Source organism: Promicromonospora vindobonensis (assembly GCF_042685865.1).
Classification (GTDB): domain Bacteria; phylum Actinomycetota; class Actinomycetes; order Actinomycetales; family Cellulomonadaceae; genus Promicromonospora; species Promicromonospora vindobonensis.
The window spans coordinates 2,215,118-2,676,490 of sequence record NZ_JBHUOG010000001.1 but is presented as its reverse complement, the minus strand read 5'-3'; the positions used below and the strand labels follow the sequence as shown (position 1 = coordinate 2,676,490).

Annotated in this window: 394 protein-coding genes, 3 tRNA genes and 3 riboswitches (2 of these 400 only partly in view); of the genes, 188 read left to right on the top strand and 209 right to left on the bottom strand. The window is 70.7% G+C overall.

Annotated elements, in window-relative coordinates; genetic code table 11:
• A protein-coding gene (locus ACFS27_RS12030; protein ID WP_377183210.1) for an ABC transporter permease crosses the window boundary here: on the bottom strand, positions 1 to 846 show its 5' portion. The gene continues 102 nt to the left of window position 1, outside the view; only the first 846 of its 948 coding nucleotides appear in the window; the start codon lies at positions 844 to 846; its stop codon lies off the left edge, out of view.
• 26 nt (positions 847 to 872) lie between these two features.
• Positions 873 to 2,393, bottom strand: a complete 1,521-nt coding sequence (locus ACFS27_RS12025) for an ABC transporter substrate-binding protein (RefSeq protein WP_377183208.1) — start codon at positions 2,391 to 2,393, stop codon at positions 873 to 875.
• Between the two features lie 144 nt (positions 2,394 to 2,537).
• Between ACFS27_RS12025 and ACFS27_RS12020 the strand changes: the two genes are divergently transcribed.
• Together ACFS27_RS12020 and ACFS27_RS12015 are read left to right on the top strand one after the other, a co-directional pair.
• Positions 2,538 to 3,362 carry an exodeoxyribonuclease III gene (locus ACFS27_RS12020; RefSeq protein WP_377183206.1) on the top strand — a complete coding sequence of 275 codons (825 nt, stop codon included), beginning with the start codon at positions 2,538 to 2,540 and terminating at the stop codon, positions 3,360 to 3,362.
• Positions 3,363 to 3,508: 146 nt separating this feature from the next.
• Positions 3,509 to 5,524 carry a septum formation family protein gene (locus ACFS27_RS12015; protein WP_377183204.1) on the top strand — a complete coding sequence of 672 codons (2,016 nt, stop codon included), beginning with the start codon at positions 3,509 to 3,511 and terminating at the stop codon, positions 5,522 to 5,524.
• On the opposite strand, the gene ACFS27_RS12010 is transcribed toward ACFS27_RS12015, so the two are convergent.
• Positions 5,502 to 6,524: an ArsR/SmtB family transcription factor gene (locus ACFS27_RS12010; RefSeq protein WP_377183202.1), complete on the bottom strand. Its 1,023-nt coding sequence runs from the start codon at positions 6,522 to 6,524 to the stop codon at positions 5,502 to 5,504. The two genes, ACFS27_RS12015 and ACFS27_RS12010, sit on opposite strands and share 23 nt — an antisense overlap.
• A gap of 320 nt (positions 6,525 to 6,844) precedes the next feature.
• On the bottom strand, positions 6,845 to 9,472 hold the full coding sequence (clpB, locus tag ACFS27_RS12005; RefSeq protein WP_377183200.1) for an ATP-dependent chaperone ClpB: 2,628 nt from the start codon (positions 9,470 to 9,472) through the stop codon (positions 6,845 to 6,847).
• A gap of 118 nt (positions 9,473 to 9,590) precedes the next feature.
• Here clpB and cpt point away from each other — a divergent pair, with 118 nt between their 5' ends.
• Both cpt and ACFS27_RS11995 read left to right on the top strand, forming a co-directional pair.
• Positions 9,591 to 10,148, top strand: a complete 558-nt coding sequence (gene cpt, locus ACFS27_RS12000; protein ID WP_377183198.1) for a chloramphenicol phosphotransferase CPT — start codon at positions 9,591 to 9,593, stop codon at positions 10,146 to 10,148.
• Positions 10,132 to 10,932, top strand: a complete 801-nt coding sequence (locus tag ACFS27_RS11995) for a sulfite exporter TauE/SafE family protein (protein ID WP_377183196.1) — start codon at positions 10,132 to 10,134, stop codon at positions 10,930 to 10,932. Before cpt ends, ACFS27_RS11995 begins: the two co-directional genes overlap by 17 nt.
• Before the next feature lie 532 nt (positions 10,933 to 11,464).
• Here ACFS27_RS11995 and ACFS27_RS11990 read toward each other — a convergent pair.
• From ACFS27_RS11990 to ACFS27_RS11980, 3 genes are read right to left on the bottom strand one after another with little or no spacing between them, the layout of a single operon-like run.
• Positions 11,465 to 12,883 carry a carboxyl transferase domain-containing protein gene (locus tag ACFS27_RS11990; RefSeq protein ID WP_377183194.1) on the bottom strand — a complete coding sequence of 473 codons (1,419 nt, stop codon included), beginning with the start codon at positions 12,881 to 12,883 and terminating at the stop codon, positions 11,465 to 11,467.
• Positions 12,880 to 14,076: a CaiB/BaiF CoA transferase family protein gene (locus tag ACFS27_RS11985; RefSeq protein WP_377183192.1), complete on the bottom strand. Its 1,197-nt coding sequence runs from the start codon at positions 14,074 to 14,076 to the stop codon at positions 12,880 to 12,882. The genes ACFS27_RS11990 and ACFS27_RS11985 overlap by 4 nt, the downstream gene beginning before the upstream one ends.
• Positions 14,077 to 14,081: 5 nt before the next feature.
• The gene (locus ACFS27_RS11980; RefSeq protein WP_377183190.1) at positions 14,082 to 15,413 is read right to left on the bottom strand and encodes an SLC13 family permease; all 1,332 of its coding nucleotides are present in this window, start codon (positions 15,411 to 15,413) and stop codon (positions 14,082 to 14,084) included.
• A gap of 106 nt (positions 15,414 to 15,519) precedes the next feature.
• Here ACFS27_RS11980 and ACFS27_RS11975 point away from each other — a divergent pair, with 106 nt between their 5' ends.
• From ACFS27_RS11975 to ACFS27_RS11945, 7 genes are all read left to right on the top strand, one after another.
• Positions 15,520 to 16,233 carry a FadR/GntR family transcriptional regulator gene (locus tag ACFS27_RS11975; RefSeq protein ID WP_377183188.1) on the top strand — a complete coding sequence of 238 codons (714 nt, stop codon included), beginning with the start codon at positions 15,520 to 15,522 and terminating at the stop codon, positions 16,231 to 16,233.
• Positions 16,230 to 16,991 (top strand): sulfite exporter TauE/SafE family protein, encoded by a 762-nt coding sequence (locus ACFS27_RS11970; RefSeq protein WP_377183186.1) that lies wholly within the window; start codon positions 16,230 to 16,232, stop codon positions 16,989 to 16,991. Before ACFS27_RS11975 ends, ACFS27_RS11970 begins: the two co-directional genes overlap by 4 nt.
• Positions 16,992 to 17,559: 568 nt before the next feature.
• Positions 17,560 to 18,204 carry a winged helix-turn-helix domain-containing protein gene (locus tag ACFS27_RS11965; protein ID WP_377183184.1) on the top strand — a complete coding sequence of 215 codons (645 nt, stop codon included), beginning with the start codon at positions 17,560 to 17,562 and terminating at the stop codon, positions 18,202 to 18,204.
• The gene (locus ACFS27_RS11960) at positions 18,201 to 19,559 is read left to right on the top strand and encodes an MFS transporter (protein WP_377183182.1); all 1,359 of its coding nucleotides are present in this window, start codon (positions 18,201 to 18,203) and stop codon (positions 19,557 to 19,559) included. The genes ACFS27_RS11965 and ACFS27_RS11960 overlap by 4 nt, the downstream gene beginning before the upstream one ends.
• A 105-nt stretch (positions 19,560 to 19,664) precedes the next feature.
• Positions 19,665 to 20,570 (top strand): LppM family (lipo)protein, encoded by a 906-nt coding sequence (locus tag ACFS27_RS11955; RefSeq protein WP_377183180.1) that lies wholly within the window; start codon positions 19,665 to 19,667, stop codon positions 20,568 to 20,570.
• A gap of 29 nt (positions 20,571 to 20,599) precedes the next feature.
• Positions 20,600 to 21,388 (top strand): LppM family (lipo)protein, encoded by a 789-nt coding sequence (locus tag ACFS27_RS11950; RefSeq protein ID WP_377183178.1) that lies wholly within the window; start codon positions 20,600 to 20,602, stop codon positions 21,386 to 21,388.
• Positions 21,385 to 22,419 carry an alpha/beta hydrolase gene (locus tag ACFS27_RS11945; protein WP_377183176.1) on the top strand — a complete coding sequence of 345 codons (1,035 nt, stop codon included), beginning with the start codon at positions 21,385 to 21,387 and terminating at the stop codon, positions 22,417 to 22,419. The genes ACFS27_RS11950 and ACFS27_RS11945 overlap by 4 nt, the downstream gene beginning before the upstream one ends.
• An 83-nt stretch (positions 22,420 to 22,502) precedes the next feature.
• On the opposite strand, the gene ACFS27_RS11940 is transcribed toward ACFS27_RS11945, so the two are convergent.
• Positions 22,503 to 28,208, bottom strand: coding sequence for an SCO7613 C-terminal domain-containing membrane protein (locus ACFS27_RS11940; protein ID WP_377183174.1), 5,706 nt, complete (start codon positions 28,206 to 28,208; stop codon positions 22,503 to 22,505).
• Positions 28,209 to 28,356: 148 nt separating this feature from the next.
• Here ACFS27_RS11940 and ACFS27_RS11935 point away from each other — a divergent pair, with 148 nt between their 5' ends.
• The gene (locus ACFS27_RS11935) at positions 28,357 to 29,931 is read left to right on the top strand and encodes an AlkA N-terminal domain-containing protein (protein ID WP_377183172.1); all 1,575 of its coding nucleotides are present in this window, start codon (positions 28,357 to 28,359) and stop codon (positions 29,929 to 29,931) included.
• A gap of 68 nt (positions 29,932 to 29,999) precedes the next feature.
• Positions 30,000 to 30,545: a methylated-DNA--[protein]-cysteine S-methyltransferase gene (locus ACFS27_RS11930; protein WP_377183170.1), complete on the top strand. Its 546-nt coding sequence runs from the start codon at positions 30,000 to 30,002 to the stop codon at positions 30,543 to 30,545.
• A gap of 99 nt (positions 30,546 to 30,644) precedes the next feature.
• Here ACFS27_RS11930 and ACFS27_RS11925 read toward each other — a convergent pair whose 3' ends face one another.
• From ACFS27_RS11925 to ACFS27_RS11915, 3 genes are all read right to left on the bottom strand, one after another.
• The gene (locus ACFS27_RS11925) at positions 30,645 to 31,571 is read right to left on the bottom strand and encodes a carbohydrate ABC transporter permease (protein WP_377183168.1); all 927 of its coding nucleotides are present in this window, start codon (positions 31,569 to 31,571) and stop codon (positions 30,645 to 30,647) included.
• Positions 31,568 to 32,560: a carbohydrate ABC transporter permease gene (locus ACFS27_RS11920; protein WP_377183166.1), complete on the bottom strand. Its 993-nt coding sequence runs from the start codon at positions 32,558 to 32,560 to the stop codon at positions 31,568 to 31,570. The genes ACFS27_RS11925 and ACFS27_RS11920 overlap by 4 nt, the downstream gene beginning before the upstream one ends.
• Before the next feature lie 129 nt (positions 32,561 to 32,689).
• On the bottom strand, positions 32,690 to 34,084 hold the full coding sequence (locus ACFS27_RS11915; RefSeq protein ID WP_377183164.1) for an ABC transporter substrate-binding protein: 1,395 nt from the start codon (positions 34,082 to 34,084) through the stop codon (positions 32,690 to 32,692).
• A 289-nt stretch (positions 34,085 to 34,373) separates the two neighbouring features.
• On the opposite strand from ACFS27_RS11915, the gene map reads away from it, so the two are divergent.
• On the top strand, positions 34,374 to 35,150 hold the full coding sequence (gene map / locus ACFS27_RS11910) for a type I methionyl aminopeptidase (RefSeq protein WP_377183162.1): 777 nt from the start codon (positions 34,374 to 34,376) through the stop codon (positions 35,148 to 35,150).
• A gap of 135 nt (positions 35,151 to 35,285) precedes the next feature.
• Here the strand turns inward: map and ACFS27_RS11905 are convergent, their stop codons facing one another.
• The 7 genes from ACFS27_RS11905 to ACFS27_RS11875 form a co-directional block, all read right to left on the bottom strand.
• Positions 35,286 to 36,137, bottom strand: coding sequence for an HAD family hydrolase (locus ACFS27_RS11905; RefSeq protein WP_377183160.1), 852 nt, complete (start codon positions 36,135 to 36,137; stop codon positions 35,286 to 35,288).
• A gap of 103 nt (positions 36,138 to 36,240) precedes the next feature.
• Positions 36,241 to 37,044 (bottom strand): HAD family hydrolase, encoded by an 804-nt coding sequence (locus tag ACFS27_RS11900; RefSeq protein ID WP_377183158.1) that lies wholly within the window; start codon positions 37,042 to 37,044, stop codon positions 36,241 to 36,243.
• 127 nt (positions 37,045 to 37,171) lie between these two features.
• The gene (gene serS, locus ACFS27_RS11895; protein ID WP_377183156.1) at positions 37,172 to 38,443 is read right to left on the bottom strand and encodes a serine--tRNA ligase; all 1,272 of its coding nucleotides are present in this window, start codon (positions 38,441 to 38,443) and stop codon (positions 37,172 to 37,174) included.
• Positions 38,444 to 38,453: 10 nt separating this feature from the next.
• A complete protein-coding gene (locus ACFS27_RS11890; protein WP_377183154.1) occupies positions 38,454 to 42,761 on the bottom strand; it encodes a hypothetical protein in 4,308 nt (1,435 codons plus the stop codon).
• Positions 42,762 to 42,811: 50 nt separating this feature from the next.
• Complete coding sequence (locus tag ACFS27_RS11885; protein ID WP_377183152.1) at positions 42,812 to 43,930, bottom strand: diacylglycerol/lipid kinase family protein; 1,119 nt, start codon at positions 43,928 to 43,930, stop codon at positions 42,812 to 42,814.
• 39 nt (positions 43,931 to 43,969) lie between these two features.
• Complete coding sequence (locus ACFS27_RS11880; RefSeq protein WP_377183150.1) at positions 43,970 to 44,767, bottom strand: glycosyltransferase family 2 protein; 798 nt, start codon at positions 44,765 to 44,767, stop codon at positions 43,970 to 43,972.
• Positions 44,768 to 44,962: 195 nt separating this feature from the next.
• Complete coding sequence (locus ACFS27_RS11875; RefSeq protein ID WP_377183148.1) at positions 44,963 to 45,787, bottom strand: DUF5926 family protein; 825 nt, start codon at positions 45,785 to 45,787, stop codon at positions 44,963 to 44,965.
• Between the two features lie 125 nt (positions 45,788 to 45,912).
• Between ACFS27_RS11875 and ACFS27_RS11870 the strand changes: the two genes are divergently transcribed.
• Positions 45,913 to 47,295, top strand: a complete 1,383-nt coding sequence (locus ACFS27_RS11870) for a CoA transferase (RefSeq protein ID WP_377183146.1) — start codon at positions 45,913 to 45,915, stop codon at positions 47,293 to 47,295.
• Between the two features lie 6 nt (positions 47,296 to 47,301).
• Here the strand turns inward: ACFS27_RS11870 and ACFS27_RS11865 are convergent, their stop codons facing one another.
• The 3 genes from ACFS27_RS11865 to ACFS27_RS11855 all read right to left on the bottom strand — a co-directional run bounded on the left by ACFS27_RS11865 (position 47,302) and on the right by ACFS27_RS11855 (position 51,451).
• Complete coding sequence (locus ACFS27_RS11865; protein WP_377183144.1) at positions 47,302 to 48,138, bottom strand: hypothetical protein; 837 nt, start codon at positions 48,136 to 48,138, stop codon at positions 47,302 to 47,304.
• Positions 48,139 to 48,387: 249 nt separating this feature from the next.
• A complete protein-coding gene (locus tag ACFS27_RS11860) occupies positions 48,388 to 49,824 on the bottom strand; it encodes a hypothetical protein (RefSeq protein WP_377183142.1) in 1,437 nt (478 codons plus the stop codon).
• A gap of 145 nt (positions 49,825 to 49,969) precedes the next feature.
• A complete protein-coding gene (locus tag ACFS27_RS11855; RefSeq protein WP_377183140.1) occupies positions 49,970 to 51,451 on the bottom strand; it encodes a glutamyl-tRNA reductase in 1,482 nt (493 codons plus the stop codon).
• Between the two features lie 49 nt (positions 51,452 to 51,500).
• Here ACFS27_RS11855 and hemE point away from each other — a divergent pair, with 49 nt between their 5' ends.
• From hemE to hemL, 6 genes are all read left to right on the top strand, one after another.
• Entirely contained in the window at positions 51,501 to 52,586 is a 1,086-nt protein-coding gene (hemE, locus tag ACFS27_RS11850; protein WP_377183138.1) for a uroporphyrinogen decarboxylase, read from the top strand.
• Positions 52,583 to 53,998, top strand: coding sequence for a protoporphyrinogen/coproporphyrinogen oxidase (locus tag ACFS27_RS11845; RefSeq protein ID WP_377183136.1), 1,416 nt, complete (start codon positions 52,583 to 52,585; stop codon positions 53,996 to 53,998). Before hemE ends, ACFS27_RS11845 begins: the two co-directional genes overlap by 4 nt.
• A 291-nt stretch (positions 53,999 to 54,289) precedes the next feature.
• Complete coding sequence (gene hemC / locus ACFS27_RS11840) at positions 54,290 to 55,336, top strand: hydroxymethylbilane synthase (protein WP_377183134.1); 1,047 nt, start codon at positions 54,290 to 54,292, stop codon at positions 55,334 to 55,336.
• Positions 55,333 to 56,196, top strand: a complete 864-nt coding sequence (locus ACFS27_RS11835; protein ID WP_377183132.1) for a uroporphyrinogen-III synthase — start codon at positions 55,333 to 55,335, stop codon at positions 56,194 to 56,196. Before hemC ends, ACFS27_RS11835 begins: the two co-directional genes overlap by 4 nt.
• A 97-nt stretch (positions 56,197 to 56,293) precedes the next feature.
• A complete protein-coding gene (hemB, locus tag ACFS27_RS11830; protein WP_377183700.1) occupies positions 56,294 to 57,256 on the top strand; it encodes a porphobilinogen synthase in 963 nt (320 codons plus the stop codon).
• Between the two features lie 35 nt (positions 57,257 to 57,291).
• Positions 57,292 to 58,635: a glutamate-1-semialdehyde 2,1-aminomutase gene (hemL, locus tag ACFS27_RS11825; RefSeq protein ID WP_377183698.1), complete on the top strand. Its 1,344-nt coding sequence runs from the start codon at positions 57,292 to 57,294 to the stop codon at positions 58,633 to 58,635.
• A gap of 115 nt (positions 58,636 to 58,750) precedes the next feature.
• Here hemL and fdhA read toward each other — a convergent pair whose 3' ends face one another.
• Positions 58,751 to 59,968, bottom strand: a complete 1,218-nt coding sequence (gene fdhA, locus ACFS27_RS11820) for a formaldehyde dehydrogenase, glutathione-independent (protein WP_377183130.1) — start codon at positions 59,966 to 59,968, stop codon at positions 58,751 to 58,753.
• A 205-nt stretch (positions 59,969 to 60,173) separates the two neighbouring features.
• On the opposite strand from fdhA, the gene ACFS27_RS11815 reads away from it, so the two are divergent.
• The 4 genes from ACFS27_RS11815 (at position 60,174) to ACFS27_RS11800 (ending at position 63,842) form a co-directional block, all read left to right on the top strand.
• Positions 60,174 to 60,473 (top strand): hypothetical protein, encoded by a 300-nt coding sequence (locus ACFS27_RS11815; protein ID WP_377183128.1) that lies wholly within the window; start codon positions 60,174 to 60,176, stop codon positions 60,471 to 60,473.
• Between the two features lie 123 nt (positions 60,474 to 60,596).
• On the top strand, positions 60,597 to 60,968 hold the full coding sequence (locus ACFS27_RS11810) for a metal-sensitive transcriptional regulator (RefSeq protein WP_377183126.1): 372 nt from the start codon (positions 60,597 to 60,599) through the stop codon (positions 60,966 to 60,968).
• Positions 60,969 to 61,000: 32 nt separating this feature from the next.
• Positions 61,001 to 61,309, top strand: a complete 309-nt coding sequence (locus tag ACFS27_RS11805) for a heavy-metal-associated domain-containing protein (RefSeq protein ID WP_377183124.1) — start codon at positions 61,001 to 61,003, stop codon at positions 61,307 to 61,309.
• 88 nt (positions 61,310 to 61,397) lie between these two features.
• On the top strand, positions 61,398 to 63,842 hold the full coding sequence (locus tag ACFS27_RS11800; protein ID WP_377183122.1) for a heavy metal translocating P-type ATPase: 2,445 nt from the start codon (positions 61,398 to 61,400) through the stop codon (positions 63,840 to 63,842).
• A gap of 76 nt (positions 63,843 to 63,918) precedes the next feature.
• Here the strand turns inward: ACFS27_RS11800 and ACFS27_RS11795 are convergent, their stop codons facing one another.
• From ACFS27_RS11795 to ACFS27_RS11780, 4 genes are read right to left on the bottom strand one after another with little or no spacing between them, the layout of a single operon-like run.
• Positions 63,919 to 64,749: an ABC transporter permease gene (locus ACFS27_RS11795; RefSeq protein WP_377183120.1), complete on the bottom strand. Its 831-nt coding sequence runs from the start codon at positions 64,747 to 64,749 to the stop codon at positions 63,919 to 63,921.
• Positions 64,746 to 65,669: an ABC transporter ATP-binding protein gene (locus tag ACFS27_RS11790; RefSeq protein WP_377183118.1), complete on the bottom strand. Its 924-nt coding sequence runs from the start codon at positions 65,667 to 65,669 to the stop codon at positions 64,746 to 64,748. Before ACFS27_RS11790 ends, ACFS27_RS11795 begins: the two co-directional genes overlap by 4 nt.
• The gene (locus ACFS27_RS11785) at positions 65,666 to 65,968 is read right to left on the bottom strand and encodes a transcriptional regulator (protein ID WP_377183116.1); all 303 of its coding nucleotides are present in this window, start codon (positions 65,966 to 65,968) and stop codon (positions 65,666 to 65,668) included. The genes ACFS27_RS11790 and ACFS27_RS11785 overlap by 4 nt, the downstream gene beginning before the upstream one ends.
• Entirely contained in the window at positions 65,961 to 66,677 is a 717-nt protein-coding gene (locus ACFS27_RS11780) for a hypothetical protein (protein WP_377183114.1), read from the bottom strand. The genes ACFS27_RS11785 and ACFS27_RS11780 overlap by 8 nt, the downstream gene beginning before the upstream one ends.
• 189 nt (positions 66,678 to 66,866) lie before the next feature.
• Between ACFS27_RS11780 and ACFS27_RS11775 the strand changes: the two genes are divergently transcribed.
• The 3 genes from ACFS27_RS11775 (at position 66,867) to ACFS27_RS11765 (ending at position 71,897) form a co-directional block, all read left to right on the top strand.
• The gene (locus tag ACFS27_RS11775) at positions 66,867 to 68,387 is read left to right on the top strand and encodes a S10 family peptidase (RefSeq protein ID WP_377183112.1); all 1,521 of its coding nucleotides are present in this window, start codon (positions 66,867 to 66,869) and stop codon (positions 68,385 to 68,387) included.
• A gap of 121 nt (positions 68,388 to 68,508) precedes the next feature.
• A complete protein-coding gene (locus tag ACFS27_RS11770) occupies positions 68,509 to 69,288 on the top strand; it encodes a CPBP family intramembrane glutamic endopeptidase (protein ID WP_377183110.1) in 780 nt (259 codons plus the stop codon).
• Positions 69,289 to 69,395: 107 nt separating this feature from the next.
• Complete coding sequence (locus ACFS27_RS11765) at positions 69,396 to 71,897, top strand: flippase-like domain-containing protein (protein ID WP_377183108.1); 2,502 nt, start codon at positions 69,396 to 69,398, stop codon at positions 71,895 to 71,897.
• A gap of 68 nt (positions 71,898 to 71,965) precedes the next feature.
• On the opposite strand, the gene ACFS27_RS11760 is transcribed toward ACFS27_RS11765, so the two are convergent.
• Complete coding sequence (locus ACFS27_RS11760) at positions 71,966 to 72,247, bottom strand: HU family DNA-binding protein (protein ID WP_253872310.1); 282 nt, start codon at positions 72,245 to 72,247, stop codon at positions 71,966 to 71,968.
• A gap of 275 nt (positions 72,248 to 72,522) precedes the next feature.
• On the opposite strand from ACFS27_RS11760, the gene ACFS27_RS11755 reads away from it, so the two are divergent.
• On the top strand, positions 72,523 to 73,929 hold the full coding sequence (locus tag ACFS27_RS11755; RefSeq protein ID WP_377183106.1) for an MFS transporter: 1,407 nt from the start codon (positions 72,523 to 72,525) through the stop codon (positions 73,927 to 73,929).
• A gap of 3 nt (positions 73,930 to 73,932) precedes the next feature.
• Here ACFS27_RS11755 and ACFS27_RS11750 read toward each other — a convergent pair whose 3' ends face one another.
• Positions 73,933 to 74,682 carry a copper resistance CopC family protein gene (locus ACFS27_RS11750; protein WP_377183104.1) on the bottom strand — a complete coding sequence of 250 codons (750 nt, stop codon included), beginning with the start codon at positions 74,680 to 74,682 and terminating at the stop codon, positions 73,933 to 73,935.
• Between the two features lie 34 nt (positions 74,683 to 74,716).
• Positions 74,717 to 76,801, bottom strand: coding sequence for an NAD(+) synthase (locus ACFS27_RS11745; RefSeq protein ID WP_377183102.1), 2,085 nt, complete (start codon positions 76,799 to 76,801; stop codon positions 74,717 to 74,719).
• A gap of 108 nt (positions 76,802 to 76,909) precedes the next feature.
• Between ACFS27_RS11745 and ACFS27_RS11740 the strand changes: the two genes are divergently transcribed.
• The 7 genes from ACFS27_RS11740 (at position 76,910) to ACFS27_RS11710 (ending at position 82,353) form a co-directional block, all read left to right on the top strand.
• Entirely contained in the window at positions 76,910 to 77,077 is a 168-nt protein-coding gene (locus tag ACFS27_RS11740) for an HIT family protein (protein WP_377183100.1), read from the top strand.
• 110 nt (positions 77,078 to 77,187) lie between these two features.
• Positions 77,188 to 77,484 carry a DUF4287 domain-containing protein gene (locus ACFS27_RS11735; RefSeq protein ID WP_377183099.1) on the top strand — a complete coding sequence of 99 codons (297 nt, stop codon included), beginning with the start codon at positions 77,188 to 77,190 and terminating at the stop codon, positions 77,482 to 77,484.
• A 59-nt stretch (positions 77,485 to 77,543) separates the two neighbouring features.
• On the top strand, positions 77,544 to 78,779 hold the full coding sequence (locus ACFS27_RS11730) for an amidohydrolase (protein WP_377183098.1): 1,236 nt from the start codon (positions 77,544 to 77,546) through the stop codon (positions 78,777 to 78,779).
• A 175-nt stretch (positions 78,780 to 78,954) separates the two neighbouring features.
• A complete protein-coding gene (locus tag ACFS27_RS11725; protein WP_377183096.1) occupies positions 78,955 to 80,358 on the top strand; it encodes a sensor histidine kinase in 1,404 nt (467 codons plus the stop codon).
• Positions 80,355 to 81,041 carry a response regulator gene (locus ACFS27_RS11720; RefSeq protein WP_377183095.1) on the top strand — a complete coding sequence of 229 codons (687 nt, stop codon included), beginning with the start codon at positions 80,355 to 80,357 and terminating at the stop codon, positions 81,039 to 81,041. The genes ACFS27_RS11725 and ACFS27_RS11720 overlap by 4 nt, the downstream gene beginning before the upstream one ends.
• Before the next feature lie 219 nt (positions 81,042 to 81,260).
• Entirely contained in the window at positions 81,261 to 81,665 is a 405-nt protein-coding gene (locus ACFS27_RS11715) for an SHOCT domain-containing protein (RefSeq protein WP_377183094.1), read from the top strand.
• Between the two features lie 220 nt (positions 81,666 to 81,885).
• The gene (locus ACFS27_RS11710) at positions 81,886 to 82,353 is read left to right on the top strand and encodes a hypothetical protein (RefSeq protein WP_377183092.1); all 468 of its coding nucleotides are present in this window, start codon (positions 81,886 to 81,888) and stop codon (positions 82,351 to 82,353) included.
• A gap of 24 nt (positions 82,354 to 82,377) precedes the next feature.
• Here the strand turns inward: ACFS27_RS11710 and ACFS27_RS11705 are convergent, their stop codons facing one another.
• The 5 genes from ACFS27_RS11705 to ACFS27_RS11685 all read right to left on the bottom strand — a co-directional run bounded on the left by ACFS27_RS11705 (position 82,378) and on the right by ACFS27_RS11685 (position 87,261).
• On the bottom strand, positions 82,378 to 84,444 hold the full coding sequence (locus ACFS27_RS11705; protein WP_377183090.1) for a penicillin-binding transpeptidase domain-containing protein: 2,067 nt from the start codon (positions 84,442 to 84,444) through the stop codon (positions 82,378 to 82,380).
• A 124-nt stretch (positions 84,445 to 84,568) separates the two neighbouring features.
• Positions 84,569 to 84,754: a hypothetical protein gene (locus ACFS27_RS11700; RefSeq protein ID WP_377183088.1), complete on the bottom strand. Its 186-nt coding sequence runs from the start codon at positions 84,752 to 84,754 to the stop codon at positions 84,569 to 84,571.
• A 118-nt stretch (positions 84,755 to 84,872) separates the two neighbouring features.
• Complete coding sequence (locus tag ACFS27_RS11695) at positions 84,873 to 86,135, bottom strand: RNA polymerase sigma factor (protein WP_377183086.1); 1,263 nt, start codon at positions 86,133 to 86,135, stop codon at positions 84,873 to 84,875.
• Complete coding sequence (locus ACFS27_RS11690; RefSeq protein WP_377183084.1) at positions 86,123 to 86,491, bottom strand: YciI family protein; 369 nt, start codon at positions 86,489 to 86,491, stop codon at positions 86,123 to 86,125. Before ACFS27_RS11690 ends, ACFS27_RS11695 begins: the two co-directional genes overlap by 13 nt.
• Before the next feature lie 152 nt (positions 86,492 to 86,643).
• A complete protein-coding gene (locus tag ACFS27_RS11685) occupies positions 86,644 to 87,261 on the bottom strand; it encodes a hypothetical protein (RefSeq protein ID WP_377183082.1) in 618 nt (205 codons plus the stop codon).
• Between the two features lie 383 nt (positions 87,262 to 87,644).
• Between ACFS27_RS11685 and ACFS27_RS11680 the strand changes: the two genes are divergently transcribed.
• The 7 genes from ACFS27_RS11680 (at position 87,645) to ACFS27_RS11650 (ending at position 95,855) form a co-directional block, all read left to right on the top strand.
• Positions 87,645 to 87,890, top strand: a complete 246-nt coding sequence (locus ACFS27_RS11680) for a hypothetical protein (RefSeq protein WP_377183080.1) — start codon at positions 87,645 to 87,647, stop codon at positions 87,888 to 87,890.
• A gap of 65 nt (positions 87,891 to 87,955) precedes the next feature.
• The gene (locus ACFS27_RS11675; RefSeq protein ID WP_377183078.1) at positions 87,956 to 90,985 is read left to right on the top strand and encodes a helix-turn-helix transcriptional regulator; all 3,030 of its coding nucleotides are present in this window, start codon (positions 87,956 to 87,958) and stop codon (positions 90,983 to 90,985) included.
• Positions 90,986 to 91,080: 95 nt separating this feature from the next.
• Positions 91,081 to 93,276 (top strand): SpoIIE family protein phosphatase, encoded by a 2,196-nt coding sequence (locus ACFS27_RS11670; protein ID WP_377183076.1) that lies wholly within the window; start codon positions 91,081 to 91,083, stop codon positions 93,274 to 93,276.
• 149 nt (positions 93,277 to 93,425) lie between these two features.
• Positions 93,426 to 94,451, top strand: coding sequence for a sigma-70 family RNA polymerase sigma factor (locus ACFS27_RS11665; protein ID WP_377183074.1), 1,026 nt, complete (start codon positions 93,426 to 93,428; stop codon positions 94,449 to 94,451).
• A gap of 24 nt (positions 94,452 to 94,475) precedes the next feature.
• Complete coding sequence (locus ACFS27_RS11660) at positions 94,476 to 94,937, top strand: universal stress protein (RefSeq protein ID WP_377183072.1); 462 nt, start codon at positions 94,476 to 94,478, stop codon at positions 94,935 to 94,937.
• Positions 94,934 to 95,455, top strand: a complete 522-nt coding sequence (locus ACFS27_RS11655; RefSeq protein WP_377183070.1) for a fluoride efflux transporter FluC — start codon at positions 94,934 to 94,936, stop codon at positions 95,453 to 95,455. Before ACFS27_RS11660 ends, ACFS27_RS11655 begins: the two co-directional genes overlap by 4 nt.
• A gap of 4 nt (positions 95,456 to 95,459) precedes the next feature.
• On the top strand, positions 95,460 to 95,855 hold the full coding sequence (locus tag ACFS27_RS11650; RefSeq protein ID WP_377183068.1) for a fluoride efflux transporter FluC: 396 nt from the start codon (positions 95,460 to 95,462) through the stop codon (positions 95,853 to 95,855).
• 51 nt (positions 95,856 to 95,906) lie between these two features.
• Here the strand turns inward: ACFS27_RS11650 and ACFS27_RS11645 are convergent, their stop codons facing one another.
• Positions 95,907 to 96,305 (bottom strand): hypothetical protein, encoded by a 399-nt coding sequence (locus ACFS27_RS11645; RefSeq protein ID WP_377183066.1) that lies wholly within the window; start codon positions 96,303 to 96,305, stop codon positions 95,907 to 95,909.
• Positions 96,306 to 96,444: 139 nt separating this feature from the next.
• Between ACFS27_RS11645 and ACFS27_RS11640 the strand changes: the two genes are divergently transcribed.
• On the top strand, positions 96,445 to 97,377 hold the full coding sequence (locus ACFS27_RS11640) for a 5'-3' exonuclease (protein WP_377183064.1): 933 nt from the start codon (positions 96,445 to 96,447) through the stop codon (positions 97,375 to 97,377).
• Positions 97,378 to 97,383: 6 nt separating this feature from the next.
• On the opposite strand, the gene ACFS27_RS11635 is transcribed toward ACFS27_RS11640, so the two are convergent.
• Both ACFS27_RS11635 and ACFS27_RS11630 read right to left on the bottom strand, forming a co-directional pair.
• Entirely contained in the window at positions 97,384 to 98,148 is a 765-nt protein-coding gene (locus ACFS27_RS11635; protein ID WP_377183062.1) for a sirohydrochlorin chelatase, read from the bottom strand.
• 40 nt (positions 98,149 to 98,188) lie between these two features.
• Positions 98,189 to 100,876, bottom strand: a complete 2,688-nt coding sequence (locus tag ACFS27_RS11630) for a phosphoenolpyruvate carboxylase (protein ID WP_377183060.1) — start codon at positions 100,874 to 100,876, stop codon at positions 98,189 to 98,191.
• Positions 100,877 to 100,971: 95 nt separating this feature from the next.
• On the opposite strand from ACFS27_RS11630, the gene ACFS27_RS11625 reads away from it, so the two are divergent.
• Positions 100,972 to 101,880: a DNA/RNA non-specific endonuclease gene (locus tag ACFS27_RS11625; RefSeq protein WP_377183058.1), complete on the top strand. Its 909-nt coding sequence runs from the start codon at positions 100,972 to 100,974 to the stop codon at positions 101,878 to 101,880.
• Between the two features lie 60 nt (positions 101,881 to 101,940).
• Here the strand turns inward: ACFS27_RS11625 and ACFS27_RS11620 are convergent, their stop codons facing one another.
• Positions 101,941 to 103,401: a dihydrolipoyl dehydrogenase family protein gene (locus ACFS27_RS11620; protein WP_377183056.1), complete on the bottom strand. Its 1,461-nt coding sequence runs from the start codon at positions 103,399 to 103,401 to the stop codon at positions 101,941 to 101,943.
• 2 nt (positions 103,402 to 103,403) lie between these two features.
• A complete protein-coding gene (locus ACFS27_RS11615; protein ID WP_377183054.1) occupies positions 103,404 to 103,964 on the bottom strand; it encodes a hypothetical protein in 561 nt (186 codons plus the stop codon).
• 148 nt (positions 103,965 to 104,112) lie between these two features.
• On the opposite strand from ACFS27_RS11615, the gene ACFS27_RS11610 reads away from it, so the two are divergent.
• Positions 104,113 to 104,703, top strand: coding sequence for a TetR/AcrR family transcriptional regulator (locus ACFS27_RS11610; RefSeq protein WP_377183052.1), 591 nt, complete (start codon positions 104,113 to 104,115; stop codon positions 104,701 to 104,703).
• A gap of 125 nt (positions 104,704 to 104,828) precedes the next feature.
• On the opposite strand, the gene ACFS27_RS11605 is transcribed toward ACFS27_RS11610, so the two are convergent.
• The 10 genes from ACFS27_RS11605 to ACFS27_RS11560 form a co-directional block, all read right to left on the bottom strand.
• Positions 104,829 to 105,140: a hypothetical protein gene (locus ACFS27_RS11605; RefSeq protein ID WP_377183050.1), complete on the bottom strand. Its 312-nt coding sequence runs from the start codon at positions 105,138 to 105,140 to the stop codon at positions 104,829 to 104,831.
• A gap of 285 nt (positions 105,141 to 105,425) precedes the next feature.
• On the bottom strand, positions 105,426 to 106,289 hold the full coding sequence (locus tag ACFS27_RS11600; RefSeq protein WP_377183048.1) for an NAD-dependent epimerase/dehydratase family protein: 864 nt from the start codon (positions 106,287 to 106,289) through the stop codon (positions 105,426 to 105,428).
• Positions 106,290 to 106,387: 98 nt separating this feature from the next.
• The gene (locus ACFS27_RS11595) at positions 106,388 to 107,173 is read right to left on the bottom strand and encodes a deoxyribonuclease IV (protein ID WP_377183046.1); all 786 of its coding nucleotides are present in this window, start codon (positions 107,171 to 107,173) and stop codon (positions 106,388 to 106,390) included.
• A 78-nt stretch (positions 107,174 to 107,251) separates the two neighbouring features.
• Positions 107,252 to 108,934 carry an outer membrane protein assembly factor BamB family protein gene (locus tag ACFS27_RS11590; protein WP_377183044.1) on the bottom strand — a complete coding sequence of 561 codons (1,683 nt, stop codon included), beginning with the start codon at positions 108,932 to 108,934 and terminating at the stop codon, positions 107,252 to 107,254.
• A 97-nt stretch (positions 108,935 to 109,031) separates the two neighbouring features.
• Positions 109,032 to 110,711, bottom strand: coding sequence for an outer membrane protein assembly factor BamB family protein (locus ACFS27_RS11585; RefSeq protein ID WP_377183042.1), 1,680 nt, complete (start codon positions 110,709 to 110,711; stop codon positions 109,032 to 109,034).
• Positions 110,712 to 110,743: 32 nt separating this feature from the next.
• Positions 110,744 to 112,459 carry an outer membrane protein assembly factor BamB family protein gene (locus tag ACFS27_RS11580; protein ID WP_377183040.1) on the bottom strand — a complete coding sequence of 572 codons (1,716 nt, stop codon included), beginning with the start codon at positions 112,457 to 112,459 and terminating at the stop codon, positions 110,744 to 110,746.
• Between the two features lie 51 nt (positions 112,460 to 112,510).
• The gene (locus ACFS27_RS11575) at positions 112,511 to 114,115 is read right to left on the bottom strand and encodes an outer membrane protein assembly factor BamB family protein (RefSeq protein ID WP_377183038.1); all 1,605 of its coding nucleotides are present in this window, start codon (positions 114,113 to 114,115) and stop codon (positions 112,511 to 112,513) included.
• A gap of 63 nt (positions 114,116 to 114,178) precedes the next feature.
• Positions 114,179 to 115,987 (bottom strand): outer membrane protein assembly factor BamB family protein, encoded by a 1,809-nt coding sequence (locus tag ACFS27_RS11570; RefSeq protein ID WP_377183036.1) that lies wholly within the window; start codon positions 115,985 to 115,987, stop codon positions 114,179 to 114,181.
• The gene (locus tag ACFS27_RS11565; RefSeq protein ID WP_377183034.1) at positions 115,984 to 117,186 is read right to left on the bottom strand and encodes an ABC transporter permease; all 1,203 of its coding nucleotides are present in this window, start codon (positions 117,184 to 117,186) and stop codon (positions 115,984 to 115,986) included. Before ACFS27_RS11565 ends, ACFS27_RS11570 begins: the two co-directional genes overlap by 4 nt.
• A gap of 176 nt (positions 117,187 to 117,362) precedes the next feature.
• A complete protein-coding gene (locus tag ACFS27_RS11560; protein WP_377183032.1) occupies positions 117,363 to 118,262 on the bottom strand; it encodes an ABC transporter ATP-binding protein in 900 nt (299 codons plus the stop codon).
• A 412-nt stretch (positions 118,263 to 118,674) separates the two neighbouring features.
• On the opposite strand from ACFS27_RS11560, the gene ACFS27_RS11555 reads away from it, so the two are divergent.
• A complete protein-coding gene (locus ACFS27_RS11555; RefSeq protein WP_377183030.1) occupies positions 118,675 to 119,427 on the top strand; it encodes a hypothetical protein in 753 nt (250 codons plus the stop codon).
• Between the two features lie 117 nt (positions 119,428 to 119,544).
• On the opposite strand, the gene ACFS27_RS11550 is transcribed toward ACFS27_RS11555, so the two are convergent.
• A complete protein-coding gene (locus ACFS27_RS11550) occupies positions 119,545 to 120,783 on the bottom strand; it encodes an FAD-dependent oxidoreductase (protein ID WP_377183028.1) in 1,239 nt (412 codons plus the stop codon).
• Positions 120,784 to 120,875: 92 nt separating this feature from the next.
• Between ACFS27_RS11550 and ACFS27_RS11545 the strand changes: the two genes are divergently transcribed.
• On the top strand, positions 120,876 to 121,871 hold the full coding sequence (locus ACFS27_RS11545) for a helix-turn-helix transcriptional regulator (protein WP_377183026.1): 996 nt from the start codon (positions 120,876 to 120,878) through the stop codon (positions 121,869 to 121,871).
• A gap of 5 nt (positions 121,872 to 121,876) precedes the next feature.
• On the opposite strand, the gene ACFS27_RS11540 is transcribed toward ACFS27_RS11545, so the two are convergent.
• The 8 genes from ACFS27_RS11540 to ACFS27_RS11505 all read right to left on the bottom strand — a co-directional run bounded on the left by ACFS27_RS11540 (position 121,877) and on the right by ACFS27_RS11505 (position 129,152).
• The gene (locus ACFS27_RS11540) at positions 121,877 to 122,878 is read right to left on the bottom strand and encodes an ArsA family ATPase (RefSeq protein ID WP_377183696.1); all 1,002 of its coding nucleotides are present in this window, start codon (positions 122,876 to 122,878) and stop codon (positions 121,877 to 121,879) included.
• Positions 122,872 to 123,153: a cory-CC-star protein gene (locus ACFS27_RS11535; protein ID WP_377183024.1), complete on the bottom strand. Its 282-nt coding sequence runs from the start codon at positions 123,151 to 123,153 to the stop codon at positions 122,872 to 122,874. The genes ACFS27_RS11540 and ACFS27_RS11535 overlap by 7 nt, the downstream gene beginning before the upstream one ends.
• A 3-nt stretch (positions 123,154 to 123,156) precedes the next feature.
• The gene (locus tag ACFS27_RS11530; protein ID WP_377183022.1) at positions 123,157 to 124,857 is read right to left on the bottom strand and encodes a carbon starvation CstA family protein; all 1,701 of its coding nucleotides are present in this window, start codon (positions 124,855 to 124,857) and stop codon (positions 123,157 to 123,159) included.
• Positions 124,858 to 124,963: 106 nt separating this feature from the next.
• Positions 124,964 to 125,668 (bottom strand): response regulator, encoded by a 705-nt coding sequence (locus ACFS27_RS11525; protein ID WP_377183020.1) that lies wholly within the window; start codon positions 125,666 to 125,668, stop codon positions 124,964 to 124,966.
• Entirely contained in the window at positions 125,665 to 125,856 is a 192-nt protein-coding gene (locus ACFS27_RS11520; RefSeq protein WP_377183018.1) for a hypothetical protein, read from the bottom strand. Before ACFS27_RS11520 ends, ACFS27_RS11525 begins: the two co-directional genes overlap by 4 nt.
• The gene (locus ACFS27_RS11515) at positions 125,853 to 127,406 is read right to left on the bottom strand and encodes a sensor histidine kinase (protein ID WP_377183016.1); all 1,554 of its coding nucleotides are present in this window, start codon (positions 127,404 to 127,406) and stop codon (positions 125,853 to 125,855) included. The genes ACFS27_RS11520 and ACFS27_RS11515 overlap by 4 nt, the downstream gene beginning before the upstream one ends.
• 69 nt (positions 127,407 to 127,475) lie before the next feature.
• Positions 127,476 to 127,766: a CPBP family intramembrane glutamic endopeptidase gene (locus tag ACFS27_RS11510; protein ID WP_377183014.1), complete on the bottom strand. Its 291-nt coding sequence runs from the start codon at positions 127,764 to 127,766 to the stop codon at positions 127,476 to 127,478.
• A gap of 228 nt (positions 127,767 to 127,994) precedes the next feature.
• A complete protein-coding gene (locus tag ACFS27_RS11505; protein WP_377183012.1) occupies positions 127,995 to 129,152 on the bottom strand; it encodes a hypothetical protein in 1,158 nt (385 codons plus the stop codon).
• A 241-nt stretch (positions 129,153 to 129,393) separates the two neighbouring features.
• Between ACFS27_RS11505 and ACFS27_RS11500 the strand changes: the two genes are divergently transcribed.
• A complete protein-coding gene (locus tag ACFS27_RS11500; RefSeq protein WP_377183010.1) occupies positions 129,394 to 130,209 on the top strand; it encodes a hydrolase in 816 nt (271 codons plus the stop codon).
• A gap of 80 nt (positions 130,210 to 130,289) precedes the next feature.
• Positions 130,290 to 131,108: a CPBP family glutamic-type intramembrane protease gene (locus ACFS27_RS11495; protein WP_377183008.1), complete on the top strand. Its 819-nt coding sequence runs from the start codon at positions 130,290 to 130,292 to the stop codon at positions 131,106 to 131,108.
• 14 nt (positions 131,109 to 131,122) lie between these two features.
• Here ACFS27_RS11495 and ACFS27_RS11490 read toward each other — a convergent pair whose 3' ends face one another.
• From ACFS27_RS11490 to ACFS27_RS11480, 3 genes are all read right to left on the bottom strand, one after another.
• Positions 131,123 to 131,896, bottom strand: a complete 774-nt coding sequence (locus ACFS27_RS11490; RefSeq protein WP_377183006.1) for a DUF305 domain-containing protein — start codon at positions 131,894 to 131,896, stop codon at positions 131,123 to 131,125.
• Between the two features lie 166 nt (positions 131,897 to 132,062).
• On the bottom strand, positions 132,063 to 133,316 hold the full coding sequence (locus tag ACFS27_RS11485; RefSeq protein ID WP_377183004.1) for an LVIVD repeat-containing protein: 1,254 nt from the start codon (positions 133,314 to 133,316) through the stop codon (positions 132,063 to 132,065).
• A 339-nt stretch (positions 133,317 to 133,655) separates the two neighbouring features.
• Positions 133,656 to 135,086 (bottom strand): LVIVD repeat-containing protein, encoded by a 1,431-nt coding sequence (locus tag ACFS27_RS11480; protein WP_377183002.1) that lies wholly within the window; start codon positions 135,084 to 135,086, stop codon positions 133,656 to 133,658.
• A 147-nt stretch (positions 135,087 to 135,233) separates the two neighbouring features.
• Between ACFS27_RS11480 and ACFS27_RS11475 the strand changes: the two genes are divergently transcribed.
• Positions 135,234 to 136,010, top strand: a complete 777-nt coding sequence (locus ACFS27_RS11475) for a DUF305 domain-containing protein (RefSeq protein WP_377183000.1) — start codon at positions 135,234 to 135,236, stop codon at positions 136,008 to 136,010.
• Positions 136,011 to 136,062: 52 nt separating this feature from the next.
• Here the strand turns inward: ACFS27_RS11475 and ACFS27_RS11470 are convergent, their stop codons facing one another.
• The 5 genes from ACFS27_RS11470 to ACFS27_RS11450 form a co-directional block, all read right to left on the bottom strand.
• Entirely contained in the window at positions 136,063 to 138,099 is a 2,037-nt protein-coding gene (locus tag ACFS27_RS11470; RefSeq protein ID WP_377182998.1) for a hypothetical protein, read from the bottom strand.
• 276 nt (positions 138,100 to 138,375) lie between these two features.
• The gene (locus tag ACFS27_RS11465; protein ID WP_377182996.1) at positions 138,376 to 139,581 is read right to left on the bottom strand and encodes an ROK family protein; all 1,206 of its coding nucleotides are present in this window, start codon (positions 139,579 to 139,581) and stop codon (positions 138,376 to 138,378) included.
• 41 nt (positions 139,582 to 139,622) lie between these two features.
• On the bottom strand, positions 139,623 to 140,489 hold the full coding sequence (locus tag ACFS27_RS11460; RefSeq protein ID WP_377182994.1) for a carbohydrate ABC transporter permease: 867 nt from the start codon (positions 140,487 to 140,489) through the stop codon (positions 139,623 to 139,625).
• Positions 140,486 to 141,382: a carbohydrate ABC transporter permease gene (locus tag ACFS27_RS11455; protein ID WP_377182992.1), complete on the bottom strand. Its 897-nt coding sequence runs from the start codon at positions 141,380 to 141,382 to the stop codon at positions 140,486 to 140,488. Before ACFS27_RS11455 ends, ACFS27_RS11460 begins: the two co-directional genes overlap by 4 nt.
• Before the next feature lie 28 nt (positions 141,383 to 141,410).
• Entirely contained in the window at positions 141,411 to 142,814 is a 1,404-nt protein-coding gene (locus ACFS27_RS11450; RefSeq protein WP_377182990.1) for an ABC transporter substrate-binding protein, read from the bottom strand.
• A gap of 60 nt (positions 142,815 to 142,874) precedes the next feature.
• On the opposite strand from ACFS27_RS11450, the gene ACFS27_RS11445 reads away from it, so the two are divergent.
• Positions 142,875 to 144,224, top strand: a complete 1,350-nt coding sequence (locus tag ACFS27_RS11445) for an MGH1-like glycoside hydrolase domain-containing protein (protein ID WP_377182988.1) — start codon at positions 142,875 to 142,877, stop codon at positions 144,222 to 144,224.
• Positions 144,225 to 144,331: 107 nt separating this feature from the next.
• On the opposite strand, the gene rplI is transcribed toward ACFS27_RS11445, so the two are convergent.
• The 6 genes from rplI to ACFS27_RS11415 all read right to left on the bottom strand — a co-directional run bounded on the left by rplI (position 144,332) and on the right by ACFS27_RS11415 (position 151,351).
• Positions 144,332 to 144,781 (bottom strand): 50S ribosomal protein L9, encoded by a 450-nt coding sequence (rplI, locus tag ACFS27_RS11440; protein ID WP_377182986.1) that lies wholly within the window; start codon positions 144,779 to 144,781, stop codon positions 144,332 to 144,334.
• 17 nt (positions 144,782 to 144,798) lie between these two features.
• Positions 144,799 to 145,035, bottom strand: coding sequence for a 30S ribosomal protein S18 (gene rpsR / locus ACFS27_RS11435; protein ID WP_116673133.1), 237 nt, complete (start codon positions 145,033 to 145,035; stop codon positions 144,799 to 144,801).
• A 79-nt stretch (positions 145,036 to 145,114) separates the two neighbouring features.
• On the bottom strand, positions 145,115 to 145,669 hold the full coding sequence (locus ACFS27_RS11430) for a single-stranded DNA-binding protein (RefSeq protein ID WP_253876727.1): 555 nt from the start codon (positions 145,667 to 145,669) through the stop codon (positions 145,115 to 145,117).
• A gap of 110 nt (positions 145,670 to 145,779) precedes the next feature.
• The gene (rpsF, locus tag ACFS27_RS11425) at positions 145,780 to 146,070 is read right to left on the bottom strand and encodes a 30S ribosomal protein S6 (protein WP_377182983.1); all 291 of its coding nucleotides are present in this window, start codon (positions 146,068 to 146,070) and stop codon (positions 145,780 to 145,782) included.
• A 212-nt stretch (positions 146,071 to 146,282) separates the two neighbouring features.
• Entirely contained in the window at positions 146,283 to 148,706 is a 2,424-nt protein-coding gene (locus ACFS27_RS11420) for a transglycosylase domain-containing protein (protein WP_377182981.1), read from the bottom strand.
• A gap of 290 nt (positions 148,707 to 148,996) precedes the next feature.
• Positions 148,997 to 151,351 (bottom strand): transglycosylase domain-containing protein, encoded by a 2,355-nt coding sequence (locus ACFS27_RS11415; RefSeq protein ID WP_377182979.1) that lies wholly within the window; start codon positions 151,349 to 151,351, stop codon positions 148,997 to 148,999.
• A 498-nt stretch (positions 151,352 to 151,849) separates the two neighbouring features.
• On the opposite strand from ACFS27_RS11415, the gene ACFS27_RS11410 reads away from it, so the two are divergent.
• Positions 151,850 to 152,497 carry a PadR family transcriptional regulator gene (locus ACFS27_RS11410; RefSeq protein ID WP_377182977.1) on the top strand — a complete coding sequence of 216 codons (648 nt, stop codon included), beginning with the start codon at positions 151,850 to 151,852 and terminating at the stop codon, positions 152,495 to 152,497.
• Positions 152,494 to 153,585, top strand: a complete 1,092-nt coding sequence (locus ACFS27_RS11405) for an inositol-3-phosphate synthase (RefSeq protein WP_377182975.1) — start codon at positions 152,494 to 152,496, stop codon at positions 153,583 to 153,585. Before ACFS27_RS11410 ends, ACFS27_RS11405 begins: the two co-directional genes overlap by 4 nt.
• Positions 153,586 to 153,687: 102 nt before the next feature.
• Here ACFS27_RS11405 and ACFS27_RS11400 read toward each other — a convergent pair whose 3' ends face one another.
• Positions 153,688 to 157,797 (bottom strand): S8 family serine peptidase, encoded by a 4,110-nt coding sequence (locus ACFS27_RS11400; protein ID WP_377182973.1) that lies wholly within the window; start codon positions 157,795 to 157,797, stop codon positions 153,688 to 153,690.
• Positions 157,798 to 158,196: 399 nt separating this feature from the next.
• Between ACFS27_RS11400 and ACFS27_RS11395 the strand changes: the two genes are divergently transcribed.
• The gene (locus ACFS27_RS11395; RefSeq protein ID WP_377182971.1) at positions 158,197 to 159,153 is read left to right on the top strand and encodes a winged helix-turn-helix domain-containing protein; all 957 of its coding nucleotides are present in this window, start codon (positions 158,197 to 158,199) and stop codon (positions 159,151 to 159,153) included.
• A 34-nt stretch (positions 159,154 to 159,187) separates the two neighbouring features.
• On the opposite strand, the gene ACFS27_RS11390 is transcribed toward ACFS27_RS11395, so the two are convergent.
• Positions 159,188 to 160,531, bottom strand: coding sequence for an MATE family efflux transporter (locus ACFS27_RS11390; RefSeq protein ID WP_377182969.1), 1,344 nt, complete (start codon positions 160,529 to 160,531; stop codon positions 159,188 to 159,190).
• A gap of 371 nt (positions 160,532 to 160,902) precedes the next feature.
• On the opposite strand from ACFS27_RS11390, the gene dnaB reads away from it, so the two are divergent.
• The 3 genes from dnaB to ACFS27_RS11375 all read left to right on the top strand — a co-directional run bounded on the left by dnaB (position 160,903) and on the right by ACFS27_RS11375 (position 164,232).
• Positions 160,903 to 162,267, top strand: a complete 1,365-nt coding sequence (dnaB, locus tag ACFS27_RS11385) for a replicative DNA helicase (protein WP_377182967.1) — start codon at positions 160,903 to 160,905, stop codon at positions 162,265 to 162,267.
• A 99-nt stretch (positions 162,268 to 162,366) separates the two neighbouring features.
• Positions 162,367 to 163,551 (top strand): AI-2E family transporter, encoded by a 1,185-nt coding sequence (locus tag ACFS27_RS11380; RefSeq protein ID WP_377182965.1) that lies wholly within the window; start codon positions 162,367 to 162,369, stop codon positions 163,549 to 163,551.
• A gap of 120 nt (positions 163,552 to 163,671) precedes the next feature.
• Positions 163,672 to 164,232, top strand: coding sequence for a hypothetical protein (locus tag ACFS27_RS11375; RefSeq protein WP_377182963.1), 561 nt, complete (start codon positions 163,672 to 163,674; stop codon positions 164,230 to 164,232).
• A gap of 108 nt (positions 164,233 to 164,340) precedes the next feature.
• Here the strand turns inward: ACFS27_RS11375 and ACFS27_RS11370 are convergent, their stop codons facing one another.
• The 3 genes from ACFS27_RS11370 to ACFS27_RS11360 form a co-directional block, all read right to left on the bottom strand.
• On the bottom strand, positions 164,341 to 165,156 hold the full coding sequence (locus tag ACFS27_RS11370; RefSeq protein WP_377182961.1) for a DUF1206 domain-containing protein: 816 nt from the start codon (positions 165,154 to 165,156) through the stop codon (positions 164,341 to 164,343).
• Positions 165,157 to 165,250: 94 nt separating this feature from the next.
• Positions 165,251 to 166,327, bottom strand: a complete 1,077-nt coding sequence (locus ACFS27_RS11365; protein ID WP_377182959.1) for an RDD family protein — start codon at positions 166,325 to 166,327, stop codon at positions 165,251 to 165,253.
• Positions 166,297 to 167,055 (bottom strand): IclR family transcriptional regulator, encoded by a 759-nt coding sequence (locus ACFS27_RS11360; RefSeq protein ID WP_377182957.1) that lies wholly within the window; start codon positions 167,053 to 167,055, stop codon positions 166,297 to 166,299. The genes ACFS27_RS11365 and ACFS27_RS11360 overlap by 31 nt, the downstream gene beginning before the upstream one ends.
• Positions 167,056 to 167,314: 259 nt before the next feature.
• Here ACFS27_RS11360 and dhaL (ACFS27_RS11355) point away from each other — a divergent pair, with 259 nt between their 5' ends.
• The 3 genes from dhaL (ACFS27_RS11355) to dhaL (ACFS27_RS11345) all read left to right on the top strand — a co-directional run bounded on the left by dhaL (ACFS27_RS11355) (position 167,315) and on the right by dhaL (ACFS27_RS11345) (position 169,827).
• Entirely contained in the window at positions 167,315 to 167,965 is a 651-nt protein-coding gene (dhaL, locus tag ACFS27_RS11355) for a dihydroxyacetone kinase subunit DhaL (protein WP_377182955.1), read from the top strand.
• A gap of 156 nt (positions 167,966 to 168,121) precedes the next feature.
• Entirely contained in the window at positions 168,122 to 169,132 is a 1,011-nt protein-coding gene (locus ACFS27_RS11350) for a dihydroxyacetone kinase subunit DhaK (RefSeq protein WP_377182953.1), read from the top strand.
• A gap of 62 nt (positions 169,133 to 169,194) precedes the next feature.
• Complete coding sequence (gene dhaL, locus ACFS27_RS11345) at positions 169,195 to 169,827, top strand: dihydroxyacetone kinase subunit DhaL (protein ID WP_377182951.1); 633 nt, start codon at positions 169,195 to 169,197, stop codon at positions 169,825 to 169,827.
• On the opposite strand, the gene ACFS27_RS11340 is transcribed toward dhaL (ACFS27_RS11345), so the two are convergent.
• The 4 genes from ACFS27_RS11340 to ACFS27_RS11325 form a co-directional block, all read right to left on the bottom strand.
• Positions 169,817 to 170,671, bottom strand: coding sequence for an alpha/beta fold hydrolase (locus ACFS27_RS11340; RefSeq protein WP_377182949.1), 855 nt, complete (start codon positions 170,669 to 170,671; stop codon positions 169,817 to 169,819). The two genes, dhaL (ACFS27_RS11345) and ACFS27_RS11340, sit on opposite strands and share 11 nt — an antisense overlap.
• Positions 170,672 to 170,680: 9 nt before the next feature.
• The gene (locus ACFS27_RS11335; protein ID WP_377182947.1) at positions 170,681 to 171,289 is read right to left on the bottom strand and encodes a DinB family protein; all 609 of its coding nucleotides are present in this window, start codon (positions 171,287 to 171,289) and stop codon (positions 170,681 to 170,683) included.
• Between the two features lie 61 nt (positions 171,290 to 171,350).
• Positions 171,351 to 172,562: a mannonate dehydratase gene (locus ACFS27_RS11330; RefSeq protein WP_377182945.1), complete on the bottom strand. Its 1,212-nt coding sequence runs from the start codon at positions 172,560 to 172,562 to the stop codon at positions 171,351 to 171,353.
• Between the two features lie 4 nt (positions 172,563 to 172,566).
• The gene (locus ACFS27_RS11325; RefSeq protein ID WP_377182943.1) at positions 172,567 to 175,548 is read right to left on the bottom strand and encodes a glycoside hydrolase family 2 TIM barrel-domain containing protein; all 2,982 of its coding nucleotides are present in this window, start codon (positions 175,546 to 175,548) and stop codon (positions 172,567 to 172,569) included.
• Between the two features lie 318 nt (positions 175,549 to 175,866).
• Here ACFS27_RS11325 and ACFS27_RS11320 point away from each other — a divergent pair, with 318 nt between their 5' ends.
• Genes ACFS27_RS11320 through ACFS27_RS11310 form a run of 3 tightly spaced genes read left to right on the top strand, consistent with a single transcriptional unit; the run spans position 175,867 to position 179,773 of the window.
• Positions 175,867 to 177,123 carry an aspartate aminotransferase family protein gene (locus ACFS27_RS11320; RefSeq protein WP_377182941.1) on the top strand — a complete coding sequence of 419 codons (1,257 nt, stop codon included), beginning with the start codon at positions 175,867 to 175,869 and terminating at the stop codon, positions 177,121 to 177,123.
• Entirely contained in the window at positions 177,123 to 178,400 is a 1,278-nt protein-coding gene (gene doeA, locus ACFS27_RS11315; RefSeq protein ID WP_377182939.1) for an ectoine hydrolase, read from the top strand. Before ACFS27_RS11320 ends, doeA begins: the two co-directional genes overlap by 1 nt.
• The gene (locus ACFS27_RS11310; RefSeq protein WP_377182937.1) at positions 178,397 to 179,773 is read left to right on the top strand and encodes an NAD-dependent succinate-semialdehyde dehydrogenase; all 1,377 of its coding nucleotides are present in this window, start codon (positions 178,397 to 178,399) and stop codon (positions 179,771 to 179,773) included. Before doeA ends, ACFS27_RS11310 begins: the two co-directional genes overlap by 4 nt.
• A 67-nt stretch (positions 179,774 to 179,840) precedes the next feature.
• Here the strand turns inward: ACFS27_RS11310 and ACFS27_RS11305 are convergent, their stop codons facing one another.
• On the bottom strand, positions 179,841 to 181,253 hold the full coding sequence (locus tag ACFS27_RS11305) for an aminotransferase-like domain-containing protein (protein ID WP_377182935.1): 1,413 nt from the start codon (positions 181,251 to 181,253) through the stop codon (positions 179,841 to 179,843).
• Here ACFS27_RS11305 and ACFS27_RS11300 point away from each other — a divergent pair.
• The 5 genes from ACFS27_RS11300 to ACFS27_RS11280 all read left to right on the top strand — a co-directional run bounded on the left by ACFS27_RS11300 (position 181,252) and on the right by ACFS27_RS11280 (position 184,979).
• Positions 181,252 to 182,172 (top strand): DMT family transporter, encoded by a 921-nt coding sequence (locus ACFS27_RS11300; RefSeq protein ID WP_377182933.1) that lies wholly within the window; start codon positions 181,252 to 181,254, stop codon positions 182,170 to 182,172. The genes ACFS27_RS11305 and ACFS27_RS11300 overlap by 2 nt on opposite strands.
• A gap of 72 nt (positions 182,173 to 182,244) precedes the next feature.
• Positions 182,245 to 182,610, top strand: a complete 366-nt coding sequence (locus ACFS27_RS11295; protein ID WP_377182931.1) for a DUF3817 domain-containing protein — start codon at positions 182,245 to 182,247, stop codon at positions 182,608 to 182,610.
• A gap of 45 nt (positions 182,611 to 182,655) precedes the next feature.
• Positions 182,656 to 183,162, top strand: a complete 507-nt coding sequence (locus ACFS27_RS11290; RefSeq protein ID WP_377182929.1) for a VOC family protein — start codon at positions 182,656 to 182,658, stop codon at positions 183,160 to 183,162.
• Between the two features lie 40 nt (positions 183,163 to 183,202).
• Positions 183,203 to 184,042 carry a MerR family transcriptional regulator gene (locus ACFS27_RS11285; RefSeq protein ID WP_377182927.1) on the top strand — a complete coding sequence of 280 codons (840 nt, stop codon included), beginning with the start codon at positions 183,203 to 183,205 and terminating at the stop codon, positions 184,040 to 184,042.
• A gap of 430 nt (positions 184,043 to 184,472) precedes the next feature.
• Positions 184,473 to 184,979, top strand: coding sequence for an FBP domain-containing protein (locus ACFS27_RS11280; RefSeq protein ID WP_377182925.1), 507 nt, complete (start codon positions 184,473 to 184,475; stop codon positions 184,977 to 184,979).
• 93 nt (positions 184,980 to 185,072) lie between these two features.
• Here the strand turns inward: ACFS27_RS11280 and ACFS27_RS11275 are convergent, their stop codons facing one another.
• Positions 185,073 to 185,330: a hypothetical protein gene (locus ACFS27_RS11275; RefSeq protein ID WP_377182923.1), complete on the bottom strand. Its 258-nt coding sequence runs from the start codon at positions 185,328 to 185,330 to the stop codon at positions 185,073 to 185,075.
• 81 nt (positions 185,331 to 185,411) lie between these two features.
• Between ACFS27_RS11275 and ACFS27_RS11270 the strand changes: the two genes are divergently transcribed.
• Entirely contained in the window at positions 185,412 to 185,930 is a 519-nt protein-coding gene (locus ACFS27_RS11270) for a DinB family protein (protein WP_377182921.1), read from the top strand.
• Positions 185,927 to 186,679 carry a GH25 family lysozyme gene (locus tag ACFS27_RS11265; RefSeq protein ID WP_377182919.1) on the top strand — a complete coding sequence of 251 codons (753 nt, stop codon included), beginning with the start codon at positions 185,927 to 185,929 and terminating at the stop codon, positions 186,677 to 186,679. The genes ACFS27_RS11270 and ACFS27_RS11265 overlap by 4 nt, the downstream gene beginning before the upstream one ends.
• Positions 186,680 to 186,705: 26 nt before the next feature.
• Here the strand turns inward: ACFS27_RS11265 and ACFS27_RS11260 are convergent, their stop codons facing one another.
• Together ACFS27_RS11260 and ACFS27_RS11255 are read right to left on the bottom strand one after the other, a co-directional pair.
• Positions 186,706 to 187,224: a GNAT family N-acetyltransferase gene (locus tag ACFS27_RS11260; protein ID WP_377182917.1), complete on the bottom strand. Its 519-nt coding sequence runs from the start codon at positions 187,222 to 187,224 to the stop codon at positions 186,706 to 186,708.
• 78 nt (positions 187,225 to 187,302) lie between these two features.
• On the bottom strand, positions 187,303 to 188,412 hold the full coding sequence (locus tag ACFS27_RS11255; protein WP_377182915.1) for a DNA glycosylase AlkZ-like family protein: 1,110 nt from the start codon (positions 188,410 to 188,412) through the stop codon (positions 187,303 to 187,305).
• Between the two features lie 95 nt (positions 188,413 to 188,507).
• On the opposite strand from ACFS27_RS11255, the gene ACFS27_RS11250 reads away from it, so the two are divergent.
• The 4 genes from ACFS27_RS11250 (at position 188,508) to ACFS27_RS11235 (ending at position 191,804) form a co-directional block, all read left to right on the top strand.
• Positions 188,508 to 189,071 (top strand): SigE family RNA polymerase sigma factor, encoded by a 564-nt coding sequence (locus ACFS27_RS11250; RefSeq protein ID WP_377183694.1) that lies wholly within the window; start codon positions 188,508 to 188,510, stop codon positions 189,069 to 189,071.
• A gap of 35 nt (positions 189,072 to 189,106) precedes the next feature.
• The gene (locus tag ACFS27_RS11245; RefSeq protein WP_377182913.1) at positions 189,107 to 190,246 is read left to right on the top strand and encodes a PASTA domain-containing protein; all 1,140 of its coding nucleotides are present in this window, start codon (positions 189,107 to 189,109) and stop codon (positions 190,244 to 190,246) included.
• Positions 190,247 to 190,311: 65 nt separating this feature from the next.
• A complete protein-coding gene (locus ACFS27_RS11240) occupies positions 190,312 to 190,755 on the top strand; it encodes an SRPBCC family protein (protein ID WP_377182911.1) in 444 nt (147 codons plus the stop codon).
• Between the two features lie 347 nt (positions 190,756 to 191,102).
• Positions 191,103 to 191,804: a C40 family peptidase gene (locus ACFS27_RS11235; protein WP_377182909.1), complete on the top strand. Its 702-nt coding sequence runs from the start codon at positions 191,103 to 191,105 to the stop codon at positions 191,802 to 191,804.
• A 79-nt stretch (positions 191,805 to 191,883) separates the two neighbouring features.
• Here ACFS27_RS11235 and ACFS27_RS11230 read toward each other — a convergent pair whose 3' ends face one another.
• Together ACFS27_RS11230 and ACFS27_RS11225 are read right to left on the bottom strand one after the other, a co-directional pair.
• Positions 191,884 to 192,945 carry a S8 family serine peptidase gene (locus ACFS27_RS11230; RefSeq protein ID WP_377182907.1) on the bottom strand — a complete coding sequence of 354 codons (1,062 nt, stop codon included), beginning with the start codon at positions 192,943 to 192,945 and terminating at the stop codon, positions 191,884 to 191,886.
• A gap of 144 nt (positions 192,946 to 193,089) precedes the next feature.
• Positions 193,090 to 193,782: a hypothetical protein gene (locus ACFS27_RS11225; protein ID WP_377182905.1), complete on the bottom strand. Its 693-nt coding sequence runs from the start codon at positions 193,780 to 193,782 to the stop codon at positions 193,090 to 193,092.
• A 367-nt stretch (positions 193,783 to 194,149) separates the two neighbouring features.
• Positions 194,150 to 194,347, top strand: a riboswitch (cyclic di-AMP (ydaO/yuaA leader).
• A 47-nt stretch (positions 194,348 to 194,394) separates the two neighbouring features.
• Here ACFS27_RS11225 and ACFS27_RS11220 point away from each other — a divergent pair.
• Together ACFS27_RS11220 and ACFS27_RS11215 are read left to right on the top strand one after the other, a co-directional pair.
• The gene (locus ACFS27_RS11220; protein WP_377182903.1) at positions 194,395 to 195,096 is read left to right on the top strand and encodes a C40 family peptidase; all 702 of its coding nucleotides are present in this window, start codon (positions 194,395 to 194,397) and stop codon (positions 195,094 to 195,096) included.
• Between the two features lie 217 nt (positions 195,097 to 195,313).
• Positions 195,314 to 196,681 (top strand): TrkH family potassium uptake protein, encoded by a 1,368-nt coding sequence (locus tag ACFS27_RS11215; protein ID WP_377182901.1) that lies wholly within the window; start codon positions 195,314 to 195,316, stop codon positions 196,679 to 196,681.
• A gap of 3 nt (positions 196,682 to 196,684) precedes the next feature.
• Here the strand turns inward: ACFS27_RS11215 and ACFS27_RS11210 are convergent, their stop codons facing one another.
• Positions 196,685 to 197,515 carry a hypothetical protein gene (locus ACFS27_RS11210; protein ID WP_377182899.1) on the bottom strand — a complete coding sequence of 277 codons (831 nt, stop codon included), beginning with the start codon at positions 197,513 to 197,515 and terminating at the stop codon, positions 196,685 to 196,687.
• A gap of 116 nt (positions 197,516 to 197,631) precedes the next feature.
• A complete protein-coding gene (locus ACFS27_RS11205) occupies positions 197,632 to 197,895 on the bottom strand; it encodes a GlsB/YeaQ/YmgE family stress response membrane protein (RefSeq protein ID WP_377182897.1) in 264 nt (87 codons plus the stop codon).
• A 209-nt stretch (positions 197,896 to 198,104) separates the two neighbouring features.
• On the opposite strand from ACFS27_RS11205, the gene ACFS27_RS11200 reads away from it, so the two are divergent.
• A complete protein-coding gene (locus tag ACFS27_RS11200) occupies positions 198,105 to 198,956 on the top strand; it encodes an ion transporter (protein ID WP_377182895.1) in 852 nt (283 codons plus the stop codon).
• On the opposite strand, the gene ACFS27_RS11195 is transcribed toward ACFS27_RS11200, so the two are convergent.
• On the bottom strand, positions 198,953 to 200,842 hold the full coding sequence (locus ACFS27_RS11195; RefSeq protein WP_377182893.1) for a class I tRNA ligase family protein: 1,890 nt from the start codon (positions 200,840 to 200,842) through the stop codon (positions 198,953 to 198,955). The two genes, ACFS27_RS11200 and ACFS27_RS11195, sit on opposite strands and share 4 nt — an antisense overlap.
• 499 nt (positions 200,843 to 201,341) lie before the next feature.
• Between ACFS27_RS11195 and ACFS27_RS11190 the strand changes: the two genes are divergently transcribed.
• From ACFS27_RS11190 to ACFS27_RS11180, 3 genes are all read left to right on the top strand, one after another.
• Entirely contained in the window at positions 201,342 to 201,563 is a 222-nt protein-coding gene (locus ACFS27_RS11190) for a hypothetical protein (RefSeq protein WP_377182891.1), read from the top strand.
• A 141-nt stretch (positions 201,564 to 201,704) separates the two neighbouring features.
• Positions 201,705 to 203,285 (top strand): RNA polymerase sigma factor, encoded by a 1,581-nt coding sequence (locus ACFS27_RS11185; RefSeq protein ID WP_377182889.1) that lies wholly within the window; start codon positions 201,705 to 201,707, stop codon positions 203,283 to 203,285.
• Between the two features lie 199 nt (positions 203,286 to 203,484).
• The gene (locus ACFS27_RS11180; RefSeq protein WP_377182887.1) at positions 203,485 to 205,089 is read left to right on the top strand and encodes a hypothetical protein; all 1,605 of its coding nucleotides are present in this window, start codon (positions 203,485 to 203,487) and stop codon (positions 205,087 to 205,089) included.
• On the opposite strand, the gene rlmC is transcribed toward ACFS27_RS11180, so the two are convergent.
• The 6 genes from rlmC to ACFS27_RS11150 all read right to left on the bottom strand — a co-directional run bounded on the left by rlmC (position 205,056) and on the right by ACFS27_RS11150 (position 210,907).
• Positions 205,056 to 206,267 (bottom strand): 23S rRNA (uracil(747)-C(5))-methyltransferase RlmC, encoded by a 1,212-nt coding sequence (rlmC, locus tag ACFS27_RS11175; protein ID WP_377182885.1) that lies wholly within the window; start codon positions 206,265 to 206,267, stop codon positions 205,056 to 205,058. The genes ACFS27_RS11180 and rlmC overlap by 34 nt on opposite strands.
• 56 nt (positions 206,268 to 206,323) lie before the next feature.
• Positions 206,324 to 207,688 carry a M15 family metallopeptidase gene (locus ACFS27_RS11170; protein WP_377182883.1) on the bottom strand — a complete coding sequence of 455 codons (1,365 nt, stop codon included), beginning with the start codon at positions 207,686 to 207,688 and terminating at the stop codon, positions 206,324 to 206,326.
• Between the two features lie 33 nt (positions 207,689 to 207,721).
• On the bottom strand, positions 207,722 to 208,345 hold the full coding sequence (locus ACFS27_RS11165; RefSeq protein ID WP_377182881.1) for a DinB family protein: 624 nt from the start codon (positions 208,343 to 208,345) through the stop codon (positions 207,722 to 207,724).
• Between the two features lie 29 nt (positions 208,346 to 208,374).
• A complete protein-coding gene (locus tag ACFS27_RS11160; RefSeq protein WP_377182879.1) occupies positions 208,375 to 209,100 on the bottom strand; it encodes a DUF2306 domain-containing protein in 726 nt (241 codons plus the stop codon).
• Positions 209,101 to 209,177: 77 nt separating this feature from the next.
• The gene (locus tag ACFS27_RS11155; protein ID WP_377182877.1) at positions 209,178 to 209,945 is read right to left on the bottom strand and encodes an ABC transporter permease; all 768 of its coding nucleotides are present in this window, start codon (positions 209,943 to 209,945) and stop codon (positions 209,178 to 209,180) included.
• Entirely contained in the window at positions 209,942 to 210,907 is a 966-nt protein-coding gene (locus ACFS27_RS11150) for an ATP-binding cassette domain-containing protein (protein ID WP_377182875.1), read from the bottom strand. Before ACFS27_RS11150 ends, ACFS27_RS11155 begins: the two co-directional genes overlap by 4 nt.
• Positions 210,908 to 211,036: 129 nt before the next feature.
• On the opposite strand from ACFS27_RS11150, the gene ACFS27_RS11145 reads away from it, so the two are divergent.
• Positions 211,037 to 211,927, top strand: a complete 891-nt coding sequence (locus ACFS27_RS11145) for a TetR/AcrR family transcriptional regulator (protein WP_377182873.1) — start codon at positions 211,037 to 211,039, stop codon at positions 211,925 to 211,927.
• A 135-nt stretch (positions 211,928 to 212,062) separates the two neighbouring features.
• Positions 212,063 to 212,692, top strand: a complete 630-nt coding sequence (locus ACFS27_RS11140) for a DNA-3-methyladenine glycosylase I (protein WP_377183692.1) — start codon at positions 212,063 to 212,065, stop codon at positions 212,690 to 212,692.
• A gap of 6 nt (positions 212,693 to 212,698) precedes the next feature.
• Here the strand turns inward: ACFS27_RS11140 and ACFS27_RS11135 are convergent, their stop codons facing one another.
• Both ACFS27_RS11135 and ACFS27_RS11130 read right to left on the bottom strand, forming a co-directional pair.
• The gene (locus ACFS27_RS11135) at positions 212,699 to 213,571 is read right to left on the bottom strand and encodes an LLM class F420-dependent oxidoreductase (protein ID WP_377182871.1); all 873 of its coding nucleotides are present in this window, start codon (positions 213,569 to 213,571) and stop codon (positions 212,699 to 212,701) included.
• A 54-nt stretch (positions 213,572 to 213,625) separates the two neighbouring features.
• Positions 213,626 to 214,243 carry a TetR family transcriptional regulator gene (locus tag ACFS27_RS11130; protein WP_377182869.1) on the bottom strand — a complete coding sequence of 206 codons (618 nt, stop codon included), beginning with the start codon at positions 214,241 to 214,243 and terminating at the stop codon, positions 213,626 to 213,628.
• A 191-nt stretch (positions 214,244 to 214,434) separates the two neighbouring features.
• Here ACFS27_RS11130 and ACFS27_RS11125 point away from each other — a divergent pair, with 191 nt between their 5' ends.
• The gene (locus ACFS27_RS11125; protein WP_377182867.1) at positions 214,435 to 215,688 is read left to right on the top strand and encodes an NYN domain-containing protein; all 1,254 of its coding nucleotides are present in this window, start codon (positions 214,435 to 214,437) and stop codon (positions 215,686 to 215,688) included.
• 206 nt (positions 215,689 to 215,894) lie between these two features.
• Here the strand turns inward: ACFS27_RS11125 and ACFS27_RS11120 are convergent, their stop codons facing one another.
• The 4 genes from ACFS27_RS11120 to ACFS27_RS11105 are packed head-to-tail and all read right to left on the bottom strand — an operon-like array spanning position 215,895 to position 220,236.
• Positions 215,895 to 216,965 carry an App1 family protein gene (locus tag ACFS27_RS11120; protein WP_377182865.1) on the bottom strand — a complete coding sequence of 357 codons (1,071 nt, stop codon included), beginning with the start codon at positions 216,963 to 216,965 and terminating at the stop codon, positions 215,895 to 215,897.
• Positions 216,966 to 216,981: 16 nt separating this feature from the next.
• Entirely contained in the window at positions 216,982 to 217,893 is a 912-nt protein-coding gene (locus tag ACFS27_RS11115; protein WP_377182863.1) for a carbohydrate ABC transporter permease, read from the bottom strand.
• A gap of 1 nt (position 217,894) precedes the next feature.
• Positions 217,895 to 218,863: a carbohydrate ABC transporter permease gene (locus ACFS27_RS11110; protein ID WP_377182861.1), complete on the bottom strand. Its 969-nt coding sequence runs from the start codon at positions 218,861 to 218,863 to the stop codon at positions 217,895 to 217,897.
• Between the two features lie 14 nt (positions 218,864 to 218,877).
• A complete protein-coding gene (locus ACFS27_RS11105) occupies positions 218,878 to 220,236 on the bottom strand; it encodes an extracellular solute-binding protein (protein ID WP_377182859.1) in 1,359 nt (452 codons plus the stop codon).
• Between the two features lie 146 nt (positions 220,237 to 220,382).
• Between ACFS27_RS11105 and ACFS27_RS11100 the strand changes: the two genes are divergently transcribed.
• The 3 genes from ACFS27_RS11100 (at position 220,383) to ACFS27_RS11090 (ending at position 224,177) form a co-directional block, all read left to right on the top strand.
• Positions 220,383 to 221,420, top strand: coding sequence for a LacI family DNA-binding transcriptional regulator (locus tag ACFS27_RS11100; protein WP_377182857.1), 1,038 nt, complete (start codon positions 220,383 to 220,385; stop codon positions 221,418 to 221,420).
• A 129-nt stretch (positions 221,421 to 221,549) separates the two neighbouring features.
• Positions 221,550 to 223,442: a glycoside hydrolase family 2 protein gene (locus ACFS27_RS11095; RefSeq protein WP_377182855.1), complete on the top strand. Its 1,893-nt coding sequence runs from the start codon at positions 221,550 to 221,552 to the stop codon at positions 223,440 to 223,442.
• A gap of 90 nt (positions 223,443 to 223,532) precedes the next feature.
• Positions 223,533 to 224,177: a lysophospholipid acyltransferase family protein gene (locus ACFS27_RS11090; RefSeq protein ID WP_253873994.1), complete on the top strand. Its 645-nt coding sequence runs from the start codon at positions 223,533 to 223,535 to the stop codon at positions 224,175 to 224,177.
• Positions 224,178 to 224,235: 58 nt separating this feature from the next.
• Here ACFS27_RS11090 and ACFS27_RS11085 read toward each other — a convergent pair whose 3' ends face one another.
• From ACFS27_RS11085 to ACFS27_RS11045, 9 genes are all read right to left on the bottom strand, one after another.
• The gene (locus tag ACFS27_RS11085; RefSeq protein WP_377182853.1) at positions 224,236 to 225,498 is read right to left on the bottom strand and encodes a golvesin C-terminal-like domain-containing protein; all 1,263 of its coding nucleotides are present in this window, start codon (positions 225,496 to 225,498) and stop codon (positions 224,236 to 224,238) included.
• Between the two features lie 186 nt (positions 225,499 to 225,684).
• Positions 225,685 to 226,137, bottom strand: coding sequence for an Hsp20/alpha crystallin family protein (locus ACFS27_RS11080; RefSeq protein ID WP_377182851.1), 453 nt, complete (start codon positions 226,135 to 226,137; stop codon positions 225,685 to 225,687).
• Positions 226,138 to 226,294: 157 nt separating this feature from the next.
• Positions 226,295 to 227,239, bottom strand: a complete 945-nt coding sequence (locus ACFS27_RS11075) for a methylenetetrahydrofolate reductase (protein ID WP_377182849.1) — start codon at positions 227,237 to 227,239, stop codon at positions 226,295 to 226,297.
• Between the two features lie 4 nt (positions 227,240 to 227,243).
• A riboswitch (SAM riboswitch) is annotated at positions 227,244 to 227,359 on the bottom strand.
• Positions 227,360 to 227,453: 94 nt separating this feature from the next.
• Positions 227,454 to 228,377, bottom strand: a complete 924-nt coding sequence (locus ACFS27_RS11070; RefSeq protein WP_377182847.1) for a carbohydrate ABC transporter permease — start codon at positions 228,375 to 228,377, stop codon at positions 227,454 to 227,456.
• Entirely contained in the window at positions 228,377 to 229,252 is an 876-nt protein-coding gene (locus ACFS27_RS11065) for a carbohydrate ABC transporter permease (RefSeq protein WP_377182845.1), read from the bottom strand. The genes ACFS27_RS11070 and ACFS27_RS11065 overlap by 1 nt, the downstream gene beginning before the upstream one ends.
• Positions 229,253 to 229,297: 45 nt before the next feature.
• Positions 229,298 to 230,542, bottom strand: a complete 1,245-nt coding sequence (locus tag ACFS27_RS11060; protein WP_377182843.1) for an extracellular solute-binding protein — start codon at positions 230,540 to 230,542, stop codon at positions 229,298 to 229,300.
• A gap of 220 nt (positions 230,543 to 230,762) precedes the next feature.
• Positions 230,763 to 231,614, bottom strand: coding sequence for a hypothetical protein (locus tag ACFS27_RS11055; protein WP_377182841.1), 852 nt, complete (start codon positions 231,612 to 231,614; stop codon positions 230,763 to 230,765).
• Positions 231,615 to 231,750: 136 nt separating this feature from the next.
• Positions 231,751 to 231,969, bottom strand: a complete 219-nt coding sequence (locus tag ACFS27_RS11050; protein WP_377182839.1) for a hypothetical protein — start codon at positions 231,967 to 231,969, stop codon at positions 231,751 to 231,753.
• A 17-nt stretch (positions 231,970 to 231,986) separates the two neighbouring features.
• The gene (locus tag ACFS27_RS11045) at positions 231,987 to 235,646 is read right to left on the bottom strand and encodes a phosphodiester glycosidase family protein (RefSeq protein ID WP_377182837.1); all 3,660 of its coding nucleotides are present in this window, start codon (positions 235,644 to 235,646) and stop codon (positions 231,987 to 231,989) included.
• 155 nt (positions 235,647 to 235,801) lie between these two features.
• Between ACFS27_RS11045 and ACFS27_RS11040 the strand changes: the two genes are divergently transcribed.
• A complete protein-coding gene (locus ACFS27_RS11040; protein WP_377182835.1) occupies positions 235,802 to 236,623 on the top strand; it encodes a 2-phosphosulfolactate phosphatase in 822 nt (273 codons plus the stop codon).
• Between the two features lie 24 nt (positions 236,624 to 236,647).
• Here the strand turns inward: ACFS27_RS11040 and ACFS27_RS11035 are convergent, their stop codons facing one another.
• The 6 genes from ACFS27_RS11035 to ACFS27_RS11010 form a co-directional block, all read right to left on the bottom strand.
• Complete coding sequence (locus tag ACFS27_RS11035; protein ID WP_377182833.1) at positions 236,648 to 237,073, bottom strand: (deoxy)nucleoside triphosphate pyrophosphohydrolase; 426 nt, start codon at positions 237,071 to 237,073, stop codon at positions 236,648 to 236,650.
• 123 nt (positions 237,074 to 237,196) lie between these two features.
• Positions 237,197 to 237,421, bottom strand: a complete 225-nt coding sequence (locus tag ACFS27_RS11030) for a helix-turn-helix domain-containing protein (protein ID WP_129789475.1) — start codon at positions 237,419 to 237,421, stop codon at positions 237,197 to 237,199.
• A 204-nt stretch (positions 237,422 to 237,625) separates the two neighbouring features.
• Entirely contained in the window at positions 237,626 to 237,997 is a 372-nt protein-coding gene (gene gcvH, locus ACFS27_RS11025) for a glycine cleavage system protein GcvH (protein WP_377182830.1), read from the bottom strand.
• A 28-nt stretch (positions 237,998 to 238,025) separates the two neighbouring features.
• Positions 238,026 to 239,192: a glycine cleavage system aminomethyltransferase GcvT gene (gcvT, locus tag ACFS27_RS11020; RefSeq protein WP_377182828.1), complete on the bottom strand. Its 1,167-nt coding sequence runs from the start codon at positions 239,190 to 239,192 to the stop codon at positions 238,026 to 238,028.
• An 82-nt stretch (positions 239,193 to 239,274) separates the two neighbouring features.
• On the bottom strand, positions 239,275 to 242,229 hold the full coding sequence (gcvP, locus tag ACFS27_RS11015) for an aminomethyl-transferring glycine dehydrogenase (protein WP_377182826.1): 2,955 nt from the start codon (positions 242,227 to 242,229) through the stop codon (positions 239,275 to 239,277).
• Positions 242,230 to 242,418: 189 nt separating this feature from the next.
• Positions 242,419 to 242,546: riboswitch (glycine riboswitch) on the bottom strand.
• Positions 242,547 to 242,662: 116 nt separating this feature from the next.
• Entirely contained in the window at positions 242,663 to 243,568 is a 906-nt protein-coding gene (locus ACFS27_RS11010; protein ID WP_377182824.1) for a LysR family transcriptional regulator, read from the bottom strand.
• A gap of 187 nt (positions 243,569 to 243,755) precedes the next feature.
• On the opposite strand from ACFS27_RS11010, the gene ACFS27_RS11005 reads away from it, so the two are divergent.
• The gene (locus ACFS27_RS11005; RefSeq protein ID WP_377182822.1) at positions 243,756 to 244,145 is read left to right on the top strand and encodes a hypothetical protein; all 390 of its coding nucleotides are present in this window, start codon (positions 243,756 to 243,758) and stop codon (positions 244,143 to 244,145) included.
• Between the two features lie 84 nt (positions 244,146 to 244,229).
• Here ACFS27_RS11005 and ACFS27_RS11000 read toward each other — a convergent pair whose 3' ends face one another.
• Positions 244,230 to 245,075, bottom strand: a complete 846-nt coding sequence (locus tag ACFS27_RS11000; protein ID WP_377182820.1) for an endonuclease/exonuclease/phosphatase family protein — start codon at positions 245,073 to 245,075, stop codon at positions 244,230 to 244,232.
• A 125-nt stretch (positions 245,076 to 245,200) separates the two neighbouring features.
• Between ACFS27_RS11000 and ACFS27_RS10995 the strand changes: the two genes are divergently transcribed.
• Positions 245,201 to 247,255, top strand: a complete 2,055-nt coding sequence (locus ACFS27_RS10995; protein ID WP_377182818.1) for a SigE family RNA polymerase sigma factor — start codon at positions 245,201 to 245,203, stop codon at positions 247,253 to 247,255.
• 48 nt (positions 247,256 to 247,303) lie between these two features.
• Here ACFS27_RS10995 and ACFS27_RS10990 read toward each other — a convergent pair whose 3' ends face one another.
• A complete protein-coding gene (locus ACFS27_RS10990) occupies positions 247,304 to 247,990 on the bottom strand; it encodes a PAS and ANTAR domain-containing protein (RefSeq protein WP_377182816.1) in 687 nt (228 codons plus the stop codon).
• A 146-nt stretch (positions 247,991 to 248,136) separates the two neighbouring features.
• On the opposite strand from ACFS27_RS10990, the gene ACFS27_RS10985 reads away from it, so the two are divergent.
• The gene (locus tag ACFS27_RS10985; protein WP_377182814.1) at positions 248,137 to 248,997 is read left to right on the top strand and encodes an SDR family oxidoreductase; all 861 of its coding nucleotides are present in this window, start codon (positions 248,137 to 248,139) and stop codon (positions 248,995 to 248,997) included.
• A gap of 20 nt (positions 248,998 to 249,017) precedes the next feature.
• On the opposite strand, the gene ACFS27_RS10980 is transcribed toward ACFS27_RS10985, so the two are convergent.
• A complete protein-coding gene (locus ACFS27_RS10980; RefSeq protein ID WP_377182812.1) occupies positions 249,018 to 251,612 on the bottom strand; it encodes a PEP/pyruvate-binding domain-containing protein in 2,595 nt (864 codons plus the stop codon).
• Positions 251,602 to 252,369, bottom strand: coding sequence for a TetR/AcrR family transcriptional regulator (locus ACFS27_RS10975; protein WP_377182810.1), 768 nt, complete (start codon positions 252,367 to 252,369; stop codon positions 251,602 to 251,604). Before ACFS27_RS10975 ends, ACFS27_RS10980 begins: the two co-directional genes overlap by 11 nt.
• 201 nt (positions 252,370 to 252,570) lie before the next feature.
• Here ACFS27_RS10975 and ACFS27_RS10970 point away from each other — a divergent pair, with 201 nt between their 5' ends.
• Both ACFS27_RS10970 and ACFS27_RS10965 read left to right on the top strand, forming a co-directional pair.
• Positions 252,571 to 253,101 carry a SigE family RNA polymerase sigma factor gene (locus ACFS27_RS10970; RefSeq protein WP_377182808.1) on the top strand — a complete coding sequence of 177 codons (531 nt, stop codon included), beginning with the start codon at positions 252,571 to 252,573 and terminating at the stop codon, positions 253,099 to 253,101.
• Entirely contained in the window at positions 253,098 to 254,564 is a 1,467-nt protein-coding gene (locus ACFS27_RS10965; RefSeq protein ID WP_377182806.1) for a hypothetical protein, read from the top strand. Before ACFS27_RS10970 ends, ACFS27_RS10965 begins: the two co-directional genes overlap by 4 nt.
• Positions 254,565 to 254,671: 107 nt before the next feature.
• Here ACFS27_RS10965 and ACFS27_RS10960 read toward each other — a convergent pair whose 3' ends face one another.
• Entirely contained in the window at positions 254,672 to 256,228 is a 1,557-nt protein-coding gene (locus ACFS27_RS10960; RefSeq protein WP_377182804.1) for a hypothetical protein, read from the bottom strand.
• A 158-nt stretch (positions 256,229 to 256,386) separates the two neighbouring features.
• Between ACFS27_RS10960 and ACFS27_RS10955 the strand changes: the two genes are divergently transcribed.
• The gene (locus tag ACFS27_RS10955) at positions 256,387 to 256,860 is read left to right on the top strand and encodes a DUF6328 family protein (protein WP_377182802.1); all 474 of its coding nucleotides are present in this window, start codon (positions 256,387 to 256,389) and stop codon (positions 256,858 to 256,860) included.
• A gap of 27 nt (positions 256,861 to 256,887) precedes the next feature.
• On the opposite strand, the gene ACFS27_RS10950 is transcribed toward ACFS27_RS10955, so the two are convergent.
• A complete protein-coding gene (locus ACFS27_RS10950) occupies positions 256,888 to 258,057 on the bottom strand; it encodes a pyridoxal phosphate-dependent aminotransferase (protein ID WP_377182800.1) in 1,170 nt (389 codons plus the stop codon).
• 79 nt (positions 258,058 to 258,136) lie between these two features.
• Here ACFS27_RS10950 and ACFS27_RS10945 point away from each other — a divergent pair, with 79 nt between their 5' ends.
• Positions 258,137 to 258,766: a DnaJ family domain-containing protein gene (locus tag ACFS27_RS10945; RefSeq protein ID WP_377182798.1), complete on the top strand. Its 630-nt coding sequence runs from the start codon at positions 258,137 to 258,139 to the stop codon at positions 258,764 to 258,766.
• Between the two features lie 15 nt (positions 258,767 to 258,781).
• On the opposite strand, the gene ACFS27_RS10940 is transcribed toward ACFS27_RS10945, so the two are convergent.
• From ACFS27_RS10940 to ACFS27_RS10925, 4 genes are all read right to left on the bottom strand, one after another.
• Entirely contained in the window at positions 258,782 to 259,075 is a 294-nt protein-coding gene (locus tag ACFS27_RS10940) for a hypothetical protein (protein WP_377182796.1), read from the bottom strand.
• A 114-nt stretch (positions 259,076 to 259,189) separates the two neighbouring features.
• A complete protein-coding gene (locus ACFS27_RS10935; protein ID WP_377182794.1) occupies positions 259,190 to 260,404 on the bottom strand; it encodes an alpha/beta hydrolase in 1,215 nt (404 codons plus the stop codon).
• Entirely contained in the window at positions 260,401 to 261,336 is a 936-nt protein-coding gene (locus ACFS27_RS10930) for an NAD(P)H-binding protein (RefSeq protein WP_377182792.1), read from the bottom strand. The genes ACFS27_RS10935 and ACFS27_RS10930 overlap by 4 nt, the downstream gene beginning before the upstream one ends.
• 60 nt (positions 261,337 to 261,396) lie before the next feature.
• Positions 261,397 to 261,894, bottom strand: coding sequence for a low molecular weight protein-tyrosine-phosphatase (locus ACFS27_RS10925; RefSeq protein WP_377183689.1), 498 nt, complete (start codon positions 261,892 to 261,894; stop codon positions 261,397 to 261,399).
• A gap of 403 nt (positions 261,895 to 262,297) precedes the next feature.
• Between ACFS27_RS10925 and ACFS27_RS10920 the strand changes: the two genes are divergently transcribed.
• A complete protein-coding gene (locus ACFS27_RS10920; protein WP_377182790.1) occupies positions 262,298 to 263,131 on the top strand; it encodes an alpha/beta fold hydrolase in 834 nt (277 codons plus the stop codon).
• Here the strand turns inward: ACFS27_RS10920 and ACFS27_RS10915 are convergent.
• Complete coding sequence (locus tag ACFS27_RS10915; RefSeq protein ID WP_377182788.1) at positions 263,109 to 263,957, bottom strand: class I SAM-dependent methyltransferase; 849 nt, start codon at positions 263,955 to 263,957, stop codon at positions 263,109 to 263,111. The two genes, ACFS27_RS10920 and ACFS27_RS10915, sit on opposite strands and share 23 nt — an antisense overlap.
• Before the next feature lie 72 nt (positions 263,958 to 264,029).
• On the opposite strand from ACFS27_RS10915, the gene ACFS27_RS10910 reads away from it, so the two are divergent.
• Together ACFS27_RS10910 and ACFS27_RS10905 are read left to right on the top strand one after the other, a co-directional pair.
• A complete protein-coding gene (locus tag ACFS27_RS10910) occupies positions 264,030 to 265,292 on the top strand; it encodes an anhydro-N-acetylmuramic acid kinase (protein WP_377182786.1) in 1,263 nt (420 codons plus the stop codon).
• Positions 265,293 to 265,342: 50 nt separating this feature from the next.
• A complete protein-coding gene (locus ACFS27_RS10905; protein ID WP_377182784.1) occupies positions 265,343 to 265,888 on the top strand; it encodes a GNAT family N-acetyltransferase in 546 nt (181 codons plus the stop codon).
• 326 nt (positions 265,889 to 266,214) lie between these two features.
• On the opposite strand, the gene ACFS27_RS10900 is transcribed toward ACFS27_RS10905, so the two are convergent.
• A tRNA-Leu gene (locus tag ACFS27_RS10900) sits at positions 266,215 to 266,298 on the bottom strand.
• Positions 266,299 to 266,536: 238 nt separating this feature from the next.
• On the opposite strand from ACFS27_RS10900, the gene ACFS27_RS10895 reads away from it, so the two are divergent.
• From ACFS27_RS10895 to pknB, 7 genes are read left to right on the top strand one after another with little or no spacing between them, the layout of a single operon-like run.
• Positions 266,537 to 267,253, top strand: a complete 717-nt coding sequence (locus ACFS27_RS10895) for an FhaA domain-containing protein (protein ID WP_020017306.1) — start codon at positions 266,537 to 266,539, stop codon at positions 267,251 to 267,253.
• Between the two features lie 10 nt (positions 267,254 to 267,263).
• A complete protein-coding gene (locus ACFS27_RS10890; protein WP_377182782.1) occupies positions 267,264 to 267,755 on the top strand; it encodes an FHA domain-containing protein FhaB/FipA in 492 nt (163 codons plus the stop codon).
• A gap of 7 nt (positions 267,756 to 267,762) precedes the next feature.
• Entirely contained in the window at positions 267,763 to 269,292 is a 1,530-nt protein-coding gene (locus ACFS27_RS10885; RefSeq protein WP_377182780.1) for a PP2C family protein-serine/threonine phosphatase, read from the top strand.
• Positions 269,289 to 270,776, top strand: coding sequence for an FtsW/RodA/SpoVE family cell cycle protein (locus ACFS27_RS10880; protein WP_377182778.1), 1,488 nt, complete (start codon positions 269,289 to 269,291; stop codon positions 270,774 to 270,776). The genes ACFS27_RS10885 and ACFS27_RS10880 overlap by 4 nt, the downstream gene beginning before the upstream one ends.
• On the top strand, positions 270,773 to 272,308 hold the full coding sequence (locus ACFS27_RS10875) for a peptidoglycan D,D-transpeptidase FtsI family protein (RefSeq protein WP_377182776.1): 1,536 nt from the start codon (positions 270,773 to 270,775) through the stop codon (positions 272,306 to 272,308). The genes ACFS27_RS10880 and ACFS27_RS10875 overlap by 4 nt, the downstream gene beginning before the upstream one ends.
• Positions 272,305 to 274,125 (top strand): protein kinase domain-containing protein, encoded by a 1,821-nt coding sequence (locus ACFS27_RS10870; protein WP_377182774.1) that lies wholly within the window; start codon positions 272,305 to 272,307, stop codon positions 274,123 to 274,125. The genes ACFS27_RS10875 and ACFS27_RS10870 overlap by 4 nt, the downstream gene beginning before the upstream one ends.
• Positions 274,126 to 276,174, top strand: coding sequence for a Stk1 family PASTA domain-containing Ser/Thr kinase (gene pknB / locus ACFS27_RS10865; RefSeq protein WP_377182772.1), 2,049 nt, complete (start codon positions 274,126 to 274,128; stop codon positions 276,172 to 276,174). It abuts the gene before it with no gap.
• A gap of 67 nt (positions 276,175 to 276,241) precedes the next feature.
• Here pknB and ACFS27_RS10860 read toward each other — a convergent pair whose 3' ends face one another.
• The 4 genes from ACFS27_RS10860 to ACFS27_RS10845 are packed head-to-tail and all read right to left on the bottom strand — an operon-like array spanning position 276,242 to position 278,735.
• Positions 276,242 to 276,919: an anthranilate synthase component II gene (locus tag ACFS27_RS10860; protein ID WP_377182770.1), complete on the bottom strand. Its 678-nt coding sequence runs from the start codon at positions 276,917 to 276,919 to the stop codon at positions 276,242 to 276,244.
• 9 nt (positions 276,920 to 276,928) lie between these two features.
• Entirely contained in the window at positions 276,929 to 277,087 is a 159-nt protein-coding gene (locus tag ACFS27_RS10855; RefSeq protein ID WP_377182768.1) for a hypothetical protein, read from the bottom strand.
• Positions 277,087 to 277,923 (bottom strand): class E sortase, encoded by an 837-nt coding sequence (locus ACFS27_RS10850; protein WP_377182766.1) that lies wholly within the window; start codon positions 277,921 to 277,923, stop codon positions 277,087 to 277,089. Before ACFS27_RS10850 ends, ACFS27_RS10855 begins: the two co-directional genes overlap by 1 nt.
• On the bottom strand, positions 277,920 to 278,735 hold the full coding sequence (locus ACFS27_RS10845; RefSeq protein ID WP_377182764.1) for a DUF881 domain-containing protein: 816 nt from the start codon (positions 278,733 to 278,735) through the stop codon (positions 277,920 to 277,922). Before ACFS27_RS10845 ends, ACFS27_RS10850 begins: the two co-directional genes overlap by 4 nt.
• Positions 278,736 to 278,880: 145 nt before the next feature.
• Here ACFS27_RS10845 and ACFS27_RS10840 point away from each other — a divergent pair, with 145 nt between their 5' ends.
• Positions 278,881 to 279,153 carry a cell division protein CrgA gene (locus tag ACFS27_RS10840; RefSeq protein WP_377182762.1) on the top strand — a complete coding sequence of 91 codons (273 nt, stop codon included), beginning with the start codon at positions 278,881 to 278,883 and terminating at the stop codon, positions 279,151 to 279,153.
• Positions 279,154 to 279,310: 157 nt separating this feature from the next.
• Here ACFS27_RS10840 and ACFS27_RS10835 read toward each other — a convergent pair whose 3' ends face one another.
• Together ACFS27_RS10835 and ACFS27_RS10830 are read right to left on the bottom strand one after the other, a co-directional pair.
• Positions 279,311 to 280,192 carry a rhomboid family intramembrane serine protease gene (locus ACFS27_RS10835; protein WP_377182760.1) on the bottom strand — a complete coding sequence of 294 codons (882 nt, stop codon included), beginning with the start codon at positions 280,190 to 280,192 and terminating at the stop codon, positions 279,311 to 279,313.
• 80 nt (positions 280,193 to 280,272) lie between these two features.
• Positions 280,273 to 280,812, bottom strand: coding sequence for a peptidylprolyl isomerase (locus ACFS27_RS10830; protein WP_357465327.1), 540 nt, complete (start codon positions 280,810 to 280,812; stop codon positions 280,273 to 280,275).
• Positions 280,813 to 280,935: 123 nt separating this feature from the next.
• On the opposite strand from ACFS27_RS10830, the gene ACFS27_RS10825 reads away from it, so the two are divergent.
• Entirely contained in the window at positions 280,936 to 281,955 is a 1,020-nt protein-coding gene (locus tag ACFS27_RS10825; protein ID WP_377182758.1) for a hypothetical protein, read from the top strand.
• 86 nt (positions 281,956 to 282,041) lie between these two features.
• Here ACFS27_RS10825 and ACFS27_RS10820 read toward each other — a convergent pair whose 3' ends face one another.
• The 8 genes from ACFS27_RS10820 to gyrB form a co-directional block, all read right to left on the bottom strand.
• The gene (locus ACFS27_RS10820) at positions 282,042 to 283,244 is read right to left on the bottom strand and encodes a beta-1,3-glucanase family protein (protein WP_377182755.1); all 1,203 of its coding nucleotides are present in this window, start codon (positions 283,242 to 283,244) and stop codon (positions 282,042 to 282,044) included.
• Between the two features lie 333 nt (positions 283,245 to 283,577).
• On the bottom strand, positions 283,578 to 283,982 hold the full coding sequence (locus ACFS27_RS10815) for a hypothetical protein (protein WP_377182753.1): 405 nt from the start codon (positions 283,980 to 283,982) through the stop codon (positions 283,578 to 283,580).
• A gap of 201 nt (positions 283,983 to 284,183) precedes the next feature.
• A tRNA-Ala gene (locus ACFS27_RS10810) sits at positions 284,184 to 284,256 on the bottom strand.
• 83 nt (positions 284,257 to 284,339) lie between these two features.
• Positions 284,340 to 284,459 carry a DLW-39 family protein gene (locus ACFS27_RS10805; RefSeq protein WP_253874143.1) on the bottom strand — a complete coding sequence of 40 codons (120 nt, stop codon included), beginning with the start codon at positions 284,457 to 284,459 and terminating at the stop codon, positions 284,340 to 284,342.
• A 35-nt stretch (positions 284,460 to 284,494) separates the two neighbouring features.
• A tRNA-Ile gene (locus ACFS27_RS10800) sits at positions 284,495 to 284,568 on the bottom strand.
• A gap of 148 nt (positions 284,569 to 284,716) precedes the next feature.
• Positions 284,717 to 286,009 (bottom strand): DUF3566 domain-containing protein, encoded by a 1,293-nt coding sequence (locus tag ACFS27_RS10795; RefSeq protein ID WP_377182751.1) that lies wholly within the window; start codon positions 286,007 to 286,009, stop codon positions 284,717 to 284,719.
• A complete protein-coding gene (gyrA, locus tag ACFS27_RS10790) occupies positions 286,009 to 288,669 on the bottom strand; it encodes a DNA gyrase subunit A (RefSeq protein ID WP_377182749.1) in 2,661 nt (886 codons plus the stop codon). The genes ACFS27_RS10795 and gyrA overlap by 1 nt, the downstream gene beginning before the upstream one ends.
• Positions 288,670 to 288,905: 236 nt before the next feature.
• On the bottom strand, positions 288,906 to 290,987 hold the full coding sequence (gene gyrB, locus ACFS27_RS10785) for a DNA topoisomerase (ATP-hydrolyzing) subunit B (protein WP_377182747.1): 2,082 nt from the start codon (positions 290,985 to 290,987) through the stop codon (positions 288,906 to 288,908).
• A 567-nt stretch (positions 290,988 to 291,554) separates the two neighbouring features.
• On the opposite strand from gyrB, the gene ACFS27_RS10780 reads away from it, so the two are divergent.
• Positions 291,555 to 292,232, top strand: coding sequence for a hypothetical protein (locus tag ACFS27_RS10780; RefSeq protein WP_377182745.1), 678 nt, complete (start codon positions 291,555 to 291,557; stop codon positions 292,230 to 292,232).
• 146 nt (positions 292,233 to 292,378) lie between these two features.
• Here ACFS27_RS10780 and ACFS27_RS10775 read toward each other — a convergent pair whose 3' ends face one another.
• The 5 genes from ACFS27_RS10775 to dnaA form a co-directional block, all read right to left on the bottom strand.
• Positions 292,379 to 292,873 carry a DUF721 domain-containing protein gene (locus tag ACFS27_RS10775; RefSeq protein WP_377182743.1) on the bottom strand — a complete coding sequence of 165 codons (495 nt, stop codon included), beginning with the start codon at positions 292,871 to 292,873 and terminating at the stop codon, positions 292,379 to 292,381.
• Between the two features lie 40 nt (positions 292,874 to 292,913).
• On the bottom strand, positions 292,914 to 294,152 hold the full coding sequence (gene recF, locus ACFS27_RS10770) for a DNA replication/repair protein RecF (RefSeq protein ID WP_377182741.1): 1,239 nt from the start codon (positions 294,150 to 294,152) through the stop codon (positions 292,914 to 292,916).
• Between the two features lie 26 nt (positions 294,153 to 294,178).
• Positions 294,179 to 295,075, bottom strand: coding sequence for a phosphogluconate dehydrogenase (NAD(+)-dependent, decarboxylating) (gene gnd, locus ACFS27_RS10765; protein WP_377182739.1), 897 nt, complete (start codon positions 295,073 to 295,075; stop codon positions 294,179 to 294,181).
• A 131-nt stretch (positions 295,076 to 295,206) separates the two neighbouring features.
• Positions 295,207 to 296,337: a DNA polymerase III subunit beta gene (gene dnaN / locus ACFS27_RS10760; RefSeq protein WP_357465315.1), complete on the bottom strand. Its 1,131-nt coding sequence runs from the start codon at positions 296,335 to 296,337 to the stop codon at positions 295,207 to 295,209.
• 638 nt (positions 296,338 to 296,975) lie between these two features.
• Positions 296,976 to 298,412, bottom strand: coding sequence for a chromosomal replication initiator protein DnaA (gene dnaA / locus ACFS27_RS10755; protein WP_377182736.1), 1,437 nt, complete (start codon positions 298,410 to 298,412; stop codon positions 296,976 to 296,978).
• A 431-nt stretch (positions 298,413 to 298,843) separates the two neighbouring features.
• Between dnaA and rpmH the strand changes: the two genes are divergently transcribed.
• From rpmH to ACFS27_RS10715, 8 genes are all read left to right on the top strand, one after another.
• Positions 298,844 to 298,981, top strand: a complete 138-nt coding sequence (rpmH, locus tag ACFS27_RS10750) for a 50S ribosomal protein L34 (protein WP_108493057.1) — start codon at positions 298,844 to 298,846, stop codon at positions 298,979 to 298,981.
• A 3-nt stretch (positions 298,982 to 298,984) separates the two neighbouring features.
• Positions 298,985 to 299,362, top strand: coding sequence for a ribonuclease P protein component (gene rnpA / locus ACFS27_RS10745; RefSeq protein WP_377182734.1), 378 nt, complete (start codon positions 298,985 to 298,987; stop codon positions 299,360 to 299,362).
• On the top strand, positions 299,359 to 299,667 hold the full coding sequence (gene yidD / locus ACFS27_RS10740; protein ID WP_377182732.1) for a membrane protein insertion efficiency factor YidD: 309 nt from the start codon (positions 299,359 to 299,361) through the stop codon (positions 299,665 to 299,667). The genes rnpA and yidD overlap by 4 nt, the downstream gene beginning before the upstream one ends.
• Positions 299,668 to 299,750: 83 nt before the next feature.
• Positions 299,751 to 300,905, top strand: coding sequence for a membrane protein insertase YidC (gene yidC / locus ACFS27_RS10735; protein WP_377182730.1), 1,155 nt, complete (start codon positions 299,751 to 299,753; stop codon positions 300,903 to 300,905).
• 12 nt (positions 300,906 to 300,917) lie between these two features.
• Positions 300,918 to 301,472, top strand: a complete 555-nt coding sequence (locus tag ACFS27_RS10730; protein ID WP_377182728.1) for a Jag family protein — start codon at positions 300,918 to 300,920, stop codon at positions 301,470 to 301,472.
• 97 nt (positions 301,473 to 301,569) lie between these two features.
• Positions 301,570 to 302,259 (top strand): 16S rRNA (guanine(527)-N(7))-methyltransferase RsmG, encoded by a 690-nt coding sequence (gene rsmG, locus ACFS27_RS10725; RefSeq protein ID WP_377182726.1) that lies wholly within the window; start codon positions 301,570 to 301,572, stop codon positions 302,257 to 302,259.
• A gap of 1,234 nt (positions 302,260 to 303,493) precedes the next feature.
• On the top strand, positions 303,494 to 305,269 hold the full coding sequence (locus tag ACFS27_RS10720) for a ParA family protein (protein WP_377182724.1): 1,776 nt from the start codon (positions 303,494 to 303,496) through the stop codon (positions 305,267 to 305,269).
• Positions 305,270 to 305,366: 97 nt separating this feature from the next.
• Positions 305,367 to 306,641 (top strand): ParB/RepB/Spo0J family partition protein, encoded by a 1,275-nt coding sequence (locus tag ACFS27_RS10715; protein WP_377182722.1) that lies wholly within the window; start codon positions 305,367 to 305,369, stop codon positions 306,639 to 306,641.
• 84 nt (positions 306,642 to 306,725) lie between these two features.
• Here ACFS27_RS10715 and ACFS27_RS10710 read toward each other — a convergent pair whose 3' ends face one another.
• From ACFS27_RS10710 to ACFS27_RS10675, 8 genes are all read right to left on the bottom strand, one after another.
• A complete protein-coding gene (locus ACFS27_RS10710) occupies positions 306,726 to 307,763 on the bottom strand; it encodes a D-alanine--D-alanine ligase family protein (RefSeq protein ID WP_377182720.1) in 1,038 nt (345 codons plus the stop codon).
• 108 nt (positions 307,764 to 307,871) lie between these two features.
• Entirely contained in the window at positions 307,872 to 309,182 is a 1,311-nt protein-coding gene (locus ACFS27_RS10705; RefSeq protein WP_449301525.1) for an aminotransferase-like domain-containing protein, read from the bottom strand.
• A gap of 174 nt (positions 309,183 to 309,356) precedes the next feature.
• Positions 309,357 to 309,683, bottom strand: coding sequence for a thioredoxin (trxA, locus tag ACFS27_RS10700; protein ID WP_377182718.1), 327 nt, complete (start codon positions 309,681 to 309,683; stop codon positions 309,357 to 309,359).
• A gap of 70 nt (positions 309,684 to 309,753) precedes the next feature.
• The gene (gene trxB / locus ACFS27_RS10695; RefSeq protein ID WP_377182716.1) at positions 309,754 to 310,728 is read right to left on the bottom strand and encodes a thioredoxin-disulfide reductase; all 975 of its coding nucleotides are present in this window, start codon (positions 310,726 to 310,728) and stop codon (positions 309,754 to 309,756) included.
• Between the two features lie 272 nt (positions 310,729 to 311,000).
• Positions 311,001 to 312,860: a protein kinase family protein gene (locus ACFS27_RS10690; RefSeq protein ID WP_377182714.1), complete on the bottom strand. Its 1,860-nt coding sequence runs from the start codon at positions 312,858 to 312,860 to the stop codon at positions 311,001 to 311,003.
• Positions 312,861 to 313,025: 165 nt separating this feature from the next.
• Positions 313,026 to 314,753 (bottom strand): murein biosynthesis integral membrane protein MurJ, encoded by a 1,728-nt coding sequence (murJ, locus tag ACFS27_RS10685; protein WP_377182712.1) that lies wholly within the window; start codon positions 314,751 to 314,753, stop codon positions 313,026 to 313,028.
• 84 nt (positions 314,754 to 314,837) lie between these two features.
• Positions 314,838 to 317,030: a DUF6049 family protein gene (locus ACFS27_RS10680; RefSeq protein WP_377182710.1), complete on the bottom strand. Its 2,193-nt coding sequence runs from the start codon at positions 317,028 to 317,030 to the stop codon at positions 314,838 to 314,840.
• 62 nt (positions 317,031 to 317,092) lie between these two features.
• Positions 317,093 to 317,728, bottom strand: a complete 636-nt coding sequence (locus ACFS27_RS10675; protein WP_377182708.1) for an NUDIX hydrolase — start codon at positions 317,726 to 317,728, stop codon at positions 317,093 to 317,095.
• Positions 317,729 to 317,932: 204 nt separating this feature from the next.
• Here ACFS27_RS10675 and ACFS27_RS10670 point away from each other — a divergent pair, with 204 nt between their 5' ends.
• On the top strand, positions 317,933 to 319,315 hold the full coding sequence (locus tag ACFS27_RS10670) for a CCA tRNA nucleotidyltransferase (protein WP_377183685.1): 1,383 nt from the start codon (positions 317,933 to 317,935) through the stop codon (positions 319,313 to 319,315).
• A 27-nt stretch (positions 319,316 to 319,342) separates the two neighbouring features.
• Here the strand turns inward: ACFS27_RS10670 and ACFS27_RS10665 are convergent, their stop codons facing one another.
• The gene (locus ACFS27_RS10665; RefSeq protein WP_377182706.1) at positions 319,343 to 320,293 is read right to left on the bottom strand and encodes a ribose-phosphate diphosphokinase; all 951 of its coding nucleotides are present in this window, start codon (positions 320,291 to 320,293) and stop codon (positions 319,343 to 319,345) included.
• 62 nt (positions 320,294 to 320,355) lie between these two features.
• Here ACFS27_RS10665 and ACFS27_RS10660 point away from each other — a divergent pair, with 62 nt between their 5' ends.
• A complete protein-coding gene (locus tag ACFS27_RS10660; protein ID WP_377182704.1) occupies positions 320,356 to 321,654 on the top strand; it encodes an SMI1/KNR4 family protein in 1,299 nt (432 codons plus the stop codon).
• A gap of 86 nt (positions 321,655 to 321,740) precedes the next feature.
• On the opposite strand, the gene ACFS27_RS10655 is transcribed toward ACFS27_RS10660, so the two are convergent.
• The 9 genes from ACFS27_RS10655 to ACFS27_RS10615 form a co-directional block, all read right to left on the bottom strand.
• The gene (locus ACFS27_RS10655; RefSeq protein ID WP_377182702.1) at positions 321,741 to 323,261 is read right to left on the bottom strand and encodes an MDR family MFS transporter; all 1,521 of its coding nucleotides are present in this window, start codon (positions 323,259 to 323,261) and stop codon (positions 321,741 to 321,743) included.
• 144 nt (positions 323,262 to 323,405) lie between these two features.
• On the bottom strand, positions 323,406 to 324,704 hold the full coding sequence (locus ACFS27_RS10650; RefSeq protein WP_377182700.1) for a M23 family metallopeptidase: 1,299 nt from the start codon (positions 324,702 to 324,704) through the stop codon (positions 323,406 to 323,408).
• Positions 324,701 to 325,327 carry a hypothetical protein gene (locus ACFS27_RS10645; protein ID WP_377182698.1) on the bottom strand — a complete coding sequence of 209 codons (627 nt, stop codon included), beginning with the start codon at positions 325,325 to 325,327 and terminating at the stop codon, positions 324,701 to 324,703. Before ACFS27_RS10645 ends, ACFS27_RS10650 begins: the two co-directional genes overlap by 4 nt.
• Positions 325,327 to 327,315, bottom strand: coding sequence for a hypothetical protein (locus ACFS27_RS10640; RefSeq protein ID WP_377182696.1), 1,989 nt, complete (start codon positions 327,313 to 327,315; stop codon positions 325,327 to 325,329). The genes ACFS27_RS10645 and ACFS27_RS10640 overlap by 1 nt, the downstream gene beginning before the upstream one ends.
• A complete protein-coding gene (locus ACFS27_RS10635; RefSeq protein ID WP_377182694.1) occupies positions 327,312 to 329,843 on the bottom strand; it encodes an ATP-binding protein in 2,532 nt (843 codons plus the stop codon). The genes ACFS27_RS10640 and ACFS27_RS10635 overlap by 4 nt, the downstream gene beginning before the upstream one ends.
• A gap of 6 nt (positions 329,844 to 329,849) precedes the next feature.
• Complete coding sequence (locus tag ACFS27_RS10630) at positions 329,850 to 330,587, bottom strand: hypothetical protein (protein WP_377182692.1); 738 nt, start codon at positions 330,585 to 330,587, stop codon at positions 329,850 to 329,852.
• A gap of 111 nt (positions 330,588 to 330,698) precedes the next feature.
• Positions 330,699 to 330,986 (bottom strand): hypothetical protein, encoded by a 288-nt coding sequence (locus ACFS27_RS10625; RefSeq protein ID WP_275005013.1) that lies wholly within the window; start codon positions 330,984 to 330,986, stop codon positions 330,699 to 330,701.
• Positions 330,987 to 331,000: 14 nt separating this feature from the next.
• Entirely contained in the window at positions 331,001 to 332,152 is a 1,152-nt protein-coding gene (locus ACFS27_RS10620; protein WP_377182690.1) for a hypothetical protein, read from the bottom strand.
• Positions 332,149 to 332,478, bottom strand: a complete 330-nt coding sequence (locus ACFS27_RS10615) for a hypothetical protein (protein ID WP_377182688.1) — start codon at positions 332,476 to 332,478, stop codon at positions 332,149 to 332,151. Before ACFS27_RS10615 ends, ACFS27_RS10620 begins: the two co-directional genes overlap by 4 nt.
• A gap of 228 nt (positions 332,479 to 332,706) precedes the next feature.
• Between ACFS27_RS10615 and ACFS27_RS10610 the strand changes: the two genes are divergently transcribed.
• From ACFS27_RS10610 to ACFS27_RS10550, 13 genes are all read left to right on the top strand, one after another.
• The gene (locus tag ACFS27_RS10610) at positions 332,707 to 333,564 is read left to right on the top strand and encodes a hypothetical protein (protein ID WP_377182686.1); all 858 of its coding nucleotides are present in this window, start codon (positions 332,707 to 332,709) and stop codon (positions 333,562 to 333,564) included.
• 508 nt (positions 333,565 to 334,072) lie between these two features.
• Positions 334,073 to 334,774: an SAF domain-containing protein gene (locus tag ACFS27_RS10605; RefSeq protein ID WP_377182684.1), complete on the top strand. Its 702-nt coding sequence runs from the start codon at positions 334,073 to 334,075 to the stop codon at positions 334,772 to 334,774.
• Positions 334,775 to 334,779: 5 nt separating this feature from the next.
• A complete protein-coding gene (locus ACFS27_RS10600) occupies positions 334,780 to 335,679 on the top strand; it encodes a hypothetical protein (RefSeq protein WP_377182682.1) in 900 nt (299 codons plus the stop codon).
• Positions 335,676 to 337,319: a CpaF family protein gene (locus ACFS27_RS10595; protein ID WP_377182680.1), complete on the top strand. Its 1,644-nt coding sequence runs from the start codon at positions 335,676 to 335,678 to the stop codon at positions 337,317 to 337,319. The genes ACFS27_RS10600 and ACFS27_RS10595 overlap by 4 nt, the downstream gene beginning before the upstream one ends.
• Entirely contained in the window at positions 337,316 to 338,194 is an 879-nt protein-coding gene (locus tag ACFS27_RS10590; RefSeq protein WP_377182678.1) for a type II secretion system F family protein, read from the top strand. The genes ACFS27_RS10595 and ACFS27_RS10590 overlap by 4 nt, the downstream gene beginning before the upstream one ends.
• A gap of 1 nt (position 338,195) precedes the next feature.
• Positions 338,196 to 339,116 (top strand): hypothetical protein, encoded by a 921-nt coding sequence (locus ACFS27_RS10585; RefSeq protein ID WP_377182676.1) that lies wholly within the window; start codon positions 338,196 to 338,198, stop codon positions 339,114 to 339,116.
• A gap of 85 nt (positions 339,117 to 339,201) precedes the next feature.
• On the top strand, positions 339,202 to 339,501 hold the full coding sequence (locus tag ACFS27_RS10580) for a hypothetical protein (protein WP_377182674.1): 300 nt from the start codon (positions 339,202 to 339,204) through the stop codon (positions 339,499 to 339,501).
• A gap of 3 nt (positions 339,502 to 339,504) precedes the next feature.
• Positions 339,505 to 339,882 (top strand): TadE/TadG family type IV pilus assembly protein, encoded by a 378-nt coding sequence (locus tag ACFS27_RS10575; RefSeq protein ID WP_377182672.1) that lies wholly within the window; start codon positions 339,505 to 339,507, stop codon positions 339,880 to 339,882.
• Positions 339,879 to 340,364 carry a TadE/TadG family type IV pilus assembly protein gene (locus tag ACFS27_RS10570; protein ID WP_377182670.1) on the top strand — a complete coding sequence of 162 codons (486 nt, stop codon included), beginning with the start codon at positions 339,879 to 339,881 and terminating at the stop codon, positions 340,362 to 340,364. Before ACFS27_RS10575 ends, ACFS27_RS10570 begins: the two co-directional genes overlap by 4 nt.
• On the top strand, positions 340,361 to 340,843 hold the full coding sequence (locus ACFS27_RS10565) for a pilus assembly protein TadG-related protein (RefSeq protein ID WP_377182668.1): 483 nt from the start codon (positions 340,361 to 340,363) through the stop codon (positions 340,841 to 340,843). The genes ACFS27_RS10570 and ACFS27_RS10565 overlap by 4 nt, the downstream gene beginning before the upstream one ends.
• Positions 340,843 to 345,543 carry a LysM peptidoglycan-binding domain-containing protein gene (locus tag ACFS27_RS10560; protein ID WP_377182666.1) on the top strand — a complete coding sequence of 1,567 codons (4,701 nt, stop codon included), beginning with the start codon at positions 340,843 to 340,845 and terminating at the stop codon, positions 345,541 to 345,543. Before ACFS27_RS10565 ends, ACFS27_RS10560 begins: the two co-directional genes overlap by 1 nt.
• Before the next feature lie 111 nt (positions 345,544 to 345,654).
• Complete coding sequence (locus tag ACFS27_RS10555) at positions 345,655 to 346,251, top strand: DUF6318 family protein (RefSeq protein ID WP_377183683.1); 597 nt, start codon at positions 345,655 to 345,657, stop codon at positions 346,249 to 346,251.
• A gap of 263 nt (positions 346,252 to 346,514) precedes the next feature.
• Complete coding sequence (locus ACFS27_RS10550; RefSeq protein ID WP_377182664.1) at positions 346,515 to 347,177, top strand: hypothetical protein; 663 nt, start codon at positions 346,515 to 346,517, stop codon at positions 347,175 to 347,177.
• Positions 347,178 to 347,179: 2 nt separating this feature from the next.
• On the opposite strand, the gene ACFS27_RS10545 is transcribed toward ACFS27_RS10550, so the two are convergent.
• Both ACFS27_RS10545 and ACFS27_RS10540 read right to left on the bottom strand, forming a co-directional pair.
• Positions 347,180 to 347,710 (bottom strand): PDDEXK nuclease domain-containing protein, encoded by a 531-nt coding sequence (locus tag ACFS27_RS10545; protein WP_377182662.1) that lies wholly within the window; start codon positions 347,708 to 347,710, stop codon positions 347,180 to 347,182.
• A complete protein-coding gene (locus tag ACFS27_RS10540; RefSeq protein ID WP_377182660.1) occupies positions 347,707 to 347,892 on the bottom strand; it encodes a hypothetical protein in 186 nt (61 codons plus the stop codon). Before ACFS27_RS10540 ends, ACFS27_RS10545 begins: the two co-directional genes overlap by 4 nt.
• A 239-nt stretch (positions 347,893 to 348,131) precedes the next feature.
• On the opposite strand from ACFS27_RS10540, the gene ACFS27_RS10535 reads away from it, so the two are divergent.
• Positions 348,132 to 348,809: a hypothetical protein gene (locus ACFS27_RS10535; protein WP_377182658.1), complete on the top strand. Its 678-nt coding sequence runs from the start codon at positions 348,132 to 348,134 to the stop codon at positions 348,807 to 348,809.
• Between the two features lie 1,113 nt (positions 348,810 to 349,922).
• Positions 349,923 to 352,265: a hypothetical protein gene (locus ACFS27_RS10530; protein WP_377182656.1), complete on the top strand. Its 2,343-nt coding sequence runs from the start codon at positions 349,923 to 349,925 to the stop codon at positions 352,263 to 352,265.
• An 8-nt stretch (positions 352,266 to 352,273) separates the two neighbouring features.
• On the opposite strand, the gene ACFS27_RS10525 is transcribed toward ACFS27_RS10530, so the two are convergent.
• Positions 352,274 to 353,164, bottom strand: a complete 891-nt coding sequence (locus ACFS27_RS10525; protein ID WP_377182654.1) for an HNH endonuclease — start codon at positions 353,162 to 353,164, stop codon at positions 352,274 to 352,276.
• A 113-nt stretch (positions 353,165 to 353,277) separates the two neighbouring features.
• On the opposite strand from ACFS27_RS10525, the gene ACFS27_RS10520 reads away from it, so the two are divergent.
• Together ACFS27_RS10520 and ACFS27_RS10515 are read left to right on the top strand one after the other, a co-directional pair.
• Complete coding sequence (locus ACFS27_RS10520) at positions 353,278 to 353,673, top strand: DoxX family protein (RefSeq protein WP_377182652.1); 396 nt, start codon at positions 353,278 to 353,280, stop codon at positions 353,671 to 353,673.
• 105 nt (positions 353,674 to 353,778) lie between these two features.
• Entirely contained in the window at positions 353,779 to 354,114 is a 336-nt protein-coding gene (locus ACFS27_RS10515) for a hypothetical protein (RefSeq protein ID WP_377182650.1), read from the top strand.
• A gap of 32 nt (positions 354,115 to 354,146) precedes the next feature.
• Here ACFS27_RS10515 and ACFS27_RS10510 read toward each other — a convergent pair whose 3' ends face one another.
• A complete protein-coding gene (locus ACFS27_RS10510; RefSeq protein ID WP_377182648.1) occupies positions 354,147 to 354,965 on the bottom strand; it encodes a hypothetical protein in 819 nt (272 codons plus the stop codon).
• 76 nt (positions 354,966 to 355,041) lie between these two features.
• Here ACFS27_RS10510 and ACFS27_RS10505 point away from each other — a divergent pair, with 76 nt between their 5' ends.
• Positions 355,042 to 355,410, top strand: a complete 369-nt coding sequence (locus tag ACFS27_RS10505) for an MmcQ/YjbR family DNA-binding protein (protein ID WP_377182646.1) — start codon at positions 355,042 to 355,044, stop codon at positions 355,408 to 355,410.
• On the opposite strand, the gene ACFS27_RS10500 is transcribed toward ACFS27_RS10505, so the two are convergent.
• Positions 355,407 to 358,694, bottom strand: coding sequence for a DEAD/DEAH box helicase (locus tag ACFS27_RS10500; RefSeq protein ID WP_377182644.1), 3,288 nt, complete (start codon positions 358,692 to 358,694; stop codon positions 355,407 to 355,409). The two genes, ACFS27_RS10505 and ACFS27_RS10500, sit on opposite strands and share 4 nt — an antisense overlap.
• Before the next feature lie 96 nt (positions 358,695 to 358,790).
• Between ACFS27_RS10500 and ACFS27_RS10495 the strand changes: the two genes are divergently transcribed.
• Positions 358,791 to 359,612 carry a hypothetical protein gene (locus ACFS27_RS10495; RefSeq protein ID WP_377182642.1) on the top strand — a complete coding sequence of 274 codons (822 nt, stop codon included), beginning with the start codon at positions 358,791 to 358,793 and terminating at the stop codon, positions 359,610 to 359,612.
• Here the strand turns inward: ACFS27_RS10495 and ACFS27_RS10490 are convergent.
• Positions 359,596 to 360,000, bottom strand: coding sequence for a hypothetical protein (locus ACFS27_RS10490; protein WP_377182641.1), 405 nt, complete (start codon positions 359,998 to 360,000; stop codon positions 359,596 to 359,598). The two genes, ACFS27_RS10495 and ACFS27_RS10490, sit on opposite strands and share 17 nt — an antisense overlap.
• A 105-nt stretch (positions 360,001 to 360,105) precedes the next feature.
• Positions 360,106 to 361,407: an MFS transporter gene (locus ACFS27_RS10485; RefSeq protein ID WP_377182639.1), complete on the bottom strand. Its 1,302-nt coding sequence runs from the start codon at positions 361,405 to 361,407 to the stop codon at positions 360,106 to 360,108.
• Positions 361,408 to 361,618: 211 nt separating this feature from the next.
• Here ACFS27_RS10485 and ACFS27_RS10480 point away from each other — a divergent pair, with 211 nt between their 5' ends.
• The 3 genes from ACFS27_RS10480 (at position 361,619) to ACFS27_RS10470 (ending at position 366,521) form a co-directional block, all read left to right on the top strand.
• Complete coding sequence (locus tag ACFS27_RS10480) at positions 361,619 to 363,358, top strand: polymorphic toxin-type HINT domain-containing protein (RefSeq protein WP_377182638.1); 1,740 nt, start codon at positions 361,619 to 361,621, stop codon at positions 363,356 to 363,358.
• 17 nt (positions 363,359 to 363,375) lie between these two features.
• The gene (locus tag ACFS27_RS10475) at positions 363,376 to 363,759 is read left to right on the top strand and encodes a hypothetical protein (protein WP_377182636.1); all 384 of its coding nucleotides are present in this window, start codon (positions 363,376 to 363,378) and stop codon (positions 363,757 to 363,759) included.
• A gap of 332 nt (positions 363,760 to 364,091) precedes the next feature.
• Positions 364,092 to 366,521, top strand: coding sequence for an esterase-like activity of phytase family protein (locus ACFS27_RS10470; protein ID WP_377182634.1), 2,430 nt, complete (start codon positions 364,092 to 364,094; stop codon positions 366,519 to 366,521).
• A gap of 124 nt (positions 366,522 to 366,645) precedes the next feature.
• On the opposite strand, the gene ACFS27_RS10465 is transcribed toward ACFS27_RS10470, so the two are convergent.
• The 3 genes from ACFS27_RS10465 to ACFS27_RS10455 form a co-directional block, all read right to left on the bottom strand.
• A complete protein-coding gene (locus tag ACFS27_RS10465; protein WP_377182632.1) occupies positions 366,646 to 368,085 on the bottom strand; it encodes an alpha-amylase in 1,440 nt (479 codons plus the stop codon).
• Between the two features lie 153 nt (positions 368,086 to 368,238).
• A complete protein-coding gene (locus ACFS27_RS10460; RefSeq protein WP_377182630.1) occupies positions 368,239 to 368,430 on the bottom strand; it encodes a PspC domain-containing protein in 192 nt (63 codons plus the stop codon).
• A 140-nt stretch (positions 368,431 to 368,570) separates the two neighbouring features.
• Entirely contained in the window at positions 368,571 to 368,768 is a 198-nt protein-coding gene (locus tag ACFS27_RS10455; protein ID WP_377182628.1) for a PspC domain-containing protein, read from the bottom strand.
• Between the two features lie 134 nt (positions 368,769 to 368,902).
• Here ACFS27_RS10455 and ACFS27_RS10450 point away from each other — a divergent pair, with 134 nt between their 5' ends.
• Entirely contained in the window at positions 368,903 to 369,262 is a 360-nt protein-coding gene (locus ACFS27_RS10450; protein ID WP_377182626.1) for a hypothetical protein, read from the top strand.
• 31 nt (positions 369,263 to 369,293) lie between these two features.
• On the opposite strand, the gene ACFS27_RS10445 is transcribed toward ACFS27_RS10450, so the two are convergent.
• Complete coding sequence (locus ACFS27_RS10445) at positions 369,294 to 374,039, bottom strand: DUF3418 domain-containing protein (protein WP_377182624.1); 4,746 nt, start codon at positions 374,037 to 374,039, stop codon at positions 369,294 to 369,296.
• Between the two features lie 155 nt (positions 374,040 to 374,194).
• Here ACFS27_RS10445 and ACFS27_RS10440 point away from each other — a divergent pair, with 155 nt between their 5' ends.
• Complete coding sequence (locus ACFS27_RS10440; RefSeq protein ID WP_377182622.1) at positions 374,195 to 374,785, top strand: hypothetical protein; 591 nt, start codon at positions 374,195 to 374,197, stop codon at positions 374,783 to 374,785.
• Between the two features lie 36 nt (positions 374,786 to 374,821).
• Here the strand turns inward: ACFS27_RS10440 and ACFS27_RS10435 are convergent, their stop codons facing one another.
• The 3 genes from ACFS27_RS10435 to ACFS27_RS10425 all read right to left on the bottom strand — a co-directional run bounded on the left by ACFS27_RS10435 (position 374,822) and on the right by ACFS27_RS10425 (position 376,688).
• Positions 374,822 to 375,523: an HNH endonuclease family protein gene (locus tag ACFS27_RS10435; RefSeq protein ID WP_377182620.1), complete on the bottom strand. Its 702-nt coding sequence runs from the start codon at positions 375,521 to 375,523 to the stop codon at positions 374,822 to 374,824.
• 207 nt (positions 375,524 to 375,730) lie between these two features.
• Entirely contained in the window at positions 375,731 to 376,234 is a 504-nt protein-coding gene (locus ACFS27_RS10430) for a hypothetical protein (protein WP_377182618.1), read from the bottom strand.
• Between the two features lie 184 nt (positions 376,235 to 376,418).
• Positions 376,419 to 376,688: a hypothetical protein gene (locus tag ACFS27_RS10425; RefSeq protein WP_377182616.1), complete on the bottom strand. Its 270-nt coding sequence runs from the start codon at positions 376,686 to 376,688 to the stop codon at positions 376,419 to 376,421.
• A 317-nt stretch (positions 376,689 to 377,005) separates the two neighbouring features.
• Between ACFS27_RS10425 and ACFS27_RS10420 the strand changes: the two genes are divergently transcribed.
• From ACFS27_RS10420 to ACFS27_RS10375, 10 genes are all read left to right on the top strand, one after another.
• A complete protein-coding gene (locus ACFS27_RS10420; RefSeq protein WP_377182614.1) occupies positions 377,006 to 378,922 on the top strand; it encodes a M15 family metallopeptidase in 1,917 nt (638 codons plus the stop codon).
• Between the two features lie 10 nt (positions 378,923 to 378,932).
• On the top strand, positions 378,933 to 379,277 hold the full coding sequence (locus tag ACFS27_RS10415) for a DUF2087 domain-containing protein (protein ID WP_377182612.1): 345 nt from the start codon (positions 378,933 to 378,935) through the stop codon (positions 379,275 to 379,277).
• Between the two features lie 71 nt (positions 379,278 to 379,348).
• A complete protein-coding gene (locus ACFS27_RS10410; protein WP_377182610.1) occupies positions 379,349 to 379,816 on the top strand; it encodes an aminoacyl-tRNA deacylase in 468 nt (155 codons plus the stop codon).
• 265 nt (positions 379,817 to 380,081) lie between these two features.
• A complete protein-coding gene (locus ACFS27_RS10405) occupies positions 380,082 to 380,462 on the top strand; it encodes an STAS domain-containing protein (protein WP_253878273.1) in 381 nt (126 codons plus the stop codon).
• Positions 380,463 to 380,497: 35 nt separating this feature from the next.
• Positions 380,498 to 381,781 (top strand): FAD-binding protein, encoded by a 1,284-nt coding sequence (locus ACFS27_RS10400; RefSeq protein WP_377182608.1) that lies wholly within the window; start codon positions 380,498 to 380,500, stop codon positions 381,779 to 381,781.
• An 88-nt stretch (positions 381,782 to 381,869) separates the two neighbouring features.
• Positions 381,870 to 383,432: a sodium-dependent transporter gene (locus ACFS27_RS10395; RefSeq protein ID WP_377182606.1), complete on the top strand. Its 1,563-nt coding sequence runs from the start codon at positions 381,870 to 381,872 to the stop codon at positions 383,430 to 383,432.
• The gene (locus ACFS27_RS10390; protein WP_377182604.1) at positions 383,429 to 383,605 is read left to right on the top strand and encodes a methionine/alanine import family NSS transporter small subunit; all 177 of its coding nucleotides are present in this window, start codon (positions 383,429 to 383,431) and stop codon (positions 383,603 to 383,605) included. The genes ACFS27_RS10395 and ACFS27_RS10390 overlap by 4 nt, the downstream gene beginning before the upstream one ends.
• 279 nt (positions 383,606 to 383,884) lie before the next feature.
• On the top strand, positions 383,885 to 384,811 hold the full coding sequence (locus ACFS27_RS10385) for an ABC transporter substrate-binding protein (protein ID WP_377182602.1): 927 nt from the start codon (positions 383,885 to 383,887) through the stop codon (positions 384,809 to 384,811).
• 31 nt (positions 384,812 to 384,842) lie between these two features.
• Positions 384,843 to 385,817: an amino acid ABC transporter permease gene (locus ACFS27_RS10380; protein WP_377182600.1), complete on the top strand. Its 975-nt coding sequence runs from the start codon at positions 384,843 to 384,845 to the stop codon at positions 385,815 to 385,817.
• Positions 385,814 to 386,629, top strand: coding sequence for an amino acid ABC transporter ATP-binding protein (locus tag ACFS27_RS10375; protein WP_377182598.1), 816 nt, complete (start codon positions 385,814 to 385,816; stop codon positions 386,627 to 386,629). The genes ACFS27_RS10380 and ACFS27_RS10375 overlap by 4 nt, the downstream gene beginning before the upstream one ends.
• A gap of 59 nt (positions 386,630 to 386,688) precedes the next feature.
• Here ACFS27_RS10375 and ACFS27_RS10370 read toward each other — a convergent pair whose 3' ends face one another.
• Both ACFS27_RS10370 and ACFS27_RS10365 read right to left on the bottom strand, forming a co-directional pair.
• Positions 386,689 to 387,717, bottom strand: coding sequence for a sensor histidine kinase (locus ACFS27_RS10370; RefSeq protein WP_377182596.1), 1,029 nt, complete (start codon positions 387,715 to 387,717; stop codon positions 386,689 to 386,691).
• Entirely contained in the window at positions 387,714 to 388,496 is a 783-nt protein-coding gene (locus ACFS27_RS10365) for a response regulator transcription factor (protein ID WP_377182594.1), read from the bottom strand. The genes ACFS27_RS10370 and ACFS27_RS10365 overlap by 4 nt, the downstream gene beginning before the upstream one ends.
• A 202-nt stretch (positions 388,497 to 388,698) precedes the next feature.
• Between ACFS27_RS10365 and ACFS27_RS10360 the strand changes: the two genes are divergently transcribed.
• The 4 genes from ACFS27_RS10360 (at position 388,699) to ACFS27_RS10345 (ending at position 393,045) form a co-directional block, all read left to right on the top strand.
• Positions 388,699 to 389,274 (top strand): SigE family RNA polymerase sigma factor, encoded by a 576-nt coding sequence (locus ACFS27_RS10360; RefSeq protein WP_377182592.1) that lies wholly within the window; start codon positions 388,699 to 388,701, stop codon positions 389,272 to 389,274.
• Positions 389,271 to 390,692 (top strand): hypothetical protein, encoded by a 1,422-nt coding sequence (locus tag ACFS27_RS10355; protein ID WP_377182590.1) that lies wholly within the window; start codon positions 389,271 to 389,273, stop codon positions 390,690 to 390,692. The genes ACFS27_RS10360 and ACFS27_RS10355 overlap by 4 nt, the downstream gene beginning before the upstream one ends.
• A gap of 428 nt (positions 390,693 to 391,120) precedes the next feature.
• Positions 391,121 to 391,690 carry a SigE family RNA polymerase sigma factor gene (locus ACFS27_RS10350; protein WP_377183681.1) on the top strand — a complete coding sequence of 190 codons (570 nt, stop codon included), beginning with the start codon at positions 391,121 to 391,123 and terminating at the stop codon, positions 391,688 to 391,690.
• A 2-nt stretch (positions 391,691 to 391,692) separates the two neighbouring features.
• The gene (locus ACFS27_RS10345; RefSeq protein ID WP_377182588.1) at positions 391,693 to 393,045 is read left to right on the top strand and encodes a hypothetical protein; all 1,353 of its coding nucleotides are present in this window, start codon (positions 391,693 to 391,695) and stop codon (positions 393,043 to 393,045) included.
• Positions 393,046 to 393,221: 176 nt separating this feature from the next.
• Here the strand turns inward: ACFS27_RS10345 and ACFS27_RS10340 are convergent, their stop codons facing one another.
• Positions 393,222 to 394,058 (bottom strand): excalibur calcium-binding domain-containing protein, encoded by an 837-nt coding sequence (locus tag ACFS27_RS10340; RefSeq protein ID WP_377182586.1) that lies wholly within the window; start codon positions 394,056 to 394,058, stop codon positions 393,222 to 393,224.
• A gap of 10 nt (positions 394,059 to 394,068) precedes the next feature.
• On the opposite strand from ACFS27_RS10340, the gene ACFS27_RS10335 reads away from it, so the two are divergent.
• Positions 394,069 to 394,329 carry a hypothetical protein gene (locus ACFS27_RS10335; RefSeq protein WP_377182584.1) on the top strand — a complete coding sequence of 87 codons (261 nt, stop codon included), beginning with the start codon at positions 394,069 to 394,071 and terminating at the stop codon, positions 394,327 to 394,329.
• Between the two features lie 254 nt (positions 394,330 to 394,583).
• Positions 394,584 to 398,522, top strand: a complete 3,939-nt coding sequence (locus tag ACFS27_RS10330) for a TM0106 family RecB-like putative nuclease (RefSeq protein WP_377182582.1) — start codon at positions 394,584 to 394,586, stop codon at positions 398,520 to 398,522.
• A gap of 73 nt (positions 398,523 to 398,595) precedes the next feature.
• Here the strand turns inward: ACFS27_RS10330 and ACFS27_RS10325 are convergent, their stop codons facing one another.
• Together ACFS27_RS10325 and ACFS27_RS10320 are read right to left on the bottom strand one after the other, a co-directional pair.
• Entirely contained in the window at positions 398,596 to 399,357 is a 762-nt protein-coding gene (locus ACFS27_RS10325; RefSeq protein WP_377182580.1) for a hypothetical protein, read from the bottom strand.
• A gap of 194 nt (positions 399,358 to 399,551) precedes the next feature.
• Positions 399,552 to 399,755 (bottom strand): cold-shock protein, encoded by a 204-nt coding sequence (locus ACFS27_RS10320; RefSeq protein WP_036971009.1) that lies wholly within the window; start codon positions 399,753 to 399,755, stop codon positions 399,552 to 399,554.
• Positions 399,756 to 399,981: 226 nt separating this feature from the next.
• Between ACFS27_RS10320 and ACFS27_RS10315 the strand changes: the two genes are divergently transcribed.
• From ACFS27_RS10315 to ACFS27_RS10280, 8 genes are all read left to right on the top strand, one after another.
• Entirely contained in the window at positions 399,982 to 400,836 is an 855-nt protein-coding gene (locus tag ACFS27_RS10315) for an aldo/keto reductase (protein ID WP_377182578.1), read from the top strand.
• Between the two features lie 257 nt (positions 400,837 to 401,093).
• On the top strand, positions 401,094 to 402,377 hold the full coding sequence (locus ACFS27_RS10310; RefSeq protein ID WP_377182576.1) for an ABC transporter substrate-binding protein: 1,284 nt from the start codon (positions 401,094 to 401,096) through the stop codon (positions 402,375 to 402,377).
• A gap of 319 nt (positions 402,378 to 402,696) precedes the next feature.
• The gene (locus tag ACFS27_RS10305; protein ID WP_377182574.1) at positions 402,697 to 404,139 is read left to right on the top strand and encodes a branched-chain amino acid ABC transporter permease; all 1,443 of its coding nucleotides are present in this window, start codon (positions 402,697 to 402,699) and stop codon (positions 404,137 to 404,139) included.
• A gap of 13 nt (positions 404,140 to 404,152) precedes the next feature.
• Positions 404,153 to 405,139, top strand: a complete 987-nt coding sequence (locus ACFS27_RS10300) for a branched-chain amino acid ABC transporter permease (RefSeq protein WP_377182572.1) — start codon at positions 404,153 to 404,155, stop codon at positions 405,137 to 405,139.
• Between the two features lie 232 nt (positions 405,140 to 405,371).
• A complete protein-coding gene (locus ACFS27_RS10295) occupies positions 405,372 to 406,262 on the top strand; it encodes an ABC transporter ATP-binding protein (RefSeq protein ID WP_377183679.1) in 891 nt (296 codons plus the stop codon).
• The gene (locus tag ACFS27_RS10290) at positions 406,259 to 407,047 is read left to right on the top strand and encodes an ABC transporter ATP-binding protein (RefSeq protein WP_377182570.1); all 789 of its coding nucleotides are present in this window, start codon (positions 406,259 to 406,261) and stop codon (positions 407,045 to 407,047) included. Before ACFS27_RS10295 ends, ACFS27_RS10290 begins: the two co-directional genes overlap by 4 nt.
• Before the next feature lie 111 nt (positions 407,048 to 407,158).
• Positions 407,159 to 408,271 carry a threonine aldolase family protein gene (locus ACFS27_RS10285; protein ID WP_377182568.1) on the top strand — a complete coding sequence of 371 codons (1,113 nt, stop codon included), beginning with the start codon at positions 407,159 to 407,161 and terminating at the stop codon, positions 408,269 to 408,271.
• Positions 408,272 to 408,341: 70 nt separating this feature from the next.
• The gene (locus tag ACFS27_RS10280; RefSeq protein ID WP_377182566.1) at positions 408,342 to 409,628 is read left to right on the top strand and encodes a glycoside hydrolase family 3 N-terminal domain-containing protein; all 1,287 of its coding nucleotides are present in this window, start codon (positions 408,342 to 408,344) and stop codon (positions 409,626 to 409,628) included.
• Between the two features lie 7 nt (positions 409,629 to 409,635).
• On the opposite strand, the gene ACFS27_RS10275 is transcribed toward ACFS27_RS10280, so the two are convergent.
• Both ACFS27_RS10275 and ACFS27_RS10270 read right to left on the bottom strand, forming a co-directional pair.
• Positions 409,636 to 411,945, bottom strand: coding sequence for a S9 family peptidase (locus ACFS27_RS10275; protein WP_377182564.1), 2,310 nt, complete (start codon positions 411,943 to 411,945; stop codon positions 409,636 to 409,638).
• A 92-nt stretch (positions 411,946 to 412,037) separates the two neighbouring features.
• On the bottom strand, positions 412,038 to 413,348 hold the full coding sequence (locus ACFS27_RS10270) for an endonuclease/exonuclease/phosphatase family protein (protein WP_377182562.1): 1,311 nt from the start codon (positions 413,346 to 413,348) through the stop codon (positions 412,038 to 412,040).
• Between the two features lie 285 nt (positions 413,349 to 413,633).
• Here ACFS27_RS10270 and ACFS27_RS10265 point away from each other — a divergent pair, with 285 nt between their 5' ends.
• The gene (locus ACFS27_RS10265; protein WP_377182560.1) at positions 413,634 to 414,242 is read left to right on the top strand and encodes a septum formation family protein; all 609 of its coding nucleotides are present in this window, start codon (positions 413,634 to 413,636) and stop codon (positions 414,240 to 414,242) included.
• Here ACFS27_RS10265 and ACFS27_RS10260 read toward each other — a convergent pair.
• The gene (locus ACFS27_RS10260) at positions 414,223 to 415,458 is read right to left on the bottom strand and encodes an MFS transporter (RefSeq protein ID WP_377182558.1); all 1,236 of its coding nucleotides are present in this window, start codon (positions 415,456 to 415,458) and stop codon (positions 414,223 to 414,225) included. The two genes, ACFS27_RS10265 and ACFS27_RS10260, sit on opposite strands and share 20 nt — an antisense overlap.
• 257 nt (positions 415,459 to 415,715) lie before the next feature.
• Here ACFS27_RS10260 and ACFS27_RS10255 point away from each other — a divergent pair, with 257 nt between their 5' ends.
• Entirely contained in the window at positions 415,716 to 418,022 is a 2,307-nt protein-coding gene (locus ACFS27_RS10255) for an immune inhibitor A domain-containing protein (protein ID WP_377182556.1), read from the top strand.
• Between the two features lie 86 nt (positions 418,023 to 418,108).
• Positions 418,109 to 419,089: a Gfo/Idh/MocA family protein gene (locus ACFS27_RS10250; protein ID WP_377182554.1), complete on the top strand. Its 981-nt coding sequence runs from the start codon at positions 418,109 to 418,111 to the stop codon at positions 419,087 to 419,089.
• Positions 419,090 to 419,171: 82 nt separating this feature from the next.
• On the opposite strand, the gene ACFS27_RS10245 is transcribed toward ACFS27_RS10250, so the two are convergent.
• The 5 genes from ACFS27_RS10245 to ACFS27_RS10225 form a co-directional block, all read right to left on the bottom strand.
• On the bottom strand, positions 419,172 to 420,011 hold the full coding sequence (locus ACFS27_RS10245; protein ID WP_377182552.1) for an amino acid ABC transporter ATP-binding protein: 840 nt from the start codon (positions 420,009 to 420,011) through the stop codon (positions 419,172 to 419,174).
• Positions 419,998 to 420,657, bottom strand: coding sequence for an amino acid ABC transporter permease (locus ACFS27_RS10240; RefSeq protein ID WP_377182550.1), 660 nt, complete (start codon positions 420,655 to 420,657; stop codon positions 419,998 to 420,000). Before ACFS27_RS10240 ends, ACFS27_RS10245 begins: the two co-directional genes overlap by 14 nt.
• Positions 420,658 to 420,701: 44 nt before the next feature.
• Positions 420,702 to 421,499, bottom strand: a complete 798-nt coding sequence (locus tag ACFS27_RS10235) for an amino acid ABC transporter substrate-binding protein (protein ID WP_377182548.1) — start codon at positions 421,497 to 421,499, stop codon at positions 420,702 to 420,704.
• 77 nt (positions 421,500 to 421,576) lie between these two features.
• A complete protein-coding gene (locus ACFS27_RS10230) occupies positions 421,577 to 422,530 on the bottom strand; it encodes an AraC family transcriptional regulator (RefSeq protein WP_377182546.1) in 954 nt (317 codons plus the stop codon).
• A 13-nt stretch (positions 422,531 to 422,543) separates the two neighbouring features.
• Entirely contained in the window at positions 422,544 to 423,467 is a 924-nt protein-coding gene (locus ACFS27_RS10225) for a cation diffusion facilitator family transporter (protein ID WP_377182544.1), read from the bottom strand.
• A gap of 337 nt (positions 423,468 to 423,804) precedes the next feature.
• Between ACFS27_RS10225 and ACFS27_RS10220 the strand changes: the two genes are divergently transcribed.
• Positions 423,805 to 424,431 carry a class I SAM-dependent methyltransferase gene (locus ACFS27_RS10220; RefSeq protein WP_377182542.1) on the top strand — a complete coding sequence of 209 codons (627 nt, stop codon included), beginning with the start codon at positions 423,805 to 423,807 and terminating at the stop codon, positions 424,429 to 424,431.
• Positions 424,432 to 424,455: 24 nt separating this feature from the next.
• Here the strand turns inward: ACFS27_RS10220 and ACFS27_RS10215 are convergent, their stop codons facing one another.
• Positions 424,456 to 427,968 carry a S41 family peptidase gene (locus ACFS27_RS10215; RefSeq protein ID WP_377182540.1) on the bottom strand — a complete coding sequence of 1,171 codons (3,513 nt, stop codon included), beginning with the start codon at positions 427,966 to 427,968 and terminating at the stop codon, positions 424,456 to 424,458.
• 86 nt (positions 427,969 to 428,054) lie between these two features.
• On the bottom strand, positions 428,055 to 428,699 hold the full coding sequence (locus ACFS27_RS10210) for a hypothetical protein (protein WP_377182538.1): 645 nt from the start codon (positions 428,697 to 428,699) through the stop codon (positions 428,055 to 428,057).
• A 188-nt stretch (positions 428,700 to 428,887) separates the two neighbouring features.
• Between ACFS27_RS10210 and ACFS27_RS10205 the strand changes: the two genes are divergently transcribed.
• Positions 428,888 to 429,544, top strand: a complete 657-nt coding sequence (locus ACFS27_RS10205; protein WP_377182536.1) for a uridine kinase — start codon at positions 428,888 to 428,890, stop codon at positions 429,542 to 429,544.
• An 8-nt stretch (positions 429,545 to 429,552) separates the two neighbouring features.
• Here the strand turns inward: ACFS27_RS10205 and ACFS27_RS10200 are convergent, their stop codons facing one another.
• From ACFS27_RS10200 to ACFS27_RS10190, 3 genes are all read right to left on the bottom strand, one after another.
• On the bottom strand, positions 429,553 to 430,305 hold the full coding sequence (locus ACFS27_RS10200; RefSeq protein WP_377182534.1) for a VOC family protein: 753 nt from the start codon (positions 430,303 to 430,305) through the stop codon (positions 429,553 to 429,555).
• A 107-nt stretch (positions 430,306 to 430,412) separates the two neighbouring features.
• On the bottom strand, positions 430,413 to 431,471 hold the full coding sequence (locus ACFS27_RS10195; RefSeq protein WP_377182532.1) for an arsenate-mycothiol transferase ArsC: 1,059 nt from the start codon (positions 431,469 to 431,471) through the stop codon (positions 430,413 to 430,415).
• 48 nt (positions 431,472 to 431,519) lie between these two features.
• Positions 431,520 to 431,885: an ArsR/SmtB family transcription factor gene (locus ACFS27_RS10190; protein WP_377182530.1), complete on the bottom strand. Its 366-nt coding sequence runs from the start codon at positions 431,883 to 431,885 to the stop codon at positions 431,520 to 431,522.
• Positions 431,886 to 432,027: 142 nt separating this feature from the next.
• Between ACFS27_RS10190 and ACFS27_RS10185 the strand changes: the two genes are divergently transcribed.
• The gene (locus ACFS27_RS10185; protein WP_377182528.1) at positions 432,028 to 433,596 is read left to right on the top strand and encodes an FAD-dependent oxidoreductase; all 1,569 of its coding nucleotides are present in this window, start codon (positions 432,028 to 432,030) and stop codon (positions 433,594 to 433,596) included.
• A gap of 372 nt (positions 433,597 to 433,968) precedes the next feature.
• Here ACFS27_RS10185 and ACFS27_RS10180 read toward each other — a convergent pair whose 3' ends face one another.
• The 6 genes from ACFS27_RS10180 to ACFS27_RS10155 form a co-directional block, all read right to left on the bottom strand.
• Positions 433,969 to 434,754: an aquaporin gene (locus ACFS27_RS10180; protein WP_377182526.1), complete on the bottom strand. Its 786-nt coding sequence runs from the start codon at positions 434,752 to 434,754 to the stop codon at positions 433,969 to 433,971.
• Positions 434,751 to 435,179 carry an arsenate reductase ArsC gene (locus ACFS27_RS10175; RefSeq protein WP_377182524.1) on the bottom strand — a complete coding sequence of 143 codons (429 nt, stop codon included), beginning with the start codon at positions 435,177 to 435,179 and terminating at the stop codon, positions 434,751 to 434,753. Before ACFS27_RS10175 ends, ACFS27_RS10180 begins: the two co-directional genes overlap by 4 nt.
• Positions 435,180 to 435,228: 49 nt before the next feature.
• Positions 435,229 to 436,947 (bottom strand): FAD-dependent oxidoreductase, encoded by a 1,719-nt coding sequence (locus tag ACFS27_RS10170; RefSeq protein ID WP_449301524.1) that lies wholly within the window; start codon positions 436,945 to 436,947, stop codon positions 435,229 to 435,231.
• On the bottom strand, positions 436,944 to 438,014 hold the full coding sequence (locus ACFS27_RS10165) for a metalloregulator ArsR/SmtB family transcription factor (RefSeq protein WP_377182522.1): 1,071 nt from the start codon (positions 438,012 to 438,014) through the stop codon (positions 436,944 to 436,946). Before ACFS27_RS10165 ends, ACFS27_RS10170 begins: the two co-directional genes overlap by 4 nt.
• A 41-nt stretch (positions 438,015 to 438,055) precedes the next feature.
• On the bottom strand, positions 438,056 to 439,111 hold the full coding sequence (locus ACFS27_RS10160; protein ID WP_377182520.1) for a glycoside hydrolase family 5 protein: 1,056 nt from the start codon (positions 439,109 to 439,111) through the stop codon (positions 438,056 to 438,058).
• Positions 439,112 to 439,289: 178 nt separating this feature from the next.
• Positions 439,290 to 440,660: an NAD(P)/FAD-dependent oxidoreductase gene (locus ACFS27_RS10155; RefSeq protein ID WP_377182518.1), complete on the bottom strand. Its 1,371-nt coding sequence runs from the start codon at positions 440,658 to 440,660 to the stop codon at positions 439,290 to 439,292.
• Between the two features lie 82 nt (positions 440,661 to 440,742).
• On the opposite strand from ACFS27_RS10155, the gene ACFS27_RS10150 reads away from it, so the two are divergent.
• The 3 genes from ACFS27_RS10150 (at position 440,743) to ACFS27_RS10140 (ending at position 444,209) form a co-directional block, all read left to right on the top strand.
• Positions 440,743 to 442,146: an amino acid permease gene (locus ACFS27_RS10150; RefSeq protein ID WP_377182516.1), complete on the top strand. Its 1,404-nt coding sequence runs from the start codon at positions 440,743 to 440,745 to the stop codon at positions 442,144 to 442,146.
• Positions 442,147 to 442,221: 75 nt separating this feature from the next.
• On the top strand, positions 442,222 to 443,439 hold the full coding sequence (locus tag ACFS27_RS10145) for a metallophosphoesterase family protein (protein ID WP_377182514.1): 1,218 nt from the start codon (positions 442,222 to 442,224) through the stop codon (positions 443,437 to 443,439).
• Positions 443,440 to 443,537: 98 nt separating this feature from the next.
• A complete protein-coding gene (locus tag ACFS27_RS10140) occupies positions 443,538 to 444,209 on the top strand; it encodes an MOSC domain-containing protein (RefSeq protein WP_377182512.1) in 672 nt (223 codons plus the stop codon).
• A 78-nt stretch (positions 444,210 to 444,287) separates the two neighbouring features.
• On the opposite strand, the gene ACFS27_RS10135 is transcribed toward ACFS27_RS10140, so the two are convergent.
• On the bottom strand, positions 444,288 to 444,755 hold the full coding sequence (locus ACFS27_RS10135) for a DUF6194 family protein (RefSeq protein WP_377182510.1): 468 nt from the start codon (positions 444,753 to 444,755) through the stop codon (positions 444,288 to 444,290).
• A gap of 42 nt (positions 444,756 to 444,797) precedes the next feature.
• Here ACFS27_RS10135 and ACFS27_RS10130 point away from each other — a divergent pair, with 42 nt between their 5' ends.
• Complete coding sequence (locus ACFS27_RS10130) at positions 444,798 to 445,595, top strand: MerR family transcriptional regulator (RefSeq protein ID WP_377182508.1); 798 nt, start codon at positions 444,798 to 444,800, stop codon at positions 445,593 to 445,595.
• A gap of 27 nt (positions 445,596 to 445,622) precedes the next feature.
• Here the strand turns inward: ACFS27_RS10130 and ACFS27_RS10125 are convergent, their stop codons facing one another.
• The 3 genes from ACFS27_RS10125 to ACFS27_RS10115 all read right to left on the bottom strand — a co-directional run bounded on the left by ACFS27_RS10125 (position 445,623) and on the right by ACFS27_RS10115 (position 447,599).
• Positions 445,623 to 446,114 (bottom strand): PH domain-containing protein, encoded by a 492-nt coding sequence (locus ACFS27_RS10125; RefSeq protein ID WP_377182506.1) that lies wholly within the window; start codon positions 446,112 to 446,114, stop codon positions 445,623 to 445,625.
• A gap of 33 nt (positions 446,115 to 446,147) precedes the next feature.
• Complete coding sequence (locus ACFS27_RS10120) at positions 446,148 to 446,882, bottom strand: histidine phosphatase family protein (protein WP_377182504.1); 735 nt, start codon at positions 446,880 to 446,882, stop codon at positions 446,148 to 446,150.
• 108 nt (positions 446,883 to 446,990) lie between these two features.
• On the bottom strand, positions 446,991 to 447,599 hold the full coding sequence (locus tag ACFS27_RS10115) for a GrpB family protein (protein ID WP_377182502.1): 609 nt from the start codon (positions 447,597 to 447,599) through the stop codon (positions 446,991 to 446,993).
• Between the two features lie 381 nt (positions 447,600 to 447,980).
• Here ACFS27_RS10115 and ACFS27_RS10110 point away from each other — a divergent pair, with 381 nt between their 5' ends.
• The 10 genes from ACFS27_RS10110 to ACFS27_RS10065 all read left to right on the top strand — a co-directional run bounded on the left by ACFS27_RS10110 (position 447,981) and on the right by ACFS27_RS10065 (position 459,024).
• Positions 447,981 to 448,988, top strand: a complete 1,008-nt coding sequence (locus ACFS27_RS10110; protein WP_377182500.1) for an AraC family transcriptional regulator — start codon at positions 447,981 to 447,983, stop codon at positions 448,986 to 448,988.
• 64 nt (positions 448,989 to 449,052) lie between these two features.
• Positions 449,053 to 450,900 carry an FAD-dependent oxidoreductase gene (locus tag ACFS27_RS10105; RefSeq protein WP_377182498.1) on the top strand — a complete coding sequence of 616 codons (1,848 nt, stop codon included), beginning with the start codon at positions 449,053 to 449,055 and terminating at the stop codon, positions 450,898 to 450,900.
• Positions 450,893 to 451,783, top strand: coding sequence for an intradiol ring-cleavage dioxygenase (locus ACFS27_RS10100; protein ID WP_377182496.1), 891 nt, complete (start codon positions 450,893 to 450,895; stop codon positions 451,781 to 451,783). The genes ACFS27_RS10105 and ACFS27_RS10100 overlap by 8 nt, the downstream gene beginning before the upstream one ends.
• Positions 451,784 to 451,845: 62 nt before the next feature.
• Positions 451,846 to 453,153: an ABC transporter substrate-binding protein gene (locus ACFS27_RS10095; RefSeq protein ID WP_377182494.1), complete on the top strand. Its 1,308-nt coding sequence runs from the start codon at positions 451,846 to 451,848 to the stop codon at positions 453,151 to 453,153.
• On the top strand, positions 453,150 to 453,971 hold the full coding sequence (locus ACFS27_RS10090) for an ABC transporter ATP-binding protein (protein WP_377182492.1): 822 nt from the start codon (positions 453,150 to 453,152) through the stop codon (positions 453,969 to 453,971). Before ACFS27_RS10095 ends, ACFS27_RS10090 begins: the two co-directional genes overlap by 4 nt.
• Positions 453,968 to 454,681 (top strand): ABC transporter ATP-binding protein, encoded by a 714-nt coding sequence (locus ACFS27_RS10085; RefSeq protein ID WP_377182490.1) that lies wholly within the window; start codon positions 453,968 to 453,970, stop codon positions 454,679 to 454,681. Before ACFS27_RS10090 ends, ACFS27_RS10085 begins: the two co-directional genes overlap by 4 nt.
• A 28-nt stretch (positions 454,682 to 454,709) precedes the next feature.
• Positions 454,710 to 455,609, top strand: coding sequence for a branched-chain amino acid ABC transporter permease (locus ACFS27_RS10080; protein WP_377182488.1), 900 nt, complete (start codon positions 454,710 to 454,712; stop codon positions 455,607 to 455,609).
• Positions 455,606 to 456,676, top strand: a complete 1,071-nt coding sequence (locus ACFS27_RS10075; RefSeq protein ID WP_377182486.1) for a branched-chain amino acid ABC transporter permease — start codon at positions 455,606 to 455,608, stop codon at positions 456,674 to 456,676. Before ACFS27_RS10080 ends, ACFS27_RS10075 begins: the two co-directional genes overlap by 4 nt.
• A gap of 163 nt (positions 456,677 to 456,839) precedes the next feature.
• A complete protein-coding gene (locus ACFS27_RS10070; RefSeq protein ID WP_377182484.1) occupies positions 456,840 to 456,980 on the top strand; it encodes a hypothetical protein in 141 nt (46 codons plus the stop codon).
• A 571-nt stretch (positions 456,981 to 457,551) separates the two neighbouring features.
• Positions 457,552 to 459,024 (top strand): class-II fumarase/aspartase family protein, encoded by a 1,473-nt coding sequence (locus ACFS27_RS10065; RefSeq protein WP_377182482.1) that lies wholly within the window; start codon positions 457,552 to 457,554, stop codon positions 459,022 to 459,024.
• Between the two features lie 97 nt (positions 459,025 to 459,121).
• On the opposite strand, the gene ACFS27_RS10060 is transcribed toward ACFS27_RS10065, so the two are convergent.
• Complete coding sequence (locus ACFS27_RS10060) at positions 459,122 to 459,724, bottom strand: ribonuclease H family protein (protein WP_377182480.1); 603 nt, start codon at positions 459,722 to 459,724, stop codon at positions 459,122 to 459,124.
• A 231-nt stretch (positions 459,725 to 459,955) separates the two neighbouring features.
• Here ACFS27_RS10060 and ACFS27_RS10055 point away from each other — a divergent pair, with 231 nt between their 5' ends.
• Positions 459,956 to 461,086 (top strand): VIT1/CCC1 transporter family protein, encoded by a 1,131-nt coding sequence (locus tag ACFS27_RS10055; RefSeq protein WP_377183675.1) that lies wholly within the window; start codon positions 459,956 to 459,958, stop codon positions 461,084 to 461,086.
• A gap of 242 nt (positions 461,087 to 461,328) precedes the next feature.
• A protein-coding gene (locus ACFS27_RS10050) for a hypothetical protein (RefSeq protein WP_377182478.1) crosses the window boundary here: on the top strand, positions 461,329 to 461,373 show its beginning. The gene runs 1,548 nt beyond the window's last position; the window shows 45 of its 1,593 coding nt (coding positions 1–45); the start codon lies at positions 461,329 to 461,331; its stop codon lies beyond the right edge, outside the window.

Here is a 461,373-nt window from a genome sequence, read left to right as displayed (position 1 = left end):
CACGGCGAGCAGGTCGCGGTTGCCCACCGAGTCCAGCAGCAGGCTGCCGAGGCCGGGTACCGCGAACACCCGCTCGATCACGACGGCGCCGATCAGCATCGACGCGATCTGCACGCCCACGACGGTCACGATCGGCACTCCGGCGTTCCGCAGCCCGTGTCGTACGAGCGCGCCGGTGAACGTGAGCCCCTTGGCGCGGGCGGTGCGGAGAAAGTCCTCCCGCATGATCTCCAGCACGGCGCTGCGCACGTACCGGGTGATGATCGCGGCCTGCACCGACCCCAGCGCGACCGCCGGCAGCAGGACGTGCCGCCAGAACTCCCCGAGACCGTCGGCGGGCGCCGTCCAGCCTCCTGAGGGCAGCCAGCCCAGCCGCACCGCGAACAGCGCCACGAGGAGCACCCCCACCAGGAAGTTCGGCACGGCAACGCCCACCTGGCTCACCGCGGAGAGCGTCACGCCACCGGCGTTCCGGTGCCAGACGGCGGCGAGCGTACCCACCGGCACCGCCACCACCAGGGCGATCAGCATGCCGAGCAGCACGAGGATGCCCGTCACCTGGACCCGGTCCGCGACCAGCGGCGTCAGGTCCTGTGCCGTCACGTAGCTGGTGCCGAGGTCCCCGGTGAGCAGGCCACCGACCCACTCCAGGTACTGGCTGAGCACCGGCCCGTCCGTGCCGTGCTCGGCGCGCCAGGCGGCGAGCGCCTCGGGGGACGCCTCGATCCCGAGCGCGACGACCGCCGGGTCACCGGGCAGCACCCGTAGCAGCACGAAGATCGCCGCCGTCGCCACGAGGAGCGTGGCGACGAGCTGGGCGAGGTGCGAGGCGAGGTGTCTGGCCACGGGTGGTGTCCGGCGCGTCGGCCGCGTCAGCCGTCGGACCAGCGCAGGCCGGTCAGGTCCATCGACTCCGTGGTCGCGTTCGCTGCGATGCCCGTCAGACGGGCGTCCGCCACCACCGTGTTGGGGAAGAGGAACAGCGGGTTGCTCGCCGCGTCGTCGACGATCATCCGGGCGACCTGCTGCATGCCTGCGACGTACTCGTCCGGGCTGCCCCGGTCGGCCTCCTGGGCGACCTCGGCGAGCTGCGGGTTGTCGTAGCCGATGTAGTAGTCGGGGTCACCGAAGATCGTCAGCAGGTCCCGGGCCTCGGTGTGGAGGATCACCGACATCTGGTAGTCGTGCTTGGTGAAGACCTTGTCCAGCCAGACGGCGGGAAACTCGGCCGGCACGATCGTCGCGTCGATACCGACGTCCTGGAGCTGTGACACGACCACCTGGGCGACTGCCTCGGCGTAGGGACGGGTCGGGACGTCGAACGTGATGCTCAGGTCCTCGGCGCCGGCTTCCTCCAGCAGCTCCCTGGCCTGGTCCGGGTCGTACGGGTAGGCGCCGGTCAGGTCCTGGTGGTACGGGTCGGTCGGCGGCACCATCGAGCCGATGAGCTCTCCGTGCCCGGCCCACGCCGTATCGAGGACCGCCTGCCGGTCGATCGCGTACATGACGGCGCGGCGCACCCTGAGGTCGTCGAAGGGCGGCTCGGTGTTGTTCAGCGCGAGCAGCACCTCGCCCGTCGACGTGCCGTCGATGACCTGCAGCTCCTCGTTCTGCTCGAGGCCGGCCAGCAGGTCGGGGGTCTGCAGATTGTACGCCATGTCGATGTCTCCGGCGCGGACCGCGTTCGCCTGGGCGTTGGCGTCCGCGAAGTAGCGCACGGTGATGTCCTCGATCGCGGACGTCTCACCCCAGTAGTCGTCACGGGCCGCGAGGGTGATGTGCTCGCCGGTCGCGACCTCCTCGATCGTGTAGGGGCCGGTGCCGACGGCCTCGGTCGCCAGGTCGGCGGACAGGTCGTCCGGGAACATGGCCCCGACGGACGTGCCCATGTCGAACAGCCACGCGTTGCTCGGGCGCTTCAGCGTGACCGCGACCTCGGTGTCGCTCGTCGCCTCGGCCTTCGCCACCACGTCCATCTTGGACTTCAGGCTCAGCGTCCAGTCCTCCTTGACGCGGTCGATGGAGGCGACGACGTCGTCAGCGGTGAACCGCGAACCGTCGGAGAACGTCACGCCGTCGTGCAGCGTGAACGTGTAGACGGTGCGGTCCCCGTTGACCTCCCACGACTCGGCGAGCTGCGGCTGGACCGCCCCTTCCTGGTCGATCGTCACCAGGCCCTCGTACACGTTGTTCATCAGCAGCTGCGGGATGGCCGACCCCGACGTGGTCGTGAAGTCGAGGTTGGTCGGCTCCCCGGTCAGGCCGACGACGACGTCGGTGCGTGCCTCGCCCTCGCCTGCGCCGGTCGAGCTCCCGGCGGAGCACCCAGCCAGTGCCACGGAGGTGAGGACGGCGACGGTGCCGACGGCACGGCGCCCGGTGAGGATCTGCACGAAGCCAGCGTAGTCGGGGTGAACCTCTCGCTGGTCAGGGCCCGAGAAGTGCGGCGGGGATCACAGCGACGCCGGCCTGCCGACGGTAGGCGGCGCGGTCCGCCGGCTTGCCCGCCGTCCGAGGACCGCACGTACGCTGTCCGGGTGCGCCTCGTCACCTGGAACGTCAACTCGATCCGCTCGCGTGTCGACCGCGTGCTGGCCTTTCTCGACCGGTCGGAGACCGACGTCCTGGCGATCCAGGAGACCAAGTGCCGGGACGACCAGTTCCCCACGGCGGCGTTCGAGGCTGCCGGGTACCAGGTGGCCCATTTCGGGCTGTCGCAGTGGAACGGTGTCGCGATCGCGTCGCGCGTAGGCCTCCATGACGTCGCCACCCACTTCCCGGAGCAGCCGGGATTCGCGAAGACGATCATCGAGGACGGCCCGGACCTGCTGCTCGACGTCGTCCCGCCGGTCGAGGCCCGTGCGATCGGCGCCACCTGCGGCGGGGTCCGCGTGTGGAGCCTGTACGTGCCGCACGGCCGCGCGCTGGGTGACCCGCACTACACCTACAAGCTGGCCTGGCTGGAGGCCCTGCGCACCGCGGCGCAGAGCTGGGCGGACGCCGGTGACGCCGTCGCGCTCATGGGGGACTGGAACGTGATCCCGCTCGACACCGACGTGTACGACGCCACGGCGTTCGAGGGCAAGACCCACGTCTCCCTACCGGAACGCGCCGCCTTCGATGCGTTCGGTGAAGCCGGGTACACGGAGCTGACGCGGAAGTTTCTCCCGGAGGAACACACCTACACCTACTGGGACTATCAACAGCTCGCCTTCCCCCGGAACAAGGGCCTGCGCATCGACTTCTGCTGGGCGTCGCCTGCGCTCGCCGGGCGCGCGTCGGCCGCCGTGATCGACCGGGACGAGCGCAAGGGCAAGGGCGCGTCCGACCACGTCCCCGTGATCGTCGACCTGACCGACTGACATGTCACCTGTACGGGGCAGGGCGCTCCGAGGTTCCACCAGCGATGGGGAAATCAGCGGGTGAAATTGTCCATAAATGGAGTGCACCCGGAGCGTGTGCCCTCCTCGTGCCAAGGTCGTTGCCGAATGTCGGTAAGTTAACCTGCATGACGTCGACGCCCGACCAGTCCCCGGCCGCCACTGAAGTCGCCAAGATCCCTGCCACGGATCCTGTCGAGACGGCGTCCGCGGTCGAGGCGGAGCAGGATCCCGCGCCAGACACCGTCGACGGTGCCACGAACGACGGCGTGGACGACGCGGCGCCAGAGGATGCCGACGCGCCAGAGGTCGACGAAGCGTCGACCTACGGCGAGGCCCCGAGCGCGGCTGCCGACGTTGCTGAGGCGGCGACGGCCGAGGCAGAGACGGCTGAGGCCGGGGCGGCGGAGACGGCCGAGGTGGAGACCGCCGAGACAGCTGGGGCGGAGACAGCTGAGGCGGCGGAAGCCGGGGGCGCTGGAGCTGCCGAGGGCGGCGCCGACGAGCCGTCGACGGACGCCGCGCCAGCCGCGAAGACCTCGCCTGAGGCCGCCTCCGACGCGGACGCCGTCGAGCCTACGGCGCCGGCCGCGCCCGCCGGATCGGCTCCGGCGATCGCGCGGTCGGAGCCCGCCGAGGCTGCCGCCGAGGTGCCCACAGCAGCGTCCGAGGCGCAGGACGCGGAGGCCCCCGAGGCAGCGGTGCCCGCTGCGGAGGCGCCTGCCGCACCCGCATCGGTGCAGAACGGACCTGCCGGGCCGGACGCCGACGCGAAGCCCGCTGAGGCGGCTGAGGCCGCTGAGGCGGCTGAGGCTGCTGAGGCCGCTGAAGCCTCTGGGCGCACGGTCAGCCCTGAACCTCCGAACCGCCCGAAGCGCACAGAGGCACCCACGGAGGAGATCAGCATCGTGCCGGTCGCCGCGCGGCCACAGCCCGCGGCACCCGCACCCACGCCGACGCCCGCAGCCACGTCCGCCGCCCCGCCCGCCGAGCCGGCCGCGCCGGCCGAGAGCGCGACGGCCCCGGCCGCACCGTCGGCCGACACCGACACCGACACCGACACCGACACCGACACCGACACCGACCAGGCTGGTACGACGAGCTCCGCCGGGGCGGGCGAGCCCAGCTCCCGGACGTCGTCGGACAGTGCGACTGCCCCGGTCCTCGACGAGCCGTTCGACTTCAAGGCGCTCTCCTTCGCCGCGATCACCGCGGCGCACAAGAAGGAGATCGGGCCGCGCACCGTCGCCGGCGAGACGGCGCCGGCCGACGACCAGGAAGCCCAGGACCAGGCCGCTGTCGAGGGCGCGCCGGCCGCCGGCCCGACGGGCGAGCCCGGCGAGCAGCAAGCGCCCGCCGAGGCCGACCCGACGCCCGCGGGCGAGGCGCACGCCGATCCGGCGGAGCTCTTCGCGCCGCCCGCCGGGCACGGCCCGCCGCCCGCTGCGCCGCCGAGCCCGTTCCCGACGCCCGCCGCACCGCCGCAGTACCAGCCCGACGCGCCGGGGCATGCACCAGCCGGGTCGCCGCAGCCGCCGTCGCCGTTCCCTGCCGCGCGCAACGGTTCTGCGCACTCGTTCCCGGCGGTGCACGGCTACGCGCCTGAGGCCTCCTACGCGGGCTGGCAGCCGCCGACGGAGGCCGACGCGACCGCCAAGCGTCGCCGGTTCACCATGATCGGCGGCGCCGTCGCGGCGGTGGTCGCCGTGGTGGTCGCCATCGCCATCGTCGTGAACGTGGTGAACGAGCAGCAGTGGGAGCCGATCGAAGCGATGATCGCCGAGCCCCAGGAGGTGCACCCGCTGCAGCTGGTCCTCGGGTCGTGCCTGGAGTCGACCCCCGAGGACGGGGAGGTCTCCCAGGTCCTCGCCGTGCCCTGCGACACCGAGCACACCGCCCAGGTGGTCGGCCGCACCGATTTTGCCGACGCCGCCGTCTGGCCGGGACGCGACGAGATCGACAAGCGCGTGGCCCTGGTGTGCGGCACCAAGCAGCTGGGCCCCGTCGCGCGCACGAGCGCACTCGCCGGGTCCGTGAGCTATGTGGTGTGGGGACCCAGCGCGGAGTCGTGGGACGACGGGGATCGTGTCGGCCTGTGCCTCGCGACCACCGCCGAGCCGATCACGCGGGATCTCCTGCAGTGACCGACAGCATCGTCGGTGCCTGACCGCCGCAGCCGTCCAGCAGGGTCTGGCCCAGCGGGGTCAGTGCGTGGATCACCGTGTTGCGCTCGCGTCCGCTGGTGATGAGGCCGGCGTTGCGCAAGACCGTGGCGTGCTCCGACGCCGACGCGGGGGAGATCGCCAGCCGGTGTGCGATCTCGCTGGTCGTGGCCCCGGTGCCCAGCACACGCAGTACTGCTGCCCGGGTGCGGCCGAGGAGGGCGGTGAGCTGACGTCCGCCGTCGGTCCGGGTGTCGAAGCTCAGGTCCGCCCCGGTGGACTCGCGCACGATCGGATAGACCAGCACGGGTGGCAGCTCGGAATCGGCCAGCGTGATCGGCGCCCGCACGCAGAAGTACGACGGGATGATCAGCAGGCCGCGCCCGGCCAGGTGCACGTCTCGTTCGGCAGTGGTCGCCACCGACAGGACCGGGTGCTGCCACCGGACCGAGGGGTGCAGGGTCCGCAGCGCATGCTCGGTGCCGCCCGCCACCCAGGCCCGGGTGCGCGCTGCGCGGTCGATGTCGACGGCTGCGCGGATCCCGCTCCAGTACGGGGCCACCGCCTGCTCGTAGTAGGAACGCATCGCGACGCCGAGCCCACGCACCGCCGGGGCGGAACCGGCGGAGAGGTCGCGCATCCAGGCATGCGACCTGTGTCCGCGCGCCAGCATCGAGAGGTCGTTGCCCAGCTGCGCCCGTGGGGTGGACAGCACCGCGTCGAGCCCGGACTCGAATTCGTCGGTACCGGTCACCGGCGTGAGGAAGTCCGGCGAGTACCCGCGCGGAGGTGTCAGGCGCAACAGCATCCGGGCAGCGGGCCCCAGGCCGGACAGCACTCGCTGCCGCCAGGGCCCGAACTGCACGCTGCCCGAACGCTGGTTCACCACGTGGGCGCTGAGCAGCACCTCCCACATGGGGTCCGGCCCCGGAGCTATCCGGACCCGGGCAAGATCATCCGGAGTGAAGTGGAACCGCAGCATCAGGCCCTCCCTGACCGTCTGCCTCTCCCGTGGCCCCCGTCGGCTCGCCCCCCGCGCGCCCTGACTGTTCGGGACCGTGCGCGGCATGCCGCGCACGGTTTCGCCCCGCACACACAGAGGGACGTGCGGGATTTCCGGTTCTGGGCGATCGAGCGGCCACCTTCACAACACCATCACACGGCGGCGTCCAGCGGCCGATCGCCCGAACCGATCACGCGGTCGTTCCCTCGTCACTCAAGGATCGCAGGCTTGCTCACCCTTCACATCGACCGATCTGCGTAACCCCGTGTACGCCGAACGACGTACACGGGACCGTTCGATCACGCGGTCAAGACCTTGCGGTCGAGGGTCAGGCCCTCGCCGTCCGCGCGGTCCACGACCACCGTGTCTCCGTCGGACACCTCGCCGGCGAGCAGCAGCCGCGCCAGGCGATCACCGATCTCCCGCTGCACCAGACGACGCAGCGGACGGGCGCCGTACGCCGGGTCGAAGCCCTCGAGCGCGAGCCACTCCCGCGCCGCCTCCGTGACGTCGAGCGTGATGCGACGGTCCTCCAACCGCTTCGCGAAGGCCCCGACCTGCAGCTCCACGATGCTGCCGAGCTCGTCCAGCGTCAGCGCGTCGAAGACCACCACGTCGTCGAGCCGGTTGAGGAACTCGGGCTTGAACGAGGCGCGCACGGCCGTCATCACGGACTCGCGCCGCTCCTCGTCCGACAGCATCGGTTCGACGAGGAACTGAGAGCCGAGGTTCGAGGTCAGGACCAGGATCGTGTTGCGGAAGTCGACGGTGCGGCCCTGGCCGTCGGTGAGCCGACCGTCATCGAGCACCTGGAGCAGGACGTCGAAGACCTCGGGGTGTGCCTTCTCCACCTCGTCCAGCAGCACCACCGAGTAGGGCCGACGCCGCACGGCCTCCGTGAGCTGGCCGCCCTCCTCGTACCCGACGTAACCGGGAGGTGCACCGACGAGCCGGCTGACCGAATGCTTCTCGCCGTACTCGGACATGTCGATGCGCACCATGGCGCGCTCGTCGTCGAACAGGAAGTCCGCCAGTGCCTTGGCGAGCTCGGTCTTGCCGACGCCGGTGGGGCCGAGGAACAGGAACGAGCCGGTGGGCCGGTCGGGGTCCGAGACGCCTGCCCTCGAACGGCGTACGGCGTCGGACACAGCGGCGACAGCGGTCCGCTGCCCGATGAGGCGTTCCCCGAGGACCTCCTCCATGTGCAGGAGCTTCTCGGACTCGCCCTGCAGCAGCCGGCCGGCCGGGATGCCGGTCCACGCGGCCACCACCTCGGCGATCTCGTCCGCGCCCACCTTGTCGGCGATCATCGGCGGCTCGGCGTGCTCAGGGCCGGTCCCCTGCAGATCGTCCTCCGAGCCGGCCTCCGCCTCCTCCGCGGCCACGAGCTCCTTCTCGACCACCGGGATGTCGCCGTACTGGATGCGCGCGGCGCCCTCGAGGTCCCCCTCGCGCAGCTTGCGCTCCGCGTCGGTGCGGAGCCCGTCGAGGCGTGCGCGCAGGTCACCGACGCGATTGTGCCCGGCCTTCTCGGACTCCCAGCGTGCGGTGAGCGCGGCCAGCGCCTCGCGCCGGTCCGCGAGGTCGGCCCGCAGCCGCTGCAGACGCTCCGCGGAGGCGGCATCCTCCGACTCGGACAGCACCACCTCTTCCATCTCCAGCCGCGTGACCGCGCGCTGGAGCTCGTCGATCTCCACCGGGGAGGAGTCGAGCTCCATACGCAGGCGCGACGCGGCCTCGTCGACCAGGTCGATCGCCTTGTCGGGGAGCTGCCGCCCGGAGATGTACCGGTCGGAGAGCGAGGCGGCGGCGACGAGCGCCGAGTCGGCGATGGTCACCTTGTGGTGCGCCTCGTAGCGCTCCTTGAGCCCGCGCAGGATCGCCACCGTGTCCTCGACCGACGGCTCGCCCACGAAGACCTGCTGGAACCGGCGCTCCAGAGCGGGGTCCTTCTCGATGTGCTCGCGGTACTCGTCGAGCGTGGTGGCGCCCACCATGCGCAGCTCACCACGCGCGAGCATGGGCTTGAGCATGTTGCCTGCGTCCATGGCACCCTCGCCGCCCGCTCCCGCGCCGACCACCGTGTGCAGCTCGTCGATGAAGGTGACCACCTCGCCGTCCGACGCGGTGATCTCCTCGAGGACCGCCTTGAGACGTTCCTCGAACTCACCGCGGTACTTCGCGCCCGCCACCATCGAGGCCAGGTCCAGCGCGACCAGGCGCTTGCCCTTGAGGGACTCGGGGACGTCGCCGGCGACGACCCGCTGGGCGAGCCCCTCGACGACGGCGGTCTTGCCGACCCCCGGCTCCCCGATGAGCACGGGATTGTTCTTGGTGCGGCGGCTCAGCACCTGGATCACGCGCCGGATCTCGGAGTCGCGGCCGATCACCGGATCCAGCTTGCCGTCCCTGGCCCGCTGCGTCAGGTCCGTGCCGTACTGCTCGAGCGCCTTGTACGTGCCCTCCGGGTTGGGGCTCGTGACCCGGCCGGATCCCCGGACGGCAGGCAGCGCCGCGCGCAGGGCGTCGGCGGTGGCCCCTGCGTCGGACAGGGTCTGCGCGGCGGACGACCGGCCGGCCGCGATGGCGATGAGCAGGTGCTCCGTGGAGACGTACTCGTCGCCGAGCCCCTGCGCCTCCTTCGACGCCAGGTCCAGGACCGTCGCCATGGCACGGCTCGCGCTCGGCTGGGCGGTGCTCGCCCCGCTGGCCTGGGGCAGCGCGACCAGGGCCGCGCGCACCTGCTGGCCGATGGCCTGCGCGTTCGCCCCGACCGCGTCGAGCAGCCCGGTCGCGACACCGCGCTCCTGCTGGAGCAGTGACGCGAGCAGGTGGACCGGCTCGAGCTGCGGGTTGCCGGCTGCCGACGCCGACTGGATCGCGTCGCCGATCGCCTGCTGCGACATGGTCGTGAACTTGGTGTCCATGAGGCCTCCCAGGGATGCTGAAGTGTGTACCAGATAAAACGGGGTCAAAGTTGAGTCTATTCCACTCAACCTTGAATCCACTGTAGCGCGCACCACCCACACTCGTACCGTTGGCCGCATGAACACCCAGGTCATCGTTCTCAACGGCGGTTCGAGCTCCGGCAAGTCCGCGATCGCACGAGGCCTCCAGGCCGTCCTCCCCGACGCCTGGCTCTCGCTCAGCATCGACACCCTCGTCGACGCGATGCCGGCCCGCCTGACGGCCGGCGGCGACGGCATCGGGTTCGCGGACGACGGCGGGGTCGCCGTCGGCCAGGAGTTCATGGCGGTGCAGGACGCCTGGATCACCGGGCTGGTCGCGATGGCCCGCGCGGGCGCGCACCTCGTGGTCGACGACGTGTTTCTCGGGGGTGCCGCCTCGCAGCGGCGCTGGCTGGACGCCCTTGGCGACGTGCCGACGCTCTGGGTCGGCGTGCGCTGCGACGCAGCGGTCGCCGGGGAACGCGAGGCGGTGCGGGGCGACCGCGTCGCGGGCATGGCCGCGCAGCAGGCCGACGTCGTCCACCAGGGCGTCGCCTACGACCTCGAGGTCGACACCACCCGCACCGACTCGATGAGCTGTGCACGGGCCGTCGCCGCGCACCTGAGATCATCGCGGGGTGACCGAGCAGACTGACGCCTCCCTGACACCCTCGCGCGCCGTCCTCGTCGGCATCGTCGGCGGGGCGTTCTCCGGTCTGTTCGGCCTCGGCGGCGGCATCGTGATGGTGCCGCTCCTGACCTCGCTCGGCGGCCTCACTCAGCGCCGGGCCAGCGCCTACTCGCTCGCGGCGATCCTGCCGGCGGCGATCGTTGGTTCCATCCCGTACCTGACGCACGATGCCGTCGACCTGGTCGCTGCCGGGCTGCTCGTGGTCGGCGCCGTGGTGGGTGCGGTGGTCGGCGCGCGGCTGCTCGCCCGCGTTCCCGAGACCCTGCTGCGCTGGCTGTTCGTCGGGGTGCTCGTCGCGGGGATCGTGCGTTCGCTGCTCGACGCCTTCGGGGAGCCGCCGTCGGTCGACACCGCCCAGGGCATCCCCAGCCTGCTGGACGGCGCGGGCATGATCGGGCTGGGTCTCGTCATGGGGGTCGCGTCCGGCCTGCTCGGCATCGGGGGCGGCCAGCTCGCCGTCCCGGGTCTGTCCGCCCTGTTCGACTTCGCACCCGCGCTGGCCAAGGGCACGTCCCTGGTCGCGATGATCCCCACCGCCGTCTCGGGCACGTGGGTCAATGCCCGCAACCGCCTGGTCCACCTGAAGACGGCGGCGATCATCGGCCTGGTGGCCTCAGGCTTCTCGTTCGGCGGCGCGAGCCTGTCGGTCGTCATGCCGCCGAGGATCGCGTCGATCGCCTTCGCCGCGCTGCTCGTGTTCGCGCTGGCGCAGCAGGTCCGCAAGGCCATCGAGAAGCAGCGGCACTGAGCAGCGAGGTCGGCAGTTCGCTGAGGCCCGTTCCCGAGGTCGGCACTTGGCATCGAGATCGGTCCAGCGCTGGACCGATCTCGATGCCAAGTGCCGACTGCAGCAACGAGACTCAAGCAAGTTGCCGACCTCGGCACAACAGACCAGCAAAGTGCCGAACGGCCGGTCGGTCCGCCGTTGGCGGCGTCCCTTGGCGGTGGACCCGGACGAGGAGCACCAGGCTGATCACGAGGGCGACCTGACGGCCGCTCCGTCAACGAGTGCCGACTGCAGACTTTGCCCGCGCTCAGCCGACGACTGCAGACTTGGTTGCGGTTGGCAAGCCTCTAACAGCAACCAGGTCTGCAGTCGGTATCCGGGTCCGCGTCCAGGTCTGCAGTCGGCGGCGCGGCCACCCGGGAGCTGCGCTGATCAACTGCGGCTGCTCAGCGCTGCTCGCCGCCGCTCGGCACCACTCGCCGCTACTCGGCACCACTCGCCACTGCTCGCCGCTGCTCGCCGCTGGCCGCTACTCGGCACCGCTCGGCACCGCTCACAGATCCCGCAGCACCGCCGCGCACTCCGCAGCGACCGCCACCGCGACGTCCCGCGCCGTGTCGTCGTCGTGCTCGGGGACCACCCGCTGCACCGCGCCCTCGGCGAGCAGGTCGACGGCGCGGACATGCTGCGCCTCCGCCATCTGTGCGGCGTGCGTGGTGTCGCCGTGCACGATGACGCTCGCACCCTCCGGCGGCAGCGGCGACAGCCATGCGTGCTCAGCCGCGATCACCACCTGCGCGGGGAGCAGGGCGAGCGCTCCGCCGCCGCAGCCCTGGCCGAGGATGACCGACAGGGTCGGCACCGTCAGCCGGGTCAGTGCCGCCATGCAGCGCGCGATCTCGCCGGCGAGCGCGCCCTCCTCGGCGTCCTGCGACAGCTCGGCACCCGGGGTGTCGATCACGGCGACCAGGGGCAGCCGCAGCTCCTCGGCGAGCCCCATCGCGCGTCGCGCCACGCGCAGCGCGGCTGGTCCCATCGGGGTGCTCTCGGTCTGCCGGGTCCGGTCCTGGCCGACGACGAGGCACGGCACGCCGTCCAGCCGCGTGAGCGCCACCAGCATCGACTCGTCGCGCTCGCCCTCGTCCGTGCCGGACAGCCGCACGGTCCCCGAGGCGCCGTAGCGCAGCAGGTCACGCACCCCTACCCGGTCGGCGGCCCTCGTCCGGAGCACGGAGCCCCACGCCGACGTCGTCCCGGAGGGCTCTCCGCCCCGGCGGGGCAGGGCCGGCGGCGACGGCGGGTCGACGAGCACCGCGAGCGCCCGCTCGACCAGTGCGGGCAGGTTCTCGGGGGCGACGACGCCGTCGAGCACGCCCTTGGCGGCGAGGTTCTCGGCCGACTGCACGCCGGCCGGCAGCGCCTCGCCGGTCAGCGCCTCGACCACGCGCGGGCCGAGGAACCCGATCAGGGCCCCCGGCTCGGCGACGGTGAGGTGTGCGAGCGAGCCCCAGGACGCGTACACGCCCCCGGTCGTGGGGTGCCGCAGGTAGACGAGGTAGGGCAGGCCGGCGGAGCGGTGGTCCATGACGGCGCGGGAGATCTCGACCATCCGGAGGAACGCGGGTGTGCCCTCCTGCATCCGGGTGCCGCCGGACGCGGTCGTCGCGAGAAGAGGCAGCCGCTCAGCCGTCGCACGCCGGACGGCGGCGGTGATGCGCTGGGCCGCCGCGCGCCCGATGGAGCCGCCGAGGAACCTGAACTCGTTGACGACGACCACGACGGGGCGCCCGCGGACGCGGCCGCGTCCGGTGAGCACCGACTCGTCGGTGCCTGCCTTCTCGGCGGCCGCTGCCAGCACCGCGCGGTACTCGGCCGGGTGCCCGGAGACGTCGACCGGCTCGTCCCAGGACTCGAAGCTGTCCGCGTCGAGGACGAGGTCGAGCAGCTCCCGCGCCGACCACCGGTGGGTCATGCGCCCGCCTCCGGCTCCTGCGCCACCGGCTCGTCGAGCCAGGCCCGGATCCGGGCGGCGTGCTCGTCGAGGACAGGAGGCGCCTGGTGGTCCCGCCGGGTGACCTCGTCGCCGGACGGGTCGAAGAACCGCAGCGGCGGTCCCGGCAGCGTCACCGTGCCGAGGCTGGTGTGCTGCACGTCCACGAGCAGGCCTTGGCTCGCCGTCTGCTCCCATGCGTACACCTCGTCGAGCGTACGCACCCGGCCGGCGGGTATGCCTGCGTCGGCGAGCTGCATCAGCAACGGGCCCGCATCCAGGTCGGTGAAGGCCGCCTCGACCGCCGCGATGAGCTGGTCGCGGTGGGCCACCCGCTCGGCGTTGCTCCGCATGCCCTCTGCGTCGGCGTCGAGCCCGAAGGCCCGGCAGAACCGCTGCCACAGCACCTCGGACCCGACGGCGATCTGGACGGCGCCGTCACGGCAGCGGAACAGGCCGTACGGCGCTATGGAAGGGTGGTGGTTACCCTGCGCGTGCCCCACCTCCCCCGCGACGGTCCACCGCGTGCCCTGGAACGCGTGCACGCCGGTGACGGCGGCAAGGAGCGACGTCCGGACGACCTGGCCGACGCCGGTGGTGTGCCGCTCGTGCAGCGCCGCGAGCACGCCGTACGCGCCGTAGATCCCCGCGAGCAGGTCCCCGATCGGCACGCCGACGCGCTGCGGGTCGTCCGGGCCGGACCCGGTCAGGGACATCAGGCCGGCCTCGCCCTGGGCGATCTGGTCGTACCCGGCGCGGCCGCCCTCGGGGCCGTCGTGCCCGAACCCCGTGATCGAGAGCACGATCAGGCGGGGGTTGCGCTCGAGCAGCGTGTCGACGCCGAGACCGAGCCGCTCCAGGACGCCGGTCCGGAAGTTCTCCACGAGCACGTCGGCGCGGTCGACGAGCTCCAGGAGGGTGGCCCGGTCGGCGTCGGCCTTGAGGTCGAGCGCTATCGACTCCTTGTTCCGGTTCGCGGACAGGAAGTACGTCGACTCGCGCGCGCCCTCCTCCCCGACGAACGGCGGGCCCCAGCCCCGGGTGTCGTCGCCCCGGTCGGGCACCTCCACCTTGACGACGCGCGCGCCCAGGTCGCCCAGCATCATCGTGGCGTGCGGTCCGGCGAGGGCACGGGAGAGGTCGACGACGACGACGTCGGCCAGCGGTCCGGTCATGGCACTCACCAGCCCGGCAGGACGAGGACGGCCCACACGAGCAGCGGTCCCACGAGGGTGACGATGCCTGCGTAGCCGAGGATCTGCTTGTAGTACGCCTGCTCCGAGATCGTGTCGGGCCGGTTGGCGAGCATCAGGGCTCCGTTCGTCGAGAAAGGGCTGACGTCGACGATCGTCGACGAGACGGCGAGGGCCGCTGCCATGGACCAGGCGCTGACGCCGCCGGTGGCGATCAGCGGCACCGCAATCGGGATGATCACGGGCAGCAGTGCCGTGGAGGACGCGAACGCCGAGACGACGCCGCCGACGTAGCAGAGCACGAGCGCGCCGACGGTGACGATGCCGAGGCCCGCCGCCCAGAGGCCGATGTACTCGGGCGAACCCGCCTCCGTGAAGACCGTCGCGTAGGTGCTCACACCGGCCACCAGCAGCACGGTGGGCCACGCGATCTGCTTGACGGCGTCCTTGTTCTGCCGCGGGGACAGCATGGCCAGGACGACGGCTGCCGTGATCGAGACGAAGCCGATGTCCATGTCGAACGCAAGGGCCGTCACGGCGACCGCTGCGAACGCGACGAGCGTCAGCACGTGGTCGCGCCGCACTCCGGTGCTCTGCGTGACCGTCGCGACGGCGACCTGCCCACCGGCGGGCGCCGGCTGCCCGCCGGTGGGCAGGTTGTCGACGACGCGGTCGGCGGCGTGGTCCGCGGCGTCGGCGGGGTCGACCCGCTCGTTCATCAGGCGGCGGCCGCCGAGCGCGAAGAACAGGATGATGGCCATCGCCAGGTTGAACCCGAGCGACGCGATGAACACGGCCATCTCGGTGCCCTCGTAGCCGACGTCGGCCATGACGGAGTTTGTGATGGTGCCGTAGATGCTGATCGGGGAGAACCCGCCGCCCTGGGCGCCGTGCACCACGAACATGCCCATCATGAGCGGGTTGATCTTGTAGCGGCGGGCGAATCCCAGCGCGACCGGGCCGATGATGGCGCACGCGGCGGGGCTGGCTGCGCCGATGGCGGTCAGCACCGCGGTGACAGCGAACATGACCCACGGGATCAGCGCCACCCTGCCGCCGACCATCTTGATCGATTGCGCGACGATGAGGTCGACCGTGCCGTTGTTCTTGGCTATGGAGAACAGGTAGGTGACGCCGATCAGCGTCAGCACGAGGCTGGCGCTGATCCCGCCGAGCACCTCGCTGTCGTCCATGCCCAGCGCGAACACGCCGACGACCCATGCGGCGACATAGGCGAGCGCGCCCATGTTGATCGGTAGGACTGTCCCGACGACGAACAACGCGACGAGCGCGATGATCGCGATCCACTCAGGACCCATGAGAACTCCTCTTCCCATCGTGGCGGACACCTTTGACCGACGAGGCACGATGGATCAGTGGCCTAGCCAATAGTCCACTGCTCCATCTGTCAAGTATTCTCAGCAGGTGACCCCCAAGGCTTCCGCCGAACTGCCGACACCATTGGCCCGCACGCGCCTCTACGAGCAGGTGGCGGAGCAGATCACCACCTGGATCCAGCAGAACGGGCTCAAGGCCGGTGACCGGCTGCCACCCGAACGCGAGCTCGCCGCACGGCTCGGCGTCAGCCGCGCGACCCTCAGCCAGGCCCTCGTCGCGCTCGAGGTGGTCGGCGTCGTCGTGGTACGGCACGGTGACGGCACCGTGCTTACCGGCAAGCTGAGCGAGAGCCGCATCGTCGAGGCGATCCGCGCGCACGCCGACCGGATGCCCGAGATCATCGACATCCGAGATGCGCTCGAGACCAAGATCGCCGCCCTGGCCGCACAGCGCCGCACCGAGGACGACCTCCGGGCGATCGAGGCGGCCCTCGACACCATGGAGGCGGCCATCACGCACGGGGACCGGGGTGTGGAGGCGGACGAACAGTTCCACGCGGCGGTCACCGCAGCCGCGCACTCCGACCTCCTGGCCCGGACGATGCGGGAGATCGCGAGCCTGATCCGGGAGAGCCGGATCGAGTCGCTCTCGCAGCCGGGACGCCCCCGCAACTCCCTCAACGGGCACCGCGCCATCGCGGACGCCATCCGGGCCCGTGACCCCGAGGGCGCCGCAGCCGCCATGCACGCCCACGTCGAGATGGTGAGCGACGTGGCACTCCTGCGGGACCAGGAACCGTGACCGGCTGGGAACAGCTCGCTGTCCTCGGTGCAGGGCTCGGGGCCGGGATCCTCACCTCTACGGTCGGCGTCGCGTCGCTCCTGAGCTTCCCCGTGCTGCTCGCCGTCGGCCTGCCGCCCGTCGTCGCCAACGCGTCGAACACGGTCGGCCTGGTGCCCGGAGCGCTGAGCGGCGCGATCGGGTACCGCCAGGAGCTGCGCGAACACCCACGCACGGTCCTGGTCGTGCTCGCGGCCTGCGGTGTCGGTTCCGTCGGCGGAGCGATCCTGCTACTCGCCCTCCCGCCCGGCGTGTTCGAGGCAGTGGTGCCGTGGCTGATCCTGCTCTCCTGCCTGCTCGTCGGCGCGCAGCCGTGGATCAGCCGATGGCTGCGCCGCACCCGCAACGAGCCGACCCGCCTGCGCCACGAGATGTCGCCGGCGACCGTGGTGTTCGCCGTTCTCACGGGTACCTACGGCGGCTACTTCGGGGCCGGTTCGGGCGTCATGATGGCCGCGGTGCTCGGGCTCGGCACCGACTTTCCGGTGCGGATCGTCAACGCGCTGAAGACGTTGGCGGTCCTGGCCGCGAACGTCGTGGCCACCATCATCTTCGTGGTGGTCGCCGACCTGGACTGGCTGGCGATCGGCCTGCTGGCCGCCGGGTCCGTGGTGGGCGGATACGTCGGAGCACGGCTGGGGCGCAAGATGTCGCCCGTCGTGTTCCGGGTTCTCGTGGTGATCGCGGGCGTCGGGACGGCGCTGTTCATGCTGCTCTGACGGGGCGCACGTGGGGGCGGCTGTCGGCGTGGCGGCGTGTCGGCGTGTCGAACCGCGGGGGGGTGCGGGTCCGCCGGGTCGCACGGTCGGCGTCGAACCGCAGGTTAAGAGTCTGTCGGTTGCACGGTCGGCGTCGAACCGCAAGATAAGAGTCCGTCAGCCTGCCGGTAGGCGTCCAACCGCAAGTTGAACGCGGTCGGGCGGGCTGAACTGCAGCGAACACGTCTACAAGCTCCCTCATCGACTCGAAGGTTGCGGCTCGACGCCTACCGCAACGAGCATCTTGCGGTTCGGCGCCGGCGAGCCGGCTGGCTGACCCTCTACGTGCGGTTCGACACCGACAGACCAGTCCGAGGACTCACAGGTTGCGGTTCGACCCGGCAGGCCCGGCGCCGGGCTGGCAAGTTGCGGTTCGGCGCCGGCGAGCCGGCCGGCCGACCCTCAACTTGCGGTTCGACACCGGACCGAGCGCCCCGGACCGAGCACCCCGAACAGATCCGCACGGTCGGTGCACAATATTCGTGCACAACTGTTGTGCATAGAGACTGTGCACGGTTATTGTGCACGCATGCCCGCTCCCCAGGACAACTTCCGTCTCACTCCCGAGGCCGTCAAGGTCCTCGCTCACCCGCTGCGCTCGCGCCTGCTCGGCACCCTGCGGCGCGGCGGCCCGGCGACGGCGACCACGCTCGCGACGGCCCTGAGCACCAACTCCGGCGCCACCAGCTATCACCTGCGCAAGCTCGAGTCCGTCGGGCTGGTCGCGGACACCGGCGAGGGCGCGGGCAAGCAGCGGCTGTGGAGGGCCGCCACAAGCTCCCACAGCTGGGCACCCTCTGAGCTGTCCGACGACGAGGACGCCGCCACCGCGCTCGCCTGGCTGCAGCGCGACTACCTACGCCTGTTCGGCACCGACTTCGGGCACTGGCTCGACGTCGCCGAGGCATGGCCCAGCGAGTGGCAGGACGCTGCCGGTCTTGGCGACACCCGCCTCGCCCTGAACGCCGAGCAGCTCGTGGCGCTCAAGGCGGACCTGGAGCAGGTGTTCGACCGCTACGAGAAAGCCGGCGGTGGCCCGGGCTCCCGCCGCGTGTCCATCTGGCAGGCCGCCTACCCGATGGACATGGACGAGGTCCCGGGCACGGACGACGTCAAGGGCGACGCCGACGCCAGGACCGACACGGACACCGACCCTGGGACGGACCGATCATGACCCCCTTGACGCCGGCCCGGGCCCGGAAGGTCTTCCTGCTGCTGACCGCCACCAGGTGGTTCCCGGTGGGGCTGGTCGTCACGGTCACCACACTGCTCCCGCTCGAACGCGGGCTCTCGGTCACCGAGGCGCTGACGGCGCTGTCCATCACGGGACTCACCGTGTTCTTCCTGGAGCTGCCCACCAGCGGCCTCGCCGACACCCTGGGCCGTCGCCCTCTGCTCGTCGTGGCCGCCGTGCTGCAGGTGGCGGCAGCCGTCCTGTTCCTCACCGCGCAGACCTTCTGGGCGTTCGCCCTGGCCGCAGCCGTCACGGGTGCCTTCAGGGCGCTCGACTCCGGACCGCTGGAGGCCTGGTTCGTCGACACCGTGCACGCGACCGAGCCCGGCGCCGACGTCGACCGGCCGCTGGCGGCGCACAGCACGGTGCTGGGCGTGTCGATCGCCGCCGGTGCGCTCGTCTCGGGCGGGCTCGTCTGGTGGCACCCGCTCGATGCCTGGTCCGCACTGGCGCTGCCCTACGCGGTGTACGCCACCCTCGCCCTGGCCCATTTGGTCGCCGTGACGGTCCTGGTCCGGGAGGTGCCCAGGATCTCGGCCCCCGCGGCCGACGACCCCGGTACCGGCGGCCCCGGCACGGCGCCGACCCTGCCGCCGTCGGGCAGCGGGAGAACACGGGTGGCGGACCGGGTGCTCCGGTCCGCGCGACAGGCTCCCGGCGTCATCCGCGACGGGCTGCGCCTCGCACGCGACAACCGGGTCCTGCGCTGGCTGCTCCTCGTCGAGGTGTTCTGGAGCGTCGGCATGGTGGTCTTCGAGACGTTCCAGCCGATCCGGCTCTCCGAGATGCTGGGCGGCACCGCGGCCGGTGCAGCGGTCGCCGGGCCCGCCGCGGCTGCCGGCTGGGCGGTGTTCGCGGGCGGGGCCGCGCTGACCGGCCTTGCCACGCCGCGGCTCGGGGTCGCCCGGACGGCGATCCTTGCCCGCCTGCTCAACGGGCTCGGGGCCGTCTGGATGGGTCTGGCCATCGGCCCGGTCGGCCTGGTCGCCGCCTACCTCGTGACGTACGGGCTGCACGGCGCCTGCGGGCCCGCATACCAGGCGCTCCTGCACCGCGAAGCCGAGTCACGGAACCGCTCGACGGTCCTGTCGATGGCCTCGATGCTCTCGTTCGCGTCGTTCTCCTTGGCCGGCCCCGTCCTTGGCTGGACGGCGGACGCGCTCTCCACCTCGGCGGCGATGGTGCTGGCCGGCGCGTTCAGCACCCTGGGCGCCGCCTGCTTCCTGCCCGCGCTGCGCCGGGAACGGATGCTGGCCGCGAGCGCCAAGGCGGCCGTTCCTGCTCCCGCCGGCTGACGGCGGCCGACCGCGCCCATACCCCGCACCTGGCGTCCCGCCTATGGGGACAACTCCCCTCAATCAGGCTTTTCGATTCCGGGGGGCGACCGGCATGCTGTCTGAGTGATCCGCTCCCGCCTCGTGGCAGTCGCCACCCTCGCCGTACTGACCCTGACTCTGTCCGGGTGCGTGCGGATGGGTGTCGAGGTGGAGCTGAAGCCGAACGACATGGCGGTGTCGAGCGTGGTGCTCGCCGTCGAGGACAAGTACCTCGACCAGACCGGCCAGTCGCCCGACGCCGTCATCGACACGCTCACCGAGGGCCAGGGGGACCCGGCCGAGGACGCGGTCCGCACCGAGGACTTCGAGCAGGACGGCTACACCGGCACGCGGTACGTCTACCCGAAGGCGAAGCTCGGCGGCGTCGGCGCCCGGGTGGGCTGGCCGATCGAGGTCGTCCGCACGGGTGGCGACTACGTGGTGTCCGGCACGCTCGACCTCACCGAGGAGAGCCTCGGGAGCCGTGGCGGCTCCTCCGTCGACAACCTGAGCGTGACCGTCGACATCACGTTCCCCGGCAAGGTGAAGGACTCGAACGGGACCATCGACGGCAACTCCGTGCGCTGGGAGCCGACGGTGGGCGAGGCCGTCGAGATCAGCGCGCGGGGCTCCGCCGTGGCCCCGCCGGAGCAGGGCGCCGAGGAGGCGGCCGGCGCCTCCGAGGTGGTGACGCTGCCCGTCGTCCCGGAGTGGATGGTTCTGGTGCTGGGTCTGAGCGGGCTGATCATCCTGCTGCTCATCGGGGTCATCGTGTGGCAGGCCATGCTGCGTGTGCGAGACCGACGGCCGGAGGTGGCTGGGGACGCGCCGGTCCCGCCGCAGCAGGCGCCACATCCGGCCCTGGCGCAGCCCGCGCCGCAGCAGTACGGCGGCGTCCCGTCCCCGTACGGCGCCGCACCACCGCACCCGCAGGAGCAGCCCACCCCTGGGGACCCGAGCCGGCCGCCCAGCTTTCCTCCCGGGTACTGACCCGGATCGACATCGGGCAGACTGGGCGGGTGAGAGCAGAGGTGGCGCGAGGTGACTCCGCCGTCACGAACGTCATGGGCCGGGCTCTCGTCGGCGCGGTGCTCGTCGCCCTGACGCTGACGGGGTGCGTGCGCCTCGACCTGCGGACCACGCTCACCGACCACGACACCGCTGACGGCACGCTGGTCATCGCAGTGGCCGACGACGCAGCCGGCATGTTCGGCGGTGACCCCGCCGACGTCTGGGCTCAGTACAAGGACGCGGTGGTGGGCGATGTCCCGGACGCCGTGACCGAAGAGCCGTACGCGGAGGACGGCTACACCGGTTCCCGCTACGTGTTCGACGACGAGCCCGTGGCGACGCTCGCCACGATCAGCGACGGCGACCTCCGGGTCACCCGTGAGGGCGACGAGTACGTCGTCTCCGGCGTGCTGGACCTGTCGAAGCGCGTGGAGGGCATCGAGGAGGTGCCAGAGGGCGCGCTCGGTTCCGTCGATGCCACCATCGAGCTCACCTTCCCTGGCCCGGTGACGGAGACCAACGGCGAGGTCGACGGAAGCACCGTCACCTGGCACCCGGACGCCGAGCAGGCCACGCGGCTGTCGGCGCGCGGGCTGGTGCCCGTACAGGGCACCAGCGCGATGCCGACGGCCGTGGGGACGCCCACCTCGCAGGCACACCCCGCCGAGGGCATCATCTCGGACTGGGGCGCGCCGGTCAGCCTCGCCACGTTCCTGGTACTCGTCCTCGGAGGGCTCGTTACCTATATCGTCAGCCGACGGCAGCGCAGCCGGCAGGCCGCGCAGAAGCAGGCGTGACGCACAGGAGCGACATGGACGACAGCGGGAACGACTGGACCGAGGACGTGCTGGGTGCCGGCTTCGAGGCGCGCACGCTGCGGCTGCCGGGGCGTTCGGGGGCGCTGCGGGTGCCCGCGGCGCACCGACGTCGTCCGGCGGTGGACGGCGGCTCCGAGGCGACCTTGGTCCGCTACACGCCGGAGGACCGTCCCGACGTGGGGCGCCCGCCCGTGCTGTACGTGCACGGGTACACGGACTACTTCTTCCAGCGGCACGTCGCCGAGGCGATCGCCGGACGGGGCTACCCGTTCTACGCGATCGACCTGCGGGGCTACGGGCGCTCCATGGAGGCGTGGATGGCGACAGGCGCCGACGCCAACATGGTCAACAGCCTGCGGCTCTACCAGCAGGACCTGGACGCGGCCGCCGAGGCGATCGCCGCGGACGGCCACAGCGGGCTGGTGCTCATGGGGCACTCGATGGGCGGGCTGATCACCTCGATGTACGCGCACGCGCGCCCGGAGCAGGTGACGGCCCTGGTGCTGAACAGCCCCTGGTTCGACCTGAGGGGCAGCTGGTCGGACCGGACGCTGGTCACCCAGCTGGTGTACCTGCTCGGGCGGATAGCGCCGCGCACGGTCCTTGCCCATCTCGACGAGGACTACGGCCGTGCCCTGCACCGCGCCACGGGCGGCGAGTGGGACTACGACCTGCGGTGGAAGCCGTACGCGGGCTTTCCCGTCCGGGCCGGGTGGCTGGCCTCGATCCGGCGCGGCCACCGCAGGCTGGCCCGTGGGCTCACCGTGCGCTGCCCCACCCTCCTGTGCACCAGCGATGCGACGGGGCCCGACGGCGGGGCCGCCGCGGTCATGCTCAGCACCGACGCGATCCTCGATGTCGCGCACATGCATGCTCGTGCGCCGCAGGTGGGAGCCGCGGTCGACGTAGCGGTCATCGAGGGCGGCGCCCACGACCTGGCGCTGTCCCCCAAGCAGGCGCGGGAGAAGTACCTGACCACGGTGCTGGACTGGCTGGACGCGAAGGCGTGACCGGACCGGACCGGGGCCGGACCAGGCGGGTGCCGGGCCGACGACCCGGCCGGTCGGACTGCCGACCGGCCGGGCAGCGATTGTCAGCGCAGGTCGCGTAGATAGGCTGCCGTGCCGCCGGAGGCGGCCGTCCTCCGTTCGTCGAGCGTCGCGATGATGAGCAGGACGACCGCGGCGGGGACGAGCGTGAGGATCCACGGCAGCGGCGAGACGCCGACGCCCAGCTTGGCGAACACGACGACGACCTCGACGGCCAGGGTCCACACGCCGATCCAGAACGGCGCCGACAGCCGCAGACGTGATCCGACGAGGACCGCGGCCAGCGCGGCAAGCACCACGAAGGACGCGCGGACCGTCAGCGGGTCGGTGACGGTGGACAGCACCGAGGGTCCGACCAGTGCGGCGATACCCCAGCCGATGGTGCGCCAGGAGCCGTGATAGCCGACCGGCCAGGTCATGAGGGTGCCGGTGGCGCCATCGGGTTCGCCCGCCGCCACCCAGCGGCGCAGGGCGGCAGCTCCCGACCAGATCAGCCCGGCGCCCAGCATCACCGAGAACGCCTCGACCCGCAGCTCGCGTGGCGACCAGGCGGCGATCGCGACGGCCGTCGCGCACAGCCAGACCAGCCACGGTGGTGCGCCGAGGCTTGCCCGTCCCGCGCGCCGCGTGACCAGGACCAGCACCGCGAGCAGCACGAGCTCCAGCACGAGGAGCGACACGATCGATCCCCACACCGGCCGGGTGTTCGCCACCGCTCCGATCGTGCCGAGCACCAGGCCCGGCGCCATGCCCCAGCGGTCGAGCCACGGCGAGGGGCGCCCGTCCGCGGCGTGCCGCGCCACCGCGGCCGCTGCGATCAGCAGTGCTCCCGCGAGGAGCGCCCACCCGAGACCGACCGCGAACACCCAACCGGCCTCCACCAACGTCCCGAGCGGGGCGCCGTCGTACCACGTGAGGCGGGGCAGAGCGGGCGACGTACCCCGGTCGAACCCGAACCAGGACACCGGCTCGCGCGCGACGTGCACCGACTCGACCACTCCGGCGAGCGCGGCCAGCGCCCCGACGGCGGTGAGCCCACGTCGCGCCGGGTGCGTCCACGGCTCGCGCAGGACGGCGAACCGCTCGCGCACGGGCCTCAGCCCGAGCGCGTAGGCCGCCCCTAGAGCGATCACAGCGCCACCCACCAGGGCGAACGCCCGCCAGTCGGCCGGCTCGGCACGGGTCAGGTGGACCAGGAGGCTCGGCACCACGGCGAGCCCCGCGCCGGCCGCGGCAAGACGCCAGGCATGTGTCAGTGCCGTGGGCGGCGTGCGCCCGCCCGTGGTCGGTCCGGCCTCGCTCTCCGTGCCTGCACCGGTGTGCCCGAGGCGCCAGGCCAGGAGCACCCCCACGGTGATCGCACCCAGGGCAGGCGGAAGCGTGTAGGCCTCGATCAGCATCACGTCGCCGCCGGCCAGCGCCGTCCACAGCGCGGCGAGACCCAGCGCGACGACGAGCAGCCAGACGCGCCGGCGTCCGGGTTCGCGGGCGACGAGCGCGGTGCCGGCCATGAGGAGCAGCAGCACGGCTACCGCGACGTCCGGCCCTGCCGCGGGTCGGGCGTAGGCGAGGAAGATCGTGATGGCACCCGTGAGCAGTGCGGACCGCTCCAGGCTTCGGTGCACACCCGCCGCGAGCCCCGGCCCGCCGTCGGGCACCCGTGCGGCGATCCGTTCTGCCACGCGAGCCGCGCCGCCCGCGACTGCCGAGACGACCAGGGCGGTGGCCGGCAGGACGTACGGCGATCCAGAGACCTCCAGGATCATGGCGCCCGCACTGGTGACCATGACGGACGCCGTCGGCAGCAGGAGGAACGCCGCTCCCGACCGGATCAGGCCCGACAGGCCCGGACGGGCGGTGAGCAGCAGGACCAGCTCGAGAGCCAGCATGGCCGCAGCCGCGCCCGCCGACCACCAGGTGCGTTCGAACACCACGGTGAGCACACCGGCTGCGAACGGCCCTGCGGTCACGCCGAGCACCACGTACCACTCGGCTCGCGAGGTGCGTGCCCCGAGCGTGACCGCGATCGTCACCAGCGAGGCGACCGCCGAGACCGTGCAGATCGCCGCGACGGCGGACAGGTCGAGCCACGCGAGCACGACGCCCAGCACGGCCAGCGGGTAGACGTACCCGGCGCCCACCAGCCAGGGGTGGGTCACCGGCCGCAGCACGCCACGCAGCGACAGCAGCAGGGCACAGACGACGAGGGCGCCGAAGGCGGCCGTGGGGCGCGAGGCCCAGGAGAGGACGAGAAGCATCCCGGTCACCACGAACGCGCCGGTGAGCGCGGTCGCGCGAGCGAGACGCAGGTCGGCACCGGTGACCCTGGTTCCACCGATCACGCGCAGGCGGCCCGACGCGCGCACCAGCGCCCTGGTCACCCCCTGCACGATGGCGACAGCGGGGCGCAGCCGCGGCCAGACGGCCACCCGGTCCGCTGTCGCAGCGACGAGCACGAGCGCGAGCAGGGCGAGGGCGGCCAGCGAGACGGTGGTCAGGAGTCGAGGATCGAGCGCGATACCGATCACGGCGAGCAGCACGACCACCGGGGCCACGCCGGCCTCGACCCGCCGTCCGCCCCGGGCGAGCCTGGCCGCCAGCAGCGTGACGACCGCCAGTGCCACGGTCCCCAGGTGTGCCCAGGGGAGGTTCAGGCTCACCAGAGCCTCGGCCTGCCCGATCCTCGGGCCGACCGGCGCAGGGCTGACCAGCGCCCCGGCGGGCAGCGCCCACCCGGTGCCCGACGCCGACCAGGCGGCGACCCACGCGTCGGCCGCGCGCCCCGGGACCAGCATCAAGGCTGGTACCGCTGCGGCAGCGACGACGATCCAGCCGCTGAGCAACAGGTCGTCCCTGGTGGCCGGGTGCAGCGCCCCACGGACAGAACCGAGGCGGGTCGCCGCCAGCAGGCGGGGAGCGGTCAGCAGCGCGAGCGCCGCCCACACGCACGCCGCGCCGAACGGGACCCATCCCGTTCCTGACCATTCCGCGACCCCGCCCAGCAGGCCGCCGGCCGCAACGGCGAGCACACCGCCGAAGACGGTCCAGTGCCTGTGGTGGGTGGCCCGCCGCAGAACCGCCACGGTGATCGCCGCCAGAGCCACGAGCACCGCGGTGCCGCCGAGGCCGGGCAGCACGTCCGGCTGCCGAACCCCGAACGACAGGAGCACGGCGATCGGCATCGCGACGATCGCCAGGACGTCGAGCACCGTGGTCTCCGGCCGCAGCCAGGACCCGATGCGCGGCCCGGAGACCCTGCCGACAGCGCGCGCGAGGAGCGTGGTGAGGACTGCGGCGAGGACCGCCACCGTGGGCAGCCACGATCCTTCGGACACCTCCGCCGTACCGAGCAGCAGCAGCGGGATCGCCGGGGCCGCCAGCACTCCGGCGGACGACCAGGACCGGACCCGCAGCAGATGGCCGAGCACCACGCCGGTGACCACGACGGCCGACCACAGGAGGGCGGTCGTCGCCGGCCGGGTGAACGGAGCGGCCGGCGCGGCAAAGAACGCCAGGGCCGACGCCGCGAGCGCGGCCGGCAGCCCGGCCGCACGCACCACCTGCAGGATCCGCGCCTCGACGATGAACAGCGGTTCGCCGCGGGGATCGAGGCGCCGGTCGAACGTCGGGAACAGGCGCATCGCCGTCCACGCCACGAGCGCGACCAGCACCGGCGCGAGAACCCACCACCATGCCGACCACACCGACTCGGGCAGGCTCAGCACCACCAGCACCGGCACCACCGCTGCGGCGAGGACCGCGGCCGACAACCAGGAACGCACCCTGAGCACGTGCCCGAGCACTGCCGAGAAGACCACCACTGCCGACCACAGCACCGTCGTCGCGCCGAGGCTCGTGAGCGGCGGCACCGGGCCAACGACGCAGGACGCCACGAGCGCGAGCGGGAACCCGGCCGCTCGGACCACTCGCAGCGTCCTCGCCTCGATGGCGAACGACGTGCCGAACCGCTCCGCGAGCATGGGCACCGATCGTCCGGCCGCCCAGCCGGTCAGGGCGACCAGCACGAGCGCCAGCACCCACCACCACCCGGACCACACCGATGCGGGCAGGCCCAGCACCACCAGCACCGGCACCACCGGTGCGGCGAGCAGTGCGGTCGTCAGCCAGGGGCGCACCCGGAGGCGGTAGCCCAGCAGCGCAGAGAACAGGACCACCCCGGACCACAGCACCGTCGTCGCACCAAGGCTCGTCAGCGGCGGTACCGCCTCGGCGCGGAGCGAGACGAGCAGGGCGAGGGGCGGTCCAGCGGCGCGCAGCACCCCCAGCACCCCTGTCTCGAGCTCGAACGTCGCGGTATCGCCGAGGCGACGAGCGAACGCCGGGAGCAGCCGCATCGCCGCCCACGCCACGCCGCCGACCAGCACCAGCGCGAGCACCCACCACCACACGGACTCGACAGCCACTGGGTGGCCGAACACGATCAGCAGCGGTACGACCGGAGCCGACACCAGGCCCGTCGACGTCCAGGACCGCACCCGCAGCCAGGACCCGAGCGCCAGCGAGCACCCCGCCACAGCGGACCACAGGATCGCCGTCGCGCCCACCGTCGCCAACGGCACGGTCTGGGCCCCCAACGCGGTGAGCAGGGCGAGCGGCGGACCAGCAGCGCGCACCGTCCGCAACACCGCCGTCTCGGTGACGAGCCGCGTGCCTGACCGCTTCTCGACAAGGGGCACCGTCCGCATGGCCGCCCACGCCACCGCGCCGGCCAGCATCAGGGCGAGCACCCACCACCACATCGACCACGCCGACCAGGGCAGGCCTGCCGCCACCAGCACAGGCACCAGGGGAGCCGACAGCAGTCCCGCCGACACCCACGACCGCACCCGCAGCCAGGTGCCGATGGCGACGAACCCGGGGGCCAGCACCGCGAGCACCGCGGCCCGCGCCATCGCCGGGTCGAGCTGCCCGAGCAGGCCCGCCTGCAGACCGAGCTCGACGTCCACCCACGCGAGGACGACCGCGAGAGCGGCCACGGCCTCGCTCGTCGTCCGCAGCCCGGCCCGTCGCAGCATGGCTCCGACCGTCACCGCCGCTGCGGTGACGATCCCGGTGACGACGGCACGCAGCAGCAGGTTGTCACCGAACGTGAAGAACACGAACACCACGGCCGACACCGCCAGCAGCGTGGCACCGGCGCCGGCGAGGATCGGCTGCAGGGAGACACCCGGACCGGACGGGCGGCTCTGCGGCGCCTTCTCCTGGCGGACGGCGACGGGCTGCTCGGCGGGCCCTTCGGCCTGCCGGACGGGCGGTCGCACCGCTTCCGTTCGGTCGACCGGCGGCGCGAAGGCAGGAGAGTTCGACGGCTGCGGCGTCGGGGTCGGGGTCGGCAGTGTCAGCGTCGGCGGAGCCGGAGCAGGATCCGGAGCCGGAACCGGGGCCGGCGGTGTCGCCGCTCGCTGCGCAGGTGCCCGCGGGGCGGGTACGGGCAAGCCCCCGTCCGCACGGACCGGACGTGGCTGACCACCCGCGGCCGGCGTGCCCGCACCGGCCTTGCCGGCGGCCACCACCGCCTGGGTCCGTCGCATCGCGTCGAGGACCTGCTCCCGCTCCCGGAGAGCCTCCGCCGCGGTCAGCGAGAAGCGCCACACCTCCTGCGCACGCCGCCCCGAGACGTCGAGTCCGCAGGCAGCACAGACGGTGGCTGCGAGGTGTTCCCCGCAGGCGGGACACCTCGTGGTGTCGGTAAGGCGGGCGACGACGTCGCCGGCCCAGGTCGCTGGCATGCCCGCCATCCTGGCGGAGTCTGCGTCGTGGGCGCTATGTATCCACAGGGTGAGGACGCGGGGATCCTGTGCGCATCACCGACGCCTCCCACCGCCGTGTCCGAATCCCGCTAGCCGACGTGTCCGGACGGGGCGCAGGATGGTGGCTATGACCGACGTAGAGCTGCGCGATCCCGCGTTCACCGAGCGTTACCGCGCCATCGCCGCGCGCGACTCCCGCTTCGACGGGCAGTTCTACACGGCGGTCCGCACCACCGGCATCTACTGCCGGCCGTCCTGCCCTGCCCGCACGCCGAAGGCAGAGAACGTCTCGTTCTATCTGACGTCGGCCGCCGCGCACGAGGCAGGGTTCCGCGCGTGCAAGCGCTGCCTGCCCGAGGCCGCCCCCGGTACGCCCGCCTGGGACCTGCGCCGCGACCTCACCGGCCGGGCGATGCGCCTCGTCGCGGACGGCGTGGTGGACCGCGAGGGCGTGACCGGTCTGGCGACCCGGCTGGGCTACTCCGAGCGGCAGCTGCACCGCCTGCTGGTCGGCGAGCTGGGCGCAGGGCCGCTGGCGCTGGCCCGGGCGCAGCGAGCCCAGACGGCACGCGCGCTCCTGGTCGGTACCACCCTGCGGCTGGCCGACGTCGCCTTCGCCGCGGGATTCGGCTCGATCCGGCAGTTCAACGACACCGTGGCCGAGGTCTTCGGCGCCACACCGACGGAGCTGCGCGCACGTGCCCGGCGCCGACCTGGTCGCACCGACCTCGCCGGGCCTCCTCAGGAGAGTGCCGGCGTCGACCAGCCGGTGCGGATCTCGCTCAGCCTGCCGGTTCGTGAGCCCTTCGACGCGCGTGGCGTGCTCGAGTTCCTGGCGGTCCGTGCGGTCGAGGGCGTCGAGTCGGCGGACCTGGGCACCGGCTCCCCCACCGGCTCGGCGCCCCTCCGGTACGCCCGGACCGTCGCCCTGCCGCACGGCCCCGGTGCGTTCGAGGTGCGCGTACCCAGGCCGGGCAGCGGCAGGGTCGACCTGGACCTCGAGCTCGCCGACCTGGCGGATGCCCCGGTCGCCGTCGCCCGGGTGCGGAGGCTGCTGGACCTCGACGCCGACCCCGTGGCCGTCGACTCCGCGCTCGCCGCCGACCCGGTGCTCGCGCCGTCGGTCGCCGCGGTCCCAGGCATTCGAGTGCCTGGCACGCTCGACCCTGCAGAGCTGCTGTTCCGCGCGATCGTGGGCCAGCAGATCAGCGTCGCCGCTGCGCGTACGCACCTGTCCCGCCTCGCGAAGGGTGTCGGTACGTCGTACGTCTCCGCCTTCGACGGGCTCACCCGCCTCTTCCCGACGCCAGCCCAGGTGGCGGGTGCTCAGGGCGAACCGGGCGCCGAGGCCCACCTCCGCCTGCCCGCCCGGACCCTGGCGACCGTGCTCGGCGCAGGCCGCGACCTCGCGGACGGCACCCTCGCCCTCAGCGTCGGTGACGATCCCGACGACCTCCGCCGACGCCTCGTGTCGCGGCCGGGCATCGGACCCTGGACCGCCGGTTACGTCGCGCTGCGGGTGCTCGGTGACCCGGACGTCCTCATGGACGGGGACGTCGCCCTGCTCGCCGGCGCACGCAACCTCGGCCTGGTCTCCGCCGAGGAGCCCCGGCCCCACCAGTTCAAGGAGCTCGCCCGGCGCGGCGCGGTGTGGGCACCCTGGCGCTCGTACGCCGCCATGCACCTCTGGCGCTCCGCCTGACGTATCAGCGACGTGGGTCACCGTGCGTGGCCCGTGCGGCTGACAGCCCATCTCACGGAAGGAACACCATGCACGCCACGACCCTCACCACCCCGGACGGCGCCTTCAGCATCCTCGTCGGAGCGGGGCCGGGACCCGCCGACGGCGGCGGCGCCCCGGCCCACGAGGCGGTGCTGGCCGCCGGCTGGACCGCCGACCTCGACGCGCTGCTCGGTCTCGTCCATCCGACCCTCCGGCCGGTCGCCGGTCCGGGACAGCTCGCCCAGCCGTCGTCGGACGGCGTGCTCGCCGAGGCCGCTGACGCCGTCCGCGCCTACTACGACGGCGACCACGGGGCGCCCGGCCGGGTGCCCGTCCGGCAGGCGAGCGGCCCGTTCCGGACGCACGCGTGGGACGTGCTGCGCGAGGTGAAGGCCGGCGAGCGCCTGACGTACACCGAGTACGCGGCGCGGGCGGGCCGGCCGGCTGCGGTCCGCGCCGCCGCCGGGGCGTGCGCGATGAACGCGGCAGCGCTCTTCGTGCCGTGCCACCGCATCCTGCGCACCGACGGCACGCTGGGTGGGTTCCGCTACGGACTGCCGATCAAGGAGAGCCTGCTGGCCCGGGAGCAGTGACTCCGAGAAACAGCTGATCCGGTGGCCGAGCTTGTCGAGTCCCTCGTGGGTCTCCACCTGCTCGACCACCGGATCAGTTCGGCCACCGAACCAGGCGGGTCAGCCCTTGACCGAGCCCGCCAGCATCCCGCGCACGAAGTAGCGCTGCAACGCGAGGAACACGATCAGTGGCACCAGGATCGAGATGAACGCTCCGGCCGACAGCACGTGCCAGTCACCACCACGCGAACCCGCCATCTCGGCGACGCGGACCGTGAGCGGTGACGTGCTCGTGGAACCCATGACCAGACCGACCAGCAGGTCGTTCCACACCCAGAGGAACTGGAAGATGGCGAACGCCGCGATGGCCGGTGTGAGCAGGGGGAGCATCACCGAGAAGAAGATCTTCACGTGCCCCGCGCCGTCCACACGAGCCGCCTCGACCAGCGAGGACGGGATGTCCCGCATGAAGTTGTGCAGCAGGAAGATCGCCAGTGGCAGCGCGAACATCGAGTGCGACAGCCAGATCGGCCAGAACGTGCCGTTGATGCCGGTGTCGACATAGGCGGACAGCAGCGGGATGAGCGTGATCTGGATGGGCACGATCTGCAGCGCGAACACGGCGACGAACAGGATGTTGCGCCCCTTGAAGTCGATCCACGCGAACGCATAGGCAGCGAGGAGCGCGACGGTGATGGGGATGAACACCGCGGGCAGCGTGATCACGAGCGAGTTGACGAAGTAGTCGATCAGGTTGGTCGAGCTGTCGAACAGCGCCGACTCGTAGTTGCGCAGCGAGAACACGCCCTCGCCCGCCAGTGCGTCGCCGAAGACCGTCCACCAGCCGCTGCGCCGGATGTCGAGCTCTGGCCGGAACGAGGTGACCAGCAGCCCGAAGGTCGGCACGGTCCAGAGGATCGCGATGAGGATGGCGATCCCGCTCGCCCAGGGTGAGGTGAGCGCCTTCTTCGCCTTGCGGGCCCGCTCGTCGATGCCCGTCGGCGGACGGACGGTCTTGGGCGCCACGGCCGGCTGTGTGGTACTCATCGGACCTCCTCGGCCAGGCGCATCTGGCGCACGTTGTAGATGATCACCGGGATGACGATGACGAACAGCAGCACTGCGAGCGCGGCGCCGAGGCCCGCGTTGTTCTGCCGGAAGCTCTGCTCGTAGAACTCGTTCGCCACGACCGAGGTGCCGTACCGGCCGGCGGTCATGGTGCGGACGATGTCGAAGACCTTCAGGGTCGTCATCGCGATGGTGGTCAGCACGACCACGAGCGCCGGGCGGATGCTCGGGATCGTGATGCGCCAGAACATGCCGAGGCCGGACAGGCCGTCCAGGCGCGCCGCCTCGACGATGTCGACGGGGATGGCCCGGATCGACGCCGAGAGCAGCGTCATCGCGAAGCCCGTCTGGATCCAGATGAGCACGACCATGAGCAGGAACGTGTTGGCCGGCCGGGACAGCAGGAACTGCACCGGTTCACCGCCGAACCAGACGATCACCTGGTTGAGCAGACCGGTCTGCTGGATGCCGGGCTGATCGGGCTTGAACTCGTAGACGAACCGCCAGATGATGCCCGCGCCGACCATCGAGATGGCCATCGGCAGGAACACGAGCGCCTTGGCGAACTTCTCGAACCGGCTGTGGTCCACCACCACCGCGTAGACGAGGCCGATGAACGTCGCCAGGAGCGGGGCCACCAGCACCCACAGTGCCGTGTTGCCGAGCACCAGCAAGAAGGCGGGCTCGCTGAACGCCCTGGCGTAGTTGTCGAACCCGATGAACTCCGAACCGTTGCGGTTCTGGAACGAGTTCACGATCGTCCCGCCGGCGGGCAGGAGCAGACCCGCCGTGAGCAGGATCAACGCGGGCCCCACGAATCCACCTGCGACGAACCACTTCGACGGATTCCGGCGCCGGTCCACGACAAAGAGGATCAGCGCCATTACCAAGATGAAGAACGCGATCGCGATCAGCATCAGCAAGAACTTGTGTACCGGGTCGTCCCCTGCACTCAGAAGCCAGTCCATGGATCCTCCAGATCCTGGTCGTCGGTCCGGTTGTCGTCGCCCGGGCCGAATTCCCGGCCCCAGGGCCCACGGAGGCGCGGGACACGAGGTCCCGCGCCTCCGCGCGTCACTCAGGCCGCGAGCTGTGGGTCACTCCTTGGGCCAGGACTCCTCGATCGTGTCCGTGACCTCCTGGCTGCTGGCATCCGATGCGAACCAGTCGGTGATGCCGGCCCAGAAGCTGCCTGCCCCGACCTCCGACGGCATCAGGTCTGACGCGTCGAAGCGGGCGACCGTCGCCTCGTCGGCAAGGATCTCGGCGGACAGCTTGTCGAAGTCCGTGGCCAGCAGCTCCATGTCGAGCCCGTTGTTCGCGCTCACCCAGCCACCGGCAGGCGTTGCCGCCGCCTTGGCGTTGGCCCAGTCCGCGCTCGACAGGTACGTCTGGAAGGCCTGCACCTCGGGGCGGTCGTTGAACGCACCGATGAACTCGCCGGCCACCAGCGTCGGTCGCTCGTCAGCATTCATCGACGGCAGGTAGAACGCGTAGACGTCGCCGTCCGGCGCCACCTCGGTGCCCTCCGGCCACTGCGTCTGGTAGAAGTTCGCAGCGCGGTGCATCCAGCAGGAGCCGTCCAGGATCGGGAATCCGGCGTCCGTCCATGGCGCCGTCGCGATGGAGTCGACCCCGCCCAGGCCACCGTTCACGTAGTCCGGGTTCTTGAGGATCTCGCCGGCGGCGTCGAAGGCCTCGACGATCTGCGGGTCGTTGAACGGGATCTCGTGGGTGTACCACTGGTCGTAGACCTCGGGCCCGGCCGAGCGCAGCACCGTGTCCTCGATCCAGTCGGTACCCGGCCAGCCGGTGGCGTCACCGGACTCGACACCTGCGCACCACGGGATGGCGTCGGTCGCCGCGATCTCCTCGGTGAGCGCCATCATGTCGTCCCAGGTCTCGGGGACCTCGTAGCCGGCCTCCTCGAACATCGAGGGCGAGTACCAGACGTACGACTTCACGTTCGAGCCCAGCGGTGCGGCGTAGAACGTGCCGTCGACGGTGCCGTACTCCTTCCAGTCCTCCGACCAGAACTCGTCGACGTTGGCCTCTACCTGCTCCGGGGCGGGAAGCACTGCCTCGTACTGCGTCACCAGGGTGTTCAGCAGGCCGGGCTGCGGCAGGATCGCGATGTCCGGCGGGTTGCCCGCCTGGACCCGCACGGGGAGCTGAGCCTCCATCTCGCGCGAGGCCTCGTAGTCGATGGTGACGCCCGTGCACTCCTCGAACGGCTCGTAGGACGCCTGCTGCGTCTCCGCCTCCGGCTCGACGATGGTGGTGTAGACGGAGACCGTCTTGCCCTCGAGGTCGCCGAACTCTTCATAATCGCTGCACTCGAGCGCAGGGGCGGCCGTGGCGTCGCCACCGCCACCACCGCCGTCGCCTCCGCCGTCATCGGTGTCGGCACAGGCCGACAGGATCAGGGCCAGGGTCGCGCCGGCCGCCGCTACGGCGACCGTGCGGCGCCTGGAAGCCATCCGAATAGTCATCTCGTGCTCCTCCACTGCTTCGTGGGCTCAGAACCCTCTGACGTGCGGGTACGGCCCGGCAGACTGCCAGGTTGCCCTTCCTCAACGCAACCGTGGTTCACCGTCCAATGCAAGCCCATACAGCATCGCCTTGCATTACGAAACCGTTGCAATCACCCGTGCGGCCCAAGCCGGGTGAAACCCAGGGTCGCCTTCACGCAACGCCGTGGTTCACGTGCAGGATCGCCCGTGGGTGGCGGGACGTAGGCTTATGCCGCCAGATCCCTGGTGCCCCTACGGAAGGACGGACATGATCGAGCTGAGGACGCCGCGCGAGATCGAGGAGATGCGCCCGGCGGGACGCTTCGTCGCGGACGTGCTGCTCGCCGTCCGCGCCGCCGCCGGGGTGGGGGTGAATTTGCTCGAGCTCGACGAGGTCGCGCACAAGATGATCCGCGACCGCGGCGCGGAGTCGTGCTACATCGACTACCACCCGTCGTTCGGCGCCATGCCCTTCGGCAAGACCATCTGCACCTCGGTGAACGACGGCGTGCTGCACGGCCTGCCGTTCGACTACCAGCTCAAGGACGGCGACCTGCTGTCGATCGACTTCGCCGCGTCCGTGAACGGCTGGGTCTCCGACTCCGCACTGTCGTTCGTGGTGGGTACGCCCGCGCCCGGCCGCGCCGAGGCGGACGCGAAGCTGATCCGCACCACGGAGGTCGCCCTCGACGCCGGCATCGCCGCGGCGCAGCCTGGCAAGAAGATCGGCGACATCTCCGCAGCGATCGCCGAGGTCGCGCACGCCGCCGGGTACTCGATCAACACCGACTTCGGCGGGCACGGCGTGGGTCGCACCATGCACGGCGACCCGCACGTGCCGAACAACGGACGCGCCGGCCGGGGTTTCCCGCTCAAGCCCGGCCTCGTCATCGCCGTCGAGCCGTGGTTCCTCGAGACCACCGACGAGATCTACACCGACGCCGACGGCTGGACGCTGCGCTCAGCGGACGGATCACGCGGAGCCCACTCGGAGCACACGATCGCGATCACGGAGGACGGCCCGCTGATCCTCACCGCCCGCTGACCTCGCACGAGTACAGCCGCGCCACGGGGCAGCCAGGTCACCAGGCGGTCGGGTCACGGCAGCCGGACAGCGAGGTGGCCCCTCGAGCATGCCGGGTGCCCACCTCGCAGTCGGACCACCCCGGCGAGAGCCGCCTCAGATGAGGGTCTTGAGCGCCTGGATCACGCCGTGCTGGGTGATGTCGCCGACCGTCTCGTTGGCGATCGCCTTCACCTCGTCGGGGGCGTGCCCCATCGCGACGGCGCGTGCGGCCCAGCTCAGCATCTCGATGTCGTTCAGACCGTCGCCGACGGCGAGCGTGTTGTGCTGCGGGACGCCGAGCGCGGCGCGGATGTTCTCCAGCGACGTCGCCTTGCTCAGGTGTCGCGGTGTCACGTCGATCCAGTCCGCCGCGGCCTGCGTGGCGGTGACGCCGTGCCGGCGGAGCGGCTCCAGCAGGTCCAGCACGCCCGGGCCGCGCAGGATCGCACGCGACGCCGGCAGCGTGCCCAGGCCGTCGACCGCGACGACCCGCTGCGCTCCGTTGACCTCGTGGTGCGCGAACATCCGGTTCACGCGGTAGCCGACGCCGATCTCCTCGACGCCGATCTGCACGTCCGGGAAGCGGCTCAGCGCCATCTGCGCCACCGGGCCGACGTCGAACGTCAGGACGTCCTCGAGCATGTAGCCGTTGGGGCAGGTATCGCACAGCCGCGCCGTCACCGCGCCGTTGGAGGCGACGACCCAGCCGTCGGTGATGCCCAGCTCCCTGGCTACCGGCAGGATGCCCGTCAACGACCGGCCCGACGCCAGGACCACGTGATGTTTCCGGCCACGCACGAGACGCACGGCCAGAACCGTCGGTTCGGGCACTCGCTGCCCGGTGACCAACAGGGTCCCGTCGATGTCGAGGGCGACCAGATGAGGCGCATCGTTGCGCACTCGCATGGACACCGGCTGGTCGTCCAGGATCATCACGTACCCCCATGGCACCGTGAGCGCCGTCACCCGTCGACGGATCGGGCCCAAATGTACAGGCATTGGCCGGGTGTTCCATACCTTTGCACGGATATCTTTCACCCGTGGCTTCAGCCCTTGGTCATTTTTACCCTCAGATCAGGGATCTGAGCACTTCCACAACACCATCATCGTCGATCGAGCCGGTAACTTCGTCCGCAGCTGACCGCACCGTGTCCGACGCATGGCCCATGGCCACGCCCCGGCCGGCCCAGCGCAGCATGTCGATGTCGTTGCTCCCGTCGCCGACGGCGACGGTGTCCTCGGGCGCTATGCCGAGCTCCTTGCGCACCTCTTCCAGCGCGGATGCCTTGGTCACGCCCTGCGGCGCGATATCCATCCAGGCGGACCAGCCGACGGCGTAGGTGACGTCGTCGAAGCCGAGGCGCGCCGCGATCTCGTGGAACTCCGCACTGGTCTCACCAGGGCTGCGCACCACCACGCGGGTGACGTGCCCTGCCCAGAGCTCCTCGAAGTCGACCACGCGGTGCTCCCCGTTCAGCTCCCCGTCGGGGAAGAGCTCGGTCATCCGGAACCCCACGCCGACGTCCTCGACCGCGTAGCGCGCGTGCGGAAGCTCCTCCTTGAGCATGCGGAGCACCGGCTGCGGGTCGAACATCTCGACCCGTTCAAGGGTGTAGCCCATGTCGGCCGTCGGATCGAGCCGCGCGGTGACCGCGCCGTTCGACGCGACGATCCAGGACTCCTCGATCTTCAGCTCCGCCGCGATGGGCGTCATCGCGATGAGCGACCTGCCCGAGGCGAGCACGACGTGGTGCCCCGCCGCCCGGACGGCGGCTACAGCGTCTCGGGCGGCATCGGAGAGCACTTCGTCGTAGGTGACGAGCGTGCCGTCGATGTCCAGGGCTACGAGCTTTCGATGGCTGTTGCTGGGCACACTGGCAGCCTACCGACAGGAACATGAACGCCAGCCGTCCACCCGTGATCGAAACCTGGTTGTGGGCGTGACCGTTGCGCCTACGTGTCCGTCACAGGCGCAACGGTCACGCTCACAGCCAAGGGGGCTACTTGGTGGGTTCCAGGAGCTCCAGGCCGCCCAGGTAGGGGCGCAGCGCTTCCGGCACGTACACAGAGCCGTCGGCCTGCTGGTGGTTCTCGAGCAGGGCGACGATCCAGCGCGTGGTGCCGAGCGTGCCGTTCAGGGTCGAGACGTTCCGGGTGGAGCCGTCCTCGGTCCGCTCACGAATGCCGAGGCGGCGGGCCTGGAACGTGGTGCAGTTCGACGTCGACGTGAGCTCCAGCCAGCGCTCCTGCGTGGGCAGCCACGCTTCGCAGTCGAACTTCCGGGCCGCCGACGAACCGAGGTCGCCCGCCGCCGTGTCGATGACGCGGTAGGGCAGCTCGACCTTGGCCATCATGGCCTCTTCCCAGCCCAGCAGCCGCTGGTGCTCGGCCTCCGCGTCCTCCGGGGCGCAGTAGCTGAACATCTCGACCTTGTGGAACTGGTGCACCCGGATGATCCCGCGCGTGTCGCGGCCCGCCGAGCCGGCCTCACGGCGGTAGCAGGCGCTCCAGCCGGCGTAGCGCATCGGCCCGTCGGACAGGTCGATGATCTCGTCGCTGTGGTAGCCGGCGAGGGCCACCTCAGAGGTGCCGACCAGGTACAGGTCGTCCTTCTCCAGGCGGTAGATCTCGTCGGCGTGGGCCCCGAGGAAGCCCGTGCCCTGCATGGTCTCCGGCTTGACGAGGGTCGGCGTGATCATGGGCGTGAAGCCCTCCTGCACCGCCTGGTCCATCGCCATGTTCAGGAGTGCCAGCTCCAGGCGCGCGCCGATCCCGGTGAGGAAGTAGAACCGCGCCCCGGACACCTTGGCCCCACGCTTGGTGTCGATCGCGCGCAGACCCTCGCCCAGCTCCAGGTGGTCCTTCGGCTCGAAGCCCTCGGCCGCGAAGTCGCGGCGCTGGCCCACCTGCTTGAGCTCGATGAAGTCTTCCTCGCCGCCGGCCGGCGCGCCCTCGATCACGTTGGAGATCGAGTACAGGACCCGGTCGAGGTCCTGCTCGGCCTCCGTCGAGGCGGCCTGGTGGCTCTTGACGTCCTGGGCGAGCTGCTTGGTGTGCGCCAGCAGGGCCTGCTTCTCGTCGCCCTGCGCCTGCGCCACCTTCTTGCCCAGGGCCTTCTGCTCGGCCCGCAGACTCTCGAACTCCGCCAGGGAGGAGCGGCGGCGCGCGTCGGCGTCGAGGGCCGCGTCCACCAGGTCGGGGTCGTCGCCGCGGGCCACCTGGCTCGCGCGGACGACGTCGGGGTTGTCGCGCAGAAGTCGGAGATCGATCACGGGAGTGAGCCTATCGGCGCTGCCCTGTCGGCGTGGCCCGCAGCGCGACCATCGTGAGGAGCGGCACGGCCGGGATGAGCGCGATCATCGCGATCCGGAGGCCGAAGTCGTTGACCAGGGAACCGAGGACGGCCATCGCCCACATCGCGACGAGGGCCGGACGCAGGAACTGCCAGCGCTCCTGCGCGCGCAGGAACCAGCCGGGGGTCAGCCGCTCCCGCCACGCCGCAGGGCCGTACAGGGCGAGCCCGACCAGCACGAGCACGAGCACCGTGGTCCAGACCGCCGGCCCGCCGGTGATCGAGTTCAGCGCGTACAGGGCCTTGCGGAGCACCGTCGACACGGCCTCGCCGTCGATCACCTGGCCCACGAACCGGCCGAGGTGCGAGCGGGCCTCGGGCGGCCGCAGCCAGTCCAGGACCCCGACGAGCGCGACCACCCCGACACCTGCGGCCCCCACCCAGAGGAACCGCCAGAAGGTGAGCCGTAGCCCGGCGGCTGCCATGCCGATCACCACGAACGCCGGGACCAGCACCAGCCCGCCGCCCAGATCCGCGCCGAGGGTGGGCCACACGACGATCGCCATGGCGATCACCCCCACCGCGGTCACGGCGAGCGCGGCCAGCACCCGGCGTCCCCGGGTCACGAGCAGCTGGGCGAGCGCCGCCGCCAGCACGATCGCCGCCACCGCGTACACGGAGAACGTGGGGTTGCCGAAGCCGTAGAACCGCGCGCCGAACGTCGGGGCCGACCCGAGCGGCGCCGCCCGGTTCAAGGGCGTGCCGAACAACGCGTCCATCGTGAGCGCGACGAACGTGATGCCTGCGACCACACCGGGGGCCGCCCACAGCGGCCGTCGCGGGGCGAGCAGGCTGAGCCCGCTCACGGCTGCCGTCACGAGTGCCGTGGCGCCCACTATCGCGAGGACCGGCAGGTCGAACCGCCACCAGCCGGTCAGCGAGGCGAGGAACCCCCCGGCAGGGAGCGCGGCCAACGCGGTAGCCGCGACCTCGGCGGCGCGCCGCCACCTGCCGGGTACGTCACCCAGCCCTCGCGCCCGGCGCCGGCGCGGCACCCACCAGCACAGAGCGGCCAGCGCGAGGCCCAGCCAGAACGGCACGTCGACGAGCCAGATGTAGGCGTCACGGCGCACATGGTCGCGGGCAGTCATGTCCGCGAGCTCGTCGGCGGTGAGCCAGGCCGACGCCGGACGCTCGCCGCCGCGCACCAGCGGCGTCGGGTCGACGTCGGCGGGCAGGTCCACGTCGGCGGCGTCGAGCACGGCTGCCGGGACGTCCATCAGGCGGGCCACGCCCTCGGTGCGGGTCGCCGTGCTGGCCAGGTAGCGCGGCAGCCCCTCGTTCGCAGCGGACGGGCGCATCATCGCCAGGCCCAGCTCGAGCGGGTGCTCCGGCACGGTCGCGACGTCGATCACCAGCACCGTCGTGTCCGCAGGGGCGGCGTCGAGCACGCGCCACACCGCGAGGTCGACGGACGAGACCAGGTCGGCGCGGAGAGCCTCGACCTGCTCCCTGCCGTCCTGCTCCTTCTCCAGCGCTGCACGCTGTTCGACGTCCAGCAGCGCCGAGCCGGCGTCCACGAACGTGACCGGGCAGTCCCACGCGCCCGACCCGTCGGACACCGCCGTGTCGAAGTCGAAGTAGCGGCCGACGCTGCCGTCCCGGTCGGCGAGCGCCACCGCGGCGCCGGGGCCGACCGCCGTCGTGCACTCGTTCGCCAGGGCCGCGCCGAGCGTGCCGGGGTGAGCGGCGTAGCCGGACCCGCGCTGGAGCTCCAGGAAGCGGTCCCACTGGTCGACGACGGCCGGGCTGTCGCCCCGCGCCGGCGTCACGGAGACGTCGTCGCAGATCCAGTGGTTGTCCGCGTCGCGCTCGTCGGCCACCTCGGCGAGCCTGCCCGCGGACAGGCTGAGCCAGCCGCTGTCCGGGCAGCGCGCCGCACGTCCGTTCGGCAGCGTGAGGCCCGCGGCGTCCGCGCCCCCGGCCAGGAGGCCGTAGAGGGTGGGTGCTGGCGCCTTGCCGGTGTCGAGCGACGGCTGGACATCGGTCCAGCGCAAGCCTTGCGTGCCGATCACCACGACGCTGCCGCCGGGCGGCACGACGGGGTCAGCGGTGCTGAGCGCGCCGGACTCCTCGCCCGCCGCGTCGGCGCCGGGCGCCGGCAGCACGGCCGCCGCGAAGAGGAGGCTGAGCAGCAGCGCGCCGGACAGGGCCAGCACGGCGGACGGCACGCCACGCACCGGCTCGGCCGGCCTGCCCGGACCGCCTGCCCTGCGCACGGCGCCCGGGGCGAGCGAGGCCACCTCGTCGGGCGAGCCTGGGCGCCAGCCGCGGGCGTCGAGGAACCGGACGACCAGGTCGGACCGGATCGCGAGCAGCGCGACGATCGCGAACGGCACCAGCAGGACCAGCCCACGCAGGCGGTCCCCGAGGAACGGCGCTGCGTCCACCCCGACCGTCACGAGCGCGACGGCGGCCACGACGCCGCCGGCGAGCCACACCGGGCGGGCTGACCGCAGCGGGCCCGGACGACGCCCGCCGTCGCCCAGCCCTGCGTCAGCGCCGGACGGTGTGCGGCCGCGCACCACGTAGGCCGCCAGGCCGGCCGCGAGCACGAGCCCGGCCAGTGCGTAGAGCAGGAACGCCACGTCGGAGAACCCGTAGAACCGGTCGGCCGTGGCGAGCGACGAGCCCAGCAGCGAGCCCTGGAGCAGCGTGAACCCGGTGGCCCCGTCGATCGTGAACACCAGCCAGGTGACCCCCGCCGCCGCGACGGCGTTGCGCCACGGCGCCGCGGGGAGCCGACCGGACAGGCCACGCACGGCGAGCGCGACGAGGACCGTAGCGGTGGTCAGCGACAGGGCCAGACCGAACTCTGGCGCCGGCCAGACCCACCATCTGGTCAGGGTCGCCAGGATCGCCGCTGCGGGGGCAGAGACCGCGAGGAGCGTCGCGCCCAGCGCGAGCCGCTGGCGGTAGGGACCAGGCTCCCGACGCGGCCGCCCCGTGCGTCGCGGCAGGACGAGCACCAGCACGGCGATCAGCAGGAACAGGGCGATCGCGCCGGCGAACGCGGGCGCCTGCGCGGGGATCGTGCCGGCCAGCACGTTGATGTACTGCCGGTTCTCGACGGTGCGGGCGACAGTGGTCCGGCGCGGCTCGCCCACCTCGATCGGCATGCCGTCGATGGCCGGCTCCTCGACGGCAGGGCCGGGTCCCGGCTCCTCCGCCTCGGGGTCGGGGAGGGCGCCGCCTGCCTCGGCAGCTGTAGCGGTCAGGTCGGTGAGCTGGACGAACCCGGTGCTGCGCGACGCGTCGGACGTGAGCCAGCGCACGCGCGGCCCGTCGACCACCCAGTCGACGACGACCTGCAGCCCCTGCTGCGTGAGGGGCGTGTCCGCGATGCCAGCCACGAGCACCCGGGTGCCGTCCGGCAGGCCGGTCCGCAGGGTGCTCAGGGTGCTGTCGAGCGAGTCGAGCGCGTCGGCCCGCTCCGGGCCCTCCGGCAGGCTGCCCGCGTCGACGACGGTCACGGGGCACTCGGCCAGGACGTCGCTCCAGGCGGCGTCGCTCGGCGCCGTGTCGGTGGACCCGGGGGTCACCGTCGTCTGCAGCGCCTCCAGCGAGGGGACGTATCGCTCGACCGTGCCGTCCTCGCGGGCGAGCATCACGGCGGCGCCCGGTCCGACCGCCGTCGAGCACGTGTCGGCCTCTGCGAGCATCTCGCCGAGGAGGCCGGGGGCCGGAGCCTCGGCGGGGCCTACGGGCTCCTCGCCCTCCTCCGGGTCCTCCTCCTGCTCGGGAAGCTGGGCCCAGCCGTCCACCGTCGCGGTGGTCGGCTCGGCGCTCGTCTCCCCGACCGCCCGGGGCACCGGGGTGCACGACGTCGCCCCGCGCGCCTCGGGCGGCTGGCCGTCCTGCGGCTCGGGGGCCGGCGCATCCGCACGTTCGGCGCTGCCCGCCGAGACCGTCCGGGTGCCGGCGGAGAGAGTGAGCCACGCGTCCAGCGGACAGGTCGCCGGTGCCGCGGTGCGGACGTTGATGGAGGCGACCGAGCCGCCGCCGATCATGTGCCACAGGTTCGGGGTGGTGCTGCGCGACACGTCGGTCCAGCGCAGACCGGCCACTCCGACCACCACCACGGGGGCGACGGGTTCAGGGGCCGGCGCCGAACCGGACCCTACGGCCGGCTCGGACCCCGCGGCGAGCTGGGCCCGTGGCGCCGCCGACGCCACCGCGGGGCCCAGCAGGCCGAGCAGCGCCGCCACGACCATGACCAGGACTGCGGGCAGGGTCATGGCTCGTGTGGAACGGGGATTCACCCGCCTAGGGTAGATGGCCCGGGCAGTCACGGTGCGCGGACCAGCAGGGCGCCCGGCTGAACGTGGACGTCGATCTCGACGGCCCGCCCGAGGGGGTCACCGTCCACCTGGGCCTCCTCACCAGCCGGTACCCGGATGCGCGCGCGCCGTGCCTTGGTGTGGTCGATGCGCCCGAGCTTCTCCGGCAGGTCGTTGCGCACCCCCACGCCCTGCATGGCGATCTCGAGCGTCAGCTGGGCCCAGCCGAGCACACCGCCGCGGACGTCGACGGCCGCCACGTCGAGCACGCCGTCGTCGAGCACGGCGTCGGGCAACAGGGTCACGCCGCCCGGAAGCATCCCGACGTTGCCGACCATGATCGACCGGGCGCGGGCCTCCACCGGCGGGCTGTCGTCGAGCTGCAGGGTGGCGCGCATGCGCCGGGCCTGCATGTGGGACAGCCCCGCCACGAAGTAGGCGACCCAGCCCACCCGCTTCTTCAGGTCGGCGTCGGCGGTCGCGACCATCGCCGCGTCGAAGCCCAGCCCGGCGAGGACGAGGAAGATGTGCTCGCGCTCCGTATCGGGCTCGTGGTCGGGCTGGTTGGGGTGCTCCCCGTTGCGCGGGGTGTCGGCGAACTCGGTCACCCGCAGCCAGCCGATGTCGATAGCACGCGTGCGACCGTGCACGATCACGTCGAGGGCGCCGACCACGCTGGTCAGTGGCAGCTCGAGGTTCCGGGCCAGGAGGTTGCCGGTCCCGACGGGCAGCACGCCCATCGGCTTGTCCGCGCCGACCATGACCTCGGCGACGGCTCGTACGGTGCCGTCACCACCCGCCGCGATGACGATGTCGGCGCCGTCGGCCAGTGCCTGCTGGGCCTGGCCCTTGCCCGGGTCGACCACCGTGGTCTCGTACCAGAGGGGCTCCGGGAGGCCCTGGGCGCTGCAGTGGGCGCGGACCTGGGCCAGCAAGCCGCCGGCGCCCTGCTTGGACGGGTTCACGACCACTGCGAGCTGCGGCGCGTCCTGCGCGCTCTGCGGCGTCGCCCGACGGTGGTCCCTGCGCCGCATTCGCGCCTGCTGCGTCCAGACCACGGTGGCGACGGCAAGTGCCAGCAGTGCGACGACGATCGCGGCAATTCCGAGCCAGACCTGCCACCCCATGGGATCAGGGTACGGGGCGGGCGTGCGGGCACCCGCCCATCAGCTACGGACGTTCGAGCCCGCGTGCCGCACCGCGTCCACCGCACCGCGCATCTTGCGCGCGTTCACGGCCAGCAGCACGTCGCGATACTGGGCCGCGCGGTGGATCTGGCCCTTGATGTCGTTCGCGGAGGCCCGGTGCTTGAGGTCGCACGGCACCTCGACCGCGACGTACCCCTTGCGCAGCAGGTCGATGGTCATGCCGGTCTCGACACCCCAGCCGCGAGCGAGCGGGGTGGCCGCCTCGAAGGCCTCCCTGGTGAGGCAGCGCATGCCGGACAGCGGCTGCGACGGGCTCCAGCCCGTCATCGCCTCGATCGCCCGGCGGGCCGCGCCCACCACGATGCCGCGCCCGCCCGCGCCCGCCTGCTTGGGCAGCAGGGCGATCGTGAGATCGGCGACGCCCTCCCGGACGGGACGAACGAGCGGGGCGGTGTTCACGGCGGTGTCGCCGAGGTCACCGTCGATGAACATGAGGAGACGCGGGGGGCGACCGTCGGCGTCACGCATCGCCACCACTGCCGCGCCGGTCTCCATCGCTGCTGCTTTGCCGCGGTTGTGCGAATGGCGCACGACGACGGCTCCGGCGGCACGCGCAACATGCTGCGTGTCGTCCTCGGAGCCGTCGTCGACCACGAGCACGAGGTCGACGTGGGGAATCGCACGCGCAGAGCGCACGGTAGCGGCAATGCGGTCGGCCTCGTCCTTGGCCGGGATGATCGCCGCAACCCGTTGGACGTTCTTACCTGCCTGAGCATTGCCGGGACGCGTGGTCTTCGCGACCGGGAGAGCGTTCACACCTGTCCTGCCTGAAGCGTCGATTTGCCTTGGTGGGTGGCCGGATAGTCCTTTGCTTGGTGAGTGCAAAGGTTTACCCCTGGAATCCTACTCCCTTGGTCCGCTAGTTGCCGAAACCTGGACCGCTCGTGGCGATCCTCGGTGACTGCCGACGCGTTCCGGGCCGCTCGCGCGCGCCCGGCCGGGGTGTCCGGACTAACGCAGGGTGACCTGCCGAGAGACGATACCTGCTCTTGCGCGTCGCTCGTTCGCATCAAGCGGCTCCTTGATGGCAAGGGCTTTCGCGAGCCTGTCTCCGAGCTCCGTCGCCGGGCCCTCCAGGTCAGCTGCCTCAGTACCCTTCGGCAGCTCCCAGACCGGCACGACCAGCCCGGACGCACGAAACGCTCCCACGAACTTCCCACCTGCGAGCCCTGACTCGCGCTTTGCGTGCAGGCGAGAGAGCGCGTCGATGAGGTCGTCCTCCGGCTCCGGACGAGCCCAGCGGAGGAACTCGCGAGTCATGCTGCACCAGTACGCCGACTCGACGGAGGACACCTTCACCGTGGGGATCGCGCCGTCGGCGGCGTCCTCGAGGTTCTCCTTGAGCTCCGGCGTGACGTCGGCGCTCGGGTCGAGCCAGAAGTCGAACGTCTCGTGCACCGTGACCTCGAACGGGACGCTCAGGTCCAGCACGTCCTGCAGGCGCGGGCCCTCACCAGGCAGATCGCCCGACTCGACTGCCGTGCCCGGCTCGAGCTCCAGCACCTCGAGCAGCGCAGCGGCGAGGTCGCGACTCACGTCGCCCGTGCTGAGGACCCCCTGCACGGCGAGCAGGACCGTGCCGTCGGCACGGTGCAGAGCCGTCCAGGCCCCCGGCAGCAGCGTCACGATCGTCACGTCGCGGGAGCCGTACTCGGCGGTCGTGCGGGCGGTCGCGGTCGCTGACGGGACGATCTCGCGCATCGCCACCCAGTCGGTCTCCCCAGGGAGACCTTCGAAGGGCCGCAGCACGAAGTCGGAGGGGGGATTCTTGGCCATGCGGCGAGTGTATCCGCGCGCATGGGCACAGATCTGTCCGGCCGGTGATGTTTTGGGGAGTGGTCCGTCGCAGTCCCCGCCACACGTCGTGGCTCCGGCAGGACCGGCAGGCGGATGATGGGGCGGTGGAACCCTGGCTCGCCGCCCACCTGCCCGTGCTCGACCTCGCGCTCGACGCGGTCAGGGCGGTCCAGCGCGCTGCCGCGCGGGCCGGCCGCGGGGCGGCGGGAGCCGACGAGCCTGCCGGACCTGACCCCGCTCGGCTCGCCGCTGCTCTCGCCTCCGACCGGGTCTTCGCGCTCGACGGGGAGCCGACGGCCGGGTTCGCCCCGCTCTCCGGCTTCTTCGCCACGGCCGACGGCTGGGTCCGCACCCACGCGAACTACCCGCACCACCGGTCCCGGCTGACGGCCCTCGTCGGCCTGCCCGACGACGTCGGCAGGCCCGCCCTGGCGCACCGGCTCACCGAGCTCTCCGGGCAGGAGCTCGAGGACCGCGCGGCCGAACCGGCAGGCTCAGGGCCGCACGCCGGCGCGATCGTGGTGCGCGTGCGGACGGAGCAGGAGTGGCGGACGTCGGAGCCGGGGCGCGCAGCGGCGTCCGGCCCGCTGGTGCGGACGGTACCGAGGGCGGACCCTTCGCCGGGCCTCGGACGGCGCCCCGCGACGGACCGGTCGACCGGCGGCGCCACGCCGCTGTCCGGTCTGCGTGTGCTCGATCTGACCCGGGTGATCGCCGGGCCCGTGGCCACGCGCACGCTCGCGCTGCTCGGCGCGGATGTGCTTCGCGTCGACCCGCCGGTCCCCGCGGAGATCGAGTGGCAGCACCTCGACACGGGGCAGGGCAAGCGCAGCACCGTCCTGGACCTGCGGGACGCGCACGACCGCCGTACCGCGCAGGACCTCCTGAGCAGCGCCGACGTGCTGGTCACCGGCTATCGGCCCGGCGCGGTCGAGTCGTTGGGGCTCCGGATCCCCCGTGGCGTGGTGACCGGCAGGGTGTCCGCATGGGGCGACACCGGACCGTGGGCCGGCCGAAGGGGCTTCGACTCGATAGTGCAGGCAGCCAGCGGCATCGCGCTGCTGGAGGGCACGGACGGGGCACCAGGGGCCCTGCCGGCCCAGGCCCTCGACCACGCCTCCGGGTACCTGCTCGCCGCCGGGATCGTGGACGCGCTCACGATGCGGGGCGACGGCCCGGGCCGGGACGTGTCGGTGTCCCTCGCGCGCACCGCGACGTGGCTGCTGGACCTGCCGGGACGGGACCCGCTGCACCCGGTCGCCGCGGTGCCGCGGCGCGCGGAGGCTCTCGGCGCGCGGGGCGCCGAGCCCGGCGACGGGCGCACGACCGAGACCGTGACACACGGGCGGGTCACCACCGCGCGGCCGGCTCTCCCCGGTTACGACGACTACGCGCACCCGGCGCACCCGTGGGGTACCGACGCACCCGCCTGGCAGGTCGCACCCGCCGGGCACGACGGGCCGCCGGAGCGCGCCGACCGGCGATGAGTGAGGTCAGGCGCGGACGCGGCTGCGGCGAGCGACCAGGAGCGAACCCGCGCCGCCGATCACGAGGGCGCCGGCCGCGGCCGTGAGGGCTGCAGCCTCCGCACCGGTCGTGGCGAGGCGGACCGGGGCGTCGAGGGTGGCCTCGGCGAGCGCGGAGGCATCCTGCTCCACGGCCTCTGCACCCTCGGACGGGACATAGGTGGTGAACTCGGCCCCGGCGGTGTCGGCCGCCGTCGGCCTGCCCTGCCACTGCTGGCCTGGCGCCTGCACGGCCACCGGCGGCTCGGACGCGGCGGGCTCGGACGCCTCGGCCGCAGCCGGCACGACGGTCTCGGCGACCGCCTGCGTGGCCTCCTCGACGGGAACTGCCTGCTCCGTGGCGGTGGCCGGCTGCGTGACGGTCTCGACGACTGCCGGCTCCGGCTTCGGCTCCAGCTTCTGCGCTGGCTTGTCGGCCTCGTTCACGTAGTCGCGCACTGCCTCGCGCACCTGCTCACGATCGCCCTCGTCCCAGCCCGAGCGGGCCTGGGCCTCGCCACGGGCGCAGTCGCCCTGCTGGGACCCGTACCGCGGCATGTCGTAGTTCGGCTCGCTGTAGCGGGCCGGCTCGTACGAACGCGGGGCCTCGCGAGAGTCGCGGCCGCCGTCGTGCCCGCGGTCCCGGTCGTGGCCGCCGTACCCCTGATGCCCGTCGTATCCCTGATGCCCGTCGTGGCCGCCGCCCTCGTTGGCCATCGCGGGGCTGGCGACTGCCGTCGCCGCGGTGGCGAGCGCGATCGTCGCCACGACACGGGAGGCCGTGGACCTCGCGACGGACGAAGGCTTGACTGCGGCGTGCTTCATGGGAGCTGCTCCAGCTGGTCGGCTACAACGGCCCGGAACCCGGGGGACGCGACGACGCTACCGGATCCGGAATGACGGAAAAAGGGGTAGACCGGAAAAACCTGATCCGATGGTAACGATCCGATAACAACAGACATAGAGAATTGAACCTTGACAAAGGCTCTTAAAACGTAAACAGGGTGGAGCGCCAATGGCGCTCCACCCTGCTACGTCAAGACCGAAGAGGCTGGGGTCCTCTCGGGGTTCGGGTCAGGAAAGGCCGCCCAGCAGCCCGCCGGTGACGCCGCTGACGGCACCGCCGGTCACGCCGTCCACGGCGCCGGTGACGCCGCCGACGGTGTCCTTCACAGCGCCGCCGGCAACACCCTTGACGGTGCTGTCGACGGTGTCCACGACGGGCTTAGCGACGCCGTCCACGACGACGTCCTTCACGACGGGCTTCGCGACGCCGTCCACGACGACGTCCTTGACCAGCGGCTTCGCAACGCTGTCCACGACGGTGTCCTTGACGACCGGCTTCACCACGTTGTCGACCACGTTGTCCTTGACGACACCCTTGACGACACCACCGAGGACGACGTCCCCGGCGGGCTTGGCCACACCGTTCACGACGCCCGGCACGACGTCACCGGTCACGGTGCCAACGGCACCCGGCACGGTGGAGCCGGCCACGTGACCGACGGTCGAGGTGGCGCCCGGCACGACGTTGCCCTGCACGGAGCCCACGGCGCCCGGCACGATCTCCGTGGCGACCGGCTTGACGACGCCGTCGACGGCGACGTCGCCCACGACGGTCTCGACGGCACCGGCGGCCGGCGTGGTGACCTTGGCCACGACGCCCGGGACGCCCGCGACGACGCCGGGAACCTGCGACACGACGCTGTTGACGAGGCTGCCCACGCCGCCGAGGACGCCCGGCAGGGTGGCGGCAAGGCCTGCGGCCGGGCCGGTCACGCCGCCGACGACGTTCGGCACGTTGCGGATCACGTCGGCGACGGTGGCGGGCGCGTTCTCGACCGCACCCGTCGCGACGCCGGTCGCGGTGCCCGTGGCACCGGCGACGATGTCACCGGACGCCACGCCACCGACGACGCCGGTGACGGTGCCGGCCGCGTGGTTGACGGCGCCACCGGCCACACCGGAGGCCACGCCGGTCGCGGTGCCGGCCACGCCGGTCGCGGTGCCGACGACACCGGTCGCGGTGCCGACGACGTTGCCGCCGAGCACGTTCGCGAGCGCCGAGTGGGCGGTGCCGGCCGCGCCGGAGACGGCGGAACCGTTGGTCACGCCGCGCACGACGTTCGAGACGGCCTGGGGTGCGGCGCCCTGGACGGCACCGGACACGTACTGGGCCGGCTCGTAGTTCGGCGCGAGGGCCGTGGTGGGGGCGATCGAGGCGGGGAGCTTCTTGGCCACCGCGTCGGCCGCGGGGACGGCGTCGGTGAGCTCGCTCAGGTCGATCGAGGTCGAGGAGATGGCGGGGAGGCTCGACTTGAGGCCGTCGGCGGTCGCGCCGACGTCACCAAGGGAGTCCAGCGGCGAGCCGTCGAGGGCCATGGCCGGGGCGGCCATGCCTGTGGCCGCGGTTGCGATGGCGACGGTCGCGATGGTCCGCGCGCCCGCCGATGCGGTCTTCTTCTTGGGTGCTGCGTGCTTCAAAAGTTGCTCCAGCATCTCGTTGCGCATAAGCGCGTTCGGTCCTTGAGCCCCCGAACCTAGCCCCCACCACCGGGTGAATAAAATCACCCTTGTTACGATCGTGTAACGAAGGCCGGATTGGACCTTGAAAGGCGGTCCGTCCGGCTTGTTCCGCCAGTTCTGGCGGTCAGCGTTATCGGCGACCGGGGCGGCCGGCGTCTCGCTGGGCGGACGCCTGCATCGTCAGGGCCTCCGCTCCGTGGACGAGAGCTGCCTCTGCGGCCCTCGCCTCAGCGGTGGCCTTCGCCCGGACCACGACGATCTTGTCGTGCAGCTCGGCGTGCACCCGCTTGCGCACCTCGCGGGCGATGGCGTCGGCGTCCGCCTCCGCCGGGGCGGGCTCTCCTCGTGCGGACAGCTCCGCGGTGAGCCGGGAGACGGCGTCGGCGACCTCCGCGGCCACCCGGACCTCTGCCTCGTCCAGGAGGGCGACCACAGCGGCGTCGGCCTCCCGGCCCAGGCGGGTCTCCTCGAAGCGCCGCGCGGCGCCGTCCACGATGCCCTGCGCCTGCGCGACGACGTCGTGCGCCACCGCGGGTGCGTGCGCCTTCAGGGTGGCGAGGTCGAAGAGCAGCACGCCCTCCACGTCGGCGACCCCCGGGTCGACGTCGCGGTGCAGCGCGAGGTCGAGGATCACGAGCGGCCGGGGCTCCGGCTCGTCGCCCGCCCGGTCCGCGGCGCGCTCCCGCGCCCGGACCAGCGCTGCGGCGTCGAGGACGTGGCCGAGGCTCGCCTCGGGGCGGTCCTCGCTCGTCAGACCGCGGAGCTGCGCCTCGACGGGCCCGACCACCGAGGGCCCAGCCTGCGTGGGATCGGCCGCAGCGGGCTCGGCCTGCCCGGCCGGCGCGCGACCGCGCGCGCCGCTGCAGCTGACCACCAGGTCGGCGTCGGCCAGCGCCTCGACGAGCGAGTCCACCGGCTCGACGCCGTGCGACTCGGCGAACACCTCGGCCCGACCGGACTGCGAGTAGACGCGGATGTCGTCGCAGCCGCGTGCTCGCAGGGCCGCGACGGACGCGCCGGCGTACGAGCCCGTGCCGATGAGCACCGCCCGCGTGCCGTCCCACGGGGGCAGCTCGCGCTCGGCGAGGTCCAGCGCGAGCGCCACGACGGACCGCCCGGCGGAGCCGAGCTCCGTGTCGGTACCGACCCGCTTGGAGGTGCGCGACGCCGTCTGGAAGAGCAGCTCGAGCGTCTTGGAGGTGGTCTCCTGCTCGCGGGCGACCGCGAGCGAGCGCTTCACCTGCCCTGCGATCTCTCGCTCGCCCACGACCATGGCGTCGAGACCCGACGCGACCGCGAACAGGTGCTCGGTGACCTCGGGCCCGGTACGGACCGTGAAGCTCCGGGCCGCGACGTCGCCGGTCACGCCGGACGCGTTGGCCACCAGCTCGGCCACGTGCCGCGTCGCGTGCCGGACGCTGTCGCCGCTGAGCGGCGCGTCCACGTCGAGGTAGAGCTCGAAACGGTTGCAGGTCGAGATCACCACGGCGCCCGCGACAGGACCGCACGTGCCCACGACGACGCGACCCACTGACGACGAACCCGTGGACAGGCGTTCCAGCGCGTCGAGGTCGAGCTCGCGGTGGCTGGCGGTGAGGGAGAGGAGAACCACAGTGCTCCAACTTTATGCACCCCAGCCCGGCAGGGCAGAATCGGTAAGCGTGAAGTCCACCACGATCGCCCCCACTCATCCGCTCGCCGACGGGCGGACCTCTGCCGCACCCCTTGTGCAGGCCCTCCGGGGTGATCGGCCTGGTCGCACACCGGTCTGGTTCATGCGCCAGGCAGGCCGCTCCCTGCCCGAGTACCGCAAGGTCCGCCAGGGCACCGACATGCTCGAGGCCTGCCTGCGGCCGGACCTTGCGTCAGAGATCACACTGCAGCCCGTGCGCAGGCACGGGGTGGACGCGGCCGTCTTCTTCTCCGACATCGTGGTGCCGCTCAAGCTCGCAGGGGTCGGCGTGGACATCGTGCCGGGCGTCGGCCCGGTCATGGACCAGCCGTACCGCACCGCCGACGACGTCGCGGGCCTCGTGTCCCGCACGCTCGACCACGCTGCCCTCGACCCGATCCGCGAAGCCGTCGCGCTGACCGTCGCCGAGCTGGGCACGACGCCGCTGCTGGGCTTCGGCGGTGCTCCGTTCACGCTCGCGGCGTACCTCGTCGAGGGCCGGCCGTCACGGGACCACCTGGCCGCTCGCACCCTGATGCACGCCGACCCCGCGACCTGGGACGCGCTCGTGACGTGGACCGCCGACCTCACCGGAGCGTTCCTCCGCACGCAGGTGGAGGCGGGGGCGAGCGCCGTGCAGCTGTTCGACTCCTGGGCCGGCTCGCTCTCGCTCGCCGACTACACGTCCCGCGTCGCCCCTGCGTCGACGCGGGCCCTGGCCTACGTCGCGGACACGGGAGTGCCCGGCATCCACTTCGGTACCGGTACCGGGCACCTGCTGCCTGCCATGCGGTCCGTGCTGGTGTCGGCAGGGATCACCGACCACGCCGTCGGCGTCGACTACCGGACGCCGCTCGACGAGGCCGCTGCGCTGCTGCCGGGTGTCCCCCTGCAGGGCAACATCGACCCCGCCCTGCTGGCCGCGCCGTGGGAGGTCCTCGAGGCGCACGTGCGCGACGTGGTCGCCCGCGGCCGCACGGCCAACGGGCACGTGGTCAACCTCGGCCACGGCGTCCCGCCGGACACGGACCCGGCCGTCCTGACCCGGGTGGTCGAGCTGGTGCACTCGTTGTGACCCGCCCGGCCGACGCCGACACGGACGCCGACGCCGTCGTCGTCGGGGCCGGGATCGGCGGGCTCGTCGCCGCGCACACGCTCGTGGAGCGCGGGCTGCGGGTCGTCGTCCTGGAGGCGTCGGAGCGGGCCGGCGGACCGGTCAGGGGCGGGTCGTTCCCCTCCGTGCCTGACGTGCCGCTGGACCTGGGCGCCGAGTCGTTCGCGGTGCGGGGCGGCACCGTCGAACGGCTGGCCGAGGAGCTCGGGCTGACCGTCGAGGCGCCCGCAGGCCTCACCGCCTGGGGTTACGCCGCCGGGCGCGCGTTCCCGCTGCCGGCCGCCGGTGTCCTGGGCATCCCCTCTCGCCCGTGGGCTGCGGACGTGCGGCGCGCGATCGGCTGGCCCGGCGCCCTGCGCGGCGCCCTGGACCGGGTGCTGCCTGCCCGGTTCGTCGACACGACGGATCTGGGGGCGTTCGCACGGTCGCGGCTCGGGTCCCGGGTGGTCGACAGGCTGGTGGCCCCGGTCGCCGCAGGGGTGCACTCGGCTCCGCTCGACCGGCTCGACGTGGCCGCCGTCGCGCCAGGGCTGCTGGAGGCCTACTCGCGGACCGGGTCGCTCTCGCAGGCCGTGGCGGCGCTGCGGGCGGCGGCTCCCCCCGGCTCCGCGGTGCGCGGGATCGACGGCGGGATCCACGCGCTGGTGGACGCTCTGCTGGAGCGGCTCGACGTGCGGTGCGGCGCGCCGGTCGTCGAGGTGCGGCGAGCGTCCGGCGGGGCGGGCACGGGAGTCGCCGGTATCGGGCGTCCCGCCGACTGGCTGGTGCGCACCGAGGCGGGCCAGACGCTGCGCACCCCCCGGCTGGTGCTCGCGACCCGCACCGAGCTCGGTCCCGCTGCCCTCGCCATGCCGCCGGCCCCCGAGCGCGGCGCCGACATCCGGCTGGTCACGCTCCTCCTCGAGGCACCGGAGCTGGACGCGGCCCCCCGCGGTTCGGGGATGCTCGTCGCCCCCGGCACGGCGCCGGGCGCCGTCCGCGCCAAGGCGCTGACCCATGCGACGGCGAAGTGGCCGTGGTTCGCCCGGCGGGTGCGCGACGCCGTCGGGCAGGGATGGCACGTGGTGCGACTCAGCTACGGCCGTATCGGCGAGCCGACTCCTGACCCCACCGCCGAGGAGGCGGCCCGTGACGCCTCGGCGCTGCTCGGGGTCGACCTGACCGGCCGCGTGCGGGACAGCGTGCACCAGCGCTGGGACGGGTCGCTGCCGCCACCGACGCCGGCCTACCGGGCCGCGATCAAGGAGTTCGAGGCGGCGGTCCTGGCCGAACCCGGCCTCGACGTCACGGGCGGCTGGGTCGCGGGCACCGGCCTGGCGGCGATCGTCGGGCACGCGCAGGGCACGGCCGGGCGGCTCGGGGAGCCGGGCTGACCCGGCTCGGCGGTCAGCTCGGCCAGGGCGAGCTGGCGCGCACCGACCGTGAGGTTCTCGATCTGCGACGACGACGTCGACTCGATCCGCAACAGGATGGAGCTCATCGGCCCCAGCATCGGGTTCTCGGCGCCTAGCCGCCCCTGCGCATAGCCGTCGAACCGAGCGAGTGCAGCCACTGCCTCCTCGACGTCTGCCCCGAGGTCAGGGGGTTCTGACAGCTCGCCAGCAACCCTGTGAGATGTGCCGCCGGGTTTCCTCCCCACGGGGGTTCGGGTAGAGACTGGGATGGTGACCCCGACCCCCCTCTCCGTCAGCACCCCCGGAAGCGCCACGGGCGACGTCGCGCCGATCCGCCTCGGCACGCGCGCGAGCGCCCTCGCCACCACCCAGAGCGGGCTCGTGGCCAAGCGCCTGGAGGAGCTGACCGGCCGGCCCGTCGAGCTGGTGCGCATCAGGACCGAGGGGGACGTGAAGAAGGGGAGCCTGGCGAGCCTCGGTGGCACCGGGGTGTTCGTGACCGCCCTGCGCGAGGCGCTGCTGGACGGCCGCTGCGACGTCGCCGTCCACTCGCTCAAGGACCTGCCCACGACGCCGGCGCCCCACCTCACCTTCGTGACGCCCGAGCGTGCGGACCCGCGCGACGCCCTCTGCGCCCGCGACGGGCTCACTCTCGCGACGCTGCCCCGCGGCGGGCGCGTCGGCACCGGTTCTCCCCGGCGCGCCGCACAGATCCGGGCCGCCCGGCCGGACCTGGAGGTCGTCGACATCCGCGGCAACGTCGGGACCCGGCTCGACCGGGCGCTGGGGCCCGAGGCCGACCTCGACGCCGTGGTTCTCGCGTACGCGGGCCTCGCGCGGCTGGGCCGTACCGAGGTGGTCACGGAGGCCCTCGACGTCGGCGTCGTCGCCCCGGCGCCCGGCCAGGGCGCGCTCGCCGTGGAGGTGCGGACGGCCGACATCAGGTCCGACGCCGGCGCGCCGCCCCGCATGCCCGACCTCGCCGAGGCGATCCACCTGCTCGACCACCGTCCGACCCGCCTCGCGGTCCTCGCCGAGCGTTCGGTGCTCGCGCGGCTGGAGGCCGGTTGTGCCGCCCCGGTCGGCGCGTACGCGACGGTGTCCGGCAACGTCCTGCGGCTGCGCTCCGTGGTGGCAGCGGTGGACGGCTCGGAGCAGATGTCGCGCGGCGGCGAGACGCGGCTCTCCCAGGACATCGCACCCGAGGTGATCGACGACGCCGCCAGGGCGCTGGGCGTCTCCGTCGCCGAGCACCTGCTCGCCGACGGCGCCGAGCGGCTCGCCCCGCTGAGCACCACCGTCCCGGAGAAGGCGTGACCGAACCTGGCCTCCGTCCGGCCGCGCCGCCCGGGCAGGCGGCCGTCCTGGTGGCCCGTGCCCCGGAGCGTGCAGCGGGGCTGCTCGCACTGCTGCGCGAGCACGGGCTCGACCCTGTGGCCGCCCCTGTGATCGAGCGCGCTGCGGTCGAGGACCGGGCGACGCTCGACGCGGCCCGAGCGCGCCTCGCCGACGGCGCGTACGAGTGGGTCGCGATCACGAGCGTGAACGCCGTCGAGGCGCTGTTCGGGGCGACCGCCGCACCGACCGGCCGCGAGGGAGAGACACCGGGCGCGGAAGATGTTGCTCTCGGTGCACATCGTCTACGCAGCGCAACGCACCCCGTGGAGCACATGGTTCCGCCCGACCACAGGTCCGAGCACGTCCGCTGGGCCGCCGTCGGGCCCGCCACGCAGCAGGCGCTGGTCGGGTACGGCATCACCGTCGACCTGGTCCCCGCCACCGCCACCGGTGCCGGACTCGCCGAGGCGTTCCCCGCCGCGCCTGGCGGCCGGGACACCGCACCCCGCGTGCTGCTGCCGCTCGGCGACCTCGCGTCCGACACGCTGCGCGCAGGCCTCGTGGCCAAGGGCTGGGCCGCCGACGTCGTGACCGCCTACCGGACGGTGACCCGTGAGCTGCCCGCCCACCTCCGGCGGTCCTACGACGTCGTCGTGGTCACCTCGGGCTCGGTGGCTCGCCAGGTCGCGGAGCAGCTGGGCCCGCAGCGGGTCGTCACGATCGGCGAACCGTCTGCCCGCGTAGCCGCCGACGTCGGGCACACGGTGCTCGCGGTGGCCGACGAGCCGACGGACGAGTCCCTTGCCTCCGCCGTGACCGAGGCACTCGTCAGGACCTGATGCACCTGTCATCTCAACTCAGCAGAACAGAAAGAAGGACACCTTGAGCTCCACCGGGATCGTGTACCGACCGCGTCGTCTGCGCGCCACACCGGGCATGCGTCGCCTGGTCGCGGAGACCCGGCTGCACCCGGCCGACCTGGTGCTGCCGCTCTTCGTCAAGGAAGGGCTGACCGAGCCCGCACCGCTGACGAGCATGCCCGGCCAGGTGCAGCACACCGAGGAGTCCCTGGTGGAGGCGGTGCGCGCCGCACGCGACGCTGGTCTCGGCGGCATCATGCTGTTCGGCATCCCGTCGGTGAAGGACGCGAACGGCTCGCAGGGGGACGCGCCGAACGGGATCCTGCAGCGGGCGCTGCGCGCGTCGCGCGAGGCGCTGGACGAGGTCTCGGGCACCTCGACCAGCGGGCCCGGCGCAGCCGTACCGGTCCTCATGGCCGACACGTGCCTCGACGAGTTCACCGACCACGGCCACTGCGGTGTCCTCACGTCCACAGGGGCTGTGGACAACGACGCGACGCTCACCCGCTACGCCTCCATGGCGGTGGCGCAGGCGAAGGCGGGCGCCGACGTGATCTCGCCCTCGGGCATGATGGACGGCCAGGTGGCGATGATCCGGGACGCCCTCGACGACGCCGGGTTCGTCGACACGAGCATCCTCGCCTACAGCGCCAAGTACGCGAGCGCGTTCTTCGGCCCCTTCCGGGAGGCAGTGGACTCGGAGCTCAAGGGCGACCGCAAGACGTACCAGCTGGACTTCGCGAACGCCCGTGAGGGCCTGCGCGAGGCCGACCTGGACCTCGCAGAGGGCGCCGACATGGTGATGGTGAAGCCCGCGGGGTCGTACCTGGACGTGCTGCGGGCCGTCGCGGACCGGAGCGACGTGCCGGTTGCGGCGTACCAGGTGTCCGGCGAGTACGCGATGATCGAGGCGGCCGGCGCGAACGGCTGGATCGACCGGGACCGGGCCGTCCTGGAGTCGGTGACGAGCATCAAGCGAGCGGGCGCCGACGTGATCCTCACGTACTGGGCCCTGGAGATTGCGGAGTGGATCAAGTGAGCGAACCGGTGGTCGAGCCTGTCGAGGCCCAGGGCCTGCGCCGTGCCCCCGAGGCGAACCACGCAGCGTTCCTGCGTGCACAGGGCGCCATCCCGGGTGGCGTGAACTCGCCGGTGCGTGCGTACCGGAGCGTGGGCGGCGATCCGCGGTTCCTCGCCTCCGCCCGTGGCCCCTACGTCACGGACGTGGCGGGGCGCGAGTACGTGGACCTGGTCTGCTCATGGGGCCCGGCGCTGCTGGGCCACGCCCACCCCGAGGTCGTCGCTGCCGTGCAGGAGGCCGCCGCGCGCGGCCTGTCGTTCGGCGCCCCGACGGTCGCGGAGGTCGACCTCGCCGAGGAGGTCCGGCGCCGGGTACCCGCCGCCGAGCGCGTCCGGCTCGTGTCCACGGGCACCGAGGCGACGATGACGGCGGTCCGGCTCGCGCGTGGGTTCACGGGCCGGCCGCTCGTCGTCAAGTTCGCCGGGTGCTACCACGGGCACATGGACGCTCTGCTGGCCGAGGCCGGCTCGGGCGTCGCCACGCTCGCGCTGCCTGGTTCGGCGGGCGTGACCGAGGCCACCGCCGCCGAGACGCTGGTGCTGCCCTACAACGACCTCGCGGCCGTCGAGGCGGCGTTCGCGCAGCGCGGCTCGGAGATCGCCGCCGTCATTACCGAGGCGTCGCCCGCGAACATGGGCGTGGTGCCGCCTGCAGAGGGGTTCAACGAAGGGCTCCGGCGGATCACGTCGGCGCACGGTGCGCTGTTCATCATGGACGAGGTGCTCACCGGCTTCCGGGTGGGCCCGTCGGGCTGGTGGGGTGTCGAGAACGACGCGATCCGCGCCGCCGGGGGCGATGGCTACACGCCCGACCTGTTCACGTTCGGCAAGGTCGTCGGCGGCGGCATGCCGGTTGCGGCGCTCGGCGGGCCCGCGTCGATCATGGACCACCTCTCGCCCCTCGGGCCCGTGTACCAGGCCGGAACCCTCTCCGGTAACCCTGTCGCGGTCGCGTCAGGTCTCACGACCCTCCGCCTGGCCGACGACGCCGTGTACGCCCGGGTGGACGAGGTGGCCGCCACGCTGTCGAACGCCGTCGGTGACGCCCTGAGCGCCGAGGGCGTCGAGCACCGCGTGCAGCGGGCCGGCTCGCTGTTCTCGGTGTTCTTCGGCCCGCTGGCGGCCGCGTCGGGGGTGCGTGACTACGCCCAGGCCCAGGCGCAGGAGTCGTTCCGGTACACGGCCCTGTTCCACTCGCTGCTGGCGTCGGGCGTGAACCTCCCGCCGTCGGTGTTCGAGGCCTGGTTCGTGTCCGCCGCGCACGACGACGTCGCGGTGAACCGGATCCTGGAGGCGCTGCCCGCAGCGGCGAGGGCGGCTGCGACCGCCCGTCCCTGAAGCCGGTCCCGGCGAGACCGATCCGGAGCTCGACGCCGCGAGCCGGTGAGCCGCGGCCGGCTCCGCTGTCGTCGCCGGTCCGGCGCACCGGACCAGCGACGACAGCCCACCGGTCTCAGGACGGGATGTACTCGTTCGGGTTGAGCACGAACTTCTTCGCCGCACCCTCGTCGAACGCGTGGTACCCCGTCGGCGCCTCCGTCAGCGGGATCGCCTGGGCGTTGACGGCCTTCGCGATGTGCACCTTGTCGTGCAGAATCGCCTGCATCAGTCCGCGGTGGTACTTCATCACCGGGCACTGGCCGGTCGTGAACGCGTGGGACTTGGCCCACCCGAGCCCCAGCCGCAGGGACAGCGAGCCGACCTTCGCCGCCTCGGTCGCCGCGCCGGGGTCGCCCGTGACATACAGGCCGGGGATGCCGAGCGAACCGCCCGCCCTGGTGACCTCCATGAGGCTGTTGAGCACGGCGGCAGGCTGTTCGGTCGCCGCGTCCGTACCGTGCCCGCGCGCCTCGAACCCGACGGCGTCGACGGCGCAGTCCACCTCTGGCTCCCCGAGGATCTGCTCGATCTGGTCGCCGATCGGTCCGGCGGAGACGTCGACCGTCTCGCAGCCGAACGACCTCGCCTGCGCCAGCCGCTCCTGGTTCAGGTCACCCACGATGACCACGGCGGCACCGAGCAGGTGCGCCGACGCCGCTGCGGCGAGACCCACCGGCCCAGCGCCTGCGACATACACCGTCGACCCCACGCCCACGCCGGCGGTCACGCACCCGTGGAAGCCCGTGGGAAAGATGTCGCTGAGCATCGTCAGGTCCAAGATCTTCTCGAGCGCCTGGTCGCGGTCGGGGAACTTGAGGGCGTTGAAGTCCGCGTACGGCACGAGGACGTACTCGGCCTGCCCGCCGACCCAGCCACCCATGTCGACGTACCCGTACGCCGACCCGGGCCGGTCGGGATTGACGTTGAGGCAGATGCCGGTCCTGCGTTCCTTGCAGTTGCGACACCGCCCGCACGCGATGTTGAACGGCACGGAGACGATGTCGCCGACGGAGAGGAACTCGACGTCGGAGCCCTTCTCGACGACCTCGCCGGTGATCTCGTGGCCGAGGATCAGGCCGGGCGGCGCGGTGGTGCGGCCTCGGACCATGTGCTGGTCGGAGCCGCAGATGTTCGTCGCAACGGTCTTGAGGATCACGCCGTGCGGCACCTTCCGGCCCACGTTGGCCGGGTTGACTCCGGGGCCGTCCCGGAGCTCGAACGTCGGGTAGTCGATGTCGACCACCTCGACAACACCAGGTTCGCGGTAGGCGACGGCCTTGTTTCCAGGCATATCGAGTTGCCCCTTCCAGATCATCGTTGAGCTGGGTGACGGTCCCTCGTCACGCTACGCCCGGTACCGGCGCGACCGCACCCCGGCCGGTCACGCGAGCCCGGCGCGTCCGTGGGTAGTTCTCCCCACAGACTCCCGCTCCCGCCTCTGCCACTCTCTGACCAGCGCGAACGAACGCGCTGGTCAGAGATGAGGAAAAGAGAACATGGTCTTCTTCGGCTGGGGTAGCAAGAGCAAGACGGCACCGCTCGACGCGGGGCGAGCCCTGGTACTGCGGTACTCGTACTTCCACCTGTTCTGGCTGCTGCGGGTCTCCTGGGGCCTGAAGTACAGCCTGGCGACCGCCACGGAGGCCGGCTGGGCGACGCGTCAGCTCTCGGACGAGGAAGCGATGCAGCTCGACGCGCCCAACCGGCTCACGCTGAACCTGTGGTGGCGGTTCGGCCTGCTCCTCTGGGCTGCCGTCACCGTCGTCGCCATCCTCATCAGCAACCTGGCCGGCTGACCGCAGCCACCGCCGATGGGGGTACGCGGCCACGGCGGTTGGCCTCTCGTGCGGAAACCTGGATGATGGACGTCGTGGCCTGGGCACTTGACTCTTTACCCCCGAGGGGTATCTGATGGTGGGATGACCGAGGCGACGGAGACCAGCGGGGCGGCCGTGGTCGCCGCCCCGGCCCAGGACGGGCAGCACGACCACCACGACGCGCACGACGCGCCCCACGGATACACGTCCGACAAGCCCGCGTACCTCAAGCGGATGCGCCGCATCGAGGGCCAGGTGCGCGGCATCGCGCGCATGATCGACGAGGACGTGTACTGCATCGACGTGCTCACCCAGGTCAGTGCGGTGACCAAGGCGCTGCAGGCGGTGAGCCTCGCCCTCGTCGAGGACCACCTGGGGCACTGTGTCGTCGACGCGGCCAAGGCGTCCGACGACGCCGGCGCCGCGAAGGTCAAGGAAGCCTCCGAGGCCATCGCTCGCCTCGTCCGCATGTGAGCGCCCACCAGCACGCGATCCGAGGAGATGACATGACCACCGTGACCAAGCTGGCCGTGACCGGTATGACCTGCGGGCACTGCGTGTCCGCCGTGACCAACGAGCTGCGGAACGTCAAGGACGTCCAGGACGTCAGCGTGGAGCTGCACGTCGGCGCCGAGTCGCTGGTGCGCGTGATCTCGAGGCTGCCGCTCGCCGAGGCACCGCTGCGGGAGGCCATCGACGAGGCCGGCTACGACGTGACCGGCGTCGACGTGCTCGAGGACGCCGTCGCCGCCGAGTCCGCCGCGCAGGCCCCGGCCCGCCAGGCGAACCGGACGCTGCCGATCGTCTCGTCCTGACCGCTCGACCGCGCAGCACCCCCTGCCCCGCCAGGCCTGTGGACGACCTCCGCTGGGCGATACCGACCAGCAGCTCCGAGGAGAACCAGTGACCACCGCTGAGGCAGGCCATCCTGTCGGCGAGGTAGAGCTCGCCGTGTCCGGGATGACGTGCGCCTCGTGTGTGGCCCGGGTCGAGCGCAGGCTCAACCGGCTCGCCGGCGTCGCCGCCACCGTCAACCTGCCCCTGGAGTCGGCGCACGTGCTGCTCTCGACGCAGGTGACGGACCAGGACCTGGTCGGCGCCGTCGAGTCGGCCGGGTACGAGGCGCGCGTGACGCGCCGTCGGACACCGAACGGGGCCGCGTCGTACGGCGCCGAGGACCTGCCGGGCGCTGAGGACGGCGCGTCCGGCCGGGGCGCCGGCACGCCCGTCGGCGCCGAGTACCACGGCGCCGACCTGCTGGACCGCCTGCGGGTCTCCGCGGTGCTGACCGTCCCGGTGCTCCTGCTGTCGATGGTCCCGGCGTTGTTCTTCCCGGGCAGCGAGTGGGTGGTCGCCGCGCTGGCGCTGCCCGTCGTCGCGTGGGGCGCCTGGCCCTTCCACACCGCCGCTGCCCGTGCCGCTCGGCACGGGAGCTCCACGATGGACACGCTGGTGTCGATCGGCGTGCTCGCGGCGACCCTCTGGTCGCTCTGGGTCCTGGTCGCCGACACGCTCCGGCCTGCGGAGGCCGATGCGGGTCATGGCCTGTACTTCGAGGTCGGCGCCGTGGTCACCACGTTCCTCCTGGCCGGCCGGTACGCGGAGCACCGGTCGCGGCGCCGTGCGGGGGACGCGCTGCGCGCCCTCCTGAACCTCGGCGCCAAGGACGCGGAGCGCATCACGCTCGGCCCCGACGGCACTCCCATGCACCTGCCCGACGGCGGCTGGCGCACCACCGCGGTGCCGATCGCCGCCCTGCAGGTCGGGGACGTGTTCGCGGTACGACCCGGCGGGACGGTCGCGACGGACGGCACGGTGGTGGAGGGCGCTACAGCCCTCGACACCTCCCTGGTCACCGGAGAACCGGTGCCCGTCGACGTGGCACCGGGCGACGACGTGGTCGGCGGCACGGTGAGCACCTCCGGGCACCTGCTGGTGCGCGCCACCCGCGTGGGCGAGGACACGATGCTGGCCCGGATCGGGCGGCTCGTCGCGCAGGCGCAGACGGGCAAGGCGCCCGTCGCGCGGCTCGCGGACCGGATCTCCGGGGTGTTCGTGCCGGTGGTGCTGGCACTGGCGGTACTCACGCTGGCGGGCTGGCTGGCCGTGACCGGCGATGTCGAGGCGGCGTTCACGGCCGCCGTCGCCGTGCTGATCATCGCCTGCCCCTGTGCTCTGGGGCTGGCGACGCCCACGGCGATCCTGGTCGGCACGGGCCGCGGCGCCCAGCTCGGCGTGCTGATCCGGGGACCGGAGATCCTGGAGAGCACGCGTCGTGTCGACACCGTGGTGCTCGACAAGACCGGCACGGTCACCGAGGGCCGCATGCGAGTGGTCGACGTGTGGGGCATGGGGACCCGGCAGGTTCGTCCGCCGGTGGCCGCGGCTGCCCGTCCGGTGGTCGAGCCTGAGGAGACGGAAGACGCCAACCACCTCACCGACGCGCCCGACGTGCTCCGGTACGCCGCCGCCGTCGAGTCGCTGAGCGAGCACCCGATCGCGCAGGCGATCACCGCGGCCGGGCGAGCAGCGGCCGAGCCGGACCTGGAGTCGCCGCTCGAGGTCACGGGCTTCATCGCGCACCCGGGCGGTGGTGTCGAGGGTCTGGTGCGGCGTTCGCACGCCGGGCTCGCACCGGGCGGCGCGCTGAACACCCGTCGGGTCCTCGTCGGCCGACCCGACTGGCTCGCGGGGCTGGGCGTGACGGTCCCGGACGAGGTGCGGGCCGCCGTCGGGCAGCAGGAGGAGGCCGGAGCGACCGCGGTGGCCGTGGCCTGGAACGGCACAGCCGGCGGGGTGATCACGCTGCGTGACCCGGCCAAGCCGACGTCCGCGCGTGCCGTGGCAGAGCTCAAGGAGCTGGGCCTGCGCCCCTACCTGCTGACGGGAGACTCGGCTGGCGCCGCCCGCGTGGCGGCGGCGGCCGTCGGCATCCCCGACGCGGACGTGATCGCCCGCGTGCTGCCCGCCGACAAGGCCTCAGTGGTGGCTCGGCTCCAGGCGGAGGGGCGCACGGTGGCGATGGTGGGCGACGGCGTGAACGACGCCGCCGCGCTCGCCACCGCGGACCTCGGCCTTGCGATGGGCACCGGCACGGACGTCGCCATCGAGGCGAGCGACATCACGCTGGTCCGCGGCGACCTGCGGGCCGCTGCGAGCGCCGTGCGCCTGTCCCGGAAGACTCTGCGGATCATCAAGCAGAACCTGTTCTGGGCGTTCGCGTACAACGTCGCGGCGATCCCGCTGGCGGCGTCGGGTCTGCTGAACCCGATGATCGCGGGCGGTGCGATGGCGGCGAGCAGCCTCCTGGTGCTGACGAACTCCCTGCGCCTCCGCCACACGCTCTGACCTCTTCGCCGAGTGCCGGCCATGTGTGGGCTCGGACGCTCCTGACCCACACATGGCCGGCACTCGACGGAGAAGGTCAGCGGAAGCGGCGGCCCTCGTCGTTGCGGTAGGCCATCACGGCCAGCACCATGAACAGCAGGGTCCATCCGGCGAGGACCGGGAGGGCCAGGGCGTAGGCCTCTGCCCCCGTCGTGGCCTGGACCAGCAGGTCACGGCCGGCCCGCGTGGGCGTGGCCTGGGAGATCGCGTCCAGCCAGCCGGGAAATATCTGGGGCGGCATGAACAGCCCGCCCGCGAAGGCCAGCGGGAACAGGATGATCTGCACGACGGGTAGCGCCGCCTTGGCCGACAGCGCGTACCCGACGGCCATGCCGAGCAGCACGAACGGCACGGAGACGGCGAGGATGGTCCCGATGCCGGCGAACAGCTGTCCAGGGGTCACGGTAGCGGCCGTGAACAGCCAGCCGATGGTGATCAGGGGCAGCAGGCCGAACAGCGAGAAGATGCCGCCGTTCAGCACGCGCGCCACCATCTGCGGGCCGGGTCCCGCGGGCAGGGACCGCAGGAACGGGTAGAACGGCAGCTGCCGGTCCTCGGCCACGCCCAGCCCGTACGTGAACAGGCTGGCCGAGCAGATGGCGAACAGCCCGAGGCCTGCGACGGCGGTCGTCGCGAACAGGGGGTTGTCCGCGACTCCCGTCTGCGGCACCACGAAGAAGAACATGGTCAGCGACGGGAACAGCACGTTCCCGAGCACCGCGATGGGGATCCGGACGGTCTCGAGGAACTGGTACTTCAGGTGCAGCCAGGACAGTGCGAGGAAGGGCTGGGTGTGCCCGCCCGACGTCGCCCCGCCCCGCGCGACGTCCTCGCGAGGACTCCGGTTCGTGCTTGCCACTGCGCTCATCGCGCCGCTCCTTCGGTCATCCCGGGCAGGGCCGGGGTCGGGGTGGCCGCGGTGTCGCGGGGGGCTCGTCCGGCGCCGTCCGCGTCGCCGACGAGCTGCCCGAACGCCTCCTCGAGGGACGCACCGCGGATCTCCAGGTCGCGGAACTCCGTTCCCGAGGTGACCAGCTCGCGCACGAAGGTGTCCGAGTCGGGGACGAGGTGCTCCTGCCGCTCCCACCCGTCCGGCGTGCCCGTGCGGGCGGTGAACAGCACGCGCCGCAGGCCCACGCGGCTCAGGACGGTCTGGAGGGAGTCGTCCGCGAGCACGCTGCCCCGGTCGATCACGACCACGCGTTCGGCGAGCGCCTGGACCTCCTCCAGGTAGTGCGAGGTGAGCAGGACCGTCCCGCCGCCGGCGTGGTACTCCCGGATCGCGTCCCACAGGGCGGTGCGGCCGGACACGTCGAGCCCGGTCGTCGGTTCGTCGAGGAGCACGACGCTTGGCCTGCCCACGAGCGACATGGCGACGGCGAGCCGTCGCTTCTGCCCGCCGGACAGCGACCCGGTCTGCCGCTTCCCCAGGTCGGCGAGCCCGAACTGCTCCAGCAGCTCGTCCGTCGGGACGGGGTCGGGGTAGTGCCCGCCCACGAAGTCGACCACCTCCCGGACCCGCAGGGTCGCGGGCAGCCCGGTCTCCTGGGGCGTGAGCCCGAGCACCGTGCGAGCCCGGGCGTCCCGCGGGTCACGGCCGTCCAGGCGCACCACACCCGAGTCGGGCTTGCGCTGGCCGCTGACCAGTGACAGCAGCGTCGACTTGCCGGCCCCGTTGGGGCCGAGCATGCCCACCAGCTCGCCGTGCCCCACCTCCAACGAGACGTCGTCCAGAGCGACGACGGCGCCGAAGCGCCTGGTCACCCCACTGACCTCTACCGCACTCATCCCTGTGCTCCCTTCAGAAGGTCCATCAGTGCCGCCTGGTAGTCCGCGAACGCGGTGCGGCCGGTCTCGGTGAGGGCCAGGTAGGTAGCAGGCATCCTGCCCTCGTGCGTCTTGGTGACCCGCACGTACCCGGCGTCCTCCAGCTTGCGCAGGTGGGTCGAGAGGTTTCCGGCGGTCATGTCGAGCAGCTTGCGCAGCTTGGGGAAAGCCACCTCGTCCCCGCGACCGAGGGCCGCGAGCGAGGCCACCACCCGAAGGCGCGCGGGGGCGTGGATGACGGGGTCGAGCTCCTCAGGCACCCCGCCCACCGCCCTCCGCCCGCGCCACGGCTCCGGCCGACCTGCGTCGGGAGCGGATCCCCTGTTCCACCACGACCATGGCGAAGAAGCCGCCGCCGCCCGCCACCGCCATCACGAGATAGGTGTTCGGCATGCCCGCGAAGGCCGCCAGGCCTGCCGTGACGAGCATCCATGCGCCGACGGCGGACATGCGGTTCTCGTCGAAGAGGAGGCCGCCCGCGATGTACATGAGGCCGACGACGAGACACGCGAACCCGTTGGCCGCTATGGCCATCACCTCTGGCGAAGCGCCGGCGTCGCCCATCGCGCCGATCAGGACGCCGAACGTCGTGAAGGCCAGGAACCAGGTCCACCCGTACATGGCGCCGATCCGGGCGCTGGTTCCGCGCGTGCCGGCGGTCCGCGTGACGCTGTGCACGATCGTGAAAGCCATCGCGCCGACGATGCAGCCGGCGAGCACCCAGCCGGCCCAGCCCTCGGGGCTGCCCGTGTCGCGGGCGGTGATCCACATGGCCAGGTACCCGATCAGCCACGCAAGGCCCCAGGCTCCGAAGAGCAGCCGGCCGTCGGGTTCCGTGGCGTCCCTTGCCGCCTCCTGCTGCCGCTGGATCATCCGGAGCGTCTCTGCGGGGCTCAGCCCGCCGTCGGACACGGACTCGGGGTCGCCGCCCGCTGGTGCCCGCTCGCCGGCCGGGTTGTCGTCTGCCATGGTCTCCACCTCCCGATCTGGTTTGTACTGCAAACTACTTTGCCCCACGATGCTGGTCCGGCGCAACCCAATACCGATGTGGTCGGCAGTTCGTCAGGAGATCGGCAGCCCCGGAGTGCCGATCACCTGACAACCTGCCGAACGCATTCGCCCTGGAGACCGGCGCGCCCGGCACGGTAGGTTCCCCGCGTGACGGACGACGAGAAGACGACGCAGACCGACTCCACGACGAAGAGCACCTCGAGGCCGGCGGAGAAGCCCGAGCCGACGGACGACCTCGTCACCACGAGCCACACGCTGCACACCCCGCAGGGCGACCTCGCCTACACGGCGACGACCGGCCGGATCGTGCTGCGCCAGGAGGTCCTCACCGAGGACAAGTACGACGGGCGCAAGGCCAAGGCCGAGGTCTCGATCACCTACTACACGCTCGACTCCTCGCCGGGCTCGGAGCCCCGCGACACCGACGTGACGCGCCGTCCGGTGACGTTCGCGTTCAACGGCGGGCCTGGCTCGTCGTCGGTATGGCTGCACCTGGGCCTGCTCGGGCCCCGGCGGGTCGACTCGGGCGACGTCGGCAACCTGACCCCGCCGCCGTACGGGCTGGTCGACAACCTGGAGACCCTCCTGCACGTCTCCGACCTCGTGTTCATCGACCCCGTGTCCACGGGCTTCTCGCGCGCCACCGAGGGCGAGCAGGCCAAGCCGTTCCACGGGTTCACGGGCGACCTCGAGTCCGTCGGCGAGATCATCCGCCTGTGGACCAGCCGCAACGACCGGTGGATGAGCCCCAAGTTCCTGATCGGCGAGTCGTACGGCGGCACCCGCGGCGCTGCGCTCGCCGAGTACCTGCAGCAGCGCTTCGGGATGTTCTTCAACGGCGTCATGCTCGTGGCCCCCGCGCTGAACCTCGAGGCGCTGTTCGACGGCGAGCACTCCAACCTCCCGCACCCCCTGTTCCTGCCGCTGTACGCCGCGACCGCGCAGTACCACGGTCTCCTCGGCGACCGGACCCTTGACGAGGTCGTCGCCGAGGCACGGGACTGGGCCGACACCTACGCCTCCGTCCTGGCCCGCGGTGCCCGCGTGCCCGACGACGAGCGCGCCGCCGCCGTCACGAAGATCGCCTCCCTGACCGGCCTCGACGAGGACTACGTGGACCGCGCCAACCTGCGGCTCGAGCACACCCGCGTCTACGCGGAGCTGCTGCGCTCACGCCGCCTCGTCACGGGTCGCCTCGACACGCGGTTCACCGGCCCTGCCGACCACTACCTCCACGAGCAGATGCCCTACGACCCGTTCATGACCGCGATCTCCGGGCCCTACACGGCGGCGCTGCACCACTACCTCCGCGGTGAGCTCGAGTACGAGCACGACGCGATCTACGAGACGCTGTCCCGCCAGGTGCACCCGTGGTCGTACAAGGAGTTCGAGGGTCAGGCCGTCGACGTCGCCGACAAGCTCGCGACAGCGATGATCCTCAACCCGCACCTGCGGGTCCACATCGCCATGGGCCGGTACGACGGCGGTGTGCCGGTCGAGGCCATCGAGTACAGCCTCGACCAGATGGCGATCCCTGCGTCCTACCGCGACCGGATCGAGACCCGGGTCTACCCGGCCGGGCACATGATGTACGTCCACCCCGAGTCCCGGACGGCGCAGGCGGCCGACCTGGCGGACTTCGTCCGGCGCGCGGCCAACCGCGACTGACTCCTGACTTGGTTGTGAGTGCGACCGTTGCGACTACCTGCCCGTTATAGGCGCAACGGTCGCGCTCACAACCAAGCCGTGCCCACAGCAGCCAGGGAGCCTGGGCTGCTATAAACGGGCCGTGCCTTCCAACCGCCGCGTCGCCGCCGAGATCTGGATCGTGCTCGGGCTCAGCCTCGGCCAGTCCGCGGTGTACGCGATCGTCAGCATCGCGGCCCGGCTCACCGCCGGCACGCCGCTCGCCGAACAGACCGCCACGCTCAACGCGAGCCAGTCCGAGCGCCCGTACCTCGACCTGGTGTACCAGCTGCTGAGCATCGGGTTCGCCCTTGTCCCGGTGGCCCTTGCCCTGTACCTGCTCAGCGGGCCCGGCCGCAGCGCCGTCCGCGGTCTCGGACTGGACGGGAGCCGGCCGGGCCGGGACCTCGGCTGGGGCGTCGCCCTCGCTGCCGCGATCGGCATCCCGGGCCTGGCCTTCTACGCCCTCGGGCGCGCGCTCGGGATCACCGTCGAGGTGCAGGCCAGCGCCCTGGACGTGCACTGGTGGACCGTCCCTGTGCTGCTGCTCAGCGCGTTCCAGAACGGCCTGGTGGAAGAGGTCATCGCCGTCGGCTACCTGTACGAGCGCACGCGGGAGCTCGGCTGGAACCGGGTGAAGTTCATCGTCGCCAGCTCGCTCCTGCGTGGGTCGTACCACCTGTACCAGGGCATCGGACCGTTCCTGGGGAACGTGGTGATGGGCGTCGTCTTCTCGTGGTTCTACACCTCGCCAAGGTTCCAGGCCGGCGGACGACGCCGGGTCATCCCGCTGGTCATCGCCCACACCCTGCTCGACGTGGTGGCGTTCGTCGGCTACGCCCTCGTGCCGGCCGAGTGGCGTGAGGCGCTGGGGATCCGGTGAGCACACACAGGCGGGCAGAAGGGATATCCACGACCTGACCCGGATATAACGGGCGCCACCCTCCGCCCTCCGGTCATGTGCGACCCAACGCCCCTAGAATCCGAAGCATGTCCAACTCGCGCACCGGCCGCGCTGACGCCGGTGCCGAACGGTCCGACGCAGCGCAGACGGCGCCGACCGGGTACGGCCTCGTCCGCGTCGTCGACTCCCCGGAGGAGCGTGTGCGCCACCCGCGCGCGCTGGTCTGGATGGTCGCGTGCGCACTCGGCATCGCCGGCGTCATGATCCTGTCGGTCGTCGCACACGGCACCACAGAGGGCGTCACGGAGGACGTCCGGAGCTTCAACGACCTGCTGGCGACGATCCTGTTCATCCCCGTCGCGGTGCTGCAGGGCCTGGTCAGCCTGTTCGCCCCGGTCGCAGTGCTGATCGAGCTGGCGGTCCGCCGCCTGGGCCGGCAGATCATCGAGTCCATCGTCGCGGCCGTCCTCGGCCTGCTGCTCGGCGTCCTCACGACGGTCCTGGTGCAGCACCTGGGCTCCGACGAGCTCGTGCGGGGCCTGTCGGTGTGGGAGCGCGGCACCGGGTACGTCCTGACCATCCCGGAGTACGCCGTCGCCGTGACCGCGCTGCTCACCGTCGCAGGGCCCGCCACGCGACGCCGCACCGTCCGCATCTCGTGGAACCTCATGTTCGCGGCCCTGCTGATCGTGCTGATCACCGGCCAGGTGTCGCTGCCGGGCGTGCTCGTCGCGCTGCTGCTGGGCCGGCTCGCCGGCTCGTCCGTGCAGTACGTGTCGGGCACCCGCAGCGAGCGCGCCTACGGGGCGGAGCTCGTGGCCGCCGTGCGCCGCGCCGGCTACGCGCCGGTGTCGCTCGTCCGGGTGCACGACCCCGCCACGCACACGGGCGAGCTCGGCGACGACCCCGTGGCGGCCGCCCTGAGCCGGGCCGGCGACCATCGCGTGTACGCACTGGACGGCGACGACGGCGTGCGCCGCGACGTCGTGGTGCTCGACGGCGACCGCCAGGTCGTCGGCCTCATCACCCGCCTGTGGCGGGCCCTGCGCCTGCGAGGCATCGAGGGCCGGGCCGCGATCTCCCTCAAGGCCGTGGCCGAGCGCACCGCCCTGCTGTCCTACGCGGCCACCGCCGCAGGGGTCCGCACCCCGCGACTCCTGGGCATCGGCGAGTTCGGGGACTCGATCGCGCTCGTCCTCGAGCACGCCTCTCCCGCCGTCTCGCTCCGCGACCTGCCCGACGCCGAGGTGCACGACGACGTCCTCGCCGAGGCCTGGGAGCAGCTCGGGCGGGCCCACGCCGCCGGCCTCACGCACCGCGCCCTCACCCAGGACATCCTGCTCACGCACCGCGACCCAGGCGGCACGCACGTGTGGATCACCGGCTGGGAACAGGGCGACATCGCCTCGTCGCCGCTGTCCCGGCGACTGGACCTCGTGCAGATGCTCGCGCTCCTCGGGCTGCGGGTCGGCCCGCGCCGCGCCGTCGCCTCGGCGGTCCGCGCCCTGCCCGACGCCGACATCGCCGCCATCGGGCCCCTGATCCAGTCGATCGCCCTGCCGCGCACCACGCGCGAGGAGGTGCGGCGCGCAAAGGGCCTCCTCGGCGAGCTGCGCGACGCCCTCGTCGAGCGGCTGCCGGAGGCCAGCGTGCAGCCGCAGCGCATCTCGCGGTTCAGCGCGCGCACGGTGCTCACCACGACGCTGATGATCATCGCGATCGCCGTGATCGTGACCACGATCAACTTCGACGAGATCGCCCAGGCCGTGCGCGAGGCGAACCCGTGGTGGATCGCGCTGGCGTTCGGGCTCGCCATCCTCACCTGGCTCGGGGCCGGCCTCACGCTGGTCGCGTTCTCCCCGGCCCGCGTGCCGATCGGACGGGCTACCCTCACGGCGGCCGCCGGCTCGTTCGTGGCCCTTGCGGCCCCTGCGGGGATCGGCCCCGCCGCGCTCAACCTGCGGCTGCTGACCCAGCGCGGGGTCTCGATGTCGATGGCGGTCGCCACCGTCGCTCTCGTGCAGGTGTCACAGTTCGTCGTGACCGTGCTGCTGCTCGTCGCCCTGTCGATCTTCACCGGGTCCGGCGCCCTCGTCGAGCTGCCGTCCCCTGCGGTGCTGATCACGCTCGCTGGTGTCGCGCTCGCAGTGGTCGCGACGCTGCTGGTGCCGCCGGTGCGGCGGTGGGGCATGGGCTACATCCGACCGCGGCTGCGCCAGGTGTGGCCCCGCCTGGCCCAGATGCTGAGCCACCCGGGCCGGCTCGCGCTCGGCGTGGCAGGGAACCTCATCATGACGCTCGGCTACATCCTCGCCCTGTGGTGCTGCCTCGCGGCGTTCGGGGAGTCGCTCTCGCTGGTCGACATCGCTCTCGTCAACCTCGTGGGCAACGCGCTCGGCGCCCTCATCCCGACACCGGGCGGCCTGGGTGGCGTCGAGGGCGCCCTGACGGCCGGCCTGTCGGCCGCTGGCGTGCCCGCCACCATCGCGTTCTCCGTGACCATCCTGTACCGCCTGTGCACCTACTGGGGCCGGGTCCCGATCGGCTGGGTCGCCATGCGGTACCTGGAGCGCAAGGGCGACCTGTAGAACATGCGAAGGCCCGGCCCCCGTGGGGAGCCGGGCCTTCGCGTCGCTGGAAAATCAGCGGCGAAGCGTCACTTCGCGACGGCCTTCTTCAGCAGCGAGCCGGCGCTGATCTTCACACCGAAGTTCGCGGGGATCTGGATCTCCTCGCCGGTGCGCGGGTTGCGACCCGTGCGGGCGGCACGCTCGACGCGCTCGGCCGAGAGGAAGCCCGTCACCTTGACGGCCTCGCCCTTGGCGAGCGACTCGATCAGCACCTCCTGGAAGGCGTTGAGCGCGGCCTCGGCCTCGGTCTTGTTGATCTCAGCCTTGTTGGCGATGGCCGAGACGAGCTCGGACTTGTTGAGCGACATGCGGTTCCCTTCTTCGGTCACGTCGTGCGGCGGTACCCGCCCGACGACGAGGCCCCATACTGCCAGCAGATCGGCAGGAATTCGCGGAGAACGGGCACTTCTACGGCGAGTCGTGGGTAACTTTCTGCTCTCAGAGGACGCGAACCTGTGTACGAGCCTGTGGACGACGACGGTGCAGAGGCTCCTGAGGCAGTGTCACCTCGCATTATCCGATGACTTCCGCAACCCATAGCGGTCTACCGTTCCGGTAGGTGCTACGCCAATGAGAGGAAATCGTGGAGAAACCGCCGTCCGAGGTTCCAGCCACCGTCGAGGGCGCCGTCGACACCACCGAGACGGTCGCCGAGCCCGTCGAGCCAGCCCCCGAAAAGGTGCGGCACGCGCGCCGCAACCTGGTCGTGCTCGTGTTCAGCAACCTGCTGGCCGGGGTCGGCGTCGCGTCCGGTGCCGCCGTCGGCGCGCTGCTCGCGGAGAGCCTCGGCGGCACGTCCATGGCGGGCCTCGCGCAGGCCGTCGGCGTGCTCGCCGCCGCGGTCGCCTCGATCCCGCTCGCGACGCTCGCCCAGGTCCGCGGACGCCGCTGGGCGCTGTCCCTCGGGTACGCCCTGTCCACGGTCGGCGCGCTGCTCATCGTCACGGCGGCGGTGGTGGGGCAGCTCGTCGTGCTCCTGGTGGGCCTCACGCTCTACGGCGTCGCGAACGCGACCAACCTGCAGTCCCGGTACGCGGCCGCCGACAACGTGGGTTCGGGCACGCGCGCCAGGACCATGTCCATCGTCCTGTGGTCGACGACCGTCGGCTCAGTGGTCGGGCCCAACCTCGCGGCGCCCGGCGCGGTGCTGGGCAGCGGGTTCGGCGTGCCCGACCTGGGCGGGCCGTACCTCTTCTCGATCGTCGCGTACCTGCTCGCGGGCCTCCTGCTCGCGGCTCTGTACCGCGACCCGGCGGGCAGCGTGGCGGTGGCGAGCGCCCGCACCGCCGTCGGGCAGCCGGGCGGGCAGGACGACGACGCGCGGCGCGCCGGGCCGAAGCGGACCGGTGCCCTCGCGGCGCTGCGCTGGGCCTGGGCGCACCCCCAGGCGCGGTTCGCCGTGGTGACCACTGCCGTGGCGCACGGCGTGATGATCATGGTGATGGTGATGACGCCGGTGCACATGCAGCACGGCGGCATGTCGCTGCAGCTGGTGGGCATCGTGATCAGCCTGCACGTGCTCGGGATGTTCGCGTTCAGCCCCGTGTTCGGGTGGCTGGCCGACCGTTTCGGCCCGCTGCGCGTCGCCGTCGGCGGGATGGCGCTGCAGGGTGCGGCGGTCGCCCTCGGTTTCACGGCGGCGGCCCTGGTGCCCGACTCCGGGGCGCACGCCGGGCACGGTGCCACCGGCCCGGTCCTCAACACGGAGGTGCTGACGGCGGTGGCGCTCGTGCTGCTCGGCCTGGGCTGGTCGGCGTGCGTGATCGCGTCGTCCGCTGTGCTGGCGTCGGTGGCCGAGCCGCACGTCAAGCTACCGCTGCAGGGTGCGACGGACGCGCTGATGAACTACTTCGGCGCGGGCTCCGCCGCCCTTGCCGGCCCGCTCCTCGCGTGGGGCGGTTTCCAGGCGGTGAACTCGGCGGGCGCCATCCTGCTGGTGCCGGCCGTCGTGACGGTGATCCTGGCGGTCCGGGCTCGCCCGGCACCCTAGGGATCAGTTCGTCGGCTTGTCCTTGTCGTCCGGGTTCTCGTTGAGCTTGTCGAGGTCCGGGTCCTCGCCGGCCTCCTTGGCCTGGCGCAGCTTGTCGTTCTCGAGGATCTTGCGCCGCGTCATGACCACGACGCCCAGGACCACGAGGACCGCCGCGAGGATGCCACCGGAGACGGCCAGGCCGCTGACGCCCGCGCCGTCCCCTGCACCGGCGAGCTCGCTCGGCGCGGTCGCGCCGTCGGTGGGCTCCTCGACGGGCGCCGCCTCCTGCGTCGACATCTCGGGCACTTCGGTAGCCGCGGCCGTCGATCCGTCGGTGAGCTCGTCGCTCGGCTCAGCGGCGTCCTCCACCACGTAGCTGAACTCACCGTCGATCGGGTGGCCGTCGGAGGAGACCACGTGCCACGCGACGTCGTACGCGCCCGCCGGCAGGCCGTCCGTGAGCTGGGCGGTGACCACCTCGTCGTCGACCTGGATGTCCTCGCCCTGTGCTGTGGTGCCGTCCGGGCCGACGAGGACGATCTCGATGCCGGTGTCGAGCGGCGTAGAGCTGAAGGTGAGCGTGATGCTCGTCGGGGGCTCGTCGAGCGTGGCGCCGTCCTTGGGATCGGACGACAGGAGCTGGTCGTGAGCGCTCGCCGGGCCGGCCACCAGCAGCAGCGCCGCGAAGGTCAGGACCCCCGCGAACACGGTGATCACACGGACGAGGCGACGGCTCCCTGGCCGAGCCAGGGCTACGGAGACAGCAGGCATAGCGGCACCTTACTAGCCCTTGCTGTGGGCGCAGTCAGGCCTGCGGGACGTTCCTCTCCAGCTCGGCCAGCCAGGCCGCTGCCGTCGCGTCCGACGGCATGCGCCAGTCGCCACGCGGTGACATCGTGCCGCCGGGGGACACCTTCGGGCCGTTCGGCAGGGCCGACCGCTTGAACTGCGAGGCGAAGAACCTGCGCACGAACACGTCGAGCCAGCGCCGGACGGTGGCCAGGTCGTACTCCGTGCGGCCCGACGACGGAAACCCTGGCGGCCACTCGCCCACGTCCTGCGCACGCCACGCGTGCCAGGCGAGGAACGCGATCTTGGACGGCCGGTAGCCGCGGCGCAGCACGTGGAACAGCGTGAAGTCCTGCAGCGCGTACGGGCCGACGGTGGCCTCGGTGGACTGGGGGATCTCGCCCTCCTCGGTGGGGATCAGCTCCGGCGTGATCTCCTGCTCGACGATCTCGGTCAGGACGGCGTTGACCGGGCTGCTCGCCTCCGCAGCGAACTGCCCGCTGTCGATGGTCCACCGGATGAGGTGCTGGATCAGCGTCTTCGGGACGCCCGTGTTCACCGCGTAGTGCGACATCTGGTCGCCCACGCCGTACGTGCACCAGCCGAGCGCCAGCTCGGAGAGGTCGCCCGTGCCGAGCACGATGCCGCCGCGGTGGTTCGCGAGCCGGAACAGGTAGTCGTAGCGCAGGCCGGCCTGGACGTTCTCGAAGGTCACGTCGTACTGCTTGACGCCGTCGGAGTACGGGTGGTCGAGGTCCCCCAGCATCTGCTCTGCGGCGGGCCGGATGTCGAGCTCCTGGAAGGTCACGCCCAGCGCCTCGGCGAGCCGTACCGCCCGGTCCTTCGTCTCGGCCCCCGTCGCGAAGCCCGGCATCGTGAACGCGTGGATGTCGGTCCGCGGCCGGCCGAGCCGGTCCATCGCCTTGGCGGCGACGATCAGCGCGTGCGTCGAGTCGAGGCCGCCGCTGATGCCGATCACGATCTTCGGCTGCCCGATGGCGCGCAGGCGCTGCTCCAGGCCGGTGACCTGGATGTTGTAGGCCTCGTAGCAGTCCTGGGCGAGCCGGTCGGCGTCGTCGGGCACGAAGGGGAAGCGGTCCACCTTGCGGCGCAGGCCGATGTCGCCCTGGGGCGGGTGCACGCTGAAGGCGACCTCGCGGAAGTCCTCGCCGGCCGCGTCGCCTCCGCCGCTCGAGCCCGTGGCCCCGATCCCCAGCCCACGGCGGTTGTCGTCGAACGTGCCCTGCCGCAGCCGCTCCTGGCGCAGGCGGTCCAGGTCGACGTCGACCACGGTCGCGCGGGCGCCGTCGGGGAAGCGCTCGGTCTCGCCGAGCAGGTCACCGGCCTCGTAGACCATGGTCTGCCCGTCCCAGGACAGGTCGGTGCTCGACTCGCCCTGGCCAGCGGCCGTGTAGACGTAGGCGGCGTTGCAGCGGTAGCTCCCGCTGCGCACGATCAGCCGGCGGTCCTCCGCGCGAGCCACGGTGACCGGGCTGGCCGACAGGTTCAGCAGCACCGTCGCGCCCGCGAGCGCCGCCAGCGCGCTCGGTGGCACGGGCACCCACATGTCCTCGCAGACCTCGACGTGGATGTTGAGGCCGGGGACGTCGTCGGCCCGGAAGATCAGGTCGGGGCCGACCGGCACCTCCTCGCCGAGCAGACTGAGGGTGCCGCGGTGCTCGTCGCCCGGCGCGAACTGCCGCTTCTCGTAGAACTCGCGGTAGTTGGGCAGGTAGGACTTGGGCGCCACCCCGAGGATCCGCCCGCGGTGCACGACGACGGCAGCGTTCAGGAGGCGGCTGCCGACCAGCAGCGGCGCGCCGACGACCAGCATCGTGGTGAGGTCGAGGCTGGCCTGCCGGACCTCTGCGAGCGCCTCGAGCACGGCCTCCAGCAGGACGTCCTGCATGAGCAGGTCGTCGATCGCGTAGCCGCTCAGGCACAGCTCCGGGAACACGGCGACGGCCACGCCGTCGTCGTGCAGCTGCCGCGCCTGGTCCAGGATCGCGGCGGCGTTGGCGGCGGGGTCGGCGACGGCGACGGGGATGGTGCAGGCCGCCACCCGGGCGAACCCGTGGGCGTAGGCGTTGTAGAAGTCCACGGGTTCGAGTCTATGGATGCGTGCGGAAGGTGCCTGACGGCGGTCGAGGTGAACCGACCTCGAACACTCTCAGCACGGGTCCGTGCCGGACACCCATGGCCATCCTGCTTGCCGCGCGCGGACGCCTGGCAGACCGTGTTCCACTTCCACGTCCACGTGGTGCCCCGGTTCCGCGACAGCCCGGACCGCGACGCGCTGCGTCTCCCGTGGACGCCGACGCCAGGCGATCCCGCGCGCATCACCGCCGCGGCGGAGCTCCTGCGCTCGGCCACCTGAGCGGCCTGCCGGGTCGGCCGAACGCACCGATGAGTTCCGCGGGTCGTCGGCGTCTCTCCTGGTAGAACACGGTTTCGATCGAAGCCGCGCCGGACTCGAAGGGAACTCTCATGTCATTCCAGGCCTATCTCGACGCCGTCGAGGACAAGACCGGGCGCACCCCGCGTGAGCTCATCGAGCTGGCCGAGGAACGCGGGTTCGACGCGTCCACCAAGGCCGCGCCGATCCTCGAGTGGCTCAAGGAGGACTACGGCCTGGGCCGCGGGCACGGCATGGCCATGGTCCACGTCATCACCAAGGGTCCGCAGATCAGCACCAAGCACGTGGGCTCGTCCGGATCGCACGCGGACGCGTCCGACACCCTGTGGCTCGACGGCAAGGCGACCAACCCGACAACTCCCGGCTGAGTGAGCCCGTCGACCCGGCGCATTGCCGGGATCTCGTTAGCCTGGGTAATGATGTACCCATGACAACCCGCTCCACCATCGCCATCATCAACGCCCACGTGGTTCCCGTCGCCGCCGAGCCCATCGAGCACGGGACGGTCCTCATCACGGACGGGGTGATCACCGCCGTCGGGCGGGACGTGGCAGTCCCCGAGGGCACCGCGACGATCGACGCCCAGGGCAAGTGGCTCCTGCCGGGGTTCGTCGAGGCACACGGCCACCTCGGCGTCCACGAGGAGGGCGAGGGGTGGGCAGGCAACGACACCAACGAGATGACCGGCCCCGACGGGTCCGCGCTGCGCGCGCTCGATGCCATCCAGGTGGACGAGGAAGGTTTCCGCGACGCGCTCGCCGGAGGCGTGACGACGGCGGTCATCAAGCCGGGCTCCGGCAACCCGATCGGCGGGCAGACCGTCGCGATCAAGACCTGGGGCGGCCGCACCGTCGACGAGCAGCTCGTCAGCGACTCGGTGTCGGTCAAGAGTGCGCTCGGCGAGAACCCGAAGCGCGTCTACGGGGACAAGGGCCAGCTCCCCTCCACCCGTCTTGGCGTGGCCAACGTCATCCGCAAGGCCTTCGTCGACGCGCAGAACTACGTCGCGCAGCGCGACGCCGCGGCGGCCGAGGGCAAGCCGTTCGAGCGTGACCTCGCGAAGGAGACCCTGGCCCGCGTGCTGGCCGGCGAGCTCGCCTGGGACCAGCACACGCACCGCGCCGACGACATCGCCACGGCGATCCGCCTGTCGGAGGAGTTCGGCTACCGGCTCGTGATCAACCACGGCACCGAGGGCCACAAGATCGCCGACGTCCTCGCCGAGAAGGGCATCCCGGTCATCTACGGCCCGATGTTCACCTCCCGCTCCAAGGTCGAGCTGCGCGACCGCTCGATCCTGAACCTGGTCAAGATGGCCGAGGCCGGCGTCCGCGTCGCCATCACCACCGACCACCCCGTCATCCCCATCAACTTCCTGGTGCACCAGGCGACCTTCGCGGTGCGCGACGGGCTGCCCTGGAGCATCGCCCTGGCCGCCATCACCACCAACCCCGCGTCGTTCCTCGGCCTGGACACGCAGGTGGGCGCGATCAAGGAGGGGCTGGACGGCGACGTCGTGCTCTGGTCCGGCGACCCGCTGGACACCACCGCACGGGCCGAGCGCGTCTTCATCACGGGCACCGAGGTCTACACCTGGGACCCGGCGGCCGACGGCGGGCGTGGCGCCGGCCGCGTGGTCGAGCGCTCAACCCGCTTCGCCTGACCCGCCCCGGGGACGGGATGCCGTGGTCGGCAGTACGTCAGGTGATCGGCAGGCCCGGAATGCCGATCACCTGACGTTCTGCCGATCACATCGGCCCCCTCTCGGCACCCGGGTACGACACGCACCGGCACCGCGGTCCGACGTGGCGGACCCTCGCCGGGCGTAGCGTGCGAGCATGCCGGGCACTACCCACCCTCCGGGCGACGCCCCCGTGGAGCCGTACGCCCCCGGGCCCTTCGACCGCACCCGTCCACGCGCGTTCGTCGCCGTGGCCCTTGCGGTCTTCGTCAACCTTGGCTCGATCGGTGCGGCACGCGGCCAGGCCTGGGCGACAGAGCCCGGCCTGGCCGGGGTGCTCCTGCTGCTGGTCTCGCCTGCGGCACTGGTGTTCCTCCTGCCACGCCGCCCTGCGCTCGCCACGATCCTGTCCGTCGCGGCCACCGTCGCCTTCCTGCTGCTCGGTCACCCGTGGGGGCCCGTCTTCCTCGGCCCGGTCGCGGTGCTCGCCGGCGTCATGCTCAGCGGTGAGGTCCGCCGCGCCCGCCGGATCGCATGGTCGGGTGCCGCCCTGTTCGCCGGGGCCGTCGGCACCGTCGCCGCGCTGCTCGCGCCACGCATCGAGCGGCTCTCGGCCGACCTGCCGCCGCGCTCCCACGAGAAGTGGGGGCCGGGCTACGGCTGGGGCGACAGGGACGGTGCCTGGTTCCTGACCATCGAGGCGATGATCGCCGGCGCCGCGTGGCTCGCCGTCGTGCTGCTGATCGCGAGCGCCGCGCGGGACCGGATCGCACGGCGAACAGCGGCGCGAGCCGCGGCCAGGGCGACAGCGGCAGAACGCGAGCGCACCGCCGTCGCGTCGGAACGCCTGCGGATCGCGCGCGAGCTGCACGACGTCCTCGCCCACTCCCTGTCCGCCATCAACGTCCAGGCCGGCGTGGGACTGCACCTGCTGGAGAAGAATCCCGGGCAGGCGCGCGAGGCCCTGTCCAACATCCGCGACACCAGCAAGGACGCGCTCGCCGAGGTCCGCACGGTGCTGGGCATAGTCCGCGAGGGCACGGCCCCGCCGACCCCTGGCACAGTGCCTGCCGACGCCGCGCCCCTCACCCCGACCTGGGACCTCAGCGGGCTGCGGCACCTGGCCGACCAGGCTCGCGCCGACGGGCTCGATGTCAGCGTGGAGCTCGCGCACGGTATCGGCGACCTGCCCGACCACGTGGCCGGCGTCGTGCACCGTGTGGTGCAGGAGTCGCTGACCAACGTGCGCAGGCATGCGCCGTCGGCCCGCCGGGTGACGCTGCGGGTCACCAGGAGCGACGGCGTCGAGATCGTGGTGACCGACGACGGCGTCCAGGCGGTGCGGACCGGCGACCCCCCCGAACCCGGCTACGGACTTCTCGGGATGCGCGAGCGCGTGGAGGGTTCCGGCGGCACCCTCGTCGCAGGCCCTCGCCCGGACGGGTCGGGCTGGGAGGTCCGGGCCACGCTCCCGGTCGCCGCACCCCCGCCGACCGGGCCGGCCCGCCCGGAGCCTGCCGAACCGGCAGACGCCCCACCCGAGTCCGGAGAGACCACATGATCGACGTCCTGCTCGCCGACGACCAGGCCCTGGTCCGCGGCGGTTTTCGCGCGCTGATCGACTCGGAGGACGACATGCGCGTCGTGGCGCAGGCCGCGACCGGCGACGACGCCGTCGCCCTCACCCTCGACCACCTGCCAGAGGTGGTGCTGATGGACATCCGGATGCCGGGCCTTGACGGGCTCGAGGCGACCCGGCGGATCATCGCCGAGCCACGCGCGGCGGGCGTCCACGTGGTGGTGGTGACGACATTCGAGCTGGACGAGTACGTCACGGAAGCGATCCGCGCCGGGGCCTCCGGGTTCCTGGTCAAGGACACGGAGCCGGCGGAGCTGGTCCGGGCGGTGCGCGTGGCGGCGTCTGGCAACGCGCTCCTGTCGCCGACGGTGACGCGGAGGCTGCTCGCCAAGGTCGCGGAGGCGACGCGCACGGTGCGCCCGGTGCCCGCACTCGCGGAGCTCACGCCGCGCGAGCGCGAGGTGCTGGTCCAGGTGGCGGGCGGGCTCGCGAACGACGAGATCGCTCGCAAGCTCTACCTCTCGGAGTCGACGGTGAAGACGCACGTCTCGCGGGTGCTCATGAAGACCGGTTCGCGAGACCGCGCGCAGCTCGTGGTGCTGGCGTACGAGGCGGGTCTCGTCCGCCCCGGCTGGGCCGGAGGTGCAGCGCAGGGTGGGGGCTGAGGAACGAGGCACCCGCCCGGAGCGGAACCGCAGGCCCAGCCGGAACAAACCGAGCCGGGCCGGAGGTGCAGCGCAGGGTGGGGGCTGAGGAACGAGGCACCCGCCCGGCACCACGGGGGTAGGGAAGCCGGTACACAAGGCCGACGACCTGGGCGTCAGACGGCGGGAGTCTGGTGCCGTGGCCGGAACGTCCGGCCGAACAGAATGCTGGAGGTCGACATGCTCACCGCGACGACGGAGGTCCTCGCCAACGGGCCGCACTACGGCTGGGGCGGACCCGGCCCGTTCTTCTTCATCATCCCGCTGCTCTGGTTCCTGCTGTTCGCGACAGTGATCATCCTGATCGCCCGACGTGCCCGGCGCGGGGCACGCGGCGGATGGGGCGGCCCCTGGGCGGCGCACGCGGCCGCCGGAGCCGACCCGGTGACGCTGCTCGGCACCCGGTTCGCCCGCGGGGAGATCGACGAGGCGGAGTACCGCTCACGCCTCGCGGTGCTCCGCTCGGCGGACCCGTACCCGACGGCTCACCCGAGCCCCGGGCCGGACGCCGGTCCCACGGCGGCCGACGCTCCCCCAGCGGCTCCCACGCCGCAGGACCAGCCGCCGGCCGACGGCGAGCGCTGACGGTCGCTCGGCGGCCGTCGACGCAGGTGTCGGGCGCCCAGGTCACCGATGGTGGCCCGGGCGCCCTGCGTGCGTCCAACCCCGTTCGGCGAAGGCCTGGCGACCCGGCCCCGCTGCCGCCCGGCAACGATTGGTCCCGCGTTGCGGCCGTGCCGCTAGACTCGCGGGCGAGTGCGACGGAACGCACTTTTCTGACCCGATGACGTGAGGGAAGTAGATCGTGAGCACCAGCAAGAACTGGGCAACGGCCGCACTGGTCACCTGTGCACTACTGCTGTCCGGATGCGCAGCCCTCGAAGACATGGCCAGCGACTTCAGCCCCTCGGGCGAAGAGGTCGCGCAAGACGCCCCCTCGCCCGTCGTCGACACCCCCGTCAGCACCGGCGAGTACGACCTCGTCGAGTCGTGCAACGCGTTCTTCACCGGCCCGATCGTCTCGACGGTCTCCGAAGCCGCTGCGGCCGTCCAGGCTCCGCTCAACGAGGACCTGACCGGCACCGTCAGCTCCATCAGCAGCAGCCTCGGCCTGCTGATCGGCAAGTCCGACGAGGTCAGCATCGCCCACCTCGAGGCAGTGCGTGCACCGTTCGACCAGGCGCTCGACGGCTCCATCGCCCGCCCCACGGCGGTCGAGACGGCGATCAAGCAGTACAAGGCCACCTGCAAGGAGGCCGGCTTCAAGGGCTGACCCCCTGAACAGCCGGCCGGCCCGTCAGCTGCCCGTGAGGAACTCGTGCATCACCGGGCCGGCCGTCGTCGAGCCGAGCTCACCCTCCTCGATGAACACGACCGCCGCCAGGTCGTCCGCGATGGCGAGCATCCAGACGTGCGCCTTGCTCCCGTCACCGAACTGCGCGGTGCCGGTCTTCGCACCGACGATCCCCGGCACGTCCTGCAGCAGCGTGGCCGAGCCCTCCTGCACCACACCACCCATCAGGTCGCGCAGAGTGGCCGCCTCGTCAGCGGTCAGATCGCCCGACGGCGCCTCGGCCTCCGTCTCGCCCGGCGCCTGGGCCAGCCACGGCGACACGGTGTGGCCCGCTGAGACGCTGGCCGCCACGGTAGCCATGGCGAGCGGTGTCGCCAGCACCTGACCCTGCCCGATCATCGATGCAGCGTGCTCGGTGGCCGACGCCTCCGTCGGCACGTCGCCCAGCGCGGCCGCCGCTCCGAACGCCGCGGGCTCGACGCCCAGGCCGAGCGACGCAGCGGCGTCGTGCAGCTGTTGCTGCGAGATCTTCTCGTGCTGCGAGATGAAGCCGGTGTTGCACGAGTTCGCGAACACCGTCCGGAACGGCACGGCGTCGCCCATCGCGGACTCGGGGTACCCCGGCACGTTCTGGAACTCGCGGCCCTCGACGTTGATCGTCGCCGTGCAGGGGAGCGCGGTCTCCGGCGTGATCCCCGAGCGGAGCATCGCGAGGGACGTCGCGATCTTGAAGGTCGATCCGGGCGGGTACTGCCCCAGCGTCGCGGTGTTGTAACCGTCGGAACCAGGGCCCGACGCCGCGGCGAGCACCTCGCCGGTCGACGGCTTGATCGCGACGATGGCACTCGCCAGGTTGTCGAGGTCGGCCAGGGCTGACTCGGCACGGAGCTGTGTCGCCGGGTCGAGCGTGATCGCCAGCGGCTCTCCGTCCTTCTTCTCGATGGTGAACGCCTCGCGGCCCGCGCCGCCCTCTGCGGGTTCGATGGTCACGGCGAGGCCAGGCACACCGCGCAGCTGCTCGTCGTGGGCGGCCTGCAGACCGGAGAGGCCGACCATGTCACCCGGCTTGACGGTGCCTTCCGACTCCTCGACGACCTCTGCGGTGGCTTCGCCCACCGAGCCGAGAAGCGCCCGTGCGAAGTCGCGCTCCTTCGCGAGCGGCAGCTCGTCCGGGATCCCGACGACGCCGTCGATCGCCATGGCCGCGTCGAAGTCGTACTCCGGATCGTTCTCGCGGATCGTGATGACCTCGACGAACGCCTTCGCCCCTGCCGACTCGACCTGTGCGGCGATGTCGTCCGTCGTCGCCTGGTCGAAGCCGAGGGCGTCGCCGAGCTTCGCGGCGGCGGTGTCCCAGCCGGGCCGCGTCTTGTCGATGCCCACGTGGTGCACGGGCGTCATGCCCACGAGTGTCTCGCCACTGGTCGTGACGATCTCGCCGCGCGCCGGCTCGGTGCGCTCGACGGCCAGCTGTTCGCCCGGCTCCAGACCGGGCACCAGCAGGCCCGTGTTCCAGGTGGCCTCCCACGCCCCGGCCTCGCCGTCCGTCGGGCCGGGGTAGGTCAGCTCGGCGACGGTCTCGTACTCCCAGGCCGCCTCCGCCGCGACAGGCCACGTCCAGGCGAACGTCGCGGTGGCGGTCGCTGTGCCGTCGTCACCCTCCTGCATCGGCGTGACGCTCTTGACCGTGACCGTCCCTGCGTCCTCGCCGACGGCGGCGAGCATCCCCTCGAACACCCGGTCGTACTGCTCGTCCGGCGAGGCCGACGTCTCCAGCGCGAGCGGGACGTCCGCTGGTGTGCCCGCCTCGAGGGCTGCCGCCAGCTCTTCGGCGGCGGTCTCCGGGTCGGGGACGGGCGGCTCGCGGAGCAGCAACCAGGCGCCCACGCCCAGCGCGAGGAGGACCACGACGACGATGCCGATGATCAGCGCCCGGAGCCCCTTCCGCGGCGGAGCCGGAGCCGCGGGCGGCGGCCCGACAGCGGGCGGCACCGTGTCGTACCCACCTGGCGGAGGCGGTACCGGCGCATGACCGTCCGCGGGCAGATGGGATGAAGGGTGTCCACTCATGGCTAGGAGCCTAAGGGGACGGTCATGCTCGCCACGTGTTATCTCTTGGGAGAAATGGGGAGGGCCCGGGTGAAATGGAGCGGGGCCGCCGAACCCCCTGGATCTGCGGCCCCGCCCGTCGACGTCACGCGTCCGGGTACCGCCAGCGGTCCCGAGGACGGGTGGCGAGCTTGAGGTACGAGATCATCGGCGCCGGCCGACCGGTGGCACGCATCCTGTGCTCACGCCGGTTGAGCAGCTCCATGCGCCGCAGGTCACGCTCGATCGCGGCGACGTCGTTGCCGGTGAGCGCTGCTGTGCTGGTCGTCATGGTCGATCCCCGTTCCTGGCCCCTCGAGTGGACGCCCTCAGTTGAACAGGACGTACCAGGAGCACGTTTCGTTGGTAGGGAGCGACGACGTCGCGATTTGTGACCGCGGCGACAATCTTCACCCGGTCCGGGCGGCCCTGCCCTCCAGGAAGGTTCGCAGGGCCGGGTCGGTCGTGAGCGAGCCCGCCTTGGCGAAGGCGGCCCGGGCAGCGACGACGTCGCCCGCCTCCGCCAGCAGATGTGCCCGGGTCGCCCACAACGGCTGGAACCTGCCCGACGCCGCCTCCGACGCCGCGATCTCGTCCAGCTCGGCGAGACCGGCGTGCGGGCCGTCGACCCGACCGAGCACCGCCGCGAGCGCCACCCGTCCTCCGAGTGTCGGGGCGACGCGGAGCAGCGCCCGGTGCAGGGTGAGCAGCGCACGCCAGTCCGTGCGCCCGGTACGGGCGCGTGCACAGTGCACGGACTGGACGGCGGCCTCGAGGCGGAACCGGCCTGGCGGATCGGCGGGCGTGACCCCCTGCCCCGGCCCGGCGAGCGCCCGCCGGAGCAGCGCCTCTCCGCGCTCGATCAGCGCTGCGTCCCAGCGGGTGACGTCCTGCTCGTCGAGGGGCACGAAGGCGCCGTCTGCCTCGCGCGCGTCCGCCCGTGCGACGGAGAAGCACAGCAGCGCCGCCAGACCGAGCACCTCCGGCTCCGGCAGCAGGTGCGCCAGCAGCAGGGCAAGGGTCAGCGCGTCGCCGGTGAGGGAGCCGCGGACCTCCGACGCCGCCCCGCGCCAGTCGATCGCGTACGCGCCGTAGACGGCCTCCAGCACGGGCGGCAAACGGTCGGGCACCTCGTCGCGGCCGGGGACACGGAAGGGGATGCCCGCATCACGGATGCGGCGCTTGGCCCGGACCAGCCGCTGCGCCATGGTGGGCGCAGGCACGGCGAACGCCGCTGCGATGTCACGCGCCTCGACGCCGAGCACGGTCTGCAGCATGAGGGGAGTGCGGATGCCCGCCTCGACCGCTGGGTGGGCGCAGACGAACAGGAGCTCGAGGCGGCGGTCCCCGATGGCATCGGGCTCTGGCACCTCGGGCGCCGCCGCCTGCTCGACGCCGGCGTCGGTAGGCACCGTGGTGCGCAGCGCGGCGGAGCGGTACAGGTCACGCAGCCGGTTGCGGGCCACGGTGAGCAGCCAGCCGTCGGGGTTGTCCGGCACGCCGTCGTCCGGCCAGTGCCGCAGGGCGCGCTCGAAGGCTTCGGCGAGGGCGTCCTCGGCGCGCTGGATGTCGCCGTCGCGCGCAGCGAGCAGCGCCAGCAGGCGGCCGTACGACGTGCGGGCCGACGCTTCCGCGGCGGCCCGCACGTCGTCGTGCTCGATCAGCGCGTCCACGAGCCGTTCTCGAAGTGGGTGGCCGACGGGCGCACCTCCACGGTGCCCCACTGGACCGACGGCGCCTTCTGGGCCCAGGCGAGCGCGGCGTCGAGGTCCGGCACGTCGACGACGAACGTGCCGCCCAGCTGCTCCTTCGTCTCCGCGAAGGGTCCGTCCTGAACCTGCAGCTCGCCGTCGCGCACCGCGACGGTGGTCGTGGACGACGACGGCTGCAGCACCTCCGCCGAGATGAGCACCCCTGCCTGGTCGAGTGCTGTGGCGTAGGCGTCGAACGCACGCTCGCCCTCCGCCCAGTCCGCGCCGAGGTCGTCCGACGTCATCTCGGGGTAGTGCAGCAAGATGGTGTAACGCATGGTTCTGTCCTCCGGTCGGTGTCTGTCTGACACTGGGGTGACGATCTCGCGGGCACCCGATCGACAGAACCGAAGAACTCTTCGGACATGGCTCGGGCCGGGGCGACCCCCTGGTACGCCCCGACCCGGTTCCCCCTGCTCGGCCGGGCAGGTCAGGCGGTCGGCGCCGCCTTGACCACCGGGCCCCACGCCAGCGGGTCGAGAGAGCGGGCCTCGTCGTCCGCGCTCCCTGCCCAGCGGCGCGCATCGGCGATCGTGGCAGCGAGCAGCTCCCGCAGCCGGGAGTCGACGTCGGGGACGAAGGCCTCGGAGATGCCCTGCACCGCGGTGGAGACGACGCTCGGCGCGGCGTCGCGCACGAACCGCTTGGGCCGCACGCTGGTGCCCGCACAGAACCGCTCGGCCCAGGCCGCCGTCTTCGGCACGGCCGCGAGTGCGTCCTTGCTCTCCGGTGCGAGGGTGCCCGACGGGCGATCTTCCAGGACGTCGAGCATGCGCTCGGACCCGAGGATCGCCACGGCCAGCGTCTGCTGCCGGTCGGCGGGTGACACGGGCAGTGCCGTCTGCGCCGCACGCAGCGCGATGCGCACGTCCCAGCGTGGATCGGTGCTGGTCAGGCCGATGACCGACGGGATGAGTGGCGCGAGCTGCGGGCGGGCGTGGTCTGCCGTGAGGTCGTTCACCGCGCGGGCCAGCATCGCGATCAGCGGGTGCGTACAGGCGGGGTGGTCACTCCACTTCTCGCCTGCGAGGAAGGATGCGAGCTCCATGAAGCACGCGCCCTTCTTGGGATTGCGATGCTTCCCACGACCCAGCATGGGCAAGATGTCGTACGTTCCAGCTTCGGTTCCGGTCACGATTCCACCCCCGAATTGGGTCCGCTACTTGTTCCAGTGTGCGTCCGGTGTGACGTAGATCGCAATAGCGAGCCTGTGAACTGCCTGGATCTCGCCCTCGGCGGCGGTCCGATGGAGCACCCGCGCGGTACCTCAGACCGTGCCGGACCACCTCAGAGGTACCTCAGACGGGGTTCTGAGGTACCCAGCGCGCCAGGACTGCCCGATCGACCGATCCGGGGCCCCCGGCCTCAGGACGAGTGTCTTCCTCATCAGCCGGACGGGCACACGGCCCGCCGGGGACATCCGGAGGAATCATGTCGATGTGGGGACCCGCCGTAGAGGCGGAGATCGAGTACCGACAGGCCGAGGTCGAGAAGGCATGGGGCGGCAGGCGGGCCAGCGGCGCGGACCGCTTCATCCGGGCGCGGCGCCGCTCCGAGCAGCGGTCGGAGCGCAGGGCCGAGCGTGAGGCGCGGCCCGACCGTGCCGAGCAGATCAGGGAGGGCATCGCTGGTATGCGTCCGGTGGCCACGACCACCCGTCGCGGCCTGTTCGCGTGACCGAGACGGGCGCCGAGGCGCAAAAGACTGCGGGGACTGTCGGTGGCCGGTGGCACGATGGGCAGGTGCGACGGTCTACGACGATTCCCCTGGTCTCCCGGCAGGAGCAGGTCACATCTCTCCTGCTGGCGGTGGGGCGCGCCTCGGCGGGCCGGCCAGGCCTGGTGCTCGTCGGGGGCGACGCCGGCGTGGGCAAGACCCGCCTGCTCAGCCACGTCGCCCAAGCGGCGGAGCGGGCGGGAGCCAGCTCCGTCGTCGTGCACTGCGTCGACCTGGGCCAGGTCGGCATTCCGTACCTCCCGTTCACGGACGCACTGACCCAGCTGCAGGCCGGTGCGGCCGGACCGGACGCCGCCGCAAGGGTGGCCGAGCTCGCGGCGGAGCGGCCGGCCCTGTGGCGGCTTCTCGAGCCCGGTGGGAGCGGCGACGCCGACCATGACGAGCGGCTCCAGCTCTTCGAGGGCATCGCGCGCAGCCTCGCGGTCGCCGGCGTGCCCGAGCGCCCGCTCGTCCTGGTGGTCGAGGACGCCCACTGGGCCGACGCCTCGACCCGCGACGTGCTGCGCTTCCTCGCTGCCCGCGCCAGGTCCGAGCACGTCCTGATCGTGGTGTCCTACCGGGCGGACGACGTCGACCGGCGCCACCCGCTGCGCCCGCTGCTCGCCGAGCTGTCCCGGCTGGAGCACGTCGAGCGGATCGACCTGCAGCCGTTCGACGAGAACGAGCTGCGCGAGTTCACGACTGCCCTGGCCGGCCGTCCGCTGGGTGCGACGGGCTTCGCCGAGGTGCTGGAGCGGTCCGAGGGCAACGCATTCTTCGCGGAGGAGCTCCTGGACGCAGGGCCGGACTCGGCCAGCCTGCCGTGGACGCTCACCGAGGTGCTCCGCACCCGGCTCGAACGGCTGGACCCCGACGTGCAGCAGGTGCTGCGCATCGCGTCGGTCGCCGGACGCCGCGTGCGGGAGGAGCTGCTGCGGGCCGCCACGGCGCGGTGGGGCGCGCTGGACGTCGACGCCGCGCTGCGCGAGGCCGTCACGCAGCAGGTCCTCGTGGTGTCGGGGGTGCACCTGGAGTTCCGGCACGCGCTGCTGGCCGAGGCCCTGTACGCCGACCTCCTGCCGGGCGAACGCTCGGCAGTACACCGCGCGTACCTCGCGGTGATCGAGCAGGACGGGCCCGACGGCACCCCGATCGGCAGCGCGGCCGAGCGCGCGCACCACGCCTTCGAGGGCCATGACCTGCCCGCAGCGCTGAGCGCCTCACGGGACGCCGCCCTGCGGGCCCGCCGGCTGCTCGCGCCGGAGGAGGAGCTGAGGCACTGGGAGCAGGTGCTCGCGCTGTGGGAGTCCGTCCCGGACGCCGAGGAACGGACCGGCAGCGACCGGGTCGCCGTCGCGCTCTTCGCCGGCGAGGCGGCCGCACGGGCGGGCGACGCGATGCGTGCGGTCAAGCTGACCCAGCGCGCGGCCGACAGCGTCGACGACCCCGTGCGGCGTGCCGGCCTCGAGCACGTGCTCGTGCACCGCTACCTCGACCTGCCGACCTGGGACGAGGAGCCGGGGCAGGTCGAAGCGGCGATCGCGGACCTGCGAGCGGCCCTCGAGATGCTGCCGCAGCGCAGCCCCGAGCGAGTCTGGACGAACGCCCTGCTGGCGCGGGTCACGATGATCATCGACCTGGACGACGACGCCCGCGCGCACGCCGAGTGCGCCATCGAGGAGTCGCGGGCCGTCGGACAGCCCGGCGCCCTCGCCGCCGCCCTGTCGACCCTCGCCGTGCTCGACGTCGCCGACCCCGACCGTGCCGCCGCTCTCCTGGACGAGGCGCGCGCGGCCGCCATCGAGGCCGGCGACGCGCTGACCGAGATGCGCACCCTCTACAGCGCCACCGCCAACCGCTTCTACGCGGGAGAGCTCGAACCCGCCGAGCAGCGGGTGCGGCACGCACTCGACCGGGCCGACGAGCTCGGTCTGACCTGGAGCACCCCCACCGTCAACCTGCGGATCCTGCAGGAGGTCATGCTCTACTTCCGCGGCGACCTCACCGCTCGCGCCGCTGACGGCGTCCCCGCCACGTCCAGGCACATCCTGGACGCGAGCCGGATGTACGCAGCGGTGGCGCGCGGGGACGACGACGCGATCGCCCGCGGCGAGGCCCTCTTCGACCACTGGCAGAGCGACGGCCAGATCGCCCTCCTCGGCGGCGGCAGCCTGGTCGACGCCCTGACCTGGGCCGGCCGGTACGACGACGCGGCGGCCCTGGCCGTGCGGATCACCGACCACCTCGGCGAGGTGTGGACGGAGGTGTTCCTCGGCCGGATCTGGCTGTCGGCGCTGGCGATCGCCGCCCTGGCCGACGCGGCGGAGGCGGACCGGACGGCGGGGCGTGCCGGTACTCCCGGCTCCCCCGCCGCCACGGCGGTCGAGGCCCGCGCCGCCGCCCGCCTCGACCGCGGCGACTCGCTCCTTGCGATCGCGAGGGAGACCGCCCAGCGCGGCCGCCCACGCGGTGGGGTGCTCGGGCCAGAGGGCAGGGCGTGGCTCCAGCGCGCGACCGCGGAGAACGCCCGCCTGCACGCCGTGGCGGGGCGCGTCCCGGGATCCTCCGGCACCGCCGAGGGCGAACCGGCGCCTGGCACGCTGTGGCGGGAGGCCGCCGCGGCCTGGCAGGACACGGTGAACGCCTTCGACTTCGGCTACCGCTACGAGGTGGCGCGCTCGCGTTATCGCTGGGCCGAGGCTCTGCTCGGCGCGGGCGAGCGCGAGGCTGCTGAGGTCGAGGCTGCTGAGGCCCTCTCGGAGGCCCAGGACATGGGCGCCAACCCCCTGGCCGACGCCGTCCGCGCGCTGGCCAGGCGGGCGCGGCTCGATCTGCCAGGGGTACGCCGTGCGACCGCGTCGACCCTCACCGACCGCGAGGAGGAGGTGCTCGGTCTCGTCGCGCAGGGCCTGTCGAACCGGCAGATCGGCGAGCGGCTGTTCATCTCCACCAAGACGGTGAGCGTGCACGTCTCCAACCTGCTGGCCAAGCTCGGCGCCTCCGGGCGTGCGGAGGCGGTGAGCCTTGCGCACCAGCGCGGCTTGCTCGAGGTGTGACGTGACCGCGGGGCCGCAGATTACCTGCCGGGCGCAAAAGGGACACATCCGGTACATCTGTCGCGCACACGCCCTTCTCTGGCAATACTGAGAAGATGCCGACGGACCTCCAGGCGTTGCGGGACCTAGAGCACGTCGGTCTCGGTGCACCCATTGCCGACGAGGCCTTTGACCGATTCGCCCGCCTGGTTCGGCGACACCTGAAGGTGCCGGCCGCGGTCGTGTACTTCGTGGTCCCCGAGGGACAGGTGCTCGCAGGCGCTTCGGGGATGCCCGAGCCCTTCCAGTCGAAACGTCTGCTGCAGTACCCCGGCACGCTCACGAACCTGATCGCCACGCGCGCGGAACCGGTCGTGTCGTCGGACGCCCGCCTGGACCCGGAGCTGCGCGACACCTATCTGGTCCGCGAGATGGGCCTGGTCGCGCTCGCCGGCTATCCGGTCTTCGACCTGCGTGGGCGTGCCGTCGGCGCGCTCTGCGCAGTGGTCGACGAGCCCCGCCCGTGGTCGGAGGACGACCTGGCCTCCCTCGCCGACCTCGCCGCGGCCTGCACCGCCGAGCTGCGCCTGCGCGCCGAGCGGGAGCGCGCGCGCCGGATCCAGCAGACGGCGGTCCGTGCCAACCGTCGCAGCAGGTTCCTGCTCTCGCTGAGCGAGGCGTTCGCGAACGCCAACACCATGGACCAGGTCGAAGCCGTCATCGTCGAGGTGGGCACAACGGGGATCGGCGCGCGCTACTGCGCGTTCGCCGTTGCCGACGCCGACGGACGGGGCATCAGCTACCGGTCGCTCGTGCACGCGGAGCCACAGTTCCCGCAGCGCATGCGGCAGGCCAAGCTGGACGACCACCGGCCGGTCTCCGAGGCGGCCCGAACCGGGCGGCCCTTGTACTTCCGGTCGAGCGAGGAGCTGTTCTCGGCATTCCCGGGGACGAGGGACATCTGTGACCCGGGCGTCGGTGCCAGGGCCTTCCTCCCCGTGGTGACGGCGGGCGTCGTCGTCGCCGTCATCATGCTGGCGTGGGAACGTGACCGGGGGCCGGACAAGGACTCCTACGCGCTCCAGACCGGCCTCGCGCACTACACGGGTCATGCTCTTGAACGCGCCCGGCTCCTGGAGGAGCGCCGCGAGTCGGCGAAGACGCTGCAACGGGCGATGCTCAGCCGACTGCCCGAGGTGGCGCACCTCGACATGGCGGCCACCTACTCGCCGGCCACGCGCTCCGACCAGATCGGCGGTGACTGGTACGACGCCGTGGCTGTGGACGACGACGCGACCATGTTCATGATCGGCGACGTGACCGGCCACGACATGCGCGCCGCCGCAAAGATGGGCCAGCTCAGGTCCCTGCTGCGGGCGTTCGCGTGGAGCCACGACGAGTCGCCGTCGGCGCTGTTGTCCCTGCTCGACAAGGCCAACTCGGGCCTGGGGCTGCTCGCCAGCGGGACCGCGGTGGTGGCCCGGCTGGAGCGGGTCGCAGGCGCCTATCAGCTCACCTGGTCCACCGCCGGCCACCCGCCGCCCCTCGTGCTCCGGGAGGACGGGACGGTGGAGCGCCTCTCGGTGCTGCCGGACATGATGCTGGGGGTGCGGCCGACGGCGAAACGCACCGACCACGTCGCGACGCTGTATCCCGGCGACACGCTCCTGCTCTACACCGACGGGCTCGCCGAGCAGCGTGGCACGACGCCCGACCAGTGGTTGAACCGGCTGCAGAAGACGCTGGGCGTGCTGGGCGACACGGCCACCGCGGCACTGCCCGTCACCCTCGTGCGCCGGCTCGCGTCCGACGAGCAGCGGGACGACGTCGCCGTGCTCGCCGTCCGGGTGCGGGCCGCGTCCCCGTCCGGCCCGCCGTCGCCCGGCCGTCCCGCCACGGCTGAGCGCAAGCTCGCCCCGTCGCTGTGCGACGTCGGCCCCGCCCGCATCTGGGTCGACGACGTGCTCGAGAGCTGCGGCGTGCCGATGCCGCTGCGTCGCACCGTGATGCTGCTGACGTCCGAGGCGCTGACCAATGCCGTCGACCACGGGCAGGCGCCGTTCACCGCCACCGTAGAGGTGGACATGAAGCGCCTGCGCGTGGGGGTGCGGGACTCGTCCACCGCGCAGCCCGAGCTGCGGGACCCGACGGTCACCGACTTCGGCGGCCGTGGCGTGCAGTTCCTCGAGCGGCTCGCGTCGCGCTGGGGCGTGGACCGGCACGGCGAGCCCGCCTCGACGCAGCCGCGGGCGGGCCAGCGAGGCAGCCGCCGGACCGGCAAGACCGTGTGGTTCGAGCTCGACCTGAGCTGACCCTGGCCGGACACCTGGCCCCGCCGTCGGCACCGGCCACCGGGCACACCGGGCCATACCGGGCGGCCGGTGGGTGATCTTGGGCCGACGACTTCGACCAGGATCGAAACCCTGGGAGCGTGTCAGTGGTGCCGCGTACCGTGTGATCCATGGCACAGACAGCGTCACACCCTAGGCAGAGCACCGGTGAGAACCTGGCCGCGGACGAGCTCTCCGCGCAGCTCGAGGTCTACCGCCGCGAGCTCACCGGATACTGCTACCGCCTGCTGGGCGGCGCCTTCGACGCCGACGACGCCGTGCAGGAGACCCTCCTGCGCGCCTGGCGGTCGTACGAGCGGTTCGAGGGCCGTTCCTCGCTGCGCACCTGGCTGTACCGGATCGCCACCAACGTCTGCTTCGACCAGCTGGGCTCCAGCCGCGCCAAGCGCGAGCGGCCCATGGGCCTCGGCGCCGCGGTGGACCCGGTCGAGGAGAGCCTCGCGACCGTACTGCCCGAGTACGCGTGGGTGGAGCCGGTCCCGACCGAGCACGTGCTGCCCGGCGCCGGTGACCCCGCGGACACGGCCGTCGCGCGGGAGTCGGTACGGCTCGCGTTCGTCGCGGCACTGCAGCACCTGCCGGCCAAGCAGCGTGCGGTGCTCATCCTGCGGGAGGTACTGCGCTGGCCCGCGACGGAGGTGGCCACGCTGCTCGACACGTCCGTGGCTTCGGTGAACAGCGCGCTGCAACGGGCACGTGCCACGCTCGCCGACAAGGCACCGGACCGGTCGGGCGCCTCGGAGCCGCTGGCGGCGCCACCGTCGGCGAACGAGTCCGAGCTGTTGGAGCGGTACGTGGCGGCGTTCGAGCGGTACGACATGAAGGCGCTGGCAAACCTGCTCCGCGAGGACGCGGTCATGAACATGCCGCCGTACGCGATGTGGCTCGAGGGCATCGAGAACATCCAGGCGTGGATGACCGGACCGGGCTACGAGTGCGAGGGTTCGCGCTGCATGCCCATCCACGTCAACGGCACGCCCGGCTTCGCTCAGTACCGGCCGGACCCGAAGGGCGGCCACTTCCCGTGGGGAATCGTGGTGCTCGAGAACGACGGCACGCACATCACCGGCATCACCACGTTTCTCGACACGGAGAAGTGGTTCTCCCGATTCGGCCTGCCGGACCACCTGGACTAGGCGTTTGGCCATACCCTCACAAGGGTGACTGTGCGATCCGTGGTGGTCGGCGTTGACCACAAGCACCCGGACCTGGCTCGGCGGGCAGCGTCGCTCGTCCAGTCCCTGGGTGGAAGCCTGATCGAGCTCGTATGTGTGTGGGTCGACGAGACAGCCGTCTCGGACTCACGGGGCTTCACCGTGTCGGTGGACCCGGACATTGCCGTGTCCTCCGACGCGTACGGGGCTGACGTCCTGGCGGGGCTGAACAGGGCGATGGCCGACGTGGGCCTGCCCTGGTGTGCCCTGCGCTGCGCCGGTGACCCGGCCGCCGAGCTGGGGCGCGTGGCCGACGAGGTGGGTGCGGCGATGATCGTCGTCGGCTCGCGGCGGCCCGGCCTCCGCAGCTGGGCGACGAACGTCGTGGGCGGAACCGTCGCCGGCCGGCTCATCCATAACCAGGCCCGACCGGTAGTGGTCCTGCCAGAGCCGGGGTCGGCCCCGTGAGCGATAGGTTCTTCCTCAACCTGCCGAACGTTCACGAGGGGGCAGACCGGGTGACACGCGCGCCGCACCGCGACTGGCGATACGTCGGGCTCGTCGCGCTCGGCGGCGCCTGCGGCTCGGCCGCCCGGTATCTCATCGGGATCTGGGCGACGGCGCCGCTGAACCTGGTGTCGGTCCCGCCGAGCGGGGCCGTCCCAGCGCTGCTCCTGTTCCCGGTCGGCACGTTCGTGGTGAACGTCCTGGGAGCCTTCGCCCTCGGTTATCTGCTCGAGGCCCTTTCCCGGCGGGGCCGCGAGACGGTCCGGCGCCGCAAGATCCGACTCGGGATCGGCACCGGCGTGCTCGGCGGCTTCACCACCTACTCGGCACTGGCGCTGGAGACACAGCACCTGCTCGTCCAGGGGCCCGCCTGGCTCGCCCTGCTGTACGTCGTGCTCACCCTCGCCGGCGGCACCGCGGCGTGCCTCGGCGGGATCGCCATCGCGACACGCGCCGACCGGCGTCGGAAGCGGAGGTGACGGCATGATCGAGCTGCTCGTGGTGACCGTCGGCGGCGGGGTGGGCGCCGCGGCCCGGTTCGTGGTCGACGGGGAGATCCGCACCCGGCACAGCGGCGGGTTCCCATGGGGCACGTTCGTGGTGAACGTGGTGGGCTCGTTCCTCATCGGGGTGTTCTCGACGCTGTTCTTCGCCCTCCTCCACCGGGGGGTGCCTGGTGACCTGGCCCATCTGCTGCAGCTCGCCCTCACCGTCGGCCTGTGCGGCGGGTTCACCACCTTTTCCACGGCCACCGTGGAATCGGTACGGCTGGCCCGGTCCGGCCGGCTGCGGCTCGCGCTGGCGAATGCCCTCGGCACGCTCGCGGTGACGGTCACGGCCGCCGGGCTGGGGCTGGCGGTGGGCGGCCTGTTCTACTGACCTGCGTCGGAGCGCCGCCGGTCGCCGTCGGCGGTGCGCTCCGGGCGGTCCTCACACGGGCGCCTCGCCAGGGTTGATCGCGCCGAGGAAGAGCTCGGCCAGGAGCGTCCACTCCTTGAGCGGTCGATCGCCGACGAAGCGCGCCGCTTCCTCAGGCGTCCGGTTCACCAGCGCGATGTCGACGACGAACGAGCCGTCGCGCTCCCGCCAGACGACCGCAGCGTTGGTCCGACGGCTCGACCCGCTGATCCCGGCCCGGAGCTCGTTCTCCGGCTTCTGCACCCGCTCGATCAACGGGTAGTCGCCGGTGTGTTCCCAGCTCGACCACGCGTAGCTCAGCGCACGCTCGAGATCCGCCTTCGCGGAGGTCACTTGCGCCTCACCGATCGCCGCCAGGCCTAGGCCGAGGCCCTCGATGACCTCGGTCACCTGCTGTTCTTTGCTTGCCATGTTCGGACACTACGGGCACACCAGGTCGGAACCGGCCTTCGGGCGGCATTTCCCCCAGATTGTTCCCGTACTGCGGCCTACGGCGCCCTCCAGCGTGCTCAACGTACGCGTGTCGGTGTGCCGTGGCAGGCTTCGCCCCATGAGCCTGATGCTCCTCGACACCGCCTCGCTGTACTTCCGCGCGTTCTTCGGCGTTCCCGACTCGCTGCGGGCGCCCAGCGGCATGCCGGTGAACGCCGTCCGCGGCCTGCTGGACACCATCGCCTGGCTGGCCACGACCCACCGTCCCGACCGCATGGTCGCGTGCTGGGACGACGACTGGCGTCCCGCCTTCCGGGTCGAGGCGATCCCGAGCTACAAGGCGCACCGCGTCGCGCAGGAGGTGCCAGGCACCACCGGCATCGAGGAGGTTCCGGAGGTGCTGCGCGCGCAGGTCCCGATCATCGCGGACGTGCTCGCGGCAGTCGGCATCGCGCGGGTGGGGGTACCCGGCTACGAGGCCGACGACGTCATCGGCACGCTGACGACTCGCGCCGTCGAGCAGGGGACCGGCCCGGTGGACATCGTCACAGGGGACCGGGACCTGTTCCAGCTCGTCGACGACGCCGCGGGGGTACGGGTGCTGTACCCGGCGCGCGGCATCCGCGACCCCGACGTGGTGAACGAGGAGCGGCTGGCCGAGAAGTACGGCGTCGCGTCGGGTCAGGCCTACGCCGACATGGCGACGCTGCGTGGCGACCCGAGCGACGGCCTGCCGGGCGTGCCGGGGGTCGGCGAGAAGACGGCGGCCAAGCTGCTCGCCCAGTACGGCACGCTCGCCAGGATCCTCGCGGCGCGCGATACCGGAGACCGGGGACTGACCAGCACCCAGCGTCGTCGCCTTCAGGAGGCCGACGCCTACCTGCGCGTCGCGCCGGTCGTGGTGCAGGTGGCGAGGGACGTTCCGCTGCCGTCGTTCGATCCGGCAGTGCCAGCGGCCCCCGCCGACCCGGAGGCGCTGGACGCGCTGACCACGCAGTGGGGGCTCAGCTCCAGCGTGCAGCGGGTGCGGACCGCGTTCGGCTGGGCCTGAGCGACGTCAGGCTCTGACAGCCGCGTCGTAACGGTCCAGCACCACCTGGACCAGGCGCGGGTCGGCCTTCTCGGCCCCGGCCGCGCCGGCCACGGGGTCGGTCACGACGTCGGCGCCCGCCTCCAGCACCCGGTCCAGGAAGTAGCCCGGTGCCAGCAGGTACGACACGACGATCACGCGGGCACCGGGAGTGGCTCCGTCGCGCGCCGCGGCCACCGCGGCCGGCACGCGCGGTTCCGCTCCCGCCCCGTACGACGGCGTCACGGGTCGCCCCAGACGCTGCGCCAGCGCGCTCGTGACCTCCTCGACGGCGGTGGCTGCGGCCGCCACCGAGGATCCGGCGGCGGCGAGCACCACGACGTCGTCGGACCGGAACGGCCCGTGGGCCGCCTCGGCGGCGGCGTACCGGTCGGCGAGGATGTCGACGAGCAGCGGGTGCGGCCCGAGCGGCTCCGCGGCGACCGCGACAGCGGTGCTTCCTGGGCTGGGGCCGGCCCGGTCGGCGGCGTTGGCCGCCGCGACGGCCTGCGCGATGTCGTGCCGTACGTGGTACCCGGTGGACAGCAGCAGCGGCACGACGACGGCACTGCCCACGTCGTGCACCGCGCCCGCCAGCACCTCGCCGACCTCGGGCTGCTGCACGTCCACGAACGCCTCGCGCACGTCGAGCTCGGGACGGGCCGCTCGGACACCGTCGAGCACAGCGCGTACGGCCGCCTGACCAGCGGGGTCGTCGGTCCCGTGGGACGTCCCGACCAGTGAAGTGCTCATCGTCTCTCCTCGTCCCGTCAGCCTCGGTCGACCGCCCACCTCACCCCGTGTTCTGGAGGCCTGCGGAGACGCCGTTGACCGTGAGCAGCAGCAGGTGCTGCAGCCGGCCGGCGTAGTCGCCGTCGACCGCTGACCCGCCGTCGGAGCCGGTACGCAGGCCGCGCAGCGCACGGACCTGCAGCAGCGACAGTGCGTCGACGTACGGAGACCGCAGCTGGACGGCCCGTCCGAGCACCCGCTTGGAGGCCAGCGGCCACTCGTTGCCGCTGATCTTCAGCACCCATTCGCGGGTCAGGCGCAGCTCGTCCAGGACCATCTGCGCCAGGTCGTCGCGGTCGCCCAGTGCGAGGTACTGCGCGGCGATCCGTTCGTCGGTCTTGGCGAGCGACATCTCGACGTTGTCGAGCAGCGTCTCGAACAGCGGCCACTCGTTGCGCGCCGACCGCAGGAGCTCCACGTCACCGCACGCGGCGAGCGCCGTGCCAAGGCCGAACCAGCCGGCCAGGTTGATGCGGGCCTGCGACCAGGAGAAGACCCAGGGGATGGCACGCAGGTCGTCGAGCGAGTTGACGGAGAGCCCTCGCTTGGCGGGACGCGACCCGATCGGCAGCAGGCCCACCTCCTCCAAGGGGGTGACCTGCGCGAACCACTGCGGGAACCCGTCCGCCTTCACGAGCTCGTGGAACCGCTCGCGGGACGTCGTGTCGAGCGCCTCGGCGAGCGGGGCGAACTTCGCGGTGGCGTTCTTGTTCACTGCCTCGACCGACGGCGCTGAGGCCAGCAGCGTCGCAGCGGCGACCTGCTCGATGTGCCGGGACGCGATGACCGGGTCGCCGTACCGCGCGAGGATGACCTCGCCCTGCTCGGTCAGCTTGAACCGGCCGTCCACGGAGTGCGGCGGCTGGGCGAGCACCGCGCGGTTCGCCGGGCCGCCGCCACGGCCGAGCGCACCGCCGCGGCCGTGGAACAGGGTGAGCTTCAGGTCGTTGTTGCGCGCCCACTCGGCGATGCGCGACTGGGCGTCGTGCAGAGCGAGCGTGGCCGCGACGGGGCCGACGTCCTTGGACGAGTCCGAGTAGCCGAGCATCACCTCGACCCGCCGGCCGTTCACGTCGAGCCGCTTCTGCACGACGGGCAGCTCCAGCATCGCGTCCAGGATGGGCACGGAGTTCTGGAGGTCGGCAAAGGTCTCGAACAGCGGGATCGCGTCGATCACCGGCCCGGACTCCGGGTCGTCCGCGAAGGCGTACGAGGCCAGCTCGTACACGGCGGCGAGGTGCTCCGGCGCCTGGGTGAACGACACGATGTAGCGGCGGGCGGCACGCTCACCGAACCGGCGCTGGATGGCGCCGAGGGCGCGGTAGGTGTCGAGCACCTCGCGGGTCTTGTCGCTCAGCGCTCCGTTGATCCCCAGCTCACGGATCTCGGCGAGCGCCGCCGCGTGCACCTGCGAGTGCTGCCGCACCTCGAGCTCCGCCAGGTGGAACCCGAAGGTCTGCACCTGCCAGACGAGCCGCTGCAGGTCTCCGTACGCGGCGCGGGCAGCGCCCGCCGCCACGAGCGAGTCCTGCACCACCAGCAGGTCGGCCTCGAACTGCTCGGCGTTCGCGTACGCGAGGTCGGCGTCGCGCGACCTGGTGGCGGCGATCCGCTCTGCGAGCGCGAGCATGACGGCGCGGTGCGGCTCGTTCGGCGACGCGGCCTCGGCTCGGCGGGCGACGTCGTCGGACATCTGCCGGATCCGCTGCCACAGCGCGTTGAGGTCCGACGACGGCGTGGTGCCCTCGGCATCGAGCGTCAGCTTGCGTCCTGTCTCGATCGCCAGGCGCTCGAGCGCGGCCAGCGCGTGGTCCGCCGCGAGGGCCGCCGCCTGGCGCGTGACCTCCGCGGTGACGTTCGGGTTGCCGTCGCGGTCCCCGCCGATCCAGGTCCCGAGCTTCACGAACGGCTTCGCGACGGGTGTGGCGCGGCCGGCGTCGTCGGCAAGGAGCCAGTCGTCGAGGCGGCGGTACACGTCGCCGAAGACGTCCACGAGGACGGCGTCGAACACACCCATGACCGTCTTGACCTCGTCGAGGACCGTCGGCTTGCTGGTCCGCACCGGTGCGGTGCGCCACATGGTGTCGATCTCGGCGAGGATGCGCCGCTCGTTCTCGGCGAGGGTCACGCCGCCGGGGCGGCGGGTGTCGCGCTCGGCCAGGAGGTCCGCCAGGCGGCGGATGGTCCCGCTGATGGCGCGACGGCGGGCTTCGGTCGGGTGGGCGGTCAGCACCGGCCGGAACTCCAGCTCACCGAGCCTGCGCAGCGCCTCGTCCCGCCCCACCTCTTCGGTGAGCCGGGCGAACGCCGCGGGGATCGTGTCCTCGAGGACGGCCGGTCCGGTGGTCGTCGCTGCCTCCCGGGAGCGCAGCACGCGGACGCGGTGGTACTCCTCGGCGAGGTTCGCGAGGTGGAAGTAGCAGGTGAAGGCGCGGGCGACCTGTTCGGCGCGCTCGACCGAGAAGGAGGCCACGACGTCCGCCGCCTCGTCGAGGGCGTGCGGCGTCGGGTCGCCATAGGCGCGGATGGTCAGCTCGCGGAGACGTTCGACGTCGTCCAGCAGATCCTGGCCCCCGTCCTCGCGGAGGATCCTGCCGAGAAGTCCGCCGAGGAGGCGTACATCCTCGCGCAGCGGGTCGGGTACCTCGTGCCGGGCGTTGCCGCGAACGGTCTGAGTTGATTCACTCACGGGCTAGAGCCTAGGACCAGATTGCAAATGAACGTTCATCGTGTCCGGTTGTTGGTCTGGCCATGACCTGTCCGACTCTGGTTGGCTGTCTGTCTGTGACCGGCTACGACGCAGAGTTCCTCGGTTTCACCGTCCCGCTCCCGGTCTCGCCCGTCGAGGTACGTGTCCTGGATTACACCCACTTCTCGGTCCTGCTCGACCCCGGTCGGCGCCTCGCGGCGGCCACCGCCTGCGTCGTCGACGGCGCCACGCTCCTCGCCCTGCGCCGCACCGGGCGGTGGCGGCTGGACGCCAGGGTTCCGACCGGCGAGCAGGCGGGCAGCGACCTCTACTCGGGCAACCCGCTCGACCGCGGCCACCTCGTCCGGCGCCTCGACCCTGTCTGGGGCGACGCCGAGACCGCCACGCGGGCCAACCACGACACGTTCACCTACACGAACGCCGCGCCGCAGGTGAACAGGTTCAACCAGTCCAAGGAGCTGTGGAACGGGCTCGAGGACCATGTGCTCGCGTACGCCGCCGCCCACGACCACCGCATCGCCGTGCAGACCGGGCCGGTCTTCGCCGCCGACGACCCGCCGTACCGCGGTGTCCGCATCCCCCGCCTGTTCTGGAAGGTCGTCGCGTGGGTCGGGCCGGGCAGAGCGTCCGGCGGCGGCGTGGCCGACGCCGGGCCCGGCGTGCTGCAGGCGACCGCGTTCGTGCTGGACCAGACCCCCCAGCTCGAAGACGCCCAGCTCCACGAGATCACCACCCAGGCCCTCGCCCGGGACGAGATCCCGCCGCTGGGCCCGTTCCGGACCTACCAGGTGCCGGTGGGCGACGTCGCGGCGCTGACCCGGCTGGGTCTTGGCCCGCTGCCGGCGGCGGACGTGCTCGCGGTGCCGCCGCCGACGCCGTCGGGCAGCCGGCCGACGGACATCACCATCCACCGCCTGCCCCGCGCCCGCGCGTGGTCGGAGATCCGAACCCGCGACCAGATCGCCCTCCCCACGCCCCGCTAACCCTTGGCTGTGAGCGCGATCGTTGCGGTTACCCGCCCGTTTTAGGCGCAACGATCGCGCTCACAGCCAAGCGGCTTCCGGTGGGCGGCCGTGGGTCTCCAGGAGGCGGAGCCAGATCTCGCTGAGGGTGGGGTACGCCGGGACGGCGTGCCACAAGCGGTCGATCGGCACCTCTGCGGCGATGGCGATCGTGGCCGCGTGGAGCAGCTCGGCGACGTCCGGGCCGACGACGGTGAAGCCCACCAGCACCTGCTTGTCCTCATCGACGATCATGCCCGCGCGGCCGGCGTACCCGTCGGCGTGCAGGGCGGCGCCGGCCACCGCGCCGAGGTCGTACTCGACGGCCCGGACGCGGATCCCCGCGGCCTCGGCGGAGGCCGCGGTGTGCCCGACGGTGGCGATCTCCGGATCGCTGAAGATCACCTGCGGTACCGCACGTTCGTCGGCGGTGGCCGCGTGCCGGCCCCAGGGGGAGGTGTCGACGGGGTTGCCGTTCGCGCGGGCGACGATGGTCTCGCCCAGGGCACGCGCCTGGTACTTGCCCTGGTGCGTCAGGGGCGCGCGGTGGTTGACGTCGCCGGCGGCGTAGAGCCAGCCGTCGCCGACGGGCGTGCCGTCGGTGCCGAGGACGCGCAGGGAGTCGTCCACCTGCAGCCAGTCCCCCGGCGTGAGCCCGACCTGCTCGAGGCCGACGGCCGCGGTGTTGGGCGTGCGGCCGGTGGCGACCAGCACCTCGTCGGCGGCGAGCGTCGTGCCGTCGGCGAGGGTGAGGTGCACCGTGCCGGCCTCGTCGCGGTGGACGCTGTCGGGCTCTGTCAGCAGGTGCAGCGCCACACCCTGGGCCTTGAGCGCCTCGGCCACCAGCTCGCTCGCGAACGACTCAACGGTGGGCAGCAGCCCGTCCCGCGCGATCAGCGTCACCTGGGAGCCGAGGGCCGCGTACGCGGTAGCCATCTCGGTCCCCACGACGCCGCCGCCGATGATCGCCAGCCGCCCGGGCACGGTCTGGGCGGCCGCGGCCTCCCGGCTGGTCCACGGCACGGCGTCGGCCAGGCCGTGCACGTGCGGGACGCGGGCGCTGGTACCGGTCGCGACGACCACGGCGTGCCGTGCTCTCAGCACCGTGGCGTGCCCGTCGGGGCCGGCGACGTCGACGGTGCGGGCGGCGCTGATCCGGCCGACGCCGCGCAGCAGGGTGATCCCGGCGCTCTCCAGCCAGGACACCTGACCGTCGTCGTGCCAGTGCGAGGCAAAGGCGTCACGCCGGGCCAGCACCGCGGCCGGGTCAAGGGAGCCGGTCACGGCGGCGCTCGCCCCGGGCAGGGCGCGTACGGCTCGCAGCGCGGCGGCGTCCCGCAGGAGGGCCTTGGTCGGCATGCAGGCCCAGTAGGAGCACTCCCCGCCGACCAGCTCGCTCTCCACGATCGCCACGCTCAGGCCGCCCTTGACAGCGCCGTCGGCCACGTTCTCGCCGACCGGTCCCGCACCGATCACCACGACGTCGAAGACGTTCTCGCTCATGGTCAGCTGCCCTTCTTGGCGACGCGGTGCAGGCGCAGCGCGGAGACCAGGAAGAAGAAGCCGCCCAGGATCGCGTACCCGCCCAGCGAGGTGAGCATCGCGTTCGGCCCGCCGGCCATCACGAAGAACCCGGTGCCGGCGAACACGGAGATGCCACCGCTGAGGATCATGGCCCACTGACCGCCCAACCGGTAGCGACGGATGGCGACGATGAGCTGCACGATGCCCGCCGTGACCGCCCAGACGCCCCATACCCGCAGCACCGCTGGGATCCCAGAGGTCACGGCCACGGCCAGCCCGATCGCCGTGAGCAGGCTGAGAGCCATGTTGACGTACAGGCCGACGGTGGGGCGCGCGGTGCTCGACGACCGGAAGTCGATGACGGCCGCTGCGACGTCGAACAGCGGGTAGAGCACCAGCAGGCCGATCGCGACCGGGCCCAGCTCCTTCCCGACGACGAACAGCAGCGCCGCCCAGACGACGGCGAAGCCGAATCGGACGACGTACAGGTTTCGCAGCGAGGTCGCGGTGGCTACTGCGGAGGATTCCGCGGTGGTGGACATGAGGGTCCTTTCGGTGAGGGCGTGGTTCAGGGCAGGAGCGCCCTTTCCAGGCTTAGACAACTAGGTAGACTGACTAGTCACTCTACCGATGGGGACAGTACACAGCGACGGCCCGGGAGCGCAAGGGGAGTGACGAAAGGAGCCACGTATGATCGCGACCGTGCAAGGGTCGATGCGGGAACGCCTGATCGAGGCGGCGAGCGAGCTGTTCTATGCGAACGGGCTGCGTGCCGTCAGCGTGGACAAGGTCATCGACCGGGCAGGCACCACGAAAGTGACGTTCTACCGCCACTTCCAGAGCAAGGACGGCCTGATCGTCGCGTACCTCGAGTCCCGTGCGGAGCTCGAACGGAACGGCGTGGACGCGGCCATCGCCCACGGCGAGGGAGACGTCGACGCCTCATTGCGCCTGATGGCAGAGCACACCGGAGCGGCAGCGTGCACCCAGGGGTTCCGCGGCTGCCCGTTCATCAACGCCGCCGCGGAGTACCCCGACCCGGACAGCACCGTCCGCAAGGTCATCGACACGCACCGCACCTGGTGGACGAGCGCGTTCGAGCGGCTCGTCGCCCCGCTCGGGCTGACCGATCCCGCCGCGGTCGCCGACGACCTGATGCTGCTGCGCGACGGAGTGATGGTCGCCGGCTACCTGGGGGACCCCACCAAGGTCGCGGCGTCGTTCCTCCGGAGCTGCCAGGCGGTCGTTCACTGCGCGGTCCGCCGGCCACTGCCGAGCTAGCCCGCTCGTCGTGGCAGGTCAGACTTCGTCCTGCCGCTCGACAGCAGCACCAAAAAGTAAACCCGCCGACAGAGTCGGCGGGCGGTATGACTCCATGCTGACATATGTAATACGCCTTACACAACCTAGGTTGTGTAAGGGGCACTCACCATGGGCCGGGCTTGGTGATCTTGCCGATCGTCGGTGCGAGTTGCGAGTTGCGAGGCGTGCAGGTCTGCCGGCTTGATCTGATACCACCAATGTGAGCCGACACCGACCGTGGGCGCATCGTTGAGGCGACCTGCCGGGTACCCCTTGGTGGGGTTGACAAGCCCCACCGGCACCAGTCCGCGCGCATGGCGGACAGGAAACTCAAGATCCGAGTCGTTGCTGATCACAACCGCCGCGTCCACCATCCCACTCAGAACGTCGATCAGCAGGTGCGACGCGACGTTCACGTCCGACCCCTTCTCCTCGCGGCGAGCGACTGACGCCATGAACGTTGCACCCGGAGAATCAATATTGCCTCCGTCACGAACCATGAGCGGCCACTGGGGATGGACTAGTTCGGGACGGCCACGCCTGCCGACAATCGCCAGTGGGGCAGTCGCAACCCGAGAGACGTACGTGCCCATGGCGAGCTCGTCGACGGACTTCGTGGCGACGAGGGCATGCAAGTAGACGTCCTGCTCCTGTTGTCCGATCCGGTTATCGGCGCCGAGACGTCGCTGGCAGCACAACCATCAGACTTCGTCCTGCCAGTGGTGGGCCGGGGCGTAGCCGAGCACCCGGCGGGCCTTGTCGATGCTCAGGAGTGTCTCTCGTCCCTGCAGCGGACGCCGGAGCGGCACGTCGGGGAACTCCTCTGCCGCGAGGTCGGCGGACTCCCGCCGCATCACGGTGTCGTCGTTCGCGATGACGAACGCCTCGAACCCCGTGAAGTCCGCCTCCAGCGCGCGACGCACCGCCTGCGCCCCGTCGCGCCCGTCGATGTAGCCCCACAGGTTCCAGCGCCGGGCGGCGGTGTCGTCCTGCCAGGACGGGAACCGCGCGTAGTCGCTGGGCCGCATGACGTTCGAGAAGCGCAGCGCGGCGACCTTCAGCTCCGGGTCCCAGCGCGTGAAGTGCTTGCCCATCTCCTCCTCGAGCGACTTGCCGAGCGAGTAGGTGGACTGCGGCAGGACGTCGTACTCCTCGTCCACCGGCAGGTACGGTGGCGGCACGTCGAACGGCAGGCCGAGCACCGTCTCGGACGACGCCGTCACCACGTTCCGGATGCCGACCACCTGGGCCGCCCGCAGCACGTTGTACGTGCTGGGCACGTTGTTGCGGAAGGTCGCAGCGTTCGTCGCCATGCCGGGCGCCGGGATCGCGGACAGGTGCACGACCGCATCCGCGGCCCGCCCCTCGTCGACGCCGGACAGCAGCTCGATCACCTGGCCGAGGTCCGTCAGGTCCGCGACCGTGAAGTCGCCCGGGCTGCCGGCCGGGGGTGTCACACGGTCGGTCGAGACCACGTGGTAGCCAGAGTCCACCAGGTGCTCCACCACGAACTGGCCGAGCTTCCCGCTCGCACCCGTGACCACTACCCGCTGCGTCGTTGCCATGCGTCCGATCCTGCCAGGTGCCCGATGGCCGAGCCGTGCGTCACCCCACGGGTTCGATACGGAGGACGGCGGAGTCGGGACCCCTCCCGCCGCCGAGGTCAGCCCAGGCGCTCACGGAGCCAGGCGATGTCGGGCGCCATGTCGCCCTTGGTCTCGCAGATGACGGGAGCGCCCGCCGCAGCGATCACACCCACCAGCAGGTCCTCCGGGATCAGTCCGTCGCCGAAGTGGATGTGCCGGTCCGCGCCCGACCCGGCGACGTCGCGCGAGTCGTTGGCGTGCACCAGGTCGATACGGCCCGTGATGGCACGGATCTGGTCGACCGCCGTCGAGAGGTCGATCCCGCCGGCCCAGGCGTGGCAGGTATCCAGGGTGAACCCGACGTTGTCCCCGCCGTTCGCCGTGGTCACGGCCGCCCACAGCGCCTCGATGCGCTCCAGGCGGCGCGCCATGGAATAGTCCCCGCCCGCCGTGTTCTCGATGAGCACCGGGACATCGGTCTCCAGGGCGTCGATCGCCTTGCGCCAGTTGTCGAAGCCCTTGGCCGGCTCGTCCTTCGCGGTCACGTGCCCGCCGTGCACCACGACGCCCTTGGCACCGATCGCCCCGGCGCCGTCCATGATCTGCTGCAAGAGCTTGCGGCTCGGGATACGGATCCGGTTGTTGGTCGACGCCACGTTGATCACGTAGGGAGCGTGCACGTACAGGTCGAGGCCTGCCGCCGCCGCGTCGGCCCGGAGGGCCTCCGCACCACCCTCGTACGGGAGGTCAGGCACCTTCCACGCCTGCGGGTCGCTGAGGAACACCTGCACCGTGTCCGCGCCGAGCGTCTTCGCTGCACCGATCGCGTCGGTCAGGTCCACGTGCGCACCGATCTTCACCATGGACCCCACCATAGAACGGCACACCGACACGGCGGCGGGCGGCAACGCCCGACGACGGGGTCGCCGGTGAACCGGGGATCAGCCGAGCCCGCGCACGCCCCCGGGGGTCACCGCGAGCAGGTTGCCGTCGACCGAGACGAGCGAGGTGCTCTGCCGCAGGTGGAGGAGGTCGGCCAGGGCGGCGTCCCAGACGAGGTCACCTGATGCGGCATCGAGGGACACGAGGGTCGCACCGGCCGCCTCGTCCTCCAGGTGGAGGAGCACCTGCCTGCCGTCGGTGAAGGCCCGGTACGGGAACGCGGCCCAGAGCGGCGCCGCGTCGGCACGCTCCGCCGGGGCCCAGACCCACCGCTCGTCGCCTGTCGTGACATCGAGCCCGTGGACGGCGCCGTCCTCGTCGAGGAGAACGGCCGTCTCGCCGACCTCTGCGGCGAACCACACGAACCTCGACTCGGAAGAACCACGCCAGCGCGGCGTGCCGTCCGGCTCGTAGGCGTGCAGGCCGGACCCGCTCTCGTCCGAGCCGAGCAGTGTGCCCGTGCCATCGACGACGCTCGCCTCGAACGGACTGCCGGCGATCGACTCGAGGGCCTCGCCGTCGGCGGAGTACACGATGCTGTGCGTCGCGGAGCCGTGCGCCGACGCGACATAGCCACCGGTGGTGAGGCCAGCGATGCGACCATCCCCTGGCTCGCTCACCCCGCGGAGCAGTGCGCCCTCCGCAGTGATCGAGGCATTGGCTCCGCAGCCGTACAGGTCCACCCGGCCGGTGCCGATCTGCGCACCGAACGCCTCAGGATCAAGGACGGCGTCGAGGTCCGCCGGGCCGGCGGTCCCGGCCCAGGTCCGGTTCCGGGGCGTGGTGCAGTCCCCGGCCGGGGTCGCCACGAACGGAGCGGTCACGGTCCAGCGTTCCGCACCCGTGACGGCGTCCTCCGCGCGGACGGTGATGCCCCGGCCGGACTCGACCGTTCCCGTACATTCGCCCGTCGGCGCGCACGCGGCGTCCCCGAGGTCGAGCGCCGAGTCCGGACCGAAGCGCTCGGCCCGCAGCACGGTCCCGTCCGGCCCCGGCCTGGCGGCTCCGTACCGGGCGAGGTCAGCGGCGCCGAGCGCACGCGGCGCGGACGGGACGCCGTCGGGGCCGACCGCGATCACCTCGCGGCCCGCACCGGGCCCCGAGACGCAGACCACGGTCGCGGTGGCTGTCGCCTCCCAGCCCGGGTAGCCGGCCGGGCCGCACTCCGGGTCCTCACCGAGCGGGATCTTCCACCGCTCGTCGCCGGTGGCGGACTCCAGTGCGAGCAGGTCACTCTCCGACACGAACACCAGGAGGCCGTCGAGCGCAGCCACCTGCGCGATGCCGCCCTCTCCGGCGGACCCCCTGAGACCCACGTTGCCCTGCCACTCCCACAGCTCGGCGACCGGCGCGGACACGTCCACCACACCGCCGCCCACCGCGCGGATGCGCTCGATCCGGGCGGCCTCGCGCACACCGTCCAGCACGTACCCGGTCCCCAGCGCGATCGCCAGCACCGCCGCGACGGGGGCCAGCAGGCGCAGCCTCACCCCCAGGGCGCCGCCCAGCCGGGGCTCGCCTGACGACTCCTCACCCTCTGAGCTGCCCTGGACAGAGTCCGGGCCGTCCGCCGCACCCGGACCGCCGGCAGAGACCTGGCCGGAGGGCACTTCGGCAGCGACCGCGTCGTCGTCGACGAGATCGAAGACGAGAGCGCCCTCCTCTTCGGGGTCACCTGCCATGCGGCCGAGCGTATGCCGAGCCGGTCGCCGTTTCACTCGGAGCGACGCGGCCCCTCAAGAGCGACGAGACAAGCCCGGCCCGCTCAGCACCTCCCGCTCAGCCGAGCCCCTTCACGCCGGCGGGCGTGACCACCAGCAGGTTGCCGTCCACCGCGACGAACCCGCTGGAGAAGGCCCCCTCATCAGGATCGGTGGGCGCTCGCCGCTCCCAGAGCACGTCGCCCGAGAGAACATCGAGCGCCACCAGCCCGAAGCCGCCGGCACCGCTCTGCGTGACCAGCAGGACGGACTGCCCGTCGGTGAACCCCCGCGTCGCGTACAGGTCACCGGCGCCCTCGTCGTCCGAGTCCGAGACGTTCCACGTCCACCGCTCCTCGCCCGTCGCCAGGTCCATCCCGTACACCGCACCGGACCAGGAGCCGACGATCGCCGAACCGGCCACCTGAGCGATGAAGAGCTGGGCGTCGGTCGGCGACGGGACGTCCCAGAGCGGCGTGCCGTCCGCCTCATAAGCCCGCATCCGCTGCTCTCCGCCGCCCGGGGCGAGGAGCGTGGCGGGTTCCGGGCTGTCCGCCGCGCTCGGTTCGCCCACATAGCCGTCGACCTCGGCGATCATCTCGCCGTCGGCCCTGTAGAGGGTGGTCCGGACCTCATCGTCGACGTACACGTACTCGACGTATCCGCCGGAGCGGAGGCTCATCACCCCGCCGGTCCCTGACTCGATCTCCAGGCCGAGCGCCTCCCCTTCCAGCGTCAGGCCTGCTACGACGCCGCAGCCGTCCAGGTGTACGAGCCCACCGGTGAGCTGGGCGCCGAATGCTTCGGCGTCGATCATCTCGTCCGGGCCCGTCATCCTGCCGGCGCGGTCCCACGACGAGCCGGACCAGTTGTTGCACTGGTCGGCCGGCGTGGGCCGGAACGGGACGGTCACGGTCCAGCGCTCCGTGCCTGTCGCCGCGTCCTCGGCACGGACCTCGAGGTCACGACCCGACTCGACGGTACCCGTGCACTCCCAGGTGTCCGTGCACTCTGCGTCGCCGCGCCCCTCCGCCGGCTCGGGTCCTACCCGCTTCGCACGGAGCACCATGCCGCCCGGCCCCGGGCGGGCAGGCCCGTACCGGCGTTCGTCCGCGGCACCGAGCGGCCGAGCTGATGCGACCACCCCGTCCGGCCCGATCACCATGGCCTCCCGGTCCTCGGCGGGTCCCGCCAGGCACACCAGGGTCGGTGTGATGACCTCGGTCCAGCCCGCCGTGCCCATCGGTCCGCAGTCCGGGTCGGCGCCCAGCGGGACCGTCCATGCCTCGTCTCCCGTCGCCGGGTCCAGCGCGACGAGCTCACGGTCGGACTGAAACGCGAGCAGGCCACCCAGCAGGGCCACGTCGTTCTCCCGCCCCTGGGCCGTAGCCGAAGGAGTGCCGACGGCGCCGTCCCACGACCACCTCTCCTCGAGCGGCGACGACACGTCGACGACGCCGCCCGGCACGTCACGCATCCGCTGCATCCGCAGGTCGTCGCGCAGGCCGTCGACCGCGAACCCGGTACCCAGCACGACCGCCAGGAGTGCGGCGACCGGGGCGAAGGCCCGCGCTCGTGCGCCCAGCTCGCCCGACGGCGTCGGCCCGCCGGCAGCCGGGTCGGCACCGTCCGGGCCGGCGCCGTCCGGATCGTCGCCGGCGGCCGCGCCGGACAGCGCAGGCGGTACCTCGAGGTCAGCCGTGTCGTCGTCGACCAGGTCGAAGACGTACGCACCACCCTGGTCCGGATCACGTGCCATGCGGTCGAGGGTATGCCGAGCGGCTCCCCGTCTCACCCAAGACCGCGGACTCCACCGGGGGTGATTTCCAGCAGGTGACCGTCCACCGCCACCAGGTAGCCCATGATCCCCTGGCTGACCGGGCCGCCGCCCACCGGGTCGACCGCACCGGCCTCGCCGCCTGGCCGGTCCCAGACCACGGCACCAGAGGCCGCGTCGAGCACCACCAGGCCCCGGACCCCGCCGGAATCGCTCTCGATCAGCAGCAGCACGGACTCACCGTCCGTGAAGGCCTGGGCCACGTACACACTGCCGAAGTACCCGCCGTCGCCCCCGGACGCCGGGTCCGATCCGTCCCAGACCCACTTCTCCGCACCCGTGGCGAGGTCCAGCCCGCGCACGCTGCCCGCCCCGGTCGTGACCACCGCGGTGTCACCCACCTGGGCGAGGAACTCCTGACCGCCCGACTGCAGCGTGATGTCCCACCGGGGCGTGCCGTCCGGCCCGTAGGCCCGCAGGCGCCGCCCGGACTCGTCCACCCCGAGCAGCACCGCCGCCTCGACCTCGTCGGTGGCCCGCGAGGCGAGCGGGTATCCGGTGACCTCGCCGACCACGTCACCGTCGGCGGCGTGCAGGGTGGCGCGGACCACGCCGTCGAAGCGCGTCACGGCGTACCTGCCGGCGCCAAGGCTGGTGATGCCGCCCCTGCCCGGTTCGAGCTCGGTGCCGAGCACCGCCCCGCTCGGGGTGACGCCCACCTGGATGCCGCAGCCGTTCAGGTCGATGCGGTCCGCCGTGGCCCAGCCGCCGAAGGCGTCCGGGGCGAGCGCCCCGCTGAACACCAGGCGGCTCTCCGAGCTGCTCCAGGACCCGCCGAACGTACGGGCGCACTGTGCGGCGTCCGCCGGCCGGAACGGGACGGTCACCTTCCAGCGCTCGTCGCCGGTCACCGCGTCCTCTGCACGGAGCACGAGGTCACGACCGGACTCGACGGTCCCTGTGCACTCGCCCCCGTCGGTGCACTGCGCGCCCGCCACGTCGATCGCGGACAGCGGCCCCACTCGCTCCGCGCGCAGCACCGTCCCGTCCGGCCCGACACGTGGCGGCCCGTGCCTGCGGGTGTCCGTGGCGTCGAGGGCTCTCGGAGCCGAGGACGTTCCGCGCGGCCCGACCACGACCACCTCGCGGTCGGGGCCCTTGCCCTGCAGGCACACGAGCGACGAGATCACCAGAGCGCTCTGGGCGGGTCCGGCCGTCGGCCCGCACTCCGCGTCGTCGCGCAGCTCGACCGTCCAGGCCTCCTCGCCCGTGACCGGGTCCAGCGCGACCAGCTCGCCGTCGGACTCGAAGGCGAGCACGTCGTCGAGCACCGCGACGTCGGTGATGCCCCCGCCCGGGCCGACAGCCCCGTGCCACACCCACGTCTCCTCCAGGGGCGACGACACGTCGGCGACACCCCCGGGGATGTCGCGCATCCGCTCGATCCGCGCATGGTCCCGCATGCCCTCGACCGCGAGCCCGGTACCGAGCACGACCGCAAGGACCGCCGCTACCTGTGCGGTCGCGCGCCGCCTCCGGCCAGGGCTGCCCGACGCCGCAGGGTCGGCTGCCGCAGGCCCGACACTGTCCGTGTCGCCCGCACCGCCCGCTGCCTCCACATCGGGCACGACGCCCGGTCCGGCCGGATCCGCCGACGCAGCACCGGTGGCCGCGTCGTCGTCGACCAGGTCGAAGACGAACGCATCACCCTCGTCCGGGTCGCGCGCCATGCGGCTGAGCGTAGTGCCGCGCCCCGCGCGGTTCAGCCGGTCCGGCGACGCTCAGCCAAGACCCCGCAGCCCGTCCCGGGTGAACTCGACAAGATGCCCGTCGACGGCGACGGCACTACCAGTCATCGGCACGTCCCAGAGGCGCTCGCCGGTGCTCAGGTCGAGAGCGATCAGCAAGCCGGGCCCCGCACCCTCGTTCGGCAGGTAGTGCGTGGCGACGGTCTCGCCGTCGGTCAGCGTGCGCAGACGAGCCATCGCCACCAGGTCCTCGGTACTCGAGGTCCAGAGCTCGGCGCCGGTCTCGCGGTCGAGACCCACCAGCCGGATTCCTCTGTCCACGACCACCACCTCGCGGCCGACCAGCAGCACCCCCTGTGCGTACGTCTCCGCCCAGGCCACCGCCCCGTCCTCACGCACAGCCTCGAACCCGGTGCCGGACTGCCGGGTGACGAACACGATGTCGTCGGGCGCGTCGGGCGACGTCGACTCTGTGCGCAGGCTGCCGTCCAGGGTGCGCAGGACCTCGCCGGCGGCGTTCACCACGACGGTCGCCATGCCGTTCCGGTCCAGGGCGTACCGGCCGGAGCCCAGTTCGTCCACCCACACGGGCGGCGGGACCGCGCCTACCAGGTCCAGCCGCACGCCGATCGGAGAGAACGTCGCCGAGACACCGCACCCGTCGACCACAACGGTCTCGGCACCCGCGCGGACCGTGACGAGGTCCGGATCGACTGCCGACGCGGTGGTCGACCAGTCGCCGTCCTCCGGCACCGCCTGGCAGTTGTTCGTGTTGATCTGGTCGAACTCGACGGTGCTCGTCCAGCGTTCGCGGCCCGTACCGGCATCCTCGGCGGTGACGAGCAGGTCTCGGGCCTCGGTCAGGGACTCGGGCAAGCACTGCCCCAACGAGTCGCACTCCACCGTGCCGACGGGCTCCCCGGTCCGCACCGTCCGCACGACCATGCCGTCGGGGCCGGCGAACACCTGCTCGCCCGCTGCCAGGTCGGCAGGCCGGGCGCGAGCAGTCCCGTCCGGAGCGATCGCCAGCACCTCCCGCGCGTCGTCCGGGCCGTGCACGCACACCAGGGTGTCGGTCGACGCCGACGCGTCGAAGCCGGAAGGCCCGCAGGCTGGGCGCTCGTCCACCGGCACACGCCACGCCACCTCGCCGGACCCGGGGTCGATGGCCACGACGTCCTCGAACCCGGCCGGGCGCTGGTTCGCCATCCCGGTGGAGGCATCGATCCAGAAGTCCTGCGCGTCCGCCGGCGGTACCACCACCAGGCCGTCCATGGTCACCACCTGCTGGCCGAGGGAGACGTCCTGGCCCTGCCCCACGGGGACGTCGTAGGGCACGGTCCAGGTCTCCGTCGGCGGCTCCGCGAGCGAGGCCACCCCGACCGACGAGGCACGCATCAGCTCCGCACGCTGGTGGTCCTGCACCAGGTCGACCGCCGTGACGGCCACCAGGGCAGCGACCACCGCCGCCGCGGCGACCAGCCAGGTGCGCCGCGAGACGTTCGGCAGCCAGGACCGGCGCCCGGTCCCGGTCCCGACGTCGTCGGCGGGTCCGTCGGCTGCCTCCGCAGCGGCATCCTGTCCACCGCCCTCGACCAGGTCGAAGACGACGGACTTCTGCTCGTCAGGCCGTGACATGGCCGGAGCCTACCCGCGGGACCTGGCGGTCCTGCCGGGGCGCTCCACGCCCGAGCAGCCAAATCAGCCCAGGCCCACGACGCCCTGCTGCGTGATCTGCGCGAGATACCCGTCGACGCTGATCAGCTGGGTGTACGGGGTGTCCTGGGAGATCTCCCACCGCACCGAGCCGTCGTCGAGGTCCACGGCCAGCAGCCGCAGACCGGGAGTGCTGCCGCTCGGGTCGGCGGTCACCGGGAGCAGCAGGGTGTCACCGTCCGTGTAGGCCCCGAAGATCGTCGACTCCGCGGCCCAGACCATGTCGCCGAACGAGAGCACCTCGGGATCGAGCGTCCAGCGGTCCGCACCCGTACCGAGATCGATGGCGCGCACCACACCCTGCTCGTCCACGACGACGGCGGTGCCGGACACGCGGGCCAGCAGGGTCGTGGCCCGGAGCTCGGGAGCCGACCAGAGCTGTGCCCCCGCGTCACCCTCGGCGGTGGACCTGGCCTCCACGTGGATGCCGACCCGCTCCAGCAGCAGGCCGGGATCGCGGCCGTCGGTGGTCCAGGGCACCAGGACCTGACCGGCGAGCGCGAAGGTCGCCCCGTGCGACAGGTGCACCACGTCGTTGGGCACCGTGGCGTCGGTGGCGGTCGTGTCGGGGCCGACCCAGCCGCCGTCCGGCAGGGGCGCGAACGACGCGGTGTCCACGCCGTCGGCCGGTGGGTCCGCCGGGTCCTCCGGGTCGTCGAGCCGGGTCCCGTCGAGCAGGAACGCCGCAGAGACGCCACAGCCGTGGACCTCGAGGACACCGCCGTGCAGGTCCCAGCCCAGGGCTCCGGCGACGTCCAGCACCGGGGCAGAGTTGTCGTCGTACGTGACGCAGCTGTCCGGGCGCGGGGCGCCGAACCCAACGGTGTCGCTCCAGCGCTCGGTGCCCGTCGCGGCGTCCTCCGCGCGGACGGTCAGGTCCGGTCCGACAAAGGCCTTGGGGAGATGCGGCGCGCCCAGCTTGTCGACCACCACGGGCCGCTGTTCCTGGTCGCCGCCGGTGGGCGCGAGGTGGATCAGGCCACCGTCGGCGGCCGGCAGCACCACGGCGCCCGGCTCGAGCTCCCGCGTCTGCGCGGCGCCGTCCGCGTCGATCACCGTCACGGTCTGCTCGCCGCCGTCGCCGCCGCCGGCGTCGCCGTCGTCCCCGTCACCAGAGGAACTGACGCAGACGAGGGGGTCGGCCGGCTCCGTCGACGCCGGACCGCCGATCCCGACGGACGTCGCCGGACCGCAGCGCGGGTCCTCTCCCACATCGACGGTCCACCGCACATCTCCTGACGCTGGGTCGACGCCGCGCACCTTCGCGTCACCGGCGACCGCGAGCACCCCCGGCATCTCGACCAGGGTCGCGGCGATCGGGTTCTCGAGGTCGATCGACCACTGCTCTGCGGGCTTCGCCTCGAGGCTCCGCACACCGCCCGGCGTGGCGAGGAGCGCCCGCTCGCGCAGCTGAGCGTCCACCAGCACCCCGGCCGCCACCGCCAGCACGACCACGGACGCCGTCCCACCGACCAGCAGGATCTTGCCGCGGCGGGTGGTGGGCAGCCGCCGCCGGACTGCCGCCCCACCGCGCCGCGCCGTCCGCCCGACGGCGGTGCGAGCGCCCGCGAGCGCCAGTGCGAGCCGGCCGGGTGCGCGGGGAGCCGGCTCGTCCGGCTGGTCCGCGCCGGCGTCCGGCTGCTCCGGGTCGGGCCCGGCGCCGTCCGGGTCGACGCCGACGGGGCGGCCGCCGTCGGTCACGCCGGGAACCTCGTCGATCAGGTCGAAGGTGTGCACCTTCGACGGCTCAGGGCTCCCGGGCGCGGCGGCGTCGTGCTGGGTGCGTTCGGTCACGCCCCGAGGGTAGTGCCCCGGTCCGCGGCCAATGCCGACTTCCACGTCACCCGGCCGCCGGTCTGCATGAGCGCCCCGCGATAGGCCCGCTCGGCCAGGAGCACCGCCCCGAACGTCGTCACCACGAGGATGAGGAGCGACACGAGCGGCTCCCACCAGAGCGCGTCGCCGTTGAGCACCCGCACCGGCATCGACACGATGGACGCCGGCGGGACGTAGGACAGGACGCGCTCCAGCATGCCGTCCGCCGAGAAGGTCACCACGTACACCCCCATGAGCAGCATCATCAGGGGGCTGGTCGTGTACTGGAGGTCCTCGGTGCGCGACGCGAGCGAGCCCGCCACCGCGTACAGGGCCGCTACCGCGACGAACCCCACGGTGAAGAACACGACGAACCAGAGCATGGTGGTCGTCATCGCGGGCAGGATCGCCGACAGGTCGGTGAACGAGGCCCCGATGAGCCCGACGGCGGCGAGCAGCAGGTTCTGCCCCAGCGCGATCACGGAGCTGCCGATGATCTTGCCCGCCAGCAGCTGTCGGAGCGGCACGGCGGTCGCGATGATCTCGACGAGCCGGGACTGCTTCTCCTCGATCACGCTGCCCGCGATCATCGCGCCGGAGCCGACGGTGCCCATGAAGAACAGGAACGCGAGCACGAATCCCGCCACGAACACGATCTGGGGGTCGACGGGGTTGCCGTCGAGACGCTCGGTCTCGACCTCGCTGCCCGCCGTGAGGGCGTCCATCGTGGTTCCGGCGTCGGCCGCGTGGCCTGCCAAGACCTGGTCGCGCACCGTGGTCTCGATCAGCTGGGTGAGCTCCATGTCGGGCTCCCGCCAGCCGGACAGGGTCCAGCCGTCGGTCCCGGTCGCGGCGGCGGAGCTGAGCCACGCGTCGGCAGTCTCCTCGTCGAGGGCCGCCTCTGCCGCGGCAGAGGAGTCCACGCGCACGACGCTCAGCTCGATCTTCCGGTCGTCCGACGCCGCCTCAGCGGCCGCCGACTCGAGCGCGGTCGCCGCCGACTCGTCGCTCTGGACGACCGCTACGTCGAACGACTGGGTGCGACCGTCCAGATAGGCCGTGAAGCCGATCAGCCCGCCGATCATGGCCATGGTGACCACGAGACCGATCAGGAAGCCCTTGTTGAGCGCCCGCACCACGATCTCGCGGGTCGCCACGATCATCCATGCGTTGCTCATTCCATCGCCCTTCCTGCCCGAGCCTGCGGCTTCGCTCCGAGCGCGTGCCTCGTCCCTCGACCCCCACCCTGTGCTGCGCCTCCGGCTCATGCGGTTCTCTTCTCCGCCTGAGCCTGCGGCTTCGCTCCGGGCGCGTGCCTCGTCCCTCGACCCCCACCCTGTGCTGCGCCTCCGGCTCATGCGGTCACCTCGCGGTAGATCTGGGCAAGGGTCGGCCGTACCGGGGAGAACTCCTTGACGGCGCCGCGTTCGAGGGCCGCGGCCAGGAGACGGCCGGCCGCTGCGTCGTCGTGCACCTCGACCAGCGCTGACGGGCCGTCCACGTCGACGGCCAGCACGCCCGGCACGCCCCGGACGAACCCGGCGTCGCCCGAGAGCACCAGGCGGTGCCGCGTCACGCCCTGGGCTCGCAGGTCGTCGGGCGTCCCGTTCGCGAGGACCTTGCCGCCACCGAGGATGACGAGCTGCTCGCACAGCCGCTCCACGAGGTCGAGCTGGTGCGAGCTGAACAGCACGGGTACGCCGCGCCGGGTGTGCTCGCGCAGCAGGTCGACCATGGCGTCGACGGCGGCGGGGTCCAGGCCGCTGAACGGCTCGTCGAGAACGAGCGCCTTCGGCTGTCCCATGACCGCCGCGACGATCTGCACGCGCTGCTGGTTTCCCAGCGACAGCTTCTCCACGTGCTCCTTCGACCGGTCCGCCAGGCCCAGGCGGTCGAGATGCTCCAGCACCTCGCTCCGGGCGACCGGTGCGGCGATCCCGCGCAGCCGTGCCAGGTAGACGAGCTGGTCGAGCACGGGCTGCTTCGGGTACAGGCCGCGCTCCTCCGGCATGTACCCGAACTCGCGGCGATCGTGCCGGGTGACCGGCAGGCCGTCGAACCGGACCTCACCGTCCGTGATCGCGAGGACACCCATGATCATGCGCATCGTCGTCGTCTTGCCGGCGCCGTTGCCGCCGACGAAACCCGTCAGCAGACCCGACGAGGCCGTGAAGCTCACGCCGTCCACCGCTCGCCGGGGTGTGCCGCCCGTCGAGAACACGCGGGTCAGGTCCCGCACCTCCAGATCGCTCATGCGAGCACGCTATGAGGCACGACGCCCGTGGGGGATCCGCCGGAAGGTGGACTCCTCTCCACCTTGTGGATGGCCTGGGCCGCACCATTCCCGCAGGTGGTCGGCAAAATGTCAGGAGATCGGCATTTCGAGTTGCCGATCTCGGGACATTCTGCCGACCAGGGTTCCGTGCACCCGCATCCAAAGAGGCACTGACCTGGTATTACAGGCCCCGGTTGCCGATGGCGTTCTGCCACGTATTGTCCCGTCCGGAACGCCGTGAGAACAACAGCGGCGTTGAACGGTTCGACAGCCCGTCCCCGGGGAATTGAGCACTGTGCTCCGGAGGATGTTTCGCGGTTCGGCGCACAAGCGCCGAAACGTCACAGCAGAGGGCAACAGACAGTATCTGAACCCGCAGGGGGAGCTAAGCGTGCGCAAGCGTTTGATCGTCACAGGAACAGCCGCAGCCATGGTGCTGACGGCGGGGATCGTGGGTGCCGTAGCCGTGCAGCCGGGGCAGGAGCTGGACCGGGAGACGACAGCCGCGCCCGTCACGCCCGACGCGCTGCAGGGCCTGCCGCCCATGATGGTGAAGCGCGAGCCCACGTCCGGACCGGGAGAGAACGGCACGGTCGACGTGCGCTCGAACCCCGAGCCGCAGGGGAACCTGTTCACGTACACGCCGCCTCCGGCATCGACGTACACGCCCAAGCACATGGCCGGCTCGGACGCGTACCAGCCGGGCAGCGCCTTCACGATGACGCCCCCGCCGACCGTCGATTTCGGCAGGGGAACCTGGCCCAGCGCGCCCGCGAGGCCCTCGGACGGATCCACGGTGCGGCCGACGACACCGCCGAGCCAGGGGCCGACCGCGCCGCCCACGCAGTCGCCCCGGCCGACGCCGCCGCCGACCTCCACGCCGGATCCCACTCCGACGCCCACGCCGACGCCGACGCCGACGCCGACCCCTGACCCGGAGCCGACGAACCCGCCGTCGGAAGAGCCCACCGACCCGCCGTCGGAAGAGCCGACGAACCCGCCGTCGGAGGAGCCGACCGAGCCCCCGCCGGCAGAGCCCACCGTGGAGCCGACCGTGGAACCGTCGGAGGAGCCGTCGACCGAGCCCTCTCCGGACCCGTCGACGGAGCCTTCTACCGACCCTTCCACGGACCCGACCGAATAGTCCGTTTTATCGAGCGTCGGTCTCACGTCGGCCGACACAAAGAAGCGAGGCCCTTTCATGAGGGCCGCGCTTCTCTGTGCTTTCTCGGCTCTTCCGAGAAAGGCACATATCGCCGATTCAGTGCCTGATTCGGCGAACAGCGGCCAGCGCCGGTAAAGCCGCCCCGGTAACGGCTGCACCTAGTCGGGTGTCGGTCGCCAGGATCAGTCGCACCGTCTTCATGGCCAAGGTCAGCATCACACCGCCACGAAGACGCATCTCGGCCTCGAAGCGGCTCACCGCCACCGAGAGCGTGGTCGTGGCGGACCGGACGTCACACAGGTGGCTCACCAGGCCGGCCGCGTCCCGGATGGCGACGCCGGCGCCCATCCCGGCGGTCGGCGGCGTCGCGTGCACCGCGTCGCCGAGCGCGGTCATCGGCCCGGCCGGCCACGGAGCCAGGTCGCGGGCGCGGGTCGAGGCGGCGTTGAACCTGAACGCCGCCACGCTGTTCTCCTCGGCCCGAGCGATCACCTCGAGCGATGGTTCGCTCCAGCCCTGCTGCCTGTAGCGGGCCAGCAGCGCGTCGCGCAGTGCGGCACCTGTCTCGCCACGCAGCAGGCTGGTCCGGGACGACTCGGGAAACATGGCGCCCCAGATGTAGGTGGGACCGGTCGTGACCGATGCGCGCAGGCCCGGCGCGTCCAGCACCGCGTTCCCTGCCGGGTCGAGGAACCCGACGTAGAGCGCGGCCCCCCGCGGACCGATCGCCAGGCCTGATCGCGGTCCGAGCCGCACCTGTTCGCCCGGGCTGAGGTCATGGGCGGAGGTCCTGCCGGAGAAGCCGACGATGCCGGCGGGTCGGCTCGTAGGGGCACCGGCCAGGTGACGGGCGACGAGTGAGTGCACCCCGTCGGCGCCCACCAGCAGGTCGCCCGCGGTGGAAGACCCGTCGTCGAGCGTCGCCTCCGGTCTGCCCTCCTCGGTCCGCCCGACCCTGCTGACGGTCCGGCCCAGGTGGAGGCTGTCGCCCGCCGCTTCGGCCAGCAGGAGGCGCAGGGTGATCCGGTCGATGTCCACGGAGGGATCGTCACTCAGGTCGGGACCATGGCCAAGAAGCCGACCCCGACGGTCCCAGAACACGTCCGGTTCCCGGAGCCGCAGCGCCGACGCCGACGCCAGGACCCGCTCGAAGATCTCCGGCTCGACCAGCTCCCGCAGCGCTGACTGCGCGGGTCCGTCGAGAGTGATGTGGTAACCCCCGGTCACCGCCGGGTCGATGTCCTTCTCGAGAACTGCCGCGTCGAAACCCTGCCGGCGCAGCCCGGCAGCGAGTGCCAGGCCACCGATCCCACCGCCGACGATGATGATGCGCATTCCGGTACCACCCTTCCTTGGTCGGGACTGAACACCGGGACCGTGCCACCAGTAGTGGACCTGGGGTGTCCACTACCTGCCATGCTGCGGTGGTGGCCGACACCTCGCGACGAACCCTGCAGCTGCTGTCCCTGTTCGCCGCACGCCGGCGCTGGTCGCTCGGCGAGCTCGCAGCCCGCCTCGAGGTCAGCGATCGCACGGCCCGGCGGGACGTCGAGACCCTGCGGCGACTCGGCTATCCGGTGACGACCGTCCGTGGCCCGGCCGGCGGCTACGAGCTCGGCGCCGGACACCCGCTCCCGCCGCTGCTGTTCGACGACGAGCAGGCCCTGGCCGTCGCCGTCGCCCTGCAGACCGCCTCCACCAGCGTCCTCGGTCTTGGCGACGACGCCGCACGAGCAGCCGACACCCTGAAGCAGGTGGTACCCCCGGCGCTGCGGTCCACCATGGACACGCTCCGTCTGACCACGCTGCGGAACTACTGGGAGTTTCCGGGGGCACCCATCGCGCCGAGCGCGCTGCGGGCCGTCGGCAGCGCGGTCCGGCACCGGCACGTGCTTGCCTTCGACGCGTTGCGAGCCGACGGCACCCGGCCCGACCCGCATGATGCCGACTTCGCTCCGCCACGACGCCTCGAACCGCACCATCTGGTCGTCTGGGCCGGGCGATGGTACCTCGTGGGCTACGACCTGGCCGACGACACCTGGCGGGTGCACCGCGTCGACCGCCTCCACGTCCACACCCCCACCGCGACGCGGTTCGCGCCGCGAGCGGTACCGGGCGGCGACGTCGCCCAGCTCGTCATGACCACGCACGATCGAGGCGACACCGTCTCCACGTGGGAATGTGTAGGGACGGCCCGGATCAACCTCCCGGCCGAGACCGTGGCCCGGTGGGCGCCCGGCGGGTCCGTCGTGGAGCACCTCGACACCGACCACTCGCGGCTCACCATCGGTGCGTGGTCATGGGCGGGCGTCGCCGGGATCCTCACCACGTTCGACGCCGACCTCTCCGAGCTGGAACCGCCCGAGCTCGTCGCGGCCGGCCGGCGCCTCGTACAGCGGTGGGGGCGTGTCAGCGATCGCTGACATCCCTATCGCAGCGCCGCGCCGAACTGCTCCAGGCCCGCGACACCCGTGACCTCACCGGGCAGCAGCTCGCACTCGACGCGCGGCAGGTCACCCAGCTTGCCGTCCAGCACAGCCAGCCATTCGTCCTCGTGCGCGCGCCGGGCCGCGAGCAACCCACCCGCGTCGTCGGGCGAGCGCTTGTTCACGACCAGACCGCCCACCGGCACGCCGAGCTTTCGCAGGGTCCCGGCAAGCTCGACGGTCTCCAGCACCGGCAGCCGCTCCGCGGCCAGCACCAGCAGGAACGACGTCGTCTCCGGGTCGGTGAGCACCGACCGCAGGCGTTCGAAGCGCTCTCGGCGCCGCAGCAGCGTGCGCCGGATCTCGCTGTCCCGCTCCGCCTTCGGGTCGCGCACGCCGAGCCCGGACAGCGCGCCCGAGAACTTGTCGGCCCGGTCGCGACGTCGCAAGAGACCCTCGGTCCAGGCGGACATCGTCTCCGGCAACGCCATCAGCCGGGCGGTGTGCCCCGACGGCGCGGTGTCGAAGACGACCAGGTCGTAGTCGGAGAAGCCCGTCTCCACGGCGTCGGCGATCCGCTCGAGCACCGCTGCCTCGTGCGTCCCGGGGGCGTCCCTCGCGAGGTCGAGATGCCGGTCGACCTCCTTGGCGAGGTGGTCCGGCATCAGACGGCGCAGCGTGGAGCCGACCTGGGCCAGATGAGCGTCGGTGGTGCGCCGTGGGTCGATCTCGACCCCGTCGAGCAGCCCTGCGCCGCCACTCTGCCCGGCGCCGTTCGAAGGGCCGGACGGCGCCTCGGCCCGCCACAGCGGCACCACGACGTCGCCCACCTCTCGCTGCCACAGGTGCCCCAGGTTGTGCGCGGGGTCGGTCGAGACGACCAGCACCCGGCGGCCCGCCTGCGCCTGCGCGAGCGCCAGGGCGGACGCCGTCGTGGTCTTGCCGACGCCGCCCTTGCCACCGAGGAACAGGACACGCCGACCGCGTACGACGTCGGTCAGCAGCACGACACGTCCTCCAGCGGTGATCGGTCCATGCCAAGTCGGGTGTGCCACTCGTGCACACGCTCGTAGACGAGCGGCAGCAGCTCGGCCGTGTAGTACGACGCCGGGTTGGGCACCCCGAGGGCCTCGCTCAGGACGAGCAGCATGAAGAGGTCGTCCTCGTCGCGCTGGGCCCGCGCGAACGTGCGGCGGTATGGCGCAACGTAGAACTCGCGCAGTCCCGCGGAGACAGCGCTCAGCCGCCGGCGGGCGGTGCCGAACCGGCGGCTGAGCACAGGTCAGCCCTCGACGCTCGCGACGGGCTTGTTGTCGGCGTCGTCCGCGTCGTCGACACCGCCGCGGGCCTTGCCCATGGCTATGAACGCCTCGAGCGCCACCCAGAGGGAGGCGATGAGGATGATGATGTCGAGCACCAGCAGCATCCAGTTCTGCTCGGCGTAGAACGTGCCGATCTGGAGCACCAGTGCGTAGATCGACATGACCATGACCACGGCCAGCGGGATCACGACCGGCAGCGGGTTGATCTTCTTGCGCAGCAGGATCACTGCGATCACCGACAGCGTCAGGGACGCCAGCAGCTGGTTCGTGGTACCGAACAGCGGCCAGATCAGCATGCCGCCCTCGCCGTCGGCCCCGAGGCTGAACACCAGGCCGACGGACACGACGAGCGCGATCACCGTACCGAGGATGCCGCCGACCTTGACCTTCGCGAGCTCGCCGGCCTCCTGGACCACGAAGCGCAGCAGACGGACGCCGGTGTCCATCGTCGTCGCCGCGAACAGGACCGCCATGGTGGCAAGGATCGTGGCCGACAGGCCGAGGGGGATGCCGAGGCCCGCGTTGAGGATGTTGCCGCCACCCTCGACGAACGCCGCCACGCCGCCCTCGTTGAACGCGGTGTAGACGGCCTCCCAGTCGGCGAGCGTCCGGTAGCCGGCCGTTGCGGCGATGATGGCGCCGAGAGCCAGCAGCCCTTCGCCCACCGCACCGAAGTAGCCGACGAACCGGGCGTCGGTCTCCTTGTCGAGCTGCTTCGACGACGTGCCGGAGGACACCATGCCGTGGAAGCCCGAGATGGCGCCGCAGGCGATGGTCACGAACAGCAGCGGGACGAGCGGCGGCGTGCCCTCGGGGACGTTCTGGTTGATCGCCGGGGCGACGATCGCCGGGGCCGACAGCAGCACGGACCCGAACAGGATGCCCAGGCCGATGAAGAGCTGGACACCGTTGATGTAGTCGCGCGGCTGGAGCAGCACCCACACCGGCAGCAGGGACGCGATGCCCGCGTAGACGAACAGCGCCACGATCCAGAAGGTCGCCGGCGACATGCCGAGGATCGGGTCGGGCAGGACGATCGGGTTGGCGTCGCCGACGATGATCAGCGTGTACAGGGCCACGACGCCGATGATGGTGGTGACCAGCAGGTTGATCTTCCAGCGATAGATCATCTGGCCGATCACGAGGGCCACGAGGATCGCGCCCCACACCGGGATGACCGACGTCGGGGTGCCGATCAGCAGGTTCTTGATGACCACGGCGAACGCGGCCACGACCATGAGCAGCAGCAGGAAGATCACGACGAGGAACAGGGCACGGCCGCGCTTGCCGATGTACTTGCCCGACAGCATGCCCATCGACTGGCCCTTGTGACGCTGCGACGCCCAGAGGGCGCCCATGTCGTGCATGCCGGCGAAGAAGATGGTGCCGATGGTCACCCACAGGACCGCGGGCAGCCAGCCCCAGATCACGGCGACGGCGGGACCCACGATGGGCGCGGCGCCTGCGACGGAGGTGAAGTGGTGGCCCCAGAGCACGAACTTGTTGGTGGGGACGTAGTCCACACCGTCGTTCAGCTCGTGCGCGGGGGTCTTGAAGGCGGGGTCGAGCCGGAAGATCTTCTTACCGAGGAATTTGGAGTACAGCAGGTATCCGGCGAGCATCAGTGCAATACCGATGACTGCCAGGACGAGGGAGTTCACGGGGGGCCTCCAGGGTCATCGTCGACGGGGGACCGGCACACCATACTAGTTTCGATGATTCCCTATACAGAGGGTTGACCGATCGACCGGGCCGGTGCCGTCAGTTTCAGACCAGACCCGCCCGATGAGCGAGGACCACCGCCTGGACCCGGTCCCGCAGGTGCAGCTTGGACAGCACGTTCGAGACGTGGGTCTTCACCGTGGCCTCGCCGAGGTACAGGCTCGCGGCGATCTCCGCGTTCGACAGCCCGGTACCCACCAGCTCCAGCACCTCACGCTCTCGCGGGGTGAGGAGAACGAGGCCGTCGGGCGCCTCGACCGCCGGCCGGGACCGAGCTCCGGCGGCTTCCTCGGGCTGCCGGAGGACCCCCAGCTCGCCGGGCAGCGGTCGCTCCCCCGCGACCATCTGCTCGATCACGCGGCGCGTGATCTGCGGCGCGAGCAGGGCGTGCCCCGCCGCCACGGTCCGCACCGCCTCGACGAGGTGCTCCGCGTCCGAGTTCTTCAGCAGGAACCCAGACGCCCCGGCCGCGAGCCCGTCGAACACGTACTCGTCATGGTCGAACGTCGTCAGGACCAGCACCTTCGCGAGGTCCTCCGCGACGATCCGGCGCGTGGCCTCGATGCCGTCCATGACGGGCATCTGCACGTCCATGAGCACGATGTCGGGACGCAGCTCGCGGGTCAGCTCGATCGCCGCGGCGCCGTCGGAGGCCTCACCGACCACCTTGAAGTCGTCCTCCACCGAGAGGATGAGCGAGAAGCCCGAGCGCACGAGCGCCTGGTCGTCGGCGAGCAGGACCCGGATCACGCGTCGCCCTCGCGCCGTCGGACCTTGCCCCACAGCAGGGCCTGTGCCGCGGCGATGCCCGCCGCCCACACGAGGCTCTCCAGGAGCACCGGCCCGGTGATCCCGTCGCCGCCCGAGAACGCGGCAAGGAGGATCGGCGTGGTCAGCGCGAGGGTTCCGAGGAACCACGCGATGCGGCTCGCGGTCATGGTGTTCTCGATCCTGTGGTTGCGGTGTGGGTGGCGGGGTCGATGGAGGTCCGGACGTCAGAACCGGGCGCAGGCAGCGGCAGCCGCACCCGGACCCGGAACCCGCCGGTCGCCCGGGTGCCGATCTCGACGACGCCCTGATGGGTCGCGGCACGCTCACGGATCCCGAGCAGCCCGAGCCCGGAACCGGACGTCCCGCGGCGTGGCCGCCCGTCGTCGAGCACCTCCACCTCGGCGAAGCCGTGCTCGAACTGCCGGCCCGCAATGGCCTCGCGAGTCCGCACGACGCGCAGCGTGACCGTCGCGGACCGAGCCGTCGAGTGCTTGCGCACGTTGGCCATCGCCTCCTGGGCGGTGCGGTAGAGGCTGAGCCCCATGGGGTCCGGCACGTCGGCCGCGACGCCTGGCGGTTCCTCGACCTGCTGGAACGTGGTGTCCAGGCCGTCGTGGTCGGCGGCGGTCAGGGTGGGGAGGTCGGCGAGCCCCGGCTCGGGCGCCCGGGAGCTGCCGCCGTCCGGTCCTGGCGGATCGTCTCTGCCACCGCCGTCGGGCACCGAGCGGAGCGTCCCCACCAGGTTCCGCATCTGCGCGACCCCCTCGCGCGACTCACGCTCGATGGTGACGAGCGCTTCCGCGGTCCTGGCGGGGTCACGGTCGAGCACCCGGCGGGCAGCGGCCGCCTGGATGCCGATCACGGACACGTGGTGCGCGACGACGTCGTGCAGCTCGCGCGCGATCCGCACCCGCTCGGCCACGATGGCCTGGTCCGTGAGGGCAGCGGCCTGCTTCTCGATGGTGTCCGCCTGGTCGTGGAGCTGCCGCCGGCGTCGCGCCGCGTTCCACTGCATCTGGCCCGCCACCACCGCGCCGCCGAAGAACGCGATGTTGGTGATGAGCTGGTAGACGGCGTTCGCGAGATACGGCTCGATCAGGCCGGGCCAGTCCGCGCGCGTGGGGAACTCCTCGAGGAGCGTCTCCACGCCCTGCTGCACCGCGAACATCCAGATGAGCCAGGTGAACATCATCAGGACGCAGACGCTGACCACCACGAGCATCGCCCGCCGGTCCCGCGCCCAGGCCACCGCCGTGAACAGCGCGACGAAGTACATGACCTGCATCGGCATGAGCACCGTGATCGCGCTGATCGTCAGTCCGAGCCCGAGCCACACCCCGTACACGAGCGCGAGCGACACCAGGGGGTAGCGACGCCGCCAGCCCAACGGGGCCGTGCTGGCCACCGCGAGCAGGATGATCAGCCACAGCGGCTCCCGCACGCCCTCGAAGATGCCCATGCTGCGGCCGAGCTCCACCGAGATGGCAGCCAGCACCGCGAACCCCGCGCCCAGCAGCAGGTCCTTGCGGTAGGCGTCGCGGCCGGCGGGGACCCGCTCCCAGTCGGAGTCGACGCCGAACCAGTCGAGCAGGCGCGCCATGCGCCCGGCAGCGCCGGGTACGTCAGAACCGCCGACGGCGGGTACGTCACGACCGCCGACGGCTGGCCGGTCGCCGTCGGGCTGCCGTGTCTCGGACCGAGGTGGGGCATGGACCATGCCCCCAGGGTAGGAACTCCGAGGGCATGCCCGCTTCCGTCTGAAGGGGGAGCCGGCGAACCGACGGCCTCACCAGAGCGTGAGCAGCACCGCCACGATCGTGAGATCCGCGAGGACGTGCGCCACCCAGGGCAGCAGCAACCCGTGGGACACCTGGCGCAGCGCGCTCAGCACCAGGCCGTACGCCGTCGCGAGGACCACGCCCCACCAGCCGTTCGGGAACCCGTACCAGTGAGACGCGCCGAACATCGCAGCGGCGAGCACCACCGCGAAGACCCGGCCGACGTCGAGGCCGAACGCCCTCTGCGCCACACCGTTGTACGCGCCCTCCTCCGCTGCCGCGTTGACGAACGAGAACACGAGAGCCCCGACTGGGCGGCGGAGCCGTCGTCTGCCGCCGCTGTGGCGTTCGCGTCAGGCCAGCTCATGGCAGGCTCCGTCGGCTCGATTCGCACGTTCCCGGTACCAGCACCATGTCCCCAACCTAGGAGTCGCGGGCCCAGCAGAGCGCGACCGGCGAGAACGGGGTTGTGGTCGGGCTGAGCCCGATTCGGAGCACAACCCCGTTCTCGCAGCCCGGGTGCGCCGTCAGCAGATGTTGCGGGCCCCGTTCCCGCTCAGGTTCCAGGTGGTGTTCTCCCCGCACGGCGACTCACGCACGGAGGTGTTGTCCACGCGGAGCGTGATGTCGATGTCGCGGTTGTTGGGAAACTCCGAACGTGCGGCGAGCCGCACCTCGCCGCCCCCGTTGACCGTGCCGCCGGCGATGGTGATGTCCGAGCAGTTCTCGATGAGCACCGAGTTGTTGCCGTTGTTCGCCAGGTCGACGGTGTTGATGCGTGCGCCCCGCGAGTTGGACACGCAGAACACGCCGCGGCCCCCGCCGCGTGACCGCACGCGGTCCACCGTGATGCCGGGCCCGTTGGTGTTGGCCATCCGGAACGTGGCGTAGCCGGTGCCGGTGGCAACGTTCTCGCCGTCGACCGTGCCGATCGTCGCGTTGCGCGTGTTGTTCAGCAGGAGCCCCGCGTAGGCGACGTTGCGCGCGGTGATGGTGCCGATCCGCAGACCGTCCACGTTCCACGTCTCGACACCGTGGTTGCCGGTGCCCGACACATAGATGCTGTCCATGCGCACCTCGGTGCTTCCCGGCAGATCACGCTCGAACCGGATGCCGAGGCCTCCGCTCATCCGTAGGTTGATCTGTCCGAGGTGCAGGCCGTGCACGTCGGCGAAGCGCATGCCGAAGTACGGGGCTCCCGTCATGTTCAGGTGGGGGATCGACACGTTCCGGACTCCGATGGCCTGGACCGCTCCCCGCCCGGAGACGTTCCCGGTGTCCATCGTTCCGCAGACCTCGAACGCCGTGTGGCTCGGCAGGTCGATCGTGTTGTCGCCGATCCAGGCGCTGGCCATGACCGACACCTTCTCCTGGCTGGTACGGCTCGGGTCGAGCGCGCCGATCGCCTCCCAGATCGCGGTGATGTAGTACTCCCCTTGGTAGACCGTCTGGCCGTGGTAGCTGGCGGTGAACCCCGACGACTGGCTCCCGGTGACGAGGGCGTCAGCACCGTCGCCGCAGGCAGCGGCCCGCACGACAGGAGCCGTCGCGCCGCTGTCCGACGTGGGCGGCGCGCTGGGCGGCGCTGCCGCGACCCCGGGCGCGGCGAGCAGGGAGACGACTACCGACAGTGCTGCGGCCCCTGCGGCGAGAAGCCGCGGGTGACGCCGTGACGTTGATGCCATGGTCACTCCTCCGTGAGAACCCGGCCCTACAACGTTGTAGAGCCACGTGACCACGAGGGTATGGACCGCGTGGCTCCGGCGCCAGGTCTGCCAGGGATGCGAAACGATTCACCCGGTGACGCGCCGGTGCGGCGCGCGGTGCGGTCCGCCGAAAGCTTCGCGGCTCGACGAATGTGCTGGACTCCGCGCACGCCGAGGCGCATCGTGACGGAGCACGAGCCCGACGAAGGGAAGCAGTCGAATGACGTTCTGGATCTGCCGCACGTGCGGCGTGGAACATGAGTCCCGAACCGACGTGTGCGCCATCTGCGCCGACGAGCGCCAGTGGGTCCCCGCCGACGGGCAGCGCTGGACCACGCTGGAGGAGCTCGCGGCCAGGGGGCAGAGCATCGAGGTCCGGGAGCTGGAGCCCGACCTGTTCGGCCTCAGGACCGTGCCGGACGTCGGCATCGGCCCCACCGCGAAGATCGTCCGGACCCCGCACGGGAACCTGATGTTCGACGTGCCCGGCTACCTCGACGACGCCGCCGTGACCGCCGTGCAGGACCTCGGCGGCCTCGCGTACATCGTGGCGAGCCACCCCCACATGTACGGCGTCCAGGTCGAGTGGAGCCGCCGCCTCGGCCAGGTACCCATCCTGGTCAGCGAAGCCGACACGGACTGGCTCGCCCGGACCGACACCGCCGTCGAACCATGGAAGGGCGACCGCGAGATCCTGCCCGGCATCACCCTGAGCCAGCCCGGCGGACACTTCCCCGGCTCCTGCGTCGCGCACTGGGCCTCCGGCGCCTCCGGCAAGGGCGTCCTGCTCAGCGGCGACACGATCTTCGCCAACCCCGACCGCACCTCGGTCTCCTTCATGCGCAGCTACCCCAACCGGATCCCGCTGTCCGGGCCCGTGGTCCAGCGGGTCGCCCACCACGTGGCACGGTTCGCGTTCGACCGGCTCTACAACAACTTCGACGGCGTCATCCCGACCGACGCCCGCGCCGTCGTCCTGCGCTCCGCAGAACGGCACGCCGCCTGGACCAGGGGCGACTTCGACCACCTGACCTGACCCCACGGCGCGGGCCAGGCCGGTGGCAACGAGAGGAACCGCGGCACACGGCTGCCCCGGGATGTGGGAGTCTCGACCCCGTGACCTCCACTCTGCCGGCCTCGCTGGTCGGCCCAGCGCGTCTGACCGCCGCCTTTCTCGTGTCGGCCTCGGCGATCCTGCTCTTCGCCATCCACATCCGACCGGTCGCGTACCTGCCGCTGGTGGTGGGCATCGCGCTTGGCCTGTGGGTCGACCGCGCCCTGGGCCGCGACCTGGCGCTGATCGGCGTCGGCCTGGGGATCATCTCGATGATCTCGCTCGAGGCGGACCTGTCCGACGCCGGGATGCTGCGCTTCACGCTCGCGCTCGGCGGGTCGGTGCTCGTGCCCTGGGCCCTGTCCCGGTTCGTGCTGAAGCAGGACACCATCCAGTTCCCGGTGCTGACCGGGCGCCGTTGGACGCGCGGGCAGTGGGTCTATCTCGCCGCCGTCGTTGCCCTGGGGTACGTGCTGCTGCCGTTCTACTTCCTGGGCTCTGGCGCGTACCTGAACTGGCCGGACCTCGACGGGTCGCAGGACATCTGGCGCCTGTTCGTGGGCGTGAACGCCGTGGGCATCTGGGACGAGCTGTTCTTCATCTGCATCGTGTTCGCCCTGCTGTGCAAGCACTTCCCGATGTGGCAGGCGAACCTGCTGCAGTCGATGATCTTCGTGTCGTTCCTGTGGGAGCTCGGCTACCGCGAGTGGGGCCCGCTGCTCACCATCCCGTTCGCGCTCGTCCAGGGCTGGATCTTCGCGAAGTTCAAGTCGCTCAGCTATGTCGTCGCAGTGCACCTGCTGTTCGACGCCGTCGTGTTCGCCGTCCTGGTGCACGGCCACCACCCGGAGCTGTTCGACATCTTCGTCACCGCACCCTGACCCGTCCGGCCCGGTTACGAACCGGACCCGTCGTTGGAACCCGGGCCGCCGATGGCCGCGAGCACGTCGCGGACCTTCTCCACCTCGACGCGGATGGCGTCGGCCTCGGCCTGGGCCAGCGCCTTCGCCTCGGCGTCCTCGCCCTCGGTGATCTCCTCGTCGGCCGGCTGCAGCCCGCCGTAGTGGTGCTCGACGAGCGCGGCGAGCAGCGCGATGTCGAAGTCCTGCGCGTGGAGCGCAGCGATCCCGTTCACCTGCTCGTCGGTGAGCATGCCGTGGTTCCCGCCCTCGTGCGAGTGCGCGCTGGCGCCCGACCGGGGGCCGCTGCCGTCGTCGGGCAGCTCGGTGTCCAGACCGTCCTCGGCCAGCGCGAGCGCCTCCCGGCCCGCCGTCGGCACCGGGATGTCACGCGCCTCGAGCCAGTCGGCGAGCTCGCGGACGCGGCCGGCTGAAGCCTCGCCGACCTCGACCGCCAGGGCGAGCACCTCGTCGTCGGTGGACCGGCCCGGAGCGAGCGCCGTCAGCTGGACCGCCTGCGCGTTGTGCTCGATCGCCACGGCGGCATAGGCGGCGTCCGCGTCCGAGTACCCCGCGGCCTCCTGCTTGGCCGGGACCAGCACACCGAGCCACAGCAGCAGGGCCAGCACGACGGCGAGCCCGCCGGCGAGCACGGCCCCCATGAGCCGGAGCCGGCGGTGCAGCCCGTACTCAGGCGCCGTCCCCTCCGGCTCAGGCACGCTGCCCGACGGCGGGGTGGTCTCCTCGGTCGTCGAGTCCTGGGGCGTCATGTCCGGGAGGTTCCCATACAAACCCATGGGAACGCCAGGCCCCGGTCGTGAGCCACGGACAAGCCGCCGTTGCCGGTCGGACCGGATCCGGGGGGTGCCGAAGGCCCACCGGTATGGATACCGATGGGCCCCCGGATGGTCGCTGCCATCCCGTCGAGCTATGGCGTCAGCCCCGGAACGACTCCTGCATCTGCGGGTTGAGCGACTTCTGGCGCACCTTCTCGGCCTTCCCGTCGATCGAGTCGTCGATGTCGAACGTGTCGAAGCCGATGCCCAGGTCGTTCGAGTAGGCGTACCCGTTGTAGTAGTACGTCGACCAGCTACCACCGCTGCTCAGACCCTCGCCGCGGTCGAACCAGGCGACCTCGCGGGGGTTTGCCGAGTCGGTGAAGTCGAACACCGAGACACCACCCTGGTACCAGGCCTGGACCATGAGGTCCTTGCCCTTGACCGGGATCAGCGAACCGTTGTGCGCCACGCAGTTCTCCGCGGCGGTGTTGATCCGGGGGATCTTGTAGTAGGACGCGAACTCGAGCTCCGTCTTGCCGTGGCGCGTGCGCTCGATGTCGTAGATCCCGTTGGCGCCCAGCTCCGGTGCGAACTCATCGGTGCAGGTCGCGAGACCGCCGCCGCCGAGCTCGTCGGTGAAGACCACCTTGGTGGCGTCGTTGTTGAACGTGGCCGAGTGCCAGAACGCGAAGTTCTCCGTGTCCCGCACCTGGCTGATCACGCGGGGGCGCTCACGGTCCTTGATGTCCATCAGGATGCCGTCGCCCATGCACGCACCGGCGGCCAGGTCGTACTCGGCGTAGGTGGTGATGTCGTGGCAGCCGCTCGTGGTGGAGGCGCGGCGGGAGGGGTCACCCTCGTAGCCACCGTCCGGGAAGAGGTTCGGCGCGGCGACCAGTTCGGCCGACGCCGGGTTCTTCACCGGGATCTTCACGATCGAGATGATGTCGTGCGGGGGCTGGCAGTCCGGAAAGGTGGCACTCGGCGAGTACGACGACACGTACGCGTAGACCGTCCGGCCGTTCTTCGACGGGGCAAGGGAGTGCGTGTGCGAACCACAGTTGGTCTCGACGGACTGGACGTACTCCGGCTCCAGCGGGTTGGAGATGTCCCAGACCTTGATGCCCTCCCACGCCTCCTTCTTGGTGGCATCCATCGTCGTCGACTCGCACGAGTCGTCGCTGCGCGACGAGTCCGTCGACAGCACGAGGACGTTCTTGTAGACGGAGATGTCGTTCTGCGCGCCGGGGCAGGAGACCTGGACCACCTGCTCGGGGTTCTCCTTGTCCGACAGGTCGTAGACGGTGAAGCCGTCGTAGTTGCCGGCGAACGCGTACTTGCCCTGGAACGCGATGTCCGAGCCTGTGCCCTTCAGTGCGCCGTTCTTGGGCTGGTTGCTCAGGTGGGTCATGTTCCAGGACTCAACCTCGCCTGGTGGTACGTCCGGTTCGGCGGCCGATGCCGCCACGGGGCCTGCGAGTGCCACAGCCGCCGCAGCGAAGAACGCTGTCAGGGCGACGCCGGTGGCACCCCGGGCGCGAGATCGAGTAAAGGTTGGACGACGCACGGGCGTCACACCTCCTAGGTCGGTTGAGGAAGTGTCACTCACAGGAACCTCTCAGCACTAGACTTTTGGTGACTTTTTACACAGCGGTGACAATTGCCCCAAGCGACACAACACTGCCCGACGGCGGCGGACCCCTCCGTACGGAAGGCACCTCGTCGCCGTCGGGCAGCTTGCGCAGACGCGTCAGCGGCCGAACGGTTCCTGCATCTGCGGGTTGAGCGACCCCAGCCGTACGTCCTCGGCACGGCGGTCGATCGAGTCGTCGATCTCGAAGGTGTCGAAGCCGATCGCCAGATCGTTGGAGTACGCATAGCCGTTGTAGTAGTAGGTGGACCAGGTGCCGCCGTCGCTGACGCCCTCGCCACGGTCGAACCAGGCGAGCTCACGCGGGTTGCTGGAGTCGGTGAAGTCGAAGACCGAGACGCCGCCCTGGTACCAGGACTGCACCATCAGGTCCTTGCCCTTGACCGGGATCAGCGAACCGTTGTGCGCCACACAGTTCTCGTTCTCCGTGTTGGTCCGCGGAATCTTGTAGTACGACTTGAAGGCGAGCTCCTTCTTGCCGAACCACTTGCGCTTGATGTCGTAGATGCCGTTGGCGCCGAGCGTCGGGCCGAACTCGTCGGTGCACGTGGCCAGACCACCACCGCCGAGCTCGTCGGTGAACACGACCTTGGTGGCATCGTTGTTGAACGTGGCCGAGTGCCAGAAGGCGAAGTTCTCCGTGTCCCTCGCCCTGCTGATCACCCGAGGGCGCTCCCGGTTCGAGATGTCCATCAGGATGCCGTCGCCCATGCACGCACCGGCAGCCAGGTCGTACTTGGCGTAGGTGGTGATGTCGTGGCAACCCGTGGTCTCGGTGTACGAGCCGCGGTCGTCACCCTCGTAGCCGCCGTCCGGGAACAGGTTCGGCGTCGAGACGATGCGCGCCGACTCCGGCGTACGGAGCGGGACCTTCACGATCGAGATCGTGTCGTGGGGCGGCTGGCAGTCCGGGTACGTCTCCGACGGGAAGTACGAGGAGACGTACACGTACAGGTCCCACTTGTTCTTGGACGGGACCAGAGAGTGCGTGTGCGAACCACAGCTCGTCTCGACGGACTGGACGTACTCCGGCTCCAGCGGGTTGGAGATGTCCCAGACCTTGATGCCCTCCCAGGCTTCCTTGTTCGTCGCTTCAAGCGACGTCGACTCGCACGAGTCGTCGCTGCGCGACGAGTCCGTCGACAGCACCAGGACGTTCTTGTAGACCGAGATGTCGTTCTGGCCGCCCGGGCAGGACACCTGGACGACCTGCTCGGGATTCTCGGGATCGGAGAGGTCGTAGACGGTGAACCCGTCGTAGTTGCCCGCGAACGCGTACTTGCCCTGGAACGCGATGTCGGAGCCGGTGCTCAGCAGCGCGCCGTTCTTGGGCTGGTTACTCAGGTGGGTGATCTTCGACGACTCGGTCTCGCCCGGAGGAACGTCCGCTTCGACCGCGGACGACGATGCCGACGTCGTGGTGTCGAGTGCGGCCTCGCCGTCGTCCGGCGTGGCCAGGCTCGGTGCCGCGAGAGCGAATGTTCCCGCCGTAAGAGCCGCCGCGAGGGCGGCAGCAGCGGCGCCCCGCACATGCGATCGGGTAAAGGTTGGACGGCGCAATGGCGTCACACCTCCTTGGTAGGGTCCATCGCGAGTGTCGTACATCACACCAATTCGACGCCAGTTGCGAGTCAAGAATTTACACAGCAGTGACAAGCCGCCTGGGAGGATCTTCGCGTGGAGACAGAGATCGAGACCGGTTCCCCGAAGGTCCAGCGACGCGGTTCGGCACGCCGGCGTCGTGCCGCCGAGCACCGGTCTCTGCCGCCGCGAGCGGCCGCGTTCAGCCTGGTCATCCTCGTGCCGCTCACGCTCGGCCTGGCTGGGTGCACCGGGTCGGACGAGGAGCCGGAAGCCGTCTCGACGCCCAGCTCCGTCGTGCTGCAACCCGGCAAACCGGGGGAGAAGGCCGAGACGATCGCGCCTGAGGACTACCAGGGAGCGCCCGCCCAGGCGCCGTTCTCAAAGGCCGACGCCGGGTTCTTGAGCGACATGATCCTGCACCACGGGCAGGCGACCGAGATGGCCGGCCTGGTCCCGGAACGCAGCGGTTCCGAGCAGGTGAAGAAGTTCGCGGCCCGCATCGACGTCGTACAGGACAGCGAGATCGACCTCATGTCCGGCTGGCTCGAGGAGAACGACTACCCCGTGCCGCTCGACGTCGAGGGCGGGGACGGCTCCGGCCCGCGGGCGCCGGAGCACGGGCACGACGCCGAAGACATGCCGGGGATGCTGACCGACGTCGAGATGGCGTCACTCGAGAAGGCGTCCGGAGCCGAGTTCGACCGCCTCTTCCTCGAGGGCATGATCAAGCACCACGAGGGCGCGCTGACCATGTGCGAGGAGGTCGCAGGCTCGGGCAGCGAGGAACGTGTCATCGAGCTGGCGACCAACATCGCCGCCGATCAGATGGCCGAGATCGACCGGATGGCCACCATGCTCGCCGAGCTGTGACCATCCGGCCGCCGGGGCGGAGCGGTGTGCTCTGCCCCGGCGGTCGTTCCGATCAGGCGCGGCGCCTGTTCAGCAGGATCAGGCCGGCGAGCACCGCCAGCAGACCGAGTGCCGCCGCGAGGATCACGCTGACGCCGATGGGGCCGGCCGGGGAGCCGTCCACCTCGGTACGGAGCTGGCCGGTCCCGGCGGAAAGCTGCTCGGTGCCGGACGCCACCTCGGTGGTGCCGGACGCGAGCTTCGCGGAACCGTCGGCGAGCTGCTGGGTGCCGTCGGCCAGGTCCGTGGCGCCCGCCGCCAGCGTCTGAGTGCCGTCGTCGAGGGCACCCGTGCCCTGGACAAGGGTCCGGGTGCCCTGCCGGGCGTCCTTGAGCCCGTCGCGGACCTTGACCGACCCATCGGCCAGACGCTGGGACTTCTCGACCTTCGGGACCACGCGGTCGCGCACCTCGATGATGCCGCCCACCAGCTGCCCGGATCCGTCGTGCAGCTGCGCCGAACCCTCGACCAGCTGTCCTGAGCCGTCATGCAGCTGCCTGACACCGGAGACGAGCCCCGGGGTCTTCGACGCCAGAGCGGCGTTGCCGTCGGCAACCTGGGTGGCGCCGGAGAGAAGTTCCGGCAGCCGACCCTTGAGCTGACCGGCACCAGACGCCAGCTCAGCGCTCCCCGAGGCCGCACGCTCGGCGCCCGCGACAAGTTCGGCGCTGCCCTGGTAGGCCGTCCCGACGCCCGCCACGTACTGCTGAATCCCGGGGGCGAGCTGCCCGACACCGGCCTGTAGCTGCGCGCTGCCGACCTTGACCCGCTCCGAACCGGCAACAAGAGCCGGCACCTTGTCGGCGAGGGTGCCGACACCACCGGCTACCAGCTGAGCACCACCGGCCACCTCGGCAGATCCCTTTGCGACGGACGCCGAGCCACTCGCGACGGCCGATGCCCCGTCCGCCAAGGTGCCCAACGAACCGCCGAGTCCGGTCGCTCCGGCCTGAGCCTCACCCGCCCCGACGGCCAGGTCGTCGGCGCCAGCAGCGAGGCTGCCGGCTGACAACGCGAGCGCCTCGAGCTGCTGCTTGAGTGCCGGATCCACAGCGTCCCCGGCAAGGTCGGTCAGGTTCTGCTGGAGGGCAAGGTTCCCGCCCTGGACCTGCTTCGCGCCTGAAACAAGTCCGCCGAGCTTCGCGGCCAGGTTGTCTGCGCCGGCCTTTGCCGCGCCCGCGCCATCAGCCACGGGAGCGGCCCCGGCGGCAACGTCCTTGGCCCCCGCCGCTGCCTTGACTGCTCCCTGCGCGAGCGTCGGCGCCACGGAGTCGAGCTGGTGAACGCCGACCGACAACTGATCGGCGCCCGCGTCCAGGTCTGCAGCACCTGCGGCCAGCGCTCCAGCCCCCGACTCGACCGTACTGGTCCCACCCAGTAGATCGTCATTCTTCGCGGCGAGCTGTGACAGCCCACCGTTGAGCTTCTGGTTGCCGGCGAATACCTTGGCGGACCCGTCTGCGAGCTTCTTCGCCCCGTGAACCAGTTCTGGGGCCTTGCCGTTCAACGTCACAACGCCCGCCTGCACCAGCGCCGACCCGCCCGCCAGCCGCTCGGCCCCGTCGGCCAGTTCGGGCGCCGCGGCGTTCAGGTCGCCGAGGCCCTGGTTCAGCCGCTTCGAGCCGTCATTCAGCTGCTTCGACCCGTCGTTCAGCTTGGTCGATCCGGCCGTGAGCAGCAGCGACGCGTCGGCGAGGTCGGAGACGTCCACGGCGGTCTCCGCGGTGCCGTCCGCGATCTTCTTGGCTCCGTCGTGCAGCTTGATCACGCCCGCACGCAGCTCACCGGCGCCGGAGTCGAGCTGCCCGGCACCGTCCGCGAGCTTCTCGACCCCCGGCACCACGCTGCCCTGGACGCCAGTGTTGAGCTCCGTGGCTCCGGCGCTGAGGTCGCCGACGCCCGAGACCAGGTCGGCCTGGACGCCGTCGTTCAGCTCACCGGCGCCGTCGGCCAGCCGGTCCGCGCCGGACGCGACCTCGCCCTGGAACAGGAGCATGAAGGCCGTGGCCACGATCGCACCGATGAGCAGGAGGGCCACACCTACTGCCATCAGGATCGTCGGTGCTGGACCTGGCTGTGCTGCTCGGGATGCATGCAACTGCGTCATCGGTTCGCCTCTCGCTCCGCGGGCGTCATCGCCCCGCGAAAAAGTTGTCCGACCGGCGCCACTGCCCGCCGGGCTCGCCGCCGTTGGCGAGCGCGAAGCCCGTCATCGCGGGCGTCTGCGCTGAAGGTACCGGCGGTTGGCGCCCTGCGGAACGCTTCTACTGATCACAACTCAGTAAAGCGGAGAAGATCACCCGCAGACGTAGATCGGTGGAAAGCGTTAGCCCAACCGGGCGTCGACCGCTTCGGCCGAGAACCGGTCGTCCACGGCGACCCGCGCCAGCCCGATGAGCACGGCGTCAGGACCCAGCGCGGCGGGCCGGATCCGCAGCCGCGCGGTGGCCCGTGGTTGCGCCCCCGCATACACGCCGGCACGGATCCCTGCGATCATGGTCGGCACTGCCAGCTCACCGGCCACCACGAGGTCGGCCGGGTTCAGCAGCCCGATCATCACGGCCAGCACTCGACCGATCAGCCCGGCGGCCCGGTCCAGCTCCGCCGTCACGAGGGGATCCCCGCGCTCGGCGAGCGCACGCAGCTCGGTGAGCGATCCGACGTCGGACCCCGCGGCCCTCAGGCGCCGCAGCAGCGCCGCGCCGCCGGCCTCCGCGGCGAGGCACCCGCGCCGACCGCACCGGCAGACGGCGTCACCGCCTACGTCGACGTGCCCGATGTCGCCGGCCCCGCCGTCGGTCCCACGGTAGGTCTGACCGTCGATGACGAGCCCCGCTCCGAGGAACCCGGACACCTTGACCAGCACGAACGGCTGCGGCCTACCGGAGCGGCGGGCGCCCAGCTCGGTGAACTCGCCGTAGGCCATCGCGTCGGCGTCGTTCTCGAGGTGCACCGGCACGTCGAACCGTTCGCGCACGGCCTCGACGACGGGCCATCCGCCCCAGCCCGGCATCACCGGCGGATCGGACAGCCGGTGGTCGTGCGGGTCGACCGGTCCCGGCACGGACAGCGCTACGCCGCCGACGGCGGACGGCTTGATCCCGGCGCCGGCCAGCAGCGCGTCGAACCCGTCGAGCAGCTGCGGCACGACGGCGTCCGGCCCGGCCGCGAGGTCAGCCGCCAGGGAGGCCCGCGCCAGGAGCGCCCCGTGGGGGTCGACGACGGCGAGCTCCACCGTGGCCGACGTCTGCCCCTCCGGTCCCCGCACGGCCACGGAATCAGGTCCGTCGCCCAGCTCGAGCGCCCCCACCAGCACCAGCGAGTCGGTCGGGTCGAAGACGAACCGCTCGGATCGCCGTCCGCCGGTAGCCCCGGCGTCTCCCGCCGCGCGGATGATCCCGGCCGCCGCGAGGGCGTCCAGCCGTTGTGCCACCGTGACTCGTGACAGCCCCGTCACCTCGAGCACCTGGGTGCGCGTGGTCGCTCGTCCGCTCCGGACGAGCTGCAGGATCTCACCCGCGCCAGCTGCCACCGTGTCCTCAGCTCTCCTCCGGCCCGACCAGCCTGTGCTCGCTAACCCTTGTCGGCACCGGCGGTCAGTCCCTCGGTGAGGGCCCGCTCGGCCACCCCGTACAGAATCACGATCGGCACCGTGAGGAGGACACTGCCCGCCATGAGGACCGTTTTCGACACCTCCTGGCCGTCGGCGAGCCTGGTCAGCCCGAGCGACACCGTCCACAGGTCCTGCTTGGCCGACAGGAACAGGAGGGCGAACAGGAACTCGTTCCACGCGATCATGAACGAGTACAGCGCGGTCGACATGATGGTCGGCAGCGCGAGCGGCACCGTGATGCGAGTCAGGATCTGGAAGCGGGAGGCGCCGTCGATGACCGCCGCCTCGTCGATCGACTCTGGGATGCCCGCGAGGTAGTTGCGCAGCATGTGCACCGAGACGGGCACCGTCAGGGCGATGTAGGCGATCACGAGGCCGACCAGGGACGATCCGAGCCCCAGCACCTGGAACCCGACGAAGACCGGCACCGCGATGATGATCGTCGGGAACAGGTAGACGGCCAGGAACAGCCAGGAGACCTGCGAGCGCCCGGCGAACCGAAGGCGCGTCAGCGCGTACGACGCCGGGACCACGAGCGCGACGGTCAGTGCGGACGCCGACACCGCGACGATCGCGGAGTTGCGCATGAAGCGCGCGAATCCGTAGCCGCCGTCCTCCTCCGACCTGAGCACCTCGACGTAGGTCTCGGTGGTGATCCGCTCGAGCGCCGGCAGTACGCGCAACGGCTCGCGCAGCAGGTCGTCGATGCGCACGAAGCTCAGCGACAACATGTAGAGGAAGGGGACCACTGTCACCACCACGAGCGCCGCGATCACGACGACGCGCAGCACCCGCAGCACGCTGGTCTGGGCGGATACGGCACTCATCGCGCCTCCCTCTGCTTTGCCGTGAGACGCAGGTAGATCGCGAGCGCCACGCCGAGGAACACGGCCATCACGGCAGCGGTCGCGCTCGCGCCTCCGATGTCGCTCGATCCGGTGAGCTGCTCGAACACCCGCACCGACGCCACCTGGGTGCCGGCGGCGCCACCGGTGAGGAGGTAGACGTCCTCGAACTCGTTGAAGGACATCACCATGCGGAACAGCACGAGCAGCGCGACCGTGGGCAGCAGCTGGGGCAGCACCACGAACCAGAACTTCTGCAGCGGTGTCGCGCCGTCGACCACCGCGGCCTCCTCGATCTCGCGGCTGAGGCCCGTCAGGGCCGCGCCGAGAAACATGAATGCGAACGGGAAGTACCGCCAGATGTCGTAGACGATGACGGTGAGGAGCGCCGTGGGCGCCGACGTGAGGAAGTTGACCGGGTGCTCCCAGCCGAGCACCTGCGTGCCGAAGGCGTTGACCACGCCGTACTGCGGGTTCAGTGCCACCTGCCACACGAAGGTGGTGGCCACGACCGGCGCGACGTACGGGAGCAGCATCACCGCACGCAGCGGGGCCCGGAACCGGAACCGGTCCCGGAAGGCGAGCGCCGCCACCAGACCCACCGTGATCGAGCCGACGGTGGTGGCGACCGAGTACTCGACGGTCGTGAGCAGCGCCTGCCAGAACGCGGGCGCGGTGAGCACGTCCGCGTAGTTGTCGAGCGTGAGCTCGTTGAACAGCCCGTTGCGCGCCACGTCCACGTACCGCGCGTCCTGGAAGGACAGCACCACGGTCCACACGATCGGGACCACGATGATCGCTGCCACCACCAGCACCACCGGTGCGACGAGTGTGATCCCGGCCCGGCTCTCGACCCGCCGCAGCGTCGACGCCATACCCACCCTCCTCTGTCTCGTGGGCGGGTCAGTCGCGGGTTGCTATGTCCGTGACGGCGTCCTGCATGGTCGCCTGCGCCTCTGCGGCGTCGGCGCTGCCCGACCCGAGGTCCGCCGCCGCCTTGGCGAGCGGCAGCTCGCTCGTGATCGGGCCGAGGATCGCGCCCTGGCCCTGCGGAAGCGCCCAGCGGTCCGCCGACTCGGGTGCGGCGGCCAGGGTGTCGGTCACTTCGGCGGGCCAGACGTCGGAGAAGGCCTCCTTGGAGTCGACACCGATCTCCAGCTCCGACCACGCGTCCGTGTACTCGGTCGGGTTGTCGGCGGTGCCTGCGCGCACCGGCACCTTGCCCTCTGGGGCCATGGCCAGCCAGTCCACGTACGCGTCGGACATCATGTACTCGACGAAGTCCGCGGTCTCCGGGTCGGCGCCGTCGGTGATGCCCCACGAGACGAACTCCACGTACCCGGCTGCCTCCCCGCCCGCGGACGGTCCCTCCACCACAGGGACCACCGCGGTGTTCTCGGCGAGCCAGCCCGGGTCGTCGGCGCACTCGTCGCACGACGGCGTGAACTCTTCACGCAAGCCGGCCATCTCGTCCAGCAGGAACGACGACCAGATGGTCATCGCCGACTGGCCGGCGAAGTACGACGACCGCGTGGACTCGACTCCCTGCGTGCCGTCCGGTGAGAACTCGCCGGCCAGGTCGGCGTAGAGCTCGATCATCTCGGTGCACTCGGGACTGTCGAGGGTCGCCTCTCCCGCGTCGTCCACCAGCTCGCAGCCGTTGCCCTGCGCCAGGAACTCGAGGACCTGTTGGGTGAACGGGTCGGCCGCGTCAGTGGCAAGCGTGATCCCGTGTCGGCCCTTCGTCGTGAGCTCCTCGGCGGCAGCGCGCAGGTCGTCGTAGGTGGCGGGCGGCTCGAGGCCGGCCTCCTCGAAGAGGTCGGTGCGGTAGTAGACCATCATCGGCCAGGCGTCCGACGGCACGGCGAGCAGCTCGTCGCCGTCGCTGGTCAGCTCGAGGGCCAGCGGCGCGAACGTGTCCTCGCCGAGCGCCTCGACCACCTCGGCCGCCGCGTCGCGATCGAGGTAGCCGTCCCGGTCGAAGGACCGGACCAGGCCTGGGCTGATCGCGTTGACGACGTCCGGCATGTCGTCGCCGGAGAGCGCCGCTGCGGACAGGAGCTGGGAGATCTGGTCCTCCTCGACCGGCACCAGGTCGGTCTCGACACCGGAATCCTCGGCCCAGGCGGCCATGGCCTCCTCCTGGATCGCGAGGCGTTCGGGCTGGGTCTCGACGGTCCAGACGGTGATCGTCCCGTCGGACTCGGGCGCACCACTGCCGCAGGCGCTGAGCGTGAGGGCCACGGTGGCGGCCGTTGCCGCTGCGATCGTCAGGCGGACCGCAGCCGCCCGGTTGTGCCGGAACATGACATCTCCTCGCCATTGAGTGAGTGGATCTGGCACTTATGTCTAACCTACTGTCGAAAGATGCACAAGGACGTGGAGCAAGTCGCCGTGGACGCCGCCGCGCGTGTCCTCGACACCAACTGGACAGGGCGGCACACCGTCCCCGCGACAGGGCTGTACCCGCACCAGTGGAGCTGGGACTCGGCCTTCGTCGCGATCGGCAACCGCCATCGTGAGCCGGCGCGCGCCCGGGCGGAGCTGGTCACGCTCCTCGACGCGCAGTGGGCCGACGGCCGGGTGCCACAGATCGTCTACGACGTCGGGCGCGACGACGACTACGCGCCGGGGGCGGGCTTCTGGCGCTCGGAAACCTCCGGGCTGGTGCAGCCGCCCGTGCACGCCTGGGCCGCATGGCTGGTGCACTGCGCCGATCCGGCCGGCTCCGCACGTGAGGGGTTCTTCGCCAGCGTGTACCCGCGACTCGTGCGCTGGCACGAATACCTGCACGTCCGGCGCGCGGGTGGCGTGGGCCTGCCCGTGGCGAAGCACCCGTGGGAGACCGGCACCGACAACTCGCCCCTGTGGGACGTGGCGCTCGAACGGGTGCCGCCAGAGGCGCGTACGCCCATCCGCCGGCCGGACCTGCGGCACGCTGGGTCCGGCGAACGCCCCGGCGGCCGCGACTACCGGCGGTACTACCGTCTCGCCGAGGCCTACCGCGACGCCGGCTGCGCAGACGACCTCCCGATCGGCTTCGCCATGGTCTGTCCGCTGTTCGCCTCGGTCCTGGCCGTCTCGGAGCTCGCGCTGGCGCGGATGGTCACGGCGCTGTCTGACGGCGGTGGGAGCGCGCCGTCGGCCGCCGGCGGCGCGCACGAGGCTGCCGCCGCCCGGGTGATCGCCGCGCTGGACAAGCACCTCTGGGACGAGGAGCTCGGACTGTACGTGGCCCTGGACGACACCACGGGCGAGCGCGTTCACCGGGCGACGGTGAACGGCCTGGTTCCGCTGCTCCTGGCCACCCCGCTTGCTCCCGGGTCCGCCATGGGACCAGAAGGTGCGGTGGGGGTCGGGGCCGGACGCGCCGAACGCATGCTGGCGACGCTCGCCGGCCCCGGATTTCTCGGCGGCGGGCCGTTCCTGCCCAGCACCTCCCGCGAGGACCCGGCATTCGACCCTGCCCTCTATTGGCGAGGACCGGCATGGTTCAACATGTCGTGGTTGCTGCAGCGCGCCGTCCGGGCTCGTGGTCGTGACGACCTCGCCGCGCGGCTGAAGGGTCATTTCACCGTCGCCGAACCGGAGGGGTTTCCCGAGTACGTGGACCCCGATACGGGAGCGGGCCGCGGAACCCGTCAGTTCTCGTGGACCGCAGCGCTGACGCTCGACATGCTGCTCTCGGAGGAGATCGAGGTGCTGCCCCGGCCATAGAGCAGCATTCGAAGAGCCCTTCCACAGGCAGAGAGACGACGAAGGCCCCGGCTCCCACACAGGGAACCGGGGCCTTCTCGCGATCAGGCGATCAAGCGAGCGCTAGCTCACTCGGCGACGACCTTCACACCGATCTTGGCCGACACCTCAGGGTGCAGGCGGATCGACACGGTGAAGTCACCGGTCGTCTTGATGGACTGACCGATCTCGATCTTGCGCTTGTCGACCGACGGGCCACCGGCAGCGGAGACCGCACCGGCGATGTCCGCCGTGGTCACCGCACCGAACAGACGGCCACCGGGGCCGGCGTTCGCAGCGACGACGACCGGCTTCGCGGACAGCGAGTCGGCCAGGGCCTTCGCCTCGTCCAGCGATGCGACCTCGCGGCTCTTGCGAGCCTTGCGGATCGCGTTGATGTCGGACTCGGCGCCCTTGGTCCAGGGCGTCGCCAGCGAACGCGGGATGAGGAAGTTACGGGCGTACCCGTCCTTCACCTCAACCACGTCGCCGGGCTCGCCCAGGCCGGTCACCTCGTGGGTCAGGATCAGCTTTGCCATTGTTCTCGATCCCTTCCTCAGCGAGCCGTCGACGTGTACGGCAGCAGGGCCATCTCGCGGGCGTTCTTCACGGCCTTCGCGATCTGACGCTGCTCCTGCACGGAGACGCCGGTGACACGACGAGCGCGGATCTTCCCCCGGTCGGAGATGAACTTGCGCAGGAGCGCCGTGTCCTTGTAGTCGATGTTGTGGATCTTCGCCGACTTGAGCGGGTTGATCTTCTTCTTGGGCTTGCGCACCACAGGCTTCGCCATGGCGTTGCTCCTTTGTCAGGTGCTGCTCACTCGGCCTGGCGGGCCGGGCGAACGAAAAAAGGTGAACGGGGGGTGCCGATCAGAACGGCGGGTCGTCCGAGAACGAACCACCGGACGACGCCGGGCCTGCCGTGGCCCACGGGTCGTCATTGCTCTGACCGCCACCGGAAGAGCTGAATCCTCCGCCGGAGCCGCCGCCCTGCTGGGCGCCGCCTCCGCCGTTGAAGCCACCACCGCCGCCGCCACCGAAGCCGCCGCCACCACCGGACCGCTGGGCCCGGGTGACCTTGGCCGTGGCGTAGCGCAGGGACGGACCGATCTCGTCCACCTGCAGCTCGACAACGGTGCGCTTCTCGCCCTCACGAGTCTCGTAGGAGCGCTGGACCAGGCGACCCTGCGCGATGACGCGCGTGCCCTTGGTCAGCGACTCCGCGACGTTCTCCGCGGCCTCGCGCCAGATCGAGCAGCGCATGAACAGGGTTTCCCCGTCCTTCCACTCGTTGCTCTGGCGATCGAAGGTGCGCGGGGTCGACGCCACCGTGAAGTTGGCGACCGCAGCACCTGAAGGGGTGAAGCGCAGTTCCGGGTCCCCGGTGAGGTTCCCGATCACTGTGATGACAGTTTCACCAGCCATGCCAATTCCTCGATTCAGTCGACGTTCCGTGCGCGGTACCTAGGTTCGCGGTGAATGCAACCACGAACCACTGACACTCGCGCGGCGCAGGAAGGTTCAGCTCCGACGACTCACTTGTCGCCGGTGCGCAGGATCTTGGTACGCAGCACGACCTCGTTGAGGCCGAGCTGACGGTCCAGCTCCTTGGCGGTGGCAGACGTCGCGGTGAAGTCGACGACGGCGTAGATGCCCTCGGTCTTCTTCGTGATCTCGAAGGCCAGACGGCGGCGCCCCCAGATGTCCACCTTGTCGACGGAGCCACCCTCGGTCGTGATGACCGACAGGTACTTGTCGAGCGACGGGGCAACGGTGCGCTCCTCGACCTCCGGGTCCAGGATCACCATCAGTTCGTACTGACGCATGTGTATACCCACCTCCTCTGGTCTCAGCGGTCACGGCAGTTCCGTGACAGGAGGGTTCACAGCAAGGGCCAAGCCTACCTGCCATGTGCGCGACGGCGGAACCGAGCGGGCGAGACCCCTCTCACACGCGAGAATCCGCGGTTCCGACAACGGCTGAGGGGCCGTCTCCGCAGAGACGGCCCCTCGACGACAGGACCCGAGGACGACGCGGGCTACGGGGTGTTGCCCCTGCCCCCGCCGCCGCCGTTCCCGTTTCCGTTCCCGTCCGTCGGCTCGTCGGTCGGGAAGATGCCGCCCGGACCACGGGAGACGAGCACCCGCACCTGGCTACCGGCCTGCACCTCCGAGCCCTCCCCCGGGCTGACGTTCATGACCACGCCCTCGGCGTAGTCCTCGGACGCCTGGTACTCGAAGACCGGCTCGAGCCCGGCACCTTGGATCCTGCCCCTGGCGTTGTTCTCGTCGCCGCCGATCAGGCCACCCGGTACCTGCGCCGTCTCCTGCTGCGGCGGGCCGGTCGAGACCTCGACCCGGATGCTTGAGCCACGCTTGACCTCCTGGCCCTCGTGCTGCACGGACAGGACGGTCCCTGCGGGGTGCTCGCTCTCGGCCTCGACCGGAGCGGGGTTCACTCCGGCCGTGGACAGCGCCGCCGAGACGGGTGCGATCTGCTGGCCGACAAGGCCGACCGGGACCAGCACCTTGTCCTCAGGGTCGTCCGAGATCGTCGGCGAAGGATCCGGGCTGGGCGTGGGGGCCGGCGGCGGGACCGGCGGCTTGTACTCCGGGAACTCCTGCACCTCCATGCCCTCGGTCACCGTCTTCATGTACTCGGTCCACGCCCAGACGGGCCACGTGCCACCGGTCAGGCTGCCGCCCGCCCACTCGCCGAAGGGTGTGATCGAGTCCTGGCCGCCCTTCTCCGTCGCCTGGTAGAGGCCGACGACCGTCGCGATCTGGGGCGTGTAGCCGGCGAACCACGCCGACTTGTTGTCGTTGGTGGAGCCGGTCTTGCCGGCAACCGGACGCGGGTTGGCGTCGGGGCCGAGGAGCTCGAGCGCCGGCGTGCCGGAACCCTTCTCGACCACCTGCTGCATCGCGTACGTGGCCTTGGTCATCACCTCGGGGTCGATGGCCCCCTGCTCGGGAATGCCGGTCCACTCGTGGATGACCTTCTCGCCGTCCTTGACGGAGGTCACGATGTGCGGCTCGCTGCGCGTGCCCTGCGCGGCGAAGGTGGCGTACGCGCCCGCGAGGTCGACGGCGCGCACCGGTTCGGTGCCGAGCACGTTGGACAGGGTGGAGTTCGTCGACTCCTTCGGAATCCCGGCCCGGATCGCGACGTCCTGCGTCTTCTCCGGCCCGATCTCGACGTTGAGCTGCGCGTAGACAGTGTTCACCGAGTTCGCCGTCGCGTCGATCAGGTCGATGTCACCGAACGACTCGCCACCCGATCCCGGGGCGCCGAAGTTGGTGAGCTCCACCTCGGGTCCGCCCGCCTCCTTGGTCCAGCCCGGGATCTGCATCGGGCTGTTGCCCGTGTAGTACTCGTTGAGCTCGTGCCCCTCCTCGAGCGCACCGATGAGGGTGAACGGCTTGAAGGTGGAGCCAGGCTGCGCCTTGCCGTCGGTGGCCGCGTTGTACTGGTTCTTCTCGTAGTCCTTGCCGCCGTACAGGGCGCGGATCGCGCCGTCCTTCGGGTCGACGGACACGATGGAGACGCCGAGCCTCTTCGACGCGGCGCCCTCGCCCTCCGTCGGGATGGTCTTCGCCGCGGCGACCGCGGCCTTCTGCCACTTCGGGTTGATGGTGGTGTGGATCTCATACCCGTTGTTCATGAGGTCCTCCTCGTCAAGGCCTGGCTTGCCGGCCAGCTCCTTGCGGACCTCTTCGAGCAGGTAGCCCACCTGGCCGGCGCGGGACACCGGCTTGTACTTGACCGGCTCCGGGAAGGTGGCGGAGCTGCGCTCCTCCTCCGTGATGACTCCCTGCTCGGCCATGTTGCGCAGGACGCGGCCCCACTTCTCCTCGGCGACGGCCCGGGACTCCTCACCGAACCGCGGGTCCCAGTACGACGGCGACGGGATGATCCCCACCAGCATCGCTGTCTCGGAGACGGTCAGCTCCGCTGCGGGCTTGTCGAAGTACGCCTTGGCGGCTGCCTCGAAGCCGTAGGCGCCACGGCCGAGGTAGATGCTGTTGAGGTAGCCCTCGAGGATCTCGTCCTTCGACTTCTCCTGGTCCACCTTGACGGCCAGGATGATCTCGCGGAACTTGTCCGCGTAGGACGTCTGGCCCGGCTCGAAATAGGTGTTCTCCACGTACTGCTGGGTCAGCGTGGACCCACCCTGCCGTGCGCCGCCGGTCACGTTGCTGACCAGCGCGCGGACCATGCCGAGGGGGTCGACACCCATGTGGTTCTCGAAGTTCTGGTCCTCGGACGCGAGCACGGCCTGGCCCACGTACGGGGGCATCTCGTCGAGTCCCAGGATGGTGCGGTCCACCGCCGCGAACTTACCCATCACCTGGTCGTTCGCGTAGTAGACGGTAGTGGTCTCCGAACCGATCTCTTTACGCTCGTCGGGTACGGCCCAGCCGATCCACCCTGCCGTGAACACGCCCACGACCAGCGACATCCCGGTCAGGACGGTACCGACCACAACACGCCATGACGGGACCCAAGCACGGAGTCCCGTGCGGTGCGGCCGGGGATAGTTCCAGATTCCCCGTCGGCGCCGGGGCGTCTGCGGCCAGATCGGAGAAGGACTCCAGTTCGCCACGTCTTCCTCGTTCCTCGTATCGATCCAGTGATCGCACTGGACCCCGAAACGATAGAGGATCGATGTTCACGGCAAGTAGCACAAACGCGGTTTCTGTGTGTACGCCCCGTGTTCGAGCGGCGTTTCTACCGACCTTTCACCCGTGCCTACCCGAAGAGCCCACCGCCCTCGTCCTCGGACGGATCATCGGTCGGATCGCCCTCGCCCTCCTCGGGCCCGCTGGAGACGACGATCATCACCTGGCTCCCCGTGGGCACTTCCGTGCCCTCGCCCGGGTCGACCGAGATCACCCGTCCCTCCGGTACGGAGTCGGACGGCGCCTCCTGGGCCACCGGCTCCAGATCCGCGGCGGCGATCTGCTCCTCTGCGTACCCCTGATCCTGGTTGGTCAGGCCCCATGGCACGGTGGTGGTCTCTTCCTCCACCTGGGAGCCGTTGGAGACCTCGACCCGGATGGTCTCGCCGCGGTCGACCTCCTGACCCTCGCGGTCGACGGCGAGCACGGTGCCGGCCGGCTGGTCGCTGTCCACGTCCACCTGCTGGGGGATGAGCTCGGCACCGGCGAGCGCCGACGCGGCAACGGTGTACTGCTTGCCGACCAGCCCGGTCGGCACCATGACCTTCTCTTCCTCCGGCTCCTCCGACGGGCTCTGGGTGGGCGACGGCGACTGGGTCGGCTCGGGCGGCGCCGGCGGCGTGTACTCCGGGAGCTCCTCGATGTCCATGCCCTCGGTGGCCCGCACCATGTAGTCGGTCCACGCCTCCACCGGCCACGAGCCACCGGTGATCTGCTCGTAGCCGCCGAACGGCTGGATCTGCTCGTACTCGTTCTTGTCGATGTTGTACTCGTAGAGACCGACCACGGTCGTGAGCTGCGGCACGAATCCGGCGAACCACGCGGACATGTTGTCGTTCGATGACCCCGTCTTGCCGGCGACCGGCCGCTCGAGCTCCAGGGCGGGCGTCCCCGAACCTTCCTCGACCACCTTGCTCATCGCGTAGGTCGCAGCCGCCATGATCTCTTCGTCGAACATCTTCTCGCGCGACGTCGAACCTTCGTGGATGAGCTTCTCGCCTTCGGTCACCTTGGTCACCATGTGCGGCGTGGTGCGGTAGCCCTGCGCCGCGATGGTGGAGTAGGCGTGCGCCAGGTCCACGTTGGTCACGTAGGCGGTGCCCAGCACGTTGGCGAGGTTGCCGCCGATGCTGCAGCAGTCGCGCGTGTCGGGGTTGTCGTCGGCCTGCGGGATGCCGAGCTCGTAGCCGACCTCCGCCGTCGTCTCGGGTCCGATGTCCTTGTTGAGCTGGCCGTACACGACGTTCACCGAGTCCGCGGTGGCCATCGTCAGGTCGAGGCTGTTCCACGACTGGTTGTCGAAGTTGTACAGCGGAACGTCGGGGCCGCCCTCCTCCTGGTTCCAGCCCTCGATCACGGTGCCGTCGATGGCTCCGTACCGCTTGGTGAGCGGAATTCCTTGTTCCAGCGCCCCGATCAGCGTGAACGGCTTGAAGGTCGACGCGCCCTGCGCCTCGAAGGTCGCCGCGTTGGTGGGTGCGGTCGAATAGTTCGGCCCGCCATACATCGCCTTGATCTCGCCCGTCTGCGGGTCGATCGAGGTCAGCGACGCGCGGGTGAAGTCGTTCGCGTCTTCGGGCAGCTCCATCGTCTCGTACGCGGCGGCCTGCATCTTGCGGTCGATGGAGGTCTGGATCTTGTAGCCGTTCTGCGTGAGCTGGTCGGCCGAGATGCCCTGCTCGTCGAGCTCGTCGGCGACCTGCTCCATCAGGTAGGCCGTCCGGTTGTCACCCGAGCCCTGCTGGTACTTGACGAGCTTGGGGTACTTCGCGGCGCTGCGATCCTCCGAGCTGATGGCACCGGTCTCCACCATGAAGTCGAGCGTCCGGTTCCAGCGTGCCTCGGCCTGCGCCTGGGCGGCCTCGCCCTGCCGCGGGTCCCAGTACGTGGGGTTCGGGATGATCCCGGCGAGGAAGGCCGCCTCGGAGACGGTCATCTCGGTCGCCGAGTGCCCGAAGTAGGCCTGCGACGCCGCATCCACGCCGTACGCACCGCGCCCCAGGTAGATGGAGTTGAGGTAGCCCTCGAGCACCTGGTCCTTCGACTGCTCCTGCGTCACCTTGAGTGCCAGGATCACCTCGCGGAACTTGTCCGCGTACGTCGCCTCGCCGACACCGACGTAGTAGTTCTCGACGTACTGCTGGGTCAGGGTGGAGGCACCCTGCTGAGCACCACCCGTCACGTTGTTGAGAGCCGCTCGGGCGATCGCCGGCAGGTTGATGCCGGGGTGGGTCCGGAAGCTCTGGTCCTCGGACGCGATGACGGCGTCGGGTACGTGGGACGGCAGGTCCTCGAGGGACACCAGTGTCCGGTCCTGCGCCGCGAACTTCCCCAGGGTCTTGCCGTCCGCGTAGTGCACGGTGGTGGTCTCGAAGTCGACGCTGTTCAGCTCAGCGGGCACCGTGACGTTCACCCAGGCGGCCATGACAACACCTGCCACGAGCGACGTACCGGTCAGCAGCGTGCCCACGACGACGCGCCACGACGGGATCCACGCGCGGATCCCGGTGCGATACGGACGGGGGTAGTTCCAGATTCCCTGCCGTCGTCGGGGAGTTTGCGGCCAGATCGGAGGGGGACTCCAGTTCGACACGTCAGCCTCTTCCTCGGTTCGACTTGCGCCCGCCGGTGCGGTCGACGCACTCGTCACGGCGGACAACCCGAAACCATAGGGGATCACCTACGGGCCCTAACAGCCCCGAACCGCTCCACAACCCCGCCGCGGGACATTTCGCCCAGGGTCAGCCCAGACCGTCTGCTCCCGCTTCACATTTCATCCACTTACGGCCCGACGGCGGCGGCCGCGGAGGGCGCGGATTGCGCAGCGGGATCCGGATGCTTATCCTCACGATGTATCGACTCGATACATCGTGCAGAACTGATACGCCCGGGCAATCCATGACGGGCCCGGAAGGAGGACACCGTGCGCAGCCGGTCCGACGTGCTGGAGACCGCCGTCCTCGGCCTGCTCAACGAGTCCCCCCTGCACGGGTACGAGCTTCGCAAGCGCCTCAACCTGGTACTCGGCTCCTTCCGCGCCTTCTCGTACGGCACCCTCTACCCGGCCCTGAAGGCGCTGGTCATGCGCGGTCTGATCGCGACGACGGAGAACGACCCGCTTCCGCCCCCACCCCGCAAGGGGAAGGCGGGGATCCCGGGCCGCACCGCCAAGCCAAAGCCCCTCGGACGACGTCGCGTCGTCTACGAGCTGACCGCCGAGGGCAAGGAGCACCTCCAGACCGTCCTGGCCACCGCCGGACCGGCGGCCTGGGAGGACGACAACTTCGACGTGCGGTTCGCGCTCTTCGCGCAGACCGACGCCGAGACCCGCCTCCGGGTCCTCGAAGGCCGGCGCACCCGGCTGACCGAGCGCCTGGAGACGTTCCGCCAGGCCGCGACGCACCCGCGCTCGCGGCTCGACGAATACGCACTCGAGCTCCAGCGGTTCGGGCTCGAAAAGGTCGAGCGCGAAGTGCACTGGCTCGACAGCCTCATCTCCACCGAGCGGGGACGCGCCTCGGCGCCGAACCGCTCATCGCAGCAGGAACAAACGAAGAAGGAGCGAGGATGACCTCCATCCGCGTGGGCATCGTCGGCGTAGGAAACTGCGCCTCGTCCCTGGTCCAGGGCGTGCACTACTACCGTGACGCCGACCCGGCGAGCACCGTCCCGGGCCTCATGCACGTGCAGTTCGGCGACTACCACGTGTCGGACCTCGAGTTCGTCGCGGCGTTCGACGTCGACGCGAAGAAGGTCGGCTTCGACCTGGCCGAGGCCATCACCGCGTCCGAGAACAACACGATCAAGATCGCGGACGTGCCGCCGACGGGTGTGACCGTCCAGCGCGGACCGACCCTCGACGGCCTGGGCGACTTCTACCGCGAGACGATCGACGAGTCCACGAAGGACGCCGTCGACGTCGTGGCGACGCTGCGCGAGGCCGCGGTCGACGTGCTCGTGTGCTACCTGCCGGTGGGCTCCGAGGAGGCCGCCAAGTTCTACGCGCAGTGCGCCATCGATGCGGGTGTCGCCTTCGTCAACGCTCTGCCGGTGTTCATCGCTTCCGACCCCGAGTGGGCCAAGAAGTTCGAGGACGCGGGCGTGCCGATCGTCGGCGACGACATCAAGTCGCAAGTCGGCGCCACCATCACGCACCGCGTGCTGGCCAAGCTGTTCGAGGACCGCGGCGTGGTCCTCGACCGCACCTACCAGCTGAACGTCGGCGGCAACATGGACTTCAAGAACATGCTGCAGCGTGACCGCCTCGAGTCGAAGAAGGTCTCCAAGACGCAGTCCGTGACCTCCAACCTCACCGGCGCCCTGGCGGGCAAGAAGGACGACCGCAACGTCCACATCGGTCCGTCGGACTACGTGGCGTGGCTCGACGACCGCAAGTGGGCGTACGTACGCCTCGAGGGCCGCGCGTTCGGCGAGGTGCCCCTCAGCCTGGAGTACAAGCTCGAGGTGTGGGACTCCCCGAACTCCGCCGGCATCATCATCGACGCCGTCCGGGCAGCGAAGATCGCCAAGGACCGCGGGGTCGGGGGGCCCCTCCTGTCGGCGGCCACCTACTTCATGAAGTCCCCGCCGGTGCAGATGGAGGACACCGCGGGCCGCGCCCAGCTGGAGTCGTTCATCCGCGGTGACATCGAGCGCTGAGCGCCAGAGCGCAGATGGTCGGCAGAAGGTCAGGTGATCGGCAGCCCGGGGCTACCGATCACCTGACCTTCTGCCGAACTCACGACAGGTTCAGGTCCCGAGCTACTTGATCGGGTCCAGCTCGAAGTCGGTCACGACGGTGGTGCGTGGCGCCACCTTCGCCGATCCGACCTCCGGGATGTACCCGTTCGCGGTTGCGATGATCTGCGCGTTCTTCTCCGACTTGTCGAACCAGTACTCGTAGGTGCCGTCCGCCCCGGTGACCAGGGTGACCGCCGAGTATGCGCCGTTCACCTGGACCACGGCGTCCCCGAGGGAGACGACGCCGTCCGGTGTGAAGCCCGACACGGTGCCGGCGAGCTTGCCCCAGCTGCGGGGCGGGTTCACGATCATGCTGACGTCGACGGCGGGGGCGTCGTACGGCGTCTCCGCGTCGGCCACCAGCGTGCCGGTGAAGGTGCCGGGCTGGGCCACCACACCGCTCATGGCCGCCGTGATCGTCTTGCTCTGGCCCGGCTCGAGCGTGAACTCGGTCGGGTCCATGGTCAGCCACTCCATGCCGCCGCCGGCAGTCTCACCGGAGACGTTCATGACGATGTGCATGTCGGGCCAGTCGATGGAGTCGGTGGTCGCCGGCTCCGGGAGCCCGCACTCGGTGGCGGAGAGGTACGACGGCGCGGTCTGACCCGCGGCGTTGGACCCGATGTAGAAGACCCCACCGTTCGACTGCTGGTTGGGCGAGACGACCTCGACCACGAGCGTGGCGCCGGCGGGTACCTCACCCGTCACGGGCACCGAGATCATCGTCAGGGTCGACGCGGGGATGCTCACCTCGGCCGTCCCGATCGACGTCAGGTTGGCGAAGGTCAGCTCGCCGTCCAGGGTGTGGAGGTTGACGGTCAGGGTCTGAGCGGTGGCCTGCTCGACACCGAAGGACACCTCCGAGACGTCGAAGTTGCCGTCGATACCGAAGTCGCTCAGCGTGAACGTCCGGAAGAAGCGGTTCTCCGTCGTTCCGGCCAGGCTGCCGCACGATGCCGAGTTGAGCTCCGTGATCTCCTGCGAGGCCGAGTGGGTGAGGTTGGTGGCGTCCGGCCGGACCGGGATGGACTCCGGCGTCACGGTCTTGCCCGTTGTGCCCTTGCCGGCGGCCTGGAGGCGTGAGTCCGAGCTACCGAACGAACCGCCCAGGTTGGCCGACGGCTTCGCGGACTCGGCCACGGTGGCCTTGCCCTCGGGGTGCTGGATGACGGCGGCGCCGTCCATGCCCGCCATCTCGAACCCACCGCCGCTGCCCGTCATCTCGACGGCGGTCGGCGCGGTGCCCTCGTTCGTCACGGTGAACCGCTTGGACGTGGAGCTGCCCAGCGGCAGGGTGGTGTCGATCGACTCGGTGCTGACCGCGAGCATGCCCGCGGCGAGCGACGCGTCGAACGTGCTGGTGTCCTCAGGAGCGAGGGTCACCTCTCCCGAGGCGGCCTCGTAGTCGGGGGCCGTGATGTCGACCGTGTACTCGCCGGGCAGGGCGATGGCCGTGTAGGTGCCGTCCTCCTGCGTCGTGGCGGTGCGCGTGACGCCGTCGGCGACCGCGGTAACTGTCGCGCCCTCGACGGGCTCGCCGGTGTTGCGGTCGGTGACCGTGCCGTCGAGGAACGAGAGCACTGGCGCCGTGTAGGTGACCGTGAGGCCCTCTGTGACCGCCGGGGTGTTGGTCGAGTACTGGAGGCCGACGGTGCCGGTCTCGTTCTCGATGCCGATCGACGCGGAGCTGCCCTTGGCGGTCTCGGTGTCGGTGACCGCGCCGTAGCCGAACAGCACCGTGCCGTCCGCGACGAGCGTGACCGAGAAGTTCAGGCGGTCGGTCGACGGCGAGTACTTGCGCACGTTGCGCCACTCGACGACGAAGGCGTCCTGTCCGTCGACCGTGGTGGTCCCGGTGTAGAGGCCCGCCTGGGCGTCGAGGTGGAGGTCGTCCCAGAAGGGATAGAGGGCGGCGTTGGGTACCGCGCTGTTCGGGATGGTGCTGTTCCCGAAGCTCGTGCTGGCGGCGAGGAAGTTCAGGTGACCGTTGGAGGTCACGAACGCCGCGTCGTAGCCCACGCCGTAGTAGGGGAAGTCGAACGGAAGGTCGATCGACGTCTGCACGTCGTCCCCGGTGAGGGGGAGCTCTGTGTCGCCCTGCAGGTAGTCACCGGTCGACGTCGCACAGGAGTAGCCGAAGTCGTCGGTGACGGCCGTGATCTGGACCGGCACGTCCTTCGCGCCGTCGACCACGACGTCGCTCTCGTAGGACGAGGCGCAGCCGCCCATCGTCACGGTGAGCGGGTAGGTGCCCTCGGGGACGTCGGCGAAGGCGAAGGTGCCGTCCGCGCCGGTGGTGACGTCCTCGAAGTGGCTGCCGAGGCTGACCGGGGCGCCCGCGACCGGGTCTCCCGATCCGGCGAAGGTCACCATGCCCGTCACGGCGTGCGACGGGGCGGCCTCGAGCGTGATCGGCACGTCGACGGTGCCGTCCTCGACGACGGTGGCGGCGGCCGGCTCGGAAGCCAGGTAGCCGAAGGCGGACGCGGAGACCGCGTAGTCACCGGTGGCGACCCGCGCGGTGAACGTGCCCTCGCTGTCGGTGCGGACGTTCCGGTCGTGCTCACCGTCGATGACGACGTCGGCGGACGCGATCGGGGTGCCGGCGGCGTTGGTCACGGTGCCGGAGACATATCCGGTGGCGCCGATCGGGGCGGCGTCGATAAGCGCTGCGGCGTCGAGCTTGCCCTCGCCCCAGACGTTGTTGTTGCCGGCGGTGCCACCGCAGGAGGTGTCGTCCGTGTCCACGGCGGTCTCGTTGAGCAGCGCCTGCGTGCCCTCGATGTCACCGACGAGCGCGGGTGCGGCGCTCCACAGCAGCGCGATGGCGCCCGCGAGGTGCGGGGCCGCCATGGACGTGCCGTTGAAGGCGGAGTAGCCGTCACCGGGGACGGACGAGCGCACGTTCACGCCGGGGGCCGCGATGTTGGGCTTGACCATGCCGTCCTGGCCGGGGCCACGCGACGAGAAGTCGGCGATGGCACCGGACACGCCGAACGCACCGACCGAGTAGGAGCCGGTGTTGGCGCCGGGGGACGACGTCGTCTGGCACGACGGTCCCGAGTTGCCGGCTGACCACGTGCCGAAGATGCCCGAGGCCTCCCAGGCTGCCGTGGTCTCGGTGTACCAGTCGTCGATGGAGCCTGCCGCTCGGGCGCCCCACGAGTTGTTCACGACGTGCGGCCGCATCGACGGATCGGCTTCCGTGCCGTCGGTGCGGGTCGGGGCGAGGATCCACTGGCCGGACTCGAGCAGGTCCACGTCGGAGCAGGTGTCACAGCCGTTCGTGGCGATCCAGTCCGCGCCGGGTGCGACACCGATCTGGTTGCCCGCACCGTCGTCGCCAACCATGGTGCCGACGGTGTGCGTGCCGTGCCCGTTGTCGTCGAACGGCAGCTCGGCGGAACCGGAGGTGTCCTGCCAGTTGTAGTCGTTGACCAGCGTGCCGTCGGGCTGCATGCCGCGGTAGTGGTCGGCCAGCGCCGGGTGGTCGTACTGCACGCCGGTGTCGATGTTCGACACCGTGATGCCGTCACCCGTGTAGCCCATGTCCCAGACCTCGGGAGCGTTGATGGCGTCCAGGCCCCACTCGACGGCCTGGGTCCCCTTGTCGCTGACCGGGGTGCGCTTGACCGGCTCGACCAGGTTCAGCCTGACCGTCTCGCTGATCCGCTGGACCTCGCTGTTCTTGGCGAGCTTGTCCGCCAGGGCAAGCGTGCCGTCCTCGACGAGGATCCGGTTGCTGATCCAGTAGCTCTCGTAGTCGGCGTCGACGGCCTTGAGCTCCTTGACGAGGCTCGCCTGGGATGCCCTGGCCGTGCTGGTGAGGGCGTCGTAGACGTACTGACCCCGCTCGTCCCAGCTGCTGATGCCCCTGGCGTCCGTCAGGTCGGCCTCGTCGGCCAGCTCGACCCAGAAGTCGGCGGTCTTGCGCTCGGTCAGCATCTCCCTGGCGAAGTCGGTGAGCTTGCTCTCTGGGTCGGCCGCGACGGCCTTGGTTGTTGTCGCTGCCGTTGTCGGGGACGTTCCTGCGAACGCCGCCGGGGCGACGCTCAGCGCTGATGTCGCAACAAGCGCGAGAACCGCTGTAGCGGTTGCCGAGCGTTGTGCGAGAGCAGTTCGACGGTGCATGAACCCTCCATTACCCGGCGCATCCGCGACACCGGATGCGCTTGGACGGCCCACGGTTGTGGGCCAGCCCTAACCGTCGTTTGCGTAGTTCAACCCGACAAGGTCGGTTTGCGGTCAGGCATGGGTCACTTTTCGGTCAATATACGGTCGAACAAACGGCAATTGCCCGTGTCAATGGTTCACCCTCTTTTTCACCCTCGCCCTGGCGAGAATTCACCCGCTATCAGGCCAGTCGTGGCGTAAAGATGCCAGCGGGGCGGGAATGCGTCATTTCCGGCACGCAACGGGAAGGTAACGAAAAATTGACCTCGGCGGTACGACTCGGGGGCAAACTGGCACGCGCTGCCCGGGTTTGACCCGGCACGCACCTGAACGGCCAACCCATGGAGGGTGACGCACGTGACGATCGACCCCGCACCAGGTTCAGCCCCAGGTTCCGTCCCCGGCCTCGTCGTCTGTGTCGGCCTCCCTTCGGACCAGATCATCGAGATCGCTCACCTCCTCCGTGGCCGGGCAACGGTGCTCGCCACTCCTGACGCGGAAGGCGCACGCGCCGTCCTCGACAACCAGGCCGCACCCCGGCCCGGCAGCAACGCCTCGTGGCGTGGACTCGGCGCGCAGGCCGAGCGGTACGACAACCCTGGCCCTGGAGACGACCATGCCTACGGACGGCACCTTCCCGAGCACCCTGTCGACCGCTTCACCGAGCCTTCCTCCGAGCCCGACAACCTCACCGAGGCCCCGATGCGCGGGGCCGCGGCGGGACTCCGGTCGACAGCGCTGTCCTCGACCGCACGCACTCCGTCACCCGGCATGCCCGACGCCGGGGCAGGCGGTCGCAGCGGACGGTTCCGGCCGGCGTCGGGCAGCGTGCTGGCGCAGCCCGTGCTGCGCGCGGCGGTCTCCGTGCCACCACGGCAGCGAGCCGGGGGCTCCGGCACCGGTGCCCAGGGCCCCGGTGCGGGCGCCGGCCGCGGTCCGCGAGTCGTCGGCTCCGACACCGGCGCGGTGCCCACCGTCACGGGGCCGGTCACGATGATCGCCCCACCCACGGTCGAACCGCTCGTGGCGGGACCGCTGCTCGTCGACCTGGCCGGTCGGGAGGTCACGGTGCTGGGCCGGCGCGTCTATCTGTCGGCGCGGGAGTTCGACCTGCTCGCGACGCTCGCCCTCGAGGCTGGCCGGGTCTGGTCGTTCGCCGAGCTCACGGCACGGGTGTGGCAGCTGCCCTACCTCGGTGACTCCGACCCGGTGACGTCAGCGGTCAAACGGCTGCGCAAACGGCTGGCGCCGGTCCGGGACGTGGAGGTCGCCTCGGTCCGTGGCGTGGGCTACCGGCTCAAGGTCCGGGTATAGCGCCACTCCGCGCGGACCACGCAAGGACGACGGCTCACGCTCCCGTGACCAGCCAGCGGTCGCCCCGCGCACGCCACCCTGTCGTCACGGCGCGGGCGGCCATGAACACGCCGGCGAAGGCGAGCCAGAGCCAGGCGAGCCCGTACGGGCCGTCGGGCGCCCAGCGGGAGACGGCGAAGGCGAACGGAAGGTAGACCACCAGCGTGGCCATGCCGGCCCAGGCGAGGTAGCGGCCGTCACCCGCACCGATCAGGACGCCGTCCAGCACGAAGACCCAGCCCGCCATGGGCATCAGCACACCGCACACCGCAATGCCGAGGGCGATGGCGACGCGCACGTCGGGGTCCGACGAGAACAGGGGTGCGATCCACCAGCCGGCCGCCGCCAGAACCACGCCGATCGCCGCACCCGACCCGATGCCCCACTGCAGGCAGCGGCGCAGCACCAGACGGACATGGCCGACGTCGCCGGCGCCGAGCCCATGTCCGACCAGGGCCTGCGCCGCGATGGCGAGCGCGTCGAGCGCGAACGCCGCGAGCCCCCACAGCGAGCTCACCACCTGGTGCCCCGCGAGCGCGACGGCACCGAGGTCGGTCGCGACGACCACGGTGAGCAGGATCGCTCCGCGCAGGCTCAGGGTCCGGATCACCAGCGGTACGCCCGCGCGAGCCCCAGACAGGATGCCCGCCCGGTGCGGACGCAGGCTCGCGCCGCGGGCACGTGCCCCGCGCACCACGATCACGCCGAGCACGACCGCCATGAGGAGCTGGGTGATGGCCGTCCCCAGGCCGGAACCCGCGATGCCCATCCCTGCCCCGTACACGAGCGCGAAGTTCAGCCCGGTGTTGAGGAGCGCTCCGGAGGCGGCCACGACCAGCGGCGTGCGCGTGTCACGCAGGCCACGGAGCACACCCGTCGCGGCCTGGACCACGAGCATCCCTGCGAGCCCGGGCGCCGACCACCGCAGGTAGGTCACCGCGTGCTCCGCGACCTCGCCCTCGGCGCCGAGGGCGGCCACCGTCAGCGGGGCGGCGAGCAGCAGCGTGGCGACCAGAGCAACGCCTATCCCGAGCGCGAGCCAGATCCCGTCGATGCCCGACTGCAGCGCCTCCCGCTCCTTGCCCGCACCCGTGAGCCGGGCCACCGACGCCGTGGTCGTGTACGCGAGGAAGATGCACAGCCCGACGAGCGTGAGCAGCACGTTGCTCGCGAGCGAGAGGCCCGCGAGCTGGGCCGTGCCGAGGTGGCCCACCACCGCACTGTCCACAAGCACGAAGACGGGCTCGGCGACGAGCGCCCCGAGCGCGGGTACCGCAAGGGCGAGGATCTCCCGGTCGATCGATCGGCGAAAACCCGGGGTGTGGCGAGGCTCGCCCAACTTTCTTTCCTCCACAGGCTGGGGGTTACGTCGTTGCAGGTCAGAGGGGATGGTGATGTTTTACACAGGGTTTATCCACAGCTGGGGACAGGGTTGTCCACCTGGCTATACACAGGCGTGGGCCACCTTTCCACATGATGTGCACAGGCCTGTCCACAGGTCTCATTGCGTCGGGATCCGCAGGGGCTTACCGTCAGCGGAGCCTCCTTGCCGGCCCGGCGCACCCGGACCGTCACACACGACACAAAGGCGTGTCGTGGCCGACGTCCCGAGAGTGTCTGTGGCGAGGAGTAGAACAGATGTAGGACGTCGATGGAGCGCACGCGCAGCGTGCGCCGAGGCGTCATGAGACGAGGAAGGTAGGGGGTGCGATGTCGATCGAAGAGCTCGAGTCGAGCTATTCCGGCCGGAGCCCCGGCCTCGACCGCACGCCGCCGCAGGACATCGCCGCTGAGATGAGCGTGCTGGGCGGCATGCTGCTCTCCAAGGACGCGATCGCCGACGTGATCGAGCAGATCCGCGGCAACGACTTCTACCGGCCGGCGCACGAGGCCATCTACGACGCGATCATCGACCTCTACGGTCGTGGCGAGCCTGCCGACGCCATCACGGTGCTCGCCGAGCTGCAGCGTCGAGGCGAGCACGCGCGCGTCGGCGGTGCCCCGTACCTGCACGACCTCATGGCGGGCGTGCCGACAGCCGCGAACGCCGGCTACTACGCCCGGATCGTCCGCGAGCGCGCCATCATGCGCCGCCTCGTGGAGGCGGGCACCCGCATCGTCCAGATGGGCTACGCCACCGACGGCGGCGAGGTCGACGACGTCGTCAACAACGCGCAGGCCGAGGTCTACGCGGTGACCGAACGCCGGGCGTCGGAGGACTACCTGCCGCTGGCCGACATCATCGGGCCGACGTTCGACGAGATCGACGCCGCGCAGGGTCGCGGCGAGGGGCTCACCGGGGTGCCGACCGGGTACTCGGACTTCGATCGCCTGACGAACGGCCTGCACCCGGGCCAGATGGTGGTCGTGGCGGCCCGACCTGCTGTCGGAAAGTCCGTTTTGGGTATCAATGTCGCTGCCCACGCAGCGATTCATCACAACCAGGCGGCCGTCATCTTCTCCCTGGAGATGAGCCGCAACGAGATCGTCATGCGAATGCTCGCTGCCGAGGCCCGCGTGCCGCTGACCAAGATGCGCAGCGGCAACATGGACGACGGCGACTGGCAGAAGCTCGCCGCGACCATGGGCAAGGTCTCCGACGCCCCGCTGTTCGTCGACGACTCGCCGAACATGTCCCTCATGGAGATCCGCGCCAAGTGCCGGCGACTCAAGCAGAAGCACGACCTCAAGCTCGTGGTCATCGACTACCTCCAGCTGATGTCGTCCGGCAAGCGCGTCGAGTCGCGTCAGCAGGAGGTCTCCGAGTTCTCGCGTTCGCTCAAGCTCCTCGCGAAGGAGCTCGAGGTGCCCGTGATCGCGATCTCGCAGCTGAACCGTGGCGCTGAACAGCGCAGCGACAAGAAGCCGCAGATGTCGGACCTTCGTGAGTCGGGCTCCATCGAGCAGGACGCCGACGTCGTGATCCTGCTGCACCGCGAGGACGCCTACGAGAAGGAGTCGCCGCGCGCCGGCGAGGCGGACTTCATCGTGGCCAAGCACCGTAACGGCCCCACCGATGTGATCACCGTGGCCTTCCAGGGTCACTACCAGCGGTTCGTCGACATGCAGGTGTGACGGCCGCCTTCCGTCGAGGTCGCCGCGCGACCCGGGCCGGACCGCAATAGCGTCGGGTTGTCCGGCGTCCGCCGGAACCCCCGCGAAGGAGGTCAGGCAATGGGTCTCTTCGGCCGTCGCACACCACCGCCCGCCCGTCCCAGTGCCGAGGTAACCCTCGTCGAGACGCGGCCGCCGGCTGAGCATGGCGCACCCGCCGAGCGAGGGACGTCACGGCTGTGGTCGGACGGCTTCGGCCGCGTCGGCACTCGGTCGCTGCAGGTCCTCGCGGTCGTCGCGGTCATCGCCGTCTTCGGGTTCGTGGGTACGCGCCTGACCTTGGTCGTGGTCCCGGTCCTCATCGCGCTCGTGCTGGCAGCGGCGATCTCCCCGCTGGTCTCGTTCCTGCGGAGCCGCGGTCTGCCGTCGCTGCTCGCGACATGGATCGCGCTCCTGGCGCTGATCGCACTGCTGTCAGCGATCGTGTGGCTCGTCGTGCTGGCCGTCGTGGACCAGTGGGACGAGCTGCGGACCCAGGCGCTCGACGGCTTCGACTCACTACAGACCTATGTCCAGCGCCTGCCCTTCGACATCACGGACGAGCAGATCGCGTCGGTGCGCGAATCCGCGATGGGGCTGTTGCAGTCCGACGCCGTGGGTTCCGGAGCCATCGCGGGCGTGTCCCAGACCGCTGACTTCATCGCCGGCTTCTTCATCATGATCGTCGTCCTGTTCTTCTTCCTGAAGGACGGCCCGGCGATGTGGGAGTTCCTGCTGCGCCCCTTCGAGGGGCACCGGTACGAGCGGGGGCAGCGCGTCGGCGCCGCGACCATCCGTACGCTCGGCGGCTACGTGCGCGGAACGGCGATCGTGGCGATCGTCGACGCGGTCGGCATCGGGATCGGTCTCGCGATCGTGGGCGTGCCGCTCGTCATCCCGCTGTCCGTGCTCGTCTTCCTGCTCGCGTTCATCCCGCTGGTCGGCGCCACCCTGGCCGGCATCCTCGCTGCCCTGGTCACGCTCGTCGCCGTCGGCCCGGTCGAGGCGCTCATCGTCGTCGCGATCGTCGTCGTCGTGAACCAGCTCGAGGGCGACTTCCTCCAGCCGATCGTCATGGGCCGGACGCTGCGCCTGCACCCGCTCGTCATCCTGTTCGCCCTGACCGCTGGAACGGTGCTCGTCGGCATCACCGGCGCCGTGCTCGCCGTGCCCATCGCGGCTTCCATCTGGCGCGCGATCCAGGTGTGGGACGGACCCGACCTGCCCGCGCGGTTCGCCCGCAAGAAGCGCGCCGAGACGGTCTGAAGGGCGAGGGCCGGCGCCGGACGCCGTTGAGACAGGCGGCGCGAGCTCGACGTCGGCACGCTCGAGATCACCCGCGACGGGATGACTCCCTCGGCGTGCCTCGACCGTAGGCTCTGCGCCATGAGTCGACCCCGGTGGCGCAGCGGCACAGATCTGCTGACGATCGTCACGCGGGTGATGGCCGCAGTGGCAGCCACGCGACCTTCGCCGCCGCAAAGCCGCTCGCCCGAGGGAGCCGTCGTGGGACGAGCACCCGATCGCTTCACCATCGTTCCCGACGACTACCACGTGCCCTATGCCGGCACCGCCGGGGACGGCCGCAAGTTCTTCCTCAGCGAGGAGCTGTTCAACGACGACACGGCATACGTCGGAGTCTTCCTGTGGAAGGCGGATGGCACCTTCGACGAGGTCCGTGTCGATGCGGCCGCCCGGCCTGACGGGCTTCCGCCCGGTCAGGCCAGTCGTGCCGGTGGGGAAGATCTTGTCGCCGCCCGATTGGCCGAGCTGGGCGACTACGTCCTGGAATCCATCGAGGTCGAGCCTTTCACTCAGGACGTCGACGGCGTCACCTTCGGCTGGAACCTCGAGCAGTACGACGACGGAACCTACTTCATCAACATCGAGCCGGGTGACTTCATCGCGTACTACGAACCGTGGGACGGGCTCGAGTACGACACGTAGGTCGACCGATGGCAACACCCTGCCACCGTCCCCGGTCCCGGGAGCGACACCATGCCCGACCCGTTGCTGCAGGAACGGCTGCCGTCGTACACGTGGGCCGAGGCCGCCTCAGAGCCGGGCGAACCGGGCGCGCGCGAAGGAGTAGCCGCCGAAGGCGGCGATCCCAAGCCCGATCACGAGCAGCAGGGCCGTGCCGAACGGCTGGTCGCGCATCGCACGCAGGGCCTCGTCCAGCCCACCTGCCCTGGACGGGTCCGTCGTCACCGCAGCGGCCACGAGCAGTCCACCGACGACGGCGAGCGCGATCCCCTTGGCGACGTAGCCCGCCTGCCCGAGCCGGACCACCACCGGGCGGACGGAGCTACCGCCCGTCCCCGCCAGGTCATCCAGGAACGTCTTCCGCACCCCCTTGACGACGTGGTAGGCGCCGACAGCGACGATGGCCAGACCCGCGAGGCCGACCAACCAGGGGCCACCCGGCATGCCGAGGACGCCGGCGGTCATGCTCTCCTCGCTGGTGCCTGAGCCACCGGCACCCTGCGCGTTCCGTACGCCGGTCGCCGCCAGTACTCCGTAGAGCACGCCCTTGGCGACGCTCTTGGCCCGGGCCCCCGCCTGGTGCTTCGTGTTCGGCACTCCCACGACGGCCGTGGCGAGCTGCCAGACCGCGAGCGCGGCGAACCCCACGGCGACCGCCCAGAGGACGACGTCGCCACCCGGCATCTGGGCGAGCATGCGGAAGGCCCCCGAACCGTCCGCCTGTGCCGCGGGCCGGCCCAGCGCGAGCTGGACCGCCAGCCAGCCGACCAGCAGGTGCAGCACGCCCGACGCGATGTAGCCGCCTCGGGCCAGGCTCCGCACGGCATCGCTGTTCTGGGCCCGCCGGACGGCGCCAGGGGCATCCGGAAAGGAGTTCTCGGACACGCGCACACCTCCGTCAGGCCGCGCGGACCGCGACGGAGTACACATTCGCGTATTTCAACGCATTCCGCACCTCTGTGCGGAGCACGACATGTCGTCAGTACCCGGCGTGGTTCACGGTCCCGTAGCTCATCGTGCCGCCGCACGCCGCCACGATCTCCCCGTCGGCGATCAGCCGCACGTCGAGCATCAGGTCCGTTCCGAGGCGGTCGGCGACGTCGTCGGAGTCGGCCATCTCGACCTTCGCGACGTGGGTGTCCCCCTCGGGCGAGATGCTCCGGGTGTGCGTGACGTCGTGATCACCCACCGGATCGGCGACGCCACCCGTTCCGAGGTCCCAGAACCGGGAGACCACTGGCCCGCCGCTCGCCGAGCGCGCCAAGGCGTCGAGCTCGACCCGGTAGTCAGCGTCGCGCACCGACGGATCGCTCGTCCAGGAGATCGTCGCGCCGGGGAGCGCGGTCCGGCTCTCCCGGACCGTCCACATCCGGCGGTCCCGCGCGAACTCCGTCGACCCACCGAGCGTGATGTTCCCCGTCGTCAGAAGAGGCCCCTGGCGCTCCTGCCCGCACGAGATCACGTCGTCCACCGGCGCGGAGCCAACGCTGCTGATCGGCACGCAGCCGTACCCGATGCCCAGGACGCACACGACCAGCGCTGCCGAATAGGCGGCGATGCGTGGACGTCGGGAGAGCTGGGGGAGGGCCCGCACCACGATGGTGTGCGCGATCCCGTCGGCGAAGGTCTGCCGTTGCTGGTGCCAGAGGGGACGCAGGTATCCGATCAGCAGGATCGCGTCGAGGAGGTGCAGGACCCACCGAGCCGCCGTCGTCCACAGCCCGGCCGGCCCTGGTCGCCCGGCAGGGTCGTCCCGGACCACTCGGATACCCACCACCAGCTTGCCGGGGGTCCACCCGGTCGTGGCCTGCAGCACCAGCAGGATCACCAGTGCGCCGATCGGCACCAGGATCATCCAGCCTGTGAGCGATCCCTGCTCGGCGTTCGTGTCGCGCCAGAGCCCTGGCGTGAGCGTGGGCTGCGCGATCCCCGTCCCCAGTGCCAGCCAGGTGACCCCGGCAAGGATCGCGTTGTCGAGTACCGCCGCGATGACGCGTTCCCCCCACGTCGCGTACACCGGTGGAGTCACCGGGTGGCTGCCGTCAACGGCGGCCACTGGGCGGCACCCAGCTCGCGGGAGATGTTGCGGGCCGTCTCACGAAGGTCGTTGAGCACCGTCGGCGCGGGGGGAAACTCTGTGGTCGGCATGACCACGGCCACGGCCGCGACGACCGCACCGGAGTGGTCGACCACCGGCGCCGCGGCGGAGGACTCCCCCAGGATCGCCTCGTTCTTCTCCGTCGCCAGGGCCTCGTCGACGACCTTCTCGAGGTCGGCGCGAAACACCCCGGGATCGGTGATGGTGTCTCCGGTCAGGCTGCGCAGACTCAGCGAGGCCGCCTGCTCGTGCGGCTGGTAGGCGAGCAGGACCTTGCCCATGGCGGAGGCGTGCGCGGGGATCGCCAGGCCGGTCTCGGGCATCTGCTCGCTGCCGTCCGGCCGGCTGTCGTGGTGAATGATGACGACCTCGTCCAGCAGCCGTACCCCCAGCCGCACCGCCAGGCCGGTGCGGCGCGCGAGCTCGTGGGTCCACCGCATGCCGCGGGCACGCACGTCCAGGGTGTCCAGGTAGACGTTGCTCAGCTTCAGCAGTGCCGGTCCGAGCATGTACCTGTTGCCCCCGGGCTCCTTGGCGACCAGGCCGTGCTGCTGGAGCGACTTGACGATGCCGTGCACCGTCGACGGGGGCAGGGCGAGCGTGCTCGACAGCTCGGAGATCCCCAGCCGCCGCGCTCCCTGCAACGACGACAGGACCTTGGCGGCGCGGTCGATGGCCTGGATCACGGGTCTGTCCCTCCTCGGATTCCACCTCTGCGTGAGGAGCCCTGTGGGCAACCGTACACAGGAGCCTTGACACGGTCCCGCGACAGCGGAGAGGCTTCGGCATTACCGAATGAGGTTCCGACGACGGGACCCTGCTGTCGCTGCCGGCCGCACCCGCAGGCCGGGGCAATCACCGTATGGCACGCTCCGTACAGGGGCGGGCGTGCACGGTGCCACCGATCCGGCGCCACCCATCCGGAGCTTCACGGGAGGACAGAGCATGGCCACCGCAGTGACCAACGAGGTGATCATCGACTGGTTGGCCCGGTTTCACGACATCGTCGCCAAGCAGCGCGCCTACCTGACCGAGCTCGACTCGGCGATCGGGGACGCGGACCACGGGGTGAACATGGACCGTGGCCTTGCACAGGTGGTGGAGACGCTGACGCAGCAGGACGCCGGGTCCGACGCCTCGACCGGCGCCCTCCTCCAGCACATCGGCAACGACCTGCTCACCTCGCTCGGCGGTGCGGCCGGGCCGCTGTACAGCGCCCTCTTCCTGGGCGCCGGCGCCGTCGCCGGCGAGCGCACCCGGCTGGATCCCGGCGAGCTGGCCGACAGCCTGCGAGCAGGGCTGGCCGAGCTGGTGCGTCGCGGCAGCGCCGAGAGCGGCGACAAGACCATGTTCGACGCGCTCGACCCCGCCGTCGAGGCGCTGCGGCAGGCGGCCGACGACGGTGCGGGGCTCGGTCAGGCGACGGCGTCCGCCGCCGCTGCCGCCGTCGCCGGACGCGAAGCGACCGCGCCGATGCTCGCGCGCAAGGGCCGGGCCAGCTACCTGGGCGAGCGGTCGATCGGCCACGTGGACCCCGGGGCGGCGTCGGCGACGATGCTGGTCATCGCCCTCGTCGAGGCCGTCGCGCAGGAATAGGCCTGCGCTTCGCCCCTGCCGGCGCTCGATCACGGGCGGCCGGCCCCGGTTCCACGCGTCTTGACAACATCTCTGTGCAGGGACAGCATTCGATAATGCCGAATGCCATTCGGTGGGGCCGAAGACGGTCGCACCGCGGTTCAAGGGAGAGCAGCCATGTCAACGCCTGCACGCCGCCAGTTCATCAACGCTCCGGACGACGTCATCGACGAGGCCCTCGAGGGCCTTGTGCTGGCCAACCCGCGACTGCTGAAGCTCGACCCGGCCGAGCGCCTGGTCTCACGCGCGAAGCCCGCCACCCGGAAGGTCGGGCTCCTGTCCGGAGGTGGCTCAGGGCACGAGCCGCTGCACGCCGGACTTGTCGGCACCGGGATGCTCGACGTCGCGGTGGCCGGCGCCGTGTTCGCCAGCCCGACCGCCAGCCAGGTCCGCGCGGGGACGCTGCTGGCCGACAGCGGCGCCGGGGTGCTGCACATCGTGAAGAACTACACCGGGGACGTGCTCAACTTCCAGATCGCCGCCGAGCTCGCCGAGGACGAGGTCGCCGTCGAGTCGGTGCTCGTCGACGACGACCTGGCCACGACCAGCACGAACGGTGGCCCCGGTCGGCGTGGGACCGCGGCAACGGTGGTGGTCGAGAAGGTCTGTGGTGCCCTCGCCGAAGCCGAAGCCGGCGCCGACCTGCCGACCGTCGCCGCCAGGGGCCGCGACGTGGTGACCCGGTCCCGCAGCCTCGCCATCGCACTGGACGCCTGCACGCACCCCGGCGAGTCACGACCCGCCTTCGACCTGCCCGGCGATCTCGTCGAGTTCGGTGTCGGTATCCACGGCGAGCGCGGCACGGGCCGCATCCCGTTCGCGTCGGCCGACGAGCTGGTCGAGCAGCTGGTCGACCCCCTGGTGCAGGACCTCTCGCTGGGGCGAGGAGACGGCGTGATCGCCGTGGTCAACGGGCTGGGCAGCACCTACCCGCTCGAGCTGGCGATCATCACCCGGCAGGTCCACCGGCTTCTTGCTGCTCGTGGCATCACGGTGGCCCGCACCCTGACCGGTTCGTACGTGACCTCGCTGGACATGCACGGCGCCTCGGTCACCCTCACGGTCGCCGACGACGACCTCGTCAGCGCCTGGGACGCACCCGTCCGGACGCCGTCCCTCACGTGGTGACCCGCACGAACGAGCCCCCGGTCCGGCACCGCACAGACCCACACCGAGCACAGGAGACAGACATGACCGACCACATCGACGGCGCGCTGGCGCTGAGCTGGATGAACAGGTTCACCGCCGACTTCCACGACGCCCAGCAGGCGCTCACCGACCTCGACCGCCAGGCCGGTGACGGCGACTTCGGCACGAACATCGCCTCGGCACTGCGCAAGGTCGCTGCCGAGCTGCCCACCGCCGACGACGCGACCTTCGCGTCGGTGTTCACGGCCACCGCCAACGGGTTCCTCGCCACCGGCGGCACCAGCGGGCCCCTGTTCGGCATGTGGTTCCGGGCGATCTCGAGGTCGTCGGCCCCCGACGGTGCGGACACCGACCTGCTGGCCCAGGGCATGGCGGCTGGTCTGGCCAAGGTCCAGCAGCTCGGTGGCGCCTCGGTCGGGGACAACACGATGATCGACGCTCTCGCCCCTGCCGCTCAGGCCCTGCTCGACGCGTCCACCGGCGGCCTGACCATCGACAAGGCGCTCTCGTCGGCAGCGGAGGCGGCTCGCACCGGCGCCGCCTCGACCGCCGGCCTCCTGGCGGCGCGCGGCCGCGCGAGCTACGTCGGCGACCTGGCGCTCGGCGTCGAGGACCCCGGTGCGGTCACCGTGGCCCTGTTCTTCGAGGCGGGCGCAGCGGTCGTCAGCGGCTGAGCCCGGCCAGACCGGCCAGCACCTCGGCCGCCGGGCGAGGGCGCACCAGCCACAGCAGGTGGCTGGACGTCAGGGTGTGCACGTCGTACGGGTTGTCCGGGGTGAGCGCGTCACCCTCACGGATCATCCGGTCCTGCATCGCCGGCGGGATGCTCGTGTCCGCGCTGAGCCGCACGTAGGTCCTGGGGATCGTGCCCCAGGTCTTCGCCTGCGCGCGGTCGGCCGAGGTGCCCATGTCCAGGTTCTCGTCGGGCTGGAACGTGTTGAGGAAGGTGAGGAACTCGTCGTCGGTCCCGTCGGCGAGGAACGCCTCCTTGAAACCCGCGAGCACGGCCGGGTCCGCCGTACGGAAGTTGGACCGCAGCAGGCCGACGGCGGCGGGGTCGGCGACCATCGCGCCCGCGAGCGCCATGGGGTCGACCGAGGCCATCTCGGGCTCTGCGTAGTAGTCGCCGACGTCGAGGTCGACGGGTGCCCAGGCGGAGACGTAGACGATGCGGTCGACGAGGTCGGGGCGGGCGTTGCCGACGGCTGTGATGGTGGCGCCGCCTCGGCTGTGGCCGACCAGGATCACGGGTCCGCGCTGCTTGGCGCGCTCGAGCGTCTCGATGACGCGGGCCGCGTTGTCCGCCAGGGTGACGCCCTTGATGCTGCCGGGCGTCGTCGCGAGGCCCGCGGGGTCCTGTGGGGCCTGGTATGCGGCGGGGTAGGTCGCCTCGAATCCGTGGCCGGGCAGGTCGACGGCGGCGGAGCGGTGGCCCAGCAGCGCCAGCTCGGCCTGGAGCGGTGCGAAGGAGAACGAGTTGGCGAAGGCGCCGTGGACGAGCACGAACGTCGGTGACATGGGCAGATGCTACTGGCCCACGCGACCGTCGATCCGCTCACGCAGGATGTCCGCGTGCCCGCTGTGCCGGGCGTACTCCACGATCTGCCCCACGAGTGCATCTCGAAGTTGCAGGTCGGCGCCTTCCGGGCCGAAGTCCGAAGCGCCGGTGTTCCACGTGCCGAGGTCGGAGACACCGTCGAGGTACCGGTCGGTGGCCTCCATCTCGGCGTGCCACTGCCGCCAGGCATCCTCGACGACCGCTGGGTCGGCGACCGCGCCGTTCCACTCCGCGTCGCGGTCCTCCTCGGTGCGGTACAGGTCGGGGGCGTCCTCGCCCGCCATCACCCGGCGCAGGTGCCGCTCGCCGTCGGCGAGGTGCCGCACCAGACCGAGCAGGGACATGGTGGACGGCGGAGCCGACCGGCGGGCGAGCTGCTCGGCATCGAGCCCTCCGCACTTCATCTCCACGGTGAGCCGGTAGTAGCGGAGGTAGTCGAGCAGCAGGCCGCGCTCGTCGTCGGGCGGGGTCTCGGTCTCGCGCGGGTCGTCGTCGGGGTCGGCCCACATGTCGGGAAAGACTGTGGACTGCGTCCAGCGCGTCGTCAGGGCTTCTTCGGCCTGCTCCTGTGGGTCCATACGAACATCGTGGACCCGTGCCGGAGCAGACCGCCACGGAAAATCGGCCCCGCGCTGCCGCTCAGGCCTGGTAGTGGAACGCGTCCCAGGCGCCGAGGAGGTACTGGATGCCGAGCGCTCGGTCGTAGAGGCCGTAGCCGGGGCGGGGCTTGTTGGTGGTGTTCTCGTCCCACAGGTGCCTGCCGTGGTCGGGCCGGATGTAGCCCTGGTAGCCGGCCTCTGCGTAGGCCTTCATGATGCCGGTCGTGTCGACGCTGCCCTCGGACGCACGGTGCGCCACCTCGCTGAAGTCGCCGCCTGCGAAGTGCTTGATGTTGCGCACGTGCGAGAAGTGGATGCGGTCCATGAAGGTGCGCACGGCGTCGACCGCGTCGTGCTCCGGGTTGGCGGAGAAGCTGCCCAGGCACAGCGTCAGGCCGTGGTACGGGCTGGGGTGCAGGTCGAGCACCCGGGCGATGCGCTCCTTGCTGGACACCACGCGCGGCCAGCCGAAGACGTCGAACGGCGGGTCGTCGGGGTGCACGCCCAGCTTGACGTCGTACTCCTCGCAGGTGGGGACCACGGCGTCGAGGAAGTACTTGTAGTTCTCGTACATGTCGTCGTGGGTCACGCCCTCGTAGGCCGCGTTGAGCTCATGGAAGCTGGCGAGCCGCTCCGGTTCCCAGCCGGGCAGGGTGAGCCCGTGCGTGTTGGCCTCCATGTCGGCGATGAGGCTCTCCGGCGACATCTTGTCGACGACCGCCTTCTCGTAGTACAGCGCGGTCGAGCCGTCTGGCAGCGGGTGCCACAGGTCGGTGCGCAGCCAGTCGAAGACGGGCATGAAGTTGTAGCAGACGACCTTCACGCCGGCCCGGCCGAGCCGCTCGATCGTCGTGATGTAGTTCGCGATCGCCTCGTCCCTGCTCATCCCGAGGACGGTCCGGCCAAGCTTGATCGACTCGTGCACGTTGACCGACTCGACGACCTCCGCGTCGAACGTGCGCGTCACGCCGTTGGCACGCGCCTCGTCCGACAGGCCCGTGATCCGCGCGACCTCCGCGTCGATCTCCGCCTGTTCCCACACCTCACCGGCCTGCTTCTGGTGCAGGCTCCAGACGATGGTCTCCACGCCAGGGATCTGGCGTACCTGATCCAGGGTCACGGTGTCGTTGCCGTCGCCGTACCAGCGGAAGCCCATCTTCACGGTGTACTCCTCGTCGTCGTCCTTGGATGACCAGCCTTGTATGACCGTCCTTGTATACATCATGCCCGCCCCGCCGGGCAGGGCGGGCATGTGCTCACAGAGTGGTGAACCGCAGGCGCATCCGGACGGGCGCGGCGTGCAGCTGCGCGTTCGGCAGGACACCGGGTCCGCAGGCGGCGCTCCCCACACCGTGCTGGGCGGCATCGAGGTGGAGCCACAGCCGGCCGTCCGGCACGAGCTCGTGCGGGTGGGCCGCGCGATCGAGCGCCTCGTCGGACCACGGGCGCAGCGACAGCTCGATCCCGAGCTGCGACCGGGCCCCGACGGTCACGTCGCCGGCGTCGATCCGTAGGCCGGAGCCGTCGGCGAACGACAGGGTGGCACTCGTGACACCGCGTCGTGCGCCGTTCTCCTGCGGATGGGTGTACCGGGTCTGCCAGTCCGCGACGGTGTGCCGCCACGCGCCCCCGAGCGCCGCCTGCTTCGAGTCCGCGTACGACTCGTCCGGGCCGAGGCCCGTCCAGCGCACGCCCGTCTCGGCGGCCTGCGGCTCGTCGAGCACGAGCAGCAGGCCGAGGCGGGCGACGCTCTCGGGCCAACGGCCCTCCGGCCGGATGTCGACGAGGAGGTCGACGGCGTCCGGTGCGTCGGTGACCGGCTGCCAGCGGTAGCGCGTGGCGAAGCCCGCTCGCGTGGCCGGCCCGGCGATCCGGGCGTCGATCTGGAGCGCACCGTCGTCCGTGACACCCACGCCGTCCTTGCGCTCGGCGAGCAGGTGCAGCCCCGCGCCGCGCCACTTCTCGGCGTCCGCGGGCTCGCCACGCCACTTCGCCGGACGGCGGTCGTTGTCGGTCGGCGCCCGCCAGGCGTCCACCCGGAGCCCGTGGACCGCTCGGCCCGCGAGCGAGCGGAGCTCGCCGCGGTGGTCGAACGCGGCCGGGCCGGCGCGGAACCCGCCGTCGGCCTCCGTGGTGGCCCGTCCGGCAGGAGCGGAGAGAGACGCGGGCTCCGCCAGGAGCAGCTGGCCCGCACCGAGCTCGAACCCTGGCTCCAGCCACGCCTCCTCGAGCGCTTCCGCCTTCTGCTGGACGGCACGCACCGTCCACCAGACCGGCGCCTCGCCGGGCTCCAGCAGCGGCAGGCCGGACGGCGGCCGCACCGCCGCCTCGGTGCCGGCGTCGAGCACCAGGTCGAGGGTGCCCGTAGCCAGCTCCTGCTCACCGCGGTGCAGTGTCCAGCGGAACTCGGCGTGGCTCGTGTCCCGGAACGCATAGCGGTTACGGACCAGCAGCGAGCCGTCGGGCCGGGCGTCGATACGGATCGGTGCGAACACCGCCGCCGTCTCGCGCAGGCCCGGCGAGGGGGTGCGATCCGGGAGCAGCAGGCCGTCGGCGATGAAGGTGCCGTCGTGGAACCGTTCGCCGAAGTCGCCGCCGTACGCCGAGAACAGGTTCCCTTCGGCATCGGCACGGGTCAGCCCGTGGTCGATCCACTCCCAGATGAAGCCGCCGAGGAGTCGCGGATAGCGGTCGAAGATCGCGTCGTAGTCGGCGAGCCCACCCGGGCCGTTGCCCATCGCGTGGGCGTACTCGCACTGGAGGAACGGCATGGCCCGGCGCCGGGCGTCGACGTCGGGACGCTCGAGCGGTGGCTCGATGCCCTGGCCGATAAGCTCCACTTCCTCGCTGTCCGCGTACATCCGCGAGTACACGTCCACGTGGTCGCTCGAGAAGTCGCCCTCGTAGTGGATCGGCCGGCTCGGATCGAGCTGCCGGACGGCGTCGACCATCGCCGGTATGTTCCGTCCGCCGCCCGCCTCGTTGCCCAGCGACCACATGATGATGCTCGCGTGATGGGCGTCGCGGCGCACCGTCCGGGTGACCCGGTCGACCAGCACCTCGGTCCAGGCAGGGTCGTCGACGGGGTTGCCGACCCAGCCGCCGGGCTGGAACCCGTGCGTCTCCAGGTCGTTCTCGTCGACGACGTACAGGCCGTGCCTGTCGCACAGGTCGAGGAAGTGCGGGTGCGGCGGGTAGTGGCTCGTGCGGACGGCGTTGATGTGGTGCCGCTTCATGAGCAGCACGTCCTCGAGCATCCGCTCGGGCGTCACCGCACGGCCACGCAGCGGATCGAACTCGTGCCGGTTCACGCCGCGGAGCTTGATCGGCCGGCCGTTGACCAGGAACACGCCGTCCTCGATCGAGACCCTGCGGAACCCGACCGCGAGCGTGACGGTCTCGGTGTCCGTAGCGACGACGACGTCGTAGAGCCGCGGCTGCTCGGCGCTCCACGGCTCGACGGGCACGCGCAGCTCCTCGCCTGCCGCCGCCTCGACGGCCAGCTCGGGTACCGCGACCCGGGCGGCGACCGGCCCAGAGCCGCCCACGACCGTCGCCGTGTCAACTCGCAGCGTGCCGACGCCGGTGGTGTGGTCGTAGTCCGCGTGCACGCGGACGTCGTCGAGGGCGGCGTCCGGCCGGTGCTCCAGCGTGACGCTGCGGAAGATGCCGGACAGCCACCACTGGTCCTGGTCCTCGACGTACGACAGCGCCGACCATTTCGTGACCCGGACGGCGAGGAGGTGCTCGCCGCCCTGCAGGCGGTCGGTGAGGTCGATCTCGGTGGGCAGGCGCGAGCCGTGCGACGTGGCGAGCACCTGGCCGTCGAGCGCCACCTGGAACCAGGAGTCCACACCCTCGAAGCGCAGCACGGTGCGGCCGCCCTCCGGCCAGTCCGCCGGCAGCCGGAACGTCCTGCGGTACTCGCCCGTCGGGTTGTCGTCGGGCACGTGCGGCGGGTCGACCGGGAACGGGTAGAGCACGTTGTTGTACTCGGGGACCCCGTAGGGCCAGGCGTGCGGGGCCTCCGCGAGCTGCCAGTGCCCCGGCACCGTCAGCCGGTCCCAGTCGTCGCCCCGCTCGGCACGGTCCACGCCCGTGTCGGGGTGCGGGAACAACCGGAACCCCCACTCGCCGTCGAGGGTCATGACCGAGGCAGTGGAGGCACCTGCCGGCGGACGGAACCGCGGCGGGACGACGCCGTCCGGCGTGGCGACGGATTCGTGGGTGATGGTCATGACTCCTCCAGGCTGCGGGAGTGGGCGAGGCAATGGATCGGCAAAAGTGCCGGTCGAGACGCTACAGCGGATCGTGCTGTGGACCGGCATCAAATGCCCTGATCAGCGCCGTGGATCTCGGCGAGCTCGCCGCCGAGAAGTGGTCCCAGAACAGGGGTTGCCCCTGAACAGGTTGAGGTTCACTCTGTACTTGTTGGCTTCCTGCTCCGGGGTGAAGACACCTCCGTCGCAGGAAGTTTCGCATTTTGCCATCCCGGCAACCGCCGGCAACGAGGAGACCCACAAGAAACCCTTTGTACGACCCCGAAGAGGTGCCGCATGGACATGACCCCGTTCGAGCAGTCCGAATCCAGCGTCCGCGGCTACAGCCGCGCTTATCCCACCGTGTTCGCCTCGGCGTCCAACGCACGGCAGACGGCCGAGGACGGCACGTCGTACATCGACTTCTTCGCCGGGGCAGGGGTGCTGAACTTCGGGCACAACAACCCGCGGATGAAGGCGGCGATGATCGCCTTCCTCGAGAGCGACGGCGTCGCCCACAGCCTCGACACCTACACGACCACCAAGCGTGACTTCATCGAGAAGTTCCGGGACGTGGTCCTGCAGCCGCGGAACATGGACTACCGCATGCAGTTCACCGGGCCGACCGGCACCAACGCGGTGGAAGCCGCCCTCAAGCTGGCCCGTCTGACCACCGGGCGACGCGAGATCGTGGCCTTCAGCAACGGTTTCCACGGCATGACGCTGGGGGCGCTGGCCGCCACCGCCAACGACGCGTTCCGCAAGTGGGCCGGCGTGCCGCTGACCGACGTCGTGCGCCTGCCGTTCGAGACGTCACCCGGCGGCGACACCGCCGTCGCCGACTACGGGGCAGCACTGCGCAACGCGTCGAGCGGCCTGACGCCGCCGGCCGCGTTCCTGGTCGAGGTGGTCCAGGCCGAGGGCGGCGTCAACCTCGCCACCCCCGCGTGGCTGCACCAGGTCCAGGACCTCGCCCGCGAGGTCGGTGCGCTGTTCATCATCGACGACATCCAGGCCGGCTGCGGCCGGACCGGCAGCTACTTCTCGTTCGACGGCATGGGCCTCGACCCCGACATCATCACCCTGGCCAAGGGCCTCGGCGGCTTCGGCACCCCGATCGCGATGAACCTGAACAAGCCGTCCGTCGACGACAACTGGTCACCCGGGGCGCACACCGGCACGTTCCGCGGCCAGGGCCTGTCGTTCGTCGCGGGCACCGTCGCCCTGGACTACTTCACGGACGACGTGCTGATGAGCGCGGTGGCGTCCAAGGGCGCCGTCATGCGGGACCGCCTCGAGGCCATCGCCGCCGCCCACCCGGAGCAGGACTGGGAGGTGCGGGGCCGCGGCATGATGCAGGCCCTGGACACCGGCGACGGCGCCTTCGCCAAGCGGGTGCAGCAGGCGGCCTTCGAGACGGGCCTGCTGATCGGCCCGTGCGGGACGGGTGGTCAGGTGATCAAGCTGATCCCGCCCCTGACCATCCCCGACGAGGACCTCGCGGAGGGCCTGGACATCCTCGACAAGGCCATCACGACGGCGGGGGTGGCCTGATGCGACCCCGCGAGGACATGACCTTCCCACCGGAGGAGTACGAGCGCCGGCTGCACGACCTGCGGGAACGGATGGCCAAGCGACGGCTGGACGCCGTGGTCATCACCGACCCGGAGAACCTGATGTACCTGACCGACTACCAGACCACCGGGTACTCGTTCTTCCAGGCGCTGGTGGTTCCGCTCGACGGCGAGCCCTTGATGATCACCCGGGCCATGGAGGAGTCCAACGTCGTCGAGCGCACCTGGGTCGAGCACACCCGGCCGTACCCCGACACGGGCGACGCCATCCAGGAGCTCGTGCTGGCGCTGAACCAGTCGGGGCTCGGGCACAAGCGGGTCGGGTACGAACGGAACAGCTACTTCTTCCCCGCCTACCAGCAGGACCGGATCCACACGTCGTTCCAGCACGGCGTGCTCCTGGACTGCTTCGGCATCGTCGAGGCAGGGCGGCTGCGCAAGTCCGACGTCGAGATCGACGTGATGCGCAAGGCCGCCCGTGCCACCGAGGCGGGGATGGCCGCAGGCCTCTCTGCCGCGATCCCGGGCGCCACCGAGAACGACGTCGCCGCCGCCATCTCGTCGGCCATGTTCCGGGCCGGCGGCGAGTTCCCGTCGGTGATGCCCTACGTGGCGTCCGGGCCCCGGTCGATGATCGGGCACGCCACGTGGGAGGGCCGCGTCATCCAGCCGAACGACCACGTGCTCCTCGAGATCGGCGGCTGCTACCGCAGGTACCACACGGCGATGATGCGCACGGCGGTCACCGGTGAGCTGTCGGACTCGATGTACCGGGCACAGGAACGGATGAAGGCGGCGCTGGCGGAGCTGAAGAGCCTGATGGGCCCTGGCATGACGGTGTCGGACGCCGACTCGATAGTGCGGCGCATCATCTCCGACAACGACGTCGGCGCCCGGCTGGTGACCCGGTCCGGGTACTCGATCGGGATCGCCTTCCCGCCGTCGTGGGACGAGGGATACATCCTGTCGCTCAACCCCGGCGACTTCTCCGTGCTCGAACCGGGCATGACATTCCACGTGATCCCGTGGATGTGGGGCGTCGACGGCGACAAGACCGTCGGGATCTCCGACACCATCCGCATCACCGACAACGGGTGCGAGTCGTTCTTCAGCCTCGACGAGGACTTCGTCGTGCACGCGACGGACGCAGCGACGCTGACGTCGGTCGCCGACCTCGAACCGGACACCGGCGCCGGGGCGCCCACCGAGGCAGCGGCCTCCGCCGTAGGAACAGCCGCAGGAACAGGAGAACCATGAGCTTCCTCACCGCTACCGACCCCACCTCCGGTGCCGTCGTCCGCCGTGTTCCCGCCGCCACGCCCCAGGAGGTCACCGCCACCATCGACCGTGCCCAGTCCGCCTTCGAGAGCTGGCGTACGACGTCGTTCGAGGAGCGCGCCGACGTCCTGCGCGCGGTGGCCGCGTACATGCGCGAGAACGTGGACAAGCTCGGCATGGTGATGACCGAGGAGATGGGCAAGCCCATGGCCGAGTCGCGGGGCGAGGTCAACAAGGCGGCATGGGCGGCCGAGTACTACGCGGAGCACGCAGAGGCGCACCTGTCCCCCGAGCTCCTCGAGTCGGACGCGACGTCCAGCTACGTCCAGTACCTGCCGCTCGGGCCGATCCTCGGTGTGCTGCCGTGGAACGCCCCGTTCTGGCTGGCCTTCCGCTTCTGCGCACCCGCACTGATGGCGGGTAACACCTGCGTCATGAAGCACGACCCGCACGTGCCCGGCTGTGCCGAGGCGATAGCCGGCGTCTTCGAGGCGGTCGGCGCCCCGCCCGGCATCTTCCAGGCGTTGCTGGCGGAGACCTCCGACGTGGAACAGGCGATCCGCGACCCGCGCATCCAGGCGGTGTCGTTCACCGGCTCCGAACGCGGCGGGTCGGCGGTCGCCTCGATCGCTGCGAGCGAGATCAAGCCCACCGTGCTGGAGCTCGGCGGGTCGGACCCCTGCATCGTCCTGGCCGACGCCGACCTGGTCCAGGCCGCCGACGTCATCGCGCTGTCCCGCATCATCAACGCGGGCCAGTCCTGCATCGCCGCCAAGCGGATCATCGTCGAACGGCCGGTGCACGACGAGCTCGTCGAGCTGCTCGCCGAACGGCTGGGCGCCCTCGTCGTCGGCGATCCGCGGGACGACGCCACCCAGGTGGGGCCGATCGCCCGTTCCGACCTCCGGGACAACCTCCACCGTCAGGTCACGGAGAGCGTCGCGGCCGGTGCCACGTGCGTGCTCGGTGGCGAGCTGCCGGACGGCGACGGCTGGTTCTACCCGGTCACGCTGCTCACCGACGTGGTTCCCGGCATGGCGGCCTGCACGGAGGAGACGTTCGGTCCGGTCGCCGTCGTCATGGCCGCCGACGACTCCGACGCGGCGCTCGCGCTGGCCAACGACACGCCGTACGGGCTGGCGGCGAGCGTCTGGACCAGCGCAGAGCGGGGCGAGGCGATGGCCAGGCACATCTTCGCCGGGCAGGTGACGGTGAACGGGATAGTGAAGTCGGACCCGCGACTGCCGAGCGGCGGCATCAAGCGCTCGGGCTACGGGCGCGAGCTGGGACCGCACGGCATCCGGGAGTTCGTGAACGCCCAGCAGGTCTGGGTGGGGCCCAAGAAAGAGTGACGCCGCGTCCGCGCGCCGGGTCTACCGACCCAGCGCGCGGACACCTGGCCAGCGGCCCAGCGCGCCGTCAGCCCTCCTGGCGCGCCAGCATCTCCCCGATCACGCGCGCGCCCTCAGGAAACGCCCCCGGGTTCGGTCCGGAGTAGTTGAGCCGCAGGTAGGCGCCGGCCGGCTCGGCGGGGAACCACTCGTCGCCCCCCGCCACGATCACGCCGGCCGTCTCGCAGTCCCGAACCAGGCGCGCGACGTCGGTGGCGTCGGGGAGGCGCACCCAGACGTTCAGGCCACCCTGCGGCACTGCCTCAACCCGAGCCGACGGGACGTGCTCCCGGAGGGCCCCGAGCAGCAGGTCCCGCCGGCCGGCGAGCTGCTGGCGCAGGCCGCGCAGGTGGGTACGCCAGGCGGGCTGGGTGACGACGTCGAGCGCGACGGCCTGCAGCATGCCGCTCACGTACATGGACTCGGCCTGGGTGTCCGCGAGGATCCGTTCGCGGGCCGGACCGCGAGCGACCAGCCCGGCGACCCGTACCGCCGGCGAGACGCTCTTGGCCAGCGAGCGCAGGTAGACCACGTGCCCGCCGTCGTCCCGGGAGGCGAGCGGGACCGTGTCGTGGGTGATGCCGAAGTCGTGGGCCCAGTCGTCCTCGATGAGGTAGGCGCCGTGCTCCCGCACGAGGCGGAGCACGTCGTCGGCCAGGCCGGGTGACCAGCGGGCGCCGGTCGGGTTGGCGAAGCGTGGCTGCGCGTAGAAGGCTCGCGCCCCCGTCTGCTCGAAGGCGCGCGCGAGCTCGTCCGGATCGGGCCCCTGCGGGCCGCTGGGCACCGGCACGAGCCGCACGCCGACCTGCTGCGCGGCGAGGATCGCACCCCAGTAGGTGGGCGACTCCACGACGAGCGGTCGGCCCGGGCCGGCCAGGGCGCGGAAGGTCGTGCTGAGGCTGGTCTGGCTGCCTGGAAAGACGACGACGTCGCTCGGTGCCGGCGGCGTGACGCCGACGGGCGCCGCGCTGCCGAGCTCGGCAGCGAACCACGCCTGCAGCTCCGGCAGTCCCGCGGCGGGCGATCGGGTGATCGCGGCGTCCCCCCGGGCTGCCCTGGCGAACGCCGAACGGACCAGGCGCTCGGGGAGCAGCTCACGGTCCGGGTAGCCGGAGTGCAGCGCTATCGCGTCGTTCGGGGCGGTGTGCAGGGCCCGCGAGAGCTGCTGGACCGGTCGCGTCCGCGGGCCGAGAGCCGCCGTCTGCCAGCCGTAGTCGTGGGGACGCGGCACGCGCACCGCGCGAACGAAGGTGCCGACGCCCGGTCGAGTCTCCACCGCGCCCTGTGAGGCCAGGGTCCGCAACGCCTTCTGTACGGTGACCGGGCTCGCTCCGTACTGCGCGACGAGCGCCCGGCTGGACGGTAGCCGGGCTCCCGGCGGAGCCGCCGCCAGCCATTCGTGCAGGCCGGCGACGATCCGCGCACTGCTATCGTCATTCATGACGACAGACAGTAGCGCTACTCGCCGCCTGGCACCGCCGCTATCCAGTTCCCGCGCCGGACTCTGGTGGTGCCTGGTCGGGGTCACGGCCTTCTCGTTCACCCTGCCCTTCACCCGCATGGTGGTCGACGGCGGGGGGATGTCGCCGCTGTTCGTGTCGTGCGGCCGCGCGGTCGTCGCCGCGGTGCTCGCGGCCGTCGCACTGCTGGTCACCCGCCAGCGCCTGCCCCGCGGCACCCAGTGGGCGCGGCTCGCGGTCGTCGCCGGTGGCGTGGTCGTCGGCTTCCCCGTGCTGACCTCGTTCGCGCTCGAGACGGCGTCGGCCAGCCACGGCGCCGTCGTCATCGCGCTGCTGCCTGCCGCGACGGCGGTGCTGGCCGCGCTCCGTGGGCACGAACGGCCGCGGGCCTCGTTCTGGGTGACGGCGGCGCTCGGCGCGACGGCGGCAGTCGGCTTCGCAGCGGTGCAGGGCGGCGGCATCGGCGGGCTGCACGGTTCGGACCTGCTGCTCCTCTGCGCCGTCCTCGCGTGCGGGGTCGGGTATGCGGAGGGCGGGCTGCTCGCCCGCGAGCTCGGGGCGTGGCAGACGATCTCGTGGGCGCTCGTGCTCGCGGGTGTGCCGATGGCGTTCGTCACCGGCGCCTCGGTGGTGCAGAGCCCGCCGACGGGCAGCCCGCTCGACTGGGCCCTGTTCGGCTACCTCGGGGTGGTGAGCATGTTCCTCGGCTTCTTCGCCTGGTACCGCGGTCTCGCGATCGGGCCGATGGCGCAGGTCAGCCAGGTCCAGCTGGTCCAGCCCGTGCTGACCATCTCTTGGGCCGCCCTGGTGCTGCACGAGCAGCTCACCTGGCCGACGGTGCTCGGCGGGGCCGCGGTGATCGTGTGCGCGGGCGTCGCCGTCCGGTCACGTCTGCGGTAGCGGGGCGGCACGGGGCACCGTCCGACGTCGGGCAGACTGGGGGAACACCGCCTCGTCTCCGGAAGGTTCCACATGCCCGCGATGTCCCGCTTCGGCCGCCTGTTCGCCATCGTCGCCTGGATCGAGGCGTTCACCTGGGCCGGACTGCTGGTCGGGATGTTCCTCAAGTACGTCACCGAGACCACCGAGCTCGGGGTGTGGCTGTTCGGCAGGCTCCACGGCGGGGCGTTCGTGCTGTTCGTCGCGGTCACGTTGTTCGTGGCGGTCAAGCTGCGCTGGGGCTGGTTCCGCACGCTGGTGGCACTCGCTTCCTCGATCCCGCCGCTGACCACGCTGCTCGCCGAGTGGTGGCTGAAGCGCTCCGGCCACCTCGCCGACCCGGCCGACCGCCCGGCGGCACAGACACCGGTGGAGCTGCAGACCACGCGTCAGGGTTGAGACAGGGGTTGAACCTCACGCTACGTGAGGGGTGACGCTGGCTCCATGACCGACACCTACCCTGCCTTCGACATCAGCCCCGTCCCCGTGCCCGCGCTGGACGCAGAGCCACCCGAGCTGTTCCGCGGCCTCTACGGCATGCCGATGTTCTCGACCCTGCCCACCGCCGACCCTGCCGCGTCCACCGACTTCTGGGTCCGCGGGCTCGGCTTCTTCGAGCTGTTCTCGGCCCCGGGCAAGCTGGTCCACCTGCGCCGCTGGTCGTTCCAGGACGTCCTGCTCGTTCCGGCGGAACCGCCCGCCGGACCGCCCGCCCAGACCGTCAGCTTCTCGTGCGTCCTGAGCCAGGTGGACCAGATCGCCGCGGCCTGCGAAGAGCTGCTGCCTGGCAGCACGACCGGTCCGCGCCGGACGCCCTGGAACTCGGTCGACCTCGAGGTGGTCACGCCGGAGAACGCGCGAGTGATCATGACGGCAGCCCGCCCCTGGGACCCCGACAGCGTCGAGGCCCAGAACCTGCGTGACATCGGGATCGACAGGCCGACGGCGTGACGACGCCGGCCCGCGACGCACGGCTGCGAAACTGGAGGGGATGACACAGCGGAGCACGATCGACGCGGTGCCGCCGGACGGCCTGACCGTCGGCGGCGCCGCGTCCGTCGTGGGCGTCACGGTCCGGGCGCTGCACCACTGGGACGAGCTGGGGCTGGCGCGCCCCTCCGGGCGCACACCGGGCGGGCACCGGCTCTACGTCGCCGCGGACGTCGCGCGGCTCCACCGCGTCCGTGTCTACCGCGATCTCGGTGTGCCCCTCCCTGACATCGCGGGCCTGCTGGACGCACCGACCGACGATGCGGAGCGGTCCCTGCGCAGGCAGCGAGACCAGGTGCGGGAGCACATCCGGGACCTGGAGCGGTCCGCGGAGGCACTGGACCGCCTGATCGAAGCCCGCCGGTCCGGAGTCCTGCTCTCTCCCGAGGAGCAGGTGGCGATCTTCGGCGAGACCTGGCAGCCGACCTGGCCGCTCGAGGCCAGGGACCGCTGGGGCGACAGCGCGCAGTGGGCGCAGTATGCCGAACGCGCGGCGGACCGGAGCCCCGAGGACTGGCAACGGATCATGGCTCAGGTCGACGTGCTGCACGGCGACCTGGCCGTGGCCGTGCGGGCCGGCGTGCGGCCGGGCAGCGAGCCGGCGAACGCTCTGGCCGAGCGGCACCGGGCGTCGCTGAGCACCTACTTCGACTGCACCCACTCGATGCACGTCTGCCTCGGCCGTACCTACGTAGCGGATCCTGGCTTCCGTGCGTTCTACGACGAGATCGAGCCGGGTCTCGCCACCTGGCTCCGGGATGCCGTCGACGCCAACGCCCTGGCCTCCGGCGTGGACCCCGAGACCGCCGTCTGGGATGGGGCGGCGGCACCAGACAGGTAGGGTGCCCGGGGCGCAGGACGGCCCGGCGGAGTGTGCCGGAAAGCACGTGCATCTCGCTGATCCGGTGGCGTAGCATCGATCCGTCGGCTGTGCGGCGATCTTGCCCGGCCGGCCTCACGGAACACACGAGGAGCGAGAGATGCGGGTTCTCACCGCGGGATGCGGGGCGGCCGTCCAGGCCTGCTCGGGCAGTGCCCTGACCCGCGTCACGACTCTCTGACCACGCACTCCAGCACGGCGCCCCGACCGCTTCGGCGGTAGCGCGCCGTGGCCGGGCGCCGGAAGAGGGCGGGCGCGTCATCGTCCCCTGCCCCGCCGCCTGCCGCGGCCCGGTGCCCGCTACGCATCGGTGACCGAGACGCCGTCGCGCACGCTTTTCGCGACGGCCCGACCGGCCGGCGGCCTCCGAACGACCGGAAGCCAACACCTCATGAATCCTCTGACCGAGAAGCAGATCCGCGCGTCCTTCCTGAACGCGAGCAAGCGCGAGGCGGCGCAGGCCACCCTGCCCGACCTCGAGGCGCTCGACTGGGAGCAGCTCGACTACATCGGGTGGCACGACCGCAAGGCGCCGCTGTCCGCGTACGTCGTGCTCGAGCTCGACGGCGAACCGACCGGCGTGCTGCTGCGCTCCGCCGACGCCAAGGGGGGTCGCGCACGCACCAAGGGCGTGTGCGCCTGGTGCGAGGACGTCGTCGTCACCGACGACGTCTCCCTGTACGTCGCCCGGCGAGGCGGCGCCTCGGGGCGCAACGGAAACACGATCGGCACGCTGATCTGCACCGAGTTCGGCTGCTCACGGAACGTCCGGCGCAAGCCGACGTTCACGGAGGCAGGCAACGACCCGGCCATGCGTGACCTGATCACCGGCCGTCGCATCGCCGGTCTGCGCGAGCGGGCCGCACGGTTCGTCGCAGAGGTCGGCAGCACGCGCTGACGAACGTGTCGGGCGCACAGGTCCCGTAGACCTGTGCGTCCGACATGCGCACGTGTGGCTCGGCTGTCGGGGACGGGGCGCACCATCGCCGGTTCATGCCTGCGAACCGGCCCCGGTCCGCAGGCGCGCGGCCGCGGCGATGGCGGCCTCGCACCACACCACGGCGGGCCGGTCGACGGCGCCGTGCACCACGATCTGGCGGCACAGCTCCCCGAGCCCCTCGGTCGCCGCGCGCTCGGCATCGACCCCTGGGAACATCCGGCGCACGGAGAAGACGACGGCCCGGCGGTGGGCTGCCCACTCCGAGGGGTTCGAAGCGAGCCCGTAGGTCCTGCCCTTTGTCTGCGTCATGCACTACAGACGCAGACGCCGCACAGATGTCACAGCACTTTGGCGACCGAGTTCGTCAGTGTCTCGCAGTAGTCTCGCGACGTGTCCTTCACCGACCACGAGCCGCGGTCCGACTCGACCGACCCGGCTGCCCTGTTCACCGGCTACCTCGACTACTACCGGCATGCGGTGGACCGCAAGCTGCGCAGCCTGTCCGACGTCGACCTGCGCACCTCTCGGCTGCCGTCCGGCTGGTCACCGCTCGAGCTGCTGGTCCACCTGGTGCACATGGAGCAGCGCTGGTTCCGTTGGGGGTTCCTGGCGGAGCCGGTCGACCGCCCGTGGGGTGACAACGCCGGTCAGGAGCCGGACGGGCGCTGGGCCGTGCCCGACGGTGTCGGCCTGGACGAGCTGCTCCGGGCCCTGCATGCCGGTGGAGCCGTGACCAGCGACGTGCTCGCGACGCACACCCTGGACGAGCGCGGCGCGCTCGGGGGCCGGTTCACCCAGGACCCACCGACGCTCGCGTGGATCTGCTTCCACGTGCTGCAGGAGTACGCCCGCCACGCGGGCCATCTCGACATCTCGGTCGAGCTGGCGGGCGGCGTGACGGGCGAGTGAGCGTTCGCACAGCAAGGCGCCCTCGCACAGCCCTGTGGACGACGGCGGCCGCCGTCACCGTCCTGGTACTGCTCGGGATGCTGGTGGCAAACGGCGTCGTCTGGCCCAACCGGATCCTCGCCGCCCGGTACGACGTACGGGGTGTGGATGTCGCGCATTACCAGGGCGAGATCGACTGGGACGTGCTGGCGGCGCAGGATCTCGACTTCGCGTGGATCAAGGCCACCGAGGGCGCCTCGCACACCGACCCGCGGTTCGCCGCGAACTGGGCGGACGCCATGAAGACCGACCTGCTCGTCGGGGCGTACCACTTCATGAGCTTCGAGAGCCCGGGTGCCGACCAGGCCGCGCACCTCGCGTCCGAGGTACCGGCCACCGCCGGCACGCTCCCGCCCGTCATCGACCTCGAGTTCTACGGCGACTACTTCGACGACCACCCGACGCCGGACCAGGTGCACGCGATCCTGGACCCGCTCGTCGCCGGCATCGAGGAGCACTATGGTGCCGCTCCGATCGTGTACGCGACCGGGGAGGCGTACGACCTGTACCTCGCCGACCGCTACCCAGCCCTGCCCATCTGGATCCGGTCGGTGGCGTGGGCGCCCCGGCTGTCGGACGGTCGCGACTGGACGGTCTGGCAGTACTCGAACCGCGACCGGCTACCTGGCTACGACGGCGTGGAGCCGTACATCGACATGAACGTGTTCGCGGGCACCCGCGAGGAGCTCGCGGCCCTCGCCCTCGACTGAGCTGTGCCGCGCACCGGCGTGCCGGCTCAGGGCAGCGCGATGGTGCCGACCAGCTCGCCGCCGGTGTCGACCAGCTCGAAGCCGATCCGCTCCAGCGACCTGCGGGCCATGGGGTTGCTCGCCGTCGTGCGGGCGACCAGGCGCTTGGCGTCCATGGTCCGCGCCGCGGCGATCGCCCAGTAGGCCACCTCGCCGGAGATGCCCTGCCCTCGGTACGACTCGCCGAGCCAGAGGCCGACCTCCCGGCCCTCCGGGTCGCCGTCGGCCAGGGCGAGCCGCGCGGCACCCACGATCCTGCCTCTGGCCTTGATCGCCCACGTCACCTCGTGAACCGGCGCGTGCCGGTTCACCCGGCACCGGCGGTGGTACTCGCGGAACGCGCCCTTGCGCGGCTCCGTCCACGTGGTGCGGGGCTCGGTGGCCGACTCCCCTGAGGTGGGCGGCATCACCTCACCGGGCTGGGCCTCGGCCACGGCCAGGGCGAGAAGGTCTTCGAGCACGTCCTCGTCCACGGGAACCAGGTCGACCATCATCTGCGACGTCACCTCGCGGATGATAGTCGCATTTCGGAGTGGGCGGGACTGGTGAAACTTTCAACCACCTGACCACGAGTCAGGAGTGGGCTACGCGTTTCTCGCGTAGTCGACCCTGCCCAGCCCCAGCCACGACGCGAGCTGCTCGATCTCTGCGTGCACGGCGTCCATCGTGGCGCCGTCGAACGGCAGGTCCTCGTGCACCGCGATGACGTTCAGCACCCCCTCCGTGCGGTCCGCCTTGGCGTCGAGCTTTCCTACGAACCGCTCCCCGTGCAGGATCGGTAGCGCGAAGTAGCCCCAGCGCCGCTTGCCCTTCGGCTTGTACATCTCGAGCAGGTACTCGTAGTCGAACAGGTCGAGGAGGCGGGGCCGGTCGGCGGCCATCGCGTCGAACGGGGACAACAGAGCGGTGCGAGGCTCGAACTCGTCCCCAGCCCGCTCCAGCAGCTCCGGATCGACACGCCACTCCCCCTCGACCCCCTCGACCTGGACCATCTCGCCCGGCAGGTCCACCCAGTAGACGCCGTCCCCCGCGCGCCCCTGTGCTCGGCGACGAGCTATGCCCTCGGCCGCCAGCCGCCGCTCCACCCGCTCGCGCAGAGCCTGCTCGAGCGGGATCGGCTCGACCAGCGGATACACCCGCTCCGCGAGGTCCCACAGCCGCTGCCTGCCCTTGCGCCCCACGATGGCGAGCTTGCCCTGCATGTTCAGCGCCTCGAGCATCTCGGCGACGCTGCGCCGGCTGCTCCACCCCTCGGCGCCCCAGGTGTACGGCACCCGCGCGGTGTCCGGCACGTCCTTGGCGAGCACCGGCCCCTGGGCCTCGATCAGCTCCAGCACCTCTCGCTCGAAGCCTGCGTTGTCGGCGAGCCACTGCCGCAGCGTCTCGTTCTGCGGCCACCGGCCCATCTGCTCCAGGTAGAGGGGCAAGTCGCTCATCGATCGCACCGTCCCGCGCAGCTGGAAGAGCATGCGGTCGGCGATCGCGTCGTCGACAGCCCCCTGCCAGTACTCGCCGCCGAGCCGCGACCAGGCGATGAGGTCGACCGCCGGCGCCACCGCCGACGTCGGGTCCACCGAGAGGAACGTCAGGTCCTCCACGAGGTGCACCAGGTCGACCGGCCGCCGGGCGTCGAGCAGCTGGGCACGGAGCGCGATACGACGTGCCTGCTGCGCGGTGAGCCGATGGGTGGCCATGCGGCGAGGATACGGAGGGACACCGACATGTTTCTGCCGAGCGGTCCACTCAACCTTTCGTCGCCCTGGGCCGTGAAGGAGGTATGAGCATGCCAATGGTCGCGGGGCGTTCGAGCCCCGGCAAGGTCGAAGCGGTCGACGTCGTGGTGGTGGCGGACACGGACGTCGAGTTCGCCGCCTTCATGACCCGGTCGACCCCTGCGCTGGCCCGCACCGCCTGGTTGCTGTGCGGCGACACCCACCTGGCAGAGGAGCTGGTGCAGCAAGCCCTCGTGAAGACGTACCTGGCCTGGCCGAAGGCGCGGCAGGGCGAGCCCCTCGCCTACGCCCGACGCATCCTGGCCAACCTGCGGATCGACAGGTGGCGCCGCCGACGGCGGGAGGTGCTCATGGCTTCGGACACCCTGCCCGACCCCACGGACGACAGCCAGGGCCTGGCGGACCAGCACGCCGAGCGAGACCGCCTGTCCCGCGCGCTGATGCTGCTGCCCACCAAGCAGCGCCGGATCGTGGTGCTCCGGCACCTCGAGGGCCTCACGGAGCGCGAGGTAGCCGATGCGGCAGGCGTCTCGATCGGCACGGTGAAGTCCACGGCGTCACGCGGCATCGCCCGCCTGCGTGAGGTGCTCGAGGCCGAGGACCCGGCGGGCAGGCCATGAACGGCGGCGAACACCATCAGCGAGAGGAGCGGGTCATGAACAACGACGAGCAGTTCGCGGAAGTTCTGCGCAGCCAGGTCAACCGGGTCGCGCCGACGATCGACGTCGATGTCACCCACGTCGTCCCCGTTGCCCGACGGCGGCGCGCCGCCCGGATAGGCGGCATGACCCTGGCCATGGGGCTGGTGCTCGGCGGCGGAGCCTGGGCCGCCACCACCCTGGACGCGCCTGGCACTGCCCTGCCGGGCGGCTCGATGACGACGGAGGTGGAGCCGTCGCCGGAGCCGAGCGGGTCACCCGTGGCGTCGAGCGAGGGTGCCCCCTTGACCGAGACGCCCACCTACCCGGCCGTGGAACCGGTCGTGCCGCCCGAGGGCTGGCGCGACGCTACGTACTTCCATGTCGTGACCCGGGGCACCCCGGGCCAGGCCGGCGCGGAGCCGGGCCCCGAGGCACCGCTGGGCAGCTCGCTGGGCAGCGAGAGCTGGTACGGCAACGGTGTGAACTTCGAGCTCACCGCGAACGGCCCTGCGCTGATGGCACTCGGCGACCACATCAACATCGATGGGCACAGCCTCACCTACACCTGGGCGGACCTGGAGGCGCTGCCGACCGAGCCGGAGCCCCTGCAGGACGCCCTGCTCAGCCGTTACTTCCCCGGCGAACGCGAGGAGGCGGTGCGCGACGCCGCCGCCCGCCTGGCCACCCAGGCACCGGCCTCCCCGGAACTGCGGGCCGCGGCGTGGGAGCTGCTCACCAGCCTTGCCGACGTCGAGGTCGAGCAGGACGCCCGTGACTCGGAGAACCGCCGGGGCACCGCAGCGACGTACCAGTACGGCGACGACGACAGGGTGCGGACCGTGATCTATGACGAGGCCCGGAACCTGCCGCTCGAGACGCAGGACACGAAGCACGGCACGGACGTCTATCTGACGACCGAGTTCACCGACCTCCCCGCCGAGGTCGCCGACAGCGCCATCGAGATCCCCGACTTCACCGCGATGACCGTCGAGGACGCCGGGGTCGCCTGCCAGCAGGCGCATCTCACCTGCACGTTCGAGGACACCAGGTCGAACACGGTGCCCGAGGGGACGATCATCTCGTCCGACCCGGCGGCCGGCGCCCTCGTCACCTGGGGAGCCATGGTGACGCTCCAGCTGTCCACGGGCTCCTGACCTGGCAGTTCATCACGGGCCCCAGGTTGCGCCGGCTGCTCTCGAGCCCGCGTAGCCTGGGGCCCGTGGCCCATGCCTACCGCACCAGCACCCAGGTCGAGGCGCCCGCCGACGTCGTCTGGCAGGTGCTGTCCGACGTCGAGCGCATGCCCACCTGGACCACCTCCATGACCCGCGTGACGCTCCTCGGTCCCGAGACGAGGATGGCCGTCGGTTCCCGCGTCGAGATCCAGCAGCCTGGCCTGCCGGAGGCCACCTGGGAGGTGGACGGCCTCGTCGAGGGCCGCAGCTTCTCCTGGTCGAGCACTGCCCCCGGCGTCCGCACGGGCGCGGCGCACCAGATCGCACCGGTCTCCGACGCCGCGTGCGAGGTGACGCTGGTGGTCGCGCAGAGCGGGATGCTCGCAGGGCTCACCAACCTGGTCCAGGGCTCCACGGCACGGGGGCTCGTGGACGCGGAGCTGGCCGGCCTGAAGGCCGAGTCGGAGCTTCGCGCCCGGGACAACTGACACGCCGCCGCCGACCGGCGTGTCACATCATTTCCTCCCGTGTTTTTTCATGCCTGCCAGATACGCATTTCTCTCGTAACAATGGCCCTTACGCTGGCAAAAGGCATCTGGTCGAAAAGTTACGCGCGTTTCGGACACCCTGATACTTCATGACAACTGTTATCTGATCGAGACAAGGCGGTAAGCCGTATGTAGCGTCGGATCCGTTGTGCCACCGGAGGCACGACCGCGGGCCCCATTCCCAGTCAGGTACGGGCACCGCGCAACCGGCGACTTGGAGAACATCGGTGAGTACCACCGTCCGACGCGGTCGACACCGCGCCGATCATGCTCCTAGCACTCCCCTGATGACCGTGACCCGCACTGCTGCCCGCTCGGGCGCACTGATCGCGGCATCGTCCGGACTTCTCGCGACGGCGTTCGCACCCAGCGCACACGCCGTCATGGGAGACGGTTCGAACCGCTTGGCAAGCGTCGACATGACCGCACTGACGCAGGACGCCCGCAAGGAGCTCGCGGCAGCTCCGGCGGTACAGGTCGCGACCGACGCGAAGCTCAGCATCGAGAGCAAGGCCGTCAAGGTCACTCCGGCCCCAGAGCCAGAGCCCGAGCCTGAGCCCGTCGTGGAGGACGCCACCTATCCCGAGGCGGAGGTCGACGCGCAAGCCGTGGTCGAAGAAGCCGAGCCGGCCACCCCGGACTACGCGTCCGACGGGTCCATCGGCGCCCAGGCCGTGGCGATCGCCATGCAGTACCTCGGTATCGCCTACACGTACGGCGGCGAGTCCCCTGGCACAGGCTTCGACTGCTCGGGCCTGATCAAGTACGTGTACGCCCAGCTCGGCGTCGAGCTGCCGCACTCGTCGTCGTCCATGGTGGCCGCCGGCTACCAGGTCACGACGCCGATTCCCGGCGACATCGTGTGGACTCAGGGCCACGTCTCCCTGTACGCGGGAGACGGCATGGTGGTGGAGGCGGCCAACTACGGCACGCCGGTCCGCCACACCGCCCAGTGGCAGGACTACGCGGTCTACATCCGCCCGTACTGACAGGTACACCACCTCTGGTCGTGGGCGCGACCGCCAAGGACGGGCATCCGTCCCGGCGATCGCGCCCGCGACCAGAAGGTCAGTACGCGACGGCGGCCGCCGCGTCGACGATGCCGTACCCGTAGATCGGGGTCCACACCCCCACGAGGCCCAGCAGCGGGTCACGCGACGTGCCGAGGATCGCGCTCTCGACCTCTGCCATGCTCCGGCCCTGCCCGAAGAGGAGCGCAGCGACGCCTGCCACGTGCGGCGTGGCCATCGACGTGCCCGCATAGGAGTCGTAGCTGCCGCCGGCACAGGTGTCCGATCCCGTACCCACGGGGACCGTCGACCACACGTCGCCGTCGCATCCGTTCAGGCCGCCCGAACCCCCGGGCGCCGAGACGCTCTTCAGGTCGAGCTTGACCGGCAGCTCCGAGTAGTAGGAGTGGACGCCTGCCGGGTCGGTCGCGCCGACGCAGATCGCGACGCTGGTGAACGCCGGGTCGCTGCACAGCGGGGTCGACGAGTTGCCCGCGGCCGCGACCGTGAGCACCCCCTGCTCGCGGGCGTACGCGATGGCATCGCGCATCAGGGTGTCGACGCCGATGATCGTCAGCAGCTGACCGCCCGGAGCCGTGCCGAGCGAGAGGTTGATGACGTCCGCACCGTTGTCGGCGGCCCAGCGAATGCCGTCCGCGATGTCCTGCGACGAGCCGGAGCCCGCCTCGAGCACCTTGACCGGGAGCACCTTGGCGCCCGGCGCCACCCCCGCGACCCCGATGCCGTTGTCTGCCGCGGCGGCGACGATGCCTGCCACGTGCGTGCCGTGCTCGTCCCCGTCATTCCTGCCGTCGGGGCCCCGGAAGTCCCCTTCGCCGCACGGGCGGACCTCGGCACAGCCCGCGAAGGTGGCGCCCGGAAGAAGCTGGCCCGCCAGGTCCGGCTGGTCGAAGTCGACACCTGTGTCGACCACTGCCACCACGGCGCCGTCGCCGGTGCTGGCCGCCCAGGCGGCCTCGGCGTTGATCTGGTCCAGGCCCCACTGCTTGTCCCGGAGGGGGTCACTGGTTGCGGCCTGCGCACCCGGCGCCACCGCGACGAGCGCTGCCACGGCGAGCACCGCGGAGGTGGCGACGCCGACGACTGACTTCCTGTCCATATAAGCCCCCATTGTTTGCACAGGGGCTGGATTACCCCCGAACCGGGCCAAACCTAGGGGTACCGGACAGGCGCAGAACAGGGCAGATGGCTCGTAGCGGGTGAAATTTACACAATCGCAATCAGTAGTGGTGCCGATCGCCGGTCAGGCCCAGGCCTCGGAGAGCTCACCCTCGTCCGTGGCCTCCCTGGAGAGCCGGAGTGCCGCGATCGCCGCTCCGAGCAACAGGGCGACCACCCAGGCGCCGAGCTGGTGACCGTCGGACACGATGGCGGCAGCGGCAAGCTCGTTCCAGACGATGCCCGCAGCGGACCACGGGTCCTCGGTGATCGCCGAGCCGGGCCAGATGTTGTCCTGCACGGCCAGGAGGGCCGGACCGGCGGCCTGCAGGACCCAGACGACCCCTGCGGCGGGCAGCCAGCCGAGGAGCTCGATGGGCTTGCTGTCCACGGCGAGGCCGAACGCGATGCCCAGCGCCACCGCGAAGAGCCACCACGTACCCGTCGGGGACACCGGGTTGCCCGGGAGGAGCCCCCAGAGCCAGCCGTCGAGGAGCACCACCGGCAGGGCGAGCGCGAGACCCCGCAGGGCTGCCGGGCCGAGCGCCGTCAGGAGGCCGGCACCGAGCCCGACGGAGCCGGCGGCGCCGGCGATCACGAGCATCCCGAGCGGCGCGGCGTCACCGGGCACGCTCCCGCGCATCGCGATCCACCAGGAGGCGCCCCCCGTGCCTGCCATGGCGAGGAAGGTGCCCGTGATCGCAGCACCGGCACCCGCCCGCCCCGAGGCCGGGAGGCCCGCCGTGACCCCGCCGAGGAGCCCTCCGATCAGGGCCATGATGACCAGACCGACCACGGCGTCGTCGGCCGTGAAGGGGAGGGGCAGAAAGGTGGAGCCGCCCCGGCTCGACCCTTCCGAAATGCCTGTGACCTCGTATAACGCCTGAAGAAGCCACGGCAAGAAGCCGCAGACCCACCATGCGACGGCACTGATGAGAAGCACCCACCAGGCGGAGATGCGGTACGCACTTTCGGCCATGCCGCCGAACGGTAGCGGATGTATGTGATGTCGGTCATAACCGCTGAAGACCGGAACGACGTAAATCTGCGTCTTCGTGGGGTCAGACCGTAATGCGTAACCCGATCGTGACTTTTCCCGTGAACGTGTGTACTTTGACTTCTGCTCCCCCGCAACGGTGGGAGTCGTGAGCCGGACGCCGAATCCTGTCACCGGTTCATGACCAGACGTTCGAGACAGGAGCGGGGGACCCACTTCCCGGGCGACAGCAGGATCGTCGTCCTCGGGGTGAAGCCGGACGGAAACCCCCCAGTAGCCGTGCGGCCGGGTGTGTACTCCTACCCGAACCCGACAGCTGACCTCGCAGGCGGTACAGGAGACATTTAGGTGACGAACTCCCTTCGCGGACGGCATCGTGACAGCCGCCCGGCCATGACACCGCTGACCATCCTCGCTCGTACCGCCACCGAGAACGCCGGCACCGTCGCCCGCCGTGGTGCTATCGCCGCAGCAGCAGGTGGCGTCCTGATCTCCACCATCGCGACGACGGCTCACGCAGCCCCGGCGATGGACCTCAAGACCGACGTGAAGACCGCCAAGCTCAACTCGGTCGACCTGAACTCCCTCACCGCGGTCGCCAAGCAGGCCGTCGTGAACTCCCCCACCGTGACCGTCCCTGCCGACGCAATGATGCCGACCGAGATGGAAGCCCTTGGCACCTCGTCGGACGCCGACGGCAAGAAGGGCGGCGAGGAGGGCGAAGGCCCTGCCGTCGTCTCGGTCGACGCACCGGACCCGGTGCCGGTCGGCCAGCAGGCCATCAACATCGCCTTCAACTACCTGGGCATCACGTACGTGCTGGGCGGTAACTCGCCGGCCGAGGGCATGGACTGCTCTGGCCTGATCCAGTACGTGTACGCGCAGCTCGGCGTGGGCCTGCCGCACTCGTCCGGCGCGATGCTCAGCTCCGGCTACCAGGTCACGTACCCGGAGCCCGGCGACATCGTCTGGACGCCCGGCCACGTGGCTCTCTACGCGGGCGACGGCATGATCATCGAGGCCTGGGCCGCCGGCATGCCGGTGCGCTACACGGAGATGTGGCAGAACAGCCCGACGTTCATCCGCGTCGTCTGAAGTTTTGGCCTGAGCCGTAAGTCCTCAGCCTGAGGACGTCAGCCGCAGGACCAGCAGTTCATCGCGAGGCGTCGCCTCCGCGCCGGGTTCCCGCCCGACGCCGGAGGCGGCGCCTTCCGCGTTCCCGCGTCGATCACGGGCTAACGTTGCCGCCGGGCGTCACACGGCGCCGGTACGCCACCGTGACGTACGACGAACGAAAGCCGACGGTAGCCAGATGCGGTTCAGCAGCCCCGCGGGTCGTGAGGGCGGGCGGGGTGTTGCACTACGGCGCCGCCCTGGCCAGCTCGTGATCGCCGGCTTCGTCGGTGCCATAGCTGTCGGCACGCTGCTCCTGCTGCTCCCGATCGCTGCGTCCGGCGAGTCGGCCACGTTCATGGAGGCCCTGTTCACCGCGACCTCGGCCGTGTGTGTCACCGGGCTGATCGTCACGGACACCCCGGTGTTCTGGTCCGGGTTCGGCGAGGCGGTGATCCTGGTGCTCATCCAGATCGGCGGACTCGGGGTCATGACCGTCGCCTCGCTGCTCGGTGTCCTGGTCTCACGACGCCTCGACCTGAGCTCGCGGCTGGTCGCCGCGGCGTCGACCCGGACGGTGAGCCTCGGTGACGTACGCCGGACGCTGGTCCGCGTCGTCATCCTCGCGCTCGTCATCGAGGCCGTCGTCGCGACGGTCCTGACGGTGCGCTTCGCCGTCGCCTACGACGAGCCGCTCGGCCGGGCGCTCTGGCACGGGGTGTTCCACGCCGTCTCCGGGTACAACAACGCGGGCTTCGCCCTGTTCTCGCTGTCGCTCATGGACTTCGTGGCCGACCCCTGGATCGTCCTGCCGATCTGTTTCGCCACGATCGTGGGCGGGCTCGGCCTGCCCGTGGTCCTCGAGGTGCTGCGCGGGCGCGTGCGCCCGGTGCGCTGGAGCGTCCACACCAAGATCACGCTGCTGATGACTGCGCTGCTGCTGGTGGGCGGCACCGTGTTCTTCCTCGTCGCCGAGTGGGACAACCCCGCGACCATGGGCGGCCTGGACACCGGCGGCCGCGTCCTCGCCTCGTTCACGCAGTCGACCCAGGCGCGCACCGCCGGGTTCAACTCGGTGAACACCGGCGAGCTGCACACGGAGACCTGGCTCGGCACGATCATCCTCATGTTCATCGGCGGCGGCTCCGGTGGAACGGCCGGCGGTATCAAGGTGACGACGTTCGCGGTGCTCGCCGTGGTGATCTGGTCCGAGCTGCGAGGCGACCCGGACGCCACGGTCTTCGACCGCCGCATCTCGCCGGCCACCCAGCGCCAGGCCCTCACCCTTGCGCTGCTCGCGGTGGCGATCGTGGTTCTCCCCACCCTGTGGATGACGGCGCTCTCTCCGTTCACGGTGGACCAGATCCTGTTCGAGGTGACATCAGCGTTCACCACCACCGGGCTGTCCACCGGGATCACCGCACAGCTCGACTGGTACCACCAGGTGGTGCTCGTCGTGCTCATGTTCATCGGCCGGCTCGGTCCGATCACCCTCGGCACCGCGCTCGCGCTGCGCGCCCGAGGTCGCCTGTACCGGTTGCCGGAGAGCGCCCCGATCATCGGCTGACGGCTACTGCGACGCCGACCAGCCGCAGCTGTCCCCGATGAAGTCGTACAGGGCGGCGCGTGCCGCGTCGGGCATCGGCAGGTAGAACACGTGCTGCGCCGTGCCCTCGACGCTCGCCTCGACGGGCAGGAACGTGCCGCGCTTGTCCTCGCCCACGGCATGGGCGTCGCAGCGGGCCGGCACCACCGGAAGAAGAATCTCGCCGGAACGCTGACCGTCCAGCTCGCGACCGCTCCAGCCTGGGATCGTGCCGGCATCGGGGTCGGCCATGAGCGTGGTCTCGGTGATGCGGTCGATCGTGACCTCCGGGCCACCGGGGACCGGCTCGACCCGCACCACGACGAGCGCTGTCGGCTCGCCGTCGCGCGTCTCGACCGGAAGACCGGCCTCGACGGTGAGCCGCACGCCGGACTCGACGGCGACCCTGGCACAGTCCACAGCGTGGTTGCGGGCGAGGTTCCCGGCCGTGTCGGTCACCTCGTCGACGACGACGTCGGTGGCCGGCCCCTGGTCGTCGCCCTCGCCCAGGGTCAGCGTGACCGTGGCCGACGGCGCGGCGTCCGGGGCCGGCTCGTCGGGTCCGGCCGGGGCGCCGGCGCACTGCGCCTGGCCCAGTCCGAGACGGACGTCGCGCGTCGCACCGGGCCGCAGGGCCCTTGGTCGGTCCTTGGCCAGGTGCGACGGCCCGAATCCCTCGGCGTGCAACGCTCCGGCGATGAGCGTCATCGTCCGGTCCGAGCCGTTGGTGACCTCGAGGAGGACCTCGCGGTCGGCATACTGCGTGCGCCCTTGGACCACCTCGACGCTGAGGCGGGCGGCGACGTCGTCGGGCACCGGCCCGAGCGTGGACGAGGGCGGCGACGTGCCGCCCGCCGTACACGCAGCCGCGGCCGCCCCGATCATCGACGTCAGGAGGACGACGGTGACGGCGCGGCCGCGGGATGCTGCGATCAGGCCTTCCTGCGGCCGAAGATCGCCTGGACGATCAGGATCACGATGATGGCGCCGAGCACCGAGAAGAGCCAGCTCTGCCAGGACCAGAACTGGTCCATGCTGACGTTGAAGATGAGGCCGCCCAGCCAACCACCGAGCATGGCGCCGAGCACACCGAGGAGCAGGGTGAGCCAGAAGCCACCCGGCTGCTTGCCCGGGATGACGATGCGGGCGATCACGCCTGCGATCAGTCCGAGGATAAGAAAGGCCCAGAAGCCCATGGCGTCTTCCTCCAGAGTAGTTTGGCCTGCTTGCGCACTACCTCAGCACTGATTGGGCCGACGTGCCACCGGACCCGCCGAATCAGTCTCATATCGGGACATTGCGCCCAGCCGGTTACCCGAACACCGCCGCGCTACAGTTCGCCCGGGCAAGGGCCTGCGCAGGACCGGAGCTAGGACTCCGGGAACGGGACAGCAAGGGAGACCGCATGAACCAGGCGATCGGCACACCGGCCGAGCCACGGATCGAACCGCGCACCGGACGGGAGCGGCTGCGCGCCTTCCTCGACCAGAGATGGTTCGTCAACGTCGTGCTCACCGTGATCCTGGCGAACGCTCTGGTCCTGGGTGCGGAGACCATGGTGGACGGGACCGCGCTCGACATCCTGATCGCGATCGACCACACCATGCTCGGCTTCTTCGTGCTCGAGCTGCTCCTGCGGATCGTCGCCAACGGCCGGACGTTCTTCCGTGACCCGTGGAACCTGTTCGACCTCGCCGTCGTCGGCATCGCGGTGCTCCCGGCCAGCGAGTCCCTGTCCGCCCTGCGCGCGCTGCGGGTGCTCCGCGTGCTGCGCGTGATCACGGTGGTGCCATCATTGCGCCGCGTCGTCGACGGCCTGCTGCGGGCCGTGCCGGGCATGGGCGCCGTCGGCGCGCTGCTGGTGCTGGTCATGTACGTGTCGGCGGTGATAGCCACCGGACTGTTCGGCGAATCGTCCGAGGAGTACTTCGGCAACCTGGGGATCTCGCTGTTCACGCTCTTCCAGGCCATGACGGGCGAGGCCTGGCCCGACATCGCCCGCGCCGTGATGGTGGCCCATCCATGGGCCTGGGTCTTCTTCGTGCTCTACATCCTGGTGGTCAGCTTCGCGGTGCTGAACCTCTTCATCGCCGTCATCGTCAACGGCATGGAGGAGATCTCGGAGGAGGAGCGCAGGGACGACGAGCAGAAGGACGAACGGCTCGACGCCCTGGCCGCACAGAACCGGGAGATCCTCGTCGAGCTCCGCTCCCTGCGCGCGAAGCTCGACGGAGACGGCACCACCTCGGCGGTCTAGCTCAACACGACGTTGACCAGGCGGGGCGGCCGCACGACGACGCACCGCACCACCCGGCCGCCCACCGCGCGGGCGGCCGCCGGCCGCGCCAGAGCGGCCAGCTCCAGGTCCGCTGCCGTGACGTCGGTGGGTACCCGCAGCCGGTCACGCACCTTGCCGTCCACCTGGACCACCGCTTCGACCTCGGTGGTCACCAGCAGTGCCGGGTCCACGACGGGCCACGGCTGCGCCGCGACCGGTGTCGTGCGCCCCAGGCCCTCCCACAGGGCCTGGGCGGTGTGCGGGGCGAACAGGCTCAGCAGCACCGCGACCGCCTCGACCGCCTCGCCATAGGTCCCTGCGTCCACCCCGCCGCCCGACGCCGCCCGCCGCGCCGCACCCACCAGCTCCATCAGGCGCGCGACGGCGACGTTGAACCGGCCGGCCTCGACCAGCCCGTCGACGTCGTGCACCGTGCGATGCACCGCTCGGCGTAGGGACACCGCCGACCCGTCGGGTGTCACCGACCCCTGGAACGAGGCCAGGCGGAGCACGCGGGCCAGGAACTTCCGCATCGCTCCGGGCGAGACGTCCGCCCAGTCGACGTCGTCCTCCGGCGGGCCGGAGAACAGCATCGCCAGCCGGACGGCGTCCACCCCGTGCCGGTCCAGCTCCGCCGCCAGCTCGACGCCGTTGCCCAGCGACTTGCTCATCGCCCTGCCCTGGTTGACCACCTGGCCCTGGTTCATCAGACGGGCGTACGGCTCGGGCGAGGGCACCAAGCCCATGTCGTACAGCACCTTGGTGACGAACCGCGCGTACAGCAGGTGCATCGTCGCGTGCTCGACACCGCCCACGTACAGCGCGGCAGGCATCCATCGAGCGGCGTCCTCGGGGCGGAACGGACCGCCGTCGTACCCCGGCGACAGGTAGCGCAGGAAGTACCAGGACGAGTCCACGAACGTGTCCAGCGTGTCCGTGTCCCGCTCGGCCGGGCCTCCGCACCGTGGACAGGTCGTCCGCACCCAGTCGTGCGCCCCGGCCAGCGGAGAGACATCACCGGGAACCAGCTGGTCGCCCTCCAGGTGCGGCAGCTCGACGGGCAGCTGGTCGTCCGGCACCACCACCTCGCCGCACCGCGGGCAGTGCACCACGGGAATCGGCGCGCCCCAGTAGCGCTGCCGGGAGACCAGCCAGTCATGCAGGCGGTAGGTGGTCCCGTCCGGCCCGTCCTGCCGGCCGATCCAGTTCCGCTGCATCGTCAGCACGTGCGCGGGCCAGCCCGCTTCCAGCAGCGACATGTCGTCCAGCAGCCGGTCCGCGTAGGCCGTGATCCGCAGGAACCACTGCGTCAGCGTGCGGGCGACCACGGCCGTGCCGCAGCGCTCGCACGCACCGTCGACCACCTGCTCGTTGGCCAGCACCGTCCTGTCGGTCGGGCACCAGTTCACCTCGGCCGCCGCCCGGTAGGCCAGCCCCCGCTCGTGCAGGCGCGCGAACAGCCACTGCGTCCAGCGGTAGTACTCCGGTTCGTGGGTGTGCAGCCGACGCGACCAGTCGAACGAGACGCCGTAGCGGCGGATCGACGCCGCCTGCGTGGCGATGTTCGCCGAAGTGAACACGGCCGGGTGCTCGCCCCGACGGATCGCCGCGTTCTCGGCAGGCAGGCCGAACGAGTCCCAGCCCACCGGGTTGAGCACGTCGAAGCCTTTTGCCCGCCAGTACCGTGCGACGACGTCGGTGATCGCGAACACCTCGGCGTGACCCATGTGCAGGTCCCCCGACGGGTACGGAAACATCGTCAGCAGATAGCGGCGTGGGCGGACGCCGTCGTCGGACGCCTCGAACGGGCGGCCCGCCGCCTCGTCGTCGCCCGTCGCACCTGGGGTGCGGTACGTATCGCTCATGGCTCTTGCTCTCCGGTGCGTCGATCGGGTCCGGGCACGAAAAAGCCCCTCACAAGGAGGGGCGGCCGCACCGGTTGTGCCCGATCGAGGGCGGAGCCGGTGCGGCTATGCAAGAAGCGAGGGTGCGTAACGCATGACTCCACGATACGTGCGCCGGCCGCGCCGGGTAAAGGAAGAACGGGAGCCGTGGCTCGGCGTGCCCCCAGCGCACTCCGAGCCACGGCTCCCGTCCGACGCGCCGGAGCTCGGCCCGCCCCCAGCGAGGTCCGAACTCTGTCCGCGTCGCACCTAGGACGCGAACAGAGCCCGGAAGTCACAGCACTCTGGATGCATTTTCATGTGGCCTGGATCACAGGCCTACCGGATCGCGGCGTGCGGCGCGCGGTGAACGAGTTCCGCGCACCCCGGCAAATATGGGCTCGAAGCGGATGTAGCAGGAGAAATCGAAAAAACTCCCACAAGTGCTGTGACATCCAGGCGCCTCGCGCGTCTGGGCTACATGGAACACACCGAGCACCCCGAACTTGTTCGTCTGGGCGCCCAATACCTGCGCGCGTACGCGGACGGCGATGCCGTCAATCTCTACCGCCTGGCCGACGCGTGGGGGGCGAGCGAGCTGATCGCCGCCACCTGCGAGGTTGCACTCGCGGTGATCCACGCGACAGCCGGACCGCAGGGCTTGGACGCCGTATCGACCACGTTCGCGACGAACCGGAGGTAGGCATCGATGAACAGGACCACGACCACCGCCGAGAGTCCCGGATCCGACGACCCTGAAGACTTGCGCGAAACCAGCGTTGTGGTGCGATCATTGGCCAGCGCGTCAAAACCGGACACTATGGGCAGAGGGGGCCAAGACCGCGTGACCACGACTGGTGACCTACGGATCGACGACTGGGTCGTGCATCGTCCCAACGTCGTGCGTTCGGTCGCTGCCCGCGTGCCCGGCATCGACGCAGAGGAAGCGGCCAGCCGCGCCCTGGAGAAGATGGTCCGGCTCGTGTCCACCGGCACCACCATCGACGACCCCGCCCCCTACTGGCGGCGCGCAGCGGTCAACGAAGCCATCTCCATGACCCGCGAAGCAGGACGCACCCGCCCCGTCGAGGACGACACCCTCGACGGCCTGGCACCCCCTGTCGCCGGTGCAGAGCTCGACGCGGAACGTCAGGCCGACGTCAGCATGCTCCGCTCCGCCCTGTCCGACCTGGGCGACGACGACCGGCAGATCCTCCTGGAACGCCACGTCCACGACAAGGCCGTCACCGATATCGCGAGCGGCCTCGGCGTGCGCCCCCACGCCGTGACCATGCGGCTGCGCCGCGCCGAGGAACGTCTCGCCGGCGCGTTCGCCGCCGCGCACGCCCAGGGCGTCAACGAGCCCGAGTGCCGCACCACCCGCGCCGCGATGCACGACTACCTCAAGGGACGCCTGCTGCCCCGGCGGCAGCGGCGCCTGGAGGTCCACATGGACGGCTGCGCGGAGTGCACGCGTGCGTTCATCGACGTGCGCGAGGTCTCCTGGATGCTGCGTGACCTCGGTCAGCACCTCATCGCCGGCGGGCTGGTCACCGGGGCGGCCGGTGCCGGCGTCGTCGGCACCGCTGCCGTCGGCACCGGGACCACGGGTACTGGCACCGCTGGTGCCGGGGCCAAATCGCGGTCGTTCGGGAAGAAGGAGACCGCGGTCGCGGCCGGAGTCCTGGCTGCCCTCGCGATCGGCGGCGGGGCCATGGCCCTGATCGCCAACCAGAGCGAACCACCCGTCCAGGCCATCCAGGACACCGGAACCGCCCCCGGCGGCGACGGCGCGGGTGGTGGCAGTGGGAGCGGTGGCGGTGGCGCAGGTGGTGGTGGCGCAGGTGGTGGTGGCGGATCAGGTGCCGGTGACGGCAGCAGCGACGACGCACCGAGCTCTCCCGACCAAGCGGCACAGGACCAGCCGCCGTCCATCCCGCCGGCCGACCCCCAGCCGCGCCCGGCAACCACGCCCAAGGAGGACGCTGCACCGGCAGCGAACCCCGTAGTGCCGTCCGGACAGGACGGCGCAGACCCCGCGCCTGCGCCCGCGCCCGAGCCGGACGACGCCCCGCCGGCGGCGGCTCCGGGCCCCGGCCCTGATCCTGACCCGGCACCGGACGGAGGTGCGGACGAGCCCGACCCGGTCCCCCCGACCGCCCCCGCGCCCGAGGAACCGGCGGGCCCGCCGCCCAGCCCACCCGAACCGCCCGACCCGCCGGTCGCTCCGGGCACTCCGGGCACTCCCGCGAGCCCGGTCAGCACGGCGGTGGAGGACCTGCTCGCCAGCCTGGGTCTGGCAGACCTACCGGGTATCGATCTCGCGACCACCACGCTGGACGAGATCTGGCGTCTGCTCTTCGGCACGGCAGCGGACAGTGCCGGACAGGCCGTCGACGACGCTCAGTCAGCGGCCGGGGGCTGATGGCGGTGCGGGCTCCTTACCTGGCCCGCAACCTTTCATTCCTGTGCGAACGCACAGCCCTTCTGGGCGACAGCCCAAGATCGGCACTTGATCACGCCGACATCTTCCATGCGCCTGCATTCTTTGCGAGCATGCACGCCCGAGGTCTCGTGCAACGCGACATCACGCGGCGCCCTGTCGCGTGCAGGAGGGGGGAAGCGTGACCGTCACCAGCGCAGACCTCAGCCAGTGGGCAGCGCATCGCCGCGCCGTCGTCTTCACGGTCTCCCGGCGCGTTCCCGGAATCGATCCAGAGCTGGCGGCGAGCCGCGGGCTCGAGCTGCTGTGCGTCGAGCTCCTGAAGCACGGCAACGTTTCCGACCCTGTCGTGTTCTGGAGCGCCGCTGCGGTGGACGTGGCCCTGGCGATGGCGCACGAAGAGCCCTCGCCGGACGACCGGACCGCACTGAGAGAGGTCGTCACCGCGCCGATCCGGCGAGCTCTGGACTTCGAGGTGCTGACCGCGGCGATGGAGCGACTGTCGGCCGGGGACCAGCAGCTGCTCTGGGACCACCACGTGGGATCCCGCCCGGTGGCCGCGATCGCCGACGAGATCGGCGTGCTGCCCTATGCCGCCAAGCGGCGCCTGCGCCGCGCCGAGAACCGCCTCGCGAGCAGTTTCGCCGAGACGCACACCGGCACGGCCGACAACCTCGAGTGCGAGTCGACCCGCGCCTCGATGCACGACTTCGTCCGGAACCGCCTGCTGCCCGGCCGTCGGCAGAAGGTCGAGGACCACATGGTTCAGTGCGCCGGCTGCACCCGGGCGTTCGTCGACGTCCGGGAGTCCTACTGGATGCTTCGTGCCGCTGCTCCCGTTCTCCTGCTGGGTGCAGCGACAGCGGCGAAGGCGAGCACTATGGCCGCGGCGGCCGGCGTCGGCGCCGCCGCGTCGGGTGCAGGCCTCGGCGGCGGGATCGCCACACTGGGCACGCGGGTGGCCCTGACCGTCCGTAGCGCGCTGACCGACCCGATCGGCCTGACCGCGACCGTGGCCGGCGGACTCTTCCTCACCACCGCCGTCACCACCGGGGTGGCCGGTGACGCGGGAGCCGTGCCGACATTCTTCGAGACCGGAACGGTCTCCGTCTCCGCGCCGAAGACCGTCCTCCCTGACGGCGGACCGGCATCGCCCGCAGAGGAGCCGGCGGCCAGGCCGGAGCCGACCCGATCTGTCTCGCCGGATGTGGCGACGGACAACCGGGTATCACCCGGCCTGGCCAAGCAGGACGGGCTGCCCCCGGGTCTGGCCAGGCAGGACGATCTGCCGCCAGGACTGGCCAAGCAGGACGGCGCGCCGGCGGACCAGTCGAACAACGCCGGCAACCCGGCCGGCCCCAGCGATCCGAACGCGACCGAGTCGCCGGCAAAGCAGGGGACAGATCGCACACCGCCCGGCCTCGCGAAGAAGGAGGACGGGACACCACCGGGTCAGGCGAAGAAGGACAAGGCACCACCGGGTCAGGCGAAGAAGGACGAGGCACAGCCCGGCCAGGCCAAGAAGGACAAGGAACCGCCGGGCGACTCAGGCTCTGCGGCCCGGCCGGACCGGTCCGACGGGACGGAGTCCCGGCCGAACCACGGTCGAGGGAACTCTCACCGGACCGACGAAGGGCACCCCGACAACAGCCGGTCGAACGGGGCGCCGGGCGGCTCCCGGCAGGAGACTGCGCGGGACGAACCAAAACGTGAGTGGGGAGACGAGCGGGGGCACCGGCAAGGCCCGCCCGATCACGCCCGTTCCAGGAGCACGAGCACCTCGTAGTGCGAGGTCTGCGGGAACATGTCGAGCAGGCGTGCCCGCACCGGACGCAGCGACGGCATCGCGGCGAGATCCTTGGCGAGCGTCGTCGCGTTGCAGCTCGAGTACAGGACGTGCTCGATCCCCGAGGTGTCGAGCCACTGCGCCAGGTCGGTGCCGATACCCCGCCGGGGCGGGTTCACGATCACCATCTCGGGCAGGTCGGGGGCGGCCGGGTCGACGGCGAACTCCGTGGCATCGCCCGCTGCGAACGTGACGTCACGGAAGCGCTCGACGACGTCGTCGCCGCGGAGCTTCTCCACCGTGCCCGACGCCGCAGCTATCGCCTCCACGCTGATCTCGATCCCCGTGACGGCGCGGCCCGGCGCAGCACAGTGCAGCGCGAAGCCGCCCACCCCGCAGTACAGGTCCCAGAGCGTGCTCGGGGCCACCTCGTCCACCCAGGTGCGGGCCTGCCGGTAGAGCTCCGTCGCGACCGCGGTGTTGGTCTGGAAGAAGCTCTGCGGGCGCAGGTCGAGCGTGATGTCGTCGATCCGCATCGGGAGGGTGGTCCGCTCCGTGAGCGGGATCTCGAGGTCGCCCTCCAGCACCGCCGCATGCCTCGGCTGGATGTTCGCCGACGCGACGGCCAGCGCCGGTAGGTCGGCCCGCAACGACGCAAGGTGCTTGCGGATCCGCGCGATCGCCTCTTGGGAACGCAGCACGAACCGGACCATGAGCTCGCCGTCGGGCGACAGGGTGACCAGGAGGTACTTGAGCTCGCCGCGCTGCTGCGCGCGCTTGCCCGGACCGGACACCTGGTAGGGCTCCAGGCCGGCCCGCGTGACGAAGGCCGCCAGGGGTGCGAAGGACGCCTGGAGGGCATCCGGGTAGAGGCCGCAGTCCGTGAGGTCGACCCCGTGGTCGGCGCGATCGAGGATCCCGAGCACCGGCTCGGCGACAGTACCGCTGACCACCATCTTCGCCTTGTTCCGGAAACCGGACTCCAGGCTGGTGACCGCAGGAAGCCACGTCAGTCCCGCATCAGCGGTCGAGTGTGTTTCCTCGGGGGTCGGGGCGGTCGAGACCGAGTCGAGGAGCGTAGCGACGTGCCGCTCCTTGTCGAGCACCTGGGTGGGGTAGTCGATCTCCAGGAGGGTGCAGGAGTGGCAGCGGCCGGCGTCGTAGTGGGGGCACTGCACACACCCCATTATCCAGCCCGAACGCAACCGCCCCCATCAGCACCTTCGCCGGGACGCTACTCCGTGTACTCGAAGTGCCACGGCTCCTCACGACCGCCGCCCGCCCGGGCCCACTCAGGGTGGTGCCAGCCGACCTCGGGGCCGTTGGCCGCGAGCCACTCGTACTCGGGCTGGCCGAAGCGGAAGCCGTCGTCCGTCGGCACGTCGATCGCCAGCGCCCAGCCGTGGTTCGAGGTGCCGGGCGCCGCCACCTGTCCGCTGCCGAACTCGTCGAGCGCCTGGAGCTGCCAGTCGTAGGGCCGGTACCCGTACTCGACCCGCAGCGGCTTGCCGAACTTCGCCTCGAACTCCGTGCCGAGCTTCTTCCAGGCCTCGGCCGCATCGCATCGCAGGTACTGGTCCTGTCCCTCCGGCCCGATCCCGACCTTGCACAGGGTCTCGAGCTCGAGCCGCCCGTTGGAGCCGTCGGCGACGGTGGCGCGAGCCTCCCACGCTGCCGCCTCGATGGCGGCCCGCGCCGCCTCACGCCGCTCGCCCAGCGCCCGGACGGAGCTCAGCTTGTCCTGGTTCACCGCGGCCGCGAGCGCCGCCTGCCCTTCCGCTCGATGAGTCGCCAGGGCGTCGCGGACGGCGGCGGGTGCGCCGGAGTCCGCGGTCCAGCTCAGGGTGTACTCGGAGTCGCGCACCGAGACCTTGAGCTGTGCCGTGACCGTCTCCAGCGTCGCCTTTGCCGTCGTGAGCTGTGCGGCTGTCTTCTTCGCCTGTTCTTCTGCCGCGCGGGCCTTGGTCTGCGCGTCCTTGCGGTTCTGCTGCCACCTTCGGGCCGACGCCTGGGTTTCCTTGGTCGCCTCGGCGAGCGTGGTGGAGGTGGTGCGGAGGCTGATCGCCCACTCGGCCGCCTTGGCCTCGAGAGCGTCGATGTCCTCGGGGGCGTCGAGCCCGCTGGTACCGGGCCCGGGGATGGAGGGCGGCGGCATGGCGCCGAGCTCCTTGGCCGCGGTGACGTGTCCGGCCAGGGCGGTCCGGACTGCGTCGTCGGCCACCTTGCCCTTGGAGGCCGCGAGGACCTGCTCGGCTTCGGTGATCTGCTGGGCGAGGCCGTCCTGGGCGGAGAGTCCGTCGTCGACCGCCTGGACGATGCTGGCGTGGGCGGCCGCCAGCCTCTCCTGCTCGCGTTCGTTCCCGGCGTGGACGAGCGCGAACACGATGGCGGCCACCAGTGCGACAGCCGCGGTGACCAGGAAGACGACCAGCGGGCGCATGGACCCGCCGTCCGTCAGGCCGTCCACCCTGCGGGGTCCGGTGCCTTCGGGCTGCGCCTGGTCCGGCACCTCGGTCGAGGTGTCGGACGTCGGGCTCGGCGCAGCCGCGGCGGGTTCGGGCGGTCCGGCAGGTGCGGGCGGCTCCACGTTGAGGGACATGGCCCGAAGTTTGGCGAACTCGGGGCCCGGACGCTAGTTGCCTGCCCGCTCCGCGAGGTTCTTGAGCTTGTCGAGGTACACGGCGGCCTCGCCGGGCTGCCAGTCCGGGATGTTGGTCCTGTCCGGCACGAGGCCGACGGACCGGTCGGTGAGCTCGCGCAGGATGTCGGCGTGGCCCGCGTGCCGGGTGATGTCGTTGGCCACGTGCGTGATGATGCGGAACAGCGTGACCTCACGGTTACCCCACCAGGGCACGTGTCCGACCGTGTCCAACGGCAGCGTGTCGATGGTCTCGTCGCAGAACACCCAGGCCCGTCGGTAGAGGTCGACGATCGAGGCGATCGACTCGTCGGCCGTGGCGTACCAGTCCGCCTGCGGGTCCTCGTCCAACAGCTGGTCGGAGGGGATCTCCTCCGGGGTGGGCCACTCCCGGCCGAAGCAGGTCCCGAAGTAGCCGATCTCGGTGTTGGCGCAGTGCTTCACCAGGCCCAGCAGGTTGTTGCCGGAGGACACGAGGGGCCAGCGTGCCTGCTTCTCCGTGAGGCCCTCGAGCTTCCACAGGAGGGCCTCACGGGTTTCGTTCAGGTACTGCTTCAGGACCTGCTTCTGCTCGAGCTCGTCCGTGTTGCCCTTTGAACTGCCGGTTGTCTGCGCCATGGGGACAGTGTGTCCCCTGCCACCGACATCTAACGAGCCCGGTCTACCCGGGCCCGCTTCTTCGGCTTGCGGTGGAGCCACCACTCGGCGAAGAGCAGGTTGACGATCCAGGAGAGCCATGCGGAAGTCACCGCGACCGCATGGATCTCGGGATTGTTGTCGACCGACGCGTTCGGGTCGGTGAGCGCCTCCGGCGCGAAGATCGCGATGAGCACGGGAATCCAGAACCGGTTGGCCACGATCGCGAACCCCAGTGCGGTGCTCCGGACCATCCACTCCCTGTGGTCGGCGAACCGGCGCTGTCGTACCGCGCGGTAGCCGAGCACCGTGCACGCAAGGAACAGGACGGCGAACAGGGTGTTCGCCACCAGGTGGCTCGATCCTGCACTGGGGAACTGAGAGACGATCAGTGCTCCGACGCCGGTCACGAGCGCCGAGAGCACGTAGACGCGTCCGCTCCACCGGTGCACGCGCGGGTGGTGGGCGCGCAGCCACGGCCAGAGCTGCAGCACCGCGGCACTCAGCATGATCGATCCCGAGAAGATATGGATCACCAGTGCCGGGTAGAACGCGGGCCCTCTATCGGTGGGCACGAGGGACAGCGTGGGGTCGAGGCCCACGTAGCGCGGCAGCGCGGTCGCGAGAAATATCGCCGTGATGACGGCCAGCGGAGCGATCCAGGGGCGCCGCCACCAGTGGACCGCCCGGGGTGGCGGTGCGGCCGCCGGGGTGGCGGTGATCGTTTCGGTTGCCATGTCATTCCTGCTTTCGCCAGGTCGGCTGGGAGGGGCGCCGGTGGGGGCCGTGTCGGACGGAGCTCCGGGAGTGCGGGTCACCGCCGGGCACGGAACGCCAGGCCTGCCGCCGCCGCGAAGAGCAGGCCGAGACCGAGGCACCAGGCGACGGCGAGCACGGCGGTGCCGACCGGGTCGGCGACACCCGCGGTGTCCCCGGCGAGCAGGCCGCGCACCGTCTCGATCACCGGCGTCACGGGCTGGTGCTCCGCGAACCCGCGCAACCAGCCCGGCAGCGTGTCGACGGGCACGAACGCGCTCGACACGTAGGGCAGGAACATCACGAAGAAGGAGAAGCCGCCGGCGGCCTCCGGCGACCGGACCAGCACTCCCACCAGAGCGGCGAGCCAGGTGATCCACCCGACGAAGAGCAGGATCATGCCGACGGCGGCGAGCCACTCCAGGGCGGAAGCCTCGGGGCGGAACCCCATCAGGATCGACACGCCGAACACGATGGCGGTGGTGACCAGGTTCTTCACGAGGCTTGCGGCCACGTGTCCGGACAGCACCGTCCAGGCGGTGACGGGCATCGACCGGAGTCGTTCGACCATGCCGCTCGACATGTCGTGCTCGACGGCGGCTGCCGTGCTGGCGGCACCGAACCCTGCGGCCAGCAGGATGACGCCCGGCGTGACGTAGTTGATGTAGCCGGTGCCGGTGTCCATGGCCCCACCGAACACGAGCACGAACATCAGCAGGATGATCACGGGCAGCACCACCGCGGTGATCATGGCGTCCAGGTCGCGCGAGACGAGGCGCAGGCCGCGCACCGTCATGGTCGAGACGTCTCTGAGCAGGTACGTCATGCTGCCACCCCTGCCGGTCGCGCCGAGTGCTCCTGGCCGACGTGGCCGGTCAGGGTGAGGAAGACGTCGTCAAGGGTGGGTGCGCGCACCTCCCAGTGGTCCGGGGTCACCCCCGTCGCCTCGACCACGGACAGCACGGACCGCACGTGGGCGACCGAACCGTCGGTTGGCACGCGCACCCGCGCGCCGTCGACGGTGGCCGCGAGCGCAGGGGCGACCTGTCCGGCGTCGGACGCGGAGGCGAAGGTGAGCTCGACACCCGCGTCACCCACCTCGCGCTTGAGCTGCGCGGGTGTCCCCTCTGCGACCACGCGGCCGCCGTCGACGAGCGCGACCCGCTGGGCGAGCCGGTCTGCCTCCTCCAGGTACTGGGTGGTGAGAAAGACGCTGGTGCCTTCTTCGACCACGCCCCGGACCACGTCCCAGAGCGCCTGCCGCGACCTCGGGTCGAGGCCCGTCGTCGGCTCGTCGAGGAACATGACGCGCGGCCGGGTGAGCAGGCCTGCGGCGAGGTCGAGCCGGCGGCGCATGCCGCCCGACCAGGTGCCGACCTGCCGGTGTGCGGCGTCGGCCAGGTCGAACGCCGCGAGGAGCTCCGCCACCCGGCCGCGCACCACCCGGCGTGGGAGGTGCGCGAGGTGACCCATCATCGTGAGGTTCTCGGTCCCGGACAGCTTGTCGTCCACCGCGACCTGTTGGCCGGTGAGGCTGATGATCTCGCGCACCCGTCGCGCGTCCCGCACCACGTCGAACCCGGCCACGGTCGCCCGGCCGGCGTCGGGCCGCAGCAGCGTCGACAGGATGCGGACGGTGGTGGTCTTGCCCGCACCGTTGGGGCCGAGCAGGGCGAGGACCGATCCTTCCTCGAGCTCCAGGTCGAGCCCGTCGAGCACGGGCGGGCTCGTCGAGCCCCGTCTGGCGAAGGACTTGTGCAGCCCTTCGGCGGTGACGATCGCAGACATCTTCTCCCTCTTTCTCTACCGGTTCGCTTACTGTTTACGTCCTACGCGTTTTAGTGTGGGACGTAAACTGTATGTGGTCAAGAGAGTTTCGGGTCGGCTCAGGCCGCGGATCAGGGCAGGATGGGAACGATGAGCACCGACACCACGCCCGAGCCGGCGGCCGAGCGGCAGCAGGCTCCGTCCGGACAGCCGCACGACACAGGGACGGCGCGCGAGCTGCCTGCCGACGTGCAGCGCTTGTGGGGGGCAGAGGCGCCTCGGCGCCGGGGGCCCAAGCCCGCGCTGTCGACAGCACGGATCGTCCGGGCCGCGCTGGAGCTGGCCGACGCAGAGGGTCTTGCCGCCGTCTCGATGGCGCGTATCGCGGAGGCCGTCGGGTACACGCCGATGGCCCTGTACCGGCACGTGTCCGGCAAGGACGAGCTGCTGGTCCTCATGTCGGACGCCGTGGCAGCCGACCTCCCCGACGTCCCCACCGGAGTGGGCTGGCGCGCCGGGCTCGAGACCTGGACGCGCGCGCAGATCGAGCTCGGGATCACCCGTCCGTGGATGCTCGAGCTGCCCCTGTCCGCCGCACCGCCCGGGCCCAACCGGGTGCGCTGGATCGACCAGGCGTTCGGATTCCTGCGCCCGATCGACCTGCCCCCCGACGAGAAGCTCGCGATCGTCGGCCTGCTCGCACAGCACGTACTCGGCGAGTCTCGCGTGCACATCGAGACCCGGCGAGCGGCGGTCCAGCAGGTGCGCCGGGATGCCGGGCTGCCCGACGGGGTTCCCGAGTCCCAGCTCGACCCCGCCGCGATCGACGCGGCCAACCCGTACGCCGACTTCGAGACGGTGCTCGCCCGCTATGCCGACCCCACGACGTACCCGAACCTCTTCGAGTCGTTCTCGGCCTGGCCCTCGACTCCCCTGACCGCGCCCTCCGACGACGACGTCACGTTCGGCATCTCGATCGTGCTCGACGGTGTCGAGGCCTACCTCAGGCGCCGCGGAGCGATCCCCGACGACGAGTCATGAGACACGCGACACGGTGGCACAACGGTGCTGGCCCGACCACAGGCAGCGGTTTTCGGACGTTGTGCACAGGTGAGCGACCGGAACCTGTGGACTGTCGGTGGCATGCGTCAGAGTGGTGCCGTGACCAGTGATCCCATGACAGACGGCATGACGACGACGGACCCGACCGGGGCGGCTCTACGTTGCTTCGGCGACGGCGATCCGCTCTACTCCGCCTACCACGACGACGAGTGGGGCCTGCCCGTACACGGCGAGGCCGCCCTGCTGGAACGCATCGCCCTGGAGGGGTTCCAGTCCGGCCTCTCCTGGATCACCGTGCTGCGCAAGCGCCCCGCGTTCCGGGAGGTCTTCGAGGGGTTCGACCCGGAGAGGGTGGCGACCTTCGGCCCCGACGACGTCGAGCGGCTGCTGACCGATGCCCGCATCATCCGCAACCGCATGAAGATCGAGGCCACTGTCGACAACGCGCGCGCCGTGGTGGCGCTGCACGAATCCGGCCGCACGCTCGACGAGCTGTTCTGGTCCTTCGCCCCTGATCCGGCCGTCCGGGAGCGCCCGGCCTCCTTCGCCGACGTACCGGGCTGGACTGCCGAGTCGAAGGCGATGAGCAAGGCGATGAAGCAGCAGGGGTTCCGGTTCATCGGCCCGACGACCGCCTACGCGGCGATGCAGGCCTGCGGCCTCGTGGACGACCACGTGGCCACCTGCCCGGTGGCCGTCGAGCGCGCCCGGGCGACCGCGGTCACGCCGGGCCCCACTACCTGAGCGTCGTCACAGCTCCGCGCACGGCTCCACGACCGGAAGGACGGCGTCGCGGACCCATTCGGCGAGCGACGTGCCCGGCGGCCGCAGCATCACGGTGTCGACGCCGTGCTCGGCGAACCCGCGCATCTCCTCGACGAACGCAGCGGTGTCGCCCGGACCGATCGGCGCGCCACGATGCAGCATCGTGACGCGGATGTCGGCCGGATCGCGGCCGACGTCGTCGCAGTGCCGCCGCAGCACGTCGAGCAGGTGCCGCAGCCGCTCGGGGGTCTCGGCGAACAGGTTGCACGCGTCCGCGTACTGCGCGACCAGCCGGAGCGTCCGCTGCTCCCCCGATCCGCCGATCATGATCTCCGGTCCCGACAGCGGCGCCGGCGAGCAGATCGTCTCGGCCAGCCGGTAGTGCTTGCCCTCGAACGGGCCGTCGTTGTCCAGGTCGTACATCTGACGCGCGATCCGGACGGTCTCCTCGAGCATCTCGAAGCGGTCCTTGAGCGGCGGGAACGGCACCCCGAGCGCCGCGTGCTCCTTGTCGTACCAGGCCGCGCCGATGCCGTACGTGGCGCGCCCGCCCGAGACCACGTCGAGCGAAGCGACGATCTTGGCCAGCAGGCCCGGGTAGCGGTACGTCACGCCCGTGACCAGCGCGCCGAGCTGCACGTTCTCGGTCACACCTGCCAGGTAGCCCAGCGTCGTGTACGCCTCGAGCATCGGGTCCGACGCCGGGAAGCCCTGGTGCTCCATCTGGAAGTAGTGGTCCATCACGGAGACCCACGCGACGCCGCCGTCGTCCGCGTACCTGGCGGCGTCCGCCAGCTCGGTCCGCATCCGGGCGGGCTCCATCGAGTCGAAACGCATGAAGTGGGTGCCGATTCGCATGTCACGATCCTCCTACGCCGTCGCGCGACGTCAAGTGCGGCGTGACGTGCGGCGTCAGCTGCGGGACGCGGCGCGGTCGTCCGCGAGCCCCAGGACCCGCGCGACGAGCCACGAGATCGAGTCTGCCGTCTCGCGCGGCGTCGCCGTCGGCTGCATGACGTGACTCAGCGCCGAACGCACGACGAGGTCGATGACGGCCGCGATCCGTTCCGGCTCCAGATCTATCTCGTACCGGTCCACCCGGTCCTGGACCACGACGAGGAGCGTTCCGAGCAGCGGCTCGGAGTGGGTGGTGAGCAACGGCAGCAGCTCGGTGTCCGCGCCGTGCGTCGCGGAGACCACCGCGCGCAGGAGCTCGTTTCCCTCGGCAAGGACAAGGGTGTTCTCCACCGCTGCGTGGATCGCCGGCAGCAGGTCGTCGGGGTGGCTCTCAAAGCCCTCGACGATCTCGAAGATGAACTTGGCCGACTCCGTCAGCACCATCGCCTCAGCGAGGTCGTCGCGGCTTCCCACGGCGTTGTAGACGGTCTGTCTGCTCACACCTGCATCGGTCGCCAGTCGTCCCATCGTCACCTTCGACCAGCCGTCGGCACACGTGAGGCGAACCGCAGCAGCGATGATCCGACTCCGGCTGGAGATCGGATCCTCGTACCCTGCTGTCACCTCGGCCATGTCCCGATCGTAGGCAACAGGCGGCATCCGGGCCGGAGCAGGACGCTCGGAACCACCAATTTCACCCTCTCCCAACACCTTCCGGCGGCCCGGTCCGGCCGCGTCGCCGCCGCCGGACGGGCGGCGCCGCGCGGAGCCGGCCCCGCGCGGACACAAAACCCGCGGCCCGGAAACCCCATAGGGTGGCGAGCATGGACCTCGAAGAACGCCTTGCTGTCTTCATCGACTACGAGAACCTGGCGCTGGGCGCCCGGGAGCACCTGGGCGGGATGCAGTTCGACTTCGGCCCGATCGCCGACGCCCTCGCCGTGCGCGGCCGGGTTGTCGCGCGCCGGGCCTACGCGGACTGGTCGTACTTCGACGAGGACCGCCGCATGCTGACCCGGCACCAGGTCGAGCTGATCGAGATGACGCAGCGGATGGGCGCTTCGCGCAAGAACGCCGCCGACATCAAGATGGTGGTCGACGCCATCGAGATGGCCTTCGAGCGCGACTACATCTCGACGTTCGTCATGTGCACGGGTGACAGCGACTTCTCGCCGCTCGTCCACAAGCTGCGCGAGCTGAACAAGCGCGTCATCGGCGTCGGCGTCGAGAAGTCGACGTCGCGCCTGCTGCCCGCAGCCTGCGACGAGTTCCTCTTCTACGACCGCCTCGAAGGTGTCGAGGTGCCCGACGAGGACCAGAGCGCACCCGCTCCGAAGCGCGGCACCCGCTCCCGCAAGCCCGCAACGGCACCGGAGCGCGCCACGGCGCAGAAGGCACCCGCCACGACGCGCCGCGCGAAGGCAGCCGAGGCCGTGGCAGAGGCCGTCGCGGAGCCCGCCGCCACCACCGCGTCCGGCGCTGCCGAGCCCGAGGCCAAGCCCGCGACCCGCCGACGGAAGAAGGTGGAGCCTGCCCCCGCACCCGTCGAGGTCGCGCCGGAGGCCGAGGTCGACGTGAGCGAGCAGGAGGACGAGGCGCCGGCGTCGAGCGACGCACCCATGGAGGTGCGCGTGGCGCAGACCCTCGCCGACCTGCAGTCCTCCACGAGCGGCCCCGTGACCGCGTCCGCGCTCAAGCGCACGCTGCTGCGCAAGGACGCGACGTTCAGCGAGTCGGACTACGGGTTCCGCACGTTCGGCGAGTTCCTCCGGTTCCTCGCGGACCGCGGGTTCGTGGAGCTCGCGACGGGACCGTCCGCAGGCGACCCCGAGGTGTCACTGCCGGAGCAGGGCGACACCGACGCTGCCTTCGTGCTGCTGCGGGCCGTGGTCCAGGAGTCAGGTGGCTCGGCCGCGCTGTCCGGCCTGAAGAACGCCGTGCGCAAGAAGCGCCCGGACTTCTCGGAGAAGGCGCTCGGCTTCCGTGGGTTCCTCCAGTTCGCGAAGGCGGCAGAAGCCGCAGGCACCGTCGCGCTGGCCTGGGACGACGAGGCCGACGACTACCTGATCACCGCCTGAGCCGGAGGCGCAGCGCAGGGTGCGGGCCGAGGAACGAGGTCCTCGCCCGGAGCGCAGCCGCAGGCTCGGGCGGCGACAGCAGAGCCTGAGCCGGAGGCGCAGCGCAGGGTGCGGGCCGAGGAACGAGGTCCTCGCCCGGAGCGCAGCCGCAGGCTCGGGCGGCGACAGCAGAGCCTGAGCCGGAGGCGCAGCGCAGGGTTGCGCCCTCAGCGCTCCAGCACACCGGGCACGGTCGCGAGGCGACGGGTGAGCTCGGCACCGTCGCGGCCCGTGACGGTCGGCACCTGCGGGATGTCAGAACCGGTCACGGTGTGGCCAGAGGCTGGCACGTGCCCGGCGAGCACCTGCTGCCCGCCGGTGAGCTGCCGGATCGCCACCGCACGGACACGGTCGGGGCGACGGCGCACGGCCTTGGCGTAGATCTCCGGGTCGTGCTGGCCGTCGTCACCGATGAGCAGCCAGTCCACGTGCGGGAACCACGACATCAGGTGCTCGAGGCTCGCCTCCTTGTGCGCCGGGCCGCTGCGGAACCACCCGGTGAGGGTCGGTCCCCAGTCGGTGAGGAGCAACGGCCCCCGCGGGTAGGTGTGCCGCGAGAGGAACTCACGCAGCGTGTTCGCGGTGTTCCAGGCGCCGGTCGACAGGTAGAAGAACCCGGCGTCCGGGTGGGCCCCCTGCAGCGTCCGGTACAGCTCGGGCATGCCGGGTACGGCCCGCCGCCCGCTGGAGTGCCGCACGAACGTGTTCCAGGCCGCGAGCAAGGGCCGCGGCACCGCCGTCACCATCGTCGTGTCGTCCATGTCGCTGATGACACCGAACCGGACGTGCTCGTCGAGCACCAGGATCGGAGCCTCGGCCCCCCAGGGGTCGGCCTCGTCGAGGACCGTCAGGATGGCGGACTGCCACCCGGCCGGCAGCGGCTCGTCGGTGGGCAGCTCGACGTCGACGTAGCCGGCACGGTCGCTCGTCACGACGGACGAGTGGCCGCCTACCTGGAGCCGCAGGCGGCGATGAGGCACCGGCACGGTGAGGAAGTGGCGGAACCCGCGCCGACCGGCGCGGAGAGCCTCGATGTCCGGGGCGGCGGGACGCGGCCGGGAGAGCAGGACGCGCGCGAGCACCCGCACCTGGTCCGGCGTGCCGTACCCGCTGTAGGTCTCGAGGCGGGGGTGCCAGCCGGCGCGGCGGAGCACCCACCCCGCCGCGGCGTAGAAGTGATCTTCCACCACCGCGGCGAGGTGCGGGCGCTGTGAGGGGTGCGGGGTCGGGGTAGCCACACCCGATTGTCGCCTGTTACTGCCCGCCCATGCCCGTGGTCGCGACGCCCTGCACGATGCGGCGCTGGAACAGCATGAACAGGATGAGCAGCGGCAACGCTGCGATCATGGCGGAGGCCATGTTCTGGGCGTACTGCACACCGTAGGCGTCCTTCACCGTGGACAGGCCGACGGGCAGCGTCATGAACTGCGGGTCGGTCGTGACGATGAACGGCCACAGGAAGTTGTTCCACGCACCGATGAACACGAAGATCGCGACCGCCACGAGGATCGACCTCGACAGCGGCAGCACGATCGTCCAGAACAGCCGCCACGACCCTGCGCCGTCGATCCGGGCGGCGTCGAGCAGCTCCTGCGGGATCGCGTCGAAGAAACGCTTGAGGATGAACACCATCACGGGCGCCACGACCTGCGGCAGCACGATGCCCGCGAACGTGTCCACGAGCCCGAGGACCTGCATCTCCCGGAACAGCGGCACGATGAGGATCTGTCCGGGCATCATGATCGACGCGAGGGTGAGCCACTGCATCAGGGCCCTGCCCTTGAACAGGGTCTGCGAGAACGCGAACGCAGCCATCGCGGAGATCAGCACGGTGAGCGCCGTGACCAGCGCGGCGACCACCAGGCTGTTCCACATCCACAGCAGCAGGTCGCTGTTGCTGAGCACCTTCTCGTAGGCGTCGAGCGTCCAGCCCATGGTGGGCAGCAGTGACGCGGGGAGGGCGGCCTCAGCCTCGTGCTTGAAGCTGGTGACAGCGCCCCAGACGAGAGGCACGAGCCAGATCCCCGCGAGCGCGACGAGCGCAGCGAGAGCCCCTGCCCGCGCCCAGGGGGACGGGCCGATGGTCAGCTTGGTGAGGGTCCGGTTCTCGGCCCGGTCCTGCAGTGCCTTCGTCCGGCGGACGTCGGCGATGTCGGCGACAGCCATCTCAAGCCTCCTTCCGGGCCGGCAGGAGCCGCACCAGCGTGAACACCAGGATCAGGGCGAAGAACACGTACGAGATCGCTGAGGCGTAGCCGAGCCGGTAGTTGGTGAACCCGGTGTCGTAGATGTACTCGAGGATCGGTCGCGTGCTGCCGTTCGGCCCGCCGGCGGTGAGCATGTAGATCTGGTCGAAGACCTTGAGCGACGCCAGGAGCTGCAGCACCACGATGACGCCGGTGATCGTGCGCAGCTGGGGCAGGGTGATCGAGAGCAGCTTTCGCCAGCCGCCGGCGCCGTCGATCGTCGCTGCCTCGTACTGCTGGGCCGGGATGCCCTGCAACGCCGCGAGGTAGAGCAGGAAGTTGAAGCCGACGGTCCACCACACGGTGACCCCTGCGATGGAGAACATCGCGACGTTCTCGTCGGTGAGCCAGCCGAGGGGTTGCAGGCCCAGGCCGGTGATCCACGTGTCGAGCAGGCCGATGTCGGGCTGGAACATCCAGTTGCTCAGGTGCCAGACGACGGCGCTCGTCAGCAGGTACGGCGCGAAGAACGACATCCGCCACACCCATTGGCCGGGCAGGCCGGTGTGGACGAGCAGCGCCATGACGAGGGCCACCAGCACCAGGGGCACGGTGCTGAGGATCGTGAACCACACGGTGTTCCACAGCGTGTGCCAGACCTGGGGGTCGCTGAACGCCTCGGCGTAGTTGGCGAACCCGATGAACTCGCTTCCGGTGCCCGTCAGGCTCTGGTTCGTGAAGCTCATCCACAGGCCGTAGAGCGTTGGCAGCACCAGGAAGAGCCCGGTGGCCACGGCGAACGGCGCGACGAACAGGTAGCCGCTCTTGTCGCGCGAGCGCAGGGACTTCTCGGTGGTGCTGGTGCGCGCGCCGGACCGGCTCGCGGGAGTCCGCCGGTCGGGTGTTGCCCTCCCGGCGAGCGGGGTGACGCTGGCGTTCGAGACAGTCATCGTCGTCCTCTCGATCAGGCGGGGTTGGGCAGAGCGAGGAACCGGTCCATCTCGCTCAGCATCCGGGTAACGGCGGTACGGGGAGGTGCCTGGCCGGCCAGGGTGTCCGTCATCGCGTCAGCCATGCGGGTCTGGAAGTCGCTGCCACCGCCCGTGAACCAGGCATCGGGGTCGAAGACGGCGACCTCGGCCGCCGGTGCGTAGTCGCGTTGCGGGGTGAGCTCCTGGTAGGCGGGCTCCTCGACGATGGGCTGGTAGGCCGGGATGTGCCCGGCAGAGGCCCAGGTGAGGCCCTCCTTGAGGAGTCCGGCGAGCACCCGGTACGTCGCCTCGCGGGCGGCGGGATCCGGCTGGGCCTGCCGGGGCAGCACGAACGCGTGCGAGTCGGCGTAGTTCGCCGGGGTGTCGAAGATCGCTGGGAACTGCGTGGCCCCGACGTCGGGCAGCGCGTCGCGGAACATCGGCAGGTCCCACTCGCCCGCGAACATCATGCCCGTGCGTTGCGACATGAAGCGGGCGGACGCGGCGTTGCCGTCCTGGTTCTTCGCGGCGACCGTCCCGTCGACCATGGCCTGCAGGAACTCGAAGACCTCCGCAGCGGCCTCCTCGTCGAGCTCGGCGGGGCGGCCCGGTGTGAGCTCGTAGCCGCCGCCGTTCTGCGAGTAGAGACCCCAGAACATGCGCCAGCAGCCGGCGGGGTCACGCTGGTAGCCCCAGCCGACGCCGGTCTCACCCGTCACGTCGGCCAGCGCACGGCCGGCCGCCAGGAAGTTGTCGGCTCCCGCTACCGCGTCCAGGTCGAGCTTGCCGTCCGCCGTCGCGAGGCCCGCCTCCTGGATGATCGTCGGGTTGTGGAACGCGATGTACGGGTGCGTGTCCAGCGGTAGGGCGTAGAGCTGTCCGTCGAACTGCGCCTTCTCCCACACGGCCGGAGCGAAATGCTCCTCGCCCACGCCGAGCGCGGAGAGCGCGTCGAGGTCGAACGGCTCGAGGAGCCCGCCCGGTGCGTAGCCGGCGAGCCGGGACATGTGCATGATCGCGGCCTCCGGCGGTCTTCCGCCCGACGACGCCATCGCCAGCTTCGTGTAGTAGGGCGGTCCCCAGGCGAGAGTCGTCGACTCGACGGCGATCTCCGGGTTGGCCGCCGCGACCACGCTCACCATCTCCTGCATGAGCGCACCGTCCCCGCCCGAGAACAGGTCCCAGATCATGACCGACGTCCGGCCGGAACTTGCGGCGTTCGGTGTGGCGCAGCCGGCCAGGGTCCCGCCCAGCGCGACACCGCCGGCGCCCACCAGGGCAGCCCGGAGCAGGTCGCGGCGACTCAGGCCCCCGGAATTCTCTGCACGACTGCGGGTTCTCGACGCGATCACAGGGCTTCCTTGCCCCGGGACGCCACGTCCTCGTAGCACGGTCATCGTCGACCTCCAATGGTGCAACGTTGCGCTCCAACGTTGGATCACGATGGACTAGGCCGGGCGTCCCGTCAAGGGGCAACAGTGCGGAAGGAAGTGAAGAGTTGTCGGAACGAGCGGGCGGCCGAGTCGGCATCAAGGAGGTCGCCGCGGCGGCAGGGGTCTCCTGGAAGACCGTCTCCAACGTTGTCAACGGCACGGGCCGGGTCGGTGACGTGACCAGGGCACGGGTGGAGGCGGTGATCGCCGAGCTGGGCTACCGGCCCAACCTCGCCGGGCGGCAGCTGCGGCGGGGCCGTACCAACACGCTCGCCCTCGCGGTGCCATGGGTCCACGCGCCGTACTTCTCGGTACTCGCCCACGAGGTGATCGACGTCGGGAGCACCCGTGGCTACCGCGTCCTCATCGAGGAGACCCGATCCTCCCGTGACACCGAGCTCGAGGTGGCGCGCGGCTTCGACGTCCAGGCGATCGACGGCATCATCTTCTCCCCCCTTGAGCTGACCCCCGCCGAGATCGACGAGGCCAGGGGCTCCGTACCGCTGGTCCTGCTGGGAGAGCGGGCCGACCCGGACCCCTCCCGCGCGCGCCGCACCGACCACGTGAGCATCGATAACGTCGATGCGGCGGCGCAGGTCACGACACACCTCCTGGAGACCGGACGCCGCCGGCTCGCGTTCCTGGGTGCCGAGCCGCGGGGTGCCGGCCGGACCGGTGCCCAGCGCGTCCAGGGATTCCTCGACGCCCACGCCGCCGCCGGCCTCGAGGTCGACGAGCGCTGGGTGCTCCAGGTCCCCCAGTTCTCCCGCTCGTCGGGCGCGGCGACCGTCGAGCAGGTGCTGCCCCGGATCGGCGAGATCGACGGCCTGGTGTGCGCCAACGACGAGCTGGCCCTCGGCGCGCTGCACGCCCTGCGGCTCAACGGGGTGCGGGTCCCGACCGATCTCGCCGTGACGGGCTGGGACAACACGGAGGACGGCCGGTTCTCGAACCCGTCGCTGACCACCGTGGCACCGGACCTGCGAGCGATAGCCGAGACCGCCGTCGACCGGATCCTCGCGCAGCTCGCGAACGCCGCCACAGAGCCGGTCGACGCCCTCGTTCCGCATCGCCTGCTGATCCGGGAGAGCACCCGCGCCTGACCCGCGGGGGGATCGTTCGGGCCCTACGCGGCGAGGCTTCGGACCGGCGCCCGGTGATACAACGTTGCATTCCGATCGGAAGACGTGTTGAATCGCCGCGCACATGTCGTAGACGCAATGGAGCAGCTGATGACCTTCCTCGACCGCTTCTCGCCCGCGGGCGCTCCAACGGCCACCGCCGTGCCGCGCCCCGAGTACCCCCGCCCGCAGATGGCCAGGGACCGCTGGCTCAACCTCAACGGAACCTGGCAGTTCGAGATCGACTCGGGCGACTCCGGGCTCGAGCGCGGGCTGGTCCAGCGACCGCTCCAGAGCGAGATCGTCGTGCCGTTCGCGCCCGAGTCGGAGCTCTCCGGCATCGAGAACACCGACTTCCTCGAAGCCGTCTGGTACCGCCGCGAGATCACCGTCCCCGCGGAGTGGTCCGCCGTCGGCGCCGACCCGCACATCCTGCTGCACTTCGGTGCCGTCGACCACGACACCACGGTGTGGGTGGACGGCACGGAGGTCGTGCGGCACCGCGGCGGGTTCACCCCCTTCACGGCCGACCTGCACGGGATCGCCGGCCCCGGCGACACGGTCACCGTCGTCGTGCGTGCCAGGGACACCCGGCACGGGCCGCAGGCCCGTGGCAAGCAGAGCAACCGCTATGCGAACTTCGAGTGCAACTACACCCGCACGACGGGCATCTGGCAGACCGTCTGGCTCGAGCCCGTGCCCGCAGCGCACCTGCGCCGCCCGCGGATCACGCCGGACCTGGCCAGCTCGGCGTTCGACGTCGTGGTGCCGTTGTCCGCGAACCGGCGCGGCCACACGGTGGCGGTCACCGTGACCGACGCAGAGGGTGAGGTAGCGACCGCCACCGCGCGCGCCGACCTCGACCTGGCGCCGGCCCTGCGCGTCGTCGTCCCCGCTGAGCGTCGGCGCACCTGGGGACCAGGGGACCCGCACCTGTACGGCGTGGACATCGAGCTGCGCGACGCCGACGGCGCCGTCGTCGACTCCGTGCGCTCCTACGCGGGCCTGCGCTCGGTGTCCATCGACGGGCAGGTCGTGCGGATCAACGGCGAGGCCGTGTTCCAGCGGCTCGTCCTGGACCAGGGCTACTGGCCCGAGTCGCTCATGACCGCACCGTCGGACGACGCGCTCGCGCGGGACATCGAGCTCGGCCTCGCCGCCGGTTTCAACGGTGCCCGGCTGCACCAGAAGGTCTTCGAGGAGCGCTACCTGTTCCACGCCGACCGGCTCGGCTACCTCGTGTGGGGCGAGTTCGGCGACTGGGGCGTCAGCGGCTACGGCACGCCTGCCGACGGCCAGCGGCCCACCACCTCGTACGTCGCCGAGTGGATGGAGGCGCTGCAGCGCGACCACTCGCACCCGTCGATCATCGGGTGGTGCCCGCTCAACGAGACGCACCAGGACCTGCACGACCGCATCACGCAGCTGGACGACGTCACCCGCAGCATGTGGCTCGCCACCAAGGTGGCCGACCCGTCCCGCCCGGTGCTGGACGCCAGCGGCTACTCGCACCGGGTACTCGAGACCGACATCTGGGACTCGCACCTGTACGAGCAGCAGCCGACGGAGTTCGCGAAGCAGGTAGGCGGCCTCGCCGAGGGCCGGCCGTACGAGAACACGCGCGACAACGGCACCAAGCTGTCGGTGCCGTACCGGGGCCAGCCGTACTTCGTCAGCGAGTACGGCGGCATCTGGTGGAACCCGGAGGCGGCAGCCACTGCCTCCGGCAGCTCGCCGGACTCCTGGGGCTATGGCCAGCGGGTCGCGGACGAGGAGGAGTTCCACACCCGGTTCCGCGGGCTGACGGACGCGCTGCTCACCGACCCGCGCATGTTCGGCTACTGCTACACGCAGCTCACCGACGTGTTCCAGGAGGAGAACGGCGTCTACCGCTTCGACCGCAGCGAGAAGCTCGACGTCGCACGCATCCGGGAGGTCCAGGTCCAGGTCGCGGCCATCGAGGTGGCCGACGGCGACGAGGGTGCGGAGGGCCGGCCCTCGTGACCGGTGGACGGGGTTTTGTAGGTCTCTTTAGTCTTTTTCACCACATATCGCCCCGTCCACAGGGTCGCTTGAGGGGTGCACAATAGGCCGGTGACGTACCGGTTCCTCAAGCTCATCCTCTCGATCCTCGTGCTCGTGCTTCTGCGCCCGCGCGTCACTGGCCTGCAGAACATCCCGAAGCGCGGCGCCGTGATCCTGGCGAGCAACCACCTGTCGTTCATCGACTCGCTGCTCATCCCGATCATGGCGCCGCGGCACGTCGCGTTCCTGGCCAAGGCCGAGTACTGGACGGGCAAGGGGATCAAGGGACGCCTCTCCCGCTGGTTCTTCACCAAGATGGGCGACATCCCGGTACAGCGGGACGACCCGCGTGCCGGACAGCGTTCCCTCGAGGACGCACTGGCGGTGCTGCAGCGCGGCGGCGCGTTCGGCATCTACCCCGAGGGCACTCGCTCGCGCGACGGCAAGCTCCACAAGGGCCACACCGGCGTCGCCTGGCTGGCACTGACCGGCAAGGCCCCGGTGGTCCCCGTGGCGCTGCTCGGGACGGACAAGGTGAAGCCCATCGGCAAGATGCCGCGGTTCGCCCGGGTCGAGCTGCACTTCGGCGTCCCGATCGACCCGTCACGCCAGATCGCGGCAGGCACCAAGCCTGCCCAGGCCCGGCGCGAGCTGACCGAGCAGGTCATGCAGTCCATCCAGGCCATGAGCGGCCAGGAGCGCGCCGACAGCTGACCCACTGACGTGTCGGACGTCCGGGTACCCGGACGGCCCGGACGTCCGACACGTGGGCTCAGAGGCGGGTCAGGCGGATCGCGTCCGCCACGACATAGGCGGTGCCCTGGGTCCAGCGGCTGACCGCCACGACCGTGCGCGTGCCCGCCGTCATGGCGTAGGTGCCGAGCGACAGCCAGGCGCCTCCGCCGGTGGACTGGTCCAGGCGAATCGTCGACGAACCCGTCCCGGTGTAGACGATGAACGGCGTGGACGTGTTGTAGCCGCTGATCCCGGGGAACCAGGCTTCCACCCGGTACGAGCCGCTCGACGGGATGGTGGCCGAGAACGTGGCGAGGTCGCTCACCTCCGCCGGCGTCGCGTAGCGGTAGCTGGCGCCGTACCGCTCTGCGGAGAACGACGACGTCTGCCACGACGAGCCCGCCGAGAAGCCCGACGACGTGTTGTCGACGATGACGGACCAGCTCGACCCCGCCAGGGCCGCGGCCACCTCCGACCGTAGCTGCGGCAGCATCGAGTACAGGACGTCACCGGGACAGGCCGTCGCGGTGTAGTCCCGGTGCCCGTAGATCTGCGTCGGCGCGATCCCGTACTGGTCGCAGATGTAGGCGCACAGCTCGACGAGGCGGCTCCAGAGCTGGGCGGGCGGCGTCGCGCTCGTGTAGGTGCCTTGGCTCTCGATGCCGATGGCCTGGCTGTTCTGGCCGGGAGCGTGTGCGCCCACCACCGTGCCGCTGCCGTTCTGCAGCCGGGACAGCGAGCCGTGCCTGCCCTCCATGACATACCCGCCGCGGCTCAGCGTGAGGTGCTGGCCGGTGTCCACCCAGCCGTTGGCGAAGTGCCACTGCTGGATGTCGCGGGCGATCTGGTACCCGGCGGCCCGCGAGTAGTCGGTGACGTTCGCCGACGCCGTGTGGTGGATCAGGATCTTGTTCGGGTTGGTCGAGACCGTGTCGATGGTGCCCCGGGCGGCCGCTGCACCCCAGGTGGCGCAGCTCGCGATCGTCGGCGCTGCGACCTCCACGCCGGCCAGCGCGCCCCTGGGCGCGTCGGCAGGAGCCTCGGGGTCAGGTGCGAGCGACGGCGGGGCGTCCCCGGCTCGCGCCGAGGCGGCACCTGCCGGTGTCGCGCCCGTCGCTGCCGCGCCGGCCGGCATCGCGCCGGCCGGCGACGCGATCGTCGCACCCGCGGCGCCGATGCCGAGGACGACGGCGCTGCGCAGCAGGTCACGCCGGCCGAGCGCGCTCTTGTCGCGCAAGGCCGGGTCTGGCGAGGTCTGGTCGGTCGAGCCGTGTTCGTGCGAGTGGTCGTGTGTGTGCACGGGTGTCCTCCACGATCTGATCACGCTGGGGTCGATCCAGGTCATGTGGAGTATCCGGCCCGACGGCCACCGCCCGGTACATCACATCTGGGGCATGTCCGCCATGCGATGGGGAGACACACGTCGGACCCACGGGCCGGACGAGCGGCCCGTGGGTCCGACAGGTGCGGGCGTCGCCCACAGGGGTCAGGACTCGATGGTCTGCTGGCTCTCCGCATCCTGGCCGATCGGGGTCGCACCGGCGGTGTGTGCCACCTCGACCCGGCGCGGCTTCGCCTCCTCGCTGACCGGGATGGTCAGCGACAGCACGCCGTCGGCGTACGAGGCCGAGATGCTGTCGAGAGCGAGCCCGCGGCCCACCGTGAGCTGCCGTGCGAACGTCCCCGCGGGCCGCTCGCGGACCAGCCACTGGGCGTCGGCGTCTGACCGTTGCGTGCGCTCGGCGCGGACGGTGAGCGTCCGGTCCTCGACCGACACGTCGATGGTGCCGGGGTCGACACCGGGCAGGTCCATCGACAGGACGTAGTGGTCACCCGTGCGGAACAGGTCCATCGGCATGCCGCCCGACTGGCGTGCGTTGCCGGCGAACGTGCTGAACAGCCTGTCCATCTCCCGGAACGGGTCCCAGTAGGTAGCCATCGCGCATCACCTCCTACGACGATGCGGCCCTGGCCCCTCCAGGGCCGCAGCGCTCGACGGCGGGTCCGGCCGCCGTCCGGCTACGCCATAATTTTGGCACTCTCACCCCGAGAGTGCCAAGTGTGAGAGCAGTTGATCACTCCCGGCGAACGGCGGGTCAGGCTGCGGCACGGCCCGTCAGGCCCACGCGTTCGAGGAGGTCGAGCGCCGGCCGGTGCTTGTTGAACGTGTACACGTGTACGCCCGGCGCTCCGGCGTCGAGCACCTCGCGGGCGAGCGCCGCCGAGTACTGGATGCCGTGCTCGTGCTGCGCCTCGGGGTCGACGGCGCCGTCGGGAGCCGTGAGCCCGTCGAGGTCCCGCAGCAGGTCTGCCGGCGCGACCACGCCCGTCAGCTCCTCGACGCGGCGTAGCCGGCGGGCCTCCGTGGTGGGCAGGATCCCGGCGAGGATCGGGATGGTCACGCCCGCCGAACGCGCCGCCTCGACGAACCCTGTGTAGGACTCGGCCCGGTAGAAGAACTGGGTGATCGCGAAGCTCGCACCGGCCTCCTGCTTCTCCAGCAGCCGCCGCACCTCCTGGTCGCGCGTCGTGCCGGCCCCGGCGTTGCCGTCCGGGAACGTTGCAACTGCGATGGTGAGCGGGCGGGTGGCGGCCCGCAGGGCGGCGCTGGCGTCGGCGGCGACACGGCGCTGGTCCACCTGCGTGAGCAGCCGGACCAGGTCGACGCTGGAGCTCACGCCGTCCGGCGACGGACGCCAGTTCGGCTCGTCGCGCGGCGGGTCGCCCCGCAGAGCGAGGAAGGACCGCACGCCTGCCTCGAGGAACTCGTCGATCACCTCGGACACGTCCTCACGCGACGCACCCACGCAGGTCAGATGGGCCACCGGCAGCACCGGCGTGCCGCGGAGCAGCGTGGCGAGGACCTCGCGGGACGTCGCCCGGTCGCCCCCGGCAGCGCCGTAGGTGACGGAGACGAAGTCGGGCCGTGCCGCCACGAGCCGCTGTGCCGTCTCCCAGAAGTTGGGCGCGGCCTCTGGCCGACGCGGTGGCATCAGCTCGAACGACACTGTGGGGCGGTGCGGATAGGCCTCGACAACCATGGTTGCTCCATCGAACCTGGCGTGAGCACCTTACGTCCACGCGCCACGGCTGCGGGGCAGGAAGTCTGCAGGTTGCTGCGGTGTCAGGGAGCCAGGACTCTCGACCGCTCTGGATGGGATCGCCACCATGCTAAGCGATTGTCCAGCACTGGGACGGAATTCGTCCGGCGGTCGAGACGGCCTGGTCCACCGTGCAGCCGAAGCACGCTCCTGACTACTTCACCGACCCCGCCACGAGGCCGCCCACCAGCCGCTTCTCGATGGCCATGAACAGGATGATCACCGGGACGATCGCCACGATCGACACCCCGAACACGTAGTGCCACGACGTCTCGTACTGACCGACGAACTTGGTGAGCGCCACCGACAGCGGCTGGTTGCCCGGCGTCGTGAGCAGCACCAGCGAGGCGGCGAACTCGTTCCAGGACGCGACGAACGTGAAGATCACGGCCGTCACGATCCCCGGCCAGACGAGCGGCAGGTTGATCTTCGTCAGGACGGTGAAGGTGCCCGCGCCGTCGATCTGTGCCGCCTCGTCGACCTCCTTCGGGATCGCGGCGAAGAAGCTGTGCATGATCCAGACGGCGAACGAGAGGTTGAACGCGGCGTTGACCAGGATCATGGCCGCCCATGTGTCGAGGATCCCGATGGCGATGAACTCGCGGAACAGGCCCGACGTGAGCACCGCCGGCTGGATCATCTGGGTGACGATCACGAGGAACAGGAAGACGAACCGCCCCCGGAACCGGAACCGCGCCGTGTAGTACGCGGCGGGCAGCGCCACCACGAGCACGAGCAGCGTGGCACACAGCGAGATGACGAGGGTGGAGATGACGTTCTGCGCCAGCGGGGTCTCGGGCGTCGACCACATCGTGACGTAGTTCTCCCAGTGCCACTCCGTGGGGAAGTACGTCGGGTCCACCGACCTGATCTCCGCCTTCGTCTTCACCGAGCCGAAGAACATGATCAGGTACGGGAGCAGGAACACCACCAGCACCACGAGCCCGGTGAACATGCGGAGCAGGACGGACCCGATGGGCACCTGGTCCGCGGTGTACTTCCGCACCCGCCGCCGGTTGTCCGACGGCGGACGGGCCGCCTGGCGTGGTGCCGTCCCCGATTCGGCGATCGCAGTCATCAGACCTCCTTGAGGGGGCGGACGACCCGCACGTACACGGCCACGATGACGATGACCACGAAGAACGCGATCACGGAGAGTGCACTGGCGAGGTCGATCTGCCGCTGGTTCTGCAGATACTTGAAGATCATGGTCATGATCGTGTCGGCGTCGTAGCCGGGGATGGACCCCGTCATGACCCGCAGGATCGGCAGCGAGTTGAACACGTTGATGATGTTGATCAGCACCGCCACCGACACCGCGCCCCGCAGCTGGGGCAGCACCACGCTGAAGTACGTCCGCAAGCCTCCGGCGCCGTCGATGCGCGCCGCCTCGACGGTCTCGCCAGGAACGGACTGCAGGCCGGCCAGGATCGTGTAGGTGGTGAACGGCAGCGACACGAACACCGCCACCACCATGGCCCACGCGAACGCCGTGACCGGATGCCTGGTCCAGCCGTAACCCTCTGGCGACGCGATGAGGCCGACGTCCACGAGGAACGAGTTGATGATGCCGAAGTACGGCTCGAGGCCGTAGTGCACCACCATCGTCGTCATCACGACGCTCGACGCCCACGGCACGATGACCGCCATGCGTACCAGGCGACGGCCGGGGAACGACTTGTTCAGCAGCGCGGCGAGCGCGAGCGACCCGACAAGGGTGGCGCCGACGACGCCGACCACCCACACGACGGTGCGCCCGAGGATCGGCCAGAAGTACTGGAAGCCGATCACCGTCGCGAAGTTCGCGAGACCTACACCCCCGTCATCCAGCCCACTCTGGCTGATGTCGCGCGTCGAGTTCCAGAACATGACGCCCACCGGGAACAGGACCACGGCCGCGATGAGTGCGACCGCGGGCCCGATCCACGGCAGGGCCTTCAACAGGTCCTTCACGAGGCTCCCCGTGCTTTCAGTTCAGCGTTGCGTGTACGGCGGACATCAGCCCTCGTCGACCTGGGCCTGGATCTCGGCGAGGACGTCCTTGGCCGACTTCTTGCCGTCGAGCTGTCCGAACAGCGCCTTGAACGCCGAGTCCGCTGCTGTCCAGTCGGGGTTGGTGCTCGGGTAGAACTGCGCGTCCGGCAGGGTCTCGAGGAACGGGGCGAGCGCCTCGTCGTCGCCCAGCTCGTCCGAGCCCGACAGGGTGGTGGGCAGGAAGCCCTCGGCCTCGACCCACGGGACGTAGACGTCCGCGGAGTACAGGTAGTCGAAGAAGGCGGTGATGGCCTCCTGCTTGTCGCCGTCGTTCTCGAAGGCCATGAGGTGGTCCGCCACGCCGAGCGTGAACGGGCCGCCGTCCTTGGTGGGGATCGGGTGGATCGAGTACTCGAGCTCCGGGTTGTCGGACTCGATCTGGCCGACGCTCGGCGGCAGGCCCACCTGCATGCCGATCTTGCCCTGGACGAAGATGTCGAAGAGCGGGCTGCGGTCGGACGCACCGGCGTCGGCCTGCGTGGCACCATCGTCGATCATCTTCTTGATGAACTCGGCGCCCTCGAGGTTCTCCGGGGTGTCGATGGTGATCGCGTCGGCGTCGCCGAACGTGCCGCCGCCGCCCCAGAGCCACACGCCGGCCTCGGCCTGCGCCTCCTCCGAACCGAGCGGCATGCCGTAGCCGGCCACGCCGCCGCCGAGCTCGGAGACCTTCTTCGCCGACTCGAGCAGCTCGTCCCAGGTGGCAGGCACCTCGGCACCCGCCTCCTCGAGGAGCGCGTCGTTGACGAACAGCGCACGGGACGACGCGATCCACGGCAGGCCGTACGTGGTCCCGTCGACCTGGGCGTTCTCCAGGAACGTCGGCTGGAAGTCCGCGTAGGTCTCCTCCGAGGTGATCTCCTCGACCGGGTACAGCAGCTCGTCCTCGGCGAATCCGGCGAACGGACCGCCGTTGTAGATGTCGGGTGCGTCGCCGCCCTGGATCCTCGTGGCGATGACGGACTCGAGGTTGTCCCACGACTCGACCTGAAGGTTGACCTTGACGTCCGGGTTGGCTTCCTCGAACCCGGTGATCACGTCTTCCCACAGACCCTGGGTAGCGTCGGAGTAGCTGGGGACGAGCAGGTCGAGCGTGGCTCCGTCGCCGCTCTCTTCACCGCTCGACCCGCCGAACCCGCAGGCCGTCAGTCCCGTTGTCGCGGCGAGCGTGATCGCCATGATCCCGCCGAGCCTCTTGTACTGAGCCATTACCGTCCCTCTCCTTCGTGGTGGTGCAGGTCACGTTTGCACTTGCCCCTGAATCTGTCAACAGTTCTAACAAACCTGTGACATACGAGTGACACAGTGGTCCCAGGAGCCCTGCGAGGCCAGCGGGGGGGCCACGAAGGAGGGTCGCAGCAGGCTGCCGCGGCCCTCCTTCCATGCGCCTCGACGGCCGACGGCGGACCGCGTCGCCGGCCCGGTGCGATCAGCAGCCGCACCCCTCGTGGTCGCCCTGCGGCAGCCAGTTCGTGGTCTTGGCGAACCGGTCGTTGCCCGCGTACGTGAGCTTCCACCACCGGTCCCGTGCCGACACGACGGTCGAGAACGTCCCGTCACGAGGGATGGTCAGGGCGCGCACGTAGACGTTCTTCGCGTCGTACTTCCAGGGACCGTCCGGGTCATAGGAGAGGTGCACGGTGCCGCTGTGCACCGTCGCCCACGAGAGGTCGCCGTCCGCCGCGATGCTGAGTGCCTGCACCTTTCCGGAGATCCGGGACGGCCGTCCGTCCGTGGCCGTTGGGTTGGCGATCGACGCCTTGACCCAGGTCGCGCGGCGGATGGACACCGTCTCCGAGTTGTTGATGTTGACCCGGTGCCGGTTCACCTGACCGTCGGGCCGCTGCAGCGCGGCGGTGAACTCGATGCCCACCCGGTAGAAGCCGGGGTTGATCCGCCCGGGCAGCCGGACCGTGTCACCCGCGTTCCCGTGCCGGTCCACGGTGACCGGGTACCGGCGGACGTTGCTCCCGCCGACCCGCTGGAGGGTGACCACGCCGTCGAAGGCGCGCAGCTTGCCACCGGTCCAGCCCAGGTCGACCTTGTACCGGAACACGACCGGATACAGCTCGTTGGTCCTCGTGTTCCCGTTGATGAGGTCGCCCCCGGCCTGCATGCGGGTCGTGACGACGGTGCCGTCCCGGTCGTCGATGTCGACGACCGGGACGGCCTGTGCGGCCGGGGCGGCGACCAGGCCGCCGGCGACGAGGGTCGCGGAGGTGGCAAGGACCACCAGCCCGCGGCGCAAGAGGGAGGTGCGAGACCTGCTGGGCAGTGACATCGCGGTTGTCCTGTCTGCTCGATGGCGCCTGTCCCAGCGGGCGGTATCGCTCGCCGTCAGGCTTCACTACCGAGTACGGACCAGAGAAACCGAGTACGGACCAGAGAACCGGAACGTTGTGGGTGAAGAAGTGCGCCTACCGCTCGGTGGCGCCGATCATCGGCAGGCCGAACGACAGGCCGACGGCGAGGATGCCACCGACGAACAGGTACGGCGATGCCCCGCCGTCACCGATCGACCCGATGGCCATCAGCGCGAACCCGCCAAGGAACAGGGCGAAGCACATGATGAAGCGCACCAACAGGGTCGCTGTGGGCTCCTGCTTCTGCCTACGGGCCACCTCGAAATCACTCATGAGGCAAATCTACCGTCCTATCGGTGTGCGCTGACGGCCAGCTCGCCGACCAGCCCGTTGACCGTGACGGTCACGACGGCCTCGCCCGCCCGCAGCGCGGTCAGCTCGTGCGTGTCCGGATCGAGCGCGAGCACGGCGCCGCGGGGGCAGTCGCGGAGGGCGGCGCGGCCGCTCTGGTCCGTTGTGCACACCCGCTCGCCACCCCAGGCCGACGACACCGGCCAAGCGACCGGCACCTCCCGCGTCTCGTCCTGGACGACGACGGCGTGCGCCTCCGCGGACTCACCGACCGCGAGCGACGGCGGCCCGGAGACCGTGACCTGCTCGGCGCGCGTGTTGACCTCCCAGCTCAGCCACTGTCCCGCTCCCCCTACGCCCGACGCCGGACGGATGCCCAGCATCGACCAGCCGGTGAAGCCACCGTCGGCCGGCGTGCTCGCGGGGCTCTTGCCGGAGTTGCCGTTGACCAGGTACTGGACGCCGTCCTGCGTGCTCGCGTGGAAGACGCCGACGTGCGAGCCCACCGAGGTGATCGACTTGCCGGAACTCTCCTCGAAGTCCTCGAACCAGCCGCGCAGCGTGTCGGCCTCGAGGCGGTCGGTGAGCTGGCTGGCCTTGGTGGGCAGCGGGTCGTCCGGCGGGTGGTGGGCGAACACCACGACGCCCGTGACGGAGCGGTCGGTGGCGGCGTCGTCCAGCGCGTCCCGCAGCATCTGCACCTGTGCGAAGTCGGCGCCCAGGCGGCCGGCCGACGAGTCGAGCATGACCAGGCGCGTGACCCCACCACGGGTAGAGCCCTCGCCGCTGGACGTGCCTGTCGTGACGCGCCCGTCGGGCCCCACGTCCAGCACACGGGTCCGGTCACCGAACTCCTCCTCGAAGTTGGTGATCGAACCACCCATGACCTCGTGGTTGCCCGGCAGGTAGTACCAGGGGAAGTCCGCGCCGGCGAGCTCCTCGGTGAGGATGCGCCGGGCGAGGTCGAAGTCCTCCGGCGCGGCCTCGTCGACCAGGTCACCGTTGATGACCAGGACGTCCGGGTCGTCGGCCACGATCTCGCGGAGAGCGTCGCGTGCGCCTTGCACTGCTCCGGACTCGGGGTCGCGTGCCACGAACTGGGCGTCCGACAGCACCGCAACCCGCAGGGGGGAGCCGTCGGTGGCGCCGTCGGCGGCCACCGTCGCGTCCTCGACCCGTGCCACCTCGGGAGCGTTCACGGCGGGCGGGACCTGTGCCGCGATCCGGGAGAAGGTCAGGGCTCCGGAGTACTGCTTGCCCGCGGCTGTCTCCAGGGCGCGGATCCGCTGCAGCTGCAGGGGGAACTCGACGCCGCCGGGCACCGGGAAGGTCACCTGGCGCCAGCCGGTCCAGCTCACCTCCGGGCCGTCGAGCTGCGTGACCACACCGTCGCCCTGCCGCACCTGCAGCCGCAGCCAGGCCCCGTTGCCGTCACCGTCCACCCACATGCGCACCGCGCGCGGTGCGCCGGGCAGCTCGCGCCCACCCGCCGCGGCCTCGGGCAGCATCGCGTACTGGCCCCGCGTCGCCGTGGACTGGGTGAAGTCGTAGGCCATCCGCAGGCCGGCCGCCCCGTCGTGCCCCTCGCCGGGGGCCACCGAGCCGCCCGGGGCGCGATCGTGCGCCGACGTCCAGGAGGCGGCGTCGGTGAAGTCCGCGACCACGTCCTCCTCCAGGCTGACCGTCACGGCGACCTGGGTCGTCAGGTCCTCACCGTCCGGGCCGGGCACCGACAGCTCGAAGGTGGTGCCGCCGACCGGCGCGAGCGCACGCACCTCGAACGAGCCGTCAGGCGCGGGAACCAGCTCGGCGACCGGTCCTTCGGTGGGCGTGCCGTCGGGGAGTGAGCTCGTCAGGGTCTCGACGGGCTCGGCCACGGTCACCGTGACGTCCCGCGCCTCGATCGGTGCGGTGAACCCGTGCGCGTCGTAGCCGGTGAGGACCAGCGGCGCGGTCGCATCGGCGTCGTCGAGCCCGATGACCGGGGTGTCCACGCCCGTCCGGACGAGGTCGCCGAGCACCTCGACCTCCGTGGTCCCGGTGGCGAGACCGTGCCGGCCGAGGGAGGCGGCCGTGACGACGGTGCTGCCGGGCTTCCGGCCGGTCACCACGCCGTCGCGCACCTTCGCTACCGACCCGTTGCGGGTGCGCCACGAGGACGGCTCGGCGTCGACGGGCCCCATGGCGTCGTCGTACCCCTTGCCGACCAGGGTGCGGTGCAGACCGGGGAAGACCCGGTCGGCGTCGGCAGCCGGGACGGTGGTCCGCACGTCGAAGGCCTCGACCCGGCCCGAGCCGGGTGCCACGAACAGGCCGAGGCCGTTCGCGTCGGAACGCTCGTAGCCGTCGGACGGGCTGTTCAGGATCGTGGTGCCCGTGTCGCCGGGCATCCGGGCGACCATCTCGGAGGAGCCGCCGCCGTCGAGGTTGATCGCGTCGTCGGCGCCGAGCTGCGCCATGAGCTCGCCCAGCTCATACAGGTTCATGCCGGTGCTGTGGGCCTGGCGGCCGTCGACGACCACGAAGTAGGCGCGGTTGCCGGTCTCGTCGAAGCCGACGGCGGTGCGCGGGTGCCGCAGCTCGACATGGTCGCCCGTCGCGGACGTGACCTCGCCGTCCTCCAGGAGCGGGTCCTCGGGTCCGCCGCCGATGGCGACGGCGACGTCACCGGCGTCCTCCCGCAGGCCGTAGGCCACCTCGACCTGGTCGCCCGGCTTCAGACCCGCGAGGGCCTGGGCCGCCGCACCCGGCCGCGCCACGACGGCGCGCGTCCCGTCCGGCAGCTGCCCGCCTGCCGGCTGCCCGACGGCGGTGACGGTTCCGTCGGCGTCGACGGTCACCTCGACGCCCAGCTCCCCTGCGGCCAACGGACGCGTCCGCGTGAAGGTCCCCCAGCCGGCGTCGTACACGGCGACGCCGCCCGCAGGCAGAGCGGTCACGTTGAGGCCGCTGACGGGCACCTCGGTGGCCGAGCCCGTGTCGGCCTCCCAGCTCACCGAGCCCTCGAGGAAGACCTGTGCGAGCCGCCCCGCGCCGTCGGACCCGAACACGACCGAGCGTTCCCGGCCGGGGGAGGCGGACTTGACCAGCGTGCCGTCGTCGACGGCGGCACCGAGGGCCGCGCCCGAGTTGTTGATGTCGAAGTAGTCGCCGTTCACCGCGGCGATCGCGCCGCGGGAGGCGGCCATCTCGGAGACGGTGGCATTGCCTGCCACGTGGTCCGGGCCGACGTAGCCGACCTGCACCTTCCCCGGCTGTGCCGCGGCGTCTCCTGACGTACCGAGGTCCGCGACGAGCACCTCACCGCTCAGCCAACCGTCGTCGCTCATCCGCGCGAACCGCGTGAGCTCCAGGCCGGGGGCGATGCGTTGTTCGTCCCGGCGCGTGACGATCGCATTGCCGTCGTCATCGAGCGGAAGATGGGTGACATCTGCGGAAATTTCGACGGCCTTGCCGGAGTGCAGCGGCCCTCTCGCAAACGGTGTCGGAGCCGTCAGCGCGGCGCCGCTGCGAGGGACGTCCTCCGGGCCGGGAAACGGTGCGGCCGCAGCGCCGACCGCTGGCGCCATCAGCAGGACAGTAGTAATTCCGCAGGTCAGCGCGTTGGTCAAGGTTCTGCGCGGCATCGTCGCCGACATCGCGGGCAGCACTCGTCGCATGCTCGTTCCTTCTGGGGACTCGGGGGGAGCGTTCTGCGGCAGCGTTGCGCGGCGAGGTTATGACCCGGCGGCGGGAGCGTGAATAGTGACGGAACCGCAATGGTGTTCGCTGAGCGCGAAACATGGGCGAGTTCTGGTGACACTACGATGCGTTCGTGGCAAACACGTCCCCCGCCTTCGACCAGCGACCCGCCCGTGTGCGCACGGACTGGGGTATCTCCGGCGCCCTCGCCCTGACCGCAACGGATGCGCGCTCGTCGCTCGTGGTCGTCGTGGACGTGCTCACCTTCTCCACCACGGTCACCGTCGCGTGCGAGCAGGGCGCCGGCGTGTATCCGTTCCCGTACCACGACCCCGCCGGTGCCGCCCGGCTCGCGCGGACGATGCGCGCCGCCCTCGCCGGCCCGCGGTGGGAGGACGGCATCAGCATCTCCCCCGCGTCCCTGCAGGACCTCGACGCCGAGCGCCTCGTGATCCCTTCGCCCAGCGCCGCCCAGATCTGCCACACCATCGCCAACCGCGGCGCCCTCATCGTGGCGGGCAGCCTGCGCAACGCGAAGGCCGTTGCCGGCCTCGCGGCCGCGCACCTGGACGCGTCCGACAAGCACGACGTCGTGCTCGTCCCCGTGGGTGAGCGGTGGCCCGACGACACGCTGCGGCCCGCCCTCGAGGACTACCTCGCCGTCGGAGCGATCGCTACGCGGCTCACCGCGATGCTGCCCACGGTCAGCCTCTCCCCCGAGACCGCTGCGACCATCACCCTGTGGAACGGCACCAAGGACACCGTGGACTCCGTGGGTGGCACCGCGAGCGGTCGCGAGCTGTTGGACTCGGGGTTCGCCGACGACGTCACCATTGCCACCGAGGTGGACGTGACCGATGTGGTGCCCGTGCTGATGGACGGTGCGTTCGTGCCCCTCGGGCACCGCGTCGCCGCTGCCCGTAGCCGCAGGGGCGTCTCAGCCGGCGTGCACTGATACGCAAGGTGCCGGCCAGGCCGGCTACCTCGGCGTGAGGTGTTCCGCGAGGGCCGTCACGATCTGGACGTCACCGTCCAGCCAGGGGACGTCGGCCAGCTCTGCCGCCGTCAGCCAGCGCAGCTCGTCGTGGTCCTCCAGCGGTTCGGGAGCCCCCTGCTGCAGCCGCGCGAACCAGACGCGCATCCGGTGCTTGGTGGTGATCGGCCACGCGCCGCCGTCAGGCCCCGGTAGCTCGGCCCCGACGGTCACCGTCACGCCGAGCTCCTCGACGAGCTCACGGCGCAGCGCTGCGACGTGCTCCTCGCCCGGTTCCACCTTGCCACCCGGGAGCTCCCAGCGACCGGCGAGCGCCGCCGGCGCCGAGCGGCGAGCGGCGAGCAGCCGGGTGGGACGGTCCAGGTCGTCCACGATCGCGGCGGCGGCCACGTCGATGAGGGTCTCCTGCATGCCGAGCAGTCTTCCACCCGGCACCGGTCGACCGACACCCGGTCGGCCCACACCCTTGGACCGACACAGAACGACGACGGCACCTCTGGGGACGGGCGCCGTCGTCGTAGTCCTGTGGGTGCGTCAGTCAGCGATCTGGAACTCGTTCGCCTTGGCAATCGCCTCCGCACGCGAGGACACGCCGAGCTTGCGGTACACACTACGAACCTGCGTCTTCACCGTGTTACGGGTGACGTACAGGCGTCGAGCGATCTGCTCGAGCGTGGCGTCCTCGGTGAGGTTCGCCAGGATTACCCGCTCGCGACGGGTGAGGCTAGGCACACGGTGGTCAAGGGTCATCGCAGTCATGATCGGTTTCCTCCACACAGCGGCCGGTTCTGGGGTTCCGGCCTACGGTTGCTGCTACGAGATAAAGCGACCCGCATGGACTTCATGACGCCGTTCTGAACGAGCTCTTTGACTGTTACCGTTCCGAGACCCAGGCCGCCCCCCAGATGCGCACAATGCGACCTGAGGGGCGGTCCGTCTTCTGGCCCGGAAGTGGCGTGCCGGTCAGCTCCCGGTGTGCGCCGCGTACTGTGCCGCGGTGAGCAGCTCGCCCGCGCCGGTGACCTCGACCTTGAAGAGCCAGCCCTTGCCGTACGGGTCCTGGTTCACGATCTCGGGGTTGTCCACCGCCTCGGAGTTCACCTCGGTGATGGTGCCGCTGACGGGCGTGTACAGCTCGGACACGGACTTGGTGGACTCGATCTCGCCCACCACGGCGCCCGCCTCGACGGTCGCGCCGACGGAGGGCAGCTCCAGGTAGACCACGTCACCGAGCGCTTCGGCCGCGACGTCGGTCACGCCGATGACGGCGGGCGTGGACTCGTCGAGCCATTCGTGCTCGGTGGTGTACTTGAGGTTCTCGGGGAAGTCGGCCATGACAGCTCCTTGCGCGTGGGGTGTGGGATCAGTTCTGGGGACGACGGTAGAACGGCATGGGCACCACCACGAATGGTTCGGCCCGCCCGCGCACGTCGACCGCGAGCTCCGAGCCCTCCGCCGACACCTCGGGCGTCACGTACGCCATCGCTATCGGGTAGCCGAGCGTGGGTGACGGCGCACCAGAGGTCACCCTGCCGACGACCGTTCCCGGTTCGGTGCCGGGACCCCGGCGCACGACGTCGTAGTCCGCGCGCGCGGGGCGCCGGCCCTCGCCGCGCAGCCCCACCAGAACACGGGCGGGCGCCGACTGCTTGCGTGCGGCCAGGGCGTCCCTGCCGACGAAGGGGAGCGGCGTGCCGTCGTCGGACACCTTGTCGAGGCGCACCACGCGCCCCATCCCCGCCTCGAAGGGCGTGGTGGTGGTGTCGAGCTCATGCCCGTAGAGCGGCATGCCCGCCTCGAGGCGCAGCGAGTCGCGCGCCGAGAGGCCCGAGGGCACCAGCCCCAGCGGCTCGCCGGCCGCGAGCAGGGCGCGCCACAGTGCGACGGCCTGCCCCGCAGGGACCCAGATCTCGAACCCGTCCTCACCCGTGTACCCGGTGCGGCCGACGAGCACCGGCTCGCCCTCGAACCGCATGCCCATGCAGGCGTAGTACTTGAGGTCGGCGAACGCGGTGCCGCCAGAGATCTCGGCGTCCTCCACGAGGCCTGCCGTGGCGAGCATGATCTCGGCTGCCCGTGGACCCTGCACGGCGATCAGGGCCTGACCGGCCTGGACGTCCTCGAGCACCGCGTCGAACCCGGCAGTGCGCTCCTGCAGCTCCGCGAGGACGAGCTCCGCGTTGGCGGCGTTCGCGATGACCGAGTACTCGTCGGCGGCGAGACGGTAGACGATGAGGTCGTCCAGAACGCTGCCGTCCTCGGCGCAGATCATCGAGTAGCGCGCCCCCATCTCGCGGACCTTGGAGATGTACCCGACGAGAGCGTGGTCGAGGAACGCGGCGGCGTCGGGCCCCGTCACCTTGATGTTGCCCATGTGGGACAGGTCGAACAGGCCGGCGGCCTCACGGACCGCTCGGTGCTCAGCCAGGTCGGACGTGTACCGCAACGGCATGAGCCAGCCACCGAACGGCGTCATCGAGGCGCCGAGCGCCACGTGCTCGAGGTGAAGCGGGGTCGTCTTGTCGGTCACAAGCTCTCCTTCGTCGTGAGCGTGATCTTTGCGCCTATCTGTCCGTTTTGGGCGCAACGGTCGCGCTCACAGCACAGTGGTGTCACTCGGCGTAGGCCTCTACCGGCGGGCAGGAGCAGACGAGGTTGCGGTCGCCCTTGGCACCGTCGATGCGACGCACGGGCGGCCAGTACTTCGTGGCCCGGAGGCTCGCCACGGGGAACGCGGCCAGCTCGCGCGGGTACGGCTTGTCCCACTTGTCTGTCATGAGCGACGCCGCGGTGTGCGGTGCCCCGCGCAGCGGCGAGTCCTCGGCGCTCCACCGGCCCGCCGCGACGGCGTCGATCTCACCGCGGATGGCGATCATCGCGGTGATGAACCGGTCGAGCTCCGCCAGATCCTCCGACTCCGTCGGCTCCACCATGAGCGTGCCCGGCACCGGGAACGCGAGGGTGGGCGCATGGAAGCCGTAGTCCATGAGCCGCTTCGAGACGTCCTCAGCAGTCACCCCTGTCTCCGCGGTGATCTTGCGCAGGTCGAGGATGCACTCGTGCGCCACGAGCCCGTTCGGGCCCGTGTACAGCACGGGGAAGTACGGGTCGAGCCGCGAGGCCACGTAGTTCGCCGTCAGGACGGCGGTCTTGGTCGCCTCGGTCAGCCCGTCCGGACCCATCAGGGCCACGTAGGCGTAGGAGATCGGGAGGATGCCTGCGGAGCCGTACCGCGTCGAGGCCACGGGGGTGCCGGTCGCGTCGTCGGACGGGCCGGCCGAGACCCCGGGTGTCGGGTCGCCCGGAAGGAACGGCACGAGGTGTTCGGCCACCGCGACCGGGCCGACACCCGGGCCGCCGCCGCCGTGCGGGATGCAGAACGTCTTGTGCAGGTTCAGGTGCGAGACGTCGCCGCCGAACTCGCCCGGCCGGGCCAGCCCCACCAGGGCGTTCAGGTTCGCGCCGTCGATGTACACCTGACCGCCGGCGTCGTGCACCAGGTCGCAGACCTCGCGCACGTGCTCCTCGTACACCCCGTGCGTGGACGGGTAGGTGATCATGATGCCCGCGACCTGCGGGCCGTGCTGGTCCAGCTTGGCGCGCAGGTCGTCCAGCAGGATCTCGCCGTCGTCCGCCGTCGCGACCACCACGACCCGCAGGCCCGCGAGCGCCGCCGACGCCGCGTTCGTGCCGTGTGCCGACGCCGGGATCAGCACGATGTCGCGGCCTTCTTCGCCGCGCGACGCGTGGTACCCCTTGATCGCGAGGAGGCCGGCGAACTCGCCCTGGCTCCCCGCGTTGGGCTGCAGGGAGACGGCCGCGTAGCCGGTGATCTCGGCGAGCTGCTGCTCCAGGGCGGTGACCAGCTCCGTATAGCCGTGCGTCTGGTCGACGGGAGCGTACGGGTGGATGTCCGCGAAGCCGGGCCAGGAGATGGCCTCCATCTCGGCGGTCGCGTTGAGCTTCATGGTGCAGGAGCCGAGCGGGATCATGGTGCGGTCGAGCGCGAGGTCCTTGTCGGAGAGCTTGCGCAGGTACCGGAGCATGCTGGTCTCGGAGCGGTGCGTGTGGAAGATCGGGTGCTGCAGGTAGGTCGTCTCCCGCTTCACTCCGGCGGGGAGGGCTGCGTCCGCTGTGGAGTCGGCGAGGGTCGGCTCCAGACCCAGGGTGGTCAGAAGGGTGGTCGCGACCGTCTCGATGTCGGACCGTGTGGTCGTCTCGTCGAGGCTGACCTGGAGGTGGTCGGCGTCCGGGACGAAGAGGTTGTAGCCCGCCTCGGCTGCCGCGGCCGCCGCTTCCTTGGCCTTGCCGGGAACGTTCAGGCGGATCGTGTCGAAGAAGGTGGCGTGCTCGACCTCGACACCTGCCTCGTCCAGGGCCGTTGCCAGGTCTGCCGCGTGCTGATGGACGCGCTGGGCAATCGCCTTCAGGCCCTCCGGGCCGTGGTAGACGGCGTACATGCTGGCGACGATGGCCAGCAGGGCCTGGGCGGTGCAGATGTTGCTCGTGGCCTTCTCGCGCCGAATGTGCTGCTCGCGGGTGGCCAGGGCGAGGCGGTAGCCGGCGGCGCCGTCGACGTCGATCGAGACGCCGACCAGGCGGCCGGGCAGCTGCCGCTCCAGGCCCTTCTTGACCGCCATGTAGGCGGCGTGCGGGCCGCCGTAGAACAGCGGGACGCCGAACCGCTGCGCGGAGCCCACCGAGACGTCGGCGCCGAGCTCACCCGGGCTGGCCAGGAGTGTGAGGGCGAGCAGGTCGGTGGCGACGGTGACGAGCGCGCCCGCCTGCTTGGCCTCGGCGATCACGCCGCGCGCGTCGAGCACTCGGCCCGACGCCCCGACCTGCTGCACCACGAGGCCGACCAGGGGGCCTGCGGGCAGCTCGGCAGGCAGACCGGCCTGCAGGCCGTTGCTGAGATCGGCCACGACGACGGGCAGGCCGATCGCCTCGGCACGGCCTTGCGCGACGGCGAGCGACTGCCCGAACAGGTCGGCGTCCAGGACGACGTACCCCTCCTTGGCCTTCGACCCGCGCCACATCAGGGCGACGGCCTCTGCGACGGCGCTGGCCTCGTCGAGCAGGGAGGCGTTGGCGATCTCGAGCCCGGTGAGGTCCTCGACTGCGGTCTGGAAGTTGAGGAGCGCCTCGAGCCGGCCCTGGCTGATCTCCGGCTGGTACGGCGTGTAGGCCGTGTACCAGGCCGGCGACTCGAGCACGTTGCGGCGGATGACGGCGGGCGTGTGCGTGCCGTAGAAGCCCTGGCCGATCATCTGCGTCTTGACCTGGTTCTTGCCCGCGAGCTCACGCAGGTGGGCGAGCACCTCGGGCTCCGTACGGGCGGCGGGCAGGTTCAGCGGCGCCTGGCTGCGGATCGCCTTCGGGACCGCCCGGTCGACGAGGGTGTCCATGGTGTCGATGCCCAGCTGGTCCAGCATGGTACTGATCTCACGGCCACGAGGGCCGAGGTGCCGGTCGGCAAAGACGTCGGGATTGTGGGGCGTGCTCACGGCGGGCTCCTGGCTGTCCGAGGGCGTGGGGACGACTGCGGTCCCTCCCCGCTCTGTCATCCGACGCCCTGCCCGCTCGCGGACGTGCGTCTACCTGAGAGTTTTGCCGGTCCGCCGTGACCCTGCCCGGAGGTCCGGGAGGGAATCGGGGCGCGCCGACTTGCACCGTCGGTGGAGCCTCCGCGCCTGGTTGCTCGACCCTTCGACAGGCGTAGCGCAGAGCGGCGGCGGCTCGCTTTCCAGAGTTGCCTCACTGTGACGGTACGGGGGCCTGAGAGATTCCCGGGGAGGAAATTGCTCCTTCGGCGCCGGTGCTCCGGGGGCGCTCCGCCGATGGCGGTGATGCGCGCCCGGCCGGACTCTCCCGTCACGGTTCTGGCGGCACGGTCGTGAGATCGAGCTGTCGACCCCAAGACCGTTGAAGATCTTCAGTTATGCGCACATCGTAGCGGCGTAGGCGCCCGCGCCGGAAAGGAGCAGCGCGGCGCAGCGACTACCCGAGGTCGATCTCGCGAGCCGCCGCGACCATCTCGTCGACGACCGCCCGCACCGCCGGCCCTGGCTCGTGCCGGTTCTTGCGGTGCCGCACCACCATGCGCCGCGAGCCGAGGCCGGCCAGCGCGACCACGGCCACGCCGTCGGGCACCTCTTGCTGCAGCGCCAGGGCGGGCAGCATCGCGATCCCCTGGCCGGCGGCGACGAGCGAGATGGCGGTGTCGAAGTCGTTGTAGGCGTGCCGCATGTCGAAGGCCGTGCCGAGCTGGGCGGCAAGGCGGCCGACCGCGCGGGCCGCGGCCGAGCCCGCCTGCGGGCCCACCCACATGAGCCCGGCGAGGTCGTCGATGCGTTCGGGCTCCGGCAGGCTCGTCGGGACCACGATGCGCCACGGCTCGTCGAGCAGCGGAACGTCGTGTGCGCCACGGGGAGCCGGGGCATCGACCTCGACGTCGCGCTCCAGCACTATCGCGTCCAGGTCGCCGGCGCGCAGGCGGCGGGTCGCCTCCGGCGGGTCGTACTCCTGCACGTCCACCTCGATGTGCGGGTGCCGCTCCGCGAGCGAGACGAGCATCGGCGCCACGACCGTACGGATGGCGGTCTGGATCGACCCGACCGATACCCGCCCCGTGAGTTCACCGCCCAGCGCGGCAACGGCCTGGCGCGCCTGGACGAGCTCCGCCTCGATGCTCTCGGCCGCGTCGGCGAGCACCCGGCCGGCCGGCGTGAGGGTCACTCCGCGAGGGCCGCGGTCGAGCACATCGATACCCTCCTCCGCCTCCAGACGGGCAATCTGCTGCGAGACTGCCGAGGGCGTCACATGCAGTAGATCAGCCGCTGCGAGCACTCCGCCGGCACGGTGAACGGCGAGGAGGAAAGCAAGTCTTCGCGGATCGGTGGGCATGTAGCAATGCTACATGCCGGAGTCACAAACATTCGATTGTGCTGAACGAGATTCTGCCCCATGCTTGACCTTGGCGGCGGCCGGAGCGAACTCTCCCGGCCTCATGCCCACACCCCCACATGGATTCCGGTCTGGTCTCCATCACACCCCTCGAATCGTTTCGATCGTCTTCCTCAGGAGTATTGCCATGACCCTCATGATGGTCATCACCGTCCTCGGCTGGTTCGGCGCACTCGCCGGAATCGTGGCGTATGCCATGGTCAGCCGCGGTCGCTGGAGCGCCGATTCCCTCGCGTTCCAGGGCACCAACGTGCTGGCGGCGACCATTCTGATGACCGTGGCCGGCGCCAACGGCGCCTGGCCTTCCGCCGCCTCGAACACCGTGGTGATCGTGATCGGCGCGAACGCGCTCTTCACCGTGCTCCGCGGCCGGCTCCGCCGGTCGGAGGCCGCCCCGGTGCTGATGGCTGTCGAGGACACCGCGCACGACGAGGCGGAGCTGCCGGTGGCACAGCCGGTCGCCGCCCAGCCGATCGCGCAGGCGGTCGCCCACCGCGCCTACGCCGAGGCAGCCTGACGGTCCACGTTCTCTGGGGTCTTCCGCGAGGTCCGGCGCTGCGGCGCCGGGCCTCGCTGTCTTCGCCGGCAGGCAGCGGGCTCGCTATCTCCCCGAACCGGTGACCCTCAGGTCCACCACCAGCGCGCGGTGGTCCGAGACACCCGTGTCCACCACCCGGCCCGCGGCGTCGGGCAAGCCCGCCCCCGGGCCTCCGTCCCACAGGATGTGGTCGATCTGGAACCGCGGGTCGTGCCGGGGAAAGGTGTCGCCCGTCGCCAGAGGGTGCCAGCCTGTGCGGTCGGCCGGCACGGATCCGCGCAGGTTGAAGTCACCCAGCAGCACGAGGGGACGCGGCAGTCCCACGAGCTGACGCCGGAGGTGGTCCACCTGGCGTTCCGCGTGCCGCTCCCCGGGCGTGCCCCTGCGGTATCCCACCGTGCGCCGGGCTACCCCGCCCACCCAGGTGAGGGACGGGAACCGGTACACGCTCAGGTGCGTGCACACGACGGTGATGGGCCCCTCCGGCGCACCGACCTGCGCCGCGAGCGCCACGCGCGGCTCGTCGGTGCCGAGCTGGACCCTGCCGAGCACCCATGGTGTCGCGGGCGGCAGCAGGACGGTATGCCAGCTTCGCACCGGGTACCGGGAGAGCAGCGCTATGCCGTACCCGGGGACGCCGGGCCGTTCGGTACGCCGCGCGCGACGCCGGACTCCGGGGTAGCGGAACGGGCCCGCGAGCGCCGGCAGGAACCGGTGGTCCACGGCGCCCATGGCGAGCGCGCAGAGCCGCGCCTGGTCCACTCCCCCGGACCGCGCCTGGCGCAGGTCGACCTCCTGGAGCGCGACGACGTCGGCAGCGAGCGCTGTGACGGCGTCGGCGAGCCGGTCGTTGTCGACGCGGCCGTCCGGGCCGAGACCGTGCTGGACGTTGAAGGTGGCGAGGCGCACGTCCTGATCTTGGGCCCACCGGACGGGTGCCGCTACCCGGCGTGTCGTAGCCCGGAGCGGTCCGTGGCTGCTCGCGGCTTCGGCGACCATGCAACCTTTGACCCATACCCTCCGTAGGGGGTGGCATGGAGCACGAGAGCGGGGCGACCGTGAGCAACCTCTGGACGAGCCTGCCGTCGGACGACGACGAGGCGCAGCGCGTGCGCTTCGACGTGCCGCGCAACCGCGACGAGGAGTTCACCTCGTTCGTCCGGGACACCGGCGCGTACCTCCACCGCACCGCGTACCTCCTGTGCGGGGACCCGCACCGGGCGGAGGAGCTGGTCCAGTCGACGTTCGAGCGGGTCTATCGGACCTGGTCCAAGGTCCGCCCGGGCACGGGGCGCGCCTATGCCCGACGGATCCTGGTCAACCTGCGGATCGACAGCTGGCGGCACGGACGCCGGGAGTCGTTCCCTGGTGACGACAAGATCCCGGTCGCGCCGACGTCCGACCACGCCGGGCGGATCGTCCTGCGGGACGAGCTGGTGCGCGGCCTGGCCCAGCTGTCGCCCACCCAGCGCCGAGTCGTGGTGCTGCGGCACCTGCTGGACCTGCCCGAGAAGGAGGTGGCGCGCGAGCTCGGGCTGGCCGTCGGCACGGTGAAGGCGGCGAACTCACGCGGGCTGGCTCGCCTGCGGGACCTGCTCCTCGAGGGTGCCGAGACGATCGAGCCGGTGGCGTTCGACGGGTCGGCCGTGCTCGACCGGAGCCGTGCGGCGCTGCGGCGACGCCGGGTCGGGCAGGGGGTCGGGGCGGCATGCGCGGTGCTCCTGCTGGCGCTCGGGGTGGTGACCCGCGGCCCGGTGCCGTTGCCCGTCGTCGGGCCGGTCGTGCTGCCGGGCGGACAGCTGATCGCGCCCCTCTTCGATCCCGGCCCCACCGACGCCCTGGGCCCGGACGTTGCCCTGCCCGGCAACAACACCCCGGTCGCCTGCCCGGAGGAGGTGCCCGAGCCGACGCCGACCCGTCCGGCGGAGGCGGGCGACGACCTCGGCCCGCTCGACGACCCGCTGGTGGTCGATGCCGCCGACGCACGGCCCTTGACCTGCTACGACGTCGGCATCGATGTGGTGACCCGCGGGTCGATCGACGCTGAGTCGGGGTTGCCGGTCACCGACGACGGGGAGCCGCTGGCCGAACCTCGAGGGCTGTCCGACACCGCCGAGATCTGGCGGTTCGACAGCGCGGAGCTCTACGACGACAGCGACCAGACCAACGCAGCGCACGTCGAGACGAGCTCTGCGACGCGCGAGAGGCCGGGCGGATCGACGAGCCTGACGTGGTACCAGGAGACCAGGGCGTTCCCGACCGACCTCGCCGTTACCGGAGGCCGTGTGGTCTGGAGCGAGTACACGGCGGCCGACACGTCGCCCCGCATGAGCTTCCTCCGCACGCTCAGCTTCTCCGACGGGACCCTCTCCGTCGATGAGGAACCTCTGATCGGTACCGAGGAACGCCTGTGGCTCCTCGCCGCCACCCAGGACCACGCCCTGTGGACAGCGGGTGTCGCCTACGACGACACCCGCCTGTACACCACGGCGCACGACGATCCGAACAGCTCCACGGAGCTCGCGACCGGCGTCACCGCCCTCGCGGCCGACGACGACGAGGCCGTCGCCGCCGTCCTGAGTCCTGGCGGCGGCGAAACCAGCACGACGGAGATCCGGCTGTTCGACGACCTCGCCGGCGAGGACGTCACCGGCACCACCCTGTTCGAGGTCGACCACGACTCGTCGGCAGAGGTCACCGCCGTCGCCGTCTCGGACGACGCGGTCGCGTGGGCGGTTGTGCCCACCCGTGCCGGATCCGGCGCGAGCACCCTCTACGTCGTCGACCGCGCCGACGGACGGGACAGCGTCGTGGAGCTTCCTGACCGAGGAGTCGACGACCTCCGCGCTTCCGGCGGCCTGATCAGCTGGACCAGCACCGACACCGCCGGGGACAACCCCGTGCCCTCCTCCTACCTGTACCGCGCGACGCCGTCGGCCTCCGGATACGACGGCCCGGACCTCGCCCGGTTCCCAGGCGACGCCGTGACGGCAAGCGTGGCCGGCGACCGCACCGCCTGGCTCGAGACCCGGAGCGTGCGACAGTGGCTGGTCGAGGGAACGGTCAGCCCCAGCCTGGAACGCGACTGATCACCCGGGAGAGCACCGTCGCCGTCCCGGCCCACGGGCGGGCTGAGATCAGGCGTCGCTCGGCGGGACCGGGTTGTCCAAGAACTCGTCGATCGCCTCGCGCGTCGGGAACACCGTGACTCCCGGCCCGGAGAACAGGTGCACGAGCGTCTGGGCGATGTCCCGGACCGGGATGTTGGCCAGGTTCGAGGCCTGCCGCAGCAGCTCGAACGCCGACTCCTCGTCGGTGCCGTAGACCACCATGAGCACGCCCTTGGCCTGCTCGATCACCGCGCGCCGCTCCGCAGATGCCCGGATCGAGGCTGTCGCATCGCGCGCCGCCGCCTCTCGGTGCGACTCGGTGACGTCGATAAAGTATCCGAACAGCTCCGTCACCCGGCCAGTCGCCGGGTCGCGCCGTCCCTGGCCCGTGACGGCCAGCGTGCGGGTCTTCCCGTTCGCGTCGCGGATCCGGTGCACAGAGCTGAACGGCTGACCGGTCTCGGCGGCACGGCGGAGGAGCCCGTCCACCCGCGCCCGGTCGTCGGGGTGCTTGTGGGACAGCATGAGCGGCGTGGTCGGCACGATCTGGCCCGGGTCGAACCCGTGCATCACGTAGACCTCGTCCGACCATGCCCACTGGCCCGTTGCCAGGTCGAGCCGATACCGCCCAACGGGTGGTCGGACGCCTCCTGCGAGCACTTCCTCGAGCGTTTCGTCGAGCGGGGGCTCGCTGGGCGTTGTTGGGGAGGTCACGAGGCTCCTTCCAGGACAGTTCGCAGAACCGGTGCTCTGACAGTACGGGATGTGCGACACGAGAGCGCTCGGGCTAGCGTGTTTTTCGAGGGTCGAGGAGAGGCCACCACGTCGGTCGGACACGCCACACGGCGACGGAGGACATCATGACCCAGGACCAGCCCTTTCCACCGCAGCAGCAGAACCCGCCCGGAGCGACCGATCAGATGATCCCGACTCCGGACCACGGTGAGGCCAGCTACGTCGGCAGCGAGAAGCTGGTCGGCTACAAGGCCCTGGTGACGGGTGGTGATTCCGGCATCGGGCGGGCGGTGGCCATCGCGTTCGCCCGCGAGGGGGCCGACGTCGCCATCTCCTACCTCCCCGAGGAGGAGAAGGATGCGCGGGCGACGGCGGAGTGGGTGCACAAGGCGGGACGCCAGTGCGCCCTCCTCCCCGGGGACATCAGGGACGAGGCGACCGCACGCGGCGTCGCGCACCGGGCCGCCGGCGAGCTGGGCGGCCTCGACGTGCTGGTGAACAACGCGGGCTATCAGATGGCGCGCCGAGGATCCGTCGAGGACATCACGACGGACGAGCTGGACCGCGTGCTGAAGACCAACCTGTACGCGCTGTTCTGGGTGACCCAGTCGGCGCTCTCGCACCTCGGGGAGGGCGCTGCCGTCATCAACAACTCCTCGATCCAGGCGTACCAGCCGTCGAGCTCGCTGCTGGACTACGCGGCGACGAAGGCCGCCATCAACAACTTCACGGTGAACCTCGCCGCTGAGCTGGGTCCCCGTGGGATCCGGGTGAACGCCGTGGCCCCCGGACCGATCTGGACACCGTTGCAGCCGGCCACCCAGCCAGAGGAGAAGGTCGCGTCGTTCGGCTCGGACACTCCCTTGGGCCGCGCGGGACAGCCCGCCGAGGTAGCCCCGGCGTTCGTGTTCCTCGCGTCACCCGTGACGGCGTCGTACGTCTCCGGGACGGTGCTCGGCGTGACCGGCGGCAAGCCGGTGTTCTGACGGCGTGGCCGGCGGGTGCCTCAGTCGTCTCTTGTCCCCGCCGGCTCCAGGATCTCCACGGTCCCGTGCGCACCGTCCACCCGGAGCAGGTCGCCCGTGCGCACCCGCATCGTCGCGTTGCCGCACCCCACCACTGCCGGGATGCCAAGTTCGCGCGCGACGATGGCGGCGTGCGAGAGCGGCGCGCCGACGTCCGTCACGACGGCGGCCGCACGCGGGAAGAGCGGGGTCCAGCCCACGTTGGTGACCGAGGTGACCAGCACCTCTCCGGCCCGCAACGCCTCGCCGTCGGCCACCGTGCGCACCACCCTGGCGACGCCCTCGACGACGCCCGCGGCGCCCGGGAAGCCCTTGACCTCGTCGTCGGCCCCTGCCGCCAGGCCGTGCTCGTCGAACACGTCGGTGCGCAGCGCCGGGTCGGACGCCCACCGGACCGGGTCGAACCGGCCGCGGATCACCGCCGGGTAGGCGGGCAGGTCGCGGTACTGCTCGTAGGTGGCTCGCCGGGTCGCCAGGCGCCCGCCCGGTACCTCGGCGCCGTCGAGCACGCCGGCCAGCTCGTCGCCGTCCAGGTAGAAGACGTCGTCGCCAAGACCGGTGAGCTCGCCGGCCCGCAGTGCGAACGTGCGCAGCGCCCAGAACGTCCGGACCACCTCGGACCGCGCGCTCTCCCGGTCGCGGGCGGTCCCGGACCAACGGGCGAGCCGACGGCGCAGCGCCGCGGCCTTGCGCGGTGACCGCTCCTCGAGGCGCGTCCACGCGGCCGCACGGACCTCGTGCTGTCGTGCCAGCATGGCGTCGACGTCCGTCTCGGCCAGGCCGGCCAGCTGCCGGCCCAGCCAGTCCCGTTCCTCTGCCGGACGGGGTGCCGAGACCTCGAACTCGTCCGCGCAGCGGTGCCCGTACCGGCGCACGTAGGTCTCCCGGTCAAGGTCCCCTCGGGCCACCGCACGCAGCCCTACCAGCGGCCCGATGCTGGCGAGGCCCTGGCCGCCCGCGGACAGGCCGGACGTCAGCACCTCCGCATCGGCGTCGCCGAGCGTCTCGCGCAGGTCGCGACGCAGCCTCAGCAGCAGGTTGCCGTCCTGCTTCCCGGCGCCGCGCAGCATCCGGGAGCTCTCCACGAGGTAGGGAGCAAGCTCCGCGCGCCAGAACGCTGCCAGCTCCCTGGTGTCGCCGATCCGGGCCGCACGCTCACGCAGCTCGGTGCCGCGCTGCTCGGCCGTCTCCAGGAACGCCGGCAGAGCCCGCACGTCGGCGGCGAGCGCCTTCCGGTTGTCCCGGACCGCGGGAACGAGCACCTTGAGCAGCGCCCATCGCCCGATGGGGATGACCGGGATGTCGAGATGGCCGGGAAGCTGGCCGAAGACCTCGCGTTGCGCCGCGTCGGTCGTTCGCGTCATGCCGAACGCGCGGCCGATCGTCTCGATCACGCTGAGATTCATGTAGAACCGGCCCCCGACGTTCCCGTAGACGGGATGGCCGATCTCGGCGGAGGCCATGGCGTTGGCCATGAAGGTCTGTACGAGCGACCAGGTCAGCGGCGTCATCACGCTGGGGAGCGCCTCGCCGAGGTTGGCGTTCGTCCACAGGTAGTCGCCGCGCAGGCTGTCGTTCCACACCTCGGTGACCGTCCGCTCACCGGCGGCGCCCGTGACGGGCCGCGCCTGGAGTATGAACGGCGACCCGTCACGCAGCGCCCACTCGACGTCCATGGCGACGCCGTACAGCTCCTCGATGCGGGCCCCGAGCGTCGCGAGCCGACCGGCCTGCTCGTCAGTGAGCGACGGGCGGTCCCTCAGCTCGGTGGGCACCGGCTCGTTCCCCGTCCCGTCCGCCGTCCGCACGGTACGGACCTCCTTGGTGCTCACCATGGTATCGACCGCGCCGCCCACCCGCGCGACCCGGAAGGTGTCCGGAGTGACCTGCCCGCCGACGACGGCCTCCCCCAGCCCCCATGCCGCGTTGATCAGCACACGGTCCCGGGAGCCGGTCATCGGGTCGACCGTGAACAGGATGCCGGCTGCGTCCGCGTCGACGAGGTGCTGGACCACCACGGCGAGCGCCACGTCGTCGGCGGGGATGCCGTGCCGTGCCCGGTAGCCGATGGCGCGCGCCGTCCACAGAGAGGCCCAGCAGTCGCGGACCGCGCGCAGCAGCGCATCGGCTCCGCGGATGTTGAGGAACGAGTCCTGCTGGCCGGCGAACGACATTCCCGGGAGGTCCTCTGCGGTGGCCGACGACCGCACGGCGACCGGTGCGTCGGACGGGTCGCAGGCGACGCCCAGCGTCGAGTACCCGGCCCGGACGGCGTCGGCCACCGTTGCGGGGACCTCCAGGACCGCGAACACCTCGGCTATGTGGGCCGCCGCGGCCTCATGGGTCTCGGGCCGGTCCGGGTCCACGGTCCCGATCGCTTCGATGATCGAGCGCTGCGGAGCGCCCGCCACCGCCGCCCGGTACGCGTCGGTGGTGACGTGGATGCCGCCGGGGACCGGCAGTCCTGCTGCCGCCAGCCGCGCCAGGGACGACCCCTTGCCACCGGTCAGCTCCAACCGGACCGCCGCCGGGTCGGCCAGGTCCAGCACGAACGGTTGATCGACCTCAGTGGTCACGGAAGTCACCCTGCTCCGGACGGAGGTCGTCACCGAGCGACTCGCGCAGCTTGGCGCGCGCGATCTCGTAGGCCCGGTCGACGTACTCCTGGGTGGCGGTGGCGCACGCCGCGAGCGCCGCCTCGGACGGCTCCTCTCCCGTCGCGAGGATGCGCTCGAACGTGTCGCCGAGCAGCTCGCCCTCGCGCTCGTCGGACACCCGGAACGCCTGCGGCAGCATCCGCGTTGCCGTCACCGAGCCGTACAGGACGGTGGAAAGGACAGTCAGGTGGTCCTCTGCGGTCAGGTCGGTTCGCGCCATGCCGTGCTCACGCAGCGTCTCCAGGTACTTCTGGAACGGCTCGACGATCTCGCCAGCGGTACCTCTGGTCCGTTTCCGTTGCACGAGCTTGCCCAGCACCTCGGAGTCCTGCATCAGTGCGGCCTGGAGCAGCGGGCGCCGGTGGACCTCACGCGCCAGGCGGCTGAACAGCCCTGGCAGGGTCGCGGCCGTCGGATCCGCACGGAGCTGTCGGCGGACCGCATCGACCATGTCCGCCCGGTCCCAGCGCAGGAGCGCGGCGAACAGCTCTTCGCGGCTGCTCCAGTGCAGGTAGATGGTCCCCTTGGCGACACCGGCGCGGCGGGCGACGTCGTCGATGGTGGTCTTGTCGTAGCCCCAGCGGAGGACCAGCTCGCTCGCGGCCTCGAGGATCCGTTCTGCGCGCTCGATCCGACGCTGCGTGGTCCCGTGCCGTCGGGCGGTGGCAGCGCTCATGGGTCGCCTCCGTCAGCGCGTCGTGAACGTGTGACCAATTTCGTCGATCTGGTCATGATTGGAGGCTAGCCCTGTCCACGGGCAGGGTCAACCGCGGCGCGACGGGCGCTGACCTGCACGTTCGAAGTGCTGTCCCAGACGTGGAACCTTTCTCGTAGTCCCCGACGTGGTGGGGGACATGACGAGGGAGAGCACCCGACCATGTCCGCCCAGGTGAACGACCACCCGCTGATCCGGGTCGACGTCACGCGGACGAAGGACCAGGAGTTCACGGCGTTCGTGCAGGACGCCGGGCCGTACCTCTACAAGACGGCGCTCTTCCTGTCCGGCGACCCGCACCGGGCCGAGGAGCTGGTGCAGGCGACGTTCGAGCGGTCGTACCGGTCCTGGCACAAGGCCCGCGACGGCGAGCCCCGCGCCTACGCCCGGCGGATCCCGCTCAACCTGCGCATCGACGGCTGGCGGCGGTCTCGCCACGAGGTGGTGTCCGAGGTCGTCCCCGCCGGGTCCGTGACAGGGCCGGCCGACGGTGTCGCGGTGCGTGACGAGGTGATGCGCGCGCTGTCCCTGCTGCCCCTCGCGCAGCGCCGGGTGGTCGTGCTGCGCCACCTGCTCGACCTCACCGAGGAGCAGACGGCCCGCGAGCTCGGGATCGCCGTCGGCACCGTCAAGTCCGCCAACGCGCGCGGGATCGCCCGCCTGCGCGACATCTTCAAGGAGGGTGCGCGATGAACATCGGCGACACGGACGTCCTGGCCCGCCTGAAGGCAGGTGCCGACTCGGTCGAGGAGCACCCGTTCGACGCGGACGCGGTGCTGGCCGGGAGCCGGCGCGCACTGCGGCGTCGGCGGACCCGGCAGGCCGCGGGGGCCTGCACGACGGCGGCCGCCGTCGTGTTCTCCCTGGCCCTCGCCGGGCCGGTGCCCGTACCCGGCGTGGGCGACGTGACGCTCCCGGGGAGCGAGCAGGTGCGGGAGCTGTTCGGGCTGGCCGACGCGTCGCGGTGCGACGTTCCGGAGCCAGCGGTGCGGCGGACCCCTGAACCCGCGGCGCCGGCACACCTGCGGCCGAGAGTGACCTACACCCTGACTGATGCGAGACCGCTGTCGACGTGTTTCGACGTCCGGGTCGACGACACCGTCCCGGGCGTCGGACGCGCACCGGACACGCTGACCCCGGACGGAGCATTCTGGGGACTCAGTCAGCCCGAGACGGAGGACGAGTACTCCATCACCTACCACGTCCTCGGCGCCGGCTCGGGGTCGGGGTTCGTGACGGGGGACGCGAACACCCTGGTCAGCGGCCTGACCGCGCATGGACGTCAGGTGGCCTGGTACGAGCTGAGCGGCTCGACACCGGAGGAGCTCGTCGACGCGCCGTACAGGCTCCGGGCGGCCAGTACCGTCGCGGGTGACGTCCGGACGATCGCCCAGATTCCTCGCGGCGGCACCGTCGGCCTCACCATGACTGACGAGCGCATCGCGTGGCGGCACGGAACCACCGTCTCCGTCGCCCCGGCCGACGGTACCGGGCAACCGAGGACGCTGGCCCGGCAGGCTACCGCTGTGGGTAGCGACAGCGACGAGATCGTCGTGGCGTCCCTCGGGCAGGACGCTGACGGCCTTCCGACGACGACCTTCACCGCGTACGGAGACGACGGCGGCGTCACAACCCTCCTGACGGTGGCCAACCCAGGCGATCCGGTCTCGATCGTCGACATCACCGACGACGTGCTCGCCTACGGGGCCGGCGACGGCCTCGGCGGCCTCACCGTCGTCCCGCGCGCCGATGGGATCGCTGATCCCGACGAGGACCAGACGGTCGTGGTGCGGCTGGGAGACAACGCGGTGGAAGGGCTCTCCGCAGCGGGGGATGCGGTCGCCTGGGTGTCCGGTCCGGTCGCCTACCTGCTCCGGGACACCGCGCCGAGCCGTGCGGGCGGTCCCGACCTGCTGCGCGTCGCGCAGAGCGGACAGCGGGAACGGATGATGATCGGCCTGGCCGGCGACCGGATCGCGTGGAGCACGACCGACGGGTCCGCGGCGAGGATCAAGATCGCCACGCTGCTGGAGCCGGAGAGAGCCGGCGCCACCACAGGTCCCGCTCCGGCGGAACCCGGCTCGGGAGGGCGTGCAGTGCCCGCAGCGCCGCGCGTGACCGTCCCCGAGAACGCCGATCTCCCCACCCTCGACTGAGATCGCGGGGAACGCACAAAGGTCCGCTTCCACCATGCGATCCGGCACGCTCTCTCACGAGAAGGCATGCCGGATCGCATGGTGGAAGCGGACCTTGCTGGCTCGAGCTAGCCGACCGTGATGCTCACTGCCGCCTGCGACGAAGCCTGCAGACTCGTGCCCGCGTACTTCGCGATCCACCGGCCGGAGGTGCTCGTCACGACCCGCGTCGAGTAGGTGCCGTTCGTGCCGGTGGTCACCGTCTTCTTGTAGACGGGGGCCGCCGAGCCCGCCGGGTCGAAGTACAGCTTGACGTCAGTGTTCGGCGCGGGCTTGTCCTGAGCTCCGCCCCCGCTCACGAGCTGCACCTTCCGCACCCCACCGCTGAGCGTGATGGTCTGCGAGCCGGGCAGCGACGTCGCGGACGCCGCGACGGTGGTGGTGCTGGCACGCTTGACCACGATGGTCGCGACCGTGGAGTCCTGGACCAGGACGTCGTGCGTGCAGTTGCTCGCACCGCTGGCGGCGTCGTTCTCGTCCCAGTCCGGTGCGGAGCAGGCCTTCATGGCGTCCCTGATGCCGAGGTCGTAGATACCGGCCGGGAGCGTCGGGTTGAACGTGAACGTCACGTGGCTCGTCCCGACGCCGGAGTGCACCAGCTCCTTCTGCACCCGGAACCCGTCGGGGAAGCTGCCCTCGCCGCGCCGGCTGTCGGCACTGACCCAGCCGGACTTGCCGCCGATGCTGAACCCGAGGCTGCCGACGTCGACCCGCCGCTGCACCGGGGCCAGGCCTACGACCACGTCGTGCGTCATCAGGTGGTCGCCTGCCGTGAAGCCGTTCTGGGTCGCGCTGACCGAACCCTGCCGCAGCGAGGTGTTGCGTTCCCGCTCCGCGGAGGTGATCGTCCACACCGCACGCGCGCCGGCGTCGGTCATCGGCATCTCCGCCCGCCACTTGCCGGACGCGCCGGCCTTCTGCCGGGTCGTGAAGTAGCCGCGTGCGTCGGTCGTGAGGGTTGCCCGGAGAGTCTCCGGCGCGTCGCCCGCCGGGTCGAAGTACACCTTGACCTCCTGCGCCGTCGCCGGCGAGTAGTCACCCGTCCCGAGGTTCTTCATGTTCGCGGCGCCGGAGACCGAGATCGTCGAGCCAGCCGGGGCGCTCGACGGCGACGTCCAGATCATCGGGATGTTCCGCTGCGCCCGGAACGGCACCGAGACGGGGTTCGACGTGCGGATCGGCACGTTGACCACGCCGTCGTCGGTGGTGATCGCGACCTCAGCGACCACACTGACCTGATAGATGCCGGACGCGGCGTCCGCGGAGAGCGGCACGTTCGAGGTCCAGGCGTCGGCCGTCCCCGACGCGACGAACTGCGCGCCCACGAGGTCGCGGCCCTCCGGGTCGACCATCGTCATGCGCCCGGACCGCATCGCGGCGGACGTGCCGTTGTGCGTGATGCTGAGCGTTCCGACGATGGAACCTTCCACGGCCGACCCGGGCGGCAGCGAGATCTTCGCGGTGACGACGACGTCGTCGACCCGCATGGTCATCGCCGCAGGACCCGGCGAGCTCGCCGAGCCGGCTGAGCCCGCTGGGCCCACCTCTGCTGCGACGCTCGGCGTCGCCGCCACGCCCGTCACCATCAGTGTTGCGCCGAGCGCCATGCTCAGCGGCATACGCATGATCGATCTCATCACTGCAGGCCCCCTCGTCCTGGGGACGCGGACGCGTCCCGCCCCAGCCGCATGCTCTCCCGGTCCCCGGTGCCGGGCCACGGGAGGCGGTGATGCGAGGGGGTGAATTCTGCTCGCCCCGCCCTGCTCGCCCGAATCGCGCCACAATGGGAACCGTGGAGACCGACGGACGCAGTGAGTCACCCGCCGAACGTGCCGACCGCAACTGGAACGAGCTCCTCCAGGAGCTCCGGGTCATGCAGACCGGTGTGCAGATCCTCACGGGGTTCCTGCTCACGCTGCCGTTCCAGGCACGGTTCGCCGACCTGGACAGCTACCAGCGCACCGTCTATCTGGTTCTGGTCGTGACCTCGGTCGCCGCCACCGCCCTCATCGTTGCGCCGGTGAGCGTGCACCGGTCCCTCTTCCGCAAGCAGATGAAGGCCCACATCGTCACCCTCGGCGACCGGTTGACCCGCGTAGCCCTCGGGGTGCTCGGCCTGGTGATCACCGGCGCGACGCTGCTCGTCTTCGACGTCGTCGTGGGGCGGACCGAGGGGATAGTGGCCAGCTCCTGCGTGCTCGTGCTCCTGGGGATCGTCTGGGTGGTGCTTCCAGAGGTGCTGCGCCGCCGCAGCTGACCAGGGGCCAGCACGGTCACCGAGCGATCAGAGCGTCTCGTGCCAGGCCACGATCCGGTCGACTGCTCGCGACACCGTGTCGAGGGAGGACGCGAACGACAGCCGGACCCATTCGTGCCCGTGCACCCCGTCGAAGTCGGTGCCAGGAGTGATCGCCACGTCCGCCTCTGCAAGGAGCCGAGCGCAGTAGGTGACGGAGTCCAGACCGAACGCCGAGATGTTCCCGTACAGGTAGAACGCGCCGTCGGCCGGCGCGACGGGCCGCCAGCCGAGCTCACCGAGCCGCTCAAGGAGCAGGGTGCGCGACGCCGCGTACCGGGCCACGTTCTCCGCCGCCGCCGCGTACCCCTCCGCGGTGAACGCAGCGATACCCGCCAGCTGCGCGAGAGCCGGGGGCGAGAGCGCTACGTTGCCGGCGAGGGCATCGACGGGCGCGACCAGCTCGTCCGGCAGCACGAGCCAGCCGAGCCGCCAGCCCGTCATCGCCCAGTACTTCGAGAACGAGTTGACGACGACGGCGCCCTGGCCGACGAACGTCGCCGCCGTCGCCTGTGCGACCTCGTCCGAGTAGGCGATGCCGTGGTAGATCTCGTCGCTGATCAGCCGCACGTCGTGATCCGCGCACCACTCCGCGATCGCGGCCAGCTCGGCGGGCGTGATCATCGTGCCGGTCGGGTTCGCGGGCGAGGCGACCATGACTCCGTCGAGCCCTCCCCCGTAGTACGCCTCGTTGAGCTGCGACACCGTGGGCTGGTAGCGGGTCTCCGGGCCGCAGTCGAGCTCCACGACCTCGCAGCCCAGCGCCGACAGGATGTTCTTGTACGCGGGGTAACCGGGCCGGGCGAGGGCCACCCGGTCGCCGACGTCGAACGACGCGAGAAAGGCGAGCACGAACCCACCGCTCGAACCCGTGGTGACGGCGATCCGCGCGGGGTCGACGTCGACGTCGTACCAGCGCTTGTAGTGGCCGGCGATCTCGGCGCGGAGCGCGGGAACGCCCATCGCCTCGGTGTAGCCGAGGGTGCCGTCACGGAGCAGCGCGATCGCCCGCTCGCGCACCACCTCCGACGCGCCGGTCGATGGCTCCCCTGCGCAGAGGTTGAGCACGTCCGCGCCGGTGGCACGGCGCGCGTTCGCGGCGGCGAGCACCTCCATGACGGCGAACGGGGGTACGAGGGACCGGCGAGAAACCTTCATGCGGCCATCATGCCCGCATCCGGTACGGCCCGTGCCAACGACCCTTCCGAGCCGCTTGTGAAAGTCGTAACATGGCTCCATGGCGCAGGGATCGCGCGACGACGCAGACAACGACCCACTCCGCAGGGCCGCGCAGTATCGCGTGGACCGGGAGGCCGACGAGGATGGCGCCGCGCAGGGCGCCGAGCCAGGCGACCCGGAGGCCGAGGACGTCACGGTCCAGCCCTCGACCCGCGGCATGAGCGTCGAAGAACGTTCCCGCTTTGTCGACACCGTGGTCGACCAGGCGATGCGCCGCGGCGAGTTCGACAACCTGCCGCTACAGGGCAAGCCGATCCCCGGGCTGAGCGGCACCCACGACCCCGACTGGTGGCTCAAGGGCCTGATCGAGCGCGAGAACATCACCGGCGTCCTGCCGTCGGCCCAGCTCCGCAAGGACGACGCGGAGCTGGACGGGAGGCTTGATCTCGAGGCGATGGAGGAGCGCGTGCGGGAGATCGTCACGGACTTCAACGCTCGCATCATCGACGCGCGGCGCCAGCTCCAGGGCGGTCCACCCGTCGTCACCCCCACGCGGGACGTGGACGAGGAGGTGCGCAGCTGGCGGTCGCGGCGCGCGGCCCGGCGCGCGGCAGGCTCCAGCCCGACGCCGGCCACACGGAGTGAGCCGACGACATCAGCGGACCGGCCGTGGTGGAAGTTCTGGTGACGGAACCGCTCCGGGTCAGAACCCGTACGCGGTCACGATGACCACAGCGGTCATCAGCCAGTAAGGCACGGAACCGAGCGTGAACCCCAGTCCCGCTGCCACGGCCATGCGGCCCCATCCGGCACCGAACCTGCCGAACAGCGCTCCGGCGGCCATGGCGAGACAGCCCGCGATCGTCACCCCCTCGGCGGTTCCCTGCGAGATCAGCATCCCGAGGATGAACGCAGCGATCCCGGCGGCGGTCTCACTGCGAGCGAGAAACGGCCCGCCCCGGCGAGCCCGGGGATGGGTCTCCTGGTGCGTTGTCATGGCGCATCGCCCCTCGTGCCCGACGTCGGTGTGGGCACCTCCGTTCCAGGATCTCACCATGGCCCGAGCATTGCCAGATGCCACCGGAACCGAGGAATCAGGCGGGTTGTGGCGCTATGCCTGACCGAGCACGTAGCCGCGGAACCAGCGGCCGGTCTCACGCCACACGTGCTCGCGGGCGGGCTTCGCCGAGAGGGTCACGTCGTGCAGACCGCCGGCGATCCGCACCAGCGTGGTGAGGGTGCCGACGTCGGGTACCCGGCGGGCGATCCCGACCACGTCGAGCACCGAGTCGGTGCTCTTCATGTCCTCGCTCCACCGCGTCGGGATGGTGCTGCGGGTGCTCAGCAGCACCAGGACGGGCACCTCGATACCGAGCCCGCGCGCCACCTGGTCCTGCCCGCGGAAGATCGCCGCGAGCCAGCCCGGCGTGGCGCGCCATCCGGCATCGGGGCGCCAGGCGACGTCGTAGTCCCACTCGCCGTCGAACCGCGACGAGATGGAGCGCGCGTACAGGCCACGATCCAGGTTGACCAGCTGGCTGCGTGGCACGAGCGCCGACTGCACCCGGATGCCCGGCTCCATGATCTTGCGCACCGCCTCGCGGGGCTGGAACTCGAGCCACGGCGAGTTCAGCACCAGTCCGGCCACGCGTTCCTGATTGCGGGCCGCCCACAGGCTGACGGTGAGACCGCCGGTCGAGTGGCCCATGAGGACGAGCTTGCGCTCGGGTGCCGCGTCGCGGCCGTGCCCCATGGCGGTGAGCGCGGCCTCGATCTCCTCGTCGTAGGTGGCGAGGCTCCTGACGTATCCGGGGGTCTGGCCCTCGCGGAGGCTGCGACCGTAACGGCGCAGGTCCAGGGCGTGGAACCGCACCCCCAGCGACTCCCAGAAGTCCGCGAGGTGCGTCTGGAAGAAGTAGTCGAGCCAGCCGTGCACGTACAGCAGGTCGATGCCTGCGTCGGGCACGGTGGTCTGCGGTTCGGCGCTCTCCGTGGCGTCGTCGGCCGCGTCGGGGTGCTGGCGTGCCGCACCCCGCAGGTGCAGCCGCCGCCCCAGCTCCGACAGCTCGTCCCACAGGCGCGCCACCTGCGGGTTCTCGGCGCCTACCCTGCGCATACCCCGGCGCGGCGCGGCGCCGTCGGGCTCGTCCGCCGCAGGCTCGTCCGGCGCGGGCCGGGCGCGCCGCACCAGGGTGGCCACGACCTCTGGCTCGTCCTCGTCGGGTTGCAGGGGCAGCGTCAGGCGTTCGAAGCCCGGCAGCACGTCGGGCTCCCACGCGAGCTCGGGCGTCATTCCGTCGTCCAGACCCGGGGAGAGACTCGTCATCTCACCGACGGTAACCGCAGGTGTGCCCACTCCGTCGGATAGTCGTCCAGCCACTCCTCGAGCGAGCGCGCCTTCCGGCCTGCCAGGTGCCGCACGTCGGGGCTCACCTCGGCGAGGACACCCGCCGCGATCGCCTGGCACTGCGTGATCCAGTCCTCGACCTCCGCGGCGGTCGACCGGTAGAACAGCGCGCGCGCCTGGTCAAGGGTCTGCGGCGCGTACCGGATGGTCCGGCCCGTGGCCGTCGACAGCGCCGCGGCCACCTCGTCAAGACTCAGGGCTTCCGGACCGGTCAGGTGGTAGATCCGGCTCGCGTGGCGGTTCGGGTCCTCGTCCAGGAGTACGGCTGTGGCGACGTCGGCCACGTCGTCGTGCGACACGGAGGCGACCCGACCGTCGCCGGCAGGTGCGCAGAGCACCGTGCCCGGCCCGGACCCGCGCGACTCGTCGTACACCGCGAACGTCAGGGTGCGGTGGAACATCGCGATCCGCAGCATCGTCCACGTCAGGTCGGTACCGCGGAGGTACTCCTCGGTGAGCCAGTCGTCCCGGGCCGCGGACGCCACGGCGTCGGGTCCGGTGCCCACCGACGACACGTAGACCACGTGCCGCACCCCGGCGAGCACTGCCGCGTCGATGACGGCGCGATGCTTGCCCAGCCGTCCGGGACGTTCCTTGCCCGGGACCAGGAAGACGGCGTAGGCGTCGCCGAACGCGCTGGTCAGAGTCCTGGGATCCGGTTCGGACGGGACGACCACGACCTCCGTCTCCGGCAGCGAGGCGCCCCCGGGCAGCCGGGGTACCACGCCGTGGCCGGTGACCAGCAGGCGCTGGTGACCACCCGCCGCTGCCACGCGGAAGGCGAGCCTGGATCCCAGGCGACCGTCAGCCCCGGTGAGGACGACCAGCCGGCCGGGTGACGCGGAGGTCATTCCCACACCGTAATCGGCGGAGCCTCACCGAGCCGGGCGTGACGGGGTGAAACCCGCAGATCACCTGCCGGTGGGCACGCCGAGCTGCGTCCGGACGAAGTCGACGACGCCGTCGGCAGCCGCCTCGATCTCGGCGAGGCACACCTCGAAGTCGTGCGGACCGCCGTACCAGGGGTCAGCGATGTCGAGCTGGTCCTCGGGGAGCCCGTGAGCCACTGGGTCGAACGAGCGGTACATCCGGATCGTGACGTCGCTCGGCACGCGACCGGCCAGGTCCCGCAGCCCGCGGGCGTGCCGGGTCGTCATGGCAAGGAGCAGGTCCCGCGAGCCGACGTCGGAGGTGGTCACCTGGCGTGCTCGGTGCCCGTCGCCCGTGGAGTAGCCGTGCTCGGCGAGGACCGCGCGTGCCCGGCGGTCCACCGGGTTGCCGTGCTCCTCGTCGCTCACACCGGATGAGTCGACGACGACGAACGCGCCGAGACCCGCGGCGTCGAAGCGGTCCCGCAGCACGATCTCGGCCATCGGGGACCTGCAGATGTTTCCCGTACAGACGGTCATCACACGGTAGGCAGTCACGTACTCATTCTCCCCGGCCGGAGGCAGGGGAAAGCCCGCGGGGCGACTTTCGTCAGCCGTGCTGGACGAGGCACGGCACCCGCGGGCTCCGGTGGTCGCGAAGTACTCGCCACCATTGTCCCGTTGCGCCTGAACAGTTCAGGAAAGCCCCGTGCTGAGCCTTCCCACCTGCGTCGGCGCGAAACGCTTACGCGTCACGCGACTAGCGCGCGACCACCTCATGGGTCCGATGTGCATTCACTACTCGGATCACCTCCCTTCTCATGTGCCCACGAACCTACGCCTCGAGTCGACCGTCGCCCAGGTTTTTTCCTCGCGGCGAAATCGCCGGCCTCGTGCACCGGGCCGAGCGACGACTTTTGGCGCCCCGGTCCGTCTGCCCTGCATGACGACCATCACCGTCGACGCCTTCACGGCGTCGGCAGACGGCACCCGGATCGCGTACGACCTGACCGGTCCGACCCTCGGTCTGGCGCCTGTGATCGTGGTGGTCGACGGGGTGCTCGCCCACCGCCTGCCCGTCACCCTCGCCGTAGCGGCGGAGCTGGGGGACCGGGCCACCACCCTGCGGTACGACCGGCGTGGCCGCGGCGGCAGCGGCGACACTCCCCCGTACAGCGTGGACCGCGAGGTCGACGACATCGCCGCGCTGCTGGATGTGACGGGCCCTGCCGCGCTGCTGGGCATCTCCTCCGGCGCATTCCTCGCACTGCGCGCGGCGGCGGACCTCGGGGACGGCGTCACCGGCGTGCTCTGCTACGAGCCCACCTACGACATCGCGAGCGGCGAGCCGCCCACCGACCCACGGATGATCGCCGGGGTCGAGAACTGCATCGAGGCCGGCGACCCCGGCAGCGCCGTCGAGCTGTTCCTCGACGTGGTCGGCATGCCGTGCCGGCTCCTCCCGCGGATGCGGGAGTCGCCGTCGTGGGCCGACCTCGAGGAGATCGCCCCGACCATCGCCTACGACGGCCGGGTCCTCGCCGGTGTGGCCCTGGGCCGGCGCGCCCTGATGGGCCGGTGGAACGTGATCACCCAACCGGTCGTCGTGGCCGACGGCGCGGCGAGCGCCGCGTCCGTCGCGGTCGCCGCGGAGTCGCTGGCCGCCGTGCTGCCTGCGGCACGCCGGGTGACCCTGCCCGGGCACGGCACGGACGTGCCGCCACGTGCGATGGCGGACGCCGTGGCGGCCCTCCTCAGAACGGCCGGCGTGCCGTGACCAGGATGCGCGGCGCCTCGTCGACGAGCTCGTTGCCCGTCGCGAAGTGCATGTGCAGCGCGCGGAGGCCCGCTTCGTGCCGCGCGACGGCGGCCGAGGTGAGGTCGGCAAGGCCGGGCACCTGCCACGCGGCCATCCGGAGGTACCACAGCACGGAGGACAGGTCCTTGAACGTGCGCGTGCCCGCGTACTCGGTGGCGTCCACGATCTCGAGGCCGGAGGCGACGAGCCCGTCGGAGACGACGTCGATCGTGACGGCGTCCGGGTCCCAGCCGAGCGGTACGCCGAGTGCCCGGTTGAGGACTATGCCGTCACGCGTGTCCACCTGCTCGGTGAGGAATGTCCCGCCCGGCTCGAGGACGCGGCCCACCTCGTTGGGTTCGATGGTGCTGAACCGGCTGAGCACCACGCTGTACTGGCCGTCGAAGAACGGCAGCAGCACATCGCCCGTCCAGGACGGCTCGGCCCGGCGCACGTCGACGCCGAGCGGCTCCAGGCGGCGTCGGGCGGTGAGGAAGGCCGGACCCGTCTCCGTGGCGGCCGAGCCCTTGGGGAGCGGGCCGAGGCCCGCGAAGAAGTCACCGCTGCCGGTGCCGATGTCCAGCACAGCACCGCGGGACCTGAGCACGATCTCGCGGGCGAGAGCGGGGTAGTCCCACTCCGGGGCGTCGATCGTGAGACGGTCGTCGACAGGAGCGTCGGTGAGGCCACCGGTGAACAGCGCGGCGGGGGTCAAAGGAGTGGCAGGGGCGTTGCGCGCCCATTCGATGTGGTCCTCGAACGGCGCGTCCGGCGCCGGAGCTGGGGCGATCGAGACGTCGAGCATGGTGGAGATTGTGGCGCAAAGTGGGGCCAAGGGGGTAACACTGGCGCAAACACGACCGGAGGAGTCGGTCCGATGGGGAAACCGATACCCAGAAACGAACTGTCACCTGCGCAGATATCGCCTCCGCTGCGGGTGGTCGGACTCATGTCCGGCACGTCCCATGACGCCGTCGACGCCGCGGCGTGCGAGCTTCGACTCGCCGGCGACACGCTGACGCTCACGCCGCTCGGGCACCTCTCCGCCCCGTACCCGCCGGCTCTCCGGTCCGCGCTCGTGACCGCGCTGCCTCCGGCCCGGGCCGCGATGGAGACGGTGTGCCGGCTCGACACAGGGATCGGTCAGGCCTTCGCCGATGTCGCGGCACGTGCGGTCGCGGAGCTCTGTGGCGGCCACGCCGACCTCGTCGTGTCGCACGGCCAGACCGTCTTCCACTGGGCGTCCGACGGCGGCGCCGTGCTCGGCACCCTGCAGCTCGGCGAGGCCGCCTGGATCGCCGAGGCCACCGGTCTTCCCGTCGTCTCGGGTCTGCGCACGCGCGATGTCGCGGCCGGTGGGCAGGGCGCACCCCTGGTCGGCCTGTTCGACGCGCTGTGGCTCGCCGGCCGGCCCGGCACCGCCGTCGCCCTCAACCTCGGCGGCATAGCGAACGTAACGGTGCTGCCGTCGGCGGTCCAGCCTGGCCTGCCGGTGGCCGAGCCCGTCGAGACCCGCACCTTCGACACCGGCCCGGCCTGCGCGCTGCTCGACGCAGCGACGCTGCACGTCACAGGCGGCCGCCTCGCCTTCGACGCCGACGGCGGCCTCGCTGCCGGCGGGCAGGTGCTTCCCGATCTCCTGGAGCGCCTGCTCGACGACCCCTATTACGCGCGCCCGGCGCCGAAGTCGACGGGCAAGGAGCACTTCCACCTGGGCTACCTGCTGGATCGCCTCGGGCCGACGCCGCCCGGGGCCGAGGACCTGCTCGCCACCCTCGTCGCGCTCACGGCCCGCACCGTTGCGGACGCCGTGCGACACACCGCCAGCGAGGTCGTCGCCTCGGGCGGGGGCATCCGCAACCCGGTGCTGATGGCGGCGCTCCGCGAAGAGCTGCCGGACGTCGCCATCCGGACCTCCGACGAGCTGGGCGTACCGAGCCAAGCCAAGGAGGCGCTGGCTTTCGCTGTGCTCGGCTTCCACACGTGGCACGGCCTGCCCGGCGTACTGCCCGGCGCCACCGGGGCAAGGCGCACGAGCGTGCTGGGCTCGGTGACGCCTGGCCTGGGTGGGCGGTTTCCACCGGGCCGCACGACCGCCGTCGGACCGCCGGGGCGGCTGGAGATCACGGGCAGCGTGTGACGCGTCGTCGCGGCAGGTTCGACATCGGCAAAGTGGCAAGATGCCGCGGGATGAGCAACTACACGGTCCGACCGATCAGGGCCTCCGAGTGGCGGGAGGTTCGTGCGCTGCGCCTCGCCGGCCTCGGGGACGATGCGGCACCGCTCGCCTTCGTCGAGTCCTACGACGAGGGTGCGGCGATGCCCGACAGCTTCTGGATCGACCGCGCGGCCGGATCCTCGGTCGACGCGGGGCCCGCGGCCGGCGCCCGGCAGTTCGTGGCGGTCGCGGACGACGGCGGCTGGGTCGGCACGTCGGTCGTCATCGTCGAGTCGGCGGGCGAGAAGGACTTCGAGGGCAGAACCGTCGAGAGCTCTGGCGGCCACGTCGTCGGCGTGTTCATCGAGCCGCAGCACCGGGGATCGGGGCTGATCGAGCGGCTCTTCGAGGCAAACCTCGACTGGGCGCGGGAACGCGGCCTGACCCGGGTCAGGCTCTACGTCCACGCGGAGAACCGCCGGGCCAGGGACGCCTACCGGAAGTGCGGGTTCGAACCGACCGGGGTCCGGCTGGACGGCGCGCTCGGCCGAGAGATCGAGATGGGACGCCGCATCTGACCGTTGGCAGCGCGTGGCCGGCAGCTGGCAGCTGGCGGCTGGCCGAGATCGGTCGGATGCCCGCCACGGATTGCGAGATCGAGCTACGGGGCCACCAAGAGACCGAACTCGCGACGCGAGGCCGCCATCGGACCGGACTCGTTGGGCGCAGACCCACCAACAGGCCGGGCCCGTGCGCAGCACGTCCGGGGAGAAGTACCCATATCGGACGCGCCCCGGCTCCCGCCGCTCGGGCACGACGACCTCGGATCAAGGCAACCAGGACAGCACGGCCCCAGGGCATGACGAAGGCCCCGACTCGATGAGTCGGGGCCTTCGTAACAACGTGCGCGAGGGGGGAGTTGAACCCCCACGCCCTTTCGGGCACACGGACCTGAACCGTGCGCGTCTGCCTATTCCGCCACTCGCGCGCTGCTGGTTGAGGCTAGCACGGCACAGCGGGGGACTCCGAATCCAATAACCGTGAAGTGGTTCACGTCCCGCCGCAGGTCCGGTAGCGTGCGGATCCGCCCACGCCTCTCTTCACCGCGCCACCTGAGAGAAGATCGGAGAAGATCCGCAGGACATCCACAGTAATGGAGTCTGCGGGGACCTACCGGTCTATACGATCTAGGTAGTCTGCCCGGCGCAGACCCGGAAGGAGGTGGCATGGGCGCCCTGGACCGCTTCGAGAAGAGCGTGGAGCGCATGATGAACAACGCGTTCGCCAAGGTGGGACGTGGCGAGGTGAAGCCGGTCGAACTGGCGAGCAGGCTGCGACGCGAGCTCGACGACCGTGCCGCGGTCGTGGGGCGCGACCGTACGGTCGCGCCCAACGAGTTCACCATCGAGCTCGCTCCCGACGACTTCGCCCAGATCGAGGCGTGGGGTGCACAGACCCTCGCCGACGAGCTTGCGTCCAACATCACGGCGTACGCCGCGACGCAGCACTATGCGTTCGTCGGCCCCGTGAGCGTGACGTTCGACGAGCAGTACGAGCTGGTGCCCGGCCGCTTCACGGTGCGGTCGCGCAGCGTGCAGGGGAGTGTCGCCCCGGCGACGTCCGGCGCGCCGACCGGCCGGCACCCGCTCATCGACATCGATGGTCAGCGTTACCTGCTGACCGGCCCGGTGACCGTCATCGGTCGCGACGCCGAGGCGGACATCGTGGTGGACGACCCGGGTGTGTCCCGGCGCCACCTCGAGATCCGCGTGACGCCGGACGGCGTCGTGGCGACCGACATGGGCTCGACGAACGGCCTGTACGTGGAGGGCCACCAGGTTCCGGCCGCGACCCTGCTCGATGGCAACACGATGACCATCGGCCGTACCCGCATCATGTTCTGGACCGGTAGCGCATCCGGTGCAGACAACGAGGACTGGTGAAAATCCCGAGATGAGCGAGCTGACGTTCACCCTGCTTCGGCTGGGCTACCTCGTGCTGCTGTGGGTGTTCGTGCTCTCCGCCGTCGCCGTGCTCCGGCGCGACCTGGCGGGACCACGCACGTCCAGCGGCCGACGGCGCCGTCCGGAGCTCGCGGGGCCGGCCCCGTCGCCGGCCCCCGGTGGTGGCGCGCCCCGCGCTCCCCAGCGCGGAGGCCCTTCGCGGCTCGTCGTGGTGGCGGGCCCGCTCACGGGGACCACCATCCCGCTCACGTCGTCCGGCGTACTGATCGGACGTGCGCCGAGCTGCACCCTCGTGCTCGACGACGACTACTCGTCGTCACGCCACGCACGGATCTTCCCCCAGGGCGGCCAGTGGTTCGTGGAGGACCTCGGCTCCACGAACGGCACCTACATCGGCGAGGAGCGCGTGCAAGGGATCATCCCGCTCGCTCCGGGTACAGGTGTGCAGATCGGACAGTCCGTCGTCGAGCTCCAGGGATGACCATCACGTGACCGTGACCTTGCGGTATGCCGCGCGTTCCGACGTCGGCCTCGTCCGCTCCAACAACCAGGACTCCGCCTACGCGGGGCCCAACCTCCTTGTCGTGGCCGACGGGATGGGCGGGCACGCCGGCGGCGACGTCGCGTCCGCGCTGACGATCGCGGCCCTGGTGGGCCTCGACCGGCCCGACCACAGTTCCGACCAGTCGATGTCAGAGCTCGAGCGCTCCATCGACCGCGCCAGGCAGGACCTCGTCGACGCGACGACGGCCGACCCGGACCTCGCGGGTATGGGCACCACGGTCACGGCACTGCTGAAGTCCGGCAACACGCTGGCCATGGCCCACCTGGGCGACTCGCGCGCGTACCTGCTGCGTGACAGCACCCTCGCGCAGGTCACCGTGGACCACACCTTCGTCCAGCACCTGGTCGACACCGGCCGCATCACGCCCGACGAGGCCGAGAGCCACCCGCAGCGCAACGTCGTCATGCGGGTTCTCGGTGACTTCGACCTGGACCTCACGCCTGACCTGTCGATCCGCGAGGCCGTGCCCGGCGACCGCTGGATGCTCTGTTCTGACGGTCTGTCCGGGTTCGTGCCCGACGACGAGATCGCCGAGGTCCTCGTCTCGGTCACCACGCCGCAGGACGCCGTCGAGCGGCTCGTCTCGATGTCCATGCGCGCAGGCAGCACCGACAACATCACCGTCGTCGTGGCCGACGTCCTCGACGAGGCCGCTGCGGCGACCACCGCTGTGACCGTCACCCCTGAGATCGTCGGCTCCGCTGCCCTCGCCGGCGTCACAGCGGGAGGCGACGACATGGTCTCGCCCACCTCCCTGCCCGGCTCGGACATCGACGGCGACACCGTGACCAGCTTCACCCGGTCCACCGTCCCGGGAGGCGGCCAGCCCGCCACCTCGCCGATCGCGGTGAGCGTCCTGCCCGAGGCCGTGGCGCAGGACGGCCTTGCCGACACGCTCGAGCAGGCCATGCTCGCGGGCGGGCCCGAGGAGGAGCAGTACCAGCCGGACATCCAGCCCGACGACGACCTGGACGAAGAGGTCGACGAAGAGGAGGCCACGCCGAAGAAGCGCGTCTGGCTGACCGTGCTCGGTGCGCTGCTGCTCGTCGTGGGCCTCGTCCTGGCGGGCTGGGGCGGCTTTCGCTGGACGCAGACCCAGTACTACGTCGGCGAGTCGGACGGCCAGGTCGCCGTGTTCCGCGGCATCCCCGCGACGGTAGGCCCCCTGACCTTCTCGACCCCGGTGGAGCTCACCGGCACCCGTGTCGACGAGCTCCCCGAGTTCGTCGCCAACCGCGTGCACGAGAGCATCCGGGCCACGTCGCTCGAGGACGCCAGGGGGCGGGCCGACCGACTCATCGAGGACGCCACGGAGGAGCCGGAGCCGACGGTGTCGCCCTCGCCGACATCGACGCCCACCTCCACCCCTACCGCGACTGACGAGCCCACCGGTGGCTCCTCGCCGAAGCCCGAGAGGGCTTCGAACGACTCCGGCCAGGAGAAGAACGGATGAGCGCCCTCCGCCCCGAGGAGAACGCCCCGTCCCGCATGGCGGAAGCCGCGCTGATCGTCGTAGCGCTCGCGCTCGGCATGGGCGGCATGTGGATGGTCGGCTACTCGCTCGAGGACGGCCTGCCCGAGGGGTTCTGGACCTACTCGATAGTGCTCGCCGCGCTGGCCTTCACCGCGCACATCGTGCTGCGGCTGCGCGCGCCCTACGCCGACCAGGTGATCCTGCCCGCTGTGGTCCTGCTGAACAGCGTGAGCATGGCGACGATCCTGCGTCAGGACCTGGACCCCGCCGGCATCGATGGCGCCAACGCGTCGCGCCACCTCATGTGGACAGCGTTGGGGATCATCGCGGCCTGCGTGGTCCTCTTCGTCATCAAGGACCACCGCAGCCTGCGCCGCCTGACGTACACGGCGATGATCGTCGGCATCGTGCTGGTGATCCTCCCGCTGATCCCCGGCCTCGGCCGCGAGATCAACGGCGCGCAGATCTGGATCTTCATCGGCCCCTTCTCCGCGCAGCCGGCCGAGTTCGCCAAGATCGCCTTCGCCGTGTTCTTCGCGGGCTACCTGGTCGCCAACCGCGACACCCTGGCACTGGCCGGCAAGAAGTTCATGGGCCTGCAGCTTCCGCGCCTGCGCGACCTCGGCCCGATCCTCATCGTCTGGGCCGTGTCCCTCGCGGTCCTCATCGGCGAGAAGGACCTCGGTACGTCGCTCCTGTTCTTCGGCCTGTTCGTCGGCATGCTCTACCTCGCCACCGACCGGGTGGGCTGGATCGTCATCGGACTCGTGATGTTCGCGGGCGGCGCCGTCGTGGCGTGGTCGATCTTCAGCCACGTGCAGCTCCGCGTGAACATCTGGCTGGACGCGCTCAACCCCGACCTCATGGACGGCCCGTCGTACCAGCTGGTCCAGGGCCTGTTCGCCCTGTCCTACGGCGGCATGTTCGGCGCGGGCTGGGGCGAGGGCTACCCGCAGTACGTGCCGTTCTCCTTCTCCGACTTCATCTACGCCGCCCTCGGCGAGGAGCTCGGCCTCACCGGGATGCTCGCGATCCTGCTGGTCTACCTGGTGATCGTGCAGCGCGGCCTGCGGCACGCGGTCGGCGTGCGGGACGGCTTCGGCAAGCTGCTCGCCGGTGGTCTCGCGTTCGTCATGGCCCTGCAGCTCTTCGTGGTGGTCGGCGGGATCACCCGCGTCATCCCGCTCACCGGCCTGACCCTGCCGTTCATGGCTCAGGGTGGATCGTCCCTGCTCGCGAACTGGATTGTCATCGCACTCATGCTGCGCATCTCCGACGCCGCCCGACGGCCCTCGGCCCTGCCGACCCGCGGCGCCCTGGCCGACCCGGCGCCCGCCGTGGTGGGCGGCGGCGCCATCGAGGTAGGGGGCGGAAGCCCTGTCCAGGCGGAGACCGAGGCCGGTGCCGGCGGCGGCACCACACCTGACGACGCAACACAGATCGTCCGGGGGGTGGACCGGTGAACGCGACCCTGCGCCGCCTGTCGACCGTCGTGCTGGTCATGTTCCTGGCCCTCATGGTGTCCACGAGCTGGATCCAGTTCGTGGCCGCCGGCGAGCTGAACGACCACCCGAGGAACGTGCGCGGCATCTACAGCGCCCTCGCACGTGACCGCGGCCCCATCGTGGTGAGCGGCGGCGAGGCGATCGCCACCTCCGTGCCCGTGGATGACAACTTCAAGTACCAGCGCACGTACTCCGAGGGCGACGCGGGCGCTGCCAGCGTCTTCGCACCGGTCACCGGCTACTTCGCGATCAACGGCACCGTCACCGGGATGGAGCGGTACGCGAACAGCTACCTCGCGGGCGAGGACGACTCGCTGTGGCTCGACCGTCTGCAGAATCTCATCACCGGTGAGGAGGCGCAGGGCTCCTCTGTCGAGACCACCATCGACCAGGACGTGCAGAAGGCCGCCTGGGACGCGCTGGGTGACAACATCGGCGCTGCCGTGGCCCTCGACCCGAAGACCGGAGCCATCCTGGCGATGGTCTCCAAGCCTTCGTACGACCCGAACGCGCTCGCCGTGCACGACGCGACCGAGGTCAAGGAGGCCTCTGAGGCGTTGATCAACGACAAGCCGCAGGTCAACTCCATCGGTGGCGAAGAGCGGTTCAGCCCGTACGGGCCCACCATCAACCGAGCGATCAACGCCACCTACCCGCCCGGGTCCACGTTCAAGCTGCTCACCGCGGCCGCTGCGATCGAGTACGAGGGCATCACCCCGGACACCTCGATCCCGGCAGAGGTCACCTACCAGCTCCCCGGCACGACCGGCGACGGCGGCAGGGTGCAGAACTACGGTGGCCAGGTCTGCTCCGACACGGGCGAGATGCCGCTCAAGGACGCCATGCGGATCTCCTGCAACACCTCGTTCCTCGCCCTGGCCAACGAGGTCGGCAAGGACGGCATGCAGCAGATGTTCCAGGACTTCGGCTTCACCGAGTCGATCGACATCCCGATGTCCACCTCGGTCGGCGCCTACCCCGGCCTGTCCGACACCGCCACGGACGACTCGGCCGCCCGCATCGCCCTCTCCGGCATGGGCCAGGGTGACCTTCGCATGACGCCGCTGCAGGTCGCCATGATGTCGGCCGCCATAGCGAACGACGGCGACCTCATGGAGCCGTACCTCATCCAGAGCGTGCGGGACAGCGACCTCGAGCTCGTCAGCCAGACCAAGCCGAGCCGCTACAAGAGCCCGTTCTCGTCGTCCACCGCCGACGCGCTCACCGAGATGATGGTCGGTGTCGTCAACGACGGCTCCGGCACAGGCGCACAGATCTCGGGCGTCGAGGTGGCAGGCAAGACCGGTACGGCCGAGGACGACCCCCGGTCGCCCACGCTGTGGTTCACGTCGTTCGCGCCGGCCGACGACCCCGAGGTCGCCGTGGCCGTGGTGCTGGAGAACGAGGGCCAGTCCACCGACGAGTCCACGGGTGGCGCCCTCGCCAGCCCGATCGCCGCGCAGATCATGCAGGCGGCGATCTCGAAATGAGACCGGTCGAGGGTCTGTCGCTCGGTGAGCGCTACACGCTCGTGCGGCGCATCGCCATGGGCGGAATGGGCGAGGTCTGGGTGGCGCGCGACGAGAAGCTCGCGCGCGAGATCGCCGTGAAGGTGCTCCGCGAGGAGTACACGGGCAACGAGGACTTTCTTCGTCGCCTGCGCACGGAGGCCCGGAACTCGTCGACCCTCGTTCACCCCAACATCGCCCAGATGTTCGACTACGGCGAGGAGCGCGGAGCCGGCTACCTCGTCATGGAGCTGGTCCTGGGCGAGCCGCTCGCCGACCTGCTCGAGCGGGAGCCGGTGCTCCCGCCGGCCCGACTGCTCCCGATCCTTGCGCAGACTGCCCGCGGCCTGCACGCCGCTCACCTCGCCGGGGTGGTGCACCGTGACGTGAAACCGGGCAACATCCTGCTGGAGCACTCCGGCACCGTGAAGATCACCGACTTCGGTGTCTCGGTGGCGCAGAACCAGGTGCCCATGACAGCCACGGGCATGGTCATGGGCACCGCGCAGTACCTCTCACCCGAGCAGGCGGTCGGCCAGTCGGCCACCGGGGCGTCCGACATCTACGCGCTCGGCGTCGTCGCCTACGAGGCCACGGCCGGACGCCGGCCCTTCACGGGCAGGACACCGGTCGACATCGCGATCGCGCACGTCAACGCGCCGGTGCCCCTGCTGCCGACGTCGGTCCACCCGGGCCTCGCCGAGACCATCACGAAGATGCTGGAGAAGGACCCGGCGCAGCGCATCACCTCGGCGGACCAGCTCGCGCGGCATCTTGACGTGCTCGCCGCGGAGATCGCGGAGGACCCGTTCGGCAGCTCGCGCTTCGCGCGCCGTACCCGCCGTGACGGCCAGCCGGCCGGCCCGCAGCGGCCTGGCAACGGCAGGCCCGGCGCGGCGCAGCCCGGGCCTTCCCACGCGCGGCGCCAGACGCCGTTCGGCCCGACCAGCGGCGGTCGGCACACCACTGTCGCGAACGCACAGTCCGCGCCGCCCAGCCCGGACCAGGGGACGCCCTCCGGTGGGTACGGTTCGGGTACTCCGGCGGGCGGCTACGGCTCCGGCACCCCCGCGGGCGGCTACGGTTCGGGCACTCCGGCAGGCGGCTACGGCTCCGGGCCCTTCGGGTCGGGCGCGCACGGATCCGACTCGGCCGGGTACGGCACGACATCGGGCACCTATGGGACGGACGCCTACGGGCGTCCGTACTCGCCTGCGCCGGGCACGCCGAACGGTGGCCCCGGGTCGGGACCGTACGGTACGGACTCCGCCGGCTACGGCTCGGACTCGGCCGGGTACGGAACCACCTCTGGCACGTACGGCACCGACGCCTACGGCCGTCCGCACGGTTCGGGGTACGTCCCGCCGCCGTCGGGCAGCGGAGCCGGCAACGGTGCTGCAAACGGCACGAGGTCCTATCCGTCGCGCCGTGAGGTGCACTCGACACGCCAGGACGGGCGGAGGGTCCCCCAGCAAGGGCGCTCAGGGGGGCACCCTGGGAAGAGACGGAATCTGTCGTCCGACATCCAACGATGGCTGGGTGGGATCGAGGACCGAATCGGCGTCCGCGTGTCCTGGCCGCTCGTCGCACTGGTCGCGTTGCTGCTGGTGGTGCTCATCATCACGCTGGTCACCGGAGGTGGCGACAACAGCGCTCTCCAGGAGCCGTGGGGTTCCTCCGAAATCTACGCCGAAACGCTGAATCCCCCGGCAGCGGCCGCACTCGCCGCTTCTGGGATGATGCTTTTCAACGAGCCGTATGCCCTGAGGCAGACGGCCACGACATCAAAGGACGTATGAGTGGTGGAGAACACGCCCCGCGTACTCGCCGGCCGTTATGAGGTCGGCGAGCTTGTCGGCCGTGGCGGCATGGCCGAGGTACACATCGGCCACGACACCCGTCTCGGTCGTACGGTGGCGATCAAGGTGCTGCGTTCGGACCTCGCTCGGGACCCGTCCTTCCTGGTGCGCTTCCGACGCGAGGCACAGTCGGCCGCCGCTCTGAACCACCCCGCGGTCGTCGCCGTGTACGACACGGGGGAGGACATCCACCAGGATGCGTCCGGCCAGGACGTGCACGTGCCGTTCATCGTCATGGAGTACGTGGAGGGCCACACGGTCCGCGACATCCTGATCGACGGCGCCGCCGTGCCCATCGAGGAGGCCGTCGAGATCACCGTCGGTGTGCTGAGCGCGCTGGAGTACTCGCACCACGCGGGCATCGTGCACCGGGACATCAAACCCGCCAACGTGATGATCACGCCGACGGGCGCGGTCAAGGTGATGGACTTCGGCATCGCGCGCGCCATGGCGGACTCCGCCGCGACGATGACGCAGACGCACGCCGTGATCGGCACCGCGCAGTACCTCTCCCCCGAGCAGGCCCGTGGCGAGCAGGTGGACACCCGCTCCGACCTGTACTCGACCGGCTGCATGCTGTTCGAGCTGCTCACGGGCCGCCCGCCGTTCCAGGGTGACTCGCCGGTGGCGGTCGCCTACCAGCACGTGGGCCAGGAACCGCAGCGTCCGTCGGAGGTCGCCACCGACGTCCCCGACGTCCTGGACCGCATCACGCTCAAGGCGCTGACCAAGGACCGCGAGCAGCGGTACAGCACGGCGGCCGAGTTCCGGCGCGACCTGGAGGCCGCGATGCGCGGCGGCCAGGTCACCGCACCGATGGTCGGCGCCATGATGGGCGCGACGGCGGTCTCCGGCCAGCCCGCGTACGGCGCCACGCAGGTCATGTCTCCGACCCAGGCGAACTGGGGTCCGTCGACGGCGCAGCAGAGCCCCGTCACGCCCGGAGGCGGGTACCCGGGGCAGCCCAACCGCGGCGACCAGGAGCCCGAGAAGAAGAGCAAGGCCCTCATGTGGTGGCTGCTCGGGATCGCCCTGGCGGCGGTGGCGGCCATCGCCATCGCCATGGCGATCGAGAACGCGGCCAACCAGGAGCCGACGACGGTTCCGGTGCCCCCGATCGCGGAGGGCCTGAGCGCTGAAGACGCGCAGGCCCAGATCGAGGCAGCCGGGCTGACGTTCGAGCAGGCCATCGACAAGGAGTCGGACGTCGAGGAGGGCCTGACCACGGGGGAGACCGACCCCGTGGCCAACTCGGAGGTCTCCGCGAACTCGACGGTCACGGTCTTCGTGGCCGGGGCGCCCGGCCAGGTCACCATCCCGGACGTGCGCGGGATGTCCGAGGACGAGGCCCGGAACCGGCTCGAGCAGGACAACCTCACGGTCGGCGGCACCGAGTCTGAGAACAGCCCCGACGTCGCGGCGGGCATGGTGACCAAGAGCGAGCCCGGCGCCGGGCAGACCGTGGAGGAGGGCGCTGAGGTCTCCCTGTACGTCTCGACCGGTAACACGACGATCCCGAACGTCGTCGGGCAGTCCCGGGAGGGCGCTGAGTCGCAGCTGGCGAACCTCGGTCTCGGCACCATCCAGTGGGACGAGGAAGAGACCGACGAGGTCCCGCCGGGGACCGTCGTCCGCACCGACCCTGAGGCCGGTGACGTGCCGCAGGGCCAGACGGTCACCGTCTACCTCGCCAAGGCGCCGGCTCCCAAGGAGACGCAGGTGCCCAACGACCTCGTGGGCAAGACGCTCGAGCAGGCCCAGGTCTCCTGTACCGGTGTGCGGATCACCTGCGATCAGACGGCCGAGGAGCCCTCGGACATCATCGCCGCCGGCCAGGTCATCCGGTCGGACCCGCAGCCTGGATCCACCGTCGAGGAGGGTGCCTACATCGGCCTCGTGATCTCGACCGGCCCCGCCGAAGGCAACGGCAACGGCAACGGTGAGGGAGAAGGCGAGGACGAGGGCGAGGGCGGGCCCATCTTCCCGTAGGTCTCCAGTTGCCCCGCGGGCCTGACCGGGATACCCGGTCAGCGCAGGATCGGCATGGCGTCGTTGGTCACGAGGTGACCAGCGGCGCCATTCCCTTCGCCCGCTCCACGGCACCCTCGAGGCCACACGTCTCCAGCCAGTTGGCCAGCAGCCGGTGCCCGCCCTCCGTGAGGACGGACTCCGGGTGGAACTGGACGCCGTGCAACGGCAGCTCACGGTGCTGCAGCCCCATGACGATGCCCGACTCCGTCAGGCAGGTCACGACGAGCTCGGCCGGCACGCTGTCCGGCGTCACCGCGAGCGAGTGGTAGCGGGTGGCCGTGAACGGCGTCGGCAGGCCGGCGAGCACGGACGGCCGATCGAGGCCGCCGTCCTGCGCGAACACCTGGCTCGTCTTGCCGTGCATGAGCTCGGGCGCGTGGGTCACCTTGCCGCCGTAGACCTCGGCAAGGGCCTGGTGTCCGAGGCAGACGCCGAGCATCGGGGTCCGGGACCTGGCGCAGGCGCGGATCACGTCCTCTGAAGCGCCGGCCTCCCCGGGCGTCCCAGGGCCGGGCGACACGAGCACGCCGTCGTAGGGCACGGGGGAGCCGTCGCCGTCGTCGTACCAGTAACGGCCGTCGGCGTCGGGGGAGGGCACGGCGTCGTTCCTGACCACTACGGTCCGGGCGCCGATCTGGTCGAGGTAGCCGACGATCGTGTAGACGAACGAGTCGTAGTTGTCGACGACGAGGATGCGCGTCATGCAGGAATGCTACGCGCCGACGGTCGTCTCGTTGAACGGCATGTAGTCGCTGAGCCACGGAAAGAACTCGGTGAAGCACACCGCGACCACGCCGAACACGAGCACGAGGCAGACCAGGAACTTGAACCAGCCCGGCCCGGGGATGGCCCGCCACAGGAGCGCGTACATCAGCTCATCAGCTCCTTCGGCTTACCTTCGCCCACCGGCGACCAGTACTCGAGCTCGCCGTGCACGATGTACCGCTCAGTCGCGGAGAACATCGGGTGGCAGGAGGTCAGCGTGATGAACCGCTTGGTCGGCTCGGGCATGGGTTGGTCGCTCGTCACCCCGGGTACGGGCGCGATCACCTCGACGTTCTGCGGGTAGACGATCTTCGACTCCGTCACCTTGTAGACGTACCAGGTGTCCTTGGTGCGGACCACCAGGGCGTCGCCGTCCTTGAGCTCCGCGATCTGGTTGAACGGCTTGCCGTACGTGGTGCGGTGCGCAGCGAGCGCGAAGTTGCCGAGGGCGCCGGGCATCGCCGTGTCGACGTAGTGGCCGATACCGATGGTGTCGAGCACGGTCGCCTTGTCCGTGCCCTCAGCCACCGGCTTGACGTAGTCGTCACCGAACCGGGGGACGTACATCTGCGCGAAGAGGCCGCCGGCTTCCGGCGGCTCCTTCATGACCGGCGGTGGCCCGTGGTGCTCGGTGGCGGCCTCCGGCCCCTGCGGGGCCGACTCCCAGTCCATCTCGGCGATGATCTCGCTCTGGGCCCGCGCGCCCTCGACGTCGGTCCACCAGAGCTGCCACACCACGAAGAGCCCGAGCACGAGGCCTGCGGTGACGAGGAGCTCACCCAGCACACCGATCAGCCAGGCGACGGGCCGCATGGGCGCCGCGGCACCGCGCTGCGGGCGCCGCGCGTTGCGCGGACCCATGCCGGACGGACCGCGTTGATACGCGATCGGGAAGACCTCCTGTGACAGTGGCACGTTGTGGCCGGCCTGCGCGTGGGTCATCCAAAGACCTCCGTACCATCGGGAACCGTCGCATACTGCAGACCGCCGCCGCCGTACGCGGGGAGGTCCAGGTGGTCGCTGCTCTGCACGTCCCAGCCGAGGTGTACCCAGTCGACGTACTCGAGATACGTCTGCACACCCTCGGAGCTCATCAGCGCCGACTCCATCTTCGCCGGGTCTCCGACCGCCGTCACCTTGTAGGGGGGTGAGAACACCTTGCCGTGCAGCAGCAGGATGTTTCCGGAGCAGCGAAAGGCCGACGTCGAGGTCACGCGCTCACCCTGCAGTGTCATCGCCTCGGCTCCACCTGCCCAGAGGGCGTTGATGACGTGCTGGAGATCCTGCTGGTGCACCACGAGATCGTCGGGCTGCGGTTCCACCCCGCCGGGCCCCGCGCCGACCGACGTCGACGGCGCGTCATCGAGCGTCACCGTCAGCCCGGTACCCGCCACCGGCGCGGAGCCGGACACGACACCTTCGCGTTCCACCAGGTCACCGTCCTGCGTGGGCACAGTCGTGCCGGCACGCGCACTGAGCGTCTCGATCTCGCGGTCGAGCTCGCTGGTGCGCTCGGTGAGCTCGGCGACCCGCCCCGTCTCGGCGTCCACCAGCTGCGCGAGGTCCTGTGGGTCGCGGGTGTCGGCACCCCCGCCGTCGGCCAGTCGCACACTCGCACTGAACATGAGGCCGGCCAGCACCGCCACTGCGCCCACACTGAGCCAGGGGCGCCACCGCGCGTGCAATGTGGCGCGCACGAAGCCCTTGTCGCCACCAACGGCGGACCGCGCGGGGGTCGGTTCTGCTCCGGTCACCGCGTCCCTCCTGCAACATTCGACAAACCCGCGGACGCGTCTGGTCACGACTCAGGCCTGTGGACCACTACGCTAGTCCACGAGCAAGCAGACGTCGGCTCGGCACACCCGTCGGGCGGACCACACCAGGACAGGAGCCCGCCTCGTGCCCGAGTCGAAGTCCCGCAACAAGAAGAAGGCCACGGCCAAGGCTGAGAAGTCCGAGGCCAAGGTCGGTCTGTCCGGAGAGGCGACCAACCCGCGTTGGCTCGCCCCGGTCATGCTTGGCCTGATGATCCTCGGCCTCGTCTGGATCGTGACCTTCTACCTCACGAGTTCCGAGCTCGGCCTGCCGATCCCGCAGCTCGGTCAATGGAACCTCGCGGTCGGCTTCGGCCTGATCATCGTGGGTTTCGGTCTCACGACCCGCTGGAAGTGACGGCGCCGCGGCCGCACTGAGGCGGCCGCGGCACTGTGTCCCTATTTATCCACAGCTGTGGGTAAAGCTGGGGAAAAGAGAGTGGTGACACACCGCCAGCTCGGCAGATCGGCCCCGTTCCGCGGGTTCGGCAGGTCCGCCGAAGTTCCGCGGGTGTTCACAGGACGCCCAGCGAGCTGTAGCGCAGCACCGCCAGGCCCACCAGGAGTGCGACACCAGCGACGGGAACCACCCAGGCGACGGCGGCCCGGCGCTCCTTCGGTGCGTACGCGTACGCGGCTGCCACCAGAGCCCCCGTGACGAGCCCTCCGAGGTGCGCCTGCCAGGAGATGTTCGGCACGAAGAACCCGATCGCACCGTTGATCGCGAGCAGGACGAGCACCTGGCCCATGCTTCGGCCCAGCCGCCGCATCACGGGAAGCATCGCCCCGAACAGGCCGAACACCATGCCGGACGCGCCCACCACCGGCGTCTGCCAGGCAGCCGACGTGAGCGGGTCGCCCGCGAGCAGCAGTACGGCGACCGATCCGCCGACGGCGGAGAGCAGGCACAGGACCGCGAAGCGCAACCGCCCGAGCAACGGCTCGAGAAACTGCCCGGTTATCCACAGGGCATACATGTTGAACAGGATGTGCAGCGGCGACGTTGAGTGCAGGAACGAGGCGGTGAGGAAGCGCCACGGCTCCATCAGGCCGCCCCAGGGCCAGAACCACAGCGCCTCCGTCCACGCACCCCTTGTCACCAGCTGGAGCAGCCAGCTCACGACACAGATGCCGATGATGGTGAGCGTGACGACCGGACGACCGTTGACCGAGGCGCTGTCGGCAGAGCCGCCGAAGACGGTCCGGACCCGAGGTGCCGTTCGCTTCGTCTCCCGGACGCAGTCGACGCACTGCACGCCGACGGCCGCCGGCCGCTGACACTCCGGGCACGCCGGTCTGCCACAGCGCTGACACCGCACATAGGCCACCCGGTCCGGGTGGCGCGGGCAGACGGGAGCCTCGGCCTCGGTCGGCTCCTCGGCGGCCGGGTCGTTCATCGCGATACGTCCTCAGTCCCCTCGGTCCTCAGTACTGTCCGGTCGTGCTGGTCCAGCCGGAGCGGCGCAGGAGCCGTCGCTCAGGGTTCGATGGTGACGGACGTGATCGTGATGTCCTCGACAGGGCGGTCGCCCGGACGCGTGCGCGTCTTGCCGACCTCGTCGACGATCAGTCGCGATGCGTCGTCAGCCACCTTGCCGAAGATGGTGTGCTTGCCGTTCAGCCAGGGAGTCTCTGCGGTGGTGAGGAAGAACTGCGACCCGTTGGTTCCCTCGACCTCGCCGGTCACCGGGTTGCGGCGCTTGCCGGCGTTGGCCATCGCGAGGATGTACTTCTCGTTGAACTGGAGCTCCGGGTGGATCTCGTCGTTGAACGTGTACCCCGGACCGCCGGTTCCCGTCCCGAGCGGGCAGCCGCCCTGGATCATGAAGTCATCGATGACGCGGTGGAAGATCAGGCCGTCGTAGAACGGGTCCTTGCGCTCCTCACCGGTCCGCGGGTCCGTCCAGGCCTTCTCACCGGTCGCGAGGCCGACGAAGTTCTCGACAGTCTTGGGCGCGTGGTTCGGGAAGAGCTCGATTCGGATGTCACCGGAGGTGGTGTGCAGGATTGCGAACATGCATCAATCCTCCCACGGAGCGGCCCGCTGGCGCTGCATCGACTTCGCCCGCCCTCGCCAGCAACGGCAGGCGGTGGCAGAGTGGCACCTTGAGGAGTATCTGAACAGTTCGGGGGGAGCTTCATGACCCGCAAGAAGGTGACCGATTACGTGGACACCAGCAAGATCGACTCCGAGAAGGTCAAGGAGAGGGCCGCGGAGGCCTCAGCCCTGCTGTCCGACGTCAGCTCCAGGGCCGCAGTGCAGGCCGAGGCTCTTGCCGCACAGGCAAGGGGCCAGGCTTCGAGCGCCAAGGAATGGGCCCAGCCCCGCGTCAACGACTTCATCGCCTGGCTGACGCCACGCGCCGAGAAGGCGTGGCAGGACAGCCTTCAGGCTGCGGCGCCCCAGGTCGAGAAGGTCGCGGGCAAGGCTGCGCCGCTCATCGACTCCGCACACGACAAGATCGTGGACGACCTGCTTCCGAAGATGGTCGCCACGTTCAACGAGGCCGCGTCCAACGCCGCATCGGCACAGGGCAAGGCATCGCTCGCCGAGACCGTGACTGCCGCGGCGGACAAGGCGAACAAGAAGGGCTCCAAGAAGGGCTGGCTCATCGCGCTGGCCGCCAGTGGTGCCGCTGTCGCCGGCTACGTGTTCTGGAAGCGTGCACAGCCGCAGACCGATCCATGGGCGGAGCCCTGGGAGCAGGGCACGGGAGCCGACTACACGGACGGCTCCGCCAGGCACGCGTCCGGCGTCGGCTCGGCGGCGGGCTCCGCCGTCGCCAAGGGCAAGGAGGCGGGGGCACGGGCCGCACAGACGGCCAAGGACCTCGGCGTCCGTGCCTACTCGGCGGCGAGCCCCGCCTTCGAGGCCGCCAAGGAGAAGGCCGCTCCGGTGTTCGACGCCGCGTGGTCGTCGGCACAGAAGGCGAGCTCCGCGATGTCCGACGCCGCCCAGAAGGGGCGCACCGGCGGGCACGACCCGATCGTCCCGACGCCGGAGGCAGCGGGCCGCGGTCCCACTGCCGCTGCTCCGGCGCCTGAGAGCTCAGTCCTGGGCGAGCCAGCCCCGGCAGAGCCCGTTGTCGACGAGCCGATCGTCGACAACGTCCCGCCCGCGCAACCCAAGCCCGCGGGGGAGACCAAGCAGGAGGGCTGACCTCCACCTCTCCCTGAGCAGCACCGGAGGGCCCGGCCGCAGTGGCCGGGCCCTCCTGTGCTGCTCCCAGAACGATCGACGTTGCGTCACCCGCCGATCGGCGTCGCCGTCCCCGTGAACGGGTCGAGCTGGATGAACGCCTCGGTCGGGTCACCGTCGTGCACGAGGGACTCCTGGTTGACGACGTCGTCGAACGCGAAGGCGTATGCCTTGCCGTCGGCCATCTGCTCGTGGATGTGCTTGGCGTAGTAGTTGGTCACCGAGTCCTGGTAGAAGCCGGCTGGGTCCTGGGTCGGCTGCGTGGCGCTGTCCAGCAGGGAGGACCGGTTGAATCCCGCACACAGCGTGCGGGCGATGGCGCCGACGTCGTCGTTCGGAGCAGCCAGGTCGCCGGCACATCCGAAGATCGACTCACCAGACGGCTTGGGGAACGACGCGACGACGGCGCCGGAGGTGTCGGTGAACGTCATGGTGTCGCCGGAGACGGTGCCGAGGAACTTGGTGTCCGGCCGGTCGCCGTACGGCACCACGGTCAGGGTCTCGCTCGAGTACTTGCTCCAGACCCGGTCGACGTAGTCGGAGAGGACGTTGGCGTCGATCTGGCCCGTGCCGACCGCGTGGCCGGGGGAGAGCACCCGCAGCACCGAGCCGTCAGGGGCAGTCTGCGCGAGGCCGTCCCAGCCCTCCTGCTGGGAGAGAGCCGAGACGACGTTGTCCCAGCCGTCCGGCTTGAGCATGCCAGTGTGCCGGAGCTCCCCGTTCGAGGAGCGCAGGCCGGTCTGGTAGGGCGCGGAGAAGAAGTCGACCTGCGTGCTGTTGATCCACAGGCCGGAGTCGTTGAGCGTGTACTCGGTCCAGTTGAAGAGGATGTCCCGGTTGGGATCGTCCGGGTTCTGCACGGCCGGCTGCACGAGCTGGCCGTCGTTGACGATCTTGAAGTCCAGCTTGCTGCCGTACGAGAAGTAGACCCGGCCCGACAGCTTGGGCATCTGGATGGTGACGTCCTGCCCGTCGGCCGGGCCGGTGATCGATGCGTCCGGTGCCGGCTCAGGGACGCTCCCGGCGTCGGGCCAGGCGTGGAACGTACCCTCGGCGTCGGCGTAGCCAAGTTCGCCGCCGGACTCGCCAAGGACATAGATGAACACCTGATCACCACGACCCGAGTCGTTGGTGATGGTGAGCGGGATGGTGTCGGGTACAGCTGTGGCCGTCGGCATGGCGACCGCTGCGGCCGACAGGGCGGTGGTCAGCGCGGCGGCGGTGCCGATGAGTTTCCTGGTCAGGGACACGCGGTGCTCCTCGGATCAACGAGGGGCTGGTCAGGTTGGGTGGTGCTTGCCCCTCGCGTTCGAGGTTATGGAAGGAGTCCTGCCTTGTCAGCACTCTGCGAGCGATTGCGGGTGAAAAATGCCCGAGGCGGCCAAACATAGGGGAATCCCACAGGGCCGACGTACGTGTTTTCGCTGAGCAGAGCCGGGCCGACCACGGAAACGGAAACGAGTGGCGGAGCCAGCGGGACTCGAACCCGCAGCCCCCTGCTCGAAAAGCAGGTCTTGACGCGGTGTCATGCCTGGTCAGAGGCTGCTTCGCAGCCGGGCGGGGCGCACATGGGGCGCACGGGTTCAGTGAGCGGGCCGCAGTCGGCGCAGCGCGAAAGCCTGACTGCCCGCGAACAGCGCGATGTCGACCGCGACGGCGAGGACCGCGGCGAGCACCAGCAGGGTCGCGCCGAGCGCGGAGACCGCGGCGACGGCCATGGCGGCGAGCAGGTTGGCGACCATCACCAGGCGCAGGGCCGTTCGCAGCTGCAGGCGCGTCAGCAGGACGAGGATGAGGCCGGCCCACAGGACCACTGCGACCCCGGCGACGACTAGCGTCCAGACGGGCACCGGGAGGGAGGTCGCGATCGAAGGGGCCGCGATCGCGACTCCCGCTCCGAGCAGCGTGCAGTAGGCGGCGTCGAGCCTGAGGCTCAGCCGCCCGATTCGGTCGCCGGACCAGCGGGATCGATCATTCGCGCGCCGCATGACGTCCATACTATCCAGTCAGAACCTGATCTCCTGGAGGCGCAGCGCGAGCATGCGGTCACCGTTGTACCGAGCGAGGTAGCGAGCAAAGCGCGCCTCGCTGAGCAGCCCGTCGAGGATGTCAGGGGCCGCGCACTTCCACGTCCGGACATGGAAGAGGCCGCCTCCCTCGCGGGGAAGCGGCCTCTGACCTGCGGTTTGTGGAGCCTAGGAGATTCGAACTCCTGACATCCGCCTTGCAAAGGCGGCGCTCTGCCAGCTGAGCTAAGGCCCCGTAGTGGGTCTGTATGGAGTTATGGGCTCCTGCTTGCAAAGCAGGTGCGCTACCGATTGCGCCAGGGCCCCGCTGAGGGCCGCTCAGTCGATCGAGTCGGTGACCTCGGACCACAGATCGCGGCCTGCTGCGTCCTCACTGAGCTTGCGCCAGAGAACGTAGCCGGCGCCAGCAGCGAGCAGTACTATGAGCAGCTTCTTCACGAGTTCCTCCTGAGGAGCCTCTGCAGGTCCGGGAGTGGGGCTAGGAGGACTTGAACCTCCGACCTCTTCCTTATCAGGGAAGCGCTCTAACCGTCTGAGCTATAGCCCCGGGCGAGCGTTCCGCACGCTCACGCGACACTGGAGATTACCCCAGGTAGGGACGATGTCCCAAACCGAAAACGTGGTCCGCGGTGTGACGTGCATCGAGTCGTGCGCAGCAGCGCACGAGAACGCTCTGGGCGACGCCGAAAGAGGCGTCAGTCGTCGGTCAGCGTCATGTGCACGCCGCCGACGAGTGCTGCAGTGATGTTGTACAGGAACGCCATGATGGTGGCGATCGCCGTCAACAGGACAATGTTACAGATGCTGATCAGCGTTGCGAGCGAGATCACGCGGGGGAACTCCACGAACTGCGTGAGGTTCACGTTGCTCTGCGGTCCCACTGCATCCACCACGAACTCCTGCACCGTGGTGAACACGCCGAAGCTGTTCAGCACCGACCAGAACACCGCCGTCGCGACCACCGTCATGATCGCGACCGCAACGGCGAGCAGGAACGCCAGCTTCATGACGGACCACGGGTCCACGCGCGAGATCGCGAGACGCACGCGGCGCGGGCCTGCCGGAGCGGGAGCCGGACGTCCTGCCTCCGGCGTGGGGGCCGACGCCGGCTGGGTGGGCGCCTGCGGCCCCGATGCGGCCGCGGCCTGCGCGTCGGCCGAGGTCGCGGTACCGCGTACTCCAGCCGCCGTGTAGTGCATCTCTGGACGGGCCTTGGTCTCGTTCGCGGGCGTGGACGTCCGCCCCTCGTCGTCCGGCATGATCGACGTCACCTTCTTGGCTGCACTGCGGGCCGCGTCGAGGGCCGCCTGAGCTGCCTTCATCGCACCGGCCCGGACGCCGTCCGTACCCTCGGCAGCACCCGTCGGGGGTGCCGGCGGGGCACCGGGCGCCGGAACCCGGTTCCAGGACTTCGCGCTCGCATCAGGCTCCTGCGCCGGAGCGCTCTGCGGAGTCGGCGTTCCCTTCGAGGCCGGAGCGTCGGCCTTCTCCGACACGCGGCCGATCGCCGAGACCAGACCTGGCGGGGCCTTCGGCTCGCTCTTCGCCGGCTCGGCCGGCGCGGGCTCTTGCTCCTTGCCCGATCGACCCGCCTCGTACGCGGACCGCCAGATACCACCGGTCGTCGGTACGGCCGAGGCGTTCTCCTCCGGCGCCGGCGGCACCGGAGCCTCCGCGCGAGGCGTGGACTGCTTGGACGCGCTCGGCCTGGACGCGGCCGGTGCCGGCGGCGGTGCGGGGACAGCGACCGGCCCGGACCTCAGGTCAGTGTTCTGGCTCGCACCGGAGGCACCGTTCGAGGCAGCGCCGGACTCCGCGGCATCCGCCGTCGGCGCCTTGCTGCCCGAGCTCGCCCCCCGCTTCGCGGTGTCGGGCGCCTCCGCCGGAGCCTGCTCCCCGGTCACGTCCTTGCGAACCCGGGTGGTCTCCAGGTCTTCATCGAGCGCGGGCGACGCCGTGCGCACGGGCCCGCTCTTGTCACTCGTCATCAGCTGTCCTCGCGTCCGGTGCTGTCCTGCTCAGGGCTGCTCGGAACTTCTTCAGGGTTCGGAATCTCTTCCACGGTAACCCGCTCCTCGGGGTCGCCGTCGGAGTTCTCGTCCACAGCACCCACGACATCGGCCACGTCTTCACGCTCCGCGTTGCGTGCGACGGCGATAATCCTGTCGCCCTTGTCCGGCTTTGCGAAGGTTACTCCCTGCGTGTTCCGTCCGGTGAGATTGACCTCGGCAACCGCGGAACGCACGATCTTGCCGCGCTCCATGATGACCAGCACCTCGTCGTCCGCGTACGTGACGAGCGCACCCACCAGGTCGCCACGGGCCTCGACAAGGTTTGCGACCTTGATCCCGAGGCCACCGCGGCCCTGGACCCGGTACTCCGAGATGCGGGTGCGCTTCGCGAAACCACCCTCGGTGACGACGAAGAGGTCGGCGCCGTCGATGACGACGGCAGCGGAGAGCAGCTCGTCCTCCTCCCGGAACTTCATCCCGGTGACGCCAGAGGTGGCGCGGCCCAGCGGACGGATCGACTCGTCGTCCGCGTGGAACCGGATCGACTGCCCCTTGCGCGACACGAGGATCAGGTCGTCGTCGGCGTTCACGAGCCGAGCGGACACGAGCTCGTCCGCTGCGCCGTCGGCGTCCTCGCGCAGGTTGATCGCGATGAGGCCGCCCGAACGCGGTGAGTTGTACTCGCTCAGGCGCGTCTTCTTCACGAGGCCACGCCGCGTGGCCAGCACCAGGTACTCAGCAGCCTCGTAGTCGGGGATGTCGAGCACCTGGGCGATCTTCTCGCCAGGCTGGAAGGCCAGCAGGTTCGCGACGTGCTGGCCCTTGGCGTCCCTGGCACCCTCGGGCAGCTCGTAACCCTTGGCCCGGTAGACCCGGCCGAGGTTGGTGAAGAACAGCATCCAGTGGTGGGTCGTCGTCGTGAAGAAGTGGTCCACGATGTCGTCCTCGCGCAGCTGTGTGCCGCGCACGCCCTTGCCCCCGCGCTTCTGCGAGCGGTAGTTGTCCGTCCGCGTCCGCTTGGCGTACCCGCCACGCGTGATCGTGACGACCACGTCCTCCTCGGGGATGAGGTCCTCCATCGACATGTCGCCGTCGTACGGGAGGATCGTGGTGCGACGCTCGTCGCCCCAGCGCTCGGTGACCTCGTCGAGCTCCTCACCCACGATGGACCGCTGCCGCTCCGGCTTGGCGAGAATGTCGAGGTAGTCCTCGATCTCGGTCCGCAGCTTCGCGTGCTCGTCGAGGATCTTCTGCCGCTCAAGAGCTGCCAGACGACGCAGCTGCAGTGCGAGGATCGCATTCGCCTGCTGCTCGTCGATGCTGAGCAGCTCCATCAGCCCCGTGCGCGCCCCGTCGGCGTCGGGGGAGCGCCGGATCAGCGCGATGACCTCATCGAGCGCGTCGAGGGCCTTGAGGTAGCCCTCGTAGATGTGGATCTGGTCCTGTGCCTCCTTGAGGAGGTACTCGGTACGCCGGCGGACCACCTCGATCTGGTGCGTGGTCCAGTGCCGCACGAACGCGTCGATGCTCAGCGTGCGCGGCACCTCGTCGACCAGTGCGAGCATGTTGGCGCTGAAGTTCTCCTGCAGCTGCGTGTGCTTGTAGAGGTTGTTCAGCACCACCTTCGCCACGGCGTCGCGCTTGAGCACGATCACCAGGCGCTGCCCCGTGCGGCCCGAGGTCTCGTCACGGATGTCCGCGATGCCCTGGATGCGGCCGTCGTTGACGAGGTCCGCGACCTTCGAGGCGAGGTTGTCCGGGTTCACCATGTACGGCAGCTCGGTGATGACCAGGCAGATCCGGTTCTGGATCTCCTCGACGTTCACCACCGCACGCATCGTGATGGAGCCACGGCCCGTGCGATAGGCGTCCTCGATGCCCTTGTGGCCAAGGATCTGAGCACCCACCGGGAAGTCGGGGCCCTTGATGCGCTGCAGGAGCGCCTCGAGCAGCTCCTCGCGCGTGGCCTCGGGGTGGGCGAGGTGCCACCGGACGCCGTCGGCGACCTCACGCAGGTTGTGCGGCGGGATGTTCGTGGCCATACCGACCGCGATACCGGCCGAGCCGTTGACCAGGAGGTTCGGGATGCGCGCCGGAAGGACCACCGGCTCCTGAGTACGACCGTCGTAGTTCGGCCGGAAGTCGACGGTGCCCTTCTCGATGTCGCGCACCATCTCCATGGCGAGCGGAGCCATCTTGCACTCGGTGTACCGGGGGGCGGCGGCAGGGTCGCTACCCGGCGAACCGAAGTTGCCCTGGCCGGCCACGAGCGGGTACCGCAGCACCCAGTCCTGGACCAGACGGACCAGGGTATCGTAGATGGCGGTGTCACCGTGCGGGTGATACTTACCCATCACATCGCCGACGACACGCGAGCACTTGGAGAACGCGCGGTCGGGGCGGTAGCCGCCGTCGTACATCGCGTAGATGACACGGCGGTGCACCGGCTTGAGGCCGTCCCGCACGTCGGGCAGGGCGCGTCCAACGATCACGCTCATCGCGTAGTCGAGGTACGACCGCTGCATCTCCAGCTGCAGGTCCACCTGCTCGACGCGTCCGTGGTGGACCGCTACTCGCGCGTCCTCCACGGGAATGCCGTCGTCAGAGTTGTCCACGCCGGGGGTCTCGTCCGTCACCGTCTGTACTTCCTTTCCACGCCGGTGGGCGTGTCACTTCGTCTCCTGGGCCGCCATGTCCGTGCCGGGTGCCACGCGCCCGAGCAGGGCGGGGGCTCCGGGGCTCGCGAGCTCCTGGCTCGCGAGCCCACTCCTCAGATGACTCGGCTCACGTTGATTTCTTCCGGGGCTCGCAAGCTCGCTCCTCAGATGACTCGGCCCACGTTGATATCTTCCGGGGCTCGCAAGCTCGCTCCTCAGATATCAAGGAACCGCACGTCCTTGGCGTTGCGCTGGATGAAGGTGCGGCGGGACTCGACGTCCTCGCCCATGAGAATCGAGAAGATCTCATCGGCCGCGGCCGCGTCGTCCATGGTCACCTGCAGCAGTGTCCGGTGGTCCGGGTCCATCGTGGTGTCCCAGAGCTCGGAGTAGTCCATCTCACCCAGGCCCTTGTAGCGCTGGATGCCGTTGTCCTTGGGGACCCGCTTGCCCTGCGCGGCGCCGGACTCGAGGAATGCGTCGCGCTCCCGGTCCGAGTACACGTAGTCGTGCGGGGCGTTGCTCCACTTGATCCGGTACAGCGGCGGCTGCGCGAGGTACACGTGCCCGTGCTCGATGAGCGGACGCATGTACCGGAACAGCAGGGTGAGCAGCAGGGTGCAGATGTGCTGGCCGTCGACATCGGCATCGGCCATGAGCACGATCTTGTGGTACTTGAGCTTCGTGATGTCGAAGTCCTCGCCGATGCCCGTGCCGAACGAGGTGATCAGCGCCTGCACCTCGGCGTTGGACAGGGCCTTGTCGAGCCGGGCACGCTCGACGTTCAGGATCTTCCCGCGTAGCGGCAGGATCGCCTGGTTGTGCGGGTTACGTCCACGCACCGCCGAACCGCCGGCCGAGTCGCCCTCGACGACGTAGATCTCGCACTCGTCGGGGAACCGCGACTGGCAGTCCCTGAGCTTGCCCGGCATGCCGCCGCCGTTCAAGACGCCCTTGCGGCGGGTCGCCTCCCGCGCCTTGCGCGCCGCGATCCGGGCCTGTGAGGCCGAGATCGCCTTGCGGATGACATCGCGCGCCTCGCCCGGGTGGGCGTCGAACCAGTCGATGAGCTGTTCACGCACCACGCGCTGCACGAAGGTCTTGGCCTCCGTGTTTCCGAGCTTCGTCTTGGTCTGCCCCTCGAACTGCGGCTCGCCGAGCTTGACGGAGATGACGGCGGTGAGGCCCTCGCGGATGTCGTCACCCGTGAGGTTGTCGTCCTTCTCCTTGATGATCCCCTTGTCCCGCGCGTAGCTGTTGACCAGCGTGGTCATCGCAGCGCGGAACCCCTCCTCGTGCGTGCCGCCCTCCGTGGTGGAGATCGTGTTGGCGAACGTGTGCACCGACTCGCTGTAGGCGCTCGTCCACTGCAGGGCGACCTCCACGGCGATCTTGCGCTCCGTGTCCTCGCTCTCGAACGAGATCACGTCGGGGTGGATGAGCTCCACCCGCTTCGCGGAGTTGAGGTGGTGGACGTAGTCCATGAGGCCGTGCTCGTACTTGTACGTGACCGTGCGCCAGCTCCCCGGGGCCTGGTCCGGGTCAAGCGGTTGTCCGTCTGCGTCCGGCAGGCTCGCGGTCCCGACGACCTCGTCCGCCGCCACCTCTGGCTCTGCTCCCGTGACCTCGTCGGTCGGGGAGGAGTGGCCGGCACGCTCGTCTGTGAGCGTGATCTTCAGGCCCTTGTTGAGGAACGCGTACTGCTGGAACCGGGCGCGGAGCGTCTCGAAGTCGTACTCCGTGGTCTCGAAGATCGACCCGTCTGCCCAGAACGTCTGCGTGGTTCCGGTCTGCTCATCGGCACCGAGCGGCTCCAGCCGGTCGACACCGGTCACGGGGTTGCCGCCCTCGGTGTACTCCTGGCGCCAGTTGTAACCGTCGCGACGTACCTCCGAGACGAACTTGTAGCTCAGTGCGTTCACCACGGACATGCCGACGCCGTGCAGGCCACCGGACACTGCGTAGCCGCCACCGCCGAACTTTCCGCCGGCGTGGAGGATCGTCATGACGACCTCGAGCGTCGGCTTGCCCTCGGTGGGGTGCATGGCTACCGGAATGCCTCGACCGTCGTCGGTGACGCGCACGCCGCCGTCGGCCATGAGCCGCACGTCGATCTCTGTGGCGTGGCCCGCCAGGGCCTCGTCCACAGCGTTATCCACAATCTCGTACACAAGGTGGTGGAGCCCACGCTCACCGGTCGATCCGATATACATGCCCGGTCGCTTACGAACGGCCTCGAGACCTTCCAGGACTGTGATGTTCCCGGCGTCGTAGCCGCCGTCGATTCGCTCTGTCACGGGCGGGGTTGCTCCTCGTCTTTCAGGCACACGATGTGCACGACGACGGACGTACCAGCTGGCTGCACGAGCGGCTCGGACCCCTCAGGGTTCATGCCGTGCTCGGGTGCTGACGTACGGTCCGACGGCTCGTCGGTGCTCAGCGTTCCGGGCCCTCAGGACGATCCTGGGAACCCGGCGCGGTTGACCCCCTCATACTACCTTCTGAGCGGCGAAAACCCGGGATCCGAGGCGGTTTGTGGCCACTCCTCCACAACCTTTCTCCACAGGGTGATTTTTGGGCTCCTGGAGGGGTTCGTGGACGGCCGCCGAGCCCTCGGTCGGAGGGCCTTCGGACCCTCGGTGACGGGTCGCCGTGCTGCAGCACCGGGCGACCACCGCACACCCGTTCGGCATGCGGTGTCCCAGCACAACGAAACATCTCCGAATCGTCATGCAGAACCATGTCGAAGGTCAGCACCTTTCCGGGCTGAAGGTGATATTTCTCTGATTTGTCCTTTTCTGCTCTAATGGCGCCGACCGGTCATATGCGCAACTTGCGCCCAGTCTCTCTCGAAGGACTTCACTGTGAAGAAACTCCTCGCGGGCGGCGCCCTCGCCGCTCTCACGCTCGGCGGCCTTGTCGTCGGCGCGGCACCCGCGTCCGCCCACATCCCCGGCGCCGATGGACAATGCGTCGCCGAGGCCAACCTCTCCTACGTCTCGGCCGCGGCCAAGATGTACCCCGCCGACGCCAGCGTCATCGTCGTCATCGACGGTGAGCAGGTCGAGTCCGGCACGTTCGACCAGATCGGCTTCAAGTCCGGCAACAACGAGGCGCAGTTCGAGTACAGCTACGACAAGAAGTTCGACACGCTCGACCCGACGATCGACCACAGCTGGTCCGTCTCCTTCGACTCGCCAGATGGTCAGGGTGTCAAGGACTTCGGCGGCACCATCGAGGCTTGTGTCGATGCGGCGCCCTCCCCGGAGCCGACCGAACCTCCCGTCACAGAGGAGCCGTCGGAGGAGCCCACGGTGGAGCCGCCCGCACCGACCGAGCCCCCCACGGAGCCGACGGAAGAGGCCCCGGTCGCGCCCGTCGACGACGAGCCGAGCGCGTCCCCCAGCCCGGTCGCCGAGGACGAGCCCGAGGTGCTCGCAGCTACCGGTGCGACCGTCGGCGGCGCTGTCGCGTTCGCCGCGCTGCTCGCCGCTGGTGGCATCGCCCTCGTCTGGGCCCGCAAGCGCATGCAGAACGCGTGAGCAAGTAGCTCCCGGCTGACGCTACGGCGCGGCTGATCCGAGAAGGGCTCCCCGGCACAGCCGGGGAGCCCTTCTTGCTGTGTCCGACTGTTGCCGCCTGCTTGCCCGGTCCGTCCACAGGTCGCACGCCGACGTGGGGGAGCGGCTCAGCCCCAGGTGTCCCGCGGGCCTGGACCTCGTACCGACCGGGGCCCTCTCCGGAAACCCGGGCCGGCCGGTCCAAGCACCGTGACTTCCTCGACCACACCCTCCCCGATCTCCTCCGCCATGCGTCGCCGCAGCGTCGGAGCGAGCAGCCGCAGCTGCGTCGCCCAGGCGGTCGAGTCAGCCCGCACCACGAGCACCTTGTCCTCGAAGGTCTCCGGTGTGCAGTGATCGGCGATCTCCGGGCCCACGACCTCGCGCCAGCGGCCCATGACACCGCCGACGGAGACGTCCTCGGTCCAGCCCTTCTCACGAAGCAGCCGCCCCACCACCGCGCCGAGCAGCTGTGGGTCGCGCGCGCCAGGTCCCGCTCCGCTCGACCGTGGTTCGGCCAGCGGGGAGCGGCGCGACGGCGCTCCGGGGCGCAGGCCACGAGCACGAGCCGCTGCCTTGGCCCGGTTGAGGGCCGCACGCGCCACCTCGGAGGCGGGAGTCAAAGGGGGCTCAGAGTTATCCACAGGCCCCTGTGGAGAGTCGTCAGTCACGGGTCACCGTCCCAGGTTCCACGTGAAACCGTACGCCGTCCAAGGTGGTGGGGATGTCCTCGGGAACGGCAGCTGTCACGAGTACCTGGCGGGCCGGCAGCACCAGGTCGGCGAGCCGTTGCCTGCGTCGGACGTCAAGCTCGGCAAACACGTCGTCGAGGATCAGTACGGGATCGGCATCCGTCCCCAGTTCCGGGTCCCAGAAGGCGGGTGAATCCGCCGAATTCTGCGGATCTCCCCCCAGTAGGCGGAACGACGCGAGCCGCAGCGCGAGTGCGAACGACCAGGATTCACCGTGACTTGCATAGCCCTTCGCCGGCAGGCCGCCAAGCGTCAGCACGAGGTCGTCACGGTGCGGACCGACGAGGCTGACTCCGCGTTCCAGCTCCTGTGGCCGAGCCGTGACCAGGGCTTCCGACAACAGGTCCCGCAGGTGCCCCACGTCGGCAAAGTTATCCCCAGACCCTGTGGACAACTCCGGTGGATGGCCGGTCGGGAGCGCCGTCAGCGACGACCGATAGGTGATCTCTGCGTGCGCGTCAGCGTCGCTCACCTGCTCGTACGCGGCCGCGACGGCAGGACGCAGCGCGTTGACGAGCTGGACCCGCAGGGACAGGATCTCCGCACCGAGCTCGGCGAGCCGAGCATCCCAGACATCGAGTGTCGCGAGCTCGGCGGCCGCCGCGCTCTCGGCTCGCGCCGAGCCGCTCGCACGGCGCGACGCCCGAGCCGACTTGAGCAGTGCCGAACGCTGCCGCAGTACCCGCTCGTAGTCCGACAGCACGGCCGACACCCGGGGCATCATCAGGACGAGCAGCTGGTCCATGAACCGGCGTCGTCCGTCCGGCTCTCCCTTGACGAGGGCAAGGTCCTCGGGCGCGAAGAGCACCGTCCGTAGCAATCCCAGCACGTCCCGCGCCCGCACCGCCTGGCCACGATTGATCCGAGCGCGGTTCGCCTTGCCCTGCGTGATCTCCAGCTCAACGGTGCTCGCGCGGTCGCCTCGAACGACGCGCGTGCGCACGATGGCGCGGTCGGCACCCGCCCGAATGAGCGGCGCGTCGGTGGCGACCCGGTGCGAACCGAGCGTCGCGACGTAGCCGATCGCCTCGACGAGGTTGGTCTTGCCCCGGCCGTTGCGCCCTACGAAGGCGTTGACCCCTGGCTCGAGCTCCACGTCGGCCGACTCATACGACCGGAAGTCCAGCAGGGAGAGGTGGGAGACGTACATCGCTAGAAGATCGTACGTCCCGCGCGCTACTCCGCCGACTTCACCGCGTGTCCGCCGAACTGCTGACGCAGCGCGGCCACCGCCTTCATGGCCGGCGACTGCTCCTGGCGGGAGGCGAACCGGGCGAACAGCGCCGCAGAGATGACCGGGAGCGGAACCGCCATGTCGATCCCCTCGTCGACGGTCCACCGGCCCTCGCCGGAGTCGTCCACCCAGTCGTCCAGGAGGGCAAGCTTCGGGTCCTGCTCGAGCGCCTTGACCATGAGATCCAGGAGCCAGGACCGGACGACGGTGCCGCGGCTCCACGCCCTCATGGTGCCGTGCACGTCGGTGATGACGTCCGACTTCGCGGCCAGGAGCTCGTAGCCCTCGGCATAGGCCTGCATGAGGCCGTACTCGATGCCGTTGTGGACCATCTTGGCGTAGTGGCCCGCCCCCACGCCGCCCGCGTGCACGAAGCCCTGCTCGCGGGGCCCCTCCGGGCGCAGAGCGTCGAAGACCGGCATGACGGCCTCTACGTCAGCCTCAGCACCGCCGACCATCAGGCCGTACCCGTTGTCCAGGCCCCAGACGCCGCCGCTCACACCGACGTCGAGGTAGCCGATGCCCTTCTCAGCCAGCTCCGCGGCACGCTCCTGGTCCTCGACGTAGTGCGAGTTGCCGCCCTCGATGACGATGTCGCCCTCGGTCAGGATCGCAGCGAGCTGGTCGAGCACGCCACGCGTGGCCTCGCCCGCGGGAACCATGACCCAGACGACCCGCTTGTCCTGCGGGAGCGCAGCTGCCAGGTCTGCGAGCGTCGGGACGTCCGACACCTCCGGCCGCGGATCGAATCCGGTGACCTCGATACCGCCGTTGCGCAGGCGGGACCGCATGTTGTTGCCCATCTTCCCCAGGCCGACGAGGCCGATGTGGGTGACCATGTGCGTGCTTCCTCCGGGTCGATCAATCAACGGGCTCGCTCGTGGCGGCCGTTCTAGACGCAGGCTGGCTGTCCAGACTGACGATGTCGGGCTGTGGATATCGGGGCGCGTCCGCTGGACGGCCCCGACCGTCAGCCGGTGAAGCGGATCGGGACCAGCAGGTATCGGTAGGCGGAGTCGTCCTCGCCGTCCAGGCTCCCCTGGCCGGTGAACTCGACCGGCTTGTTGGGGTGGGTGAACGAAAGGCGAACGAAGTCGGTGCCCAGCGCGCCCAGTCCGTCCAGCAGGAACTGCGGGTTGAACGCGACGGCGATGTCCTCGCCCACGAGCACTGCCTCCAGCGCCTCGGACGCCTGTGCGTCGTCGCCGTGGCCGGCGTCGAGCACGACCTGGCCCTCGCTGAACGACAGGCGGATCGGGGTGTTGCGCTCCGCGACCAGGCTTACCCGCTTCGCCGCCTCGATCAGGGGCGCGGTGGCGACCACTGCGTGGATCGGCGTGGAGTCCGGGAACAACCGGCGGACGGCGGGGTAGTCACCCTCGACGAGCTGGGAAGTGGTCTGGCGGCCACCCGCCTCGAAACCCACAAGGTCGAGGCCCTGGCCTGTGGACAACCCGAGGTTCACGAGGCCGCCCGAGCCGAGCGACTTGGCGACGTCGTTCAGCGTGCGTGCGCGGATGAGTGCCACGGCGGAGAACCCGGGCGTAGCCGGGGTCCACGTGAGCTCGCGGAGCGCGAGACGGTAGCGGTCCGTGGACAGGAGCGTGATGCGCTCGCCCTCGATCTCCACCCGGACGCCTGTCAGCAGGGGCAGCGTGTCGTCGCGGCTGGCGGCGACGGTCACCTGGGCGACTGCGTGAGTGAACGCGTCGCCGGAGACGGTACCGCTGACCTCCGGGAGCCCCGGGAGTGCCGGGTACTCGTCCACAGGCATGGTGAGAAGTGTGAACCGGCTGGCACCACAGGTCACGATCACCTTGTTGCCCTCGAGAGCAACGTCAACGGGCTTGTTGGGCAGTGCCCGGGAGATCTCGGCGAGCAGGCGGCCGGAGACCAGCACGGTTCCCGGCTCCGCGACCTCTGCAGGGATCTCCGACCGCGCGGATGTCTCGTAGTCGAAGCTCGCGAGGTTGATCACGCCCTGTGCGTCTGCCTCGATCCGGACACCGGCAAGCACGGGAGCCGGTGGGCGCGTGGGGAGCGTGCGAGCGGTCCATGTCACGGCATCGGCGAGGACGTCGCGCTCGACCCTGAACTTCATGCCGTTGCATCTCCTCTTGTTCCTGGACTGTCAGAGGGAAACCCTACGCGAGTTGGTGACCGCGTGGCACTCGATAGGCGGCGGCTGTGGATGGACTTCCTCAGGGCATTAGTACTAATGTTCGAAGAGGCCGGTCCAGCGCTCGGCCAGCCTGATGAAGGCGTGTGGATTCCCTCTTAGATATAGATGTCGTAGTAGTAGTCGGTGTTGTGGAAACTGGGGATATCCGGTCTTCGCGCAGGTCAGAGGCCATTTTCTCCTGTGGAGGAGCTGTGGGCGCTTCTGTGCATGAACTGGGGGCACCTGTGGAGGGCCGATTTTTGCACACAGGCTGTCCACCGATTTGGGGGTCGTCGCCCACAGAAAATCGGGGTTCATCCACACCCGTCCACAGCCTTGTCCCCAGGGGGAAAGGGGCTGGTCAGGGCGGAGTGTCGAGTTCTGCACAGTTCTCGTCCACAGCGCTGGGGACAGACGAAGCAGAACGGCTGGAACCCGGGGTTCTGCATGTGGATAGACCTGTGGAGGTGCGTATACGCAACACCCCCGTGCACCGGTGGGGCTGTGCACAGGGGTGGGGATAAGGGTGGAAAGAGCTTGGCCGTCCGATTTCGAGGCGGTGGGAAGTTGTCCCGAGCTCAGCCGCGCTGCTGCTGCTTGATCCGGCTCGTGAGCTCGGTGACCTGGTTGTAGGTCGAGCGGCGCTCCGCCATCTGGCCCGCGATCTTCTTGTTCGCGTGCATGACAGTGGTGTGGTCACGCCCCCCGAACTGCTGGCCGATCTTCGGCAGCGACAGGTCCGTCAGCTCGCGGCACAGATACATGGCGATCTGCCGGGCGGTCACCAGCACACGGGACCGTGACGAGCCGCACAGGTCGTCGATGGTCAGGCCGAAGTAGGCGGCGGTCTGTGCGATGACGACGGCCGGTGTGATCTCGGTGGTGTCGTCGTCGTCCGTGATGAGGTCCTTGAGGACTATCTCAGCGAGGGCGAGGTCCACCTGCTGGCGATTCAGGTTCGCGAACGCGGTGACGCGGATCAGAGCACCTTCGAGCTCCCTGATGTTCGTCGAGATGCGCGAGCCGATGTAGGAGAGCACGTCCGCCGGCACGTCGAGGTGCTCGCTCGCCGCCTTCTTCCGCATGATCGCGATGCGGGTCTCGAGGTCGGGCGGCTGGACATCGGTGATGAGGCCCCACTCGAAGCGGGAGCGCAGCCGGTCCTCGAAGCCGTTGAGCTGCTTCGGCGGGACATCGGACGTGATCACTACCTGCTTGTTGGCGTTGTGCAGCGCGTTGAACGTGTGGAAGAACTCCTCCATCGTCTGTTCCTTGCCCTGCAGGAACTGGATGTCGTCGATGAGGAGGACGTCGACGTCACGGTAGCGGCGCTGGAACGCCCCGGCCTTGCCCTCGCCGATGCTGTTGATGAAGTCGTTGGTGAACTCTTCGGAGTTCACGTACCGCACCCGGATGTGCGGGTACAGGTTGTGGACGTAGTGCCCGATGGCGTGGAGCAGGTGGGTCTTGCCCAGCCCCGAGTCGCCGTAGATGAAGAGCGGGTTGTACGCCTTGGCAGGGGCCTCGGCCACGGCGACGGCAGCCGCGTGCGCGAACCGGTTGGACGAGCCGATGACGAACGTCTCGAAGATGTACTTCGGGTTCAGCCGGGTGGGCTCTGCCGACGGCTTCGGGGCCGGCTGCGGCGCGATCGGCATCTGCGCCTGCTCGGGCTCCGGGGGCTCGTGCTCGAGGGAGAGCGCGGCAGGCCCGGAGATCTGCGACGGACCTGCGAGCGTCCGGCTGCTCAGCTCGGGGTCCACGGTGATGCCGAACCGAACATCCCTGCCGAGGACCGACGACATGGCCGAGACCAGGTCGTCGCGCACCGCCGTCTCCAGGTAGGTGCGGGTCTGCTCGTGAGGGACGGCGATGAACACCATGTCGTCCAGGACCGCCATCGGCTTGGCGAGGCGGATGAAGGCGAGCTGCCGGGGGCTCATATCGGGCCGGGCCTCGAGCGCCGTCAGGGTCTGTGCCCAGACGTCGCCGATGTTCTCGTCCGGGTTGGCCACTGGCTTTCCTTCGTCTTGTGCGCGGGGTGATGCGACTGCTGGGGGTGCCTTGGAGTCTGCCATGATGGGGCACCGTCCACACAGTTGTCCACAGGTTGTGGATGGCGCGGATCACCGCTGAACAAGTGGTACACGGGCCGGTCAGCGGGCCCCTCGGGAGGTCCCGTGCGGCGCCTGATGTGGCGCGCCTGACACGCATGATCCCGCCGTTCCGGTTTGACCCGGAGGGTGTGCACGGCGTAACGTCATACAGCCGTTCCAGGTACTTCTGCGCGCCCACATACGGATCCGAGCCGCGTCTCTCGACGTCGGTCACGACCATGTGGACCAGGCCCCGGGTCGGCTCGGCAGATCGCTGTACTGATCGGCCAACATTCACTGCATCGTCGAGGACAGACGGTGTGCCTACCCCGACGTTCTTGGAGTACCTCGTGAGCAAGCGGACCTTCCAGCCGAACACCCGCCGTCGTGCGAAGACCCACGGCTTCCGGCTGCGCATGCGCACCCGCGCCGGCCGCGCCATCCTGGCAGACCGCCGGCGCAAGGGTCGCGCCGAGCTCTCAGCCTGAGCCATGCTGCCCGCGGCGCACCGACTGCGCCGTTCCGTCGATTTTGAGCGGACGGTGCGCCGCGGCACGCGTGCAGGTCGATCGACCGTGGTGGTTCACCTCCTGGTTCCGGACGAAAATGTCTCGGACCCAGGATTGGGAACTCCACAGGTCGGTTTTGTCGTTTCCAAGGCTGTGGGTAACTCCGTGCAGCGCAATCTCGTGAAGCGTCGGCTACGCGCCGCTGCGGCCGAGCAACTCTCGGCGCTGCCGAGTGCTGCGCGGGCCGTCGTGCGCGCGCTTCCGCCGTCATCGTCGGCCACGTTCGCGGATCTCGAACGGGACCTCGACTCGTGCCTGCGCCGCGCTGTCGCACGGGCAACCGGAGATGGGAAGAGATGACGACCATCCCCGCACCCGAGGGTGAGGCACCACCGCGCGAGCCCTCGCTGATCGGCCGGCTCCCGGTAACCCTCCTCGTGGGGATGGTCCGCTTCTATCAGGCGTTCATCAGCCCGATGAGCCCTCCCAGCTGTAAGTACTACCCGTCCTGCTCGCAGTACGCCCTGATCGCGTTCCGGCGTCATGGTGCTCTGCGCGGGCTGGGGCTCGCGCTGTGGCGCTTGCTGCGGTGCAACCCGTGGAGTCTCGGCGGTGTCGACGATGTGCCGCCCGCGCGCGGCGCACACACCCACACCGAGGGCTGACCAGCTCCGGCTCGTGGTGCCGTACACGACACCCGCACCTCCCCCGCAGACTTCGCGTCACCAACTCTGGAGCTTCTTGACCGATGGACTTCTTCGCATTCCTCTGGCCGATCGAATGGGTCGTCGCCTGGATCATCTACGGGTCGCACTGGCTCTTCACGACGCTCGGGATGTCGACCGGCCCCGGCACAGCCTGGGTACTGTCGATCGTCGCCCTGGTGATCGTCATCCGCATCGTGCTCATCCCGCTCTTCTTCAAGCAGATCAAGGCCTCGCGCGGGATGCAGATGATCCAGCCCGAGCTGCAGGCCGTGCAGAAGAAGTACAAGGGCAAGACGGACCCGGCGTCTCGCGAGAACATGACCCGCGAGACCATGGAGCTCTACCGGAAGCACGGGACGAACCCGTTCGCCTCCTGCATGCCGATCCTGTTGCAGTCGCCGATCTTCTTCGCGTTGTTCCGCGTGCTGAACGGCCTGGAGAGCATCTCGACCGGTGACGCTGAGCCGATCGGCCCGATCACCCAGTCCGTTGCCGGTGACATCGAGTCCTCGACGCTCTTCGGGGCGCAGCTGAGCGACGTCTTCCTCCAGACGGACTCGTGGGTCTCGCGCACCGTCGTCATCGTGCTCATCGTGGCGATGAGCGTCACGACCTTCACCACGCAGCGTCAGCTGACCATGAAGAACATGCCGCCGTCGGCCCTCGAGGGCCCGATGGCGCAGACGCAGAAGATGATGCTGTACATGCTGCCGCTGGTTTTCGCGATCTCCGGCGTGAACTTCCCGGTCGGTGTGCTGATCTACTGGACCGTCACCAACCTCTGGTCCATGGGCCAGCAGTACTACACGATCAAGCGCATGCCCACTCCCGGCTCCATCGCTGAGAAGCAGATGAAGGAGCGGCAGGCTGCGAAGGCAGCCAAGCGTGCCGCCAAGAACGGTGAGGTCATCGAGGACGAGACGCCTGTGGTCGAGCAGCCGAAGACCGGTCAGCGCACGCAGCCGAAGCGCAAGGACCGGCAGAAGGGGGCGGCCCGTCCGGAGCCCACCCGGCCCGCCATCGCGCAGTCGGCTCCTCAGGACGCGCCCGACACGACGTCCGGCAAGCCTGCCGCGTCCAAGCCGAAGCCGTCCGGTACGACACCGAGCAAGCAGCCCGGTTCGAAGCCGAAGCCGTCCGGTACGACGCCCGGGGCCAGCCCGTCGTCGTCGGGCAAGCGCAAGCAGAAGAAGTAGGAGGAAGACGCGATGAACGCGAGCACAGGTACGGCCGCGCCGGATCCCGTGGCGCCGGTCGTGGATCCGGAAGATCGGACCAAGCGCCTCGAAGAAGAGGGCGAGATCGCAGCCGACTATCTCGAGGAGTTCCTCGACATCGCCGACCTCGACGGCGACATCGATCTGGACATCAAGCACGACCGTGCCGCGGTCGAGGTGGTAGCGGACGACCCCACGTCGCTCGCCCACCTCATCGGTGGCGAGGGCGAGGTGCTCGACGCGATGCAGGAGCTCACGCGCCTCGCCGTGCAGACCCGCACGGGTGAGCGCAGCCGCCTGATGCTCGACATCGGTGGGTACCGTGCCGCGCGCCGGGTCGAGCTGACACGCATCGCAGAGGTTGCGGTCGAGCAGGTGCGCAGCTCCGGCGAGGAGGTCGAGCTCGACCCGCTGAACGCTTTTGAGCGCAAGGTCGTGCACGACGCCGTCGCTGCGGCCGGCCTGGTCAGCGACTCGCGTGGCGTCGAGCCCGAGCGGTATGTCGTGGTGCAGCCGGCGGGGAGCCCTGCGGCAGTCACCGACTGACTCATTGGCTTCGGCCGAGGGCCGGTGTGCGTCCCGAGGACGTGCGCCGGCCCTCGGTGTGTTTGGCTACTTTTCGACAGCGACTGGAGGACGGGACGTGGAAGGTTCGGACGTGGCGGCGCAGGGGGAGCCCGGCGCGAGCGCTGAGGTGTCGGACGGCGAGACGCTCGGTGCGAGCGACGCCGTCAAGGCCTACCTGGGCGATGCGTACGACGGCGTGGCCCGCTACGCGGAAATGCTTCGTGACCAGGGCGAGCTGCGTGGGCTGATCGGTCCCCGCGAGGTGTCGCGCATCTGGGAGCGGCACATCCTGAACTCTGCTGCAGTGGTGCCATACCTCCCGGCATCTGGATCGGTGGCTGATATCGGATCTGGCGCTGGACTGCCTGGCGTGGTGGTCGCGGCGATGCGGCCGGAGCTGGAGGTGATCCTCGTCGAGCCGATGGAGCGACGTACGACCTGGCTCACGGAGGTCGTGGCAGAGCTGGGGCTGACGAACGTCCAGGTGAAGCGAGGGCGCGCGGAGGAGTTCCACGGTGCCTTCGAGGTAGATGCCGTGACGTCCCGAGCCGTGGCCGCGCTGTCGAAGCTGGTCCGGTTGAGCATGCCGCTCGTCCGGGTGGGCGGCGAGATGGTGATCCTCAAGGGACGGAGCGTTGCCGAGGAGATCGAGCCGGCACGCAAGGTTCTGCAGAAGTACGGCTCGGGGACCCCGGACGTCTTGGACGGTGTCACTGTCGAGGGCGTCGAGGCGACAACGATCGTGCGGGTGCGGCGCGCCAAGTAGATCTCGTCCAAGGACGATGTTTCACGTGGAACAGGAGCGGTCACCCTGGTGGGTGGCCGCTCCCGTTTGTGGTGCTGCTCGACCGCCGTGGCGGTCTACCGCCAGGCGCGGATGCCGGGGGAGTGCGAGTGATCCGGAGGGTGGGTGGGAGTCGCGGTTCACACCCGAGCACTCTTCGCGTGGGGTCGAGTCTCAAGAAGCGCCAACCGGGCGCGAATGCCTGCGGGTCGACTGGTTGGCCGGCGCCACAGGCGGGAGAGCGACGCCTCGATCGAGGGCTTGGCCGGTACGGCACTGGGGGGTGTTTCACGTGAAACAGGTCCAGGTGGTGGAGCTCGTGTACGACCATCGTCGGTGGCGTCCGGGGAGCCGCCCAAACGAACTGGGCGAGTGACGTTTCACGTGAAACCCGAGTGGCGAAGACCTGATCTCTGCTCCAAGGCGAAAGCGGTCATTCACGGCGTCGGGGCGTCCCCGCGGCGCCAATCTCGGGTCGTCTGGCTCGAATAGTGTCGAGCAGAGGATCTGATCACTCGGGAGTCGGCGTTTCGACACGCTTGAGCAGGTCGGCGACCTTAGCGTTACACGCGTGTGCTTCTTCAGACGAAAGTCCAAGCGAGTAGCGGCAGCCAAGTCTGTTGCGGCGCGCGCCGCCGCCCAGGCGTCCGACCCGTCCGCTTTGGAATCGGCCTCCACGAAGAGGGAGTCCGCGACAGAGGTAGACGAAGTGACGGCGGGTGCGTCAGAGGGGTCGTCGGCTGTCGCCGTGCTCACGGATCAGTCGGAGCCGGGCGCCGCGGCTGGGCCTGGTGCGTCGAGCGCGGATGGTTCCGGGTCCGGACCGGAGGAGACATCGAGCGACGCCCGACGGTCGGACCGTGCTACCGAAACGGTCGACCGGACGGGTCGAGCGGGCGGCGTTGCGGTCGACTCCCCGGTCGACGGAGCCGCTGACGAACCTGCTGACGAGGCCGGTCAGGCCGTCGGGGCGGAGTCCGAGCTCGAAGCCGGCCTCGATTTTGAACCCGAGTCCGAGGTCGGTTCCAAGACCGAGCCCGAGGTCGCGCCCGAGGTCGAGACTGGGACCAGCGATCCTGAGGCCGGGACCGAGGCCGGGACTGAGTCCGGGACAGAGTCGGGACGGCCGGAAGCAGTTCGACCTGACGCTGGGTCCGGGCCCGTAGGAGCTCCCGGAGCGGCGACTCTCACGGCAGGCGCTTCTGCCACCGGCGTCGTGGATGGCGGCACACCCGAGGCCGGCGCCGTCCTCACCGGTCCCACCAGCACCGCCGACACCAGCCCACGCGAGACGGTGGAAGCCGGGTCCAGCGCCGGGGACGGCAACAGGAGTGAGCCGGATCCGGCAGCTCCTCTCGGCCGGGAGCCTGGGCCGACCGAGCCGGAGGCGCAGGTTCCCTCGTCCGAGGACATGGCACTGCCGCTGCCGGAGATCGTGGACGACGGTCCCCGGGATCAGGTGTGGGGTCAGGACCGTCCTGCGGTCGAGGGGAAGAATGTGGCCGCGTTGAGCCAACTGATCGAGTCGGTCACGATGTCGACCTCGGGAGCTGGTGAACCGAGCACCACCGTGACGGGGCTGGCCGCACCGGCAGCAGGAGCGGCGGAGTTGCCGGAGGACTCCGCCGAGCGTGTGTTGGACCAACGGCTCGAGCAGGGCGACCCCGACGAGATGGAGGAGCTGCCGTCTGACCGGCCGGTTCCGGCTGATGCGATCCGGCGAGCGAGTGAGGCACTCGATGCGGCAGTCAACGCGGCGCCCGCGGTGATCGGATCGGCCTCTTGGGTGACGGAGGACGAGGATGTGGTCCTCGTCGACGCGGAACTCACACATTTCGACGGAGAAACTGGGCCGGAGTCCGAGCCAGAAGCGACGGCCAGCGATTACAGTGTCCGCGTGACGGATCCGATTCCTGTGCAGAGCCTCTCCGCTCCCGGTGTTTCACGTGAAACGTCTGGGCCCGTGCAGATGCCCAATGGCACGCAGCAGCCCACAGGCGGCCCGCACGGTGGCGATGACGAGCGTCGGTCAGCCCTCATCGCAACCGTCCCGGCCGTTGACGACACGACTCCTGTCGCCGCCGAGCTCGCAATGGACGCTCGTCGACGCATTGAACTCCAGGGGCGCCGGTTCCCGCGCCCACCGAAGACGCGCATCATCACGGTCGCGAACCAGAAGGGCGGCGTCGGTAAGACGACGACCACTGTGAACGTGGCTGCCGGACTGGCTCAGTCCGGTCTGAACGTGCTGGTGATCGACAACGATCCCCAGGGAAACGCCTCCACAGCGCTGGGGATCGAGCACCGCGCAGGCACGCCATCGGTTTACGAGGTGCTCGTGGAGGGCGAGTCCCTGGCGAGCACGGTCCAGCAGTGCCCTGACGTCCCGAACCTGTGGGGCGTGCCGGCGACCATCGACCTGTCCGGCTCCGAGATCGAGCTCGTCTCGCTTGTTTCACGTGAAACGAGACTCCGGAAGGCGATCGACAAGTACCTCGCCGACCGCATAGCGGCCGGTGAAGAGCGCATCGACTACGTGCTCATCGACTGCCCGCCGAGTCTCGGCCTCCTTACGGTCAACGCGTTCGTGGCGGGCCGTGAGGTCTTCATCCCCATCCAGTGCGAGTACTACGCGCTCGAAGGGCTGAGCCAGCTGCTGAAGACGATCGACCTCATCCGGTCTCATCTCAATCCGGAGCTGCGTGTCTCGTCGATCCTGCTGACCATGTACGACGGCCGCACCAACCTCGCGCAGCAGGTCGCGGGGGAGGTCCGGTCGCACTTCCCGGCGGAGACGTTCAAGACGACGATCCCGCGCTCGGTGCGGATCTCCGAAGCCCCGAGCTATGGCCAGACGGTGATGACCTACGACGCGACATCCACTGGTGCGCTGGCGTACCTTCAGGCATCCCGTGAACTGGCCGAACGCGGTCAGGGCGGATCGAGCCCTCGGCGTGCGATACAGGCCGAGCCGGTCGGGGCGCAGGACTGATGGTCCGCAGTGACGGACGGGGCCGGCCGGGCACCGTGACGATGGAGACGAAGCCCGTCCGCGCTCGGTGCGCGGCCGGAACCGACGAGGAGACACGATGAGTGCGAAGCGACGCGGGCTCGGGCGGGGCCTGGGCGCCCTGATCCCGACGGGTCCTGAGCTGGACGAGCGGGCGCCCGACGCGGGGCCGGGCGAGCCCGACGACGCCGACAACGCACTGGGCGGGTCGGTCGCAACGATCGTCGAGGAGCGGCCGTCGCCGGCGCTCGACGTGACGGATGAGATCCCCGTGAGCACGGTTTCGGTCGGCACTGTCGCCGCCGAGCCCGTCACCGAGAAGAAGGCTGTCAAGAACTCTGGGCCGCGCCCCAGCACCGTGAAGTGGGACTCCGCGATTGCCAGCGGCCGCCTCTCGGTTGCCAACGAGGCTGCGGAGGGCGGCGGCGCGTCGGCGTTGGACGACACCTTCTTCAGCCGTGAGGAGGGCGAGACCGCCGACGTTTCACGTGAAACAGCGGAGCTCGTGCCCGTTCCGGGCGCACGGTTCGCGGAGCTGCCCGTCACGGCGATCCGGCCGAACACCTGGCAGCCGCGGACGGTCTTCGACGAGGGGGACCTCGATGAGCTCGTCGAGTCGATCAAGGAGATCGGCGTGCTCCAGCCGATCGTGGTCCGGCCCGACAAGGAGCACCCTGGTGAGTACGAGCTCATCATGGGGGAGCGGCGCTGGCGTGCGACGCAGGCGGCGGAGCTGGAGACCATTCCGGCGATCGTTCGTGACACCGACGACGGTGACATGCTTCGCGACGCGCTGCTGGAGAACCTGCACCGCTCTGACCTGAATCCGCTCGAAGAGGCTGCAGCCTACCGCCAGCTCCTGGACGACTTCGGCTGCACGCACGAGGAGCTCGCGAATCGGATCGCGCGTAGTCGCCCGCAGATCTCGAACACCCTGCGGCTGCTGCGGCTGCCGCCGCTGGTGCAGCGGCGCGTCGCAGCAGGGGTACTCTCGGCCGGGCACGCCCGTGCGCTCCTCGGTCTGAGCGACGGCGCAGAGATCGAGCGGCTCGCTCAGCGCATCGTGTCGGAAGGACTCTCGGTCCGCGCGACCGAGGAGATCGTGATGCTGACGGAATCCGACGGCAGCAACGGAAAGACACGCAAGCCGCCGCGCGCCGGCACCCGCAGCGAAGCGGTGGACGAGCTGGCGACCCGGCTCTCCGACCGGTTCGAGACCCGGGTCAAGGTGGCACTCGGCAAGACCAAGGGCCGGATGACCGTGGAGTTCGCCTCGGTCGAGGACCTCAACCGGATTCTCAACGTGATGGCTCCTGAGGAGCGCGGTCTGCTGAAGCCGCAGTCCGACTCCTGACGGCCACCCGCAGAGAAGGTCGCCGGGCCGGCATCTCCTTCGGGAGATGCCGGCCCGGCGTTGTTTCACGTGGAACGTGGTGCGCTATCGCGCGGCGATCAGCGCGGTGTCGACGATCGTGCGGTACAGCGTCGCCAGGTCGTGACCGCTCGCCGCTACCGCCTGCGGCAGAAGTGACATCTCTGTCATACCCGGTGCCACGTTGACCTCGAGGATGTGTGCGGTCCCCGAGGCGTCGAGGATCAGGTCCGTGCGGGACAGCTGACGCAGGTGGAGCGCCTCGTGGGCACGCACGGCTGCGTCGGCCACCAGGGCGGACTGCTCCGCGGTGAGGCGAGCCGGTGCGAAGAACTCTGTCTCGCCTGCGACGTAGCGCGCGGCGTAGTCGTACCCACCGTCGGCGACGATCTCTACGGCGGGCAGCGCTTCGGGTCCGCGCGGACCGTCGATCACGCTGACCGCGAGCTCCGCACCGGTGATCGCCTGCTCGATGAGGGCTGTCTCGCCGTATGCGAAGCACTCCACCATCGCGCGAGGCAGGTCCTCGGCGCGAGTGACGACACTGACTCCGAGCGCGGACCCGCCCTCGGTCGGCTTGACCACGAGGGGGAGGCCGAGCCGCCGCACGATCGTGTCGAGCACCGGCTGCGCCCCGAGATCCCGGAACAGACTCTGGGGGAGGGTGACGTAGTCGGGCGTCGCGAGGCCCGCCTCGAGCAGGGCGGCCTTGGAGATGGGCTTGTTCCACACGACGCGACTCGCGCGCGGCCCAGTTCCCACGTAGGGCAGGCCGAGCATGTCGAGCACATCGCGCACGGACCCGTCCTCCCCGGACGCGCCGTGCAGCAGCGGCCAGACGACATCGGGCCGGGTCTCGCGCAGGAACGTCAGGAGCTCAGCGTCGACGTCGTGCACCACGACCTCCAGGCCGGTGGAGCGCAACGCGTCCGCAACGCGGCGCCCGGAGCGGAGGGACACGTCCCGTTCGTGCGACAGCCCCCCGGCAAGCACGACCACCAGGGGAGCGCCGGCCGCGGCGTCGTGCCTGGCCGCGGCGGAAGGGGAGCCAGCGAGGGCACCGGACGACGTCGGTGCGGACGAGGCGGAAGCGGAAGGGGTCATCGGGAGACTCACTCGGTCGAGGTCAACGGGTCAACAGGGCGGAGCAGCCATCGTGCCAGAAGCACTGGTCACCGGGGTGACCCGCGGTCCGACGTCGACGGTCGAAGGTCACGCGAGATCCGGGCCAGGACCCTCGACGTCGTCCGTGTCGGGATCCGGCCGCGCGGACGTACCGAAGATCTGCACCAGCTCGGACTCGCTGTTCACGACCCCGGCCAGCCGGCGCACACCCTCACGGATCCGGTCCGGCGTGGGGAAGCAGAAGGACAGCCGCATGTGGTCGGAGCCGCTGCCGTCGAAGTAGAAGGCGGTCCCGGGCACGTAGGCGACCCGCGCGGTCACCGCGCGGGGCAGCATGGCCCGGGCATCCAGGCCCCCGGGGAGCCGCACCCAGACGAAGAACCCGCCCTTCGGCACGTTCCACGATGCGCTCGGCAGGTGCTCGCCGAGTGCGCCGACGAGCGCGTCGCGTCGCTCGCGGTACAGCTCCCGGTAGGCCTTGATCTGCGCCTTCCAGTCACACGTCTCCAGGTAGGTCGCCACCGCGAGCTGGGAGGCGTTCGACGGCGACAGGACCGCCGACTCGCTGGCCAGCACGAGCTTGTCGCGCACAGCGTGCGGTGCGATGACGAAGCCGACCCGATAGCCGGGGGCGAACGTCTTCGAGAACGAGCCGAGGTACAGCACGCCGTCGGTGTCGTAGGAGCGCAGCGCCGCCATCGGTTCGTCGTCGAAGCCGAGCAGGCCGTAGGGGTTGTCCTCGACGACGAGGACGCCGTGCCGACGGCAGATCTCCAGCACCTGAGGACGGCGCTCGGCGGACAGCGAGACCCCTGCCGGATTCTGGAAGGTCGGGACGGTGTAGAGGAACTTCACGCGGCGCCCGTCGGCGGCGAGCCGGGTGAGCGTCGCGTCGAGCTCTCCGGGTACCAGGCCGTCGGCATCGAGCGGCACCTGGACGACGTCCGCCTGATAAGACCGGAAAACGCCGAGCGCGCCGACGTACGACGGTGCCTCGGCGAGCACCACATCGCCCGGGTCCACGAAGATGCGGGTCACCAGGTCCAGCGCGGACTGCGAACCAGTGGTGACCACGACGTCGTCGGGGTGGGCCGAGACGCCCTCGAGCGCGACGACCTGCGTGATGTGCTCGCGGAGACTCTCCTCGCCCTGGCCCGAACCGTACTGGAGGGCGGTCGTGCCTTTGGTGGCAATGAGCCGCTGCATGGTGTCGGCGATGACGTCGAGCGGAAGGCCCTCGAGATACGGCATGCCACCTGCCAGCGACACGACCTCCGGACGATTCGCCACCGAGAAGAGCGCTCGGATCTCCGAGGCCCGCATGCCGTGCGCTCGTGCCGCGTACGAACCGAACCATGGGTCGAGGCGGTTACCGGCGGTCTCGGGAAGCTCGTTCACGCGGCCCAGTCTCGCATGTGGGCGGTGTGCGGCTCAGTGTCCGTTCGTGGCGAAACGGTGAGATTCCGGGGCTTCCCGACGACAGAAGCGCGTGCCCGGCCCGCACCCGGTGGCATCACCAGGCGTGGATCCGGACACGCGCTCCCTGAGAGAAGTGCGGTCGCGGTACGTCCGTCAGACCGCGAGGACCTCTTCGATCTCCTCGGTCAGCGCGCGCTTCGGGCGAGCGCCGATGATCGACTTCACGACCTCGCCGCCCTTGTAGACGTTGAGCGTCGGGATCGAGACGATGCCGTAGTCCATGGCGGTCTGACGGTTCTCGTCGGTGTCGATCTTGACGATCTTGATCTTGCCCTCGTACTCGTCCGAGAGCTCTTCGAGGATCGGAGCCACCATGCGGCACGGTCCGCACCAGGTGGCCCAGAAGTCGACGAAGACGGGAATGTCAGAGTCGAGGACCTCGGTCTTGAAGGTGTCGTCGGTGACCTTGATGGTGCTCATCCAGCATCTCCTTGTTCATGGCCTCGTGCGGGGCCGAGCGGGGCGGGGCCGGTTGGAGCCGGCCGGAAGCTCAGTCGTTCAGCGAGTCGAGGAACGCCTGGGCGTCGAGCGCTGCGGAGCAGCCCGAGCCGGCGGCCGTGATCGCCTGGCGGTAGGTGTGGTCGACGGCGTCGCCGCAGGCGAAGACGCCGGGGAGGTTCGTGCGTGTGCTCCGGCCCTCGACGAGGATGTAGCCGTTCTCGTCCAGGTCGACCTGGCCCTTGACCAGGTCGGTGCGCGGCTCGTGTCCGATGGCGACGAAGAGGCCGGTCGCGTCCAGGTCCCTGACCTCGCCGGTGACGGTGTCGCGCAGGCTGATGCCTGCGACCTTGTTGTCACCCGTGATGCCGGCGATCTCGCTGTTCCAGGCGAACTCGATCTTCGGGTCCGCAATGGCTCGCTCGGCCATGATCTTGGAGGCGCGCAGGCCGTCGCGACGGTGCACCACGGTGACCTTGGAGGCGAACCGCGTGAGGAAGGTCGCCTCCTCCATCGCGGAGTCGCCACCGCCGACCACGGCGATGTCCTGGTCCCGGAAGAAGAAGCCGTCGCAGGTGGCGCACCACGAGACGCCACGACCGGAGAGACGCTTCTCGTCCGAGAGGCCCAGCTCGCGGTAGGCGGAGCCGGTGGCGAGGATGACGGAGCGGGCGCGGTACGTGTCGCCGCCACCGGTCACGATCGTCTTGACGTCGCCGGTCAGCTCGACCTGCTCAGCGTCGTCCCAGACGACCTTGGCACCGAACTTCTCGGCCTGCTCACGCATGGCGTCCATCATGTCCGGACCCTGGATCCCCGCAGGGAAACCGGGGAAGTTCTCCACCTCGGTGGTGTTCATCAGGGCGCCACCAGCCGTGACCGAGCCCGCGACGACAACGGGCGCAAGGCCTGCGCGCGCTGCGTAGATGGCTGCGGTATATCCCGCGGGGCCGGACCCCACGATGACGACGTCGAGCACGGGGGCGTCGGTTGTCCCGGCAGCCGGAGCTGTGGTCTGTTCGGTCAAGGCGATCTCCTCGAGTTCCATGGGGCACACGCAACAACACGCGGGCGGGTCCCAGTGTTCCAGCCGACGTCGGCTGCGGCGCGATCGCAGGCGTGAGTCTCGCCACATAATATCGACAGATGTCGATGGATGGTGTGGGGGCCGGGCGGCACGAAGAAGACGAACGCTTGCGCGGGGGCGTTCACGGGCGCCTTGGCCGCGCCCTCCACTCCGGGAACAGATACTCCCGCGCAAGCATTCGTCTTCTTCGTGCCGCCCGACCTCTGTGGGAGCTAGCTCAGGACGACCTCGTTCAGCTCCAGCCGGAACCCGTCGGAGACCTGCGGCAGCTCGGTGACCCAGATGGTGAACGAGTTGCTCACGACCGGTTCGGTGAGCTCGAACGTCGTCGTCTCCGAGAACGTGCCTTCGGCGAGCACTTCGCCACCGGCGCCGCCCTTGAGGATCTGCACCTTGCCGCCCGGGGTGTTGGTCATCAGCTCCACCTTGGTGACCGAGGCAGGCTCGCGGAGCCGCAGCTCCATCCCCAGCGAGTCCTTGAACCCGCCGAAGACCGCCTGCTGGTAGGTGGTCGTGAAGTAGAAGGTGGCCGGGTCGGTGTCGTAGGCCAGCTCGACCTTCTCGGGGTGGTCGATCGTCTCACCGTTCGACTCGAGCGTGCCGAGCAGGGCAGCCGAGTCTATGACCGGCCGCGCCTCGGTCTCCGTGGGCGCCGACGGTGCGCTGTTGTCCTCGCCCTCGGTCTCGCCGCCTGCGGAGGCACTCACCGTGGGCGAGGGGGACGCATCCGCGATGACGTCGGGCGTCGGCGACAGGACGGCGTTGATCGCCCAGATCAGGCCGGCCACGACAGCGACTCCGACGAGGCCGAGCACGATCGGCGTCGGGTTCACACCGCCGCGCTTGGGCGCCGGCTGGGTTGCGAACCCACCGTCCTGCTCGTAGTAGCCCCCGTTGGGGTCGTACCCCCCGGGGGCGTACTGCGGCGGGTACTGCTGCGGCGCACCCTCCTGCGCGTACTGTGCCTGGTCATACCCAGGCTGGACCTGTCCGACCGGCTGGCCGAACTGGTCGTAGCCGACCGGGCCGCCGCCCGGGGGAGGCGGCGGCACGGGCGAATGCCCCCCGTACGCCTGCGGCTCGTACGTGTACTCGTTCTGCGGCTCCGGGTAGCCGGCGGGCACGCTGCCCGCCCCCATCGCCATCGTCTCGTCGTTGCGTGCGATCCGGCCGGTGACGGGGCGTCGTACGGGCGGGGTGCCCTCGCCGCCGAAAGCGTCGGCGATGGACTGCCGCCGCGGCCCCTCCGGCTCGGGCTGCACAAATCCAGGCAGCGATGCCACTACGGAAACCTCTCCCCACGGCGCAAGGGCCGTGGTCACGTCGTCGGGGTTCATCGGTCCGTCGGTGCTGCCAGGCGCGTTGAACGCCCGGCCCACCAGGGCATCGATGTCGGTGTCCACGTGGGGAACCAGCGTGGACAGCGGCGCCACTGCGCCAGATTCGTCGAGCTGCGCGGGCAGCGGGATCAGGGTGTCCTTCGCGATCCAGTCGGCCTCGAGGTCCTGCCCCGGCCAGCGCGCTGTCATCGCGTAGTAGAGCAGGGCGACCAGGCCTTGGGCGTCAAGCTGTCCCGGCCTGCCGTTCAGCGTGTCGCCGGAGGCAAGGCCGCCGTCGAGCCCCAGGCCCGTGACCCGCACCTCGTGACCGTCCACCCGGACCGCCTCCGGACGCAGCGCCGTGTGGTGGACGCCGCGGGCGCGCGCCACGCTCAGAGCCGAGGCCGCCTCACCGACGATCGCCCGGGCCTGCTGCTCGTCCACCAGGCCGCTCGAGACGATCTCGGTCAGCGTGGTGCCGGTGTGCGGTTCGGTGACGACGTACTTGTGGCCGTCGGAGTCCGAGCCGGCGTCGAGCACCCGGACCAGGCGAGGGTCCGTCACCAGTGCCGCGCGTCGGGCCGAGTCGAGGGCATCGCTCGCATAAGGCCCGGTCACGAGGGTTACGCGGACCTCGCGGTCCAGGATCAGGTCGTGCGCCTCCCAGGCGGTCGCCGCGGCAAGGTCGGTGGACGCCTGCTGGCTCAGCCGGTATCTCTCGACCAGCACGCTGCCTGGCTCGACGGTGCTCACGCGGACCTCCTCGCTCGGTCGGGGGACAGTAGCAGGTACGTGACCACAAGGATCAGGCACCGTCGCCATGCTACGCGGAACCGCCGACAACCCGCCGAAATGTCGTCCCTTCGCAACCGAGATGCAGGTCAGTCGCCTGCCCCGAACGCGCCGCGACGGAGGGGATCAGCGCTTGAGCCGCGCTAGCACCGGGCCGAGCAGGCGGTCGAGCTCCCTGACCCGGAACAGGCGGAGCAGGAGCATGTAGACGGCGAGCATGACCAGGCCGCAGAGCGCCGTCACCCACAGGCCGCTGAGCATGGTGAGCACCCAGCCGCTGCCGAACGAGAGCGCGTCGAACCCGCCGATCAGCCGGTACACGCCCCACCCGGCGAGCCCCGAGACGGCGGCGGCGAGAAGGGTCTTGGCGTGGAGGGCGAGCACTCGTCCGCCGTCGAGCCGTCCGCCGAGCTTCCGCCGGAGGCCCCCGGTGCGCAGGAGCACCGTGATCCAGTTGGACAGGGCATACGCCCCACCGGCGGCGATGACCCAGTACTGGGGCGCCAGCCAGATCTGTGCCGCGACGAGGCCGCCCACCAGTGCCACCGTTGACGGCACGGTGATCAGGAAGACGGAGCGCCCGTCCTCGTAGGCGTAGAAGACCCACTTCATGAGGGCCATCGCACCGAGCGGTACCAGACCGAACGAGAGGGCGACGAGCACGGGTGCGATGAGGGCGGTGCCCTCCTCGCCCGCCGTCGGGACGATGAACGCCGTGGCCGGCGCCGCCAGCACGGTGAGCGCGGCGGTGGCGAACACCGTGAAGACACCGATGGTGCGCAGCCCAAGGGATAGATCGGCACGGACGCGGTCGGTGTCGCCCTCCTGGGCGGCCTTGCTGATCCCGGTGAACAGCGCTGTTGCGATGGAGACCGTGACCAGGGAGTGCGGCAGCAGGTAGATCAGGAGCGCCTGGGTGTAGGCCGCGTTGCCCGCGAACTCGACTCCCGCCCCGCCGGACGCGCCGGCTTCGGCGGCGACCCTGGTCAGGTAGAGAACGCCAGCCTGTTCCAGCACCACCGCCGCGAACGTCCAGACGGCCACGGACCCGGCCGAGCGCAGGCCGATGCCGCGCAGTCCCAGCCGGAAGTTCCAGCGGAAGCCCGAGCGCAGCAGCGGTACCAGCAGCACCAGCGCCTGCGCCACGATGCCGAGCGTGGCCGTGGCCGCCAGCAGGATCGTGCGCGGCGTGTCCCACTCGGCGAGGTCGTTGATCCCGAGCTCGGGGGCGGTACCGAACACCACGAGGAAGATGCCGAACCCGATGACGGAGACCACGTTGTTGGCGACCGGCGCCCACATGAACGGCCCGAACTGCTCGCGTGCATTGAGCACCTGGCCCAGCAGCGTGTACAGGCCGTAGAAGAACAGCTGGGGGATGCACCAGTACGCGAACACGGTGCCCAGCGCGAGCTGCTCGGCGGTCCAGCCGTCGGTGTAGAGCATGACGACCCACGCCGACGCACCCGTGAGGACCGCGGTGATGGCGAGGATGCCGACGGCCGAGATCGTGAGCAGCTTGTCGATCCGCTCCTGCGCGTTGTGCGCGCGGAACGCCTTGACGATCTGGGGGACGAGCACCGCGTTCAGCATGCCGCCCGCGAGGATCGCGAACAGCACGTTGGGCAGCTTGTTCGCGACGTCGAACGCGTTCGCGACCGAGCCGGCGGAGCCGATCGCGGCCACCAGCATCATGTTGCGGACCAGGCCGCCGAGGCGCGATGCCGCTGTGCCGGCCGCCATCACCAGCGAGTTGCGGCCCAGGCCGCGGGACGGCGGCGGCGTGGCGGGCTCGCCCGGACCGCTCGCGGCCTCGGCGCTGGGGTCCGAGGCGGGGTCGGTCGGTACGGTCACGGTGTTCTCCTGGGTCAAGCGACTACTCCCGTGGTCTGGGCCTTGCCCGGTGTGGTTCTGCCGACATGTGCGGCGGCCGAAACATTACTCCGCCGGGACGGCCACGGAGCTCGCCGAGGTGGTCGGCGGCGATTCCAGTGCCTCGCCGGAGGTGCCGGTCGCCTCCTCGACGTCCTTGCTGGTGGCACGGTACGGGGACTTGCCGCGGCGCACCGTGCGCCAGATCCCGGCGAGGAACAGCAGAGCGACGAGGCCGGCCGCGATCCAGGTGCCGACCTCCTCCCAGCCCGCGCGGACGCGTACCTGGAACGACGAGTCGTCAGTGATCTTGGCGCCCGTCGGCGTGAGGATCTGTGCGGTGACCTCGACGTCGCCGGAGCCGATGGCGCGCACCGGTACCTGGACGTCCACCTCCTGACCCGCCGGGACGGTCGCCTCGCTGCGGGCGTCGACGGTCAGTCGCGGGTGGTCGGGGCGAAGCACCACGGTGACCGTCGCGTCCAGGTCGAGCCCGTTGCGGACACGCACCGGGATGTTGCCGACGTCGGTGATGAAGTTGATGTCCTCGCGGGGTACGACCGTGATGGACTCGTGCGTCAGCTCGTTCGTGGTCTGCAGGACCTGCTGGACGATCGACGACCGGCGCCCCGGGTCCTGGCGCTGGGCGACCGAGAGCGGTGCGATCAGGCGGACGACGCCAGGGCGCCAGATCTGTCCCCGCTTGTCGCCCGCGACGGACGAGAACGTGACGACCGCGTCGCGAGCGTGCTCGAGCGCCGCCACGTCGCTGGGGCTGATCTCGGCCTTGGCGGGGTGGTGCTTCGGCAGGGGAGCGCGGCCCTCGTTCTGCGCGTCCTGCTCGAACAGCGTGTCGAGCGTCGTCGTGTCGACCCAGGCCGCTTCGTCGAGCGTGTCGAGGATCGAGATCGCCGCGTCGGCGTCGGGCGTCCAGGTGCGGGGGGCCGCTATCGACAAGGTCGGGGGTTCGACAGGGGACTGGCTCACGATCGCGGCCGTGTCAGCGAGCAGCCGCTGCGCGCCCTCCGTGGCGCTGGAGGCCGTCGAGGCCTCCACCGAGGTGTCGGTGGCGCCCCCTGCCGGCTCGGAGCCCACCCCGGACAGGTCGGTTGCCGAGACGAAGGCCTGTGTCAGTGTCGTATCGGTGACGGCGGCGTGCGCGGTGCCCGACGGCGTCTCGACGTCTGCTCGGCCGGTCACCGTTCCGTAGCCCTCGTAAGCGAGCCCTCCTCCACCGACCACGACGTTCTGCCTGCCTGTGGCCACGGCGAGGTCGAGCGTCTCGAGGTCGGGGACCACGCCGTCCGCCGGCCAGGCCAGGCCCCGGTTCCAGCTCTCGGGGATGGGCCAGTTGGGGATGCGGGGTGCGCGGACGAAGCTCCGGCGCCCCGTGGCGTACACCTCGGCGTGCGCGAGCGCGGCGAGGTCCAGGTCATGGTTGGGGAGCGTGTACGTGGCCGTCTGCTCGGCGGCGGCGACCATACGGTCGGACCATTCGGTGAGCGCAGGGTCCTCCGACCTCGAAGCACTGCTCATCACGTTCGGGTCGATCGCCAGCGAGAGGTCGGTGTCCTCAGCGACCTGCAGCACGCCGTCGAGGCGCTGACCGTCGGCTGCCTGTTGTGCCAGCTCGATCTCGGCCGCGTCCGGGTCGGACGGGTCCGTTGCCGGGCTCGTCACGGCGGCCAGGACGCTGAGCTGCATCGGCGCACGTTCGGCACCGTCGGCGTCGTACATCAGGAACGAGCGGGCGACGCCGACGCGGCCCGTGGCATCGTTGACGCTCACCGCGAGCCGGCGTGGGCCGAAGCCCTGTAGGGCGTGGAAGCCGGGGTCGTAGGTGAACGAGACGTTCGTGGACGCGCCGGGCGCCAGCCTGGGGATCGACTCATCCGTTGGATCGCCGTAGACCGGGTCGAGCAGCTCGGCGTCGGACCACGCGGCGATCTGCTCACGGGAGGTGAGCGCGAGGTAGTCGACGGTCAGCTGTGCCGTCGTCCCGGACACCGCCGTGTCGGTGTTGTTGGTGATCCGCGCCCGGATGGTCACGTCGTCGCCCGGCGCCGCGACCGGGTGCGAGATCTTGATGATCGAGACGCCGATCGCGCCCTGGTCGGAGGGGGCCGCTGGGACGTCCTCGGCCTCCTCGGTCACGACGTCGGTGGCTGCAGGGGCGGTGCTTGTGCTCGGGGCGCCGGCTGTCGCCGGGACGATGGCTGACCCGACGAACAGCATGGCCGCCAGGACGATGGCGCTCATCTTGCCGGTGCAATGGGCCGCCCGATGGCGGGCCGGACTGCGGGAGAGGTCGGGGTGCTGCGTCATGGCAGGTCGGGGCGCTCCGTGGGGAAGGCGTCAGCGCGCAGCGCGTCCCGGAGACTCCTCGACGACACGAGGAGGTCCAGGGCGGCAACGGCCAGCCGCTGCTCGTTCGGGTACGACAGGCGCTCGGCGAGCTCGTCGACCCTGACCCAGAGGGCGTCCTCGGCTTCGCCGTCCGGATCGTCCTCCACGGTCAGGCGACCGCCCTCCGCGCGCAAGAGGTAATGGTGCACCACCTTGTGGACTCGCCGGTCCTCACCGGTGAACCAGTAGTCGATCACGCCAAGCTCGGCTTGGATAGAGCCGCGAATCCCGGTCTCCTCGTGAATCTCACGGATCGCCGCTTCTTGTGGCGTCTCCCGGCCTTCGAGGTGCCCCTTGGGCAGGCACCACTCGAGCCGACCGGTGCGATTTCGGCGCAGCAGCACTGCCGCGCTGAATTCCTCGGGACGTTCGGATCCGCCCCGCAGCACCAGGCCCCCTGCGGACGTCTCGTCCACGATGGGCAGGTGTGCCGGGCTGCTCGTCGAAGCGGCACGTCGGGCAGGATTCACCCGCAACGGCGCTCCGCCGGGTGGCGTAGGCACCTCCGGGCGACCGTCTGGACGGTCGCTCGCCGGAACAGGGGTGGACATGCCCCAACACTACCGACTGACCACGGTTGGTCTGGTCAGGGGGTGTGGGCGGTTTCGGGCACGGCGTGTGTCGGCGCACGCGATCGGACGTCGGGGCGGTTCAAACTTGCGGTGCGTGTTGTCGGGTCGCGTCTGGGAGAATCTTGGGCTGTGTCTACCCCTGAGCATGATCTGTTGCGACGCGCGCTCGGCGTGCTGCCCGAGATGGCGCCCGCCGCGCTCGAGCTGGGCGACCAGTTTCGTGCTGCGGGGCACGAGCTCTCGCTGGTCGGCGGACCGGTACGGGATGCGTTCCTCGGCCGCGCGAGCAACGACCTCGACTTCGCGACGTCCGCCTCACCGAGCCAGACGCAGAAGATCCTTGCGCGCTGGGGCGACGCGAACTGGGACATCGGCAGGGAGTTCGGCACCATCGGGGCCCGCAGGGGCGACGTCGTCGTCGAGGTGACGACGTACCGGACCGACAAGTACGACCCCGCGTCCCGCAAGCCGCTCGTCGAGTTCGGCGACTCGCTCGACGGCGACCTGTCGCGACGGGACTTCACCGTGAACGCGATGGCCGTGCGCGTGCCCGACCTGACGTTCGTCGACCCGTTCAACGGCCTGACCGACCTCGCGGCCGGTGTGCTGCGCACCCCCATCGCGCCCGAGCGCTCGTTCGACGACGACCCGCTGCGCATGATGCGCGCCGCGCGGTTCGCCGCGCAGCTGTCGTTTCACGTGGAACAAGGGACGCTCGCCGCGCTGGTCGCGATGGCCGAGCGGATAGAGATCGTGTCGGCCGAGCGGGTGCAGGCCGAGCTCACGAAGCTGATCCTGAGCGACAACCCGCGTGCGGGTCTCGAGGTTCTGGTCGACACGGGCCTCGCCGAGCAGGTGCTGCCGGAGCTGCCGGCGCTCCAGCTCGAGATCGACGAGCACCACCGGCACAAGGACGTCTACCAGCACTCGCTCACGGTGCTGGAGCAGGCGATCGCGCAGGAAACCGGGCCCGACGGTGCGGTGCCGGCCCCGGACCTGGTCCTGCGCCTGGCGTCCCTGCTCCACGACATCGGCAAGCCCGCGACCCGCCGGTTCGAGGCCGGTGGCGGGGTGAGCTTCCATCACCACGAGGTGGTCGGGGCCAAGCTCACCGCCAAGCGGCTCAAGGCGCTCAAGTTCGAGAAGCAGGTGGTCAAGGACGTCTCCCGGCTCGTGGAGCTGCACCTGCGGTTCCACGGCTACGGCGACGGTGCCTGGACCGACTCCGCCGTCCGCCGCTACGTGACGGACGCCGGCCCGCTCCTCGAACGGCTGCACCGGCTCACTCGTGCCGACTCGACCACACGCAACAAGCGGAAGGCTCAGCGGCTGTCGGACGCGTACACGGACCTGGAGAACCGGATCTCGGTGCTGCGCGAGCAGGAGGAGATCGACGCGATCCGCCCCGACCTGGACGGTACGCAGATCATGGCGATCCTCGGGATCCCGCCGTCGCGCGAGGTCGGTGAGGCGTACAAGCACCTGCTGAGCCTGCGCATGGAGAGGGGCCCGCTGGGCGAGGACGTGGCGACGGAGGAGCTGAAGACGTGGTGGGCCGCGCGGTAGGTCCCGCGACCCGCTGGTCGACTGCTGTCAGACGTGGGTCGGGTCGAAGAGGGCGCTGACCGACTCGCCGCTGTGGATACGGCGCACCGCCTCGGCGAACGCCGGTGCCACGCTGATCACCGTCAGCTTGTCGTGCGCCAGCAGCCCGGCCGACGGCACCGTGTTCGTGGTGACGATCTCGACGACGTCGGGATCGGCCGCGATGCGGTGGACCGCGTCGTTGGCGAAGATTCCGTGCGTGCAGGCGATCCGCACGCTGCGCGCGCCGTGCTCACGCAGCAGGTCGAGGATGGCGATGATCGTGGACCCGTTGGCGATCTCGTCGTCGAGCACGATGATGTCGCGGCCCGTGACGTCACCGATCAGGGACGTGATCTCGACCCGGTCGCCGTCGAACCGCTCCTTCGCGGCCGCCGCGACCGGGATACCGAGCATCTTGGCGAACGCCGACGCGCTCTTCGCGTTACCGAGGTCGGGGGACACCACCGTGGCCTTCGACAGGTCGCTCGGCAGAAAGTGCGCCGCAAGGTCGCGCAGCGCGTTGAGCTGGTCGGTCGGCACCCGGAAGAATGCGTGCACCTGCGGGGCGTGCAGCGTCATGGTGAGGATGCGGTTCACGCCCGCTGTCTCCAGCAGGTCGGCGACGAGGCGGCCGCCGAGCGAGATCCGTGGTGCGTCCTTCTTGTCCGAGCGGGCATACGCGAAGTGCGGCATGACGGCGGTGATCCGGGCCGCGGACGCCCCCTTTGCTGCGTCGACCATCAGCAGGAGCTCCATCAGGCTCTCCTGCGCGGGACGCACCACGGACTGCACCAGGTAGACGTCGCGCTCCCGGCAGTTCTCCAGGAGCTGGACCTGCAGGCAGTCGTTCGCGAAGCGCTGGATCTTGATCGGGCTCAACGCGACGTCGAGATCAGCGCACATCTCGTGAGCGAAGCGCTGACCCCCGGTACCAGCAAAGACCCGCACCTCGGCCATGGCTGGAAGTCTACGGAACGTCGAGCCCCCACGCCTAGCAGTAAGACGGCATCATGTGGCTGGTGAGCCTCTCCGACTGGCAGACCTGGGAACCGTTCGTCGACGCGCTGCGTCGCTCCGCGCCGCCCTCGACGGACGTCAGCGAGTTCGTCGGCACGGTCGGTCGCGGGGCGTGGCAGGGCAGCTACCTGGACGACGGCGACGGCGCCGCTCGCCGCGACCACTACCGCAAGCTCGCCCGCGAGGCGGCGAGGTCCGGTGAGCGCGGACCCAAGGCCGACCTCGACGATGCGCTGCGGGCGGTCGCCGAGCTCACGCCCGACGCCGAGCAGCTCGTGCGGGTCCGTGCCGGCGCCCAGCCTGCCGACGACGTGGTCGAGCTGGTCGCGCTACCGCCCGCCGTCGTCTCCGGACCGGCCGCCCCGGTGCTCGAGGTGGTGCTGGAGCCGGGGGCGCTTCCGGCGCAGTACCTGGAGCGGATCGAGCCGGTGCCTGGCGCAACGCCTGCGCCGTCGGCCGACGCGGACGCCGTGACGCGGGTGATCGCAGACCGGATGCCTGACGCCGTCGGCGCGGCGCCCGAGGCGATCGCTGCGGCCGAGTCCGCTCTGCCCCACGGGATCGGTCTGCCCCAGGAGGTACGCGCGCTCTATGCGGCGACAGGGTCGGGCAGCCTGAAGCTCCCGCCCGAGGAGGGCTTGTTCGGCGGATTCGAGATCGTGCCGCTGAGCGACAGCCTCCTGCGTACGGCGTTCCTGCCTGTCGCCCGCTTCCATACCTGGACCACCGATGCGGCGACGTTCGCTCGCGAGGACCCCGCGGGTCGGGTGCAGGCGGCGATCGGTTCACCGCTCTGGTTCCCCGTCGGGACCGACGGCGCGGGGAACGTCTACGCCGCCGATCTCGCGCCGGGCGTGAACGGACACGTGGGGCAGGTGGTGCTGCTCGATCACGAGATGCGGGCCGGCGCGGTGTACCGGGCGGAGAGCCTCGCGGCGCTGCTGGCGGGGCGTCGGATGGATCTCGACAAGGCCGACCAGACAGGACACGGGCCGGACCAGCCGGCCGGCGGATCAGGTCAGCACGAGGAGTTCCTGAACCTCGACCCTGGCGAGTGGGCGGATCGGCTTGACGCGGGGACGGTGCCGGACACGCTCAAGGTCGCCGGTCTTGTGCCCGACCGGGCGCGTCCGCCGGCCCTGACCGATGCCATCTCGGCGGCGAACCGCTTGCTCGAGCTACGCGGCCTTGCGCCGATCGACGTCACCCGCCTGGCCCGGTCGGACCGCACCGGTGCTCCGGTGAGCCCGGAACGCCGCCCTGCACGAAAGAGCCTGCTCGACCGCCTCTTCGATCGGTAGTGCGGTCCGGGTACGACGAAGGGCAGGAACCCTGCACCTGGATTCCTGCCCTCGTCGCGGCACGGCCGTTTCGGGCCGGGCAGCGGTCAGTGACCGCCGTGGAACTCCCCGTCGGTCTCGGGACGCCTGATCAGCGTCGCCAGCCCGATGGTCAGCGCCATCACACCGGCGCCGATTCCGAAGGCCAGGCCGGCGCCACTGGTCATGGCGTCAGCGGCGGAGACGCCAGAGTCGGTCAGGGTCTCCGACCGGAGCGTCATGATCGCGATGAACAGGGCGATACCTGCCGCACCGGCGACCTGCTGCACCGTGTTGATCGTGGCCGAACCGTGCGAGTACTGGTGCGGCTGGAGCACCCCGAGCGCGGAGCTGAACAGCGGCGTGAAGACCGCGGACAGGCCAAGGCTGAGCAGGATGTGCGCGCCGAGCACGTAGAACGGCGAGGTGCCGGGGTGCAGGAACGCGAGCATGCCGATGCCGAGGGTGACGAGCACGGTGCCCGGCACGAGAATCGGGCGCGGCCCGATCTTGTCGTACCAGCGGCCGACGACCGGGCCCAGCAGGCCCATCGCGAGGCCACCCGGCAGCACGATCAGACCGGACTGGAGCGGTGTCATGCCCATCGCCTCCTGGAGCACGAGGGGCAGCACGATCAGGGTCCCGAGCATCGCCAGCATCGAGACCGACATGATGCCGATCGCTACCCGGAAGTTGCTGTGGAGGAAGGTGCGCAGGTCGAGCAGTGCGGAATTGGTGCGCTGCCGCACGATCTGCCGCCAGATGAACAGGCCGAGGAAAACCAGACCCGTGCTCAGCGGAATCCACGGGTTCAGCGTTCCGGCGGCCGCGTGCGCGCCCTCGCCCAGGCCGGACAGTCCCCATACGAGCCCGCCGAACGCGACAAGGGCGAGCAGGAGCGACAGCGGGTCGAGGTGGTGCTTGTCCTTCTCGGACACGTCGCGGATCCAGAGCAGGCCGGCGACCAGTGCGAGCACCGAGACCGGGAGCACCACGCCGAACACGCCACGCCAGCCCAGCGGCTCGAGAATCACGCCCGACAGCGTCGGGCCGAGAGCAGGAGCCGCCGCGATGACCAGGCCGACGTTGCCCATGACCCGGCCGCGCATGTGCGCAGGGACGATCGTCATGATGGTCGTCATGAGCAGCGGCATCATGATCGCCGTGCCGGTCGCCTGCACCACACGACCGGTCACGAGGATCGCAAAGCCGGGCGCGATCATCGCAAGGGCGGTGCCGACGGTGAACAGCGACATCGCCAGCAGGTAGGCGCCGCGCGTGCCGAGCCGGTTGATGAGGAAGCCCGTTGCCGGGATGACGACGGCCATGGTCAGCAGGAACGCCGTGGTGAGCCACTGGCCGGTGGTCGCGGTGACACCCAGCTCGTCCATGATCGGCGGGAGCGCCACCGACATGGTGGTCTCGTTCAGGATCACCGTGAACGCACTGGCCATGAGCAGCGCGATCGCACGGAAGTGGCCGGGAGCAAGCTTGTCGGTGCGCGACAGGACGGGTGCGTCGGTCGACGAAGGCACGTTGGTGGGTGGATCGCTCAGCTGGTCGGGCGTGCCAATGGTGTCGGTACTCATGCGTTCCCTCTCGGTACTCGGTGCGCGCGGGCCGAGATCGGGAGCGACACTGCACACGACCTACGTCTAACGACGCCGGATCATCGTCAGGTATTCCCACCGATGATCGCGACCTCTTTTACCGACGTCTGCGGTGAGCAGAAGTCATCGGTCCACGTCCGCGGGCTCCACGCCGTCCGGCGCGTCCCCCGGCGCTACCGACTCCGTCACCGGCGCCGCGACCCCGAGCGTCACGCCCTGCTGGGCCATGAAGGGCTCCGGGTCAACGGCCTGCCCGCTCACCCGCACCTCGTAGTGCAGGTGGCAGCCCGACGACGTGCCCGCGCCCGCCGGGTCGATGCGCGAGTCACCGCCCATGCCCGCGATCTGCTGTCCTGCCTGCACCGTGTCGCCGACCCGCACCAGGTTGGTGCCGGTGAGCAGGTGACCGTACGTCGAGTCGACGCCCATGCCGTGCTCGATGCGGATCGTGTTGCCGGTGCCCCAGCCGGTTGCTCCGGAGATCACCACGCGGCCCGCCGCGGCCGCGAACACCTGGGTTCCGCACGACGCCGCGATGTCCTGGCCCAGGTGGTAGGTCGACGCCCCCGCGATGCCTGTGCTGCGCGGCCCGAACCCGGACGCCTTGGACCCGACCGCCGGGTTGGCCCACCCGCCCGTACCGACCGCTGCGTTCCCGACGGATCCGGTCATGCAGGGTGCGCCTGCCGCGGCGCCCTGGATGGACTGGGACAGCGCGGACAGGTCCTGCTCGTCCGCCCCGCTGACGAGCTGCATCACTTCCAGCGACTGGTCCCAGTACTGCTGGTAGTGGTACGGGTCGGCGTTCCGCTGCGCCTTGTGCGCTGCGATGGTCGGCTCGAGAGTCTCCCAGCCGGTGACCGCCAGCAGCCGGTCGTAGAACCGGCCCGACGACTGCACGGGGTCGAGGCGTTCCTCGACCGTCCCGTACCACTTCTGCTCCTGGAACATGCCGATCGAGGAGGTCAGTGTCCCGTCGGGGTTGCGCACCCCGAACCGGTCGTCGCCGTAGTCGAGGTTGCGCATGCCGGACTCACCGAGGGCCGTCATCACAGCGATGGCCTGGGCCCGGCCCGGCACGCCGCGTTCCTGACCCACCTGCAGGATCACCGACGCGTTCTGCAGCTGCTCGCCCGTGAAACCACCTGCCGCAGCGGCCTGGCCGCCGGCCGGCACCACCGACGCCGAGAGGCTGCAGCCGTTCTGCGACTGGTTCTCGCTGACCGCACCACCCACCAGCACGACCATCGCGATGACTGCGGCAGGCACCGCCATGACAGCGGCCACCAGCACGCCCAGCACCAGGACCGCGCGCCGGGTCGGGTCGTCCCGTCTCCCACCTCTGCCCGGCCGCCGCCCTCCGGAGCGGACCGCCTGCGCGGCCACCCGTGTCGCGAGCTCGGCGGTACCTCGCCCGCTCACGACCCCTCCGGGGGCCTGATCTGCTCGGCGAGCCAGGGGGCCGCGCCGTCGGCCCGGGTCAGCAGCACCGTGTAGCTGCCGATGTCGGTCGGCACCGCCACCTCGGCGAGCAGGGTTGACGTCTCGTCGGTGACCTCTGGTTCGCCGGTCACCTCCGTGACCGGCACGAGGCGCGGGTCGACGTCCTGGTATACCGGCTGCGCCTGCGGCGTGAGCAGCGGCTTCAGGCCGGACCACCAGTCGTCCGCGGTCTTGTCGGTCGCCGCGAACGCCGCGATGGTGGCGCGGGCGGCATCGCGCGCCGCCGAGCGGACGGTCTCGTCCCAGGCCGCCTCGACGGGTTCGCTGGGCGCCGTCTCGTCGAACTCGGGCTCGGCCGACACCTCGATCGCCGGCTCGCCGGCACCCGGCTGTCCCTCGACCTCCTCGGTGGCGGGCGGCGCACCCGTGTCGTTCTCGGTGGAGCTCGCGGGACTGCCGAAGTCGTCCGGGGACCCGGGAGCGAACGCGCCGGTGCTCTCCGGCGCGGTGGGGTCCACGGGGCCGCCCTCGCGCGGCCAGCCGATCCAGGTACCGATCGCGAGGACGACCACCGTGATCACCACGATGACTACACGTTTCATCAGCGGCCCAGCCCTCGCATCTGACGGCGGCCGGGATTGTGCACGATCGCCGACGGCTGCGGCCCGCCGGCCTGCGGCGCCCCACCCTGTCGCGCCGCGTTGAGCGACTGAGCCAGGCGGGCGGCACTCTGCGACCGCTCACCCTGGCGGCCCAGGCCGCGGGCTGCCCCGACCGCCTGCTTGGCCTGCCTGGCCTTGCGCACCACGCTGAGCGCCTTGGAGGCACCGACCGCTGCGCTGGACGTGCCACCGCTCGCGACCATGGACCCGGCCTGCAGGGCTACCGACGTTCCCGTACGACGGGCGCTGCCCAGCCGGTCGCTGAGGCGCTCGCCGGCCGTCGGCGGCAGGTGCGGGCTGGGCTCGTTCGACGGCTTCTCACCGGCGTTCGAACCGTCCTGCAGGGGCTCGGTGCCGGTACGTCCGCCGTCGGGCGACCCGTCCTGGACGGTGCGTGCGGCAGTCGTCCAGGCGTTGCCGCGGCCGTCGGTCCCGCCCGCGCCGTCGGGCCCGGCCGGGGGGCCGGAACCGTCGACCGGGATGGGCATGGTGCGGTTCTCGTCGCCTGCGCTACCGGAGCCGCCACCCGAGACGCCGCCCGTGGTGCTGCCGACCGAGCCACCACCAGGGTTGCCGTCCATCGCGGACGGGCCCGCTGCGGGGACGTCGTCGGCGTCGACGTCGACCGCCTGGCCGTTCGGCTTCACGGGAGCGGGGCCAAGGCCGACACCCGCCCACTCCTTGGCCTTGTTGTAGCGGCCGCGCCACTTCGCGGTGCCGTCCCACGGCATCGCGGCGGGCTCGCCCACCTGGGAGGGGACGCCGGCCGCCGCGAGCTTGTCGGCCAGCGCGCGCAGACCCTGCCGCACGCTCGCGCCCATCAGCACGTAGAACACCGCGCCTGCGATCACGAGCGTGTTGAACAGGTAGAGCCGCACGAGGAACGGCAGGCCGCTCGTGGCGTCGTAGAAACCGAGCAGCATCTTCATCCAGGCCACCAGGAACATGGTGGCCATCGCGACGAGGATGCACCCGAAGCCCACGCTCGCGAACGTGCGGAACAGCTGGGCACGCGTGCCGCTCGAGACGACACCGACCGGGAGCTGCCACAGCAGCTTGATGGCCGACCAGCCCAGCAGCAGCACCGCGAAGATGGTGCCGCCGACGATCACCACGGACAGCAGAAGGAACACGAACCCGGTGGTGAGCAGGCTGAGCGTCGAGACGACGGTGCCGGCGTCGACGGTGGACGCCGCCTCCTGGTACGCCTCGTCGCACGACCCGATCGCGTCGACGGCGTTGTCCCGGCCGACGTTCTCGGTGTAGGTGTCCTCGCAGCCGGAGCCGTCGATGACCGTGCCGTAGTTGATGATCTGGTGCGGCGCGCGGAGCAGGGTGTCCACGAGCTGCCCCTTGAGGCCGTCGCGGATCACCGTGGAGTCCCGCTGGAACGACGCGCCCTCGGTCGCGAAGCCGGTGGCGATGTCCATGCCGGCGTTCCGCGACTGCATGATGACGCCCTGCTCCCCGCCGATGGTCGCCATCGGGTTCGCGAGGAAGCCCGTCGCCAGTGCGGCGATGAGACAACCGATCAGCAGCTCCATGAACCCGCCGGCGTACCGGCCCTTGAGCAGCCAGAAGCCCACCACGAACGCCAGGATGATGAGCATGACGTTGAGCAGGCCGATCTGCGCGATCATGCCCTGCACGATGATGCTCAGCCCGGCCAGCGGCGCCAGGATGTAGCCGAGCCAGTCCATGCCGAGCACCCAGTCGAGCACCCAGATCTGAACGGCGACCATGTCCCGGTACCAGACCCAGAACATGCCGGCGAGGGTCGAGAAGATCTCGGAGTCGACGTTCAGCGGGTTCCACGGGGAGCCCGTGTCCCACTGGAGCGTGAACCGGTCGACGGCCACGCCCTGGGTGTCCTCGAGGTTCAGCCCTCCCCCCGGATCGGCAGAGGGAAGCGGCGCCAGCCGGTTCATGACCCGATCACCGCGCCGGTGGAGCTGGTCGGCGTGGTCTTCACGGTCTGCGCGCGGGTCTCCACCAGCGGAGCCATGACCTTCGCGCGGCCGTAGCGAGCCTGGAAGTCACGGATGAGGCACTCGCCCCGCCGCTCCTCCGTCACGCCGACGGCGGCGTCGGTCACCGGGGCAGTGCCCTCGGTGACGAGCTTGACCAGGCCCTCGTCCACCGGCGCACCCACCGGCAGGCCGTGCAGCCAGCGCAGTCCACGGCGGGCGAGGTTGGCGTCGCGGTGGCGCAGCAGCACGCGGAACGGGATCAGCCCGCGGACCACCTCGTTGCCGAAGTCTTCCTCCGCGTCGTGGCTGCCGAGCAGGAGCGCCGCCTTGTGCTTACGGCCGTCGCGGATGAACATGCCGATCTCCTCGGCGGCCTCCGGCGAGGACATGGTCTTGGACGCCTCGTCGGCGGCGAAGATGTCGAGCCGTGACCGGTCCGCGAAGCAGCGGTACCTGGCGAGGGCCGCGATCAGCGCGAACGTGGCGCGGCCGAACACCTTCTCGGCCTTGAGCTCTGCGAACAGGTGCCCGTGCTCCATGTCGGCCTTCGACGGCAGCTGCATCTTGTGGGTGTGCAGCACGATCGCCGGCGAGCTCAGGTCGAGCGGCGGCAGCGAGTCGTCGAAGAGGGCGCGCCCGAAGTCGAGCTCGGAGAAGATCCGCATCTCGTCGGCGAGCATCCGGGCGCCCGGATACTCGCAGTCCACCTCGAGGTGCCGGGCGAGCGAGCCGAGCGAGGTGATCTTGTGGCGCCACATGTACTCGGTCTGCAGCACCTTGGACAGCAGCACGTTCTGCTCCGACTTGGTCTGCACCGAGAGCAGCACGGTGATGAAGGCGCGCGCCACCCGTGGTGCCTGCGCAGGCGGCAGGATCCGCAGCGGGTCCATCGACACCGTCGCGTCCTCGGAGATCTCGACCACCTGCGAGTCGGGAATCTCCGAGACGGCCACGCCCCACTCGCCCATCTCGGTGTGGTCCACCGCCATGAGCGTGGCACCCATGTCCACGTTGTCCATGGCCACGGTCTTCATGCTGACCGACTTGCCCGATCCGAGCTCGCCGACGAAGCCCATGGCGAGCGCGACGTCGAGCTTGTCCGTAGCCCCGGCCAGGTTCACGAACACCGGGTTCGGCCGGGCGGCCCCGTTGGAGATCTCCAGGGCGAACAGCGCACCGGAGGTGTCGCCGAGCTCGGTGGTCGCGAACGGCACGGCGGCCGAGAACGCCCGCGCCGTCGTGATCTGCGAGTACTCCCGCACCGCGCGCGGCGTCGGCATGCCGGGGAGCGTGGCCTCGAAGAGCGTTGGCTGGATGGTGGGGTCGGTGCGCAGCGAGAACTGCATGGCGGCGAAGTACTTGGTGAGGTCGCGGGCGTCGTCGAGCGCCTGCTCGGGGGTGTGGCCGGAGACGGTGAACATCGTGGTGGCGTCGACCTCCACCTCGAGCTCGTCCGCGTCCATCACCGCCTGGTACTCGCCGAGGGCGCGCGCCGTCGTGTCGAGGGAGGACCCGGCGCGCTCCTCCTCGGAGCGCTGGTCGAACTGGTCGTTCAGCGTGCGGACCGCGCGCCGGTTGCGATTGGTCACCTCGTCGCGCGAGCGCACGGTCATGCGGATCGCCCAGTCGCACGGCACACCGGACTCGTCGACCCGTCCGATCCACTCGCACCCGGGGTAGATGATCCCGCCCGACGGGGTGTCGCTCACCACGAGCGTCGTCTGGTACGAGGCGAGGTCAGGGTTGGCGGGGTCGAGAACCTTCACGTACGGCCGCTTGAGGATCTGCAGGGGGCCGAGCTTCTTCTCGGAGTCCGTCTGCCCGGCGGGGTCCACCAGGGCGGACGGCAGCACCGACGGCCCGGACAGGTGCATCTCGGCGTCCAGCGACCCGTCGACGGGCACCGCGGTGTCCAGGCCGAGGCCGCGCTGCATCGCGTGCCCGAACATCCACGCCATCTCTGCCACGGTCGCCGGCCGCGGGTCGAACGCGGAGGGCATCTCCTTGCGCAGCGCCTCCGCCTGCGCCGCCCGCTCGCCGATCGCGTGCCTGCCCGGGACGGAGCGCGGCATCATCAGCGTGTCCTGGAGCGTGGTCCAGCTCGCGTGCAGCGGCTCCATGAACGCCTTCGCGCCCGGGTTGGCCAGGGGAGCGGCGATCCAGTGGACACGCCGCCCGATCGGGATCTGCTCCAGGAAGTCGAGGGTCGCCTCGCACTCGGCGGCCCACGCCTCGCGCTCGGTCAGATCGACGCCCTCGATCATCGAGAGCACCACCGACGCCGGGTCGGTCGCGGCCGTCAGGCCGAGGTGCAGGGACTCGCCGCGCAGGGCGCGGTAGAGCGCCGTGTGGTGCCGCCGTGCCGCGTGCTTCTTGTCGTCGGGCTGGAATGCGTAGGGCACAGGGGACACGCGCCAGACCGCCCAGACGGTCCCGGTGCGGGTCCACATGAGGCCGTCGGTCAGGGCCGAGATGTGGCTCAGCATGGGGGCTCAGTCCTCTCGCGGGGTGGTGGGGGCCGTTCGGCCGGTCTGTTTCGTCTTCCCGGCGAGCAGCTGTCCGACGCCGGTGAGGTCGGCGGTCTTGCGGTCAGGGGCTGTCGCCGCCGCGGTGGCAGCGGCCGCTGCCCAGTCCGCCGGCGAGCGTTTGTCCGGGAGGGGCTTGGGCTCTTGTGCGGGTGTGGGCTGGAGGCGCCTGCCCTCGAAGGTCGCGTCCGCCGGGCCCCGGCTGGTCAGCTCCGGCAGGAGCTCGGTCGGGATCGGCTGGACCGCTGCTGGGCGCTGCGGTTCGGCCGTCGGCCGGACCCGCCCTGCGGGTGCCTCGGCACGCGGTGCGGCGACGGTGGCCGGCCGAGGCAGCACCACCATGACCCGGTGGGTCATCAGCCGCGGCTTCGGCAACGCCACCTGTCCTCCGACCAGCCGGCCCGGGCTGGAGGTCAGGTTCATCGCGTCCATGACGAACGCGATGGGATTACGGCCGCTGCTCGGGAGCTTGCCGGTGGCCCAGACCACGCCGACGACGACGCCCACGGCGACGACGATGTTCATGAACCCGCCCAGCTGTGCCCACAGCGGAGCGGTCTTCCACAGCGCGAACGCCACCAGGGCGCCCGCTCCCACCTGAGTGATCGTGTACGGGCCGCCCCAGATGCGCCCGCCGCTGGGTAGCTTCCCCACCAGCATGGGGATGCGTCGGGCCTTCGTGTAGAACTTCGCGGTCTCGGTCACCGGACACCCTCCTCACCACATGCCGGGCGCGCGAACGCGCCCGCCTGACCAGCCCTGTGTCGTGCCCTCGGCGTCGTGCCCATGTCCCGGCCCTGTCGGCCCCAGCTGCAGTCAGAGAACTGTCTGCGTGTTCACGATGGCCGGGGCGGAGTCGAACTCGTCCCTCGCGAGGTCGGAGGTGACGTTGATGCCGCCGTTCACGAGCCACAGGACGATGCCGCCGACGATCGCCGACATCAGGATCGCGGCGATCGACATCTTCGTCTTCACGGCAGTGATGACGACCATGAGGATGACGACCACGAAGGTCACCGACTCGATGGCACTCTTGACCTCCTCGGACTTGACGGTGATGAGGTCGAGGAAGCCACCGCTGGCCATAACGATCTCGTTGATCATGGTTCTCTCCTTCGTTACTCCCCGGCGGTGCCGGGGTCGATCGTGCCGGATGGCGTTGTGTCGATACGGACGGCCGGCTCGAGGCCGGCAACCTCCCAGCGGCCATCACGCGCAACAAGCGTGAGGACGTACTGGGCGGTGGTCTTCTCTCCGTCGAGCCGCGTGAGCTCGACGGTGGTCAGGGCGTGCGTGCCGTCGCCGTCGGTCGGGTCCTCCGTGACCTCGTGCGAACCCTTGATGCCCTTCACGGCCACGGCCGAGTACGGGGCGGGGGTCACGGCCGGGATGGACGTACCGGGGCGCAGGTAGCGCGTGATCTCGCCGTCGCCAGCGACCAGGGCCGCGAGGAACCCGGCGGCGGACTGGCCGGCGGCCGACGTCGGCGAGATGGTCTCGGGGTAGTCGAGGCTCGGCGGCTCGGCCGCGGCAGCGGGGCCCGGTACGGGGGAGGGCAGCGCAAGGGCGGTCACGGCCAGGTCCGGCCCGGAGTACTCGGTGTCCGTGCGGTCGACGAGGACCGGCACCTGGAAGTAGCGCCGCACCCACACGAGCGCCACCTCTGCCTCTTCCTTGTCGGCCTTGGCACCGCCGCCCGCTGGAGGGGTGGAGCCGGGTGCGGGCTCGGCGACGTCCACGCCCACGGTCACCGACCACACGCCGTCGTCTGCCTGCTCGACCTGGGCCACCGACGAGTCACGGATGGTCAGACCCTCCTGGGGGAGCGAGCCGACCGGGGCGTTCGTCAGGGAGGCGATGAGCTGCTGGTCGTCGCTGTCCGCGCGCAGCCAGGTCTCCACGAGCTCGACCGCTCGCTCGTTCGCCGCTGCGGTCTCCGCCGTGCTCGCCGCACCGGCTGCCGCGGAGACGGGGGCAGGTGCGGGCCGCAGCGCTGTCCACACCAGGGCGGCGGGCCCGGCCAGCAGTGCCAGCGCGAGCGCGGCACCCCAGGCCTTGGTCGCCAGCGCAGGTCCGTTGGACCACTCCACGACCTGCGGGGGCGGGTTCTCGCCGTCGCCCCCGCCGCCCGACGACGACGGGGGCGTCGCGGGCTGGTCGGGTCCGCCCGCCCACGGCGAGCCGGTACTGGAGGCACCGTCGGCCGGGGCGGGCAGCTCGGCCGGCTTGGCGGCCTTCTTGCCACGCCGACGTACGAGGAGCGAGCTCATCGGGTCCGCACCTCGTTCTGCAGGTCCGCCCGGATGCGTGCACGGGCCTCACGGGCACTGCGCGCGCGAGGACTGTCGAGCGCCTCGGTCAGGCGGACCGTCGTGTCCTCCTCGCCGAGGGGATCCTCGGTGAGGGAGGCGATGAGGTCGCGCACGAGGGGCGCAACCTCACCGCGGGCCGCGTGCACCTCGGCGGTATCGCGGAGCAGGGACCACGTGCGGTCGAAGTCCGGCGCATCGGGTTCCGCACTGCGGACGCCCGCACTGCCGAGGTCGGTGCTGCCGAGTCCGGCGCCGGGCGCCTGGTCGAGCTCGTCCTTGCTCATCTCGCCTCTCCCGTTTTCTCCGTCTCTTGCGTCTGCTGAGCACAAATGGCAGGTGAGGAGTTCGTGTGACATCGGTAGTCCCCGGGTTTTGGCCGACTGTGACGCAGGTCACAACTGCCCGCAGGGAGCGGGCAACAGTGGCGGGCAACACCCTCCCGGTGGACTCGGTGCAGACCGGAGGGGGGAACCGCCATGCCTGCACGGACGCCTGCACCAGCAGGAACGCTGATGCGCGAGCTCGACCACGACTGGGCCGACCTGGTCCGCACCCGATCGTTCGCTACCGAGATCGAGCGCCTCGCCACACGGTTCCCGCAGATCGCGGGGCTGCGCACGGGGGAGGCGGTACAGCTCGCCTCCGACGAGGCGGACGAGGTGCTGTACGCGCTCATCGTCGAGCACGCAGGGGGCAGCTTCGCCGCCGGGCGCGCGGTACTGCAGTGCATGCTTCCCGCGGTGCGCACGATCGTGCGCCGATCACGCCGCCACTACCCGGACGTGCAGGACCTCGAGCAGGAGGCCGCCGCCGCGATGTGGGACGCGATCACCCACTACGACCTCGACCGCAGCAGCCGGGTGGCGATGCGGTTGCAGGGGCACACCCTGACGCGCGTCGTCGGTGACCGGGCCCCGCACGCGCAGGGTGGCCGGGTGAGCCGTGGTCCGCGGGTCGCGGAGATCCCCACCGACGTGTCCACGCTGACCGCCCTCGAGCGGCCGATGACACCCGAGCCAGGGCCGGACGCGGTCTACTCGCTCGCGAGCATGTCGCTCGGCACGACGGGCGAGGTGCTCGACGTCATCGCGTGGGGCCTCGACAAGTGCGCGCTGACACCCGACGAGTCAGCACTTCTGGCGCGGTTGTACGCGCCGGACCCCGATCTCCCGGAGTACGCCGAGCTCGGCTCGGGTCGCGGGAACTATCAGCGGCGGGTTGCCCACGAGCTGGGCATCTCGCACGCAGCCTTGCGCCAGCGGGCGAGTCGCGCAGTGCGACGGCTGGCGGAAGCCGTTCAGTCCGGTGGTCTGTCTGGGGGACAGCCGGGCGAACGGGACGGTGAGGGGCGACGACGACCGACGGGCTGAGCACTGGGGGGTGCGTGAAGCCCTGAAGCCGTCCGAAGTCCACCTCATCGCGAGAGGGCCCCACCGCCAGCGGGGCCCTCTCGTTCTGTCCCCATACCTCCAGTCCTGCCCCAAATGTAAAGATTGCGCCAGGGTGAACTTTGCACGGAGGGGGCGGCGCGGGAGGCTATTCTCACGGCCTGACCTGCGGAGTCAACACCACGGTTGTGGTTCTGGCGTGCCAGCGGAAGATCGTTTCAAGGTCACTCAATATTCAAGTCATCTCCACAACTTTGAAGTCCGCTTGACCTAGCGGGCACCCGGAACCCTGATTAGCGTTCAACCTGCCGGGTTCGCCCGTGTGGATGAGGATTGCCTGCGGTGACACGCGTGTGCCACCGCAGAGAAGCCTCCGATCAGCACGGGTAGGAGCACGGTGGAGACAGGCGCACGGATGGGAACCTCGATGGGTCCCGCACCGGGGGAACCCGAGGCGGACTCCGCCGACGGGCTCGGAGGAGACGGCACGGTGAGCAGTAGCACAAAGGTCGCGAACCAGGAGAAGCACGCCCGGTCCGCGGCGCAACCCCAGCGACCCGCACCCCCCGGGCCGCTCAAACCTACGCGCGCCCGACGTCGGCCGGCGCTCATCGCCCTCGGCCTCGCGCTCGTGGCCCTGAGCGTGCTCGCGTCCGTATACCTGGCCAGCATGTTCGGCCAGACGTACCAGGTGCTCGCGATCAAGGACGAGATCCCGCGCGGCACCGAGATCACCGCAGCCCATGTCGCGACCGTCGACCTGCCCACCGGGCCGACCCTGCTCGAGCCGATCCGTGCCGAGCAGTTCGACCAGGTGGTCGGTCAGGGCAAGGTCGCCACAGCCGACCTGAAGAAGGGTCAGCTCCTGACGTCCGACAGCTTCGCGGACGAGCTGCAGCCCGCCGCCGGACGGTCGATCGTCGGCGTCGCGCTCGCGCCCAACCAGATGCCGACGAAGGAGCTGAGGGCCGGCGACACCGTGCGGGTGGTCGAGACACCCGCGTCCGGTGGGGAACCGCCGGCCTCGGCACCGTTCGCCATCCCCGCCACCGTGGTCGGCACCAAGCTGTCGCCGATCGGCGACCAGACGGTCGTGGACGTGGAGGTCACCTCGGACAGTGCGGCAGGGCTTGCCGCCCGGGCAGCGACCGGCCGCGTCGCCATCGTGATCGACGCCGTCGGGGCCGGGTGATCTGGGTGGCTCTCGTCGCCCTCGCCAATGCGAAGGGCTCCCCGGGAACCACGACGGCGGCCCTCGTGCTGGCGCTCCAGTGGCCCCGTCCTGTGCTCCTCGTGGAGGCCGACCTCGCCGGGTCGTCCATCCTGGCCGGCTACTTCCGTGGACAGCTGCCGCACGACCGCGGTCTCCAGCCGCTGGCGATCGCGCACTCCCACGGGGACCTCGAAGCCTCCTTCTGGGAGCAGACCATCCCGCTCGTGCGAAACGATCCGGACAAGAAGCTGTTGCCGGGCATAGTCAGCCCGCACACCGCGCCCGCCGTCGCGAACCTCTGGGGGCCGTTGGCCAACCAGCTGGTCGCGCTGGAGCGCGGTGGCATCGACGTCCTGGTCGACCTCGGACGGCTCGGCACCGGCGGCGTCGTGCGCGAGGACCGGGAGCCGATCGTCCGGCTCGCGGACCAGGTGCTGATCACCACCGGCTCGCGCCTGCCCGACATCGCGGTGACGCGGGAGCTCGTCAAGTCCCGCACCTCCGTGGTCGACGCCGCAGCGCGCGAGCTCACCAACCTCACCGCCCTGACGGTCGGCCCCGGCCGGCCGTACGACGCGAACGAGATCGCGCGGACCCTCGGCCTCGGGACCGTTGGCTCCCTGGCCTGGGACCCGGTGAACGCCGAGGTGCTGTCCGTCGGCTCGCCGGCGGGCCGCCGGTACCCGTCGTCGCCGCTCGTGCGGTCGGCCGGTCCGGTGATCTCGCGCCTCCAGGACCGCACCGAGAAGCGCCGGGCCCGGTTCTCCACCGGTCCCCGCGACGGTGGCGGCTCAGGCCCGCGGCGCCCGCCCGAGTACGCGGACGGCCTCTCGCGGTCCGTGCAGGGCGGCGCGCCGTGGCGCGACGGCAGGGGGAACGCATGAGTACGCCCGAGTTCCCCGACCTCTCGTCGCTGCCGATCTTCCACTCCGCTGACGACGAGCCGCGCGCGCTGCCGCGCCGCGCGCGCGCTGCCGACGGCGGTCCGGGGCCCGACGGGCCCGCCGCCGCGGTGCAGAACCGAGCCGTCCCGGTGGAGCAGGCCAACGGCACGGCGCGGGCCACCGGCTCCCGCGCGCCGGTGAACGGCGGCGGCGCGTCCTCCTCCGGCAACGGCACCTCACCCTGGGTGGGGGCAGTCGCCCGCGCCGGCCGGGAGTACCACGGCCAGCCCGGCAACCCGCGGCTGCGCGACTCCGAGTTCTGGCGTCAGGTCAACAGCCTGCGCGGCGAGGTGTCCTCGCGCCTGACGACGGCGCTGGCGACCCGCGAGCTGGACGAGGAGCAGCGCGAGGCGCTGGGCCAGGAGCTGATCCAGCAGGTGGTGCGCGACCACAACGACGCCCTGCTCTCCGGCGGCCAGCGGAACTGGACCCCCGAGTACCAGGTCGAGGTCACGCGCGCGCTGTTCGACGCGCTCTTCCGGCTCGGCCGGCTGCAGCCGCTCATCGACACCCCCGACGTCGAGAACATCGAGATCACGGGTACCGCGCCGGTGCTCCTGCTGATGGGCGACGGGCGCCGCACGTACGCGGAGCCGATCGCCGACTCCGACGCCGAGCTCATCGACTTCCTCCAGTTCCTCGCGGCGCGCGACCCCGCGAACGAGCGGTCGTTCACGCGCGCCAACCCCTTCCTCAACCTGGACCTGCCGGGTCGCGTGCGGCTGGCCGCCGTCGGCTGGGTGGTGCCGTGGCCGCGTGTGACGATCCGACTGCAGCGCCTGCAGTCGGTGGATCTGGAGCTGCTGCGCCGGAACAACACGATCGACACGGTGCTGGTCGAATTCCTCACGGCGGCAGTTCGCGCCCGCAAGTCGATAGTGGTTTCCGGACAGGGGCAGGGCAGCGGCAAGACGACCCTTCTGCGCGCTCTGTGCGCCGGCCTGGATTCGTGGGAGTCGATCGCAACCATCGAGACCGACTACGAGCTCTACCTGCACCTCGAGCCGGAGAAGCACAAGCGCGTGGTGGCCCTGCGCACCCGTGAGGGCTCCGGCGAGATGAACGCGACGGGGCGCCGTGTGGGCGAGATCAACACGAACGTCAACGTGTACGAGTCGCTGCGGCACAACATCTCCCGCGTGATCGTCGGTGAGGTGCGTGGCCCTGAGATCGTGTCCATGTTCCAGGCGATGCAGATGGGCAACGGTTCGCTGTCGACGGTGCACGCGGACGGTGCGCGCGACGTCGTCGAGCGGCTGGTCGGCATGGCGGTGCAGGACTCCACGCTGTCGGAGACCTACGCGTACCGGCAGGTGGCGCAGTCGGTCGACCTCATCGTCTTTCTCCGGGTCGACTCGGCGGGCGACGGTCGCCGGCACCGCTACGTCTCCGAGGTGATCGAGGTGACGCGCGGCGAGGCCGGTAACCCGGTGGCGATCACCGACGTCTTCGAGCCCGGGCCGAACGGCCGTGCGGTGCCGAAGACGACCCCGTCGTTCCTCGCCGACCTGGAGGCCGTCGGCTTCGACGCGAGCCTCTTGAACTACCGTGACGGGCTCTGGGGGATGGAGACCCCATGACCACGCTGATCGCCGTGCTGACGGGGCTCGGCCTGGGCCTCGGTCTGTGGTTCGTGGTCGTCGGTGCGCAGAAGCACGAGCCGACGCCGAAGCCCGTCCGGACCACTCCGCCCTTCCACGGGCTGCTCCGGCTGCTCGGCCTGACCAAGGGCGGCCCGCTCTACCCGCAGCGGAAGGTGGTGGGTATCGGCGCGGCCGCCGGCCTCGTGGCCGGCATCGTGACCGGCTGGTGGTCGCTCGTGCTGATCGTGCCTGTGCTGATCGTCGGTCTGCCGTCGCTGTTCCGCACGACCACGCAGTCCAACGAGGTCGAGAAGCTGACCGACCTGACCGCTTGGGTGCGGTCGCTGATCGGTGTGCTGTCCGGGGGCGCCGTCGGGCTGGAGCAGGCCATCGCGGCCACGCTGCACAGCGCGGCACCGTCCGTGCGGCCCTCGCTCGCGCGGCTCGTCGCGCGGCTGGAGGCGCGCCAGCCCATCAAGCCGGCGCTCTACCGGTGGGCGGACGAGATGGACGACTACTCGGCCGACATGATCGCCTCGGCGATGATCCTCGAGTCGGACAACCGCACGGGAGCCGTGGCGCCTGCGCTTCGCCAGCTCGCAGAGTCCCTGTCTGCGCAGGCCAAGGCGCGGCGGGAGATCGAGACGGAGCGCTCGACCGGCCGCGCCACGGTGCGCTGGGTCACGATCGTGACGCTCGTGGTGCTTGCTGCCACGGCGATGTCCGGCTACCTCAGCGGGTACGACTCGCCGTTGGGTCAGGTGGTGGCGGTCGTCCTGTTCTGCGCGTACGTCGTCTGCCTGCTGTGGATGCGCAAGATCAGCCTCGGGCAGCCGATCCCGCGGTTCCTCCCCGACGAGAGGAGGGCCTGACATGTGGCCATGGGCAGTGGGAGGCGGTCTGGTCGCGGGCCTCGGCCTGTTCCTGGTGGTGCGGGAGCTGCTGCCGTCGACGCCGCGCCTCCAGTCCGCGCTGGACCGCCTGAGCGGCGACGACAGGGTCGAGCCCATCACGGTGTCCGAGGGCGGTGAGCTCACCGCCACGCAGCGGTACACCCAGGTGTTCGGGGCGTGGGCGCAGCGCAGGCTGCCCATCTCGGTGCTGGGTCGTGGCGGCCCCACCCACGCGGATCTCGACCTGATCGGCAAGACCGCGACCGACCACTACGGCGAGAAGGCCCTCGGGACCGTGATCGCGCTGGTCGCGGTGCCGTTCCTCGGGCTGTGCGTGGGGCTCCTGAACCTCGGCATGCCGGTGTCGGTGCCGCTGGGGGCGGCGCTCGTGTTCGCGCTCGGGGCCTGGTTCCTGCCCGACCTCGACGCCCGGAGCAAGGCGAAGCGCGCCCGGCAGGAGTTCGCCAGGGCGGTGTCGACGTACCTCGAGCTGCTCGCGATCGAGCGCATCTCCGGCGCCGGCGCCACGCAGGCCACGTTCGCAGCGGCGCAGGTCGCCGGGTCGTGGCCGTTCCGGCGGATCGCCGCGGCGCTCGAACGGAGCCGCTGGGAGGGTCAGGCGCCGTGGGTGGCGCTGCGCGAGCTCGGCGAGGAGGTCCAGGTGGACGCGCTCGGCGAGGTCGCCTCCATCGTGGAGCTCGCAGGCACGCAGGGCTCGGCGATCCACGACCAGCTGCAGTCCAAGGCGGCGGCGATGCGGGACGCGCAGCTGGACGTCGAACAACAGCTTGCCCACGATGCGACGGTCCGCATGACTGTGCCGGGAACGATGACCGTTTTCGTGTACTTTTTGATGCTCATTTTTCCGATCGGGGTCACAATGTTTCAGACTGCCCCCTGAACCTGGTCGTCCCCCGTGGCGCCGTCGTGTCACACGAGCCGGTTCTTACCCATTTGTTGAAGTCGACAGCACCCCAGGAGTCAACATGAACCAGCACCTGAGCCAGGGCCGGTCGGCGACGTCGCGCGTCGCCGCACGGGCGTCGATGCGCGCGGCCGCGGCGCGTGGTCGCGTCGACGCCCTGAACACCCGCTTCGCCGAGCGTTCGGCCGAGCTCCGCCGTCGGCTGGCCGCGAGCCGCTCGGGCGAGCCCGACGAGGCCGGCCTCGAGTCCATCGAGGTGGTCGTGCTGTCCGTCGTGGGCCTCGGCATCGCCATCGCGCTCGGTGCCGCGATCAAGGGTCTGGTCGACCGCTACATGGCACAGCTCGGTGGCGGTGGATAGAGCATGGACGAACGCGGTGCCGCCTCTCTTCAGACCGTACTGACATACCCGATCGTTCTGATGCTCATCTTCGCGATGGTGCAAGGCATGCTCTACTTCCACGCGCAGAACACGGCTCAGTCCGTGGCCAACGGGGCCGTCCAGGCCGCGCGCGTCGAGGGCGGCACCGTCGACTCGGGATATGCCGAAGCGGCAGCGCGCCTCGACCGCGGGGGCGACGCCTTCGCGACGGTCGACGTGGCGGTGACACGTGGGGAAGAGATGGCTACCGCGACCGTGACGGGGCTGGCGCCCTCGATCGTGCCGGGATTCCGGGGGCTGCGGGTCGAGCAGTCGGCCACCGGGCCGGTGGAGCGGTTCACCTCGGGGACCGGGCAATGAGCAGCGGCCATCGAAAGCCGATCCCGCTGCCGGAACCGGCACCGGCCAGGCAGCAGGGGCACGCCCGGTCCGAGGGCGGCAACGTCGCCATCAACACCGCCGTGGTCTTTCCGATGCTGCTGCTCATCGGGCTGCTGCTCGTGATGGCGGGCCGGCTGGTCCTGGCGGAGGGCGTCGTGCAGTCGGCGGCGAACGAGGCCGCGCGGGCGGCGTCGATCAGCCGGACGGCCGACGTGGCCGGCGCGCAGGCGACGTCGACGGCCACCTCGACCCTCGAGAACTCCGGGGTGCGGTGCGCGTCGACGTCGGTCGTGCCGGCGACCGACGCCTTCGGGTTGCCGCTCGGGACGGTCGGGACCATCACCGTGCAGGTGGAGTGTGTGGTGCCGCTGCGCGATCTCGGCCTGCCGGGCGCGCCCGGCTCGCGAACCATCAGCGCTACCGGGACGTCGGTCCTGGACGCGTACCGGGGACGGTCATGACCAGGGGGGTTGGGCGGATGTGGGTGCGGCGCGTGCGGACGGCGGGATCGCCGTCGGGTTCTCGGACGATGCGGGAACGGGGCGAGGTCAACATCCTCGCGGCGGGCATGGTGCCTGCGCTCATCATCGCGATCGGCCTGGTGGTCGACGGCGGCGGGCGGCTGCACGCAGAGGACGAGGCCGAGTACGCCGCTGACCAGGCGGCGCGGGCTGCCGCGCAACAGATCCGGATCGATCGCGCCCAGCTGGGCCTGCCGCCAGAGGTGGACCCAGCGCGCGCGACCCAGGCTGCCGCCGACACCCTCGGCGCGCTCGGGGTGCAGGGCGGCGTGACCGCAGTCAACGGTGCCACCGTCAACGTGGGTACCCAGGTCACCTACGAGACCACGTTCCTGACGTTGATCGGAATCAGCTCGCTCAGCGTCTCGGCCGACGCCGAGGCGCGAGCGGTCCGCGGGATAGGACAGGAGGAATCCTGATGAGCACCTCGACAGTCCAGGGCCGTGCGGTGTCGGGCGGGCCCGGCGAACCGCAGCGAGGCACGGGCGCACGTGTGGTGAGAGGCCTGGGTGCGGCGCTGCTGCTGATCGCGCTGGTCGTCGGGATCCCGGTCGGCCTGTGGCTGCTCGGCGGGCCGGTGTGGACGGGCCCGGTGAGCCTCGACCGGATCATCTCCATCCTGACCACGCCGGACGTGACGGGCTCGGCGCTGATCGGGCTGGTCAAGATCGTCGGCTGGATCGCGTGGCTCACGTTCGCGATCGCCGTCGTGATCGAGGTCGTCGCAGCGCTGCGCGGCCGTCGTTCGCCGCACGTGCGTGGGCTCGGGGCGCAGCAGCGCGCCGCGTCTGTGCTGGTCGGCGCGGTGATCACGATGCTCGTCGCTGCACCGTCAGTGGCCCCGGCGATGGCCGCGACCACACCGCTCGAGACGGGTGCCACCGGAACCGTCGTGTCCGCGCCGGTCCTGCCGGGCGCCGGTACGCCGGCCGGTGCCGCCGAAAAAGCGGGGGAGCGCACCACGGCGGACGAGGCTCCGTCGGCCACGTACACCGTGCAGCCGGGCGACTCGCTGTGGCGGATCGCCGAGCAGACCCTTGGCGACGGAGCCCGGTTCAAGCAGATCGCCGACCTCAACTACGGCGTGCCGCAGGCCGACGGCAGCGCGCTCGACGCCGGGAACTGGATCGAGCCGGGCTGGATCCTTCTGCTGCCTGCCGAAGCGTCTGGCACGGCGGTGGATGCCGGGGTGTCGCCGACGTCGACCGGCCGGGCCGACGACGGTGAGGACGACCCCGTTGGGATCGCTCCGTCGAAGAGTGCGGCCGGCGCTGGGTCCGATGCGGGCGGTGCAGGTTCGAGCGGTTCGGACTCGGAGGGCTCGGGTTCGGACGACCCGGGAGGTTCGGAGGGCACGGTCGACGTGCGCAACCGTGGTGCTGCCCCGAACGCCGCCGAGGTCCTCGTCGAGTCCGGGGACACCCTGTGGGGCATCGCAGAGGACGAGCTCGGCGACGGGGCCAAGTACCCCGAGGTCTTCGAGGCGTCGCGGGACACGGAGCAGCCGGGCGGGGCGCGGCTCACCGATCCCGACCTGATCCTTCCGGGCTGGACGGTGACGGTCCCTGGTGCAGCGGAGTCGACGTCGGGCGCAAGAACCGATGGTGGGCGCGCCGATGACGCCGCGCAGCGTTCGCAGGGTGGGGACAAGTCTGCGGACACGTCTGCTGAGGAGGGGGCCTCCGATGAGGCGGCGTCCGACGAGGCGACGGGTGGGGCGGCCGACGAGTCGGCGGCATCCCCGGAGTCGAAGCAGGAGGGTTCCGGCGACGAGAAGCCTGACTCCGCTGAGTCAGCGAGCGGGGCCGCCGGACTGTCCGGCGAGTCGGATCGGTCCGAGCAGGGCGACGAGCCGGAGCAGGCCGCGCCGTCCACCGAGGTCACGCCGGAGGGCGCCGTCGAGGTCGAGCCGGAAGACATCAAGGAACCGGGCGGCGCGGGGAACGACGTCGTGGAGCAGGACACGCCGTCCGCCGACCGGCCCAGCGCCGAGCAGCCTGCGGCGGAGGCCCCGGCCGCCCCGCAGCCGAACCGCGTTGGCCAGAAGGCAGGACCCAAGGAGCCCGCCGCCGACCAGGACGGCGCAGGACAGGGTGCTGGGCAGGACCGCTCTGGGCAGGACGGTTCCGACAAGCCAGATCCCGCCGACGCCGGGACCGGCACCGCCGGAATCGGCGGGCCAGGGACCAAGGAGCCGGCCCCCGAGAAGACCGCGGAGGGGAACCTCGTTCCCGAGGCTCCGCCAGCCCCACGGGACACGCCAACGCCGCAGTACGACGAGGTCACCCCTGAGGACCTCCGGAACGATCCCAACCTGGAGCCGGACGAGTCGGCTCCGCAGGGGCGCGCGCCGGGCGACTCGATTCCCGGGGAAGGCCTGATCGCCGACGAGCTCCTGCCGCAGGACGGGCCGGACGAGCCCACCGGGGACGAGACGTCGTCCGGCAGCGGCACGACCTGGGGCAGCGATCCGACGCCGGACCGTGAGGCACCCGCTGAGAACCGTGCGGAGGGCCTGACCGAGAAGCAAGCTCCGGCCGCACCGGCGCCGGTCGGCGGCTCGGTGACCGAAGAAGTGCTGCCCGGCGAGCTCGCCGGCGACGATCCGGTCGCTGAGGACAGCGGTTCCGAGGTCGCCGTGGAGACGTTCGCGCCGACGGAAGCCGCGGCTTCCGTCGAGGCCGCGGCGCCCGCGAAGGCTGCGGCACCAAAGGAGGCACTCGCGCCCGTCGACGTGGCGGGTGTCACCACGGCGGGACCCACGGACACGGCGAACGCCGGGGCAGCCGCCCCGGCCGCCACGGCAGCCGGCGGCGGTGCATCGCTGCTGGACACGGCGACCGACGTCGTCTCGGAGGTCGTCGACGACGTCGACGAAGCGGTGGGGATCCGCACGGCGGCCGGCGTCGGCGGGCTGCTCGCGGCAGGGCTGATCGCACTCGTCGCCGTGAAGCGGCGGCAGGTGCGCAAGGGTCGTGAGCCCGGCCAGACCGTCGTCGTGCCAGGACCTGAGACTCCGGCAGGTGCGCTCGAGCGCGACCTGCGCACCGTCGAGGACCCCTTCGGACGCGAGCAGGTCGACCGCGCGCTGCGCAGCCTCGCCCAGTGGCACCGCGAACGGGGCCTCCCGTTGCCGGGCGTGCGGGTCGCGCGGCTCAAGAGCGGCGAGTTCGTCGAGCTCTACCTCGAGCACGCTGCCGACCTCCCAGCCCCCTGGGCCAGCACCACCGACCGGTTCGTCTGGCAGCTCGCGGCAGGGGACGTCGACGCAGCGGTCCGGGCCGGATCAGCGGTCGGCTCGGCGGACGATCCCGTCGAGACCCCTCTCGAGGCCGACGGCGAGGCGCCCTACCCGGCTCTCGTCACCGTCGGCCACGACGACGAGGACACGCACCTCATGCTCGACCTCGAGAACCTGGCGTGCCTCGACATCCGGGGCACCGACGCCGCCGCACAGGCGACGCTCGCGGCGCTCGCGATCGAGCTGGCGACAAGCCTCTGGGCCGACGACCTGCAGGTAACCGTGGTCGGCACGCTCGGTGAGCTGCCGGGCGTCGTCGACACCGGCCGGGTGCGGCACGTCTCCAGCCTGGCGGGGATCATCCGTGAGCTGGAGGCCCGCGCGGCCGACGTCGACCGCACGCTCGCCCAGGTGGGTGCCGCCTCCGTCGCCGACGCGCGCGGTCGTGGCCTGGCGACGGATGCCTGGACGCCCGAGATCCTGCTCGTGGGAGAGCGGCTCGGCCTGGTCGAGCGCGCCAAGCTCGAGGGCCTGGTCGAACGGGTGCCGGGCGTGGGGATCGCGGCAGTGACCTCCAGCGCGGAGGTCGGCGAGTGGGTGCTCGACCTCACCGGCGAGCTCACGAACGGCGACACCACCCGCGGCATCCTCATGCCCGCCTACATAGCGGTGCGCCCGCAGCAGCTCGACGCCGCCACCTACGCACAAGCCTTGGCCTTGTTGGCCGACCCCGAGACCGCACCCGGCCCCAGCTGGAGCCGTTCGATCGACCGCACCGAACCGACGCTGGAGGAGATCCCCATGGACGTAGTCCGCGCCGGTGCCGCGGATTCGGACGTCGTGGTCGGTGAGGGATCGGGGCCGGCACCGGCGCCCGGTTACGGCACAGCGGTCGCGGGCGGGGCCCCGACGACGTCGGGCGGGCGACCCGAGAGCTTCGCGCCGTGGGCGACCGCCGCGGTGAGCGTGGCGACGCCGCCGCTGGGCACGCCGGTGGTGCCTGTCCCGCGGGCCGAGCCCGTCGAGGCGGAGTCGTTGGTCGAGCCGGTCAAGACCGGTTCGCCGGCCGAGCCCGACGAGACGGTGAAGCCGGTCGTGCGCGTGCTCGGGAGTGTGGAGCTCGCCGGTACGACGGGCGTGGAGCTGCCGTCGACGCACCAACGGCAGGCGACCGAGCTCATCGCGTTCCTTGCGTTCAACCCTGGTTCGCGCGGGTCGGACATCTCGAAGGCGCTGTGGCCGTCCCGCGAACCGAATCTCGCCACCCGGCGGTCCGCGGTCTCGCGGGCGCGCCGCTGGCTGGGCACGGACCCAGGAGGCCACGAGTACCTGCCGCGCTACTGGTCTGCGGACGACGGCGGCCAGGCCGACCTCGAGTCCGCCGGGTACCGACTGCGTGGCGTGAGGACGGACTGGCACACGTTCTGCGACCTGGTCGGTTCGGACCTCACACAGACGCCGACACCGGACCTGCTGGCCGCGCTCGACCTGGTGCGGGGTCGGCCGTTCGAGGGCGTGCCGCTGCGCAAGTACGTGTGGGCCGAGCAGCTGATGCACACGATCTCGTCGGGCGTGGTGGACGTGTCCCACGAGGTGGCGCGCCGCGCCCTGCTCGCCGGAGACGTGGCGATGGCTCGGCATGCGTCGCAGGTGGGGCGGCTTGCCGACCCGGTGGACGAGCGCTCGTGGCGCAACGGGATCCGCGCGGAGATCGCGTCCGGGCGGCGCGACGCGGTGGGCCGGCTGGTGGATCGCCTGCGCGACCACCTGGAGCAGCTCGCCATGGAGCCCGAGCCTGACACCGAGGAGCTGCTGGCTCAGGTCGACGAGCAGGACCGGCGTCGCGGGGCGGACGCCGGCCGGACGCCGCGGGGCTGATCCACAGGGTTTTCCACAGGGCCCACTTTCCGGATCGGGTAGGCCCGGCTAGCGTCATTCTCGGCTGTTGCGGATACGCAACGGCGTGGCGTGAGCGGCAAGGGGACGCGGATGGGTAACGCGGCGATACGCATGGCGGGGTTGGTCGTGGCGGCAGGCCTGGCCTTGTCTGCTTGTACCGGGTCGACGCCGGAGGCGGATGCGGACGCGTCCCCGAGCGGTGAACGGGCGTCGGCGTCACCGTCCGCGAGCCCGTCCTCGTCTGGTCCGGTCAAGCCGGAGCGGCCGGACGCGATGAAGCGGAAGGACGCGAAGGGTGCGGCTGCGGCGGCGGAGTACTTCATCGAGCTGTACCCGTATGTGATGGCGACGGGGGACACCGAGGAGTTCGAGGCGATGTCGCACCGGGCGTGCGACTACTGCAGGGGAACGCTCGAGAATGCGGCCTGGCTCCAAAAGACCCGTGGAAGCTTTGAGGGTGGGCTCACAGACGCGGTGCTTGCGAAGACCTACCAGCGAGACGAATTAACCGGAGTCACTCCCTTCGACTTCATGACATCTCAAGCTGAGATATGGATTCGAGATGAGAAGCGGAACCAGATCGACCACGTCTCCACGACCGAATTCGAGGCCCGTGTTGAGGTGGGACGTCACGACGGAGCGTGGGTAATTGTCGAGGTAGCTCCGGACCCTGGCAGCGACCAATGACCACATTCATACGGCTAGGGCCGGTACCTCCGGTCGTCGCAATGGTGCTCATGCAACTGGTACTTGCTGCGACGCCTGCTACTGCTGCATCTGTGGATCCTCCGCATGAGTGGGGTGTGGCCGGACAGGCCCTGGAATCGTCGGTCACCATCGAGGCGCAACTCCCCGGCACTGGGTCATCTGCTCCAGCAGTGGATTCATCGGCAAACGGTGGTTCAGATGCCTCCCCACCACCAGTGCGCCAATGGCGGGTCACTCCCGCAATGTGTTTGCTGAGCAACCTCAACGGCGCTACAGGGTTCGCCGAGTCCTGTGACGAGGGCTACCAGCTCGCCTACGCCGGGATCGAGTGCGAGGAGAACGAGCAGGCGGTCGGGGCTTTGTTCGAGCAGCGTCGGGGCTCGGACGGGTGGTCGGACGCAGCCATGGTCGAGGAGGAGTCCTGCCTGGCCGAACAGCGACAGCAGATCGATATCCCGGCGGCCGCCGCGCGTGCGTTCCAGGAGATGGAGATCGCGCCGTCGGAGGTGAACGTGCAGCCGCCGGACGGCTGGACTCTGGTCAATGTCGACACCATCGCGTTCACGGACACTGCACCGCGCACAATGAATACAAACTTGTTCGGCATACCCGTACAGATTAGAGCCCTCCCGAGCAGTTACTCGTGGGACTTCGGCGACGGATCAGCACCCTTGGTCACCACCGACCCCGGTGCGCCCTACCCGGCGCACACCATCGCCCACGCCTACGTGAAGCAGGGTGCGGCGACGATCTCGCTCACCACGACATGGCGCGGCCAGTTCCGGTTGGCCGGTGAGCCGGCCTGGTACGACGTGGCGGGAGAGGGAACCACGGTGTCGTCGTCCGGCAGCCTGGAGATCCTCGAAGCGAGGGCGCGGCTGGTCGAAGACCTGTACGGCGGCTGACCCTATCGAGACGCCGGGGGCTGGCCGCCGCTGGTGTCGAGGCAACGGTCGATCAGGGCAGTGAGTTCGAGCGAGAGCGGGAGCTCTGACTGCTCGGCGGGTGGGACGCCGTCGTAGAGCGTGATGGCGACTGGTCCAGGCTGCTGGTCTGCTGCGGCGTCGGTGCAGAGCAGAACGCCGACCGTGGGTGCCTGAACCTCAGGAACGCGTACCAGGTCATTTACAAGGTCGAGGGTGTAGCGGGTGCGGGCGACAAGGGCGGGATCGAAACGGCCGGCCTGGACCTGGATGGCGACGTAGCGCATCTGGGTGACGTGGAAGAGCAACAGGTCGATGGTGTAGTCGCGGTCGCCTTCGGCGAGGCTTAGATGCCGGTCGACCAGGCACATATGGCGAGTCGGTACGGCGAGCAGATCCTCAAGGTGGTCCACCACGACGCCGGTGAACGAGCGCCGGATCGAGTCGACGAGCTCGCCGACGACGTCCTCGAATCCCTCTGGTCGGAAGTCTTCGGTGCGCTGGAAGAAGCTCATGATTCGATCCTCGCGATCTCGTCCTCGGTCAGTTCCTCCACGCCGGGCCAGAGCACTACGGCGTCTGGAAACGCCTTCTCCAGGGTGCGCTGGGTGGCTCGAACGCGAGCCATCAGGTCTGCAATGAACTCGCCGTAGCCCTCGGGCGCAGGCTCGGTCTCAGGTGTGGTGGAAGCGCTCATGGAAGCAAGCCTGTAGAGGGATCGCAGCATTCGCGACCCGAGTTGCGTATACGCAACGAAGCCGCATAAGAGATCGCGCGACGAGGCCAATCCATGGTCCGCTCGTGGACCTTCGTTGTCCTGTCTTGGTTAGATGTTGTGAATTATCACAGAGACACCTTGCTGGGGAGACGGATGTAGCGCACCCTTGCTTACGGCCGTGTTCACTGAGTTCTGCCCGAAGTTGAGGGAGTCGCCGGATGGTCTCGTCCGCCATCACGCCCACCCGCACCATCGTCGTCCTCATCGGAGTCGCAGTCATTGCGTTAGCCGGGTTCGCGGTCGTGCGCTCGGGAGCGTTCGAGCCGGAGACGGTCCAAGGCGCGATGCCCGGGCCGGGCTCGTCGTCGCCTTCGGTTTCGGCGTCCCCCTCTGAGAGCCCTACGGCTTTGCCGTCCCCGACTCCGACGGCTTCACCCGAGCCGACCACGCCGGCGCAGATCAAGGCGAAGAACGTTGCTGATGCGAAGGCGCGGCTCGTTGAGTACTACGAGACGACAGCAGTCGTCGCGAACGGTGGATACCGGGACTGGGATACCACTTTGGATCAGTTCTATGGGAACCCGCGGATTTGGTCATCGATCAGCGGGGTATACGCCGGTCTTGAGGAAGAGGGCCAATACACCACAGGTGCAGCGATGGTTGATGGGCTTGAGGTTACTGGGTACGTGCCGGACGACGCCGGGTTTGAATCGGTAAATCTGCGAGCATGTGTCGACTTTACGCGGGTGAGCAACTTCTCATCCGATGGAACTGCTCTTGCGCGAGATGAAGGGGCCCCCACCCGCTATAAATTCGACTACCTGATGCGCCACCAAGGCCCAGGAAGTGTCTGGACGGTAAATGAGCAGGTTCCACATCCAGAGCAGGCATGCTGATGCGAACGGCACGGGCGATGCTTGCGATCATTGGGGCTTTAGCTCTCTCCACGGTGCTCTTTGGACCAGTTGCGGCCGCCGACGAAAACTGTGATCCGATAGTCAATCCCGACGGAACCTTCACGCTCCCATGCGAAGAAGAGGGCGGAGGCGGAGGCGGCGGGGGTGGTGGAGATGGCGGCGGCACCCCGGAAACTCCTCGCGAATGCCGCCACGGTGCTCAAACAATTCCATGCAGCAGCGAATTTGGGGCTTGGGACGGGCGGTGCTATGTGCGTACTGCGAGCCCTCAGCCTGAGCCGGGTAGCGGTGCTTGGGAGGGTCACGAAGACGGCTACATTCTCGAGTGCACGCCATACGCTTGTACACAGTCGGGAGGCGATTTAACCAATTGCCCCGGGCATTCCTTTTATTGGTCTCCGAATGCTCCTGCGCCTCCGGGCCCCTCCGCTGAGGAACTGGCTCGTCGCGCCGTCGCCTCGATGCAGTTGTCCACAGGTCGGGTCGGCTCTACCCCGCCAGCGTCTAGCAGCAGTCCAAATGCAGTTGGGGCGATAGGTCTACCGATCTGGCTGTGGATCGCTGACCGTGCGGAGAACACCGTCGGTCCGATCACCCGCTCGGCCAGTAGTGGTTCTCTGACTGTCAGCGCCACGGGCACGCTCGACCGCGTCGAGTGGACGCTTACAGCCGCAAATGGAACCACAATCGGCGCCATTGTATGCGAGGGAGCCAACGCGGCAGGCACGCCCTACGACGGCCGCAACAGTGCTGAGCCGTCGCCCACCTGTGGATTCGGGGCAGACCTGAATAGCAGCCCGGGCAACCTGACTCTGACAGGCACGGCGTACTGGTCCGTCGAATGGCAGGGCGGTGACCAGTCCGGCCAGATTGACGTTCCGACGCCGGGCAATAGCACTCAGATTCGCATTGGCGAGCTCCAGATGCTCGTACAGTGACGCCCTCCACTGCGACGGGGCGGATGCACCCAAGCAGCGCAAGTTCACCCGATCAACAACGCCGAACCCCCTGAGCAATTTGTCTCGCCGCCGATAAAGTCCTCCTGGTGCCGCACCCGCGACCTCTGCGCGCGGCGATAGTGGAGGGCAACTCATGGGTTCTCACGAGGCTGGCGCGTGCCAGCTCTTCGGGCGAGGCATCACAGGATGGACGGCATTCCTGGCAGCAACGACGCTCCTGGCTGCCGGCATGATCCCGGTCAGCGAGGCAGCGGCCCGTCAAGTGGAAGCCGGCCTGATTCAGACAACGACGGGGCCGCCCACCGAGGTGGCGTCCACGTCCCTCGCCACTGCTGCCGAACTACCCGGCGCAGCGCAGGCCGTGGCCCTCACCGCCTCGACGGTCTTCGTGCAGACAGCCGGGGACAGCGGATCACAGGTCTGGTGGCGCGAGCGTTCCGGTGGAGAGTGGTCCTCGAGCTGGGGCGGGACCGAGCTGGCGGGCGAGCTGGTCGCAGCGGAGAGCGACGTCGTGCACCTGCGGCAGGGCGAGAATGAAATTCTCGCCTGGACCCGAGATGGCGGCGGAAGTCGCGCGGTGCCGACCGGGACGAGCCTCGGGCGCGGCGCCCAGTACATCGGATACTTCAACGCGCGCCTTCAAGTCGCCGTACAGCCGGTGGCGTCCGCCCAAGACTTGCCACTTCCCGCCCAGGGCGTAGGGACCGGTGAAGGCGGAATCGTCGTCGTCGGAGACGATGTCGTGGCCATGAGCGGCTCGGGCATTCGGGTCTTCGACATCCCGACGGCCCGTCCTATCGCCAACCAGACCGCCTGCCCCCAGGAGATCTGGCGCGATGCGGCTCTTTCCGGGGCCGGCTCGCGACTGGTGCTCGCATCCTGCGGGCCGGACGGAGACATCGGGGCCGTCGACATCGGGGGCGTCTACACGAGGTTCGTGCCTGCGGGCTCGCTGGAGCGCGGGTTCCTGACGGGAGAAGCCTTTGCACTCGGCAGGTCGGCGACGTCCGGCGACCTGACCGTAGTGCCCGCGCTGAGCGGCAGCCCTGCTGGGGGCAGCGGGACGCTCGGCCCCACGACGTCGTTCGACCTGGATGACAGGGCGACCGCCGTTGCATTCGTCGACGCTGTCGGTGATGTTCGCACGGCGGACCTGAGCCCATGGTCGTCGGAGCTTGCTACCGAGATCGTCGATACGACGGCGCCCTCGGCAACTGCGAACGTCTCCGGGATGTGGAGCTCGGACGAGTCGGTGCTCGCGAGTCGCAGCTACTCGGCATCCATGTTGGCGACGGATGCGGGAAACTACCCGTACAAAGCTTCTGGCGTGGCGAGTGGCGAGCTCCGGTTCCGGCAGAAACTAGCCGGGCAAAGCACGTTCGGCAACTACGTCATTGCGGCTTCGTCGACAACGGGCACCCATCCCGCAGGGTCGACGAGCTGCTGGTCGGCTCGGGCGGTGGACAGAGCGGGCAACCAGGGCGCCTGGGGTTCCGAGCAGTGCGTGGCGATCGACGGTGCCCGACCGACCGTGACCACGACAGCGCTGCCCGCACGAGTCAAGGCCACGGAGACCGCGACGCCCGTGACGTTCAAGTACTCGGCGCGGGACAACGGCAAGGTCGCCACGTACGACGTCCGCTACCACAAGGACAAGGGCGGCACGCAGATCGGCTCGTGGGTCTATCCGCGATCGGGTACGGGGATCACCGCGCGTTCATTCACCGTGGGCACCGGGAAGTCGTACCGGGTGTGCTTCTCGATGCGCGCTCGGGATGCGGCGGGCAACGTCTCCGGCTGGACCTCGTCGCGCTGCACCTACGTGGATGGAATGGCACCGAAGGTTACTAAGGCGACCATGTCAACGCGGTGGCTCGCTCCGATCACCGCAGATGAGATCAGGTGGAAGCCCAGATTCAGCTTTGGCGCGTCGGACGACCAGGGTGTGGCGGCCTACCAATTTGAGGAGCGGTATGCCGGGGGCCGAACCCGATTGCCGTCTGTGCCTAGCCGGTACCTCTGGGACGAGGTCCCCGGGACGAGCGCGCGAATTGGTCTGGACCCAGGCGACCAGTTGTGCAGGCGTGTTCGCGCCAAGGATCAGGTCGGCAACATAGGTTCTTGGTCTTCATGGAAATGTGTCAATGCGCCATTCATGACCGGCGATCGATACATGACGGCCGCCGACACCGGCAACTTCGGGGCGACCGTCACGAGCCGATTCGGTGCGTCGACGAAGGGCATCGTCGCTGTCCGCTCGGTGCGGGTCAAGGTGCAGACCGGACCCGGCTACGGTGCCATGAAGGTGTACGCCGGTTCGGAGTACCTGGGAACCGTCAACGCGTATGCCTCGAAGAGCGGCACCGCGGTGAAGACCCTGACGACGTCGTCAGGCAAGGTCAAGGCTGCCAAGGTGCGGTTCGTTGCGAAGAGCACCAAGAGCGTGAAGGTCAGGGCGATCTATTTTGTGCGGTGAACCGTGGTTCACGCGTGAACTCCGAATCGCTCGTACCGCCAGGCGAGGAGCTCTGGGCTCGGATGGTCAGCTCGACGATTCGGAAGCTGGAGGTGACGGCCATGCATTTCCTGCAGTCCGTGCTTGAGCATCGGCCCATCAACCTCCTCGAGCAGTTTGTGGGCAATGCGGACCTCGAAGTCAGGCGTCACACCGAGCATGTTCTGGTCGTAAGCCGCGTGATGGATCTTGCAGAGTGCGAGGCCGTTGTTCACCGTCGGAACGCCGCGCTCGTCTGAGTCCGGAATGATGTGTGCTGCGTCGAGCAAGGAGCCATGTTTGAGCTCGCATACGGCGCAGCGGACCTCGTATGCGACAAGGACACGTGTGCGGAACGCCGGCTGATGCAACCGCTGCTTCGCCAGACGGCGCGCGTAGTCGCGTTGCGGCTCCGGCATGTGCGTAATATCCGGAATGAAATTGAACGACTCATCCAGAGCGATGATGAAGGTGCGTTCCTCGGGACGGTCGTCGACGACGTACACCGGGGACACCGGTGTGTAAATGTTTGGTACCTCCTTGCGGAACAAAATGAGAGGCGCACCGGTCGTCATCGCGTTACGTAGCTTCCGGTTGTCCCCGGACCACGGGTCGCCGTCTCGATAGGCATAGTGGAGCAGGCCGTCCTCCGACTCGGTGTCGTCGTATGGCCCGTTCGTTGCGCTCACGATCGATAAGGTCGACTCAAAGGATGCTGGATTACGAATCCCGCGGGAGTAGTCGATAATTGGAAGCTTTTGATCGTTGATCCAAAAATCGAGAAGCTCGAGACGTCTGAGGAAGCCTCCGTTGGCTTCGGCGCGCTCCTGCACCCACGCGATGATCTGGGTACGCAGAGCGTGTTCTACCGCGGATTCCATGAGGACACTTCAGCAGACGGACCTGGACAGGGATACCCCGGAGCGGGGTGAGTTGTGTGCCGTGCTGACCCGGTGACCAGGAAGGTCACGCCATCCGCAGGCAAGATGGACCCATGGCGACCACGAGCAGCACCGTCCGCGGCATCGGCCAGGTAGCCCTGGGCGCCGTCCTTCTTGCCGCAGGTATCGGCCACCTCACCAAGGCCCGCGAGGAGTTCCAGGCCCAGGTCCCCATCTGGGTTCCTCTCGATCCCGACAAGGTTGTGGTCGGATCGGGGGTTGTCGAGATCGGGCTTGGCGCCGCTCTGGTCGCCACGTGGAAGCAGCCGGCCCGACGACGGCTCGGTGCGCTCGTCGCAGCGTTCTTCGTCGCGGTCTTTCCCGGGAACATCGCACAGCTTGTGGAGCACCGGGACGCGTTCGGCTTGGACACGGACCGCAAGCGCGCGCTGCGACTCCTGGGCCAGCCCATTCTTGTCGCGTGGGCGTGGGCCACGACGCGTCGGTAGAGGTCGCGACCAGCGCGACCGGCGAAGGGCTCCCAAGGTAAGGCGGACAACGTCGACCAGACGAACCGTCTTGGGTAGATGGTCGTCGTCCACCATCCTTCTCCCATGCCGTTCTTCCGCTGGCTCCTCCGCGCCGTCCGCATCCTTGCGGGGATCCTCGCCATCCCCTTCGGAATTCTCGCGATCTTCTGCCTGGCTTGCGCGGTGATCGGCGTCGTCATGGTGTTTGCGCGCGATGATTCCTGGTCGGCCGCAGGCACCTTCGCAGTCTTCGGTGGTGTCTCGGCGCTTGTCACCTGGGGTCTGCTCGCAGCGACCACTCCAGGCGCGCGGGACAAGATCGGCAGCCTGCTCGACGTCCTGGAGCTGCTTCACGCCATCGGCAGGGTTGGCGGCGCGATCTTCCGCGGTATCGGTGGGCTGTTCCGTGTGTTCGATTGAAGCCTGGCGTGGTCACCGACCGCCGGACGTCGTCACGCCCCGTCGAGCAGTCCCAGGCTGGCAGCGAATTCCACCAGCTCGAACGTCGAGTCGGTCAGCTGCGTCGCGCCGGCTGCTCGCGCGTCCTCTGCGAACGGCCCGACGTTCCCGTAGAGCACGAACGGCGTAGCCGGGTTGCTCGCACGGACCTTTGCCAGCAGGCGGAGCCCGGCGTCGGGCACCTCGACGCCTGACTCGTAACGGCCCATATCCGAGATGATCAGGCCGTATGCCCCGCCGTCGAGGAGCCTCAACGCCTCGCTCGTCGAGCGTGCGATCTCGATGTGGACCCCCTCGCGCCGCCAGGACTCCGCAAGCATCGCGTTGTTCTCGGGGTGATCGTCGACCCAGAGGATCGAATGCGCCGTCGGCCGGCCCGTGTACTGACGCCCGTCGGGGCCCGCCCCGCCCCAAGGTGTCGACTCGGGCACCCGCTCACCCTCAAGTTCGGCATCCTCCGGCACCGCCTCGTCCGGCGTCGGGAAGGGGCCCGTCGAGCCGTTGTTGACCCCACCCTCGGAGTACTCGTAAGGCGGCACGTCGATAGCCCGCTCGCGAAGACTCGCACCCCCGACCACCTCGACGTTTGTCAGGCGAGCCTTCAGCGACGCCACCTCACGCTGCAGGTCGGTGATCATGTCCGACTGCTGGTCCGTCGCCTGCTTGAAGTTGAGGCGCTGACCGCCGATCTCGAGCGTCACGTCGTCGGAGTTTCTCAGCTTCGACAGGAGCTGCCGCCCGAACACCAGCAGCACGACGATGACGAGCAGGGGCCACAAGAGGCTGGCGATTGCACTGATCAGGTCGGCCACGGGGGTAAACGTACCGGTCAGAGGATGATGGGGTGGAGCAGCACCGGACAAGGCCGAACAACGGGAGGGTCCACCAGTGACCGAGCCGCTCAACCGAGTGCGCGAGATCTGCCTCGCGCTACCCGAGGTGACCGAGACGCTGAGCCACGGCTCGCCCACGTGGTTCGTGAAGAAGACCTTCGTGAACTTCTCCGATCACGCGCACGGCGGCCCGCTCGCGATCTGGTGCGCGGCCGCACCCGGCGCCCAGGAAGAAGCGATCGAGAAGGAGCCGGACCGCTTCTACCGCCCGCCGTACGTCGGGGTGCGCGGTTGGCTGGGCGTGCGGCTCGACGTCGACGTCGACTGGGACGAGATCGCCGCCATCATCGAGGAGGCGTATCGCCAGGTCGCCCCTAAGCGGCTGGTGGCCGAGCTCGAGCAGCGGACCTCGACCAACGACTAACCCTCCAGCAGCCCCCGAATGTCTTCCGCCCCCAGCGCCCCGGCAAACGCTCCCGCGTCATCGCTCAGCACGGCGTCAAAGAGGCGTGCCTTGCGCTCCTTGAGCGCCATCACCTTGTCCTCGATGGTGTTCTCCGAGACCATCCGGAACACGTTCACGTTCCGCGTCTGGCCGATCCGGTGCGTCCGGTCGATCGCCTGAGCCTCCGTCGCCGGGTTCCACCACGGGTCGAGCAGGTAGACGTAGTCCGCCTCGGTCAGGTTCAGGCCGAACCCGCCGGCCTTGAGGCTGATCAGGAACACGGGCGCCGTGCCGTCCTTGAACCGGTTGATCACCTCGGCGCGCTTCCGGGTGGACCCGTCGAGGTACTCATAGGGAATGCCCAGCGAGGAGCACACCTCGGCCGCCTTCGTCAGGAACGACGTGAACTGGGAGAACACGAGCGCACGGTGTCCCTCCGCCGCGACCTCCGGGAGATGCTCAGCGAGCAGGCTCAACTTCGCGGACGGCACCCCGTCGTACTCCGGGTCCACCAGTGAGGCGTCCAGCGCCATGCGGCGCAGGGTCGTCAGGGCGCGGAAGACCGCCACCCGGTTCTCGTCGAAGCTCTCGAGCAGCCCCAGCAGGCGCGACCGTTCCCGCTGCAGGTGGGTGTCGTAGATCCGGCGGTGCCTCGCGTCCAGGGTCACCCGGAGCACCTGCTCCTGCCGCTCGGGCAGCTCGGGCGCCACCTGTTCCTTCGTGCGACGCAGCAGCAACGGCCGGATCCGACGGCGAAGCCGGGCCAGCAGCGGCGTCGAGTCGCCCTCACCCGATACCGGCTTGACGTAGTCCTCGCGGAACTTGGTCGGCGACCCGTACAGCCCCGGAGCCACGATCGCGAGCATCGCCCACAGCTCCATGAGGTTGTTCTCCATGGGCGTGCCCGTGATCGCCAGCTTGAACGGCGCCTTCAGGCGACGGGCCGACTCGTTGGCCCGCGTCTGGTGGTTCTTCGCGAACTGTGCCTCGTCCAGGATCAGGCCACCCCACTCGACGGCGGCGAACGCGTCGAAGTCCAGGCGGAAGATCGCGTAGGAGGTCACGACGATGTCGGCCCCCGCGGCCACTCCCTTGACGGTCGTCCGGGCCTTCGCGGCGGTGGTCGACAGCGCCGCGACGTTCAGGTCAGGCGTGAACTTGGCCGCCTCAGCGGCCCAGTTGCTCACCACGGATGCGGGAGCGACCACGAGGAACGGCCGGCGCTCGTCGTCGGGCAGCTCCTGCCTCGCCTGCGCGACGAAGGCGAGAGTCTGGACGGTCTTGCCGAGCCCCATGTCGTCGGCGAGGATGCCGCCCAGCCCGTGCCGCCACAGGAAGGTGAGCCACTCGAAGCCGTGCTGCTGGTACGGCCGCAGTTCGGCCTTCAGCCCCACGGGCGGCGGCACCGCCTCCGGCCCGTCGACGCCGTCGGCGGTCAGCGCGACCAGGTCGCTCACCGAGCGCCGCCACCTGTCGGACTGTTCGACGACGTCGGCGACCTGCTCCAGCTCCGCCCACAGGCCGGCGTTGAACCGGCTGATCCGCAGCTTGCCGGGCTGGTCCGAGAGCCGCTGAGCCTCGTCGATCAGGGCCCGTAGCTGCGCGAACACGGGCAGATCGGTGCGCAGCCAGGTGCCGTCGGTCAGCATGAACCGCTTCTTGCCCCGGGCGAGCGCGTCGAACAGCGGCCCGAACGGGATCTCCCGCCCGTTGACCGTGACCAGGACGCCCAGGTCGAACCAGTCCAGATCGGTGCTGTCGTCCGCGCGCATGCTGACCACCGGCGTGGCCTCGAGCCCCTGGTACTCGGGCAGCTTGTCGCTCTCGACGCGAACGTCTGGCAGCTCCCTGAGCACCGGCAGCACGGTGGTGGCGAAGTCCATCGCCTGGAGCCCGCGGAACACCTCGGGTGCCACCCGGAAATGGCCGAAGCCCGGCACGTCGCGAACGGCGGCGACGGCATTGCCGAGGGTCGTCGCCTCAGCCGCGAGGTCGCGCAGGTCCGCGCCCGCCTCCATGGCCGTGGTCAGCGGATACTCCTTGCCCGACGGCGGGTACGCCCACCGCCACGCCACACTGATCTCCGCTGGGGAGACCGCCTTGACCGTGGCCACGAGCTCCGGCCGGGGCAGCTCCGGCAGCTCGACGCCGGGGTCGGCGCGCACCTGCACCTCCCGGCGGAGCAGCGGCAGGTAGTCCGCAAGGAACTCGTCGACCGCGTCGGCAGGGATCGCGACGTCGGCCAGGTGGACCGCCGCGCGCTCCTGGTCGGTCAGCGGCGCCGCCGTCGGGCCCAGGGTGATGGTGCGACCAGAGGACGACTCCTCGATCGCGAACAGGCCATGGTGCCCGAGTGCCCCGACGGAGGTCGCCAGGCTGACGGCGCCGTCGAAGGCGACGGTCCGCTCGAGGCGCGCGCCGCCGTCGGGCAGGGAGAGGTCCAGGGCGATGGACGCCTCGCCGGCCAGGCGTAGCGACTCCCGCTTGGACTTGCCGACCAGCTCGATACCGAGGTCGGCGGCGTCGGCGAGATGGCGCCAGAACGGGCGGGGGAGCACGTCGTCCAGGCCGATCCAGTCGCCGGCGCTCACGTAGCCGTACCCGCGCGGGCTGGTGGCTCGCAACGCGTCCAGCGTGGTGAACCACTCCCGGACGCTCGGATCGATGCCGCGGAGGAATCCGTTGCGGATGTAGTTCCACGACGCGGTGCCGCCCACCCACGAGCCGCGCTCGTTGCGCTGGACCGGCCGGACCGACAGGGACAGCGTGCTGGCGGAGGGTGTGCCGTCGACCCGGAACTGCAGGGCCAGCACCGGTTGTGCATCGGCCGCCGCCGGGTGCGCGGGTGGCGGCGCGACCGGTGTCGCCGGCACGAGCTGCTGCACCGCCGCCTTCCACTCCGGGACCTGCGGTGCGCGCTTCAGCGACGACGCTGGACGGACCATCGAGGCCAGCCCGTCCGACCCGGACTCCAGGAGTGTCGCGGCCACGTGCTTGCAGGCGGACCGGACCGGGCAGGTGCAGTCCGTGCCGACGACGACGGGCGGACCCGGTGGGTTGGCCTTGAACTCGATGGAGCACGAGTAGGTACTGCGGCCGCTGCCGCGCACCCACGAGATCAGGAGGAGGTCGTCGGGCAGCCACTCCCACGAGATGACCCGGCCCTGCTGCTGGTAGTCCTCGCCGCGCTGGAAGGCGCCACTGCCCACCAGAAGCTTGATCTCCGCGGGGTGGGTTCGCGGGGCGGGAATGGACGGGGGCACCCCTCCATGGTTCCACGCCCGGACGACCGGTCCGCGGAGTTATCCACAGCGTGCCTTCAACCCCACGGTGTTGGTGGCCTCTGGGAGAGTATCCGCATGCATACCCTGTCCGACGCCGGGCGCCGGCCCGCCGCGCTCAGCGTCCTCGTTCTTGTGGTCGCCCTGTGGATGGGCGTTCCGCTACGCCTGCTCATCCCCGGCAACGAGCTCGACTTCGGCTTCACCGTGAACAACGCCATCTTCGTGATCGAGAACGCGGCGATGGCCGGGACCGTCGTGCTCGCGGTCGGATCCGCGGCGGTCCGGGGCAGACGCGTCGTGACCGGCGCGGTGGTGGTCATCGGCCTGCACCTGCTCCTCCAGCTCGGCACGGCTGCGGTGGAGCTCATGAACGGTGCCCGGCCCGAGCTGATCCTCGGCACCCTCGCCGGGATCCTCGTACTGATGGTGGCCCTGGCGGGTGTGCTGCTCGCCCGGCTCCTGCGCAATCCCACGACGGCGCGCCGTGCCGGCCTGATAGTCGCCCTGGTCGGAGCGACTATCCACACCCTGTGGACAAACGTGCTGCTACCGCTGGTCGCGATCCTGCCCTACGGTGGGCCGCCGCCCGGGATGATCTGGTCGCTGCTGCTGAACATGGTGCTGAGCCTGCTTGTCGTCGCGGCGGCGGCGCTGTGCGGCTGGGCCGCGCCCACCGCGCGGCGCATCGGTGCACTGCTGGCCGCCGTGGTCGGGGTGCTGGGGATCGCGTCGGCGAGCGGTGCGATCGGTGCCCTCGGCGGTGCGTACGGGGCGGTCCAGATCGTGCAGGGACTGGTCACGCTGGCGGCCGTTCCGTTAGCGGTGGTCGCGGGCCGACGGCTGGCGGCGGCCCGCCCGACCGATGCCGGGTCCAGCAGCCTTACCGCGCGGAGCTGACCCGGATCTCCTCGAGCGCGACGACCTCGAGAATCTGCTTCACGATGATCGGGCCGACCGATTCCCACGAGAGCATCTCGGCGATCACCATGTAGGACAGGTCGTCCCCGGTGAAGCAGCCGCCGCGGTGCAGAGCGTTGAGAAGCCTGTGCTTGGGCCAGCCGAGCTCGTCGAGGCGTTCGACCCGCCGCACTGCGGGAAAGAGCCGACCGACGGGCAGCGACTTGAGCCGCGTGACTGCGGCCTCGGCAAGGCGGGCGGTACCGACGTCGGTCTTGCTGTCGACCTGACCGACGTACCAGGCGTCGTCTTCGGCCATGACCTCGCGGAACCAGGGGAACACCTCACCCCAAGTGGGTGTCGGGGTGACGGCGGGTGCGTCGGACATGAGCGGATACCTCCAGTCCCTGTAGGTAAGTTGCCTCAATCCTTGCACCGTTCTACAGGCAAATCAGACATGATCGGCTCCAGGAGCCGTACCTCATCCACAAATTCACCCGCTCGGGGTTTGCCTCGCCAGCGCCGCGGTGCGTGTGGCCCGCACACCGAACAGAACTGCCGCCGCCAGGTACCCGACGGAGAGGGCGACGAAGAGGCCGGGGGACCATCCGGCGTCGGGCACGAGGAAGGCCGCGAGGGCGGCGGCGCCCACAAAAGCCGCGTTGTAGAGGACGTCGTAGAAGGCGAACGCGCGGCCGCGGTAGGCGTCCTCGGAGTCGCGCTGCACGATCGTGTCGACGGCGATCTTCGCGCCCTGCGCGGCGAGCCCCAGCAGTGCGGCGGCCGTGACCACGCTGACGAAACCGGGCTCGGGCACGAGGATCAGCTGTGACACACCGGCCACCAGCAGCATCACGGCGATCCAGGTCTGCGGGGCCATCCGCCGGGCCAGCACGGCGGTGAGCACGATCGCGAGCCCGCCACCCACGCCGGTCGCGCCGATCACCGTGGCGAAGGTAGCGAGACCGGCCGTGCGGTCGCCCGGTTCGACCAGGAGATTGCGCGACATCAGGATCGACGCGATGAACACCACCCCGTACAGGAAGCGGTGGAACGCCATCACCATCAGGGCCTGGCCGGGGGTTCGGCGCGCGGCCAGGTAGCGGGCTCCGTCGGCCAGGCCGCGGGCCACGACCACTACCTCGTTCCTGATCGATCCGACGGCGGGCCGCACCGGGCCCAGCAGCGTGCGCGACATCCGGAGTCCGAGCAGTGATGCGCACCCCATGACGACGCAGGCGCAGGCCAGGGCCGTCGCGTCCTGGATGCGGCCGGCCGGCAGCGCGAAGCCGAGCAGGAAGCTTAGCCCTCCGCCGAGGAACGCCGCGCCCGCGCCGAGCGTCGGCGTGAGCGCGTTCGCCGTGAGCAGCAGGTCGCCCTGGACCACGCGTGGGAGGCCGGCCGAGAGGCCCGCCAGCAGGAATCGGTTGACGCTGAGCGCGGCGAGCCCCAGCACGTAGATCGCCGGCGTGACCCCCTGCGTGAGCATGAGGACGGCCATGGTGCCGGTGATCAGCACGCGCACCGCGTTGCCGAACACCAGCACCTGACGCCGCTGCCAGCGGTCCAGGAACACCCCGGCGAACGGTCCGACGATGGTGAACGGCGCCAGCATGATCGCGAACGCGCCCGCGATCGCCGCCGCCGACCCTTGCGACTCCGGGCTGAAGAACAGGAGGTTGGCGAGTCCGACCTGGAACATGCCATCGCCGCCCTGGGACACCAGGCGCACCGCGAACAGCTTGCGGAACCCGGGTAGGCGCAGCAGCGCGCGTAGTTCGGCAACGACGGTCACTTGCTCACAGTAGTTGTCCCGCCCAGCGGGGCGACGGCCGACGACGGCACGGGTCGGGCACTGCGTGCATCGCCAGGGCGCGGCGGCCGGGCACCGCCGCATGGGGAGAGGTATCCATGGTCCGAGTCGCAGCCGATGGGTATCTTCGCTGTTCGGAGGTGGTTTCGATGACGGATCCGCGTGTCGGTGCAGCGAGTGCAGGAGCAGTTCTGTGAGGCCGTCTGATTGGTCTCCGGTCGGTCTGGATGCCGATCCCACGCCCGGTGATCCGGTGCTGGTCCTCTCGGGTGGGCAGGAGTATCTGGAGGTCGCTGAGTCGATCGACAGTGCCGCCTCCTCGATGTCCCGGTTGGACGTGGACGGGACCATCTCCCAGGCGGTGGACGCGTTGATGGCGACCAAGGAAGACACCATCGGCGAGGTTCGTAAGGCGCACGGCCGGTACGTCGCCGCCGGCGAAGCCCTGGTCGGGTACGCGTCCTCCCTGGAACGGGTGCAGTCCGAGACCCTGGCCGCCCTGGACAAGGCGCGCGATGCGCAGGATCAGGTGCAGGCCGCGTCGGGGTCCAAGGACCGGTGGCAGGACCTGGCCGACAGTGCGAAGGACGAGACCGAGAAGCGGGAGTACGAGCAGAAGGCCGAGCAGGCCGGCGGCGACGCGGACCAGGCCGCCGGGATCATCTCCTCGGCGAAGTCGACGGTCGAGTCCGCGGTCTCGGACCGGGACCGGGCGGCGGAGCATGCGATCGACCGGATCGAGGAGATCACCTCCTCCGACGACCTGAACGACGGGTGGTGGGACAACTGGGGTTCCAAGCTCGTCGCCGCGATCGCGGACATCGCCGACATGATCTCCACGATCGCCGGGATCCTCGCGATCATCGTCGCGTTCATCCCGGTGGTCGGTACCGCGCTGGCGGGGGTGCTGATCGTGATCGCCGCGGTCGCGGCGATCGTCAGCGCGGTCGCGAACATCACGCTGGCCGCGACGGGGGAACGGTCCTGGGCCGAAGCCGGGCTGGCGATCGCGGGCGCTGCGTTGTCGTTGATCGGGCTGGGTGCTGCGGCGAAGGCTGCGACCGGGCTGGCGAAGGGGATCAGCAAGACGGCGGTCAAGCAGGGCGTGCGGTCGGGCAAGAACTGCAAGCTGGGGTTCGGGGCCTGCTTCGTGGCCGGTACCCCGGTCCTGACGGCGGACGGCACCAAGCCGATCGAGGACATCACGGTCGGGGACAAGGTCTGGACCCGCAACCTCACCACCGGTCTGGACGAGCTGCAGCTGGTCGCCGAGACGTTCGTGCACCAGACCGTGGTCCTGCACCACCTGACCATCAACGGTGCAACGGTCTCGACGACCGCGGAGCACCCGTTCATGGTCCAGGACAAGGGCTGGCAGATGGCCGGCAACCTGCATCCCGGCGACGTGCTGATCACCCCGGACGGCACCACCGTCCTGGAGGCCGTCGAGGTCGAGCAACGCGACCTCGCGGACATCGAGAACGTCTACAACTTCCACGTCGAGAACAACCTCAACTACTACGTCCACGCCGGCACCACACCCGTCCTGGTCCACAACACCCACGGCGGGTCGGCCCCGAAGGTCTGGACTTCGACAGATGCGCATGTAGGTAAACTGGCCAACGATATCGATGCGGCATTCCCGGGACGTGTCAAGAAGGTCAACGACTATGTCGAGATGACCAGCGGGCCGAACAAGGGTTTGAAGAGGGAAGTCGATATCGAGCTGAACGACGGAATCGTCATTCAGGTGAAAAAGGATAACGCAAGAGGTCTTGGCGGGCAGATCGAGAAGACAAAGGACACTACAGGGCGGGACTGTATTGGATTCGCCCCGGATACGCCCAAGCCCGCAGCGATCGCAGATGCGGCCCGCAAGGGACACGAGATTTTCACGAACACGGCGGACCTTATCGCCCGAATTACACCATGATGAGGAGTTGATTTTCGATGAAGGGTGCTTTCATTGTTTCTGGTGAAGAGGATCTCTATGCCCAGATAGAGCGGGTTCTTGTCGCCCACGGCGGCACGTCCGGAGATAATGTTGCGCAGGTCAGCAGTGCCGACGGAACGCTTTTCACTGTTTATGGGGGCCTGGGCCCGGAGTTCGAATTCGATTTGAACGAGGAGCCCGAGGAGATCAAGGGTGACGTCAATGATCTTCCGGAATTCACCACGGCGACGTCGTGTTGGGCCGAGTGTCGTTCGACCGAGCAATTCGTTGAATGGGTTCGAACGGTCGCTGCGGCACGGTCGCAGGCAACGTGGGTGCTGGATGGAAACGGTGTCCTCTGGTCAAGTGCACAACTCGATCCTGCACATCTGACGCTATAGCTAGAAGCTCGGTTCCACCGTTCCAGATCGGAGTTGTATCCAAGTGACCGGGTGGGACGAAGCGGCAAGCCGTCTGGAGTCGATGTCGGGCCTCGAAGAGGCGATCCTCACGGATCTGACGACGCGGAACTTCGGGTACAGCGTGGACCTCCTGTTCGTCGTCCCCGTAGGTGCTGCCAGCGGGACCGGTCAGGAGCGACAGGCGCGGATAGAGCTCGACGGCGTGCACCGGCTGCTTCTTGAGGGCGGCCTCCCCAACCTTCACCTTGAGGACGCGCGCTCGCAATCTCGGGTCCGCCCGGTCGCCACCGGATCAGGCAAGCGTGCGCAGCGTGTCCCCCAACCGCCGCCATGCGGCATTCATCGCTTCCGGCGCCGCCCTCGCACTGGGGCTGAGCGCGTTTCCGGCATTCGCCGTCGGGCAGCAGGCCTCGACAGGCTCGACCAGCGGGTTCACCTCGACCAACGCGCTCGGCTCGACCAGCGCGCTCACCTCGACCAAGCCCCGTGAGACCTTCCACCGTCTCGCCACCTACCCCGTCTTCCAGAACGCCCCCGCGGGCACCGACCCCGCTGACGAGACGGTCGCCGAGATCTCCGCTGTCAGCGAGGACGGCAACACCCTCATTCACACCGACGCCGCCGCACGCCGCATCGGGTTCGTCGACATCAGCGACCCCGGCACTCCGCGGGGCCTCGGCTCCCTGTCGCTCGCCGAGCTCGGCTCGGAGCACGACGAGCCGACGTCGGTAGCCGTCGTCGGCGACTACGTGCTCGTCGTCGTCGACAGCTCGACGTCGTTCACCTCACCGTCCGGCCGCCTCGACGTCGTCGACCTCGCGACGCGCACCCGCGTCCGCTCGATCGACCTGGGCGGCCAGCCCGACTCGATCGCGATCACGCACGACGGCGCCCGCGCCGTCATCGCCATGGAGAACCAGCGGGACGAGGACGTCCTTGCCGACACCGGCGGGGGCGAGGAGGGCGACCTCCCGCAGGCGCCCGCCGGGTTCCTGCAGTTCGTCGACCTCCCGGGCACCGACCCAGAGGCCTGGCAGACCCGTCCCGTGGCGCTCGACGTCGCGGCGCTCGGCGCCGCAGGCCTCGACACCCCGCAGGACGCCGAGCCGGAGTACGTGGCGATCAACCCGTCCGACACCAAGGTCGCGGTGACGCTCCAGGAGAACAACGGCGTCGCCGTGCTCGACGTCGTGACCGGCGAGCTCGAGAACGTGTTCTCGGCGGGCGAGGTCGCACTAGAGGGCGTCGACGTCGACGACGACGGCGCCATCGACCAGACCGGCTCCACCGAAGCGGCCCCGCGCGAGCCCGACGCCATCGGCTGGGTGGACGACGAGCACGTCGCCACCGCGAACGAGGGCGACTGGAAGGGCGGCACGCGCGGCTGGACGGTCTTCGAGGCCGCGACGGGCGACGTCGTGTGGGACGCGGGTGCCGAGCTCGAGGAGCTCGCCGTGCGCGTCGGCCTGCACAACGACGATCGCGCGGGCAAGAAGGGCGTGGAGATGGAGGGTCTCGCGGTCGCGACGCTCGACGGCGTCCGCTACGCGTTCGTGGGCTCCGAGCGGTCCAACTTCGTGGCTGTCTACGACGTGTCCGACCCGGCTTCCCCGCGGTCCGTGCAGGTCCTGGCCACGACCAACGGCCCGGAAGGGCTCCTGCCTGTGCCGTCGCGGAACCTGCTCGTCGTGTCCTCCGAGGAGGACTCGGCCGAGGACGGCGTCCGTGCCTCCGTGTCCGTGTTCGGCAAGGGCCAGCGGTACCTGCGGGGTGCCGCGGGCACGCCCGCGTTCCCGTCCATCGTGTCCGCTGACGCGCGCACCGAGGCCGGGACGGCGAAGCCCATCGGCTGGACCGCGCTCGGGGCCCTCTCCGCTGACCCGACGAAGCGGGACCGCCTCTGGACCGTGACCGACGCCGCGATGTCGCCCACGTCGATCCTCTCCGTCTCGACCGCCGGCCAGCGTGGCAAGAACGCCGGGCCCGCGGTGATCGACCGCGAGATCGTCGTCACGGAGGACGGCTCGCCGGTCGGTCTGGACGCCGAGGGCATCTGGGCCCGGCCGTCGGTCAAGGGCAAGCCGGGCGGATTCTGGCTGGGCGTCGAGGGTGCGACCGGGCCGGAGAACGCGCTCGTGCGCGTGTCGGCGTCGGGCCGGGTCGAGGAGCGCGTCAGCCTGCCCGACGACGTCGCCGACGGCCTCGGCAAGTGGGGCATCGAGGGCGTGTCCGGCACCGTCGACCGGACCGGCGAGCACCTGTTCGTCGCACTGCAGCGCGGCCTGACCAGCGACGACGGTGTGGGCGGCTACGCCCGCATCGGACGCTACGACGTCGCGACCGGCGAGTGGGCCTGGTTCGGCTACCCGCTGTCCCGGCCGACGGCCGACGGCGACTGGGTGGGCCTGTCCGAGGTCACGGTGGTGGACCGCGACACGCTCGCGGTCATCGAGCGCGACAAGCTCAACGGCCCTGCAGCGAAGCTCAAGGCCGTGTACACGGTCGACCTGCCGGAGCGCGACCCGCGGCCGGGGACCGTCCCGGTGCTGCGCAAGCACCTGGCGATCGACGTGCTGCCCGCACTGCGCGCGACCAACGGCTGGACGCAGGAGAAGCTCGAGGGCCTGACGATCGGAGGCGACGGCCGCGTGTACGCCGTGACGGACAACGACGGCGTCCAGGACGCGACGGGCGAGACGGTCTTCCTCGATCTGGGCAAGGCACGCAAGCTGTTCCGCTGAGTCCTCCGCTGGTCGAGCTTGTCGCTCGACCGGCGAGATGACCTCAGATCTGCGGAGTGTGTTGCGCTGAGCAGACCGTGTCTACTCTGCGCAACACACCCCGCACGGGTGTAGTCGCCCTCGGTCAGCCTCGGGCGTTCACGTGGAGCGCCAGGGCGCCGTACGCCGGGATCGACGCCGTGAACCAGCCGTCCCCGTTGACGGTCCGCGTCACCGAGCAGTCCGAGGACGCCACGACGTCGCAGTACGTACCGGCGGGCAGCGAGGTGTGGAACGAGCGCTGTACGGTCGACGCCGTGTTGTTCAGCACCACGTACCCCCGATCGCCTCGGCCGTAGCTCACGAGGTTGCCGCCGTCGTCCCACCAGTTCGTGACCTGGGTGCCGGCCACCGCGTTGTGGAACCCGACCATGCCGCGAACCTCCGTCCAGCGCTGCGTGCAGGTCCACTGCCCGGCGCCGCAGGTGGCGTCGGGAACGGTGGCCGTGGTGGCGCCGGGTGCGCCGGCGTCGTGGTTCGAGAACTCGTAGCCCGAGTACACGGTGGGGGACCCGTACGGCCAGGACAGCAGGAACGTGTTGGCCAGTACGTACTTGGCGCCCCACTTGTAGTTCATGGACTCGCCGTTGCGCTCGGTGTCGTGGTTGTCCACGAACACGCCGGCCCGGTCGTACGGCAGCTTGCCGTCGCCGATGAACCGCAGGTTCTTGATCTGCCCGTCGAAGTTCGCCCTGAGCTGCCGCGCATAGTTGAACTCGTGCGAGTCGCCGCTGCCCAGGTACTCGGCCGGCTGGATCGGCTCGCCGGCGGCCCCGATCACCTCGTGCACCCAGAACACGTTCGGGTTGCTCATCCGTGACTTGATCGCCTCCAGGTCCGACGCCGGGACGTGCTTCGACGCGTCGATCCGGAACCCGTCCACGCCGAGCGAGACCAGGTCGTCGAGATAGGCGGCGAGCCGGCCGCGCACATAGTCGGAACCCGTGCGCAGGTCCTGCAGCGCGACCAGCCGACAGTGCTGGACCTCGTAGCGGTTCGTGTAGTCGGCGATGTCGGTGCGGCAGTCGTTGAAGTCCTGCGCTCCGTACGTGCCGGTGAAGTTGTCCTCCGAGTAGGCGGTCCCGGCCACGCCGGTACCCGACTGGCCGGCGCCGGCCATGTGGTTCACGACCGCGTCGGCGATCACACCTACCCCGGCGGCGTCGCAGGTGGCGACCATGTTCGCGAACTCGGCACGGGTGCCGAGCTTTGACTCGATCCGGTAGCTCACCGGCTGGTACGACGTCCACCACTGCGTGCCACGGATGTGCTCCATCGGCGGGGAGACCTGCACGTAGCCGAACCCGGCGGGGCCGACGACGTCGGCGCACTCCGCGGCGACGGAGTCCCAGGTCCACTGGAACAGGTTGAGGATGACGTCTCCGGCGCCGTGCGGAGGGGTCGCGGCGCGGGCCGGTTCCGCCGCGGGCATGGCCGCGGCCCCCGCCAGGCCGAGGGTGAATGCGGTGGCAATGGTCGTCAGGGTGGCGAGCAGGCGGCGTGGCACGTTCGGATGGCGCGTCATTGCGGCTCCTTGCGGCGTCGTCCCGGGCTTGGTGCGTGCGGCATTGCACGGCCGTTTCCGGATCTTGCTGCAAGCGTTGCAGAAACCTGCGACGACACGCCAGGCCCGGGGTGAAAATGCCCGGGTCCCGGCGTGTCGGAGGCGCGAGCAGGCCTACGCGGGGTCGTTCGGCATGAGGATCCAGAACGCGAGGTACGCGAGGAACTGCGGCCCGGGGATGAGGAAGGACGCGACGGTGAGGACCCGCACCAGAGTGGGGTCCCAACCGAATCGGCGGGCGACGCCGGCGCAGACGCCGGCGATCATGCGCCCCCGGCGCGGACGGGAGAGAGTCTGTGTGCTCATGGCTTCGACGCTACGCGCGGTGCGGCGACCGGGGTATCCGGTGATCCCCCGGTCCGGCCCTGAACGAGCCCTGGGAAACGGGGGGTCGGCGCGCGAGAACTGGATCGTCAGGGCGGAGCACGCCTCGCCGGCCGGGCTGGTCAGGCGGCCTGGCGCTCGTTCGGGATGAAGACCCAGCAGATCAGGTAGGCCAGGACCTGCGGACCGGGGATGAGGATCGAGGCGACCGCGACGACCCGCACGATGGTGGGGTCCCAGCCGAAGCGGCGGGCGATACCGGCGCAGACGCCTGCGATCATGCGGCCCTGGCGAGGACGGGACAGCTTCGGTGTGCTCATGCCCTCGACGGTATGCGTGTGGCGAGCCGGGAGCCATCGGGTTTTCCCCCGGCCCGCCCCTGACCTGGCTAGGGGGCGAGCCAGGGGTCCTTGACGCCGCGGGCCACACCAGCACCGCACAGCGGCTGAACGCCGTGCGGGTGGACGTGGACGGCCGGTATTCGGGCGGGGTCCAGGTGGCGGCCAAGGTGGAGGGCGACGGCTGGCGGTCCTACGTGCGCGACACGAAGGTCGCCGGCACGTACCACGGCAAGAACCGCACCTCCGCCTACAAGATGCGCCTCACCGGCGAGATGGCGAAGCGGTATGACATCTACTACCGCGTCCACGTGTCCGGGATCGGGTGGCTCGGCTGGGCGAAGAACGGCGGCGGCGCAGGCACGGAGTCCTACAGGTACCGCAACACGGCGGTGCAGGTGGTGCTCGTCAAGAAGGGCGAACGTCGCCTGATGAAGCGGCTACGGCCGAGCGGCCTTCAAGCGCTGAGTCCCTGACCGCGGCGAGACGCACCGGCCGGCGCCGGACTCACCAGCCGTTCGGCGCCAGCACCTTGCGGATCCGCTTCTCGCTGACCGGGCCGTCCGTGCCGAGCTGCTGCGCGAACAACGAGACGCGCAGCTCCTCGAGCATCCACCGCACGTCGGCCAGCTCGGCGGCGCGGGCGGCGTCGGGGGAGCCTGCCGCGTACGCTGCCTGCGCCTTCTCGTAGGCGGCGGTCACGTCGCCGATCCGCCAGGCGAGGTCGGCGTCCCGAGCTGGGTTCTCCGCCGCCTTCGTGAGGCGGTGCGAGCCCGCCCGCAGGTAGCGCGCCAGGTGCGGCAGCCGGCGTGGGGGCGTCGCGGACACGAACCCGTCGTTGACCAGGCTCACGCGGTGCTCGCGGAGGTCCTGCAGCGTGTTCAGGAGGGCAAGGCTGCCCGACGCGCGGATCTCCGCCTCGAGCGTCCGGCTCGCCGACAGCGCGGCCACCACGTGCCCGACGACGCGGTACACCTCGTCCTCCAGGTGCTTCCGTACGAACGCCAGCGCGTCGGCGTACGCAGCAGCGGACCGCACCGATGCAGCGTCCAACCCGCCCGGCGGCGTGTCGTACCGCGCCGAGTCCGCACCAGACGTCAACGAGACAACAGCCGCCAGCTGCAGATCGGCGACCAGCGCCTCGGTATTCGGATACGGCGACGCCGCCATCGTCAACGACTGCGTCGCGGTCCACCGCGTGGTGATCCGCCCGGTACCCAGCGCGACCTCGGACAACAGGAGCCGCCGCACCCCGGCGGCATGCAGCGCGTCCCGCTGCGTCTCGTCCGCCAGGATCCGGAGGGCCACCCCCATGGACCGAGCCTGCCCCTTTACCTTGGGAGCAGCCTCCTCCACGAGCGCCGGGAACCCCCGCACCACCACCCCGGCCCCGACGTCGGTGGACACGGACAGAGGCAACACTCCGCCGTCGGGCAGCCCGGAAGGCCAAGACGTCAGCCCGCTCTGCTCGCCAACGACATCACCACCCCCGGCACTCCCGGAGGCTCCGACACCAACACCCCCGCCAACCACCCCCCGACTGGAGCTGCTGCCCACCTCCAAAGGCGACGGGCCTATGGAGGGTGCGGAAGGCGAAGACCCTCGCGCGGACGTATCCCTTCCCGAAGTGGAGGGCCCCCTGGGGCCCGTGAACGCGTCCGCGCGAGGGTCTTCGCCTTCCGCACCCGCCCCAGCCGAAGCACCCGAAGCACCCGAAGCACCCGAAACACCCGAAGAACGAGCCTCAGCCAATGCCCGACCAACTGCGCCCTTCACAGCCGACCGCACCGCCGCCTCCGCCCGCCCCGCCAACGTGCGCTGCAGCAGCAACAGATCCTTCGACTCGTCCAGCACGATCGACGACGCGTCGCGTCCCCGCCCGCGCTCCTCGATGACTCGGAACGTCATCCGCAGATGCCCAGGAAGACGCGCGACCCGCTCGTCGTCCCAGACCTCTGGCGGCACCACGACGTCGCGGAGCGCCCGGACCGCCCGCGTGAACGCGCTGACGTAGGGCTCCGCCATGTCGCCGGCCCTGACGACGTCGTCCCAGGCAGGGCACTCGGCACGGATCCAGCCGACGACCTCGCGCGCCACGTCGGGAGCAGGCACGAGCTCGCGCCGCACCACCTTGGGCAGCGACTTGATGGTCGCGATCGTCAGCTCCTCGAGGAGCCCTGGCACCATCCAGTCGAACCCGTCCGGCACCACTCGCGCGAGCACGGCGATGGGGATGTGCACGGTGACACCGTCGGCGTCGGACCCCGGCTGGAACTGATAGGTGAGCGGCAGGGAGAGCTCGCCCTGGGGCCACTTCTCGGGGAACGCGGTGGCGTCAACGGACGCGTCACCGACGAGCTGCTCCATCGTGAAGGCGAGCAGATCCGGCGTCTCCTTGCGCGCGCGTGACCACCAGCGGTCGAAGTGCGCGGCGGACACCACGGAGTCGGGGACACGCTCGTCGTAGAAGGCGAAGAGATCGTCCTCGTCGGCGACCAGGCCGCGCTGCCTGGAACGGGCCTCGAGCTCGCCGGCCTCCTCGAGGAGCGCACGGTTGTCATGGAAGAACCGGTGGTGCGTGGTCCAGTCACCCTCCACGAGCGCGTGCCGCACGAACATCTCGCGCGCCGCCTCTGGGTCCACCTTCGCGTAGAGCACTCGACGGTCGGACACGATGGGCACCCCGTACAGGAGCACCTTCTCCGTACACATGGCCGCGCCCTGCTTGGACGACCAGTGCGGGTCCGAGTAGGTGTGCTTGGCGAGCTCCCCGGCCAGGTCCTCTGCCCACTCGGGCTGGATGCGAGCCACGTCCCGTGCCCACAGGCGGCTGGTCTCGACGAGCTCGCCCGCCATGATCCACACCGGCGGCTTCTTCGACAGCGGGGACCCGGGGAAGATCGCGAACCGCGCCCCGCGGGCGCCGATGTACTCGTTGCGGGCCTGCTTCTTGGCGCGCTTGAGCGCCACCTCCCGCTGCTGCCCACGGAGATGGGCTACCGCAGAGGCCTTCACCTCACCGGTGTCCTGCATACCGAGCTGCGAGAGCAGCCCCGCCAGCAGGGACTTGTGAATGGTGTCGTCGTCCCAGGTCTGGCGGTACGACGGCGCTTCGTCCGTGCCGACCTCCGCCTCACCGGTCCGGTCGCCGACGCTCCGTCCAGGCTCGGCGGAGGGACGGTGGCGCGGCTGGAACGACATCTCGATGCCCAGTGGCTTCGACATCTCGCGGAGCTGGGCCACGACGTCCTGCCATTCGCGGATCCGCAGGAAGTTCAGGTACTCGGCCTTGCACTGGCGGCGGAAGGCCGAGCCCGACAGCAGGTGCTGCTGCTCCCGCACGTACTCCCAGAGGTTGAGATAGGTGAGGAAGTCGGACCGCGGGTCGGCGAACCGGGCATGCAGCTGGTCGGCCTGCGCGCGCTGCTCGGCCGGGCGCTCGCGGGGGTCCTGGATCGACAGCGCCGCCGCGACGATCGCCACCTCGCGGGCCACGCCGTGCCGTGATCCCTCGAGGACCATGCGCGCCAGGCGCGGGTCCATGGGGAGCTGGGCGAGCGTCCGGCCGACGTCGGTGAGCCGGGTGACGCCGTCGGCCTCCTCCAGTGCGCCGAGCTCCGTGAGCAGCTGGACGCCGTCGCGGATCGCGCGCGTGTCCGGCGGCTCGACGAAGGGGAAGCGGGCGACGTCGTCAGGCGTGCTGACCACGCCGACGGAGATCATCTGCAGGAGCACGGAGGCCAGGGACGTACGCAGGATCTCGGGTTCGGTGAACTCGGGGCGGCCGTTGAAGTCGTCCTCCGAGTAGAGGCGGATCGCGATGCCGTCGGCGACCCGGCCCGAACGGCCGCTGCGCTGGTTGGCGGAGGCCTGCGAAACCGGCTCGATCGGGAGCCGCTGCACCTTGGTCTGCTTGGAGTAGCGGCTGATGCGGGCCGTGCCAGGGTCCACCACGTAGTGGATCCCCGGCACGGTCAGCGACGTCTCGGCGACGTTGGTCGCCAGCACGATGCGCCGCGAGGCGTGCTGCTGGAACACCCGGTGCTGCTCGGCGCTCGACAGTCGTGCGTACAGCGGCAGGATCTCGACGTGCTGCGGATGCTTCGGGTCCCGGGCGCGCTCCTTGAGGTGCCCGGCGAGCCCGTCAGCGGTGTCGTGGATCTCGCGCTCACCCGAGAGGAACACGAGGATGTCGCCGTTCCCCTCGCGCAACAGCTCGTCGCACGCCTCGATGATGCCGGTGACGAGATCCTTCTCCTCGCCGCCTCGCTTCGCCGGCCGGGCGCCCGTCGCCGGTCGAGGCCCCTTCGCTCCCGTCGGTCGGGCGTTCCCACCGGAGCGCCCGTTCCCCGCTGGTCGGTCCTGCCGGGACCGGTCGGTGTCGGCAGGGCCGCCCTGCGCGGGATCCTCGTCCGGCGACAGCGGGTGGTAGCGGATCTCCACCGGGAACGTGCGGCCGGAGACCTCGACGATCGGTGCGAGCGCGGGGAGCACGTCGGTGACGTAGTCCGGCGCGCCGCCCCGCTGCGCCAGGGCGCCGGGGGAGAAGTGCGCGGCGAACCGCTCCGAGTCGATCGTGGCCGACGTGATGATCAGCTTGAGCTCCGGCCGCTGGGGGAGCAGCCGCGACAGGTAGCCGAGCAGGAAGTCGATGTTCAGGGACCGCTCGTGCGCCTCGTCGATGATGATCGTGTCGTAGGCGAGCAGCTGCGGGTCGCGCTGGATCTGGGCGAGCAGGATGCCGTCGGTCATGACCTTGACCAGCGTGTCCTCGCTGGACTGGTCGGTGAACCGGACCTGGTAGCCCACCACGCCGCCGAGCTGGGTGCCGAGCTCCTCGGCGATCCGCTCCGCGACCGTGCGCGCGGCCAACCGACGGGGCTGCGTGTGCCCGATCTGGCCCTGGCGCCCACGGCCCAGCTCGAGGGCGATCTTCGGGATCTGCGTCGTCTTGCCGGAGCCGGTCTCACCGGCCACGATCACGACCTGGTTGTCGCGGATCGCGGCGGCGATGTCCGCCCGGCGCGCGGACACGGGCAGCTGCGCAGGGTAGGTGATGGGCGGCACCTCGACGGCGGCCCGCTTGGCGGCCGCCGCCTCGAGCTGGGCCGTCGAGACGCGCTGCGGCCCCGTGCGCCGGGGGCGACGGTTCTGTCGGTCCTGCTTGCCCGCCCCGCTGCGACGGTTCCGGCCTCCGCCCGGGCGGCCGCGATCGCCGTCGGACACTGGGGTGGAAGAAGGCTCGGTACTCACAACCCCTCATTCTCCCAGGCGCGGCAAGGTGATTTGCCACGACGGTACCCCGACCGGTTCCTGGAACATGGGGATCGCTCCCCATGTCGCCGGCGCCGACGGGGACCTAGGCTGCCGAGATCCGTGTGACGTGCGGGTACGCCGGAGGGAGCGGGATGCCTGAGCAGCTGGAGGTCGACGCCGATGTGTCGGCCCGTCGCGGACGCGCCGACATGACCCTCACCGAGCTCATCGACCTGTGCGAGGTACGGATCAACGGTCTGAGCCGCACCCGGCAGGCGTTCGAGCACGGCGGAGCGCCGGAGCAGGTCGCGCGCATGCTCGCCGACCTGGGGGTCACCGCGTCCGGCTGGGACGCCGCGGTCGCTCGTCTGCCCGACGGCGACCCCGGTGCGGTCCGTGCGGGGGCACGTGCCGTGCGGGACGGCGCGCCGGGCTTCGGCGCTGTGGCCGCGGTGCTCGACACCTACGCGTCCGCCCTGGAGGCGGGTCGGGCCCGGCATGCCGCTGGGGTCGCCGGCCTGCGTGTCGCGCAGCGGCGCGCGGCGGAGCTCCCGGCGTTCGGTAGCGGTGGTGACCCGACTCGGGCAGAGGACGCCTCCGGTGCGGCGATCGGTGTGCTCGACCTGGCCTGTGCGGGATACGCCGCCTGCCAGGACGCCTACGAGGCCGCGCGGGACGCTGAGACGGCGCTCTACGCTGCCCTGGCCCATGTCCGGCTGGGGCGCCCCGGTCACGTTCGGTGACGGAGTGTCTGCCCCCTTGCGCGTGCCGGGACGAGATCAGTACGAGCAGGTGTCGAGCAGCGGCTGCAGTGCCGTCCTTTCCGCCGGGTCCACGCTGAGGTCCCACCGGGACTTCGTGTGGATCCACATCTTCGCGTAGGCGCAGCGCTTGCTGGCGAGCGGGGGAACCCACTCGGCGGGGTCGTGGTCGCTCTTCGAGATGTTCACCTCGGCGGTGACGGCGATCAGCTGCGGGCCCGTGAGGTCGTTCGCGAAGTCCTGCCTGCGGTCGGTGGTCCACTCGCTGGCACCGGAGTCCCAGGCCTCGGAGAGGGCCACCACGTGGTCGATGTGCACGTCGGCAGGCGCGGTCCGGGTCTCGCCGTCGAACTCGCTGTACCAGCTGCCCGCCGTCGGATAGCAGTCGCTGCCGACCTCCACGCCGTCGCCGTCGCGCCGCAGGACGGTCTCGCGGGTGGTGCAGCCGTCGATGGTGATCCAGTGGGGGAACAGGTCGCGGTCGTACGGGGCGGAGGAGCTCTCCGCCCGCACCGTGAGAGCGTCGAGCTCTGACTGTGCCACTGCCTTGGACGGGAGGTCCGGCGGGTAGGCGCCAGCGGGCTGCGGAAGCAGCACCGTCAGCAGGGCGGCGAGCGCCAAGGCCGTGACCGACGCGATCAGGGGGCGGGTTCGAGGTCCTCGCCGGACCCCTTGCCCGGGGCCTCGCTGGAGGCCTCGCTGGACGACGAGCTGCGACATGGGACAGACCTTCCTCGAGACTGACCTGGACGCGTTCATCGTCGATGTGGGCGGTGTCGGCCGAATGACCACGATGTGACGGTTAGCGAAATTTCACCCGCTCTGCCCGCTGAGAAAGCGTCAGACCCTCAGGCCACGGGAGTGACCTGAGGGTCTGGTACGTCTGGGGCCGGCGGGCGGGCCGGGTGGAGGAGCCGGGACGGCCGCTCAGGCGGTGCCGGCCGTCAGCATGCCCAGGTAGTAGCCGAGGGCGACCAGGGCCAGGGCGCCGATGGTCTCGATGATGGCGAGCGCGAGGCCCCAGCGAGCGAGCCACAGGTCGAAGCCTTCCTTGCCGGCGCGGGCGACGGCGATCGCGTTCAGGATGACGCCGATGACCGGCAGCGCGGCGAGGAAGAAGGTGAGGAGGCTGAAGACCGTGGTCTGCGGGTCCTCCTCCTCGACGGTCTCGGCGGCACCCGCGACGACGGCGGTCTCCGGGGCAGGCTCGGCCACGGCCACAGCGGTCTCGGTGACGGACTCCGTGGGGGTCACCGCTGCCGGGCTCTCGGCGGCCACGGCCTCGGTGGCCACGGCCTGCGTCTCGGCCTCGGCCTTCGCCTCGGACGTCACCTCCGACGCGGCAGGCTCGGCCTCCACGACCTGGGTGGCGGTCGCCGCCGCGTTCTCGTCGACAGTGGCCTCGGGCGTCGTGGTGTCGGGCGTGGTCATGGTGGTAGTGCTCCCCTGGTTGCAGGTTTTAGGAAATGTCAGGCCATATTCTGGAGTATCCGAATGGACTTGGATAGACCGGTATCGCCCGTTGAAGCGGCAGAGGCCGCCGCCCCTGGGGCGGCAGCCTCCGCGCTGCTGGTGATGCTGCTGGGTGCCGTGCGGGCGCCCGGGTCGAGCTCGGTCACATGGTCGGCACAGCGAGCGCCGCGTAGACGCCGGCGGCGACCAGTGCGAGGTACACCAGCGTGAAGGCGATCGCGAGACCCAGGCCCCACTTCGAGAGCTTGCTGTCGAGGCCGGCCTTGCCGGCCTTCGAGACGGCGATCGCCGAGACGACGATCCCGATCGGCGGGGCGATGAAAGCGAGGATGAAGCCCACGATGGCCAGGGTGTTCGCCTGCGGGTCCTGGACCGCGCCCTGGACGGCAGGTGCACTGGAGGTCTCGGTCATGAGGGACTTTCCTTTCACGGCCACTGTTCCGGCCGCTCGACTGCGGGCGCGGAAGCGCACGTACGGACGCGGGCCAGTGTGGAGCATCCGAGATGTACCCGGAAGACCTCATTGCGCTATACGCCCGAATCGTTACTCTTGACGATCGTGGAGCCTGTCGCCGATGTCGGAACCTTCGGACCGTCCCAGGGGACAGCGGTTCACCTGAGCGCTGAAAATTACGCCACTTGAGTTCACCTCGACGTGATAGTCCTGTGCAAGGATCCGAACGGAACGCAATGCACCGTGAGATGGCGCACCGACCGAGGGGGCGACGCGTGAACGACCAGGCGAAGAAGCTCGTTCCGCACAACTTCCGTACCGGCCTGCGGAGGTTCCTCCGTCCCGCCTGGACCGGAGCAGTCGCCACGGTGATCGCAGCGGGTGTGCTGTTCACCGCCTCGGCGAGCGTCCCGGCCTCGCACCCGTCCGGCGGCAACGACGGCGAGCTGCCGATCCGCCTCTATGGGCTGATCGAGAGCGTCACCGTCGGCGAGACCGATTCCGCGCCGGACGGCGTCACGCTGAGCCAGATCGTCGCGGTGCTCGAGCGGGCCGAGGAACAGGCACAGGAGGAGGGCCCGAACTTCAGCCCCACGGTCGCCCAGGCTGCTGCCGAGCTCGGCATGCTCTACACGACGTACCAGATGCAGCAGCTGGCGTTCGGTGAGAACAACGAGGGCCTCCGCCTCGAGGACGCTCCGGTGGCGCGCCACTCCCAGCAGGCCGACGACGACGCCGCGGACAGCGACAAGGAAGCCGGCGCAGAGAAGGGCGACGACGCAGGGAAGCGTGACGGCTCCGCGCGTGACGGTGAGGGCAAGGGCGGCGCCAAGCAGGACGGTGCCAAGAAGAACGCCGACACCGAGCGGGACGACTCCGAACAGGACACCGGCCCCGAGCGGGGCACGACCCCGCACGTGCCCCGGCCCGAGGACGACGCCCCGCCGGCGGTGCAGGTGTCGAACGAGCGCACCTCGGTGATCGACCCGCACGACGAAGACCCGCAGGCCGGCTACATCACCTACGACGAGGTGGTCATCGCGGCCGTCCGCCTCGCGAACATGCTGGACCCCTCGGTGCCCAACGCGCTGGTCGAGGTCGAGGGCGAGGGCCAGGGTTCGGAGCAGCGCCGAGGCTTCTCGCTGCGAGAGAGCCTGCTCGACGTGGTGAGCATGTTCGGCGGCACCACCACCGGGTACGCCAACGGCCGCATCCCTGCCGACGTGCTGTGTCCCCTGGACTTCGCGCCAGGGCACATGCTGCGCTGCGACGCGGCCGAGCGGTTCACGGCGCTCAGCGAGCAGTTCGAGCAGGAGTTCGGCTACCCGATCCCGCTCACCGACTCCTACCGGTCCTACGAGCTTCAGGTCGCGGTGGCCAGCGCGAAGCCCCACCTCGCGGCGATCCCCGGCACCTCGAACCACGGCTGGGGCATCGCGGTGGACCTGGACAACCCGATCGCCGGCGGCAACTCGCCCGAGTACGTATGGCTGCGCGTGCACGGCCCGGACTACGGCTGGGACAACCCGTCGTGGGCCCAGCTCGACGGCTCGAAGCCGGAGCCGTGGCACTTCGAGTTCTTCGCGGCGGGTTCGATCCCCAACCGCGCGATCGACCCGTCCGACGTCGGCACCTGGGAGCCCACGGACTCCGCGACCCCGCGCTACAAGCCGGCGCTCGACCCGAAGCCGAAGAACGGCAGCTCCGACGACGGCCCCCGCAAGCCTGGTTCCAAGCCTGGGGACCGGCCGGGCGACAAGCCGGGCGGTAGCAAGCCGGGCAGTGACAAGCCGGGCGGTGACAAGCCGTCGAGTCCCAAGCCGACACCGACGAACCCGAAGCCGACTCCGACGGACCCCAAGCCGAGTCCGACGGATCCTGACCCGACTCCGACGAACCCGAAGCCGACGCCGACCAATCCCAAGCCGACGCCGACCCCGTCGGAGCCCGTACCGTCACCGTCTCCGTCGGAGCCCGCGCCGAGCCCTTCCGACCCGGCGTGTCCCGACGGGACCGAGTCCGACGAGGCATCCGCCTCGAGTGCCGAGACGGCTGCCGACGCCGAGGAGCCCGACCCGTGCCCGAGCGACGACGAGCCGGCTCCCACGCCGACCTCCTCGGCGTCCTCCAGCCCCACGGCGACGCTCCCCGAGGAGAAGCTCGCGCCGGTCGACGAGCAGCCAGAGGAGTGACGAGCCGTTCGTGACAGTCGAGCAGACGCCGCCCGAGCCGGCGACGGCAGGCGCCGCAGGGTCCAAGGGGGACCCGCGGCGCTTCCTGCGTTCTGGTCGCCTGGAGTCGATGCCGCGGAAGTGGCGCGACAAGATCGCCGTGACGCGCTATCTGGCGGTCCAGGCGATGCCCGTGCTGCTGGAGCCGGTGACGGAGCGGGAGCTCACCGATCGGCTGCGCGAGCTGACTCAGGACCCGGCCGGCCTCAGACGTGCCATGGTGGACCAGGGCCTGGTGCAACGGACGCGGGACGGCGCCGAGTACTGGCGTACCGAGCGCACCGAGTACGACCCGGACGATCAGCACAGGGCCTGAGTTGCCCCCTGGCGATGTCTTGACCATATTGCGAGACAACGAAGACGTGCATTTTCGGGATAGGAAATTTCATGAGTGAAGAACGCGCCGTGGCCGCGCTCGAGGAGGCGGGTATCCCGTTCGAGGTGACGCGGCACGGTCAGGTCGCCAGCCTCGCCGAGGCCGCCGCCGCCCGCGGCGTCGACCCGGCGAAGCTGATCAAGACGATCGTCGTGCGCCGGGCGGACGAGGACTACCTGTTCGTGCTGGTTCCCGGTGACCGGCAGATCTCGTGGCCGAAGCTGCGTGCGCTGCTCGGCGTGTCTCGGCTGTCGATGCCGAGCAAGGAGGTGGCTTTCGAGGTCACGGGCTACGAGCGGGGAACCATCACACCGTTCGGCTCGTTCCACAGGTGGCCCGTCGTCGCAGACTCTCGGCTCAGTGAGCCGGGGCCGGTGTCGATCGGCGGAGGTGCTCACGGTGTGGGCGCCACGGTTGACGCCGTCGATCTCACGGCGGCGCTCGACGCCACGGTTGCGGACGTGACCGACCCTGTCTGAGGCCCTCTCCGACGGGTGGCGAGCAGGCCCGCGAGGAAGCGGAGGCCGGCAGTTCTCCTCCGTGCAACGTGACCGTAACGCCCTGGGGGTGGACGGAAGTCGGTTGTCGGGTGAACACTCGCCCTAGGCAATTCTTGCCCCTCCCGACCAAGGAGCGGTCAGAGAGCACCAAGAAGCGTCCAAGTCGTCAGTGCAAGTCAGTGTGTAGAAGTCAGTGTCTAGCGAAGTCGAGGCTCGACCAATGCAGGACGGAGCGAATGACCCCATGGACCCTCTCCCGTCAGACTCAGCGCAGGACCTGGTTCCCGGACGCCCGGGCTCTGGTATCGCCTGCCGGAACACCTACGAGGGCACGGTGCTGACCCTCTGGGGCGACATCGACGCGCTGCTGCGCGAGAACGCGAGCGAGGCGATGGCCACGCTCGCCGCACGACCCGATCCCGAACCCGTCATCGTCGACGCGCGGGATGTCACGTTCATCGACTCCTCCGGGGTGGCCTTCATCCTGCAGGTGTTCGTGCTCGGTGAGGAGACGGGTTCGCCCGTCCTGCTCCGTGAGCCGTCCGCCGTGGTGATGGAGGTCCTGGACATGGTCGGTATCAGTCAACGGATCCCCGTGGTCCGCAAGGCCGCCGCCAGCGCCTGAGTCGGACCCCGACGCAGGAGTGGCACTCTTGTCCGGTGAAGAACTGGGCAGCGAACCTCACCTACTCCTCCGCGCGCATCGAGCGCCCCCGGAACCTCGCGGAGCTCACCGGCATCGTCGCCGGTGAGCCCCGCGTCCGGGCTCTCGGCTCGCGCCACTCGTTCTGCGACGTCGCCGACACGACGGGTGTGCACGTACAGCTCGACCTGCTCGACGACGGCATGCCGGCCCTCGAGGTCGACCAAGGGACGGGGGTGGCGTCGGTCCGTGCGGGCCTGCGCTACGGGGAGGTCGCGGCCGACCTGCACGCCAAGGGTCGTGCGCTGGCCGCCATGGCCTCCTTGCCGCACATCTCCGTCGCCGGAGCCGTCGCGACGGGCACCCACGGTTCGGGTGACGGGACGCGCTCGCTGGCGGGCGACGTCGTCGGGGTGGAGCTCATGACCGCCACCGGCGAGGTGCTGACCCTGCGCAGGGGCGACGCGGACTTCCCGGGGTCCGTGGTGGCGCTCGGGACCCTCGGCATCGTGACGCGCGTGGAGCTGGCCACCGTGCCGGCGTTCGACGTGCGCCAGGACGTCTTCACCGGGCTGCCGTGGGACGCGCTGTTCGAGCATCTCGACGCCGTCATGGGCAGCGCCTACTCCGTGAGCGTCTTCACCAGCTGGTACGAGCCCGACGTTCGCATGGTGTGGTGCAAGTCGCGGGTCTCGGCAGGCTCGACCAGCGGGGAGACGCCGTCGGCCGACGGGCCGGCCGCCGGCCTGCTGACCGGTCTGGGCGCCGAGCCCGCCGTCGGCCCGATGCACCCACTGCCCGACGTCGCCGCGGTGGCGTGCACGGAGCAGGGCGGCGTGCCTGGACCGTGGTTCGAGCGGCTGCCGCACTTCCGGCTGGACTTCACGCCGTCCCTGGGCGAGGAGCTGCAGTCGGAGTACCTCCTGCCGCGTACGGCGGGTCCCGACGCCGTCCGCGCCGTGCGGGCCCTCGGGGACCGGATCGGACCGCTGCTGCTCACGTCCGAGATCCGGACGATCGCCGGCGACGACCAGTGGCTCAGCACCACGCCAGAGGACAGCCTCGCGTTCCACTTCACGTGGAAGCAGGACTGGCCGGCGGTGCGGGCCGCCCTGCCCGAGCTGGAGGCGGTGCTCCTGCCGCTCGGTGCGCGCCCGCACTGGGGCAAGCTGTTCACGGTCCCCGTGGCCGACCTTCCGGGCCTCTACCCGCGGTTCGGCGACTTCGCGGAGCTGGCCGCGCGCCTCGACCCGACGGGCAAGTTCCGGGGCGGATACGTGGCAGAACTGGTCGCCGGCTGAGCCTCGCCGTGCCCCCGCGGTGAATCTTCGGTGAAGTTCTCGGCGAGCCGATTTCGCATTCGGGGGGATTTCCTCGGAAGATCAGGGTATGAGCGACGCGCAGAGAACTACCGCGGAGCCCGAGAAGCGTGAGCAGTTCAGCGGACAGCTGGGATTTATCCTGTCCGCGATCGGATCCGCTGTCGGGCTGGGGAACATCTGGCGCTTCCCGGGGGTGGCATACGAGAACGGTGGGGGCGCGTTCATGGTGCCCTACCTGGTGGCGCTACTCACGGCTGGCATCCCGATCCTGTTTCTGGACTACGCGATCGGGCACCGGTTCCGTGGTTCGGCACCACTGGCGTTCCGCCGGCTGAAGCGATGGCTGGAGGGCCTGGGCTGGTTCCAGGTGATGATCTGCTTCGTGATCGCCATCTACTACGCGGTGATCATCGCGTGGGCCCTCAGCTTCTTCGTGTACTCGTTCGACCTGCGCTGGGGTGACGACACCGCCGGCTTCTTCACCGGGGACTACCTCAAGCTGGCCGACGTCGGCGGTGCCGACCCGTGGTTCACGCTCGACTTCGTGCCAGCGGTGCTGATCCCGCTGCTGCTCGTGTGGGTGGCGGTCATCGTGGTGCTGGCCGCAGGGGTCGTCAAGGGCCTTGAAAAGGTCAACTTCGTGTTCATCCCGCTCCTCTTCCTCGCCTTCGGCGCGCTCGTGGTGCGGGCCCTGTTCCTCCCGGGCGCCGCTGACGGCCTCAACGCGCTGTTCACCCCGGACTGGAGCGCGATCGCCGACCCGAACGTGTGGATCGCCGCCTACGGCCAGATCTTCTTCTCGCTGTCCATCGCGTTCGGGATCATGATCACGTACGCCTCCTACCGGAAGCGCCGCGCCAACCTGACGTCGCCCGGCTTCGTCGTCGCGTTCGCCAACTCCGGCTTCGAGGTGTTCGCGGGCATCGGCGTGTTCGCAGCGCTCGGCTTCCTCGCGAACCAGCAGGGCATGGCCATCGCCGAGCTCGAGGGCATCTCCGGACCGATCCTCGCCTTCGTCACCTTCCCGGCGATCGTGTCCCAGATGCCGGCGGGCGGGATCTTCGGAGCGTTGTTCTTCGGTTCCCTCGTGATGGCAGGGTTCACCTCCCTGCTGTCGATCCTGCAGGTGGTCTCCGCGTCGTTCCAGGAGAAGTTCGGCTGGACGCGCACGCAGGCCGCTATCCGCATCGGCATCGTCGCGGCGGTGATCTCGGTGCTGTGCTTCTCGACGACGACCGGCCTGATTGCCCTCGACACCGTCGACAACTGGGCCAACAACATCGGCATCGTCGCGTCCGCGGTGGTGACCACCATCGCCGTCGGCTGGGTGCTGCGCCGTTCCGGGGAGATGCGGTTCCACCTCAACGCCGTCTCCACGATCAGCATGGGCCGGTGGTGGTCCTTCTGCATCATCGTGCTCGGGCCCGTGGTGCTCACCTACATGCTCGTCTCGCGCATCGTCAGCCTGATCCAGGACGGGTACGAGGGATACGCGGAGGCGTACCTCGGTGTCGCGGGGTGGGGCACCGTCGTCGTGCTCCTCGTCGGTGCCGCGGTGCTCACTCTGATGCGGTGGCGCGTCGAGCCCGACGCGTTCGATGCGTGGCCCAGGTTCGGAGGTAAGTCATGACCAGCGAAGCAATCGCACTGCTCGTCGTCTCGCTCATCGTGGTGTGGGGTGGTCTGCTGGTGAGCATCGTGGCCATCGTGCGGCGCCCGGAGCGGGTCGACTGGCCGCACGGCTGGGAGCACGAGGGCGGTTCGGAGGACCGGCCCGAACCGCCGGTCGAGCACGACACGTGAGCGGCCCCTCGGCAAGTCGGCTCTTTGCCGGCTTGCCGAGGGTGTTTACGCAGGCCAGTGCATATGGACGAGGGTGAAACGTTCACGAAACACGTAATACATCACAATGTGACATCGGTCTCGATCTTCCGGGTTTACGTCAGCGGAGCGTCACGGTTAGGTGAGACTCGCACACGAGGCGCCATGTGCGCCGTCGGGTCCTCTGCTCCCCTGACGACGGAGATCTGCCGGGTCGTACCGCCTCGTGACACACCAACGATCCGACCCAGGAGACCCCTGATGCGCAGGCTTCCCGCCCTCACCGCTGCCTCGGCACTGACCGCTGCCGCACTTGTCCTCACCGCATGCACCGACGCGTCGCAGCAGACCGCTGGCGATGGCGCTACCGACGAGGCCAGCGCCGAGGCAGCATTCGACCCGTCGACCATCGAGGTTGACGAAGAGATCGCCGCGATGCTCCCGAAGGAGATCGCCGACAAGGGCACGCTGTCCGTCGGCTCCGACACGGCGTACGCGCCGGCGGAGTTCATCGACGTCGACGGCAAGACGCCGGTCGGGTTCGACATCGACACGGTGACCGCAGTGGCCGCGGTGCTCGGCCTGGAGGCCGAGGTCCAGTCGGCGGCGTTCGACGGCATCATCCCCGCCATCGGCTCCAAGTACGACCTGGGTATCTCGGCGTTCACCATCACGGACGAGCGCACGGCCGAGGCCAACATGATCAGCTACGCCGTCGCGGGCTCGCAGTTCGGCGTCGCAGCGGACAACCCGGAGGACTTCGACCCCGAGAACCTGTGCGGGACCACCGTCGGCGTGCAGACCTCGACCATCCAGGACGACGAGCTCACCGAGGCTGCCAAGGACTGCGAGGAAGACGGCGAGGAGCCCATCGACGTCGTGCGCTACGAGTCGCAGGCCGACGTCACCACCAACCTCGTGGGCGGCAAGCTGCAGGCCATGTACGCCGACTCGCCGATCACCGCCTACGCCGTCGAGCAGACGTCCGGCGAGGTCGAGACCATCGGCGAGATCAACGACGCGGCGCCCTACGGCATCGTCGTTGCCCAGGACGACAAGGACCTGACCGAGGCCGTGCAGGCCGCGGTGCAGAAGCTCATCGACGACGGCACGCTCGAGGAGATCTTCTCCGGCTGGGGCAGCGACGACGTCGTCGTGGACGAGGCCGAGCTCAACCCGGCCGAGTGACCAGCACCCCAGGAACGAGAAGAGGGGTCAGATGAGCTCCAGCAACGCTCCGGCGTCGGGCCGCGACCCGGTGCCGAACCGGATCCACGCACGTCCAGTGCCCCGGCCCGGTCGCCTCGTCGCGGCCGCGGTCGTGCTGGTCCTGGCCGCCATGGTGGCCAACGCGCTGATCACCAACGACAACTTCCGCTGGGACATCGTCTGGCTGTACCTGCGTGACGTCGTCGTGCTGCGCGGCGTGATGTGGACCCTGATCCTGACGTTCGCGTCCATGGCGATCGCCGTGGCGCTGGCCGTCACGCTCGCGATGATGCGCCGGTCGGACAACCCGGTCATGCGCTGGGTGAGCTGGGTCTACATCTGGTTCTTCCGCGGTACCCCGATCTACACGCAGCTCATCTTCTGGGGCCTGATCGCGGTGCTCTACCCGCGGCTGTCGCTGGGCATCCCCTTCGGACCGGAGTTCTTCACGTTCCGCACGGACGACGTCATCACCGCGTTCTGGGCGGCGCTCCTCGGCCTCGCGCTGAACGAGGCGGCGTACCTCGCCGAGATCGTGCGTGCGGGCCTGACCTCCGTGGACCCCGGCCAGACCGAGGCCGCGAAGGCCCTCGGGATGAAGGACGGCAAGATCATGCGCCGCGTCGTCCTGCCGCAGGCCATGCGCGTCATCGTGCCGCCGACGGGCAACGAGACCATCTCGATGCTGAAGACCACGTCCCTCGTGGTCGCCGTGCCGTTCACGCTCGAGCTCACCTATGCGACGAGCGCGATCGGCAACCGCAACTTCCTGCCCATCCCGCTGCTGGTCATCGCCGCGATCTGGTACCTGCTGATCACCTCGATCCTGATGGTGGGACAGCACTACCTCGAGCAGTACTACGGGCGTGGGTTCGGCACGGTCACCCGGCGCCGGAACGGCGGCAAGGGACCCGGTGGCAGGCAGGGCGCCATCGCGGCCGCAGGCACAGTGAAAGTGGATCTCGCCAAGGAGGTGACGCCATGAGCGTCGTCGCTGACTCCGCGGCCGCCCCGGCCGACGCCACCGACATGGTCTGCGTACGTGCGGTGCACAAGGTGTTCGGTCACGGGCACGACGCCGTGCACGTCCTGAAGGGCGTGGACCTCGACGTCGCGCGCGGCGAGGTCACCGTGATCCTCGGCCCCTCCGGGTCCGGCAAGTCCACCCTCCTGCGCTGCATCAACGAGCTGGAGGAGATCACCGGCGGCTCCGTGATGGTCGGCGGTGACCTCATGGGCTACCGCAAGGACGCCAAGGGGACGCTGCACCGGCTGCACCCCAAGGCGGTCGCCAAGCAGCGCTCGCGGATCGGCATGGTGTTCCAGCGGTTTCACCTGTTCCCGCACATGACGGCGCTCGAGAACATCATGGAAGCACCGGTGCAGGTGCGGGGGATGTCGAAGAAGGCGGCCAAGCAGCGCGCGCTGGAGCTCATCGAGCGCGTGGGGCTGTCCGACCGGATGGAGCACTACCCTGCGCAGCTCTCGGGTGGTCAGCAGCAGCGCGTCGCCATCGCCAGGGCGCTCGCGATGGACCCGGAGCTCATGCTGTTCGACGAGCCGACGTCGGCGCTCGACCCGGAGCTCGTCGGCGAGGTGCTGTCGGTGATGCAGGACCTCGCGAAGTCCGGCATGACGATGATCGTGGTGACGCACGAGATCGGGTTCGCCCGTGAGGTCGCCGACCACGTCGTGTTCATGGACGACGGCGTGATCGTCGAGTCCGGCCCGCCGAGCGCGGTCCTGGACGACCCGAAGGAAGACCGCACGAAGGACTTCCTCTCCCACGTCCTCTGACCGCAGCGTCCTCTGACGGCCCCGTCCTCTGACGGCTCCGTCCTCGGAACTCGGGCCGGTCAGGCGGGGAGGCGGAGGTCGAAACGGCATCCGCGCGCCACGTTGGCGACACTCGCAGCGCCCCCGTGGGCCTCGGCCACTCCACGAACGATGGAGAGGCCGAGGCCCGCTCCGCTTCCCGGGCTGTCCCCGCGCTCCGGCGTGCGAGCACCCGAGCTGCGCCAGCCCGCCTCGAAGACGCGGCCGAGATCGGCCTCCGGGATGCCGCCGCACTCGTCCTCGACGGAGATCACCACGGACCGGCCGGTCCTGCCGGCGTCGTCCTCGCACGCAACGGCCACGCGGACCGTCCCACCGGGGCCCGTGTGCCGGATCGCGTTCACCAGCAGGTTCTCCAGCGCCCGACCGACCTGCCGGGCGTCCAGCGACGTCACCACCGGGTCCGTGACGTCCCATGCCAGCGTCACGCCGCCCGAGTCGGCAAGGGGCTGCGCGGCAGCTATCGCGTCGGAGGCGAGGTCGGCGACGGCCACCGGCTCGCGGCGCAGCGTCGCAGTAGGGGACTGCAGGCGGGAGAGCGCAAGGAGGTCGTCGACCATCGCGGCCATCCGCCGGTTCTCCGCCAGGATGCGGGGTACGTGCTCGTCCACCGCTCCCACGCCGTCCTCCAGCGCCTCCGCGAGGGCGCGCACAGCGGCAAGAGGCGTGCGCAGGTCGTGCGACACCCAGGCCACCATCTCGCGGCGCCGTACCTCGACCTCACGGTCACGCTCAGCGGCCGCCTTCTCGGCGGCGGCCTGGCTGGTGACCGTCCGGATCCGGGCCGTCAGCACCAGACCCACGGCGAGCGCCACCGGCACCGTCGCGAGCAGGAGCAGCAGGACGGTCGTGGAGTCGCTGCCCGACAGGAACATGGCCCGTGCGCTCGCGTAGACACCTGCCGCCACCGATCCGACGACCACGAGCGGGGCGAGGGTCGCTGCGAGCGCTACCCGGCGCCGGGCCAGGGCGAACAGCGCGACAACGCCCACGACACCGACCGCGGCGGCCACGGAGACGGACAGGACCACACCTTCGAGGTTGTTCACGCGCCGACCCCCGACCCGGGGCCCGACGGCGTCGGGTCCCACCGGTAGCCGACGCCGAACACGGTCACCAGGCGCGTCGGCCGGGACGGGTCGGCCTCCACCTTCTCGCGCAGCCTGCGGACGTGCACCGTGACCGTCGACTGGTCGCCGTACTCCCAGCCCCAGACGCCGCGCATCAGCGACTCCCGGTCGTGCACCTGCCCTGGGTGGGTGAGGAACCAGCGCAGCAGCTCGAACTCGCGCACGGTGAGCTGCAGCTCGGTGCCGGAGCGGACGACCCGGTGGGCCGCCGGGTCGAGGCGGAGATCGCCGTCGTACAGGGCCCCTGCTGCCCGCTGGGCGGGCGCGAGGCCCCCTGCCGGTGGTGGTGCTGCCGCAGGCTCCTCCGAGGCGCTGGCTGCGGGGCCGACGGCGGCTCCCGCGCGGCGCAGCAACGACTGCACACGCAGCACCAGCTCGCGCGGGCTGAAGGGTTTGACCACGTAGTCGTCGGCGCCGATCTGGAGGCCGAGCACGCGGTCCTCCTCCTCGCCCCGCGCCGTCAGCATCAGGACGGGCAGGTCCGCGCGGGCCGAGCGCAGACGGCGGCACACCTCCAGCCCGTCGATGCCGGGCAGCATGAGGTCGAGCACCACGGCGTCGGGCGCGTTCGCGGCGGCGGCAGCCAGTGCGGCCGGACCGTCGGCCGCGTGCTCTGCCACCACACCGGCTCGTTCCAGGTAGGCGACGACCACCTGAGCGACGGTGACGTCGTCGTCGATCACGAGAACTCTTGCCACTCCTGAAGGGTACGGGCGGCGACGGCGCGTACCCGGTGCCGGACGGCACGGTCACGACCTCGTAAGAACCAGTTCGGAAAGAGCGGAACCCCGGCGGTCCTGGTCTGCGTCTATGGTGCATGACGTACACGAAGCGGCGCGCGCTGCGCCGCGAACCAGTGCCGGGGCACGGTTCCGGCCACAGCTCCGGGCGGTGCCCCGGATGAGCGAGGTAGCGGTGAGTCCAGCGGTACAGCCGGGCACCGGCGAGATCGCCGTCGTCCGGAGCGGGGTGGACCCCGTCGCGGACTTCACGGTCTTCGCGCAGGCCAACACCCCGGCGCTGTACCGGATCGCCTACCTGCTGTGCGGTGACCAGCACCGCGCGCAGGACCTGGTGCAGCTCGCCCTCGAGCGGACGTTCAAGGCCTGGAAGAAGGTCGGCGACGGTGACCCGTTCGCCTATGCGCGCCGCGTCCTCGCGACCGCACGCATCGACACGTGGCGCCGCACGCGCCGCGAGGTGCTCACGGACGACCCGGCGAGCAGCACCAAGGTGCGGAGCGCTCCGGCGTCGGACGCCGAGCTGGCCGAGCGGGACCGCCTGGTCCGCGCGCTCATGGCGCTGTCGGTCAAGCAGCGGCGCGTGGTGGTCCTGCGCTACCTGCTCGACCGCTCCGAGTCCGATACCGCAGCGGAGCTCGGGATCTCCGCAGGCACCGTGAAGTCCACTGCCTCACGAGCCTTGGCGCGCCTGCGCACCCTCGTGGTGTCCGACGGCGGGGGGAACCAATCATGAACGTGCACGACATCAACGCGAAGCAGGACGCTGCACTGGTGGCCGACCTGCGTGCCGCCGGTTCCACCATCGAGCCGCCACGGTCGCTGGACGCCACCGCCATGGCCACGCGGGCGGTACGCAACGTGCGCCGGCGCCGGATCGTGGTGGCGGCGACCGCTGGTGTCGCGGTGCTGGCCCTGACGGGTGCGGGCATCGGCGCGGCCGGCGCCATCTACGCCGACCAGCAGGAGCCCGTGCCCGGCACGGACCGGACGTCCGTCAAGTCGGCTCCGGCGAGCGACTCGCCGTCGGCCACGCCGAGCCCTTCGGTGAGCCCGAGCGGCGCGCCGGAGGAGGCGTCCACCGAGCTCATGAAGACAGGTGGGGGAACGCTGCCGGTGATGCCGGGGGTCGAACGCGGCGTCGTGGAGGGCCCCGGACATGCTCCGTACATCCTTGGCGGGCTCTGGTACGAGGTCCCGCCGGGCGGCTGGTCGGCCGTCGGTGACGTCAACGCGGGCGGGGTGGCCGGGTTTCTCGACCCCGACGACCCGCGGGGGCGGAGCGACGACCCCGACTCGCTCGACATGAGCATCGACGACGTGGACGCGGCGCTCGAGCTGCGCAACGTGACCGACGTCGCCGGCTGGACCGTGCCTGCGCAGGACTCGGGCGCGATGACGCTGGACATCGACGGTGCCGACCTCGTCGTGATCGAGCAGCACGAGCGCGAGGGCAAGGTCCGTCCCGCGACGATCCGGATCCGGAGCGGCGCGGAGGGCTGGGTCATCGAGACCCGCTTCGCGGCGAACGAGCAGGGCAGGACCATGCTGCGGAACTTCGTGGGCAACCTCTGGCTCAAGGATGCGGGGGAGCCCAGCTGGTACAAGCCGCAGTTCGAGATCCCCGTGCTGGACCCGATCGAACGGGGTGTCCCGGCCGGCTGGACGAAGACCGAGCACAACGACCTGAAGTTCGCGGTGCCGAAGGGCTGGAGCTCCGAGCCGACCGACGGCCAGTTCTCACCGGGCGTCGAGTGGACGGGCAAGACCGTCACGCACGTGGAACCGGGCATCGACGCGGCGACGCTGCAGCTCTGGACCGACGCGTCCGACGAGGAGAAGGCACGCGCGGCGGAGGAGATGACGTCGTTCGAGCGGGTCTACGTGCAGGGTGGCAAGCCCGGCGGCAACTGGTGGAGCCAGACGATGTCAGCGCCGACGTCCCAGCTGATCGAGGTCCCCGGTGCCGACTACGCCGAGGTGCAGCCGACGCTCAACAACCTGGAAGGCGAGCCGGAGTACTACACCGCGAGCATCTTCCTCCACCAGGCGGACGAGGGCGAGAACCTGTTCCTCGTCGTCGACTTCGACGGCGGCGAGCAGGGTTGGAAGGATCTGCACACCTTCCTCGGGTCGCTCGACTTCCGGCGCTGACCGGGGCCCCTCACCCTTTGGCACGTGTCGGACGTGCAGGTCACGCGAGTGATCTGCCCGTCCGACACGTGCCTTCGTCGTTCGGTCGGTGACCGGGGTCACACCAGTTCCGAAGAAATCCGCGAAACCAGATGGAACCTTCACCCCGACTGGCCCGTGTTCCGTTCGTGACAGTCACGAGTCCGCGTGCACCAGCGCCAGAGTCCCGGGTCCCCAAGCCCGTGACCCTGTACGTCGTGCGCGCCGACTCCAGCTCTGCGGACGACCTGGAGACCGTGACCACCGAGCAGAACACCCCAGACTCCCTATCCACCACGACACCGGCGGCGCCCAGCGCTCCGGAGAAAACCGAGCCCGTCCCCGCGACCCGGCCGCTCAGGCTGGTCCGAGGTGGGTCGGCGGGCGCCGATGACGTAACCTCGCTGCCCGTGCGGACAGACCGGCCTACGGCCACTCACGCGCGCAGGAACGCACAGATCTCGAAGAACGAAGAGTTCACAGTGTTCATGCGGGAGGCAAAGGACCCCCTCCACCGGATGGCGTTCCTCCTGAGCGGTGACGCGCACCGTGCGGAGGAGCTCACCCAGCAGACCTTCGAGCGGTGCTACCGGCACTGGCACAAGGCCCGGCAGGGGGACCCGCTGATCTATGCCCGGCGCGTGCTGGCCAACCTGCGGATCGACGCCTGGCGCCGCACGCGGCGCGAGGTCCTGACCGGCCCCGACGACCTGCCGCAGGACGACGTCCGCGTCGCCCGCGCTGCGGCCCGGATGCCCACGCGCACCGTGGACGATCGCGACGCCGTCGTGCGCGCCCTGCTCCGCCTTCCCCTGAAGCAGCGCCGTGTCGTGGTGCTGCGTCACCTGCTGGACCTGTCGGAGTCCGAGGTCTCGAGCGAGCTCGGCATCCCTCTCGGCACCGTGAAGTCCACAGCCTCGCGCGGCCTCGCCCACCTGCGCTCGATCCTCGACGTCGATCCACTGGGCGGAACCCGATGAACATGAACATCCCCCACGGTTCCCCCGACGACGACTTCGTCGCGCGGGTCCGGGAGTCGGCGCACGCGGCGGTACCCGCGTCGACGCTGGATCTCGACGGGGTCCTGCGGTCGAGCCGCCGCAAGCACGCCACGCGGCGGGCGGGCGTGACCCTGGCCTCCACGCTGGCGCTCGCCACCGTCGGCGCAGGCGCGGCGGGTGCACTACCGGGTATCCCGGGACTCTGGAGCAGCGCTCCGGTCACGGTGGAGACCACCGACGCGCCGCCCTCGACGCTCAACGAGGGCGAGGTCGACGTGGAGCCGCCGGCGCCGTCGCCGACGGACATCCCGTCGCAGGAGCCCGAGGCGGAGCTCGCCGAGCTCGCGCCGGGAGTGCGGACGGTGGCGGAGCCCGCGTCGTACCGCGTCGACAGGGACACCGTCGTGCTCGACCTCGGCCTGGACGCGGGTGGCGGCGACCGCTACCTCGCGGTGGTGACCCTGGCCAAGATCGACGGGCGCCACAGCGCCACGGACCTCGAGGTGCTCGCTGGCGGTGACACCGCCCTCGAGAACCTTCGCGAGGGAAACCTCGGCGGCACGCTGCTCTGGCGAGGTGTCACCTCCGACGCGATGGTCCTGCCGTCCGACGGCGGGCCGGCCCTCGTGTTCGGCTTCTCGTCGGCGGCGACGGAGGGGGACCAGTTCCTGGTCTTCGACGACCCGCTGACCGGCGGTGCCGCGGGCGCGCAGGGGGCGCACGCGACGCCGGGTTCCGGTGCGAGGTCCGATGGCCCCGAGGCAGGCGCCTCGCTCCCCGTCACGCCGTTCGACGTGCTCGACGACGGCAGCGTGTGGATGCGGGTCCTGCAGGTGGACCGCACGACGGCGGAGCCGCGTGGGTTCATCTACTCGAACCAGGACACGTGGAGCGCTTCGTGGTGCCGCAGCACCTCGCCGGAGTGCGCGGTGATCCACGACGTCGCAGGCAAGGCCGTCGAGGAGCCGAAGGCGGCAGAGCCCGCGCCGATGGTCGCGGAGCTCGCGCCCATGCTGGTCGAGGACGCGGAGGCGAACGAGGTCCCCGCTATGGAAGCCTGCGTCGCGCAGCGCACCGGCACCGACTGGACGGCGCCCGCGCAGCTCACGGGCAAGTCCTTCTGGCAGACGCCGAAGGGCGTGGACGCGGACGTCTGGCGGCTGTGCCTGATCGACCTGAGCGAAGCGCTGCAGCTCGCCTCCACGGTGAACGAGCCCGCGCCGCCCGACGACGTGGCGCCCAGCCCGGCTCCGACCGAGGAGCCGACCACATCTCCCGAGGACGAGGATCCCCTCGGCCTCGGTGACCTCCTGGAGGGACTCTTCGGGGGTTGAGACTTCCCGGCCCACGTCTCGTCTGGGGAGATGGCGTGGGCCGGGAACACACGAGCGGGCCGAGGCAGAGTCTGGGGATCTGCCTCGGCCCGTTCTCTTCGCACCGCTGACCGCTCGGACGAGAGGTCAGCGGTGCGTTCGTACGCAACCGGCGCGGCCGACGCCGGCCGGCCCGGTTATTCGCCGTCCTCGCAGGCGACACCGTTGCCGTTGCGGTCAAGGTGCGGCAGGTATCCCGGCTGACCGTTCGAGAGCGGGGCGGCACCGGCGGCACGGACGGCGTCGCAGTTCCAGTAGAAGACGGTCCCGGGGTTCCCACCGTTCCCGTTCCCGTTCCCGTTCTCCTCGTCCTCCCGCTCCTCTTCCTGTTCTTCCTGCTGCTGCTGTTGCTCCTGCTGCTCGAGTGCGGTCTCGCGCTCCTCGAGCTGAGCCTCACGCTCGCCCAGCCCCTGCTCGCGTTCGGCCACCTCGTCCCGCTGCTTCTTGAGCTGGGTACGCTGCGCCTCGATCTCGGCACGCTCCGTCTCGATCTCCGACCGGAGGGTCTGCGCGTCGGTGATCGCCTGGTTCGCATCGGCCTGCTGGCCGGCCGTGACGACCACACCCACGATCACACCGAGCGCGAGCCCTGCTATGGCGATGGCCACCATGAGCCCGGCGCCAGGGGGGCGCGAGCCACCCCTTCCGGACGTGCCGCGCGGTCGCACGGGTGCTGGCGCCACCTGCGCCGGGCCGGCAGCCATCGGCGCGCCGGCTCCGGGGCGGTGCACGTCGTCGATGCTCAAGGGTCCGGGTCCGGGTCCGGGCGCCGACGGTGAGCCGGCGGGCGGGGTGGAGCCCCGGCCGCCCAGGCCCTTGAGTGCGCCCAGCAGGCCTGCCGGCCCCTTCTTCGGCGCTTCCGGCGGCGGTGGCGGTGGCGCCATGCCGGGCTGCGGCGGGTAGACCGGCTGTGGACCCGAGCCGGGCCGGGGCGCGCCCGGAGCCGGGGGGGCGCTGATCGGCGCCATCGTCATGGTCGACCCCATGGCGTCCGCAGGGGAGAGGCTCGGCGCGCCGGTGGCCGGGCGGCCGGCCGCGCCGTCGATCACCTGGATCGCGACGGTCCGCGTGTCGGCGTCCGCCGAGCCGGCGGTCGTCGATGTGGCGGTCGTCGAGGTGGGGACCGGGCCGGAGCTGGGCGGTGCGGGAGGCGTCGGCGGTGCGGGAGGCGCGGGCGGTGCTGGGGGCGGGGCGGCGCGGTTCTCGGCCGCCGGCTGGGGCGTGTCGGGTCCGTCGATCCAGTAGTTCCAACCGGGCGGGGCCGGGGGCCACGACGGGTCGGGCGCCCAGGTGGAGTCGGGTCGGAATCCCGGGGGCACCTGCCAACCCGGAGGCGGGTTGAAGCGCACGGGCATGGTTGCTCCTTCGATACGGTCGGCCCCACTATCGGCCATCCAGGCGGGTTGGCGCCAGAACAAGGGGCCGAACCGGACATATCTACCGCCTGCGAGGACGACAGTAGCGCGCTCGTGTCAGGGGTCACTGGTAGACCTAAGGGCATGTTCCTCCTGGAGCGCGACGATCCCGGCACTCTCGTGCACTCGGCAAGCGACCTCGTGATCGCGGGCGAGTGCGAGTTTCGCCTTCTGAGACGACTCGATGAGCTTCTTGGCCGCAGCCCTCGCCGGGTGCGGGAAGAGGACGAGATGCTCGCCCGCACCGCCGCACTGGGGGAGGACCACGAACGCCGCGTCCTCGAGGGGCACCTCCGCACCTTCGGCCCGGCGAACACCGGCCGCTCCGGCGGTGTGCTCGAGATCCTGCCCGCCCGCCGGATGGCTCGCGACGAGCTGATCGAGGCGCACAGCCGCACGCTGGCCGCGATGGAGCAGGGCGCCGACGTCGTCTACCAGGCCTCGTTCTTCGACGGCAGGTTCCACGGCCGGGCCGACTTCCTTGTCCGCGACCCGCTCGGCGAGATGGAGCAGGGCGGTGAACCGGGCGGCGTCCTGGCGGCAGAACCCACGCACCGGCGCGCCGGTGCTCGTACGCTCGTACCGCAGCCGCGGTATGCCGTGCACGACTCAAAGCTCGCGCGCCGTACCAAGGTCCGCGCGCTGCTCCAGCTCGCCGCGTACGCGAACCAGCTGATGGACGCGCGGATCGACCCGACCTCCGACGTGCACCTCGTGCTCGGCACGGGGGAGACCACGTCGCACCGGCTCGCCGACCTGCTGCCCGTCTTTCGCAAGCGGCACGCGCGGCTCGTGGAGGTTCTCGACACCCACGCGGCCGACGACGCCCCGGTGAGCTGGACCGACGACCGCTACCTGGCCTGCGGAAAGCTCCGCAACTGTCCGGACTGCGCGGAGGCGGCGGCCGCCAGCCGCGACGTCCTGCTCGTCGGTGGCGTGTACGGGGTGCAGCGGGCCAAGCTGTCGGCATCGGGGATCTCCACGATCGACGCGCTCGCGGTCGCCGAGGAGCCGCCGGAAGGCATGGCCGCCGGACGCTTCGCGGGACTGCGCGCTCAGGCACGCCTCCAGCTCGGCCTCGACGAGGGCGACGGCTCGGTCGCGCTCGACCAGCTGCCCGACGGTGTCGACCCGGACGGGCCCGATGCGCGGCTGCGCTGGCAGCTGGTCGCGACGGAGGCCATCGACCGGCTCCCGCCCCCGAGTCCCGGCGACGTGTTCTTCGACTTCGAGGGTGACCCACTGTGGGAGGCGGCGCGGCTGCCCGGCGACGACCAGGCGCCGGCCATGGGCCTCGACTACCTCTTCGGCTGGGTCGAGCGCCCCGGTCCGGGCGACAGGACCCCGCCCTTCCACGGCCTCTGGGCCGACGACCTGGCGGGGGAGCGGGCCGCTCTCGTCCAGTTCGTCGACTACCTCAACGCGCGCCTCGAGACGTATCCCGACCTGCACGTCTACCACTACGCGGCCTACGAGAAGACGCACCTGCTCTCCATCGCCGCGCGACACGGCGTCTATGAGGACGAGGTGGACCAGCTGCTGCGCGACGGCGTGCTGGTCGACCTGTACGCGGTGGTCCGGTCGTGCCTGCGCATCTCGAACCGGTCGAAGTCGATCAAGAAGCTCGAGCCGCTCTACATGCAGGACGATCCGGCACGGGAGGGGGTCACGAGCGCGACGGCCTCGGTCACGGAGTACGCCGAGTACGCGAAGCTGGCCGCCGACGGGGCGGAGCAGGCGACAGCGCTCAAGCAACGGATCCTCGACTACAACGAGTACGACTGCCGGTCGACGTTGCGTCTGTTGGACTGGTTGAGGTTCGCGCGGTCTTCGGTCGGGTCGGTCGGGTCGGCCGTGGGGAGCGAGAGTGCGCGCGCATTCTCGCTCCCCACGGCCTCGCAGGATCGGTTGCCCGCGCAGGCGGTGGTTGGCGAAGCGGGGACTGTCGAGCGAGAAGTGCCGACCGAGGTCGAGCTCGCGAACGAGTCCCCCCGGGCTCTGGCCCGGCGGGAGGGGCGGGAACGGCGGTTGGCGCTGGCCGACGAGATCTCGCGCCGGGTCGGGGAGGACCGCGGGGAGCGGTCGCTCGAGGTGCAGGCGCTCGCGCTGCTGGGTGCCGCCGTCGGGTACTACCAGCGCGAGGACAAGCCGTTCTGGCTGGAGCACTACGCCCGGCTGGAGCTGCCGCTCGACGAATGGCCCGGTCGTCGGTCGACGTTCCACGTGGAACGTTCGACCGTGCTGCGCGACTGGGCCGTGGTGGGGCGTGACCGGCTGCCCTCACGCGAGGTCGAGCTCGTGGGCCGCATGCTCGACGGTTCGCGGATCGACGGGTCCGATCTCAACGTCGGCGACGCCGTGCACGTGCTGTACGACCAGCCTGTGCCGCCCGTCGTCGGGGAGCTGGAGGCGCGGGCGGTGCGGGGTGAGCACTCCGGCGGAGTGATCCTGACGGCTCGGGAGCCCGACGGCGAGCGGGAGGACCTTCCGCGTGGTCGCGATGTCGTGGTCCTGCGGGAGCGGCTGTCCGGGGGAGCCGAGCCGCACGACCAGGTGCCCGTCGCCCTCGCGCCGCAGCGTGGACCCGCCCACGACGCGCAGGAGCACGCGGTCGAGGAAGCCGCCCGCGTGGCGCTCGCAGCCTGGGACGCGAACCGCTCGCTGCCCGACGGCGCCGCGGTCGACCTGCTGCGCCGGAGGCCGCCGCGGCTGGTCGATCCGTGGACCGGCTCAGGACAGCGCCCGCCGGCGGAGCCGGGACGGGGCGGCGCGGCGCTGCCCGGGCTCGGCAACGGGACCGACGGCGGCCTCGACCTCGAGGCTGCCGTGTACACGGCCGTCGAGCGGCTCGACCACTCCTATCTCGCGGTGCAGGGGCCGCCTGGTACGGGCAAGACGCACGTCGGCTCGCACGTCGTCGCCAAGCTGGTGGGCGCAGGATGGCGGGTGGGCGTCGTGGCTCAGTCGCATGCGGCGGTCGAGAACATGCTGAGCGCCATCGTCGACAAGGCGGGCGTTCCCGTCGAACAGGTGGCGAAGAAGCAGCGTGCCAAGGGCGCCGAGAACGGTGGTGCGGCCCCGCCCTGGCAGGAACTGACGAGCGCCCAGCTCGCCGACTGCGCAGCGAGCAGCTCCGGCGGCTGCGTCGTGGGCGGCACCGCGTGGGACTTCGCGCACGAACGCTGGCCTGACGAGGGACTTGACCTGCTGGTCATCGACGAGGCGGGGCAGTTCTCGCTCGCCGACACGATCGCCGTCGGAAGGTCCGCGCAGCGGCTCCTGCTGCTCGGTGACCCGCAGCAGCTTCCGCAGGTCAGCCAAGGAAAGCACCCCGAACCGGTGGACGAGTCGGCGCTCGCCTGGCTTGCCGCGGGTAGCTCCGTGCTGCCCGACGGCCTCGGCTACCTGCTGCCGGAGTCGTGGCGCATGCACCCCGACGTCTGCGCCGCCGTGTCTCAGCTCTCCTACGCCGGCCGACTCTCGGCCAACCCCGTCACGACCACGCGCTCGCTCGACGGCGTGCAGCCAGGAGTCGTGCACATCCCGGTCGTGCACGAGGGGCACTCGACGTCGTCTCCCGAGGAGGCGGCCGAGGTGGTGCGACAGGTGCAGGGCGTGCTCGGCCGGACCTGGGACCCGGGCGGTGGCCGTCCGCCCCGCGCACTCGCGCCCGACGACGTCGTGGTGGTCGCCGCCTACAACGCGCAGGTCCATCTGGTACGCCAGGCGTTGCGGGCGGTCGGCCTCGCCGATGTGCCGGTCGGCACCGTCGACATGTTCCAGGGGCGAGAGGCACCGGTGGCGATCCTGACGCTCGCGGCCTCGACCCCGGACGACGTCTCCCGCGGTATGGGATTCCTGCTGTCCCGCAACCGGATCAACGTGGCGGTCTCGCGCGCGCAGTGGCGTGCGGTCGTGATCTCGTCACCTCGGCTCACCGACTACCTGCCGGGCGACCTGGACGCCGACGGCGTCCGCCGGCTCATGGAGCTCGGCGGGTTCCTGCGCCTCATCGGCGCCTGACCCGACCCGCCGGTCGAGCCCGTCGAGGCCCCGCGGCCCCGACAAGCCCGACCGGCGTCGAGTCAATCAGTGCCTAGAACTCGCCGCCGCCGAAGTCTCCGCCGCCGAAGTCGCCACCGCCGCCGCCGAACATGTCGCCGAAGAAGCCGCCACCGGCGTCGCCACCTGCGTCGCCGCCCGCGTCAGCACCAGAGGCCTCGACCGGCTCCGCGCCGGCCTCCGCACCCGGGTCGCCACCCTCGGCGCCTGCTTCCTCGCCACCACCCTCGCCGCCGCCTTCCTCGCCGCCGGCGAAGTCCTGACCGGGGTCCCCGAACGAGCTGCCGAACATCATGTCCGCGACGGCCGAGCCGATGACCATGCCACCGATCGTGCCGAGCATGCTCGCACCGAGCATCGAGCCGAAGCCCGGACCACGGCTGGAGCCGAAGTTCCGCTCGAGCGTGCCGGGGTTGCGCATCTCCGCACGGGTTGCCATACGGGCCAGGTCACGCGGCTCGTCCGACGTCGCACGCTCGTTCGCCGGAACGGTCTCGCTCAGCTGGGCCTGGACCTGCCTCCGCTGCTCGGGCGTGAGCTGCGCGAACGCCTCGGCGTGTGCCTCCTCCACCTGGTCCGGCGGAGCGGTCCGGAGCAGGTAGCGGTACCGCTCGATCGCTACCTCGTCCTCGCTGCGGCCGGTGCTCGCGGCGGAGCCGTAGACGGGCGCTGTGCCGTACTCGGGGGTCTGGCCCTGCTGCCGCCGGTAGTCCTGCCGGGGCGTGCTACCACCCTGATACATGCCGGGAATCTGCTCGCGCGGCTCGCGGCCGAGCAGTCGGTCGAGGAAGCCCATGGTGTCGTCCTTCGTAGGTGACGGTGCAGGTGGGAAACGCCCGGCGTGGTCCAACGGTTCCGGATCGGGCCGCCTGGTCCACTGGATGAAATGGCGAAGGCCCGGTCACCTCGAAAGGTGGCCGGGCCGACGTCGTACAACCGGCGACGAGTTCAGAGGAACTCACCGCGGAGGCTGCGAAGTTTGTGAAGGGATCAGATCGGGCGGATGTTCTCCGCCTGGAGGCCCTTGGGGCCCTGCTTCACGTCGAACTCGACGCGCTGGTTCTCCTCCAGCGAGCGGTAGCCGCTCGACTGGATCGCGCTGAAGTGGGCGAACACGTCCTGCCCACCGTCCTCGGGTGCAATGAACCCGAAGCCCTTCTCGGCGTTGAACCACTTGACGGTTCCGAATGCCATGTACTGCTCCTTGCATGAGGCGACGACCCCGACCGTCGGGATCGCATAATCACGGTGTCGTCGTCATCTCACGGAAGAACGATCGAGGCACTGCAACATCCCCTACCCTACCCGCCAGACGCAAGGAAAGCCCGACCAATCTTGAGTGACTTGCATCCGAGGGGTCTCAGACCCCGTTCCGAGGCCCCCGTCGACGGTGTCCGGAGCGGGTGTTAGAACGGTTGGCATGAACTCAGCCACCGACATCCCGTCCGTCACGCTCAACAACGGCATCGAGATCCCACAGGTAGGTCTGGGCGTCTTCCAGGTGCCCGACAACGGCACGCAGGCGTGCGTCGAGACCGCCATCGAGCTCGGCTACCGGCACATCGACACCGCCGCCGCCTACTACAACGAAGAGGGGGTCGGCGCGGCCGTCCGGGCGACGGGCGTCCCGCGCGACGAAATCTTCGTCACCACGAAGCTCCGCAACGGCGACCAGGGCTACGAGAACGCCCTGCGGGCCTTCGAGAACAGCCGGGAGGCCCTCGGCCTCGACGTCGTCGACCTCTACCTCATCCACTGGCCCGCGCCCGGCCGGGACCTCTACGTGGAGACCTGGCGCGCGTTCGAGAAGCTGCTCGCCGACGGCGCGGTCCGGGCGATCGGCGTCTCCAACTTTCTGCCCGAGCACATAGACCGCCTGGTCAGCGAGTCGAACGTGGTGCCGGCGGTGAACCAGGTCGAGCTCCACCCCACCTTCCGGCAGCCGGAGACGGTCGAGCGGAGCCGCGCCAACGGGATCGTGCCCGAGGCGTACTCGCCCCTCGGTCAGGGCGCCGATCTGGAGGCACCGGCGGTGGTCCGCATCGCGAACGAGCTGGGCGTGACGCCAGGGCAGGTGGTGCTCCGCTGGCAGGTTCAGCACGGGGTGATCCTGATCCCGAAGTCCGTGAGCCCGGAGCGAATGGCGACCAATATCGACCTGTTCTCTTTCACCCTCAGCGAGGCGCAGATGTCGGACATCAACGCTTTGCACACGCCGGACGGACGGATCGGCTCCGACCCGGCGACCGCGGCGTTCACACAGTTCAGGAACTGAGCCGAGCGGCCGGCCGCGGCGCGCGGGCGGGGTGAAATCAACACCGAGCGCACGCCGCCGATTCATTCTTGTTGCCTATTCGAGCCCTGTTCCCGGCCCGATTCTTGGGCTGCCGCACGCCTGGGTCACATCATCGTAACGATCGGGTCGGTGTGACGGACTAGTCACACTTGTGCAACACAAGGTGGCTACGTTCATCGCCACGACGAGGCAAGTCGCCACGTCAGGTTCACTCCCGCTCGAAGGGGAACAGCGCAATGATTCGACGTTCCACGGCGGCGCGCGGTCTCGCGATCGCAGCTGTCCTCAGCGTGGGCCTCGCGGCCTGCTCCACGACCACGGAGACTGGCGGCGACGGCGACAGCGCCGGGTCGCAGGATCCGCTCATCGTCGGCACCATCCTCCCGCTCACCGGCACGCTCGCCTTCCTCGGCCCGCCCGAGGTCGCCGGTGTCGGTCTGGCGATCGACGACATCAACGCAGCCGGCGGTGTGCTCGGCAACGACGTCACCATGGAGCAGGGCGACTCCGGTGACACGACGGACACCAGCGTCGCGCAGCAGACGGCGACCGACCTGATCAGCAAGGGCGCACAGGTCGTCATCGGTGCTGCCTCATCCGCAGTGAGCCTCAACGTGGTGGACCAGTTCACCGAGGCGGGGGTCATGCAGATCTCCCCGGCCAACACGGCTACCGACCTCTCGGGTGCGAGCGAGTTCTTCACCCGTACGGCGCCGCCGGACACCGTGCAGGGCGCTGCCCTCGGCTCGCTGGTCCTCGACGGCGGTCACCAGAAGGTCGCCATGATCGTCCAGGACGAGGCCTACGGCACCGGCCTGCGCGACAACATCCAGCAGGCGGTCGAGGCCGGCGGTGGTGAGGTCGTCTACGGCGCCACCGGCGCGGGCGACGAGTTCCCTCCTGGTGAGAGCAACTTCTCGTCGATCGTCACGGACGCCCTGGCATCCAAGCCGGACGCGATCGCGGTCATCGCCTTCGAGGAGACCAAGGCGATCGTCTCCGAGCTGACGTCGCAGAACTGGGACTTCAACGGCACCACGTACTTCTGCGACGGCAACACCGCCTCGTACGAGCCGGACTTCGACCCCGGCACGCTCGAGGGCGTCGTCGGCACGATTCCCGGTGCGCAGGCTCCTGACGACTTCAAGGACCGCCTGAACACCTGGTACGAGGAGAACGAGGGCGAAGAGCTCTCGGACTACTCCTACGGGCCGGAGTCGTACGACGCCGTCGTCCTGGCCGCGCTCGCCGCTGTCCGCGGTGACGGCACCGACGGTGCGACCGTCTCGGAGAACATCAAGGCGGTCTCCGGCGCCGACGGTGGCACCGAGGTCACCACGTTCGAAGAGGGTGTCGCGGCGCTCGAGGCCGGCGACGAGATCCACTACGTGGGTCAGTCCGGCGTGGGCCCGCTGAACGACCAGAACGACCCGACGTCGGCGTTCATCGGCGTCTACAAGTACGACAAGAACAACGTGAACGTCTTCGAGCGCTCCATCGAGGGCAAGGTCGCGGAGTAACCCGCGAATCCGGGTGACCCGTCGGCCATGGCCGGGGTCAGCCACATGTGACGACGGCCCGATCGCCTTCCGCGCGGAGGGTGACCGGGCCGTCGTCCTGTCTGGATTGATATGTCCTGTAGACAAATGCAGGCGGATCGTAACCCTTTCGTGTGACATCTGGTGCGCTAGATGTGACACAAACCACGGCTACACTTCCGGCACGCTCGCGAAAACCTTGCGATACACGGCCCGTTCAGGGCTGCTACATCACGGGGAGAACGGTGGCCCGGAGGCTCAACCTCTTGGCCAGCCCCAGACACCACGGAGGACCCGGCACATGACAGCCGACCGACAGATCGCGTCCGCGGCGCGGCGAATCCTCGCCGTCGTCGTGGCGGTACTCGCGGGCTTGACCGCGAGCGCGGCGATGCTCGCCGCCCCCGCCGCCGCGTCCGCAACGGACGTCGCCACCGACTGCACCCCTGACGGGACCACAGCGTGTGTCTCCCCGATCGTGCTCGACAAGAACAACGAACCCCTGCCCGGCATCGACGTGACGATCACCGGCCAGGGCTTCGAGGAGGTCGTGACCTCCACCGACGGACCGGTGTCCGTCGAGGTCCCCGAGGTCGGCGGCTACACGCTGACCATCGATCCGGCGTCGGTGCCGGACGGCATGCAGCCGAACGCCACGGAACGTCAGGTCATCGCACAGCTGGGCTCGACGGCCCGCGGGGCGTTCACCATCGCAGAGGGTTCGGCGCCCGCGGAGACCGGGCCGGCCACGGAGCCGTCGGAGACCGCTGACGGCGACGAGGCCGCCACGGACGACGAGGCGGATGCCAGCGGCATCGGCGCGGACGGGTCCACCGAGAACGTCTCAGGACTGCCGGCGTTCAGCCAGGTCTGGCAGCAGTTCGGCTCCGGCATCCGGTTCGGCCTGCTCCTTGCGCTCGCCTCGGTGGGCCTGAGCCTGATCTACGGCACCACCGGCATCTCGACCTTCTCGCACGGCGAGCAGGTGACCATCGGTGCCCTGATCGGGTTCATGGCGGTCAACTGGTGGGGTATGCCGGTGTGGGCGGCCGTGCTCGTCACGATCATCATCTGCGCCGCGACGGGCTGGCTCCAGGACGTGGTCCTGTGGGGACCGCTCCGCAGACGCGGCACACCGGTCATGCAGCTCATGATCGTGACCATCGGTCTGTCGATGGCGTTGCAGTACCTGATCCAGATGTTCATCGGCGGCCGGTCCCAGCGGGTGCTGCCGTCGAACGCCCGGCCGGTCGAGATCGCAGGCATCACCCTGAGCGCCGCGTCGTGGCTCTCGATGCTCGTCGCTCTGGTCGTGATCGGCGCGATCGCCTGGTTCCTCACGCAGACCCGGATCGGCCGTGCGACCCGCGCGGTGTCCGACAACCCCGCGCTGGCAGCGGCGACGGGCATCAACCCGGACCGCATCGTGCGCATCGTCTGGACCGTGTCCACCGGCCTGGCTGGCCTGTCCGGCATGCTGCTCGCGATCTCGTTCGGTTCGTTCACCTGGACGCTCGGCATGATCCTGCTGCTGCTCATGTTCGCGGCGGTGACGCTCGGCGGCATGGGCACGGCCTTCGGTGCCCTGGCCGGATCGATCGTGATCGGTCTGGTCGTCGAGATGTCCACCCTCATCCCCGGCATGCCGAGCAGCCTTCGGTACGCCTCGGGCCTCTTGATCCTCATCCTCGTGCTGCTGTTCAGGCCCCAGGGCCTGCTCGGTCGCGCCGTGCGGGTCGGCTGAAAGGAGAATCGTCATGGACGAACTGAGTCGAATCCTCATCCAGGCGCTTGGCCAGATCATTGCGCCAGCCACCGCTGCCTACGCTCTTGCGGCGATCGGCCTCAACCTGCACTTCGGTTACACGGGGCTGCTCAACATCGGCCAGGCCGGCTTCATGCTGATGGGGGCGTACGGGTTCGCTATCGCGACCGTCGAGGGCGCACCGTTCTGGGTCGCCTTCCTCATCTCGGCCGCCGCGGGGGCTCTGCTGGCCCTCGTGCTAGGAATCCCCACGCTGAAGCTGCGAGGGGACTACCTCGCGATCGTGACCATCTCCGCCGCGGAGATCATCCGGTTCGCCGGCCGGTCCACCCTCTGGGCCGACTACACCGGCGGTGCGTCGGGTCTTGCCGGTACCGCGTACAAGGGCACCTTCCAGGACCTGTCCCCGCTGCCGGACGGGCGGACCGCCATCGGGCCGCTCGAGTACATCCACAACGGGTCGGACTCCTGGTGGACCCGCATCTTCGCCTGGGGAGTCGTGCTGATCGCCGTCCTCCTGGTCTGGCTCATCACCCGCAGCCCGTGGGGCCGGGTGCTCAAGGGGATCCGTGAGGACGAGGACGCAGTGCGTGCCCTCGGCAAGAACGTCTTCTCCTACAAGATGCAGGCCCTGATCCTTGGTGGTGTCGCCGGATCGTTGGCGGGCATGTTGTTCGTGCTACCGATATCCGTCGCGCCGGACAACATGGGGCGCACCCTGACGTTCTTCGTCTGGACCGTCATGCTGCTCGGCGGTGCCGCCACCCTGTTCGGACCGGTGCTGGGCGCGATGCTGTTCTTCTTCGTCTACATGCTGCTCCGCACGGGCATGCGGGCGGGGCTCGGCGACATCATGCCGGCGCAGAACGTGGAGCACCTGGCCGGCCTCATGGTGGGCGTCGCGCTGATGTGCATCGTGATCTTCCGGCCGCAAGGCATCCTGGGAAACAAGAAGGAGCTCGCCTTCGATGTCCGTTGAGAAGACGAAGAACGAGAACGAGCCGGTCGAGCCGACCACGCCCGACGAGGCGGAGCCGACCACGCCCGACGAGGCGGAGTCAGCCACACCCGACGAGGCGGAGCCGACGGCGTCGGACGACGTCGCAACGCCCGACGACGTCGCGAAGCCGGACGAGGCCGCTGCGCCGATCGGGGCCGTCGCGGCCGCTGAGGCTGCCGCAGCGTCGAACGAAGAGCGCAGCGCCGCCGCCATGAAGGTGACCGAGACGCTGAGCCACGTGGAGCCGAAGGTCGGCGTCGCGAAGCCGGACATGATCCTCACGGCCACCGGCGTGCAGCGACGCTTCGGCGGCATGACCGCCGTCGACGTGGACCACCTGGAGGTGCAGCGGGGTGCCATCACCGCGCTGATCGGCCCCAACGGTGCGGGGAAGACGACGTTCTTCAACCTGCTGACCGGCTTCGACAAGCCCAACCAGGGCAAGTGGGAGTTCGAGGGCCGGCAGATCACCCACACCAGCGCCGCCAAGCTGGCTCGCACCGGCATGGTCCGCACGTTCCAGCTCACCAAGGCGCTGTCGCGCCTGACGGTGCTGCAGAACATGCTGCTGGCCGCACCGGGCAACCCCGGCGAGAACCTGTTCGGTTCCCTGTTCCGGCCCCTGTGGTCGGGCGTGGAGAAGCGGAACACGGTCAAGGCGATGGAGATCCTTGAGCGGTTCAACCTCGCCGCGAAGAAGGACGACTTCGCCGGGTCGCTCTCCGGAGGTCAGCGCAAGCTGCTGGAGATGGCCAGGGCGCTCATGACCAACCCGACCATGATCATGCTCGACGAGCCCATGGCCGGCGTGAACCCTGCCCTGGTGCAGTCGCTGCTCCACCACGTCCAGGCGCTGCGCGACGAGGGCATGACCGTGCTCTTCGTCGAGCACGACATGCACGCGGTCCGGCACATCTCCGACTGGGTGGTCGTCATGGCGGAGGGCCGCATCGTGGCCGAGGGCCCGCCGGACAGCGTGATGCAGGACCAGGCCGTCGTGGATGCCTACCTCGGCGCCCACCACGACACCGACCTCGGGGACGACTCTCTGCTCGACCCCGCAGTGCTGGCCCGGCTCGAGGCCGAGGAGGAGAAGCGATGAGCGAGACGACAACTCCCGAGGCGCAGAAGACCGGGGCGAAGAAGGCCCCCGAGCTGCTGCTGCGCGCCGAGCACCTGGTGGCGGGCTACGTGCCGGGCGTCAACATCCTCCAGGACTGCTCCATCGAGGTGAGCAAGGGCGAGCTGGTCGGCATCATCGGCCCCAACGGTGCCGGCAAGTCCACGCTGCTCAAGGCGATGTTCGGGCTCGTGAAGATCCACAGCGGCAAGGTGATCCTCGAGGGCGACGACATCACGGGCATGAAGGCGAACCGGCTCGTGGAGCGCGGCGTCGGGTTCGTGCCGCAGAACAACAACGTGTTCCCCTCGCTCACCGTCGAGGAGAACATGCGCATGGGCGTGTTCCTGCGCCCCAAGACGTTCAAGGAGCGGTTCGAGTTCATCACCGACCTGTTCCCCAACCTGGGGGAGCGGCGCTCGCAGCGTGCCGGCGCCATGTCGGGTGGTGAGCGCCAGATGGTGGCGATGGCGCGCGCGCTCATGATGAACCCGTCGGTGCTGTTGCTCGACGAGCCGTCGGCCGGCCTGTCGCCGGTGCGGCAGGACGAGACGTTCCTGCGGACCCGCATGATCAACAAGGCGGGCGTCTCCGTGATCATGGTGGAGCAGAACGCGCGGCGCTGCCTGCAGATCTGCGACCGGGGCTACGTGCTGGACCAGGGCACGGACGCGCACACCGGGACCGGTCGCGAGCTCCAGGCCGACCCCAAGGTGATCTCGCTGTATCTGGGCACCCTGGCGGAGGACGTGGACAAGGCCTCCTGACCCCGCACTGAACGTGGGTTGTGGGCGTGACCGTTGTGACCTGGTGCCCGTTATAGGCGCAACGATCACGCCCACAACCCACGTCGGGGGCGGGACGGGGAGAATGGGGGCGTGCAACATTTTGCGTCCGACAACTACGCCCCCGTTCATCCTGAGGTCATGGCCGCCATCAGCGCGGCGAACGACGGGGCCGCCGTCTCGTACGGCGACGACCCTGTCTCCGCCCGTCTCCAGGAGCGCGCCACCGAGGTGTTCGGTGAGCAGGCGCGCATCTTCCCGGTCCTGAACGGCACGGGCGCCAACGTCATCAGCCTCATGGCCGCCGCGCCGCGCTGGGGCGGTGTGATCGCCAGCGACGTCGCGCACGTCCACACCGACGAGAACGGCGCCCCTGAACGCGTCGGCGGGCTCAAGATCCTGGCCGCACCGAGCGTGGAGGGCCGTATCGGGCCCGACGCCGTGGACCGCTACGCCGGCGATATCGGCAACGTGCAGCGCGCGCAGCCGGCCGTCCTGAGCCTCACGCAGGTCACCGAGCTCGGCACCGTCTACTCGGCCGCCGACCTCAAGCTCCTCGCCGACGTCGCCCACGCGCTGGGACTGCGCGTGCACGTCGACGGGTCGCGCCTCGCGAACGCGGCGGCCGCGCTCGGCGTCGGGCTGCGGGAGATCACCACCGACGTCGGCGTGGACATCGTCTCCCTCGGTGCGGCGAAGAACGGCGGCATGCTGGGCGAGGCGGTGGTGGTCCTGTCCGACGGCGCGGCGGGCTCACGCGGCGCGGACGGCGCGGCCGGGCTCGTCGAGGCGGTGCCCTACCTGCGCAAGGCCACCATGCAGCTCGCGTCGAAGACCAGGTTCGTCTCGGCGCAGCTCCTGGCGCTGCTCGGCGAGCCGGGCACGCCGACGTCGGGCACCGGGGACGGTGCGCCGCTCTGGCTGCGCAACGCAGCGCACTCCAACGCGATGGGAGCGCGCCTGCGCGCGGGCATCGAGGCGGCAGGCCTGACCGGGACCGTCCGGATCACCTGCCCCACCGACGCCAACGTCGTGTTCGCGACCCTGCCCCGCGCCGCGGCCGACCGGGCGCGGGCCCACGCGCGGTTCTACGACTGGGCACCGGGCGAGACGGCCGACCGTGTCGAGGTGCGCTGGATGTGCGCGTGGGACACCACGGAGGCGGACGTCGACGGGTTCGTGCGGGCGCTCACCGGCGCCCTCTGAGAGGTTCGGTGCGCGCAGCCGATCGTCATTGACGGCGCGCGTGATCCGTGGGTGGGTGAGACTGAGGACTATGACCCGGTTTCACCCATCAGGCCGCGCCGCGGCGACGGTTCTCCTCGTCGCGGCCCTGGCCGCCGGTTGTGCCGGTCCGACGGCGGAGCCCGACCCGACGACCCTGCCAGGGCCCGCGCGGACGGACGCTCGGCCGAGTACGCCGTCGAGCACGGCGCCCGCCGGTTCCGGATCGCCGTCGGCGAGTGCCGCGCCCTCGGTGCCCACCGGCAGCGCATCGCCACGAGTGCCGACGGCGACGCCCGAGCCGACGCCCGGTGCGCCCGACCTGTCGCTCGTGGCCGGCTGGACCCTGCGGGAGAAGGTGGGCCAGATCGTCATGGTCGGTCTCCCGGTGGAGGGCCCGTTCCAGCCGACGTTCGACATGCTCAGGGACGAGCAGCTCGGCGGCGTCTTCCTGCACGGTCGCACCACGGCGGGCCGGCGGCCGGTGAAGAAGCTGGTGAACGCCGCCGTCGACGCCGCGGCGCAGGACAAGCAGCCCCTCTTCGTGGCGACCGACCAGGAGGGCGGCGCGGTGCAGGTGCTGCGTGGCGCCGGCTTCAGTGACATCCCGAGCGCGCTCGACCAGGCGGAGCTGGACCCGTCCGACCTGCGGGCGCGGTCCCGGGCCTGGGGCGACGAGCTCGCCGCAGCGGGCGTGAACCTCAACCTGGCGCCGGTGCTCGACCTCGTGCCGGCTGCGACGGCGTCGTCGAACGCACCGATCGGTGTCTTCGGGCGCAACTACGGCTACTCGGTGGAGTCCGTGACCGCGCACGGCAACGCGTTCGCGCAAGGGCAGCACGACGCGGGCGTCCAGACGTCGATCAAGCACTTCCCGGGACTCGGGCGCGTGACCGGCAACACCGACGACACGGCAGGGGTGACCGACACGGTCACCGGCGCGGATTCCCCGTCGCTGGACGTGTTCGACGCCGGGATCGAGTCGGGCTCCGGCCTGGTCATGATGTCGTCGGCGATCTACACGCAGATCGACCCGAAGGCGCCCGCCGTGTTCAGCCCTGCCGCGGTCGGGCTGGTGCGCAAGCTCGGGTTCGACGGCGTCATCATCTCCGACGACCTGTCCGCTGCGGTGCAGGTCGAGCGGGTTCCCACGGGCAGGCGTGCGGTCCGCGCCGTCGACGCGGGGGTGGACCTCGTGCTCGCCTCCGCACGCCCGGCCGCGGCCCCGGCCATGGTGGGCGCGCTGGTCAGGACGGCGCGCGACGACCCGGCCTTCGCCGCGAAGGTGGACGCGGCGGCGGCCCGGGTCGTCGCGGCCAAGGCCGACCTTCAGCGCTAGCGCTGGATCAGTGGTCGGCGAGGCCCAGGACGTCCAGCACCCACGCGTGCTCGAACGCGATCTGCTCCCACGCGGAGTACCGCCCCGACACGCCGCCGTGCCCCGCCGACATCTCGATCTTCAGCATCGCCGGCGCACCCGCCGCCTGCAGCCGGGCCACCCACTTCGCCGGCTCCACGTACAGCACGCGGGTGTCGTTGAAGCTGGTGGTCGCCAGGATCCGGGGGTAGTGCGCCGCGTCGTCGGCCACGTTCTCGTACGGCGTGTACGAGCGCATGTACGCGTACACCTCCGGGTCGTGCAGCGGGTCGCCCCACTCGTCCCACTCGGTGACGGTCAGCGGGAGCGTCGGGTCGAGCATCGACGTCAGCGCGTCGACGAACGGCACCCCGGCGAGCACACCCGCGAACAGCTCTGGCGCCAGGTTGGTGGCGGCTCCGACGAGCAGCCCGCCGGCGCTTCCGCCGTCGGCCACCATGCGGTCCGACGCCGTCCAGCCCGTGGCGACGAGGTGCCTGCCGCAGGCCACGAAGTCGGTGAAGGTGTTGCGCTTGGCGGCGAGCTTGCCGTCGTCGTACCAGGCGCGGCCCATCTCGCCGCCGCCCCGCACGTGCGCCACGGCGAACACGACGCCGCGGTCCAGGAGGCTCAGGCGGGGCACCGAGAAGTAGGGGTCTATCGACATCTCGTACGCGCCGTACCCGTACAGGAGGAGGGGTGCTGGCTCTGCGGGCGCATCGGCGCTCGTGCCCTCGGTGGTCGAGCCCTCGTCGCTCGAGCCCGCCACGGCCCCGAACCGCACCTTGTCCTTGCGCCAGACCAGCGAGACCGGGATGCGCGTCCCGTCCTCGGCCACCGCCCACTCCCTGCGCTGGTCGTAGTCGGCGGCGTCGTAGCCGCCGAGCACCGGCTGCTGCTTGAGCAGGGTGCGCTCGCCGGAGGCGACGTCGTACAGGTAGAGCGACTGCGGGGTCACGAACGACGTGTAGCCGGCCTTGAGGTTGGGCTGCTCCCACACTCCGACGCCCGCGCCGACCGACTCCAGCGGCTGACCGAACGAGATCTCCTGGAAGTCCCATTCCCGCTGGTCGAGGCGGGTCTCCAGCGACAGCACCGCCGAGCGGGAGATCGCCTCGCGACGGTAGTAGAGCACCAGGTAGCGCTCGCTCGCGCTCACGCCTTCCAGGCGCACGTCCGGTGCGTGCGGCACGACGACGGTCGCCGCCTCCGGGGTGACCGTCTCGCCGGGCGCGGGCACGGGCGAGCAGAGCAGCTCGAAGTTCAGGGCGTCCTTGTTGTGCAGGATCAGGAGCACGTCGCGGGTCGCGGGCGCCGGGTCCTGGGTCTCGAAGGGCTCGACGAGCGAGGGCGGCTCGGACAGCGAAGGTGGCTCGACCAGCGAGGCGGGAAGCACCGCGTGCTCCACGGAGTACTCGACGCCCTCGCGGCGCGGCCACACGATCCGGAACTCACCGGTCGGGTCGTCGGACTCCAGCAGCCACGACTCGCTCGTCACCTTGGAGCCGAGCTCGATCTGCAGGTACTTCTTCGACCTCGACAGCCCGACGCCCACCCAGTACCGCTCGTCGGGCTCCTCGAACACGAGCACGTCGTCGGACGCCGGAGTGCCGAGCCGGTGTCGCCAGACCCGCCACGGGCGCCAGGCCTCGTCGACGGTGAGGTAGAAGATGTGCTCGCCGTCCGGGGCGAACAGTGCGCCGGGCGCGGTGTCCTGCACCTCGTCCGCGAGGTCCTCGCCCGTGGCCAGGTCGCGAACGCGCAGCGTGTAGCGCTCGTCGCCCGCCGTGTCGGACGCGTGGAGGAGCCGGGCGCCGTCGTCGGACACGTCGAGCGAGCCCAGCGCGAAGAAGTCGTGGCCGTCGGCCGCCACGTTCTGGTCGAGCAGTACCTGCTCGCCCGGCACGGGCTCGCCGGGCTCGAGCAGACGCGGGGTCCAGTCGTCGGGCCCCGCGGCCGGGTAGCGCGCGTGGATCGGATACTGCTGGCCCTCGACCGTGCGGGCGTAGTACCACCAGTCGCCGTCGCGCGAGGGGACCGAGAGGTCGGTCTCGAGGGTGCGGCCCTTGATCTCGTCGAACAGGGTCTGCCGGAGGGGCGCCAGATGTTCCTGGCGAGCCAGGGTCCACGCGTTCTGCGCCTCCAGGTGGGCGACCACCTCTGGGTCGTCCTTGCGGCGCAGCCACTCGTAGTCGTCCGTGACGGTGTCGCCGTGGAACGTTCGCTCGCTCGGGCGGCGCGCCGTGGAGGGGGGTGTGGTGGCGGGGTCGATCTCGGCGGGAGTCAGGGCGTCGGACACCGCGTCAGCCTATCCGCGCAAAGCATCGTCGAGTGCGGGATTCTCGCCCACCAGACGGTGAGGGTGGGGCGAAGATCCCGCACTTGACGAACTCAGGGCTTGAGGTCCGTCCAGACCAGGCGGTGGTCGCTGCTCGGGAACGGGTAGGCGCCCGTGAGCCGGGACAGCGGGTCCGCTGCGGTCGGCCAGAAGACGCCGGCGTCCCGGACGCGCAGGTCACGCGACGGGAGCACGTAGTCGACGCGGAGGTTGCCCGGCGCCGTGTCGGCGAAGTCGGCGGTGTCCAGTGCCGGGTCGCCCAGGTGGTCGAGGTTCGCCCCGGCCTGCAGCGCTGCAGCCTCGGGAGCCCCCGCCGACGTCGCCTGCGGGTCGGTGATCCGCGGGTGGCGCAGGAGCTGGTCGATCGCCGCGGCCACGGAGTCGCCGTCGAGGGGGTCGGCGTTGTAGTCGCCGACGATCACGAACGACGAGCCGGGCCGCAGCCCGCCGCGCCGGCCCTCGTCGTCGTACTGGTAGCGGGCGGCGCGGCCACCGCGCACGTAGTCGGCCCAGAACCGGATCTCGTCGTGGTTGCGCAGCCCGTTGCGGTCCTCGGCCCCGTCGAACGACGGCGGGGTGGGATGCGCCGCCAGGACGTGCACCGTGTCGCGGCCGACGCGCACGGGCACGTCCCAGTGCGACTTGCTCGACAGCGGCAGGACCGCCAGCTCCTCGGCCGAGTACCAGTCGGCCGGCGCTTCGGTGGCGGGGTCGTCGGGCAGCAGCGCGCCCGGCATGTCCTGCCATCTGAAGTCCTGGAACGTGCGCACCCGGTCGTGCTGGATCGGGTACTTCGACAGCACCACCATGCCGTACTGCCCCGGGAACAGGCCGAAGCCGAGAGCGTCGTCGCCCCCGCCGACGGTGCCGTCGTTGTTCAGGTCGAACCCGCTCGGGACCCCCGTGTTCGACGGCGCGACGAACGCGTACGGGTACTCCACCGGGTCGCCGGTGCCCTGCGGCACCTCGAGGTAGTTCTCCCGGAACAGGTCGGCGGCGGCGTACGCGTCGGCGTCACCGGAGTAGTCGAACTCGTTCAGCAGCACGACGTCGGGGTCCGCGTGCTGGATGACCTCGGCCACCGTCGCCGCCTGGGCGTCGCCGCCCGTGGACAAATCGTCGACGAGCTCGCCCTCCTCCGCGCGGTTGAGCGACAGGTTGTAGGTGGCTGCGCGCAACGTCCGGTGTCCGGCGCCGGGCCGGCCGGCGCCGGCCGGTGCGGCGTCCGAGGGCCCGTCGACCGACGGCGCGGTCGACGGTGCCGTGCCTGCCGACGCCGTGCCTGCCGAGGCGAGGAAAGCCCCGGCCAGCAGGGCTGCTGCCGCGGCCGCGCCGGTCAGGCGCGCGGGGGTACTGGCTCGCATGACTGCTCCTTCTTCGCCGGCGGCCGTGGGGGTCACGGGCTCCGTGCGGTGGTGTGAGGTGCGGGTGGTCCGCAGCAGTCACGGTAGAGCCGAGTCGGTTCGCCGGGGTGAACGGCACGTGAACAGCCCGGCGCCGAGCAGCACCGCGTGCCCGCCAGGCGGGTCGTGATCGAATAGTTGCACGTCGGAGCCTGGCGAGGGCGGTGGTGACGATAGTTTTCCGGGGTGGCCGTCGTGGCCGTGACGTCGGCGTCCGTCGCCGTGCAGATCTCTGAGGAAGAGTCGATGAACCGCACTTTTCGTTCCGCCCGCGACGCCGTCGGCCGCGTCGGCCGGAGGCCCGAGCGCCGCGCGACAGCCCGTCCGGCCCGGCTGCTCGCGGCCACCGCCGCGGTGACCATCTCGCTGGCGATGCTCACCGGCTGCGGCGCGGCCCTCGACGAGATCTTCTCGGGCGGCGAGCCCCCGCGTGACGAGCCGGGCGGCGAGATCACCGCCTCGGCGGAGGCAGACGCCTTCGAGATCCTGAAGGGTGACTGCATCGACCTCGGGGCGCTCGCGGGCTACGACGACCACGGGGAGGGCGAGAAGTACGAGGTCGAGTCCGTCCCGGTGGTGCCCTGCGCCGAGCCGCACACGGGCGAGGTCTATGCCGAGCTGGTCATGGAGGGCGACAAGTTCCCGGGCGAGAAGGGCATGGCCAAGACGTTCGAGGACTGGTGCTACGCCGAGTTCGAGAAGTTCGTCGGCATCTCCTACGACGAGTCGGTGTACGGCTACACCGGCTTCTACCCGACGAAGGACACCTGGAAGCTGCTGGACGACCGCACCCTGCAGTGCATCGTCAGCTCCGAGGAACCGGTCAAGGGCACCCTCAAGGACGCGGCGCAGTAGCAGGACGCGGCGCAGTAGCAGGACGCGCCGTCGCCCGCAGGTCGATCGCGAGCACCGCCAGTGCGGCCAGCACGAACGCCGCCCCGACCAGGGGCACCGTGCCGACGCCGACCGTTGCTACCACCAGGGCCCCGAGCGCTGACCCGCCGCCGATCCCGATGTTGAACACGGAGCTCGATATCGCGGTCGCCGACTCGGTGGCGCCAGGGGCGACCTGCATGGAGAGGAACGACAGGGCGGGCGGGATCGCGCTGAACGCGAGACCGAACAGGGCCAGCCCGACCAGGGCGATGGCCGGGTTGTGCCCGAGCCCCCAGAGCAGCAGCAGCGCACAGGTCAGCAGGCCGAGGGCCACGAGCACCGTCTGCCACGGCCGCTTGTCGAGCACCTGGCCGATCAGCAGGGTCCCCGTCAGGCCGGCGGCGCCCTGGCCCAGCAGGAGGGCGCTGAGGTACCGGTCGGGGAAGCCTGCCGTCTCCAGCAGGAACTGGGTGACGAAGGTGATCATCATGAAGCCACCGGTCACGAGCAGGACCGTGACCGCCATGAGCACCAGGAAGCGGCGCATGCTCGGGTGCGTGCCGCGGGCCGTCCCACTCTCCTCGGCGTCGACGTTCGGCATCGCGACCGCCATCGTGATGCACGCGACGAGGCTCACCACGGAGAACGCCAGGAAGGCGGTGCGCCAGCTCGACTGCTGCCCCACCCAGGTGCCGAGCGGCACGCCGAGCAGCGGTGCGAGCGAGTTGCCGATGGCGAGGCGCGCGATCATCTTGCCGCGGACGGCGGGGGCGAACAGGCTTGCGGCGGCCGGCGTGACGACCGACCAGAACAGCGCCTGCCCCAGCGCCGTGACCATGCGCGCGACCATCAGGTCCGCGTAGCCGATGGCGACCGCCGACCAGAGCGTTCCGACGGCACAGACCGCCGTGGTCGCCGCGAGCACGTAGCGGCGGGGGAACCGGCGGGTGAGGCGCGAGAGCGGCAGCGACGTCAGCACGACGACGGCGGCGTACGCCGAGACCAGCAGACCGATCTCGGACGTGGTGCGGCCCAGGTCGGGGGCGATGAGGGTGAGCAGCCCGCCCGGCAGGTTCTCCGCGGTGACGAAGGTGAACGCGCTGACCGAGAGGGCGATGAGGGCGATGATCGCCCGGCGCTGGTCCACGGGGGGCGCAGCGAAGCTCGCTGCGGTGGCGGTCGTGCTCCCACTCATGCTGTTTCTCCGGCTGGTCGGCGGGCTGGCTTCACCCGGGACGACGGAAGGGGCCCGGCGGACACGACAAACGTACGCGGCCTCGAATCGATTCTATCCCGCCATCTCCGACATAGGTCATGAACGAAACATGTGTCGTAGGCAACATTGTCGTAATATTTCCCTGCTTTCCTCCTCCAGGGACATTGCTGTCCCGGCAGGTCCGGCGACCCGAATCACCTCCTCGTCCCGGACGTAGCTCTCTTCACGGAGGAAAAATGAATCCACGCATCTGTGCCGTCGGTGCGGGAGCCGCTCTGCTGCTCTCCACCGCCGTAGTGCCGATCACAGCCTCGGCAGCACCCCACGCCGAGGAGGCACCGCCGCAGGCGGCGTCGGCCAAGGAGGACAACCGTCCCGACGCCCTCGCCGAGAAGCAGATCGAGAAGCGGCAGCTCGCCGTCGACATGGTCGCGACCGGAGAGGCCGAGGTCGAGACCCGTGGCACGGGCTCCCGCGCCTCGAAGGTCGTGGAGATCTCCCCGCGCGACTACGTGCAGTACGGCGTCGAGGAGACCGCGCAGCTGTTCAGCATCCTCGTGGACTTCGGTGACGAGGTGGACGACCGCTACCCGGACGCGGCGGCAGGCCCCGCGCACAACGAGATCCCCGAGCCGGCGGAGGACGACAACTCCACCTACTGGGAGCCGGACTTCTCGCGCGAGCACTTCCGGGAGATGTTCTTCACCGGCATGGAGGACCAGAACGGTGAGTCGTTCGCCGGCGTATACGACGAGATGTCGTCGGGCAGGTTCGACCTCCAGGGCGACGTGTCCGACTGGGTCACCGTGCCGTACAGCACGGCGTCCTACGGCACCACCGAGTCCGGTGCGGACATGACGCGGTTCATCCAGGACACCGCGGACGCCTGGTACGAGGACCAGGTCGCGCAGGGCAAGACCGCCGAGGAGATCGACGCCTACCTCAAGTCGTTCGACGTCTGGGACCGCTACGACATGGACGGCGACGGCATCACGGCCGAGGCCGACGGCTACATCGACCACTTCCAGGCGATCCACGCCGGTGAGGGCGAGGAGGCCGGCGCACCCGAGTCGGCCATCTGGTCGCACCGCTGGTCGGTCAACCAGGGCGGCCTCGGCACCGACGGCCCGGCCGACTTCGAGAAGCTCGGCGGCATCAAGATCGGCGACTCCGACCTCTGGATCCGCGACTACACCACGGAGCCGGAGAACGGTGGCCTCGGTGTCTTCGCGCACGAGTTCGGCCACGACCTCGGCCTGCCGGACTACTACGACACCAACGGCGGCGAGAACGGCACCGGCTACTGGAACCTCATGAGCTCCGGCTCGTGGCTCGGCCACGGTGACGGCACCATCGGCACCACGCCGAACCACATGGGCGCCACCGAGAAGCTGTTCCTCGGCTGGCTCGACTACGAGACCGTCGAGGCCGGCGAGCGCGAGCGGGTCAACCTCGGCCCGTCGTTCCATGCCACCACGCGTGAGCAGGCCGCGATCGTCAACCTGCCCGACGGCGTCGCGCGGGAAGACCTCGAGGTGGAGGCGCACGACGGCCAGTTCGCCTACTCCAACAGGGGTAACGACCTGAACAACACGATCGCCTCGCCGTCGTTCACCGTGCCGGCGGGCGGCTCGCTGACCGCCAAGGTGCAGTACGCGATCGAGGCGGACTTCGACTACGCGTTCGTCGACGTCTCCACCGACGGCGGCAGCTCGTGGACGACCCTGCCGAACAACCTCTCGACCGACGACGACCCGAACGGCACCAACCCCGGTGGCGGTATCACCGGCAGCTCGGACGGCGCCTGGGTCGACCTCACGGCCGACCTGGCGGACTTCGCTGGTCAGACGGCCTCGGTCCGGTTCCGTTACTCGACCGACGGCGGTGCTGTGGAGAAGGGCTTCATGGTCGACGACGTCGCCGTGGGCACCGCGCTCACCGAGGACTTCGAGGACACGGCCGACTGGACCGTCGACGGCTTCCAGCTCGTCGGCGCCGACGGCACCTACGAGATCGAGTACTCCCACTACTACGTCGCCGAGAACCGCGTGTACGGCGGCTACGACGCGACGCTGAAGTCCGGCCCGTACAACTTCGGCTGGGGCTTCACCAACAGCGACCGGGTGGAGCACTACCCCTACCAGGACGGCCTGCTGGTCTGGTACGTCAACAGCCGGTACGGCGACAACAACACGTCGCAGCACCCGGGTGGCGGCCAGGCGCTGCCGGTCGACGCGCGGCCCACGCCGATGAAGTGGTCGGACGGGACGATCGCCCGCAACAGGATCCAGTCGTTCGACTCGACGTTCGGCCTCGAGAAGACCGACCGGATCTCGCTGCACCGTGAGGTGTCGGAGACCGAGACGACGACGCTGTTCCAGCAGAAGCAGCGGTCCGTCCGGATCTTCGACGACAGCGACCCGGGGCGCTACTACGACAAGGCCAACCCCGGCCACTCCGTGGAGGTCGGCGGCACCGGCACCACGATCGAGGTGCTGAGCCAGGACACCCGCAGGGGCAACATGACCATCCAGGTCAACTGACCCGATCGCACCACCACGTGTCAGACGCTCAGGCCACCGACGGTGACCTGAGCGTCTGACATGTCGGGGGCACTACGCTCGAGCGCATGACACACCTGCGATGGGGAATCCTGGGGGCCGGCGGGATCGCCTCGGCCTTCACATCAGACCTGAACGACAACGGCTTCACCGTGCAGGCGGTGGGGTCACGATCGCTGGAGAAGGCGCAGGACTTCGCGCAGCGCTTCGGCATCCGGACGGCGCACGGCTCGTACGAGAACCTCGTGAACGACCCCGAGGTCGACATCATCTACGTGGCCACTCCGCACCCGATGCACGTGGCGGCCGCGAAGCTCGTCCTGGAGTCCGGCAAGCACGTGCTGGTCGAGAAGCCGTTCACGCTCAACGCCGCCGAGGCGCGCGAGATCGCGGAGCTGGCGGAGCAGAAGGGCCTCGTGGCGCTGGAGGCCATGTGGACAAGGTTCCTGCCGCACATGGCGCGCGTGCGCGAGATCATCGCCTCTGGCGTGCTCGGCGAGGTGCGCACCCTGATGGTGGACCACACCCAGGACCTGTCCGACGACCCCGCCCACCGCATCAACGACCTGGCCCTGGGCGGCGGCTCCCTGCTCGACCTGGGGATCTACCCGGTCTCGTTCGCCTGGGACGTGTTCGGCGAGCCGCTCACGGTGCAGTCGCACGCGACGTTCAAGGAGACGGGTGCGGACGCGACCATCGCGACCATCTTCGGGTACGACGGCGCCCGCGTCGCCACCACGATCTCGGCGTCGGACACGAAGGGCCCCAACCGGGCGTCGATCCTGGGCACAGAGGGCCGCATCGAGATCGACGCCGTCTGGTACAACCCGGCGACGGTCCACGTGTACGACGCCGCAGGCACCGAGACCGAGACCTTCACGACCGAGGTGACGGGCCGCGGCATGCACTTCCAGGCCGCAGAGGCGGAGCGCCTGGTGGCGACCGGGGAGCTGGACAGCCCGCTGCTCTCGCGCGCGGAGACCGTGGCGATCATGGGCACGCTGGACACGATCCGCGAGCAGATCGGCCTGAAGTACCCGAACGAATAGCCCACCTTCTTTGTTGTGGGCGTGATCGTTGCGCCTAAAACGGACGCATGAGCGCAACGATCGCGCCCACAGCCAAGTGGGGTCAGTCCAGCGGGTGCAGGATCCGGTCCAGGAAGCGGTGGGTGCGCTCTTCCGTGGGGTGGGAGAAGATCTGCGCTGGAGCGCCCCGCTCGACCACGACGCCGCCGTCGAGGAACAGCACCTCGTCCGCGACCTGGCGCGCGAACTGCAGCTCGTGGGTCACCACGACCATGGTCCAGCCCTCGTCCGCCAGCTCCTTCATCACGGTCAGCACCTCGCCGACGAGCTCGGGGTCGAGGGCCGACGTCGGCTCGTCGAACAGCAGGAGGTCCGGCACCAGCGCGAGCGCACGCACGATGCCGACGCGCTGCTGCTGGCCGCCGGACAGCTCGTGCGGGTAGGCGTCGCGCTTGTCGGAGAGGCCGACGCGGGCGAGGAGCTCCTCGGCCCGGCCGATCGCCGTCGCGCGGGGGACGCGCTGGACCTGCGTGGGGCCCTCGATCACGTTGTCGAGGACGGTGCGGTGCGGGAACAGGTTGTGGTGCTGGAACACCATGGCCGACCGGTCACGCAGGGCCGCACGGTCCGTCTTCGCCCGACGCGCGCCGGCGCGCCTGCCGGCCCAGGCGCCGGTCCTCGCCGCGGTCTGGGCGCCGAAGTCGACCACCGGGCCGCCGTCGAGCTCCAGCACCCCGGCATCCGGCGTCTCGAGCCCGTTGAGGGAGCGCAGCACCGTCGTCTTGCCGCTCCCGGACGGGCCGATCAGCGCGACCACCTCGCCGCGCTGGACCTCCAGGTCCACCCCACGCAGCACGTGGTTGGCGCCGAACGACTTCTGGATGTTCCGCGCCGTCAGCAGGCTCACCGAGTCCGAGCGGTCGGTGCGATCAGTGGGCGACATACCGGTCCAGCCTCTTCTCGAGTGCGTTCTGCCCGGTGGAGAGCACCGTGCAGAACAGCCAGTAGATCAACGCCGCTTCCAGGTACACCGTCATGAACTCGTTGGAGAACGTGGCGATCTCCTGCGCCCTGCGGAACATCTCGGTGACCAGGATGAGCGCCGCGAGCGACGTGTCCTTGACCAGCGAGATGAACGTGTTGGACAGCGGCGGCACCGACACGCGGGCGGCCTGCGGGAGGATGATCCGGCGCAGCGACCGGGCGGGAGACATGCCCACCGTCCAGCCCGCCTCCCACTGGCCCTTGGGGACCGACAGGATGGCCGCGCGGATCACCTCGGCCGCGTAGCCGCCCACGTTCAGGGAGAACGCGATGATCGCGCTGGGCCACGGGTCGAGCAGGATCCCCACCGACGGCATGCCGTAGAAGATCACGAAGAGCTGCACGAGCAGCGGCGTGCCCCGGATCAGCGAGATGTACGCGCCGGCTGTCCACGACAGCAGCCGGTTCGGCGACAGGCGCATCAGCGCCACGACGAGCGCCAGCACCAGCCCGATCGCGAACGATGCCAGCGCGAGCGGGATGGTGCCGGCAAGTCCGGCCCGCAGGAGCGGCCAGAACGAGTCGGCAATGAGCTGCCAGTCCATGTGTCCCTCTCCCCGCGGTCAGCGGAGAAGCGTCGCTCGGCAGGTCACTCGGAGACGTCCTCGCCGAAGTACTTCTCGCCCAGCTCGGCCAGCGTCCCCTCGGTGCGCAGCTCCTCGAGGGCGCCGTCGATGGCCTCGGTGAGGGCCTCCCGCTCCGGCGTGGCGACGAACGCCGACTGCGACTCCTCTTCGGTCTCCGCGGCCACCTTGATGCCGGAGGCGTCCTCGGTGTTGGCGTAGTCGAGGTAGGTGAGGCTGTCGTTGATCGTGGCGTCCACGCGGCCCTGGTCGAGCAGTGCCACCGCCTGGGCCCAGCCCTCGACGGCCTCGACCTCTGCACCGCTCTCCTGGGCGAGCTCGTTCCAGTTGCTCGTGAGCGACTGGGCGGTGGTCTTGCCCTCGAGATCGTCGAAGCTCTTGATCTCGTTGTTGTCGGCGCTCACCACGAGCACGCCGTTCGACACGGTGTACGGCGCTGAGAAGACGTAGTCCTCCTCGCGCTCCGGGGTGATGGAGACCTGGTTCGCGATGGTGTCGAAGCGGCCGCTGTCCAGGCCGGCGAAGATCGCGTCCCACTGCGTCTCCTGGAATGTGATCTCCACCCCGAGCTTCTCTGCGACGGCCTCGGCGACCTCGACGTCGTAGCCGACCAGCTTGCCCGACTCGTCGTGGTAGCTGAACGGCCGGTACGTGCCCTCGGTGGCGACCGTGAGCGTGTCGCCCGAGACGAGCCCGAGCTCCTCGCCCACGCCGCCGGACTCACCGGAGCTGCCGCAGCCGGACAGGGCCAGGAGGGCGGCCGAGGCCGCGGCGGCCGTGAGGAAGGCGCGGTTGCGAGACATGAGGGCTCCGTTCGATGAGTGACACGCATCGACATTGCCGATGCGCGACCCAAAACTAACTGATATACGAGGTGATCTCACACCCGCTCGCTCCGGCGCCAGCGGTCGGGCGTGATCCCGTACCGGTCCTTGAACCGCCGGACCAGGTAGGTCGCGTCGCGCAGGCCGGTCCTCGCGGCCACGACGCCGAGCGGCAGGTCCGTGTCCCGGAGCATCCTGCGCACCTCCGTCATGCGGCGTTCGGTGATCCACTCGAGCAGAGTCCGGCCCGTACGCTCGCGGACCACCGTGGTCAGGTAGCCGGCCGTGTAGCCGAGCGCCCTGGCGACGTCGGCCGCCGACACCGGGTCGCGGAACGTCTCCTCGATCTCGTCGAAGACCCGCGTCACCAGCGGGTCGGGCGGTGCGGGGGCCGACGGCGCCAGCCGCGCCGCCCCGATGAGGATCCGCGTCAGCACGGCCGACGCCGCCTCGCGGGCGCCCAGCCGGCCCGGCTCCGACAGCTCATCGGAGAGCTCCGTCAGCCACGCCGACCAGCGCGGGCGGTCCGCCTCGGGAACGTTGGCGCTCGCCCCGGCAGGCAGCGCCGTGAGCGCGAACAAGGCCAGGTGCGGGTGGTGCCCCCAGGCGAGGGGGGACACCGAGGCGAGCGACGGGACGGCGTCGGGCGTGAAGGCCACGCTCCAGGCCAGGCAGTGGTCGAGGTCGGCGAGCGCGGCCGAGTCGATCGCCTGCCCGGGCGGGACGGCGTGCACGTCACCGGCGCGCAGCGGTGTGTCCTGGCCGTTCAGCGAGACGGTGCCGCCGCCCCGCTCGACGTAGACGAGCACGAGGAAGTCGTGCGCGTGCCGGTGGCCCGGCGGCAGGTGCGGATGATCCGCGTCGACATCGATCCGCGTGACGAGCACCGGTGGGGAGCCCAGGCGGGTCGGATGCCCGTAGACGGGGGTGCCGTCCGGCCGGACGGTGCGCAGGTGCGCCGGGGGGCGTGGCCCGGCCGAGGCGTCGCCCGAGGAACGTGCGGTCGTCATGGCCTGCCTCGCCTCACCGGTCACCCGGGACGGCCGGCGTCAGGACGGCGTCGACGATCTGCGGGATGCGTTCGAGCTGCTGCTCGAGGTCGCGCAGCCGGACCGCGACGTGGGACTCGGACTCGTCTCCGGGCAGATCGATGCTCGCGACCAGCAGGAGCTGCCGTGGTCCGACGAACTCCAGCCGCAGGCGGCCCACCCGATGGACGCCGGGCAGGGCCTCGACCCGTTCGCGGACCGCCTGATGGATCCGCTCGTCGGCGACCTCGCCGGTCAGGAACCGGCGGTTGCGGTCGAAGAGCACCACCGCAACGACGCACAGCAGCACCCCGACGAGGATCGAGCCGATCGCGTCGAACCTGGCGTCGCCGGTGGCCTGGTGCAACGCCATCCCTCCTCCGGCGATGACCAGACCGACGAGCGCCGCGGAGTCCTCGGCGAGCACCGCGCGCAGGGTCGGGTCAGACGTTGCCAGCGCATGGTCGAGGAGGTCGCGTCCGAGTGCCCGCGCCTCGCTCCGGGTGCGGCGGTATGCCTGGACGAACGACACGCCCTCGAGGCAGAAGGCGACGGCCAGCACGAGGTAGCCGATCGTGTACGAGCTGCCCTCGCCGCTCGCGTCGAACTCCTGGATGCCGTGATAGACCGACACCACGCCACCGGCGACGAAGAGCCCGAGCGCCGCCAGCATCGACCAGACGTACGCCTCCCGGCCGTAGCCGAGCGGCCGGTCCGTATCGGCAGGCCGGCCCGCCGTCCGCTCGGCGACCAGCAGGAACACCTCGTTGCCGGTATCCGCCCATGAGTGCGCGGCCTCAGCCACCATCGAGGCCGAACCGGTGAGGACCGCCGCCACCGTCTTTGCGACCGCCACCGCGAAGTTGGCGCCGAAGGCGATCACCACCGTCAGCCCCGAGCCACCCCGATCCCGCGCCATGTGTCCCCCTGTCGTGACGCGTTCGACGCTACCGTCGGCCGGGCGGGAACGCGCGCCCCGTGGCCGGCGCAGCACCGGGACAGCCGAGGATCGTGCGACCGCCACCGAATTACATCCTGCCCGTCAACCACAGGATGTCCGACGCTGGTAGGTAGCGCGACCCTGCGCAGCCGGCGCGGGAGCAACCGCAGCGCCACCGGACGGAAGGCAGACGGATGAACACGACCGTGCAGATCCTCGACCACCGCACCCCCGAGGAACGTGCCCGGGAGTTCCTGCCGGGGATGGGCAGGCCCTGGCTGCTCCCGTTCTACGACCTGTCCTCGCGCCTCGCCGGGTGCGCGCTCTGCACGACCGGGTGGCGGCGCTCGCGGACGTCGCGCCCGGCGAGTCGGTGCTCGACGTCGGCTGCGGCACGGCGAACCTGTCGCTCGCCGTGCTGCGTGCTCAGCCGGCCGCGCTCGTGACCGGCCTCGACCCCGACGGCAGTGCGCTGCGCACCGCTGCTCGCAAGGCGTCCCGCCGCAGGGTCCCGCTCACGCTCGTCCAGGGCTTTGCCGACCGGCTCCCTGCTGACGACGGGTCGGTCGACCACGTCGTGTCCGCCCTCGCGCTGCACCACGTGCCCGAGGAGGACCGGACCCGCTTCGGGGCCGAGGCCCTTCGCGTGCTCCGCCCGGGCGGCCGGGTGACGATCGTGGACTTCGCGGAGTCAGACAGGGCCGGTCGGCGTGGTCACGGCTCGCGTGGTCACGGCTCGGGTGGACACGGCTCGGCTGGCCACGGCCGGGGCCACGCGGGCCATGGCCCGGCCACCGCGGCGGGCGACCAGCACGCCGTCCGCAACCTGGAGGGCGGCCTGGTGCGGCTCCTCACGGACGCCGGGTTCACCGGCGCCCGTGAGGCGGAGCGGGTCGAGCACCGCTTCGGACCGCTCGCCTTCGTGCAGGCCACGCGCGGCTGACCCGTCACGGGGCCACCGGCGTGGCTACGGCCGGCGGCGCACCCTCGGCTCCGGGAGCGCCGGCGGCACTGCCGCGGGACGCTCGGCGAGCCGCCGGAACGCCTCGGCCATGCCGGCCTCGAGCTGCGGGTCGACGTCGGAGAAGTAGTCCGCCGGCGTGTGCCGCACCTCGATGTCGGGGTCGACGCCGTGGTTCTCGACGTCGAACCCCTTGCCGTCGAGCCAGAACGCGTACCGCGGCTGGGTGATCCCGGTGCCGTCCACGAGGCCGAAGCGGCCGTCGATACCGATCACGCCTCCCCACGTCCGCACGCCGACCACCGGCCCGACGCCGAGCGCCTGTGCCGCCGCGTTCACGATGTCGCCGTCGGACCCGGCGTACTCGTTGGTGACCAGCACCACCGGCCCACGCGGAGCGCGTTCCGGGTAGGCGCTCGGCCGGTCGTAGTGCCGGTTCAGCCCCCAGCCGGCGACGCGTGCGGCGAGACGCGCGATCACGAGCTGCGACGTGTGCCCGCCACCGTTGAACCGCACGTCCACCACGATGCCCTCGCAGTCGGTGGCGAGCCGCAGGTCGCGGTGCAGCTGGGCCCACCCGGTGCTCATCATGTCGGGGACGTGCACGTAGCCCAGCCGGCCCCCCGACTTCTCGGCGACGTACTCCCGGCGCGACCGTACCCAGTCCTGATAGCGCAGGTCGGACTCGCTGGCGAGCGGCACGACGACGACACGGCGGTCCGTCCCGCCCGGCCTACCGCCCCCCGCCGTGCCGGCGGGGCGTCGCAGCGTGAGCTCGACGGGGATCTCGGCGGCGCCGACCAGGCTTGCCGCAGGGCCGGCCACCGGGTGCACCGGCCGGCCGTCCACCGCCACAATCAGGTCGCCCGGCCGCGCGTCGACGCCCGCTGCGCGCAGCGGCGACCGGGCTCCGGGGTCCGACGACTCGCTGGGCAGCACCCGGTCGATCCGCCAGCCGTCGGCGGTCCGGGTGAGGTCGGCGCCGAGCAGGCCGAGCTTGCGGGACGTGTCGCCCGCCGCGTGCGGCCCGCGGACGTACGCGTGCGACGTGTTGAGCTCTGCGACCGTCTCCCAGAGCACGTCCACGAGGTCGTCGTGGGTGGCCACCCGGTCGACCAGCGGACGCCACCGGGCCACGACGCCGTCCCAGTCGACACCGTTCATGTCCGCGCGCCAGTAGTGGTCACGCATGATGCGGGCGTTCTCGTCGAACATCTGGTGCCACTGGACGCGCGGGTCCACCTCGTAGCGGATGCGGGACAGGTCGATGTCGAACGCGCTGGGGTCGTCGTCGCCCGGCTTGCTGGTCGCCGACTGCGTGCTGAGCCCGAACCGGTACCGGATCACCACGCGCTCGCGGTCGCCCGACACCGCATAGGTGCGCACCTTCTCGGCGATGTCCGTGGCCTTGCGTGCATCGAACGACCAGAACTGCAGCACGTTGGGTGCAGGGTCGGCCTCGGTGCCTGCGTGCCGCGAGCCGAGCACGCCCGCGTCGTCGGTCTCGTGCACCCAGAGCACACCGCCCTTGGCGGCGAGCAGGCGCCGGTAGCGGCCCGACGTGACCGGGAACGGCACCACGCGTTCCTCCGCGCCGTCGAAGTCGATGTCGGGCGAGGCGGCGTCGTGCTTCTGCTGCTTGTCGCGCGCGTCGCCGCTCGTCTCACCCTCTGCCGTGCCGCTCGCCTCGCCGTCGGTGTCGCTGCCGTCCATGCCGTGGGCCTTGTCGTCCGGCTTGTCGTCCGGCTTGGCCAGGCGCCAGCCGTCGGCGCTCGGGCCGAACGGTGCCGGCTCGGTCGCGGCCAGCGGGATGAGCCACGGCCGCGTGGCCGCGCTGAACGACAGGGCGAACTCGTGGGAGTCGTAGGACGGGTCGAACGTGCGGTCCGAGAGGAACACGACGTACTTGCCGTCGTCGCTGAACGCCGGCGAGAAGTCGTGGAACCGGCCGGACGTCAGCGGGGTCGCCGCCGGCTTCTCGGCGTGCAGGTCCGCCACGAGGATCTGGTGGTGGCCGCCCTCGCTGCCCGTCGGGCTCGACCAGGCGAGGTACCGCCCGTCCGGGGAGAACGTCGGCGACTCCGCCTCACCGTTCCCTGACCTGCCCAGCAGGGTGACAGTGCCCGGTACGACGGCGTCGCCGGTGCCGTCGGCGCTCGCGCCGGTGTCGGAGGAGTCGCTGTCGGACGCGTCGTCGTCGGTCGCTGGGTCGTCGGCCGGTACGGCGACCAGGCTGATCCGGCCGTCGTGCGAGATGGCAGCCAGCGCGTCGCCCGCCGGGTTCGCCGCGAGGTGCAGCACGCGGCCGAGCTCGCCGCCCGCGAGGCGCTGCGGCTGGGGGTCCGAGACTCCCTGGTCGTCGGGGGTGCCTGGCAGGACGTGGATCTCGAGCGCGTCCTCCCTGCTCTCGCCCTGCGGGGTGCTGCGCGGCGCGTCGGTCACGACGACCACACGCCCGGTGTCGCCGAGCAGGACGGGCTCGCGGACGCGGACCGACGGGTCGGCGACGAGCGCGCGGGCCGGACCCGCGCGGTGGGTCACCCAGTACGCGGTGCCGAGCCAGCCGACGACGCTCGCGTCGCCGGTCTTGTCGACGGCCAGACCGTCGATGCCTGCCGGCGTCGAGTCCGGGTCGGCCGAGTAGGGCTGCGGCAGGGCGCCCGTGAGCGTGACGTCGATGCGGCGCGGTACGCCGTCCAGGCTGTCGAGCAGCCAGAGGTCGCCACGGCTGTGCCACACGATGCGCGAGCCGTCGGAGGCCGCGTCGCGGACGTAGCCGTCAGCCTCCGACTGGGTGGTCAGCTGCCGGGGCTCAGGTGTCTCCGTGGCGGTCGCGAGGCCGTCGAGCACCCACAGGTTCGCCTGCTCGTCGGCGTGGTCAGGGAACGTGGCCCCGCGGTCGGACGTGAACACCAGCGCGTCGCCGATCCAGTGCGGGTCGTAGATCCCGGCCTCGTCGTCGGGCAGCGGGCGCTGCCAGTCGCCCGTGCCACGGTCGAGCCAGAGCACGGAGGCCGTGCCGCCGCGGTACCGCTTCCAGTACGCCGGAGTCCGGTAGCCCGCCGAGACGAGGGCCGTCGCGGTGGAGCCGTCGGGTCCCCGGTGCTCGGCCACGCCCCAGGAGGCGCCGTAACGCGGGGTCTCGACGGTGCCGTCGAGGCCGACGGTCCGGACGACGGTCAGCGACGACTCGTACGAGCCGCCGTTGGACGAGACGAGGACGTGGTCGGTGTCCGCCCAGCCGAGCACCAAGGTCGTGCTGCCGCCGAACCAGGTGAGGCGCCGCGTCGCGCCGTCGGCCAGCTCGACCACGTAGGCCTCGGGATGCCCGTCCTTGTGCGACACGTAGGCGAGACGCGTGCCGTCGGGGGAGAAGCGCGGCGTGCTGGCCGGCACGTGATCGTTGGTCAGGCGCCAGGCGCGGCCGCCGGATACCGGGGCGAGCCAGACGTCGTCGTCGGCCACGAACGCGACCTGGTCGCCATGGATGTGGGGGAACCGGAGATAGGGCTGGGTCACCGGTTCAACGTACTCGCGCGGTCCGACACCCGTCATCGGAAATCGCTGAGGGCAGCGGGTGACCTGGTACGTCATGGCCGGTGGGCTCAGGTCGCCGCAGCAGGACCGGGAGAGCCGGCCCTCGCCGGTCGCGCGGAGGGAGCTCGCGAAGGGCCCCAGCGCAGGCGCCACCAGCTGCCCGGCTCGGGGACGTCCGCGCGGTCCGCAGCTATCTCGTCGGGCTCCGGCCAGCACGGTGCCGTGCCGTCGTGCCCGAGCCGGGTGGTCAGCCACGCCCAGAGCGCGGGATGCTGCCCGGCCCGAGCGGCGGTCTCCGCTGGGACGCCCTCGAACCGCACATAGACCGCTGCGACGCTGATGCCCTCGTCCGGCGTCCCGTAGCCGCCGACCCAGACGCGCGCCTTGATCCTCCGTGGTTCCCGGGTGACCGCACGCGCGACCTGTTCGAGCGTCGGCCCGCCGCAGAAGCTGCGCGCCAGGGCGTGCGGCGGAAAGGTCGTGAGCACCAGGTGTGCGTCGACCGGGTCGCCCAACAGTGTGGCGAACGTGGCCCCGTCGCTGAGGCCTGCCCAGGGCGCGAGGCTGTCCACGACCCGGTAGGCGGGGGAGCGCAGCAGCCAGCCGGGCGCGTGCTCCCGGGTGGTCGCGACGCCGGCGGCCTGGTCCCGGTCCCGGCGGCGCGCGGCCAGGTCGATGACCTGTGCTCGATGGTGTCTCTGCGTTCGTGGCATGGGTCCTGCTCCCGGACGGCGTGTGATCGTGCTGGCGCTTGTCTTCGTCACGATCCTGGACCGGCCGACGGCGTCTGCGGGGCGGCGATCCGCGATCTGTGGACGAAGGGCCAGAACGGTCCCCTGTGGTCGCGCTCGTTCGGCTGCGCTGCCGCCGAGCCGGGCGCACGCCATAGAGTCGTTCCACGATGAGCACACGCATAGAGCCGGTCAGTCCGGCGCTCCTCGTCGAGCGGGTAGCCGGGCTGGTCCTCGCCCGCGCGGAGCCTCTGACCGGGGCGGTGACCGGGCCACAGCAGGACCGCGGGCCGGTGCGGCTGCTCGTCGACGGGCACCCGTCCACGCACCCCGAGCGCCTCGCCGACGCCCTCGTCGTCCCGCTCGAGGCCGCCGGGCGACCTGCGGCGCGCGTGCGCGTCAGCGACTTTCTCCGCCCACGGTCCCTGCGGCTCGAACGCGGACGCGAGGACCCGGACAGCCTGCTCGACGACTGGATCGACGTCGGCTCGTTGAACCGCGAGGTGCTGACGCGCGTCGTCGACCGGCGGGAGTACCTACCCAGCCTGCGTGATCCCGACACCGATCGCGCCACGCGAGCCGGCTACCTGGACGCCGCGCCGGGCACCGTCGTCGTGCTCGACGGCGTGCTCGCCATCGGCAGGGGTCTTGCCGTCGACCTGACCGTGCATCTCGCGCTCAAACCGGCGACGCTCCGCCGTCGGACGCCGCCCGAGGAGACGTGGGCCGTCCCCGCCTACGAACGGTATGCCCGCGAGATCGAGGGCATGCCTGACCTCGTGGTCCGGGTCGATCACCCGGACCACCCGGCCCTCGAGCGCACCTGACCCGGTGCTCAGCGCACCAGGCAGAAGGGGTGGCCCGCAGGGTCGGCGAACACCCGGAAGTCGTCGCCCTGACCAGGCAGCCGCGCAGCCCCGAGGGCCAGGACCGCGGCCTCGCCGGCATCGAGGTCGGGTACCTCGATATCGAGGTGGAGCTGCTGCGGGTACGCGGGATCCGGCCACCGCGGCGGGTTGTACCCCTCCACGGTCTGGAAGAGCAGCGGCCGGGAGCCGCCGAGCATGGCGACACCCTCGGCGTCATAGGTCACCGGCTCGCCCATCACGCCGGACCAGAACTGCGCCAGCGCTGACGCGTCAGCGCAGTCGAAGGTGGCGCCCATGACGGTGACGCCGTCCGACTTCTCGTCGAGGCACACGTCGAACGGGTGCCCGGCTGGGTCGGCGAGCGTGATCCACTGCTCGTTCTCCCGCAGCAGGGTGGCTCCGAGCTCGACCGCCCGCGTGCTCGCCGCCGCCAGGTCCGGGACGTAGAGATCGAGGTGCGCCTGCTGCGGGTGCTCCTGCCCGGGCCACTGCGGCGGCACGAGGTCGGGTGCGAGCTGGAACGCGATGCCCCACCGGTCGGGGGTCACGACGGTGATCCAGTCGTCGTCCGCCTTGGCCACCGTGCCGTCCGTCAGCGCCGTCCAGAAGTCCGCCTCCGCGGTGAGGTCAGGGACGTCGAGGACCACGGAGTGCACGGTGCCCACCCCGCCGGAGGTGGGACGTGCGGCTGCGGGTCCGGCGGAAGATGGTTCGGTCATGGCTCAGCCCTTCGAGAGGTTGTGGCACGAGGAATGCGCGTAGAACCACCTTGCACCGTGCCACTGACACTCCCCACCGGACAGCCACGCCCGGTTATGCACAGCAGTTATCCACACCCCTGTGAATATCTCTCTTGAGCCGGGTGCGCCAGCCAGGGCTGCGTGTCGTCGGACGCTCCGGCCTCGACCAGGCCAGGAGAGTCCTCCGCCGCGTCGATCTCCGCGAGCAGCGCCCGCACCCGGGCGGTGATCTCGTCGACGATCCGCTCCACCTCCTCCACCGGGCGGCCCGCCGGGTCGTCGAGCGGCCAGTCGAGGTAGCGGCGTCCCGGGTAGACGGGGCACGAGTCACCGCAGCCCATCGTCACGATCACGCCGGAGGCGCGCACGATGTCGTCCGTGAGCTCGCGCGGGAACTCGATGAGCCCGTCGAGCCCACGGCGGGCCAGGACGGTCTCCGTCAGCGGGTCGGGTTCGGCCACCGGCCTGGTTCCCGCGGTCCGCACCCGGACGCGGTCGCCGGCGAGGCGTCGCGTGACCGCTGCGGCGATCTGGGAGCGGCCGCTGTTGTGGACGCAGACGAACAGGACGTCGCGCGGCGAGCCGTACGTCACCTCGGTCATCGCGGCGAGGCGGTCGGTCGCGAGCCAGGCGGTGAGAGCGGGCAGGTGCGCGTACGACCTGATCTGGTTGCTCAGCGACGCGTAGCACTCGCGCACGAGCCGATCCACCGTGCCGGTGCCCGCATTCGTCGCGAACCCTGCGGAGAGGGTCTCGGTCAGCCGGGCGAGCAGCGCCTCGTGGTCGTGCACGTCGAGCGGGGGTTCCCCCGGGTGGCGGGGCGCTGCCAGGGCAGCCGCCCCGAACCGCGCGATGCCCCGCGACGACACCCGGTACGACGGCGGGCCCAGGCGCGGGCGTTCGGCGAGCGGCACGTCGGGCAGCCCGCCGTCCGGCACGACCGGACCGACGGCGGCGACCAGACCTACCGCGGTCAACGCCTCGAGGTCGTGCTCGATGTCCGCGGCGGTCGATGCCGGGTGTTGCACCAGGTCCTCGGCGGTCGAGCCGCCTCCGGGGTGCGTCATCATGCGGGCCAGCAGGCGCAACCGCTCAGGGTTCGCCATGGTGAGTTTCTGCGCGGAGCGCAGCTCGTCCGGTGTCATGGGGTTCTCCTTGGCCGACGGCGGTGTGGCCGAGTGCCAGGAGTGAGGCTACCTCGCCGCTTCGCTGAGCAGAGCACCGAGCCGGTCGAGCGAGCCGGGAACGACGGAGTAGTAGGCCCACTTGCCGCGCTGCTCACGGGCGAGCAGCCCGGCATCGACAAGGATCTTCAGGTGGTGGCTCACGGTGGGCTGGCTCAGGCCGACGGGCTCGGTGAGATCGCAGACGCAGGCCTCACCGCCGTCGTGCGCGGCGACGATCGAGAGCAGCCGGACCCGCGTGGGGTCGCCCAGCGCCTTGAAGGAGCGGGCGAGGTCGGCGGCGGCGGCCGGGTCGGCTGCCTCCCGAACGAGCGGGGCGCAGCAGGTGCCGGACTTCGGCGCAGCCGGTGCGAGCTCGAGCGCGATCGTCGTCATGTGTCCATCTTGCCACGCATCGAAGTTTCTGGATATGTTCACCCCGAGTCAACGCATCGAGGTTCTTCGATCTGATCCTGGCCGCCGGCGGAGATGACGGCGAAGATGAGCGGAGACGACAGAGAAGATGGGGACGGGAAACATGACGACAGCGCAGAACCTTCCGGTCGTAGTGATCGGCGCCGGGCCCGTTGGTCTCGCCGCCGCGGCGCATCTCGCCGAGCGCGGGCTCGAACCCCTGGTCATCGAGGCAGGGGACGGCGCGGGCGCCGCCGTCGCGCAGTGGGGCCACGTGCGCCTCTTCTCGCCGTGGCGGTACGACGTCGACGCCGCCGCCCGCCGGCTGCTCACGGCCGCAGGAGCGGGGCGCGCCGAGCCGTGGACAGAGCCGGAACCCGACGCGCTGCCCACGGGCGCTGAGCTCGTCGAGCGGTATCTCGCGCCACTGGCCGACGCGCTCGTGACCGGGGCAGGGGCGCAGGTCCGGTACCGGACCCGCGTGCTCGCCGTGACCAAGGACGGCGCCGACCGCTCCCGCTCGCTGGGACGCGAACGCCTGCCGTACCTGGTCCGGCTGACCACCGGTCCAGCGGACGGCTCCGCCGGGGCCGGCACCGTCGAGGAGATCCGGGCGCAGGCGGTGATCGACGCCTCGGGAACCTACGACCAGCCCAACCCGCTGGGGACGTCGGGCCTGCCGACCCTTGGTGAGCCCGAGTCGGCGCGCTTCCTCGCGGGCGCGCTGCCGGACGTGCTCGGCCGCGACCGTGAGCGGTTCGCCGGGCGGCACACCCTGGTGGTCGGCATGGGGCACTCGGCGGCGAACACGCTGCTGAGCCTGGTCGAGCTCGCGGAGCAGGAGGCAGCACAGGGCACCGAGGGGACCCGGATCACCTGGGCCATCCGCGGCGGTTCGCCGCGCCGCCTGTACGGCGGCGGCACCGGTGACGACCTGCCGGCCCGCGGTCTGCTCGGCACCCGGCTGCGCGACGCGGTGGAGGCCGGCCGGATCGAGCTGCTCACCCGCGTGGCGATCGACCGGCTGGAGCCGGCGACCGACCCGTCCACCGACCCGGCGAACGACACCGTGCGCGTCCTGGGGTCGGCGCGCCGCGACGGCGACGACGGGGCCCTCGACCTCTCGGTGCACCAGATCGCGGCCGCCACCGGGTTCCGCCCCGACCTGGCGATGCTGCGGGAGGTTCGCCTCGACCTCGACCCCGTGGTGGAGGCGCCGCGGCAGATCGCGCCGCTCATCGACCCGAACTTCCACTCGTGCGGCACGGTGCCAGCGCACGGCGAGGCCGAGCTGACCCACCCCGACGCCGGGTTCTACCTGGTGGGCATGAAGTCCTACGGCAGGGCGCCGACGTTCCTCCTCGCCACCGGCTACGAGCAGGTCCGTTCGATCGCCGCCGCGCTCGCGGGTGACCGTGCGGCGGCCGACGCGGTCGAGCTGAACCTGCCGGAGACCGGAGTCTGCTCGTCCGACCTCGCGCTGGCCGCCGACGCGGACGGCAAGGTCTCTCCGGACGAGCTGGCGGCGTACGGGTCGAGCTCCTGCTGCTCGGTCCCCGCCGGGCCGCAGCAGGTCTCGATCGGAGCCGCGCCCTCCGGAGCCACGCCGCTCGGTGAGGCACTCGTCGACACCACGCCGGTCACGCCGGTCGGGTTCAGCACCGGAGTCGTCCACGGCCGCTCCGGCGACTAGCTGGCCGACTGCAGACTTGGTCGCCGGTTCCCCGGTTGCCGACTGCAGACTTGGTCGCCGCCCGGATTGCCGACTGCAGACTTGGTTGCGGTTTGCCGGCCTCCAGACGCAACCAAGTCTGCAGTCAACACTGGTGACCGCAACCAAGTCTGCAGTCGGCGGGTGACAGCGGGCCCGCGATCGTGACCGGCGGTGGCGACCGGCGGTGGTGACCGGGGGGTGCCGGTGACCCGCGATCGTGACCGGCGGTGGCGACCGGCGGTGGTGACCGGCGGGTGCTGGTGACGGTCGATGGGCGGTGACCGGCGGCGGCGGCCGTCGGGTGCCGGTGACCATCGGCGCAGCCGTGCCACGTACCCATCTGTCAGGCCCTCAGCGCCTGGCCCGAGCCGCCCCCACCGGGTACAGCACCACGGCCAGCCCGAGGCCGACGGCTCCGCCCACCAGCTGCGCGAGCACGAACGGCGGCACCGAACCAGGGGCGATCCCGGCGAAGGTGTCGCTGAACACGCGGCCGAGGGTGACCGCGGGGTTGGCGAACGACGTCGAGCTGGTGAACCAGTACGCCGCGCCGATGTAGGCGCCCACCGCCGGCGCGATCAGCGTGTCGCGGCCGGCGCGCAGCAGTCCGAAGATCACCAGGACGAGCCCCGCCGTTGCGACCACCTCGGCGAGGAGCGTCGCCCCTGACGCCCGGTCGGTGGTCGCGATCGCCGTCGGCTCGCCGAACATCGCGTTGGCCAGCAGGGCACCGCCGATCCCGCCCGTCAGCTGCGCCGCGACGTAGGCGGCCACGTCGCCGAGCCGCGGCCCGGCCGGGTCACGGCGCCCGAGGACCCAGCCCGCGAGCGTGACCACGGGGTTGAAGTGCGCGCCGCTCAGGGGTCCGAGCACGGCGATCAGCACGGCCAGTCCGAGGGCCGTGGCCAGCGAGTTCTCCAGCAGCTGCAGCCCGACGTCGTCGGGCGACAGGTTCGCCGCAGCGATCCCGCTCCCGACGACCACGGCGACCAGCAGCCCCGTGCCGAGGAGCTCGCCCAGCGCCCGGCGCCACAGGGCCGCCGGCCAGGTCACCGCCGCGGTCACCCCCGCCGTCGTCGCTGCGTCGACGGTCGAGCTCTCCGGCGCGTCCGCCTGCGCGCCCATGGGAGCGCTCATGCCACCGGCTCGACGCCGAGCTCGGTGAGCAGGCCGCGCACCCGCCGCTCGATCTCGTCGCGGATCGGGCGGATCGCCTCGATGCCCTGGCCTGCCGGGTCGTCGAGCTCCCAGTCCTGGTAGTTCTTGCCGGGGTAGTACGGGCAGGCGTCACCGCAGCCCATGGTGATGACGGCGTCGGAGGCCTCGACCGCCACCGGCTCCAGCACCTTTGGCTTCTCGCCGCGGATGTCGATGCCCACCTCGAGCATGGCCTCCACGGCGACGGGGTTGATCTGCTCCGCGGGCATGGATCCGGCGGAGCGCACGTCGACGGCACCGCCGGACAGCGCTCGGAGAAAGCCTGCGGCCATCTGGGAGCGGCCCGCGTTGTGCACGCAGACGAACAGGGCTGAGGGCTTGGCCGGCGTCGAGGTCTCGGACACGAGGGGCTCCAGTGGTTCGGCGGGTCCGTTCAGAAAGGTTCAGGAAGGTTCAGGACGATGCGGCGGGGCGCGCCTGGTAGCTCTGGTTGCCGCCCGACAGGTTCGCGACGTCCGTGAACCCGAGGTTGCGCAGCACGTTCTGACCGGCGTTCCCGGTGACGCCCTTGTTGCAGTAGGTCACCGTGGGCAGCGCCGGGTCGAGCTCGCCCGACCGCTGCCGCAGCTCCGCCAGCGGGATGTGCACCGAGTCCGGTACCGCGGACTTCGCGCGGTCCTTCGCCGAGCGCACGTCGACGACCTGGATCCGCTCGCCGTCGGCCCGACGCCGGTCCAGCTGGGCCGGGGTGACCAGCGGTGCCTGCCCGTGGATCGCGTTGGTCAGCGCCATGCCGGTGTAGTGGACCGGGTCCTTGGTGGTGGCGTAGGTGGGGGAGTAGGCGAGGTCGAGGTGGAACAGGTCGGCGACGTCCGCCCCGAAGGTGATCGCGGTCGCCAGCACGTCGATGCGCTTGTCCGCCCCGGACGCCCCGATCGCCTGGGCGCCGAGGAGCCGCCCCGTGGCGCGGTCGGCGACCGCCTTGAGGACCAGGGGCTTGCCGCCCAGGTACTCGGGCCGGTCGGGCTTGATGTTGTGCAGCACCTCGACGTCGTACCCGGCGGCGCGTGCCCCGGCCTCGGTGAAGCCGGTCTGGGCAACACCGACGTCGAAGACTCGCACGATCGACGTGCCGAGGATCCCGCGGTGCTCCAGCGGCCCCCCGGTCATCGCGTCGCCTGCTATACGCCCCATCTTGTTCGCGGTCGAGCCGAGCGGTACCCATACCGGGTCGCCGGTGATCACGTGGAAGGACTCGGCGACGTCGCCGACGGCCCACACGTGCTCCACGCTGGTGCGCTGCCTGCGGTCGACGGCGACGGCGCCCGTCGGACCGATCCGCACGCCGGCCTGCTCGGCCAGGTCCGTGTTCGGCTTGACCCCGACGGAGACGATCACCAGCTCGGCGTCGATGTGCCCGGACCCGAGCCGCCCGCCGTCCACGGCTACGCCGGTCACGCCGCCGTCGTCGGCCTCGATGCCCACGACCTTCGTGCCGAGCCGCAGGTCCACGCCGTGCTTGCGGAGCTCGTCGTCCACCCGTGCGGACATGTCCGTGTCCATGCGGGGCATGGCGTGGTCGAGCGCCTCGACGACCGTGACGGTCAGACCGCGGGCCACCAGCTGCTCGGCCATCTCCAGCCCGATGTACCCGGCCCCGACGACCACCGCGTGCCGCACGACCCGGCCCCTCGACTCGCTGTCCTCGATCCACGCGCGGATCGCGCGGGCGTCGGTCGGGGTGCGCACGGAGAACACCCCGGTCGAGTCCACGCCGGGGATCGGCGGGACGACGGCGCGGACACCGGTCGCGAGCACCAGCTCGTCATAGGCGTCGACGACGGTGCGGCCGGTCGCCAGGTCCCGCACCGTCACGGTCCGGGCGTCGGCGTCGACCGCGACGACCTCGTGCCCCGTGCGCACGTCGACGTCGTACCGGGCCTTGAACCAGGCCGGGTCGCGCGGGGTGAGCTCCTCGATGTCGGCGACCTCGCCACCCACGAAGTACGGCAGGCCGCAGCCGGAGTAGGAGATGTCGTGGTCCCGCTCGTACACCGTGATCTGGGCGGTCTCGGTGTTGCGGCGGGCCTTCGCGGCGGCAGAGGTGCCGGCGGCGACCGACCCGACGACGACGACCTTCAGCGGGGCGCTCGGCAGGGGCAGGGCGTTCATCGGGTTCCTTCGGTAGTCAGGGCGTCCTCTGCCGGCAGCAGCGCGGCCAGCAGCTCGCGCACCCGCCGGTCCAGCTCGTCACGGATGGCGGCAACTCCGGCGGGGGAGGCGAGCGCGGGGTCCCCGACGATCCAGTCCTCGTACCGCTTGCCAGGCAGTACCGGGCAGGCGTCGCCGCAGCCCATCGTCACGACGACGTCGGCGGCGCGGACGGCGTCGTCGGTGAGCGGCTTGGGGTAGAAGCGCGTGACATCGTCGACGACGTCGGCTGCCGCGGTGTCGTCGAGCTCGCCGAGGAGGCTGCGCACGGTCGCGTGCACGTCGCTCGCCGGCGCGGAGCCTGCCGACCGGACCACCACCCGGCCGCCGGCGTAGTGCTGCATGAGGGCAGCGGCCAGCTGCGACCGCCCGGCGTTGGCCACGCACACGAAGAGCACCTGCGGAGTGCGCTCGGCGCCGGGCGCCAGCGCCCGCTCGGCGTCCATGAGGCGCTGCCGCGCGAAGTGCTCCGTGAGCGGGACGAGGTGTGCCGCGTTCCCGCCGCGGCGCGCGAGCGCCGTGTAGGACTCCCGGACCACGCGGTAGCACTCGCGCTCGGGCGTCCCGGTGAAGCGCTCGGCGAGCGAGGCGGCGACCCGGTCCAGCGCGGGCTCCACGTTGCCGAGCCCTGCGACCGCACCGTGCCCGGTTCCCGCCGGTGTGCCGCCCGCGTGCACCTCGATGGCGGCGGGGGCGAAGCGGTCCAGCAGGGTGGTCACCGCGCCCCGGTAGGCGGGGGCGATGCGGTACCAGACCCAGGTGCCGCGCCGGTCCGACGTGAGCAGGCCGACGTCGCGCAGCACCTTGAGGTGGTGCGACACGGTGGGCTGCGAGACGGCGGTCAGGGTCGCGAGCTCGCCCGCCGTCGTCTCGCCGGTGGGCGAGGTGGCGATCGCCGACAGCATGCGCAGGCGCAGCGGGTCGGCGATCGCCTTGAGCGTCGAGGCGAGATCGGCGGCGGCGTCGGGGCCGATCGCGTGCGCCTCGGCGGACGTGGCCCTCTCGGCGCCCGAGCCTTGTATCGACATGTCTCTATGTTTACATCTGTCGATACAGGGCGCAAGCACCTTCAGTCGAACACGTGCGCCCGCACGGAGGTCTCCGCGAGCCCGTCGGGGCCGGTGATGACCCGGTTGCCCCACATGGTCCGCTGCGCCGGGTCGAAGCCCGTCACCAGGTCGAGGTACTCCACACCACCGCCGTTCCCGCTCCAGGACCAGGCGAACCAGCCGATCCCCTGCGACCGGGTGTACGCCATGATCGTGTCCTCGTCGGGGTTGCCGTCGGAGTGGTCGTGCCCGAACTCGCCGACGATGATCGGCAGCCCCCGGCTCGTGAAGGCGTCGAGGTAGGACGTGACGTCTGCCGCGGTGTCGTACACGCCGTACATGTGCACGGAGAACACCGTGTTGCCGTCCGGGTCGGCCGCGAGCACGTCGGCGGCGGAGTCCCGCATGATGCCCTGCCAGTCCTGCCCCCAGGACGGTGCGTCCACGACGATCGTGTGCTCGAACCCGGCGTCGCGCAGGCGCTGGATCGCTGCGGAGGTGTCGGCGGCCCAGCCCGCGTTCACCGCCGCGTTGTTGCCGTATGGCTCGTTGCCGAGGTTGATGAGCACGCGGTCCTCGGTGCCCTGGAGGGTAGGCAGCAGGGAGATCCAGTAGTCCGCCGCCGTGTCGAGGGTGCTGGTCGCGGCCTCCTCGCCGTAGCCGGTCGTGTCGTGGTCCTCCAGGACGCAGACCAGCCGGTTCTCCCCACACAGGCCGATGACGCCCTCGACGTCCGCCGGGCCGTTACGCGTCCAGCGGGTCCCGTCGCTCAGCACCACGCGGACCGCGTTGGCGCCGGCGGCGGAGATGTCGGCGAACGCCCCGGTCTCCCCGGCGTACCAGGTGTGAGCATGGCTGATGCCGCGCAGCAGCAGGGGTGAACCGTCGCTCTCGACGAGCCGGCCGCCAGAGACGTGGATCCCGACGGCGGCCGAGCCTGCGGCGTCGGCCCGCGCGCCGTCGTCGGGCGCTGCGGGTGCCGTGGCGCCGGCCGGCTGACCGAGCAACGGGACGAGCAGCAGCCCGAGGACCGCTGTTGTCGCGGTACCGGAGATGATCGCGCGAGTAGGTCTCATGGTGCCTCCCCTTCGAGGTGTACATCGGTGCCGACGCTCGAAGCGTCCCCGTGTGCCAGCGGGAGAGACCAGGGGGCGAATCGCTTAAGCGCCCACCCTGCCTTGGCTGTGGGCGCGATCGTTGCGCCTAAAACGGGCGCATAGTCGCAACCATCACGCCCACAACCAAGACCTGCGGTCAGGCGCCGTGCTTGGGCGGGCGGACCGTCGGGACGTCGCCGACGATCGGGACGGGCCGCCGGTGGAACGGGAACCCGTAGCGCGTGACCAGGCCGGCGAGCGTCGTGACCCGGTTGCGGGGCCCGATCAGCGACATGATGTGCACGAACAGCCAGACCAGCCAGGCCAGGCCCTTGGTGATCCGCAGCGGCCTGCCGCCCGGCAGGTTGATCTCGGCGATCGCGGCCCGGCGGCCGATCACCGCCATCGTCCCCTTGTCGACGTAGCGCAGCTCCTGCGGGGGCTGACCGTCGAGCAGCGCCTGGATGTTCCTGCCGACCACGGTCCCGCCCTGGATCGCGGGCTGGGCCAGCTGCGGGAGGCCCGACGGCGAGACCGCGATGTCACCCGCCGCGAAGACGTGCGGCAGCCCCTCGACCTGCATGGTGTCGTCGATCTTGATGCGGCCGCCCTCGTCCTGCGGCAGGTCCCAGCCGGAGACCTCCTCGTGGGGGTGGACCCCCGCCGACCAGACGGTCAGGTCGGCGTGGATGCGCGTGCCGTCGGTGAGCACCACCGCATCGCGTTCGACGGCGGCGACCCCGGCGCCCAGGTGCAGCGAGACCCCGCGCCGGGTCAGCTCCTCAGCGGCGTAGGAGCGCAGCTCTGGCGCGAACGCCTTGAGGATCTCGCTGCCGCGCTGCACCACCTTGACCTCGAAGGCGTCGCCGTGGATCTCGGGGTAGGCGGGCGCGAGCCCGGCGGTCCGCAGCTCCGCGAGCGCACCCGCTACCTCGACCCCGGTGGCGCCGCCGCCCACGACGACGACGCGCAGCCCGTCGTCCAGCCGCTTGGACTTGGCCGCCTTCTCCAGGCGGATGAACAGGTTGTCGCGGATCCGGAGCGCCTGCGAGCGCGAGTACATCGGGAACGCGTACTCCTTGGCGCCGGGCGTCCCGAAGAAGTTGGTGGTCACGCCCGCCGTCACCACGAGGTAGTCGTAGCTGACCCAGTGGTCGTTCAGCAGGCGGATCTTCTTGGCCTGGTGGTCCGCCTCGACGAGGTGCTCGTGCACCACGTGCACGTTCTTCTGCCGGAGCCGCAGGCCGCGCAGGAAGTAGGTGACGTCGCCAGGGTTCAGCCCGCCGGTCGCCACCTGGTACAGCAGCGGCTGAAACGTGTTGTAGACGCGGCGGTCGATCAGCGTGATCCGCACCGGAGCGTTCGCCAGCGCCTTCACGACGGCCATGCCCGCGAACCCGCCGCCCACGACGACCACGTGGGGCAGCGGTTCGGGGTGCCCGGTCAGGGGCGTCTCGAGGCCGTAGTCCGCGTCCTCCACGGCGTGGTCCTCACCAGCGTGCACGGGGGTGTGCGCAGAGTCGGTCACGCCCCAAATTCTCTCACCGGAGGTGCCGCACTCACATCCGCTGTGGTCGGGCAGCCCCCGGCTCGGGTTACCGTGGTCGGTCGTGAGCACCACCGACGACCTGAGCCAGCAGCTGGCCCACGGACTACGCCCCCGGCACCTGACGATGATGGGCCTGGGTTCCGCCATCGGAGCCGGGCTGTTCCTCGGCTCCGGACTCGGCATCGCCGCGGCGGGACCAGCGGTTCTCCTCAGCTACGCGATCGCCGGCGCGATCGTCGTGCTCGTCATGCGGATGCTTGCGGAGATGGCCTCGGCGCTGCCGTCGAGCGGGTCCTTCTCCGTGTACGCGGAGGCGGCGCTGGGCCGCTGGGCCGGGTTCCTGCTGGGCTGGCTCTACTGGTTCACCATCGTGATGGTGCTCGGCGTCGAGGTGACCGGCGTGGCGGGGATCGTGCACGGCTGGTGGCCAGAGGTGCCCCAGTGGGCCGTCGCGGCCGTCATCGTCGCGGTGTTCGGCGCGATCAACCTGGTGGGCGTACGCCAGTTCGGCGAGGCCGAGTTCTGGTTCGCAACCATCAAGGTCGCTGCGATCGTCGGGTTCCTGGTGCTGGGCCTGTTCATCGTGATCGGCGTCGTGCCCGTGGCCGGGAGCGTCCTGGGGGACTGGGCGGCGAACGGTGGCTTCGCACCGGCAGGCCTGCCCGGTATCGCGGCAGGCCTGCTCACCGTCGTGTTCGCCTTCGGCGGCATCGAGATCGTCACGATCGCGGCGGCCGAGGCGCGCGACCCGCGGTCGGCGGTCGCGACGGCCACCCGCACCATCCTCTGGCGCATCCTGTTCTTCTACGTGGGCTCCGTCGCCATCATGGTCGCGCTGATCCCCTGGACCGACGCCGCCCGCCTCGAGTCGCCGTTCGTGTCCGTGCTGCAGATGGCGGGCTTCGACGGCGCGGCCCGGCTCATGGAGGTCGTCGTGGTACTCGCGCTGCTGAGCGCCTTCAACGCCAACGTCTACGCGACCTCCCGCATGCTGTTCTCCCTCGGCGGCCGCGGTGACGCGCCGGCGCTCGCGACCCGGGTCTCGCGCCGGGAGGTGCCGTGGGTGGCGGTGCTGGTCTCGGTGTTCTTCGGCGTTGTCGCGGTGCTGCTGAACTACCTGCTGCCCGAGTCGCTGCTCGGGGTGCTGCTCAACGCCGTCGGCTCGGCGCTGCTCGTGGTGTGGATCCTCGTCGTCGTCTCGCAGCTGCGGCTGCGGCCCCGGCTGGAGGCCGAGGCCGCCGAGCGCGGCGAGAAGTTGCGGCTGCGGGCCTGGGGCTATCCGTGGCTCTCGTGGGTCACGCTGGTGGCGCTCCTGGCCGTGGTGGGCCTCATGCTGTCCGACGCCGCCGCCCGGTCGCAGATCGCCGCGACCGCCGGTCTGGTCGTCGTGATCCTGGCGGTCTACGCCGTCGCGAGGGCGCTGCGGCGGACGCCCGCCGGGCCCGGTGCGGGCGCGCAGCGGTAGCCGTTCAGCAGACCGTCACCGGGGGGCCATCCTCCGGTCGGGCCGCCGCCAGCCGGGCCTCCGATCGTCGTGGGCATGAGTGAGAAGACAGCCGGCGACCTGCCGAGCGAGACCAACCCGGCCGGGAGCGGGACGTCCGCCGTCGACCGCCGGACGTTCCTGTCCCTGAGCAGCCTCGGCGCGGCGGGCGCCGCGACGGTGGCGGCCGCGGCACCGGCCGGGGCCACCCAGCTCACCCGGCACCCGCAGCGCTCGCTGCGGTTCGGGCGGGACGGAAAGTTCAAGATCGTCCAGTTCAACGACACGCAGGACGACGAGAAGGTCGACCGCCGCACCCTCGAGCTGATGCGGGCGGTGCTCGACGACGAGCGCCCCGACCTCGTGATCCTCAACGGCGACAACATCACCGGCGGCTGCGACACCCCGCTCGAGATGCACCAGGCGATGAACAACGTGGTGCAGCCGATGGAGGAGCGGGCAGTGCCGTGGGCCATCACCTTCGGCAACCACGACGAGGACTCGACGCCCAACAGCGGCCTGGACGAGGCCGACATGCTCGCCTTCTACCGGTCCTACCGCTACAACGTGAACGGCCCGACGGCGCGCGGGGTGACCGGTCAGGGCAACTCGAACCTGCTGATCGACGGGACGAACGGCCGGCCGGCGTTCAACCTCTGGCTGCTCGACTCCGGGCGGTACGCCCCGGAGGAGCTGGCCGGCCAGGACTTCGAGGGCTACCCGACGTGGGACTGGCTGCGCATGGACCAGGTCAAGTGGTACTACGACACGTCGGTGCAGGTCGAGCGCAAGGCGGGGCACGTCGTCCCGGCCCTGATGTTCATCCACATCCCGCTGTGGGAGTACCGCTTCATGTGGTTCGGCTCGGTCGACGGCCGCACCGACGCCGACCACGAGCGCGGCAAGGCGCGGCACCGCATCGAGGGTGAGCGGAACGAGGAGGAGTGCCCCGGGCCGTTCAACTCGGGCATGTTCTCGGCGATCCAGCACCGAGGCGACGTGCGCGGCGTGTTCTGCGGCCATGACCACGTGAACACCTACTCGGGTGACTACTACGGCGTGCTGCTCGGTTACGCGGGCAACACCGGGTTCGGTACCTACGGTCTGTCGGGCTCCGAACGGAACCGGCTGCGCGGCGCCAGGGTCTACGACCTCGACGAGTCGGCCGACGGCGTGCTGACCGGCACGCGCATGCGGTTCGCCGGCGAGTTCGGCATCGACCTCACCGCGAACGACCAGTGGATGGAGCCCCTGCCGCTCCCGAAGGGCAAGTGACCCACGCGCCCACCCACGGGTCGGGCGCACGTGTCACCCCGGTGGTCCGTGCGTCCGACCCGCGAAAGTGCATAACGCGCAAATGAGAGAATGTGCGCATGGCTGAACTCCTCGCGGTCTGTCGCGTCCACGTCCTGCTTCCCGACGCCGGCACCGTAGGAGTCACCGCGATCGACAAGCGCCCCGTCGAGGGGCGCGTCAAGGTCCGCCCACTCGGCCTGTACGCGGACGTGCAGGCGGACCGCGCCAACCACGGCGGTCCCGACCAGGCGGTCTACGCCTATGCGCAGGAGGACGCCGGCTTCTGGTCCGCAGAGCTGGGCCGCGAGGTCCCGCCCGGTCTGTTCGGCGAGAACCTCCGCGTCCGTGGCCTGGACGTGAACCGCGCGGTGATCGGCGAGCGCTGGCAGGTCGGCTCGGCGCTGCTCGAGGTGACGCAGCCACGGGTGCCCTGCCAGACGTTCGGCCGCCGGCTCGGCGAGCAGCGCTGGGTGCGCCGGTTCACCCAGGCGAACCGCACGGGCGCCTACCTGCGGGTGATCGAGAACGGCGAGATCGGCGCGGGCGACACCGTCGACGTCGTGCAGACACCGGTGCACGGGGTGACCGTCGCCGAATGGTTCGGTGCGCGCTACCGCGTCGAAGAGACGGGCCCGTCCGACCCGAACCTGCTCGAGAAGCTGGCCCGGCGGCTGCTGGACGCGCACGCGGTCGGCGACATCCGGTTGAGCGTCGACATGCTGCGCCGCAGCGAGCAGGCGGCCCGCTAACCCGCGGGACCACACCTGCCGAGAACGGGGTTGTGCTCGTCGGGGCGGGCGCCCTCGAACACAACCCCGTTCTCGCTCTCAGCGCCGACGTTCGAACCTGGCGCGTGCGGCGTCGTGGGCGTCGCGCAGCAGCCGGAGCACGGTGTCCGCGGTCCTGGGCCCTGGCAGCACGACGGCGATCCAGCCGGCCGTCCCGTAGACCGGGTGCGGCAGCACGACGTCGGCGGCCGCGTGGTCGACGGTGCCCGCGGCGCCTCCGAGCCCGGTGAGCTCCCCGAACGTCCCGCGGTCCACATGGATGTTCACGCGCCAGCGCCCGTCCGGGTCGAGGTCAGAGTCCGTGTCATCGGGGTAGTCCTTCGTGACGATGGTTCCGTAGGGCTGCACGGTCCTGGGCATCTCGCCGTCGGGCGCGTAGTAGAAGAACGCGTCGCCCCAGGCCAGCTCCGGAAAGTCGGCGTCGCCGACGGCGGGCGCCACGACGAGCGAGCCCTCGAGCTGCTGCACGGTGCCGATGATCTGTTCGATACTCAGGTCGGTGCTCATGGTTCAAGCATCACCTTCAAGTGCTTGTGTGGGGTTGAGCGAATGACGCGAGAGAGCGGACCACCGCTCCGTACGGCCGACGTGGCGCGGCAGTCGGGGTACTCCGTGCAGCAGGTCCGCGACCTGGAGCGGCTGGGCGTGATCCCGCCGGCGGTCCGCACGTCGAACGGCTACCGGACCTACGCGGCGAAGCACGTCCGGGCGTTGCGCGCGTACCGAGGCCTCGCGAGCGCGTCCGGGCCTGTGGCGGCCCGCCGTCTGCTCGCGGAGCTGTTCGCCGCGAGCGCGACTGCGAGGCAGGAGCCCGGGGCGACGAACCTCGCCGACGCCGCAGCCGCGATCACCGCAGTGCACGTCGCGCTGGCGCGCGAGCGCGACGAGGCACTCAGGGCGTGTCAGGCGCTGCACGCGATCCACGGCGAGGCCCGCTCCGACATCGACGCCGACGCCGACGCCATGACCATCACCGAGCTCGCCGCAGCCCTCGGCGTCCGCACGTCCACGCTCCGGTTCTGGGAGCAGGAGGGCCTGGCGGTCCCGGAGCGGGTGACCACCCTGCGCGCGCGCCGGTACGGGGCAGGGGCGATCCGGGAAGCGCGCATCGTCGCGGCCCTGCGCAGCAGCGGCTACGGCATCCCCGCCGTGCGGGACGTCGTCGCGACCCTGCGCGGTGGTGCAGTGGACGCGGACGGACTCGCCGACGGCATCGCCGAGACCGGGCGGATCCTGGACCGGCGGCTCGACCAGATCGCCGCCCGCTCCATCGCACTGCTGCGCGCGGGCGCCGACCTGGCCGCGGTCCTGGAGGACTCTCCGGGCCGGGGGCACGGGCCTGCGTAGCCGACTCGCTGGACGGCGTACGCCCGGTCAGTCGTCGCTGAGCTGCTTGCCCTGCCGCACCAGGTCCTGCAGGGCGCGCTGGACCGCCTCGACGTCGGGCACGTCGTCGAGCACCATGCCCGGCTGGTCCGTCCCGTCGGAGATCACGAGGGTGCCGCAGCCCCAGAACCGGTCGCTGAGCTGCTTCTCGAAGGTGACGTTGTTGATCCGGTAGAGCGGGATGTCCCGGCCGCTCTGCGTCAGGACACCGGTGCGCAGCGCGACGCGCTGGTTGGTGATGATGTAGCGCGTCGTGCGCCAGCGCAGGAATGGTCCCGCCGCAGCGGCCACGCCGAGCACCACGAGCACGAGCGTCGCGAACCAGAGCACGGTCCCGTCGACGGGCAGCGGCACGATCCACAGCGCGGCGAGGACCGCGAGCAGCAGCACGAGCACCAGGATCGGCTTGATGACCTTCTTCGGGTGGGTGCGGAGCTGCATCACGATGGTCTCGCCGTCGGCGAGGTGCTCTTCCCTCATTCCGCGAATACTGCCTTACTGCGTGACCGGGATCTACTGTGCTGCCAGGTTCCATCCTTCGATCGTGCGCAGGTTGTGCCCGTAGCCCAGCAGGCAGACGGCGGCGGTGCCCAGCTCGAACCGGGAGCCGAGCCGCGGGTCGACGCCGAGCCAGACGGTGGCGAGCACCCGCAGCAGGTGGCCGTGCGCGACGAGCAGGACGTTCCCGCCGCCGTCCGCCCCGGTCCGGCCCGCGAGCGTCTCCTCGGCCCGTGCCACCATACGGGCCGCCCGCACGGCGACCTGGTCCAGCGTCTCGCCCTCCCGTCCGCCTCCGTGCTCGGCCGACGGCGGCAGGATGCGCACGCCGTCGTCGAAGATGAGGAACTCCCGCCCGAGCTCCTTGGAGACGTCGGCAGAGGTGCGCCCGTCCACCGGCCCGTAGTCCCACTCGGCGAGGTCCTCGTCGACGACGGCGTCGGGGTAGCCGGCCAGTTCCGCAGACCGCCGGGCCCTGAGCAGCGGGGACGTGTAGACGGCCTGGAACTCGTAGTCGGCGAGGGCCGCCCCTGCGACCCTCGCCTGTTCCTCGCCGGCCGTCGTGAGGGGAAGGTCGGTGCGGCCCGTGTGCTGCCCGCTCGCGCTCCACTCGGTCTCGCCGTGCCGCAGGAGCACGAGCTGCGGGTCGCGCGAGGGCTTCAGGACGGTCGGCGGCGGTCCGGTGTGCTGGTCGGTCTGCGATTCGGCGGGTGAACCGGGCTGGGTCGTGCGCATCGTCTCCTCAGGCATAGGTGGAGCATCCCGCGCCTTGCGGTCGCCCGCACCCTCCGGGTCGGCGCGAACATCTCGGGGGGCACCGAGTGCTGTCGTGGTGGGCGCAGGGTGACCGAACTGGTTTCACCTGTGGCTCGGGTTTGCGGGCCGGGCTGAGTAGCTACGCGGAGCCCACTCGGTTTCCGTCGCCCAGGCCTCGGCCAGCTGCATCAGCAGTCGCCACGCCGGAGCCTTGAGCTGTCCGTAGGCAGCCAGGTCAGTCGCGCTCTCCGCCGCCTTCAGTTTGAACAGCGCCCATTCAGCTGCACGGTCGGGACGCGCACGAAGGTGGTCACGGAACAGCAGAGAAAGGCGTTCGGGACCGCTCGGCGTAACTCGCACATGGAGATTCACCGTTCGGGCGCCAATCGGCGGCGCAAAGACCAACTTCGGCCAGTCTCGCCCGTAAGCCTGCTCTACGTTGTTCCACGGTTCCGGACGTCGGCGGTAACCCGCGCTGCCGAGGGCTTGCGCTACACCGCCGTCCCCGAGGTCGTGCACCAGAACCATCATGTCCAGGCAGTCCTTCGCGGCCATACCGGGGATGGACGTTGACCCGATGTGCTCGACTGCTGCTGCTGTGGGAACGAGTTCATTCAGCGCGCCCGCGAGAGCGGCGCCATCCGCGGCCCAGCTCTCACGGTAGGTGTGTACCTGCACTCCGTCGTCGCTGACCTCATCGTCAAATGGCATCGCCTTTCTCCTCACGACCTCTGTGTCTGCGTGCTGAACGTGGGTGAGGCGCGGACGCCTTGGCGGGGTACGCACAGCTCTTTCGGTAGGCGCCGGGTGGGCTGAACTGTGTTCGGCCCTGTACCGCACATGCGTGCTGAGCTGAATAGTTCAGCCAGGGTGAATCAAGCGTGACCAGGCCGAACGAAATTCACCAGACCTGGCACCCTCCGATCGAGTTCACCTCACTCCCGGCACCAGGCGCCCGGATCCATCCTCCCGGAATCAGCGCCCGCGTCAGCCGCGCAGCACCTCTGACCAGGCCAAACACGCCAGGTCAACACGCCGGTCGATCACCCGGAATCCTGGTGCGCGCCGATGGCTACATCTACGCTGAGCAGCGTGACCCGTGCCACACCGGCGTCGCGTGGCGCCGTCGACCGCTTCTCCACGCGCGGCCTGCCCCCAGCGCGGCGGATCGAGCGTTGGGAGGAGCACAACGCCGATGCCCTGGTGGCGCTGCAGTGCCGCATGCTCGACGAGTCGACGCTCGAGGCGTCCGAGGCGAACCTCCAGCTGGACCAGTTGCACCTGGCGCACGTCGAGGCCAACCCGCACGCCGTCGAGCGCACGGCGGAGACGGTACGGACCCGTCCGACGGAAGCGGTAGCGCTGTACTTCACGCTCCGGGGCGAGGCGTTCTTCTACGACGACGGCGGCGTCCGCAAGCTGCGTCCCGGCCAGCTCCTCGTGTGCGATGCCGACCGGCCGTTCCTGCGGGCGTTCTCCCAGGGCCTGGAAGAGCTGGCGGTCAAGGTCCCCTACGACCTGTTCCGTTCACTCGGCGGCACGATGCCCCGCACCGTGCGGGTGATCGACTTCGGGCGCCCGGGAGCAGGAGCAGGATCAGGTGCGGGGCTCCCGTCAGGCCCCAGCAGCTATGCGGCTGCCCTGGCCGCCCTGGTCGTGCGCGCCGTGGGGCCTGACGGCGACGGCGTGATCGACGAGGGCGCCGCGCTCGATCTGCTCGCGGCTGCCGTGGCGCCGGCTACGGCAGGGGCGCAGGCTGCCGGCGCGCACTTCGCCGCTGCCGAGCAGTACGTGCGGCAGTGGCTGCGCGATCCCACGCTGTCCGCGCGTCGGATCGCCGACGCCATCGGGCTGAGCGAGCGACAGCTGTCGCGGGTGTTCGCCGAGCGGGGCACGAGCGTGCCGCGGTTCGTCGCCCGGTGCCGCGTGGAGCTGGCGGGCCGCATGCTGCGCATGCCGTCGTACGCCGAGCAGAGTGTCGAGACCATCGGTCTGCGCTGCGGGTTCTCGTCGGCTCCGCAGTTCTCGCGCGTCTTCCGGGAGCAGGCGGGGATGTCGCCGTCGGAGGCCCGCCGGTACGCGTTCTCCGCCACTGCTTGAGACTTTCCGCCGACTTTCGTGGTGCACCCTTTCCCCAGGTCAGCGGGCACGGAACGCTATGCGCATGCCTGAGTTCGACGACGGTCAGACCGAGACCGCACTGCCCAGCACCGCCGCCACCGGCACCGAGACCAGCACGGGGACCGCCGCCGACGTCGTCGTCGAGACCGACGTGCTGGTCATCGGCTCCGGGCCCGCTGGCGCGTCCGCCGCCCTGTTCCTGTCCAGCCTGGGGATCAGCAACATCATGATCACCAAGTACCGCTGGACCGCGAACACGCCCCGCGCGCACATCACCAACCAGCGGACCATGGAGATCTTCCGGGACCTGGGCATCGAGGACCAGGTGCTCGCCGACGCCACACCGCACGAGCTGGTGGGCGACACCGTGTTCTGCACGACGATCGCGGGCGAGGAGATCGGCCGCATCCTCACCTGGGAGACGCACCCGGCCCGTGAGGCGGACGCGCGGCTCGCCTCGCCGTCGCTCACGGTGGACATCCCGCAGACCTACCTCGAGCCGATCCTGGTGAAGAACGCCACGCAGCGCGGCACCCAGTCGCGGTTCTCCACGGAGTACCTGAGCCACACCCAGGACGACGACGGAGTCAGCACCCGCGTGCTCGACCGGGTCACCGGCACCCGGTACACGATCCGGTCCAAGTACCTGATCGGCGGCGACGGCGCCCGCTCGCAGGTGGCCGCCGACCTCGACCTCCCGTTCGAGGGTGCGATGGACATCGCCGGCTCCATGAACATCACGTTCAAGGCCGACCTCACCCACCTGGTGGGTCACCGCCCGTCGGTCCTGTACTGGGTGCTGCAGCCGGGCTCCGACGTCGGTGGGATCGGCGCGGGCCTGGTCCGCATGGTCCGGCCGTGGAACGAGTGGCTGATCGTCTGGGGCTACGACATCACCGGCGAGCCGCCGCAGCTCGACGACGACGCTGCCGCCGAGATCGTGCGGCAGCTCGTCGGGGTCGACGACCTGGACGTCGAGATCACCGGCTACTCGCTGTGGGGCAACAACCAGATGTACGCGACGCACCTGCAGAAGGGCCGGGTCTTCTGCACCGGCGACGCCGTGCACCGCCACCCCCCGAGCAACGGACTGGGTTCCAACACGTCGGTCCAGGACTCGTACAACCTGGCGTGGAAGATCGCGGCGGTCCTGGGCGGCCAGGCGGCGCCGTCCCTGCTGGACACCTACTCGACCGAGCGTGCGCCGATCGCCGAGCAGATCGTGCTGCGGGCCAACAAGTCCGGCGGCGAGTTCCGGTTCATGGAGGTGCTCGGGGTGCTCGACGCCGAGACCCCCGAGGCGATGCAGGCCGCCATCGACGAGCGCAAGGCGAACACCCCGGCGGGCGAGGCAAAGCGCAAGGCTCTCGTCGAGGCCATGGACCTGAAGAACTACGAGTTCAACGCGCACGGCGTGGACATGGGCCAGTTCTACGAGTCGGCGGCCGTCGTCCCCGACGGGTCGCCCAGGCCCGTCGACGAGCGGGATCCGGAGCTCTACTACAAGCAGTCAACGGTTCCGGGCGCCCGGTTCCCGCACGTGTGGGTGGCCGACGTCGCCGGCTACAAGCGCTCGACCCACGACCTCGCGCCGTACGGGCAGTTCACGCTGGTCACCGGGATCGCGGGCGAGGCATGGGCCGACGCGGCGGCGAAGGTCGCCGCGGAGGTCGGCGTGCGGCTCGAGGCAGTGGTCATCGGTCCGGGCCGGGAGGTCATCGACACCTACTACGACTGGGCGAAGATCCGGGGTGTCGAGGAGTCGGGCGCGATCCTGGTCCGCCCGGACTCGCACGTCGCGTGGCGCGCGCAGACGCTCGCCGACGACCCGGCAGGGGCGCTGGGCGATGCGCTGCGGTCGGTGCTCGGCCGGAGCGGGCAGGATGGCTGACGGCGAGCAGGCGGCCCGGGAGCAGGCGGCCCGTGAGCAGGAGCTCACCGACCGGGTGGCCGCATCGTTCGACGGCGCCGACGACGAGCGGCTGCGCACCGTCCTGCAGGCCCTGACCCGGCACCTGCACGCGTTCCTGCGCGAGGTGCGCCTCACCGAGGACGAGTGGCACAAGGGCATCGAGTTCCTGACGGCCGCCGGTCACCTCACCGACGACAAGCGGCAGGAGTTCATCCTGCTGTCCGACGTGCTCGGCGCTTCCATGCAGACCATCGCGATCAACAACGAGGCCCACGCGAACGCCACGGAGGCCACGGTGTTCGGCCCGTTCTTCGTGGACGACGCCCCCCGCGTCGAGAACGGCGGGGACATCGCAGGCGGGGCCACCGGCCAGCCGTGCTGGGTCGAGGGCACGGTCACCGACACAGCGGGCAACCCGGTCGAAGGTGCCCGGATCGAGGTGTGGGAGGCCGACGAGGACGGCTTCTACGACGTCCAGTACGGCGACGACCGCACCGCCGGCCGCGCGCACCTCTTCTCGGACGCCGACGGCGGCTACCGGTTCTGGGGCATCACGCCGACGCCGTACCCGATCCCGCACGACGGCCCGGTCGGTGCGCTCCTCGCCGCGTCAGGGCGCTCGCCGCTGCGTGCGGCACACCTGCACTTCATGGTGACGGCGCCGGGGCTCCGGGCCCTGGTGACCCACATCTTCGTGCGCGGTGACGAGCTGCTCGGCTCGGACTCGGTGTTCGGGGTCAAGGAGTCGCTCGTCATGGACTTCGAGGAGCTGCCGGCGGGCGCACCCACACCGGACGGCCGTGCGGTCGAGGGCACGTGGTCGCGCACCCGGTTCGACATCGTGCTGGCCCCGGCCGGCTGACCAGCGCTACCTGCAAGGCACAGCGGACAACAGGCTCGACCACAGACTATGGAGTGACGACGATGGTTCGTAACGGACGAAGCCTGAACGTGCGGGCGGCAGCGGCCTGGGTGTCGACGGCAGCGCTCACCGGAGCCCTCGCGGGCTGCGGTGAGGTCGGTGGCGGCCCGGTCGGCGGAGGCGGGGACGACGACGTGCTCAAGATCGGCTTCGTGTCGACGGAGACCGGCCCGTCGGCGCTGTTCGGCGAGGCCAACACCTACGTGATCGAGGCGATGGAGCAGTGGTTCGCCGGGAACCCGGTGACCATCGACGGCACCGAGCACACAGTCGAGATCATCGCGAAGGACTCGCAGTCGAGCTCGGCCCGTGCTGGCGAGGTGGCGGCCGAGCTGATCAACAGCGACGGCGTCGACCTGGTGCTGACCTCCTCGACGCCGGACATCACCAACCCCGTCTCGGAGCAGTGCGAGGCGAACTCGGTCCCGTGCATCTCGACGGTCGCGCCGTGGCAGCCCTTCGCCATCCGGGAGGGTGACGAGCCCGCCGACCTGAAGTACAGCTATCACGCGTTCTGGGGCCTTGAGGACGTGTCCGCGGTGTACGCGGACATGTGGGGCCAGGTCGACACGAACCAGAAGGCCGCAGGCCTCTTCCCGAACGATCCGGACGGCCAGGCGTGGAGCGCCAACTTCCCCGCGCTCACCGCGGACACCGGCGTCACCATCGACGACCCTGGTCTGTACCCCAACGGCACCCAGGACTTCTCGGCGCAGCTCTCCGCGTTCAAGGACCGCGACATCCTGGTCGGTGTGCCGATCCCGCCGGACTTCACCACGTTCTGGCAGCAGGCCGGGCAGCAGGGCTACCAGCCGAAGGTCGCGACGATCGGCAAGGCGCTGCTGTTCCCGTCGGCGGTCGAGGCCCTCGGCAACGCGGGAGACGGCCTCACCTCCGAGGTGTGGTGGCACCCGACCGCGCCGTTCACGTCGTCGCTGACGGGCCAGACCGCGCAGGAGCTGGCCGACCAGTACGAGGCGGACACGGGCAAGCAGTGGACCCAGCCGCTCGGCTTCGCCGAGGCGCTGTTCGAGATCACGGTCGCCGCCGTGGAGGAAGCAGGCTCCACCGAGCCGGAAGCCATCACCGAGGCGCTCTCGACGCTCGAGGTGTCCACCGTGGTCGGCGACGTCGCCTGGGGCGTCGACGACAGCGTCCCGCCGTACGTCGCGAAGACCCCGCTGGTCGGCGGCCAGTGGCGCCTGGACGAGGGGACGGGCGAGGACGAGAACCCCTACGAGCTCGTGGTGGTCTCGAACGAGCTCGCCCCGGAGATCCCGACGGGCGGAGAGGTCGAGCCGCTCCGGTGAGCGACACCGTGCTGCGGGTGACCGGTGTCGCCAAGCGCTTCGGGCACGTCGTCACGGCCCGCGACGTGTCGTTCGAGGTCGCGGCCGGCGAGGCGCTGGGCCTCGTCGGCCCGAACGGCGCCGGCAAGACCACGCTGCTCGACATCGTCGCAGGTACCCAGCGGGCCGACGCAGGGACCGTGGTGCTCGACGGCCGGGACGTCACCCGGCTCGCCGCCGCCGCCCGCGCCGACCGGGGCATCGCACGGTCCTACCAGGTGCCCCGGCCCTTCAGCGGCCTCACCGTGTACGAGAACGTGCTGGTCGGGGCGTCGTTCGCGGGGCAGCGGCACGTCGGCTCCGGACCGGCAGGCGATGCACGCGCCCAGGCCTGGCACGCGCTCGAGGTGACCGGCATGACCGACGTGGCCAACACGCCGTCGGGCAGCCTGCGCCTGCTGGACCGCAAACGGCTCGAGGTGGCCAGGGCTCTGGCGACCGGCCCGCGCCTGCTCCTGCTCGACGAGATCGCCGGTGGGCTCACCGACGGCGAGCTGCCCCAGGTGGTGCAGCTGGTCCGTCGCCTCCGGGACGACGGCGTAGCCGTGGTCTGGATCGAGCACGTGCTGCACGCCCTGCTCGACGTCGTCGACCGGCTGATGTGCCTCGCCGGCGGCGAGGTGGTCGCACAGGGCGACCCGCACGACGTGATCCGCAGCCCCGAGGTCGTCGAGGTCTACCTCGGCTCGACCGTCGACGCGGTGCAGGACCTGGCTCAGGACCCGGTGCACGACCCGGTGCACGACCCGGCGGACAGGCCCGCAGGGGAGACGGCATGAGCGTCCTCGAGGGGGCCACCCTCGAGGTCCGCTACGGCGACCTGACGGCCGTCGACGGTGTGGACCTCTCGCTCACCGAGGGGGAGACCCTCGCCGTGCTCGGCGCCAACGGCGCCGGCAAGTCCACGCTGCTGGCGGCGCTCGCAGGTACCCACCTGCCGACGTCGGGCACGGTGCTGCTCGACGGTGACCCCGTCACGCGGCTGCCCGCGCACCGGCGGGTGCGGCGTGGGATAGCGCTCGTCCCGGAGGGGCGGCGCATCTTCGGGTCGCTCACCGTCGAGGAGAACCTGCTCATGGGCCGCTTCCCGAAGCGCGGCGGACCGTGGGACCTGCGTGCGGTCTACGACCTGTTCCCGCTGGTGGCGGAGATGAAGGACCGGCGAGGCGGCGTCCTGTCCGGTGGGCAGCAGCAGGCGGTGGCGATCGGCCGGGCGCTTCTGACGAACCCGCGGGTGCTGCTGCTCGACGAGGTGTCGCTCGGGCTCGCGCCGACCGTGGTGGCACAGCTCTACGACGCCGTGCGGCGCATCACGGCGGAGGGCACCACCGCGCTGGTCGTCGAGCAGGACCTGGACCAGGCGCTACGGGTGGCCGACCGGGTCCAGTGCCTGCTCGGCGGCCGGACGGTGCTGGAGGCCCCGGCGGCCGGCCTGGACCGGAACACCGTTGCGGACGCCTACTTCGGCATCACCACCCCGCCGAGCTAGAACCAGAGCGAGAACTCACGGAGGCCTGATGGACTGGCTCAACGCCGGCGTGCAGGGCGTGCTGCTCGGTGGGCAGTACGCCCTCCTGGCCTGCGGGCTGTCGCTGATCTTCGGCGTGATGCGCATCGTCAACCTTGCGCACGGCGTGCTCGCGGTGCTGGCCGCGTACCTCTCGCTGGTCCTGGTGCAGCGGGGACTGCCGCTCTGGCTCTCGATCGTCGTGGTGGTGCCGGTGTTCGCGGCCCTCGGCTACGCGGTGCAGCGCGGTCTGTTCAACCCGGCCCTCGCGCAGATCGGCGGGCGCGCCCACGGCGGCGCGCGCGGCGCGGGCGAGCTCGCGCCGCTCCTCGTCTCGTTCGGCGTCGCCGTCGCCCTCACCAACCTGCTCCAGGTGGTCTTCAGCGCGGACACCCGCAAGATCCCCACGGGCGGGCTCGCCTCGGCAGGTCTGCCGCTCGGTGACCTCTCGGTCGGCGTGCTGCCGCTCATCACCCTGGCGGTGGCGGTGACGGTCATCGCGGCGGTCCAGCTCTTCCTCGCACGGACCACGACGGGCCGCGCCATGCGCGCCGTCGCCGACGACGCGGGGGCCGCCGCCATGATGGGCGTCGACCCGAAGCACATGTACGCCGTCGCGACGGCTCTCGCGTTCGCGACCCTGGCACTTGCGGGGGTGTTCGTCGGGATGAGCACGCAGTTCTCGCCGGGCTACGGGGACCTCGTGCTGCTGTTCGCGTTCGAGGCCGTGATCATCGGCGGGCTCGGTTCCCTGTGGGGCACGCTCGCTGGTGGTGTCGTCCTTGGTCTGGCCCAGACGATCGGAGCGCAGATCGATCCGCAGTCCGGGGTGCTCGCAGGGCACCTCGTCTTTCTTGCCGTCCTGGTGGTCCGGCCGGGCGGCCTGATGCCGAGGAGGGTGCCGGCATGACCGGCCCAGCCGCAGAACCCAGCACTTCGCCGACGGCCCTGGCGGCCCCAGGCCTCACCGTCACGCGGGGCGGGCGCGGATCTTGGGTCGGCGGCGGGGCCATGCTGCTCGTGGTCGTGCTGCTCGCCGCCGTCGTGCCCTACGCGGTGACCCTCGGCGCGTTGTCGAGCCTGGTGATGCTCTTCGCCCTCGTGATACTCGGTACCACCTGGAACCTGCTCGCCGGGTACGGCGGCATGGTGAGCGTCGGCCAGCAGGCCTACGTCGGCGTGGGCGGGTACGCCCTGATCCAGCTCGCCGACGCCGTCGGCGCCCCGCCCTGGGCCGCCGTCCTGGCCGCCGGCCTGGTCGGCGCCGCGATCGCCCTGCCGACGAGCTACCTCGTGTTCCGCCTGGCCGGCGGGTACTTCGCCATAGGGACCTGGGTGGTGGCAGAGGTGTTCCGCCTGGTCACGATGCAGATCGACGGGTTGGGTGGCGGGGCGGGACTGTCCCTGAGCGCGTTCCGCGGCACCGACCGGGTGGAGCGCGTTGCCTTCGTCTACTGGTTCGCGCTGGCGCTCATGGTCGCTGTCGTGCTCGGGACCTACCTCCTCATGCGCTCCCGCGTGGGACTCGGGCTCACGGCGATCCGCGACGACCGAGTCGCCGCGAGCAGTCTCGGCGTGGCCGTGGACCGCGGACGCCGCCTCGTCTACGTGGCAGGGTCGGCCGGCGCCGCGCTCGCGGGCGCACTGATCGCCCTCAGCACGCTCGGCGTGACCCCGGGGTCGATCTACTCCGTGAACTGGACCGCCGCCATGATCTTCATCGTGGTGGTCGGCGGGATCGGGACCATCGAGGGCCCGATCGTCGGGGCGGTCCTGTACTGGGTCCTCCAGCAGGCCCTCGCGCCGCTCGGCACCTGGTACCTGGTGGTGCTGGGGGCGGTGGCGGTGGCAGTGGTGCTCCTCGCACCCGGCGGCCTCTGGGGCCTGCTGGCGGCCCGCTACCAGGTCTTCCCCACCACCCACCACGTCCGCCGCCTTGCTGTGGGCGCGATCGTTGCGCCTAAAACGGGCAGGTAGCCGCAACGATCGCGCTCACAACAAAGTTCTGACGGTGCGGTGAGGCTCATATCACAGCTTCTTCAGTCGACGGCGCGACTCGGTATCAACGAAAATAGTTGATCCGCACATCAGCGGTGAACCACGTGCACCGTAGCCCGTACGCCTGCACCGGAGGAGGACCATGACGGACGCCAACGACGCCCAGTACCACTCCATCGCCAACCCTCGCCGGACCACGCTCCTGCATCGGAGCGTTGCCGACACCTATGTGTCCCAACACGAGGAAAGCGAAGCGCCGGCCGACGAGGCCGCCGCGGGCTGACTCGCACGGCGCTCGCGCCGAACGGCTCGTACCTCGACAGAGGGCCCGGCCCGCACGCCCCAACGGCACGTGCGGGTCGGGCTCTCTGCGTCAATCGGCCCAGTCAATCGGCCCAGTCAATCGGCCCAGTCAATCGGCCCAGGCGTGCCGAGCCGTTCGGCCCGGGCGTCCACCATCCGAGACGTGATCGGTACGGTTGAAGTTCACCCGCCTGCGACCTTCTGGTGCGGAGCAGCAGGTCAGAGATGCCCTGCCGGTGCGTGATCGTGTGACGGACGTCACCGGCGTTACATTCCCGAAACAGTTCCGCTAACCTGGACGACGCGGCTTCTTCCACAATTCGGACCAGCAGGTCTGTGCATCGAGCAGTTGGCACAGCGCGTTCAGCACGGCAGGCAGGCGGGCAAGGCCCCGCGGCGGCCGGTGCCAGGTGGAGCAAGGAGCCCGCGGCAGGTCGACCCCGCACCAGGGACTGGTCTGTCAGAGCACGTCCGGTCACGTACGACGACAAAACTGAGTGGGGAACCCAGCAATGCACAGCGAATCGATTCGACACTTTACTGACGGACGCGTGCCCGACGCCGGGATCGCGCACCTCTTCAGCGTCGAGAACCGATTCCAGGCGAGGCTCGACGTCGAGGCCGCGCTCGCCCTGGCCGAGGCCGAGGTCGGGCTGATCCCGGAACCGGCAGGCGAGGCCATCGCTCAGGCGGCGCAGATCGAGAAGCTGGACCTCGTCAGGGTGGCGGCCGAGACGGTGTCGGCGAGCCACCCCCTGATGCCGCTCATCGAGGAGTTCGCCCGCGTGGTCGGGCGTGAGCACGGCGGCTGGGTGCACTGGGGCGCTACCACGCAGAACATCACGCAGACGGCGGACGTGCTGGTGCTGCGGGACGCGCACCGCGCCGTCAAGGACCTGCTCGCCAAGGTTCTGCGCGGTATGTCGAAGCAGGCGGAGGCCTCCGCCGCGGTGCCGATGGCGGGCCGCACGCACAGCCAGCACGCGGTCCCGATCACGTTCGGCTTCAAGGTTGCGGTCTGGATCGACGAGCTCACGGCGCACACGGACCGGCTCGAACGCCTCGAGGACCGGCTGTTCCGGGTGCTCATGGGCGGCGCGGTCGGTACGTTCGCGTCGTTCGGCCCCGCCGGGCGCGAGGTCGAGCGCCGGGTCGCCAACCACCTCGGGCTGGGCACCATGCCGGTCCCGTCGCGTGCGATCAACGACGGCATCGTCGAGCTCGTGCTCGTCCTCGGCCAGGTCGCCGGGACGGCGGGCAAGATCGGCAAGGACATCTACTCGATGATGCAGCCGGAGTTCGGCGAGGCGTTCGAGCCCATCCCGGACGGGACCGTCGGCAGCTCGACCATGCCGCACAAGCGCAACCCGCAGCTCGCCCTCGACCTCCTGTCGATGAGCGCCCAGCTCCGCGCGCTCGCGGCGCCCGCACTCGAGTCGATGCAGCACGACCACGAGGCGAACGGCGGCATGACCGACCTCCTGGAGGAGACGGTCAAGCGCGCCACCGTGCTCGGCGGCGACATCCTGACCCGGCTCGACGTCATCCTCGACGGCCTGGAGCTGGACGAGCAGCGGATGCGCGGCAACCTGGCGCTGAGCGAGGGGCTCATCGGCTCGGAGTCGCTCATGATGGAGCTGGGCGAGCGCATCGGGCGCCAGAAGGCGCACGAGGTCGTCTACGAGGTGGCGCAGGAGTCGGCGGTCGGCGACGAGCGGTTCCTCGACCTGCTGGTGCGGAACACGACGGTCAGCGCCTACTTCGACCGCGACGAGATCCGCCGTCTGATCGACCCGAGCGCGTACCTGGGCGAGAGCATCACCATCGCGCACGAGATGGCGCAGCACGCACGCGCCGTCGCCGACCGGCTCGAGTTCAGCGCCCGCACGGCGCAGCCGGTCCCGCTCTTCGTGCGGGAGACCGCGACGAAGGACGACGACGTCGACGACGCGGACCCGGTCACCGCCGGTCGCGTCGCGTCGGATGCACGCACCGCGGACGAGCTGCTGCTCCTCGGCCTCTAGCTGGTCATGCTCCGGCGGGGCCCGAGCCCCGGGCCCGCCGGAGTATCAGACCTGCCTGGGTCCCGGCGCGCTCGCCGTGCGCCCCGTGGAGCCGGCGTCAGAAGAGGGTTCCGGACTCCCACGTCGCACCGGCGACGGCCGGTGCCGGGACGGGCTTGGGAGCCTCGGGCTCACGCGGTCCGGTGACGAGGACGCTGCCGCGCAGCTCGGCGTCGGGGATCATCCCGGCGTCGGGGACCAGCATCTCGCCGACGCCGCCGCGTCCCGCGTCCCACTCCTCGGCGGCGAAACCGGCGAGCTGGTCGACCCGCTCGTTGTACGGGTTGCCCACGTGCCCCCGGACCCAGTGGAACCGGACCGGGCCGGTGCGTTCCGCTACGGCGCGGTCGATGCTCTGTACCAGGTCGAGGTTCGGCACCGGGTCGCCGGACGGGGAACGCCAGCCGTTGCGCTTCCATCCGTCGGACCACTCGGACACAGACCGGATGGCGTACTGCGAGCCGGACTCGACGAGCAGGGGCTCGTCACCGGGGTGGGCCTCGATCGCGCGCAACAACGCCGAGAGCGCGGCCACCTGGTCGTTTCCCCTGGCAGCGCCGCCCGAGTCGAACTGGCCACCCGCGTGGTTGATCCACGCCCATCCGATCGCGCCGCCGGGTGCGGCCGACCCGTGCGTGCTGACGATGATCACGGCGTCCATTGTGCATCCTTCTGCCCGAGAATCCGTACGGCAGGCCGGGGAACGGCACGTTCGGACGTGGCGAGGCAGAGAGTTCGGCGGGTCGAACCTCGAGCCCTGGAGCCACGAAACCCACGCCCCTCGATCCGTGGGCATGATGGCGTAGTGCCTCAGCTACCCGCCGACTCGCCGTCCGACCCGGCCCGACGTCCGTCCGACCGCACCCCGACGCCCGCCGAGCGCGCGCAGGAGCTGCACCCGGCCCGCCGTCGGACGCGTGCCGACATCCGGCGGTGGCGTCGGCTGCTCGCGGACGAGCGGGCAGAGGCGGCGGTCTACCGCGACCTGGCCGGCCGGCGTTCCGGTGAGGAGCGCGAGATCCTGCTCGCGCTCGCGCGCGCGGAAAAGAGGCACGAGTCACACTGGCTCGATCTCCTGGGCCCCGACGTCGGCGCGCCCGTGCGCGGCGATCTCCGTACTCGGGCGCTCGGATTCCTCGCCCGCCGCTTCGGCGGGGTCTTCGTGCTGGCGCTGGCCCAGCGTGCCGAGGCCAGGTCGTCCTACGCGCACGACGCCGACGCAACGGTGGCCATGGCAGCCGACGAGCAGATCCACGAAGAGGTGGTGCGCGCTCTGGCCACGAGGGGCCGGAACCGGCTGTCCGGCACCTTCCGTGCCGCGGTGTTCGGTGCGAACGACGGGCTGGTGTCGAACCTCGCCCTCGTGCTCGGTATCGGGGCCTCCGGCGTCGCGACGAGCACGGTGCTGCTGTCCGGGCTCGCGGGCCTCCTCGCGGGAGCCCTCTCGATGGGCGCGGGGGAGTTCGTGTCGGTGCGGTCGCAGCGCGAGCTGCTCGAGGCATCGTCGCCGTCGCCGGCGGCCGGTGCGGCACTGCCGCACCTGGACGTCGACGCGAACGAGCTCGCGCTCGTGTACCGAGCCAGGGGGATGAGCGTCGAGGACGCCACGGCGCACGCCGACGCGGTGCTCGCCCGGCTCGCGGTCACGCCCGTCGAGCACCAGGGCCCGCTCCTGCGGATGCAGGAGGCGCCGGCCAAGGACCGCGCCGCGGAGGGCGCGACCGAGGTGGACGATCTGGAGTCGCACGGGACCGCCTGGGGCGCTGCGATCTCGTCCTTCTGCTTCTTCGCCTCTGGCGCCGTGGTTCCCGTGCTGCCCTACCTGTTCGGCCTCGACGGGCTCGCAGCGGTGATCGTCGCGACCGCTCTCGTCGGGCTCGCGCTGCTGGTGACGGGTGCCGTCGTCGGCCTGCTGTCCGGGACCTCGCCGCTCACCCGGGCGCTGCGTCAGATCGCCATCGGTCTCGGGGCGGCGGGCGTCACCTACGTGCTAGGTCTCGTCTTCGGGGCGACGGTCGCCTGACCCCGGAGAGTTCACCCACAGACTCGTGAGCCACACGGCGGTAGCGCCAATTGGCCCGAGATGGGCGAGATAACGTATGTCTTCCGACATGTCGCGGTTCCTGAGCACAAAATTCGCGATCCGCAAACCGCAGGTGTGCGGTTGCCGAACTCTGGAACCACGAGCAGATTAAATGTGTATGCATGTCTGCTGGCGGCCCGCTCGGGCCGGAGAGCGGGAGACCGATGTCGAAGGACGCGCCGATGAGCACGGGGGGCCACCTCCGTCGCGCCGTCGCGCGTGCCGTC

Bases quoted from the DNA above. Each gene is read 5' to 3' on its own strand.
- ACFS27_RS12015 (WP_377183204.1), top strand. From the start codon at position 3,509: ATGACGTCGACGCCCGACCAGTCCCCGGCCGCCACTGAAGTCGCCAAG.
- ACFS27_RS12010 (WP_377183202.1), bottom strand. From the start codon at position 6,524: ATGCTGCGGTTCCACTTCACTCCGGATGATCTTGCCCGGGTCCGGATA.
- clpB (WP_377183200.1), bottom strand. From the start codon at position 9,472: ATGGACACCAAGTTCACGACCATGTCGCAGCAGGCGATCGGCGACGCG.
- cpt (WP_377183198.1), top strand. From the start codon at position 9,591: ATGAACACCCAGGTCATCGTTCTCAACGGCGGTTCGAGCTCCGGCAAG.
- ACFS27_RS11990 (WP_377183194.1), bottom strand. From the start codon at position 12,883: ATGACCCACCGGTGGTCGGCGCGGGAGCTGCTCGACCTCGTCCTCGAC.
- ACFS27_RS11985 (WP_377183192.1), bottom strand. From the start codon at position 14,076: ATGACCGGACCGCTGGCCGACGTCGTCGTCGTCGACCTCTCCCGTGCC.
- ACFS27_RS11980 (WP_377183190.1), bottom strand. From the start codon at position 15,413: ATGGGTCCTGAGTGGATCGCGATCATCGCGCTCGTCGCGTTGTTCGTC.
- ACFS27_RS11965 (WP_377183184.1), top strand. From the start codon at position 17,560: ATGCCCGCTCCCCAGGACAACTTCCGTCTCACTCCCGAGGCCGTCAAG.
- ACFS27_RS11960 (WP_377183182.1), top strand. From the start codon at position 18,201: ATGACCCCCTTGACGCCGGCCCGGGCCCGGAAGGTCTTCCTGCTGCTG.
- ACFS27_RS11940 (WP_377183174.1), bottom strand. From the start codon at position 28,208: ATGCCAGCGACCTGGGCCGGCGACGTCGTCGCCCGCCTTACCGACACC.
- ACFS27_RS11935 (WP_377183172.1), top strand. From the start codon at position 28,357: ATGACCGACGTAGAGCTGCGCGATCCCGCGTTCACCGAGCGTTACCGC.
- ACFS27_RS11930 (WP_377183170.1), top strand. From the start codon at position 30,000: ATGCACGCCACGACCCTCACCACCCCGGACGGCGCCTTCAGCATCCTC.
- ACFS27_RS11925 (WP_377183168.1), bottom strand. From the start codon at position 31,571: ATGAGTACCACACAGCCGGCCGTGGCGCCCAAGACCGTCCGTCCGCCG.
- ACFS27_RS11920 (WP_377183166.1), bottom strand. From the start codon at position 32,560: ATGGACTGGCTTCTGAGTGCAGGGGACGACCCGGTACACAAGTTCTTG.
- ACFS27_RS11915 (WP_377183164.1), bottom strand. From the start codon at position 34,084: ATGACTATTCGGATGGCTTCCAGGCGCCGCACGGTCGCCGTAGCGGCG.
- map (WP_377183162.1), top strand. From the start codon at position 34,374: ATGATCGAGCTGAGGACGCCGCGCGAGATCGAGGAGATGCGCCCGGCG.
- ACFS27_RS11890 (WP_377183154.1), bottom strand. From the start codon at position 42,761: ATGACCCTGCCCGCAGTCCTGGTCATGGTCGTGGCGGCGCTGCTCGGC.
- ACFS27_RS11885 (WP_377183152.1), bottom strand. From the start codon at position 43,930: ATGGGGTGGCAGGTCTGGCTCGGAATTGCCGCGATCGTCGTCGCACTG.
- ACFS27_RS11875 (WP_377183148.1), bottom strand. From the start codon at position 45,787: ATGGCCAAGAATCCCCCCTCCGACTTCGTGCTGCGGCCCTTCGAAGGT.
- ACFS27_RS11865 (WP_377183144.1), bottom strand. From the start codon at position 48,138: ATGAAGCACGCCGCAGTCAAGCCTTCGTCCGTCGCGAGGTCCACGGCC.
- ACFS27_RS11860 (WP_377183142.1), bottom strand. From the start codon at position 49,824: ATGCGCAACGAGATGCTGGAGCAACTTTTGAAGCACGCAGCACCCAAG.
- hemB (WP_377183700.1), top strand. From the start codon at position 56,294: ATGCGTCGCCTGGTCGCGGAGACCCGGCTGCACCCGGCCGACCTGGTG.
- fdhA (WP_377183130.1), bottom strand. From the start codon at position 59,968: ATGCCTGGAAACAAGGCCGTCGCCTACCGCGAACCTGGTGTTGTCGAG.
- ACFS27_RS11815 (WP_377183128.1), top strand. From the start codon at position 60,174: ATGGTCTTCTTCGGCTGGGGTAGCAAGAGCAAGACGGCACCGCTCGAC.
- ACFS27_RS11810 (WP_377183126.1), top strand. From the start codon at position 60,597: ATGACCGAGGCGACGGAGACCAGCGGGGCGGCCGTGGTCGCCGCCCCG.
- ACFS27_RS11805 (WP_377183124.1), top strand. From the start codon at position 61,001: ATGACCACCGTGACCAAGCTGGCCGTGACCGGTATGACCTGCGGGCAC.
- ACFS27_RS11795 (WP_377183120.1), bottom strand. From the start codon at position 64,749: ATGAGCGCAGTGGCAAGCACGAACCGGAGTCCTCGCGAGGACGTCGCG.
- ACFS27_RS11790 (WP_377183118.1), bottom strand. From the start codon at position 65,669: ATGAGTGCGGTAGAGGTCAGTGGGGTGACCAGGCGCTTCGGCGCCGTC.
- ACFS27_RS11780 (WP_377183114.1), bottom strand. From the start codon at position 66,677: ATGGCAGACGACAACCCGGCCGGCGAGCGGGCACCAGCGGGCGGCGAC.
- ACFS27_RS11765 (WP_377183108.1), top strand. From the start codon at position 69,396: ATGTCCAACTCGCGCACCGGCCGCGCTGACGCCGGTGCCGAACGGTCC.
- ACFS27_RS11760 (WP_253872310.1), bottom strand. From the start codon at position 72,247: ATGTCGCTCAACAAGTCCGAGCTCGTCTCGGCCATCGCCAACAAGGCT.
- ACFS27_RS11750 (WP_377183104.1), bottom strand. From the start codon at position 74,682: ATGCCTGCTGTCTCCGTAGCCCTGGCTCGGCCAGGGAGCCGTCGCCTC.
- ACFS27_RS11735 (WP_377183099.1), top strand. From the start codon at position 77,188: ATGTCATTCCAGGCCTATCTCGACGCCGTCGAGGACAAGACCGGGCGC.
- ACFS27_RS11730 (WP_377183098.1), top strand. From the start codon at position 77,544: ATGACAACCCGCTCCACCATCGCCATCATCAACGCCCACGTGGTTCCC.
- ACFS27_RS11725 (WP_377183096.1), top strand. From the start codon at position 78,955: ATGCCGGGCACTACCCACCCTCCGGGCGACGCCCCCGTGGAGCCGTAC.
- ACFS27_RS11720 (WP_377183095.1), top strand. From the start codon at position 80,355: ATGATCGACGTCCTGCTCGCCGACGACCAGGCCCTGGTCCGCGGCGGT.
- ACFS27_RS11715 (WP_377183094.1), top strand. From the start codon at position 81,261: ATGCTCACCGCGACGACGGAGGTCCTCGCCAACGGGCCGCACTACGGC.
- ACFS27_RS11705 (WP_377183090.1), bottom strand. From the start codon at position 84,444: ATGAGTGGACACCCTTCATCCCATCTGCCCGCGGACGGTCATGCGCCG.
- ACFS27_RS11700 (WP_377183088.1), bottom strand. From the start codon at position 84,754: ATGACGACCAGCACAGCAGCGCTCACCGGCAACGACGTCGCCGCGATC.
- ACFS27_RS11690 (WP_377183084.1), bottom strand. From the start codon at position 86,491: ATGCGTTACACCATCTTGCTGCACTACCCCGAGATGACGTCGGACGAC.
- ACFS27_RS11685 (WP_377183082.1), bottom strand. From the start codon at position 87,261: ATGGAGCTCGCATCCTTCCTCGCAGGCGAGAAGTGGAGTGACCACCCC.
- ACFS27_RS11680 (WP_377183080.1), top strand. From the start codon at position 87,645: ATGTCGATGTGGGGACCCGCCGTAGAGGCGGAGATCGAGTACCGACAG.
- ACFS27_RS11670 (WP_377183076.1), top strand. From the start codon at position 91,081: ATGCCGACGGACCTCCAGGCGTTGCGGGACCTAGAGCACGTCGGTCTC.
- ACFS27_RS11665 (WP_377183074.1), top strand. From the start codon at position 93,426: ATGGCACAGACAGCGTCACACCCTAGGCAGAGCACCGGTGAGAACCTG.
- ACFS27_RS11650 (WP_377183068.1), top strand. From the start codon at position 95,460: ATGATCGAGCTGCTCGTGGTGACCGTCGGCGGCGGGGTGGGCGCCGCG.
- ACFS27_RS11645 (WP_377183066.1), bottom strand. From the start codon at position 96,305: ATGGCAAGCAAAGAACAGCAGGTGACCGAGGTCATCGAGGGCCTCGGC.
- ACFS27_RS11640 (WP_377183064.1), top strand. From the start codon at position 96,445: ATGAGCCTGATGCTCCTCGACACCGCCTCGCTGTACTTCCGCGCGTTC.
- ACFS27_RS11635 (WP_377183062.1), bottom strand. From the start codon at position 98,148: ATGAGCACTTCACTGGTCGGGACGTCCCACGGGACCGACGACCCCGCT.
- ACFS27_RS11620 (WP_377183056.1), bottom strand. From the start codon at position 103,401: ATGAGCGAGAACGTCTTCGACGTCGTGGTGATCGGTGCGGGACCGGTC.
- ACFS27_RS11615 (WP_377183054.1), bottom strand. From the start codon at position 103,964: ATGTCCACCACCGCGGAATCCTCCGCAGTAGCCACCGCGACCTCGCTG.
- ACFS27_RS11610 (WP_377183052.1), top strand. From the start codon at position 104,113: ATGATCGCGACCGTGCAAGGGTCGATGCGGGAACGCCTGATCGAGGCG.
- ACFS27_RS11600 (WP_377183048.1), bottom strand. From the start codon at position 106,289: ATGGCAACGACGCAGCGGGTAGTGGTCACGGGTGCGAGCGGGAAGCTC.
- ACFS27_RS11595 (WP_377183046.1), bottom strand. From the start codon at position 107,173: ATGGTGAAGATCGGTGCGCACGTGGACCTGACCGACGCGATCGGTGCA.
- ACFS27_RS11590 (WP_377183044.1), bottom strand. From the start codon at position 108,934: ATGGCAGGTGACCCCGAAGAGGAGGGCGCTCTCGTCTTCGATCTCGTC.
- ACFS27_RS11585 (WP_377183042.1), bottom strand. From the start codon at position 110,711: ATGGCACGTGATCCGGACCAGGGTGGTGCGTACGTCTTCGACCTGGTC.
- ACFS27_RS11580 (WP_377183040.1), bottom strand. From the start codon at position 112,459: ATGGCGCGCGACCCGGACGAGGGTGATGCGTTCGTCTTCGACCTGGTC.
- ACFS27_RS11575 (WP_377183038.1), bottom strand. From the start codon at position 114,115: ATGTCACGGCCTGACGAGCAGAAGTCCGTCGTCTTCGACCTGGTCGAG.
- ACFS27_RS11565 (WP_377183034.1), bottom strand. From the start codon at position 117,186: ATGAGCAACGCATGGATGATCGTGGCGACCCGCGAGATCGTGGTGCGG.
- ACFS27_RS11560 (WP_377183032.1), bottom strand. From the start codon at position 118,262: ATGAGCGATCTGGAGGTGCGGGACCTGACCCGCGTGTTCTCGACGGGC.
- ACFS27_RS11550 (WP_377183028.1), bottom strand. From the start codon at position 120,783: ATGCGCATCATCATCGTCGGCGGTGGGATCGGTGGCCTGGCACTCGCT.
- ACFS27_RS11520 (WP_377183018.1), bottom strand. From the start codon at position 125,856: ATGACCGCGAGCCGCATCGCGTGGTTCCTCGGAACCCTCGCGCTGACC.
- ACFS27_RS11515 (WP_377183016.1), bottom strand. From the start codon at position 127,406: ATGGTCCATGCCCCACCTCGGTCCGAGACACGGCAGCCCGACGGCGAC.
- ACFS27_RS11505 (WP_377183012.1), bottom strand. From the start codon at position 129,152: ATGGCATCAACGTCACGGCGTCACCCGCGGCTTCTCGCCGCAGGGGCC.
- ACFS27_RS11500 (WP_377183010.1), top strand. From the start codon at position 129,394: ATGACGTTCTGGATCTGCCGCACGTGCGGCGTGGAACATGAGTCCCGA.
- ACFS27_RS11490 (WP_377183006.1), bottom strand. From the start codon at position 131,896: ATGACGCCCCAGGACTCGACGACCGAGGAGACCACCCCGCCGTCGGGC.
- ACFS27_RS11485 (WP_377183004.1), bottom strand. From the start codon at position 133,316: ATGACCCACCTGAGCAACCAGCCCAAGAACGGCGCACTGAAGGGCACA.
- ACFS27_RS11470 (WP_377182998.1), bottom strand. From the start codon at position 138,099: ATGGCAGTAGGTGTGGCCCTCCTGCTCATCGGTGCGATCGTGGCCACG.
- ACFS27_RS11460 (WP_377182994.1), bottom strand. From the start codon at position 140,489: ATGAGTGCCGTATCCGCCCAGACCAGCGTGCTGCGGGTGCTGCGCGTC.
- ACFS27_RS11455 (WP_377182992.1), bottom strand. From the start codon at position 141,382: ATGGCGTCGACGCTGCGGCGGGTCGAGAGCCGGGCCGGGATCACACTC.
- ACFS27_RS11450 (WP_377182990.1), bottom strand. From the start codon at position 142,814: ATGTTCCGGCACAACCGGGCGGCTGCGGTCCGCCTGACGATCGCAGCG.
- ACFS27_RS11445 (WP_377182988.1), top strand. From the start codon at position 142,875: ATGCACAAGGACGTGGAGCAAGTCGCCGTGGACGCCGCCGCGCGTGTC.
- rplI (WP_377182986.1), bottom strand. From the start codon at position 144,781: ATGGCAAAGCTGATCCTGACCCACGAGGTGACCGGCCTGGGCGAGCCC.
- rpsR (WP_116673133.1), bottom strand. From the start codon at position 145,035: ATGGCGAAGCCTGTGGTGCGCAAGCCCAAGAAGAAGATCAACCCGCTC.
- ACFS27_RS11430 (WP_253876727.1), bottom strand. From the start codon at position 145,669: ATGGCTGGTGAAACTGTCATCACAGTGATCGGGAACCTCACCGGGGAC.
- rpsF (WP_377182983.1), bottom strand. From the start codon at position 146,070: ATGCGTCAGTACGAACTGATGGTGATCCTGGACCCGGAGGTCGAGGAG.
- ACFS27_RS11420 (WP_377182981.1), bottom strand. From the start codon at position 148,706: ATGTCGCTGGTCGTGGGCGTGTTCACGGCAGGGTGGATCGGCTGGGCC.
- ACFS27_RS11415 (WP_377182979.1), bottom strand. From the start codon at position 151,351: ATGGCCGCCTGGGTGAACGTCACGGTGCCCGCTGAGCTGAACAGCGTC.
- ACFS27_RS11405 (WP_377182975.1), top strand. From the start codon at position 152,494: ATGACCTCCATCCGCGTGGGCATCGTCGGCGTAGGAAACTGCGCCTCG.
- ACFS27_RS11400 (WP_377182973.1), bottom strand. From the start codon at position 157,797: ATGCACCGTCGAACTGCTCTCGCACAACGCTCGGCAACCGCTACAGCG.
- dnaB (WP_377182967.1), top strand. From the start codon at position 160,903: ATGTCGATCGAAGAGCTCGAGTCGAGCTATTCCGGCCGGAGCCCCGGC.
- ACFS27_RS11380 (WP_377182965.1), top strand. From the start codon at position 162,367: ATGGGTCTCTTCGGCCGTCGCACACCACCGCCCGCCCGTCCCAGTGCC.
- ACFS27_RS11375 (WP_377182963.1), top strand. From the start codon at position 163,672: ATGAGTCGACCCCGGTGGCGCAGCGGCACAGATCTGCTGACGATCGTC.
- dhaL (WP_377182955.1), top strand. From the start codon at position 167,315: ATGGCCACCGCAGTGACCAACGAGGTGATCATCGACTGGTTGGCCCGG.
- ACFS27_RS11350 (WP_377182953.1), top strand. From the start codon at position 168,122: ATGTCAACGCCTGCACGCCGCCAGTTCATCAACGCTCCGGACGACGTC.
- dhaL (WP_377182951.1), top strand. From the start codon at position 169,195: ATGACCGACCACATCGACGGCGCGCTGGCGCTGAGCTGGATGAACAGG.
- ACFS27_RS11340 (WP_377182949.1), bottom strand. From the start codon at position 170,671: ATGTCACCGACGTTCGTGCTCGTCCACGGCGCCTTCGCCAACTCGTTC.
- ACFS27_RS11335 (WP_377182947.1), bottom strand. From the start codon at position 171,289: ATGGACCCACAGGAGCAGGCCGAAGAAGCCCTGACGACGCGCTGGACG.
- ACFS27_RS11330 (WP_377182945.1), bottom strand. From the start codon at position 172,562: ATGCCCGCCCTGCCCGGCGGGGCGGGCATGATGTATACAAGGACGGTC.
- ACFS27_RS11325 (WP_377182943.1), bottom strand. From the start codon at position 175,548: ATGACCATCACCCACGAATCCGTCGCCACGCCGGACGGCGTCGTCCCG.
- ACFS27_RS11320 (WP_377182941.1), top strand. From the start codon at position 175,867: ATGGACATGACCCCGTTCGAGCAGTCCGAATCCAGCGTCCGCGGCTAC.
- doeA (WP_377182939.1), top strand. From the start codon at position 177,123: ATGCGACCCCGCGAGGACATGACCTTCCCACCGGAGGAGTACGAGCGC.
- ACFS27_RS11310 (WP_377182937.1), top strand. From the start codon at position 178,397: ATGAGCTTCCTCACCGCTACCGACCCCACCTCCGGTGCCGTCGTCCGC.
- ACFS27_RS11300 (WP_377182933.1), top strand. From the start codon at position 181,252: ATGACGACAGACAGTAGCGCTACTCGCCGCCTGGCACCGCCGCTATCC.
- ACFS27_RS11305 (WP_377182935.1), bottom strand. From the start codon at position 181,253: ATGAATGACGATAGCAGTGCGCGGATCGTCGCCGGCCTGCACGAATGG.
- ACFS27_RS11295 (WP_377182931.1), top strand. From the start codon at position 182,245: ATGCCCGCGATGTCCCGCTTCGGCCGCCTGTTCGCCATCGTCGCCTGG.
- ACFS27_RS11290 (WP_377182929.1), top strand. From the start codon at position 182,656: ATGACCGACACCTACCCTGCCTTCGACATCAGCCCCGTCCCCGTGCCC.
- ACFS27_RS11285 (WP_377182927.1), top strand. From the start codon at position 183,203: ATGACACAGCGGAGCACGATCGACGCGGTGCCGCCGGACGGCCTGACC.
- ACFS27_RS11280 (WP_377182925.1), top strand. From the start codon at position 184,473: ATGAATCCTCTGACCGAGAAGCAGATCCGCGCGTCCTTCCTGAACGCG.
- ACFS27_RS11275 (WP_377182923.1), bottom strand. From the start codon at position 185,330: ATGACGCAGACAAAGGGCAGGACCTACGGGCTCGCTTCGAACCCCTCG.
- ACFS27_RS11255 (WP_377182915.1), bottom strand. From the start codon at position 188,412: ATGGCCACCCATCGGCTCACCGCGCAGCAGGCACGTCGTATCGCGCTC.
- ACFS27_RS11250 (WP_377183694.1), top strand. From the start codon at position 188,508: ATGGTCGCGGGGCGTTCGAGCCCCGGCAAGGTCGAAGCGGTCGACGTC.
- ACFS27_RS11245 (WP_377182913.1), top strand. From the start codon at position 189,107: ATGAACAACGACGAGCAGTTCGCGGAAGTTCTGCGCAGCCAGGTCAAC.
- ACFS27_RS11235 (WP_377182909.1), top strand. From the start codon at position 191,103: ATGACCGTGACCCGCACTGCTGCCCGCTCGGGCGCACTGATCGCGGCA.
- ACFS27_RS11230 (WP_377182907.1), bottom strand. From the start codon at position 192,945: ATGGACAGGAAGTCAGTCGTCGGCGTCGCCACCTCCGCGGTGCTCGCC.
- ACFS27_RS11225 (WP_377182905.1), bottom strand. From the start codon at position 193,782: ATGGCCCTGATCGGAGGGCTCCTCGGCGGGGTCACGGCGGGCCTCCCG.
- ACFS27_RS11220 (WP_377182903.1), top strand. From the start codon at position 194,395: ATGACACCGCTGACCATCCTCGCTCGTACCGCCACCGAGAACGCCGGC.
- ACFS27_RS11215 (WP_377182901.1), top strand. From the start codon at position 195,314: ATGCGGTTCAGCAGCCCCGCGGGTCGTGAGGGCGGGCGGGGTGTTGCA.
- ACFS27_RS11205 (WP_377182897.1), bottom strand. From the start codon at position 197,895: ATGGGCTTCTGGGCCTTTCTTATCCTCGGACTGATCGCAGGCGTGATC.
- ACFS27_RS11200 (WP_377182895.1), top strand. From the start codon at position 198,105: ATGAACCAGGCGATCGGCACACCGGCCGAGCCACGGATCGAACCGCGC.
- ACFS27_RS11195 (WP_377182893.1), bottom strand. From the start codon at position 200,842: ATGAGCGATACGTACCGCACCCCAGGTGCGACGGGCGACGACGAGGCG.
- ACFS27_RS11190 (WP_377182891.1), top strand. From the start codon at position 201,342: ATGGAACACACCGAGCACCCCGAACTTGTTCGTCTGGGCGCCCAATAC.
- ACFS27_RS11170 (WP_377182883.1), bottom strand. From the start codon at position 207,688: ATGTCCCTCAACGTGGAGCCGCCCGCACCTGCCGGACCGCCCGAACCC.
- ACFS27_RS11165 (WP_377182881.1), bottom strand. From the start codon at position 208,345: ATGGCGCAGACAACCGGCAGTTCAAAGGGCAACACGGACGAGCTCGAG.
- ACFS27_RS11160 (WP_377182879.1), bottom strand. From the start codon at position 209,100: ATGGCAACCGAAACGATCACCGCCACCCCGGCGGCCGCACCGCCACCC.
- ACFS27_RS11155 (WP_377182877.1), bottom strand. From the start codon at position 209,945: ATGACGTACCTGCTCAGAGACGTCTCGACCATGACGGTGCGCGGCCTG.
- ACFS27_RS11150 (WP_377182875.1), bottom strand. From the start codon at position 210,907: ATGTCTGCGATCGTCACCGCCGAAGGGCTGCACAAGTCCTTCGCCAGA.
- ACFS27_RS11145 (WP_377182873.1), top strand. From the start codon at position 211,037: ATGAGCACCGACACCACGCCCGAGCCGGCGGCCGAGCGGCAGCAGGCT.
- ACFS27_RS11140 (WP_377183692.1), top strand. From the start codon at position 212,063: ATGACAGACGGCATGACGACGACGGACCCGACCGGGGCGGCTCTACGT.
- ACFS27_RS11135 (WP_377182871.1), bottom strand. From the start codon at position 213,571: ATGCGAATCGGCACCCACTTCATGCGTTTCGACTCGATGGAGCCCGCC.
- ACFS27_RS11130 (WP_377182869.1), bottom strand. From the start codon at position 214,243: ATGGCCGAGGTGACAGCAGGGTACGAGGATCCGATCTCCAGCCGGAGT.
- ACFS27_RS11125 (WP_377182867.1), top strand. From the start codon at position 214,435: ATGGACCTCGAAGAACGCCTTGCTGTCTTCATCGACTACGAGAACCTG.
- ACFS27_RS11115 (WP_377182863.1), bottom strand. From the start codon at position 217,893: ATGGCTGTCGCCGACATCGCCGACGTCCGCCGGACGAAGGCACTGCAG.
- ACFS27_RS11110 (WP_377182861.1), bottom strand. From the start codon at position 218,863: ATGACTGTCTCGAACGCCAGCGTCACCCCGCTCGCCGGGAGGGCAACA.
- ACFS27_RS11095 (WP_377182855.1), top strand. From the start codon at position 221,550: ATGACCTTCCTCGACCGCTTCTCGCCCGCGGGCGCTCCAACGGCCACC.
- ACFS27_RS11080 (WP_377182851.1), bottom strand. From the start codon at position 226,137: ATGGCTACCTACTGGGACCCGTTCCGGGAGATGGACAGGCTGTTCAGC.
- ACFS27_RS11075 (WP_377182849.1), bottom strand. From the start codon at position 227,239: ATGGTTGTCGAGGCCTATCCGCACCGCCCCACAGTGTCGTTCGAGCTG.
- ACFS27_RS11070 (WP_377182847.1), bottom strand. From the start codon at position 228,377: ATGACTGCGATCGCCGAATCGGGGACGGCACCACGCCAGGCGGCCCGT.
- ACFS27_RS11060 (WP_377182843.1), bottom strand. From the start codon at position 230,542: ATGGCTCAGTACAAGAGGCTCGGCGGGATCATGGCGATCACGCTCGCC.
- ACFS27_RS11055 (WP_377182841.1), bottom strand. From the start codon at position 231,614: ATGTCACTGCCCAGCAGGTCTCGCACCTCCCTCTTGCGCCGCGGGCTG.
- ACFS27_RS11050 (WP_377182839.1), bottom strand. From the start codon at position 231,969: ATGAGTGATTTCGAGGTGGCCCGTAGGCAGAAGCAGGAGCCCACAGCG.
- ACFS27_RS11045 (WP_377182837.1), bottom strand. From the start codon at position 235,646: ATGCGACGAGTGCTGCCCGCGATGTCGGCGACGATGCCGCGCAGAACC.
- ACFS27_RS11035 (WP_377182833.1), bottom strand. From the start codon at position 237,073: ATGCAGGAGACCCTCATCGACGTGGCCGCCGCCGCGATCGTGGACGAC.
- ACFS27_RS11030 (WP_129789475.1), bottom strand. From the start codon at position 237,421: ATGACTGCGATGACCCTTGACCACCGTGTGCCTAGCCTCACCCGTCGC.
- gcvH (WP_377182830.1), bottom strand. From the start codon at position 237,997: ATGGCCGACTTCCCCGAGAACCTCAAGTACACCACCGAGCACGAATGG.
- gcvP (WP_377182826.1), bottom strand. From the start codon at position 242,229: ATGACAGAGCGGGGAGGGACCGCAGTCGTCCCCACGCCCTCGGACAGC.
- ACFS27_RS11010 (WP_377182824.1), bottom strand. From the start codon at position 243,568: ATGCCCACCGATCCGCGAAGACTTGCTTTCCTCCTCGCCGTTCACCGT.
- ACFS27_RS11005 (WP_377182822.1), top strand. From the start codon at position 243,756: ATGACCCTCATGATGGTCATCACCGTCCTCGGCTGGTTCGGCGCACTC.
- ACFS27_RS10995 (WP_377182818.1), top strand. From the start codon at position 245,201: ATGGAGCACGAGAGCGGGGCGACCGTGAGCAACCTCTGGACGAGCCTG.
- ACFS27_RS10985 (WP_377182814.1), top strand. From the start codon at position 248,137: ATGACCCAGGACCAGCCCTTTCCACCGCAGCAGCAGAACCCGCCCGGA.
- ACFS27_RS10975 (WP_377182810.1), bottom strand. From the start codon at position 252,369: ATGAGCGCTGCCACCGCCCGACGGCACGGGACCACGCAGCGTCGGATC.
- ACFS27_RS10970 (WP_377182808.1), top strand. From the start codon at position 252,571: ATGTCCGCCCAGGTGAACGACCACCCGCTGATCCGGGTCGACGTCACG.
- ACFS27_RS10965 (WP_377182806.1), top strand. From the start codon at position 253,098: ATGAACATCGGCGACACGGACGTCCTGGCCCGCCTGAAGGCAGGTGCC.
- ACFS27_RS10960 (WP_377182804.1), bottom strand. From the start codon at position 256,228: ATGCGTATGCCGCTGAGCATGGCGCTCGGCGCAACACTGATGGTGACG.
- ACFS27_RS10955 (WP_377182802.1), top strand. From the start codon at position 256,387: ATGGGAACCGTGGAGACCGACGGACGCAGTGAGTCACCCGCCGAACGT.
- ACFS27_RS10950 (WP_377182800.1), bottom strand. From the start codon at position 258,057: ATGAAGGTTTCTCGCCGGTCCCTCGTACCCCCGTTCGCCGTCATGGAG.
- ACFS27_RS10945 (WP_377182798.1), top strand. From the start codon at position 258,137: ATGGCGCAGGGATCGCGCGACGACGCAGACAACGACCCACTCCGCAGG.
- ACFS27_RS10940 (WP_377182796.1), bottom strand. From the start codon at position 259,075: ATGACAACGCACCAGGAGACCCATCCCCGGGCTCGCCGGGGCGGGCCG.
- ACFS27_RS10935 (WP_377182794.1), bottom strand. From the start codon at position 260,404: ATGACGAGTCTCTCCCCGGGTCTGGACGACGGAATGACGCCCGAGCTC.
- ACFS27_RS10930 (WP_377182792.1), bottom strand. From the start codon at position 261,336: ATGACCTCCGCGTCACCCGGCCGGCTGGTCGTCCTCACCGGGGCTGAC.
- ACFS27_RS10925 (WP_377183689.1), bottom strand. From the start codon at position 261,894: ATGACCGTCTGTACGGGAAACATCTGCAGGTCCCCGATGGCCGAGATC.
- ACFS27_RS10920 (WP_377182790.1), top strand. From the start codon at position 262,298: ATGACGACCATCACCGTCGACGCCTTCACGGCGTCGGCAGACGGCACC.
- ACFS27_RS10915 (WP_377182788.1), bottom strand. From the start codon at position 263,957: ATGCTCGACGTCTCGATCGCCCCAGCTCCGGCGCCGGACGCGCCGTTC.
- ACFS27_RS10910 (WP_377182786.1), top strand. From the start codon at position 264,030: ATGGGGAAACCGATACCCAGAAACGAACTGTCACCTGCGCAGATATCG.
- ACFS27_RS10905 (WP_377182784.1), top strand. From the start codon at position 265,343: ATGAGCAACTACACGGTCCGACCGATCAGGGCCTCCGAGTGGCGGGAG.
- ACFS27_RS10895 (WP_020017306.1), top strand. From the start codon at position 266,537: ATGGGCGCCCTGGACCGCTTCGAGAAGAGCGTGGAGCGCATGATGAAC.
- ACFS27_RS10890 (WP_377182782.1), top strand. From the start codon at position 267,264: ATGAGCGAGCTGACGTTCACCCTGCTTCGGCTGGGCTACCTCGTGCTG.
- ACFS27_RS10880 (WP_377182778.1), top strand. From the start codon at position 269,289: ATGAGCGCCCTCCGCCCCGAGGAGAACGCCCCGTCCCGCATGGCGGAA.
- ACFS27_RS10870 (WP_377182774.1), top strand. From the start codon at position 272,305: ATGAGACCGGTCGAGGGTCTGTCGCTCGGTGAGCGCTACACGCTCGTG.
- ACFS27_RS10860 (WP_377182770.1), bottom strand. From the start codon at position 276,919: ATGACGCGCATCCTCGTCGTCGACAACTACGACTCGTTCGTCTACACG.
- ACFS27_RS10855 (WP_377182768.1), bottom strand. From the start codon at position 277,087: ATGTACGCGCTCCTGTGGCGGGCCATCCCCGGGCCGGGCTGGTTCAAG.
- ACFS27_RS10850 (WP_377182766.1), bottom strand. From the start codon at position 277,923: ATGACCCACGCGCAGGCCGGCCACAACGTGCCACTGTCACAGGAGGTC.
- ACFS27_RS10835 (WP_377182760.1), bottom strand. From the start codon at position 280,192: ATGAACGACCCGGCCGCCGAGGAGCCGACCGAGGCCGAGGCTCCCGTC.
- ACFS27_RS10830 (WP_357465327.1), bottom strand. From the start codon at position 280,812: ATGTTCGCAATCCTGCACACCACCTCCGGTGACATCCGAATCGAGCTC.
- ACFS27_RS10825 (WP_377182758.1), top strand. From the start codon at position 280,936: ATGACCCGCAAGAAGGTGACCGATTACGTGGACACCAGCAAGATCGAC.
- ACFS27_RS10815 (WP_377182753.1), bottom strand. From the start codon at position 283,982: ATGCGGCGCGCGAATGATCGATCCCGCTGGTCCGGCGACCGAATCGGG.
- ACFS27_RS10795 (WP_377182751.1), bottom strand. From the start codon at position 286,009: ATGACGAGTGACAAGAGCGGGCCCGTGCGCACGGCGTCGCCCGCGCTC.
- recF (WP_377182741.1), bottom strand. From the start codon at position 294,152: ATGTACGTCTCCCACCTCTCCCTGCTGGACTTCCGGTCGTATGAGTCG.
- gnd (WP_377182739.1), bottom strand. From the start codon at position 295,075: ATGGTCACCCACATCGGCCTCGTCGGCCTGGGGAAGATGGGCAACAAC.
- dnaN (WP_357465315.1), bottom strand. From the start codon at position 296,337: ATGAAGTTCAGGGTCGAGCGCGACGTCCTCGCCGATGCCGTGACATGG.
- rnpA (WP_377182734.1), top strand. From the start codon at position 298,985: ATGCTGCCCGCGGCGCACCGACTGCGCCGTTCCGTCGATTTTGAGCGG.
- yidD (WP_377182732.1), top strand. From the start codon at position 299,359: ATGACGACCATCCCCGCACCCGAGGGTGAGGCACCACCGCGCGAGCCC.
- yidC (WP_377182730.1), top strand. From the start codon at position 299,751: ATGGACTTCTTCGCATTCCTCTGGCCGATCGAATGGGTCGTCGCCTGG.
- ACFS27_RS10730 (WP_377182728.1), top strand. From the start codon at position 300,918: ATGAACGCGAGCACAGGTACGGCCGCGCCGGATCCCGTGGCGCCGGTC.
- ACFS27_RS10715 (WP_377182722.1), top strand. From the start codon at position 305,367: ATGAGTGCGAAGCGACGCGGGCTCGGGCGGGGCCTGGGCGCCCTGATC.
- ACFS27_RS10710 (WP_377182720.1), bottom strand. From the start codon at position 307,763: ATGACCCCTTCCGCTTCCGCCTCGTCCGCACCGACGTCGTCCGGTGCC.
- trxA (WP_377182718.1), bottom strand. From the start codon at position 309,683: ATGAGCACCATCAAGGTCACCGACGACACCTTCAAGACCGAGGTCCTC.
- ACFS27_RS10680 (WP_377182710.1), bottom strand. From the start codon at position 317,030: ATGAGCGCCATCGTCCTGGCGGCCATGCTGTTCGTCGGGTCAGCCATC.
- ACFS27_RS10675 (WP_377182708.1), bottom strand. From the start codon at position 317,728: ATGTCCACCCCTGTTCCGGCGAGCGACCGTCCAGACGGTCGCCCGGAG.
- ACFS27_RS10670 (WP_377183685.1), top strand. From the start codon at position 317,933: ATGGCGCCCGCCGCGCTCGAGCTGGGCGACCAGTTTCGTGCTGCGGGG.
- ACFS27_RS10665 (WP_377182706.1), bottom strand. From the start codon at position 320,293: ATGGCCGAGGTGCGGGTCTTTGCTGGTACCGGGGGTCAGCGCTTCGCT.
- ACFS27_RS10655 (WP_377182702.1), bottom strand. From the start codon at position 323,261: ATGAGTACCGACACCATTGGCACGCCCGACCAGCTGAGCGATCCACCC.
- ACFS27_RS10645 (WP_377182698.1), bottom strand. From the start codon at position 325,327: ATGAAACGTGTAGTCATCGTGGTGATCACGGTGGTCGTCCTCGCGATC.
- ACFS27_RS10640 (WP_377182696.1), bottom strand. From the start codon at position 327,315: ATGAACCGGCTGGCGCCGCTTCCCTCTGCCGATCCGGGGGGAGGGCTG.
- ACFS27_RS10635 (WP_377182694.1), bottom strand. From the start codon at position 329,843: ATGCTGAGCCACATCTCGGCCCTGACCGACGGCCTCATGTGGACCCGC.
- ACFS27_RS10625 (WP_275005013.1), bottom strand. From the start codon at position 330,986: ATGATCAACGAGATCGTTATGGCCAGCGGTGGCTTCCTCGACCTCATC.
- ACFS27_RS10620 (WP_377182690.1), bottom strand. From the start codon at position 332,152: ATGAGCTCGCTCCTCGTACGTCGGCGTGGCAAGAAGGCCGCCAAGCCG.
- ACFS27_RS10615 (WP_377182688.1), bottom strand. From the start codon at position 332,478: ATGAGCAAGGACGAGCTCGACCAGGCGCCCGGCGCCGGACTCGGCAGC.
- ACFS27_RS10610 (WP_377182686.1), top strand. From the start codon at position 332,707: ATGCGCGAGCTCGACCACGACTGGGCCGACCTGGTCCGCACCCGATCG.
- ACFS27_RS10595 (WP_377182680.1), top strand. From the start codon at position 335,676: ATGAGTACGCCCGAGTTCCCCGACCTCTCGTCGCTGCCGATCTTCCAC.
- ACFS27_RS10590 (WP_377182678.1), top strand. From the start codon at position 337,316: ATGACCACGCTGATCGCCGTGCTGACGGGGCTCGGCCTGGGCCTCGGT.
- ACFS27_RS10585 (WP_377182676.1), top strand. From the start codon at position 338,196: ATGTGGCCATGGGCAGTGGGAGGCGGTCTGGTCGCGGGCCTCGGCCTG.
- ACFS27_RS10580 (WP_377182674.1), top strand. From the start codon at position 339,202: ATGAACCAGCACCTGAGCCAGGGCCGGTCGGCGACGTCGCGCGTCGCC.
- ACFS27_RS10575 (WP_377182672.1), top strand. From the start codon at position 339,505: ATGGACGAACGCGGTGCCGCCTCTCTTCAGACCGTACTGACATACCCG.
- ACFS27_RS10570 (WP_377182670.1), top strand. From the start codon at position 339,879: ATGAGCAGCGGCCATCGAAAGCCGATCCCGCTGCCGGAACCGGCACCG.
- ACFS27_RS10565 (WP_377182668.1), top strand. From the start codon at position 340,361: ATGACCAGGGGGGTTGGGCGGATGTGGGTGCGGCGCGTGCGGACGGCG.
- ACFS27_RS10560 (WP_377182666.1), top strand. From the start codon at position 340,843: ATGAGCACCTCGACAGTCCAGGGCCGTGCGGTGTCGGGCGGGCCCGGC.
- ACFS27_RS10555 (WP_377183683.1), top strand. From the start codon at position 345,655: ATGGGTAACGCGGCGATACGCATGGCGGGGTTGGTCGTGGCGGCAGGC.
- ACFS27_RS10550 (WP_377182664.1), top strand. From the start codon at position 346,515: ATGTGTTTGCTGAGCAACCTCAACGGCGCTACAGGGTTCGCCGAGTCC.
- ACFS27_RS10545 (WP_377182662.1), bottom strand. From the start codon at position 347,710: ATGAGCTTCTTCCAGCGCACCGAAGACTTCCGACCAGAGGGATTCGAG.
- ACFS27_RS10540 (WP_377182660.1), bottom strand. From the start codon at position 347,892: ATGAGCGCTTCCACCACACCTGAGACCGAGCCTGCGCCCGAGGGCTAC.
- ACFS27_RS10535 (WP_377182658.1), top strand. From the start codon at position 348,132: ATGGTCTCGTCCGCCATCACGCCCACCCGCACCATCGTCGTCCTCATC.
- ACFS27_RS10530 (WP_377182656.1), top strand. From the start codon at position 349,923: ATGGGTTCTCACGAGGCTGGCGCGTGCCAGCTCTTCGGGCGAGGCATC.
- ACFS27_RS10525 (WP_377182654.1), bottom strand. From the start codon at position 353,164: ATGGAATCCGCGGTAGAACACGCTCTGCGTACCCAGATCATCGCGTGG.
- ACFS27_RS10520 (WP_377182652.1), top strand. From the start codon at position 353,278: ATGGCGACCACGAGCAGCACCGTCCGCGGCATCGGCCAGGTAGCCCTG.
- ACFS27_RS10515 (WP_377182650.1), top strand. From the start codon at position 353,779: ATGCCGTTCTTCCGCTGGCTCCTCCGCGCCGTCCGCATCCTTGCGGGG.
- ACFS27_RS10495 (WP_377182642.1), top strand. From the start codon at position 358,791: ATGCATACCCTGTCCGACGCCGGGCGCCGGCCCGCCGCGCTCAGCGTC.
- ACFS27_RS10490 (WP_377182641.1), bottom strand. From the start codon at position 360,000: ATGTCCGACGCACCCGCCGTCACCCCGACACCCACTTGGGGTGAGGTG.
- ACFS27_RS10475 (WP_377182636.1), top strand. From the start codon at position 363,376: ATGAAGGGTGCTTTCATTGTTTCTGGTGAAGAGGATCTCTATGCCCAG.
- ACFS27_RS10465 (WP_377182632.1), bottom strand. From the start codon at position 368,085: ATGACGCGCCATCCGAACGTGCCACGCCGCCTGCTCGCCACCCTGACG.
- ACFS27_RS10460 (WP_377182630.1), bottom strand. From the start codon at position 368,430: ATGAGCACACAGACTCTCTCCCGTCCGCGCCGGGGGCGCATGATCGCC.
- ACFS27_RS10455 (WP_377182628.1), bottom strand. From the start codon at position 368,768: ATGAGCACACCGAAGCTGTCCCGTCCTCGCCAGGGCCGCATGATCGCA.
- ACFS27_RS10440 (WP_377182622.1), top strand. From the start codon at position 374,195: ATGCCTGAGCAGCTGGAGGTCGACGCCGATGTGTCGGCCCGTCGCGGA.
- ACFS27_RS10435 (WP_377182620.1), bottom strand. From the start codon at position 375,523: ATGTCGCAGCTCGTCGTCCAGCGAGGCCTCCAGCGAGGCCCCGGGCAA.
- ACFS27_RS10430 (WP_377182618.1), bottom strand. From the start codon at position 376,234: ATGACCACGCCCGACACCACGACGCCCGAGGCCACTGTCGACGAGAAC.
- ACFS27_RS10425 (WP_377182616.1), bottom strand. From the start codon at position 376,688: ATGACCGAGACCTCCAGTGCACCTGCCGTCCAGGGCGCGGTCCAGGAC.
- ACFS27_RS10410 (WP_377182610.1), top strand. From the start codon at position 379,349: ATGAGTGAAGAACGCGCCGTGGCCGCGCTCGAGGAGGCGGGTATCCCG.
- ACFS27_RS10405 (WP_253878273.1), top strand. From the start codon at position 380,082: ATGGACCCTCTCCCGTCAGACTCAGCGCAGGACCTGGTTCCCGGACGC.
- ACFS27_RS10395 (WP_377182606.1), top strand. From the start codon at position 381,870: ATGAGCGACGCGCAGAGAACTACCGCGGAGCCCGAGAAGCGTGAGCAG.
- ACFS27_RS10390 (WP_377182604.1), top strand. From the start codon at position 383,429: ATGACCAGCGAAGCAATCGCACTGCTCGTCGTCTCGCTCATCGTGGTG.
- ACFS27_RS10385 (WP_377182602.1), top strand. From the start codon at position 383,885: ATGCGCAGGCTTCCCGCCCTCACCGCTGCCTCGGCACTGACCGCTGCC.
- ACFS27_RS10380 (WP_377182600.1), top strand. From the start codon at position 384,843: ATGAGCTCCAGCAACGCTCCGGCGTCGGGCCGCGACCCGGTGCCGAAC.
- ACFS27_RS10375 (WP_377182598.1), top strand. From the start codon at position 385,814: ATGAGCGTCGTCGCTGACTCCGCGGCCGCCCCGGCCGACGCCACCGAC.
- ACFS27_RS10360 (WP_377182592.1), top strand. From the start codon at position 388,699: ATGAGCGAGGTAGCGGTGAGTCCAGCGGTACAGCCGGGCACCGGCGAG.
- ACFS27_RS10355 (WP_377182590.1), top strand. From the start codon at position 389,271: ATGAACGTGCACGACATCAACGCGAAGCAGGACGCTGCACTGGTGGCC.
- ACFS27_RS10345 (WP_377182588.1), top strand. From the start codon at position 391,693: ATGAACATCCCCCACGGTTCCCCCGACGACGACTTCGTCGCGCGGGTC.
- ACFS27_RS10340 (WP_377182586.1), bottom strand. From the start codon at position 394,058: ATGACGATGGCGCCGATCAGCGCCCCCCCGGCTCCGGGCGCGCCCCGG.
- ACFS27_RS10335 (WP_377182584.1), top strand. From the start codon at position 394,069: ATGGCGTCCGCAGGGGAGAGGCTCGGCGCGCCGGTGGCCGGGCGGCCG.
- ACFS27_RS10330 (WP_377182582.1), top strand. From the start codon at position 394,584: ATGTTCCTCCTGGAGCGCGACGATCCCGGCACTCTCGTGCACTCGGCA.
- ACFS27_RS10325 (WP_377182580.1), bottom strand. From the start codon at position 399,357: ATGGGCTTCCTCGACCGACTGCTCGGCCGCGAGCCGCGCGAGCAGATT.
- ACFS27_RS10320 (WP_036971009.1), bottom strand. From the start codon at position 399,755: ATGGCATTCGGAACCGTCAAGTGGTTCAACGCCGAGAAGGGCTTCGGG.
- ACFS27_RS10315 (WP_377182578.1), top strand. From the start codon at position 399,982: ATGAACTCAGCCACCGACATCCCGTCCGTCACGCTCAACAACGGCATC.
- ACFS27_RS10310 (WP_377182576.1), top strand. From the start codon at position 401,094: ATGATTCGACGTTCCACGGCGGCGCGCGGTCTCGCGATCGCAGCTGTC.
- ACFS27_RS10305 (WP_377182574.1), top strand. From the start codon at position 402,697: ATGACAGCCGACCGACAGATCGCGTCCGCGGCGCGGCGAATCCTCGCC.
- ACFS27_RS10300 (WP_377182572.1), top strand. From the start codon at position 404,153: ATGGACGAACTGAGTCGAATCCTCATCCAGGCGCTTGGCCAGATCATT.
- ACFS27_RS10295 (WP_377183679.1), top strand. From the start codon at position 405,372: ATGAAGGTGACCGAGACGCTGAGCCACGTGGAGCCGAAGGTCGGCGTC.
- ACFS27_RS10290 (WP_377182570.1), top strand. From the start codon at position 406,259: ATGAGCGAGACGACAACTCCCGAGGCGCAGAAGACCGGGGCGAAGAAG.
- ACFS27_RS10280 (WP_377182566.1), top strand. From the start codon at position 408,342: ATGACCCGGTTTCACCCATCAGGCCGCGCCGCGGCGACGGTTCTCCTC.
- ACFS27_RS10270 (WP_377182562.1), bottom strand. From the start codon at position 413,348: ATGCGAGCCAGTACCCCCGCGCGCCTGACCGGCGCGGCCGCGGCAGCA.
- ACFS27_RS10265 (WP_377182560.1), top strand. From the start codon at position 413,634: ATGAACCGCACTTTTCGTTCCGCCCGCGACGCCGTCGGCCGCGTCGGC.
- ACFS27_RS10260 (WP_377182558.1), bottom strand. From the start codon at position 415,458: ATGAGTGGGAGCACGACCGCCACCGCAGCGAGCTTCGCTGCGCCCCCC.
- ACFS27_RS10255 (WP_377182556.1), top strand. From the start codon at position 415,716: ATGAATCCACGCATCTGTGCCGTCGGTGCGGGAGCCGCTCTGCTGCTC.
- ACFS27_RS10250 (WP_377182554.1), top strand. From the start codon at position 418,109: ATGACACACCTGCGATGGGGAATCCTGGGGGCCGGCGGGATCGCCTCG.
- ACFS27_RS10245 (WP_377182552.1), bottom strand. From the start codon at position 420,011: ATGTCGCCCACTGATCGCACCGACCGCTCGGACTCGGTGAGCCTGCTG.
- ACFS27_RS10240 (WP_377182550.1), bottom strand. From the start codon at position 420,657: ATGGACTGGCAGCTCATTGCCGACTCGTTCTGGCCGCTCCTGCGGGCC.
- ACFS27_RS10235 (WP_377182548.1), bottom strand. From the start codon at position 421,499: ATGTCTCGCAACCGCGCCTTCCTCACGGCCGCCGCGGCCTCGGCCGCC.
- ACFS27_RS10230 (WP_377182546.1), bottom strand. From the start codon at position 422,530: ATGACGACCGCACGTTCCTCGGGCGACGCCTCGGCCGGGCCACGCCCC.
- ACFS27_RS10225 (WP_377182544.1), bottom strand. From the start codon at position 423,467: ATGGCGCGGGATCGGGGTGGCTCGGGGCTGACGGTGGTGATCGCCTTC.
- ACFS27_RS10210 (WP_377182538.1), bottom strand. From the start codon at position 428,699: ATGCCACGAACGCAGAGACACCATCGAGCACAGGTCATCGACCTGGCC.
- ACFS27_RS10205 (WP_377182536.1), top strand. From the start codon at position 428,888: ATGAGCACACGCATAGAGCCGGTCAGTCCGGCGCTCCTCGTCGAGCGG.
- ACFS27_RS10200 (WP_377182534.1), bottom strand. From the start codon at position 430,305: ATGACCGAACCATCTTCCGCCGGACCCGCAGCCGCACGTCCCACCTCC.
- ACFS27_RS10195 (WP_377182532.1), bottom strand. From the start codon at position 431,471: ATGACACCGGACGAGCTGCGCTCCGCGCAGAAACTCACCATGGCGAAC.
- ACFS27_RS10190 (WP_377182530.1), bottom strand. From the start codon at position 431,885: ATGACGACGATCGCGCTCGAGCTCGCACCGGCTGCGCCGAAGTCCGGC.
- ACFS27_RS10185 (WP_377182528.1), top strand. From the start codon at position 432,028: ATGACGACAGCGCAGAACCTTCCGGTCGTAGTGATCGGCGCCGGGCCC.
- ACFS27_RS10180 (WP_377182526.1), bottom strand. From the start codon at position 434,754: ATGAGCGCTCCCATGGGCGCGCAGGCGGACGCGCCGGAGAGCTCGACC.
- ACFS27_RS10170 (WP_449301524.1), bottom strand. From the start codon at position 436,947: ATGAACGCCCTGCCCCTGCCGAGCGCCCCGCTGAAGGTCGTCGTCGTC.
- ACFS27_RS10165 (WP_377182522.1), bottom strand. From the start codon at position 438,014: ATGTCGATACAAGGCTCGGGCGCCGAGAGGGCCACGTCCGCCGAGGCG.
- ACFS27_RS10160 (WP_377182520.1), bottom strand. From the start codon at position 439,111: ATGAGACCTACTCGCGCGATCATCTCCGGTACCGCGACAACAGCGGTC.
- ACFS27_RS10145 (WP_377182514.1), top strand. From the start codon at position 442,222: ATGAGTGAGAAGACAGCCGGCGACCTGCCGAGCGAGACCAACCCGGCC.
- ACFS27_RS10140 (WP_377182512.1), top strand. From the start codon at position 443,538: ATGGCTGAACTCCTCGCGGTCTGTCGCGTCCACGTCCTGCTTCCCGAC.
- ACFS27_RS10135 (WP_377182510.1), bottom strand. From the start codon at position 444,755: ATGAGCACCGACCTGAGTATCGAACAGATCATCGGCACCGTGCAGCAG.
- ACFS27_RS10130 (WP_377182508.1), top strand. From the start codon at position 444,798: ATGACGCGAGAGAGCGGACCACCGCTCCGTACGGCCGACGTGGCGCGG.
- ACFS27_RS10125 (WP_377182506.1), bottom strand. From the start codon at position 446,114: ATGAGGGAAGAGCACCTCGCCGACGGCGAGACCATCGTGATGCAGCTC.
- ACFS27_RS10120 (WP_377182504.1), bottom strand. From the start codon at position 446,882: ATGCCTGAGGAGACGATGCGCACGACCCAGCCCGGTTCACCCGCCGAA.
- ACFS27_RS10115 (WP_377182502.1), bottom strand. From the start codon at position 447,599: ATGCCATTTGACGATGAGGTCAGCGACGACGGAGTGCAGGTACACACC.
- ACFS27_RS10105 (WP_377182498.1), top strand. From the start codon at position 449,053: ATGCCTGAGTTCGACGACGGTCAGACCGAGACCGCACTGCCCAGCACC.
- ACFS27_RS10100 (WP_377182496.1), top strand. From the start codon at position 450,893: ATGGCTGACGGCGAGCAGGCGGCCCGGGAGCAGGCGGCCCGTGAGCAG.
- ACFS27_RS10095 (WP_377182494.1), top strand. From the start codon at position 451,846: ATGGTTCGTAACGGACGAAGCCTGAACGTGCGGGCGGCAGCGGCCTGG.
- ACFS27_RS10085 (WP_377182490.1), top strand. From the start codon at position 453,968: ATGAGCGTCCTCGAGGGGGCCACCCTCGAGGTCCGCTACGGCGACCTG.
- ACFS27_RS10080 (WP_377182488.1), top strand. From the start codon at position 454,710: ATGGACTGGCTCAACGCCGGCGTGCAGGGCGTGCTGCTCGGTGGGCAG.
- ACFS27_RS10075 (WP_377182486.1), top strand. From the start codon at position 455,606: ATGACCGGCCCAGCCGCAGAACCCAGCACTTCGCCGACGGCCCTGGCG.
- ACFS27_RS10070 (WP_377182484.1), top strand. From the start codon at position 456,840: ATGACGGACGCCAACGACGCCCAGTACCACTCCATCGCCAACCCTCGC.
- ACFS27_RS10060 (WP_377182480.1), bottom strand. From the start codon at position 459,724: ATGGACGCCGTGATCATCGTCAGCACGCACGGGTCGGCCGCACCCGGC.